The 461,373-nt window shown below is 62.3% G+C and carries 433 protein-coding genes, 8 tRNA genes, 4 pseudogenes and 2 riboswitches (2 of these 447 running past the window's edge); of the genes and pseudogenes, 178 read left to right on the forward strand and 267 right to left on the reverse strand.

Annotated features, from left to right (window positions below):
* The 4 genes in view from tsaD to A0U93_RS03575 are tightly spaced (at most 58 nt apart) and all read left to right on the forward strand, a layout consistent with a single transcriptional unit that may run on beyond the window.
* Positions 1-970, forward strand: the 3' portion of a protein-coding gene (tsaD, locus tag A0U93_RS03560; RefSeq protein ID WP_077806127.1) for a tRNA (adenosine(37)-N6)-threonylcarbamoyltransferase complex transferase subunit TsaD. 110 nt of this gene lie to the left of the window's left edge; only the last 970 of its 1,080 coding nucleotides appear in the window; its start codon lies beyond the left edge, outside the window; it ends in the stop codon at positions 968-970.
* The gene (locus tag A0U93_RS03565) at positions 967-1,794 is read left to right on the forward strand and encodes a 23S rRNA (adenine(2030)-N(6))-methyltransferase RlmJ (RefSeq protein WP_077806128.1); all 828 of its coding nucleotides are present in this window, start codon (positions 967-969) and stop codon (positions 1,792-1,794) included. Before tsaD ends, A0U93_RS03565 begins: the two co-directional genes overlap by 4 nt.
* Position 1,795: 1 nt before the next feature.
* Positions 1,796-2,755, forward strand: coding sequence for an NAD(P)H-dependent glycerol-3-phosphate dehydrogenase (locus A0U93_RS03570; RefSeq protein ID WP_077806129.1), 960 nt, complete (start codon positions 1,796-1,798; stop codon positions 2,753-2,755).
* A 58-nt stretch (positions 2,756-2,813) separates the two neighbouring features.
* Positions 2,814-3,554 carry a TylF/MycF/NovP-related O-methyltransferase gene (locus tag A0U93_RS03575; protein ID WP_169852688.1) on the forward strand — a complete coding sequence of 247 codons (741 nt, stop codon included), beginning with the start codon at positions 2,814-2,816 and terminating at the stop codon, positions 3,552-3,554.
* A gap of 18 nt (positions 3,555-3,572) precedes the next feature.
* Here the strand turns inward: A0U93_RS03575 and A0U93_RS03580 are convergent, their stop codons facing one another.
* From A0U93_RS03580 to A0U93_RS03610, 7 genes are all read right to left on the reverse strand, one after another.
* Complete coding sequence (locus A0U93_RS03580; RefSeq protein WP_077806131.1) at positions 3,573-5,345, reverse strand: DUF885 domain-containing protein; 1,773 nt, start codon at positions 5,343-5,345, stop codon at positions 3,573-3,575.
* The gene (locus A0U93_RS03585; RefSeq protein ID WP_077806132.1) at positions 5,345-6,229 is read right to left on the reverse strand and encodes a class I SAM-dependent methyltransferase; all 885 of its coding nucleotides are present in this window, start codon (positions 6,227-6,229) and stop codon (positions 5,345-5,347) included. The genes A0U93_RS03580 and A0U93_RS03585 overlap by 1 nt, the downstream gene beginning before the upstream one ends.
* A 3-nt stretch (positions 6,230-6,232) precedes the next feature.
* On the reverse strand, positions 6,233-6,769 hold the full coding sequence (locus A0U93_RS03590; protein WP_245825074.1) for a YdcF family protein: 537 nt from the start codon (positions 6,767-6,769) through the stop codon (positions 6,233-6,235).
* Positions 6,770-6,776: 7 nt separating this feature from the next.
* Positions 6,777-7,496 carry a glycine betaine ABC transporter substrate-binding protein gene (locus A0U93_RS03595; RefSeq protein WP_077806134.1) on the reverse strand — a complete coding sequence of 240 codons (720 nt, stop codon included), beginning with the start codon at positions 7,494-7,496 and terminating at the stop codon, positions 6,777-6,779.
* A 100-nt stretch (positions 7,497-7,596) separates the two neighbouring features.
* A complete protein-coding gene (locus tag A0U93_RS03600; protein ID WP_077806135.1) occupies positions 7,597-9,672 on the reverse strand; it encodes a M13 family metallopeptidase in 2,076 nt (691 codons plus the stop codon).
* A 116-nt stretch (positions 9,673-9,788) separates the two neighbouring features.
* A complete protein-coding gene (locus tag A0U93_RS03605) occupies positions 9,789-10,421 on the reverse strand; it encodes a Dabb family protein (RefSeq protein ID WP_077806136.1) in 633 nt (210 codons plus the stop codon).
* A 95-nt stretch (positions 10,422-10,516) separates the two neighbouring features.
* Positions 10,517-11,338, reverse strand: a complete 822-nt coding sequence (locus tag A0U93_RS03610; protein WP_077808308.1) for an acyl-ACP desaturase — start codon at positions 11,336-11,338, stop codon at positions 10,517-10,519.
* A 129-nt stretch (positions 11,339-11,467) separates the two neighbouring features.
* Here A0U93_RS03610 and bioB point away from each other — a divergent pair, with 129 nt between their 5' ends.
* On the forward strand, positions 11,468-12,481 hold the full coding sequence (gene bioB / locus A0U93_RS03615; protein WP_077806137.1) for a biotin synthase BioB: 1,014 nt from the start codon (positions 11,468-11,470) through the stop codon (positions 12,479-12,481).
* 62 nt (positions 12,482-12,543) lie between these two features.
* Here the strand turns inward: bioB and A0U93_RS03620 are convergent, their stop codons facing one another.
* The 4 genes from A0U93_RS03620 to A0U93_RS03635 all read right to left on the reverse strand — a co-directional run bounded on the left by A0U93_RS03620 (position 12,544) and on the right by A0U93_RS03635 (position 16,526).
* Positions 12,544-13,290 (reverse strand): SDR family NAD(P)-dependent oxidoreductase, encoded by a 747-nt coding sequence (locus A0U93_RS03620; protein WP_077806138.1) that lies wholly within the window; start codon positions 13,288-13,290, stop codon positions 12,544-12,546.
* Positions 13,291-13,344: 54 nt separating this feature from the next.
* Positions 13,345-13,653: an ArsR/SmtB family transcription factor gene (locus tag A0U93_RS03625; protein ID WP_077806139.1), complete on the reverse strand. Its 309-nt coding sequence runs from the start codon at positions 13,651-13,653 to the stop codon at positions 13,345-13,347.
* A gap of 128 nt (positions 13,654-13,781) precedes the next feature.
* Positions 13,782-14,165 carry a PRC-barrel domain-containing protein gene (locus A0U93_RS03630; RefSeq protein WP_211274044.1) on the reverse strand — a complete coding sequence of 128 codons (384 nt, stop codon included), beginning with the start codon at positions 14,163-14,165 and terminating at the stop codon, positions 13,782-13,784.
* Positions 14,166-14,318: 153 nt separating this feature from the next.
* Positions 14,319-16,526: a TonB-dependent receptor gene (locus A0U93_RS03635; protein WP_077806140.1), complete on the reverse strand. Its 2,208-nt coding sequence runs from the start codon at positions 16,524-16,526 to the stop codon at positions 14,319-14,321.
* 131 nt (positions 16,527-16,657) lie between these two features.
* On the opposite strand from A0U93_RS03635, the gene A0U93_RS03640 reads away from it, so the two are divergent.
* From A0U93_RS03640 to A0U93_RS03650, 3 genes are read left to right on the forward strand one after another with little or no spacing between them, the layout of a single operon-like run.
* Positions 16,658-16,945: a hypothetical protein gene (locus A0U93_RS03640; protein ID WP_077806141.1), complete on the forward strand. Its 288-nt coding sequence runs from the start codon at positions 16,658-16,660 to the stop codon at positions 16,943-16,945.
* The gene (locus A0U93_RS03645; protein ID WP_077806142.1) at positions 16,945-18,390 is read left to right on the forward strand and encodes a PepSY-associated TM helix domain-containing protein; all 1,446 of its coding nucleotides are present in this window, start codon (positions 16,945-16,947) and stop codon (positions 18,388-18,390) included. The genes A0U93_RS03640 and A0U93_RS03645 overlap by 1 nt, the downstream gene beginning before the upstream one ends.
* Positions 18,391-18,440: 50 nt before the next feature.
* Complete coding sequence (locus tag A0U93_RS03650; protein WP_169852689.1) at positions 18,441-18,707, forward strand: hypothetical protein; 267 nt, start codon at positions 18,441-18,443, stop codon at positions 18,705-18,707.
* A 16-nt stretch (positions 18,708-18,723) separates the two neighbouring features.
* Here A0U93_RS03650 and A0U93_RS03655 read toward each other — a convergent pair whose 3' ends face one another.
* Genes A0U93_RS03655 through A0U93_RS03675 form a run of 5 tightly spaced genes read right to left on the reverse strand, consistent with a single transcriptional unit; the run spans position 18,724 to position 24,272 of the window.
* Positions 18,724-19,503: a hypothetical protein gene (locus A0U93_RS03655; RefSeq protein WP_077806144.1), complete on the reverse strand. Its 780-nt coding sequence runs from the start codon at positions 19,501-19,503 to the stop codon at positions 18,724-18,726.
* A complete protein-coding gene (locus tag A0U93_RS03660) occupies positions 19,500-20,453 on the reverse strand; it encodes an MlaD family protein (RefSeq protein ID WP_077806145.1) in 954 nt (317 codons plus the stop codon). Before A0U93_RS03660 ends, A0U93_RS03655 begins: the two co-directional genes overlap by 4 nt.
* A complete protein-coding gene (locus A0U93_RS03665; protein WP_077806146.1) occupies positions 20,450-21,151 on the reverse strand; it encodes a P-loop NTPase family protein in 702 nt (233 codons plus the stop codon). The genes A0U93_RS03660 and A0U93_RS03665 overlap by 4 nt, the downstream gene beginning before the upstream one ends.
* Positions 21,148-21,954, reverse strand: coding sequence for an MlaE family ABC transporter permease (locus A0U93_RS03670; protein ID WP_245825076.1), 807 nt, complete (start codon positions 21,952-21,954; stop codon positions 21,148-21,150). Before A0U93_RS03670 ends, A0U93_RS03665 begins: the two co-directional genes overlap by 4 nt.
* A complete protein-coding gene (locus A0U93_RS03675) occupies positions 21,951-24,272 on the reverse strand; it encodes a cache domain-containing protein (protein WP_077806147.1) in 2,322 nt (773 codons plus the stop codon). Before A0U93_RS03675 ends, A0U93_RS03670 begins: the two co-directional genes overlap by 4 nt.
* A gap of 139 nt (positions 24,273-24,411) precedes the next feature.
* Here A0U93_RS03675 and ygfZ point away from each other — a divergent pair, with 139 nt between their 5' ends.
* Together ygfZ and hisI are read left to right on the forward strand one after the other, a co-directional pair.
* Positions 24,412-25,209 carry a CAF17-like 4Fe-4S cluster assembly/insertion protein YgfZ gene (ygfZ, locus tag A0U93_RS03680; RefSeq protein WP_077806148.1) on the forward strand — a complete coding sequence of 266 codons (798 nt, stop codon included), beginning with the start codon at positions 24,412-24,414 and terminating at the stop codon, positions 25,207-25,209.
* Positions 25,206-25,628, forward strand: coding sequence for a phosphoribosyl-AMP cyclohydrolase (gene hisI, locus A0U93_RS03685; RefSeq protein ID WP_077806149.1), 423 nt, complete (start codon positions 25,206-25,208; stop codon positions 25,626-25,628). Before ygfZ ends, hisI begins: the two co-directional genes overlap by 4 nt.
* Here hisI and lpxB read toward each other — a convergent pair.
* From lpxB to rpmI, 5 genes are all read right to left on the reverse strand, one after another.
* Positions 25,607-26,800, reverse strand: coding sequence for a lipid-A-disaccharide synthase (gene lpxB, locus A0U93_RS03690; RefSeq protein ID WP_077806150.1), 1,194 nt, complete (start codon positions 26,798-26,800; stop codon positions 25,607-25,609). The two genes, hisI and lpxB, sit on opposite strands and share 22 nt — an antisense overlap.
* A gap of 6 nt (positions 26,801-26,806) precedes the next feature.
* Positions 26,807-29,269 (reverse strand): phenylalanine--tRNA ligase subunit beta, encoded by a 2,463-nt coding sequence (pheT, locus tag A0U93_RS03695; RefSeq protein WP_077806151.1) that lies wholly within the window; start codon positions 29,267-29,269, stop codon positions 26,807-26,809.
* Between the two features lie 4 nt (positions 29,270-29,273).
* The gene (gene pheS, locus A0U93_RS03700; RefSeq protein WP_077806152.1) at positions 29,274-30,344 is read right to left on the reverse strand and encodes a phenylalanine--tRNA ligase subunit alpha; all 1,071 of its coding nucleotides are present in this window, start codon (positions 30,342-30,344) and stop codon (positions 29,274-29,276) included.
* Positions 30,345-30,443: 99 nt separating this feature from the next.
* Positions 30,444-30,812, reverse strand: coding sequence for a 50S ribosomal protein L20 (gene rplT, locus A0U93_RS03705; protein ID WP_077806153.1), 369 nt, complete (start codon positions 30,810-30,812; stop codon positions 30,444-30,446).
* Positions 30,813-30,825: 13 nt separating this feature from the next.
* Positions 30,826-31,029: a 50S ribosomal protein L35 gene (gene rpmI, locus A0U93_RS03710; protein WP_077806154.1), complete on the reverse strand. Its 204-nt coding sequence runs from the start codon at positions 31,027-31,029 to the stop codon at positions 30,826-30,828.
* 286 nt (positions 31,030-31,315) lie between these two features.
* On the opposite strand from rpmI, the gene A0U93_RS03715 reads away from it, so the two are divergent.
* Both A0U93_RS03715 and A0U93_RS03720 read left to right on the forward strand, forming a co-directional pair.
* Positions 31,316-33,742, forward strand: a complete 2,427-nt coding sequence (locus A0U93_RS03715; RefSeq protein WP_077806155.1) for a glucose/quinate/shikimate family membrane-bound PQQ-dependent dehydrogenase — start codon at positions 31,316-31,318, stop codon at positions 33,740-33,742.
* A gap of 134 nt (positions 33,743-33,876) precedes the next feature.
* Positions 33,877-34,110 carry a hypothetical protein gene (locus tag A0U93_RS03720; protein WP_147151110.1) on the forward strand — a complete coding sequence of 78 codons (234 nt, stop codon included), beginning with the start codon at positions 33,877-33,879 and terminating at the stop codon, positions 34,108-34,110.
* A 2-nt stretch (positions 34,111-34,112) separates the two neighbouring features.
* Here A0U93_RS03720 and A0U93_RS03725 read toward each other — a convergent pair whose 3' ends face one another.
* From A0U93_RS03725 to A0U93_RS03745, 5 genes are read right to left on the reverse strand one after another with little or no spacing between them, the layout of a single operon-like run.
* Positions 34,113-34,550, reverse strand: coding sequence for a SufE family protein (locus A0U93_RS03725; RefSeq protein WP_077806157.1), 438 nt, complete (start codon positions 34,548-34,550; stop codon positions 34,113-34,115).
* Entirely contained in the window at positions 34,550-35,860 is a 1,311-nt protein-coding gene (hslU, locus tag A0U93_RS03730; protein WP_077806158.1) for an ATP-dependent protease ATPase subunit HslU, read from the reverse strand. The genes A0U93_RS03725 and hslU overlap by 1 nt, the downstream gene beginning before the upstream one ends.
* Positions 35,860-36,438: an ATP-dependent protease subunit HslV gene (gene hslV / locus A0U93_RS03735; protein ID WP_077808311.1), complete on the reverse strand. Its 579-nt coding sequence runs from the start codon at positions 36,436-36,438 to the stop codon at positions 35,860-35,862. The genes hslU and hslV overlap by 1 nt, the downstream gene beginning before the upstream one ends.
* 47 nt (positions 36,439-36,485) lie before the next feature.
* A complete protein-coding gene (locus A0U93_RS03740; protein WP_245825077.1) occupies positions 36,486-38,435 on the reverse strand; it encodes an ATP-binding response regulator in 1,950 nt (649 codons plus the stop codon).
* Positions 38,432-40,378, reverse strand: coding sequence for a response regulator (locus A0U93_RS03745; RefSeq protein ID WP_245825079.1), 1,947 nt, complete (start codon positions 40,376-40,378; stop codon positions 38,432-38,434). Before A0U93_RS03745 ends, A0U93_RS03740 begins: the two co-directional genes overlap by 4 nt.
* Before the next feature lie 133 nt (positions 40,379-40,511).
* Here A0U93_RS03745 and A0U93_RS03750 point away from each other — a divergent pair, with 133 nt between their 5' ends.
* On the forward strand, positions 40,512-40,919 hold the full coding sequence (locus A0U93_RS03750; protein ID WP_077806160.1) for a hypothetical protein: 408 nt from the start codon (positions 40,512-40,514) through the stop codon (positions 40,917-40,919).
* Here the strand turns inward: A0U93_RS03750 and A0U93_RS03755 are convergent.
* Complete coding sequence (locus A0U93_RS03755; RefSeq protein ID WP_077806161.1) at positions 40,885-41,427, reverse strand: zinc-ribbon domain-containing protein; 543 nt, start codon at positions 41,425-41,427, stop codon at positions 40,885-40,887. The two genes, A0U93_RS03750 and A0U93_RS03755, sit on opposite strands and share 35 nt — an antisense overlap.
* A gap of 96 nt (positions 41,428-41,523) precedes the next feature.
* Between A0U93_RS03755 and A0U93_RS03760 the strand changes: the two genes are divergently transcribed.
* From A0U93_RS03760 to A0U93_RS16115, 8 genes are all read left to right on the forward strand, one after another.
* Positions 41,524-42,210, forward strand: a complete 687-nt coding sequence (locus A0U93_RS03760) for a cell division ATP-binding protein FtsE (RefSeq protein WP_077806162.1) — start codon at positions 41,524-41,526, stop codon at positions 42,208-42,210.
* The gene (locus A0U93_RS03765) at positions 42,207-43,127 is read left to right on the forward strand and encodes a cell division protein FtsX (RefSeq protein WP_077806163.1); all 921 of its coding nucleotides are present in this window, start codon (positions 42,207-42,209) and stop codon (positions 43,125-43,127) included. Before A0U93_RS03760 ends, A0U93_RS03765 begins: the two co-directional genes overlap by 4 nt.
* Positions 43,124-43,717 (forward strand): YdcF family protein, encoded by a 594-nt coding sequence (locus A0U93_RS03770; RefSeq protein WP_077806164.1) that lies wholly within the window; start codon positions 43,124-43,126, stop codon positions 43,715-43,717. The genes A0U93_RS03765 and A0U93_RS03770 overlap by 4 nt, the downstream gene beginning before the upstream one ends.
* 107 nt (positions 43,718-43,824) lie before the next feature.
* Entirely contained in the window at positions 43,825-44,577 is a 753-nt protein-coding gene (locus tag A0U93_RS03775; protein WP_077806165.1) for a lysophospholipid acyltransferase family protein, read from the forward strand.
* Between the two features lie 331 nt (positions 44,578-44,908).
* The gene (locus A0U93_RS03780; protein ID WP_169852690.1) at positions 44,909-45,889 is read left to right on the forward strand and encodes a DUF2125 domain-containing protein; all 981 of its coding nucleotides are present in this window, start codon (positions 44,909-44,911) and stop codon (positions 45,887-45,889) included.
* Between the two features lie 181 nt (positions 45,890-46,070).
* Positions 46,071-47,486 carry a cytochrome ubiquinol oxidase subunit I gene (locus A0U93_RS03785; protein ID WP_077806167.1) on the forward strand — a complete coding sequence of 472 codons (1,416 nt, stop codon included), beginning with the start codon at positions 46,071-46,073 and terminating at the stop codon, positions 47,484-47,486.
* Between the two features lie 7 nt (positions 47,487-47,493).
* Positions 47,494-48,513 (forward strand): cytochrome d ubiquinol oxidase subunit II, encoded by a 1,020-nt coding sequence (gene cydB / locus A0U93_RS03790; protein WP_077806168.1) that lies wholly within the window; start codon positions 47,494-47,496, stop codon positions 48,511-48,513.
* A 13-nt stretch (positions 48,514-48,526) separates the two neighbouring features.
* Positions 48,527-48,664, forward strand: a complete 138-nt coding sequence (locus A0U93_RS16115) for a DUF2474 family protein (RefSeq protein WP_147151106.1) — start codon at positions 48,527-48,529, stop codon at positions 48,662-48,664.
* A 5-nt stretch (positions 48,665-48,669) separates the two neighbouring features.
* Here the strand turns inward: A0U93_RS16115 and A0U93_RS03795 are convergent, their stop codons facing one another.
* Together A0U93_RS03795 and gloB are read right to left on the reverse strand one after the other, a co-directional pair.
* Positions 48,670-49,269: an HAD family hydrolase gene (locus A0U93_RS03795; protein ID WP_077806169.1), complete on the reverse strand. Its 600-nt coding sequence runs from the start codon at positions 49,267-49,269 to the stop codon at positions 48,670-48,672.
* Entirely contained in the window at positions 49,269-49,988 is a 720-nt protein-coding gene (gene gloB, locus A0U93_RS03800; RefSeq protein WP_077806170.1) for a hydroxyacylglutathione hydrolase, read from the reverse strand. The genes A0U93_RS03795 and gloB overlap by 1 nt, the downstream gene beginning before the upstream one ends.
* Before the next feature lie 108 nt (positions 49,989-50,096).
* Between gloB and A0U93_RS03805 the strand changes: the two genes are divergently transcribed.
* The 3 genes and pseudogenes from A0U93_RS03805 to A0U93_RS03815 all read left to right on the forward strand — a co-directional run bounded on the left by A0U93_RS03805 (position 50,097) and on the right by A0U93_RS03815 (position 52,554).
* A complete protein-coding gene (locus A0U93_RS03805; protein ID WP_077806171.1) occupies positions 50,097-50,858 on the forward strand; it encodes a class I SAM-dependent methyltransferase in 762 nt (253 codons plus the stop codon).
* 63 nt (positions 50,859-50,921) lie between these two features.
* Positions 50,922-51,602: pseudogene (locus A0U93_RS03810) on the forward strand (phosphatidylserine decarboxylase); the annotation flags it as partial.
* 28 nt (positions 51,603-51,630) lie between these two features.
* Complete coding sequence (locus A0U93_RS03815) at positions 51,631-52,554, forward strand: CDP-alcohol phosphatidyltransferase family protein (protein ID WP_255318299.1); 924 nt, start codon at positions 51,631-51,633, stop codon at positions 52,552-52,554.
* Here the strand turns inward: A0U93_RS03815 and A0U93_RS03820 are convergent.
* Both A0U93_RS03820 and gltX read right to left on the reverse strand, forming a co-directional pair.
* Positions 52,551-53,537, reverse strand: a complete 987-nt coding sequence (locus A0U93_RS03820; protein ID WP_245825083.1) for an ion channel — start codon at positions 53,535-53,537, stop codon at positions 52,551-52,553. The two genes, A0U93_RS03815 and A0U93_RS03820, sit on opposite strands and share 4 nt — an antisense overlap.
* Before the next feature lie 22 nt (positions 53,538-53,559).
* Positions 53,560-54,894, reverse strand: coding sequence for a glutamate--tRNA ligase (gene gltX, locus A0U93_RS03825; RefSeq protein ID WP_077806174.1), 1,335 nt, complete (start codon positions 54,892-54,894; stop codon positions 53,560-53,562).
* A 138-nt stretch (positions 54,895-55,032) separates the two neighbouring features.
* Between gltX and A0U93_RS03830 the strand changes: the two genes are divergently transcribed.
* Positions 55,033-57,432 (forward strand): EAL domain-containing protein, encoded by a 2,400-nt coding sequence (locus tag A0U93_RS03830; protein ID WP_077806175.1) that lies wholly within the window; start codon positions 55,033-55,035, stop codon positions 57,430-57,432.
* A 72-nt stretch (positions 57,433-57,504) separates the two neighbouring features.
* On the opposite strand, the gene A0U93_RS03835 is transcribed toward A0U93_RS03830, so the two are convergent.
* The 4 genes from A0U93_RS03835 to alkB all read right to left on the reverse strand — a co-directional run bounded on the left by A0U93_RS03835 (position 57,505) and on the right by alkB (position 61,236).
* Positions 57,505-57,885 (reverse strand): hypothetical protein, encoded by a 381-nt coding sequence (locus A0U93_RS03835; protein WP_077806176.1) that lies wholly within the window; start codon positions 57,883-57,885, stop codon positions 57,505-57,507.
* A 29-nt stretch (positions 57,886-57,914) separates the two neighbouring features.
* Entirely contained in the window at positions 57,915-59,093 is a 1,179-nt protein-coding gene (locus A0U93_RS03840; protein ID WP_077806177.1) for a beta/alpha barrel domain-containing protein, read from the reverse strand.
* Between the two features lie 32 nt (positions 59,094-59,125).
* Complete coding sequence (locus tag A0U93_RS03845) at positions 59,126-60,499, reverse strand: class II 3-deoxy-7-phosphoheptulonate synthase (protein WP_077806178.1); 1,374 nt, start codon at positions 60,497-60,499, stop codon at positions 59,126-59,128.
* Positions 60,500-60,594: 95 nt separating this feature from the next.
* The gene (gene alkB / locus A0U93_RS03850) at positions 60,595-61,236 is read right to left on the reverse strand and encodes a DNA oxidative demethylase AlkB (RefSeq protein WP_077806179.1); all 642 of its coding nucleotides are present in this window, start codon (positions 61,234-61,236) and stop codon (positions 60,595-60,597) included.
* A gap of 151 nt (positions 61,237-61,387) precedes the next feature.
* Here alkB and A0U93_RS03855 point away from each other — a divergent pair, with 151 nt between their 5' ends.
* Both A0U93_RS03855 and A0U93_RS03860 read left to right on the forward strand, forming a co-directional pair.
* Entirely contained in the window at positions 61,388-61,768 is a 381-nt protein-coding gene (locus A0U93_RS03855; RefSeq protein ID WP_077806180.1) for a hypothetical protein, read from the forward strand.
* Between the two features lie 152 nt (positions 61,769-61,920).
* The gene (locus tag A0U93_RS03860) at positions 61,921-62,751 is read left to right on the forward strand and encodes an alpha/beta fold hydrolase (protein WP_077806181.1); all 831 of its coding nucleotides are present in this window, start codon (positions 61,921-61,923) and stop codon (positions 62,749-62,751) included.
* A 3-nt stretch (positions 62,752-62,754) separates the two neighbouring features.
* On the opposite strand, the gene gorA is transcribed toward A0U93_RS03860, so the two are convergent.
* The 4 genes from gorA to A0U93_RS03880 all read right to left on the reverse strand — a co-directional run bounded on the left by gorA (position 62,755) and on the right by A0U93_RS03880 (position 67,464).
* Positions 62,755-64,152, reverse strand: coding sequence for a glutathione-disulfide reductase (gene gorA / locus A0U93_RS03865; RefSeq protein WP_077806183.1), 1,398 nt, complete (start codon positions 64,150-64,152; stop codon positions 62,755-62,757).
* 15 nt (positions 64,153-64,167) lie between these two features.
* Complete coding sequence (locus tag A0U93_RS03870; protein ID WP_371862867.1) at positions 64,168-65,028, reverse strand: ferredoxin--NADP reductase; 861 nt, start codon at positions 65,026-65,028, stop codon at positions 64,168-64,170.
* 186 nt (positions 65,029-65,214) lie between these two features.
* Complete coding sequence (locus A0U93_RS03875) at positions 65,215-66,105, reverse strand: MIP/aquaporin family protein (RefSeq protein ID WP_077806185.1); 891 nt, start codon at positions 66,103-66,105, stop codon at positions 65,215-65,217.
* Between the two features lie 126 nt (positions 66,106-66,231).
* Entirely contained in the window at positions 66,232-67,464 is a 1,233-nt protein-coding gene (locus tag A0U93_RS03880) for a NupC/NupG family nucleoside CNT transporter (RefSeq protein ID WP_077806186.1), read from the reverse strand.
* A 127-nt stretch (positions 67,465-67,591) separates the two neighbouring features.
* On the opposite strand from A0U93_RS03880, the gene A0U93_RS03885 reads away from it, so the two are divergent.
* The gene (locus A0U93_RS03885; RefSeq protein WP_077806187.1) at positions 67,592-68,080 is read left to right on the forward strand and encodes a glutathione peroxidase; all 489 of its coding nucleotides are present in this window, start codon (positions 67,592-67,594) and stop codon (positions 68,078-68,080) included.
* Here the strand turns inward: A0U93_RS03885 and A0U93_RS03890 are convergent.
* Positions 68,077-68,472 (reverse strand): DUF4112 domain-containing protein, encoded by a 396-nt coding sequence (locus tag A0U93_RS03890; protein WP_077806188.1) that lies wholly within the window; start codon positions 68,470-68,472, stop codon positions 68,077-68,079. The genes A0U93_RS03885 and A0U93_RS03890 overlap by 4 nt on opposite strands.
* A 95-nt stretch (positions 68,473-68,567) precedes the next feature.
* On the opposite strand from A0U93_RS03890, the gene murJ reads away from it, so the two are divergent.
* Positions 68,568-70,127, forward strand: a complete 1,560-nt coding sequence (gene murJ / locus A0U93_RS03895) for a murein biosynthesis integral membrane protein MurJ (protein ID WP_077806189.1) — start codon at positions 68,568-68,570, stop codon at positions 70,125-70,127.
* Here the strand turns inward: murJ and A0U93_RS03900 are convergent.
* Positions 70,119-71,204, reverse strand: coding sequence for an L-dopachrome tautomerase-related protein (locus A0U93_RS03900; RefSeq protein WP_371862866.1), 1,086 nt, complete (start codon positions 71,202-71,204; stop codon positions 70,119-70,121). The genes murJ and A0U93_RS03900 overlap by 9 nt on opposite strands.
* Positions 71,205-71,458: 254 nt before the next feature.
* Here A0U93_RS03900 and mutS point away from each other — a divergent pair, with 254 nt between their 5' ends.
* On the forward strand, positions 71,459-74,122 hold the full coding sequence (gene mutS / locus A0U93_RS03905) for a DNA mismatch repair protein MutS (protein WP_245825085.1): 2,664 nt from the start codon (positions 71,459-71,461) through the stop codon (positions 74,120-74,122).
* Between the two features lie 70 nt (positions 74,123-74,192).
* Complete coding sequence (locus A0U93_RS03910; protein WP_077806190.1) at positions 74,193-77,012, forward strand: [protein-PII] uridylyltransferase; 2,820 nt, start codon at positions 74,193-74,195, stop codon at positions 77,010-77,012.
* Here the strand turns inward: A0U93_RS03910 and A0U93_RS03915 are convergent.
* A complete protein-coding gene (locus A0U93_RS03915; RefSeq protein ID WP_169852691.1) occupies positions 76,989-78,773 on the reverse strand; it encodes a tetratricopeptide repeat protein in 1,785 nt (594 codons plus the stop codon). The two genes, A0U93_RS03910 and A0U93_RS03915, sit on opposite strands and share 24 nt — an antisense overlap.
* 178 nt (positions 78,774-78,951) lie before the next feature.
* Here A0U93_RS03915 and A0U93_RS16120 point away from each other — a divergent pair, with 178 nt between their 5' ends.
* The 6 genes from A0U93_RS16120 to A0U93_RS03940 all read left to right on the forward strand — a co-directional run bounded on the left by A0U93_RS16120 (position 78,952) and on the right by A0U93_RS03940 (position 85,323).
* Complete coding sequence (locus A0U93_RS16120) at positions 78,952-79,134, forward strand: hypothetical protein (protein ID WP_149026863.1); 183 nt, start codon at positions 78,952-78,954, stop codon at positions 79,132-79,134.
* Between the two features lie 110 nt (positions 79,135-79,244).
* A complete protein-coding gene (locus A0U93_RS03920; protein WP_169852693.1) occupies positions 79,245-80,270 on the forward strand; it encodes an L-dopachrome tautomerase-related protein in 1,026 nt (341 codons plus the stop codon).
* 46 nt (positions 80,271-80,316) lie between these two features.
* Complete coding sequence (gene thrC / locus A0U93_RS03925; RefSeq protein WP_077806193.1) at positions 80,317-81,720, forward strand: threonine synthase; 1,404 nt, start codon at positions 80,317-80,319, stop codon at positions 81,718-81,720.
* A gap of 78 nt (positions 81,721-81,798) precedes the next feature.
* On the forward strand, positions 81,799-83,064 hold the full coding sequence (locus A0U93_RS03930; protein WP_077806194.1) for a M16 family metallopeptidase: 1,266 nt from the start codon (positions 81,799-81,801) through the stop codon (positions 83,062-83,064).
* Positions 83,061-84,404: a TldD/PmbA family protein gene (locus tag A0U93_RS03935; RefSeq protein ID WP_077806195.1), complete on the forward strand. Its 1,344-nt coding sequence runs from the start codon at positions 83,061-83,063 to the stop codon at positions 84,402-84,404. Before A0U93_RS03930 ends, A0U93_RS03935 begins: the two co-directional genes overlap by 4 nt.
* 28 nt (positions 84,405-84,432) lie before the next feature.
* A complete protein-coding gene (locus tag A0U93_RS03940; RefSeq protein ID WP_077806196.1) occupies positions 84,433-85,323 on the forward strand; it encodes a Tim44 domain-containing protein in 891 nt (296 codons plus the stop codon).
* A gap of 117 nt (positions 85,324-85,440) precedes the next feature.
* Here the strand turns inward: A0U93_RS03940 and A0U93_RS03945 are convergent, their stop codons facing one another.
* The 3 genes from A0U93_RS03945 to A0U93_RS03955 all read right to left on the reverse strand — a co-directional run bounded on the left by A0U93_RS03945 (position 85,441) and on the right by A0U93_RS03955 (position 88,377).
* Entirely contained in the window at positions 85,441-86,382 is a 942-nt protein-coding gene (locus A0U93_RS03945; RefSeq protein WP_077806197.1) for a heme o synthase, read from the reverse strand.
* Positions 86,379-87,593 carry a cbb3-type cytochrome c oxidase subunit I gene (locus A0U93_RS03950; protein WP_169852694.1) on the reverse strand — a complete coding sequence of 405 codons (1,215 nt, stop codon included), beginning with the start codon at positions 87,591-87,593 and terminating at the stop codon, positions 86,379-86,381. Before A0U93_RS03950 ends, A0U93_RS03945 begins: the two co-directional genes overlap by 4 nt.
* A 76-nt stretch (positions 87,594-87,669) precedes the next feature.
* Positions 87,670-88,377 (reverse strand): class I SAM-dependent methyltransferase, encoded by a 708-nt coding sequence (locus tag A0U93_RS03955; RefSeq protein WP_077806199.1) that lies wholly within the window; start codon positions 88,375-88,377, stop codon positions 87,670-87,672.
* Between the two features lie 196 nt (positions 88,378-88,573).
* Between A0U93_RS03955 and A0U93_RS03960 the strand changes: the two genes are divergently transcribed.
* Entirely contained in the window at positions 88,574-88,765 is a 192-nt protein-coding gene (locus A0U93_RS03960; RefSeq protein ID WP_147151100.1) for a hypothetical protein, read from the forward strand.
* Here A0U93_RS03960 and gshB read toward each other — a convergent pair whose 3' ends face one another.
* Complete coding sequence (gene gshB / locus A0U93_RS03965; protein WP_077806201.1) at positions 88,766-89,758, reverse strand: glutathione synthase; 993 nt, start codon at positions 89,756-89,758, stop codon at positions 88,766-88,768. It lies immediately after the preceding gene.
* 123 nt (positions 89,759-89,881) lie between these two features.
* Between gshB and A0U93_RS03970 the strand changes: the two genes are divergently transcribed.
* Positions 89,882-91,390, forward strand: coding sequence for a hypothetical protein (locus A0U93_RS03970; protein WP_077806202.1), 1,509 nt, complete (start codon positions 89,882-89,884; stop codon positions 91,388-91,390).
* Here A0U93_RS03970 and greB read toward each other — a convergent pair.
* The 4 genes from greB to A0U93_RS16360 form a co-directional block, all read right to left on the reverse strand.
* Positions 91,368-91,862 (reverse strand): transcription elongation factor GreB, encoded by a 495-nt coding sequence (gene greB / locus A0U93_RS03975; protein WP_255318296.1) that lies wholly within the window; start codon positions 91,860-91,862, stop codon positions 91,368-91,370. The genes A0U93_RS03970 and greB overlap by 23 nt on opposite strands.
* Entirely contained in the window at positions 91,855-92,751 is an 897-nt protein-coding gene (locus tag A0U93_RS03980) for an aldose 1-epimerase (RefSeq protein ID WP_077806204.1), read from the reverse strand. Before A0U93_RS03980 ends, greB begins: the two co-directional genes overlap by 8 nt.
* Positions 92,752-92,768: 17 nt before the next feature.
* A complete protein-coding gene (gene uvrB, locus A0U93_RS03985; RefSeq protein ID WP_077806205.1) occupies positions 92,769-94,961 on the reverse strand; it encodes an excinuclease ABC subunit UvrB in 2,193 nt (730 codons plus the stop codon).
* A 343-nt stretch (positions 94,962-95,304) separates the two neighbouring features.
* Positions 95,305-95,547, reverse strand: coding sequence for a hypothetical protein (locus A0U93_RS16360; protein WP_169852695.1), 243 nt, complete (start codon positions 95,545-95,547; stop codon positions 95,305-95,307).
* Between A0U93_RS16360 and A0U93_RS17090 the strand changes: the two are divergent.
* The 3 genes and pseudogenes from A0U93_RS17090 to A0U93_RS03995 form a co-directional block, all read left to right on the forward strand.
* Positions 95,546-95,893, forward strand: a pseudogene (locus A0U93_RS17090) (TonB-dependent receptor plug domain-containing protein); the annotation flags it as partial. The gene A0U93_RS16360 and the pseudogene A0U93_RS17090 sit on opposite strands and share 2 nt — an antisense overlap.
* A 546-nt stretch (positions 95,894-96,439) precedes the next feature.
* Positions 96,440-98,440, forward strand: coding sequence for a TonB-dependent receptor domain-containing protein (locus tag A0U93_RS03990; RefSeq protein ID WP_373319270.1), 2,001 nt, complete (start codon positions 96,440-96,442; stop codon positions 98,438-98,440).
* A 121-nt stretch (positions 98,441-98,561) separates the two neighbouring features.
* Positions 98,562-100,043: a S10 family peptidase gene (locus A0U93_RS03995; protein ID WP_077808316.1), complete on the forward strand. Its 1,482-nt coding sequence runs from the start codon at positions 98,562-98,564 to the stop codon at positions 100,041-100,043.
* Between the two features lie 57 nt (positions 100,044-100,100).
* Here the strand turns inward: A0U93_RS03995 and tal are convergent, their stop codons facing one another.
* Entirely contained in the window at positions 100,101-101,288 is a 1,188-nt protein-coding gene (gene tal / locus A0U93_RS04000) for a transaldolase (RefSeq protein WP_245825087.1), read from the reverse strand.
* A 231-nt stretch (positions 101,289-101,519) separates the two neighbouring features.
* Between tal and trpS the strand changes: the two genes are divergently transcribed.
* Positions 101,520-102,515, forward strand: a complete 996-nt coding sequence (gene trpS / locus A0U93_RS04005) for a tryptophan--tRNA ligase (protein WP_077806207.1) — start codon at positions 101,520-101,522, stop codon at positions 102,513-102,515.
* A gap of 20 nt (positions 102,516-102,535) precedes the next feature.
* Entirely contained in the window at positions 102,536-102,952 is a 417-nt protein-coding gene (locus tag A0U93_RS04010) for a secondary thiamine-phosphate synthase enzyme YjbQ (protein WP_077806208.1), read from the forward strand.
* Between the two features lie 4 nt (positions 102,953-102,956).
* Here A0U93_RS04010 and A0U93_RS04015 read toward each other — a convergent pair whose 3' ends face one another.
* From A0U93_RS04015 to A0U93_RS04035, 5 genes are read right to left on the reverse strand one after another with little or no spacing between them, the layout of a single operon-like run.
* Positions 102,957-103,694, reverse strand: coding sequence for a ribonuclease T2 family protein (locus A0U93_RS04015; protein WP_077806209.1), 738 nt, complete (start codon positions 103,692-103,694; stop codon positions 102,957-102,959).
* 5 nt (positions 103,695-103,699) lie between these two features.
* The gene (gene fghA, locus A0U93_RS04020; RefSeq protein ID WP_077806210.1) at positions 103,700-104,542 is read right to left on the reverse strand and encodes an S-formylglutathione hydrolase; all 843 of its coding nucleotides are present in this window, start codon (positions 104,540-104,542) and stop codon (positions 103,700-103,702) included.
* A 39-nt stretch (positions 104,543-104,581) separates the two neighbouring features.
* A complete protein-coding gene (locus A0U93_RS04025) occupies positions 104,582-105,313 on the reverse strand; it encodes an SDR family NAD(P)-dependent oxidoreductase (protein WP_077806211.1) in 732 nt (243 codons plus the stop codon).
* Between the two features lie 50 nt (positions 105,314-105,363).
* Complete coding sequence (locus A0U93_RS04030; RefSeq protein WP_077806212.1) at positions 105,364-105,873, reverse strand: prolyl-tRNA synthetase associated domain-containing protein; 510 nt, start codon at positions 105,871-105,873, stop codon at positions 105,364-105,366.
* The gene (locus A0U93_RS04035; protein WP_077806213.1) at positions 105,873-106,988 is read right to left on the reverse strand and encodes an S-(hydroxymethyl)glutathione dehydrogenase/class III alcohol dehydrogenase; all 1,116 of its coding nucleotides are present in this window, start codon (positions 106,986-106,988) and stop codon (positions 105,873-105,875) included. The genes A0U93_RS04030 and A0U93_RS04035 overlap by 1 nt, the downstream gene beginning before the upstream one ends.
* 139 nt (positions 106,989-107,127) lie before the next feature.
* Here A0U93_RS04035 and A0U93_RS04040 point away from each other — a divergent pair, with 139 nt between their 5' ends.
* The 6 genes from A0U93_RS04040 to A0U93_RS04065 all read left to right on the forward strand — a co-directional run bounded on the left by A0U93_RS04040 (position 107,128) and on the right by A0U93_RS04065 (position 112,197).
* On the forward strand, positions 107,128-108,003 hold the full coding sequence (locus tag A0U93_RS04040) for a bestrophin family protein (protein ID WP_077806214.1): 876 nt from the start codon (positions 107,128-107,130) through the stop codon (positions 108,001-108,003).
* A 52-nt stretch (positions 108,004-108,055) separates the two neighbouring features.
* Complete coding sequence (locus A0U93_RS04045) at positions 108,056-108,646, forward strand: CarD family transcriptional regulator (RefSeq protein ID WP_077806215.1); 591 nt, start codon at positions 108,056-108,058, stop codon at positions 108,644-108,646.
* Between the two features lie 170 nt (positions 108,647-108,816).
* Positions 108,817-109,617: a glucose 1-dehydrogenase gene (locus tag A0U93_RS04050; protein ID WP_077806216.1), complete on the forward strand. Its 801-nt coding sequence runs from the start codon at positions 108,817-108,819 to the stop codon at positions 109,615-109,617.
* A 50-nt stretch (positions 109,618-109,667) separates the two neighbouring features.
* Positions 109,668-110,063 (forward strand): response regulator, encoded by a 396-nt coding sequence (locus A0U93_RS04055; protein WP_077806217.1) that lies wholly within the window; start codon positions 109,668-109,670, stop codon positions 110,061-110,063.
* A gap of 11 nt (positions 110,064-110,074) precedes the next feature.
* Positions 110,075-111,559 carry a tetratricopeptide repeat protein gene (locus A0U93_RS04060; RefSeq protein ID WP_077806218.1) on the forward strand — a complete coding sequence of 495 codons (1,485 nt, stop codon included), beginning with the start codon at positions 110,075-110,077 and terminating at the stop codon, positions 111,557-111,559.
* Entirely contained in the window at positions 111,556-112,197 is a 642-nt protein-coding gene (locus A0U93_RS04065; RefSeq protein WP_077806219.1) for a nucleoside/nucleotide kinase family protein, read from the forward strand. The genes A0U93_RS04060 and A0U93_RS04065 overlap by 4 nt, the downstream gene beginning before the upstream one ends.
* On the opposite strand, the gene A0U93_RS04070 is transcribed toward A0U93_RS04065, so the two are convergent.
* Positions 112,191-116,372: a translocation/assembly module TamB domain-containing protein gene (locus tag A0U93_RS04070; protein ID WP_077806220.1), complete on the reverse strand. Its 4,182-nt coding sequence runs from the start codon at positions 116,370-116,372 to the stop codon at positions 112,191-112,193. The genes A0U93_RS04065 and A0U93_RS04070 overlap by 7 nt on opposite strands.
* A complete protein-coding gene (locus A0U93_RS04075; protein WP_077808318.1) occupies positions 116,372-118,297 on the reverse strand; it encodes an autotransporter assembly complex protein TamA in 1,926 nt (641 codons plus the stop codon). The genes A0U93_RS04070 and A0U93_RS04075 overlap by 1 nt, the downstream gene beginning before the upstream one ends.
* 335 nt (positions 118,298-118,632) lie before the next feature.
* Between A0U93_RS04075 and A0U93_RS04080 the strand changes: the two genes are divergently transcribed.
* From A0U93_RS04080 to A0U93_RS04130, 11 genes are all read left to right on the forward strand, one after another.
* Entirely contained in the window at positions 118,633-119,568 is a 936-nt protein-coding gene (locus A0U93_RS04080) for a lysophospholipid acyltransferase family protein (RefSeq protein WP_077806221.1), read from the forward strand.
* A gap of 214 nt (positions 119,569-119,782) precedes the next feature.
* Complete coding sequence (gene miaB / locus A0U93_RS04085; protein WP_174807263.1) at positions 119,783-121,198, forward strand: tRNA (N6-isopentenyl adenosine(37)-C2)-methylthiotransferase MiaB; 1,416 nt, start codon at positions 119,783-119,785, stop codon at positions 121,196-121,198.
* 83 nt (positions 121,199-121,281) lie between these two features.
* Positions 121,282-122,322, forward strand: a complete 1,041-nt coding sequence (locus A0U93_RS04090; RefSeq protein ID WP_077808319.1) for a PhoH family protein — start codon at positions 121,282-121,284, stop codon at positions 122,320-122,322.
* Between the two features lie 103 nt (positions 122,323-122,425).
* A complete protein-coding gene (gene ybeY, locus A0U93_RS04095; RefSeq protein WP_245825089.1) occupies positions 122,426-122,836 on the forward strand; it encodes an rRNA maturation RNase YbeY in 411 nt (136 codons plus the stop codon).
* Complete coding sequence (locus A0U93_RS04100; protein WP_077806224.1) at positions 122,833-123,747, forward strand: hemolysin family protein; 915 nt, start codon at positions 122,833-122,835, stop codon at positions 123,745-123,747. Before ybeY ends, A0U93_RS04100 begins: the two co-directional genes overlap by 4 nt.
* A 79-nt stretch (positions 123,748-123,826) precedes the next feature.
* Positions 123,827-124,438: a thioredoxin domain-containing protein gene (locus A0U93_RS04105; protein WP_077806225.1), complete on the forward strand. Its 612-nt coding sequence runs from the start codon at positions 123,827-123,829 to the stop codon at positions 124,436-124,438.
* A 47-nt stretch (positions 124,439-124,485) separates the two neighbouring features.
* Positions 124,486-129,015: an AAA family ATPase gene (locus A0U93_RS04110; RefSeq protein WP_077806226.1), complete on the forward strand. Its 4,530-nt coding sequence runs from the start codon at positions 124,486-124,488 to the stop codon at positions 129,013-129,015.
* Positions 129,016-129,151: 136 nt separating this feature from the next.
* Positions 129,152-129,841 (forward strand): metallophosphoesterase, encoded by a 690-nt coding sequence (locus tag A0U93_RS04115; RefSeq protein WP_371862864.1) that lies wholly within the window; start codon positions 129,152-129,154, stop codon positions 129,839-129,841.
* A complete protein-coding gene (locus A0U93_RS04120; RefSeq protein ID WP_147151096.1) occupies positions 129,762-130,145 on the forward strand; it encodes a chorismate mutase in 384 nt (127 codons plus the stop codon). The genes A0U93_RS04115 and A0U93_RS04120 overlap by 80 nt, the downstream gene beginning before the upstream one ends.
* Positions 130,142-130,654, forward strand: coding sequence for a SixA phosphatase family protein (locus A0U93_RS04125; protein WP_077806229.1), 513 nt, complete (start codon positions 130,142-130,144; stop codon positions 130,652-130,654). The genes A0U93_RS04120 and A0U93_RS04125 overlap by 4 nt, the downstream gene beginning before the upstream one ends.
* Before the next feature lie 41 nt (positions 130,655-130,695).
* Entirely contained in the window at positions 130,696-132,027 is a 1,332-nt protein-coding gene (locus tag A0U93_RS04130; RefSeq protein WP_373319266.1) for a citrate synthase, read from the forward strand.
* 38 nt (positions 132,028-132,065) lie between these two features.
* On the opposite strand, the gene A0U93_RS04135 is transcribed toward A0U93_RS04130, so the two are convergent.
* Positions 132,066-132,320, reverse strand: a complete 255-nt coding sequence (locus A0U93_RS04135) for a hypothetical protein (RefSeq protein WP_371862863.1) — start codon at positions 132,318-132,320, stop codon at positions 132,066-132,068.
* A 139-nt stretch (positions 132,321-132,459) separates the two neighbouring features.
* On the opposite strand from A0U93_RS04135, the gene A0U93_RS04140 reads away from it, so the two are divergent.
* A complete protein-coding gene (locus A0U93_RS04140) occupies positions 132,460-133,212 on the forward strand; it encodes an orotate phosphoribosyltransferase (RefSeq protein WP_147151094.1) in 753 nt (250 codons plus the stop codon).
* A 6-nt stretch (positions 133,213-133,218) separates the two neighbouring features.
* The gene (locus A0U93_RS04145; protein WP_077806232.1) at positions 133,219-134,058 is read left to right on the forward strand and encodes a glutamate racemase; all 840 of its coding nucleotides are present in this window, start codon (positions 133,219-133,221) and stop codon (positions 134,056-134,058) included.
* On the opposite strand, the gene A0U93_RS04150 is transcribed toward A0U93_RS04145, so the two are convergent.
* Positions 134,034-135,095, reverse strand: coding sequence for a polyprenyl synthetase family protein (locus A0U93_RS04150; protein WP_371862861.1), 1,062 nt, complete (start codon positions 135,093-135,095; stop codon positions 134,034-134,036). The two genes, A0U93_RS04145 and A0U93_RS04150, sit on opposite strands and share 25 nt — an antisense overlap.
* 154 nt (positions 135,096-135,249) lie before the next feature.
* Here A0U93_RS04150 and A0U93_RS04155 point away from each other — a divergent pair, with 154 nt between their 5' ends.
* Entirely contained in the window at positions 135,250-136,053 is an 804-nt protein-coding gene (locus A0U93_RS04155) for a tRNA1(Val) (adenine(37)-N6)-methyltransferase (RefSeq protein ID WP_077806233.1), read from the forward strand.
* Between the two features lie 199 nt (positions 136,054-136,252).
* Here A0U93_RS04155 and A0U93_RS04160 read toward each other — a convergent pair whose 3' ends face one another.
* A complete protein-coding gene (locus A0U93_RS04160) occupies positions 136,253-137,260 on the reverse strand; it encodes a ribonucleotide-diphosphate reductase subunit beta (RefSeq protein ID WP_077808322.1) in 1,008 nt (335 codons plus the stop codon).
* 73 nt (positions 137,261-137,333) lie between these two features.
* Complete coding sequence (locus A0U93_RS04165; protein WP_174807265.1) at positions 137,334-139,187, reverse strand: ribonucleoside-diphosphate reductase subunit alpha; 1,854 nt, start codon at positions 139,185-139,187, stop codon at positions 137,334-137,336.
* A 662-nt stretch (positions 139,188-139,849) separates the two neighbouring features.
* On the opposite strand from A0U93_RS04165, the gene A0U93_RS04170 reads away from it, so the two are divergent.
* Positions 139,850-140,281, forward strand: a complete 432-nt coding sequence (locus A0U93_RS04170; RefSeq protein WP_077808324.1) for an OsmC family protein — start codon at positions 139,850-139,852, stop codon at positions 140,279-140,281.
* Positions 140,282-140,315: 34 nt separating this feature from the next.
* Here A0U93_RS04170 and A0U93_RS04175 read toward each other — a convergent pair whose 3' ends face one another.
* The 5 genes from A0U93_RS04175 to fabI form a co-directional block, all read right to left on the reverse strand.
* Positions 140,316-141,209, reverse strand: coding sequence for a hypothetical protein (locus A0U93_RS04175; RefSeq protein ID WP_077806234.1), 894 nt, complete (start codon positions 141,207-141,209; stop codon positions 140,316-140,318).
* Positions 141,206-142,081, reverse strand: a complete 876-nt coding sequence (locus tag A0U93_RS04180; protein WP_077806235.1) for an ABC transporter ATP-binding protein — start codon at positions 142,079-142,081, stop codon at positions 141,206-141,208. Before A0U93_RS04180 ends, A0U93_RS04175 begins: the two co-directional genes overlap by 4 nt.
* Positions 142,081-142,440 (reverse strand): GntR family transcriptional regulator, encoded by a 360-nt coding sequence (locus A0U93_RS04185; RefSeq protein WP_077806236.1) that lies wholly within the window; start codon positions 142,438-142,440, stop codon positions 142,081-142,083. Before A0U93_RS04185 ends, A0U93_RS04180 begins: the two co-directional genes overlap by 1 nt.
* Positions 142,441-143,107: 667 nt before the next feature.
* Entirely contained in the window at positions 143,108-144,196 is a 1,089-nt protein-coding gene (gene aroC, locus A0U93_RS04190) for a chorismate synthase (RefSeq protein WP_077806237.1), read from the reverse strand.
* A gap of 1 nt (position 144,197) precedes the next feature.
* On the reverse strand, positions 144,198-145,040 hold the full coding sequence (gene fabI / locus A0U93_RS04195) for an enoyl-ACP reductase FabI (RefSeq protein WP_077806238.1): 843 nt from the start codon (positions 145,038-145,040) through the stop codon (positions 144,198-144,200).
* 131 nt (positions 145,041-145,171) lie between these two features.
* Between fabI and pdxH the strand changes: the two genes are divergently transcribed.
* From pdxH to A0U93_RS04225, 6 genes are all read left to right on the forward strand, one after another.
* Positions 145,172-145,828, forward strand: a complete 657-nt coding sequence (gene pdxH / locus A0U93_RS04200) for a pyridoxamine 5'-phosphate oxidase (protein ID WP_077806239.1) — start codon at positions 145,172-145,174, stop codon at positions 145,826-145,828.
* Between the two features lie 69 nt (positions 145,829-145,897).
* Positions 145,898-146,785, forward strand: a complete 888-nt coding sequence (locus A0U93_RS04205) for a universal stress protein (protein ID WP_077806240.1) — start codon at positions 145,898-145,900, stop codon at positions 146,783-146,785.
* Between the two features lie 120 nt (positions 146,786-146,905).
* A complete protein-coding gene (locus A0U93_RS04210) occupies positions 146,906-148,873 on the forward strand; it encodes a glycosyltransferase N-terminal domain-containing protein (RefSeq protein WP_245825093.1) in 1,968 nt (655 codons plus the stop codon).
* Positions 148,874-148,875: 2 nt separating this feature from the next.
* A complete protein-coding gene (gene lpxK, locus A0U93_RS04215) occupies positions 148,876-149,865 on the forward strand; it encodes a tetraacyldisaccharide 4'-kinase (RefSeq protein WP_371862862.1) in 990 nt (329 codons plus the stop codon).
* On the forward strand, positions 149,862-150,785 hold the full coding sequence (locus A0U93_RS04220) for a lysophospholipid acyltransferase family protein (protein ID WP_077806242.1): 924 nt from the start codon (positions 149,862-149,864) through the stop codon (positions 150,783-150,785). Before lpxK ends, A0U93_RS04220 begins: the two co-directional genes overlap by 4 nt.
* 204 nt (positions 150,786-150,989) lie before the next feature.
* Positions 150,990-151,361 carry a hypothetical protein gene (locus tag A0U93_RS04225; RefSeq protein WP_077806243.1) on the forward strand — a complete coding sequence of 124 codons (372 nt, stop codon included), beginning with the start codon at positions 150,990-150,992 and terminating at the stop codon, positions 151,359-151,361.
* A 52-nt stretch (positions 151,362-151,413) separates the two neighbouring features.
* Here A0U93_RS04225 and A0U93_RS04230 read toward each other — a convergent pair whose 3' ends face one another.
* On the reverse strand, positions 151,414-152,727 hold the full coding sequence (locus A0U93_RS04230) for a penicillin-binding protein activator (protein ID WP_245825095.1): 1,314 nt from the start codon (positions 152,725-152,727) through the stop codon (positions 151,414-151,416).
* A 32-nt stretch (positions 152,728-152,759) separates the two neighbouring features.
* On the opposite strand from A0U93_RS04230, the gene rsmI reads away from it, so the two are divergent.
* Positions 152,760-153,701: a 16S rRNA (cytidine(1402)-2'-O)-methyltransferase gene (rsmI, locus tag A0U93_RS04235; RefSeq protein ID WP_077808326.1), complete on the forward strand. Its 942-nt coding sequence runs from the start codon at positions 152,760-152,762 to the stop codon at positions 153,699-153,701.
* Here rsmI and A0U93_RS04240 read toward each other — a convergent pair.
* The 4 genes from A0U93_RS04240 to A0U93_RS04255 all read right to left on the reverse strand — a co-directional run bounded on the left by A0U93_RS04240 (position 153,698) and on the right by A0U93_RS04255 (position 157,632).
* Positions 153,698-154,273 carry a LolA family protein gene (locus tag A0U93_RS04240; RefSeq protein ID WP_077806245.1) on the reverse strand — a complete coding sequence of 192 codons (576 nt, stop codon included), beginning with the start codon at positions 154,271-154,273 and terminating at the stop codon, positions 153,698-153,700. The two genes, rsmI and A0U93_RS04240, sit on opposite strands and share 4 nt — an antisense overlap.
* 63 nt (positions 154,274-154,336) lie before the next feature.
* A complete protein-coding gene (mbfA, locus tag A0U93_RS04245; protein WP_077806246.1) occupies positions 154,337-155,293 on the reverse strand; it encodes an iron exporter MbfA in 957 nt (318 codons plus the stop codon).
* A gap of 2 nt (positions 155,294-155,295) precedes the next feature.
* A complete protein-coding gene (locus tag A0U93_RS04250) occupies positions 155,296-156,678 on the reverse strand; it encodes a glutamate--cysteine ligase (protein WP_077806247.1) in 1,383 nt (460 codons plus the stop codon).
* A gap of 207 nt (positions 156,679-156,885) precedes the next feature.
* On the reverse strand, positions 156,886-157,632 hold the full coding sequence (locus A0U93_RS04255; protein WP_077806248.1) for a 16S rRNA (uracil(1498)-N(3))-methyltransferase: 747 nt from the start codon (positions 157,630-157,632) through the stop codon (positions 156,886-156,888).
* A gap of 103 nt (positions 157,633-157,735) precedes the next feature.
* Between A0U93_RS04255 and ubiA the strand changes: the two genes are divergently transcribed.
* The 4 genes from ubiA (at position 157,736) to A0U93_RS04275 (ending at position 161,313) form a co-directional block, all read left to right on the forward strand.
* Positions 157,736-158,668: a 4-hydroxybenzoate octaprenyltransferase gene (ubiA, locus tag A0U93_RS04260; RefSeq protein ID WP_077806249.1), complete on the forward strand. Its 933-nt coding sequence runs from the start codon at positions 157,736-157,738 to the stop codon at positions 158,666-158,668.
* A complete protein-coding gene (locus tag A0U93_RS04265) occupies positions 158,668-159,315 on the forward strand; it encodes a class I SAM-dependent methyltransferase (RefSeq protein ID WP_077806250.1) in 648 nt (215 codons plus the stop codon). Before ubiA ends, A0U93_RS04265 begins: the two co-directional genes overlap by 1 nt.
* 99 nt (positions 159,316-159,414) lie before the next feature.
* On the forward strand, positions 159,415-161,004 hold the full coding sequence (locus A0U93_RS04270) for a S10 family peptidase (protein ID WP_077806251.1): 1,590 nt from the start codon (positions 159,415-159,417) through the stop codon (positions 161,002-161,004).
* A 54-nt stretch (positions 161,005-161,058) separates the two neighbouring features.
* On the forward strand, positions 161,059-161,313 hold the full coding sequence (locus tag A0U93_RS04275; protein WP_077806252.1) for a GlsB/YeaQ/YmgE family stress response membrane protein: 255 nt from the start codon (positions 161,059-161,061) through the stop codon (positions 161,311-161,313).
* 76 nt (positions 161,314-161,389) lie between these two features.
* Here the strand turns inward: A0U93_RS04275 and fusA are convergent, their stop codons facing one another.
* The 4 genes from fusA to A0U93_RS04295 form a co-directional block, all read right to left on the reverse strand.
* Positions 161,390-163,498: an elongation factor G gene (fusA, locus tag A0U93_RS04280; protein ID WP_077806253.1), complete on the reverse strand. Its 2,109-nt coding sequence runs from the start codon at positions 163,496-163,498 to the stop codon at positions 161,390-161,392.
* Positions 163,499-163,733: 235 nt separating this feature from the next.
* Positions 163,734-164,039 carry a 50S ribosomal protein L28 gene (gene rpmB, locus A0U93_RS04285; protein ID WP_077806254.1) on the reverse strand — a complete coding sequence of 102 codons (306 nt, stop codon included), beginning with the start codon at positions 164,037-164,039 and terminating at the stop codon, positions 163,734-163,736.
* Between the two features lie 122 nt (positions 164,040-164,161).
* Positions 164,162-164,488: a hypothetical protein gene (locus A0U93_RS04290; protein WP_245825097.1), complete on the reverse strand. Its 327-nt coding sequence runs from the start codon at positions 164,486-164,488 to the stop codon at positions 164,162-164,164.
* A 13-nt stretch (positions 164,489-164,501) separates the two neighbouring features.
* On the reverse strand, positions 164,502-166,349 hold the full coding sequence (locus A0U93_RS04295) for an ABCB family ABC transporter ATP-binding protein/permease (protein WP_147151123.1): 1,848 nt from the start codon (positions 166,347-166,349) through the stop codon (positions 164,502-164,504).
* 131 nt (positions 166,350-166,480) lie between these two features.
* Here A0U93_RS04295 and A0U93_RS04300 point away from each other — a divergent pair, with 131 nt between their 5' ends.
* From A0U93_RS04300 to A0U93_RS04310, 3 genes are all read left to right on the forward strand, one after another.
* Positions 166,481-167,311, forward strand: a complete 831-nt coding sequence (locus A0U93_RS04300) for an NUDIX hydrolase (protein ID WP_147151092.1) — start codon at positions 166,481-166,483, stop codon at positions 167,309-167,311.
* On the forward strand, positions 167,308-167,721 hold the full coding sequence (locus A0U93_RS04305) for a DUF3574 domain-containing protein (RefSeq protein ID WP_077806257.1): 414 nt from the start codon (positions 167,308-167,310) through the stop codon (positions 167,719-167,721). The genes A0U93_RS04300 and A0U93_RS04305 overlap by 4 nt, the downstream gene beginning before the upstream one ends.
* 141 nt (positions 167,722-167,862) lie before the next feature.
* Positions 167,863-169,044 (forward strand): AI-2E family transporter, encoded by a 1,182-nt coding sequence (locus A0U93_RS04310; protein WP_245825098.1) that lies wholly within the window; start codon positions 167,863-167,865, stop codon positions 169,042-169,044.
* Between the two features lie 39 nt (positions 169,045-169,083).
* Here A0U93_RS04310 and A0U93_RS04315 read toward each other — a convergent pair.
* From A0U93_RS04315 to A0U93_RS04345, 7 genes are all read right to left on the reverse strand, one after another.
* Positions 169,084-169,157: transfer RNA gene (locus tag A0U93_RS04315), tRNA-Pro, on the reverse strand.
* 95 nt (positions 169,158-169,252) lie between these two features.
* Positions 169,253-169,921 carry a MerR family transcriptional regulator gene (locus A0U93_RS04320; RefSeq protein WP_077806258.1) on the reverse strand — a complete coding sequence of 223 codons (669 nt, stop codon included), beginning with the start codon at positions 169,919-169,921 and terminating at the stop codon, positions 169,253-169,255.
* Positions 169,921-170,244: an integration host factor subunit alpha gene (locus A0U93_RS04325; protein WP_077806259.1), complete on the reverse strand. Its 324-nt coding sequence runs from the start codon at positions 170,242-170,244 to the stop codon at positions 169,921-169,923. The genes A0U93_RS04320 and A0U93_RS04325 overlap by 1 nt, the downstream gene beginning before the upstream one ends.
* Before the next feature lie 72 nt (positions 170,245-170,316).
* The gene (locus A0U93_RS04330; protein ID WP_077806260.1) at positions 170,317-171,273 is read right to left on the reverse strand and encodes a beta-ketoacyl-ACP synthase III; all 957 of its coding nucleotides are present in this window, start codon (positions 171,271-171,273) and stop codon (positions 170,317-170,319) included.
* Positions 171,274-171,365: 92 nt separating this feature from the next.
* Positions 171,366-172,457, reverse strand: coding sequence for a phosphate acyltransferase PlsX (plsX, locus tag A0U93_RS04335; protein WP_077806261.1), 1,092 nt, complete (start codon positions 172,455-172,457; stop codon positions 171,366-171,368).
* A 71-nt stretch (positions 172,458-172,528) separates the two neighbouring features.
* A complete protein-coding gene (gene rpmF, locus A0U93_RS04340; RefSeq protein WP_077806262.1) occupies positions 172,529-172,732 on the reverse strand; it encodes a 50S ribosomal protein L32 in 204 nt (67 codons plus the stop codon).
* A gap of 138 nt (positions 172,733-172,870) precedes the next feature.
* Positions 172,871-173,410 (reverse strand): YceD family protein, encoded by a 540-nt coding sequence (locus tag A0U93_RS04345; protein WP_077808329.1) that lies wholly within the window; start codon positions 173,408-173,410, stop codon positions 172,871-172,873.
* 301 nt (positions 173,411-173,711) lie between these two features.
* On the opposite strand from A0U93_RS04345, the gene A0U93_RS04350 reads away from it, so the two are divergent.
* Positions 173,712-174,200, forward strand: a complete 489-nt coding sequence (locus tag A0U93_RS04350; protein ID WP_245825243.1) for an outer membrane protein assembly factor BamE — start codon at positions 173,712-173,714, stop codon at positions 174,198-174,200.
* Positions 174,201-174,210: 10 nt separating this feature from the next.
* Here A0U93_RS04350 and A0U93_RS04355 read toward each other — a convergent pair whose 3' ends face one another.
* The 4 genes from A0U93_RS04355 to def are packed head-to-tail and all read right to left on the reverse strand — an operon-like array spanning position 174,211 to position 177,285.
* A complete protein-coding gene (locus A0U93_RS04355; protein ID WP_147151087.1) occupies positions 174,211-175,581 on the reverse strand; it encodes an ATP-binding protein in 1,371 nt (456 codons plus the stop codon).
* Between the two features lie 5 nt (positions 175,582-175,586).
* Entirely contained in the window at positions 175,587-176,276 is a 690-nt protein-coding gene (locus tag A0U93_RS04360) for a response regulator (protein WP_077806264.1), read from the reverse strand.
* Positions 176,273-176,761 (reverse strand): MarR family winged helix-turn-helix transcriptional regulator, encoded by a 489-nt coding sequence (locus A0U93_RS04365; RefSeq protein WP_077806265.1) that lies wholly within the window; start codon positions 176,759-176,761, stop codon positions 176,273-176,275. Before A0U93_RS04365 ends, A0U93_RS04360 begins: the two co-directional genes overlap by 4 nt.
* Positions 176,758-177,285 (reverse strand): peptide deformylase, encoded by a 528-nt coding sequence (gene def, locus A0U93_RS04370; protein WP_077808331.1) that lies wholly within the window; start codon positions 177,283-177,285, stop codon positions 176,758-176,760. Before def ends, A0U93_RS04365 begins: the two co-directional genes overlap by 4 nt.
* Before the next feature lie 226 nt (positions 177,286-177,511).
* On the opposite strand from def, the gene rpsU reads away from it, so the two are divergent.
* The gene (rpsU, locus tag A0U93_RS04375; protein ID WP_007283570.1) at positions 177,512-177,715 is read left to right on the forward strand and encodes a 30S ribosomal protein S21; all 204 of its coding nucleotides are present in this window, start codon (positions 177,512-177,514) and stop codon (positions 177,713-177,715) included.
* Positions 177,716-177,896: 181 nt separating this feature from the next.
* Here rpsU and motA read toward each other — a convergent pair whose 3' ends face one another.
* The 5 genes from motA to A0U93_RS04400 are packed head-to-tail and all read right to left on the reverse strand — an operon-like array spanning position 177,897 to position 182,823.
* A complete protein-coding gene (gene motA / locus A0U93_RS04380) occupies positions 177,897-178,763 on the reverse strand; it encodes a flagellar motor stator protein MotA (RefSeq protein WP_077806266.1) in 867 nt (288 codons plus the stop codon).
* 10 nt (positions 178,764-178,773) lie between these two features.
* On the reverse strand, positions 178,774-179,706 hold the full coding sequence (locus A0U93_RS04385; RefSeq protein ID WP_077806267.1) for a flagellar motor protein MotB: 933 nt from the start codon (positions 179,704-179,706) through the stop codon (positions 178,774-178,776).
* A 50-nt stretch (positions 179,707-179,756) separates the two neighbouring features.
* Complete coding sequence (locus A0U93_RS04390; RefSeq protein WP_077806268.1) at positions 179,757-181,190, reverse strand: ArnT family glycosyltransferase; 1,434 nt, start codon at positions 181,188-181,190, stop codon at positions 179,757-179,759.
* The gene (locus tag A0U93_RS04395; protein WP_077806269.1) at positions 181,177-182,274 is read right to left on the reverse strand and encodes a glycosyltransferase family 2 protein; all 1,098 of its coding nucleotides are present in this window, start codon (positions 182,272-182,274) and stop codon (positions 181,177-181,179) included. The genes A0U93_RS04390 and A0U93_RS04395 overlap by 14 nt, the downstream gene beginning before the upstream one ends.
* Before the next feature lie 24 nt (positions 182,275-182,298).
* Positions 182,299-182,823, reverse strand: coding sequence for an Lrp/AsnC family transcriptional regulator (locus A0U93_RS04400; RefSeq protein ID WP_077806270.1), 525 nt, complete (start codon positions 182,821-182,823; stop codon positions 182,299-182,301).
* A gap of 139 nt (positions 182,824-182,962) precedes the next feature.
* Here A0U93_RS04400 and trxB point away from each other — a divergent pair, with 139 nt between their 5' ends.
* Both trxB and A0U93_RS04410 read left to right on the forward strand, forming a co-directional pair.
* A complete protein-coding gene (trxB, locus tag A0U93_RS04405; protein WP_077806271.1) occupies positions 182,963-183,952 on the forward strand; it encodes a thioredoxin-disulfide reductase in 990 nt (329 codons plus the stop codon).
* 123 nt (positions 183,953-184,075) lie between these two features.
* Positions 184,076-184,969, forward strand: a complete 894-nt coding sequence (locus A0U93_RS04410) for a LysR family transcriptional regulator (RefSeq protein WP_077806272.1) — start codon at positions 184,076-184,078, stop codon at positions 184,967-184,969.
* Between the two features lie 7 nt (positions 184,970-184,976).
* Here the strand turns inward: A0U93_RS04410 and A0U93_RS04415 are convergent, their stop codons facing one another.
* From A0U93_RS04415 to A0U93_RS04425, 3 genes are all read right to left on the reverse strand, one after another.
* Positions 184,977-185,192 carry a hypothetical protein gene (locus A0U93_RS04415; protein ID WP_149026864.1) on the reverse strand — a complete coding sequence of 72 codons (216 nt, stop codon included), beginning with the start codon at positions 185,190-185,192 and terminating at the stop codon, positions 184,977-184,979.
* Between the two features lie 111 nt (positions 185,193-185,303).
* Positions 185,304-185,630: an integration host factor subunit beta gene (locus A0U93_RS04420; RefSeq protein WP_077806274.1), complete on the reverse strand. Its 327-nt coding sequence runs from the start codon at positions 185,628-185,630 to the stop codon at positions 185,304-185,306.
* A 197-nt stretch (positions 185,631-185,827) separates the two neighbouring features.
* Entirely contained in the window at positions 185,828-186,313 is a 486-nt protein-coding gene (locus A0U93_RS04425) for a MucR family transcriptional regulator (protein ID WP_077806275.1), read from the reverse strand.
* 378 nt (positions 186,314-186,691) lie between these two features.
* On the opposite strand from A0U93_RS04425, the gene A0U93_RS04430 reads away from it, so the two are divergent.
* From A0U93_RS04430 to A0U93_RS04445, 4 genes are all read left to right on the forward strand, one after another.
* Positions 186,692-187,927: a UdgX family uracil-DNA binding protein gene (locus tag A0U93_RS04430; protein ID WP_077806276.1), complete on the forward strand. Its 1,236-nt coding sequence runs from the start codon at positions 186,692-186,694 to the stop codon at positions 187,925-187,927.
* 105 nt (positions 187,928-188,032) lie between these two features.
* Complete coding sequence (locus A0U93_RS04435) at positions 188,033-190,195, forward strand: FUSC family protein (RefSeq protein ID WP_077806277.1); 2,163 nt, start codon at positions 188,033-188,035, stop codon at positions 190,193-190,195.
* Positions 190,192-191,511: a guanine deaminase gene (guaD, locus tag A0U93_RS04440; RefSeq protein WP_077806278.1), complete on the forward strand. Its 1,320-nt coding sequence runs from the start codon at positions 190,192-190,194 to the stop codon at positions 191,509-191,511. The genes A0U93_RS04435 and guaD overlap by 4 nt, the downstream gene beginning before the upstream one ends.
* Positions 191,508-192,824: an Nramp family divalent metal transporter gene (locus A0U93_RS04445; RefSeq protein WP_077806279.1), complete on the forward strand. Its 1,317-nt coding sequence runs from the start codon at positions 191,508-191,510 to the stop codon at positions 192,822-192,824. Before guaD ends, A0U93_RS04445 begins: the two co-directional genes overlap by 4 nt.
* On the opposite strand, the gene A0U93_RS04450 is transcribed toward A0U93_RS04445, so the two are convergent.
* From A0U93_RS04450 to A0U93_RS04465, 4 genes are read right to left on the reverse strand one after another with little or no spacing between them, the layout of a single operon-like run.
* Positions 192,814-193,572 (reverse strand): ABC transporter ATP-binding protein, encoded by a 759-nt coding sequence (locus A0U93_RS04450; protein WP_077806280.1) that lies wholly within the window; start codon positions 193,570-193,572, stop codon positions 192,814-192,816. The two genes, A0U93_RS04445 and A0U93_RS04450, sit on opposite strands and share 11 nt — an antisense overlap.
* On the reverse strand, positions 193,569-194,570 hold the full coding sequence (locus A0U93_RS04455; protein ID WP_077806281.1) for a FecCD family ABC transporter permease: 1,002 nt from the start codon (positions 194,568-194,570) through the stop codon (positions 193,569-193,571). Before A0U93_RS04455 ends, A0U93_RS04450 begins: the two co-directional genes overlap by 4 nt.
* On the reverse strand, positions 194,567-195,400 hold the full coding sequence (locus A0U93_RS04460) for an ABC transporter substrate-binding protein (protein WP_077806282.1): 834 nt from the start codon (positions 195,398-195,400) through the stop codon (positions 194,567-194,569). The genes A0U93_RS04455 and A0U93_RS04460 overlap by 4 nt, the downstream gene beginning before the upstream one ends.
* A 3-nt stretch (positions 195,401-195,403) precedes the next feature.
* Positions 195,404-197,452 (reverse strand): TonB-dependent receptor plug domain-containing protein, encoded by a 2,049-nt coding sequence (locus A0U93_RS04465; RefSeq protein ID WP_077806283.1) that lies wholly within the window; start codon positions 197,450-197,452, stop codon positions 195,404-195,406.
* 123 nt (positions 197,453-197,575) lie between these two features.
* A riboswitch (cobalamin riboswitch) is annotated at positions 197,576-197,798 on the reverse strand.
* Between the two features lie 134 nt (positions 197,799-197,932).
* On the opposite strand from A0U93_RS04465, the gene A0U93_RS04470 reads away from it, so the two are divergent.
* Positions 197,933-199,405 carry an AMP-binding protein gene (locus A0U93_RS04470; RefSeq protein ID WP_077806284.1) on the forward strand — a complete coding sequence of 491 codons (1,473 nt, stop codon included), beginning with the start codon at positions 197,933-197,935 and terminating at the stop codon, positions 199,403-199,405.
* On the opposite strand, the gene A0U93_RS04475 is transcribed toward A0U93_RS04470, so the two are convergent.
* Positions 199,365-199,658 carry an acyl carrier protein gene (locus tag A0U93_RS04475; RefSeq protein WP_077806285.1) on the reverse strand — a complete coding sequence of 98 codons (294 nt, stop codon included), beginning with the start codon at positions 199,656-199,658 and terminating at the stop codon, positions 199,365-199,367. The genes A0U93_RS04470 and A0U93_RS04475 overlap by 41 nt on opposite strands.
* 23 nt (positions 199,659-199,681) lie before the next feature.
* Between A0U93_RS04475 and A0U93_RS04480 the strand changes: the two genes are divergently transcribed.
* Complete coding sequence (locus A0U93_RS04480) at positions 199,682-200,791, forward strand: hypothetical protein (protein WP_077806286.1); 1,110 nt, start codon at positions 199,682-199,684, stop codon at positions 200,789-200,791.
* A gap of 70 nt (positions 200,792-200,861) precedes the next feature.
* Here A0U93_RS04480 and A0U93_RS16745 read toward each other — a convergent pair.
* Together A0U93_RS16745 and A0U93_RS17095 are read right to left on the reverse strand one after the other, a co-directional pair.
* Positions 200,862-201,080 (reverse strand): annotated as a pseudogene (locus A0U93_RS16745) (IS630 family transposase); the annotation flags it as partial.
* A 52-nt stretch (positions 201,081-201,132) separates the two neighbouring features.
* A pseudogene (locus tag A0U93_RS17095) lies at positions 201,133-201,210 on the reverse strand (hypothetical protein); the annotation flags it as partial.
* A 115-nt stretch (positions 201,211-201,325) separates the two neighbouring features.
* Here A0U93_RS17095 and A0U93_RS04490 point away from each other — a divergent pair.
* Positions 201,326-202,522, forward strand: coding sequence for an AGE family epimerase/isomerase (locus A0U93_RS04490; RefSeq protein ID WP_077806287.1), 1,197 nt, complete (start codon positions 201,326-201,328; stop codon positions 202,520-202,522).
* Between the two features lie 16 nt (positions 202,523-202,538).
* Here the strand turns inward: A0U93_RS04490 and A0U93_RS04495 are convergent, their stop codons facing one another.
* The 3 genes from A0U93_RS04495 to A0U93_RS04505 all read right to left on the reverse strand — a co-directional run bounded on the left by A0U93_RS04495 (position 202,539) and on the right by A0U93_RS04505 (position 204,107).
* Positions 202,539-202,784, reverse strand: coding sequence for a hypothetical protein (locus tag A0U93_RS04495; RefSeq protein ID WP_147151085.1), 246 nt, complete (start codon positions 202,782-202,784; stop codon positions 202,539-202,541).
* Between the two features lie 175 nt (positions 202,785-202,959).
* Positions 202,960-203,163: a hypothetical protein gene (locus A0U93_RS04500; protein WP_077806289.1), complete on the reverse strand. Its 204-nt coding sequence runs from the start codon at positions 203,161-203,163 to the stop codon at positions 202,960-202,962.
* On the reverse strand, positions 203,160-204,107 hold the full coding sequence (locus tag A0U93_RS04505) for an N-formylglutamate amidohydrolase (RefSeq protein ID WP_077806290.1): 948 nt from the start codon (positions 204,105-204,107) through the stop codon (positions 203,160-203,162). The genes A0U93_RS04500 and A0U93_RS04505 overlap by 4 nt, the downstream gene beginning before the upstream one ends.
* Positions 204,108-204,228: 121 nt before the next feature.
* Here A0U93_RS04505 and A0U93_RS04510 point away from each other — a divergent pair.
* Positions 204,229-204,303, forward strand: a tRNA-Val gene (locus A0U93_RS04510).
* A gap of 27 nt (positions 204,304-204,330) precedes the next feature.
* Here A0U93_RS04510 and ruvX read toward each other — a convergent pair.
* Entirely contained in the window at positions 204,331-204,798 is a 468-nt protein-coding gene (gene ruvX / locus A0U93_RS04515) for a Holliday junction resolvase RuvX (protein ID WP_077806291.1), read from the reverse strand.
* A 75-nt stretch (positions 204,799-204,873) separates the two neighbouring features.
* Here ruvX and gatC point away from each other — a divergent pair, with 75 nt between their 5' ends.
* The 4 genes from gatC (at position 204,874) to A0U93_RS04535 (ending at position 208,276) form a co-directional block, all read left to right on the forward strand.
* Positions 204,874-205,161 carry an Asp-tRNA(Asn)/Glu-tRNA(Gln) amidotransferase subunit GatC gene (gene gatC / locus A0U93_RS04520; protein WP_077806292.1) on the forward strand — a complete coding sequence of 96 codons (288 nt, stop codon included), beginning with the start codon at positions 204,874-204,876 and terminating at the stop codon, positions 205,159-205,161.
* Entirely contained in the window at positions 205,161-206,639 is a 1,479-nt protein-coding gene (gatA, locus tag A0U93_RS04525; protein ID WP_077806293.1) for an Asp-tRNA(Asn)/Glu-tRNA(Gln) amidotransferase subunit GatA, read from the forward strand. Before gatC ends, gatA begins: the two co-directional genes overlap by 1 nt.
* Positions 206,636-208,090 (forward strand): Asp-tRNA(Asn)/Glu-tRNA(Gln) amidotransferase subunit GatB, encoded by a 1,455-nt coding sequence (gene gatB / locus A0U93_RS04530; protein ID WP_077806294.1) that lies wholly within the window; start codon positions 206,636-206,638, stop codon positions 208,088-208,090. Before gatA ends, gatB begins: the two co-directional genes overlap by 4 nt.
* A 93-nt stretch (positions 208,091-208,183) precedes the next feature.
* A tRNA-Ser gene (locus tag A0U93_RS04535) sits at positions 208,184-208,276 on the forward strand.
* A gap of 383 nt (positions 208,277-208,659) precedes the next feature.
* Here A0U93_RS04535 and A0U93_RS04540 read toward each other — a convergent pair.
* From A0U93_RS04540 to A0U93_RS04560, 4 genes are all read right to left on the reverse strand, one after another.
* Positions 208,660-209,606, reverse strand: a protein-coding gene (locus A0U93_RS04540; RefSeq protein ID WP_147151276.1) for an IS630 family transposase whose coding sequence is annotated in 2 segments (ribosomal slippage) — positions 208,660-209,267 and positions 209,267-209,606 — 948 coding nt in all. Because the reading frame shifts where the segments join, the coding sequence is not laid out codon by codon here.
* Positions 209,607-210,107: 501 nt separating this feature from the next.
* A tRNA-Val gene (locus A0U93_RS04550) sits at positions 210,108-210,182 on the reverse strand.
* A gap of 60 nt (positions 210,183-210,242) precedes the next feature.
* Positions 210,243-212,129: a hypothetical protein gene (locus A0U93_RS04555; protein ID WP_077806295.1), complete on the reverse strand. Its 1,887-nt coding sequence runs from the start codon at positions 212,127-212,129 to the stop codon at positions 210,243-210,245.
* A gap of 52 nt (positions 212,130-212,181) precedes the next feature.
* Positions 212,182-213,117 carry a mitochondrial fission ELM1 family protein gene (locus A0U93_RS04560; RefSeq protein ID WP_077806296.1) on the reverse strand — a complete coding sequence of 312 codons (936 nt, stop codon included), beginning with the start codon at positions 213,115-213,117 and terminating at the stop codon, positions 212,182-212,184.
* 45 nt (positions 213,118-213,162) lie between these two features.
* Between A0U93_RS04560 and A0U93_RS04565 the strand changes: the two genes are divergently transcribed.
* The gene (locus A0U93_RS04565) at positions 213,163-214,305 is read left to right on the forward strand and encodes a DEAD/DEAH box helicase (RefSeq protein WP_077806297.1); all 1,143 of its coding nucleotides are present in this window, start codon (positions 213,163-213,165) and stop codon (positions 214,303-214,305) included.
* On the opposite strand, the gene A0U93_RS04570 is transcribed toward A0U93_RS04565, so the two are convergent.
* On the reverse strand, positions 214,306-215,238 hold the full coding sequence (locus tag A0U93_RS04570; protein ID WP_245825101.1) for a glycosyltransferase family 2 protein: 933 nt from the start codon (positions 215,236-215,238) through the stop codon (positions 214,306-214,308).
* 148 nt (positions 215,239-215,386) lie between these two features.
* Here A0U93_RS04570 and argE point away from each other — a divergent pair, with 148 nt between their 5' ends.
* Complete coding sequence (gene argE / locus A0U93_RS04575; protein ID WP_077808332.1) at positions 215,387-216,562, forward strand: acetylornithine deacetylase; 1,176 nt, start codon at positions 215,387-215,389, stop codon at positions 216,560-216,562.
* Positions 216,559-217,620 carry a M14 family metallopeptidase gene (locus tag A0U93_RS04580; protein WP_077806299.1) on the forward strand — a complete coding sequence of 354 codons (1,062 nt, stop codon included), beginning with the start codon at positions 216,559-216,561 and terminating at the stop codon, positions 217,618-217,620. The genes argE and A0U93_RS04580 overlap by 4 nt, the downstream gene beginning before the upstream one ends.
* On the opposite strand, the gene glyA is transcribed toward A0U93_RS04580, so the two are convergent.
* The gene (glyA, locus tag A0U93_RS04585; protein WP_077808333.1) at positions 217,605-218,912 is read right to left on the reverse strand and encodes a serine hydroxymethyltransferase; all 1,308 of its coding nucleotides are present in this window, start codon (positions 218,910-218,912) and stop codon (positions 217,605-217,607) included. The two genes, A0U93_RS04580 and glyA, sit on opposite strands and share 16 nt — an antisense overlap.
* Positions 218,913-219,033: 121 nt before the next feature.
* On the opposite strand from glyA, the gene A0U93_RS04590 reads away from it, so the two are divergent.
* The 3 genes from A0U93_RS04590 to A0U93_RS04600 are packed head-to-tail and all read left to right on the forward strand — an operon-like array spanning position 219,034 to position 221,869.
* Positions 219,034-220,494, forward strand: coding sequence for an APC family permease (locus A0U93_RS04590; RefSeq protein WP_077808335.1), 1,461 nt, complete (start codon positions 219,034-219,036; stop codon positions 220,492-220,494).
* A complete protein-coding gene (gene hemB / locus A0U93_RS04595) occupies positions 220,494-221,489 on the forward strand; it encodes a porphobilinogen synthase (protein ID WP_077808334.1) in 996 nt (331 codons plus the stop codon). Before A0U93_RS04590 ends, hemB begins: the two co-directional genes overlap by 1 nt.
* Entirely contained in the window at positions 221,486-221,869 is a 384-nt protein-coding gene (locus A0U93_RS04600) for a YraN family protein (protein WP_077806300.1), read from the forward strand. Before hemB ends, A0U93_RS04600 begins: the two co-directional genes overlap by 4 nt.
* Positions 221,870-221,881: 12 nt before the next feature.
* Here the strand turns inward: A0U93_RS04600 and A0U93_RS04605 are convergent, their stop codons facing one another.
* From A0U93_RS04605 to purB, 10 genes are all read right to left on the reverse strand, one after another.
* Entirely contained in the window at positions 221,882-222,196 is a 315-nt protein-coding gene (locus A0U93_RS04605; protein WP_147151133.1) for a hypothetical protein, read from the reverse strand.
* Between the two features lie 174 nt (positions 222,197-222,370).
* Entirely contained in the window at positions 222,371-222,706 is a 336-nt protein-coding gene (gene grxD, locus A0U93_RS04610) for a Grx4 family monothiol glutaredoxin (RefSeq protein WP_077806302.1), read from the reverse strand.
* Between the two features lie 59 nt (positions 222,707-222,765).
* Positions 222,766-222,996 (reverse strand): BolA family protein, encoded by a 231-nt coding sequence (locus tag A0U93_RS04615; RefSeq protein WP_077806303.1) that lies wholly within the window; start codon positions 222,994-222,996, stop codon positions 222,766-222,768.
* A gap of 2 nt (positions 222,997-222,998) precedes the next feature.
* Positions 222,999-225,200: a phosphoribosylformylglycinamidine synthase subunit PurL gene (purL, locus tag A0U93_RS04620; protein ID WP_077806304.1), complete on the reverse strand. Its 2,202-nt coding sequence runs from the start codon at positions 225,198-225,200 to the stop codon at positions 222,999-223,001.
* A complete protein-coding gene (gene purQ / locus A0U93_RS04625; RefSeq protein ID WP_077806305.1) occupies positions 225,197-225,898 on the reverse strand; it encodes a phosphoribosylformylglycinamidine synthase subunit PurQ in 702 nt (233 codons plus the stop codon). The genes purL and purQ overlap by 4 nt, the downstream gene beginning before the upstream one ends.
* Entirely contained in the window at positions 225,895-226,275 is a 381-nt protein-coding gene (locus A0U93_RS04630; protein WP_077806306.1) for a Rap1a/Tai family immunity protein, read from the reverse strand. Before A0U93_RS04630 ends, purQ begins: the two co-directional genes overlap by 4 nt.
* Entirely contained in the window at positions 226,272-226,514 is a 243-nt protein-coding gene (gene purS / locus A0U93_RS04635) for a phosphoribosylformylglycinamidine synthase subunit PurS (protein WP_077806307.1), read from the reverse strand. Before purS ends, A0U93_RS04630 begins: the two co-directional genes overlap by 4 nt.
* Positions 226,511-227,275: a phosphoribosylaminoimidazolesuccinocarboxamide synthase gene (purC, locus tag A0U93_RS04640; protein WP_077806308.1), complete on the reverse strand. Its 765-nt coding sequence runs from the start codon at positions 227,273-227,275 to the stop codon at positions 226,511-226,513. Before purC ends, purS begins: the two co-directional genes overlap by 4 nt.
* Positions 227,276-227,408: 133 nt before the next feature.
* Positions 227,409-228,800 carry a sugar porter family MFS transporter gene (locus A0U93_RS04645; RefSeq protein WP_077806309.1) on the reverse strand — a complete coding sequence of 464 codons (1,392 nt, stop codon included), beginning with the start codon at positions 228,798-228,800 and terminating at the stop codon, positions 227,409-227,411.
* A gap of 93 nt (positions 228,801-228,893) precedes the next feature.
* On the reverse strand, positions 228,894-230,234 hold the full coding sequence (gene purB / locus A0U93_RS04650) for an adenylosuccinate lyase (RefSeq protein ID WP_077806310.1): 1,341 nt from the start codon (positions 230,232-230,234) through the stop codon (positions 228,894-228,896).
* Positions 230,235-230,393: 159 nt separating this feature from the next.
* On the opposite strand from purB, the gene A0U93_RS04655 reads away from it, so the two are divergent.
* From A0U93_RS04655 to A0U93_RS04665, 3 genes are read left to right on the forward strand one after another with little or no spacing between them, the layout of a single operon-like run.
* Entirely contained in the window at positions 230,394-230,990 is a 597-nt protein-coding gene (locus A0U93_RS04655) for a YjbE family putative metal transport protein (protein WP_077806311.1), read from the forward strand.
* Positions 230,977-232,938, forward strand: a complete 1,962-nt coding sequence (locus tag A0U93_RS04660; RefSeq protein WP_245825103.1) for a lytic transglycosylase domain-containing protein — start codon at positions 230,977-230,979, stop codon at positions 232,936-232,938. Before A0U93_RS04655 ends, A0U93_RS04660 begins: the two co-directional genes overlap by 14 nt.
* Entirely contained in the window at positions 232,928-233,413 is a 486-nt protein-coding gene (locus A0U93_RS04665; protein ID WP_077806312.1) for a CinA family protein, read from the forward strand. Before A0U93_RS04660 ends, A0U93_RS04665 begins: the two co-directional genes overlap by 11 nt.
* 113 nt (positions 233,414-233,526) lie before the next feature.
* On the opposite strand, the gene A0U93_RS04670 is transcribed toward A0U93_RS04665, so the two are convergent.
* The 12 genes from A0U93_RS04670 to A0U93_RS04725 form a co-directional block, all read right to left on the reverse strand.
* Entirely contained in the window at positions 233,527-233,883 is a 357-nt protein-coding gene (locus tag A0U93_RS04670) for a hypothetical protein (protein WP_077806313.1), read from the reverse strand.
* A 133-nt stretch (positions 233,884-234,016) separates the two neighbouring features.
* Positions 234,017-234,490, reverse strand: a complete 474-nt coding sequence (locus tag A0U93_RS04675; protein WP_077806314.1) for a type II toxin-antitoxin system RatA family toxin — start codon at positions 234,488-234,490, stop codon at positions 234,017-234,019.
* On the reverse strand, positions 234,490-235,467 hold the full coding sequence (lipA, locus tag A0U93_RS04680; RefSeq protein WP_077806315.1) for a lipoyl synthase: 978 nt from the start codon (positions 235,465-235,467) through the stop codon (positions 234,490-234,492). The genes A0U93_RS04675 and lipA overlap by 1 nt, the downstream gene beginning before the upstream one ends.
* Positions 235,468-235,471: 4 nt before the next feature.
* Positions 235,472-236,875 carry a dihydrolipoyl dehydrogenase gene (gene lpdA, locus A0U93_RS04685; protein ID WP_077806316.1) on the reverse strand — a complete coding sequence of 468 codons (1,404 nt, stop codon included), beginning with the start codon at positions 236,873-236,875 and terminating at the stop codon, positions 235,472-235,474.
* A 4-nt stretch (positions 236,876-236,879) separates the two neighbouring features.
* Positions 236,880-238,130, reverse strand: coding sequence for a pyruvate dehydrogenase complex dihydrolipoamide acetyltransferase (locus tag A0U93_RS04690; RefSeq protein WP_077806317.1), 1,251 nt, complete (start codon positions 238,128-238,130; stop codon positions 236,880-236,882).
* Between the two features lie 10 nt (positions 238,131-238,140).
* The gene (locus A0U93_RS04695; protein ID WP_077806318.1) at positions 238,141-239,502 is read right to left on the reverse strand and encodes a pyruvate dehydrogenase complex E1 component subunit beta; all 1,362 of its coding nucleotides are present in this window, start codon (positions 239,500-239,502) and stop codon (positions 238,141-238,143) included.
* A gap of 5 nt (positions 239,503-239,507) precedes the next feature.
* On the reverse strand, positions 239,508-240,527 hold the full coding sequence (gene pdhA, locus A0U93_RS04700; protein WP_077806319.1) for a pyruvate dehydrogenase (acetyl-transferring) E1 component subunit alpha: 1,020 nt from the start codon (positions 240,525-240,527) through the stop codon (positions 239,508-239,510).
* 130 nt (positions 240,528-240,657) lie between these two features.
* Positions 240,658-241,572, reverse strand: a complete 915-nt coding sequence (trpC, locus tag A0U93_RS04705; RefSeq protein ID WP_077806320.1) for an indole-3-glycerol phosphate synthase TrpC — start codon at positions 241,570-241,572, stop codon at positions 240,658-240,660.
* The gene (gene trpD, locus A0U93_RS04710) at positions 241,569-242,684 is read right to left on the reverse strand and encodes an anthranilate phosphoribosyltransferase (protein WP_077806321.1); all 1,116 of its coding nucleotides are present in this window, start codon (positions 242,682-242,684) and stop codon (positions 241,569-241,571) included. Before trpD ends, trpC begins: the two co-directional genes overlap by 4 nt.
* A 4-nt stretch (positions 242,685-242,688) precedes the next feature.
* Positions 242,689-243,282, reverse strand: a complete 594-nt coding sequence (locus tag A0U93_RS04715; protein WP_077806322.1) for an anthranilate synthase component II — start codon at positions 243,280-243,282, stop codon at positions 242,689-242,691.
* 41 nt (positions 243,283-243,323) lie between these two features.
* The gene (trpE, locus tag A0U93_RS04720; protein WP_077806323.1) at positions 243,324-244,802 is read right to left on the reverse strand and encodes an anthranilate synthase component I; all 1,479 of its coding nucleotides are present in this window, start codon (positions 244,800-244,802) and stop codon (positions 243,324-243,326) included.
* Positions 244,799-246,724 carry a peptidylprolyl isomerase gene (locus A0U93_RS04725; protein WP_077806324.1) on the reverse strand — a complete coding sequence of 642 codons (1,926 nt, stop codon included), beginning with the start codon at positions 246,722-246,724 and terminating at the stop codon, positions 244,799-244,801. The genes trpE and A0U93_RS04725 overlap by 4 nt, the downstream gene beginning before the upstream one ends.
* Positions 246,725-246,984: 260 nt before the next feature.
* Here A0U93_RS04725 and tpiA point away from each other — a divergent pair, with 260 nt between their 5' ends.
* The 5 genes from tpiA to A0U93_RS04750 all read left to right on the forward strand — a co-directional run bounded on the left by tpiA (position 246,985) and on the right by A0U93_RS04750 (position 251,165).
* Complete coding sequence (gene tpiA / locus A0U93_RS04730) at positions 246,985-247,791, forward strand: triose-phosphate isomerase (protein ID WP_077806325.1); 807 nt, start codon at positions 246,985-246,987, stop codon at positions 247,789-247,791.
* 28 nt (positions 247,792-247,819) lie between these two features.
* The gene (gene secG / locus A0U93_RS04735; protein ID WP_077806326.1) at positions 247,820-248,146 is read left to right on the forward strand and encodes a preprotein translocase subunit SecG; all 327 of its coding nucleotides are present in this window, start codon (positions 247,820-247,822) and stop codon (positions 248,144-248,146) included.
* Positions 248,147-248,239: 93 nt separating this feature from the next.
* Positions 248,240-249,871: a CTP synthase gene (locus A0U93_RS04740; protein WP_077806327.1), complete on the forward strand. Its 1,632-nt coding sequence runs from the start codon at positions 248,240-248,242 to the stop codon at positions 249,869-249,871.
* Positions 249,868-250,692: a 3-deoxy-8-phosphooctulonate synthase gene (gene kdsA / locus A0U93_RS04745; protein WP_077806328.1), complete on the forward strand. Its 825-nt coding sequence runs from the start codon at positions 249,868-249,870 to the stop codon at positions 250,690-250,692. Before A0U93_RS04740 ends, kdsA begins: the two co-directional genes overlap by 4 nt.
* The gene (locus tag A0U93_RS04750) at positions 250,692-251,165 is read left to right on the forward strand and encodes an OsmC family protein (RefSeq protein ID WP_077806329.1); all 474 of its coding nucleotides are present in this window, start codon (positions 250,692-250,694) and stop codon (positions 251,163-251,165) included. Before kdsA ends, A0U93_RS04750 begins: the two co-directional genes overlap by 1 nt.
* Positions 251,166-251,167: 2 nt before the next feature.
* On the opposite strand, the gene A0U93_RS04755 is transcribed toward A0U93_RS04750, so the two are convergent.
* Positions 251,168-251,656, reverse strand: coding sequence for a DUF3429 domain-containing protein (locus A0U93_RS04755; RefSeq protein ID WP_077806330.1), 489 nt, complete (start codon positions 251,654-251,656; stop codon positions 251,168-251,170).
* A gap of 158 nt (positions 251,657-251,814) precedes the next feature.
* On the opposite strand from A0U93_RS04755, the gene eno reads away from it, so the two are divergent.
* Complete coding sequence (eno, locus tag A0U93_RS04760) at positions 251,815-253,095, forward strand: phosphopyruvate hydratase (RefSeq protein ID WP_077806331.1); 1,281 nt, start codon at positions 251,815-251,817, stop codon at positions 253,093-253,095.
* Between the two features lie 57 nt (positions 253,096-253,152).
* On the opposite strand, the gene A0U93_RS04765 is transcribed toward eno, so the two are convergent.
* Positions 253,153-254,001 carry a dimethylarginine dimethylaminohydrolase family protein gene (locus A0U93_RS04765; RefSeq protein WP_077806332.1) on the reverse strand — a complete coding sequence of 283 codons (849 nt, stop codon included), beginning with the start codon at positions 253,999-254,001 and terminating at the stop codon, positions 253,153-253,155.
* A gap of 156 nt (positions 254,002-254,157) precedes the next feature.
* Between A0U93_RS04765 and A0U93_RS04770 the strand changes: the two genes are divergently transcribed.
* Entirely contained in the window at positions 254,158-254,472 is a 315-nt protein-coding gene (locus tag A0U93_RS04770) for an FtsB family cell division protein (RefSeq protein WP_408887669.1), read from the forward strand.
* 61 nt (positions 254,473-254,533) lie between these two features.
* On the opposite strand, the gene rpmG is transcribed toward A0U93_RS04770, so the two are convergent.
* Positions 254,534-254,701 (reverse strand): 50S ribosomal protein L33, encoded by a 168-nt coding sequence (gene rpmG, locus A0U93_RS04775; protein ID WP_023977387.1) that lies wholly within the window; start codon positions 254,699-254,701, stop codon positions 254,534-254,536.
* A 236-nt stretch (positions 254,702-254,937) separates the two neighbouring features.
* Here rpmG and lexA point away from each other — a divergent pair, with 236 nt between their 5' ends.
* A complete protein-coding gene (gene lexA, locus A0U93_RS04780; RefSeq protein WP_077806334.1) occupies positions 254,938-255,621 on the forward strand; it encodes a transcriptional repressor LexA in 684 nt (227 codons plus the stop codon).
* Between the two features lie 16 nt (positions 255,622-255,637).
* Here lexA and A0U93_RS04785 read toward each other — a convergent pair whose 3' ends face one another.
* The 4 genes from A0U93_RS04785 to A0U93_RS04800 all read right to left on the reverse strand — a co-directional run bounded on the left by A0U93_RS04785 (position 255,638) and on the right by A0U93_RS04800 (position 260,269).
* Complete coding sequence (locus tag A0U93_RS04785; RefSeq protein WP_077806335.1) at positions 255,638-256,219, reverse strand: hypothetical protein; 582 nt, start codon at positions 256,217-256,219, stop codon at positions 255,638-255,640.
* A gap of 86 nt (positions 256,220-256,305) precedes the next feature.
* Positions 256,306-256,911, reverse strand: coding sequence for a CDP-diacylglycerol--glycerol-3-phosphate 3-phosphatidyltransferase (pgsA, locus tag A0U93_RS04790; RefSeq protein WP_077806336.1), 606 nt, complete (start codon positions 256,909-256,911; stop codon positions 256,306-256,308).
* Positions 256,912-256,995: 84 nt separating this feature from the next.
* Entirely contained in the window at positions 256,996-258,936 is a 1,941-nt protein-coding gene (uvrC, locus tag A0U93_RS04795; protein ID WP_077808337.1) for an excinuclease ABC subunit UvrC, read from the reverse strand.
* 316 nt (positions 258,937-259,252) lie between these two features.
* Complete coding sequence (locus A0U93_RS04800; RefSeq protein ID WP_077806337.1) at positions 259,253-260,269, reverse strand: dipeptidase; 1,017 nt, start codon at positions 260,267-260,269, stop codon at positions 259,253-259,255.
* Between the two features lie 83 nt (positions 260,270-260,352).
* Between A0U93_RS04800 and xth the strand changes: the two genes are divergently transcribed.
* Positions 260,353-261,147, forward strand: a complete 795-nt coding sequence (gene xth / locus A0U93_RS04805) for an exodeoxyribonuclease III (protein WP_077806338.1) — start codon at positions 260,353-260,355, stop codon at positions 261,145-261,147.
* A gap of 12 nt (positions 261,148-261,159) precedes the next feature.
* On the opposite strand, the gene A0U93_RS04810 is transcribed toward xth, so the two are convergent.
* A complete protein-coding gene (locus A0U93_RS04810; protein ID WP_077806339.1) occupies positions 261,160-261,873 on the reverse strand; it encodes a response regulator transcription factor in 714 nt (237 codons plus the stop codon).
* A 221-nt stretch (positions 261,874-262,094) separates the two neighbouring features.
* On the opposite strand from A0U93_RS04810, the gene A0U93_RS04815 reads away from it, so the two are divergent.
* Complete coding sequence (locus A0U93_RS04815; RefSeq protein WP_077806340.1) at positions 262,095-262,589, forward strand: L,D-transpeptidase family protein; 495 nt, start codon at positions 262,095-262,097, stop codon at positions 262,587-262,589.
* 6 nt (positions 262,590-262,595) lie between these two features.
* Here the strand turns inward: A0U93_RS04815 and A0U93_RS04820 are convergent, their stop codons facing one another.
* Positions 262,596-264,437 carry a cation:proton antiporter gene (locus tag A0U93_RS04820; protein WP_077806341.1) on the reverse strand — a complete coding sequence of 614 codons (1,842 nt, stop codon included), beginning with the start codon at positions 264,435-264,437 and terminating at the stop codon, positions 262,596-262,598.
* 110 nt (positions 264,438-264,547) lie between these two features.
* On the opposite strand from A0U93_RS04820, the gene A0U93_RS04825 reads away from it, so the two are divergent.
* Positions 264,548-265,024, forward strand: a complete 477-nt coding sequence (locus A0U93_RS04825; RefSeq protein ID WP_077806342.1) for a GNAT family N-acetyltransferase — start codon at positions 264,548-264,550, stop codon at positions 265,022-265,024.
* Here the strand turns inward: A0U93_RS04825 and A0U93_RS04830 are convergent.
* Together A0U93_RS04830 and guaB are read right to left on the reverse strand one after the other, a co-directional pair.
* A complete protein-coding gene (locus tag A0U93_RS04830) occupies positions 265,005-266,315 on the reverse strand; it encodes an RsmB/NOP family class I SAM-dependent RNA methyltransferase (protein WP_077806343.1) in 1,311 nt (436 codons plus the stop codon). The two genes, A0U93_RS04825 and A0U93_RS04830, sit on opposite strands and share 20 nt — an antisense overlap.
* Positions 266,316-266,368: 53 nt before the next feature.
* Positions 266,369-267,910: an IMP dehydrogenase gene (gene guaB, locus A0U93_RS04835; protein ID WP_077806344.1), complete on the reverse strand. Its 1,542-nt coding sequence runs from the start codon at positions 267,908-267,910 to the stop codon at positions 266,369-266,371.
* Positions 267,911-268,061: 151 nt separating this feature from the next.
* Here guaB and A0U93_RS04840 point away from each other — a divergent pair, with 151 nt between their 5' ends.
* Positions 268,062-268,667 carry a nucleoside 2-deoxyribosyltransferase gene (locus tag A0U93_RS04840; RefSeq protein WP_077806345.1) on the forward strand — a complete coding sequence of 202 codons (606 nt, stop codon included), beginning with the start codon at positions 268,062-268,064 and terminating at the stop codon, positions 268,665-268,667.
* Here the strand turns inward: A0U93_RS04840 and A0U93_RS04845 are convergent.
* The 11 genes from A0U93_RS04845 to tkt form a co-directional block, all read right to left on the reverse strand.
* Positions 268,662-269,984: an Hsp70 family protein gene (locus tag A0U93_RS04845; RefSeq protein WP_077806346.1), complete on the reverse strand. Its 1,323-nt coding sequence runs from the start codon at positions 269,982-269,984 to the stop codon at positions 268,662-268,664. The genes A0U93_RS04840 and A0U93_RS04845 overlap by 6 nt on opposite strands.
* Before the next feature lie 181 nt (positions 269,985-270,165).
* On the reverse strand, positions 270,166-271,671 hold the full coding sequence (locus A0U93_RS04850) for an MFS transporter (protein WP_077806347.1): 1,506 nt from the start codon (positions 271,669-271,671) through the stop codon (positions 270,166-270,168).
* A gap of 237 nt (positions 271,672-271,908) precedes the next feature.
* The gene (locus tag A0U93_RS04855; RefSeq protein ID WP_077806348.1) at positions 271,909-272,370 is read right to left on the reverse strand and encodes a YaiI/YqxD family protein; all 462 of its coding nucleotides are present in this window, start codon (positions 272,368-272,370) and stop codon (positions 271,909-271,911) included.
* Positions 272,367-272,891 (reverse strand): gluconokinase, encoded by a 525-nt coding sequence (locus tag A0U93_RS04860; protein ID WP_077806349.1) that lies wholly within the window; start codon positions 272,889-272,891, stop codon positions 272,367-272,369. Before A0U93_RS04860 ends, A0U93_RS04855 begins: the two co-directional genes overlap by 4 nt.
* On the reverse strand, positions 272,888-273,616 hold the full coding sequence (rpiA, locus tag A0U93_RS04865) for a ribose-5-phosphate isomerase RpiA (protein ID WP_371862869.1): 729 nt from the start codon (positions 273,614-273,616) through the stop codon (positions 272,888-272,890). Before rpiA ends, A0U93_RS04860 begins: the two co-directional genes overlap by 4 nt.
* A complete protein-coding gene (gene pgl / locus A0U93_RS04870; protein ID WP_077806350.1) occupies positions 273,610-274,362 on the reverse strand; it encodes a 6-phosphogluconolactonase in 753 nt (250 codons plus the stop codon). Before pgl ends, rpiA begins: the two co-directional genes overlap by 7 nt.
* Complete coding sequence (locus A0U93_RS04875) at positions 274,359-275,252, reverse strand: Cof-type HAD-IIB family hydrolase (protein WP_077806351.1); 894 nt, start codon at positions 275,250-275,252, stop codon at positions 274,359-274,361. Before A0U93_RS04875 ends, pgl begins: the two co-directional genes overlap by 4 nt.
* Positions 275,249-276,799 (reverse strand): glucose-6-phosphate dehydrogenase, encoded by a 1,551-nt coding sequence (gene zwf / locus A0U93_RS04880; protein WP_077806352.1) that lies wholly within the window; start codon positions 276,797-276,799, stop codon positions 275,249-275,251. The genes A0U93_RS04875 and zwf overlap by 4 nt, the downstream gene beginning before the upstream one ends.
* Positions 276,800-276,895: 96 nt before the next feature.
* The gene (gnd, locus tag A0U93_RS04885) at positions 276,896-277,891 is read right to left on the reverse strand and encodes a phosphogluconate dehydrogenase (NAD(+)-dependent, decarboxylating) (RefSeq protein WP_077806353.1); all 996 of its coding nucleotides are present in this window, start codon (positions 277,889-277,891) and stop codon (positions 276,896-276,898) included.
* Positions 277,892-277,981: 90 nt separating this feature from the next.
* The gene (locus A0U93_RS04890) at positions 277,982-280,849 is read right to left on the reverse strand and encodes a bifunctional transaldolase/phosoglucose isomerase (protein ID WP_077806354.1); all 2,868 of its coding nucleotides are present in this window, start codon (positions 280,847-280,849) and stop codon (positions 277,982-277,984) included.
* A gap of 144 nt (positions 280,850-280,993) precedes the next feature.
* Positions 280,994-283,003 carry a transketolase gene (tkt, locus tag A0U93_RS04895; protein WP_245825164.1) on the reverse strand — a complete coding sequence of 670 codons (2,010 nt, stop codon included), beginning with the start codon at positions 283,001-283,003 and terminating at the stop codon, positions 280,994-280,996.
* A 460-nt stretch (positions 283,004-283,463) separates the two neighbouring features.
* Here tkt and A0U93_RS04900 point away from each other — a divergent pair, with 460 nt between their 5' ends.
* From A0U93_RS04900 to A0U93_RS04920, 5 genes are all read left to right on the forward strand, one after another.
* Positions 283,464-284,501, forward strand: coding sequence for an MBL fold metallo-hydrolase (locus A0U93_RS04900; protein ID WP_077806356.1), 1,038 nt, complete (start codon positions 283,464-283,466; stop codon positions 284,499-284,501).
* Positions 284,502-284,542: 41 nt separating this feature from the next.
* Positions 284,543-285,055, forward strand: a complete 513-nt coding sequence (locus A0U93_RS04905) for an ankyrin repeat domain-containing protein (protein WP_077806357.1) — start codon at positions 284,543-284,545, stop codon at positions 285,053-285,055.
* Entirely contained in the window at positions 285,052-286,113 is a 1,062-nt protein-coding gene (locus A0U93_RS04910; RefSeq protein ID WP_077806358.1) for a pyridoxal phosphate-dependent aminotransferase, read from the forward strand. Before A0U93_RS04905 ends, A0U93_RS04910 begins: the two co-directional genes overlap by 4 nt.
* A gap of 123 nt (positions 286,114-286,236) precedes the next feature.
* Positions 286,237-286,518 carry a hypothetical protein gene (locus A0U93_RS04915; protein ID WP_077808339.1) on the forward strand — a complete coding sequence of 94 codons (282 nt, stop codon included), beginning with the start codon at positions 286,237-286,239 and terminating at the stop codon, positions 286,516-286,518.
* The gene (locus A0U93_RS04920) at positions 286,515-286,994 is read left to right on the forward strand and encodes a hypothetical protein (RefSeq protein WP_149026865.1); all 480 of its coding nucleotides are present in this window, start codon (positions 286,515-286,517) and stop codon (positions 286,992-286,994) included. Before A0U93_RS04915 ends, A0U93_RS04920 begins: the two co-directional genes overlap by 4 nt.
* 28 nt (positions 286,995-287,022) lie before the next feature.
* Here the strand turns inward: A0U93_RS04920 and A0U93_RS04925 are convergent, their stop codons facing one another.
* Positions 287,023-287,820 (reverse strand): glycosyltransferase family protein, encoded by a 798-nt coding sequence (locus A0U93_RS04925; RefSeq protein WP_077806360.1) that lies wholly within the window; start codon positions 287,818-287,820, stop codon positions 287,023-287,025.
* Between the two features lie 27 nt (positions 287,821-287,847).
* The gene (locus A0U93_RS04930; protein WP_245825105.1) at positions 287,848-288,204 is read right to left on the reverse strand and encodes a hypothetical protein; all 357 of its coding nucleotides are present in this window, start codon (positions 288,202-288,204) and stop codon (positions 287,848-287,850) included.
* A 120-nt stretch (positions 288,205-288,324) separates the two neighbouring features.
* Here A0U93_RS04930 and A0U93_RS04935 point away from each other — a divergent pair, with 120 nt between their 5' ends.
* Genes A0U93_RS04935 through A0U93_RS04945 form a run of 3 tightly spaced genes read left to right on the forward strand, consistent with a single transcriptional unit; the run spans position 288,325 to position 290,509 of the window.
* Positions 288,325-289,587: an aminopeptidase gene (locus A0U93_RS04935; protein ID WP_077808340.1), complete on the forward strand. Its 1,263-nt coding sequence runs from the start codon at positions 288,325-288,327 to the stop codon at positions 289,585-289,587.
* Positions 289,584-290,099: a hypothetical protein gene (locus A0U93_RS04940; protein ID WP_245825106.1), complete on the forward strand. Its 516-nt coding sequence runs from the start codon at positions 289,584-289,586 to the stop codon at positions 290,097-290,099. The genes A0U93_RS04935 and A0U93_RS04940 overlap by 4 nt, the downstream gene beginning before the upstream one ends.
* Positions 290,096-290,509, forward strand: coding sequence for a hypothetical protein (locus tag A0U93_RS04945; RefSeq protein WP_077806363.1), 414 nt, complete (start codon positions 290,096-290,098; stop codon positions 290,507-290,509). The genes A0U93_RS04940 and A0U93_RS04945 overlap by 4 nt, the downstream gene beginning before the upstream one ends.
* 28 nt (positions 290,510-290,537) lie before the next feature.
* Here the strand turns inward: A0U93_RS04945 and A0U93_RS04950 are convergent, their stop codons facing one another.
* Positions 290,538-290,954, reverse strand: a complete 417-nt coding sequence (locus A0U93_RS04950; RefSeq protein ID WP_077806364.1) for a flagellar export protein FliJ — start codon at positions 290,952-290,954, stop codon at positions 290,538-290,540.
* On the reverse strand, positions 290,951-292,333 hold the full coding sequence (fliI, locus tag A0U93_RS04955) for a flagellar protein export ATPase FliI (protein WP_077806365.1): 1,383 nt from the start codon (positions 292,331-292,333) through the stop codon (positions 290,951-290,953). The genes A0U93_RS04950 and fliI overlap by 4 nt, the downstream gene beginning before the upstream one ends.
* A 141-nt stretch (positions 292,334-292,474) precedes the next feature.
* Here fliI and A0U93_RS04960 point away from each other — a divergent pair, with 141 nt between their 5' ends.
* The gene (locus tag A0U93_RS04960; RefSeq protein WP_077806366.1) at positions 292,475-293,203 is read left to right on the forward strand and encodes a response regulator transcription factor; all 729 of its coding nucleotides are present in this window, start codon (positions 292,475-292,477) and stop codon (positions 293,201-293,203) included.
* Positions 293,204-293,220: 17 nt separating this feature from the next.
* Here the strand turns inward: A0U93_RS04960 and thiD are convergent, their stop codons facing one another.
* The 16 genes from thiD to secA all read right to left on the reverse strand — a co-directional run bounded on the left by thiD (position 293,221) and on the right by secA (position 310,310).
* A complete protein-coding gene (gene thiD / locus A0U93_RS04965; RefSeq protein ID WP_077806367.1) occupies positions 293,221-294,012 on the reverse strand; it encodes a bifunctional hydroxymethylpyrimidine kinase/phosphomethylpyrimidine kinase in 792 nt (263 codons plus the stop codon).
* Between the two features lie 2 nt (positions 294,013-294,014).
* Positions 294,015-295,370 (reverse strand): phosphoglucosamine mutase, encoded by a 1,356-nt coding sequence (gene glmM, locus A0U93_RS04970; protein WP_077808341.1) that lies wholly within the window; start codon positions 295,368-295,370, stop codon positions 294,015-294,017.
* 159 nt (positions 295,371-295,529) lie between these two features.
* Positions 295,530-297,449: an ATP-dependent zinc metalloprotease FtsH gene (ftsH, locus tag A0U93_RS04975; protein ID WP_077806368.1), complete on the reverse strand. Its 1,920-nt coding sequence runs from the start codon at positions 297,447-297,449 to the stop codon at positions 295,530-295,532.
* Between the two features lie 118 nt (positions 297,450-297,567).
* Positions 297,568-298,767: a tRNA lysidine(34) synthetase TilS gene (tilS, locus tag A0U93_RS04980; protein WP_077806369.1), complete on the reverse strand. Its 1,200-nt coding sequence runs from the start codon at positions 298,765-298,767 to the stop codon at positions 297,568-297,570.
* Positions 298,764-299,618, reverse strand: a complete 855-nt coding sequence (locus A0U93_RS04985) for a tetratricopeptide repeat protein (RefSeq protein WP_077806370.1) — start codon at positions 299,616-299,618, stop codon at positions 298,764-298,766. The genes tilS and A0U93_RS04985 overlap by 4 nt, the downstream gene beginning before the upstream one ends.
* A gap of 187 nt (positions 299,619-299,805) precedes the next feature.
* Positions 299,806-300,282, reverse strand: a complete 477-nt coding sequence (gene pal / locus A0U93_RS04990; RefSeq protein WP_077806371.1) for a peptidoglycan-associated lipoprotein Pal — start codon at positions 300,280-300,282, stop codon at positions 299,806-299,808.
* A gap of 267 nt (positions 300,283-300,549) precedes the next feature.
* On the reverse strand, positions 300,550-301,923 hold the full coding sequence (tolB, locus tag A0U93_RS04995) for a Tol-Pal system beta propeller repeat protein TolB (RefSeq protein WP_174807267.1): 1,374 nt from the start codon (positions 301,921-301,923) through the stop codon (positions 300,550-300,552).
* Positions 301,924-301,968: 45 nt separating this feature from the next.
* Entirely contained in the window at positions 301,969-302,964 is a 996-nt protein-coding gene (locus A0U93_RS05000; RefSeq protein WP_077806372.1) for an energy transducer TonB, read from the reverse strand.
* Between the two features lie 20 nt (positions 302,965-302,984).
* Positions 302,985-303,422, reverse strand: a complete 438-nt coding sequence (gene tolR / locus A0U93_RS05005; protein ID WP_077806373.1) for a protein TolR — start codon at positions 303,420-303,422, stop codon at positions 302,985-302,987.
* Between the two features lie 5 nt (positions 303,423-303,427).
* A complete protein-coding gene (gene tolQ / locus A0U93_RS05010) occupies positions 303,428-304,147 on the reverse strand; it encodes a protein TolQ (protein ID WP_077806374.1) in 720 nt (239 codons plus the stop codon).
* A gap of 80 nt (positions 304,148-304,227) precedes the next feature.
* The gene (gene ybgC / locus A0U93_RS05015; protein WP_077806375.1) at positions 304,228-304,653 is read right to left on the reverse strand and encodes a tol-pal system-associated acyl-CoA thioesterase; all 426 of its coding nucleotides are present in this window, start codon (positions 304,651-304,653) and stop codon (positions 304,228-304,230) included.
* A 5-nt stretch (positions 304,654-304,658) separates the two neighbouring features.
* Positions 304,659-305,729 carry a Holliday junction branch migration DNA helicase RuvB gene (gene ruvB / locus A0U93_RS05020; protein ID WP_077806376.1) on the reverse strand — a complete coding sequence of 357 codons (1,071 nt, stop codon included), beginning with the start codon at positions 305,727-305,729 and terminating at the stop codon, positions 304,659-304,661.
* Positions 305,726-306,328 carry a Holliday junction branch migration protein RuvA gene (gene ruvA, locus A0U93_RS05025; protein ID WP_077806377.1) on the reverse strand — a complete coding sequence of 201 codons (603 nt, stop codon included), beginning with the start codon at positions 306,326-306,328 and terminating at the stop codon, positions 305,726-305,728. The genes ruvB and ruvA overlap by 4 nt, the downstream gene beginning before the upstream one ends.
* Complete coding sequence (gene ruvC, locus A0U93_RS05030; protein ID WP_077806378.1) at positions 306,325-306,831, reverse strand: crossover junction endodeoxyribonuclease RuvC; 507 nt, start codon at positions 306,829-306,831, stop codon at positions 306,325-306,327. Before ruvC ends, ruvA begins: the two co-directional genes overlap by 4 nt.
* Positions 306,828-307,577, reverse strand: coding sequence for a YebC/PmpR family DNA-binding transcriptional regulator (locus tag A0U93_RS05035; RefSeq protein ID WP_077806379.1), 750 nt, complete (start codon positions 307,575-307,577; stop codon positions 306,828-306,830). The genes ruvC and A0U93_RS05035 overlap by 4 nt, the downstream gene beginning before the upstream one ends.
* 27 nt (positions 307,578-307,604) lie before the next feature.
* Positions 307,605-310,310 carry a preprotein translocase subunit SecA gene (gene secA / locus A0U93_RS05040; RefSeq protein ID WP_077806380.1) on the reverse strand — a complete coding sequence of 902 codons (2,706 nt, stop codon included), beginning with the start codon at positions 310,308-310,310 and terminating at the stop codon, positions 307,605-307,607.
* A gap of 307 nt (positions 310,311-310,617) precedes the next feature.
* On the opposite strand from secA, the gene A0U93_RS05045 reads away from it, so the two are divergent.
* The 5 genes from A0U93_RS05045 to A0U93_RS05065 all read left to right on the forward strand — a co-directional run bounded on the left by A0U93_RS05045 (position 310,618) and on the right by A0U93_RS05065 (position 315,478).
* On the forward strand, positions 310,618-311,526 hold the full coding sequence (locus A0U93_RS05045; RefSeq protein WP_077806381.1) for a peptidylprolyl isomerase: 909 nt from the start codon (positions 310,618-310,620) through the stop codon (positions 311,524-311,526).
* A gap of 147 nt (positions 311,527-311,673) precedes the next feature.
* Positions 311,674-312,909, forward strand: coding sequence for a bifunctional glutamate N-acetyltransferase/amino-acid acetyltransferase ArgJ (argJ, locus tag A0U93_RS05050; protein ID WP_077808343.1), 1,236 nt, complete (start codon positions 311,674-311,676; stop codon positions 312,907-312,909).
* Between the two features lie 5 nt (positions 312,910-312,914).
* Positions 312,915-314,084 (forward strand): NAD(P)/FAD-dependent oxidoreductase, encoded by a 1,170-nt coding sequence (locus A0U93_RS05055; protein WP_077806382.1) that lies wholly within the window; start codon positions 312,915-312,917, stop codon positions 314,082-314,084.
* A 10-nt stretch (positions 314,085-314,094) separates the two neighbouring features.
* Positions 314,095-314,868 carry a 2OG-Fe dioxygenase family protein gene (locus A0U93_RS05060; RefSeq protein ID WP_077806383.1) on the forward strand — a complete coding sequence of 258 codons (774 nt, stop codon included), beginning with the start codon at positions 314,095-314,097 and terminating at the stop codon, positions 314,866-314,868.
* A gap of 52 nt (positions 314,869-314,920) precedes the next feature.
* Positions 314,921-315,478 carry a hypothetical protein gene (locus A0U93_RS05065; RefSeq protein WP_077806384.1) on the forward strand — a complete coding sequence of 186 codons (558 nt, stop codon included), beginning with the start codon at positions 314,921-314,923 and terminating at the stop codon, positions 315,476-315,478.
* 12 nt (positions 315,479-315,490) lie between these two features.
* Here the strand turns inward: A0U93_RS05065 and A0U93_RS05070 are convergent.
* Positions 315,491-315,564, reverse strand: a tRNA-Gly gene (locus A0U93_RS05070).
* Between the two features lie 125 nt (positions 315,565-315,689).
* Positions 315,690-315,769, forward strand: a riboswitch (SAM riboswitch).
* Between the two features lie 72 nt (positions 315,770-315,841).
* Here A0U93_RS05070 and metZ point away from each other — a divergent pair.
* From metZ to ispF, 4 genes are all read left to right on the forward strand, one after another.
* Complete coding sequence (gene metZ / locus A0U93_RS05075) at positions 315,842-317,029, forward strand: O-succinylhomoserine sulfhydrylase (protein ID WP_147151158.1); 1,188 nt, start codon at positions 315,842-315,844, stop codon at positions 317,027-317,029.
* 62 nt (positions 317,030-317,091) lie between these two features.
* Positions 317,092-317,565 carry a Co2+/Mg2+ efflux protein ApaG gene (apaG, locus tag A0U93_RS05080; protein ID WP_077806386.1) on the forward strand — a complete coding sequence of 158 codons (474 nt, stop codon included), beginning with the start codon at positions 317,092-317,094 and terminating at the stop codon, positions 317,563-317,565.
* Between the two features lie 264 nt (positions 317,566-317,829).
* On the forward strand, positions 317,830-319,233 hold the full coding sequence (locus tag A0U93_RS05085; protein ID WP_077806387.1) for a sugar porter family MFS transporter: 1,404 nt from the start codon (positions 317,830-317,832) through the stop codon (positions 319,231-319,233).
* A 114-nt stretch (positions 319,234-319,347) separates the two neighbouring features.
* Complete coding sequence (gene ispF / locus A0U93_RS05090; protein ID WP_077806388.1) at positions 319,348-320,496, forward strand: 2-C-methyl-D-erythritol 2,4-cyclodiphosphate synthase; 1,149 nt, start codon at positions 319,348-319,350, stop codon at positions 320,494-320,496.
* Positions 320,497-320,603: 107 nt separating this feature from the next.
* On the opposite strand, the gene A0U93_RS05095 is transcribed toward ispF, so the two are convergent.
* The 12 genes from A0U93_RS05095 to aat all read right to left on the reverse strand — a co-directional run bounded on the left by A0U93_RS05095 (position 320,604) and on the right by aat (position 333,938).
* Positions 320,604-320,786 carry a hypothetical protein gene (locus A0U93_RS05095; protein ID WP_077806389.1) on the reverse strand — a complete coding sequence of 61 codons (183 nt, stop codon included), beginning with the start codon at positions 320,784-320,786 and terminating at the stop codon, positions 320,604-320,606.
* 164 nt (positions 320,787-320,950) lie between these two features.
* A complete protein-coding gene (locus tag A0U93_RS05100) occupies positions 320,951-321,658 on the reverse strand; it encodes an ATP12 family protein (RefSeq protein WP_077806390.1) in 708 nt (235 codons plus the stop codon).
* Positions 321,655-324,165 carry an AsmA family protein gene (locus A0U93_RS05105; RefSeq protein ID WP_077806391.1) on the reverse strand — a complete coding sequence of 837 codons (2,511 nt, stop codon included), beginning with the start codon at positions 324,163-324,165 and terminating at the stop codon, positions 321,655-321,657. The genes A0U93_RS05100 and A0U93_RS05105 overlap by 4 nt, the downstream gene beginning before the upstream one ends.
* Positions 324,162-325,190, reverse strand: coding sequence for an RluA family pseudouridine synthase (locus tag A0U93_RS05110; protein WP_077806392.1), 1,029 nt, complete (start codon positions 325,188-325,190; stop codon positions 324,162-324,164). The genes A0U93_RS05105 and A0U93_RS05110 overlap by 4 nt, the downstream gene beginning before the upstream one ends.
* Entirely contained in the window at positions 325,187-326,584 is a 1,398-nt protein-coding gene (locus tag A0U93_RS05115) for a replication-associated recombination protein A (RefSeq protein WP_077806393.1), read from the reverse strand. Before A0U93_RS05115 ends, A0U93_RS05110 begins: the two co-directional genes overlap by 4 nt.
* A 58-nt stretch (positions 326,585-326,642) precedes the next feature.
* Positions 326,643-327,776, reverse strand: coding sequence for an HD-GYP domain-containing protein (locus A0U93_RS05120; protein WP_077806394.1), 1,134 nt, complete (start codon positions 327,774-327,776; stop codon positions 326,643-326,645).
* Between the two features lie 70 nt (positions 327,777-327,846).
* Positions 327,847-331,059, reverse strand: a complete 3,213-nt coding sequence (locus A0U93_RS05125) for an AsmA-like C-terminal region-containing protein (RefSeq protein ID WP_077806395.1) — start codon at positions 331,057-331,059, stop codon at positions 327,847-327,849.
* A 9-nt stretch (positions 331,060-331,068) separates the two neighbouring features.
* A complete protein-coding gene (gene bcp, locus A0U93_RS05130) occupies positions 331,069-331,530 on the reverse strand; it encodes a thioredoxin-dependent thiol peroxidase (RefSeq protein WP_077806396.1) in 462 nt (153 codons plus the stop codon).
* A 57-nt stretch (positions 331,531-331,587) separates the two neighbouring features.
* Positions 331,588-331,935, reverse strand: a complete 348-nt coding sequence (locus A0U93_RS05135; RefSeq protein WP_077806397.1) for a hypothetical protein — start codon at positions 331,933-331,935, stop codon at positions 331,588-331,590.
* 139 nt (positions 331,936-332,074) lie between these two features.
* Positions 332,075-332,641 carry a hypothetical protein gene (locus A0U93_RS05140; RefSeq protein ID WP_077806398.1) on the reverse strand — a complete coding sequence of 189 codons (567 nt, stop codon included), beginning with the start codon at positions 332,639-332,641 and terminating at the stop codon, positions 332,075-332,077.
* Positions 332,641-333,270 (reverse strand): DUF4412 domain-containing protein, encoded by a 630-nt coding sequence (locus tag A0U93_RS05145; protein ID WP_077806399.1) that lies wholly within the window; start codon positions 333,268-333,270, stop codon positions 332,641-332,643. Before A0U93_RS05145 ends, A0U93_RS05140 begins: the two co-directional genes overlap by 1 nt.
* Before the next feature lie 11 nt (positions 333,271-333,281).
* Positions 333,282-333,938 (reverse strand): leucyl/phenylalanyl-tRNA--protein transferase, encoded by a 657-nt coding sequence (aat, locus tag A0U93_RS05150; RefSeq protein WP_077806400.1) that lies wholly within the window; start codon positions 333,936-333,938, stop codon positions 333,282-333,284.
* Positions 333,939-334,075: 137 nt separating this feature from the next.
* Between aat and A0U93_RS16365 the strand changes: the two genes are divergently transcribed.
* Entirely contained in the window at positions 334,076-334,240 is a 165-nt protein-coding gene (locus A0U93_RS16365) for a hypothetical protein (protein WP_169852698.1), read from the forward strand.
* Between the two features lie 2 nt (positions 334,241-334,242).
* Here A0U93_RS16365 and A0U93_RS05155 read toward each other — a convergent pair whose 3' ends face one another.
* Positions 334,243-335,079 carry an EcsC family protein gene (locus A0U93_RS05155; protein ID WP_077806401.1) on the reverse strand — a complete coding sequence of 279 codons (837 nt, stop codon included), beginning with the start codon at positions 335,077-335,079 and terminating at the stop codon, positions 334,243-334,245.
* 208 nt (positions 335,080-335,287) lie between these two features.
* On the opposite strand from A0U93_RS05155, the gene A0U93_RS05165 reads away from it, so the two are divergent.
* Positions 335,288-335,740, forward strand: coding sequence for a hypothetical protein (locus tag A0U93_RS05165; RefSeq protein WP_077806403.1), 453 nt, complete (start codon positions 335,288-335,290; stop codon positions 335,738-335,740).
* Between the two features lie 19 nt (positions 335,741-335,759).
* Here A0U93_RS05165 and A0U93_RS05170 read toward each other — a convergent pair whose 3' ends face one another.
* The 7 genes from A0U93_RS05170 to A0U93_RS05200 all read right to left on the reverse strand — a co-directional run bounded on the left by A0U93_RS05170 (position 335,760) and on the right by A0U93_RS05200 (position 342,113).
* Positions 335,760-336,758 (reverse strand): sensor histidine kinase, encoded by a 999-nt coding sequence (locus A0U93_RS05170; RefSeq protein WP_147151135.1) that lies wholly within the window; start codon positions 336,756-336,758, stop codon positions 335,760-335,762.
* A 143-nt stretch (positions 336,759-336,901) separates the two neighbouring features.
* A complete protein-coding gene (gene phoB, locus A0U93_RS05175; RefSeq protein WP_077806405.1) occupies positions 336,902-337,594 on the reverse strand; it encodes a phosphate regulon transcriptional regulator PhoB in 693 nt (230 codons plus the stop codon).
* Positions 337,591-338,313 (reverse strand): phosphate signaling complex protein PhoU, encoded by a 723-nt coding sequence (gene phoU, locus A0U93_RS05180; RefSeq protein WP_077806406.1) that lies wholly within the window; start codon positions 338,311-338,313, stop codon positions 337,591-337,593. Before phoU ends, phoB begins: the two co-directional genes overlap by 4 nt.
* 36 nt (positions 338,314-338,349) lie before the next feature.
* The gene (gene pstB / locus A0U93_RS05185; protein WP_077808344.1) at positions 338,350-339,138 is read right to left on the reverse strand and encodes a phosphate ABC transporter ATP-binding protein PstB; all 789 of its coding nucleotides are present in this window, start codon (positions 339,136-339,138) and stop codon (positions 338,350-338,352) included.
* A 24-nt stretch (positions 339,139-339,162) separates the two neighbouring features.
* Positions 339,163-340,035, reverse strand: a complete 873-nt coding sequence (gene pstA, locus A0U93_RS05190; RefSeq protein ID WP_077806407.1) for a phosphate ABC transporter permease PstA — start codon at positions 340,033-340,035, stop codon at positions 339,163-339,165.
* Positions 340,032-341,000 carry a phosphate ABC transporter permease subunit PstC gene (pstC, locus tag A0U93_RS05195; protein ID WP_077806408.1) on the reverse strand — a complete coding sequence of 323 codons (969 nt, stop codon included), beginning with the start codon at positions 340,998-341,000 and terminating at the stop codon, positions 340,032-340,034. The genes pstA and pstC overlap by 4 nt, the downstream gene beginning before the upstream one ends.
* Before the next feature lie 117 nt (positions 341,001-341,117).
* Entirely contained in the window at positions 341,118-342,113 is a 996-nt protein-coding gene (locus tag A0U93_RS05200; protein ID WP_147151137.1) for a glycosyltransferase family 2 protein, read from the reverse strand.
* A 129-nt stretch (positions 342,114-342,242) separates the two neighbouring features.
* On the opposite strand from A0U93_RS05200, the gene A0U93_RS05205 reads away from it, so the two are divergent.
* Positions 342,243-344,756, forward strand: coding sequence for a glycosyltransferase family 2 protein (locus A0U93_RS05205; protein WP_077806410.1), 2,514 nt, complete (start codon positions 342,243-342,245; stop codon positions 344,754-344,756).
* Here A0U93_RS05205 and A0U93_RS05210 read toward each other — a convergent pair.
* On the reverse strand, positions 344,740-345,936 hold the full coding sequence (locus A0U93_RS05210) for an MFS transporter (protein ID WP_077806411.1): 1,197 nt from the start codon (positions 345,934-345,936) through the stop codon (positions 344,740-344,742). The genes A0U93_RS05205 and A0U93_RS05210 overlap by 17 nt on opposite strands.
* Positions 345,937-345,977: 41 nt before the next feature.
* Between A0U93_RS05210 and A0U93_RS05215 the strand changes: the two genes are divergently transcribed.
* Together A0U93_RS05215 and dps are read left to right on the forward strand one after the other, a co-directional pair.
* Complete coding sequence (locus A0U93_RS05215; protein WP_077806412.1) at positions 345,978-346,424, forward strand: AtzH-like domain-containing protein; 447 nt, start codon at positions 345,978-345,980, stop codon at positions 346,422-346,424.
* A gap of 28 nt (positions 346,425-346,452) precedes the next feature.
* A complete protein-coding gene (gene dps / locus A0U93_RS05220; protein WP_077806413.1) occupies positions 346,453-346,992 on the forward strand; it encodes a DNA starvation/stationary phase protection protein Dps in 540 nt (179 codons plus the stop codon).
* Between the two features lie 125 nt (positions 346,993-347,117).
* Here dps and A0U93_RS05225 read toward each other — a convergent pair whose 3' ends face one another.
* The 14 genes from A0U93_RS05225 to A0U93_RS05290 all read right to left on the reverse strand — a co-directional run bounded on the left by A0U93_RS05225 (position 347,118) and on the right by A0U93_RS05290 (position 362,651).
* The gene (locus tag A0U93_RS05225; RefSeq protein ID WP_077806414.1) at positions 347,118-348,014 is read right to left on the reverse strand and encodes a hypothetical protein; all 897 of its coding nucleotides are present in this window, start codon (positions 348,012-348,014) and stop codon (positions 347,118-347,120) included.
* Between the two features lie 196 nt (positions 348,015-348,210).
* Positions 348,211-349,194: an aldo/keto reductase gene (locus tag A0U93_RS05230; protein WP_077806415.1), complete on the reverse strand. Its 984-nt coding sequence runs from the start codon at positions 349,192-349,194 to the stop codon at positions 348,211-348,213.
* Positions 349,195-349,225: 31 nt separating this feature from the next.
* Positions 349,226-350,887, reverse strand: a complete 1,662-nt coding sequence (locus A0U93_RS05235) for an acetolactate synthase large subunit (protein ID WP_077806416.1) — start codon at positions 350,885-350,887, stop codon at positions 349,226-349,228.
* A gap of 24 nt (positions 350,888-350,911) precedes the next feature.
* Positions 350,912-351,841 (reverse strand): AEC family transporter, encoded by a 930-nt coding sequence (locus A0U93_RS05240; RefSeq protein WP_077806417.1) that lies wholly within the window; start codon positions 351,839-351,841, stop codon positions 350,912-350,914.
* Between the two features lie 28 nt (positions 351,842-351,869).
* Positions 351,870-353,444, reverse strand: a complete 1,575-nt coding sequence (locus tag A0U93_RS05245; protein WP_147151138.1) for a carbohydrate porin — start codon at positions 353,442-353,444, stop codon at positions 351,870-351,872.
* 44 nt (positions 353,445-353,488) lie between these two features.
* Positions 353,489-354,568, reverse strand: coding sequence for a DNA topoisomerase IB (locus A0U93_RS05250; protein WP_077806419.1), 1,080 nt, complete (start codon positions 354,566-354,568; stop codon positions 353,489-353,491).
* Between the two features lie 59 nt (positions 354,569-354,627).
* The gene (locus tag A0U93_RS05255) at positions 354,628-355,842 is read right to left on the reverse strand and encodes an SAM-dependent methyltransferase (protein WP_077806420.1); all 1,215 of its coding nucleotides are present in this window, start codon (positions 355,840-355,842) and stop codon (positions 354,628-354,630) included.
* A gap of 156 nt (positions 355,843-355,998) precedes the next feature.
* Entirely contained in the window at positions 355,999-356,571 is a 573-nt protein-coding gene (gene rplI, locus A0U93_RS05260; RefSeq protein WP_077806421.1) for a 50S ribosomal protein L9, read from the reverse strand.
* Positions 356,572-356,581: 10 nt separating this feature from the next.
* Complete coding sequence (gene rpsR, locus A0U93_RS05265; RefSeq protein ID WP_077806422.1) at positions 356,582-356,863, reverse strand: 30S ribosomal protein S18; 282 nt, start codon at positions 356,861-356,863, stop codon at positions 356,582-356,584.
* A 6-nt stretch (positions 356,864-356,869) separates the two neighbouring features.
* On the reverse strand, positions 356,870-357,343 hold the full coding sequence (rpsF, locus tag A0U93_RS05270) for a 30S ribosomal protein S6 (RefSeq protein ID WP_077806423.1): 474 nt from the start codon (positions 357,341-357,343) through the stop codon (positions 356,870-356,872).
* 170 nt (positions 357,344-357,513) lie between these two features.
* Positions 357,514-358,113 (reverse strand): GNAT family N-acetyltransferase, encoded by a 600-nt coding sequence (locus A0U93_RS05275; RefSeq protein ID WP_077806424.1) that lies wholly within the window; start codon positions 358,111-358,113, stop codon positions 357,514-357,516.
* A gap of 16 nt (positions 358,114-358,129) precedes the next feature.
* A complete protein-coding gene (gene rpoD, locus A0U93_RS05280) occupies positions 358,130-360,085 on the reverse strand; it encodes an RNA polymerase sigma factor RpoD (protein WP_077806425.1) in 1,956 nt (651 codons plus the stop codon).
* Positions 360,086-360,383: 298 nt separating this feature from the next.
* Positions 360,384-362,195, reverse strand: coding sequence for a DNA primase (gene dnaG, locus A0U93_RS05285; RefSeq protein ID WP_077806426.1), 1,812 nt, complete (start codon positions 362,193-362,195; stop codon positions 360,384-360,386).
* A gap of 3 nt (positions 362,196-362,198) precedes the next feature.
* Complete coding sequence (locus A0U93_RS05290) at positions 362,199-362,651, reverse strand: GatB/YqeY domain-containing protein (protein WP_077808345.1); 453 nt, start codon at positions 362,649-362,651, stop codon at positions 362,199-362,201.
* Positions 362,652-362,791: 140 nt separating this feature from the next.
* Between A0U93_RS05290 and carA the strand changes: the two genes are divergently transcribed.
* From carA to A0U93_RS05305, 3 genes are read left to right on the forward strand one after another with little or no spacing between them, the layout of a single operon-like run.
* Positions 362,792-364,192, forward strand: a complete 1,401-nt coding sequence (carA, locus tag A0U93_RS05295; protein WP_077806427.1) for a glutamine-hydrolyzing carbamoyl-phosphate synthase small subunit — start codon at positions 362,792-362,794, stop codon at positions 364,190-364,192.
* A gap of 3 nt (positions 364,193-364,195) precedes the next feature.
* Positions 364,196-367,450 (forward strand): carbamoyl-phosphate synthase large subunit, encoded by a 3,255-nt coding sequence (gene carB, locus A0U93_RS05300; RefSeq protein WP_077806428.1) that lies wholly within the window; start codon positions 364,196-364,198, stop codon positions 367,448-367,450.
* A 6-nt stretch (positions 367,451-367,456) separates the two neighbouring features.
* Positions 367,457-368,260: a glycosyltransferase family 2 protein gene (locus A0U93_RS05305; RefSeq protein WP_077806429.1), complete on the forward strand. Its 804-nt coding sequence runs from the start codon at positions 367,457-367,459 to the stop codon at positions 368,258-368,260.
* Here A0U93_RS05305 and A0U93_RS05310 read toward each other — a convergent pair.
* Positions 368,257-369,036 (reverse strand): ABC transporter ATP-binding protein, encoded by a 780-nt coding sequence (locus tag A0U93_RS05310; protein ID WP_077806430.1) that lies wholly within the window; start codon positions 369,034-369,036, stop codon positions 368,257-368,259. The genes A0U93_RS05305 and A0U93_RS05310 overlap by 4 nt on opposite strands.
* Positions 369,036-369,872, reverse strand: coding sequence for an ABC transporter permease (locus A0U93_RS05315; protein ID WP_077806431.1), 837 nt, complete (start codon positions 369,870-369,872; stop codon positions 369,036-369,038). Before A0U93_RS05315 ends, A0U93_RS05310 begins: the two co-directional genes overlap by 1 nt.
* A 197-nt stretch (positions 369,873-370,069) precedes the next feature.
* On the opposite strand from A0U93_RS05315, the gene A0U93_RS05320 reads away from it, so the two are divergent.
* The 3 genes from A0U93_RS05320 to A0U93_RS05330 are packed head-to-tail and all read left to right on the forward strand — an operon-like array spanning position 370,070 to position 372,702.
* A complete protein-coding gene (locus A0U93_RS05320) occupies positions 370,070-371,542 on the forward strand; it encodes a transglycosylase SLT domain-containing protein (RefSeq protein ID WP_147151140.1) in 1,473 nt (490 codons plus the stop codon).
* Between the two features lie 33 nt (positions 371,543-371,575).
* Positions 371,576-372,136 (forward strand): peroxiredoxin, encoded by a 561-nt coding sequence (locus tag A0U93_RS05325; protein ID WP_077806433.1) that lies wholly within the window; start codon positions 371,576-371,578, stop codon positions 372,134-372,136.
* The gene (locus A0U93_RS05330; protein WP_077806434.1) at positions 372,133-372,702 is read left to right on the forward strand and encodes a DUF1643 domain-containing protein; all 570 of its coding nucleotides are present in this window, start codon (positions 372,133-372,135) and stop codon (positions 372,700-372,702) included. Before A0U93_RS05325 ends, A0U93_RS05330 begins: the two co-directional genes overlap by 4 nt.
* A 32-nt stretch (positions 372,703-372,734) precedes the next feature.
* Here the strand turns inward: A0U93_RS05330 and A0U93_RS05335 are convergent, their stop codons facing one another.
* A complete protein-coding gene (locus A0U93_RS05335; protein ID WP_169852699.1) occupies positions 372,735-373,385 on the reverse strand; it encodes a POTRA domain-containing protein in 651 nt (216 codons plus the stop codon).
* A 421-nt stretch (positions 373,386-373,806) separates the two neighbouring features.
* On the opposite strand from A0U93_RS05335, the gene A0U93_RS05340 reads away from it, so the two are divergent.
* A complete protein-coding gene (locus A0U93_RS05340; protein ID WP_077806436.1) occupies positions 373,807-375,246 on the forward strand; it encodes a carbohydrate porin in 1,440 nt (479 codons plus the stop codon).
* A gap of 39 nt (positions 375,247-375,285) precedes the next feature.
* Here A0U93_RS05340 and A0U93_RS05345 read toward each other — a convergent pair whose 3' ends face one another.
* The 9 genes from A0U93_RS05345 to A0U93_RS05380 all read right to left on the reverse strand — a co-directional run bounded on the left by A0U93_RS05345 (position 375,286) and on the right by A0U93_RS05380 (position 383,511).
* Positions 375,286-376,791, reverse strand: coding sequence for a carbohydrate porin (locus A0U93_RS05345; RefSeq protein WP_371862870.1), 1,506 nt, complete (start codon positions 376,789-376,791; stop codon positions 375,286-375,288).
* Between the two features lie 165 nt (positions 376,792-376,956).
* Positions 376,957-378,417, reverse strand: coding sequence for a peptide MFS transporter (locus A0U93_RS05350; RefSeq protein WP_077806437.1), 1,461 nt, complete (start codon positions 378,415-378,417; stop codon positions 376,957-376,959).
* Between the two features lie 60 nt (positions 378,418-378,477).
* Positions 378,478-378,627, reverse strand: a complete 150-nt coding sequence (locus A0U93_RS16370) for a hypothetical protein (RefSeq protein WP_169852700.1) — start codon at positions 378,625-378,627, stop codon at positions 378,478-378,480.
* 1 nt (position 378,628) lies between these two features.
* Positions 378,629-379,564, reverse strand: coding sequence for a DnaJ C-terminal domain-containing protein (locus A0U93_RS05355; RefSeq protein ID WP_077806438.1), 936 nt, complete (start codon positions 379,562-379,564; stop codon positions 378,629-378,631).
* Positions 379,565-379,647: 83 nt separating this feature from the next.
* On the reverse strand, positions 379,648-381,180 hold the full coding sequence (locus A0U93_RS05360) for an efflux transporter outer membrane subunit (protein ID WP_077806439.1): 1,533 nt from the start codon (positions 381,178-381,180) through the stop codon (positions 379,648-379,650).
* Position 381,181: 1 nt separating this feature from the next.
* Complete coding sequence (locus A0U93_RS05365; protein ID WP_077806440.1) at positions 381,182-382,093, reverse strand: biotin/lipoyl-binding protein; 912 nt, start codon at positions 382,091-382,093, stop codon at positions 381,182-381,184.
* A 63-nt stretch (positions 382,094-382,156) separates the two neighbouring features.
* Positions 382,157-382,351 carry a DUF1656 domain-containing protein gene (locus A0U93_RS05370; protein ID WP_077808347.1) on the reverse strand — a complete coding sequence of 65 codons (195 nt, stop codon included), beginning with the start codon at positions 382,349-382,351 and terminating at the stop codon, positions 382,157-382,159.
* Positions 382,352-382,642: 291 nt separating this feature from the next.
* Positions 382,643-383,074, reverse strand: coding sequence for a phage holin family protein (locus tag A0U93_RS05375; protein ID WP_077806441.1), 432 nt, complete (start codon positions 383,072-383,074; stop codon positions 382,643-382,645).
* 161 nt (positions 383,075-383,235) lie between these two features.
* Positions 383,236-383,511: a hypothetical protein gene (locus A0U93_RS05380; RefSeq protein ID WP_077806442.1), complete on the reverse strand. Its 276-nt coding sequence runs from the start codon at positions 383,509-383,511 to the stop codon at positions 383,236-383,238.
* A 77-nt stretch (positions 383,512-383,588) separates the two neighbouring features.
* Between A0U93_RS05380 and A0U93_RS05385 the strand changes: the two genes are divergently transcribed.
* From A0U93_RS05385 to A0U93_RS05415, 7 genes are all read left to right on the forward strand, one after another.
* Positions 383,589-384,686: an ABC transporter ATP-binding protein gene (locus tag A0U93_RS05385; RefSeq protein WP_077806443.1), complete on the forward strand. Its 1,098-nt coding sequence runs from the start codon at positions 383,589-383,591 to the stop codon at positions 384,684-384,686.
* Between the two features lie 73 nt (positions 384,687-384,759).
* On the forward strand, positions 384,760-385,764 hold the full coding sequence (locus A0U93_RS05390; protein ID WP_077806444.1) for an extracellular solute-binding protein: 1,005 nt from the start codon (positions 384,760-384,762) through the stop codon (positions 385,762-385,764).
* Entirely contained in the window at positions 385,761-386,165 is a 405-nt protein-coding gene (locus A0U93_RS05395; protein ID WP_077806445.1) for a hypothetical protein, read from the forward strand. The genes A0U93_RS05390 and A0U93_RS05395 overlap by 4 nt, the downstream gene beginning before the upstream one ends.
* Positions 386,166-386,211: 46 nt before the next feature.
* Entirely contained in the window at positions 386,212-386,718 is a 507-nt protein-coding gene (locus A0U93_RS05400) for a YcgN family cysteine cluster protein (protein WP_077806446.1), read from the forward strand.
* Positions 386,652-387,476: a M48 family metallopeptidase gene (locus A0U93_RS05405; protein WP_245825108.1), complete on the forward strand. Its 825-nt coding sequence runs from the start codon at positions 386,652-386,654 to the stop codon at positions 387,474-387,476. Before A0U93_RS05400 ends, A0U93_RS05405 begins: the two co-directional genes overlap by 67 nt.
* Positions 387,456-387,541: transfer RNA gene (locus A0U93_RS05410), tRNA-Leu, on the forward strand. Before A0U93_RS05405 ends, A0U93_RS05410 begins: the two co-directional genes overlap by 21 nt.
* Positions 387,542-387,635: 94 nt before the next feature.
* The gene (locus tag A0U93_RS05415; protein WP_077806447.1) at positions 387,636-389,270 is read left to right on the forward strand and encodes a tyrosine-type recombinase/integrase; all 1,635 of its coding nucleotides are present in this window, start codon (positions 387,636-387,638) and stop codon (positions 389,268-389,270) included.
* 449 nt (positions 389,271-389,719) lie between these two features.
* Here A0U93_RS05415 and A0U93_RS16750 read toward each other — a convergent pair whose 3' ends face one another.
* Positions 389,720-390,034: a hypothetical protein gene (locus tag A0U93_RS16750; protein ID WP_245825110.1), complete on the reverse strand. Its 315-nt coding sequence runs from the start codon at positions 390,032-390,034 to the stop codon at positions 389,720-389,722.
* On the opposite strand from A0U93_RS16750, the gene A0U93_RS16755 reads away from it, so the two are divergent.
* Both A0U93_RS16755 and A0U93_RS05425 read left to right on the forward strand, forming a co-directional pair.
* Positions 389,999-390,883 (forward strand): hypothetical protein, encoded by an 885-nt coding sequence (locus tag A0U93_RS16755; RefSeq protein ID WP_456306290.1) that lies wholly within the window; start codon positions 389,999-390,001, stop codon positions 390,881-390,883. The genes A0U93_RS16750 and A0U93_RS16755 overlap by 36 nt on opposite strands.
* Complete coding sequence (locus A0U93_RS05425; protein WP_147151144.1) at positions 390,883-391,275, forward strand: hypothetical protein; 393 nt, start codon at positions 390,883-390,885, stop codon at positions 391,273-391,275. The genes A0U93_RS16755 and A0U93_RS05425 overlap by 1 nt, the downstream gene beginning before the upstream one ends.
* A gap of 105 nt (positions 391,276-391,380) precedes the next feature.
* Here the strand turns inward: A0U93_RS05425 and A0U93_RS05430 are convergent, their stop codons facing one another.
* A complete protein-coding gene (locus A0U93_RS05430; protein WP_147151146.1) occupies positions 391,381-391,617 on the reverse strand; it encodes a hypothetical protein in 237 nt (78 codons plus the stop codon).
* Positions 391,614-392,204, reverse strand: coding sequence for a VOC family protein (locus A0U93_RS05435; protein ID WP_245825114.1), 591 nt, complete (start codon positions 392,202-392,204; stop codon positions 391,614-391,616). Before A0U93_RS05435 ends, A0U93_RS05430 begins: the two co-directional genes overlap by 4 nt.
* Positions 392,205-392,426: 222 nt before the next feature.
* Here A0U93_RS05435 and A0U93_RS05440 point away from each other — a divergent pair, with 222 nt between their 5' ends.
* From A0U93_RS05440 to A0U93_RS05450, 3 genes are all read left to right on the forward strand, one after another.
* Positions 392,427-392,729 (forward strand): plasmid mobilization protein, encoded by a 303-nt coding sequence (locus tag A0U93_RS05440; protein ID WP_077806450.1) that lies wholly within the window; start codon positions 392,427-392,429, stop codon positions 392,727-392,729.
* On the forward strand, positions 392,726-394,543 hold the full coding sequence (locus A0U93_RS05445) for a relaxase/mobilization nuclease domain-containing protein (RefSeq protein WP_077806451.1): 1,818 nt from the start codon (positions 392,726-392,728) through the stop codon (positions 394,541-394,543). Before A0U93_RS05440 ends, A0U93_RS05445 begins: the two co-directional genes overlap by 4 nt.
* Positions 394,544-394,758: 215 nt before the next feature.
* Positions 394,759-395,850 carry a DUF5694 domain-containing protein gene (locus tag A0U93_RS05450; protein ID WP_211274049.1) on the forward strand — a complete coding sequence of 364 codons (1,092 nt, stop codon included), beginning with the start codon at positions 394,759-394,761 and terminating at the stop codon, positions 395,848-395,850.
* Between the two features lie 128 nt (positions 395,851-395,978).
* On the opposite strand, the gene A0U93_RS05455 is transcribed toward A0U93_RS05450, so the two are convergent.
* The 4 genes from A0U93_RS05455 to A0U93_RS05470 form a co-directional block, all read right to left on the reverse strand.
* The gene (locus A0U93_RS05455) at positions 395,979-396,386 is read right to left on the reverse strand and encodes a VOC family protein (RefSeq protein WP_077806452.1); all 408 of its coding nucleotides are present in this window, start codon (positions 396,384-396,386) and stop codon (positions 395,979-395,981) included.
* A 412-nt stretch (positions 396,387-396,798) separates the two neighbouring features.
* The gene (locus A0U93_RS05460; RefSeq protein ID WP_077806453.1) at positions 396,799-397,674 is read right to left on the reverse strand and encodes a hypothetical protein; all 876 of its coding nucleotides are present in this window, start codon (positions 397,672-397,674) and stop codon (positions 396,799-396,801) included.
* 2 nt (positions 397,675-397,676) lie between these two features.
* On the reverse strand, positions 397,677-398,069 hold the full coding sequence (locus A0U93_RS05465) for a hypothetical protein (RefSeq protein ID WP_147151148.1): 393 nt from the start codon (positions 398,067-398,069) through the stop codon (positions 397,677-397,679).
* Positions 398,070-398,130: 61 nt separating this feature from the next.
* Entirely contained in the window at positions 398,131-398,841 is a 711-nt protein-coding gene (locus tag A0U93_RS05470) for a hypothetical protein (protein WP_211274050.1), read from the reverse strand.
* A gap of 89 nt (positions 398,842-398,930) precedes the next feature.
* On the opposite strand from A0U93_RS05470, the gene A0U93_RS05475 reads away from it, so the two are divergent.
* The 3 genes from A0U93_RS05475 (at position 398,931) to A0U93_RS05485 (ending at position 401,183) form a co-directional block, all read left to right on the forward strand.
* Entirely contained in the window at positions 398,931-399,518 is a 588-nt protein-coding gene (locus A0U93_RS05475; protein WP_245825116.1) for a recombinase family protein, read from the forward strand.
* A 270-nt stretch (positions 399,519-399,788) separates the two neighbouring features.
* Entirely contained in the window at positions 399,789-400,463 is a 675-nt protein-coding gene (locus A0U93_RS05480; protein WP_077806456.1) for a M23 family metallopeptidase, read from the forward strand.
* Positions 400,464-400,625: 162 nt separating this feature from the next.
* Entirely contained in the window at positions 400,626-401,183 is a 558-nt protein-coding gene (locus A0U93_RS05485) for a recombinase family protein (RefSeq protein ID WP_077806457.1), read from the forward strand.
* 156 nt (positions 401,184-401,339) lie between these two features.
* Here the strand turns inward: A0U93_RS05485 and A0U93_RS05490 are convergent, their stop codons facing one another.
* Together A0U93_RS05490 and trxA are read right to left on the reverse strand one after the other, a co-directional pair.
* Entirely contained in the window at positions 401,340-402,413 is a 1,074-nt protein-coding gene (locus tag A0U93_RS05490) for a phytanoyl-CoA dioxygenase family protein (RefSeq protein WP_245825117.1), read from the reverse strand.
* 88 nt (positions 402,414-402,501) lie between these two features.
* Complete coding sequence (gene trxA, locus A0U93_RS05495; protein WP_077808353.1) at positions 402,502-402,828, reverse strand: thioredoxin TrxA; 327 nt, start codon at positions 402,826-402,828, stop codon at positions 402,502-402,504.
* Positions 402,829-403,042: 214 nt separating this feature from the next.
* On the opposite strand from trxA, the gene A0U93_RS05500 reads away from it, so the two are divergent.
* On the forward strand, positions 403,043-403,936 hold the full coding sequence (locus A0U93_RS05500; RefSeq protein WP_245825119.1) for a VOC family protein: 894 nt from the start codon (positions 403,043-403,045) through the stop codon (positions 403,934-403,936).
* Positions 403,933-404,355: a hypothetical protein gene (locus tag A0U93_RS16375; RefSeq protein WP_077806458.1), complete on the forward strand. Its 423-nt coding sequence runs from the start codon at positions 403,933-403,935 to the stop codon at positions 404,353-404,355. Before A0U93_RS05500 ends, A0U93_RS16375 begins: the two co-directional genes overlap by 4 nt.
* A gap of 62 nt (positions 404,356-404,417) precedes the next feature.
* Here A0U93_RS16375 and addA read toward each other — a convergent pair whose 3' ends face one another.
* From addA to tsaE, 3 genes are read right to left on the reverse strand one after another with little or no spacing between them, the layout of a single operon-like run.
* Entirely contained in the window at positions 404,418-407,966 is a 3,549-nt protein-coding gene (gene addA, locus A0U93_RS05510) for a double-strand break repair helicase AddA (protein ID WP_077806459.1), read from the reverse strand.
* Positions 407,963-410,926, reverse strand: coding sequence for a double-strand break repair protein AddB (gene addB, locus A0U93_RS05515; protein WP_077806460.1), 2,964 nt, complete (start codon positions 410,924-410,926; stop codon positions 407,963-407,965). The genes addA and addB overlap by 4 nt, the downstream gene beginning before the upstream one ends.
* Complete coding sequence (gene tsaE, locus A0U93_RS05520) at positions 410,923-411,462, reverse strand: tRNA (adenosine(37)-N6)-threonylcarbamoyltransferase complex ATPase subunit type 1 TsaE (protein WP_408887672.1); 540 nt, start codon at positions 411,460-411,462, stop codon at positions 410,923-410,925. Before tsaE ends, addB begins: the two co-directional genes overlap by 4 nt.
* Before the next feature lie 20 nt (positions 411,463-411,482).
* On the opposite strand from tsaE, the gene A0U93_RS05525 reads away from it, so the two are divergent.
* Positions 411,483-412,712 (forward strand): MFS transporter, encoded by a 1,230-nt coding sequence (locus A0U93_RS05525; protein WP_077806461.1) that lies wholly within the window; start codon positions 411,483-411,485, stop codon positions 412,710-412,712.
* A gap of 12 nt (positions 412,713-412,724) precedes the next feature.
* On the opposite strand, the gene A0U93_RS05530 is transcribed toward A0U93_RS05525, so the two are convergent.
* A complete protein-coding gene (locus tag A0U93_RS05530; protein WP_245825166.1) occupies positions 412,725-413,699 on the reverse strand; it encodes an MIP/aquaporin family protein in 975 nt (324 codons plus the stop codon).
* Between the two features lie 258 nt (positions 413,700-413,957).
* Here A0U93_RS05530 and A0U93_RS05535 point away from each other — a divergent pair, with 258 nt between their 5' ends.
* Complete coding sequence (locus A0U93_RS05535) at positions 413,958-414,785, forward strand: TerB family tellurite resistance protein (protein WP_077806463.1); 828 nt, start codon at positions 413,958-413,960, stop codon at positions 414,783-414,785.
* Between the two features lie 6 nt (positions 414,786-414,791).
* Here the strand turns inward: A0U93_RS05535 and A0U93_RS05540 are convergent, their stop codons facing one another.
* Positions 414,792-416,045, reverse strand: coding sequence for an MFS transporter (locus A0U93_RS05540; RefSeq protein WP_077806464.1), 1,254 nt, complete (start codon positions 416,043-416,045; stop codon positions 414,792-414,794).
* An 89-nt stretch (positions 416,046-416,134) separates the two neighbouring features.
* Positions 416,135-417,301, reverse strand: a complete 1,167-nt coding sequence (locus A0U93_RS05545; protein WP_147151152.1) for an aldose epimerase family protein — start codon at positions 417,299-417,301, stop codon at positions 416,135-416,137.
* A gap of 352 nt (positions 417,302-417,653) precedes the next feature.
* Here A0U93_RS05545 and A0U93_RS05550 point away from each other — a divergent pair, with 352 nt between their 5' ends.
* The 3 genes from A0U93_RS05550 to A0U93_RS16760 are packed head-to-tail and all read left to right on the forward strand — an operon-like array spanning position 417,654 to position 419,282.
* On the forward strand, positions 417,654-418,487 hold the full coding sequence (locus A0U93_RS05550; RefSeq protein WP_077808356.1) for an MlaA family lipoprotein: 834 nt from the start codon (positions 417,654-417,656) through the stop codon (positions 418,485-418,487).
* A 13-nt stretch (positions 418,488-418,500) separates the two neighbouring features.
* Entirely contained in the window at positions 418,501-419,121 is a 621-nt protein-coding gene (locus tag A0U93_RS05555; RefSeq protein ID WP_077806466.1) for an MlaC/ttg2D family ABC transporter substrate-binding protein, read from the forward strand.
* On the forward strand, positions 419,118-419,282 hold the full coding sequence (locus A0U93_RS16760) for a phosphotransferase-like protein (RefSeq protein ID WP_077808357.1): 165 nt from the start codon (positions 419,118-419,120) through the stop codon (positions 419,280-419,282). Before A0U93_RS05555 ends, A0U93_RS16760 begins: the two co-directional genes overlap by 4 nt.
* A gap of 174 nt (positions 419,283-419,456) precedes the next feature.
* Here the strand turns inward: A0U93_RS16760 and A0U93_RS05565 are convergent, their stop codons facing one another.
* The 3 genes from A0U93_RS05565 to A0U93_RS05575 form a co-directional block, all read right to left on the reverse strand.
* The gene (locus tag A0U93_RS05565; RefSeq protein WP_077806467.1) at positions 419,457-419,984 is read right to left on the reverse strand and encodes a GNAT family N-acetyltransferase; all 528 of its coding nucleotides are present in this window, start codon (positions 419,982-419,984) and stop codon (positions 419,457-419,459) included.
* A 17-nt stretch (positions 419,985-420,001) separates the two neighbouring features.
* Positions 420,002-421,681: an energy-dependent translational throttle protein EttA gene (gene ettA, locus A0U93_RS05570; protein ID WP_077806468.1), complete on the reverse strand. Its 1,680-nt coding sequence runs from the start codon at positions 421,679-421,681 to the stop codon at positions 420,002-420,004.
* 65 nt (positions 421,682-421,746) lie between these two features.
* A tRNA-Ile gene (locus tag A0U93_RS05575) sits at positions 421,747-421,820 on the reverse strand.
* A 177-nt stretch (positions 421,821-421,997) separates the two neighbouring features.
* Here A0U93_RS05575 and A0U93_RS05580 point away from each other — a divergent pair.
* From A0U93_RS05580 to A0U93_RS05600, 5 genes are all read left to right on the forward strand, one after another.
* On the forward strand, positions 421,998-424,208 hold the full coding sequence (locus tag A0U93_RS05580; protein WP_077806469.1) for an FUSC family protein: 2,211 nt from the start codon (positions 421,998-422,000) through the stop codon (positions 424,206-424,208).
* Between the two features lie 109 nt (positions 424,209-424,317).
* Complete coding sequence (locus tag A0U93_RS05585; RefSeq protein WP_077806470.1) at positions 424,318-424,707, forward strand: hypothetical protein; 390 nt, start codon at positions 424,318-424,320, stop codon at positions 424,705-424,707.
* Between the two features lie 87 nt (positions 424,708-424,794).
* Positions 424,795-425,079, forward strand: a complete 285-nt coding sequence (locus tag A0U93_RS05590; protein WP_077806471.1) for a SelT/SelW/SelH family protein — start codon at positions 424,795-424,797, stop codon at positions 425,077-425,079.
* A 76-nt stretch (positions 425,080-425,155) separates the two neighbouring features.
* Positions 425,156-425,677 (forward strand): inorganic diphosphatase, encoded by a 522-nt coding sequence (gene ppa, locus A0U93_RS05595; RefSeq protein ID WP_077806472.1) that lies wholly within the window; start codon positions 425,156-425,158, stop codon positions 425,675-425,677.
* A gap of 186 nt (positions 425,678-425,863) precedes the next feature.
* Entirely contained in the window at positions 425,864-427,333 is a 1,470-nt protein-coding gene (locus A0U93_RS05600; RefSeq protein ID WP_077806473.1) for a carbohydrate porin, read from the forward strand.
* 54 nt (positions 427,334-427,387) lie between these two features.
* Here A0U93_RS05600 and A0U93_RS05605 read toward each other — a convergent pair whose 3' ends face one another.
* From A0U93_RS05605 to A0U93_RS05635, 7 genes are all read right to left on the reverse strand, one after another.
* Positions 427,388-428,608, reverse strand: coding sequence for a glycosyltransferase family 4 protein (locus tag A0U93_RS05605; protein ID WP_077806474.1), 1,221 nt, complete (start codon positions 428,606-428,608; stop codon positions 427,388-427,390).
* Positions 428,609-428,739: 131 nt separating this feature from the next.
* Positions 428,740-429,873: a hypothetical protein gene (locus tag A0U93_RS05610; protein WP_077806475.1), complete on the reverse strand. Its 1,134-nt coding sequence runs from the start codon at positions 429,871-429,873 to the stop codon at positions 428,740-428,742.
* 141 nt (positions 429,874-430,014) lie between these two features.
* On the reverse strand, positions 430,015-432,954 hold the full coding sequence (locus tag A0U93_RS05615; RefSeq protein WP_077806476.1) for a glycosyltransferase: 2,940 nt from the start codon (positions 432,952-432,954) through the stop codon (positions 430,015-430,017).
* The gene (locus A0U93_RS05620) at positions 432,929-434,695 is read right to left on the reverse strand and encodes a tetratricopeptide repeat protein (RefSeq protein WP_077806477.1); all 1,767 of its coding nucleotides are present in this window, start codon (positions 434,693-434,695) and stop codon (positions 432,929-432,931) included. Before A0U93_RS05620 ends, A0U93_RS05615 begins: the two co-directional genes overlap by 26 nt.
* A gap of 43 nt (positions 434,696-434,738) precedes the next feature.
* Positions 434,739-436,193 carry an HlyD family type I secretion periplasmic adaptor subunit gene (locus A0U93_RS05625; RefSeq protein ID WP_077806478.1) on the reverse strand — a complete coding sequence of 485 codons (1,455 nt, stop codon included), beginning with the start codon at positions 436,191-436,193 and terminating at the stop codon, positions 434,739-434,741.
* A gap of 2 nt (positions 436,194-436,195) precedes the next feature.
* Positions 436,196-438,346, reverse strand: a complete 2,151-nt coding sequence (locus A0U93_RS05630) for a peptidase domain-containing ABC transporter (protein WP_077808358.1) — start codon at positions 438,344-438,346, stop codon at positions 436,196-436,198.
* 204 nt (positions 438,347-438,550) lie between these two features.
* Positions 438,551-438,985, reverse strand: coding sequence for a hypothetical protein (locus tag A0U93_RS05635; RefSeq protein WP_077806479.1), 435 nt, complete (start codon positions 438,983-438,985; stop codon positions 438,551-438,553).
* A 155-nt stretch (positions 438,986-439,140) separates the two neighbouring features.
* Here A0U93_RS05635 and metH point away from each other — a divergent pair, with 155 nt between their 5' ends.
* Together metH and A0U93_RS05645 are read left to right on the forward strand one after the other, a co-directional pair.
* Positions 439,141-442,647, forward strand: a complete 3,507-nt coding sequence (metH, locus tag A0U93_RS05640; protein ID WP_077806480.1) for a methionine synthase — start codon at positions 439,141-439,143, stop codon at positions 442,645-442,647.
* Between the two features lie 71 nt (positions 442,648-442,718).
* The gene (locus A0U93_RS05645; protein WP_077806481.1) at positions 442,719-443,126 is read left to right on the forward strand and encodes a YidB family protein; all 408 of its coding nucleotides are present in this window, start codon (positions 442,719-442,721) and stop codon (positions 443,124-443,126) included.
* Positions 443,127-443,359: 233 nt separating this feature from the next.
* Here A0U93_RS05645 and A0U93_RS05650 read toward each other — a convergent pair whose 3' ends face one another.
* A complete protein-coding gene (locus A0U93_RS05650) occupies positions 443,360-444,436 on the reverse strand; it encodes an alkene reductase (RefSeq protein WP_077806482.1) in 1,077 nt (358 codons plus the stop codon).
* Positions 444,437-444,570: 134 nt separating this feature from the next.
* Here A0U93_RS05650 and A0U93_RS05655 point away from each other — a divergent pair, with 134 nt between their 5' ends.
* The gene (locus A0U93_RS05655; RefSeq protein WP_077806483.1) at positions 444,571-444,867 is read left to right on the forward strand and encodes an ArsR/SmtB family transcription factor; all 297 of its coding nucleotides are present in this window, start codon (positions 444,571-444,573) and stop codon (positions 444,865-444,867) included.
* A gap of 6 nt (positions 444,868-444,873) precedes the next feature.
* On the opposite strand, the gene A0U93_RS05660 is transcribed toward A0U93_RS05655, so the two are convergent.
* Genes A0U93_RS05660 through A0U93_RS05670 form a run of 3 tightly spaced genes read right to left on the reverse strand, consistent with a single transcriptional unit; the run spans position 444,874 to position 446,997 of the window.
* A complete protein-coding gene (locus tag A0U93_RS05660) occupies positions 444,874-445,377 on the reverse strand; it encodes a TspO/MBR family protein (protein ID WP_077806484.1) in 504 nt (167 codons plus the stop codon).
* 43 nt (positions 445,378-445,420) lie between these two features.
* Positions 445,421-446,605 carry a zinc-dependent alcohol dehydrogenase gene (locus tag A0U93_RS05665; RefSeq protein WP_077808359.1) on the reverse strand — a complete coding sequence of 395 codons (1,185 nt, stop codon included), beginning with the start codon at positions 446,603-446,605 and terminating at the stop codon, positions 445,421-445,423.
* A 59-nt stretch (positions 446,606-446,664) separates the two neighbouring features.
* Positions 446,665-446,997, reverse strand: coding sequence for a DUF6476 family protein (locus A0U93_RS05670; protein WP_077806485.1), 333 nt, complete (start codon positions 446,995-446,997; stop codon positions 446,665-446,667).
* A gap of 37 nt (positions 446,998-447,034) precedes the next feature.
* Here A0U93_RS05670 and A0U93_RS05675 point away from each other — a divergent pair, with 37 nt between their 5' ends.
* Positions 447,035-448,027: an RluA family pseudouridine synthase gene (locus tag A0U93_RS05675; protein ID WP_077806486.1), complete on the forward strand. Its 993-nt coding sequence runs from the start codon at positions 447,035-447,037 to the stop codon at positions 448,025-448,027.
* 246 nt (positions 448,028-448,273) lie between these two features.
* On the forward strand, positions 448,274-449,173 hold the full coding sequence (gene rpoH / locus A0U93_RS05680; protein ID WP_077806487.1) for an RNA polymerase sigma factor RpoH: 900 nt from the start codon (positions 448,274-448,276) through the stop codon (positions 449,171-449,173).
* Between the two features lie 67 nt (positions 449,174-449,240).
* Here rpoH and A0U93_RS05685 read toward each other — a convergent pair whose 3' ends face one another.
* The 14 genes from A0U93_RS05685 to ffh form a co-directional block, all read right to left on the reverse strand.
* Positions 449,241-449,723, reverse strand: coding sequence for a hypothetical protein (locus A0U93_RS05685; RefSeq protein ID WP_147151154.1), 483 nt, complete (start codon positions 449,721-449,723; stop codon positions 449,241-449,243).
* Complete coding sequence (locus A0U93_RS05690) at positions 449,714-451,687, reverse strand: serine/threonine-protein kinase (RefSeq protein ID WP_077806489.1); 1,974 nt, start codon at positions 451,685-451,687, stop codon at positions 449,714-449,716. The genes A0U93_RS05685 and A0U93_RS05690 overlap by 10 nt, the downstream gene beginning before the upstream one ends.
* A gap of 49 nt (positions 451,688-451,736) precedes the next feature.
* Positions 451,737-453,026 (reverse strand): adenylosuccinate synthase, encoded by a 1,290-nt coding sequence (locus tag A0U93_RS05695; RefSeq protein WP_077806490.1) that lies wholly within the window; start codon positions 453,024-453,026, stop codon positions 451,737-451,739.
* A gap of 12 nt (positions 453,027-453,038) precedes the next feature.
* Entirely contained in the window at positions 453,039-454,181 is a 1,143-nt protein-coding gene (locus tag A0U93_RS05700) for an ATP phosphoribosyltransferase regulatory subunit (protein ID WP_077806491.1), read from the reverse strand.
* Positions 454,178-455,350: a phosphoserine transaminase gene (locus A0U93_RS05705; RefSeq protein ID WP_077806492.1), complete on the reverse strand. Its 1,173-nt coding sequence runs from the start codon at positions 455,348-455,350 to the stop codon at positions 454,178-454,180. The genes A0U93_RS05700 and A0U93_RS05705 overlap by 4 nt, the downstream gene beginning before the upstream one ends.
* A gap of 72 nt (positions 455,351-455,422) precedes the next feature.
* A tRNA-Leu gene (locus A0U93_RS05710) sits at positions 455,423-455,506 on the reverse strand.
* A 65-nt stretch (positions 455,507-455,571) separates the two neighbouring features.
* Complete coding sequence (gene leuB, locus A0U93_RS05715) at positions 455,572-456,684, reverse strand: 3-isopropylmalate dehydrogenase (protein WP_077806493.1); 1,113 nt, start codon at positions 456,682-456,684, stop codon at positions 455,572-455,574.
* Complete coding sequence (gene leuD / locus A0U93_RS05720; protein WP_077806494.1) at positions 456,681-457,313, reverse strand: 3-isopropylmalate dehydratase small subunit; 633 nt, start codon at positions 457,311-457,313, stop codon at positions 456,681-456,683. The genes leuB and leuD overlap by 4 nt, the downstream gene beginning before the upstream one ends.
* The gene (leuC, locus tag A0U93_RS05725) at positions 457,313-458,731 is read right to left on the reverse strand and encodes a 3-isopropylmalate dehydratase large subunit (RefSeq protein ID WP_077806495.1); all 1,419 of its coding nucleotides are present in this window, start codon (positions 458,729-458,731) and stop codon (positions 457,313-457,315) included. Before leuC ends, leuD begins: the two co-directional genes overlap by 1 nt.
* A gap of 36 nt (positions 458,732-458,767) precedes the next feature.
* Entirely contained in the window at positions 458,768-459,142 is a 375-nt protein-coding gene (gene rplS / locus A0U93_RS05730) for a 50S ribosomal protein L19 (RefSeq protein WP_077806496.1), read from the reverse strand.
* A gap of 24 nt (positions 459,143-459,166) precedes the next feature.
* On the reverse strand, positions 459,167-459,883 hold the full coding sequence (gene trmD / locus A0U93_RS05735) for a tRNA (guanosine(37)-N1)-methyltransferase TrmD (RefSeq protein WP_077806497.1): 717 nt from the start codon (positions 459,881-459,883) through the stop codon (positions 459,167-459,169).
* Positions 459,880-460,437: a ribosome maturation factor RimM gene (gene rimM / locus A0U93_RS05740; RefSeq protein WP_077806498.1), complete on the reverse strand. Its 558-nt coding sequence runs from the start codon at positions 460,435-460,437 to the stop codon at positions 459,880-459,882. The genes trmD and rimM overlap by 4 nt, the downstream gene beginning before the upstream one ends.
* 27 nt (positions 460,438-460,464) lie before the next feature.
* Positions 460,465-460,800: a 30S ribosomal protein S16 gene (gene rpsP / locus A0U93_RS05745; protein WP_029603424.1), complete on the reverse strand. Its 336-nt coding sequence runs from the start codon at positions 460,798-460,800 to the stop codon at positions 460,465-460,467.
* 44 nt (positions 460,801-460,844) lie between these two features.
* On the reverse strand, positions 460,845-461,373 hold the 3' portion of the coding sequence (gene ffh, locus A0U93_RS05750; RefSeq protein ID WP_077806499.1) for a signal recognition particle protein. Its footprint extends 872 nt past the window's final position; only the last 529 of its 1,401 coding nucleotides appear in the window; the start codon falls outside the window, past its right edge — the gene reads right to left on this strand; its stop codon occupies positions 460,845-460,847.

Consider the following 461,373-nt stretch of genomic DNA (forward strand, 5'->3'; position numbering starts at 1 on the left):
GACCGGTCATGCCGCACTCGGCGGCGTCGTGCCCGAGATCGCGGCACGCGCCCATCTCGCGGCCCTGCCGTCCCTGATGGACGATACGCTGACCGATGCGGGACTGACGCTCGACGATATTGCCGCCTATGCCGCAAGCACCGGGCCCGGCCTCATCGGCGGCCTGATCGTCGGCAGCACCTTCGCGAAAGGCATCGCCATCGCACGCGACAAGCCGTTCATCGCCGTCAATCATATCGAGGCACACGCGCTTACGGCCCGTCTCCCCGCATTGTCGGGAGAGACGCCAGCCTTTCCCTATCTTCTGCTGCTCGTTTCCGGCGGGCACTGTCAGTGCGTCGCCGTGCGCGGTATCGGCCACTACGAAAAGCTCGGCGGCACGATCGACGATGCCGCCGGGGAAGCCTTCGACAAGGTGGCAAAACTGCTCGGACTTGGCTGGCCCGGTGGCCCGGCACTGGAGAAGCTTGCCCGGAAGGGAAATCCGAGCGCGGTCACCCTGCCCCGACCGCTGCTTGGTCGCCCGGGCTGCGACTTCTCCTTCTCGGGACTGAAAACTGCCGTCGCGCGCCATATCGCCCCCTACGGTCAGGCCGCCCTGCCGCTTCAGGTCGCCGCCGACATCGCCGCCAGCTTCCAGCGATGCGTGGCCGATATCATGGCCGATCGCGCGGAGAATGCTTACACGGCAATACCGGATGCCACGGCGCTCGTGGTGGCGGGCGGCGTTGCGGCCAATACCGAACTCCGTACACGGCTCGAAGCCGTCGCAGAACGCCACGCTCTGCGCTTCATCGCCCCGCCATTGCGCCTGTGCACCGATAACGCCGTGATGGTCGGATGGGCGGCGCTCGAGACGCTCAGCGCCCGGCACGATGCCGGTTACGGCCCGTCCGACGACGTTCCCGTCGCCCCGCGCCCTCGCTGGCCGCTGACGGAAATACAGCCGCCGGGGCCGGTTCAGCCATGAACTACCGACACGCCTATCACGCCGGCAACTTCGCGGACGTGATGAAACATGTCCTGCTGCTCGAACTCATGTCATCCCTGCAACGCAAGGAAGGCGGCGCCTGCGTCATCGACACGCATGCCGGCTGCGGCGAATACGACCTGCGTGCCGAGGAGGCGGAGAAAACCCAAGAATGGCGTCAGGGTCTCGGGCGCGTTCTTGAACAGCCCGACGCGGTCCTGCAATCATATATCGATCGCGTCACGGCACTTGGCGCGCCCGCGCGTTATCCGGGCTCGCCAAGGCTGATTGCCTCCATGCTGCGGCCGCAGGATCGCCTGATCGCCTGCGAACTCCACACCGACGACGCACAGATCCTGCGACGGCTTTTTCATCGGGATGACCGTGTCGCCGTTCATCATCGGGACGGATACGCATCACTACGTGCCTTCCTGCCGCCAAGGCCACAGAAACGCGGGCTTGTGCTGATCGACCCACCTTTCGAACAACCCGACGAATTCGCGCGCCTTGCTGATGCCATCGCCGAGATCCGGACACGCTTTCCTTCCGGTATCGTCGCGGCCTGGTATCCGATCAAGCATCGCACGCCGGTGCGCGCCTTCCACGACGATCTGAAAGCACGTGGCGTCCGCTCGCTGCTCGCCTGCGAACTCACGCTCCGTCCACCTCTCGATCCCACCCGACTGAACGGCAGCGGGCTGCTGATCGCCAACCCGCCCTTCGGCTTCGATAACCGTGCCAGGGAGCTTCTTGCCGTACTCGCGCGCATCCTGGACATCGAAGGCCAGACCACCGCGCAGGTCGAATGGCTGGTGGGAGAATAACATGACCGTTCCGACCATCGCCGTGATCGGCGCAGGCGCGTGGGGCACGGCCCTGGCATGCGCACAGGCGCAGGCCGGCGCCAACGTAATATTATGGATGCGCAATCCCGTGCCACCCGACGTTCGTCGTCTTCCGCGCCTGCCGGACGTCGAACTGCCGGGTAACATCACGGTCACCGGCGACCTGCCGACAAACGCGGATCTCACGCTGATTGCCGTGCCGCTCCAGACGTTGCGATCCGTCGCAACGCGCCTGAGCGGCACATCACCGCTCGTCGTCTGCTGCAAGGGGGTTGAGACCGGCACGGGTGATCTGCCACTCGATATCCTCACGGAAATTCTGCCGGATCGTCCACGCGGCGTTTTCTCCGGCCCGAACTTCGCCATCGAAGTCGCACGCGGCCTGCCCGCTGCCGCCACGATCGCGGCCGAGACGCTGGACGCGGCACAACAATACGCCAGCCTTCTTTCAACCCCCACCCTGCGCCTCTACGCGAGCGACGATCCGCTTGGCGTCCAGATCGCAGGCGCCGCGAAGAACGTGATCGCCATCGGCGCAGGCATCGCCATCGGCGCGGGCCTGGGCGAGAACGCACGTGCCGCCCTGATTACCCGCGCGATTGTCGAGATCGGTCGTCTCTCCGCTGCCATGGGCGGACGGGCCGCCACGATATCGGGCCTGAGCGGCCTGGGTGACCTCATTTTAACGTGCACGGGGCGCGGTTCGCGGAACTACAGCCTTGGTCTGGCTTTAGGAGAGGGTGAGCGCCTCGAAGATATCCTTAGTCACCGCAGCACGGTGGCGGAAGGTGTCGCCACGGCGCCGGCACTTCTGGCACTGGCCAGACGATACGGCGTGACAATGCCGATCGTCGAAACGGTGACAGCTCTCCTGGCAGGACGGTTCGACCCGTCCACCGCCCGCAACCTTCTGCTGGACCGCCCGCCAGCCACTGAATGACCCCCCCCATCAGCGTTAAGGGAAAGCCTGCTCTCTCATGTGGATGCGCAACGAAAAAATGCGCCGTTTTATCGGCGGCAACAAACTGGCCCGCGCCCTGACGTTCGGTATTCAAAACAAGCTCCAGCTAAGACTGCTTTCCGGTCATAAGCACGCGGAAACGCTCGTGCGTCTGCGAAAAGCAGCGCAGCAGTCGCCATCCCTGTTGAGTGCGGATGAAGCGTTCATGCTTCACGAAATCGCCCATGCGCAGGCCGCCCTGCCCGGCGCCCTGGCCGAATTCGGCGTCTATCGCGGTGCGTCGGCATCCCTCCTCTGCGCCGTCAAGGGAGAGCGGCCGCTCCATCTCTTCGATACTTTCGCCGGCCTGCCGGACCCGACCGACCGGGAAGAGCATGTCTTCAAATCCGGCCAGTTCACCGGTACGCTGCCAGCGGTGCGCGCATTGCTCGTGGGCTATCGCAACGTGCATTTTCATCCCGGCATGTTCCCCGCCTCCACGGCGGGGCTGGAGGAACTGCGCTTCAGCTTCGTGCATCTGGACGTTGATCTGCATGACGCGACGCTGGCCGGACTCGAATACTTCTATCCGCGCATGGTGCCGGGTGGCGTGATCCTGACGCACGACCATTCGATCATCGATGGCGTCGCCCGGGCCTTCACCACGTTCCTGCGCGACAAGCCCGAACGCGTCATCGAACTATCGACCACGCAGGCGATGATTATCCGCAGCGCCGCATCGGCGCAAATGCCGGCGACGATGGACGAGACCGCAAGCGCTACGGCGGAAGCGGCCTGAAGCCGAAAGGCGGCGCATTCAGTGCGCCGCCTTCTGCGCCGAAATCCAGTCCGCGACACGGGCTTTCAGCACCTGCATCGGCATGGCGCCTTCGTCGAGCACGACATCATGAAAGCGACGTTCATCGAAGCGGCTGCCAAGCGCTTTCTCGGCCTGATGACGCAACGACAGGATCGTCAGTTCACCGATCTTGTAGCCCAGCGCCTGTCCCGGCCATGAGATATAGCGGTCGACCTCGTTCTGGATGTTCTTGTCGGTCAGCGCCGTGTTATCGCGCAGGCAGGCCACGGCCTGATCGCGGCTCCAGCCTTTCCAGTGCAAGCCCACGTCGATCACCAGCCGACAGGCGCGCCACATCTCCATCGACAACATGCCGAAGCGATCATAGGGCGTCGGATACATCCCCATTTCCGCGACGAGCTGCTCCGAATACAGCGCCCAGCCCTCGACGAACGCCGTCGTCTCGTAGTCCCGGCGGAAACCCGGCATGTCATTCATCTCCTGCGCCAGGGCGATCTGGATATGATGGCCCGGCACGCCTTCATGTGCCACCAGAGACGGCAATTCATAGAGCGGCCGCTGGTCGAGATGAGAAGTGTTGATCATCAGGCCGCCCGCGATCCCCTGCGTCGGGCTGCCGGGATCGTATCGACCGGTCGTATAGCCCTCCTCGATCGTGCGTGGCACTTCGCGCACTCCGTAGGTGAGCCTGGGCAGCTTGCCGATGACATGCGGCAACTGATCGTCAATCTCCTTGGCCAGACGGCTGGCCTTTTCCATCAGGGCCTCGCGCGTCGTGACATAGAAACGCGGATCGCGATGCAGTTGCGCGACGAAACCCTTGAAGCCGCCCCTGAAACCAGCCGCGGCCATCTCCCTGGCCATATCGCGATGAATCCGTGCAATCTCAGATTGCCCGAGGGCAAACACCTGGTCCGGCGTCATATCCGTCGTCGTCTCGCTTTTCACGCGATAGGCGTAATAAGCCCGACCGTCGGGAAGAGACGCCGCCCCGAGCGAATTTCGGCTGGCCGGCAGATATTCGTCGTGAAAGAAACGCGCCAGTGTCCGCTCGCTGGGCTTTATCCGCGTTTCGACAATGCGCAGCGCCTCGTCCCGAAGGGCCTGTTGCCGGGCGGGCGGCAAGGATGACGACATGCCTGCGAACGGCGCCATCAACGCATTATCGGCCGCCGACCGATCCGCCGTCGCCTGCAACGTTTGCGCCGTATGCTCGGCAATCAGACGCGGCTGCACGAAACCCGTCTTGATGCCACGTCGCATATTGGCAATCTGCTGATCGTAATAGGCAGGCAATGCCTGCATGCGCGCCATCCAGTGGCGCGCGTCGGCTTCCGTGCGGATTGGCGTATTGTCCGCCGCGTAACCGGGTTCCTCGAAGAAACCCTCATCACTCGTGAAGGGCATGCGCGCTTCATCGAAACGTTGCCCCTCGATCGCCAGTTCGACACGCCATCGAATCAACGCGATGTTAAGCCGATCTTCTCCCTGCAGGGATACCGGGTCGAGCGCCTTGAGTCGATTATCGAACGCCACGAACGCTTTATAGCGCGCGGCGTCGGCAGCGGGACTGTCATCCGGCCAGCGCTCGGAAGCCGCAATATCACCCCTCGCTGCCGCGGAGATCGGGTCCTGTTCACTGTTGAAAGCGTCGTAATCCGCAATCAGCCGTTGCGCCGGCGTGATCGATGCTGCCTGCGCCGCGCTAATGGAGAAGGTCGTTGACGCCACGACAAACGCCGCGATGAGAGAAGACCCGCGGCTTCGCATCAAAGGCCTTCCATGCGCTGTAGAACGATCATGACTTGTGGCAGCCGGACCGGATTGTCGAGGAACTCCACAAGGCGGAACAAATGCCCCCACTGTTTGACCACGTAATTACGCGGGATGATCGCCTCGCCATAATGCGCCTGCGGATGCGGCGGCCGCACCGATGCGGCGTGCAGGAACTGTCCGGCCTCATAACGTGAATTGGCCAGCGCTTCATCGGTGAAGCTGTCGGCGCAGGCTTCGTACCAACCATGCTCAAGCTTCATGCCAGAGGCTCGGCGTGCCCGCATTTCCGCGCAAAAGGACAGAAAGCGACGGCTCTGCGTCGTGATGATCGCCAACCCACCCGGTTTCAGCAGGCGATGAAATTCCCTGATCCAGTGTCCGGCCAGAAATTCGTCCAGATGTGAGAAGACCGACCACGCGGTAATGAGATCGAAACTTCCCGCCCCCATGACCAGCGGCGGCACCAGATTGCAGGAGAGGAAATTCAACGCCGGGTTACAGCGCCGCGCCTCGATCAGGAAGCGGGAGGTCGAATCGACGCCGAACAGATTGTCCGGCCGGACATCCTTCATGAGCAGGCGCGTCATGCGCCCCCAGCCACAGCCGAAATCCAGCACCATGTTCTCAGGACGCAGCGGTCGTCCGGTATAGGCGCAATACGACTTGATCTCGCGATAGAAGACGTGCGCCTCATGCAACGAAACCTCGCCGCTATGGCCGTGAATCTCGCGTTGCAGATCTTCGGGGGGGAAATCCGGCATCCGCGCCCCGTCGATCTCCGGCACACGCAGGGACGATACAAGGATGTTCAGCCAGTCTTCGTCGCTACGGTCCCGGAACGTATCGAAAACGGCGGAAGCGCCGGGGGCCTGAAACATCCATCAATCCTGCTGCCGATCGCCCGATATCGAGACCCGATTCAGGCGATGATGAACCATGAGCATGGCGTCCCACATCATGGCCGGAACTTCCCTTAATCGCCAATACCATGCGCGCCAGATTCGTCCGGAAGACGCCGGCGCAGCCTTGACGGCCACCGTCCTCCAGCCTGAAAGTCGCATCAACATCCGGCAACGTGGCAGATGATAGGCACTGCTGCAGATATACAGCGGCCCGAAATATCCGATCCCACGCAGGAACGCGCCGCAATAGCGCGCCGAATCGAAGGTATCGCGCGCCATCGGCTCCAGATCGATCCGATCGCGGCCGATTCCATCCCTGACCAGAAGATCGGCCATGATGGCGGCCTCGCTTGGGCCGGAGCGGCGCTGACGTCGCGCGATGCCGCCCGTCAGCAGAAAGCGTATGTCCGGGTCATGCCGCCCAAAATGCAGGGCCGCGGCAACACGTCGCCGCATGGCCTCGCTCGGTTGCCCATCGGGCAGCGGGGCCGCACCGAAAACGATCAGGTAATGCAAGGCTGCCCTAGCGCGGCAACAGGCGTCCGCGCTGCCAGGCCTCGGCGGCCTCCTCCGGATCGACGTTCTCGACGCGGATGGCATAGTCGAGCGCACTCATGACCTTGTTGCCCAACATCATTTCCGACAATTCATCGATCATGTCGGAATCCACGCATGCTGCCGTGGCATCCCGCACCAGCATCCGCGCTTCCATTTCCGCGCCGAGGCGATGCGCCGGATCGTTGACGACATGCAACATATCCGTATGGAAAAGCGCGTGCGGCTGCGCAAGGACAACCAACGATGTTGCTCCGGCATCCAATCCGGCCACATGGTCGAAGATATCGTCATCGTCGACCACATCGACCGGGACTGCCTGCAAGGCGGGAAGGTTCGCCAACGCATCGCGAAGGCGCGCCACATTCGGCGGCGTTGTCACGATACGGGCGATTTCCTGTGCGCCAAGGGTCTCGATATCCCCCACTGGCTTCGTCGCCGCCCAGACATAGACCGGCAGATAAAGCTGGCCGATCTCGCGCATCCCCCGCGCCAGATGTCTGTCACGTGGCATCCAGGCGGAGACCAGCAGGTCGATCTCACCTTCTGCCAACAGGTCCGGCAGTTCCTCCGGCGACGCATCGACGAAGGACACATCCATTTCATAGGCATCCAGCACCCGTGCCACGGCGCTCGCGCAACCGGCATGAAGGGTATCGCGCAGGTGCCCGAGCGTAATCGTGTTCATGAATGCGTTTCCCCTCGGATACCGGAATATGACGAGGGGTTCAGACCATCCCCGCCGCCTTTTGGCAAGTGTCTAACACGGCGGGACGGTCTTCGTTGACTTACCAGATCTTCACACGCTGCTCGGGCGACAGATAAAGCTTCTGGCCGGGCTGCACATCGAATGCCTTGTACCAGGCATCGATATTGTGCATCGGCAGGTTGACGCGTGCCGCCGGCGATGAGTGCGGGTCGACGACAGCGTAGTTGCGCGCTGCATCATCCCGAACCTTCTCGCGCCAGTCCTGCGACCAGCCGAGGAACACGCGCTGATCACCCGTCAGCCCGTGAACGACCGGCGCCGGCTTGCCGTGCAGGGACGCATGATACGCATCGAGACCCAGCGTCAGACCACCAAGATCGGCGATGTTCTCGCCCATCGTCAGCTTGCCATTCAGATGCACGCCCGGCAAAACCTCGAATGCATCGTATTGCTTGCCATAACGATCCGCCAGCGCCTGGAAGCGCGAGACGTCCTCCTTCGTCCACCACTGATGCAGACGACCGTTTTCGTCGAACTGACGCCCTTCGTCATCGAAGGAATGCGTCATTTCATGGCCGATCACGCCGCCGATGGCACCGTAATTGACCGCGTCATCGCCCGTCGGGTCGAAGAAAGGCGGTTGCAGGATCGCGGCCGGGAAGACCACCTCGACCTGCGTCGGGTTGTTATAGGCGTTGACGGTTTGCGGCGTCATCAGCCACTCGTCACGATCGACCTTGCGATCCAGGTGATGCAACTCGAACTGCCAGCGGAAAGCCGCCGCACGCTCGGCATTACCATACAGATCGCCCGGCTTGACGACGAGCGAGCCGTAATCGCGCCATTTCTTCGGATAGCCGACCAGGATTTCGAAATTGTTCAGCTTGCGCAGCGCCGCTTCGCGCGTTTTCGGCGCCATCCAGTCGACATGTTTCAGCCGCTCGGCGAAAGCCGCCTTGACCTCATGCGTCAGTTCCGTAATCCGGGCCTGCGCACTCGGCGGGAAATACTTGGCGACATAGATCTTGCCAATCGCAAAACCCATGGCATGGCTCGTGGCGCCAACAGCACGCTTCCAGCGCTCGGCCAGCTGTGGCTGACCTTCCAGTTCATGGTCGTTGAACTCGAAGGAAGCCTGAACGAACGCCTTGGTCAGGCTCGGCGCCGCGTTATCCGCGAGATGAAATGCCAGCCATGCTCGCAGCGTGTCATAATCGGTCGCACCGATGATTTTCGCCATGCCGGTAATCGCGCTCGGCTCACTGACGATCAGACGACGACCGCCGATATTGCTGGCGGGAATACCGGCATTGACGAACATGACCGCCCAGTCAACGCCGGGCGCCGACTTCGCCAGGTCTGCAATGCGCATCGCATTGTAGGTCTTCACCGGGTCACGACGATCCGCGCGCGCCCACTGCACTTTCGACATGTCGGTTTCCAGCGCCACGATCTTCGCGGCCTGTGCCGTGGCATCCGGCCACCCGATCATGCCGAGCATCTTCGCGATATAGGCCTGATAGGCCGCGCGCTTCTTGGCGAAATCCGGCTTCAGGTAATAGTCGCGATCCGGCAGTCCAAGACCACCCTGATCCATCATCAACGCGTTCTGCGTGGGATCCTTCGGATCGGCATCGATACCAAGACCGAATGGATTGAACTGGAAGGAGCCCTGCGCCTGCCCGAGAAGTTTGGCGAGAGAAATCGGATCCTTCACGCCCTTTACGGCATCCAGATCCGCCTGCAGCGGTGCTACGCCACGCTTCTCGGCAGCGTCCTCGTCCAGGAACGTCGCGTAATAGACGCCAAGCTTCTGCTCCGTCGTCTTTGGATCGGCGACAGGATTGCGACCGGCTTCGCGAAGGATCCCCTGAACGCGCTCGCGCGCCACGTCGGCCAGAATGGAAAACGGCCCGAAAACCGATTTATCGGGCGGAATAACGATATTGTCGACATACGTGCCGTTGGAATAACGGAAGAAGTCGTCGCCAGGCTTCACCTTGGTGTCCATGCCCGCCGCATCGAAACCCCACCCTGCCGGATACGGCTTTGCCGCATCTGCGGAGGCTGCCGGGGCGGGCGCCGCGTTGGCCGATGCCAGACCGATCAATCCAAGAGCACTGGCAGCGCCCAGAAGCCGTTTATGGAAACTCATCACGTGCAACAGATCCCCTATCGTTATCCTGCCCGGCAAACCGGACCGTTGCGATAAGCATACAGTCTTGGCGCCAATTGGACAGACGTAAGACGGGAATTTGTTACCGGTTCGTTTCAGCGGTGATGGTGGCCTTGTGTCGCACGGAGAACCGGTGCTGCTGCCGTTGCCATGACATCGAAGTCGAACACGACAACCTTTTCGAGATAAGGCGTCGCAAATTCCTTGAACGCCTCGTGCGCCGGATCGAAAAACGCCGGATCGGTCACCACGGGCCTGCCAACATAGAAGTTGCGGTCACCTTCCGAGCGGAAGGTGACGAGGAAAGCCTGCTGCAGGCCATCATCTGCCCCTTCACCGCTATTCTGCATGCCCGTCTCGATCGAGACGACGGGATGCGTGCCATCCGGCCGTCGCGAGTCCTGTACCAGATGGAGGAAGCGTGCGGTTATCTCGGCTCGCTGCGCCACCGAAGCGTCCGATTTATACCGGAACATGACGATATGACGGACCGTGCCCACATGCCAATCCGGGGCCGTGAACTGCGCCAACCCGACCTGTGCCGCCAACTGTTGAAACGCCGTCGTGGAGGATGCCACGATCGGCATCACGCCAACAGGTCCGGACGACGCAATCGGCAGGGAATAAGGGTCGGCCTTCGCCATCGACGTCATTCCCATGCAAAGACCGAGCACCATGACACCATAGGCGCACCGCTGCGCCACCTTATGAGAATTCCGCAACAGCATGATCACACTCCCAAACCCAACAGCCACACGGCGATCCTAGCGCAAGACGATACCACGCAAGCCTAAATTCCCGGTCAGACAACGTGACCCGTGCGTTACGTGGCAGCGATCTTTCTGAACCGCTGCGCACGCATGCGGATAAGACGATACATGCCGCTCGCGACCAGGTTTTGCAGTCTGGAGTGCGGCGTGAAACCGATTGTCTTGAAGATCATGCTGGTGACGCGGTTGACGTGCCGGGGCTGATAGAAACCCATCGCGCGCGACATATACGCCGCAATGCATCGCTTGTGGTCATACGCCAGTCCGGGCGGCTCGTTCGTCGTATGATACGCGGAGGCGAGTTCGTCGTCTTCGCTTTCCGTCACGCGGCCCAGCGCGATCCGCGTCCTGGCCCAGACCCCAAGCTTCTCCCGGGCCAGATAGCGGTGCATATGGTCATAGAAAAGCTTGAAATGCCGATATTCGTCAGCGGCGATCTGCTTGCAGATGGCCTTGAGCAACGGCTCCTCCGTTGCATCCGCCAACGCCGTGTAGAAGGACGAGGTGCCCGTCTCGACCATGCAGCGCGCGATCAGTTCACCCGTTCGTGAACCGCGAATGGACGCATCGACATTTTGATCGATGTGGTAACTGGCCCGATACCGGTCGAACGCACTCATGTAATCCCAGGTGGGATCGGCCAGCATCGCCCATTTGCCGAGCGCGTCGCCATGCTGCACTTCCTCGACAGCCCAGTTGTCCGCCGCAGCCCGAAAATCCGGATCGCCGACGAAAACGTTGCCAAGATAGACCGCATAGTCCAGCCCGTTGCGCTCCACGACAGAGGCCGCCTTGACCAGTGGCACGATATCCGGGTCGACCTTCGACGCGTCGAACGCATCCCAGTCCATCTGCTCGATACGCCAGTGTTTCATAGGTGCCTGATGCCACGATCCACCGCTTTTGGATAGCTTCTTGCGCACCGGACGTGACAAAGACCCACGCATTGTGGCATCGCTGCCCGTCTTCATTTTCCGCCGCGCTGCCCGAACGGAGCCGACCGCATGTCCGATACCCTGATCCGTCCCGCCTTCGCCGCCGCCACCGCGCAAGCCCCATGGCATCCGGAATTACGGCACGACTGGACGCGCGATGAAGTCGCCGCGATCATCGACCTCCCCTTCCCGGAACTGATCTTCCGCGCCCAGACGGCGCACCGGGCCTATTTCGATCCGACCCGCGTCCAGATCTCCACCCTGTTGTCCATCAAGACCGGTGGCTGCCCGGAAGACTGCGCCTATTGCCCGCAGAGCGCCAGGCACGAGCAAAGCGTGAAGGCCGACAAGCTGATGGCCGTCGAAAATGTCTTGCGCGAAGCCCGCGCCGCCAAGGCCGCCGGTGCCGGGCGCTTCTGCATGGGCGCCGCATGGCGTTCACCGAAGGAACGCGATCTCGATACCGTCTGCGCCATGGTCGAGGGCGTCAAGGCGCTCGGCATGGAAACCTGCGTAACGCTCGGCATGCTTGACGCCGGGCAAAGCCAACGCCTGCGTGACGCGGGGCTCGACTATTACAATCATAACCTCGACACCTCGCCCGAATATTACGACAAGATCATCACGACCCGCACCTATCAGGAGCGGCTGGACACACTGGAAAACGTGCGCAGCGCCGGCATCAACGTCTGCTGCGGCGGCATTGTCGGCATGGGCGAGGACGAGAACGACCGCGCCGGACTGATCGCCACCCTGGCTTCACTCCCGCAACATCCCGAAAGCGTGCCGATCAACCTGCTGGTGCGCGTTGCGGGCACGCCGCTTGCCGATGCGGAAGCGGTCGATCCCATCACCTTCGTGCGGATCATCGCCGCGGCCCGCATCACGATGCCCGCCAGCCACGTCCGTCTGGCCGCAGGACGCGAACTGATGAGCGACGAAGCCCATGCCCTCGCCTTCCTCGCCGGCGCGAATTCGATCTTCTGCGGCGACAAGCTGCTCACCACGCCCAACCCGGCAGAGCATCGGGACCGCAAGCTGCTCTCCAGCCTCGGCATGCAGCCGATGACGGCCACACATTAAAAAAACGCCTGCCCGGATCCCGGTCCGGGCAGGCGTATCCGGTCATCCGCCGGAAGATACGTTTACATACCGCCGGAAGCGGCGATGGTCTCGCCGGTGACCCAATAGGAATCATCGGAGGCCAGGAAAACGGCAACCTTGGCAATATCGTCCGGTTTCCCGACCCGACCGAGCGGTGTCTGCCGCTTGAATGTCTCGACCATGTCACTTTCGAGAACGCCCAGCGCCTCGACGCCTTCCGTTGCCACCAGGCCGGGATTGATCGAATTCACGCGAATATTGCGACCGCCCAGTTCCTTGGCAAGCACGCGCGTAATACCGTCCACGGCATATTTCGTTGCGGTATAAACGACGTTGCCGGCCATATTCAGACGGCTGGCGACCGAACCGATATTGATGATATTGCCGCCCTGCGGGCCGAACTGCGCAGCCGCGGCCCTGGACACGAGCAACAGCCCCAGAACGTTGATATCGAAATGTCGATGGAAGCTTTCCGGCGTCACGTCCTCGAGGGGGGCCATCGCATAGACGCCCGCGTTGTTGACGACGATATCGATCGTCCCGAACGCTTCCTTGCCTGCCGCGAATAACGCCGCAACATCCGCCTCGACCGCGACATTGCCACCGGCGGCCACCGCCTTGCCGCCGGCCGCCGCGATCTCGGACACGACTTTCTCCGCACCTTCGCGACTGCTCGCATAATTCACGACGACCGAGGCACCCTCGCTTGCAAGCGCCTTGGCGATCTGCGCGCCGATACCCTTGGATGCGCCGGTGACCAGCGCGACCTTACCTGTCAGTTTGCCCATGATATAGCTCCGTCATTTAGACAGATATCTAACTGTGTGGACCGACCCTTCGTTTCAAGGAGGAGGGCTCAACATTTCCTTCATTCGGTCGCAATAAGCGTCGACAACGTCATCGCACAAACGAAGATGTGCGAATTTTCCCTCGCGCCGGATCGCGATCAGGCCAGCATTCTCAAGCTCTTTCATGTGATGGGAAATTGTCGCCGCACTCACCTTCCCCAGATCCGGCAACTGGCAGCAGGGCATCTCCCCTCCCGCCCGGGCAATCGACGTCAGGATGCCGACACGACGTGCATCAGCCAGCGCTTTCGTGATCGCCAGAACACCGTCGGGGGCCAATTCGTTCTTTCGCTTATCCATCATGCTTCATATAGCGACCGGGTACCGGGAACGACAGGTACTGCCGCCAAATGAAAAAAAACCGCTGCCCGAAGGCAGCGGCGCAGCACAAGATTATCGATGTGGTGAAATATAATACGCCGGTCGATGCATCAGCGCATTATCGTCCCCGCGTGCGCATAGTAATCGTCAACAGAATGACCATAAATCTGATCATCCCAGTTCGGCGCCGTGTCAGAACCGTAGTTCGGCGCGTCACGCAACTGATCAGCGGTCAGATCGACAACATAGCCACTCCGTCCCGGATCGTAATGCAGCGTTTTCCACGGCAGGGGATGATAGCGATCACCGATACCAAGAAAGCCGCCGAAACTCATGACAGCATAGGCTACGTGGCCGGATTGCTTGTCGACCATGAAATTCTTGACGGTGCCGAGATGCTCGCCAGAGCGAGAATAAACGGCTGTGCCTTCCACCCGGTCGGACGCGATCAGATCGTGAGTCTCGTTCGACAGGTCTTGCATTGTCTGCGACATGATGACCTCTGCTTTCTCGTGGCTGCTGTACTAAGCGTGGGCATGCCACCAGTCGCGAACAAGTCGAGGCGGAAAATTTAATCCGCATTACTGGTGAGATATCATGTCACCGGCATGTCGAAAATTATCTTCGACATGCCACGTCTTTTCCGGTCATAGATCGGCAGTGAACGAGAATTTGAACGTGCGCGGCAACCCTTCCAGGAGGTAGCCGCCGAAAGACGACGCCCAGTAGCGCGAATTGGCCAGATTATCGACGCCGAAACGGGTCGTAATCGCCTTGTGGTCCAGCACGAAGGTATAGCGCGCGCCAAGGTCGAAACGCGTCCAGTTCGGCAGGCGCTGGGTGTTGGCCACATTCGCCCATTGATGGCCGGTCTGCACGACGCGTCCCGTCACCGTCGCGCCGCGCAGGAACGGCAGATCGTATTCAAGATTGCCGTTGATCGTGTATCCCGGCACGCCGATCGCCCTGTTGCCATCATAGCCGCTCGACGTCCGGCGGAGATCCGCATCGATAATCGCCGTGCCACCGTTGAAGCGCAGGCCCGGGAGGATCTGGCCGTTCACATTGAACTCGATGCCACGGTTCCGCTGCTGTCCATCGACCGTGTAGCGCAGCAAACCCGTATCGCCGATCGGCGAGGTGTAGGGATTGGGTTGCGACAACTGGTATAACGCGAGCGACATACTCAGCGTCCCGATGTCGTATTTCGCGCCCACCTCGTACTGTGTCGTCTTGTAGGGCGGGAAAACCTCGCCGAGATTGACGACATTGCCGCTGGCCGTCGGCCCCTGCGACAGGCCTTCGATGCGATTGAAGTAAAGCGATGTCCGACGCGTCGGATGCACCACAAGCCCGACGACAGGCGTGATCGCATCCTGGTCGTAACGGGACGTACGGGCCTGCGTATTATAGTCGTAGGCCTTCAGCAGCATGTTCTGGTAACGAAAGCCGCCCGTCAACGCGACGCGATTATCGAAAAACGACATGGTGTCGGAGAAGAACAGGCTATAAAGCCGCGTCCGGTTGTGCAGGGCAGGATTATCGATATTGCCGCCGACAAGCGTCTGGGCTGGCGAAGGCGCATAGTTCGGTCGGTAAAGATTACTTTGCAGGGAAGTCAACGCGAAAGCATAGGCTGTGTCCGTATCTTCCCATAGGGAAGATCCCCCGGCATTGATCTCGTGCTTCACCGGTCCCGTCGCGAAATGCGCACGAATACCCGCACGCGTGCTTTCATTCGTCTGAACATACGGAACATACATGCTGCCGTTCGAACCGGCACCGGTGACAGCGTCCGAGATGGTCAACGACGAGTAGTTGCCTTCTTCATGCCCACCCTGGCCGCCAAACGCAGCATAGCCGGTTACATATTTCGAAAAATCATGCTCGACGTCGAATTTGCCGAAAATGTAATTGAGTTCGTTATAGGTCCATGGCTGGCCGAAGTTGCGTGACGGCGCAACGGGACGCGGCACCCGTGTGACGCCGGAACCAAGAAAAATCGCAGGCCGCCCCCAGTTCACGCCCTGATTCTGATAGTCCATGTCCACCTTGATGCGCGTCTTCTCGTCGTGCCAGTCGAAAGCGCCGCCGACGGCCACGGAATGACGGCGCTCATGATCGATCGAGTCATTGCCGCTCATGCCCGCGACATTTACCCGCAGGCCATAAGCCTTGTCCCGTCCGAAACGACGCCCGACGTCGATGCCGCCACCGCCCATGGCATTGCTGGTGTAGTCGCCGGTGATGCGCGTGATCGGCGCATTCGTCGCATGCTTCATCGTCAGATTGATATTGCCGCCGATGGCCGTGCCACCCGGTGCCGCACCGTTGAGGAAAGCGCCGGCACCGTTGAGCACCTGAACCTGATCATAAAGTTGAGGTGAGACCAACTGTCGCGGCACGATGCCATAGAGCCCGTCGATCGACACGTCGTCCCCATAGACAGGAAAACCGCGAATGATGAACTCTTCCGAAAAATTACCATACCCGAACGTCGTGCGTACTGACGGATCGTTCTCCAGTACCTGTCCGAGCGTCTGCGACTGCTGATTGAGAATCAGACTCGCATTATAGCTGCGCACATTGAAGGGCACATCCAGCCCCTTCTTGTTGCCAAGCACACCCAGTTGCCCGCCGGACGTCACTTCCATCTGGTTACGGCGTTTGGCTTCGACGACAATCCGCTCATCCGTTCCCCTGTCGCTGGCCTGCTGCTGCGATGAAGGCGCGGTCGATTGCGTCGTGGTCTGTTGGGCGAATGCACTGCCGGACAGGGAAGTGCCGACGGCGAGCAGTGCAAGACCACCCCGTCCGGAGAGATGACGCAGCAATATGCGATTGGAGAAAGGCAAAGTCGAAGCCCCAGCTAGAGTTCAGGCGGCTCCGATACACGCTATTGCGATGCGTTCGCAATTCATCTCTGGGCATGAATTTAGATTTTCGCGTCTTTACAGCTGCGGAGTTGCATCGTAGCCACATGAGAATGCGTCGCAGTTCCCCTCCCGCCCCCGCCGATCCGATTTTGCGATGGCTCTGCCGTAGCGTATTCGCCAGCGCCATCGCCTATTTCATCGCATTCGGCCTCGTGCAGACCATGGTGCGGTGGTCACCAACCCACGCACGCGACGCGGCCCTCGCCGGGCAACCCATCGCCATTGCCATGCTTCCTTTACTGATCCTCGTCGGATTCGCCTGGCAGAGCCATCAGCGCGGCATGATGCTCCTCGGCCTGCTGGGCGGGATAGTCGGCCTGACAGGCTGGATCCTGTGATGCGCGACAACCTGCGGACGCGCATGGGATGGCTGCACGGCTGGGTCGGCTTCATTGCCGGCCTGCCGCTGACGATCATCTTCGCCGCCGGTACGCTTTCCACCTTCGATATCGAAATCGGACGATGGATGCAGCCGGAGATCCAGTTGCCATTCGGCGTACACCCCTCCCCAGGCGTCCTGTCGCACGCTGAGAACATGTTGTGGTCACTGCACCGTCAGGGCGTCATCGCCTTCCTGAACCTGCCCTCCCCACGTGATCCGGCACTCCGCATCCTGCATTACGATGGCCAGGAATTCGTCGGACCGGCGCTCGATCCCCGATCAGGTCAGGTCGTCCCGGCGCGTGAGACCGTCGGCGGCAATTTCTTCTATAATCTGCATTTCACCCTGCTGGCGGGACACGACTGGGGTCGCCGCATCGTAGACACCCTTGGACTGGCCATGCTCGTGGCGATCGGCTCCGGCATCGTCATTCACTGGCGATCCATCATCCCCGATATCGTGCTTTTCCGCCCCTTCGCGGCCCGTCCGCGCGCATGGATGGACGCCCACATACTGGCAGGCGTCCTGTTCCTGCCGTTCATCACGGCAACAGCCTATACGGGCGTCGTCGTGCATTCCGGCGCCATTCTGCCGGATGGCGGCGTCAGGAAAGACACACTTTCCGCGCAATCATCGGCTCCTGAAAACCTTCCGCCCCTTGCCCCCATGATTATCGAGGCCGAGCGCGTTCTCGGCGATGGCAAAACCGGTTTCATCCTCTTCGGTCCGGATGCCATTCATGTCGTGCAGGGTGACTTCACCCGCTTCTACCTGACACGGGACGAAGTGGCCTTCGATTATCGGGACGGCCACCTGCTTCATATCACACGCCATGGCGGCGCCATCGCACGCTCGCAACAGGCCTTCCGTGGCCTACACTACATACGCTGGGCACCGCTGCCGATCCGCTGGCTTTATTTCCTGGCCGGCCTGACTGGCGCCATCATGATGGCCAGCGGTCTCGTCCTGTTTCTGATGCGCTATCGGCGCCAGCACGGCGGGGAATGGACGTTCCATCTGGCGGAAGGCTTGACGATGGCCGTCGTGCTGGGCTTCCCCGTGGCGACGTTGAGCCTTTTCTGGCTAAACCGACTGCTACCGCCTTTCCTGCCCCATCGAGCGCTGGCGGAGTTCCATGCCACGCTTGATATCTGGCTGTTCACCGCGGTTCATGCGTTCGCCTTCTCCCTCTCCGGTCATGCCGGGCGGGCGTGGCGTCAGCAAGCTGCGACCCTCGGTATGCTCGCCGTGACGTTGCCACTGCTCGATCTCAGCACGCGCGATCATGGATGGACCCTGCCGGCCAGTTCACCCTTCATCGCCGTCGATACGCTCGCCTTCCTTGTCGGCATTCTCGCCTGGCATCTGTACCGTCGGCTCTCGCCGGAGCACGCATCATGATTCTGGCGCTCTCCGTTTTCCTGTGGGCCACAGCACTCGCAACACACGCCATGAGACAACAGAAAATCGTGCGCATCCTGGGCGATGCACCCGTCCCCCGGACGATATCGGGTGCTCTGACAGGAATCGCCCCGTTTCTCGCGTTTTTTCTATGTTGCCACGCTTATGGCGGCATCGGCATCATCGTGTGGATCTACACGATGCCGCCCGCCGGATTACTGGTTGCGGCGATCCTCGCCGTGTTGATGACCCATCATTCCCGGGCAAGAACCGCGGCACCGGCATCGATGCGAAAGCCCGTCAGCCTTCACTCCTGATCCTGTTCCCGCCACCTCAGCGCGTCGACGCCCCATTCTGCGACAGACTATCCTGTGCCTGCCGCTCATAACGCGCAGCGCGATCCAGCTTTCCATCCTGTCGGGCGGCACTGGCGGCAAGGCGCAGCGCACGTGCCATGCCACGATAGTCCAGTTCATCCCGTCGCAGGTCGACGGCGCCTAGGGCCTGCGACACGGCGCTTGCCGCCTGCCCCGTGCGCAGTGCCAGACGGGCCGACAGTTCATCGCGATCCGCCTGCGACCCCCTGGCAAGTTTCGGCCCCGTGCCAATGCCCTGTAAAGCAGCCGACAGGCCTTCGGCATCACCCAGTGCATCGGCGGCCAACCCGCTGATGAACATTGTGCGCTCCTGCAGTGCCATATTGCCGGCATGGACACCCCGCGCGGTATCGAAAGCATCCCGATACCGCCCCAGACGGTAGAACGCCGCCGCTTCCACCACGGCCAGATCATCGGAAACACGCCGCCCCCGGATGCTCAGGTCCGAACGTGTCCGCATGGCCATATCAAGCGACTGCTGGGGCCTGTCCTGCGCCAACGCCGTCACGGCAAGGTTATATCCAGCGTCTCCAAGCGCCACGGCATCGTCCCGCAAAAGGGCACGCCCGTAGGCCGTCTCATAATCGCCCTGCGCCTGCTCAGGGTGCGCAAGATCGAATGCGCTACGTCCGGTATCCATTGCGTTGTCATAGGCCTCATCGGCGCGCGGACCGGTGGAGACATGCGAACCGCAGCCCCCCAGCAGGAGCAGCGCCAAAGCCGCGCCGCGCTTCATGGCGCAATCGCCCGTGGCGGCAGCCGTCGCGATGGTGTCTTCTGCCCGCCGCCACCCAGCAACCACAAGCCACGCAGCTGGTCGCTCAGCTTCTTCAGGCTCCCGGCCGTTGCCTCCGCCTGCGTCAACAGTGCCGGCAATTGCGCTGTTGCCGCATCGGCATGGCGGATCGTGTCGTGAATATCCGGCGTCATGCGATGCACATCGGCGCTGGTCGCACGCAGATTGGCCATCGTGCCGTCCGCCTTGTTCAGAACACCCGTGACCTGCCCTTCGATCGGCTTCAACCGTTCGATCGTCTCCTGCAGGGTCAGCACCGTCGCATCGGCACGCTTGAGCAGCGTATCATCGCTCAGGAGTTCGCCGACCGAGCCACGCCCGGCCTTGATATTGTCGGTGACGGTTTTCAGGTCCGCCGTAATTGCTTCCGCGTTATGCATGATCGGTACGACCTGCTTCTCGATATCGGCAAGCGTGTGGGTAATCATGTCTGCCGGGTTGGGCTCTACCTTCGCCGGCAGTTCGGCGAACTCCCAGTCCATCTGTTCGCCATGTCCCCGTGACAGGTCGATATAGGAAGCCCCCGCGACGACGAAACGACGCCGGATCGTCACCGTGCTGTCCTTGCGCACGAAGCTCTTGAACTGAGGATCGATATTGGCGACGGCATACATCTGGCTGTTCTGGTTCAGATGCACCGCCCTGATCGAGCCGACGCGCGTGCCCATCAGTTCGATGTCATTACCGACCGCCAGACCGGCGATGCCGTTTTCCGGCAGCGTGAGACGAAGCTGCGCCGCCGGTGTCAGCCAGTTGCGGAGAATACCCGCCTCGACCACCGCCGCGACAAATACGGCCAGACAGAGGAGCACCAGCAATCCGATCCACTCATCCGTGAAACGCACGCGCAGCAGCGGCTGCGCACGATCGTGATGGCGCAGCCGGATCATGGAGTGCCTCTCATCGGGAAAAGTCCTTCATCAAGCAAGCGAAGGCAATGTGTCGCCTGATCGCGATAGGGTTGCCAGACCACCTCGTCCCGCGCGAACCAGATGACGGCCGTGCCGGCATCGCGCGCGCGCGTCAGTGCCGCCAGGAACGCCGACATCAGATCGGGATTGTCAGTGCCGACCGGTTCCTCCAGCAGCAGCAGGTCCGGCTCGCCGAGGAAGGCCCGCACCAGCGCCGCCCGCCGCAGATCGAGCGCACCCAGACGGCTGGGTGGCAACACCGGCAGACCGGGAAGCCCGAAATTCGCCGATAGTTGCGTGGCTCTGGCGATAAGTTCGTCCGTCGGCGATCGAGTGTGATGCAACTGCGGCATGAGGATGTTCATGTGCGTGTCGAACAGATCGATCCAGGAACCGCTCTGTGCCACCCGCCCGATCCGACCGCGCAGCGCCCAGCTCCGCCGTTCGTTAAGCTTCGACCACTCAAGTCCCATGCATCGCAGCGTGCCGGACCGCAGCGGGATCATCCCGGAGCAGAGATCGGCGAAAAGTGCGGTCCGCTGCACGTCACGCGACCGTATGAGCGCGCAGTCCCCCGGCATCAGGCGAAAATTGTAGCTGACGCTAAGCAGCCCCATATCGTCGGAAATCGGGCGTGCCTGCGCCATCTCCACTGTCGCCCCCCAATAATGGCTCATGCGACACCCACCGTCAGTGCGACGTTGATAATCATCAGCACCAGAATGCCTCGCGCGAAGCCGCGCGGCAGCAGGGTCGCGACGCTATCGTCCTGCGTCGCATCCATACCTGTCAGACAGCACGACAGACTGACGAAAAAGCCGCTGAACAGGAATTTTAGCGGAATACCAAGATAGTCGATGGGGTCCATGGCGCAGACCACATCATAGAGGAACGTCCAGATCGGCATCGTCTCGATCGACTCTACCCAGCAGACGATGTACCCGACGGACAGCGAGACGGCGCTGAACAGGATCCCCAGCGAAAACGAACTCACCGTCATCGCCAGCGTGCGCGGCATGACGAACATCAGGAACGGATCGATCCCTTCGGACTGCAACGCACGCATCTGGCCGCCGAGCGTCAACATCCCGGTTTGCGTCAGCCCCAGCATGCCTGTACGCCCCAGCAGGATAACGCCCACCAGAACCGGGGCGATCTCACGCACAAGAACTGTCGCCAGCAGCGAATCCGTCGTCTGCGCCATGCCGACGATATTGAGCCAGTAAACCGCCTGCGCGACGATTCCGAACCCCGTCAATGCCGCAACGAAAAGCGTGCTTATCAATCCGCCGCCCGTCGCCTGCCGAAGGGCCTCCCGGAATTCGAGACGCACGGTTCGTCGCCACGAATTTGGCCTTGCAGCCTCCTTCAGCACTCCCCAACCGGCGCCGACCAGCATCAGCGTGAAGCGCAGTTGCCGCCGGGTCGCCCCGCCGAGCCAACGCAGGAAGTCCCGTCCGCCAGCCGCAATTGCGCTCAACGTCGTCCCGCCATGATATAACTGCGCGTGACGCCACTGCGGGGCAGATAAAACAACCCGCGTGGACGGAAAAGATAGGCATCGCGCAGCAGAATATAGGCCGCTTCGGACACCTGAATGGTTCCCGCATCCGACAGGCTTTCCGCCAGCAACTCAGACTTCTGGAGCGCATCGCCCCAGAGATTGAAAAGCCCGGGGTCATGGCCAAGGGTTGCGCCGATCGCATTGCCGACATCCAGCCCGATCCGGAAACTGGAGATGACGTCCGCATCGGCAAGTTTGATCAGACAGGCCTCCCGGATCGCCAGCACCGCATCGGCAAGACGCAGGACTGCCCCACGATCCGGCTCCTTGCCGATCCCGCCAACCAGATATAGCCGATGGCCGATGATCTGGACGGAATACAGCCGGTGTTCCCGCGCGATATCCTGCACCTGCGCCGCGATCTCCTGCACGAGCGGCAGCAGATCGAAGTCGTTCTGCGGCCCTTGCGACGTCGCATCGCCGAAGGAGATCGTCGCGATCGACACCATCGGATAGCGTCCGGGCGGCATGACCTCGTTCGGGTCGCCATGCGGCGCAAGAAGAAACCCTTCCTCGAAATGCACGTCGACAGGCTCGCCGGGCGCGATGCGCGCCGCCGGACGGTCGTCGTGTTCCTGTGCTGTGCCCGCCGCCACGAAACGCACTGCGGCGATACCGCCGATCAGCCCCGCCAGATAACCTGAAGACCGCCCGAGTTCGGCGTCTTCCAGCGCAACCATGCCCATCACACGGCCCCGCGCATTGATCGGAACGATCACGACAGCGTTGCTGCCGAATCCACGCATGTAAAGCCGTTGAAAGACCTTGAAACGATCATCGTTGGCGGCGTCCGCCGTGGCGACCAGTTCCCCGGCGCGGATCATGTCGAAGAACGGTGCCAGATCGCCGTGGGAGAGTTCCACGCCCGTGCTGTGCGCGTCCTCGTCCCGATCATAGGCATCCTCGCATAGCAGCCGGTCGTCATCCCCAAGAAACCGCCAGAGACTCACCCGCCGTGCCTTCGCCAGTTCGGCCGTTCGAACGGTCAGGATCGGCATTTCCCGGTTGGGATCGAACAGGTCCGGCTGCGCCGCAATATCGCCAAGCGCCTGGTTCTCACCGCGGCGCTGCGCACGCTCGCCTTGCAGAACACGATAGATACGTTCGGTCTTGCGACTCTGCCGGACCAGAAACCCGGCAAGAATTGCCGCCAGAACCACGATGAGGAGCGAAAAGACAAGGTTTTGTCGGCCTGCAACACGGGTAAATGCCGCGAAATCATGTTCCGGCGCATTCAGCAGCAATATCCAGCCGCGTTGCCGACCATGCTCAAGTGGCGAGGCAATCGTGACATAATCCTCGCCGCGGGCATGCACAATGCGGGGCCCGGCACCGTAGACGTGATACATGGCCAGCGTGCGCTCGAAAACCAGCTGTCGCTGCGGGTCGAGCGTCATGCGCCCGAAATCCCAATCCGCCTTTTTCGCCAGGGTCAGCATTTCATGTCCGGCAACGACATGACCGCCGGTATCGACGATGATCGCCTGCCCGGAATTGCCGATACGTATGCCAGCCAGAAACTCCGTCAATCGATTAAGCGAGATATTGATGGCGAAGATCGCCATGTGACCGTTCGACGTCTTGATCTTCGTAGAGGCGGTCACCACGAACTGCCCCGTCTCGCGGATCGGATAAGGATTGGCCCAATACAATCCCTTCGCGCCCGCGGCCCCGGTATACCAGGCCCTTACACGCGGATCGTATCCCTTGGCATCGACATCCTCCGTGCGGAAAAGCTCCTGCCTGTCATTGTAGTACCAGTGGCGGAAGACCGTACGATCTCCCGCCTTCATGAGGTGCACCCACTCCATGCCCGCGGGCATCCCCGCCGGATTGCGATCGATGAACCAGAATGCACCCGTATCGTCGGACAGGTAGAAACTCTCGACCTGCGGAACGTGCCGAAGCATGGACGCGCCATAGGCCATGAATGTCTGGGGCGGCTGATCGCTCAACTGGCCGGTCAGGATATCCTGCGCCACCGCCGCCGTGGCGGGCGCCGGACCGAGATAGTCAGACACCTGCTGTGTAATCTGCGCTTGCTGAATGATGAACATGTTGCGCGCCAGCGCCAGCACGCCACTTCGATTGGTCACATAGGAGTGCAACGTGACGCCGAGAATAACGGCCACGACCAGCACAACGCCGAGAATCGGCCCCCCTACCTGCAACAGCGTCCGGCGACGCTGCCCGGCATCGGTTCCGGCTGGATCGACAATTTCCCTGACGGCCAAAAGGAATCCTTCGTTACAAATTGTCGCCCTTAATCCTTTTAGTCATCCCTTCCAGCAGAAGCAAAGCGCCAAGCTTGCACCGGCGTGCCAGACATGCTTGCTCGAACCTTGCAACACCAATCATCACGGGAGAGCCGCCATGCCGACGAGCCAACTGCCCGAACGACGAATTCTGGCCGTAACCGGTCGTGATCGCATCACTTTCCTCCAGGGACTGATCTCGAACGATGTGGCGCGTGCCACGCCCCAGAACGCCGTGTGGGCAGGTTTTCTGACACCACAGGGCCGATACCTCGCCGATTTCTTCGTTTTCGCGGAGGATGAGCGTCTTCTGCTCGACACCCACGAGACACAGACGGACATGCTCGTCACCAAACTATCGCGCTTTCGCCTCCGTGCGGATGTCCAGATCGCGGCCACCGACCTGACCGTACAAGCTGGCTGGGACGATGCCGGAATGCCGGCACGACATGCCGCCCCCGACCCACGCCTGCCGCAGGCGGGATGGCGCGCTTATGGCCCTGCGAAGGAAACGACTGTCCGGACCGATACCTACGACCAGCATCGTATCAAACTCGGTCTGCCCGACGCCATCGACTGCGAACCCGAAAAGACCTTGTTGCTGGAAGCAAATTTCGATCACCTCCATGGGATATCGTGGACGAAAGGCTGCTACATGGGTCAGGAACTGACAGCCCGCACCCATTATCGGGGCCTGGTCAAGCGTCGCCTCCTGCCTGTGGAAAGCAGCCACCCCCTGCCGCCCATCGGGAGCCCGATCATGCTGGACGACAGGGAGGTCGGCACGCTGCGATCCTCGGTTGGTCAACACGGGCTGGCTTTCCTGCGACGCGAGGCGTGGCAGGAAACACTGACATGCGACGGGATGGCTCTCACTGCCGTCGTCCCCGACTGGCTCAAGGAACAGGACGCATGAGTTATCGCCCGCCCAATTCCGCCAGCATCGCGCCCATTCTGGACAGCGTGCGTTTCAATTCGGACGGCCTGATCGCGGCGATCGCACAATCCGCCGATGACGGCGCCGTTCTCATGCTGGCATGGATGAATCACGCCGCCCTGGCCGAGACGATCGCGACCGGTCAGGCCTGCTATTTCTCGCGCAGCCGCGATACGCTGTGGCGAAAGGGCGAAACCTCCGGACAACGACAGAAAATCGTCGATATCCGTCTCGATTGCGACAGCGACGCCGTTCTGCTCATCGTCGATCAGACGGGCGTCGCCTGCCATACCGGACGTCGCAGCTGCTTCTACAAGAGCGTCGGGCCGGACGGCTTGCAGGACACCGAGGCACCGCGCATTGCGCCGGAAACGCTTTACGCCGCCACCGGCCCCTGATTCATCAGTTCCAGAATCGCCGCCGCCGCCGCATCCGCCGCCGTTCCGCCACGCGGCGTATCCGACGGCGGACGCAGTTGTGCAAGAACGTCACCGAATGCCTGTCGCTGCGCATCGGCGACGGCCGGATCGCACAGCAACGTCTCAACCGTCTTCGCCAGAACGGACGGACGGCACTGTTCCTGCAACAATTCCGGCACGATGCCGCGACGCGCCAGCAGATTGATCATTGCCACGAACGGCACGCGGATCAGGCGCCGCACGATGAACGCCGTAAGGGGATTGACCCGATAGGTCACGGCCATCGGCACGCGCGCCAGCGCCAGTTCGAGCGTCGAGGTCCCGGATTTGGTCAACGCCGCGCCCGCTGCCGCGAACGCATCATGCTTGTCATGCAGATCGGTGACGATGCAGGGCTGCACCGGCCAGTCGGCCACAGCCGCCCGGACCGTTGGCGCGACTATCGGCGATACGGGGATGACCGGTCGTATATCGGGCAAGCGACGCTTCAGCAGCGTCAGCATCTGCCCGAACACCGGCAGCAGGCGTGGCACCTCGGAGCGACGACTGCCCGGCATCAGGACAAGGATCGGCACACCTTCGGGAATATCGTGCCGCGTCCGGAAACGCTGGGCGTCACCCTTGTCCGCTTCCGACTGCAGCACTGGATGCCCGACGAACTGCGCCTCGATCCCGCGTTCGGCGAACCATTCCGCCTCGAACGGCAGCAGGCACAGCAGCCGGTCCCATAAGCCGGGAAATTCCTTTACGCGCTTCTCCCGCCAGGCCCAGACCTGCGGCGCAACGTAATGAACACGTGGAATATCGAGATGACGAATGCGCTTGAGCAGGCGAAGCGCAAAGCCCGGACTATCGATCGTCACGATCATCGTGGGCTGCCGACGCTCGATATCCAGCGCTGCCTCGTTCAGGCGGCGAGACAGGCTGCGCAAGCGCGGCAGAACCTCGACCAGCCCCATGAGCGCCAGTTCATGCATCGGGAAGAGACTTTGCAATCCCAATGCTTCCATCCGCGTCCCACCGACGCCGACGAACGCCAGATGCGGATCGGCGGCATGGAGCGCCTGCATCAGCCGCGCGCCCAGAACATCCCCGCTTGCCTCTCCGGCCAACAGCCAAATGACGCGGGGTATGGGCTTCTGTTCGCGCATGATGGATCAGCGCCGCAGCGTCGCGCCGGTGGCTTTCTCGACCGCCGCAACGATCTTATCCGACACGGCTTCGATTTCAGCGTCCATAAGACTGGCTTGCATGGGCTGAAGCACCACTTCGATGCCCAGTGAGCGATAGCCCGGTTCCAGCGGCTTGCCTTCATAGACATCGAACAGACGGACCTCGGTGATGAGGTTCCGTTCGGCACCCCGCGCGGCCCGAAGAACAGCCTGAGCCTCGGTTTCCGGTCCGGCCAGGAAGGCGAAGTCCCGGCGCACCGGTTGCATGGGAGAAAGCTGCGGCGCGGCGCGGCGGCGGTTTTTCGGCAGCGGAACGGCATCCATGAACAGTTCGAACGCAACCAGCGTTCCGTCGATGCCCATGTCATGCGCAATGCGCGGATGCAGTTCACCGAAAGCACCGAGTACGATCTTCGGCCCCTGGCGAATCTGCCCCGAACGTCCCGGATGGTAATGCGCTGCCGCGTCAGTCGTGACGCTGAGCGCCTCCACCGGCACGCCGAGCGCGAGCAGGGCCGCTTCAAGATCGCCCTTTGCATCCCACACCGTCATGTCACGCGCCGCGACCTCCGGATGGCGCGCCGTTCGTCCGCCACGCAATCCGGCGAGCACCAGGGCCTGCCCCTCCTGCCCGAAAGCCGGCCCCAATTCGAAAAACCCCGCAGCCTCATGACCCCGTGCCGCATTCTCCTGCCAGGCATGTACAAGGTTCGGTAGCGGTGTCGGGCGGAGTTGATTGAGATCGCTTGCAATCGGGTTGAGCAATCGCAGGCTCTCCGGCGCACCACCAAAGCGTGCCGCATCATCCAGCGCAACGAAGGAGAAACCGACCGTCTCCATCAAGCCGCGTGTTGCACATACCCGTCGCGCGATACCCTTGCGGGCCTGCCGGGCATCGAGGGCTGCGGAAGGGATCATGGTGCTACGCGGCAGTTTGCGCGCCGGGATGGCATCCAGCCCGTGGAGGCGCAGAATTTCCTCCAGCAGATCGCATTCCGCCTCGATCGCATGCACCTCGGCCGATGCCGACTGCGCGCGGTCCGGATCGAGATGCGGCGCCTGATCCAGCACGACGCCCGTTGCGATATCGTTGCGCCAGGACGGCACGGCGAACCGCGCCTTCTCATCCGTACGCTCCAGTACCGCAAAACCCAGATGCTCCAGCGACCGAACAGCCGTCTCCGGGTCGATCTGAACGCCGCCGAGTGTCTCTATCCGTTCGAAACGCAGCCACGCATCACGTTGCCAGGACGGCGTTTCTCCCGCCTGCACGATCTCGCTCGCTTCGCCGCCGCACAGATCGAGGATCATCTTGATCGCCGCTTCCAGGCCAGGCAGGAGCAGCGCGGGATCGATGCCGCGCTCGAAGCGTTGCCGCGCATCCGTATGAATGGCCAGCCGCCGTCCGGTCAGCGCAACCTGTACCGCATCGAAAAGCGCGGACTCGATAAAAACGTCCGTCGTCTCATCGGAGACGCCGCTTGCCTCGCCACCCATGATGCCGGCCAGCGACTGCACGCCGCTGTTGTCCACAATCACAATATCGTCGGTGCCCAGAACGTAGTCACGACCGTCCAGCCCGGTAAACGTCTCGCGCGCGGCACGCGTTACGGTCAGCGTGTCGCCCGCCAGTTTGGCGGCGTCGAAGACATGCAGCGGCCGCCCGAGGTCGTAAGTCAGATAATTCGTGACATCCACGAGACGGGAGATCGGCTTGACGCCGACCGCTTCAAGTCGGCGACGCAGCCATGCCGGACTCGGACCGTTCCGGACACCGCGAACCATACAGCCGACAACGTGAGGACAAGCCTTGTCGTAATCGATCGCCCAGTTAATCGGCGACGGGAAACTCCCCTCCACCGTCTCGGTCAGCCAGGGCTTGAGATGCCCGACGCCTGCCGCCGCAAGATCACGCGCAATGCCCCGGATGCTCAGCGCATCGCCACGGTTCGGCGTGATGGCGATCTCCACGATCGGATCATCGAGCTTCGCGAAAGCCGCGTAGGATTGCCCCAGAACGACGTTCTCCGGCAATTCCGCAATACCGTCGGCTTCCTCACCCAATCCGAGCTCACGAAGCGAACAGAGCATGCCGCCGCTCTCCTGCCCCCGAATACGGCCGGCCTTGATCGTCATATCGCTGCCGGGAATATACGTGCCCGGCGGCGCGAAAATCACATGCAGTCCCGCACGCGCATTCGGCGCACCGCAGACAACCTGCACGCGCTCGAAATCACCGCCCGCCGCGACAATGCAGACCTGAAGTCGGTCAGCATCGGGATGGCGATGCGCTTCCAGGATTTTCGCGACACGAAAGCCCTTCAGGCGATCCGCCGGATTATCGACACTTTCGACCTCCAGGCCGATCGCATTCAGCCGGGTGACGATCTCGTCCAGCGAAGCCGTGAAATCCAGATGCTCGCGCAGCCAGGACAGCGTGAACCTCATGACCTCAAACTCCTTCCGCCAGATTGGCCGAGGCCAGCGCCGAAAAACCGTAATGACGCAGCCAACGCAGATCGCTCTCGTAGAAGGATCGAAGGTCAGGGATGCCGTGCTTCAGCATCGTCAGTCGTTCGATACCCATACCGAATGCGAAACCCTGCCATTCAGCGGGGTCAAGGCCGCAATTGGCCAGAACACGGGGATGAACCATGCCCGAGCCGAGAACCTCAAGCCAGTCTTCGCCGCCCCCGATCTCGCCACTCCGGCGAGACCAGCCGATGTCGACCTCCATCGATGGCTCGGTGAAGGGAAAATAGGATGCGCGAAAACGCACAGGCAGGTTCGGCTTGTCGAAGAACACACGCAGAAATTCGATGACGCAGCCCTTGAGGTGGCCGAGCGTGATATTCTTGTCGACCACCAGGCCTTCGCATTGATGGAACATCGGCGAATGGGTGGCATCGTGATCGGCACGATAGGTACGACCCGGCGCAATGATCCGCAGTGGCGGCTCCTGCGTCAGCATCGTGCGTATCTGAACGCCCGAGGTCTGCGTCCGCAGCACCCGCTCCACCTCGCCATCCTCCCGCGGCGGCAGATAGAACGTATCATGCTCCGTCCGGGCCGGATGGTGATCGGGCGTGTTGAGCGCCGAGAAATTATGCCACTGGCTTTCAATATCCGGACCATCGGCAACGGCAAAACCCATCGCACCGAAGATGGCCGTCATCTCCTCGATCGTCCGCAGAATAGGATGAAGCAGCCCGGCAGGCTGCACAGCAACCGGCATGGTAACATCGACCCGCTCGGCCTTGAGGCGCGCATCGAGTTCGGCCGCGGCAATCTGCGCCCCACGCAATTCCACCGCCTTGCCCAATTCATCGCGCAGACGGTTGAGCGCCTGGCCACGCTCGCGCCGGGCCTCGGCATCCATCTTGCCGAGTTCCTTCAGAAGACGGGTCAGGCGACCGGATTTGCCTAACGTGCCAACGCGCACCGCATCCCAGGCGGAATGGTCCTGCGCCTCCTGCAACGCTACCAGCGTCTCGCTTTTCAAAGCCTCGAGATCGTCGCCCATCGCCCTGCCCTCATCACACGAAACCGTAACCCAAAAAAAGAAAACGGGCCGCCCTGATACAGGACGACCCGCTTCCTATCAAACCCCGAGACCTGAAAATCAGGCCTGCGCCGGTTCCAGCGCCTGCTGCGCCAGCTTGACGATCTCGCCGAATGCCACAGCATCGTCGTAAGCGATCGCGGCCAGAACCTTACGATCGATTTCGATGCCGGCCTTCGCCAGACCGTTGATGAACTTGCTGTAGGTCAGGCCATGCTCACGCACGGCAGCGTTGATACGCTGGATCCACAGCGCGCGGAAATCGCGCTTCTTGTTGCGACGATCGCGATACGCATAGCGCAGCGCCTTCTCGACGCGCTCCAGAGCGATACGATAGTTCGTCGAGGACCGGCCGCGATAACCCTTCGCAAGGTCGAGAACCTTCTTGTGACGGGCGTGCGACGTTACGCCCCGCTTGACACGTGCCATTGATCAGATCCCCTCAGGCCAGTCCGTACGGTGCCCACTGCTTCACAGTGCGGGCATCCATGTCCGTCATGGTCTGCGGACCACGATTTGTGCGCTTCATCTTCTTCGGGCGATTGATCAGGCCGTGGCGCTTGTTGCCCGGTCCGCACATCACCTTGCCAGTCGCGGTAATCTTGAACCGCTTTTTGACCGACGACTTCGTCTTCATCTTGGGCATTTCGATCTCCTTGTCTTACCTGCTTGCCAACCCTTGCGGATTCGCAATCTCGTCACACCCGCAGAAACTACGGACACGACATGGCGGCCGGGCATGCCCACCAGGCCCGGACGCGCGTTCGAAGCGGCGCTCATAGACGATACGCGAGGGCCGCTCAAGGTTTTTCTGAGCGATTCACCCCCCGGAATCATGATCTTTCGTATGACGAAACTTGACGCTCGCGGAAGTTTTATGGCCTCACTTCCGCGTGAAAGACTTATCCTTTCCACGGCATTGAGGAACGTTAATGAATACGCTCTCCCGGTCGCGGCCGTGGGCCATTCTAACCACGCTGATATTCGCCCTTTGTGGCGTTTATCTGGCAGTGGGCGGCATCTGGCTCCTCAGCTATGGCGATTCTCCTTATTATCTGATCTCCGGACTGGCGCTGCTTGGCGTCGCTTTCCTGGTTCTGCGAGGTCACCAAGCGGCACTCTGGCTTTACACAGCCATCATCCTCGGCTCGCTCATCTGGGCGATCAGCGAGGTCGGCCTTGATTTCTGGTCGCTCGTACCGCGTGGTGACGTCGTTGTTATTCTCGGCATCTGGCTGCTGCTGCCCTTCGTCACCCGACAGATCCCTGCCGGTCGTGCGGCGACCGCGCCGCTGGCCGCCAGCGTGGCGCTGGCGATCGTGGTCGTCATCGCAGCCTTCGTCCAGGATCCCGAGGACAAGGTCGGCAATCTGCCGAACGACAGGATTGCCGAAGCCGGCAGCGATGCCGCTCAGGTGCCTGACGGCGACTGGCACGCTTATGGCCGCACGCAGTATGGCGATCGCTTCTCGCCGCTGGCGCAGATCAACTCGACGAACGTGCACGACCTCAAGGTCGCCTGGTCCATCCATACCGGCGATGTGAAAGGCCCGAACGATCCCGGCGAAACGACCAACGAGGCAACGCCCGTCGCCGTCAACGGCACGCTTTATCTGTGCACGACACATCAGAAGTTGCTGGCTGTCGATGGCGCCACGGGCAAGACGAAGTGGGAATTCGACCCACATCTCTACGTCAACCCGGGCTTTCAGCACCTGACCTGCCGTGGCGTCACCTATCATGCTTCGGACGCCTCGGCCGTCACCACGGACGGCACGCCCGCGCCGGGTGAATGCCAGCATCGCCTGTTCCTGCCAGTCAACGACGGTCGCCTGTTCGCCATCGATGCGGATAGCGGCAAGGTCTGCCCCAGCTTCGGCAACAATGGCGAGATCGACCTTCGCACCCCCGGCATGCCCTACACGAAGGTTGGCGACTATGAACCGACCTCTCCGCCCGTCGTCACCGACAAGGTCGTGATCGTCTCCGGCGCCGTGACGGATAACGGTTCGATCAAGGAGCCGTCAGGCGTCACACGCGCGTTCGATCTGTTCACCGGCAAGCTGGCATGGGTGTTCGACCCGTCCAATCCGGACCCGAACCAGATGCCGGACGAGAACCACAAGTTCGTCCCGAATTCTCCGAACTCCTGGATCACGTCATCCTATGACGCGAATCTCGGCCTGATCTACATTCCGACGGGCGTGCAGACCCCTGATGAATGGGGCGGCAACCGCACGGCAGATGCCGAGCGCTTTGCCTCGGGCGTGCTGGCGCTGCATGCCGATACCGGCAAGCTCGCCTGGTTCTACCAGACGGTTCATCACGATCTGTGGGACATGGACCTGCCGTCGCAGATGAGCCTCGTGGACATCAAGCAGAAAGACGGCACGGTCGTGCCTGCGCTTTATGCGCCGGCCAAGACGGGCAACATCTTCGTGCTCGACCGTCGTGACGGTCATCTGATCGTCGATGCTCCGGAACGTCCCGTGCCGCAGGGCGCCGCACCGGGCGATCATCTGTCGCCGACGCAGCCTTTCTCCAAGCTGTCGTTGCGGCCTGAGGCATTGCTGACAGGCAAGGACATGTGGGGCGGCACGATCTTCGATCAGCTCATCTGCCGTATCGCGTTCCATCAACTCGACTATCACGGCACGTTCACGCCGCCGTCCGAGCGCGGCACGCTGGTGTTCCCGGGCAACCTCGGCATGTTCGAATGGGGTGGCCTTGGTGTCGATCCGCAGCGCCAGATCGCCGTTGCCAACCCGATCGCGCTGCCATTCGTCTCACAGCTCGTCAAACGCGGTCCTACCAACCCTCTCTGGCCGACCGAAAACAACAAGCTGGCAACGGGCGGGGAAACGGGCGTCCAGCCGAACTACGGGGCACCGTATGGCATCATGCTGAACCCGTTCCTCGATCCGGTCCTGCTGCACATCGGTCTGCCGATGCCGTGCAAGCGTCCGCCATGGGGCTATATGGCCGGGATCGACCTGCGCACGAACAAGGTGGTCTGGCAGCATCGCAATGGCACATTGCGTGACAGCCTCTACAACACGCCTTATTCCGTGCAGCTTCCGCCGCTGAAGATTGGTGTTCCGAGTCTCGGTGGCCCACTGACGACGGCTGGCAACGTGGCGTTCCTGACCTCCACCCTGGACTTCTATATCCGGGCTTATGACGTCACGAACGGCAAGACGCTCTGGCAGGATCGCCTCCCCGCAGGTGGTCAGGCGACGCCGATGAGCTACTCGGCCAATGGCAAGCAGTACATCGTCACCTACGCTGGTGGTCACGGTTCGTTTGGCACGAAGCTGGGCGATTACCTGATTGCCTATGCGCTGCCGGATCAGCACTGAGCTGCCGACAAAGAAAAAGCCCGCCGGTTGGCGGGCTTTTTTTCGATCTGCGAATAAGGCAAATTTCTTGCCTTACGCGGCGTTTTTGTCAGAGTATTTCAACCGAACCATTCTTTCGAACGGAGATATTCATCATGATCCGCAAGTTTGCCGCCGCCATCGTTGCATTCGGCCTGATCGGCGCGCCCCTGGCGCACGCCAAAGCGCCCTGCCGTGATGTGAAGGGCAAGTTCACCAAATGCGAAACACCGAAAAAGCCTGCGAAATGTCGTGACGCCAAAGGGCGCTACACGAAGTGCTCCGCATCGGAGGCCGGCGCCCAGCAGGACGTCAAGCAGGCCTCGCCTTCGGCTGCGAACCCGAGCTGATTTCAGGCCGCTGCGGCACGCGCCATGATCGCGCGTGCCATCGCGTCCACGCCGTTCCCACGATTGGTGGAAAGCGCCTTGACCAGGCCGAGTTCATGCAGAAACACAGGATCGGTTTCCTGTATCTCGTGCGGCGTCCGCCCGGAATATACGCGCAAGAGAAGCGCGACCAGACCCGAGACAATCGCCGCGTCCGACGCACCGGCAAAATAAAGCCTGCCGTCCTGCATTTCGGCTTCGAGCCACACCTGGCTTTGGCAGCCCGGAACGCGATGGGCCTCATTCTGCCACGCAAGAGGAAACTCCGGCAGTTTCCGCCCCAGTTCGATGATATATTGATATCGATCCATCCAGTCGTCGAACATCGCCAGTTCGGCAGCGATCTCGTCGATCGCCGTACGAGCGGTATCGTCTTCCGGAACCACGAATGCCTCGGTCATCAGAGGATAAACCGGCTCAGGTCGCCCTTGTTCGCAAGCGGCGCAACCCGATCGCGCACATCGGCTGCCGTGATCGCAATTTTTTCACCGTTACGATCGGACGCCGTGAAGGAGACCTCCTCCAACAGGCGTTCAAGAACCGTCGCCAGACGACGGGCACCGATATTCTCGACGCGGTCGTTGATATCTGCCGCCAGCTCCGCCAGCGCCTCCACGGCATCATCCTGAAAATCGAGCGTCACGCCTTCCGTCCCAAGCAGCGAGACGTACTGCTTGAGCAGGGAATGCTCCGGCTCCTGGAGGATCCGTCGCAGATCGTCGCGTGACAGGCCGGACAATTCGACACGGATCGGCAGTCGTCCCTGCAACTCGGGCAGCAGATCGGACGGCTTGGCGATATGAAAAGCGCCCGACGCGATAAAGAGGATATGGTCCGTCTTCACCGTTCCATGCTTTGTGGAAACGGTTGTCCCCTCGATCAACGGCAAAAGGTCGCGCTGCACGCCCTCACGGGAGACATCTCCACCCCGCATGCCGCCTTCCGACGAGCGACCGCAAACCTTGTCGATCTCATCGAGGAAAACAATGCCGTGTTCCTGCGTGTGGGCAATGGCCTCTCGCGTCAACGCATCGTTGTCGAGCAGCTTGTCGGCCTCTTCGCGTGCCAGATGTTCGCGCGCCGCGGCCACCGTCAGACGGCGACGCTGCGGCACCCGGTTCATCAATCCCTTCATCATGTCATTGAAATTGATGACCGTGCCCGGCGTCATGTTCGACATATCGCCGCCCTGCGGCGCCTCGCTCGCAAGCTGGAGATCGATTTCCTTATCTTCCAACTCACCATTGCGAAGCATCTGGCGGAACTTGGACTTGGTATCCGCCGAGGCCTTTTCTCCCACCAGCGCATCCACCAGCCGCGCTTCGGCAGCGTGTTCCGCCTTGACCTGCACATCCTTGCGCTTGAGGTCGCGCAGCATGTTGATCGAAACCTCAACCAGATCGCGGACAATGGATTCGACATCCCGCCCGACGTAACCGACTTCGGTGAATTTCGTCGCCTCAACCTTGAGGAACGGTGACTGCGCCAGCTTGGCCAGACGACGGGCAATCTCCGTCTTGCCGCAGCCCGTCGGTCCGATCATCAGAATGTTCTTGGGAACGACCTCGTCCCGCAGCCCGTCCGGCAACTGCGCCCGCCGCCAGCGATTGCGCAATGCAATCGCGACGGCACGCTTGGCATCATTCTGCCCGATGATGAAGCGATCGAGTTCGGATACGATCTCGCGCGGGGAATAATTCGGAATATCCATTATTCGGTCTCGCCGCCCAACGTTTCCACGCGAACGGAATGGTTTGTATAAACACAGATATCGCCGGCGATCTTCATCGCCCGTCGCGCGACATCCTCGGCTGTCAGCCCTTCGATATCGATCAATGCACGCGCGGCGGAAAGCGCGTAATTGCCGCCCGACCCAATGGCGATGATGCCATCTTCGGGTTCCAGCACATCGCCATTGCCGGTCAATGTAAAGGAACGATGCGCGTCGGCCACGGCCATCATCGCCTCCAGCCGACGCAGGTAGCGATCGGTCCGCCAATCCTTGGCAAGTTCGACGCAGGCGCGTTCCAACTGGTCCGGATACCGCTCCAGCTTGGCCTCAAGCCGCTCCAGCAGGGTGAACGCATCGGCTGTTGCGCCGGCAAACCCCGCAAGGATTGCGCTCTTCGGCCCGATACGCCGCACCTTTCGGGCATTGCCCTTGATGACGGTCTGGCCGAGCGTAACCTGCCCGTCGCCAGCCATCGCCACCTGTCCGTCACGGCGTACGCAGAGAATGGTCGTGCCATGCCAGCCGACCGGATCGTGAGTTTGAGAAGCGTTATGCATGGTTTGGAAAGATAGGCCCCAGAAAGCCGGTGACAAGAGGTCTCCCGTCAGGACGAGACCATCGACCGCGCCGGCGCGCCCATGGCATCCACCAGAGCACGACGCAGCGTCTGCGGCGTGAAAGGCTTGCCCAACACGAACGCGCCTTCCGGCAGGTTGCCGGGATCGGCATATCCGCTCACATACAGGATCGGCAGATCGGGCCGTCGGGCCGCGATCGCCTCACCACATTCCCGTCCGCTCATGCCCGGCATCATCAGGTCCAGAACCACGAGATCGAAACCCCGATCGGCTTCGATCAGCGCGAGTGCCGCGGTCCCGCTGTCCACGCCCGTCACGTCATGACCGTCATGGCGCAGAAACTGTTCCGTCACCAGCCGCACCGCGTCCTCGTCGTCCACCACAAGGACACGGCAGGATGCGAGCGGCACGGTATTGGCGTCATCATCCGCCACATCGCCTGCGCAGGGCGCCGAGCATACGGGAAGCCACAACGACATCTGCGTGCCTTCTCCCGGGGCGCTGCGCACCCGCACGTCACCATCGCAACGCCGCAGGAAGCCATAGATCGTGGAAAGCCCGAGCCCCGTGCCGCTGCCGATTCCCTTGGTCGTGAAAAACGGCTCGAAAATGCGCGCCGCCGTTTCGGGCGACATGCCGCATCCCTGATCCGCGACCGTGACAACCACATGCGCCGGCCCATCGGACGTCGCCGGCTCGACATGGGTGGAGATCGACACGCAACCGCCTTCCGGCATCGCATCACGCGCATTGATGCACAGATTGAGCAGCGCCATCTCCAGCTGCCCCGGGTCGCTCTGCACCGGCGGCATCGCAGCATCGCTCGCAACACCCTGCATGTCGAGCGTACAGCGTCCCAGAGGCTGACCGGCACGATCGGCACGACGACTCAGACTTTGCAGCAAAAGATCGTGCATGCCGTGAATCAATGGTCCCAGCATCACCGGTTGCAGAACGACAGGCTTCGGGCGACCGAATTCCAGTAACCGGCGCGTCAGAACCGTGCCGCGCCGCGCCGATGCACTCGCATTATCCAGCAACTTGGCCGCCATGGGATCCTGCGGAGGCGCCATATCGTTCAACAGCTCCAGCGATCCGAGAATCGCCGTCAGCAGATTGTTGAAGTCGTGGGCAATCCCCCCGGCGAGCGTGCCAAGCGCCCGCATCTTGTCATCCTGCCGAAGCTGGGCCTCCATCGTCAGCCGATCCGTCACGTCGCGATCGACGCTGACCTGCCAGCGCTCCTCCACCGGCACGACATCACCGTTCGGACGACGCGGCCAGGGCAATGTGCTGCGCGTAAATTCATGCCAGCGCGCGGCACCGCCCTGCTCGTACATCAGCAGATGCTCGTCATGGCCATGCTCGCGAGTCCGCGCACGCATGGCCTCGATTTCGTCCTGCCGCAGTTGAGGGTAGAGCGATTGCTCCAGAACACCCGCCACCTCGGAGAGAACCTGTCCCGCGCCGATGTTATGCCGGATCGTCCGACCGGCGGCGTCGGTGAAGACCAATCCGAGCGGCAGGGTCTCCATCAAGCCATGCAGCAGCGCGCGCTCCGTCAATAGCGCCCGTTCCAGACGACAATGGGACGCCACCTCGCGCACCATCGCACGCAATGCATCCGACTCCCACGGCTTGTGGGCATAGAACCGGATACGACCCTGATTGAGCGCGGCCACGACCGCAGCAAGATCAGCATAGCCTGTCAGCAGGATTCCGTGCGCGTCGGAAATCTCGCGCGCCTGCAACAGGAACTTGTCACCCGTCAGTCCCGGCATGCGCTGGTCGGAGACGATGACCGTAACGTCAGGCGCCGTCCGCAGGATATCCAGCGCTTCCATCGGATCGGTGGACGAGAGGATATCGAACTCGTCTTCGAGCAGATCCGTCAGGGCAACGAGGATTTCGGTCTCATCATCCACCAGCAGGATACGACTACGCATTGGCGGCGCCTGGCCGTAGGTCGCTCTCATGACTTGCGCCCGATCGTGACTGGTCCCGTCGCGGTGATCCGCACCGGGATGGATAAAGTGAAACGCGCTCCACGCCGCTGGCCTCCCTGAAGCATCGCGTCGTCGATCTCGATGCTGCCGCCATGCGCCTCGATGACACCATAGGCGATCGCCAGACCGAGACCCGTTCCCATACCGACAGGCTTCGTCGTGAAGAATGGCTCGAAGACACGCGCGCGTATGTCCGGCGAGATGCCGGGGCCGTCATCGGCGATTGTGATAACATAACGCGCGCCATACTCCAGGTGAAGCAATGCTGTCTCGATGACGATACGCCCCAGGGGCACATCGCGTTCCCTCGACGCGGCATCGCCCTCTCCTTTCTCGCAACCGAGAGAACGAATGGCATCGGCAGCATTGCTGACAATGTTCATCACCACCTGATGCACCAGTGCCGGTTGACACACCAGCGTGCGTGGCGCGGCAAGGTGGCGCTCGACGATGATGTCCTGACCGAACTTGTGGGTCAGAAGCGCCAATGCCGTATCGATCGCCTCGACCACATCCACATCCTGGAACGCGCTTTCATCCAGACGCGAGAACCGACGCAGGCTCAGGACCAGATTCTGGATGCGTTGCAGGCCGAGACGCATGGACCCGATGCGTGTCGTGCATTTTTCCAGCAGGGCATCGCGACGGCCCGGCGGGTCCGCTTCCGTCAGCGTGCAAAGCTGGCCCAATGCGCGGGCTACCGTCTCCTCATGCGCCAGGGTAAAGGCAAGGGGATTGTTGATCTCATGGGCAATGCCGGCCACCAGTTCACCCAGGGAGGCCATCTTGGCGGTCTGCACCAGCTTGGCCTGCGTTTCGAGCAGACGCGCATTCGCATCTGCGAGTTCGGCGTTCGCCTGCGCCAGGGCCTCGGCCATGGTGGCTTTCGCGGCAACAGCCCGCGCCTCGCTCTGCGCCGTCTGCAGTGCGACCTCACGCACCTGGCGCTTGATCTCCTGCTGCCGCAGTTCGTCCTGCGCCAGCTTTCGCCGCACCATCACACGAATGCGCAGGGCCAACACGTCCGGCGCGATATCGCTCGGGACGAGATCGTCGATTCCCGCATCGAAAAGGTCCGCCGCTGAATGACGGCGGAAGCGCTCGGCGTCGATAATGCCGAGGATACGAAACGGTACGCCGCCGGCTTCGAGAACATCCTGACGCCGCCCGTCCAGCCGCCGGCAGAATGCGATGCCGTCCATGGCAGGCGATGTGAGGTCGATCACCAGACAGTCGGGCCCCTCATCGCCCCCCAGCCAGCCGCCGCGAATGAGTTCGCCGGAACCGGCGACGGTCGTGACGGTATGCCCGTCGCGCCAAAGCAGTTCGCCCAGGGAAGCGCCCTGCGCGTCACGCTCCCAGCCGGGGCCGTCCGACCATGCCCCTTCTTTGTCGTCGTTGTCGTCCGGTCCGGTGACGATGACGATCCGCGCCCGTCGGAAGCGCCCCGCCTCCTCCGCCTGTATAAGGTCCGAACCTTCGCGCAACAGGGCACGCATGCGCAGGACCAGCAGATCCGGATGAGCCGACTTGGCGATATAGGCATCCGCCCCGCTCTCGAGCCCCTCTCGCTCCAGTCCCGGCGCCACATCTTCCGTCAGCATCAGAACGGGAATGGACCGTGTCGCGGCGTTCATGCGGAACTGGCGTGCCATCTGCCCGCCATTCATGCCCGGCAGATGGTAGCCGGACACGACCAGATCAGGCAGGGTCTCCTCCAGCGTCGCCAACGCCGCTTCGCCGCTGCCGACAAGCCGCACGTCAAAACCGTTCTGCTCGAGCATGCGATACAGTTGATGGGCCTGCGCTTCCGACTCTTCGACGAGAAGAATACGCGGGCTGCCGTTATCACCAGTCATCAGTGCGCCACCGCCATCATCGACAGAAATCTCCACACGCTCGGTAAGGTCCATCGGCGTTCGTCGAGTGAACGACATAAGATTGCATTTGCTTGTTCCGGCGGCTACCTGAACAAGAGATATATCGGCCGCTTCAGGACGGCTCCCCCTTTATGACGCCCCCTGCGGCGATTTGGAAACGCGCCCGATGGAATTCCCACCCCGCCCCGCCAGCAATCGACTCGTATCGCCGCGCGACGATGCCCAATCGCCCTGGCAGAGCTGGGCCATCGTCCGCACGGCCATCTGGTCCGTCTGCTACTTCGCCTTCTATTTTACCCAGCAGGTCGCGGAATTGCTGGCCCCTTTACTGCTCGTCCTCGGATTGGGCTGGGCGATCCTGCCGCATATCGTGCAGGCGATCACCACCAGCGCCGCCAGTGCGGATCCGCAAGCCCGCGATATCATGAACCACGTCGCGGGAACGATTCCCGCTCAGATGACAATCGCCGGCCATCTGCTGACCCCTTCGTCGCTCATTTTCGACGGCTTCCTGCTTATGGCACTCGCCGCAATCGGCGCTACGCTATCCGCGTTAAGTGCGCGCAATATGTGAAAAGTCGGGCGCTCGGCGGCCATTCAGCGGCAATCCACGATTGCCAATGCCAGATCCCCGTGATTGCGAGCGCCAACCCGAAAAAAGAAGCCACCCAGGCCAATGGCCAGAATAACGAACGGGAAGCGCGAACATCCGTTTCTGTCTCGTCCGGCTGCGCGATCAGCGGTGCCCGTGGACGGTCGGGCTCCGCCAGAACAGGCTCTCTTTCCCGCACCGGATCCCAGGCTCGCAGCGGTGGTTTGACGACAGCCGGGTCCACAGGCAGTGGCTCGGGCCGTGCAGAGTCCTTATCGCCGGGCCCCTGCCCAACGTCCTGCGGTTCCGCAGCGGTCGCCGCCAGCGGCAATTCAATCGTCCAACGAGCGCCACAGGAAGCACACTTCAACCGTTGAGCCGTCATCAGGCGCTCGGCAGGCACTTCATAGGTCGCCGCGCATTCGGGGCATGTGATACGCATTGGATCGCACCAGGCAAGTTTCACGTTATGACGGAGCGAACAAATCATACCGCGTCTTGCTTCATGTAACCGGCGTTCAGTTAATGAAATGCAAATATCTGCATGGCTTGATATCAAAGGTCTTCATCAACAAGGTCCAGATCGTTGATTCGCCTCACGAACGTCTCGTTCCGACATCACGACGCGATCGCCCATGCCGATCACGCCTTGCAGCACCTGAACGTCACGGTGCCGCAGGGGGGATTTCGCTGGTTGATCGGTCCTTCCGGTGCGGGAAAGTCAAGCTTCCTGCGTCTGCTGAACCTCTCCGCGCGCCCGACCGGCGGCATGCTGGAAATCCTGGGCGTTGATACGCAGACAGCCAAGCGGCGCCAGCTCACCCTTCTGCGCCGCCGGATCGGCATGATCCATCAGGACTTTCGCCTGCTTCCCGAACTCGACGCACTGGACAACATCGCCCTTCCCCTGCGACTGCACGGCCAGACGGCACGCGAGGCCCGTCGGGAAGCACAGGCCATACTCGGCTGGCTCGAACTGCGCGATCGTGCGGACGCGTTTCCCGCCCAGCTCTCCGGTGGCGAGCAGCAGCGCATCGCCATCGGCCGCGCCCTGATCGGTCGTCCCGATCTGCTCCTCGCAGACGAGCCGACCAACGCGCTGGCCGAACCCCAGGCGCGGCGCCTGCTCGATCTTTTCCAGACACTCAGCCGTCGTGGCGTCACGGTGATTGTCGCGACACATAACGAGAACCTGCTGCGCGCCTACCCGAACGCGGCCATCGCCCTTGAAAACGGGCGACTGGCCGAGCTGCCGGAGATGGCACGGGCATGAGCGACCGTCGTCATGCCGCGAAAGGCGGCATAGGCCTGAACCTGGGCGCTGGCCGCCGCACCGTCATGGCCGTGATTGCCGCAATGAGCGCCATCGCCGCCCTGGCCCTCGGCGGCTGGACAGCAGCCCGCGCCCTGTCGGCGCAATGGCGGCAGGCCGCCTTGCACACCGTCACAATCGAAATTCCGACCGACGATACGACCGCCTCATCAACCATCGATGCACTTGTCACACGCCTCAAGGACATCCCCGGCGTGGCGGACGCCCGTCACGTGCCGGTCGCCGATGTCCGCAGCCTTCTCGCGCCATGGCTCGGAACGGACATGGGCACGGCGCTCGCACTTCCCGCCGTCGTGACGCTGACCCGTCGCCCCACCTTGTCGCCGGAAGCACTGCAACAGGTCGTTCGCAGTGCCATACCGGAGGCCGTCATGGAGGAGAACCTGGCCTGGGGCGAACGCCTCGACCGTCTTGGCGCAAGCCTTCAGGCCTGCGCCCTGATTACCGCTTTACTGGCGACGATTGCGGCCGCCTGCGTCGTGGGTCTCTCCGTACGAACGATCCTGGCGACCCGGCGCCAGCCCGTCACCATCCTGCACAGTCTGGGTGCGGGAGATGGCCTGATCGCCGGGCGTATCGCGCGCCATGTCGGCGGCACGGCGCTCATCGGCGGGATCGTCGGCATTGTCATTGCCTGGCCGATGCTCGGTCTGCTTGCGCATCTGACACTCCCCTTCCAGGACGCCACCGCGACGCCACAGAAGTGGTCAGCGGTTTTACTGGACTGGCGGCAGATCGACTGGCGCCTGCCGCGTCTGCTCGCGTGGTCCCTCGGCATCCTGCCCTGCGTCACCGCCCTGATCGGCTGGGGTATCGCACAGATCAATGTGCGCCTGTGGCTCCGACGCTTTCCATGATGAGGACATGCCAAAGACTGACGTTTCTGCTCGGGCTCATCCTGTCGGCATGGTTGATCGGCCTTGGCTGGTTCAGCGTCGATGCGCTCAGGGCATCCGCGCCTCCCCCGCCATCCGACGGCATCGTCGCACTGACGGGTGGTCAGGATCGCATCCGGAATTCGCTGGATCTCCTGCGTCGCGCCTATGGCCGGGAGTTGCTGATTTCGGGCGTGGGACCCCATGCGACCCTGGCGCAGGTCGTTGGCCACGGCGGCACCGTTCTGCCGCCGTCACTCGCGAACCACATAACATTGGGACGAAGGGCGGTCACGACGATCGGCAATGGCGCGGAAACCGCCGAGTGGGCGGAGCGGAACGATATCCATACGCTGATCGTCGTGACCGCCGGCTATCACATCCGTCGGGCCATGACGGAAATCCAGCGCGCGGACCCGGGCCTGGTCCTGCGTCCATATGCGGTCAAGCCGCCAGCCCTGCGCCATCCTTTCCGACGCCCGACAATGACGCTGCTGATGCACGAATACGACAAGTGGCTCGGATCCAAACTGGGGCTATCACGTGGCGCCGGCCTTTTGCCCGGAATCTAACTGCGTGAGGAGTCGCGACGGCTTGCACAGGCCATTTGCCGCGTGCTTGTTTCCCTGACCGCTTTTCCGATCAGCAAAGATCGACGTCTTCCCGGATCAAGGCCCGCATGTCCGCCCTTCGCGCTCTCGCTTTCGCCCTTTATTTCCTTATCCTGACCGTCGTCATGGGTATCGGCGCGATCCCGATCCGCATTCTGCGCAAAAGGCAGGCGGCGCTGGTCTATGCCAAACTCTGGGCCCGGCTGGTTCTCGCAGGGCTCTGCCGGATCTGCGCCATCCGCATCGACGTCACCGGGCGCGACAACATACCGGACGGACCCTGCTTCATCGCCTGCCAGCATCAGTCCTATTTCGACGGTTTCATCTGGATGAACCTCGTGCCGGACCCCGCCTATATCATCAAGCAGGAGTTGATCCGCGTACCGCTCGTCGGGCCGATGCTGATGCTCTCCGGCATGATACCCGTCGAACGAAATGCCGGATCGAAAGCCCTGCGCGACCTGATGCGCAATACGCAGTCGGCTTTTGACGATCGGCGGCAGATCGTCATTTTTCCTGAGGGAACGCGTGCCCTTCCCGGTGAGCGGAAACCCCTCCAGCCCGGTATCGTCGCACTGGCCAAGCAAAGTCCCGTGCCGATCGTGCCGGTCGCCACCGATTCCGGTCACTGTTGGCCGCGTACCGGGTTCATGAAATATCCCGGCACCATTCATGTAAGGATCGGCCGTCCCCTCGGTGACAGCAAGGGGCGCGCCGCATTGATTGCCGCGATCAACGACGCCTGGGATCGTTTGTCCATCACCGAGGATAAATTCGGCTCAACTGTGGATAACTCTGTGGGCGGAACGCTGCCTGATTGACTTATCCCTTGGCGACACTGGGAAAATGCAGGCTGAGCCAAGCTCTGCATGCAGAACCAGAATGCTTCCCCTGCGTTGAGCCACCGAGGACGCTCGTCAAAAACGTCCTTGATTACTAGTCACTTAGACTGATTACCTATGTTCGTTCGACGGCAATTACCTTCTACCGCCCCATCATTTGGCTCTTGACATGGCCGCCCCTTGGAAAGTCCCGCCAGTTTGGGGATAAATCTTCATCTCCATTCATCGGCAATCGGCAGTGAAACAAATATTGACGCAAGTATCCGCCTCAGGCTGGCTTTCAGGAAAGCGGAAACGGTGGCGTCGGGACTTGTCCTGCCTGATCGTTTTCATCGTTGCCCTTGACGCGTCGCTCTGGTGGCTCGCGCAACGCCAGTTGCAGAATGCGCTTCATCTCGGTCAGCGAGAACTGCGGGCGGCACATGCAACGTTGGATGATAGCGGAACACATCGGGGCGGCTGGCCCTGGCGGGCTGATCTCGTCATTGCGTCGCCACGGGTGCTTCTCGACGACGAACGGGTCAGGTGGGCAGGACAACGCATACGCCTTTCGTTGTCGCTCTGGGAACCCGGCCACGTTTCGATCTTCCTTGCCGGCGCCCAGGCTGCGCAAGCCGATAATGCAGGCGCGCTCACCGCCACCACCCAGGATGTCGCAATGACTATCCGGACACGCGCCTTTGGAACCTTCGTCCACTTCATCACGCCGAGAGTTGAGGTCTCCGCCATCTGGCATGGCCACCGCGTCGGCGGACTTCTGCATAACGCAAGCGGTGAGATTCTCGTGAACGACAAGGCGCGGCGGGGTCAAACAGCCTTCGGTGTCGATATTCATGCCGACGCCGTGCTGCCGGACCTTGCCGACTGGCCTTCTTTCCAGCAGGTGCGCCACGCCCTGCCCGGCTGGCCGCCACGCAATGTCCGCCTCACGCTGGCAGCACTGTCAGCCGACGACAGGGCGGCAGCAAGCGACCACCGCTATTCGCGACTCCTCGTTCAAAACGTTGCCTGGCAACTTGGACCGTTGAGCGCTCGCGGCGCCGGGTCGGTCACGCTGCCGGATGGCAACGGTGAATTGTCGTTCCATGTGGATGGGTTGCATGCGCTTGCCGAGGACTACTGGACAAGGTTTGCCGCCGAGCATCCCAATGCCATGACGATACGACAGGGAGCGCCTGCCGATATCTGGATGGACAGGATTCACCAGCATGTTGCCGGGTTGCCAGCGTCGCTCGATCTATCGGTCCCCGTGATCGCCGGGGAGCCGGATTTCCATTACGTCTACCCCTGAGTCACACGGCCCCCGCGGCGGCTCAAGGAACGGCCAATGTGTTGACGATAAAAGAGAAAATCTTCGGCTGGCGATCATCACATGAACGTGATAGGAAACATCGATATGTTATCCGCATTTGCCTGACAACTGTTGCGATCATGAGCATCTCATCACCGCGGGCTGGATAAGGACCAATAAAATGCACAGCCTTACGGCTCTTCATCTGGCGCGCATGCAGTTCGCGTTTACCGTCGGTTTCCATATCGTTTTCCCGGCCTTTTCCATCGGGCTTGCAGCCTATCTCGCCGTGCTGGAAGGGCTCTGGCTGAAAACCGGTCGCGCCGTCTACCTCGACCTTTTCAAATACTGGCTCCGGGCATTCTCGATCGTCTTCGCCATGGGCGTCGTATCGGGACTTGTCATGTCCTATGAGTTCGGCACGAACTGGTCGCAATTCTCCCAGAAGGCCGGCCCGATCCTGGGTCCGATGCTGGCTTATGAGGTCATGACGGCCTTCTTCCTCGAAGCGGGTTTCCTGGGCGTCATGATGTTCGGTCTCAATCGCGTCGGGCGCGGCCTTCATTTCGCGGCGACATGCATGGTCTCCATCGGCACGCTGATTTCCATGAGCTGGATTCTGGCGTCCAATTCGTGGATGCAGACGCCGCGCGGTTACGTCATCGATGCCGCAACGGGGCGCTTCCTGCCGGACAACTGGTGGCAGATCGTCTTCAATCCTTCCTTCCCGTACCGGCTGGTGCACATGGCGCTGGCGGCATTCCTCTGCGTGGCGTTCGTCGTGGGCGGCGTCGGCGCATGGCATCTGCTGAAAGCCCGTCGCCAGGGCCACCAACCGACGGACGCCGTTCGCACCATGTTTTCCATGGCCATGTGGATGGCCGCCATCGTCGCGCCGATCCAGATCCTTGCCGGTGATACACAGGGGCTGAACACCCTCAAGTATCAGCCTGCGAAAATCGCGGCCATGGAGGGCGACTGGGTTTCGGAAAGCCGCGCGCCGGAACTTCTGTTCGGCATCCCCGACATGAAGAACGAGACCACGCACTACAAGATCGGGATTCCATGGGTGGGATCGCTGATCCTGACACATAGCCTGAATGGCAAGGTGCCCGGCCTGAAGGACTATCCGAAGGACCAGCGCGCACCGTCGTTCATCGTGTTCTTCAGCTTCCGCATCATGGTGGCGATCGGCATGCTCATGGCGTTGGTCGGCTTCTTCTCCCTGTTCCTGCGCTGGCGCGGCACGTTCTATACGAACAAACTGCTTCACCGTGCGGCATTGATTATGACTCCGGCAGGTTTCGTCGCGCTCCTGTGCGGCTGGATCACGACGGAGGTCGGTCGCCAACCCTTCACCGTCTATGGTCTGTTACGGACGGCGGACAGCGTGTCGCCGATTTCGGTGCCCAACATGGCCACGTCGATGACCGCATTCGTCATTGTCTATTTCATCGTGTTCACGGCGGGTCTCGCAATCCTGCTGCGCGGTTTCGCCGAAGAACCACATCAAGGACAGCGTGGTCCGGATGAGCATCATCCCCACCGAGCCGCCGGCCTGACCCAGGCTTCCCACCAACCCGATATGGCGGAGTAATTCAATCATGAGCAACGCCGCATATTGGCTTCCCATCGTCTGGGCGGTTCTCGCCGCCACGGCGATCTTTATCTACGTGGTGCTGGACGGTTTCGATCTGGGCATCGGTATCCTGTTCCTCGGTGAAACGGACGAGACCCATCGCAACACGATGGTGAACACCGTGGCGCCCGTCTGGGACGGTAACGAGACATGGATGATCTATGGCGGCGCGGCGCTGTACGGCGTTTTCCCTGTCGCCTACGGTACGATCCTGCCGGCATTGTATCTGCCGGTCCTGTTCATGCTCCTGTCGTTGATCCTGCGTGGCGTGGCCTTCGAATTCCGCTCGCGGATGATCAGCAAACACTCCAAATTCTTCTGGGACTGGGCCTTCTGCCTCGGCTCGCTGGTGGCTGCGGTCTCGCAGGGCGCCATTCTCGGAACCCTGATCCAGGGCATCAAGGTCGAGCACAACACGTTCGTCGGCAGCCCCTGGGACTGGCTGGCGCCGTTCCCCTTGTTCTGCGGCTTTGCCGTGGCCGTCGGTTACACGCTGCTCGGCGCAACATGGCTCGTATGGCGTACGGAAACCGATCTCCAGACCACGATGCGGAAGCTGGCGAGCGTTCTGGCCGTTGCCATGTTCGCTCTGATCGGCCTGGCGTCACTCTGGACGCCATACCTGCACGTCACATACATGAACCATTGGACGGCATGGCCGCAGATCGTGCTCGTCCTACCGGTTCCCGTCGCCGTTCTGGCCATTGCGGCGATCTTCGGCTGGGCCATCTACGCCCGGTACAGACTCCTGCCTTTCCTGTGCACGCTGGGCTGGTTCTTCCTGTGCTTCACGGGCCTCGGAATCAATATCTGGCCATACATCGTGCCGCCGACGATCACGATCTGGGATGCCTCTTCACCGCCGAGCAGTCAGGCATTCCTGCTGGCCGGCAGCGTCTTCCTGCTGCCCATCATCATTGCCTATACGGCCTACTCCTATTACGTGTTCCGCGGCACGGTCACCGCCGAACACCACTATCACTAAGGACATCGATTTGATGCCCGCGCCACGTCCCAGCACGACGAACTCACGCGTTCAACGCATCGCATGGTTCGTCGGATTGTGGGCCGCCGGCGTTCTGGTGACGGGCCTTGCGGCGGAAGGCCTGAAACTTGTTATCTTCCGCCAGTGGTGAACCAGTTATTGCGTCCGCCCCAGGGTGGGCCGCACGTCGATCGGCTGCGCGCCGGCCCGATGCGCTGCTTCCAGCCCCTCATCGCTATCCTCGAGAACAAGGCAGCGCTCCGGCGCCACGCCCAGTTTCTCGGCGCCAAGCAGGAATAGATCCGGCGCGGGCTTGCCATGGGCCACATCCTCAACCGTTACGATGACCGGGAACAGATCCCGCAGCCCGATCGTCTGCAACGTAGCCTCCACGATCCGACGCTGCCCCGCAGACGCCACGGCCAGCGGCATCTTGCCGTGGAGACGACGCGCGATCGCCGCAACCGGTTTGATCGGCCGGATATCGCCGAGATGCGCCGCGTAAACTTCCTCGCTTTCGGCGGAAATCGCCTTGGCATCGAACGTCGCCCCCGTTTCCCGGGCGAAAGCCTCAAACAAAAGGTGGCGGGACAATCCCACACGTTGGTCATACCAGGCACGCTTCATATCGAGGCCGTGCGCGGCGAAAGCGGTCTGGAAAGCGCGGTAGTGGACAGGCGCCGTGTCGGCCAGCGTGCCATCACAGTCGAAGATCACGGCATCGAAGTCATGGCCGGCCAGATCGATGTCACTCATCAGAAATTGTCCTTTTCTTTCCGCAGTTTCGCGAACGTCGCCACATCCGGTGCACGCAGGAAGGGATTGGCCGCCCGTTCCTGCCCTAACGTGCTGGGTATCGTCGGCAGACCCTGCTGACGAAGCGATGCGACTTCTGCCGCGCGCGCCCGCAACGCCGTGTTGTCAGGATCGACATGTCGCGCGAAGTCCGCATTTGCCTGCGTGTATTCATGCCCACAAAAAACCAACGTGTCGTCCGGGAGGATGTCGAACCGGTGGAGGCTCTCGAAAAGTTGCACGGCGCTACCCTCCAGTAACCGCCCACATCCGAGGCTGAAAAGCGCATCACCACTGAACAGCGCTGGAACGCTGGGGAAATAGAAGGCCACATGTCCGTCAGCATGCCCGGGTGTCGCAATCGTCTCGCCCCGTTCCGCGCCGACCATGATCGGATCGCCCGGCGCCAGTGCGATATCCAGCGTCGGAAGTCGCCGTCTTTCGGAGGCCGACCCCGCGACGCGCGCACCATAGCGATGCCGAAGCGCATCCACACCACCCGTGTGATCCGCATGGTGATGCGTCAGGAGAATGAGATCGAGTTTTTCATTTCCCAAAGCCCGCTCCACCGGCGCCGCTTCGCCTGGATCGACGACCGCACGAACATTCTGCACCATATCGTGCAGGAGCCACCCGTAATTGTCCGACAACATCGGTACAACCTGTATATGAAGCGACATGATCCGACCTTTTCCAATGATGCACTCCACCCATCCATGCACGTCAGCACGAGAGGTATTTGTGCCCTGATACTTACTCAAAGCGTCATGACGCGTTAGCGTTCACTGATGTTCAGATGTCTCCGCACGAATAGTTCGTCCGACGCCGCCGGTTTCTACGCCTCCCGGCGCGGCGCGTTGACAGCAATGCTGCTCGCGGAACGACTGAGGCCCCTCCTGCCCGCGCCCGCCGGACGACGCATCCTCGGCCTCGGCTACGCGCAGCCTGTGATGACGCACTGGCAGGAACTCATGGAGGCCCAATGGGCCGGCACCGCGCGTCTGGACACGATGCTGACACGACAGCCTCCCGTCGGCGACGCCGACTCGGCGACATGGATACGCCATGACTGTCTAACCGGTCCGGATTACCTTCCTTTCGACGATCTCGCGCTCGACGTCGTACTTGTTGTCCATGGCCTCGAATTCGCCGGGCGTGCCCCCTTCCTGCGCAGTATCTGGAAGACGTTGCGCGACGACGGCGCGCTGATCCTTGTCACGCCCAATCGCACGGGCCTCTGGGCACACGATGATTCGACTCCTTTCGGCCATGGCACGCCCTTCTCCGCCGGGCAACTGGATCGCCTCCTCGACCGCGCCCTGTTTCGCACGGAAAAAGCCCTGCCCGCCCTGACCGTCCCGCCGGGCGGCCTTTGCCTCGGGCGTCAGACCGCACGCCTCTGCGACCGCATCGGCCAGGTGCTGAGCCGGCGCCTGGGGGGTGTCCACGTCGTGCTGGCACGTAAAAACCTCTATGCCGGACTGCCGCTCCAGCCGGAAGGCGCCCCCCTCAACCTCGCGCGCCAGATCGTCGAAACCAGCCCGTCCTGACACGCATGATGTCAGTATCCGTGCAGGTCGCTTGACCGGAACGCACGGTGTCGTAAGACTGCGGACATGTCCCTCATCCAGTCGTTCAAATCCGTCCTCGCGCCGCCGAACCGCGCCGCTTTCCCGTTCCTCGCGCTGACGGGCGGCATCGCGCTGCTCGGTCGCGCGACGCCCTGGCGCATCACGCGCGCGCTGGGCAACATTGGTGCAGGCGGCTTCGCGTTCTGCCTGTATTTCTTCCGCGACCCGAAGCGCTTTCCGCCACCGCGGGCGGGGCTGGTCCTTGCGCCGGCAGACGGTCGCGTCACCTCGGTCGAACTTGTGTCGCCGCCGGCAGCACTCGGCATGGGTGAGGAACCGGTCTGGCGCGTTGCGACCTTCCTCTCGGTCCTGAACGTGCATATCAACCGCATGCCGGTCGCCGGTCGCGTTTCGCGCGTCGCCTACCATCCGGGCCAGTTCGTGAATGCAAGCCTCGACAAGGCTTCCGAACTGAATGAGCGCAATGAGGTCGCCCTGACCCTGGATGACGGACGACAGGTTGCCGTCGTCCAGATTGCCGGCCTGATAGCACGTCGCATCGTGTGCCATGTGGAGGAAGGTTCGATCGTCGAGGCCGGCGAGCGCTTCGGCCTGATCCGCTTCGGTTCAAGAACCGACGTCTATCTGCCGCCCGGCGTCACGCCGCTGGTTGGCGTCGGCCAGACCATGACTGGTGGCGAAACCGTCATCGCGCATCTGTAAATCCGCGATTCTCGACGTGTCCGCCTCGATCACCGACCCAGGTCCTCCGCCATCGAAGCCGAAACGACGCCGCATCCGGCGTCGATTGCGCCGGATCGGGCGCGTTCGCCGCCCCCGCGTGCGTGGCCCTTCCTTCAACCGGCTGATTCCGAATATTCTGACGATGCTCGGCCTCTGCGCCGGGCTCAGCGGCATGCGTTTCGCGCTGGAACAGCATTTTTCCCAAGCCGCCGCCGCCCTACTGATCGCTGCCTGCATCGACGGACTGGACGGGCGCATCGCCCGGCTGCTGCACGGCACGTCCCGTTTCGGTGCCGAATTCGACAGCCTTTCCGATTTCGTCTGTTTCGGCGTGGCGCCCTCATTCCTCCTGTTCCTGTGGTCGCTGGAACATGCGGGACGCTACGCGTTCGTGCCGTGCGTCATGTTCACGGTGTGCATGGCCCTTCGTCTGGCGCGTTTCAACGCCAGCCTGGACGACGAGGACAAGCCGGAATACTCGCATAGCTTCTTCACGGGCGTCCCGGCACCGGCCGGCGCCGGCGTCGCGCTGTTTCCGGTCTTTCTGGGCCTTGAGGCCCGAAAACTGGGGCTTCCCGGTCTTGAGGCATTTGCCCACCATCCTCTGACATCGGTGATTGCTCTGGTCATCACCGCCGGACTTCTTGTCTCGACGCTACCCGTCTGGTCGTTCAAGAACTTCAAGGTGCCTGCGATATACGTTCTGCCGGTCATGCTGAGCACTGGCGCGTATGCGGCCGTTCTGGTGGCGGATCCCTGGGGGGCGCTGGCCGCTGCGGGCATCATCTATCTGGCGATGTTGCCGTTCAGTCGCCGCAGCTTCCAGCGCCTCAAACATGCCGCCGAGGCGATGTCGGAAACCGTCGAGGACGATACAGACGACACAAACCACCTGCCATCCACGGCAGGAGCACCGCAAGAAGCACCTTAGGCCACGCGTTCCTCGGGCGTTTTCCAGAGCTGGTCCTGCTCGATGTCATGGAAACGCCCGTAATTCACCGCCAACCGACCGTTGGCATCGACATCGATGATGTCCACGAAACGATGACCATTCAGAACGTGTTCGAAGCGATACGACCCGCGGGCCAGCACATTCTGCCCCGTGGCTTCGTCCGTTCCGGTCACCGTCACCAAAATCTCGGCTTCCTCCCGTTCGAGTTCATCATGGTTCAACTCGTAAAGCGGGCTTTTCTCATCGATCACATGCGCAAGGACGAAAGCGAACCGCAGAAGCGGGATATGCGACTGCAGCAGGCTCATCGACTCGAAGCGCCGTACGGGATGGCCGTTCTCACCCATGACGAGGCGCGACAGGGTCAGTTCGACATCCAGCGACAGGACTGCGCTGCGGCGGCAGTTCGCCACGCGCACGCACAGGGCCGGCATGCCGTGCTCGGCGCTGATGACCGCCTGCTGGCTGAAGATGAGCCGCGCACGCGGGCGGGCGAAACGCGCGAACACGGCGCCCGTCGTGAGCGCATTGATCATCATGCCGCCCAGCACCTCGATCGACGCCAGAACGTTCGCACCAGCGGAGGCGGGCGCCATCGTTCCGTATCCCACCGTCGAAAATGTCTGCACGCTGAAGAAGATCAGGTCCGCGAAATGCCCTGCTCGCGCGCCGGCGATATGCACGTCGCACAGATCATATAATCCTGCGAAAACGACATTGACCGTAATGTAGAGAGCAGCGGACCATACCATGAATAACGGCCAGGAGACCGTGATGGTATGATGATAGAGGTCCGTCCAGAGACTGTCGCTCAATCCGATACGTTGAACATCACTCTGCGCACGCTCCTGAACTACATGCGCCCGGAAACGTCGTTCCGCATCGAGTGCTCTTTCTCTGGCACTCGCATTGTTATGAGGGTCGAACCTGCGTGATCCGAAAGACCTGAATTTATTGCTCAACCCACTCCCTCCGTTGCGAGATCTACTCTCGCGCAGCATCCGTCAAGCGGCCAGCGACGCGGGCATGTCCCATCAGTTGAATGAGCGCATGCAGTTCCGGACCAGCTTCCTCGCCCGTCAGCGCCAGACGCAGCGGGCGGAAAAGCCCCTTGCCGCTTCGCCCGGAGACTTGCCGCAACGCGCCGGTCCATTGCTTCCATGTTTCCGCGCCCCATGGCTCGGGCGGCAGCGTATCCAGCGCCTGCCGAAGGAACGCTCGGTCATCCGGCAGATTGGGCGGCACGATGTCGCCCGCCGCAACCTGCCACCAATGCGCGATTTCCGCGGTCAAATCGATATTGCCCCGGATGACGTTCCAGAAGGCTTCCGTCGCACCGTCCGGCAACCTGTCACGCACGTCCTCGAATGCTCGATCGTGCAGCATACGGCGGTTCAGGCCGAGCAACTGCTGCATGTCGAAACGCGCGGCCGAGCGTGACATGCGCGAGAGGTCATACCCGGCGGTAGCCTCCTCCAGTGTCATCGGTGTCGGATCGTCCGCGCTGCCGATACGCGAGAGATAGGACACGACGGCATCCGGTTCGACGCCATCATTCCGCAGGGCGCGCAGCGACAGTGAATCGAAGCGCTTGGAAAGCTTGCCGCCTCCTTCGTCGAGCAGAAGCGGCAGGTGAGCGAACGTGAAATTGCCGGGCCGTGCGCCGAGCGCTTCGATGATATCGAGCTGAACGCCCGTATTCGTGATATGGTCTTCACCGCGCACGATATGTGTTACGTCGAGCTCGATATCGTCGACCACGGAGGCCAGCGTATAAAGGATCGTACCATCCGCCCGCACCAGCACGGGATCGGAAATCGCCGTCAGTTTGACCGAGCAGTCTCCCATGACGAGATCGCGCCACTTGCGGGATCCGTCGCTCAGTTTGAAGCGCCAGTAAGGCGTCTTGCCATTGGCCTCGGCCCGGGCCCGCTGTTCCGGCGTCATCCTCAGCATCGCGCGGTCATAGATCGGCGGCTTGCGCGCGCGCAGTCGCGCTTCACGCTTCGCGGCCAGTTCAGCCTCGCTCTCGAAGCATGGATACAGGCGGCCCGATGCCTTGAGCGCCTCGATTGCCAGGGCATACCGGTCCAGACGCTGCGACTGATGCGCCATTTCATCCCAGCCCAGCCCGAGCCAGCGCAGATCGGCTTCGATCCCGGCTTCGTATTCCGGTCTGGAACGCGCGACATCCGTGTCATCGATGCGCAGGAGAAACGCGGCACCATGGCGGCGCGCGAAGAGAGCGTTGGCAATCGCCAGACGGGCGTTGCCGACATGCAGATAGCCCGTGGGGCTGGGAGCGAAGCGCAGTTTCATGTCGCCTCTATGCCTCGCGACGTTCTTTCTTTCCAGACCACATCGTATCGTCCCAAAGTATTATCGCCATGCATTAACGAAGCATTAGACACACGGTGACACACTACATCGACCGAAGACCGGAGGAAAACGCACGATATGGAGAACGTCAGGAACCTGCTGGATCAGCACGATCTTCGGCTCGTTCTTCTTGCCATCATGATCTGCTGCATGGCCTGCCTCACCACCGTCAGCCTCAACGCCCGCGTAACAGCGACGAGCGGTCGTTCGCGCCTGGCATGGCTTGTGGCGAGTGCCCTGCTGTTCGGCTTCGGCGTCTGGTCGCTCCATTTCGTTGCCATGCTGGCTTTCATGCCGGGCTACGCCATCTCCTACGCCCTCGTGCCGACGGCTCTTTCGATCCTCGCCGCGTGTTCGGGCGCAATGATCGCCTTCACGATATGGCATCTCGCCCGGTCTGCTGTCATCGGCATCCTCGCGGGTGGTACCATGCTTGGTCTTTCCATTGCGACCATGCACGTCATGGGCGTTGTGGCGATGCGCGGCTGCGGCATCATTTCATTCGACAAGCCGACCATCTGCATGGCGCTCCTGTCCGACGTGCTCTTTGCCATGCTTGCCTTGTGGCGGATGCGCGGCCCGTCACTGCCACGACGTCTGGAGGCCGCCTTCTGGCTTGCCTGCGCCATCTGCGTCCTTCATTTCACAGCGATGAGCGCACTGCGATTTTCGTCGAAGCCGAAAATGGTCACGTCGGAACTCGAGGCAGGCTCCGTGCTTCTCGCACTCTTCGTCAGCATCCCCAGCGTCGCGATCCTCGTCGCCTTCTTTGCCCTTGCGCTCCTCGACAAGCATATGTCCTTGCGCACACTGCAGGAAATTGCGCGCCTTCGACAGCTCAGCGATGCAACGCAAGAAGGCTTGCTGATCCATCGCCACGGCATCATCCGCGAAATCAATCGTGCGTTGTGCGAACGATTGGGCATCACGCCTGAATCGGTCATCGGCGCGCCGATTGCCTCGGCATTGGGCGCGCAGGCCGCCGCACGACTGACCAGAGAGCATCATGATCCCAACCAGGCGATCATCATCGATGCGAACTGCCGGTCCGGAGAAGCCATTCCGATGGAAGTCACCATCCGGGCCATCACATTCGACGGCGAAGAGAGCGAGATCATCGCCATGCGTGATCTTTCCACACAGCGCCGCGACGAGGCCCGCATTCGCTATTTCGCGCATCACGACCCTCTTACAGGTCTCCTCAACCGCTTCTCGCTTCGCCGGCATCTGAGCGAGGCTCTTGCCGCTACCAGGCCATCCGACACCCATATCGGCCTGCTGTTTCTCGATCTCGACCGCTTCAAGGCCGTCAACGACCTGCTCGGGCATGCGGCGGGCGATGCGCTGCTTGTCGAGATTGCGGAGCGTCTCGCCGAGGCCGTCGGACCGACCGATATCATCGCACGTCTCGGCGGGGACGAATTCGTCATCCTGCTCAAGAACATCCCTGACGAACGCCCGATCGTCGCATGTGCGCAAGCCATTCAGGTGAGCATGACGCCGCCGATCGTCATCGACGGCCGCCAGATTGACATCGATGTTTCGATGGGAGGCGCCATCCATCCCCGTGACGGACTGGATGCCGATACGCTCCTGCGCAATGCGGATGCCGCTCTCTACGCGGCAAAAGCCGAAGGGCGAAACCGATATCGCCTTTTCGACGCTGTCCTGCATCTTCGTCTTCAGCGCCGCATGCATCTGCAGAGCGACATGATATCCGCCATGAAAAACGGTGACATGACCCTTCATTATCAGCCCCTGCTGAATTGTGTCAGCGGCCGGCTGGAAGGATATGAGGCTTTATTGCGTTGGTATCACCCAGAATACGGAGCGGTTTCACCGATGGAATTCATCCCCATCGCGGAAGAGACGGACGCAATCCTCTTGCTCGGTGACTTCGTGCTACGCGAGGCTTGTCGTCAGCTCGAAACCTGGCCGCGCTCCCAGCGTGTGGCCGTCAATATCTCTCCGATGCAATTCAGGCTCGACGATCTACCTGATCGCGTTGCGCAGATATTGCGCGCCCACGCCCTCGAGCCGCATCGACTGGAACTGGAGATCACGGAAGCCACGCTAATACAGAATCCAGAGAAAGCGGGCGAAACGATCCATGCCCTGCGCAAAATCGGCGTGAAGATCGCGTTGGACGATTTTGGAACGGGCTATTCCAGCCTGAACTACCTTCATCGTTTCCCGGTCGACCGCATCAAGATCGACCGCTCGTTCACGAACGATCTGGAGCAGGACAATGCCCGCGCCATTGTGCGTGCCATTATTGCGCTGGGCCATAACCTCAACATCGACGTGACGGCGGAAGGCGTTGAGACGCCCGATCAGCTTTCCTTCCTGCGGGATAATTGCTGCGATCAGGTGCAGGGGTTCCTGCTCGGTCGACCCGAACCGCTCTACCCGGCTTCCAAAATCGATGTCTCGCGGAAGGAGATGGAAACGCTGACCGACGCGAGCGGTCTGACCTAAGAAGTCCAGCAGGAAAAGTTTTCAGGCCCAGCGATTTAACGAGCGTTCGATGACCGATCACATGACCGACGATCAGTGAAGCTCCTCGTCATCTTCCACGAGCTTTCTGGGATCAATCGCGCGCCAGTCGCGTTCCATCGGCGTGGCCGGACTCGCCGCAAAGTCATCCAGTTCGTTCGCGGATTTCCAGCCATCGTCGTCGGCATCGACAACGACCGCGTCTTCACCGAAAGCAAACCACGCCTCCAATACGTCACGCCCGGTTGCACCACCCTGACGGCAACGCTCAATGCTGTCTCGGACATACGCGCGCGCAAAGGCATTCGCGTGCATCAAGTCCACAAAGTCCTTCACAACCTCGACGGTATCATCATCGGAGGCGCCGGAAAGATCGACGATGCGCACGGACCATCCGTTGTCACCGCCATTATCATGCGTCTTGTCTTCGGCCATATTGCCCACCTTTTCCTTAGTCTGCCCCTCTATCGAAGCAGAAATTCGCGACCGACCTTCACGCGCGGAACGCCGTCATACGAAACGATGTCGGCCGTGGCATAAGTCTCAGTCCACCGGCTTGGAATGAACGATCCCGTCCCAATGACATCGACGGGCGCTTGCGCATCGGCCATGGCCGTACATTTCTCGATTCCGAATCCCGAAGATGCCACGATCTTGACGTTCATGAATCCGGCGTCGTTCAGCGCCTCGCGCATACGCCAGATCGCGGCTGCCGAGACACCCGTCCCCACCAGATCCCGCAATTCGCGGTCCGAACGATAACGACGGATGGTCCCCGGCGTGTGACGCTCCAGCACGGCATAGGACGTTTGCGGATCGAGCCCCTCCAGAAAACGCCCGCCATGCGTATCAAGACGAATACTCAGGTCCCCACGCGCGGCCAACTCGGGGAAGCGCCGGCAAACAGCGAGACTGTCGGTGATTTCCTGTCCGAAATAATCGACCAGGATCGTAAGGGGATCATCCGGGTAGACCTCCCGATACATCTCCGCTGCTCGGAGCGTCGAGCCCGCATAACCGATCAAGGCATGCGGCATCGTGCCAAGACCGCGTTCCCGCCCAAAGAAAGCCGATGTGGCATCGTTGGCATTCCCGATGAACCCGCGCGCGCCTTCCTTCTTTGCTGCCTCCGACCCAACGGCCGCCGCGAAGGCCATCATTTCCTGCATGTCGAACCCAGCGCAATGTCGCGCTTCCATGGCGAGAAAAGCCACCTTCGGCAATGTCATGACCATCTGATAGGCATGATGCGCCGCGACACAGCACGGTCCAAGTCGTTGCAGCAACAATGTCTCAAGCGGCGCCAGATCGGCGAAGGAACCGCTGATATAAAGTAACGGTTCGCCTGCCCCCACCCACGCCCCCTCGGGATAAACCTGGCGCACGTCTATGGACATTCCGCGTTCACGCGCCACGTTTCGCAACCAGCGAATCATCAGTCCGCAAGCAGCCACCACGGGCCGGCGAATGAATAGCGCGTATTCCACGCGTTGATCGCCGAAATGCGACACGATCGCCTGTGTCCGATTGAAATAGACATCGGTCGTCGCGGCAATTGCCGAAGCGTCCAGCGATCGGGTCGGGCTGAAAGCCCGGTCCAGAGCGCGATCAATCGTGTCGCTGGCGCTTACCCAATCCTGCATTGTTCCATCCCGTTGTCAGCGATCGGCAGATATCACCGAAAATGACGCGTCAGTTCGCCCGCCAGCAGGAACGCCAGTTCGAGCGATTGTTCGGCATTCAGGCGCGGATCGCAGAACGTCTCGTAGCGACCGGCCAGATCCGCCTCGGTCAAGCACTGGGCACCCCCGACGCATTCCGTGACGTCCTGACCCGTCATCTCAATATGAATGCCACCGGGCCGCAAGCCAGCCTGGGCAAAGACATCGAAAAATCCACGCACTTCGTCGAGTATGGCGTCAAAAGAGCGTGTCTTGATCTTGCCCGCGGTCGTCATGGTGTTGCCATGCATCGGATCGCAGATCCACGTCACTGTCCGCCCGGTGCGTCGAACGGCGTCCAGGAGTGGCGGCAGATGATCGCGAACCTTGCCGGCACCCATGCGTGAGATCAGCGTGATGCGCCCCGGTTCGTCATGCGGATTGAGGATTTCGAGCAGCTTCTCCAGATCGCCGATGGTCGTCGTCGGCCCGACCTTGATGCCGATCGGATTGCGCACGCCGCGCAGAAATTCGACATGCGCCCCGTCCGGCTGGCGGGTGCGGTCGCCGATCCAGACGAAATGCGCCGAGCAATCGTACCAGTCGCCGCTCAGGCTATCGACGCGCGTCAGCGCCTGCTCATAGGGCAGCAGCAACGCCTCGTGCGACGTATAGAAATCGGTCTCATTGATCTGCGGCGCACGCTGGTCGAAACCGCACGCTCCCATAAACGACAATGTCTCGTCGATGCGCTGGGCCAGATCGCGGTAACGAGCCGCCAGCGGCGAACGCTCCACGAAACCAAGGTTCCACCGATGCACCTCGTGCAGGTTGGCATAACCACCCGACGCGAACGCCCGCAGGAGGTTCATAACACCGGCGGACTGGAAATATCCGCTCTCCATACGCGCCGGATCCGGCTCGCGCGCCGTCGGCGTGAATGCCGCACCGTTAATGATATCGCCACGGTAGCAGGGCAACGTCACGCCGTCCTGCGTTTCCGTGTCCGACGAACGTGGCTTGGCATATTGCCCGGCCATGCGCCCGATCTTGATAACTGGCACCTTGGCGGCAAAAGTCAGAACGACGGCCATCTGCAACAACACGCGGAAGGTGTCGCGCACGATATCGGCCGTGAATTCATCGAAGCTTTCGGCGCAGGCACCACCTTGCAACACGAAGGCTTCACCACGCGCGGCCTGCGCCAATTGAGCCTTCAGGCGGCGCGACTCTCCGGCAAAGACAAGCGGAGGATACTGACGCAGACGCTCCTCGACGACATTCAATGCTGCCGCATCGCGATAATGCGGCATCTGACGGATCGGATACGACCGCCAGCTCGTCGGCGTCCAGCCGGCTTGCAATACGGGCTCACGATCGGGATTCATCAGTACCATTTCCAATCCAAGGCTACGAGGGGCGATGTTTATGCCGGGAAAAACCCTGACAGCCTAGGCCAAACCGCGAGAAATACATATGGTGCTCACGTTACCCGCCGAAATGTCAGGTTGTAGCGATAGCCACCCGTCAAGGCATGGTGCCCAGGCCTGATGGGCGAAACCCCATGGAACGCCAGCCTCGAAGGACCGCCCCACACCACCACGTCGCCATGTTGCAGCACCACGGTCTGCCTCGGCGCATCGCGTGTCAGGCCGCCGAAAAGAAAACGCGCAGGCAGTCCCAGGGATACCGATACGATCGGCGCGGCCATCGCCTGCTCGTCGCGGTCCTGATGCAATCCCATGCGCGCACCCGGCACATATCGGTTGATGAGGCAAAGCTGCGGCTCGAAGTTCTCATAGCCGGCTCGGCACGCCATATCGGCGGCAAGCGCACGCATCACCTCCGGGATCGATGGCCAAGGACCACCTGTCATCGGATCGGCGGAAACGTAGCGATATCCCTGGCGGTCCGAATGCCACCCCCAAATGCCGCAATTGCTCATTTCCGCGGATAAGGCACGACCGCCAGGCGTGCTCAGGCGCCGCAGCGGTGCTGATCGCATGACATCCTGCACGGCCGCCCAAAGCCTGTCGGCCGCCGGCAATGCCGCGCCCGGCAGGAATAAGGCACCGTCGGCCAGTGCGACCGGCTGGCGCAACCTGTCGAACAGATCGCTCATCATGTTTGATCCCGCCCCAAACCAGCCGTCATTTCCCGCCTCCCCCTTGAACCGGGAAGCCAACATGGCGAATATAACCGGTAAGCGCCTTCTTGCCCTTTGGCTCCGCTTTTTCGGACAGGTCGGAGCACGACAGAACAAGGATCACTCAATAATGGCGATGCTCCGTCACAGCCTCGTGCTGACAGCCTCACTACTTGCACTTTCCGCGAGCGCCCTCGCCCAGACGGCGACCCAGTTTACCCCGCCGGTCGGCACCCAGTCCCAGAATAAAGGTAATCCGGGCGTCGAATATCAAGGTCATGGGGAACATTATACCGCCCACGGACGGCATTCGCTGCCCCCGGGCTACCAGGATGCGCCCTCCACGGAGTTCACACATGGTCCCGATCCGGATCACGAAGCGAACGTGCAGCGCGATGCCGTCACGGGCGCCGATCTGAGCAAGTTCGGCTCGGCCTATCAGGGCAGCAACCCGACACAAAGCGGCCAGCTTGGCGATTCCACGGGCAATGGCTGGGTCGCGCCACGGTGAGTGACGCCGACTGACCAGACCTGACGACAGGATTCGTTTCGTCGGCCTTATCAATTCAGACAATCGGCTCGGGACAATGGAAACCCGAGCCATTTCTACCAGTTCTCCCTGCACGATGCCCGATCCGGGCGCCTTCAGCCGGAGACCCTGCAATGCCGTTCATCACGACCCGCGATAACGTCAATCTTCACGTCAAGGATACGGGCAACGGACGCCCCGTGTTACTGATTCACGGCTGGCCCCTGACCGGAGACATGTGGGAATATCAGACACTTGCCCTTCAGGAGGCAGGATATCGGGTCATCACCTATGACCGCCGCGGCTTCGGCCAGTCGAGCCATCCTATCGGCCCCTACGACTACGATACGCTGGCGGCCGATCTGGCGACGATCATTGAGGAACTCGATCTCACCGATCTCACACTCGTCGGCTTCTCGATGGGCGGTGGCGAAGTTGCCCGTTACCTGTCGCGCTATGGTAGCGCCCGCATCGCCGGCGTGGCGCTGATTGCCTCCGTCGTGCCCGGCCTGCTGAAGTCGGAACACAATCCGGATGGTATCGAGATCGATACTTTCGCCAATATCAAATCGCAGATCCGGAAAGACCGTTTTCACTTTCTTCAGGAATTCGGCCGAACATTTTATGGCGTTGGCGTATTGCACAAGCCGGTCAGCGAAGCGCTGCTGAACTGGAGCTTCATCCTCGCGGTCATGGCAAGTCCGATGGCGACGCTTGAGTGCGTGGACTCATGGAGCCTGACCGACTTCCGGCCCGATCTGGCCGCGTTCAACGTGCCGACCCTTATCATCCACGGGTCCGGCGATGCCACGGTTCCGGCAGCCGTCAGCGGCAAGCGCGCCGCGAGCCTCCTTCCAAACGCGCATTACATCGAATACGAAGGCGCACCGCACGGACTGTTCGCGACAGTCCCCGACCGGCTCAATCAGGACCTGCTGGCATTCCTCAACAAGACGGCAATCTGACGATCATGCCGGAGGACGGGCCCGCTCGACACGGCGGGTCGGCGTCCGCATCGTGACAACCTCTTCGGCAGTTGTCGGATGAATGCCGATCGTCCGGTCGAAGTCACGCTTCGTGAGACCGGCCGTTATGGCAATCGCCAGTCCCTGCATGAGTTCCGGCGCCGTATCGCCCATCATATGGGCACCCAGAACCACGTCCGTTCCCGCATCCACCACCAGCTTGATGAACGTCTTCCGCGTTCTTCCGGTAATCGTCTGACGCATCGGTCGGAACTGCGCCGTAAAGATCTCCAGATCGGCTTTCTGGCGAGCCTCTTCTTCCGTCAGGCCGACGGCAGAGAGCGGCTCAAGAAAAAACACGGCTTTCGGCGTCGTATCGAACGACCAGCTTCTCGCGGATTTCGCGAACAACCGTTCGGCCAGAATGTGTCCCTCGGCGATGGCGGTCGGCGTCAGGTTATATCGGTCAGTCACATCGCCGATGGCGTAGATGCCCGGCGTTGTGGTCTCCCCATGGTTATTCACCAGCACGCGGCCCGTATCGACCGTCACGCCCGCTGCCTCGAGACCCAGCGACCCGATATTCGGCTTGCGCCCGGTCGCGAAGAACACGCAATCCGTCTCGATTGCCTCACCGGATTGAAGGCTGACTTTCAGCGCCCCGCCGTCAAGGCGCTCGATCCCACCCGGTGGCGACCCGGGGTGAAGCGTAATGCCATAGTCAGGGATAAGACCGGCAAGGTTCTGGCGCAGTTCCTCATCGAAACCGCGCAATGGCAGATCCTGCCGATAGACGAGATCGACCTGCGATCCCAACCCTGCAAAAATGCCGGCGAATTCAACACCGATATAGCCGCCACCCACAATGCAAATCCGCTCAGGACGGTCAGGCAGATGAAACGCCTGGTCCGAGACGATGGCCAGATCCGCCCCGGGTATCGCCGGTTTGACAGGGTGTGAACCCGTCGCGATGACGATCTTCTTCGCCCTGATACGCTGCGGCACCGCATCCGGGGCCAGCTCACCCGATCCGATCTCGATCGTCTCGGCGTCCAGCAGGCGGGCGTGACCGGTAAAGAGTGAAACACCGGCTTTCTCCAGCATCGAAACGTAGATGCTGTTCAGACGCGTGATCTCACGGTCTTTCGCCGCGATCAGATGTGCCCAATCATGCTTGCCCGACTGAATGTCCCAGCCAAATGCCTGTGCATCCGCGGACATGCCGCCGTATTCCGCGGCATAGACCATCAGTTTCTTCGGCACGCAGCCGAGGTTGACGCAGGTTCCACCCCAGTGGCGGCTCTCCGCAATACCCACGCGCGCGCCATGCTGCGCCGCAATCCGTGCGCAACGCACGCCGCCGGAGCCCGCACCAATGATGAAAAGGTCGAACTCCTGCATCGGTCTGGTATCCTCTCAGCGTTCCGCGAACGCTTTTTCGACCACGTATGAACCCTGATTGTTCATGTTGCCTTCTTCGAAGCCCATGGACACCAGAAGGTTTTCGGTATCGGCCAACATTTCCGGCGAACCGCAGATCATGACCCGATCATGTTCCGGATCGAGCTTCGGCAGGCCGAGATCGGCGAAAATCTTGCCGTTCTCGATCAGCGTGGTGATGCGATCCGTGACGGCGAACTCCTCACGCGTGACAGCCGGATAGTATTTCAGCTTGGCCGACACGTCCTCCCCCAGGAATTCATGTTCCGGCAATTCATGACGGATATGATTGGAGTAGGCCAGTTCACCGGAGAGGCGCACGGTGTGGCTCAGCACCACATGCTCGTAACGCTCATAAGCCTCCGGGTCCTTGATCAGGCTCATGAACGGCGCCAGACCCGTGCCCGTCGACAGGAAATAAAGGTTCCGCCCGGGACGAAGATTGTCCAGCAGCAGCGTGCCCACCGGCTTGCGCCCGACCAGCACCGTATCCCCGACCTTGACGTGACGCAGGCGCGAGGTCAGCGGCCCCTCTTCCACCGCGATGGAAAGGAACTCGAGTTGCTCCTCGTAATTCGCGGAGGCGAGCGAATAGGCACGCAGCAGCGGCTTGCCCTCCACCTCGATGCCGATCATCGCGAACTGGCCGTTCTCGAACCGCAGACCCGGATCGCGGGTGCAGGTGAAACTGAACAGACGGTCCGTCCAATGATGCACCGACAGAACCTCGCACGCATGCAGGTGGCCATATTCCTTGCTCGGGGGAGCAAGGCGATACTGCCCGGGATGCCCCTCGAACGGGACAAGACCGGTCAGCGGTGCATCGATGGTTGGCATGGGAAGCGAGATGGTGGCGGACATGGCGGAACTTTCTCGTCGTGGAAGCGCGGAACCCCGCGCCGGAATGCGGCGGGTTTTCTAGATCATCCCACCGTCAAATGAAAACCCCTTCGGATTCATGACACGTTATTCATGTGTAATTCCAGCAAAAGGCAGGATTCCGCTGTGCAACTGATCGCCGCCCTACAGCCTGCGCCGCCAGAAACGCGGAAGCAGATAAGGTGCGCGCCCGTCATGCCCGAAATAGACACGACGTGCCTCATGGATGCTCAGTTCACCGAAGATTTCGACGCGGATCGCCAGCCATACCAGGAGAACACCGGCAAATGGTCCAACGATATAGACCCAGAAATTCTGCCATTTATGCGCGAAAATCGCCGGCCCGATGCTACGCGCGAGGTTTGTGCTGTCGCCGGAAAGCCAGCTTTCGAACGGATTCATGCAGAAGAACAGCGGGCCGGCCACGAACGCCGTCAGAAAGCGCAATGGCGGTTTGCCACCGGTATACAGGATACAGCCGACGAGGGTCGCCGTCGCCCCGCATTCTCCCGCCGCCGCACCCAGCGGCGGCGCCAGCGGATAGGGAAACGTCGCGGCATAGAAATCCGCCCGGCACCATTCACCCCAGAAGGGCCAGATCCATCCCGCCAACGCGACCAGCGCCACGCCGGAGACGGCGCCCCCCGTCTGTGCGAGGACATAGCCGAGACAGTCGCGCCAGGTCAGCCGACGAAGCAGCGCGAACGCAACGCTGATCGACGGGCTGAGATGCGCGCCGGACACGCGGCCGAAGGGCGAAAACGCGGCGATGGTGCTGCTGAATCCAAAGAAGAATCCCTCCAGCGCCGCCAGAAGAGCCGGATGGACGACGAACCAGCGTCCCGCAGGGCTCATCGTCGCGCCGATGAATACGTTGCTGCTCACCCCGGCGATCATGAGTATCATGGTCGCCGCCCATTCGCAGGCATACAGGCGGAAATGAAAAGGACGATCCGGGTGCGGCTGGCCGCTCAGCGGCCGATCGTGCGGATGGGGATATTCCTGGTGCGTTTCCGGCAGGACGGCCGTCGTCATAGTTCATGCGGCTCCCGGCCGCACGAGGCATGACGTGCGGCGCAATCGAAAGACTGTTCCAGACCTTATGCCACGGTCGCGACGTGCCGTCGCGTCACGATCGTCAGCACCGATGACATGCTTCCCTCAGGCCAGAAACATGCCGGCGATCGTCGCGCTCATGGCGTTCGAAAGCGATCCACCCAGAACGCAGCGCACCGCCATGCGTGCGATTTCGGCGCGTCGCTCCGGCACGATACTGCCAAATGCGCCGATCAGAATGCCGATGCTGGAAAGATTGGAAAAACCGCAAAGCGCGAATGAAATGATCGCAATGGTCCGCGGCGGAAGGCCATGCGCATGAATCACCGGGGACAAGCCCACATAGGCCACGAATTCATTGAAGGCCACCTTCTGGCCAAGGAAACCCGCCGCCACCACGCAGTCATTCCACGGCACGCCGATCAACCATGCCACCGGCGACAGGATAATGCCCAATGCCCGCTGGATGCTCAGGTTTGCTATGCCGAACCAGCCGCCAGCGCCATGCAGCATGCCATCAAGCAGCGCGATGAGCCCGACGAAGGCGACCAGAACCGCCCCGACCGCAACGGCCACGCGGGCGCCGCTCAACGCTCCTTCCGCAATGGCATCGAACAGGGTCACGCTATGGAGTTCCGCTTTCGGCATCGCGCCCTCCGTCCCGACGCGCGGCGTGGGATACAGGAGCTTGGCAAAGAGGATACCGCCGGGAATGGCCATGAAGGAGGCAGCAAGCAGATAGGCCATCGGCACGCCGAGCGCCGCATAACCCGCCAGCACCGATCCGGCGATGGAAGCCGTCCCCGACGTCATGATCGTGAAAAGCTCGGCATCCGTCATTTCGGCCAGGTAAGGTCGCAAGGCGACCGGCATTTCGCTTTGCCCAAGAAAGATCGTCAGGACGGCGGAGAACGATTCCAGGGCCGAAGTCCCCAGAACGCGCCTCAGCCCGCCGCCGATGACGCGTGCCAGCGCCTGCATCGCGCCCCAGCGATACAACACCGCCATCAGCGCGGAGACATAGATGATGGCCGGCAGCACGCGGAATGCGAAAACAAACCCCTCTCCGCCGAACAGGGCTTCCATGCGCGGTCCGACCAGCCCCCCGAACAGGAAAGCCGCTCCGGCCTGCCCGTAGCTGAGAACCTGCCCGACGCCGCTTGCCAGCATCTCGAAAGCCGCGCGGCCCCAGGGGACGAACAGCGCCAGCGCGCCGATGCCGATCTGAATGGCCAGCGCCGGGGCGATCTGCCGCCAGTCGATGGCGCGGCGATCCCTAGAGAATAAAACGCCGATCGCCATCAACACCGCGATCCCCAGCAATCCACGCCAAACCATAATCAGACTTCTCCCGAACCGGGCCGGAGTCTGTCGTTGCGCGTTCGTTCTGTCCAGAGTCGAAACGCGCCCTTGCCTCGGACCGAACCGACGGGCACAAAAAGACCTTGCCAAAAGGACCGAGAACATGACTGCTGTTTACGATTTCACGCTTCCGGCACTGGACGGACGCTCGACGATCGATCTCGGAGCCTATCGCGATAAACCCATCCTGATCGTCAACACAGCCTCCAAATGCGGTTTCACGCCGCAATATGAAGGCCTGCAGCATATCTGGTCGCATTATGGCAAAGGCGGTCTGGCGGTCGTGGGAATCCCGAGCAATGACTTCGGCAATCAGGAACCCGGCGACGCCGCCTCGATTGGCGAAACCTGTTATCGCAATTACGGGGTTGGCTTTCCCGTCGCGGAAAAGGCACATGTCAAGGGCGCGGACGCCATTCCCTTATTCCACTGGCTTGCGACGCAGGGTGGATTCCTCTCGCGCCCACGGTGGAATTTCTACAAATACATCATCAATCGGCAGGGCAAATTGTCCGCTTGGTTCACGCCGCTCACCTCTCCCGGCAGCCAGCGATTCACGCGCGAAATTCACCGCGTCATGCTTGACCGTTAACGTCGCCGTCCGAGTTCGGCTTCCATCAATGCGATGTTGCGCAGGTCGGCCTTGAAGACGGTATCGAACAGATCTCCCAAAATCGGCACGACACCGACCACCGCCTCGATCGCGACATTGGCCAGCATACGCTTCAGGATCGCGGGCCGAACGCCAAGGCGGCGCGCTTCCCAGACGATATAAAGAGACAGCGCCGCCTGCACGGCATCGCCGCCACCCGGCACGAGGTTGAGGAACGTGTCCACACCGAATCGTGTCCGTATGCCGGGAAGACGAAAAGCCCCGTTCAACCACCATGCCAGACGGCGCAGACGCGCGACCCGTTCGGCCACGCGGCGCGCTGCATCGCCGGGTAAAAGGATTTCGTCAGGCTCGATCGGTCGCGCGCTCATGCCGGCTAGAGCGCACGGTCTCACCCGCCGGTTGCATCGCCATTTACGATCCGGGACCATGGGCGAACCGGAAAATCTTCTCTACAACCGCAGCCATGCTTAAGAATTTCCTGACGGTCGGTGGCTGGACCATGGTCTCCCGCGTGCTGGGCCTTGTGCGCGACCAGTTGCTGGCCGCGTTTCTCGGGACCGGATCCGCACAGGCCGCCTATCTCGTGGCATTCCGCCTGCCGAACATGTTCCGGCGACTGTTCGGCGAAGGGGCCTTCAATGCCGCGTTCGTGCCGATGTTCACGGCGCGGCTGGCGCAGAACGGCGAAGCGGAGGCACGCGCCTTCGCGACGGAAGCCATGAGCGCGCTGGCCTCATGGCTCCTTCTCATCACCATCCTCGGTGAAATCCTGATGCCGTGGCTCATACGCCTGATTGCACCGGGTTTCACGACCGAGGGCACGGAATTAGATCTCGCCGTGTCTCTCACGCGGATCACGTTCCCCTATCTCGTGCTCATCTGCGTTGCGGCACTCGTCGCGGGCGTCCTGAACAGCCTGCATCGTTTCAGCATGGCCGCCGCCGCCTACGTTTCGTTCAACGTCGTGGGAATCGGCTCCATCCTCTATGGCGCCTTCGTCCTGCACGACACTGCCTACGCGGCGGCGTGGGGCATCACCATCTCCGGCATCGTGCAACTCGGCCTGCTGCTCTGGTCCCTGCGGCGCGCGGGCATGACGCTTTCATTCGGCCGTCCGCGCTTCACGCCCGCCATGCATGACATGATACGGCGGCTCGTACCCGGCCTGATCGGCTCCGGCGTGACGCAACTCAACCTGACCGTCGATACGATGATCGCGACCCTGCTGCCGGCCGGATCGATCTCATGGCTGTATTTTGCCGATCGCATGAATCAGCTGCCCCTTGGCGTGCTCGGGGCGGCAGCGGGCACGACACTTCTCCCCGTGCTGACCCGCCACGTCGCGAACGGCGAGATTCGGGAGGGGCACGCAACCCTGAACCGCACCATCGATTACGCGCTCCTGCTGACATTGCCCGCCTGTTTCGGCCTCATCACACTCGCCCCGGAGATCATGGCGGGGCTGTTCGGTTTCGGTCACTTCACGATTCGTGACGCCATGGCCTCAGCACAGTCCTTGCGGGCCTATGCCGCGGGCCTCCCGGCGTTCGTGCTGGTAAAAGTGCTATCGCCGGGTTTCTTCGCGCATGGCGACACCCGCACCCCGGTCAATATCGGCTACATGACGCTTGCCCTTAACCTCGCCCTCAATCTGGCGCTCTACCGCCCCCTTGCCCATATCGGGCCGCCGCTGGCCAGCACGCTGGCAGCCCTGGGGAATGTGGCACTGCTTGGCGTCATTCTCTATCGGCGCGATATTTTCCGCCCGGACCGGCGGTTGATCGACCGGCTTGCGCGCATGACCGCCGCATCGGCCCTGATGTCGGCCGCCACGATCGTAATCGCGCGGATCGCCATGCCCGATCTGATCGGCTGGCACGGTCTCCCGCGCGCGGCCGGGCTGGGCGCGCTGATCGTGTTCGCCGGCGCGCTCTATCTACTGCTTCTGGCCCTGCTGGGCGTCGCGCGGCCCGGCGCGGTCCTTGGACGCCTGCGCCGCCCGCGCCCCGCCCCCCTACCGTGACGGCTTGAGATGGAGGTTCATCGTATAGATCGCGACAGGCAGATGAACGCGTGATTTGCCATCCGGCTGGAACGTGGCCGTCCGGTCGAGCTGAACCGCCGGAATCCAGAGTGTCCCGCGATTGTCGATCCACATCGCATCCGCCCAGACCAGACGCGGATCGGCGACCAGCACGTGGGCCCGCCCCTGTGGCGTGATTTTCAGAATCCTGAGTTTATCGACGTCGGAGACATACAGGTTGCCATCACCGTCGATCGCCGTACCACCTGTCGTCGGCGTATCGCAGAACGGCCTGACCCTCTTCTCCAGTTCGGTCTCCGACAGCCCCGCATCATCCAGCGCGGCGGTCGGAACGACATAGAGAGGGCCAGAACTTGCCTGAAAATAAAGCCGTTTCCCGTCCGGCGACGTCTCAAGCTGATCGGCATGAATGCGCGCGGGCTTGCCGCCGGTCGTCAAAACCCGGCCTTCCGCCAGCATCGGTCGTTCGTCCGTCGTGGACGGCGCATGTGACAGAACACGGCGTATCGTGCCCGTCTTCTGATCGACCACGATCAGGGCAGGATCTCCCGCATCCGTCAGATAGAGCATGTGGTCATGAAAACGCAGGTCGTCGACATAGGAACGCGACGTCACGCCACGATCGAGGGGGATCGTCTTCACCACGCCGTTCGTCCCGAGATCGATCACGACCAGCTTGGGCTTCGCACCTGTCGGTGAATTCTCCTGTCCACCGACATTGGCTTCGCCCGAATCCACGATCCATAACCGCCCGTCCGGCCCGATGCGGATCGCATTGACCCTTACGAAGGCGTGAGCGTCGTCATGCGACGATAACCAGTTGTTCCACGCCTCGTCTGGATACGCGTGCGGTGTGCCGTCAGGACGCAATTCGGTCACGGACGGGCCCGGACGGTCGCCACCGCCCCAGTAAGGGAATGACACGAAGACCCGCCCGCCATCGGAGACCGTGACGGCATTGAGAACGCGGTCGGACGTGAAGGCGGTCCGCAGTGCCGGTGCGCCTGTCGCAGGCGCGCCGGTGGCACCCAGCACCATCGCCATCCCGACGGCCATCCGGCCGAACCGTCTCATATCGACATGCCTCATCTATCTGGCTTCCATCCTCTGTTGCGCGCGCATGCTCAACACAATACGTCACAATAAGGTTGGCGCCCTCACGCCGATTGTGAAATGAAAAGCGGTTTTCCGATACATGCTGTGTCGAATGCGCCGCAATAACCAACCATTAACGCCACAGTGTCATCATTGCGGTTCACTTCATGCGTGGCGGACGATACATACAGTTGGATGGCTGCCAACCGGTTCCGATGAACATCAACCTATCCTCCTTCCCTTCATCCGACGGCGCGACCCCTGCCATGGCGCAGTGGTTCGCTCTCAAGGCGCAGGAACCGGAAGCGCTGCTGTTTTTCCGGATGGGCGATTTCTACGAACTTTTCTTCAATGACGCCGAAGCTGCCGCCATGGCGCTGGATATCGCGCTCACCACCCGCGGCCAGCACGCCGGCAACCCCATCCCGATGTGCGGCGTGCCGGTGGCCGCCGCCCCCGCGTATCTTGCCCGGCTGATCCGGCGCGGCTTCCGCGTCGCCGTTGCGGAACAGACACAGTCGGCGCCCAAACCCGGCGAGAAGCCCCTGAAAGGCCCCCTCACCCGCGCGATCGTACGGGTAGTGACGCCCGGCACGCTGACGGAAGATGAACTGCTCGAAGCCGGACGCCAGAACCTTCTGCTGGCCCTGGCCCACCCTCCGGGCCGGGTGAAACGCAACGGTCCCGTTGGCGTGGCCTGGATCGACATCTCCACCGGCGCGGTCGAGACCCAGTCGCTGCCCGCCGAAGGGCTGGCGGAATTGCTGGTCCAACTCGATCCGGCCGAAATCCTGGCGGCGGAAGAGATCATACCGCCTGCCTATGCGGACCGCCGCGCCCCGCCGGTCGATGGTGCCAAGACGAGTGCCGCCGCGGCGCTCGATGCCGCACGGCGCACTGTTGCACGGGCATTCGACGTCGCGCAGATCAGCGTGCTCGGCGATTTCACGGACGAGGAAGCCATCGCCTGTGCAATGGCCCTCGATTACGTACGCCGCAGCCAGGCCGGCAACATGCCCCGCCTGTCGCGCCCCATGCGCCGGGGAGAAGCGGGAACGCTCGGTCTGGATCCGGCAACGCGCGCCAGCCTCGATCTGCTGCAGGGACGCGATGGCACGACCACCCATACCCTGCTCGACGCCGTCTCAAGGACTGTCACCGCCGCGGGTTCACGCCTGATCGCCACATGGATCGCCGCACCCAGCACGGATGCCGCCCTGATCGCCCGGCGCCAGGAAGCCTGGTGCTGGCTGCGCGATACGCCCTCGGTCCTCGCTTCCCTGACCGCCCTGTTGCGCCGGACCCCTGATCTTGCCCGCGCCCTCGGGCGCCTGTCCACCGGGCGCGGACAGCCGCGCGATCTTGCGGCGATACGTGACGCGCTTCATACCGCCAACGCGGCGGTTGCCCTTCTGCAACCGGCAAGCGATGCGCGAACCCCGGCACTGATCCGCGAGATCACCGCCGGGCTCTATGGCCGCGCGGATACGTTGCTCGAAACACTCGAACGTGCACTGGCCGAGGATCTGCCGCTCAAGCTGGAGGATGGCGGCGTCATCGCGCAAGGCTTCGATGAAACGCTGGACCGCCATCGCGCACTGCGCGACGACAGCCGCAAACATCTTGCCGCCCTGCAGCTTCGCTATGTCGACGAATTCGGCGTACCGAATCTCAAGATCCGGCATCACGCACAGCTGGGCTATATCATCGAGACCTCGGCCTCCGCGGCGGCACGCCTGCGCGACCGGGAAGGCGTCATGCTGCGCCAGGGCACCGCGAATCTCGCGCGCTTCTCGACCCCGGCGCTGGCCGATCTCGACCGCGCCATCCTCGATGCCGGCGAACGCGCCGCCGTGCTGGAGCGGCAGATTTTCAACGGACTGGTCGCGCAGGCGGTGGCACACGACGCCTTGCCGGAAGTCGCTACGCTTTTCGCCCTGACCGACGTTCTGCAATCGGCGGCGGTCCTCGCGCAAGGCGGCGCATGGTGCCGACCGGACGTGACGGAAGACCAGCAATTCGAACTTCATGCCTGTCGCCACCCGGTGGTCGAGGCGGCGCTGGAACGCGGCGCGCGCTTTGTCCCCAACAACTGCATGCTACCGCCCGCCGAACGCGTCATGCTGCTGACCGGCCCGAACATGGCCGGCAAATCGACCTTTCTGCGACAGACGGCCCTGGCGGTGATCCTTGCGCAAGCCGGCCTGCCCGTCCCGGCCAGGGCGGCACGGATCGGCATCGTGGACCGGCTGTTCTCGCGTGTCGGCGCGGCGGACGATCTGGCGCGCGGACGCTCCACCTTCATGGTGGAGATGACAGAAACCGCCGCGATCCTGCGTCAGGCCGGGCCGCGCTCCCTTGTCGTGGTGGACGAGATCGGCCGTGGCACGGCGACGCTGGACGGCCTGGCGATCGCCTGGGCAACGCTTGAAGCCCTGCACTCCCAGCTTGGCGCGCGCACCATTTTCGCCACTCATTTCCATGAACTCGGCATGCTGACCGATTCGATGCCACGCCTGACGCCCTACACGATGGCGGTCAGGGAATGGCAGGGCGACGTCATCTTCCAGCACGAAGTCCGTAGCGGCGCGGCGCGCAAGAGCTGGGGCGTGCATGTCGCGCAGCTTGCCGGCGTTCCCGAACCTGTCGTGCGGCGTGCATCGCGGCTGCTGGCCGCGCTCGAACGCGATCACGCACGCACCCGGCCCGCCCTGCCTCTTTTCGAGACGGAAGCCGAACAGGCAGGCACACAGATGCCCGACCGACTGCGCGCGGCCATCGAGGCACTCGATCCCGACAGCCTTTCACCGAAGGAAGCCCTGCAGGCGATTTACGACCTCAGGAAACTGATGCTTGAACAAAATGGTCCTTTGGCATGAGGATAGCCTCTTGCATTCCCCCGGCCCGAAAACCGATCTCTACATCTGATCGCCGACCTGACGGATTTTGATGCGCGAACCCACCTCCATCGATACGCTCTCCATGCGCGACGCCCTGAAAACTTCGCTTTCGAGCGCCAGTCAGGACGGGCAGCTCTCGCGCGAGACCGCCGTCGGATTGTTCCGGCGCCATCTCGGTCGCCATCACGGTGAAATCCGACGCCTTTTCGAGACGCGTCACCTGAAAGGCGTCGCTGCCGCCAGCGTACTGGCCGGCCTCACAGACGGCGTCATTGCCTGTCTGGCCGACCTGGCGCGCGACGTGAACGGCGGCGGCGAAGAGGAACACCCTCTCTGCATCTGCGCGACAGGTGGCTATGGCGCCGGATTGCTGGCGCCGTTCAGCGATATCGATCTCCTGTTTCTGACGGTCGATCCGCTCCCGCAGACCGTCTCGGCACAGGTCGAGTACATGCTTTATTTCCTATGGGATCTCGGCTTGCGCGTCGGCCACGCGACACGCTCCATTGCCGGATGCCTGGCGGCCGCCGACGACGACCTGACGATCCGCACGACCCTGCTCGACGCCCGCCTCCTCTGGGGCCCGCGTGATCTCTTCGCCGAGTTCGGACGCCAGTTCAGCAACGTGCCCGAGCGGGCTCTGGGCTTCATCCGGCAAAAGGTCGAGGAGCGTGAGAAACGCCACAGCCGTTTCGGCGAAAACCCCCATCTGGTCGAACCGAACATCAAGGAAGGCCCTGGCGGACTGCGCGACCTGCAGACCCTGAACTGGATGGGGCGCACCGCGCTTGGCGCGACCGGACTTAATCCGGCGAACGTGCAGGACCATGTCACGCCGATTTTTGCGTCAGTCGGTCTTCTGTCGGAACAGGAGACGAACCGGGCGCGCCGTGCGTGGAATTTCTTCTGGACGGTGCGCATGCACCTCCACTACATCGCCGGCCGCGCCGACGAACGCCTTCTGTTCGACGTCCAGCCGGTGATCGGTGGACGGATGGGCTATGCCGGTCACGGCCGGCAGGCGGGTGTCGAACGCTTTATGCGGCATTACTTCCTGACGGCACGTGAGGTGCTGCGTCTGGGCTATGTGCTGGAACCCGGGCTGATCCAGTATCTCGACGGCCCGGCCCGGCCAGACGACATCCCTGACGCACTGGATGAACCGCTCACAGCGATCGGCGCGTGTCTCATCGACGGCAAGATCGCACCCGCCTTATCGAGCGACTTCACCGCATCGCCGATCGAGATGCTCGAGATGCTGCACGCCGCCAACACCCACCAGTTGGCGCTGCACCCGATCGCCATGCAGCAATTCATCCGCCACGAACGGGATGTCATGAAGCTGCGCCGAAGCCCGCGCGCCATGGCAATCTTCCTGGACCTGCTCTGCTCTCCGCCGGAGATCGATCAGCATCAGGCGCCGTCGCATGCCTTCAATGGCGCGCATTGGATGGCCCTTCTCAGCGAAACCGGGCTGCTCGGCGCGTTGCTGCCCGACTGGTCCCGTATCGTCGGGCAGATGCAGTTCGACACTTATCACATCTATACGGTTGACGTTCACAGCATCGAAGCGGTGCGCGTACTGGGGTGCATCGAGCAGGGCTCGATGGCCGATGAAATCCCCCTCGCCTACGATCTCGCACGCGACGGTCAGTCCCGGCGCGCGCTCTACGTCGCCACGCTGATCCACGATATCGCCAAGGGCCGGGGCGGCGATCATTCCGAACTGGGTTCGGAGGTCGCGCTCGAGATATGCCCTACGCTGGGCCTCGACCTGGAAGAGACGGAAACCGTCTCCTGGCTCGTGCTGCATCACCTGCTGCTCAGCCAGACGGCTTTCCGCCGCGACATCGACGATCCACGGACGATCCTCGATCTTGCCGATACGATCCAGTCTCCCGAACGTCTGCGCCTGCTGCTGCTGCTGACCATCGCCGACATGCGTGCCGTCAGCCCCACTGTGTGGAACGCCTGGAAAGCGACGCTTCTGCGCGAACTCTACACCCGCGTGGTGGAGGTTCTCGAAGGTGGCCTGGCGGCGACGGAACGCGACGGTCGTGTCGCACAGGCCAAGGAACTCGCACGCGACGGCCTCGCACGGCAAAACATGCCCGAAACGCAGATCGAACATTTCCTCGGTCTCGGCTATCCGGGCTACTGGCTCGGCTTCGACGCCGACACGCATATGCGTCACGCGCGGCTCATCACGGATACGGACGCCCATAACGCGCCGCTGACTGTCGAGGCATTGCCGATTCCAACCCGGGATGTGACGGAGATCACCATTCTCAGCGCCGACCATCCCGGCCTCTTCAGCCGGATCGCGGGCGCGCTGGCGGTCGCCAGCGCATCGATCGTGGACGCGCGAATACACACGCTGAGCGACGGCATGGCGCTCGACACATTCTGGGTGCAGGACCCTTTCGGGCGCGCCTTCGAGACACCCCAGCAACTGACGCGACTGAATGTCCTTGTCGAGCAGTCACTGGCCGGGCGGCTGAATGTCCGACGGGAGATCGAGCGCTCGGTTCAGGAACGCCGACCCGGACGACGAATGCGCGCCATCCATGTCCCGCCACGGGTCGTCGTGGATAACCGGGCATCCGACCATTATACCGTGATCGAGGTAAACGGCCGTGATCGCCCCGGCCTGCTGCACGATGTAACGGAGGCCATCAGCGGACAGTCACTGCAGATATCCTCCGCGCATATCACGACCTATGGCGTGCGCGCGGTCGATGTTTTCTACGTCCGCGACCTGCTTGGCATGAAAATCATCGAGCCACGACGCATCGCCGACATCAAGGCCGCCATCCTCGCCGTGCTGGGCAATGGGGAAACCACGTTAGCCACGGAAAATGCCGCCTGACCATGCTTTCAGTGCCGTCGTCGCCGCTTCGATAACAGGTGGCCAAGCCTGATCCGGCAAATCCGGCGTCGTGGCCTGAAACATGCGGACGCACCCATACCAGTCGGGTCCGCGCCAGCGCCAGTCGCCACCAAAGCGGTTCAGCAGCCATGTCGGGCGTCCCAGCGCGCCCGCAATGTGCGCGATCACGGTATCCACCGAAATGACGAGATCGCAGGATGCAATCGCCGCCGCCGTCGCCGCGAGCCGATCAAGCGGCATGCTTTCCATCGCCGCAGGACATTCGACGCCCTTCTGCAGGCTGAGAAAGGACGGCCCCGCCACGTTCAGCAAGGGCTCGATCGCGGCCAGCGAAAGGGACCGTCTCCTGTCGAACCGGTAGCCGGGATTACCGGCCCAGGCGATTCCGACCCGGCCCGGCACAACGGCTTGCGCACTCGCCAGATAAGGAACGGCGGAGGGAAGCTCGTCTTGGCTTAGAACATAGGGCAGGCTCAGCAAGGGACATTGCAATCCTGCCTGTCGGCCGAACCGCAAACGTTCACCCCACATGCCGTCAAGCGCCGGCATCATCGCCACGAGACCCTGAACCTCTTCCGGCATATCCAGCACCAGAGGCGCACGCATGGCGGCCTTCGGCAGGTAACGCAGGAATTGCACGATATCGCCCAGCCCCTGCTCCACCGTTATCAGGACGGGCTCGGACGTCTCCTCGCCATGCCAGGTCGGACCGGGCCGCGCCGGCTTCAGGAGTTGCAATCGCGCTTCGTAGCCGACCCATCCTTCACGCATCCGCCCGACCGCGAGGTCGAGCGTGCCGAGATTGAAACGCGCACGCACGGCTTCTTCATCCACCTGTCCATCGGCAATCCTCCGGAATAAGGCCGCTGCCTGCTCGTTCTCGCCCCATTCCGTGAGTAACGTGGCGTAATTTCCGGCGATGCGCCGATCGGCGGGCGCGATGGCAACAGCCGTCTCGAATGCCTGACGCGCCGACCGCAGATCGCCTGACGCCATGGCCACCAGACCGAGATTATTGGATGTCGGCGCCGTGGGCGGGCCCAATGTTTCCGCGCGCCGTAATGCCTGCGCGGCGGCTTGCAGATGACCAGCCTCAAACAATGCAGCGCCGTGGTTCGCATGTGCTGCCGGATCATGCGCATGGGATATCGCGAGATGGGCAAAATGTATCAGACTGGCATCGTAATGCTTTTCGGCCAGCAGGATGCTGGCGAGTTCCTGCCGATACGCCGTATCGTCCGCCGCGAGTTCGACAGCACGCTCGTAAGCCAGGATAGCGTCATCGGCCCGCCCCGCGCGCCATCGCGCTTGCCCCAATGCCGCATGGGCACGCGGATCGCGCGGTTCCAGCAGGATGGCGACGTTCAACGCCGCGACGGCTGCGTCGCCCTGCCCGGCCTCACTCAGTGCCGCGCCGAGCGTAATATGAAACCGCGCCCGTTGTGCATCGCCGGTCGTTGGCTGGGCCAATGCCTTTCCCGCCAGCGCGACGGCCTGCCCCGGCAGGTTACGGACGCGAGCGACGCAGGCCAGCCCATGCCATGCTTCCGCATGATCCGGCGCAATGGTCAGAATATTGCGGAATCGGGCTTCCGCGCCGGTCGGATCACCGCCAGCCAACAGTGCCAGCGCCGTGTCGATGGCATCACGATACTGTTGGGATGAAGCGTTGATGGCGTATCTCCAGCTTCTTATGCGCCGCAAGCAGGAAATCGCCTGCGGCGTTAAGGCTTTATTCACCGATTCCCGGTCAATCTTCCCCGACAGAATACAAAGCCAAGGATGAATATCGGTGTATGTCGAGCAAAGAACTGGCTCAATCCCAGGAATCGTTTTCGCGACCATTCGTCATGGCGCCATCGTCCGCACTCTTTCCGTCAAGCTCGCCCGCACGCTTTCGGGCCACTATATCGCCGAAATGCCAAACAACACGTGGAGCACGGAATGCATGACGCCGGAAAGCGCCATCCTCATGCACGCGGCACTCGTCTTCCCGGTTGAGATCCACGATGCACCGTGGCTTGGGAATCTCAAACCTGTCTCGCCGGACTCATATATCACCAATCTCACCCCCATTCCGGAAACCATGATCGCGGAATAGAGGGCGGCTCTTGCCTCCGAACCCGATCGGGGCGAGAAAAAAACATGTTCCCCCGCCACGGCCTCGGCCGACCTCATCGCTTGCCTTTCGGATGGACCGGTATCGTCAGTATGCGTATCGGTCTGGCTCTTCTGGCCATTTCCTCTCCCTCGGCCATGGCCGATCGGCCGTGGGAGCCTGCGGCGGCCCCTGCCAAACTGCGTTCGGACCTTCCGCTGGCAGGGTCATGGCATAGTGTTGCCACGTCGCATGGCGGGCTGATCGTCGCACAGCGGGAAGCCGTTCCGCATGACGACGCGCCGCAAGTCGTGGCGATCAACGGGACATCGCCAGCAAAGCCCTATCCGGATGGCAGTTGGTATGATGCCGCAGCGCCCGCAGAGCACAGGATTTTCTCGGCCACCGCTCTAAGCGCGGATGTGCGGGGGGATATCTGGCTGCTCGACAGCGGCGACTCGACCCGCGGGAATGCGGGCGCAAAGATCCTGCATTTCGACGGCGATACTGGGCAACTCAGGAAGGCTTGGCCTCTTCCCGCGCAGATCGTGGTGGCGAACAGCCACTTCACCGCCGTGCAGGTGCACCTGCCCTATATCTACCTCGCCGATGAGGGCCGCCCCGCCTTGGCGACACTCGATACACGCGATGGCCGGGGGCGTCGCTTCCTTGCGGACGATCCATCCTTGCGCGGGCGCCGCGCGATGATCGTCGACGGCGCACCCGTGATGCGTGACGGCCATCCGGTCGAGCGGGATGTTTCCATGCTCGCACTGACACCGGACGCGCACTGGCTTTTCTATCAACCGCCTTGCGGTCCGCTGTATCGCCTCGACACGGCCTTGCTGACCGATCCCGCCTACAGTCCTGTGGAACAACTCGACGGCATCGTGGAGTGGCGTGACACCCCTACGCTCGGCGGTCTGGCTATCGATCGAAACAATACCCTCTACCTGATCGACCGCGCCGCCGGTCGATTGCTGAGTTTTGACGCAGCACGCATGCCGCGTATCCTGCTTAGCGACCCACGCCTGACCCAGGGCGGCAATCCCGGCCTGGAAAATGCCCAGGATATGCTCGACGTGCCGGTCGGCGGCGATCATCCGGGCATTCTGCGCATTTCGCTGCCACCATCATGACAACGATACCTCCCGCGTTCGACGCAGGCGTGTTATAGGCAGGGCCATGCGCTACCGATCCACGCGCGGCGATGCGCGCCCTCGCAACTTTTCCGATATCCTGCTGGCCGGCCTCGCCGAAGACGGCGGGCTCTACATGCCTGAAACATGGCCACGTTTCTCGCCGGACGAATGGCGTGCGATGCGCACGCTATCCTATCCCGAACTGGCGGCACGTGTTATCGCGCCGTTCGCCGAAGGCGCCATCGATATCGAGACGCTGACGACTCTCTGTCGCAAGGCCTATGCCGATTTCGACCACCCGGCCGTGGCACCGCTTGTTGAAGTGGAAGACGGTCTTTTCGCACTTGAACTGTTTCATGGTCCGACCCTTGCCTTCAAGGACATGGCCATGCAGTTGCTCGGCCATCTTTTTGAGCACGTCCTGACCCAGCGGGGCGAGCGGGTCACGATCGTCGGCGCCACCTCCGGCGACACGGGCTCCGCCGCGATCGAGGCATTTCGCGGCAGCGAGCACCTGTCCGTCGCGATCCTCCATCCGAAGGGTCGCACCTCCGATGTGCAACGTCGTCAAATGACGACGGTCACGGAATCCAATATCCTCAACATCGCCATCGATGGCACGTTCGACGATTGCCAGGACATGGTGAAGGCGATGTTCGCGGATGATGCCTTCCGTAACGAGGTTCATCTCTCCGCCGTCAATTCCATCAACTGGGCACGTATCGCGGCGCAGATTCCCTACTACGTCCGCGCGGCATTGATGTTCGGCGCGCCGGACCGTCCCGTCTCCTTCGCGGTGCCGACCGGCAATTTCGGTAACGTGCTCGCCGCCTGGGCCGCGTCGCAGATGGGATTGCCCGTGCGACGTCTGTGCATCGGATCGAACCGCAACGACATCCTGACGCGCTTCCTTGCGAGCAACGACATGAGTGTGCGCGTCGTCGAACCCAGCCTATCGCCCTCCATGGACATCCAGGTGTCGTCCAATTTCGAGCGCCTCCTGTTCGAACTGCTCGATCGCGACAGCGAGGCCTGCGCGGACGTCATGACGGCGTTCCGCAAGACAGGACGCATGGATGTGCCACATCGCGCGTGGCAGCGCGCGGGTGAAATGTTCTCCGGCCTCACGTTGAACGACGAGGAAACCAGCGCCGAAATGCGCTACCTGTATGCGCAAGGCCGTTATCTGGCGGATCCGCATACCGCCATCGGCATCGCGGCGGGGCGCCGGGGAAAGGAGCCGGGCGTGCCGATGATCGTCGCCGCCACGGCGCACCCGGCCAAATTTCCGGATGCCGTTGTTGCCGCCACGGGTATCCATCCGCCTTTGCCGCCGCGTCTGGCCGACCTGTTCGAACGGTCGGAGCGCTTCGAGACATTGCCGAACGACATCGCCCGCATCGAGGCCGCCGTGCGCGCGCATCGTCTCCACGGGCACAATCGCTGACGCACGGGGTGGCATCCGTCACCCCGCATCCCCATCTGCCTGACACACTTCCCGTTCCTTCAGGAATCCGAACGCCTTATGACCGATCCAATCAATGTCACACGTTTGCCCAGCGGCCTGACCGTCGTTACCGAACGCATGGAACGCGTCGAAACCGTCTCTTTCGGCGCCTATGTTTCCACGGGAACGCGCCATGAAAGTCGGGAAGAAAACGGCGTATCCCATTTTCTCGAACACATGGCCTTCAAAGGCACCAAGCGTCGTTCCGCAGCCCGGATCGCCGAGGAGATCGAGAACGTCGGCGGCCATATCAACGCCTATACGGCACGGGAACAAACGGCTTATTACGTCAAGCTGCTGAAAGAAGATCTGTCCCTTGGCGTGGACATCATCGGCGACATTCTGACGCACAGCACTTTCGCCGATGACGAGATCGAACGCGAGCGCGGCGTTATCCTGCAGGAGATCGGACAGGCAAACGATACGCCCGACGATATCATCTTCGATCATTTCCAGGAAACGGCGTTCCCCGATCAGCCAATGGGGCGCCCCACGCTAGGGACGGAACGCCTGATTGCCGAGATGCGCCGCGACACGCTGCTCGATTATATGCAGGCGCATTATACAACGCAGAACATGGTCGTGGCGGCCGCCGGCAACCTGCACCACGAACAGGTGCTGGAACTCGTCGAAGCGCATTTTGCGGATATGCCGCAACACGCCACGCCGGCCACACGCGCCAGCCGCTACGCAGGCGGCGAACTGCGCGTCAAACGCGACCTCGATCAGGCGCATATTCTGCTCGGCTTCCCTTCCGTGGCGTATGGAACGCCCGATTTTCATGCGGTTATGCTGCTATCCACCCTGCTCGGCGGCGGTATGTCCTCGCGTCTGTTCCAGGAAATCCGCGAGCGGCGCGGACTGGTCTATTCCGTCTATGCTTTCGCGCAGCCATTCGTCGACAGCGGCCTGTTCGGCATCTACGCGGGGACGGGCGAAGCCCAGACGGCAGAACTCGTTCCCGCCGTTCTGGATGAACTCCGCAAGCTGGGCGACGGCATTGATGGCGCGGAACTTGCGCGCGCCCGGGCGCAGGTCAAATCCTCGCTCCTCATGTCGCTCGAAAGCACCGGAAGCCGGTGCGAACAGATCGCCAGACAGATGCAGATTCATGGCCGCATCATTCCCACGCAGGAAACAGTCGCCAAGATCGACGCCGTGACGGAGGCCGACATCATCGCCGCCGCCCATCGCCTGTTCCAGGGCGCGCCAACCCTGGCGACAATCGGCCCGATCGACCGGATGCCGTCACTGGCCAGCATCCGCGAGAGACTGGCAGCGTGACCACGGACAATCAGGACCGCCTTCAGGCACTGCTTTCCGCTGCACGGCGTCACGGTGCGGACGCGGCAGATGCGATACTGATCGAGGCGACGGCGATATCGACAATGTGCCGGAAAGGCGTTCCGGAAGGTCTGGAGCATTCGGAGACTGTCGGCCTCGGCATGCGCGTCTTCGTCGGCCAGCGCGCCGCGATCGTTTCGGCGTCGGCGCTGGAACCATCAGGCTTCGATGCATTCGCCGCGCAGGCCGTGGCGATGGCAAAGGTCTTGCCTGAGGATCGCTATATCGGTCTCGGCGACCCGACGCAGCAGGGCTGTTTCGATCTCGGCGCGCTTGATCTGGTCGATCGCCATGACGCACCCGACCTGCCATCCCTGCTGGCGCGCGCGAAAGTGGCGGAAGATGCCGCTCTAGGCGTCGAGGGCGTCACCAATACCAACGGCGCCTCCGCGTCATATGGCAAGATGACCGTCACGCTGGCCGACAGTGCAGGGTTTGTCGGCCAATACGCACGTACCAGCCATGGCACTGGCGTGAGCGTTCTTGCCGGTAGCGGTACGCGAATGCAACGCGATTATGCCGGTCATCAGGCCGTCCATCTGGAGGATCTCGACCCGGCGGATGCGCTGGGTCGTGAGGCCGGACAACGAGCAGTTGCCCGAATCGACCCCGGCAAGCCACGTTCGGGATCAATGCCGGTGGTTTTCGATCGACGGGTCTCGGGCACGATACTCGGGCATCTGGCCGCCGCCATCAATGGCGCAGCTATCGCACGCGGAACATCCTTTCTGGCAGCACGGCGTGGCCAGCGCATTCTTCCGTCGAATCTGTCAGTCGTCGATGATCCAACCCGCGCACGCGGCCTCCGGTCGCGCCCTTTCGATGCGGAAGGGACACTTGCGACCTCGCTATCGTTGGTCGAAAGCGGCGCTCTGAACCATTGGCTGCTGGATGGCCGCACGGCACGCCAGTTGTCGTTGCCCCCCAATGGCCGCGCCCTTCGCGGCGTCGGTTCACCGCCCTCGCCCGGCATCAGCAACCTCATCCTGATGGGCGGCGATATCGCGCTGCCCGATCTGCTGGCCGATATCGAGGAAGGCGTCTGGATCGACGAGTTGATGGGGTCGTCGATCAATGGCCTGACAGGCGACTACAGTCGTGGCGCGTCCGGCTTCATGATCCGTCATGGCGTCATTGCGGAGCCCGTCGCAGAAATGACCATTGCCGGCAATCTGACGGACATGTTCGCGCGTTTAAGGGCAGCGGACGACCTCGAGTTCCGTCGCGGGACCGATGCGCCGACCCTGCGGATCGACGACATGCATGTCGCCGGTGCGTAGATCATTGATGACGAAGGAAAGAAGGCACATGCGTCTGCCGAAGGCGTCGCTTCTCGTTCTAATGCTGGCCGCAACCAGCCTGTCGCTTCCGGGTGCGGATGCCCGGCCAGGCGGTGGCTATTCTATCGGCAGCCGTGGCGGCCGCACCTACAGCGCGCCGCCTCCGACCCGCACATCGCCATTCGCCGTGCGCCCCATGGACCGCAGCGCCGCGCAATCCGCCGCACCATATGGAACGATGGCCAATCGCCCCTATGGCGGGGCTTATAATGGCTATCCGCAGCGCCACCCTTTCATGACCGGTTTCGTTGGCGGCTTGCTGGGTGCCGGGCTTTTCGGTCTGCTGAGCGGTCATGGCCTGTTCTGGGGCTTTCATGGCCTGACATCGCTGATCGGATTCCTGTTTCAGGTCGCGATCATCGGTGCGATCGTCCTGTGGCTTCTGCGCCGTCTCGGTGGGGCATCGCGCCGCATCCCTTCCGGCTCTGTCGCATCGGGCGGCGGGAATACGACGGTGACGATCACGCCGGACGATTATCGGGCGTTCCAGCGCCTGCTCATCGATATCCAGGCCGCCTGGAGTAGCCAGAACCTGCGCGCGCTCTCAACGATGGCGACGCCGGAGATGGTGTCGATCTTCAATGAACAGTTGTCGGAATATGCCAGTCGGGGCGCTCGCAATGTCACGTCCGGCGTGCAATTCCAACAGGGCGACCTGTCCGAAGCATGGCGCGAACGCAACCTGACCTATGCGACGGTTGCCATGCGCTACAGCCTGTTCGACATTACGACCGACATGTCAGGCAACGTCATTGACGGCAGTTCAACCGAACGCCTGACCGTGACGGAGTTGTGGACATTCGTGAAGGCCGACGGTCAGGGCAATTGGGTATTATCCGCTATCCAGCAAACCGGCTGAAGCCGGCATATCGCTAGAAATGATTGAGTGCGATCACATAAAGGATCGCACTCAGCAATCCGATCCCGATCAAAAGGCCCCGGATGCGACTGCGGCGATTGATCTCACGCAGATCTCTCATGGCAGCAGCAGCCGATCTGCCAGCAAGCCCAGAAACAGGAAAAACAGGTACGCAAGGGAATAGCGAAACGCAAGTCTGGCAGGACGGTCACCAGTTTCGCTCACACCTGCTGCATCCTGCCTGTCCGTCAGAACGCGGAAGGCGAAATAGATGAACCCGAAGTCGAGCAGGCTGGCTGTTACTGTATAGATCGGCCCACACAATTTCAGAACAGACGGGACAAGCGTCACGGCCGAGAGAATGAAGGTATAAATGAGGATTTGCCAGCGCGTATGCCGCTGTCCCCGCACGACCGGCAGCATCGGGATGCCGGCGCGCGTGTAGTCCTTGCAGGCATAAAGCGAGAGCGACCAGAAATGCGGCGGTGTCCATAGAAAGACGATCGCGAACATCACGACAGGCAGGACAGCCATGTCGTTCATGGCCGCCGCCCACCCGATCATCGGTGGAAACGCACCCGCGGCCCCGCCGATGACGATATTCTGTGGCGTACGCCGCTTGAGCCACATCGTGTAGATAACGGCATAGAAGAAGATGGAAAAGGCAAGGATCGCGGCGGCAAGTCCGTTACTGGCAAGCCAGAGCACGGCCACAGAAAGTGCTGAAAGCACGACGCCATAAATCAAGGCCGAGTCAGCATTCATCCGATCGTCAGGGATCGGTCGAACGGATGTGCGCTTCATGATCGCATCGATATCGCGATCGTACCACATGTTGATCGCACCTGCCGCGCCGGCACCAATGCAGATGCACAGCATGTCGATCGCGCCCGTGACCACTGACGGCCACCGTGGCGCAACAGCCATACCTGCCGCGCCCGTGAACACGACCAGTGATATGACGCGCGGCTTGAGAAGTGCCAGCCAGTCTTTCAGCGACGATCCGACTTCCGAGAAAGCGGGACGCACCGCCATATCCATTTGCAGGTTCGCACTCATCGAACGGTACGCCGCCCGTGGCCATATCGACGATAGGCCAGCATGTTCGCGGATAACGGCAGGACGCACAGCAGGCTGAGCCCCATAGCGCCCTCACCAACCCGGTTCAATGTCACCAATGGCCAGAGCGAACACACAGTCCCGATGGCGCAGAGGGAAAAATGCAGCAAACCGAACCAGCGCGGAATATGGAGACGGGACGTTGTCTGCAACCAGCTGTAATACCCGGCAAAAACCGCGAACATGGCGCCGAAAAGAACGGCGGAATGAGCGGCCGCGTCGCCCGCTGGCATGAGCCGTAGCCCCCACCCGGCGGAGAGGAGCAACAGAGCCCCACAACTCCATATTGCCGGCCATGTGAACGCGAAGCTTTCGCGCCAGAGGAGTCGGCACCAGAGCGCCATAACGCCGATCGCGGGCGCCGCAAGCGTCACAATCTCAAGCCAGGCGGATGAACCCCCACCTGTTAGCAGGTCATGCGCCCACAGCAATGGACCGCCAACCGCGATGACCGCGCATAGGGCGACGATTACAGGCTGCGCAGCCCGGTTTCGACGCCAGAGATTATCGGCCGCTGCCCCAAACGCAGAGACGAGCGCCAGTCCGAGAAGCGGGAGATGGAATGCGTCAAGCAGTTGCGCCAACAGTTGTGTCGAGACGAAACCGTGAAGCAAAGGCCGCGTCAGAGCGCCCGCCAGCAGGGGCGCAGAGAGAATGACCGTGCACGACGCCAACAATTGGGACCAGATGAACAGCGACAGATCACGGAATGTCGTATGCCGTTCATTCAGGACGGTAATGATCGTCCCACTCGCCATTCCCACGGCACCAACCGACCACAGGCCGAGCGACAGTGCGATGGCCACAGGCCCCAGCCGGTCTCCAAGCGCCAGCAGGAATGCGGCAGCTGTCAGAACAACCCAGCTGCCGCGATCCAGACGCGGCGTCGCCATGCCCCGCACATCGAGACGAGCAGGAATGAGCCAGCGCCCCAACCCGCCGAGCAGCGCGACGGGGATGACGAATAACTCAAGCAGATATCCGTGAATAAGCGCGTTGACGCTCTGATGGGCGTCACTGCCATGACGTGAGATCAGGAAAGCCAGCGCACCACCGGCAAGGCCGGCCATCATCGCCAGTCCAAAATAAAGCGCACCGTCGGCCCAGCGGGTCGGCTGTGACGCGTCAGTCGAGCGTCTCGCCTGCGTCAAAACCTTGTCCTCTTCGTCCCGACCTCGATATTGCGTGTCGCCGGGCTTTTTCAACAGTTCGATCACATGGAAGCGATCATGCAACCATGCTTGTGGGTTTGTCTTTAATTCCCTCACGCTCCAATGTCACGAGTGTGAAGAGCCCGGCGGGCGGAACAGGCGAGATAATCGCCCGAGACAGATCCTCCGGCGGCAGCAGGGACTCCATGGCAAAATCCGGATGCCATCCGAGCGACCGGGAAGCTCGGGCCATGCCGCGCTCTACGGCGAGCCGGACGCCCTTTGTCGCCAGGAAGTGATTGACGAACAGAATATGCCCACCGGGTTTGACGACGCGCTTGAGTTCGGCAAGCAGTCGCCGCGGGTTCGGGACGACGGATGCGACAAACATCGCAACGGCGATATCGAACTCACCGTCCGCGAACGTCGTCTCTTCCGCGTCCATTTCCAGCAGGTCGTCGACATTACTGAGTTGCTGACGAACGACACGCTCCCGCGCGCGCTCCAGCATCGCTTCGGAAAGGTCGATCCCTGTGACGTGCTTGTCAGCATTGTAGAATGGCAGGGCCAGACCAGTCCCAACGCCCACTTCCAGAACGCGCTTGCCCGGCAGGTCGTTGACGGCCGATGCAGCGCGACGCCGCCCGAACGCTGAAATACCGCCGAAGACACTGTCATAAACACGCGCCCATCGCCGATAGGCCGCGATTACAGCCTCCGCATCCAATGCGGAGCGGGGTTGATGTAAATCGCACTCCGCTGCGGAATCGGCGCGGCGCAGCATGGATTTGGGTCGATTCATCAGACGTTGGTCATCCGGTGGCACATCAGCAATCCGTCTTCAGGCCCGTCGAGGGCGATATTCTGCAAACTCAAGCGAAAGCGAACTACCCCATATCGACGCAACTGGCGAGGGGCGGTTTGCATTCCATGAAATCGAGACGCTATGAATTTTTCGTTCACCCTGGATGGAGCGTCGTATGCCATTGCTTGAAATCGGAACCATCCTCATCGCGATCATCGCCTGGCCTGCCATTATCGTCGTTTATTTCTGGAAGCAGATCTCGAATTGGTATCTTGATCGCTACGAAAAAGCCGAGCCCCCCGCACCGCCGGAAAATGGCGGAAACGTTCCGCCTTTCAGTTTCGATGCGCCGAAGGATAACGAATAATCATGCATGGGCCAGTCGTTTCTCGATCGAATCCCAGATCAGTCCGGCACTATTGATGCCATTGAAGCGGTCCAGTTCCTGCAAGCCGGTCGGCGACGTGACATTAATTTCTGTCAACCAGTCACCAATGACGTCAATCCCGACGAAAATCAGGCCGTTATCTCGCAGATGAGGCCCGATCGCACGACAGATTTCCCGATCGCGATCCGTCAGACTGACGGACTCGGCACGACCGCCGACATGCATGTTCGAACGAGCCTCACCTGACGCAGGAATGCGATTGATCGCGCCGATCGGCTCGCCATCGACCAGGATGATCCGCTTGTCACCCAGTCTGACCTTCGGCTCATAGCGCTGCACCATCAATGGCTCGCGGGAACGGCTGAAATGCATCTCCAGAAGAGCCGCGAAATTCTCATCGTCCTCCCGAATGCGGAAAATACCGGTGCCGCCATTGCCGAAAAGCGGCTTGAGGATGATATCGCGATGCTTGGCGCGGAACGCCCTGATCGCAACCTTGTCCCACGTGACAAGCGTGGGGGGCATCAGTTCCGGAAAATGCATCACCAGCAGCTTCTCCGGTGCATCCCGCACGGCGCGCGGATCGTTCACCACCAGACTACGGCCGGGCCCGACGCCGTGCACATGCTCAAGCATATGGGTCGCCGTGATGTATCCCATGTCGAACGGCGGATCCTGTCGCATCAGGATGACATCGGTTTCGCCCAGATCCAGCATATGCTCTGGGCCGAACTCCGCATGCGCCCCTTCCTGACGCTGAACGCGCACGGCCCGCGCCCGTGCCGTCAGCCGGCCCGTCGCCCTTTTCTCGCCCGGCACCGCGACGCCTTCGCTCAGGCTCAGACTCTGGACGTCATACACAAAGAGTTGATGGCCCCGCCGGGACGCCTCAAGCATAAGCGCGAAAGTGGAGTCCCCATGAATATTGACGGACTCCAGCGGGTCCATCTGGACAGCGATCTTGAAGGTCATGAAAAATCGTTCCCGGAAAAGGCGGCATCGTTGCAACGTCAGTCCTGTGTATCGACTTGCCACCGGCGTCTCAATGCCCGCATCGCTTGACGTCTCCCATTGATCCCACGCATTGCTGCCGGGATGGCCGCAACCACCTCCGCGCAACGAAAATCCTGGCAGGATTACCGACAGGTCGCCGTCTGGGCGGCGGTGGCGGCGCTTTACACGGCGCTGGGTTGCCACATCGCCACGCTGTATCCAAAGACGTCCGATCAGGTGGCCTATTTCAACGCCGGAATCGCAATGGCACATGGCCATCTTCGTCTTGGTGGATGGCTCCTTACACCGCCGGATTTCTGGACATCGGACATCCCCCTTTCCGCTTCCCTGTCCCTGATATGGCGGATTCTGGGGCGCAATCAGGCCAGCCCGTTATTGCTTGCGCTGCAACCCGCACTGATGTGGACAGCACTTCTCGCCTCCGTCGGGTTCATTTTCAGGCGGCATGGTGGCGGACTGCGCGGGGGCGTCCTGATCGCCGCACTTCTGGCGGTGCCGTTATTCGCCATGGTGCCCGGCTACTTCGTCACACTCTCGGCCATTCACGTCGGAACCGTGATCTACGCCCTTTGGGCATTGCACTTCGCGGCAACCAGCCGCCGCCTGCCCTGCTTCGTCATGCTTCTCCTCGGCACGCTGGGCGATCCGCTCTGCATCATCGTCGGTGCGCTGCCGGTCATCCTGTGGGGCATCCAGCGTCATCGAAGCATGGCGATGGTGGGCTGCGGCAGCATCGCGCTGGCCGAGGCCCTTCTGGCCATCAATGCCGCCACAGGCGGGTTCACGACGGAAAAGCTGCCCCTTCGCTTCGCGCCTTTTGATTCCCTGACCCGAAACATCGTCGTGACGATCCACGATGTCCTGACCGCCTTCGGCGCGGACCTATCGAGCCTGCCCGTTTCCAGCGCGCTGCCGGAACTGGCACGATTGGGTTGTATGCTATTCGTCGCCGTCGCCACGCTGGATGTTATCAGGCGGCGGGAAAATGCACCGCTTCCCGTCCTGCTCGTGCTGGCCGCCGAGCTCGATGCCCTGGCGCTGATGGTCAGTGACCGTATCGAGCTTGAAAGTGGGTCGATCGCCACGGTGCGCTACCTGTTTCCGCTCTGGATCGACCTGACATTGCTCGCTGCCTGGCACGTCGAGCGTTACGTCGTAGCCCCCTATTTCGCCGCGGTCGCGCTGCTGCTGTCCATCTGGTCCGATCATGCGACCCTGCCCGCGCGATCCACGGGAATTGTCAGTCAGGACGATCAGGCACTCATCGCCACACTGATGCACTCCGCTCCGCCGAACGGTATCGGAAGCTGGTGGGCGTCGGACGCATTGAATATGTCGTCATTGGGTCGGCTGCATATCGTGCCCGCCATAGCAGGTCGCACGGGCCTGATGCCATTCGTGCATATCTCGCCGCCCCTGCAATTTCCCGGCAAACCGTTCTTCGTTCTGGTTCCGCATCCGGACGAGACCTACCGGAAAGACGACGCAATACAACAATTCGGTGCACCAGCGCGGCAGTTCGCCATCGGTCGATACGATGTGCTGATTTACGAAGAGCGCCGGTCGGTCAGGGATACCGAATCGCCGTGATCTCCAGCATGACCGGACCGCCCGGCGTCTGAAGCGACACCTCATCCCCCACCTGGCTGCGTAGCAATGCCCGGGCAATCGGCGAAACGAGGCTCACTTCCCCCCGCGCGGTATCCGCCTCGTCGCAACCCAGGATGGTCACGGTATGCAGTGCATCCCCTTCGTCCAGATAAGCCACGCTTGCACCGAAAAAGACGCGATCCCGCACCGGCTGCGCGGCAGGATCCACGATAACCGCCTGATCCAGCCGCTTGCTCAGGAAACGGATGCGACGATCGATCTCGCGCAACCGCCGCTTGCCATAGATATAATCGCCATTTTCCGAACGATCGCCATTGCCTGCCGCCCAGGAAACGATCTCCACGATCTTCGGGCGCTCTTCATGCAACAGTGCGTGTAATTCGGCACGCATGCGCGCGGCACCTGCCGGACTTAGATAGCGCGATAACGGCGCCGTCCCCGACTCAGCCACGGTCGTCCACGAGCCGGAACCGCATGCTGCCGGAAATACGCTGCCCCGGGGGCACGACCTGCAATCCACGTTCCAGGATTTCCGGATGATGGATGGCATCGTTCATGTTCGTCACCGGCTCGACCGCCACGAACGGTTTTTCCGGCGCCGTGAAAACGACCAGATGGCGAAACACCTCATCCGCCTCGATCACGATGCGATAACCACCATCAGGATCGTCGATCTCCGCATGACCGTTCCAGCCCGCGAAGCAGTTATCGAGATGGAGCTGACGGACCGGACGCGCCGCCGGAGCGAAGGACCACGCGCCTTCTGTCGCCACGTGCTGCGCCGGCAGACCGTCCGGACCGCTTTCCCAAACGCCCTGCGCATGGAACAACAGGGTCGTCGCATCGCTTTTGCTGAAAAATGGATGGAAGCCGAAGCCGATCGGCTGTGGCTTCTCATCCTGGTTCACCACGACGAGTTCAACATTCAGGCACTGATCGTCCAGAACGTACGAAAGAACGGCCCGATAGGCGAAAGGCCATTCCGCCTTGCGCTCATCCGTATCCGGCCGATGATCGAGCAGCAGGATGGCACGATCCGGGTCCTCCTGCACAACCTCCCAGACACGCTCCCAGGCGTTGCCATGAATGCTGTGCGGCTCCCCGCCGATATTATTCGCGAGTTCGAAATCCTGCCCGTCGAACGAGAATCGCCCCTCACCGATCCGGTTCGAATAGGGCACCAGCGGATAGGCCGCGACCCCGACACCCTGCTGCGCACGCAGGTTGGAATCGACCGTCGGCACCAGTACATCGCGATCGTTCACGCGCCAGAACGCCAGCCCGCCGCCAGTCTCCGGCAGGATTCCGACGCGGGCGTTTCCACGAGCCAGTTCTATCATATCGACAAACCTCTTCCTTATCGACGCCCACGGCGTTTCTTGGCCGGATCGTAACCGCCACCACCGGGACCAAGCGGTCGCGGCGTCTTGTCCGCTTTCGCGCGCGAGGACACGGCCACCGGCGGCGGCTCGATCCCCAGTTCCACCGCTTCGAGACGCTTGATTTCGTCGCGCAGACGCGCCGCCAGTTCGAAATCGAGATTGCCGGCCGCCTCCCGCATACGCTTCTCCAGATCCTGGATCGACCCGGCGAGCGACTTGCCGACAAATTCCTGCGTATCGCCCCCCTTGTCTGGCGTGACCGTCACGTAGTCCTGCTCGAAAATCGAGGACAGCGCATCGCCGATCTTGGTGCGCACACTCGTCGGCGTAATACCGTGCGCTTCATTCCATTCGGTCTGCTTCGCTCGGCGACGCGCGGTCTCCTCAATGGCAAATGTCAGGCTGTCCGTCATCTTGTCGGCATAAAGCAGCACATGGCCATCCACGTTACGCGCGGCGCGCCCGATCGTCTGGATCAGGGAGGTCCGGCTGCGCAGGAAGCCTTCCTTGTCCGCGTCCAGAATCGCCACAAGCGCGCATTCCGGTATATCGAGCCCCTCACGCAGCAGGTTGATGCCGACCAGAACATCGAATGCGCCAAGACGCAGATCGCGGATGATCTCGATCCGCTCCAGCGTATCGACGTCCGAATGCAGATAGCGCACCTTGATCCCGGCCTCGCCGAGATAATCCGTCAGATCCTCCGCCATCCGCTTGGTGAGCGTCGTCACCAGCACGCGCCCACCCTTGCCGATCGTCTCGCGGCATTCGGCCAGCAGATCATCCACCTGCCCCTCGACCGGGCGCACGATCGTCACCGGATCGATCAGGCCCGTCGGGCGGATAACCTGCTCGGCGAACACACCGCCCGTCCGTTCGAGTTCCCACTTACCCGGGGTGGCGCTGACGAAGATGGACTGCGGCCGGAAGGACTCCCATTCCTCGAATTTCAGCGGTCGGTTGTCGATGCAGGACGGCAGCCGGAAACCGAACTCCGACAAAATGGATTTACGCGCGAAGTCGCCGCGCTCCATGCCGCCGATCTGCGGCACCGTGACATGGCTTTCATCGACGATCAGCAGCGCGTCTTCCGGCAGGTATTCGAACAGCGTCGGCGGTGGATCGCCCGGGCCACGACCGGAAAGGTAGCGTGAGTAATTCTCGATCCCCTTACAGGCACCCGTCGTCTCGATCATCTCCAGATCGAATGTCGTGCGCTGTTGCAGACGCTCCGCCTCCAGCAGTTTTCCTTCAGCATTGAATTGCGCCAACCGCTGCCGCAGTTCGTCCTTGATGCCGATCATCGCCTGATTGAGCGTCGGGCGCGGCGTGACATAGTGCGAATTGGCATAGACGCTGATCTCGGACAGATCGGCCGTCTTGCTGCCCGTCAGCGGGTCGAACTCCGTGATCTCGTCGATCTCATCGCCGAACAGCGAGACGCGCCAAGCGCGGTCCTCGTTCTGCACCGGGAAGATATCGATCTGCTCACCCCGCACGCGAAACGTGCCGCGCTCGAATGCCGCATCGTTCCGTCGGTATTGAAGTTCGACCAGTGCCTTGATCAGTCGATCGCGGTCGATCGTGCCGCCCGCTTCCAGCCGCACCACCATCCGCGAGTAGGTTTCGACCGACCCGATGCCGTAGATGCAGGAGACGGATGCCACAATGATGACGTCGTTGCGCTCCAGCAGGGCCTGTGTGGCGGCATGGCGCATACGGTCGATCTGTTCGTTAATCTGGCTGTCTTTTTCGATATATGTATCCGACCGTGGAACATAAGCTTCCGGCTGATAGTAATCGTAATACGAAACGAAGTATTCCACCGCATTATCTGGAAAGAACTGCTTCATCTCTCCATAAAGCTGTGCCGCAAGCGTCTTGTTCGGCGCCAAAATCAGCGTCGGCTTCTGCGTCGCCTCGATCACCTTGGCCATGCTGAATGTCTTGCCGGACCCCGTCACGCCCAGCAGAACCTGATCGCGCTCCCCCTCGCCCACACCGCGTACCATCTCGGCAATCGCCGTGGGCTGGTCTCCCGCCGGTTCATATTCCGATTTGACGACAAGCTTGCGTGTCTTCGCCTTGGCGGGCTGCCGCTCAGGCTTGAAGCCTGTCAGGCGATGCTCGGTGACATTCTGGATGGTGGAACGGGCGGATGTCGACATGGATGCAGAATGGTTGTTCATGGCGGCAGTTACAAGGGAACTGCACGCGCAATCGTTCCTTCCGGATTTCCAACTTTTTGAACTCATTGGCAACAGAGGGGCCTCTGTCACACAATGTTGCCAATCCACAACATCCGATAGCAAACCTGCGCAAGCCTCGGATTTTCATTAGGCGAGCAAGATACATTTCGTTATTTTCCGGAAATGGTTCCACTTTCGAAAGAAACTCAATGTATCGGATAGGCTCTTCGCGCTGCCGTCTGCTGTTGACGACGGCCGCTGCCACAACGCTCCTCGCATCGTCCGCGCTGTGTTCAGCTGCCGTTGCCGCAACAAACGCTCGTCACACAACGCACGCGAAGACAAAAAAGCCAGTCCGAAAAGCAAACTCCGCCATCCCGGCCACCACCACTCCGGCGGCAACCAGCCCGGCGCCCAATACAACGGCGACCACGACAATCAACAACCGCAGCAACGCGAACAGCGCGGTAATCGCGAATGCTGCGGCATCTGGTTCTGCCGGCAATGGTAGCGAACAGATTACCGTCACGGGCTCTCGCATCACACAGAACAAGATTTCAGACATGTTCCCGACGACCACGGTCGACGCGGAGCAGATGCGTAAACGCGGCTACAACAATCTCGGTATGGCCCTGATGGCCGAGAACCCGGCTTTCGCAACGGCCACCAACAGTCCGGTCGGCACCCAGGGTTCATATGGCGCCGGACAATTCCTGCCCAATATGTTCAACCTCGGCGCCCAGCGTACGCTCAGCCTCGTGGACGGCATGCGCTTCGTATCCGATGCGTCTTCCTCGATGTTCGGTGCTGTGGGCGGATCGCCTGTCGATGCTTCGGTATTGCCCATGTCGATGGTCAAGAAAGTCGATACGATGGCAATCGGCGGCGCGCCGATCTACGGTTCGGACGCCATCGCCGGCACGATCAACTATCAGCTGATCGACGATTTCCAGGGCGTTCGCGTCAACGGCCAAGGCGGCTTCACCCAAAGGCGCGATGACGGCAATTATCAGCTGTCCCTGTTGACCGGCACGCATTTCGATCATGATCGTGGCAGCGTCGTCTTCGACGCGGAATGGAACCGTCAATACGCATTGCCGGTCTCGTCCCGCTCGTACTGGGCAGGGCAGAACCAGCAGGTCTATCTCCAGAACCCAAATGCGAACGGGAAATATCAATATGTTCTCGGCCGCAATTCACGCTCCACGATCTATACGACGTCCGGCATACCCGCCGTCGCTGATGGCTTGCCCACTTACCTGGGGCAGAACGACGTTGGCGTGACCAATGCGGCAGGGCAGAACCTGATTTTCAGCCACAACGGCAAGAGCCTCATCCCTTTCAATCCGGGAACGCCCAGCAGCGACGGGATCGACGCGTTCGGCGGTAACGGCTACGCCCAGAATGCCTACGGCAACATCATGTCGCCATGGCAACGTCTGAACCTGACGTCGATCATGAAATATGATTTCACGCCACACCTGCACGGAAAAATCGAAGGATTTTACCAACAGGGCGAGTCCGTCGGCGCCTCGACGAGCGGCTATTACAATACGGCACTTTTCGGCAGCGCCATGGTCGGGCCAGCCGACCCTACGACCGGCAACGCCAATGGCAACCTGGCGCTCAGCACCAGTAACCCTTACCTGACGAGCGCCGAACGCACGACAATCGTCAACGCCCTCAAGGCGAATGGGTCGCCGACCGACACATTCTATCTCGCGCGCAACAGCGCCGACTATGCACTTGACCGGTTCATTACCGATAATCGTCTGTTCCGCTTCGTGGGCGACCTGGACGGCGACTTCAATCTCGGACACCGCAATTTTGTCTGGAAGGCCATCGGCACTTATGGCCAATCCTATTCCCGGACGTTCCAGCCTGAAATCGTCACGCAGAATTACGAAAACGCGCTCGACGCAACCACCAACGCAAGTGGGCAAATCGTCTGCGCGCCCCACACCAGTTCACCGCTTGCGACCGTGTCATCGAACTGCTCCCCGCTTAACCCCTTCGGTGTCGGACAGGCCAGCAGGGCGGCCACCGATTATATCACTGCCTCGACAAGTCAGACGCAGCTCAACGCGCAGTTCGATATCATCGCCAACGTCCAGAGCAAGATCGCAACGCTGCCCGCCGGCGATATCCGGTACGTTCTCGGCTACGAACACCGCCGCGAAGGGTTCGACTTCAACCCGGGTGCATTCGAACAGGGCCAGGATATAGGTAATGGTCAGTATGCGCCCTATGGCGCCCTTATCCCCGTAATGCCGACCTCCGGCGCATACCACACGCATGAAGCGTTCGGGGAACTCGACGTACCGCTGGTGTCGCCGAAGATGCACATGGCGGGCGTTTACAATCTCGCTGCTCATGGTGCCGCGCGTTACGTCTACAACAGCGCCACGGGTGGCTTCGTCACGTATTCGGCTGGTGGCGCCTATTCGCCCACGCGCGACATAACCTTCAAGGGTAACTACACCCACGCGCTCCGTGCGCCATCCGTCATGGAACTCTATGCGCCGCGTGGCTCATCCTACGACTACGGCAACGACCCCTGCTCGACGCAGTTCATCGACTCCGGACCAAACCCCGCAACCCGCGCCGCCAACTGCGCCAAAGCCGGTATTCCACGGGGCGGCTTCCAGTCGAACATCAACAACTATACGGTGCTTGGCACAGCATCCGGCAATTCGCATCTGCGCAACGAGACGGCGAACAGCTTCGAAGGCGGCGTGTTGCTGACACCGCGCTGGGTGCCCGGCCTGTCCATCCAGTCGATGTTCACGGATGTCTTGCTGAAGCATGAGATCGTTTCGCTCGGCGTGCAGGATCTCATGGATGCCTGCTACGATTCCGCCAGCTATCCGAACGTCAATCTCAGCGGGCAGAACGTTTGCAACGCGTTCACGCGTGATTCCGCGTCTCACCAGATCACCGATTTCAACGATGGCTATTACAACATCGCCCAGTCGCATATGCAGGCGCTGCAATCGTCGCTGACATATGATCTGCCGCTACGCCGCGTTGGCCTGCCCGATACGGCCGGCGAACTGGTGACGACCGTCAATTATGTTCACTACGTCAATTATACACAGACCTATCTGGCAGCCAGCTACACGGAGTACGGCAGCACCGCCGTGCCACAGGACAACTTCACAGCCAACTTCAACTATTATCGTGGGCCATTCAACTTCCAGTGGCAGATGCAGTATTATGGAAAATCCAAATACGCGCTGAACGTCTTGAACAATGTTTACCAGAACGATACGTTCAAGCAGTATTTCATGTTCAACATGTCCGCCGGCTACCAGTTCGCACAACATTACAATGTTAATTTCTCGATGAACAACGTGTTCGATGCCAAGCCGCAATATCCTTATGTCGGCTCGTTGCAGCGTTATTACGATGCCGTTATCGGTCGCAGCTTCAATATTTCGGTTCAGGCCGAATTCTAAAATCTGCCCAGAGGCTCAACGCAAAAACCGCCTTCCCAAGGAAGGCGGTTTTTGTTTGGCTTGGCTTCGAAGCGGCCAATTGCATATTTTCAACGTAAAATCGCTTCGCTACGATGTGGATATGAAATATCCCATACGTGCAGCCCTGCTTCTGGCCCCGGCCCTTCTGACCACGCCGTCCTGGGCCGTCGACAAACCGGCGGATGCAAAGGACAGCCTCGCCGCTCTCCTGCCGGCGGATGCGGTCACGAAGCATCATCTGACGGCAGGCGGCCACGCCATCGCCTATACCGCCCATGCCGGCACCCTCACCCTGCGCGATGACGACGGTAAGCCGTCGGCCAAGGTATTCTACATTGCCTATACGCAGGACGGGGCCAACGCCGCTAACCGACCGGTATCCTTCTTCTTCAATGGCGGACCGGGTGCTGGCACCGCTTACCTCAATCTTGGTGCCGCCGGTCCGAAAACGCTGCAATTTCCTTCGGACGACTCGACAGACGGCGCCCGCGCGAAGCTGGTCGACAACCCCGATACATGGCTTCCAGCGACCGATATGGTGTTCATCGATGCCGTCGGGACGGGCTACAGCAAGCCGCTCGACCCCGCGAAGGCCGCCAAGGCCTATTATGGCGTGAAGCAGGACGCCAGCGCGTTCGCCAAGACCATCGAACTATGGGTCGGCGCCAACGCACGTCAGGCATCGCCGCATTATCTCGTTGGCGAAAGCTATGGCGGCATCCGCTCGATCCAGGTCGCCAATGCGCTGCAGGAGCAGCAGAACCTGATTGTTAACGGCATCGTCATGCTCTCGCCGGCGATCGAGATGAGCTTCCTCGACGACACGGATAATCCGCTCTCCTCAGCCATGGCCTTGCCGACTTTCATCGCCGCGCATCTCGATGAGACCCATCAGCTTTCGTCACAAACGATCGACGATGCCTATCGTTATGCGCTCGGTCCCTATCTTTCGACTCTCGCCAATACGCCGCCGCAGGGTGATGCCGCGCACCGCTTCTACGCCGAAATCGCCCAGCGCACCGGCATTCCTGAAGCCATCGTGGCAAAAGAGCGCGGTGCATTGAGCGCCATGGCCCATGACGTGCGCAGCCGGGGCGGCCGCCTCCATGGCCTCTACGACTTCACGCAAACCATCGCCGATCCGTATCCGGACGGGATTGAGAACGGCAACAGCCCGGAGATGACCCTTTCCGGCTACGGTCGCGCTTACGGCAATGCCTTCTCGGGCTACGTCGCCAACGAACTCGGCTTCCGCACCGAATTGACCTACGATCTGCTGAGCATGAAGGTGAACAGTGCCTGGAATTTCGGGGAGCCCGGCACGCCGCTCACGCAGCAGATCCCGGTCCTGCGTAAACTGCTGGCGCTCGATCCTAGCCTGCATGTGTTCATTGCCAACGGGTATTTCGACATGGCCTGCCCCTTCGGCACCACGCGCTGGACGAAGGATCATATTCCGGTCGGTGCGGATCGGGTCAGCCTGCATCTCTACCCGGGTGGCCACATGCTCTACTCCCGCCCGGCCAGCCGCGCGGCGCTATGGCATGATGTCAGCGCGTTCTACGCCGGTCAGAAGATCTGAAGGTTTCACGCGGCCGGACCTGATTTTGGCCGGCCGCGTTTCAACAACTATCCCGTATCAGGCCGCAAGCGCCTCGATCTTGCCTTTCAGAACGGTATGCAACTTGTCGAAAGCCTCGTTGAAGCCCGCCAGACCGTCTCTCAGCAGCTTGTCGGTAATCGCATGCAGGTCGATACCGCCCTTCGCCAGCGCATCAAGTTTGGCTTTGGCATCGGCAACGTCGATCACCATCGGTTCGGACGGATTGCCATGGTCGCGAAACGCCTCGAAGGTCGGTAGCGGCATGGTGTTGACCGTATCGGGCGCAATAAGCTCATCGACATAGATCACATCGCTGTAGGTTTTATCTTTGGTGCTGGTGCTGGCCCATAACAGGCGCTGTGCGTTCGCCCCGGCAGCGGCGAGGTTCCGCCAGCGGTCGGAGCGTGATACCTCCTGCCAGTGCGCATAGGCGAGCGTCGCATTGGCGATGGCGATCTTGCCGCGCAGGGCGCGCAGAATATTCGTATGCACGTCCTTCGCGGCAATTTTCCGGTCGATCTGCTCGTCCACCAGCAGATCGACGCGCCCGATATAGAATGACGCGACGCTCGCGATCCGCGACACATCCTCCCCGTCGGCGACACGACGCTCCAGCCCCTTGATGTAGGCATTGAATGTCTCGTGATAGGCTTTTTGCGAAAACAGCAGCGTGACGTTGGTCGAGATGCCATCCGCCGTCGCTTGCTCGATCGCCTTTGCGCCGGCGGGTGTCCCCGGAATCTTGATCATCAGATTGCGGCGGTCGACCGCCTTCCACAGACGACGCGCCTCCTTGATGGTTCCTTCCGCGTCATGCGCCAGATGAGGCGAGACCTCGATGCTGACATGCCCATCCTGCCCCTTGGAGGATTCGAAGACCGGATGGAGCGTATCGCAGGCGGCCCGGATATCCGTAACCGCAAGCTCCTCATACAATTCACCGGCTCCGACCTTGCGCCGGGCAAGGATCGACTTGATCTGTGCATCGTAGGCATGGCCGTAGCCCATCGTCTTCTCGAAGATCGCCGGATTGGACGTCATGCCGCGCAGGCCGTCTTCTTCCACCAATCGTTTAAGTTCGCCTTCTTCGGTATGCGTGCGATTGATGTAGTCGAGCCAGGGCGATTGACCGAGCGCCACCAGCTCCTTCAGGGGATTCCGCGTTTTCTGGTGGGGTGCTTTCTGCAACATGGCGTCATTCTCCGCTTCATCGATCAGGATCACCGCAAGGCCTGTCGTGGCGGCAATCGCAGGTCATCGATTTGATTGTGACGGGTCGAGCGTAAGGCCGTGTTTTGCTGTTTCGAAAGGCCGAAAACCCTAATCTCCCCGGCATGTGAGAAGCGTGAATCACACGTAAGGGAATATTAAGTTACCGATCCAAATCGGTCCTGCGCACGAATTCGCTTCCCGGCGCCATTGACCATCCGGCAAACGCATCCGAAAACATGCTCCATGCAACGTGTTTTTTCCGGCATCCAGCCGACCGGCGTCCCGCAACTTGGCAACTATCTCGGTGCGATCCGCAACTGGGTCACGCTCCAGAACGATCATGACTGTGTCTTCTGCCTCGTGGACATGCATGCGCTCACAGTCTGGCAGGATCCGGCCGCGCTACGCGAGCAGACGCTCGGCCAGACGGCCTGCCTGCTGGCTGCCGGCATCGATCCGACGCGCCATATCCTCTACAACCAGTCCGCCGTCTCGGCGCATGCGCGTCTGGGCTGGCTGTTCAACTGCGTGGTCCGCCTCGGCTGGCTCAATCGCATGACGCAATTCAAGGACAAGGCCGGCAAGGACCGCGAAAATCATTCCGCCGGCCTGTATGTCTATCCAAGCCTGATGGCCGCCGATATCCATGCTTTCCACGCCACGCGCGTTCCGGTTGGCGACGATCAGCGCCAGCATCTGGAACTCGCCAACGACATCGGCCAAAAATTCAATCACGACTATGGCGTCGATTTCTTTCCCGTAATCGAACCGCTGATCCCGCCGGGTGCCGCGCGCATCATGAGCCTGAGGGATGGCACAAAGAAAATGTCGAAATCCGATCCTTCGGCGCAGAGCCGCATCGACATGACGGACACGCCGGACGAGATCGCCCTGAAGATCAGGCGCGCCAAGACCGACCCCGAGCCGCTGCCGTCCGAGGAGGCCGGACTGGCAGGGCGGCCGGAAGCCCGCAACCTCGTCGCCATCTACGCCGCCATGTCGGATGAGACGTCCGCGCAGGTTCTGGCGCGCTTTGGCGGAGAGGGCTTCGGCCCCTTCAAGAAGGCCCTGGCGGAGGTGCTGGTGGCCAAACTCGGTCCCGTCGCCGACGAGACGCGTCGGCTCCTGCGGGATCCCGGTCACTTGCAGGCGATCCTGTGCGACGGCGCCTCAAGAGCGGAGGCCATCTGCGAGCCGATCGTCACCGAGGCGGAACGCCTGGTTGGGTTCCTCCGTTAACCGGCGGAAGGGAGAACGGCATGCGACAGGCTTTCCATCGCCTGACGGTCGATACGCGCGGCAAGGGACTGACCATGATCACCCGGCCCATCTGCGACTGGGTGAACGAGACGGGCATTTCGGATGGGCTCCTGACACTCTGGTGTCGCCATACATCGGCGTCCCTGACGGTTCAGGAGAACGCCGATCCGACGGTCCGTCGGGATATCGCCGATTTTTTCGAAGACCTCGTGCCGGAATCGCGCCACTACGTGCATGACGACGAAGGCCCGGACGACATGCCCGCGCATCTGCGTTCGATGCTGACGGACATACAGTTGACCATTCCGGTCATGGACGGCCGCCCCGTGCTGGGTACCTGGCAGGGAATCTATCTGTTCGAACACCGCCGCCAGCCGCATCGCCGGGAGATCGTGCTGCATCTCCTCGGCGAATGACCGCTTACCAGCGGCGCAGCAGGAACTGTGCCGGACAATTGTCCTGCGGCTCGGGCGACGCGATATAGGCAGCCGCCTTCGGGAACACATCCAGCCGATCCGGCCGAAGTGTGAACCACATCTGGGTCAGCACCACGTGTCCCTGATGGTCCCGGCTGCATTGCAGTTGCAGTGCACGTGGCGTGACATTGCCCGTGGCCTGATCGAAGAACGACAGCATTGCGGCGTGCGACACCATCGTCCCGGCCCGGGCGGACAACCATGCACCGATCGCTGACTGTGCGAATTTCAGCCGTAAAGCGGCCGCCGTGGCAAAAAACGGTCCAGGCTGATAACCGAAACAGCGTGCATGCTTGTTGAACTCATGCGGCACGAGCGGATGGGTCGTATGCGGCACGATCGTCGCAAGCTGGTTCTGCAACGGTGCATCCAGTATCGGCGTGACATCCTGTTCCTGCTCAAGCAGGGAGCAACCGTCCCGCCACCACGCCTGCACGGGAATGTTGCGCGCTTCCAGCGTCCCGGGCTCGGAGGCCCACAGCCCATGCAGGCCGATGAGCGGGATACGCGGCTGATCCGGCAAGCAACCGCTTCCAACCGCACAGAAGCCGGGTTGCCAGGTCAGGGCCAGCGTATCGTGATGAAAATCGGCATGCGCCGTCGGATGCAGTGCCGGCCCCTGCGGCGCCTGCGTCGCGCAGCCGGCCAATAGTATCAGGACGCCGAAAACATAACGCAGCATGATCGTCAGCTTTTCAGAATGAGCGCATGGTGCGCCATATGATCTTCAATGAATGTCTGGATGAACCAGTAAGAGTGATCATAATGTGCCTGCCGGCGCAAATTCAGCTCCTGCCCGGCAATCCGGGCAGCGTCCTCGAAGACCTCCGGCTGCAATTCGCGGGCGAGGAACTGATCCGCCAGCCCCTGATCGATCAATATCGTTTCAGGGTGCGTCCTTCCTGACCGAAGCAGCGCCGTCGCGTCCCATGCGTCCCATGCCCAGCGGTCCTCGCCCAGATAGGCACCGAACGCCTTCTCTCCCCATGGGACGGCGGCGGGATGCACGATGGGCGCAAACGCGGACACCGATTTCCAGAAACCGGGTGCGCCGAGAGCATGCACCAGCGCGCCATGGCCGCCCATGGAATGACCCATGATGCCCCGTCGCGCACCGTTCAACGGGAATACTCCTTCCGTCAGGGACGGCAATTCGGAAGCGATATAACTGCCCATGCGATAATGCGCCGCCCATGGCGGGCGCGTGGCATCCAGATAGAAACCCGCCCCCGTTCCCAGATCGTAGGCATCGTCCTCCCCCGGCACATCCGCGCCTCGCGGCGATGTATCCGGCGCGACAAGCGCAATGCCATGTTGCGCGGCGAACCGCACGATATTGGACTTGATCAGGAAGGTCTCGTGATTGCAGGTCAGTCCGGCCAGAATATGCACAACCGGCACGGACGTGCCTGACAATGCCGCCTCCGGCAGGAACACGCCGAATGCCGCCTCCAGCCCAAGTACGCTGGAGGCATGCCTGTAGAAGCCAAGCCGGCCACCACAGCAATACGTTTCGGAGAGTGTTTCCATGATCGGTTTATCTTTCAAGCAGTTCCTGCCCACAATGCGTCAGGCGCAGAGACCGCCATCCACGGTCAGGACGGTCCCGGTTACGTATCGGCTCGCGGGTGACGCCAGGAAGGACACGGCGCCCGCGATATCGCCCACCGTGCCATAGGCGCCCGTCGCCACGAAGCTGCGCAACACATCCGCCGCCTGCCCGTCAGCGGGGTTGAGTTCGGTATCGATCGGACCAGGCTGCACGACATTGGCAGTGATGCCCCTGGGTCCGAGATCACGCGCAACCCCACGCGCAAAGCCGGGCAATGCCGCCTTCGTCGCGGAATAGACCGAAATTCCGGGAAACGGCGACCGCTCGCCGAAGGCCGATCCGATGTAGATCAGTCGCCCGCCCTCGCGCATGTGCTTTACCGCCTCGGCCGTCTCGACCATCACGGCCCGCACATTCAACGTCAGCGCGCGGTCGATGTCCTCGACGGTCATCGTCTCGATCAAACCGTAGGGATAGGTGCCGGCGTTGCAGACCAGCGCGTCGATCCGGCCGAATGCGGCGACGGTTTGCGCGACGACCGCCCTGTTGCCATCGATGGTGCTGCCATCCGCCTGGATCGCCAGCGCTCGCCGCCCTTTCGCGCGGATGATGTCGGCCACTTCCGCGGCGCGTCCCGCATTGCTCGCGAAAGAAAAAGCGACATCGTAACCGTCTGCGGCCAACGCTTCGGCAATCGCCGCACCGATGCCGCGGCTTCCGCCGGTTATGAGTGCAATACGTTCAGCCATGAATCGATCTCCCTGTGTTCCGGTATATCGTGATGTTGGATGGACGCCGGTCAGACGAAGACCGGCTGTTCGGGACTACCGTCGAAAACGAGAACGAGCGGCTCCACGTGCCATGCCTGGAGAATACGACGCAGATCATCCGTCGCGACAACCCATGTCCGGGTATTATCGAGCGGATGGCAGGTGATGGCGTCCGCATCCAGCAATTCGGCGTCGATGGCAAAACGGACCTGACGTTTCCGATCGGCGATCAGGCTGAGCGGTCCCAGCGAGCCCGGCTCCGTCGCCAGAACCTCACGCATCAGGTCCGGCGAACCGAAGGAAAGCCGCCTGGCGCCGAGCATCGGGGCCAGCGCTTTCATGTCCACCTGTCGTTCCGCCGGCAATGTGACGAGAAACAACGAACCCCTGGCATCCTTGAGGAACAGGTTCTTCGTATGCAGCCCCTGCAATCCGGCATAATGGGCATAGGCATCCCGCACGGTGTGGACCGGCGGGTGCGTGACCTCTTGAGGACAGATACCCAGACTGGCCAGAAACTCGCTCAGCGCCGACTGCATCAGAACTCCACCACCGAGCGAATGCTTTTGCCCTGCGTCATCAGATCGAAACCATGATTGATCTGGTCGATGGTCAGATGCTCGGTAATCAGGCTGTCGATGTCGATACGGCCGTCCATGTACATGTCGACGATCCTGGGCACGTCGGTCCGACCGCGCGCCCCACCGAAAGCCGAACCGATCCAGCGTCGTCCCGTCACCAGCTGGAACGGGCGCGTGCTGATCTCCTGTCCCGCGCCCGCCACGCCGATCACGCAGCTGACGCCCCAGCCGCGATGCGCGCACTCCAGCGCCTGGCGCATCAGCTTCACATTGCCCACGCACTCGAACGTGTAGTCCGCGCCACCGCCGGTCAGTTCCACCAGATGACCGACCACGTCGCCGTTCTCGCCCAGATCGGCCGGATTGACGAAATCCGTCATGCCGAACTGCCGCGCGATCTCCGCCCGCGCCGGATTGAGGTCCACGCCGACGATCTGGCGCGCGCCCACCATTCTGGCGCCCTGAATGACGTTCAGCCCGATGCCGCCCAGGCCGAACACCACGACCGTCGAATTGGCCTCCACCTTCGCGGTGAACAGCACGGCGCCGATGCCCGTCGTCACGCCACAGCCAATGTAGCAGACCTTGTCGAACGGAGCGTCCGAACGGATTCTGGCCAGGGCGATCTCGGGCAACACCGTATAGTTCGCAAAGGTGGAGCAGCCCATATAGTGATGCACGGGCTGCCCCTTGTAGGAGAACCGCGTCGTGCCGTCAGGCATCAGGCCACGGCCCTGCGTTGCGCGGATCGACGTGCACAGGTTCGTCTTGCGCGACAGGCAGGATGGACACTCACGGCATTCCGGCGTGTAGAGCGGAATGACGTGGTCGCCCGGTCGCAGATGCTTCACCCCAGCGCCCACCTCTCGCACGATCCCGGCGCCCTCATGCCCCAGGATCGCGGGGAACAGCCCCTCCGGATCCGCGCCGGACAGCGTGAACTTGTCGGTATGGCAAAGACCTGTCGCCTTGATCTCCACCAGCACTTCGCCCGCGCGTGGACCTTCCAGCTGCACGGTGTCGATCACCAGAGGTTTGCCGGCTTCCAGCGCCAGCGCCGCGGTCACGTCCATGGCAACGATCCTTCTCTTCCGTGGTCACGATGTCTTGCGCCATACGACAAAGCATGACGACTCTGGTTTCAGACAGTGCCGTCTCGCCGCGTGGATGCCAAGATGGCGTCATGCTCAACTTTACAAGGACATACGCGCATTGATCGTCGATAAGCGTCACGGCCTCTGGATCCTGCTGCGCGAAACAGCACCGCCTCTGCTCATACTGGCGATATGGGACACGATCGTCGTCGTCATGTTTCAGATCTATCATCAGGAATGGATGGAGCAGCCGGCACTGCCCATCTCCCTGATGGGGTCTGCCCTCGCCCTGTTTCTGGGCGTCCGCAACAACGCCGCCTATGCCCGCTGGTGGGAAGGCCGCACGCTCTGGGGCGCGGTCACCAATAACTGCCGTTCCTTCGGGCGCGAAGCGGCATCGCTGCTCGGCGGTCGCGCCGATCTGGCAAGGGCCATGGCGGCATATCCCTATCTGCTGCGCGTGGCCCTCGCCGGGCTGGAGGCGGGTCCGGACGCCAGGCGCCTGCTAGGCCCCGAGATGTATGCCCGCGTCATGTCGCGGAACAACAAGCCGAACGCCCTGCTCTACGAGATCGGACTGGGCGTGGCGGAAGAAGTGGAGAAGCGCGGAATCGACGGCGCCGTACACGGCACGGTGGACCGCATCCTGTCCGATCTCGCGAACGCGCAGGGCGGTCTGGAACGTATCCGCAATACGCCTTTGCCGGTACAATATTCGGTGCTGCCGCTGCTGGTGGTGCATGTCTTCTGCATCGTGCTGCCACTTTCCGCGGTTCAGACGCTGGGGTGGATCACGCCATTGGGGTCCAGCCTGGTCGGCTTCCTGTTTCAGGCGCTCGACAAGAGCGGTCGCGACCTGCAGACACCGTTCGTGCCCAGCCCGCATGCCCTGCCGATGCTCGCCATGTCCCGCAACATCGAGATCGATCTGCTCCAGCCGCTTGGGATGGAAGTCGGACCGCCGATCGGCGGCGTGCACGGAATCCAGCCGTAGGTTCTGCCGAAGCAACAAGACAGGGCGGGGATTTTGTGCTACTGTCCCGGCCATGAACACGTTCAAGACGCCTCCCAAAGGAGGCATGACCGACGCGATGGCGCGCAGTGCCGCCGCGTTGACCGCCTCCCAGGCTGACAGCCACGGCGACAACAACGACCCGTTCGAGGAAGGCGACTCAATCGTCTATGCCGCGCACGGTGTCGGTCGCGTGGACCGGATCGGCGTGGACGAGATTGCCGGAACGAAACTGGAGATTATCCAGATTTCGTTTCCTGGCAACCAGATGACCCTTCGCATCCCCCTCTCCAAGGCGCGGAAATCGGGCCTGCGGAAGATCGTCACGCGCGATATCGTCGAAAAGGCGATGACGATCATCAAGGGCAAGCCGCACGTCAGCAAGGGCATGTGGGCGCGCCGGGCAGTGGCCTATCAGGAGAAGATCAACTCCGGCGACCTTATCCAGATTGCCGAAGTCCTGCGCGATCTGCGCCGCAACGTGGACAGTCTCGACGGCAGCTTCAGCGAACGCAAACTGTTCGAGGCAGCGCAGGAACGCTTCGTTTCCGAAGTCGCCGTACTGGAGAACAAGGAACCGGCGGCAGTGCTGCAATCGCTCACCGAAACGATGAAAGCGGCCTGACCGCACGCATCCTTTCGTCGCATGTTGCGTTACCCCCTCCAATGTCGCCACATCTGATGCAAGCCGCTTGCGGGTCCGCTCATCGGATGTGGCAATTCTAGACAGGGTATCTTCGGGAGAAACGGCCTGCCGTTTTCGTCCGGTTACCCTGCTAAGTGAGGGAAAGAACCATGCCCGCTCCCCAGCGAGACCGCTTCAGAGGTAAGAACGTGCTGATCACCGGCGCTTCCCAAGGTATCGGGGAAGCCGCCGCCCTGCGCTTCGCGGAAGAAGGCGCGCGCGTTGCCGTCAACGGTCGTCACGAAGACAAGCTGCGCGCCGTCGTCGACAAACTGCCGAAGGTCGATGCAGGGCCGCATGTCGTAGCAACGGGTGACATGTCGAAGGAAGACGATGTCGACCGTGTCATGCGCACAAGCCTGGATGAGATGGGCGGACTTGATGTCCTGATCTGCAATGCCGGCATCATGCGACCGAGTCCGTCGGAAGACATCACACTCGACGATCTCAATGCCGTTCTTGCCGTCAATCTGACGAGCGTCATCCTGTGTTCGCGTGCGGTGCTGAAATACTGGCGTTCGAACGACCTGAAGGGGTCGATCCTGGTCAACAGTTCCGTGCATCAGGAAATTCCCAAGCCGCAATACCTGGGATACTCAGCCAGCAAGGGCGCGGTCGGCAATGTCGTCCGGACACTCGCGCTGGAATACGCGGCGCATGGCATCCGCGTGAATGGTGTCGGTCCGGGTGCGATCGTGACCCCGATGAACGATGCCTGGGTGCATGATCCCGAACAGTACAAGACAGTGTCCAGCCATATCCCCATGGGCCGTCCCGGTGAAGGACGTGAGATTGCCGACGCACTGACCTTCCTCGCCTCGGAAGAGGCCTCGTATATCACCGGACAGATGCTCTACGTGGACGGCGGTCTGACCCTCTACGCCGATTTCCAGAAAAACTGGTCATCGTGATCGATTGCAGGCCGTTCGACCCTGTTCTTGTCAAGGATTGAAAAACTATCATGGCTGCGCCTCTCTCGGTTCTGGTCGTCGAGGACGACTTTCTCATCCGTGCCTGTCTGACGGAATTCCTGGAGGACAGCGATATCCATGTGCTGGAGGCTGAAAGCTGCGCCGAAGCCTGGAGGCATCTGGATCAGTCCGGACCGATACATGCCGTCGTGACCGACATCTCCCTGCCGGATGGCAATGGAAAGAACCTGAGCATGGATCTCCGCGCACGGTGGCCGGAGATGCCGGTCATCTTCACCAGCGGCCATGGCGCATCCGTTTACGAGAAAACAGAAATCGCGCCACCGCATGATCGCATTGTCACCAAGCCCTACCCGCTCTCCGCCGTGCTGGATGCCATTCATGAACTCACCGGCACACATCAGGATCGGGTCCCTGCGCAGTAAGGCGTAACGCCGTGGAAAATGACAGTGCGGCGCTCGACAGGCATACGATACGCGCTCTTTTCCATCAGGGCCGATACGATGAGGCGGTCGCCCTGGCCATACCGCTGGCACAGATCGATCAGCTTGCTCCTCATCCGTTCTCGGCGCTGCTCGACGATGCCGTCGCGCAGGATCGACGGCTGGAATACCTGATGCTGCTGGACAGGATCGGGCAGGCGGCGGCTCAGGACTGCCGGCTCCTCGATCTTCGTGCCATCATCCTCCAGCAGATCGGGCGGCTCGACGAAGCGGAAAGCACCGTACGTCGTGCCCTGGTCGCCCGACCGCATCATCTTCCCAGCATCAACCTGCTGGTGTCTATCCTGACGCAGGCCGGACGGTTCGAAGAAGCTGAAGCGATCCTTCGCGCGCAATACCGGACGCTCCCCGACGACCCGGCGACAATCGCCAATCTTGCCGTCATCATGACGGCGCAGAACAAATTCGCCGAGGCGTTACAACTGTATCGGGAGGCGATCGCCCACGCCCCGACCCACGCCCAGATCCGCCTGAACCATTCGATCGCCCTGCTGAAGGCCGGGTATTACACACAAGGCTGGGCGGAACACGAGTGGCGGCTCGATCTGCCCGGCCACACCAGCCTGCCGCGTGAAACCGCGCTGCCCAACCTGACGCCGGACCTCGACCTTGCGGATCGGCATGTCCTGCTGACGCAGGAAGAAGGACTGGGCGACACGTTGATGTATCTGCGTTACGTCCCGCTCCTGGCCGAACGCGGCGCACGCGTCACCATCTGGGGCGCTGAAACGCTGGCCGACATGATGCGCCGCGTGTCTGGCGTGGAACGGGTTCAGGTCGGCGGCGATACGCCCGATTACGACTATCACTGCCCGTTCATCAGCCTGCCACGCGCATTCGCCGCCACATCGACGCCCTTCGGTGTGGACGTGCCCTATCTGACAGTCGATCCGGCAAAGCGCGCGACATGGGCCAGACGCATGCAGGACGACCGTCTCCTGCGTGTCGGCGTGGTCTGGGCCGGTGCACCACGCCCCACCAATCCGGACGCCTTCATGCTTGACCAACGGCGTTCGATGCCACTTTCGGCCCTTGCACCGTTGTTCCGGTCCCGCAGCGCGACCTTCTACAGCCTGCAAAAGGGGCCGGCGACGGAACAACTCGACATCACGCTACCGGAATACCGACGGGTCGTGGACTGGTCGGACAGCCTGAACACCATGGACGATACGGCTGCGCTGATCGCCAATCTGGACGTGGTCATTTCGGTCGATACGTCTGTCGTCCATCTCGCCGGTGCGCTCGGCAAGCGCGTTATTTTGATGGATCGCGTCAACCCATGCTGGCGCTGGCTACATGACCGGACAGATAGTCCATGGTATCCGGATCTGACGATCGTGCGCCAGAGCATGCCGTGGCAATGGTCGGACGTCGTGCAACGTGTGGCGGCTTTATTGCGCAAGGAACGCCGAAAATGACGGAATTCAACGAAGCATTGGCGCGCGCGAAAGCCCTGCTTTCCCGAGAGGACGCGGAGCGTGTCATTCTCGGCCTCGCCGGACCGCCGGGGAGCGGCAAATCCACACTGGCCGCACGTCTGGCGGTCGAGTTCGGCGATACGGCGATCGTCGTGCCGATGGACGGCTTCCACCTTGCCGACGTCGAACTCGCCCGCCTCGATCGGCGGCAACGCAAGGGCGCGCCGGATACTTTCGACGCCCACGGCTTCGTCGCACTTCTTCGCCGCCTGCGCGAGGAGACGAACCATATCGTCTATGCCCCCTTCTTCGATCGCCGCATCGAGGAGCCGATCGCGGGCGCGATCCCGGTGCTGCCGGAGCACCGGCTTGTCATTGTCGAAGGCAACTATCTGCTTTGCGAGGGCGCATGGTCACCGGTCCGTCATCTTCTGGATGAAGCCTGGTTCGTGCAGACCGAGGCCGTTCTTCGTCATGGCTGGCTTCGGGACCGGCATATCAGCTTCGGTCGCACGCCTGCCGATGCGCAGGCATGGATCGCCGCCACGGACGATCCCAATGCCCGCACCATCGAGGCCACTTTGCCGCATGCGGACTGGGTGTTCGATAATACGCCGCTCGAGGTCGACCCTCAGTAATCGAACCCGTAGCTCAGTCCGACGCTGGAGCCCGGATCGTTCTCCGGCGTCGTAAAGCCCGTCACCTGCCCGCCCGTGCCCACCGTCGTGTTCAGCTTCAGGCGGCGCGTCAGGTCGACCTGCACCTGCGCCTGCGTGCCGGAACCCGATGTCGCCTGCTTGGCGCCGACATACACGCCCTTCATGACGTATTTTCCCGCCTCCAGACTGGCACCGCCGTTGTTGACGCCACTTCCGCCGCCGACTGCCAGACGATCCAGCCCGAGGGCATTGCGTACCTTGCCGAGCGGATCGAAAGCCGAGCCGCCCGTCAACTGGGCGACGGCGGTCGCCAGTTCCGCAAGCTGCGTGGTCGACAGCTTGGCCGTCGTCGTGCCGAACAGCAGCATGGCCAACACCTGATCCCGCGGCTGTTCGGGGATAGAGCGGAAGTCGATCTTCGGCGCGCTGGCGTAGCCGGTCACCAACAGACTGGCCAACGTGCCTTCCACGTTACGATCCGCCCGGAAATCCAGCGTCGGGTCGAGTTTGTGCGTCACGCCGCTGCCGTTGAAGCCGACGCGGCCATGCGTGAAGTTGAGGTTGACGCCCGCCAGGTTGAAATTGCCGCGCCGCAGATCAAAGCCGCCATCGACCACCGGCGCGGAACTCACGCCCCCGACATGCAGCTTACCCATCATCTCGGCATCCAGCCCATGCCCGCGCACGAAGAACTCGCCGGGTGACACCACATTCACGTCCAGCCCGATAATCATGCTCGAGGTCGAGACGGCCTGCTGTTCGCCCGGACGGATCACGTTGAGCTGCGGCACGGAAGCCGGCATGGAATTGGGAATATTGATCGTCGCCGTCGGGATGCGCACGTTTCCGTCCACGTCGATCCGGGTCGTCGCCTGACCGTGAATGCGCAGCGCCGTATCGATTGTCGCCGTCAGCAGATCGCTGGCAATCGGCTGCGCGCCCTTCGAGTCCACATGAATATCAAGCGGCATACCCGGCCGGAACGCGCCGATCGTGCCGTTCAGCGCGATGGTGCCCGTCCCCGCGTGCGCCAGTATATTGTCGACCGTGACGCTGTCCCCGGCGGAGGTTATCGCGCCGTTGATGCCGTAAAGCCGCACGCCCTGCGCATAATCATTAAAGCTCGCATCATGCAGATCGATACGCCCCGTGGCGCGCGGCGCAGCCATCGACCCGCTTACACCCATATCGATCGCGACCTGTCCCGCCACGGCACGCCCCTGCGCCCCCAATATCGCATCCGCAATCGCCAGATCGACATGCCCGTTGGCCTGCAAGCCGATGCTGCCTGTCTTGCCCGTCGGCACCGTGCCACGAACCGTCAGATCCAGCCGACGACCGGCGTTCAGGGCGGCATCGATCCGCGCGCTGACGCCTTGCAGCACGGCGTTGGCATCTAGCGATGCCGCCGGCAGGGACGCCGCCGGGCCGGTCTGCATTTTCAGGCCGCGCGCCTTGAGCGCTATTGTGCCGGTCGGTTTCTGCAACGTGCCCGCAACGCGGGCCTGACCGCTGATCGTGCCCGATGCCGCCAGGTTCGGCGCAAAAGGCTTCGCCAGCGCGGGCGTCACGTTATCCAGACGCACAGCCAGGTTCAGCGCGGGTTTGATCGTTCCGGACAGGTCGATGATCGCGGGGCTCACGCGCGGGGGCGCGACCGTCAGGCGCAGATGATCGACTCCCGTTTTCTCGCCGAACGACACCAGACTGGGCCCGGAAAGATTGAGCGCCTCCCCCTTCGCCACGGCGGCAAGACGTGCAACCCTCACCTCCTTCCTCGGCAGGTCGAGGCGCAACGCGGTATCGAGACTGGCCGGGGCACCCGCGACATTCTGCAAGGCAGCGCGCGCCGTCACATCCAGACCCGAGAGTTTACCACGCGCCGTTGCGTTGGCGCTGCCCGTGATCCCTTGCACCGCAAGACCCGCCGTCGCCAGCTTGAGGTCAAAATCCGGGTCGTCCGTCGGATCGGCAATCCTGCCACCCAGATTGATGCGATCCACGCGGGCGATTGTCGATTGGAGCGCACCATCCAGAAGGACGGCGACGGAAGCCGGACTTTGCGGATCGAGCTGCGTCGTATGCACGCCGAGCGTCAGATGACCGCCGAGTTTCTGCCCGGCGAGGTTGCTGAAATCGGCCAGACGTCGAACCTGGATATCCAGATCGCCAAGAGGCACCTTCGCCCCGGACGGCAGGGTCAGTGCGCCCTTACCCTGCATGCTGTTCCAGGAGAGGTTATGCAGATCGACGTGCAGCGCTCCCTTGTCGTCACGCGCCACCGCCGTATCGAGTGCGAGCCTTGCCCTGTCGAGGGTCCCGTCCGCCGTGATCGTGCCGCTTGGCGCGCCCGGCAGATGCGCGAAAGCGGCATCCAGGGTAAGCGGTCCCTCCGGCACACTGTTCGTGCCGAAAACGCTCGCCAGATGTGCCTTGGCGGAAAGATCGTCCGTCGGACCTTCGGCGTGAAGAGCCAGATCGGCATACCCGCGCAGGCTCGGCGCCACCTTGGCCAGATCGGTGATCGACAGGGTGCCGTCGCTGGTCACGACGGTCTTGTCGGCAACTTCGATTGTCGCACGATCGGCGAGATGCAGCGCCTGACCATCGACCGCCAGCTGCGTGACATCGAGGGTCCGGCTGGTCTTGTCACCATGCTGCCGCGTCGTCATCGCCGCATCCAGCGCCAGCCTGCCATCCGGACCGATCAGTCCCACCGCTTGCGCCATCCCCCCGGTCAGGCCCACATCGCCACGCAACCGCAGCGTCAGCGCGTCGGATGCCTTGACCGGCATGGCATAGTCCACATGCAGCACGCCGTGCCCATGCAGATCGACATTCCCCAGTCGGGCCAGCGGCACGAGATCCGGTAACGTCAGATCGATCGTACCCTGCGGCGCGGGCTTCAGGTGCGATCGGGTCTGCGCCTGAAGCAGTGGGTGCGACACTGTCAGGGTAATCGGAAAACCCGCGCCATTCGGCTGGGCAATCAGATCCGCGACAATCGGTGCGCTGGCCAGAAGGGTCGGCTGCGAACCGGGGATGCGCGTCCCCTGCGACGTCAGATGCAAGTGCAGTCGCGTCGCCAGCGGATCGGCGCCTTCCTGACCGTCGAAATCCGCGCGCAGATGTTCGACCCCCGCGCCGGAGGCCGACAGCGCATCGACATCCAGCGCACCCTGCCCGAGCGGCGCGCTCATCGGGCCATGCAGTCGGGCATCGAGCGCGAGATTGTTCCAGCCCACGCCCGGCATCGGTGTCATGGCGGGCGCATGGGCCCTGATCGCAAGATTGACGCCCTTCCCCAGAAGGTCGAGCCTGCCGCCGATCGCCGCCGTGACCGGTCCGGCCTGCGCACCGAAGTCCAGCGCCACGTCACGCAGGGGGCCGTTCAGATCCAGATGCAGGTCCGCCGGATCGAATTGCGGCAGCTTGCCGACATGCGTGATGAACCCGCCCGCCCCATCCTGCGCCGTCAGATGCAGATTGATGGCCCCGCGGGGGGTCGCCGATGTCAGGCTGATGTGACCCGGCGCGTCCAGACGTCTGAGTTCAAGCGCGATATCCGTGCGCGGCAGCGCATCGAGCGCCGGCCCATCCAGCAACGGTGCGAGATCCTGCACATGCAGCCGCCCGTCGACGGCAAATTCGGCCGGCACACCGGCCAGCGCCGCACCGATCGACAGGCGACCGACATGCAGGGATGCCAGATCGATGCGCAGGGACAGGGATGATTTGCCACTCGATGGCCTGGATGGCGCCGTGCTGCTGGCCGAAACAGGCTGACGCAGGATCGCCAGACGATCCATCGTCAGCGCGTGGATATTGACGTCCTTGTGCAGCAGCGAGAGCGGCGACCAGGCGAGATGCAGCGCATCGATCGTCAGCCAGGCGCCATCGGCGTCGCGTACCGCCAGATGTCGGATATGCAGGTTTTGCGGAAAAGTCCCGTGGAACCCCTCCAGCGCCACCATGCCACCGGAGAGCGATCCGGCTTCACGTTCGATGAAGCGCTGGCCCGGTCCGATATTGGCGCCGACGAGGATGATCGCCAGTACCAGCGCGATCAGCCCGCCGGGTATGGCAAGCAGCAGGATCGCCGCCCATTTCGCGATGCGGCGTCCACGACGGTTCGGATGCACATCCCCGGCCATCAGAACGTCTCCCCGAGACCGATATAGAGTTCCCACTTGTCGCCATGCGGCGGGCGGTTGGCGGGTAGCGCCACGTCCAGCCGCACCGGACCGATCGGCGTATAATATCGCACGCCCGCGCCGTAGCCGACTCGCAGCGTGCCCTGGAACGGGCGACTCCCGGCACCGACCTGACCGGCATCGACGAAGGCCGCCGCGCCGAAGCTTTTGCCGAAGCGCTGCCGATACTCCACCGTTCCGGCGTCCAGCGATGTCCCGCCGATGCCGTATTTACCGTATTGCGGCCCCACACCCTGATAACGGAAGCCGCGAACCGTTGCCGGACCACCAGCATAGAGACGTTGGTCCGGCGGAATCTGATAGGTCGACGCACCCTGAACAGAACCGACGAGGCCGCGCACGGCGATCACGCTGCGTCCGGGCCGGGTCAACCCGAGACGGTGCAGATCGAAATAGGTCGAGGCCGCCGCACTCATGATGGTGAAGAACGCATCACCGTGCTCCAGCGATTCGGAAGGCGTGACATTGGCATTGAACCGCATGCCGTGTGTCGCCGGGTCGATGGGGTTGGACAGGTCCGTATTGTCGAACGTCGCGCTCAAGGGGACGGAGGCGATGAAATAGTCCCGCGTATCGCCGAACTGGCGGATCGCTTCCTGCTCGACCGAAAGACTGCCCGCCACGCTCCAGTGCCGCGTCAGGCGTCTTGTGATGCCGCCCCGCACGAGCAGTGCTGTCTGATGATAGGAATAAAGCAGCTGCCGGATGCCCTCGACCCGAAGGCTGAGGTTCTGGTCGCGGCGAAAGAAATCGGGTTTGAGGAAATCGGCGTAGACGTCGTAACCGAGCCCCTGTTGTGCGGTGCCCCCTACGCCGGTAATCAGCGCCGTCAGTTTCAGCTGCTCCGCGGCGCCCAACAGGTTATGGTGGGTCCAGCTTGCGCCCACGCGGCCGCCGAGATCCGTGGAATAGCCGATCTGCGCCGAGACCGTATGCCGCTTGGCTTCCTGAAAGGTGAAATCGAGCGGCATGCCCTGGCTCACGCCGGGTGTCGTCCGACCGTTGGCTAGCGCAACGAGCGGCGGCTGATTCCTGACGGCCACCGATGCGAATACGCCGACGGCAGCCAGATCCTGACGCGCCGCCTCGATTGTGGAAGGCTGATAGAGCTGGCCTTCATGAATGGTCAACCGGCGGCGCAGATAACGCTCCCGGACATGCGACAGGCCGCTGAAGTGGATGGGGCCGATATCGACGACCGGCCCCATGCCGACATGAAACGTCAGATCGAGCGTTTGCGTGGCAGGCCGGAGATAGGCAACGGGCGCGGAGACATTGGCCTGCGCATGGCCTTCTTCCTGAAGCGCCGTTTGCAGGTTGCCCTGCGCGGCCAGGATGTCGGATGCCACGGCCGGCTGGCCTTCCCTGAGACCGAATGCCGCACGCTGCGCGGAATCGAGTGTCACCGGTGTTGTGCCACCCGTTGGACCGGCATTCTTCTGATCCTGCACGGGTCCGCTGGCCAGCGTGATATGGCCGATCCTGAAGACCGGACCCGACTGCGTTGAAATCGTAATGGTGGCCCTGGTGCCCTTCGGCAGGTCCTGAAGCCATTGCGGCAGGGAAGGATCGCGTCCGTCCACGCTTTTGCTACCCGGCGCGGCCACGGAGATCGTCACCGCCCCATCATAATGCCCGAGACTTTCCAGCGCACCCTTGATCCGGTCGTAGTCACCACGGATACGCCCCGCCAGCGCATATGGTCCGACAGCCGAAGTTTTCTGCAGGGACAGGAGAGTGGACGACGCCTGTATCATGCCATCCAGGCTGGCGTCGCCGGACGGTTTGACAACAACCGCATAGCCCTGCGGATCGGCAGCCTGCGCTGTCCCGAATGGAAAACCAGGTCCGGATGCCGCCCGCATCCCCAGCAGCAGGAGTGCCACGCCGCCACCGAGCAGCGCTCCATTCCACACCCGGCATGACGGACGATGACGGTCGCCGACCCGCCACACCGGTGCGACAGGCCTGATGTATGGCGTACGGCTCTTTTTCACCGTGTCTCCCAACAGCAAGTCATGAACGGATCGGATCGCGCGGTATGGGCGACGATTACTGACATGAACGTCTCTTCATGGGCCGCAAGCCGCAGGCCGCTGTCAAGAGGGCTGCCAGCGCGGCGCGTCTTTCTCGTGGCTGACACACGACGATGCAACCCATACGATTGTCGTGCAGCGGCTTTCCGCGTTATGTGCGCTCAATGCATGACGCGATCACGCGCCGACGCCCGCCCACGGACGATGACGGCCTCGAACACTGGACCGCCCCGCCCTGTCACAAGAGCGGACGACGCATGGGCCGCCACGCACGCGCAGCCCGTCGCGTCGGCCTTATCTGTCTGTGGACGCTGATCGCCAGCGGCCCGCAGGCAATCCTGATCCGTCGGCACGGCACTGCGAAAATACGTTTCGCCCGCTTTTTCTGGGCGAAAGTATGTGTCCTGCTGGGCCTGCATGTTCAGGTGCGCGGGACGCTGGCCGGAACTTTCCGCGACCGTCGTGCCGTGGCGCGTGGCGAAAGGCCCGTCATCTTCGTGGCCAACCACTCCTCATGGCTCGATATCCCGGTGGTCGGCGGCGTTCTGCCCACCGTTTTCGTCGCCAAGAGCGAGATCGCCGGCTGGCCGATCATCGGCACGCTGGCGCGCCTGGGCCGGACGATCTTCGTCAGCCGACAGCGCAACAATACCGGTCGCGAATTACAGGACATGACCGATCGCCTCGCGGATGGCGACAACCTCCTGCTCTTCCCCGAAGGCACCTCCACCGACGGCTCGCGGGTGCTCCCGTTCCTGTCGTCCTTTTTCGCCGTCGCAAAACCGGGCCGGCTGGAGCAGGCTGGCGCGCCTGTCCCGCCCAAGGTTCTGATCCAGCCGGTTTCCGTCGTCTATGACCGGCTGGAGGGCCTGCCGGTCGGTCGCGCGCGCCGTTCCGTATTCTCGTGGTATGGCGACATGGACCTCGCACCCCATATCTGGAAGATCGGCCAATGGCGCTCCATGCGCGCCAGCGTCGTCCTGCACCCGCCGATCGATCCGGAGCAGTTCCGCACGCGCAAGGAACTGGCGAATGCCGTTCACCGTATCGTCAACGAAGGCGCTGCCGAACTCCGACAGGATCGACGCGATGATGCTTGACTTGGTCAGGCAGAGGCTCGCAACATCGACATCGGATCTTGGCGAATCTTTCTGTTCGGGGAGACGATTCTGATCGATCGCTTTTTTTTCTGTCGGGTTTCGCCCTTCCGGGCCGTTTTAGGGCGAGATCGGACTTGATCGCCCGGACGATCCGCACGATGTGTGCGCAAAACCGTGGCGGATGCGCCACCGCGCAACATGAGGATCGATCAGCGTGACGTCAGGGACCATTTCGCAGCCATCACCGCAGGATGTCGCCGTTTCCGTTGCCGCGAAACGCCTGCATGTGATTACGTGGGGCTGCCAGATGAATGTCTATGACAGTGCCCGCATGACGGACGTCCTCCGCCCGCTCGGCTATGCCCCGACGGACGCGGTGGAGGAAGCCGACATGGTAATCCTCAACACCTGCCATATCCGCGAACGCGCCGCCGAAAAGGTGTTCTCCGAGCTCGGCCGCCTGCGCAAGATCGGTGAGGAGCGCAAGGCCGCCGGGTTCGGCAAGACCGTCATCGCGGTCGCAGGCTGCGTGGCACAGGCCGAGGGCGAGGAAATCCTGGCCCGTGCTCCCTATGTGGACATCGTGCTCGGCCCGCAGACCTATCATCGCCTGCCGGAGATGGTGGCACGCGCCGCACGTGCCGGTCAGGCCGTGATCGACACGGATTTCCCGGTCGAGACGAAGTTCGATTTCCTGCCAGACACCGCCGCACCCCAGACGGCCGGCAATCTCACGGCATTCCTCACCGTCCAGGAAGGCTGCGACAAGTTCTGCTCCTTCTGCGTCGTACCCTACACGCGCGGCGCGGAGACGAGCCGCCCTGTCGCCTCGGTTATGGCCGAAGCGCGGCGCATGGTGGATAGCGGCGTGCGCGAGATCACGCTGCTCGGCCAGAACGTCAACGCCTATCACGGCGATGACGGCCGGGGCACCGCGGCGACGCTTGCCAGCCTGGCGGCGGAACTCGCGCAGATCCCGGGGCTCGATCGCATCCGCTACACCACGTCCCACCCGCGCGATGTGGACACATCGTTGATCGACGCCCATCGCGACAATGCCGCACTCATGCCGTTCCTGCATCTGCCGGTCCAATCGGGGTCGGACAAGATCCTGAAGGCCATGAACCGCGGCCATACGGCGGGCGAATACCGCGAGATCGTCAGGCGCCTGCGCGAAGCGCGTCCGGATCTGGCCCTTTCGTCCGACTTCATCGTCGGCCATCCGGGTGAAACAGACGCCGACTTCGAAGCGACGATGCAGCTTGTGCGCGACATCGGCTTCGCACAGGCCTTCTCGTTCAAATATTCGCCGCGTCCGGGCACCCCAGCCGCCGGCCAGCCGTTCCAGATTGATGAAGCGGTCAAGGACGCACGTCTGCAGGCGTTGCAGGCTCTTCTGCGCGAACAGCAGGACGCCTTCAACGCCGATATGGTCGGCCGCACCCTGCCTGTGCTGTTTACGGGCGTCGGCCGCAAACCGGGCCAGCTGGCCGGACGTTCCCCCTATCTGCAACCGGTGCATGTCGAAGGTCCGGAATCCCTGATCGGACAGACGGTGCCGGCGCTGATTACCCAGCGTTTCACCAATTCGCTGGGCGGTGCACTCACACGGGAGAGAGCCTGCGCTTGAGCCAAACCACGGCATATCCTTCGCATCCCGCCCCGGCATCCGGGCACGGGGTTTCCCAAGCCGGCGAACATGCGCCGCCCGACATGTCGGGACAGCGCACGACAGCCCTGCGCTTCAACGACAACATCCTTCTGCAACGATTGCTGGGCGATCATGACCGCCACCTGGTCCGGCTGGAGCAGGGCTTCGACGTGCGTCTGGCATGCCGGGGCAACAAGATCGCCATCACCGGCGATGCGGCGCGTGTCGCCCGTGCCCAGGCTGCGATCGTTGCCCTCTACAACCAGATCGAACATGGCGGGAAAATCGACAGCGCGGAGGTGGATAGTGTCATCCGCCTGACAGTGCCGGAACGCCGCGCCGCGCGCCGCGAACCTGCACCGGACCCCGCGTCCTCGCCGTTGCTCGACCTGCCTGCCATCCGCACGAAGCGCGGCGCCATCGCACCGCGCTCGCGCGGGCAAGCCGCCTACATGGACATGCTGGCGCGCACCGAACTGGTGTTCGGTATCGGTCCCGCCGGCACCGGCAAGACCTACCTTGCCGTGGCGCAGGCCGTCGCCATGCTGCAGGCGGGACAGGTAGATCGCATCATCCTGTCGCGCCCGGCGGTTGAGGCCGGCGAACGGCTGGGCTTCCTGCCGGGGGACATGCGCGAGAAGATCGATCCCTATCTGCGACCGCTCTACGATGCCCTGAACGACATGCTGCCGGGCGATCAACTCAGCCGCCGCATGACGACGGGTGAAATCGAGGTGGCGCCGCTGGCCTTCATGCGCGGCCGCACGCTGAGCCATGCCTTCGTCATTCTCGACGAGGCGCAGAACACGACACCGGCGCAGATGAAGATGTTCCTGACCCGTATGGGCCAGGGCACGCGTATGGCTGTTACGGGCGACCTATCGCAGGTCGATCTGCCGAACGGCGTCTCTTCCGGGCTGCGAGAGGCGGTCGAGACCCTGGAGGGGCTACCGGGACTCGGCATCACGCGGTTCGATTCTCAAGATGTCGTGCGCCATCCTCTGGTCGCGCGCATCGTGGATGCTTATGATCAACGCGCGGCAGCGGCACGGGACTTCTCCCGAGGACGGACGCGCCGGGAAAACAATGGAACCTCGAAGTAGACACTCAGACCTATCCGACCTCGCGCCGACCTTTCATCAGCGCGAGGTTCTCTCTCCGGTCCGGCCGGACATCATCGTTGCTGAACGACGCTGGCGGGCCGCCGTGCCTGACCTCGAGCGCCGAATCGGTCGCACCGTCGATGCCACCTGTCGATGGCTGGGAGCAGCGCGCGCGCCCAGCATCCTGCTGGAGAACGACCGTGCGGTGCAGCGCCTCAACCATGATTTTCGTGGCCGCAACAAGCCAACCAACGTTCTGACATTCGACGCCATGCCCGGCGGCGGCGACGGCGACATCGTGCTTGGCTACGAGACCGTTCGGCGGGAAGCACTGGCATCACGCAAGACCGTCGGCGCGCATCTGATGCATCTCGTCGTGCATGGCATCCTGCATCTGGCAGGACATGATCACCATGCCGCCGGCGAGGCGCGCGTGATGGAAGGCCTCGAAACCCGTATCCTCCAGCAGCTCGGCGTTGCCAATCCATGGCGGGCGGGAAAGATCTCCCTATGAGCGACTCGGACGACGCACGCAACCGCAGCAAGGGACTGTTCGGTTTTCTGGGCCGCCGCCGTGAACACGGCCTGCGACATTCCATCGCCGCGCTGGTGCAGGAAGCCGCCACGCCGAATGCGGAAACAGGCGCAAAGCCGGAACTGGACCGTCAGGAACGCGCCCTTATCACCAACGTGCTCCATTTGCGCGAAATCACGGCGGACGACGTCATGGTGCCGCGCGCCGATATCGTTGCGATGCCGCTCAGCATCACACTCGCCGAGGCGCTGGATTTCATGCGCCGGGAGAATCACTCACGCGTCCCGGTCTATCGCGAACATCTCGACGACATCGTCGGCATGATCCACGTCAAGGACCTTATCGCTTACGTCGGCACGTCCGATGCGTTCAGTCTGGGCCCCCTGTTGCGCCAGCCATTGATGGTCGCACCGCAGATCCCCGTGCTGGACCTGCTATTGCAGATGCGTCAACGACGGATGCATCTTGCCCTGGTCATCGACGAATATGGCGGTATCGACGGCCTCGTGACGATCGAGGATCTGGTTGAGACCATCGTCGGCGACATTTCCGATGAGCATGATGAACCCGTCACGGCGATGATGACCCAACGCCCGGACGGCTCGTTCGATATCGACGCGCGCATGCCGGTCGAGGAATTCGAGGCCCGGATGGGGGCCGTACTGACGGATGCGGAAACGGAAGCGGAAATCGAGACGGTCGGCGGCCTTGTCTTCCATCTCGCAGGCCATGTGCCGACGCGTGGAGAGGTCTTCACCCATGAAAGCGGTCTCGTTTTCCGCGTGACGGATGCGGATGCGCGCCATATCCGCAGCCTGCGCATGCGCGTGCCGGAAGGATGGGAGAAGCGTGACCGCATCGTCGCGGCCGATGCGCGGGACGACCACTAATACGCTCCACCCTTGACGCATCAGCAATGAACGATGCTTAAATCGTGTCACGTTTTGTTATCCTGGGTTGGAGTTTTTCATGTCCTTACGCCGCCGCACGTTGATTGCCGCCATGCCGGCCCTGGCGCTCGCCACGCCGTTGCATCGCGCCTTCGCCGCCGATCCGCGCCTGTCGCCGCGCCTGATCGGTAATCCCAAGGCGCCGGTACGGGTCGGGGAATGGTTCTCACTGACCTGCACGCATTGCGCGCATTTCGAAATGACGGTTTTCCCCGAGGTCAAGGAAAAGCTGATCGACACGGGCAAGATCGCCTATGTCTATCATGACTTTCCGTTGGACCAGATCGCGCTTCTGGCCGCCATGCTCGCCCGTTCGCTGCCGGAAGACCGTTACGAACCGTTCGTCAATTCGTTGCTTTCAAGCCAGGATCGCTGGGCTTTCGCGCCGGACATCAACCCGAAGGACCAGTTGCAACGTATGGCGGCCCTTGCCGGCCTTTCGGCCGACCAGTTCCACAAGATCGATCAGGACGACACGCTCCGTCAGGCACTGGTCAATCAGCAGGACGACGACCAGGCGAAATACAATATCGGCGGCACGCCCTATTTCCGTTTCAACAACAATCCCTACACGGAAGAACTGGAAACGTTCGAAGCTTTCAACGAACAGGTCCAGAAAGCCGGCAGCTGAAAAAACCGGCTGGTTGAATCATTGCGAAAGGCGCTATTCCCCGGCCCATGACGGCCAAAATCACACGCCTTCGCATTGCAGGTTTCAAAAGTTTCGCCGATGCCGCCCATGTCGATATTCTTCCCGGCCTGACAGGCATCGTCGGGCCGAACGGGTGCGGCAAGTCGAATGTCGTCGAGGCCCTTCGCTGGGCCATGGGGGAAAGTTCAGCCCGCGCCCTGCGCGGCGGCGAACTCGACGATCTGATTTTCGCCGGCACAGGTGCGCGTCCCGCCCGCAATCTTGCCGAAGTCACCTTATGGCTTGAAGACGCCACGGGTCTTGCCCCCGCGCCATTCGCCGAAAACGCCGACCTTGAAATCACCCGTCGCGCCGAACGTGGTGCCGGGAGCGATTTTCGCCTCAACGGCAAGACGCTGCGCGCGCGCGATGTCACGACAATGTTCGCCGATCTGTCCAGCGGCGCGCGCAGTTCCTCCATCATCAGCCAGAATCGCGTCGGCACGCTAATCAATGCCAAGCCCGAAGAACGCCGCGCCCTGCTCGAGGAAGCCGCCGGCATCTCCGGCCTCCACGCCCGCCGCCACGATGCGGAACTGAAACTGCGCCAGACCGAAGCCAACATAGCGCGGGCGGAAGATCTGCGCGTGCAGCTTGAAGAGCGGCTCAGCAGTCTCGGCGAACAGACCGTTCAGGCGAAACGCTATCGCAGTCTCGCGGAATCCCTGCGCGCCGATGAAGTCGCCCTGCAGGCGCTGCTCCACGCCCGCGCCGATCTTGCCATTGCGCAGACCGAAAACGCACTGGCGCATGCCGCACGCGCACTCAAGGAAGCCGTCGAACAAACCAATGCGGCCACCGACCAGGAAGTCTTGGGCCGAAGCGCCCTCGCCCCGGCTCAGAGCGCGCGTGACACAGCCCGGACCACGCTGGAGCGTCTGCGCATTCAGGCGGAAGGCGCGGCCCAGGCCGAAGCCGAAGCACAGCGGGCGCTGGCGGCGGCGCAGGAGCGCCTGAAACAGGGCGAGGACGACGAACGGGCCGCTGCCGCGCGACTGGCGGACGCACAGGGCACGCTCGAACGCGATATCGCGGAAGGCGATCGTCTTCGCGCTGCCCACGAGGCTCTCCCCGAACGACGCACGCTTGCGGCACGCGATGCGGAAGCGGCAGAGGCGGTGTGGCAGGCCGCCCAGTTGCACGCCACCCAGGCGGACGCCGCGCTGCTCGACGCACGCCTGCGCTTCGATTCCCGCAGGCAGGCCGCTGAAGCGCTGGAGAAACGACAACACACATTACAGCATGATGTCTCGACGCTGACGCAGGAATTGGCACAGCTTCGCGCCGAACTGCCCACACAGGCCGCCGTCGATGAGCTGACGACGGCGCAGGCTGACGCCGAGCGTGCTGGCGTGCAGGCACGGCAAGCACTGGAGGCCCTGGCATCCATCCGGCAGGAAGCGGAACTGGCAGCCGAACTCGCGATGCGCACGCTGCGCGATGTAGAGCGCACCACTGCCGAGAACAATGCCGAACAGACACGCCTGGCCGATCGTCATGCGAGTCTGACCCGGCAGGCCGCCGAACTCGCCGCACAGCACGCCGAAGCCACGGATGCCATTCGATCCGAAGCGAAGCGGCAGACCCTTGCAGATGAGCGCCAGCAGGCCGAAGCGGCACTCGAAAACGCCCGGCAGGCGGAGAACGCGGCACGGGAGGCCGCAACACTGGCCGAGACCGCACGCTTGCAGGCATCGTCCGCACGTCAGGACCATGCACAGCGCGCCGCCTTGCTGCAACGCGAACATGAGACCGCCCTTACGGCACAAAACCGTGCCGAGGCGCATGACGCGCAACTCGAAAGGGAGTATCGCGAGGCTCAGTCCCGGCAGGTTCCTCCGGCGGATCTCGAACAGGTCCGGCAAGCGACGCGGCAGGCAGATGGCGACCTCACGGCCCTGCTGCGCGATATCGAAACACAGGAACGGCAGGTCGAAACCGCACGGGTCGCACAGGCACAGCACGATTCGGCGTTGCGGGATCTGGAAGCCGAGATCCTGCGCCTCAGCGCCCGACGGGACGGACTCGGGTCACCGATCGAACCGGACTATCGCCTCCGCCACGCGGCCCTGATCGACCTACTGGAGGTACCGGCGGATCTCGGGCCAGCCGTAGCCGCCGTGCTCGCGGATGGTCTGGACGGTGCCGTGGATGCGCCAGACGCCCCCCTCAACTGGCGACCTCTGCCACCCGACGCGTTCCCTGCCATCTCAGTGTTCACCGTCGCCGCCACGCCACTCAGCGCGCTGATCGAGGCGCCCGAGGCCCTGCGACGCTGTTTCGACGCCGTCGGCGTGGTCGAAAATTCCCATGACGGGCTTCGGGGGCAGTCAGCCCTGTCGCCGGGACAATGCCTCGTGTCGCGTGATGGCGCCCTATGGCGATGGGACGGCTACAGCATCGCCGCCGGTCGCCCGAGCCGGGCGGCACAGCGGCTGGAGCATCGGCGCCAGTTCGTCGCCCTGTCGCGCGAAATCACCGAGCGGGAAAACGCCCTTCCCCGCGTGCGGGAACGGCTGGAGGACGCGCGCAAAGCGTTTCGATCGGCCGAAAAAATCCTGTCCGACCGACGGTCGGCACGTGGTCCGGCAGAACAGAAGCTGGCTGTCTGTCGCAAGACAGAAGCGGAGGTCACGGCTCGCGCCGCCGCCGCCACACTCGCGCTCGACGCCGCGACACAGCAACGCGCTCGCGCTCAGACAGCACACGGGGAAGCCCAGGAGCGTCTCGCCGACGCGAAACTGGCCCTGTCCGCCCTGCCGCATGCCGACGATCTGCACCGGGCTGACCGATCGGCGCAGGAGCAGGCGCGAACCGCCCAGACGCAGCTTGACGCAGCAGCCCATACGCGCGTCGAAGCTGCCAGAGCGCTCGACCGCGCGCGTGACATTCAGGGGCAGGTGGAGCTTCAGCACCGGACCGCTGCCGATCGCATCGCAACGATTACGCCAGCGTTGGCGCGTGTCCACGAAGATCTGGCACAGATCGAAACATTACAGGACGAGAACGCCCGGCAACGACAGCAGCAGGATGTCGATCAGGCGCGTGTGTTCGCAGAAGCGGCCCGTCGAAAGCTTGCGGAAGAGACCGCGGCCCTTGCCGCCGCGCGTGCGCAGTGCCAGTCCGCCGATGCTTCGTTGGCCGCCGTCTCGCAATCCCAGCGCGCGCAGAGCGAGCAGCGAATCGCCCTTCTGGGGCGCGAAGCCGTGCTGGCTCCTCGCCTGGAGACACAACAGGCCGCCCTTTCGGCGCTTGCCGCGGCCTGGGAAGCGCTACCACCTGAACCCGATCTGGCGGGATGCGAGGAAAGCGCCCGGCTTGCCCATGCCGACGCCACCGCGACCCGCACTGCCTTCGAGAACACCCGCACACAGGCAACTCTCCTGAATGCCGAGGCAACACGGGTGGACGATTCACTCGCCGCGATTCTGCCGCGCATCGACGCCGGTCATGCGCGGCTGGAGGCGCTGCATCGTGAGAATGAAGAGGCCCGTCGTCGCCGAAGCGGTTTGCAAACCGCAGCGGAAGAAGCCGCCATCGAACCCGAACGCATGCGGAACGCCGCGATCCGCCAGAAAGAAGCGCTTGCCGCGGCGGAACTGGCGGCGCGTTCGAGCGAAGACGCCCTGCGAAGCGTGGAAGAGCAGCTACAGACCACCACGCAGCAACGAGAGAGCGCCCGGCAACGGGCCGCAAGCGCCCGCGAGGATGAAATCCGCCTGACCGAACGCCTGGCACAGGCGCAGGCTGCCCGAGAGACGCTTCTGGCCGCCGGGCCGCCGCCCGACACGGCACCGCCGGCGGATCTGTCGGACCGGGCGGAGACAACACTGCGTCGTGCCATCGCCCGCACGCTCCGCGAACGCGATGCTCTCGGTCCGGTCAACCTGCGCGCCGAACAGGAACATGACGAAGCGCGCGCGCAGGCTGACACCCTCGCGCATGAGCACGGGGAACTGCAGGAAGCAATCAATCGCCTGCGCGGTTCGATCGGCCATCTCAACCGGGAAGGCCGGGGGCGGCTGCAAGCGGTCTTCGCGGAAGTGGACCGGCATTTTCAGCTGCTGTTCGCCCGCATGTTCAATGGCGGACGCGCGCATCTCGGCCTCGTCGGGAGCGACGATCCGCTGGAGGCCGGGCTGGAAATCTTCGCGCAGCCGCCGGGCAAGAAGCTCTCGACGCTTTCCCTTCTTTCCGGCGGCGAGCAGGCCCTGACGGCGTTGTCGCTCGTCTTCGCCACCTTCAGATGCCAGCCCGCCCCGATCTGCGTTCTGGACGAAGTGGACGCACCGCTTGACGATGCGAATGTCGAGCGGCTGTGTGCCCTCGTCCGCGACATGGCTGAGGAATCCGGCACTCGATTTGTCGTCGTGACGCATCACCAACTGACGATGGCGCATATGGACCGGCTGTTCGGCGTCACGATGCAGGAGCGTGGGGTCAGCCGCGTCCTGTCGGTGGATTTATCCAGCGCCGCGGCCTTCGCGCAGCCGGGAAATCGCGATCCGGTCTCGTAATCGTCGGCCAGATAGCCATATTGAAACGATGTCAGAAGCAAACATGAGGGCGGTCGGACGTTTCGCCCTCTAACGCCTAAAAAGAAAGAACAAAACGATCGCGCGCGGCCCCGACAGTCTCACATCCGTTCCTGATCTGACGGCATTGACCGCTGGCCGGGGGTTGCGTGTCGTCGGCGATGTGCATGGCGATCTGCATGCCTTCGAACATGCCGTCGCCACCGACCGGTTCATTATCCAGCTGGGTGATCTGGTCGATCACGGGCCGGACAGCGCGGGCACGCTTCGGCTAATGCTCGATCTGATGGAAGACGGGCATGGCCTGTTCGTCCTCGGCAATCATGACCGCAAGCTGGGGCGCGCCTTGGGCGGCCGGCGGCTGCGGCGCGATCCGCCGCTGGAGGAAACACTGAGACAGATGTCCGGCCCGATGCAGGCGGGACTGCGCGAGCGTGCCTTCGAGGCCATCGGGCAGGCCCCTGCGTGGCTGACGCTGGGCTCGATGGTCTTCGTCCACGGCGGCTTTCACACCGGCATGCTGATGGAAGCACCGCCGCCGGGACTGGGCGAGATGACGCCGCTGCTCTCCCGCGCGCTTTTCGGCGAAACGACCGGTCGCATGCAGTCCGACGGCTATCCGGAACGAAAATTGCGCTGGATCGATCACATTCCGGCTGGATATGTGGTTTACTGCGGCCATGACAGACGCTCGACAGATGGACGCCCCTGGATCCGCGACGGCCGCAATGGTGGCCGCGCCGTTTTCACCGACCTCGGCGCCGGGAAAGGCGGCCACCTTGCCTGGATCGACATTGATACCCACTGAGGACGAGGCGCGCGCCGCGCTGGAAGCGCATCGTCAGAGCATCGACAACATCGATGCGGCGCTGATTCATATGCTGGCCGAACGCTTTCGCCAGACGCAGGCTGTCGGCGAACTGAAGGCACGGGCCAGAATGCCGGCAGCCGATCCGCAACGCGAGGCACGGCAGATCGCCCGCTTGCGGGAACTGGCGCACGCCGCGCGACTCGATCCGGACTTCGCCGAGAAATTCCTGGCCTTCATCATCCGCGAGGTCATTCGGCACCACGATTCCATTGCAGGCCGCACGCCGGGAGCAAGTGCATGAAACACCATCTTCTCGTTCTGCTACGCCACGCTGAAGCCATCCCCCATGCCGCCGCGCCCGACCGTCAACGCGTTCTGACACCCTTCGGGCGGCAACAGGCCGCAGCGGCGGGCAAGGCATTGGCGGAGAGCGGGCTGGATCTGTCGGGGCTGCACGTCTGGTACAGTCCGGCCGAGCGCACACGGGAAACGGCTGAACTGGCACGCGCGGCGTTACCGCCGGAAACATCGTCCATCAGCGTGGACCCTCTGTACGACGCGGATCTGCCCCGCCTCATGGAACTGCTTCACGAGACGCCGGATACGGTGTCCGCGCTGGTCGTGGTCGGGCATAATCCGGTCATCGCCGAAGCGTGCCATGCCCTTGGTTCCACGCAGTTCGAACAGCCGCAATTCGCTGCCCTCAATGATGGCTATCCGCCGGCCACGCTGACAGCGTTCCGGTTGACATCGGACTGGGCCGGACTTTCCGTCGATACGGCGGAACTGGTTTTCCATCACATCGGCTAGAGCCGATTGCGTTTAACAGAATTTAATCTTATTTCGTATCGATGGCCGATAACGACACAAACCGTCCCGACACGACCCAGAAGATGTCGCCTTCGGCGACAATCTCCATTGGGACTCGTCAAGCCGAACTGCCTGTCCGATCCGGCACGATCGGGCCGGATGTGGTCGATATCCGCAAACTCGCCCAGGATCTCGGTGTCTATTCCTTCGATCCCGGCTATGGCGAGACCGCCTCCTGCCAGAGCAGCATCACCTATATCGACGGTGATGAAGGCGTCCTTCTGCATCGGGGTTATCCGATCGATCAGCTGGCGATGAACGCCAGCTTCCCCGAAGTGGCCTATCTCCTGCTTTATGGCGAACTGCCCAACGCACAGGAATATTGCGACTTCCGCGAAAACCTGAAGGAACATGCGCTTCTGCACGAACAGATTCGCAATTTCTTCAATGGCTTCCGGCGTGACGCCCACCCGATGGCCATCCTCTGCGGCACGGTTGGCGCGCTCTCGGCCTTCTATCACGACGGCATCGACATTTCGAACCCGGCCTCGCGCGATCTTTCCGCCCGTCGTCTGATCGCCAAGGTGCCGACGATTGCTGCCTGGGCCTATAAATACAGCCAGGGCGAGCCATTCGTTTATCCGAACGATGACTATTCGTTCTCCGAAAATTTCCTGGCGATGATGTTCTCGCGCCCCAATACGCGCTACCGCGTCAATCCGGTGCTGGCGCGCGCGATGGACCGGATTTTCATTCTCCATGCCGATCACGAACAAAACGCATCGACCTCGACGGTGCGGCTCGTCGGCTCGACCGGCGCCAATCCATTCGCCTGCATTGCCGCCGGGATCGCGGCCCTGTGGGGTCCGGCGCATGGCGGCGCGAACGAGGCCGTTCTGGCCATGCTGGAGCAGATCGGCAAACGCGAGAACATTCCCGCCTTCATCGAGCAGGTCAAGAATCGGGAAAGCGGTGTGCGGCTGATGGGCTTCGGCCATCGTGTCTACAAGAACTTCGACCCTCGGGCGAAAATCCTTCAGCAGACGTATCATGAAGTCGTCAGCGAACTGAAGCTGGCGCATGATCCCATGTTCGATCTCGCCATCGAACTCGAACGGATTGCCGTCGAAGACCCCTATTTCATCCAGCGCAAGCTCTACCCGAATGTCGACTTCTATTCAGGCCTCATTCTCCGGGCGCTGGGTATCCCGACATCCATGTTCACCGTGCTTTTCGCCGTGGCGCGGACCGTCGGATGGGTCAGTCAATGGCGCGAGATGATCGAGGAGCCCGGCCAGCGTATCGGTCGGCCTCGCCAGCTCTATACCGGCGCGGCACGGCGGGATTTCAGGCCTTTCTCAAACCGGAACTGACCAGCACGGCACAGTCGCCCCGTGTCAGTCCCGCCGGGTCAGTCGCAATCGCAACCGGGCGTGTTGCCCGTCTCGCGACGGACCACATGATGATCGATCCATTCCGACACGAGACGACGCGCTTCGCTGAGCGATGCCTCCGGATGATGAATGCGATACAGCGTGGTGCATGCGCCGAACGCCTGCATGTCAGGCTGCCCGACTTCACGCAGTTCCTGATAGGCAGTGACAACGGCGCGCTCGCACTTGCGCCCGATACGGCGGGGGTCAACAGTCACGTTGCGATGTTCCAGATGAGAATGATTTGCAAGTTCTGTTTATCATAAGACCGGTTCCGCCTATGAGCAAGCATTCAGTCCCGCAAAGAAGCGGCTTACTTTCCGGATTCATAATGGCTAATGCTAGCCGAACTTTTCAAAGAGGGAGATGACGATGGGCAGCGGCGAACCGACCGGAACGTTCGGTGGACGGCAGACGGCCTGGGATCGCGATGCGGCCCTGACAACGGCGCGCATCCTGCTGGAAATCAAGGCCATCAACTTCCGTCCGGACGAGCCTTACACGCTGACATCGGGCTGGAAGTCGCCTGTTTATATCGATTGCCGGAAAATCATCTTCTTCCCGCGTGCCCGCGCGAAGATTGTCGAACTCGGCGTCGAGAAGATCGGTCGCCATATCGGTTATGAAAGCATCGATGCCGTCGTCGGCGGGGAGACGGCCGGCATTCCGTTCGCGGCATGGATCGCCGATCGCATGCTCGCGCCCATGGCCTACGTGCGCAAGAAGCCGAAAGGTTTTGGTCGCAACGCCCAGATCGAAGGCGACGTACCGGAGAACATGCGTACCCTGCTCGTGGAAGACCTTACGACGGACGGTGCATCGAAGATCCGCTTCGCCAAGGCACTGCGCGAGGCCGGTGCGATCGTCGATCACACCTTCGTCGTTTTTTTCTACGGTGTTTTCCCAGGCGCGCACCGCACGCTTGCGGACATGAACATCTCACTGCATGCGCTTTGCACATGGTGGGACGTGCTCGAGGCCTGCGCGGGCGGCGACTACTTCTCGGAAAGCGACATCGCGGAAGTGCGGCGCTTTCTCGAAGACCCCTGCGTCTGGTCCAGGCGTCATGGCGGCGTCGGGAGCGCCGAGGAAGCGGCCGCGCTGAAAGCCAAGGCCGAAAGCTGATACGTCATGGGCGCATCGCCCGGCCGCGTTCTGGCCTTCGACTCAGGCATTGGTGGTCTGGGGGTTGTGCAGGCACTGCGCGATCACCTGCCACCCGGCACGCGAATCGATTATCTGGCCGATAACGCGCTGTTCCCTTATGGAGAGCAGCCGGACGCGCAACTGATCGCCCGCCTTGACGATCTTATTGGCGCACAGATCGCAGAACGACAGCCGGATGTCGTGGTCATCGCCTGCAACACGGCAAGCACACTGGCCCTGACCCCGCTGCGCGAGCGATTCAGGACGCCATTCGTCGGCTGCGTCCCACCGGTCCGGTGGGCGGCACGCGTCAGCCAGAGTCGCGTCATCGGCATTCTGGCCACGAAGGCGACGGTCAGTCGTCCCTATCTCAAGATGCTTCACGATGAGTTTGCAGCCGACTGCAAACTCATCGCACACGGCGCACGCGGCCTGGCCGATCTGGCGGAGCGCGCGTTCCTCGACGAGTCGATTACCGACGCGCAGATCATGACTGAACTGGACTGCCTGTTCGGCCAGCCGCAAGGCGATCGGATCGATGCTGTCGGTCTCGGCTGCACGCACTACACGTTTCTGAAAGACGCTTTCGTACGTCTGTCACCGCCTGGCGTCGCCTGGCTCGACCCGGCATCCGCCGTCGCCCGTCAGGCGGCGCTGATCCTGTCGCGTCAAAACCCGCTCGGCGACGATCTGGGGGAGGAAATGCGTCTTACAGCACCCCCGCCGCATGCCGACGCGCTACAGCGTGCCATCCGGCGTATCGGCTACGACCGGATGCATGTGCTGGACAATGCGCGCGCTCAGTGCACGCGGTTGACCGTATAGAATGCCGTATCGATCAGCAGTTTCCTGACAGGCGTATCGGGGAAGACCGACAGGGCCGCAACGGCATCCTCAGCGTAACGCTTGGCACGGGCGAGAGTGATGTTGATCGAATCCGTTTTGGCGATCAGATCCAGGGCGTGCGGCAGGTCGGCATCGGTCTGCTCTCCCTCCTCGATCACGCGCTGCCAGAAGGCGCGCCCCTCCTCGTCGGCCGCCTGATAGGCCGCCAAAACCGGCAGGGTAATCTTGCCTTCCCGCATGTCGTCACCCACCGTCTTGCCAAGCACCTGCTGGTCGGCCGCATAATCCAGCGCATCGTCCACCAGCTGGAACGCCATGCCAAGATTGGTGCCGAAATCCTCCAGCGCCTGTTCCTCGGCATCGGGACGCGCGGCGACCACCGCGCCGACACGGCAGGCGGCTGCGAACAGCGCCGCTGTCTTGCCGTGAATGACTTCAAGATATTTCTCGATCGGCGTCGAGAGGTCGTTCTGTGTCGCCATCTGCAACACCTCCCCTTCCGCGATCGTCGCCGAGGCAGAGGAAAGAATCTCCATGACCCGCAGCGAGCCATCCGCCGTCATCAACTGGAAGGCGCGTGCGAAAAGGAAGTCCCCCACCAGAACGGAAGCCTTGTTGCCGAAAACCGCATTCGCCGAGGCAAGACCACGCCGTAGCGTGCTTTCGTCCACCACGTCGTCATGCAGCAGCGTCGCCGTGTGAATGAATTCGACGCAGGCGGCGAGTCCGATATGGCGCTGCCGGTCCGGCCCCGCGGCATAGCCGCACAGATGCGCCGCTGCCAGAGTCAGCAAAGGCCGCAACCGTTTGCCCCCTGCCGCCACGAGATGCGCGCCAAGTTGCGGTATCAACGGCACGGGGCTTTGCATCCGCGCGACGATCTCGCGGTTGCAGGCTTCCATGTCGTCCTTGAGATAGGCCGCGAGCGCATTGAGCGCGTTCGGCGCGCTTGCCGATCGCTCGCCCACGGTCGCTTCGGCAGACTTGGCATCGGTCAGGCTATCGGCAGCACCCAAAACGGCTCTCCACTTCTCGCTCTGGCCGATCGCGGCCAGCGCGCGGTATATTACTCGGGTCGACAGGCCACCGGCACAGGGTAGTATCCGTCGAACATCGTTTCAAAACTCTCGGCGGGCCGGAAAAACCGGCCTTCAAACAGGTGAAGACCATATGAGCGGCGGCGGCCAGACGGTCAACCCAATCACTCCGATCCAGACCTGCCCCAATGTTACCGACGGCACGCTTTTGGGTGGCCGCGTCGTCTATCGGCAATTCGCCATCGGCTATCGCACGGGCCTCGAACCCGTCCTGATGGCGGCTTTCGTCCCAGCCCGAACGGGCGAACACGTTCTCGAAGCCGGTTGTGGCGCCGGTGCCGGGCTCCTCTGCCTTCACGCCCGCATTCCCGACCTTCATGGCGTCGGCCTCGAATACGATGAGGCGACGATGCAGCTTGCGACGGATAATTTCCGCGCCAACAATGCCGAACATCTTCATGCGCGGCGTGCGCGCCTGCCCAGCACGCCACAGGATCTGCGTGCCCTCGCACCGTCTCCGAACGGGCGCTTTCATCATACGATGGCCAACCCGCCCTGGCATCGCCATGACGCCAGCCTGTCACCGGATGCGCGCCGCCGGCTGGCCCTGTTTGCGCCGCCGGATGGCTGGCAGAACTGGATCGGCACGCTCGCGCAGTGGACGCTGCCCGGCGGCACCATCAACCTGGCATTGCCAGCCGCCGCCGTGGATGAAGCCTGTATCGCCTTGCGCGCCGTAGGGTGTGGCAGTCTTATCCTCCTGCCGCTATGGCCCAAAGTCGGCCGGTCGGCCAAGATCGTGCTGCTCCGCGCCACATTGGGCGGTCGTGCAGCGTTCAGACTGGAGCCGGGCCTGATCCTGCATAACCCGGACGGCCAATTCACCAGTGCCGCGCAGGCGATCCTGCGCGAAGGTCACGGCTTTCCGCCGTTATAATGGGGCAATCAGCGCGTCTGGTGCCGATCAATCAACAACACCCCGCGTTGCGGCCATATCCGGATAGCACAGGGTTTCGATATGCCGCGCCGCCATCAGCGCCGAACGGCACGGCAGCTGCCAAGGCATGCCTGCCGAAAATCGATGCGACGCAAACGATTCATCGGAACCATTTGCGCCACATTGAAAACATTCTGCCTTACTCGAAAACGCTGTCTTCGAAGGCCTCTTCCCAGCTGCCGCTCGTGGACGCGCGCGAATATTCCGTTGCGCGATTTTCAAAGAAATTGGCGTGCTCGACAGCGTTCAGCATGTCGTCCAGCCAAGGCAGAGGATTTTCCGGAATGTTGTAGATCGGATCGAGCCCGAGTTGCGTCATGCGGCGATCGGCAATGAACCGGATATAGGTCTTGACCTGCTGCGCGTTCAGCCCTTCCACCGGCCCCATCTCGAAGGCGAGTTCGATGAAGGCATCTTCATGCTCGACCGTGGTCTTGCAGATCTGCGTGAGTTCCTGACGGAAATCCTCAGTCCAGATCTCGGGGTTTTCCCGCACGAAGGTGCGGAACAGCCGGATCATGGACAGGCAATGCAGCGTCTCGTCGCGGATCGACCACGTGACGATCTGCCCCATGCCCTTGAGCTTGTTGAAGCGCGGGAAGTTCAGCAGGATCGCGAAGGACGCAAAAAGCTGAAGCCCCTCCATGAACGCGCCGAACGCTGCCATCGTCTTGGCGATCTCGCGTTTGCTCGTGATCGTGAACGACTGCATGAAGTCGTATTTGTCCTTCATCTCCTTGTATTTGAGGAAGGCCGAATACTCCGTCTCGGGCATGCCGATCGTATCGAGCAGATGAGAATATGCCGCGATATGGATCGTCTCGATATTCGAGAACGCCGAGAGCATCATCAGCACTTCGGTCGGTTTAAAGACCTGGCTGTAATGCTTCATGTACGCCGAATTCACCTCGACGTCCGACTGCGTGAAGAAGCGGAAGATCTGCGTCACCAGATGACGCTCGCCTTCCGTGAGGCTGCGATGCCAGTCCTTCACGTCATCGGCGAGGGGCACTTCCTCCGGCAGCCAATGCACGCGCTGCTGGGTCAGCCACGCATCATAGGCCCAGGGGTAGCGGAACGGCTTGTAAACCGGATTGGCGGTCAGGAGATCGAGATGCTCGATATCCTTCGCAACGGATGCGCTCATGGGCAAATCCTCGAACTTGATTGATCGGCCGCGCCGGGCGTTGCCGCCCGCACGCAGCCCTTCGGCCATACCCTTACTGGCAGGCCAGGCATTCCTCGTAGTCGCCGCTGGACATCTTGCCTTTGGGCTCGGCCTGCGGTGCGGCGCTGTAATCTTCATTCTCCATGATGTTGCTCTTTACCGCCATGGTGCTGACGGCATCCGCACGCTGCACGGAAAGCGAGCGGCAGTAATAGAGTGACTTCAGGCCGCGCTTCCACGCCAGATAATGGATCTGGTGCAGGTCGCGCTTGTGCACGTCGGCCGGCAGGAAGATATTGACCGACTGCGCCTGGCAGATCATCGGCGCGCGATCCGCCGCATGCTCGACCACCCAACGCTGATCCAGCTCGAAGGCCGTTTTATAGACGTCTTTCTCATCCTGCGTCAGGAAGTCCAGATGCTGGACCGAACCCTTGTTCAGCGTGATGGACGACCAGACCGCATCGGTGTCCTGACCGCGTTCTTCCAACAGCTTCTTCAGATGACGGTTGCGCACCGTGAACGAGCCGGAAAGCGTCTTCTGCAAAAACACATTGGCGCTGATCGGCTCGATTCCGGGGCTGGCGTTCCCTGCGATGATCGAGATCGACGCGGTCGGCGCGATCGCCAGCTTGTTCGAAAAACGCTCCATCACGCCATATTCGGCCGCATCCGGGCACGGGCCGCGCAGTTCGGCCAAATGACGCGAGGCCGCGTTCGCCTGTTCGCGGATCTGGGTGAAAATCTTCTTGTTCCAGACCTTCGCCATCACGCTCTCGAACGGAATCGACCGTGACTGGAGAAAGGAATGGAATCCCATCACGCCGAGGCCAACGGAACGCTCCCGCATCGCGGCATATTTGGCGCGCGCCATATCGTCCGGCGCACGGTCGATGAAGTCCTGCAACACATTATCGAGGAACAGCAGCACGTCCTCGACGAATCGCGGCTCGTCCTTCCAGTCGTCCCACGTCTCCAGATTCAGGGAGGACAGGCAGCACACTGCCGTCCGACTCTTTCCGTGATGGTCGAGGCCGGTCGGCAGGGTGATCTCCGCACAGAGGTTGGAAGTCTTCACCTCCAGCCCGGCCAGCTTGTGGTGCTCCGGCCGCGCATTGTTCACATGATCGGAATAGATGATGTACGGCTCGCCCTGCTCCATGCGCGCCGTCAGGATGCGAATCCAGAGCTGGCGGGCGGAGACGCTGCGGATGACCGACATATCCTTCGGCGAGCGCAGACCCCATTCCTCATCGCGCTCCACGGCACGCATGAAATCATCCGTCACCAGAACGCCGTGATGCAGGTTCAGCGCCTTGCGATTCGGATCGCCGCCGGTCGGGCGACGCATCTCGACAAATTCCTCGATCTCGGGATGCCAGACCGGCAGATACACCGCCGCCGAACCACGACGCAGAGAACCCTGGCTGATCGCCAGCGTCAGGCTGTCCATCACGCGGATGAAGGGAATGACGCCCGAGGTCTTGCCATTCTTGCCGACATTCTCGCCGATGGAACGCAGGTTGCCCCAATAGGAGCCGATGCCGCCCCCCTTGGAAGCCAGCCAGACATTCTCGTTCCACAGGTCGACGATGCCGCGCAGGCTGTCATCTGCCTCGTTCAGGAAGCACGAGATCGGCAGGCCGCGCGTGGTGCCGCCATTGGACAGCACCGGCGTTGCGGGCATGAACCAGTGTTTGGAGATGTAGTCGTAGATGCGCTGGGCGTGTTCCGGATCGGCGCCGTAATAGGACGCCACGCGCCCGAACAGATCCTGATAATGCTCGCCCGGCAGCAGATAGCGGTTGTCCAGCGTCGCCTTGCCGAAGTCCGTCAGCAATGCATCGCGGGAACGATCGACCCGCACGGCATGATGGCCTTCAAGCTGCACCACGTCGTCGAACATGTCGGGTTCCGGGTCGGTGTCCGTCACCGGCGACACGGCGGTCTCCGATCGGGAGACCGCCTTCGCGGGCACGCCCTGAACGGGCGTTTCCCGCTCCAGAACCTGCTCGTTTGTCGTTCCTTCATCAAAAGTCACGCCTCGTCTCCCGCATCCAACCGACATACGCCAAATGGCACCGGCCAATGTATCTTCTGCTGTGTTCTGCACCGGTTCGCAGCCTGGCTGACGCCATCCGTGCCCGGTCATGATGCCTCTTTTGAGCGGCAAAAATCTTTCAGAACAAGCCTTGCATGTCTCGATATTTAGTGATCGCCAGATATCCACACCCACTAGATGTAGTGCGAATGCTCTGAAGCCCTACGTTTTCAATAAGCCCGGAGTTTGAGTCGGCGCACGTTAAAATTTTCATCCCCAGCCATAAAAACAGCCCGTGTTGCATCCTCGACATGGCGACGCGTGGCGGCATGTTCTTCTGGCGGGAATGTTTCCTTTGCACGCACTTCCCGGCGGGGACTTCCAAGGAGCACGCACCCGAATCCGATAACAGGCTCGAATCGCCGACCGGCTTTTTTGAACAATCCGCCGCCCGTCGCGTTCGCAGCACCGAACGTCCTGCCATGCGCGCAAGACGTGCCCTGACCCTGTCAGAAGGATTATCGACCATGACAATCAAGAAAACCGCAACCGCCCATTGGAGCGGCGGCCTGAAAGACGGCAAAGGCCAGATCTCGACGCAGAGCGGCGCATTGACCGCGCAGCCATACGGCTTCAACACGCGTTTCGAGGACAAGCCGGGGACGAACCCGGAGGAACTGATCGGCGCGGCCCATGCCGGCTGTTTCACGATGGCGCTGTCGATGATGCTGGGCGAAGCCAATCTGACCGCCTCCGCACTCGATACGAAGGCCACCGTCTCGCTCGATCAGGTCGAGGGCGGCTTCAAGATCAGCAAGATCCATCTCGATCTCACTGGCACCGTGCCGGGCGCCGATCAGGCGAAGTTCGAGGAAATCGCCAACAAGGCGAAGGCCGGTTGCCCGGTCTCGCAGTTGTTCAATGCGGAAATCACCCTTACCGCCACACTCGCGGCCTGAACCGTGACAGGCAGGGGCCGAGGCCCCTGCCCTCTCAAAGCCATGCTGCGCGGCGTCGCTGCAGGATCGCCACCGAGATCAGAATGACCGCGACGGCCACGCCAGCCCAAAGCTGCGTCTGATCGAACGGTATCTTCAATGCACTTTCACTGCAGTTTTCGCCCTGGGCACAGGCCTTCACGGATATCTGTCCCAGACCGCCCAGCAAATGACGCATAAAGATCTGGCCGACATGGTTGCTCCCGAACGCCAGACGCTCGAAGATCATCGCACCAACGGGCAAGCCGAAAGCCCAGAGGAACGGTGCCCGACGCGCCCAGCCCGAGACCAGCAGCAACCAGGCATAAATCGGCGCACTCCAGAGCGACAAAACCACAATATTAATCGCCAGCCGTCTCAGATGCGCCCACTCGCTATCATGCTGCCAGAGCAGACCCAGGCTAAGCCCCTTTGCGATCAGATAAAGCTCGACCAAGCCAATGAACACGATCTGCGCGGCCAGCGTGGCGATCGCCGCGATAAGCGGCAGCACGACAAGCGGCACAGCCGCCTTGGCGACGACGGTCACGATATTCGAGACAGGAAGGGACTTCCAGAACAGGATGGTTCGGTCGCGCCGCTCATTGTAGAGCGCCCCGCTGGCATAGAAGATGCCGATGACAAGTGCTGCCAGCGTTACCAGAGCGCCGATGACATCCTCCATCGCCGAGAACAGTTCGCTCAACTCTGTATGCTTCAACCCGGCGCCCACTGTCGCCCCATGCAGTCGCCATGCCCCGACCGTCAATGCAACGATGATCACCACGGCCACGCCGACCGGTGCGGCAATGACGGAGCGGTTTTCCCATAATTCGCGCTGCACGGACCAGTAAAGCAGTCTCGCCCAGCCATAGCCCTTCGGGGGATCGCCCGCGATATTCCTGTTCATGCCGCCTCTCCCTGTCCCGCCACGCGGCGATCGCGTCCCATCAGCACCAGAAAAATATCCGCCAGACCGGGCGTGCGCGCGTCACCCAGACCTTCCAGCGCCGCACGCTCGACACCATCGAACAGCATGACGCTACGTCCCATCACCAGATATTCGTGCATCGGTCGCAGGGCCCGCGCCGCCTCCAGGCAGTCGGGGCGCGCCATCAGTTCGACGAACCGTCGCTGCACATCGTCCATCGACGCGCTGAGGGCAATCCGGCCACGGTCGATGAAGATCACGTCCGTCAGGATATCCTGAATTTCCTCGACCTGATGCGTGGTGACGAGAATTGTCCGGTTATGGTCGAAATAGTCATTCAGAAGCGAAATATAGAATTCGCGACGATAGATGATGTCGAGCCCCAATGTCGGCTCGTCCAGCACCAGAAGCTTCGCGTCGATCGCCATGATCAGCGCAAGATGCAACTGCGCCGTCATCCCCTTCGACAGCTCACGCACCCGCGATTTATGCTGGATGTCCGTTTTGGACAGGAATTGTTCGGCCTTTGCCCGGTCGAAGCGCGGATGCACCCCTTCGACATAATCCAGCGCCTGACGAACCTTCATCCAGCGCGGCAACAGCGCCACGTCGGCAATGAAGCAGACTTCGCGCATCAGCGTCTCACGCGCGGTCCAGGGGTCAAGCCCCAACACGCGCAGGTCGCCCTCATAGGAAACCAGCCCCAGAATCGCTTCCAGCGTCGTGGTCTTGCCGGCCCCATTCGGTCCGATCAGCCCGACAATGCGCCCTGCTTCGATACGCAGGTCGATCCCATCGACCGCGACCTTATGCCGATAGGCCTTCCGCAGGCCCTTCGCTTCGATAATCATCAACCATTCTCCCCATCATCGGGTAGATCGCGCACCGATAGACCCAGCCGACGGATCGTCTTCAGAATTTCCGGCCACTGTTCTTTCAGGAAACTGTCCCGCTCGCGCTGAAGCAGTAATGCCGCCGCGCCATGGGTCACATACATGCCGATGCCGCGCCGCTTATCGACCAGCCCCTCGTCGGACAGTTCCTGATAGGCGCGCATGACGGTCAGCGGGTTGATCCGATAATCCGTCGCCACCTGCCGGACCGAAGGCAGCAACTCTCCCTCGGACAATGTCCTGTCCAGAATCATAGCCGCCACCCGATCGCGCAACTGGCGATAGATCGGCTGGTGATCGTTCCATGATCGTTCCATCTCAGCTCTCCGCGTCCCGATTTTAAGACCATTGTGTCACCCATTGCCCAAATTCCGCTGCTTACCCCGGAAGAATCGACATCCGCCTTCTGTCGGCTTTGGTGTTATACATCACTATATCACTAAAACAATTAGAATCGTTGCCATTGCTATCGAAGTTTTCCGAAGCGCCCGCGCAACTCATCGTCTCGCCGCCTTTTGTATTGCCATCAGCCAGACATGACCGGCAGGGCCCTGGGGGGAAACCTGAACGACTCACCGACCGGCACTCCGTGCCGCTTCTCGATCAATGGCGAGCCGTTCAATCCGGGGGCGCTTTGTGCTGTCGCTGAATGATTGCCGGAGGTGCGAGACGTTCGATGAGATCGAGGGTATCGAGGTGGGCTATACGGTGTCGCGTCAGGCGACCGGAGGAAGGATGTCGGAGCGAGGCATTAATCACGGGATAAGACCCGTATCAGGCGCGTCTCAGGTGGCGTTCATGCGGGGCGGATAGGGTCCCGACTCTTTTGTCCCGCCGTTCCAATTTCGGTGTCGCGCTTCAGCGGAACGGCAGCAGCCATCGCGATCTTCCATGCGACGGGAAAACGCCATCGCACCCTCCCGATCACAACGGGATCGTCGGCTCAGGTGACGGGCTGGCCTGCGCGCCACCCGGCCCGAAAGTTCATGCGCCGCCGACCTGGCCGCGATGGCGCAACCAGTGATCCGCCAGCACGCAGGCCATCATCGCTTCCGCCACCGGTGCCGCCCGAATCCCGATACAGGGATCGTGGCGGCCCCTGGTCACGACGTCGATCTCCTCTCCGTCACGATTGACCGACGGTACCGGCACGAGAATCGAACTGGTCGGCTTGATCGCGAACCGCGCCACGATTGGCTGTCCGGTCGAGATCCCGCCCAGAATACCGCCGGCATGGTTGCTCTCGAAGGCGATACGGCCGTCCTCCATCCGCATCGGATCGCCGTTCTGCTCGCCACGAAGTGATGCAACCTCAAACCCGTCGCCGATCTCGACACCCTTGACGCCATTGATGCTCATCATCGCCGCCGCGATATCCGCATCCAGCTTGCCGTAGATCGGCGCACCCAGCCCGCCCGGCGCACCCTCCGCCACGACATCCACCACCGCGCCGATGGATGAGCCCGCTTTGCGAATCTCGCCAAGCAGCGCCTCCCAGGCCGGAAGGGTCGCGGCGTCCGGACAGAACAGCGGGTTCCGCAACGTCTCGGCCCAGTCCCAGCGATCGCGATCCACGCCAAGCGCGCCGATACGCGACAGCGCGGCACGGATGACGATCCGCTCCTCACTCAATGCCGCAAGAACCCGTCGCGCAACCGCGCCCGCGGCAACGCGACTGGCCGTCTCCCGCGCGGATGAGCGCCCGCCGCCCCGATAGTCGCGATGCCCATACTTCATGTCATACGTCACGTCGGCGTGGCCGGGCCGATAGCGCGTGGCGATGTCCGAATAATCTTTCGAGCGCTGATCGGTGTTCTGGATTTCCAGCGCGATCGGCGTGCCGGTCGTACGGCCTTCGAACACACCGGACAGGATGCGGACCTCGTCCGCTTCCCGACGCTGGGTCGTGAATTTCGATTGTCCCGGCTTGCGTCGATCAAGCCAGGGCTGGATATCGGCTTCGGTCAGCGCAATGCCGGGGGGGCAGCCATCGACGATACAGCCGATCGCCGGGCCGTGGCTCTCCCCCCAGGTCGTTACACGGAAAAGATGACCGAAGCTGTTGTGCGACATCTCAGTCGCCGGACGATACGACGGCGATGTCCGGCGCGGACGGGTTCTTCATGCCGACCATGTGGTAACCGCAATCGACATGATGCACTTCACCCGTCACGCCGGAGGACAGGTCGGAAAGGAAGTACATGCCCGATCCGCCGACATCCTTCAGCGTGACGTTGCGCTCCATCGGCGCATTCAACTGGTTCCACCGCAGAATATAACGGAAATCGCCGATGCCATTGGCCGCCAGCGTCATGATCGGGCCGGCCGAAATCGCATTTACGCGGATATTGTCGCGCCCCAGATCGGCGGCCATGTAACGCACCGAGGCCTCCAGCGCCGCTTTCGCCACGCCCATGACGTTATAATGCGGCATGACACGCTCGGCACCCAGATAGGACAGCGTCAGGAGTGAACCACCTTCCTTCATCAGCGCCGCGGCACGTCTGGCGACTGCCGTGAACGAGAAGCAGGAAATGTCCATCGCCTGCAGAAAGGCATCGCGCGGCGTGTCGACATAGCGCCCGCGCAGATACTGCTTGTCGGCCCAGCCGATGGCATGCACGACAAAGTCGATCTTGCCCCAGATACGCTCGATCTCGTCGAAGGTGGCGTCGATGGCGGCGTCGTCGCTGACGTCACACGGCAGGACCAGTTCGGATCCGATGCTGGACGCCAACGGTCGCACGCGCTTGCCCAGCGCCTCACCCTGATACGTGAAAGCCAGTTCCGCGCCCTGTGCGGCACAGGCGCTGGCAATGGCCCAGGCGATGGAGCGGTCGTTGGCGACGCCCATCACGAGGCCCCTCTTTCCCGCCATCAGCGTGCCTTGAGGTTGTTCGGAGAGCGAGCTGGACATGTAATGATTTCCCGTCGAATGACAAATTTGGCAACGAAAGTGAAACGTGAGGTGGTCGTCGCATAAGCGCGCTTCGCAAACAAGAGCGCGTATAAACGTTAGGCGCTTTCGCGCATGCAATACGCAGCCTTATGATCCGACGTAAACAGGATGACACCGCGCAGGAGATCGCAGTCTTGACCGACGACAACACCCCGGCCCTCCTCGATCTGAACGCTGATCCGTTCGCGCTTTTCCATGCGTGGATGCAGGAAGCCGAGGCCAGCGAGCCCAACGACCCGAATGCCATGGCCATCGCAACCGCCACCCCGGACGGCCGCCCGTCGGTGCGCATGATCCTGCTGAAAGGCGCCGATCGCGACGGATTCGTCTTCTATACCAATCTCGATAGTCGCAAGGGTATCGAATTGCGCGAGAATCCGCAGGCGGCCCTGCTTTTCCACTGGAAATCCCTGCGTCGGCAAATCCGCATCGAAGGACCGGTGACGCCGGTCTCGGATGCGGAAGCGGACCGCTACTTCGAGAGCCGGAGCCGCAATTCCCGTCTCGGCGCCATCGCATCGGACCAGTCCCGTCCGCTGGACAACCGCGAGACCTTCGAGCGGCGGATCGCCGAAGCGACGGCCCGCTATGGCGACGGGGACATCCCACGACCGGCCAACTGGTCCGGATTCCGCCTCCGGCCCGACGCGATCGAATTCTGGCAGGACCGTCCCTATCGCATGCATGACCGTGCAACCTGGACCCGCCATGCCACAGGGTGGGATGTCACGCGCCTGTACCCATGATAATGCTTCATCATCTTTCGGCCGCTTGTTGCGTTTCAGGCCATATATCGTCGTAACGAAGGCCCCATCATGTTGAACGACATCCGAAACATTCTCCTCCCGCTGAACGGCAACGGCGATATCGACGCCGCCCTTCAGCTCGGCCTCCTCTACGCCAAGCATTTCAAGGCCCATCTCTCGGCCGTCACGATCGGCGACGACCCGAACGAGACGGCGGCGCTGGCTGGCGAAGGTCTCTCCGGCTCCATGATCAACGAGATGATGGCGGCCGCGGAGCACGAATCCCAACGCAGACTGCTTCAGGTCCACCTCAAGTTCGACAACTTCGTCCGCGAGCATAACGTCGCCAATCGCCGTAACGCCCTGCCAAGCGACCTGCCGCCTAACGGGCAGGTCAGCGCGAGTCTGGAGACCCTCACCGGCTCGGAACACGAGGCCGTCACCTGGCGTGCGCGCCTGGCCGACATGACGCTGATGCCGCATCTCGCCAAGAACGACGATGCACGCGCCTCCGAGACACTGCACGCCGTCCTGTTCGACAGTGGCCGTCCGCTGGTCATCGCTCCCCCCAAGCCGCCTGTGCATTTCGGGCGCCGCATCTGCATCGCCTGGAACGGCACCGCCGAAGCCGCCGCTGCCCTGCGCAGCGTGTTGCCCTGGGCACGTCACGCCGAAACGGTGCAGGTCCTGACCAGTCCGGAATATCATCGTCGGGGACCGGAGGCTGAAAAGGTGCTCGCCTATCTCAGCCTGCATGGCGTGGAAGCCTCTGTCCGCACCTTTCAGTCCAAGGACAGGGATGTCGGCGCCGGCATGATGGAAGCCTGCTACGACCTCGGCGCGGATATGCTGGCCATGGGCGCCTATTCCCATTCCCGCCTACGCCAGATGATTATCGGCGGCGTCACCCGCCACGTGCTCGAAAAGTCCACGATCAGCGTGCTGATGAGCCGTTGACGACCCGTCCCCGGGCTCGCGAATGCCCGGGGACAGGAATTGTCGATCATTCGCTTCCTTTGCCTTGCCGGAAGCACCATGCTACCGGCGCACCATGGTTCCCGATCCACGTTGCCCGCCTTGAAACCGCCTCCCACGTCTGACGCTCGATCACCGCGCAAGAGCGCACTCAGCCGTATCGGCCGCGCCTATCTCAGCCTGGCACTCGGCACCTCGCGATGGAACATCACCGGGAATCGGCGTGCCGCCGCCCTCCTGCATCAGACCGGAAGTGCACCTCCAGGGGCCATCGTCGCATTCTGGCATCGTGCGCTGCTGCAACTTCCCGCCTTGTGGCTCCTGACGCTCCGTGGCCGTAATCACCTGCGTTTGCGCGTGCTGATCAGCCGCAACCGCGACGGGCGCCTGATCAACGACACCGTTGCGCCCTGGGGTATCATCGGCATCGCCGGTTCCGCCAATCGCAAGGGGAAAGACAAGGGAGGTGCTCACGCCTTCCGTGAGGCGATCTCGGCTTTGCGCGCCGGGTCGCATCTTGCCATTACGCCTGACGGACCACGCGGCCCGGTCGGCGTCATCCAGCCGGGCGTCCTGCGGCTTGCACGCGTGACCGGACGAACCATCGTTCCTGTCGGCGCCGCCTGCGATGCGTTCCATCTTCCATCATGGGACCGGCTGGCCGTACCGTTGCCTTTCGGTCGCGGGGAGTTGGTGCTGGGTGCCCCCTTGGATGCGGAAACCACGTCGGAAGCATTGGCGAAGGCGCTGAATGATGCCGCCCGGGCGGCAGAGCGGCGCCTGTCGCTGGTCCGCGCCACGACGGCCGACCGGCTCTGGGCCGCGCTCGGCAACATCCTCCGGCCACTCGTCATCGTCATGCTTCGCATCCGGCTGGCGCGCGGACGGGAAATCCGCGGCCGACTGCGTGAACGCATGGGCCTGTCACGCGCGAAAAGACCCGCGGGCACCCTGCTCTGGTTTCATGCCGCAAGTGTCGGGGAATGCCGCTCCGCTCTTCCGCTCATCGACGCGCTGCTCGACCAAAAGCCCGATCTGAATGTGCTCGTCACGACGGCAACAGTGACAGGCGCGCAGATCGTCGAGGCCCACCGCCTGTCATCATCGGCATCGTCCGCCACGCGTATCCTGCATCAGTTCACGCCATACGACATCCCGCGCTGGAACCGCCGTTTCCTTGCGCAGTGGCGACCCGATGCCGCGCTGCTGGTCGAAAGCGAACTCTGGCCGGGCATGATCGCCGCCTGTTTCCGTCGCGGCATCCCGATCGCGGTCATCAACGCTCGCCTGTCCGATCGTTCGTGGCGGCAGTGGCGTCGCTTCCGTTTGCTAGGCGGCACCATGTTCGCACGGCTCGACTTCGTTGCCGCAAGAAGCGCGGAGGACGCCCGCCGCTTTCAGGCGCTCGGCGTGCCAACATGCCATACGTTCGGCGACCTGAAGCAGAGCGCGCCACCCCCGCCGGTCGACAAGGGCGTCCTGGCGGGCTTGAAACGACAGCTGGGCGGGCGTCCCGTCTTCCTCGCGGCGGCCACACATCCGGGCGAAGACGAAATCATCGCGGACGCCGCCGGGCGCATGCGTCGATCGTATCCGGACCTGCTCTGTATCATCGTGCCCCGTCATCCCGTGCGGGGAACGGATATCGCGGCCCGACTTGGCCATGCACCTCGCCGCGCGCTGGCACAGGCTCCGACCGCGACGGACAGCTTCTGGATCGCGGACACCCTCGGCGAACTCGGCCTCTTCTACCGTCTCGCCACCGTCGCCTGGATCGGCAATTCGCTGGCGGCACCTGGTGGCGGACACAATCCGTTCGAGGCGGTCCGCCTCCACACCCCGTTGGCGAGCGGTCCATACGTCGACAATTTCAAACCCGCCTTCGCGCGTCTTGAAGGCTGCATCGCCATCGTCAAGGACAGTTCGACGCTAGCCGATTGGGGTTGCGCGCTTCTCGCCGACCCGGCGCGCCGCGAGAGACTGACAGCCGAAGCCGCCACGCGAATCGATACGCCGGATACTGTCCCTGCCCCACTCCTGACACGGATCGTTGCGATGTTGCCGCAATGAGGATCAACCCGCCGGAATTCTGGACACAGGACAGGACGAGCCTGCGCGCCCGCCTGCTGACGCCCCTGTCGTCCATCACGCAAGGTATCGGCCTGTGGCGTGCCCGGCGGGCCGCACCCGTTCTGGCCGGCGTGCCGGTATTGTGTTGCGGCAATCTGACGATGGGCGGTGCAGGCAAGACAACGCTGGCGCTTGATCTCGGCCGCCGCCTCAAGGCACAGGGACACCGACCGCATTTCCTGACGCGCGGCTATGGCGGCACGACCCGCGGCCCCCTGCGGGTGGACGGCATCCTGCATGACGCCGAGACGGTCGGGGACGAACCGTTGCTGCTGGCCCAGGTCGCGCCCACATGGGTCGGACGCGATCGCGCCGCCACCGCGCAGGAGGCCGTCGCCGCCGGTGCCGACTGCCTGATTCTCGACGACGGATTGCAAAACCACACACTCCATCAGGACATGCGCATCGTCACCGTGGATGGCGCGACCGGCTTCGGCAACGGAAAGCTCTTTCCAGCCGGCCCGCTGCGCGAACCCGTTGCCGCCGGGCTCTCCCGGGCGGACGCCATCGTCATGATCGGACGCGATGACACGCGGCTTCGGGACAATCTGCCCGCCCAGATTCCCTATGCCGTGGCGCGGCTGGTCCCGGGACCGGAGATTCGCCGACTACAGGGCCGCCGGGTCATCGCGTTCGCCGGTATCGCCCGCCCCACCAAGTTTTTCGACACCTTGACGGAGGCCGGCATCCAGCCCCTCCGCTGCCTGTCCTTCCCGGATCACCATCGCTACGGCGAGCGGGACCTGAAGCGTCTGGCAAGATTACGCCTGCAGGAAGGCGTCACCCTGGTCACGACCGCCAAGGATGCCGTGAAATTGCCCGCATGGCTGCGCCAGCAGGTCACCGTCATCAATATCGAACTTCTCTGGAGCGATCCGGGCGCGCCGGAGGAATTGCTGAACCGTCTCTGGATCGAGAACGCCGCCGCATGACGCGTGTTCGCCGCTTTCTCCATCGCGCGGAATTTCTGCTGGCGCATACTCTGATCTTCGGCATCCGCCGTGTCTCGCCGGATCGCGCATCCACCATCGGCGGCACTGTCACACGCGCCATCGGCCCCTTGCTGCCGGTCTCCCGCGTCGCGGACGCCAATCTCCGCCTTGCCCTGCCACAACTGAACCGCGTGCAACGGCGAGGCGTCATCGCCGCGGCGTGGGAAAATCTGGGGCGCACCGTCGCCGAATTTCCGCATCTCGGCGCGCTTCGGGAGAATACGCCGAAAGGTCCGGGATGGTCGGTGCGCAACAGCCACATCCTGAAAGAGGCCGCCGAACGTGGCGGCCCGGTGATCTTCGTTTCCGGCCATATCGGCAATTGGGAAATCATGCCGCTGGCGGTGGCGCGATACGGACTGCCCTTCGCATCCTTCTACCGCGCCGCCGGCAATCCCCTGATCGATGGGCTGATCCGCTCGCTGCGTCAGGACGCCATGAAAATGGCGCTGCCCAATTTCCCCAAAGGTGCGCAAGGCGCACGCCAGGCTTTGCGACATCTCGCCAAGGGCGGCCATCTGGGCATTCTGGCCGATCAGAAAATGAATGACGGCATCGAAGCGGAATTCTTCGGCCTGCGCGCCATGACCGCCTCGGCCGCGGCGACTTTCGCACTGCGTTACCAATGCCCCGTCATCACCGGCTATGTGCGGCGCCTCGGGCCCGCGCGCCTGGAACTGGTCGTGGAGCCCATGCTGACGATCGAGGCGACCGCCGACCGGCAGTCGGACATCGCGCGTGTGACACAGGCCCTCAACGACCGGATCGAAAGTGCCATACGCTGCGATCCCGGCGCGTGGCTATGGCTTCATCGGCGCTGGCCGAAGGACCTCATGCCGAAACCCGGCCAGCGCACATGACGCAGCGGTGCATGCATATGCAGGGCTGAAGCTGCACCATTGCATTTTCGACATAGGAGCGATGTCGTAACTTAGCATTGCTTTTTTGCCACATGCCCGACGTTTTGTGACTCTATAGACAATGATTGCGCAATTTAAGATTGTCGTGCGCCGGTCCGCTTGGTTAGCGTGAGCTTAACAGCCGCTCCATAAGGACCCGACCCCGTGAACCAGTCGCTTCCTGCCTCAAAAGAATTCAGCCCTCACATCGGGTGTAATGTCGTTCCGCTTCGGCTGGGGCTGCTGCCTCGTCATCGGGAACATCTGTCGCAGTGGCTCGAAGCCGGACAGCGGATGGGCATCTGCGATGCGGACATCACGCTGGACCAGTTGCCGGGACAGTTCGAAGCGGTGGCACATGTATTGATCTGGGTGCGGGAAAATCCAGACCCGGCATACATGATCCGCCCAAAAGGCATGCGTTGGGTGCTGATCGACCAGTTGCGCGAGCACACGCTCGGCATCTATGCGACGTTCGAACAGGCCCTGCATACCATCCGCCCTGTGCTGCCGCTCAAGAAGACCGCTGCCGCCTGATGACGGTCTTCTAGACGGGCGACGTTGTGAACGTCGCCCGTTTCTTTATTGGTCAGCTCGGTGTCTGGGTCAGCGTCTTCGGCGCAGGCTGAACGATCGTCGCTCCCCCATTCTGGCCGATCTCGAAGATCGCCAGCGCACGCGTGACCTTGCCGCCGCTTCTCAGCGCGAAAACCCCATCCACGCCGGCAAAGCCGTCCGGGCGCATCAACGACGTTTCCGTCAGGCCGTCCGGCTGCCGTGCAAGCGCGCCGGCCATCGCCGCCGTATCGTAAGCGATATCCGCCAGTGGCGTGGGCGCTGTACCGTAGTGTTGGCGGTACTGCTGGACGAACCCATGGCGTGTCGCTGAATCCGGCGCCGCGAACCAGGCGCCGTGCAGGGCGCCAAGCTTGCTGGCGAAGGCTTCCCAAAGCGCCGGTCCCAGAATCCGGACCTGAGACGGGTCGATCCTGTTGGCTTTCAGCCCGTTGATGACGTTCGCCAACTGCAAGCCCGTGTCACCAAGCAGCAACGCATCAAACGGTGGTGCCGGGAAAGGCCCCGGCGTCGCATTAGCCGGTGGCGTTGCCGGGGGAGCGCCCGGATTTGCTGGCGGGTTCGTGTCCGGCGAGACCGGATTGACCGCATCCGGCGCAGCGGGCGTCGGCGTCGTTGCCGCGGCGGAGACCTGCTTCTGCCGATCATCAAACGCGGACAGCGTCTTCAGGCCATCGGCAATGCTCTGCAGATCGCTGCCATGGAAAGCAATATTCGGTGCGCTCAGGCCATTTGCCGCGCATGCCTCGTTCAGGCGTTGCGCCATGACGTGTCCCAACGGGCTATCCGGCAAAAACGCCGCGAAGTGCTGGCGCCCCTGCGCATGCGCGGCACTCACCAGTCGAACCACCTGCTGATCCACCGTCAGCCCCATGACCCAGACGCCGGAGCGGCCACGTTCAGCATCGCTCGTGAACGCCAGTTCCGGAATTCCCGCCGCCGTGCTCAGCCCCGCCACCTCGCCGGTTTGCCCGGCTGTCAGCGGCCCCAGCAGAATCCTGTCGCCATTGCCGATTGCCGCACGCGCCGCAGCCGCGACACCTTCCGCGCCGTCACTGTCACGCACATCCAGCACCGCGCCATGACCGGTCGGAACAGCCAGTTGCGCCGCATTGGCCATCTGCTGGCCGAGACGCATGTTTCGGCCCGTCAGCGGCAGAAGCATACCGATCCGCACAGGCTCACCGGCCGCGGTCGGAGACGTTGAGGCGGGGACGCCACCGCCCCCTGTCGCGGACGGCGTGCCCGTCTGTGAGCAGGCGGAAAGGCACAACGCCGCGCCGAACGCGACCGCAATGCCCTTGCGCGAACCCGCAGTCCTGCGCAAGGAGATGACATCGCCGTGTCCAGGGGGTCCGAATGTCCGGCCAATCATCGTCTGCTCATACTCCAAATTCCTTACCCCCCGAGCGGGATGCCCATCCCGCATACGATAAATCCACACGTCCGGCGACTGCCTCCGGCAGCCTCGTCTTCGTCGCAACACCGATCGGCAATCTCGGCGACATTTCCGAACGTGCCCTGGCAACCCTCCGTAACGCCGATATCCTGCTCTGCGAGGATACGCGCGTCACCGGCAAGCTGCTCCAGGCCTACGGAATCACCACGTCGACGCAAACGCTGCACGATCATAACGAACAGGAACGGATTCCGTTTCTGCTTGGCCGCCTTCATGATGGAGCGCGCATCGCCGCCGTCTCCGACGCCGGCACGCCCATGCTGTCCGATCCAGGATATCGGCTGGCACGCGCCGCCATCGCCGAGAATATTCCCGTCTCCGGCGTCCCCGGCCCCAACGCCGCGGCACTTGCCTTGACCCTCTCCGGCCTTCCGCCGCAGCCTTATATGTTTCTCGGCTTCCCACCGCCACGCTCCCAGGCACGCCGCGAGAATTTTGCGACCCTGCGCGCGGCGGAACAGGCCGGTCTGCACGCGACGCTGATCTGGTATGAAGCACCGCACCGCCTGCAAGACACGCTGGAAGACCTCGAAGCCGTCTTCGGCACGGCTCGGGATGCCGCTGTCGGCCGCGAACTGACAAAGCGCTTCGAAGAGATGGTCCGGGGCAATATCCCGGCGCTACGTTCTCATTTCTCCACCACGGCCCCGCGCGGTGAAATCACGCTGCTGCTGGGCCCGCCAGCCGAGGACGATAACGGCGCGGCCGATCTCGACGATCACCTTCGCCAGGCGCTTGCCACGCATTCCGTCAAGGACGCGGCAACACTGGTGGCAGGCTTCATCAACCTGCCACGACGCACGGTCTATGCCCGCGCCCTCGAACTGGCGAAGAAAGCCTAGCCATCATCCTTGGGCAGGACGAACAGACTGTCCGGCAAGCTCGGCGGCGTCCGCGTATCAAACAGGTCGATCTGCGTGTCCCGCCCCTGGGCGTCCCGCACGACCCATGAGCGCAACGCTAGGGGCTGATCGTTCAGGATCAGCGTCAGACTGCCCTCGGAAGGTGTCGCCGTTCGCACCACGGTCACCTGCAAACTATGACCGACATGCTGGAATCCGGTCACGGTCACATCGCCGGAAAGCTGCAAATCGGGCCGCAGCAACAGACCGAGCGGCGTGCGCTCCACCGGGATCGTCGTCACCTGTCCAATATCGCGATCCTGATAGACGATCTGCCCATTATTGGCGACCAGCAGCAGACCGCTCGGCTTGTCGTAGTCGAAGCGCATCCGCCCCGGCCGATCGAGATAGGCAGTGCCCGTGCTGCGTTTGCCATCCGGCGCAATCTGCTGGAAGCGGGCCTGAAGGGCATGAATCCCGGCAAGCGTATCCTGCACGCGCGCGATCCACCCCTGATCCGCCGGGAGAAGATGCGCGGAGGATGCTGTCTGTGCCTGCGCTGCCAAAGGCATGATCGCGATACCGGCACACCAGCAAACCCTGACAATTTTTCTTATCGACACGTCTCTCAAAACCTATCCCTGACCGATCAAAACACCTGCGCCGAATACCAGCGCACCACCCAGAACGATCTGCGCCACCGCGCTGCCGAAGGGCGTGTCCTGATAACGCCACCGGATCCAGGAGATCGCCATCAATTCGACAACGACCACGATTACAGCCAGCGCGAAAGCCGCATGAAAATCCGGCACAAGGAACGGCAGCGTGTGACCAATTCCGCCACCCATCGTCATCAGGCCGCAGATCAGGCCGCGCAATAACGGCGTCCCGCGCCCCGAAAGGCGGCCATCATCGGCCAGCGCCTCGGCAAACCCCATGGATATCCCCGCGCCGACCGAAGCCGCCAACCCCACGAGAAAGGCGTTCCACGTATTATGCGTGGCGAACGCGGCGGCGAAGACGGGTGCCAGCGTGGAAACGGACCCGTCCATCAGGCCGACCAGACCCGGCTGGACAATCTGGAGGACGAATCGCCGCCGCGCGCCCTCGTCTTCCTGCGCCCGCTTATCGTCGCTCAGAAGATCGCGGCGGATATTCTGCGCCTGATGGACATGGCGGTCCTCGATGGCCGCCAGATCGCCGAGCAGCTTGCGCGTCTCGGCATCCGTCGATCGATTGGCCGCTTCGCGATAGAACCGCGCCGCATCGCGCTCCATCTCTTCCGCCTGACCGCGAATCGCCTCTATGCCCATGGATTTCATACGCCATGCCGGCAGGCGGCTTGGAAAACCCTTGACGTCCTGACGGCGCACCAACGGAATATGGCTGCCAAAGCGGCGCGCATAGAGGTCGAGAAGATAACGCCGATGCTCGTCCTCCTCCCGCGCCATCTCGATGAAGATCGCCGCGCTATCGGCGTAGTTCTCGACGATCATCTGCGCGAAATCGGCATAAAGACGACCGTCTTCTTCCTCATTGGCGATCGCCAGCGCCAGAATCTCGCGCTCGGTCAGGTCATCCAGATACGGCATGCTCAGACCGCGGCCGCCTCGAAGATCGGTCGCACGTCGCCGTTCCAGGGGCCATTGTAGAGCGACAGCCAGCGTTCGGCCTGCGTCGGCCCGCCATCGGCGATCTCACCGATTGGCACGAGATATTTCTCTTCGCCCAGTCCACGCGCCTTCAGCCCCTGCCCGGCCAGCGCCACCACCCGCTTTGCGAGCGCGCGCAACGTTCCCGGGAAAGGCGCGTCCATCGCCAGGGCGGGGACATCCGCCCGAAGCGCCCGATAGACGGACCACGGCTGCTCGCGCACCAGTGCCTCCGCCGCCATCAATGTCGGCTCATCATACAGCAACCCGACCCAAAGCGCGGACTGCGCCACCATCATGGCCTGGGAGCCGGCATCCGCGCCGCGCATCTCAAGGAACTGCTTAAGCCGCACATCGGGGAACACCGTCGTCAGATGGTCCTCGAAATCACCGATCGTGGGCGTCAGACCCGTCAGTTCCGCTGCCGGTCGGCCGTCAAGCCAGTCCCGGAACGATGCACCTGCGACGTCGCGAATCTCCCCGTCGCGCATGACGAAATACATCGGAACGTCCAGCGCCCAGTCCACGTATGCCTCGAAACCGAAATCCGGCCGGAAGACGCATTCGGGCATGCCACTGCGCGCATTGTCCGTATCTGTCCAGATCCGGGCGCGATTGGACAGGAAGCCGTTCGGTTTTCCCTCGTAGAAAGGCGAATTGGCAAACAGCGCCGTGGCAAGCGGCTGCAACGCCAGGGAGACGCGCATCTTGCGCACCATGTCGATCTCGGAACCGAAATCGAGATTGACCTGCACCGTGCAGGTGCGCGTCATCATGTCCAGACCCAACGTGCCGACAAGCGGCATGTATCGCCGCATGATCGCATAGCGGCTCTTGGGCATGATCGGCATCTGGTCCCGCGACCACAGCGGCTGGAAACCGAGCGGCGCAAAACCCAGCCCCAGAGCGGCCGAAGGCGCGCGAATGGTCTCGAAATGCGCCGTCATTTCCTGCCATGTGCCGTGCAGGTCGGCCAGCGGACCGCCGGAAAGCTCGAACTGACCGGCTGGCTCCAGAGAAATCGACTGCCCTTTTTCGCGCCCCTGCCCCTTGAGGCCAATGAGCTTGCCGCGATCCTCAATGGCTTCCCACGACGCCTTATCGTTGCCCAGCGTCTGCAACAGCGCTTCGATGCCTTGCGGCGCATAAGGTGGCGCGGAGAATGGCGTGCGTCCGGCAGCCGTCTCCGGCCGCACGAAACCGAATTTCTCGTGCTCCGTTCCAATCCGCCAGGCTTCGGGCGGTTTGCACCCGCGTGCCAGCGCGTCGATCATCTGCGCCTTGCCGACGATAGGCGTGTCGTTGGATTCACCAGGATTGGACATGAGGCGCTGCGCGGTCCTTGCTCTAGCGGCCGCTACGGCCCGGAAGCCCAGCGTAATATTCCGCTTATAAAAAAATCGAAAGACACCTCTGACAGACGTCGTTCCGGAAAGGCTCGAAACTCTTCTAAAGCATATCGGGCAAGGGTGTCCCAATCCCTGCCGCAGGCATCGCCCCGAAAGCAGTATCGCCATTCATGGTTCGCACCATCATTCGGTCTCCACCGAACTTTCGCGATGAAGCGTCAAATACGCAAGCCCCGCACATGCGGCGGTATCGGCGCGCAGGATCAACGTCCCGAGGGATAACGCCTCGATACGATCCTGCGTTAACAGCCACTGCGTTTCTTCTGGCGAAAACCCACCTTCCGGCCCGATCAGCAGGCCATCGCCCCCGCCCACCTGCCTCTGCCTGGCGGTCGGAGTCGCCACGCGATGCCGCTCGACGGCCGCATACAACGTTCCCGCCGATGGCCATGCCGAGACGACTGCGGACAACGCGCGCAATTCATCGATGACCGGCACATCCAGCCGCTCGCATTGCTCGGCCGCCTCCACGGCAATGGCATGCCAGCGCGTCGTATTGACCCGATGCGTATTCGTCCGCGCCGTCGTCACCGGCATGAAGCGTGACACGCCCAGTTCGGTCCCCATCCGTATGACCAGATCCGTCGCATCGCGCTTGAGCGGCGCGAAGACCAATATCGGCCCCGTCGTCGCCATCGGCATGCGCGTCTGATGCGTCACGCGCAGCGTGCCACGATCCTTGCGTATGGCCGTCAGGACACCCGACCATTCGCCGTCACGTTCGTTGAATATCCGCACCGGAGCCTCGGGGCCCAGACGCAAGACCGTGCCGAGATAACGGGCATGTCCCGGCGCAAGGTCCAGCGTCGTACCTTCCGCAAGCGGCGCGATGGTGGCTGAATCGATGAAAAGTCGCGGGCTGTCCTGCATAGGGCAGCGTTCTATCATATAAAACCCGATGCGCATGCCCGATTGACGCGCGTCGCACCAGACGACATCACGGCGCTTGACGCCAATACAAGGAACCTGCGCTTTGCCTTCCGCCGCACCGCATCCCGCCACGCCGCATACCGATATCCGCGCGGACGGATGGGTCGCGCGCCTGCCCGGGCCGATCCAGCCCTACGTGTTGCTGGCGCGCCTCGACCGGCCGGTGGGCACATGGCTGTTGCTGCTGCCCGGCGTGTGGGGAATCGCGCTGGGTGGTGGCCATGACGTGTCCCGCGTCATAACGCTGATCGTCCTGTTCGCCATCGGATCGCTGGTCATGCGCGCCGCCGGATGCGTGGTCAACGACATGTGGGATCGCGATATCGATGCCCAGGTCAGCCGCACCGCCGGGCGTCCGCTGGCCAGCGGCAGGCTGAGCCTGTTCAACGCCTTTGTGTTCCTCGGCGCCCTGCTTCTGGTCGGACTGGCGATACTCCTGTCGCTCCCCCCGCTCTGCTGGGCGCTTGCGCCGGTCGCGCTTCTGCTCGTCGCGCTTTATCCGCTCGCCAAGCGCGTGACATGGTGGCCGCAACTCGTCATGGGTTTCACCTTCGGTTTCGGCGCGCCGATGGGCTACGCAGCGGCGGCCGGACGTCTCGATCGGATCGGACTGCTGCTTTATGGCGGCACCATCCTCTGGCAACTCGGCTTCGACACCATTTACGGCTTTCAGGATATGGAAGACGACGCCCGCATCGGCGTGCGCTCCACGTCCCGGCTGATGGCGGCGCATGCGCGGACCTTCGTCGGCATCTGCTATGCGTTGGCGATCCTCCTGATCGGCGCTGCGGCGGCCCAGGCGGGCCTGAACGAGGCTTTCTGGGTGTTCGCCCTCATCGCCGCCGTAATGCTGGCGATGCAGGTGGCCACCCTGCGCCCGGATAATCCGGCCATCTGCCTGACGCTGTTCCGCCGCAACGTTCCGTTTGCGCTGGTGCTGGCTTTCGCTTTCCTGCTGGCCGCAGGCACGACATGATGACCGATCCCGCCGATTTCGTCACAGGATCGACCATCATCGAGCGACCGCCCCTGACGCCGGAAATCCGCGTGCACCTCGCAACCGAGATCACCCCGATCTGGCAGGCGACGGAAGATCATCTTGCCCGGGTCGGCGTCGAGCCGCCCTTCTGGGCGTTCGCCTGGCCCGGCAGCCAGGTGCTTGCGCGCTACGTCCTCGATCACCCCGAAACGGTCCACGGACGCCGCGTGCTGGATTTCGCCTGCGGCAACGGCCTGGCCGGCATTGCATGCGCTATCGCCGGTGCCGCACATGTCTGCGCCAATGATATCGACAGCCTCGCCCTCGTGGCGACCCGACTGAACGCCGCCCTGAACGATGTCGACATCGAGACGCGGCCGGGCGATATCGTCGGGCTTCAGCCGGATTACGATCTGCTGATCTGCGGCGATGTCTGCTACAACCAGCCAATGGCCGACCTGCTCCTGCCATGGCTGCGCCGATGCGCGGCAAGCTGCGACGTATGGATGGCCGATCCAGGCCGTCCTTATGCACCCAGAACCGGCGTGGCACCTCTCATGACGGTCGATGTGCCAACCACCCGCGAACTGGAAGACGGGACCAGCCGCACCACCACACTCTATCGGCTGATGCCCAACGCCTGACGAATCCAAAATCCGGACGAAACGCAAAAGCAAGATGGTATCGCTGGCGAAACGGCGATAAGACGGAAGATATAATATATCAATCCGGAGATCTTTCTTTTGTTTCGAAACGCCCTCCTTGCCACCATCGCTGCTGCATCCTTTTCCACGCAGGCATTGGCAACTCCCGCACCCACGCCCCCTGCGGCAGCCGCCGACGGGGTGAGCAGCGGCTCCGTCACCATCAACGGCGCGTCCATTCCCTACCGCGCCGTCGCGGGCACGTTGCTCGTCCATGAAAACCGCTTCGACGATTCACAGGACATTCTGGAAGCCCGCACGGGCAAGAAATTCGGCAGTGACAAGAACGGTGGCGACGAACAGCACGACGCCGTGGCCTCCATGTTCTACGTCGCTTATTTCAAGCAGGGCGTTCACGCCGCCAACCGCCCGATCACCTTCGTCTATAACGGCGGCCCCGGTTCGGCGACGGTCTGGCTGCATATGGGATCGTTCGGCCCTGTCCGTCTCAACACGCCGGGCGACCTGCATCTTCCCCCTGCACCCTATAAGCTCGTGAATAATGGCCAGTCCCTGCTGGACGTCACCGATCTGGTCTTCATCGACGCCCCGGGAACAGGCTTCGGCCGGATCGGCGGTCACGATCATGACAAGGCATTCTTCGGCGTGGATGCGGACGGTCACGCCTTCACCAATTTCGTCGCGCAGTTTCTGGCCAAGTATAATCGCTACAATTCGCCAAAATACCTGTTTGGCGAAAGCTACGGCACGATGCGCTCCGCGGTCGTCGTGAACGACCTGCAGGATCAGGAAAATATCGACTTCAACGGTATCATCCTCCTGTCGCAGATTTTCTCATACGACAACAGCGTGGATGGACCGCACGCCAATCCCGGCGTAGACGAACCGTATGAACTCGCGCTGCCGACCTATGCGGCCACGGCCTATTATCACAAGCTCCTGCCCAACATGCCGTCCGATCTGCCGGGCTTCCTCAAGGAAGTCGAGCATTTCGCCCTGACGGATTATGCCGCTGCCCTCCATCAGGGTGCGGACCTGCCGGAGGAACAGCGCAAGGCGGTCGCCGCCAGGCTTCACGACTATACGGGCTTGCCCGTCGAATATATCCTGCGCGACGATCTGAGAATCACCGGCGGACAGTTCACGCAACAGTTGCAAGAGGCAACAGGCCTGACGACCGGTCGACTGGACACCCGCTTCTCCGGCCCCGCGCTTGATCCGATGAGCGAGGAAGCGGGGTACGACCCGCAATCCACCGCACTCAGTTCAGCCTATATCTCAGCGTTCAACGAATACGTGCGTAACGTCCTGCATTATGGCGAAGGACAGCATTATCTCGGCGGTATCAATGCGGACTGGAACTGGCGCCATCGCCAGCCAGGACTTGGGATGTCCGATCTCGGGGCCAACGTCATGCCGGATCTGGCGAACGCCATGAAAACCAATCCGACCCTGCATGTCATGCTCAACGCGGGATACTACGATCTGGCAACGCCCTTCTACGAAGGCATTTACGAAATGAAACATTTGCCGATCTCAAACGATCTGCAAAAAAATATCGAATACAAACAATATCGTTCCGGCCACATGGTCTATGTCGATCCGGCCGCTCTCCAGTTGCTGCATGACAACGTCGCCGATTTCATCCGTCGCACCGACAACCAGTAAGCCCCGAAATTCGTTGGCGATCTCGCATCGTCAACGTTCCCGAAAGGACCTATCGTGCATCTTATCTGGACCCTCATCGTCGGCTTCTTCATTGGCCTGATCGCAAAACTGCTGATGCCGGGCCGCGATCCTGGCGGCTTCATCATCACCATTGTTCTCGGTATCGCCGGGTCGGTCCTGGCCGGATGGGCCGGACAGCACCTGCATTTCTATCGCCCCGGTCAGCCTGCGGGATTTCTGGCGTCCATCGTCGGCGCAATCGTCCTTCTGGCGATCTACAGGATGTTTGCCAGAAACGACACGGTCTGACTCTTTTCAGACAGAACGGGACAAAAAAAGCCGGCCCCTCGCGGAGCCGGCTTTTTTCTTGCCCGGATAAGAGAGATCAGGCCGACTTGGCCATGATCTCCTCCGCCACGTTGCGCGGCACCGGATCGTAGTGATGGAACTGCATCGTGAAAGAGGCGCGGCCCTTCGTGGCCGAACGCAGATGCGAGATGTAGCCGAACATTTCCTTCAGCGGCACCTGCGAGCGGATCATCACGGTCGAACCAGCGGTTTCCTGGCTCTGGATGATGCCGCGACGACGGTTGAGATCGCCCACCACATCACCGACGTGATCGTTTGGCGTGGTGATTTCCACATCCATGATCGGCTCGAGGATGACCGGACCGGCCTTCTTCATGCCTTCACGGAAGCAGGCCTTGGCGGCGATTTCGAACGCCAGCGCCGAGGAGTCGACATCATGGTACTTGCCGTCGAGCAGCGTGAACTTGAAGTCCACCGTCGGGAAGCCTGCGAGCACGCCCGTCGAAGCCTGGTTGCGGATACCCTTTTCGACCGCCGGAATGTATTCCTTCGGCACGGTGCCACCGACAACCTTGTTCTCGAACTGGATGTTCTCGTTCCGCTCGACCGGCTCGAACATGATCTTCACTTCAGCGAACTGACCCGAACCACCCGACTGCTTCTTGTGGGTATAGGTTTCAGTATGCGACTGCGAGATCGTCTCACGATAGGCCACCTGCGGCGCACCGACATTCGCTTCCACGCCGTATTCGCGGCGCAGACGATCGACGATGATGTCCAGATGCAGCTCACCCATGCCGGACAGGATGGTCTGACCCGTTTCCTGATCGGTCTTCAGCTGCAGTGACGGATCTTCCGCCGCCAGCTTCTGCAGGGCCAGCGTCATCTTCTCGACGCCGTCCTTGGTCTTCGGCTCGACGGAGATATCGATGACCGGGACCGGGAACTGCATACGCTCCAGCACCACCGGATCAGCGGCATCGGCCAGCGTGTCACCCGTGACGGTATCCTTCAGGCCGACGAACGCCGCGATGTCACCGGCGCCGACGGATTTCACTTCCTGGCGCTTGTCGGCATGCATCTGGAACATGCGGCCCACGCGTTCCTTGTGGCCCTTCGTCGTGTTCAGAACCGTATCGCCCGAGTTCAGAACGCCACGATAGACGCGCACGAAGGTCAGCGTACCGTACTTGTCGGAGATGATCTTGAACGCGAGACCGGCGAACTTGCCGTCCGGATCAACCGGCACGATCGGAAGGAAGTTTTCATCAACTTCCTCGTCTTCCGGCGGCGCGATGCGGATGCCTTCGACCTCGTCCGGAGCCGGCAGATAGTCGATGACCGCATCGAGCAGCGGCTGGACGCCCTTGTTCTTGAAAGCCGTGCCGCACATGACGGGACGGAACTCGCCGGAAATCGCACCCTTCTTGATGCACTTCTTCAGGGTCGCAACGTCGACGTCACCCTTCTCGAAGTATTCCTCCATCGCCGCATCGTCCATCGCCAGAGCGGTGTCGAGCAGGTTCTGGCGCGCTTCGGCAGCCTTTTCCTTCAGGTCGGCAGGAATCTCTTCGTAGTGGAACTTCGCGCCGAGTTCGCCGCCTTCCCATACGATCGCACGCATCTCCACCAGATCGACCACACCGACGAAATTTTCTTCGGTGCCGATCGGGAGTTGCAGCGGGATCGCCACGATGTCCAGCTTCTCCTTCAGCGTGCTGAACGCATAGTAGAAGTCGGCGCCCGTGCGATCGAGCTTGTTGATGAAGATGATGCGCGGAACGTTGTAACGATCCGCCAGACGCCAGTTCGTCTCGGACTGCGGCTGAACGCCGGCCACGCCTTCGATCACGAAGATCGCGCCATCGAGCACGCGCAGCGAGCGGTTCACTTCGATGTTGAAGTCGATGTGGCCCGGCGTGTCGATGATGTTGATGCGATGGTTTTCCCATTCGCACGTCACGGCCGCCGAGGTGATCGTGATGCCACGCTCACGCTCCTGCGCCATGTAATCGGTCGTAGTGTTGCCATCGTGCACTTCGCCGATACGATGCGACATGCCCGTATAATACAGGATGCGCTCGGTCGTCGTGGTCTTGCCGGCATCGATATGGGCGGTGATGCCGATATTACGGATCTTCGAAAGAGCCGATTTGGCGGCTTCGACGGTGCTGCTCTCGGACACGGAATAACCTCCAGAATACGATGAAGGCGCCTCAGAACGAACTGAAACACCTTTGCCGTGGCCGTCGCAGCGACTTCGAAACATCGTTCGGAAGCAGCGCTGAGCGACCAAATGGGCCAGATGCAATGGGGCGGTCAGCTACGCTGCCAGCGCCACGCTTTCAAAGCCAATCTTTTATGAACGCCTCGAAAAAAGCGGGCCATGCTTCATGGCATCGCCCGCCTTGAGGGCATAATCAGGCCGTCTGCGCGGCGGCCTTGCTTTCCTGAGCGCGCAGGATGCGGCGCTTGATAACCTTCGCTTCCGTCGGGAGCTTGCGGTCCGGCGTCCCCAGCAGGAACGCATCCAGACCACCGTTGTGCTCGACGGTGCGAATACCATGGGTCGTCAGACGAACGCGAACGCCCGTTCCCAGGATATCGGACAGGAGCGTGGTTTCCTGCAGGTTCGGCAGGAAGCGACGACGAGATTTGTTATTGGCGTGGCTGACGTTATTGCCGGTCAGCACGCCTTTGCCCGTAACTTGGCAGCGGCGAGACATCGAATCAATCCTCGGAACTGGTTTATCCGCCGAGAACAGTGCCCGGCATACGACTATCCGTTAAGGCGCGGCTTATGACCGACCGACCCGCGCACGTCAAGCCGAAACGGCGGCCTCCCGGCTCAATCTTGAGAATCGGCCCCATCAGGCAGCGTCAGTTCGCCAGCATGGACACTGTCGATGGCCGTCTGCAACATCCTGACCATCGTCGGCGCGTCCGTCGTTCGCGCCAGGATGCCCAGACTACCACCCAGAAGCGCCGAAGCGATCATCTCCGGCGGCATGTCCTTCTCGATCAGGTAGCCGATCGCCTTGTCGATCACCGCACCACACTGCCGCAACTCCGCAGGAATCTGGATGTCCTGCGGATCGAAGGAAGCGGCAACATCCTCACGAACGGCTTTTTCGAGCGCTTCATCGGGGTGAAACACATCGGCGGATTCATTCATGACGGCCCGGTCCTCACAATGGCAAGAGTGTCCCCGTAGTTGGGGCGGGCTGCCGGAGATGTCCACCCCCTTCCACGGTCGATTGTTCGCGATCGATCGCCTGCGCGGCCCACATCCCGGCATAAACGCCGCCTTGCGCGAGAAGACCGGAATGCGTCCCCCGCTCCACGATGCGACCGCTTTCCAGAACGAGGATCTCGTCGCAGTCGATCACCGTGGACAAGCGATGCGCAATGGCGATCGTCGTCTGCTCGCGGGACAGGATGTTCAGCGAGTCCTGAACACGCTGCTCCGTGCGGGTGTCGAGCGCGCTCGTCGCTTCGTCGAGCAGCAACAGGCGCGGTCGTTTGAGGAAAATCCGCGCAATGGCGATCCGCTGCTTCTCACCACCCGATAGTTTCAATCCCCGCTCGCCTACCTCGGTCGCATAGCCGTCCGGAAGCGAAACGATGAAATCGTGGAGTTCGGCCGCGCGCGCCGCCTGCTCGATTTCTTCGGCATCCGCGCCAATCCGACCGTAACCGATGTTGTAGGCGATCGTATCGTTGAACAGCAGCGTCTCCTGCGGCACCACGCCGACGACAGTCCGGATATCCTGCGGATCGAGATCGCGAAGCGAAAAGCCATCCAGCAGAACGGCACCCGCATCGGGGTCATACGCGCGGAACAGCAGCTTGCCGATGGTGGATTTTCCCGAGCCTGTTGGCCCGACGATCCCGATCCGTCGCCCTGGTTCCACATTGAAGCTGACGTCCTTCAGGATCTGACGATCAGCGGTATAACCGAAGACGACGCCGTCGAACGCAACAGCCGCCGGTCCAGCTATGGCAAGGCTGGACTGAAGCTTCCGCGGTATCGGCGGCGCCTGAATTTCGGATCGCCGGTCCAGCAGCTCGGAAACGTTCTCCAGATCGACCCGCGCGTTGCGCCAACCCGCGTAGACGAAGTTCAGCGAGATAACCGCCTGATAGAGATTGCGCAGATAGGTGCCGATCAGCACGAACTGCGGCACGCCAAGGCGATGCGCCACGATATCGCGCGCCGCCAGATAAAGAATGGCGGACGTGACCAATGCGATCATCACGTTCTGCGCGACCGACGACGCCGCGACGACGCGCGTCGCGCGCAGGCTCGCCCGCTCGAAGGCACGCCGCGCCTCCGCATACTGCCGGTATTCATGCTTTTCGTTGCCGAAATGCTGAACAGCCTCGAAATTGAGCAGACTGTCGAGCAGGCGGTGCTGCGCCATGCCGCTCGCCTCGTTTCGCGCCCGCCGCGCCGCGACGCGGAGCCGCACGAACCATTGCGCCAGCCCGACATAGCTCAGGAGTCCGATCAACAGCAGCACGGCATAGATTCCGCCGAACAGATGTCCGACGACGGCCAGCGTCATGACCGTATCCACGATGGCAGGACCGACGTTGAAAAGGGACAGACGCATGAGCGTATCGACGGCATCCGTGCCGCGCTCAAGTGCGCGTGTCAGCGCCCCGGTCTGGCGTTCCAGATGGAACCGCAGGGACATGGCATGCAGATGGCGGAGCCCCTCCTGCGCCATCAGCCGTTGCAGACGCTGGCTCAACGGCTGATAGACGACCTCCTGCAAGCTCGAGAAGATGCTGCGCAGGAGCATCGCGAAGCCGAAGCAGACGATCAGACCGATCGGCAGAACGACAAGCTGCGTCGGCACGCTCAGCCGCGCCACCATCCGGCTGAAGATGTAGGGCGCACCCAGTTGCATCAGACTTTCGCCCAGAAGCAATCCGATCGTCAGGCCGATCCGGCCATAGAACGCGACGTAACCCAGATCCCGTGCCGGTTGCAGTCGCCTCCAGATCGTCCCCAGCCCCAGACCGGGCATCGGCTGTCTCTTCTCTTTTCGTTGCATGCCTTATCCTGGAAGCAGCCCCGACGCTTTGCAATCAATGGGATGCGATGCCACATAACCGCAACGTCCACCGCCTCCTCCATCACGACGCCAGGATATCATCGATGTTCCCCTGCTCGGACCCGACACCCTTTCTGGCGCATGTTCGCCGTTGTCATAACGTGGTGCTGCCGGGCGACTATCACCCGTTATACTGTGCCGATCAGGCAATCGGCTGGGTCGCACCGCGCTACCATGGCGCACTTGTGGAACTTGGTGTCCACAGCACGGCGGATGGGCTGCTGCTTCCGGACGGCCACGACCTGTTGCCGTTAGGCGAACGGATGGCCGAGGCGGGACTCTATCGTCCCCATGACGAACTTTTCGACGTCTTCACATCCGACGGTCGCGCATTGGGGACAATCGATCGTGGCGCGTTGCCACTTCTTGGCCTCGCCGCGCGCGGTGTCCATATGAACGGCCTCGTGCGTCGGCCTGACGGTCTCCATTTATGGATGGGACACCGCGCACCGAACAAACGGCTCGATCCCGGCAAGCTCGACCATCTCGTGGCCGGCGGTGTGTGCGCCGGGATCACACCACGCGAAGCCCTGGCCAAGGAAGCGGCAGAAGAGGCCAATATTTCCGGCACACTGATCGCCCGAGCCGAGCATGCCGGCGATCTTCATTACGCCATGATCCGGCCTGAAGGACTTCGGCGCGATGTTCTCCATTGCTTCGACCTTCATCTTCCAGAGGACTTTGCCCCCAGGCCGATGGATGGCGAAGTCTCCGCTTTCGAACTCGTTCCCATCGAGACGGCGTTCCGGCGTGTCCGCGATACGCAGGACGTGAAGTTCAACGTCAATCTCGTCCTGATCGACCTGTTCATCCGGCTTGGCCTGTTCACGCCGGAAGCCGCCGCCACCCTCCGCGATGCGCTCAGCACCGCATGAAGGTGCCGACCCTGCTTCTTGTCGCATGCCTTGCCGCCTGCGCCCCGACGTCACCACGCCCGTCCTGTGCGGCATTCCATGCCAGTGCCGCCTGGCAGATCGACCTGTTCTTCGGCCTGTCCAGACCTGACGGCACCGTGATCGACAAGGCCGCCTGGATGTCCTTCGTCCGGAACGTGATCGCACCTGCCTTCCCGGACGGTTTCACCATCACGGACACACAGGGGCAATGGCAGGATCGCCATACCCACCGAATCATTCTTGAACCGTCGGAGGTCGTGCGGATCGTCACCGCGCCAAGCCCACAGGTCATGCAGCACGTCGATACAATACGCGCACGCTACAGGCACGATTTTCAGCAACAGGCCGTCGGTCTTGTCACCACGCCGGCCTGCGCCACGTTCGACTGAAACCTTCGTACGACCGGCCGACGAAGACGGCGCCTATAAATCATACATGGTCGGACGCCGCGTCTGTGCGCTAGGTTGGACTCCACCTGTGGCGCAACGCCGCATGTCGGGACTAATGCCCGATCTTTTACGAGGAATTCGATGAACGACGACAACCGCCCGCCCAACATCACACAGGCGACGGTCATGCCGAATGTAGAAAGCCACAACGCCCATCATGATTTCGATGACGAAGCTTTCGTGATCGACGAGCCCGACCCCGCGCCCAACACGCCGGCCGGGCGCGGCCAACGACTGGCGCGCGGCCTTCTGGCAACCTTCTTCGTCGGCATCGCGCTCTTCACGCTGCGCAATTTTCTGCCGGCGCTGCTGTGGGGATGCGTTTTCGCCATCGCCTCGTGGCCACTCTATCGCCGGGCGGAGCAACGCTTCGGCAAGGGAGACCTGCTGCCACTCCTGTTCACCTTGGGCATCGCGCTGATTTTCCTCGTGCCTCTGACCGTTGTCGGCTTCAAGGCAGCGGAGGAGGCGCAGAGCGTTCTCCACTGGATCGATGACGTGCGCCACAACGGCATTCCCATGCCGGACTGGCTTAATCGCCTGCCTTTCGGACGCAACCAGGCCGTCAACTGGTGGCAGACAAATCTCGTCAATCCGCAGCGCCTGTCGAAAATGCTGCACTCGTTCGATGCCGGCCACGGTATGGCCGTCACGCGACAGGTCGGATCGCAGGTAGCGCGCCGCGCGACACTGTTCCTTTTCTCGATCGTCACGCTGTTTTTCCTGCTCAAGGAAGGCAACGACATCAATCACCGGCTTCTCGTCGCCTCGCATCGCACGTTCGGTGAGCGGGGCGAGTCACTCGCGCGCCAGATCATCTCCTCCGTGCATGGCACGGTGGCAGGGCTGGTTCTCGTCGGGCTTGGCGAGGGCGCGCTGATGGGCGTGGCCTACGCCGTCGGTGGCGCACCGCAACCGTTGCTGTTCGCCATGCTGACGGCCGTGGCCGCCATGGTGCCGTTTCTCGCACTGCCCACCATTTTCTTCGCAGCGCTGCTAATCATGATGAAGGGCAGCATGATCGCGGCCATCATCGTCATGGCACTGGGCTCGGTCGTGATCTTCGTAGCGGATCATTTCGTCCGACCGTTCCTGATCGGCGGCAGTACGCAGATGCCTTTTCTCTGGGTGCTGCTCGGCATTCTCGGCGGCGCCGAGACATGGGGCCTGCTCGGCCTGTTCCTTGGCCCGGCCATCATGGCAGCCGTTCATCTGCTGTGGCGCATCTGGAGTTCAGATTCGCCCCGGGAACATCTGCCGTAGATCGGAAATGCAGGAGATTGAAACCGCAGGGCAGGAATATCGGGCAGGCGGGATTCGAACCCACGACCCCCAGTCCCCCAGACTGATGCGCTACCAGGCTGCGCTACTGCCCGTCAGCCCTGCGGTAGAGGCCGTTTAGCAGCGCCTCGGGTCTACCGCAAGATACGAACGCAGTGTTTTGTCGAAGACGCTGCCTCTGCGTCAAAGTTTAGTGCGGCAGCAACTGCCGGATCTCATCCAGCTCTTCCAGCACAGCCTGCAACGTCCCGCGCAGATGGTTGCGCTGGGCACGCACCGCATTCAGGCGAGCCTGCCACTGTTCCTCGGATAGTGTGCTCGCCGGCATCACTGGAGCCGCTTCGGGTATCGCCGGATCCATCCCTGGCGATTCATCGGCGGATACAGTCTCGATAATCACAACCTCTTCCATTGTGACATCGCCCGATGGCGCCTCGGCGGTCGGTTCCGGCTCGATGTCCTCGACAGCCGGCTCCGGAATCGGCGGAATTTCCAACGGATCTTCTACGTCAACGAGATTCTCGGCTGTTTCAGGAACCTCAGGAACACCAGTGGGAGACGCGCTTTCGCCCCCTTCCCTCAGGACACGCTGAACGCCCTTGATGGTATATCCCTGAACGTAAAGCAGTTCCGAGATACGACGGAGGATCAGGATATCCTCCGGACGGTAATAACGCCGCCCACCACCACGCTTGAGCGGCTTGACCTCCGGGAAGCGCGTTTCCCAAAATCTTAGAACATGTTGCGGAACATGCAATTCATCCGCGACCTCGCTGATCGTACGATACGCATGCGGCGCTTTTTTCAGTCGTTCGCCACCGGCGGGTTCGTCGCTTGCCGCGTCGGTCTGAGACGTCATCAATGATCGCTTTCTGAGTCGTCGAGCCCGATGACGGACTCGCCGTTAACCTGTGCCTTCAGGATCTGGCTTGGCCGGAAAATCATGACAGACCGCGGCAGGATTGGCACCTCGATACCGGTTTTGGGATTCCTGCCGGTACGGCGCCCCTTTTGCCTGACGGAAAATGTGCCGAAACCGCTAAGTTTGACCGATTCGCCTTTTTCAAGCGTCGCGGCAATCCGCTCGAGCACATTCTCCAGCAGTTCAGCCGATTCATGGCGAGATAGCCCCACCTGGGTATAAATATGCTCGGCTAGATTCGCACGGGTCACGGTGGTCATGACGTTACCGTATCATGGACAGAAGAAGGGTCAAATGAATCAAGCATCAAAGCCGGTCTGCCACAACAAGGATCAGATGCGGACCAGTGCCGAACCCCATGTAAGACCGCCGCCCAACGCTTCCATCAGCACGAGATCTCCTGGCACGATCCGTCCGTCGCGCACGGCCTCGTTCAGGGCCAGCGGGATGGAGGCGGCCGACGTGTTGGCATGACGATCCACCGTCACGACGACGCGTTCCGGCGGCAATGCCAGTTTACGCGCCATGCCGTCGATGATGCGCAGATTGGCCTGATGGGGCACCAGCCAACGCACATCCTCGGCACTGAGCCCATTCGCCCGAAGCGCCTCGTCGACCGCCTCGGACAGCTTCGCCACGGCGTGGCGGAACACCTCGCGCCCCTGCATACGAAGCGCCGCCCGATGTTCCCCATAGGACTCGTTGACGAAAAGCAGGTCGCCATACTGCCCATCGGCATGAAGATGCGTGGAAAGAATGCCTTGAGTCTCGCCCTCGCGCGCCTCGAGCAGGACCGCCCCCGCGCCGTCGCCGAACAGGACGCAGGTCGCGCGATCGTTCCAGTCCAGTATGCGCGAATAGACTTCCGTGCCGATCACCAGCACGCGTCGCACCTGCCCGTTGCGGATAAAGGCATCAGCCGTGGCAAGCGCATAGATGAAGCCCGAGCACGCCGCGCTGAGATCGAAGCCGAAGCCGCCTGTGATACCAAGTTCGGCCTGTATGCGGACCGCAACCGCCGGAAAGGCCTGGTCGGGCGTTGCGGTGGCGACGATCACGGCGTCCACCTCCGAACTGTCCACGCCGGCGTATTCCAAAGCGGCACGCGCTGCTTTCATACCCATGAACGTCGCCGTCTCATGGTCCCCCGCGATATGGCGCTGGGCAATGCCGGTGCGTGTGCGAATCCATTCGTCAGAGGTGTCGAGACGCGCCGCCAGTTCACCGTTCGTGACGATGCGCTCAGGCAGATAACCGCCGACTCCGGTCAGACAGGCGCGAACAGTCATAACATTCCTCTCAAGCACATCACGTGAGCACCTGATACGACATGAACAAGCTGATCACGATGCCACTTTCGACGGGCAAATACCGAAAAGGTTCAGATCGCCATCGACGAAGCCGTCGCGCGCTCTTCCTCACCGTTGGCGGAAAACGCGCTGATCTGGTCCAGACGCGTGCGAATTTTCTCGTTGATGCCGTGTGTGACAGCATCCATCGCAACATCGATGGCCGCCGCGAAACTCTCGGCATCCGCGCCGCCATGCGACTTCACGACAATACCGTTGAGCCCCACGAAGACCGCGCCGTTATAGCGGCGCGGATCGATCCACTCGCGCATACGCTCCAGACCGGGGCGCACCAGCAGATAGCCGAGTTTTGTCAGAAAATTGGTTCGGAACACGCGACGCAGCAGAAGCGATGCCAGCTTGAGCGCGCCCTCGCCTGTCTTCAGGGCGATGTTTCCCGTAAAACCGTCGGTAACCACCACGTCGGTGGTGCCGGCCGTGATGTCATGCCCTTCCACGAAACCATGGAACTGTTCCGATAGCGCCGAGTCGCGCAGCATTTCGGCCGCTTCCCGCAGGCGTTCGTCGCCCTTGAGTTCCTCGACACCCACGTTGAGCAGCCCGATACGCGGCGACGGCAGACCGAGGACGGCCTTTGCGAAAGCTTCGCCCATCACGGCAAATTCAACGAGGTTACGGCTGTCGCAGGCGATATTCGCACCCAGATCGAGCATCACGACATCACCGCGCGCGGACGGGTTGACGGCCGCCATCGCGGGACGGCTGATCCCGGGCAAGGTCTTGATAACGATTTTCGCCAATGCCAGCATGGCACCGCTGTTGCCAGCGGAAACCACACCACCGGCCTCACCCGTCGCAACGGCGTCAATCGCCATCCGCAACGACGAATCCCGCAGACGTAACGCCGCCGTGGGCTTCATCTCCATGGAGATGGCCGAAGGCGCATGGCGGATTTCGCACATGCTCGCCGCACGGGGATAACGCGGAAGTTGCGAACGAAGCAGCGCCTCGTCACCGAGCAGCAGAACGCGGGTGCCGGGATGCCGGTCCGCCGCCAGTTCAAGCCCGGCCAGAACGATATCGGGCGCATGATCGCCCCCCATCGCATCGACTGCCAGACAAAACGGCGCCGGTCCTGAAGCCGCCGCGTTCACATCACTCATCAACCCGCATCACCTCCCTCATGAACGGATCGACAGACTCCTGGAGCCCCCGATCCGCCAGGATTCACAGATCAGACGCGAACTGCGGTCTTCAGCGTCTTACCGGCCGCGACGACTTCACGACCGTCGTAATGACCGCAATGCGCGCAGACGTTGTGCGGGCGCTTCAGTTCGCCGCAGTTGCCGCATTCGGCATGAGCCTGCACGGGCAGCGCATGATGGCTGCGACGCATGCCACGACGGGACGGCGAGGTTTTTCTTTTAGGGACGGCCATTTCCGGAGCCTCTTTCGCTTAAACCGCTTCGATTCTTCTCCCGGAAAATCCGGGGCTGCCCGAAACGAAAATTTATCATGACGATCAGGCGGGCGGCTCTAGCAGAGGATGCCCGATGCCGCAAGCATGACGTGCGATCTAATCGCTGCGTTTCATCATATGCGACAGATTGGCGAAGGGCTTGAAGCCATCGTCATCTTCTTCACCGACATCGCGGGGCACCTCATCCACGGCCTGCTCCAGCCCGGCGCCCGGCTTGCGCGGGAAAGGCGTCAGAGCAAGCGCCAACTGCTCGACCGCGTAGGCGCCGAGATCGACATCGTTGCCTTCGTAAGGCTGCTCGTCGATGGCTTCGATGTCGAGCGCCTCGTCCTCAAGATACTGCTCAAGCGGCACGAAGCGGAAAACGAAATCCTCGGCAACAACATCGTCGAACGGCTCATTGGTGATGACGCAGATCTGCGTCAACGCGGCGGAAAGCCATCCCTCCGTCAGAATATTGCCCTTATCCGCCGCCGTCAGGCGATAACGGCAGGAGAAGCTCTGGATTCCCGGCAGTTCGAGACGCTTCGCAATCCTCGCGCATTCCTCAGGCGTTGCCTCAACCGTTTCCGTATAAGCGTCACGCCCGAGGCGATGCAGCGGCAACCGGCGCGAAAATTCCGGTGTGATCGACATCTCTTTCTCCTTGCCACAATACCTGATGATCCAGGCGCCCCGGCGAACCATCGCGCATCTCGATTTATCCCAATGCGTTTTCCCAGCAATATGATATCGTGCCCGGCGTTGACAGCCCCGCCACGCTCAGGCAGGCGAACGAGAGATGAAAATCGGCCAAGGCAGACGAGGCCGCAGCAGAACCAGGATGATCCAGCCCGTGATGCAAAGCGCCTCGCCATCGGCACGCGATTCAAAGCCCACCTTTCGCGTAAGACGGTCTGCATTCCGACTGGCCACCTTCCTCGCCGCCGCACCCCTGATGCTCGGCGGCTGCGCCGTGTTCGCGCCCATCCCGCAGTCACGCGGTTCGCTGATAGAGAAAACGGATTACGCCCAGCTGAAACCCGGCGTCAGCACACGCTCCGATGCGCTTGACCTGCTGGGCTCGCCCACCTCGCACGCCACATTCAACGACAACATCTGGATTTACGTCTCGATGGTGACGGCGCCGACCCCCCTCTCGTTTCCGAGCGTGAAGAAGCAGGACATCGTCGTCCTGGCGTTCGACAACGGTGGCGTCCTTCGGGAACTGGACACCCTGCACAAGAAAAACGGCATGTATGTCGGCATGGTCGGCGAAACCACACCAACACCGGGCAGCCACAACAACATCCTGCAGGAACTGCTTGGCAACGTGGGCCGCTATAACCCCATGAGCAATATGGGAAGCACCTTCGGCGGCAGCCAGGGACCACTTGGCGGCAGTCAGGGAACAGGCAACGGCGGCCAGGGCAATTCCCTGCCCTGATCGCGTTGTCCTATAGCGGCAGCGTCAGAACCACTCTCAACCCGCCCAGCGCGCTGTGACGCAAGCGGATCGTCCCGCCATGCGCGTGCATGATATCGCGCGCGATGGTCAGCCCTAGGCCGTTCCCACCCGCCAGGCCACCGCCCTCTCCCGAATCGTAGGCGCGAAAGACCCTTTGCCGCTGGAATGCCGGAATACCTGGCCCATCGTCATCCACCGTGATTTCGACGTGGCGTGACAGCGGCTTGAGCGAGAATGCCATCCGCCCGCCATGCCGGCGCGCATTGTCCGCCAGGTTCGTCAACACACGCCGCAGCGCATCCGGCCGCACCATGACAATGCAGGGCTTCTCCGCGTGCACGTTGATGACGGTCCCGCCGGCCCGCGCCGCCGCCTGCGCCACCTCATCCACCAAGACCTTCAGATCGGTCGCAACCGGCTCCTCGGCCCCCTCGCCGCGCGCGAAGGACAGATAGCTGCCGATCAGCCGTTCCATTTCCTCGATGTCAGCCACCATATCATCGATGTCGGGTTTCAGATCGGCGCTCCTGAGCGTTCCTTCCGTCGGAAACATCGCCAATGTAAGACGCAGGCGGGTCAGCGGTGTCCGCAGATCATGCGACACCCCCGCCAGCACCGCCGTACGCTGGGCCACGAAACGAACGACACGCGCCTGCATGCGGTTGAAGGCGACAGCGGCTTTGCGCACTTCCTGCGCGCCTTCCGGATGGATCGGACCGAGATCGCGCCCCATGCCGAACGCTTCCGCCGCTTCGGCCAGGCGCCGGATGGCGCGCACCTGATTGCGCGTGAACAGGCCGGCAATCATGAACAAAAGCAGGGAACTGCCGACCGCCCAGACGACGAACAGCCAGATCGGCCCCACATCGAGACGCTTGCGCGGGGCGATGACCTCAAGAACATCGTCACCGAAAGGGATTTGAATGCGTACGCTCTGCGCATCCGCGTTCCAGTCGATATGACAATCGACGTGAAACGTCAGGTCGATGGAGTGGGCAAGATCCTCATCCATGGGACCCAGCACACCCACCGACGAACGACCCGTCAGATGGGCATGGCGGCGCAAGGTGATGTCCAACTGCGTTCGTTCTCTTGCACGCGCCAGAATCCAGACTGAGTCCTGCGGGTGACGCGCCAGCATGTCCATCGTCAGCGCCAGTTCGCCAACTACCCCGTCGGACAGGCGACGCGACACCACATTCAGATAGTTGCCGTAAAAAAGCTCCAGCGCGATCGACTGGGTCACCAGCAGGGGAATCAGAACGATCAGCAAAGACCGGCCCAGAAACGATCGGGGCAGAACCCGGCGGACAACCTTCTCCCCGCGTCGTCCCCAACGACTCCAGTGTGCAACCGCCATGCGCATCAATGTCCGGGCTTCAGAACATATCCCTTGCCGCGCACCGTTTGCAGAAAACGGGGCTCACGGGGGTCGGGCTCGATACGCCGTCTCAGTCGGGTGACCTGCACATCAACAGCGCGCTCACCGATTTCATCCAGATCCAGCGCCCGCGCAATTGCCTCACGCGACATCACGTCGCCGGGCCGTTGCGTCAGCACGCTGAGCAGGGCCGCCTCCCCGCCGGTCAGATGAATTGCGCCATCCGGCCCATTCAACAGTCCCCGGGCCGCATCGAATTCCAGTTTCCCAAGCCGAAGGGCTCGTGGCGCAGCGTTCACCGGCGGCGCATGATGCCGCAGATGCGCACGCAGCCGTAACAGCAGTTCACGCGGTTCAAACGGCTTGCCCAGATAATCGTCCGCCCCGGTTTCCAGTCCCGCGATACGATCGGCCGGCTCGCCGCGCGCGGTCAGCAACAGGATCGGTAAGGAAAAGCCTGCCTCGCGCAGTCCACGCGTCAGATCCAGTCCGCTTTCGCCAGGCATCGTGATGTCCAGAACAAGCGCATCCGGTGCCATCACAGCCATCACCTTGCGGGCCTGCGCGGCATCCTCCGCGGTCGTGACCCGGTATCCCTGCTCCATCAGGTAACGTTGCAGAAGGCGCAGCAGCCGTCGATCGTCGTCGACGACAAGAATATGTTCGCTCGTCATGCAGCGTCCAGATCGCTCATCAGTTGGCCTAACACCCGGCGGAATCCCTCGACCGCCGTCCCGCCGGCACCGCGATATGCCTGAATGAGCCGCTCGCGCTGGAGATCGAACATCGCCGCTTCCAGAAGGCGCCCTTTTTCCGTCAGGAACAACAGCTTCAACCGCCTGTCCTCGGTTTTGCCGCGCCGTTCCACAAACTCGCGCGCCACCAGTTCCTGCAGGACGCGATTCAGGCTTTGCTTCGTGATATGAAGCATCTGAAGGATGCGCGTCATCGTCATGCCCGGATGCGTGGCGATCAGGAAAAGAACACGCTGGTGCGCCGGGCCGAGATTCTCTCGCTGCAGAATGTCATCGCAGACCCGTGCCAGTTCCCGCCCAACCCGCAACATCGATTCGTAACCCAGCCGCAGCTGCTCTTCCCGAAGGAACAGATGCGCGCTGCCCGCCACATCGCCGGCACGACCGGACGCGCCACCGTTCATGCCGGATCTTCCGCGCGGGTGAACTCGTCGACATAACCGAAGCTCGAAAAGTCTTTCATGCGCATCGTATAAAGAATGCCGTCGAGATGATCGTTTTCATGTTGCAACACATTGGCGTGAAAGCCGCGCGCCTCCCCCGAGATCGTTTTCCCCTCAAGATCCTGCCCCTCGAATCCGACATGCGCGAAACGCGGCACAAGGCCACGCAGTGCCGGCAGCGACAGGCACCCCTCCGTGCAGTTCATCATTTCGTCGGATAATGGCGTGATCGTCGGATTAATCAGAACGCGCGGCGCGATCGGCGCCTCGCCATCAGCCGCTCGGGAGATAGGGACATGATAAACGAAAAGACGCAGGGCGCGGTGGACCTGCGGCGCCGCCAGGCCGGCGCCACGAGCGTCATGCATGGTTTCCAGCATGTCCGACACAAGCGAGACGATCTCCGGCGCCGTGGGATCGGCAACGGCCACCGCTTCCCGCAGCAGAACAGGGTGCCCCATCTTCGCTATCTTCAGCAGTGCCAAAACGTTTTCCTTTCCGCCTCGCTCGGCGCCTTTCATCCCCAGTCACCCTAAATCATGCGCCATCGAATAAATTTCCGCATCCCTCTACGCAAAGAATTGTATTCCTACGCAGAGCTATGCTATGGGCAGCGACCTTATCGGCGGGAAGGCATCGCGCTTATCTCATCGACATTGCGAGATCATATAGAAAAGGCCGTTCCGCGGCCCGACAGGAGATGACAGACCCGTGCAGGTTCTGGTTCGTGACAACAACGTCGATCAAGCGCTGAAAGCGCTCAAGAAGAAAATGCAGCGCGAAGGCGTCTTCCGTGAGATGAAGCTTCGCCGCCATTTCGAGAAGCCCTCCGAGCGCCGCGCGCGTGAAGCGGCCGAAGCCGTTCGCCGTGCACGTAAGATGGAGCGCAAGCGCCTGGAGCGTGAAGGCTTCTAAAGCCCGCTATATATAGCCGCTTGCGACGTGAGCGGCTCTATACAGACTTGAGACCGCATCTTCCTTGAGATGCGGTTTTTTATTGTCTGCAAACCGTATTTGTCAGCGTCGTTCCGGAATCCCGCGCGCTCGAAAGAGAAAGATCGTCAGGTACGCCGAACGACGGTCGGCATGACCAATGTCATCCCAGGGCAGTCTTGTTCAGGGCAGTTTCCACTTCCTGAAAGCTCGGCATGAATGCGGTCGGGATTTCCTTCCGCCCGATTTCCACGCTGATTTGCGGCGCATTTCCCTGAAGATGCGCCACCACGATCGACCGGATCAGATTGTGGTATGCCGCGTCCTGCCCGATGACACTGGACAGACGCGCCGCGAGAGGCGCGACAATGCCGTAGGCCAGCAGAACGCCCAGAAACGTGCCGACAAGTGCCCCGGCAATCATCTCGCCCAGTACAATCGGCGGCTTGCTGATCGACGCCATGGTCTTGATGACACCCAACACCGCCGCGACAATGCCAAGCGCAGGCAGCGCGTCCGACAATGTCTGCAGCGCATGCGGAAAGTGCATCTCCTCCTGAAGGTTTTTCTTCAACTCGCGCGACATAACCTCGTCCAACTGAAACGGATCATCCGCGTTCATGCTGACCAGACGCATGTAATCGCAGATGAAACTGCATGTTTGCGCGTCGTCTCTTATCTTCGGGAATGTGCCAAAAATACTGCTGGTTGCCGGTTCCTCGATATGGTTTTCGAGCGCCATCACTCCTTTGCTATGCGCCAGACGAACGATCTGGAACAACAGGCCCAGAAGGTCGATATAATCCTGACGTGCAAAGCGTGGCCCCTTCGCCGCCGCCTTCAGTGCCGACGGCAGATGCTTCACCTCCGCCACGGAGTTGGCCATCAGGAACGTGCCGATCGCCGCGCCGAGAATGGTCAGCAATTCGAACGGCATCGACATCAGCAGCGGCCCGATCATGCCACCCGATGCAACGAAAGAACCGAACACACAGGCCAGAACGACAACAAAACCGATCATCAGCAACATATGGGCGCTCTTATCTGGCGGTCGGCATCGTGGATGCCTCCCCCTCTTTACGAATAAGGGTGAGAACGATTCGCCGATTGGCGGCGGCAAGCGGGTCATGACTGTCGACGAGGTCGCGATCCGCGTGCCCGACGACCGAGCGAAGCCGCCAATCCGGAAATCCCGCCTTCACCAATATGTCACGCGCAGCATCGGCACGTTGGGCAGACAGGGTCCAGTTGCTCAGATGTCCAACCCGATAAGGCGAAGCATCCGTATAACCGCCGATGCTCAGAACCCCCGGCAGATTGCCGAGCACCGGTGCGATAGCCTGCAATAGTGCCACCGCGTGGGCGTTAGGCACCGCCTGCCCCAGCAGGAACATGGGTTGCCGGTCGCTATCCTCAATCGAGATGCGTACCTCCCCATCGCTTCCGCTTACATGCACCTGCCCTGCCAGCGCATGCGTGGCCGGTACGCGTGAGACGGCATCGTGCACCCGCTGCGCCACGGCAGGGGGCCGACCGTCCTTGTCAGATGCTGCATGATCGCCACTTCGTGTCGCGACAAGCGCGTTATACTGCATGGTTTTCAGATTGGCTTCCGGCACGCGGGTCTGCACACCATCCTTCAGCAGCGATCCGGTACGCGGCGCGTTCGGTCCGGCAATCGTCCTGGTGCCGCGCGCCATGGGCGATGGAGAATTAATGGGCATCATCGCATCCAGCGGGACGTTATTATCGTGCGCCAAAGGATTGAAGAAACTGGCGATTCCGCGCCTTTGCTGCTCCGTCGTCGCGTTGATCAGCCACATGACAAGAAAAAACGCCATCATGGCCGTCATGAAATCGGCATAGGCGATCTTCCAGCTGCCACCATGATGGCCACCGTCTTGCGCATCGCTCCGACGCAGTATGATCGGACGCGGCGCGTTGCTGCCTCGTTTTCCAGGTTGTCTGGCCATCAATCCTCCCGCCGCAGGAAAGATATCTGCGGGCAGGACTTAACATCGCGTTAAGCGCGCGTCGGAATACGCCAGATCGTCGTCACGCCGGCTTCCGGCGTGAGCGGATAGAGATCATAACACAGGCCGGGCATACGGCAGGAATGTCCCTTAAGCTGCCCAAGCTTCCATCCGACCGGGACGGTGACGCGTCCGCCTGCACGAACAACGAAAATCCCGCCTGCCCCTGCCTGCATCGGTAGTGACAGCAACCCCCATCGCGGCTCGATTCCGGCCATTGGCAGACCAGCACCATGAAAGGCCAGCGCTGACGTCACGGCATAATCATCCGCAACGACAAACGAACCGGAATCGCGCGACCGTAGCGCCTGGATATCACGTGCCAGCAGATCCCAGCCCCGTGTCTGCCGGGCAATGACATCCTGATGCGCCGTCAGTGGCAATGGAGAGAAAAGCGCCTGCGCATACACAACGGTCGTCATGACGCCACCGACAACGCAGGCCGCCCTCACCTTTTGTCCCGAGGCGGCCGCCGCGAGAACGAGGAAGGGATATGTTACGGCAGGCCAGTTCGGCTGTACGCGATCACCGAACGCATGCTGCACGAAAACAGCCATCGGCAATCCTGCGCAGACGATCAGGAAACGCGATGTCTCCCGGCTCCGGGCATAGCGCGCCGCTTGCCATAGTCCACCGAGAAACAGGACAAAGACGAGAGGCGTCGCCAGGGCGATCTGCCCACCCAGCAATTCGCCCAGGAACTGCGCCGCGCGTGCCGGATGCCAGTCGGTCGCGCGGCCACCCTGCTTGGCGAAACTCGCCCAATGATGATGAGCATTCCAGAGCAGTGTCGGCAGGACGACAAGCCCGCCGACAATCCCGCCTGCCACGACCCATGCGCCCTGCTTCCAAAGCCTGCGCGTTCCGAGCCACCAGACCGCGCACCCAGCTGCTGCAAGAAATCCTGTATACTTGCTCTCGCAGGCAAGACCGAAACAGGCGCCGACCGCCAGCCACCACCGCGCATCATCGCGTCGGAGCAGTTGCGCGACCGACCAGATCGCCGCCGCGACGAAAAACAGCAACGGCGTATCCGGCGTCATGGTCATGGCACCCAGACCGACCATCAACGTCGCGTTCAGCAGCACGGCGGAACGCAGCGCGCCCCCCTGCACGGGCGCAAGGATTTGCGCCGCACGGGCAATGAGCCACGACCCCGCCAGCGCCGACACAGGACCAAGCCAGCGCACGCCAAACGCGGTCTGCCCGGCAATCGCGGTCCCCGCGCGAATCCAGAGCGCCACCATCGGCGGGTGATCGAGGTAACCGGTCTGAAGATTCCGGGACCATATCCAGTAATAGGCCTCATCCGGCGTCAACGGCAGCGTCGCCGCAATCGCCAGACGAAGCAGGGTCACGCCGACCAGTGCGCCCCAGAGCAGCACCCCGACCGGCAGTCCGCCCCGCCGCTCAGCGCCAGACAAGGGTCGATGCCACCGCGTAATTCCAGACCACGCCGATCACGGCACCCGCCGCACTCGAGCGCGTCCAGTAGCCGTTTGCGTCGAACAGCATCTGCGCCACGCCGATATTGGCAATATTGCCCAAACCGCACCCAAGAAGAAAGACAAGGAAACCCGGCCACCAGCGGCGTCCCTTGAGCCGACGATCATGATAGGTCAGGCGGTTGTTAAGCTGGAAATTCGCGAAAATCGCACAGATCGTTCCAACAAGCTGCGCATGCTCGAATGAAAGCCCCGACAGGCGTGCGCCGTTCATTGCTCCGATGTTCACGACGATGCCCACCAGACCGACAAGCGCGAAAACAATGAAGCGAAGGGGAAGCCAGTTTCCGCAAATCCTTTCCGCCAGCATGCCGAGAAACTGTAGCATGACGAGGGGGCTGAGCTTGCTTTCACCCGCAAGCCGCGGGCGGAAGGTCGCCGCCATCTCCTCGATCCGGGTCTCCCGCGGCACCGTCAGCGCCAGTTCCAGCAGGATCTTGAAGCCACTGCCGGCAAGCCGTGGCACGGCAGCAGCGAACACGCTTCGCCGCACCGCGAAAAAGCCACTCATCGGATCCGTCAGCCGACAGGGCAGAAGCGTCTGCGCAAGCCTGATGCCCGCATCCGACAGCATGTGACGCCAACGCCCGGCAAGACCCGCATTGTCGCCGCCTTCGACATGGCGGCTCGCCACGACGAGATCGGCTTCCCCGTCACGAATTCTTGCCGCCATCCGCGGCAAAACGGATTCATCGTGTTGCAGATCACCATCCATCACCGCGACGATCGGCGCGGCCGAGGACAGAACTCCTTCGATCACCGCCGAGGACAACCCGCGACGACCGATCCTTTCGATGACGCGAACGCGGCTGTCCGTGAGCGCGATGTCACGCACAAGCTGCGCCGTTCCGTCCGGCGAGTGGTCGTCCACGAAAACGACCTCCCAACGCCATGCAGAGAGCGCCGCCGACAGGGCGTCCACCATCGGCCGCACATTCAGCACCTCGTTGTAGCATGGCACGACTACGGTAAGATCGGCGGGAAGCAACGCTTGTCCGGGCATCGTCACGACGGTTTCAGGCAGCGCCTAGAGCGGCACGCCTGCCAGCTCCCGGCTTGTTCGAATGGTCTGCAGGGTCTGCACACGCACCACATGCGGAATTTCCGTCAACTGACGGGTCAGCAGGTTCTGATGGGCCGCATCACGCGCGACGAGACGCACCAGGAAATCTCCGCCGCCACGAATCATGTGGCATTCCCGCACCTCGGGCCACTCGGCAACCTGTGCCTCGAAAGCTTCGAGAACGGTTCCTTTCTGACTTTCAAGCCCGATGAGCGCAAACAGTGTCAGGGACCAACCCAGACGGGCCGCATCGACCTCGGCATGGTAGCCGCGGATGATGCCCATCTCCTCCAGCCGTCGCACACGCCGCAGGCAGGGCGGTGCCGAGATGCCGGTGCGTCGCGCCAGTTCGACGTTGGTCATGCGACCGTCCTGCTGAAGTTCGGATACGATCTGGCGATCGATCGCATCCAGTTCGACAGCAGCGGGCGAAGGTGACGACAAACCATGCGTGATGCGGTCGTGGTCGTCTGGTTCGCGGTCATTCATTCGGTTACCGTTACGCAAATTCAGTCATGGATATGACAGGACACACCCGCCATCCTATATCTGCTCTATATCCGCATCCGGCGCCGAGGACCATCTCTCGCGCCACACTTCGATGCGCGTCGCATGATTGAGGACTGACATGACACGAACTCTGGATACCGACCTGCTGGTGATCGGCGCGGGGCCGGCTGGCTATACCGCCGCGATCTATGCGGCACGCGCCAGCATGAAGCCCATCCTCGTTGCCGGGCTGCAACCGGGCGGTCAATTGACCATCACCACCGAAGTCGAGAATTTCCCGGGTTTCGCCAAGCCGATCCAGGGACCGTGGCTCATGGAGCAGATGCAGGCACAGGCCGAGCATGTCGGCACGAATATCGTCTACGACCTGATCGTCTCCTGCGAGACGAAGCCTGATGATCCCGATTACCGTTTCCATCTGACAGGCGATTCAGGCGACATCTATCGCGCCCGCACTGTCGTCGTCGCCACCGGCGCCCAGGCACGCTGGCTGGGTCTGGATTCCGAAGCGCGCCTGCAGGGCGGCGGCGTCTCCGCCTGCGCCACGTGCGACGGCTTCTTCTATCGCGGCAAGCAGGTCGCCGTCATCGGTGGCGGCAATACCGCCGTGGAAGAGGCGCTTTACCTCACCCATCACGCGGACCATGTCACGCTCATTCACCGTCGTGATTCGTTGAGGGCGGAGAAGATTCTTCAGGAGCGCCTGTTCGCGCATCCGAAAATCACCGTCAAATGGAACCGGGAAGTCGAGGAGGTCCTTGGCAGCGGCATGCCGGAAACCGTCTGCGGCGTGCGGCTTCGCGACACGACAGGTGGCCCTTCCGAGAACCTGAGCGTAGACGGCCTGTTCGTCGCGATCGGCCATACACCCAATACCGCCCCGTTCCGCGACTGGCTGCGTTGCGACGATGAAGGTTACATCGTCACGGAACCCGGCAGCACCCGCACGTCGCTCCGGGGCGTTTTCGCCGCCGGCGACGTGCAGGACAAGATCTTTCGCCAAGCTGTCACTGCTGCCGGAACAGGCTGCATGGCGGCACTGGAAGCCGAACGATTCCTGACCGAGCAGGGCCATCCGCCCAGCGAGCCATCGTCCTGGCTGGGATAAGCACGATAGCGCCGGTTCACCATCGGCGCACTTGACCGACTCACGCAGCTTTGGTCATGTCTTTCGTTAAATATCGAGAACGAAACGTTGAGCGACCGTCAACAGGTCGAAAAGGAAGCAGGGATGGACTGGGACAAGCTGCGGATTTTTCATGCGGTAGCCGAAGCCGGTTCATTTACCCACGCAGGCGAAAAGCTCAACCTGAGCCAATCCGCCGTTTCGCGGCAGATTTCCGCCCTTGAGGAAAACCTTCGCGTCTCGTTGTTCCATCGGCACGCGCGCGGCCTTATCCTGACAGAACAGGGCGAGACGTTGAACCGGACCGTCCGGGAGATGTTCTCGAAACTATCCCTGACACAGGCCTTCCTCAGCGAGAGCAAATCGAAAGCGGCCGGCCAGATCAAGATCACGACCACGACAGGTTTCGGCCTGTGCTGGCTGACGCCGCGCCTGCATCGTTTTCTCGAGTTGCACCCCGATATTGAAGTCACGCTGCTGGTGGAGGATGACGAACTGGACCTCGGCATGCGGGAAGCAGATGTCGCGATCCGGATGCATCCGCCCAAACAACCGGACCTTATCCAGCGTCATCTCACCAATTTTCCGATGCCCATCTATTCCAGTCGCGCCTATCTCGAGGAACACGGCACACCGAACGATCTCGCCAGTTTGGCCCGTCATCAACTCATCGGCTTTTCGGGCTGGCACCCGCCCTTGCCGAACGTGAACTGGCTGGTGGAACTGGCCAGCCAGACCCTGCATACGACGCTGCGTAACCGCATCGAAATCAACAACCTGCCTGCCGTTGCTTCCGCCATCGCCTCCGGCGTCGGGATCGGCTCACTCCCGCTTTATATTGCCAATTCCTATCCCAATCTGGTCCAGATCATGAAGGATCAGCCCCTTCCGATTGTCGAGGCCTATTTCGTTTATCCGGAAGAGCTCCGTACCTCGAAACGCATTTCGGTCTTCCGCGACTTCCTGCTGGCCGAAATCAGCAACGATCAGAAAACCTGATAAGCCGTTACGTATGGCGCCGATGGGATATGGGGCAGCGCTTCGGGCCGTCCTGCATGAACAGCGCCTGCCCGACCGACGCATATTGCGGATGATGCCCCGCGCGATGCCGCCGGTGGCTACCGGCAATATAAACGCGCCCGGACACGGTCCGCTGGCAAAGCGGCTTTATCGTGGAGAAGCTTCCAGAATGTGTCCATGAACGCGCATCGGCGTTGGGCATGATGGCGATTGCGAAAACCACCAGAAGCGGCAATGCAATGCAGCGTCGGGGACACCCTGAGAACATAGCGAGAATTTACCGACTAGGTCACTATATGCCAACCCCGGGAAGTCATGTTTTCGCGGCAACCGAAGGAGCAGCACGTCGCTGGCGTGACGCCCGCTGATTGACCCGCTCCCGCAATTCCTTGCCAGCCTTGAAAAACGGCACCGTTTTTTCCTCAACACTAACCGTATCGCCCGTACGCGGGTTCCGACCGGTTCGTGCGTCGCGCTTCTTAACGATAAAAGCGCCAAAGCCGCGCAGTTCCACGCGATCGCCGCGAGATAACGCTGTCGAAATCTCATCGAAGATTGTCTGGACGATCAATTCGACATCGCGACCCAGCAAGTGCGGGTTCGCCGCCGCCAACTCTGCGATGAGTTCGGACTTCGTCATGCCACAACCCTGTCAACCGTCAGAAAAAGACAGCGAAAACAACTGCCCTGATCTCGAAGTTGCAGATTTGGAACAATCGCGTCAAGCCGCTCGACGATTCTTGCCGGGCGACTTGATCGATATCCCTTGCAACCGATGCATCGCGCCGACGGGCAGGCAATGCCGCCGATCCGCGACATCGGTTGCAGGAAAGTCAATCAGGCCTTTTTCGACCGGGTCTTTCGAGCCGTGCCGGAGCCGTTGTCCTCACCGTCGGTCGTGTCCCCGGAAGCATCGGCATTGGCACTGATCTTGCGACCGAGACCAATTTCACGTGCCAGATGCGAGCGACGTTCGGCATAGTTCGGCGCGACAAGCGGATAGTCGGAAGGCAGGCCCCAGCGCTCGCGATACTGGTCGGGGGTCATGCCATATGCGCTCTGTAGATGGCGCTTCAGCATCTTCAGCTTCTTACCGTCTTCCAGACAGACAATATAGTCCGGAAAAACCGATCGCTTGATCGGAACGGCCGGCTGAGGACGCTCAGGCTCCGGTTCAACCTGCCCCGCCCCCTGCAAAGCAGTATAGACCTGCTTTATCAGGCCCGGCAGACTTTCGCCGCCGATAGGATTGTTGGTGACATGCGCCGAAACGATTTGAGCCGTAAGCTCCAATAGCACATTATTCGATTCAGAGTCCGACATTTACCGACCCCTATTTATGGTTGATTGCTGGATGAATGCTCATATCGCATTCATTGCCACACGTAAATGGTCGCATTGGTAAAACGATAATAAGAGCACGGTCTTTTCCATGACCCAGACTTCATAGGCGGCTTTTTGCCGCTCCATGCATAAATATTGTCCGAAGCGGCTACAATGCAATCATGGCGCACAAGAAAAGATCAGATTTCAAATTGTGTTATTGCAAATCGTAACATTTTGCTGACGACACCCGGGCGCCCAAACCAAAAAAGAAAAAAAGCCGATTTTTAATAGACGGAAACGTTTCAGCTTTTAACGCGTATATAACGACCGTCATCAACCATATATCCTTTCAATGTTAACGCTGGAGATGCGCACTTGCATCGGGTTTCACTTGCACATCCTGCGGATTTTAATGGCTGGCGGGCATATGTTCGCCAGTGCATTGCGCAAGATATCGCACCCGATGAGGTCGAATGGGCGATAGAGCCGCCTGCCGACCTCTTTGCATCGCAAGCGAAACGCGCGCTCCCATCCGCAGCAATCGATCTGCGCATTCCCCGTTGGCTTGCCTCGCTCATCGCTGCTGCCCTGCAAAGCGATGCACCGGACCGTTTCACAGCGCTCCATCGGGTCGTGGCCGATCTGCATGTTGGAACAAATGGCCTGGATGACGGTTCAGACACGCAATTGCCCTATCTGCGAGCGCTCAGTCACCAGGCGCATGTCGCCACTCAGGATCTTCGGAATCAATTCCTCCACGCGATCACGTTCCGGACGCTGGATGCCGGACCAGTCATTACTGCGGACTCATCGAACGTTCTTGCCGGTCAACGACATATACTCACGCAACTTGCCGCCGAACCATGGCGCATTCGAACACCAGGTCTTTCGATCGACTGGGATGGCAGAACATGCCGAATCGGTAATGGCGCCGGTGAGCCATGTCATGCCGGTCCAGAGAATGAGTATTGGAACGGGATTCCCGCCATTATGCTTCCGACAGACGACGAAACCATCGCCCATGCCGCGTCCCTGGACGAACTACGCGCCAAAGCCGCCGATTGCCGCCGCTGCCCCCTTTGGGAACCGGCGACACGCACGGTGTTCGGCGAGGGCTCCCGATCCGCGCGCCTGATGTTTGTCGGCGAACAGCCCGGCGATCAGGAGGATCTCGCCGGCCATCCCTTCGTCGGACCGGCCGGACGCCTGTTCGATGAGATACTCGCCAGAGCCGGCATCCCCCGCGACGCATGCTACATCACGAATGCCGTCAAACACTTCAAGTTCACGCCGCGCGGCAGCCGCCGTATCCATCAGAAACCGGACGCCGATGAAATGCGCGCCTGTCTCCCCTGGCTGGCGGCCGAGCGGCGCCTCGTCAAGCCTCAGGTCCTTGTCATGCTCGGCGTCACAGCCGCCACATCCGTCTTGGGTCGGTCCGTCACGATCAGCCGGGAACGCAGCCGTGCCATCCCCCTTGATGACGGCTGCACCGGAATCGTTACCGTTCACCCGTCCTTCCTCCTGCGCGTCCCTGACGCCGACACCAGGGCGCGCGAAACGCAACGTTTCGAGGAAGACCTGCGCATGGCATGGCGACTGCTCGATTGATACGGCATGACGGGCATTTAAGCCGCGTGCTCCTTTTCTTGGCGCGCCAGGCCTGTCATCATATCCTACCATGCGCCTCCCCTCCGCTTCGTCGCTTTCTCACCTATGAGCGCCACTTCCAACACAGGCCTGCGCGTCGCAGTCAAAACACCCCCGACGCCACGGTCGCGCGATAAATGGGGCTGGCTCTACGCTCCCACACCACAGGCTCTGGAATTCGCTTTCCGCAATACCATTGCAGCCCTGCTCTCGCTGGCGATCGCCATGTGGATGGAGCTCGATAGCCCCGTCTGGGCGCCGATGACCGTCTGGGCCGTTGCACAGGGCACACGCGGCGAAAGCCTTTCGAAAGCCCGCTGGCGTCTGGTCGGCACGGTTATCGGCGCCGTTGCGTCCATCAGCCTTATCGCCACCTTTCCCCAACAACCCTGGCTTTTCTTTCCGGCCGTCGCGATCTGGATGGGCCTCTGCGCCGGTTTCGCGACCTTCGTCTCGAATTTCCGCGCCTATGCGCTCGTTCTGGCCGGCTATACCTGTGCCATCATCAGCATGGGGGCCATCTCCAACCCCGATAATGTGTTCTTCATCGCGATCTCACGCGGCACATACATCTTCCTCGGCGTTATCTGCGAAGCCGGCATGGGCCTAATTTTCGCGACGGGACAGGAACGTCAGGCTCGCCAGAACGTCCGCAGCAAACTGCAAACGGCCCTGTCGCTGGTCGGCATCGCGATCGCCGATATCCTGGAGGAAGCCGCCAACGCCCAGTTCCGCGCGCGCGAGCTTTTCGGCACGATCCTGCGCCTGAACAGCGAGATTGAATTCGCCGAGATTGAAATGGGCCCCCATGGTCATGAAGGCGATCACGCACGCGCCGCGCTGGCCGCCGTATCGGTGCTGCTGTCGCGCGGATTCGGGATGGCCACCCGACTGGCCGCGCTGGAACATGACCGGGGTGATTTTCGTCACACCTCGGCACAGGTGCAGAACTTCCTGCGTGGACTGGGACCACGACTGAACAGGCGCCGCGAACTGCCGAAAATCTTCGCGGAGCTTCATGTGCTGGGCGAAGCCTGCCGTCATCACGCCGCACCATATGATACGTCAGGACATGACGAGGACGTCGTGCTGGGACCGGTCGATGAGCGCGTCCTGTTCGTGGCCCTCGGCGAGTTGTTGCACGACCTCGATACGGCCATTGTCGAATACGACGCCAGTTCGCATACGATTCCGGGCGATCATTTCAGCTTCCGCCTGCAAACGCATCGCGACGCCCGGAACGCCGTCAACAACGGCCTGCGCGTCGCTGCTGCCGTCATCTTCACATCGCTGATCTACGAAGTGACCGCCTGGCCCAGCGGACAGACCTTCATCGCGATCAATGCCCTGATCTGCGGCCTGTTCGCCACGCAGGAAAATCCGGTTCTCGGCACCGCCAAATTCCTGCGGGGCGCGGTATGGTCGGCCGTCGTGGCGGGTCTCATCGATTTCATTTTCGTGCCGAAATTCGACACGTACGAGGTGCTTCTCGCCTGTCTCGGTCCGGCCATGTTCATCGGCGGCCTGGCGAAATCGAACCCCGCGACGGCAGGGCAGGCCGCTGCCTACGGCCTGCTCATGCCGAGCATCCTGGGCCTCACCAACGATCATCGCGTCAATGAAATCCAGTTCTTCAACGGCGCCACGGCCACCGTTCTTGGCGCGGCCGCCGCCGTGCTGGTGTTCCACACTTTCCTGCCGTTCAACAATCAGGGCGAGCGCCTGCGCCTGCGCCGCCAGATGCTCGGCGAACTCCGCGCCCTCTGCCATCTGACGCAGGCGCCGGAGGTCAGGAAGTGGATCGGCCGCAATATCGACCGCTTCGCCCGCCTGATCCGTCACGCCGGTCCCTCCCCCGGTCGTATCGTGGAGAATTATCTCCAGGGCACGCTGGCCACGATGACACTGGGCCTGAACGTCATCCGGCTGCGGTCCCTGCTCGATCGCGAACATCTTCCGGATTCGGCGCGTCGCCCCATTCAGCTCCTTCTTTATCGCATGGAGCGCGCGAGAGACCGGCACATGCAACCGGCCCGCGTCGCCCGCGCCGCCATCCGCCGCCTGCGCGCGCTGGACCGGGTCGAGACGGATCTCGTGACCCGCCTCGAACTGATCCGCGGGATCGCCTATCTCGTGGTGATCCATCACACCTTGCGCAACAACGCCGAATTTCTCGATGAAACGAAGCCCTTCACGGGCCGTATCGACCGGCGTTACGATCAGATATGAACGTCCGACCCGATCGCGCCATACGCGGGACCATCCTTCGCTTCCGCCACGACCCCTTCCAGGGCCCGCCTGACGAAGCCCTTCTGGTCGAGCAGGACGGGCTGATCGCCATCGCGGATGGCAAGATCCAGCAGGTCGGGCCCTATTCGATCCTCCACGAAACCCTGCCCGCCGATACGGCGATCGACGATCATCGCGGCTGCCTGATCGGCCCGGGATTTATCGACGCGCATGTTCATTTCCCGCAACTGCGCGTCATCGCCTCCTACGGCGAACAGCTGCTGACGTGGCTGAACCGCTATGTCTTCCCCGAAGAAGCCCGCTTCTCGGATCCCGACTATGCCGCAACCATCGCGCGCGAATTTCTTGACGCATTGCTGCGCGCCGGAACGACGACGGCAGCGGTCTACTGCACCGTCCATCCCCAGTCGGTGGAGGCTTTCTTTCAGGAATCCACCCGGCGCAACACCCGAATGATCGCGGGCAAGGTGTTGATGGACCGCAACGCGCCGGACAACCTGCGCGACACGGCACAGACAGGCTACGACCAGTCCCTCGCCCTGCTTCGCCGCTGGCATGGCAAGGGACGACAGCTTTATGCCGTCACCCCCCGCTTCGCCCCGACGAGCACACCCGAACAACTCGACCTCGCCGGCACGCTGCTGGACGCCGCGCCGGACGTGTTCATGCAGACCCATCTGCTGGAGACCAGAGCCGAGGAGGAATGGGTCCGCGCCCTCTTCCCCGACCGTCGCGGCTATCTCGACGTGTACGCCCATGCCGGTCTCGTGCGACCACGGGCCATCTTCGGCCACGCGGTCCACATGACGGAACATGATCGCCACCAGTGCCACGATGCCGGCTGCGGCATCGCCCACTGCCCCGGCTCCAACCAGTTCCTCGGCAGTGGCCGCTTCGATCTCGCCGCTGCCATGCGGGCCGACCGCCCGTTACGCGTGGCGTTCGGCAGCGACATCGGCGCGGGCGACAACATCTCCATGCTGCGCGTCGCCAACGACGGCTATAAGGTCGCGCAAGGCCGTGGCGTCAGTCTTCATCCCGCGCAGGCATATTGGCTGGCCACCACCGGCGCATCGCATGCGTTGTATCTGGATCATCTCGTGGGGCGGATCGCGCCCGGACTGGAGGCCGATTTGTGCGTGCTCGATCCTGCTGCAAGTCCCATGACCGCACAGCGATGCGCCCGCGCCGAAACGACGGACGAACTCCTCTTCGCGCTGATGATGCTCGGTGACGAACGCAACGTGCGTGCCACCTATGTCGCCGGACAGCCGGTCGAGAGAGCGACGGCTTGAGCGCGCCGGATCTCAAACCCGCGGATAACAGCCTGCCCGAGGTCTTCTCCAGCATACGCGTCGCGGCCGGCAGCGCACCGTGGGTCAAGCGCTTCCTGGCCTTCGTCGGTCCGGGCTACATGGTGTCGGTCGGCTATATGGACCCCGGCAACTGGGCCACGGACCTGCAAGGCGGGGCATCCTACGGCTATACGCTGCTTTTCGTGATCCTCCTGTCCAACCTGATGGCTGTCCTGCTTCAGGCACTTTCAGCGCGGCTGGGCATCGCAACCGGGCGCGACCTTGCGCAAAGCTGTCGGGACCACTTTTCCCCAACCGTCAATCTCCTGCTGTGGTTCACCTGCGAACTGGCCATCATCGCCTGCGACCTGGCCGAGGTCATCGGCACGGCCGTCGCCCTGAAGCTGTTGTTTCATATCCCGCTTCTGTTCGGCGCCATGATCTCCGCTGGCGATGCGTTACTGGTTCTCCTGCTGATGAACCGTGGCTTCCGCCCGCTGGAAGCGTTCGTCATCACGCTTCTCTCCGTCATCGCGGTGTGCTTCGCAATCCAGGTCGTGGCAGCGCAACCGCCCTTCCACGCGGTCATGGCCGGATTCCTGCCGCGCACGGAAATCGTGACCAATAACGGCATGCTCTACATCGCGATCAGCATCATCGGCGCGACCGTCATGCCGCATAATCTGTACCTGCATTCCTCCATCGTCCAGACGCGTGCCTATAGCCGGACGGACGGCAAGCGCGAGGCCATCCGCTGGTCCACCTGGGACAGCACCATCGCCCTGACGCTGGCCCTGTTCGTCAACGCCGCCATCCTGATCGTCGCCGCAGCGGCCTTTCATACGACCGGCCATCGGGATATCGCGGAAATCGAGGACGCCTATCGCCTCCTTTCCCCCATCATGGGGTTCGGCATCGCTTCAACCCTGTTCGCCGTGGCGCTCCTGGCCGCCGGCACCAACTCCACCATCACCGGCACCCTTGCCGGACAGATCGTGATGGAAGGCTTCCTTCGCCTGCGCCTGCCGGACTGGGCACAACGTCTGCTCACGCGCGGCATCGCCATCGTGCCGGTCGTGGTCGCCATCGCACTGTATGGCGGCCACGGCGTGAACGATCTCCTGGTGTTCAGTCAGGTCGTCCTGTCGCTGCAATTACCCTTCGCCGTCATTCCGCTGGTCATGTTCGTGACCAATCGCGAACTGATGGGTGAATTCGTGGTGTCACGCGGCATCGCCTGTCTGGCATGGGCCACGGCCGCTCTCATACTCGCACTGAACGCCAAGCTGTTGCTCGACACGCTTACCGGCTGATCGTCCAGGGAACCGGCACACCATCCAGCCGCCGAACGGTCACGCCATAGACTTCGCCGATCGCGTCATCCGTCAGAACCTCATTCGGCACGCCGGCCGCGATCACCTGCCCGTCCCGCATCAACGCCAGTCGGTCGCAGTAGCGCGCCGCAAGACCCAGATCATGAATCACCACCAGCACGGCGCGCCCCCGGTGGGCCCAGTCCCGCAGCAGCGCCATGACCGACAACGCATGTTCGGGATCCAGCGCCGCGATCGGCTCGTCCACCAGCAAGGCCGGCGTATCGACCGCCAGCGCACGCGCCAGATGCAAACGCGCGCGCTCACCGCCCGATAATTGCGCCGCGGACCGATCGGCCAGCACATCGAGATGGGTCGCCGCCAACGCCGCCGTCACTGCGGGGTGCCTCAGGGCGTTCATCCCGGTCTCACCAAACGGCAGACGACCCAGACTGACAAGATCGCGCACCGACATGGAAGGCGGCACCCCATTCTCCTGCGGCATGAACGCGATACGCCGTGCCCGCCACGAAGCACGCGTGGCCGAAAGATCGACATCGTCCCACCTCACGGTGCCACGCTCCGGTCGCCACAACCCGGCAGCCAGACGCAATAGCGAACTCTTTCCTGCCCCGTTCGGGCCGAGAAGCCCCACCATTTCACCTGTTCGGCAATCCAGCGAGGCATCGGCCACGACCGACCTGCCGCTCAACGACAGACCGGCATGGCGCAGCGACAGAACCGTCATAGGACCCGCCGGAGCATCAGCACGCGATAGAGGAAAAACGGCGCACCGGTGATCGCGGTCAACACCCCGATCTGAAGCTCCACCCCATGATCGAGCGCACGCACGACGATATCCGCCAGCAACACCATAACGGCGCCCCCCAGAAAGGACGGCAGAAGCAGCCGCGAGGGTCGATAACCCGTCAGTGGCCGCAAAAGATGCGGCACGACCAACCCGACGAAACCGATCGCGCCCGATACCGCCGTGCACGACCCGACCGCCAGCGCCGCGCCGAGCACCAGACGGTTCTGCACGCCCCACCATCCGTGCAGGCGGAAACCCATGCTCTCGGCGACCTCGTCGCCCAGCGCCAGTGCATCCAGCGCCCGGCCGACCGACGCCATCAGGGCGACTCCTGTCACAACGCCCGGCAGGCAGATCGCCACATCCACAAATGTGCGATCCGTCAGCGACCCCATCAGCCAGTGCGCAATCTCGAACATCGCGTATGGACTCGGCGCGAGATTAAGCGCCAACGCCGTCAGGGCAGCGAACAGGCTGCTCAGCGCCGCCCCGGCAAGCAACAGGACCAGCGCGCCGCCAGATCCCACCAGCGACACCAGCAGCGCCACCGCCACCAGCGCGCCGCCCAGCCCGCCCAGCGGCAGGAAGGCCACCCAGAACCGCGAAAGCCCCGAATAGAACACACAAACCGCCCCAAGCGCGGCACCGCCCGAAACACCCAGAATACCCGGATCCGCCAGAGGATTGCGCAGATAGCCCTGCAACGCCGCGCCGGAGCAACCCAAAGCGCCGCCGACCATCACCGCCAGCAACGCGCGGGGCAATCGCAACGTGCCGACGATCGTCGCCGCCGCGCTGTGCCGACCGTCAAGCAGATCCCGCAACCCCGCGACGAACGAAATCCCGCTTTCTCCATAGAAGAGTGCGCCAGATAACAATGCGAGGACGAGCAGCAGGAGAAGCGGCGAAAGCCATCGTGAGGGATACGCCATCATGGTCGCCCGGCACCCTGACGCGCGGATATCAGCATGGCCAGCACATCCAGCGTCTGCGGCAGGCCGCAGAGCCACAGGCGGGACGGAACGTCCAGCCGCCGGGACGGGGGAAACGCCGCACGAAGCGCCGCATTATCCAGCGTAGCCTGCGCGAGCGACTCGCCCTCCGTATCACGGTCCAGAACCAGCATCTCCGGCGGATGCGCGATCAGTTGCTCCAGCGGCACGCCCAGCCCGCTTCGATAGGCTGGCGAGTCCGCAAGATTGCGCCAGCCGGCCCGCGTCAGCAGATCATCCGCAAGCGACCCACGCCGCGTCACGAAGCCATGCGCCGCATAGACGATCGCACTTGGCGACTTCGTTGTCGGACGTTGCCTCTCCAGCACCGCCAGGCGCGCCCGGAAAGCCGAGACCAATGCTCGCCCACGGTCCGGACGGCCGATTGCATCGGCGATCTGCATAATCTGGACAGGAATATCATCGATTTGCTCGACCGGCGGCAACCCGACCACATGCAGCCCTGCCTGCTGCCCGATCTGCACGCCCGCCGACGCATAAGTGCTTGCCAGCACGATATCGGGACGGGCAGCCAGAACAGCCTCGGCCGTCGAACGCAGGCTCGGCACCCGGCGCGCCTGCTGGCACAGGACGGATTCCTGACAGTTTCGCGCAAGCGGGCTGAGCCCCACGATATCGTCAGGGTTCGCCAGCATCAGCACGATCTGGTCCGTGCACAGATTGGTCGAGACGATGCGATGCGACGCCGCCACGGCGGAGGTCGCGAACAGCAAGCCGGCGAGCGTTCCGAGCCATGGCCGCGCGGCGCGCATCCGTCAGTAGCTCAGCGTGAAGCCGCCATAACCCGCCCGCCCCGGCTGAAGATAGCCCACCGGGTTCTCATACTGGCGGTTCAACAGGTTGTCGGCACGTGCATAGACGCTCAGGTAACGGTTCAACTTATAGTTCGCCGCCAGATTGATGGTGAAATAGCCATGCCCCTTCACGCAGGTCGATCGGCAATCGCTGATCGTGCCCAGCCGGTCCAGATCCCGCCAGCCGCTGACATAAAGCATCGTCGACGAGAATGTCAGCTTCGGCGTGATGTCCCATCGTGTAATGAAGCTGAATTTGTGATGCGGAATACGCGGCACCGCCGAGGTCTGGTTTTCGGTGTAACGCGTGTTGCGCGCGACCGTCCAGGTGTAGTTCAGGCTGAAATCCAGATCGTGGCGCGGCGACCATTTGAGGAACGATTCCACGCCATAGGTCTTGCCGGCCGCCACATTGACCTGTGTGGTGTTGAAGCACGTCGTCGGCCCCGCCGCACAACCTGTCTCGATCATGTTGCGGATATGGTTCTCATACCATGTCGCACCGAAATTCAGCGTGTTGTGCAGCAATTGCTGCGTCACACCCGCATCGTAACCGATCAGGCGCTCGGCGCGCAGATTTGGATTGCTGAGATAGCTGCCATAGGGGCTTGGATAGCTGACGAACAGTTCTTCCAGTGACGGGCCATGAAAGCCGCTGCCGCCGCTGGCCTTGATGATCGTGCCGGTATTGGGAACATGAATCGCCGGTGCTGCGCGCCAAGTCACGTAATTGCCGTAACGGGAGTTGGAATCGTAACGGATATTCGCCGCGCCATATAATATGTGATGCCAGTCGCCCTCGTATTGGCCATATCCGGCATTCGTGTCGATCGCACGCGAAACGGGAATCGCGCCACCGCTGTCGTTCTGGGTCAGCATATCGTGGATATGCTCCGCACCGACCAGCAATCGGCCTGCCTTGCCGAGATCCGTCGTGCCATGCCAGTCGATCTTCACCCGGCCACCCGAATAGAGGTCGGGCGTCGAATCCGCGACACCGCTTTCGTAGCGATTGCGATAGGCCGTATAGCCGAGCCCGATGATCTGGTCGAAGCGCCCGCCGAATGACGAAAGATGCGCCGTGCCCCGCACGACCGCCTGATTGAGATTGGTCTGATCGCGATAGTTCGTGGGAATATACGTCGTATAATAAGGCGGCGTGTCGCTCGTGCCATAAGCGGTCGTCGGATAGAGATATTTGCTCTGCGTTAGATGCGCCGTCAGGCCAAGATCGAAATTATCCGTGACATCATAACCCAGCCGTATATTCGCCGAACGATTGTCGTTGCGCGAACCCGGCACGTCACGACCCTCCCGGTAACGCCTGGGCACGTTCGGCACATCCACCACGCGCGAATGCGACAGATAGACGGAATAGTGGAAGCCGCCACGGCTGCCCGACGCACCGAGCGTCTGGTTGAATGTGCCGAACGAGCCCCCTTCGATCCGCACGAACGGCTTGAAGCGCCCCTCACCGCGGATACTGGTGATGTCGATCACGCCCGCCATCGCATCCGCGCCATACAGGCCACTCTGCGGCCCCCGCAGGATTTCCACGCGCCCGATGCCGTCGGTCAGGAACTGCGCCGCGTCGAACGCCCCGGCGTATCCGCTGGGATCGTTGATATCCATGCCATCCAGGCGAACCTTGACCTCATTGGACGCCGTGCCGCGCATGAAGATCGACGTCGCACCGCCGGGGCCGCCGGTCCGCACGACGTTCAGGCCTGGCTGGCTGGCCAGCAGATCGGGCAGCATCCGGCGTTGCTGCGTCTGAATTTCCTCCGCGGTGATAATGCTGAGGCTCGTGCCGATATCGTTGATCGAAATCGGATGACGCGCGGCGCTGACAGTGATCGTCTCGTTGCCATCGGTTGCGGTATCGGCAGCGTGATTGAGCGGCCGCGCCTTGCGGGGCGATGATGATCCAGGAGAATCGTCGGCCAGGGCCACAGACGAAACACTCGCCATGAGTGCTGAAAGAAAAACGACGCCGCGCGTAAAAGACATCAAGAACAGTCCGTGACAAATCCGGGCGTTGCCACAAGATGCATGACGAAGGTGCCATCGGCCGAAACGGCGAACACGCCCCGCGATCACACAAGCCGGATCACCCCGCCCGGCCTTTTCTCGCTCGCAACAATGCCGACGGCAGGTTTCCTGGCTCGCGAATGATGACCCCATTCCAAGCCTTCCCGATCGTCCTCGATCAGTGACCCGCGCTGTTGCCGCGTGTGGAGATGAAGCTATCGCTTACAGTTGCGGGGGCAGCTACGGCTTGCGATGCGAACACCTTCACCGTATTCCCTTTTAACCCTTTCGATAACGAAAGGGCACCGTCGAACGTTTATTATCGTGACGGATATTACCTGTAAAGTTATACAAAATCGTTAAAAAATTGTTAAAGTAAAAAAGTGTATTTCCTTCTTTTGTAAATCTTTCTACGAGGGACTGCCAATATAAACGACGCTCCATCCTGAAATAGACACCATGACCCACTTCGACGTCGCAAGAAGATTTCTTGATATCGCCGAAAAATACGCCGCTCATCCGGCAATCGTCATGGAAAACGAGCATGTTACCTATAACGAATTGTTGCAACTGACGCAGTCCTGGCTGGCGCTTTTCAGCGGCCACCAGCAGCCCCGAATCGCCATCGCCCTGCCGCCCGGCGCAGCAGCCTATGCGGCCATGTTCGCCAGCCTGCTGTCGGGCGGCACATACACCCCCATCAATCTCCGCGCGCCGGAAGCCAAACGCAACAGCATCTGCAGCGCCTTCCAGCCGGATTTCATTCTCGCCCCGGCGGAGGAAGCCGCGCGTCTGTCGCGCCATGCGCCCCACGCGCACCTTGCCGCCGCGCCCAATGACAGCCCCCCATCCAGCATTCATCAGGTAAACCGGGATGACCAGCCGGCTCCTGCCTACGTCATCTTCACGTCAGGCTCGACCGGCACGCCGAAAGGCGTGGTCATCGGCCGGGAAGCCCTGAATCATTATATCGCCTGGGCTTTGCAATCGCTGGCTTTGACATCGGACGACCGCGTTTCCCAATACGCCAATATCGCCTTCGATCTCAGCGTTCTGGAGATCTTCGCCACCCTCTGTTCCGGCGCCAGCCTCCATCCGGCAAGCGGTCTCGGCGATCGGCTCCGGCCGGCCCGTCTCATCGCAAGGGACCGCCTGACGGTCTGGATCTCCGTTCCGAGCGTTGTCGGGATCATGCAGCACGCCGGCGACCTGACGACGGCAAATCTTCAAAGCATTCGCCGGTTCACTTTCTGTGGCGAACCGCTTCTACCCGCCCATGTCGAAGCCCTGTTCGAGGGGGCGCCCGACGCGGAAATCCAGAACACCTACGGGCCGACGGAAGCCACCGTTTCCATGACATCGATCGTCTTCGACAGGAGAAATGCCGCCTCGGCATGTCGAGACAGCGTGTCGCTGGGCCATGCCATCCCGGGCATGGCCGTGCACAAGGGCGAGGATGGCGAACTATTGCTGTCCGGCCCGCAACTGGCCGATGGTTACCTGAACGATCCAGTCACCACGGCGCGCGCCTTCATCGTGCTGGACGGACCCGACGGTCCTGTCCGCGCCTATCGGACCGGCGACCGTGTCGCATTTCACGACGGCCTCCCCTATTTCAGCAACCGTCTTGATTTTCAGATCAAACACAAGGGTTTTCGCATCGAACTCGGAGAGATCGTTGCGGCGTTCGCAACGGTCGGATACCGGCATGTCTGCGTTTTCACAAACGAAGCACACCTTGTCGCCATCGTGGAAGGTGCGCCGACCGACGACGTCATGACGCTTCGCCAGACGCTTGGCCGTCAACTCGCCGCCTATGCCATCCCCGATATCATCACGGCGATGCCGACCCTGCCGCGCAACGAAAACGACAAGATCGACCGACTGGCGATCATGGCCCGCTTCCAGCAATCGTTGCCCCGGACGCCTTGAGATGCCGATCCAGCTGATCCGCGAGATCACCGACGCAATGCAGACGATCGATATCCTGATTGCTCAGAAGGAGCCCGTAGCGTTCCTGGAGCGTCAGGATGATCGTAATCATCTGCATGGAATCCCAGCCCGGTACATCCGCTGCGGTTGCATCGCGCCCGATATCCGCCGCCTGCGATCCGAACAGTTCGATCAGCACCTGCCGCAACGCCGAAAAGGCCGCCGTATCGTCCATCACCGCTTCGCCTCTCATGAGGTAATTGAAAAGACCGCATTATGACGCCCCTTCCCCTCAACGCCAATCGGCCATCAGCGGCCTCGTTTCCATTTCTCCACGAGCGGCCCAGCTGGTCTGCCGCACAGCAATGGGCAGCGGAATGGGTGCAGCTTATCGAGGCACCCGTCCCATGCAGGGCCAGCGCCATGCCGACGCCGCAAGGCTGGACTCTCACCCTCGCTTTCGGCACCCCGCTGACAGGTCAGTGTCTGGACGTTTTCATCCAATCCCCCCAACCCGGCACGCTTTCCTTGCGCCTCGACCACGAAGGGGTAGGCCCGGTTCCCTTCTCGCAGGAAGCGGCCTGCTTCAATTTTCCAATCCCGGATGGCACATCGACCATCGTCATGGACATGCAGGGTGCGGCACCCGCCGATCCGGCAACGCTGCTGCCCTTCCGCTCGATACGCATCATGCCTCGCGCGATCGAGGCAGCAACGATGCTCCAGACAGGAACGGCAGCCCCGCAAAACGACCGGGACCTGGCGCTGCGGTTCGTCAGCCTCGGCGATAATTGCGAGTTCGGCATCGTGCAGCGTCGTCTCGGCGCCGATCCGCTCGATCTCTACCGCTTCTCCGCCGTGCCGATCGCCTGGATCCTCTATGGCTTCGATCGCGGATTCGCCGGCATCGATCAGTCGGGCCCGCATGAAGTCACCGAGCAACTACAGGGTGACGGCAATCGCTACTGGTATGTGTATCAGCGCGAGTATCGCATCCAGTTTGAAAGCGGCGTGCGATGCGATACGAAATCCCTTGCCGATATGCGGCGTGACAGCCTGCGCCGCATGCCTTTCCTGGCATGGCGCCTGATGGATACGCTCAGATCGGGCGACCGAATTCTGGTGTTTCGACGCGAGACACCGCTGCACCCCGCCGAGATCTCTGCCCTGTCACATCGTCTCGCCGCGCTCGGCAGCGCGCAGGCATTGGTCGTCCATCCGGATCCCACACAGGATAACCCAACGATCCAGCGTGTCGCCCGGAATGTCGCGAATGGCACGATCGCCTCATTTGCCGATCCCACTCGCGTGGTCGATACCATCCGGCCGGATCTATGGTTGCCGCTCATGCAGCAGGCCCAGACGCTCCTGTCGTCCCCGCTTTAACGCACGCGCCGCAATCCGCGCAGCAGGAACCGGTCATAACGCGAACCCTCCCCACCACGGAGCTCGGGGGAGCCCGACAGCGTTTTCCGCATAAAGCGCGACCACGCAGGCGCGCCATCTTCGTGGAGAGGCCGGTTTCGTCGATGAAGACCAGGCGGGCGCGGATCGAGGTCAGGCTGGCCGTCGAACCAGTCCTGCCGACGTGTCAGCATATCTTCGCGCTCCTGCTCCAGGGTATGTGCGGTCTTTTTTTGAATGTCCACCCGCGCTGCCGCAGCCATCGACTGAGCATACTGCTGCCAGTTTCCATATTTTGGCGAAACATCGCGCCATGGCGTGCCGCAGCGGAGGCGCCAAAGTATGCCGTTAATAATTGAGCGATTATGCTCCGGACGGCGTCCGCGTCCCCGGTTCTCCATTTCAAGTCTGGCGTCTCAACATCGTTCTGTCGTGAGCGGGGTCTGATGACGTTCTCGGGACGTGGGTCTATAAGACGATCCGAACAATGGTCGACAATGCCGTTTTTGGAATGAGATGACGCAGGTTGAGAACACGGCATTGAACGCCGACCGCGATGTATGGCGCCGATGGTTGCAGGACGACGCACTGCCGCTGTGGTCCAGGCAGGGTTTCGATGTCCGGCGCCAGCTGTTTCACGAGCGTCTGACGTTCGAGCGTGAGCCGGTTCTGTTGCCCGAATTGCGCCTGATGGTTCAGGCGCGGCAGATCGCGACATTCTGCCGTGCCGATAAGGATGGTCTTGCTTCGACCGCCTCTCTGGCGCTCGATTGTCTGGGAGAGGTGCAGCGCCGGTACTGGCATGGCGATGGCGCGTCCGGCTGGCTGTTTTCGCTGGGCCCCGATGGACGTCCGGCCGATCGGCGGCGCGATCTCTATGCGCATGCGTTCATTCTGCTGGCTTATGCCTGGGCCTATCGGCTCTCAGGTGCGGTGCGATACCTGGATGTGGCACGCCAGACGGTTCTCGAGATCGATCGCATCTTCTTCACGCAGAATGGCGGGTATGTGGACACCGTACCGGCGCAGGATACGGTTCGCCGGCAAAATCCGCACATGCATTTGCTGGAGGCTTATCTGGCGCTTGCTGAAGCGTCCGGCGATGATTTCTATCTGGATTATGCGCGCCGGATGATTCATCTGGCGACGCGGTACTTTGTCCTGCCCGATACGGGGATGTTGCTTGAATTTTTCGATGTGACGTGGCGACCGCTTCAGGCGCCGGGGCATAATCGTGTCGAGCCGGGCCATCTGTTCGAGTGGGCGTGGCTGTTTGGCGAGTTTGCGCGTCTTGCGCCGGATGATCGTGATAGCGAGGCCATCGCTGGCATGCGGCAAAAACTTTATGCGACGGCGGTCGCGTATGGCGTCGACCCGGACACGGCCATCGTCTGCGATGCGATTACCGAGACCGGCCAGCGGCTTGAGGATTCGACCCGGATATGGCCGCAGACGGAGTTCATGCGCATGCTCTGCTGGCATGGTCGCCACGGAGACGCGGCGGCGCGGAGCATGCTTTCACGACAGAGCGTGGCTTTCTTCAAATCGTATGCGCCAGCGTCGCTGCGTGGTGGATGGATCGACCGTATCGATGTGCATGGCGTATCGCTGACTGATTACATGCCGGCGAGCTCTCTGTACCATATTTACGGTGCCGCGGCGGAATATCTGGCGACTGTCGTGCCTTCCGCGGAAAAAGTGCCTTCGATCTGATTTCTGCAGGCCGTTGTCAGGCGGCGCGTGAAAGAGATGGATTGGAGGCGGGGAAAGGAATGATGTCGGCTGTCATCGGTTTTTCACCATGTCTTTGCCAGCCGAAGATGTCGGACCATGTCAGTATCGCGGCCCAGGCTTCATCGGCGTTTCGGCAGGCAAGAATCTCTTCCTGTTCCGTGTTGCCGTCGCGGATGATCGTCGCCTGATAGGCGGCTTTCCCAGTCACCATTTTTCTGTGCAGCGAAAGTGTCGCGGTCATTCCGCTATCATGGGTGGCGTATGTTGTCCGGACGATCATCTGCTGGCCCTGCATGTCTCAATAACGCTTCATAACGGTCTTATAACGCTATGGCGTCGGTCCGAGCAATCACGACATGCAGGAAATTAACGAACCTTTACGACACTCACCAGGATCATGAATCGTTTCTGATGTTCTAGACGTCACTCTTCCCGATGTTGGCTGAAGGCGAGCCGGCGTTCAGGGCCTTGATCTCGTCCACGACGTCAAGCCAGAAGCCCTGTTGACCGATGTCCTGTAGTTCCAGGGCTGTGTCGTATTGGCGCATCGCGATGGATAGCGCTTTCTCGCCATGCTGCTCCAGCAGTGTGGTGGCCTCGTTTTTGACTTTCCTGGTCATGATGATCCTCCTTCAGCTCGAGCCGTCTCTGTGGTCGGCTCCTGTTCTAAAGGTGGCGTGATCGCGTCGGTTCCCGACGGTATGGCCGGACGGTCGATACGGGGAAGCGTCGCGGCGATTTCCGCGATGATCTGTCCCATATCGTTGCGAACCTGCATGAAGTTGCCGTTTGGCGTCAGGGTGGCCTCATCCATGTAAAGGCTGCGTGCGATCTCGATCTGCACCGCGTGAATGCCGTGGCGCGGATCGCCATAGTGCTGCGTGATGTAGCCGCCGGCATATGGATTGTTGCGTGCGACGCGATAGCCGCGCGACCTGAATGCGTTTTCGATTTGCGTCACGATTTCATCGCTGGCGGCCCGACCATGTGCGTCGCCGAGAACGATGTCCGGCAGTGTGCCGTAGGTCGGGCTTGGCATGGAATGCCCGTCGAGGAGGATCGCGAAGCCGAACTGGGCGCGGGCGGCGGCGAGGCATTGTTGCAGGGCGTGGTGATAGGGTTGCCAGCAGGTGGCAATCCGGCACTGCACATCATCGAGTGTCAGCCTCTCCCGATAGATGCCGCGTCCTGCTGCGACGATGCGGGCAATCATGCCCAGTCCGGCGCGGACCTTTGGACTGTCCGTGATGCTCTCGAGTGGAAGGCGATCCCGGAACATGCCCGGGTCGAGTTCCAGAGCGGCACGATTCACGTCGCAATAGACGCGCGGGAAAAGGGCATGCAGGAGCGGCGCACCTGCCGCCGGTGCATCGGCCAGGAGTTCGTCCATGTGGGCGTCTTCCCCACGGCGGAGCGTTGCGAGATCGAGACGGGACTGACGCAGGAAAGAGTTGGGATACAGGCGCCCGGAATGGGGCGAGGCCACGATAAGTGGCGAGAGCCAGCGTGTCGGGTGGTGCAGCGAAACAAGGGATGATGCCGTCGTCGGCGTGGCGGGACTCATGAGGGTATTCTTGACGACTGCCCCGTGTTTCGTCGACCGGAAATGGCGAATGCGATTTTTTTTGCCAAGCTGACTTGCCAGTTCCGCAGAGCGCGGTTAGAAGCGCGCCAACGGACCGGATGGGCGCATAGCTCAGCGGTAGAGCACTACCTTGACATGGTAGGGGTCACAGGTTCAATCCCTGTTGCGCCCACCATCCGGTCCGCTGATGTCCCTGCAAAATTCAGTCTTCGACCGTGGCATCCAGCCAGCCCTGCAGCATGTATGATGCAGCCATCTTGTCGACGACTTCGGCGCGGCGTTTGCGTGTCATGTCCGCGTCCTGAATGAGAAAGCGATTGACGGCGCTGGATGACAGGCGCTCGTCCCATGTGCAGGCGGGCAGATGCAGGCGGGTGGCCAGTTCGGTCAGCCAGTCCTGTGCCGCGCGGGCAGCGGGGCCGAAGCTGCCGTCGAGCGAGAGTGGCAGTCCGGCGATCAGCGCGCCGATCTCTTCCTTTTCGACGATGGCGGCAAGCGTTGTTGCAACGTCGCCGAGCTTCTTGCGTGGAATACTGCGGTAGGGTGAGGCCAGCATCAACGAGACGTCGGTGAGCGCCAGGCCGATCGTCTTGCTGCCCGGGTCGAGGCCGAGGACGCGTTTGCCGGCCGGAATGGCCCTGCGAAGTTCGTGTGGATTGAATAGGGGCATAGGAAGGGGTTATGGTCCGCCTACGCCCTGCAATGCCAGGATTATCAGCGAAAAATCAGGAAAGTCGGCTATTTCATGTCGTTAGACACGCGCACGGTCAGGCGCATCGCCAAATTGGCCCGGATCGGTCTCGATGATCGCGAGGCGGAAGGTCTCCGTCAGGAACTGGATGGTATCCTCGGCTGGGTGGAGCAACTCAATGAGGTCGATATCACCGATGTGCCGCCGATGATCGGCACGGGCCTGGCCAGGCCGCGCGTGCGCGAGGACGCCGTGACGGATGGCGACAGGCGCGAAGATGTTCTGGCCAATGCGCCGGAGCGTGAAGGCCCGTTCTTCACCGTGCCGAAGGTAGTCGAATAATGACAGACATGACATTGGCGGCGGCGCGGCGCGCCCTGGCCGCGCGCGAGATCTCGGCCGTCGAACTGGTGGACAGCCACAACAAGGCCATCGAAAGCCTGAATGGCGACGTCAACGCCTTCATCATCACGACGCCCGAGCAGGCGCGCGAGGCGGCGAAGGCTGCCGACACGTTGCTGGCGAAGGGCGAAGGGGGGCTGCTGTGCGGCATTCCGCTCGGGGTGAAGGATCTTTTCTGCACGAACGGCGTGCGGACGACGGCGGCAAGCAATATCCTGCGCGACTTCGTGCCGCCTTACGAAAGCGCGGTGACGGCCAATCTGCTGTCGGAAGGTGCGATCTTCCTCGGCAAGACCAATCTGGACGAGTTCGCCATGGGCTCAACCAACCTGACCTCCGCATTCGGTGGCGTGACCAATCCGTGGCGGCGCAGCGGGTCGGATGCGAAGCTGGTGCCGGGCGGTTCGTCGGGCGGTTCGGCGGCGGCGGTCGCGGCGGGTATGGTGCTGGGCGCGACGGGCACGGATACGGGTGGCTCGATCCGTCAGCCGGCGGCGTTCTGCGGCATCACGGGCGTGAAGCCGACTTACGGGCGTTGCTCGCGCTTCGGTACCATCGCTTTCGCCAGCTCGCTCGATCAGGCGGGGCCGATGGCGCGGAATCTGGAGGATTGCGCGTGGATGCTGGAAGCCATGGCAGGCTTCGACAAACGGGATAGCACCTCCGTCGATCGTCCGGTGCCACGTTATGCGGATGCGCTGGAGCGTGGCGTCAAGGGCATGAAGGTCGGTATCCCCCGGGAATATCGCGCGCCGAACATGCCGCGCGAGATTGAAGCCTTGTGGGAGCAGGGCATTGCCTGGTTGCGCGAGGCGGGTGCTGAGCCGGTCGAGGTATCCTTGCCGCATACCAAATACGGCCTGCCGACGTATTATATCGTGGCGCTGGCGGAGGCTTCCTCCAATCTGGCCCGCTATGACGGCGTGCGCTTCGGCGAGCGCGTCAAGGCGGACAGTCTGGATGCACTGTATGAAGCGACGCGTCACGCCGGTTTTGGTGAGGAAGTGCGACGGCGCATCCTGATGGGCACCTACGTGCTGTCATCGGGTTATTACGACGCGTATTACCTGCGCGCGCAGAAGGTGCGCACGATGATCCAGCGCGACTTCCTCTCGGCTTTCGAGAAGGTCGATGTATTGCTGACCCCCACCGCGCCTTCGGCGGCATTTGCCCATGATGAGAAGCCGACCGATCCGGTGCAGGTCTATCTGAACGATGTCTTCACGGTGCCCGCCAGCATGGCGGGCGTTCCGGCACTATCCCTCCCGGCGGGGCTGGATGCGCAGGGATTGCCGCTGGGCCTGCAATTGATCGGGCGCTATTTCGATGAGGAGACGCTGTTCGCCGCGGGCCGCGTCATGGAAAAGGCGGCGGGCTTTTCGACGCGTCCCGCCCTGTTTGCGGAGTTCGGCGCGTGAGCTATCGGATCGAAGGAACGACGGGCACCTGGGAAATCGTTGTCGGACTTGAGGTGCATGCGCAGGTCATCAGCAATGCCAAGCTGTTCTCCGGCGCATCGGCGACATATGGCGGTGAGCCCAATACGCATGTCAGCCTGATCGATGCCGGGTTTCCCGGCATGTTGCCGGTGGTGAACGGTGAATGCGTCGCGCAGGCTGTGCGGACGGGACTGGGGTTGAACGCGGTGATCCATCTGGAAAGCCGCTTCGACCGAAAGAACTATTTTTATGCCGACCTGCCGCAGGGGTATCAGATCAGCCAGTTCGCGCATCCCATCGTTGGCGAAGGCAAGGTGGTGGTCGATCTGGCCGATGGCAGCCAGCGTGAGATCGGCGTGACGCGCCTGCATCTGGAGCAGGACGCGGGCAAGTCGATTCATGATCAGGACCCGACACGATCGTTCATCGACCTGAACCGTTCTGGCGTCGCGCTGATGGAGATTGTCAGCGAGCCGGACATTCGTTCGCCGGAGGAGGCCGGGGCCTATCTTCGCAAGCTGCGGCAGATCCTGCGCTATATCGGCACATGCGACGGGAACATGGAAGAAGGTTCCATGCGCGCCGACGTCAACGTCTCTGTCCGCAAGGCCGGTGAGCCTTTCCGCACGCGTTGCGAGATCAAGAACGTCAATTCGATCCGTTTCGTCATGCAGGCGATCGAGGTTGAGGCGCAACGTCAGGTGGAAATCTGGGAGGCCGGGGGCATCGTCGATCAGGAAACGCGCCTGTTCGACCACGCACGCGGCGAGACGCGCTCCTTGCGTAACAAGGAGGACGCGCACGACTACCGTTATTTCCCGGATCCGGATCTGTTGCCGCTGGTCATCGAGCGCGACTGGGTGGACGAACTGAAGGCCGCATTGCCGGAACTGCCGGAAGCCAAACGGGCGCGCCTGGAGGAGACTTATGGCGTTACGCGTTATGAGTCCGGTGTGTTGACGGCCGAGCAATCGGTTGCCGATTTCTATGAGGCGGTTGCCAGGGATCGTGATCCGCGGCTGGCTGCAAACTGGATGTTGGGCGATTTTTTCGGCGCGCTGAACCGAACAGGTCACGCCATCGATGATAGTCCCGTCTCGGCGGACGGCTTGCGTGAATTGCTCGGCCTGATCGCGGATTCGACGATCAACGGCAAGATTGCCAAGGAAGTGCTCGAGGACATGTTCGAGACTGGCGAAAGCGCCTCGGCGATCGTCGAGCGCAAGGGTCTGCGCCAGGTCACGGATACGGGTGCGATCGAGGCGGCGATCCGTGATATTCTGGCGACCAACGCGGACAAGCTTGCCGAATATAAGTCGGGCAAGGACAAGCTGTTCGGCTTTTTCGTCGGCCAGACGATGAAAGCGATGAAGGGCAAGGGCAACCCGGCGCTTGTCAACGATCTGCTGAAAAAGCTGTTGGCCGAATAGTCGAAAAAATAACGTCGCGGGGGGTTTGACGGAATGTTCGATCCCCCCTACAAGCGTGCCAGCAAACGCCGTGTTAACTGCGTCTCTCCCGGCGGAGGGGTGGCCGAGTGGCTGAAGGCGGCGGTTTGCTAAACCGTTGTACGATGTCAAGTCGTACCGTGGGTTCGAATCCCATCCCCTCCGCCAACATATTCTAAAAATATCAAATAAATCAGTATGCTGTGAGTAAGCTGTTTTCGACTCCCATCTTCTGTCCTACCTTATGGCTTGCGGTTTCCTGCGGCGTCGGACGGCTCCAAAACAGGTGGGAACGATTTGTGTTGGTAGAACGCCGCGCACTCTCACAGAACGAAACAAGAATACGCTGAAAAGCCTTTTCGTTTAATATCGTCATCCCCCAACAGCACAACACGTGCCTCCATCTTCGATGGCGGCAAACTTCCTCACTAAGCCAGCCCCAATCACCCCGCTCCTCGGCAAGGTGGTTCGACAAGACGACCGATGGTCGGTCGTCAGGCTTGAGGATTACGTGCGGTGCACGACATGCAGATATCTAGAGCCGTTCCACGTTAATCCGGTTCATATCCTGCTGCTTTGAAGAAATTGGTGCATTCGTCTGGTGTGAAGGCCTGAAGCACGTCTCCGACGGCATTCCAGAGTGCCGTGACGGTTCGTTCCGCCCTGCTGCGCAAAAGGGATTTGAGTTTGGAGAACGCCCTCTCGATCGGATTGAAGTCCGGGCTGTAGGGCGGCAGGAACACCATCGATGCTCCTGCCTGTTCGACGGCCCGACGGGCGCCCGGCATCCGGTGGGCGGGCAGGTTGTCGAGGATGACGATGTCGCCCGGTCGCAGGGCCGGCACGAGCACGCGCTCGACATAGGTCTGGAACACGGCACCGTTCATCGCCCCGTCATGCACAAAGGGTGCTGTCAGGCCCGTGGTGCGCAGCGCCCCGGTGAAGGTCGTCGTTTTCCAGTGCCCGTGAGGCACGCCCGAGCGGCATCGTTCGCCGCGCAAGGCGCGTCCCCGCAGCCTGGCCATCTTCGTCGACAGGCTGGTCTCGTCGATGAAGACCAGCCGCTCCGGGTCGAGATCGGGCTGCGCGTCAAACCAGTCCTCGCGCCGTTTCAGGACGTCGGGACGTTCCTGCTCCAGTGCATGGGCGGTCTTTTTTTGAACGTCCAGCCGCGCTGACGCAGCCACCGGCTGAGCATGCTGCGCCCGATCTCGACCGCATGCGCCTCGTGCAACCGCGCCGCCATCTCCACCCGCGTGATATCCCGGCGTGCTTCAATCAGCCCGAAGATGAAGGCCGCGTGGACATCCAGACGGGAGCCGCGCGGTTTGCCCTGACGGCGCGCCGTCCGCTCGCCCGTCTCGCGCTCTCGCCGCAGCCACCGGATCGCGGTAGCGATCCCGACATTGAACCGCGCCGCAGCCGCCCGGGCCGAAAGGCCGGACGCTCCCGCCGCCAGAACACGCACCCGCAGATCGTCACCATATGCCCAAGACATCGCCCTCTCCCTCAACAGAAAGGGTGAATCACAGGGCGCCCATCCTGTCACGCCACAGAATCAGCGTTCAGTGGAGCCGCTCTAGAGGGACGTTCCTGTGCAGGTCTTGCACTTAGGTGGTTCCTGACGCTCCGCATGAGGAAACGTGCGACCTGTGCCACCTGATGAAGCACCGAAAGGACAATCTCGTAGGCGTCTGATGTCCTGACGCGATTTCTTAGGGCCTGGTCATACACATAGCGGGGCGTGTGCTTCACAATGCCCAGGGCATACGCTCGGTTCGCTACACCAAGAAAATGCCGGACACATACCGGGATGAAATCAAGTCGTGACTTACTGGCGAATCGACGCATTAAGAGAACGCGCAGTGAACAAACTGTACAGGTTTTGTACAAATCCGAACGCGTTCGCGGTGGATTTCTGCGGATCAGGGCAGACCGGATGATTTCCGGTTGCGTGCCTAGATACCGGGAAAATCTGGCGGGTTTCTGCGGAAAAGGATGGTGGGTGCGACAGGGATTGAACCTGTGACCCCTGCCGTGTGAAGGCAGTGCTCTACCGCTGAGCTACGCACCCATCCTGCGGTGGCGCGTCTCTAACAATACCGCGCGCACCTGGCAACCTATAAATTGCGGGTCAGAAGCCGAACATATGATCCAGCGAGAAGCCACCCGCCTCATCCCGCTGCCCATGATACCCGAACAGGCGGCACGTGAGATCGCGGATCAGCACGTATCCGCCCGCACCAGCATGCGCGACCCTGTCATTGCCGAAAATCTCGTGCGGCCACACCATGAATGACCCGGAAGCATTGATGGCAATCGTCTCCGTCGCGATTTCCGTGCCATCCGCCGCATGAAGATGCAGTTCCGTCTTCGACGACGGAAGCCCCTCGACGGATGCCGGATAGATCAGGCAGCAGAAACTGCGGCGCGTCTCCTGCCCCAGCTTGAGGAACAGACGTGTCGTCAGACCCGGCGGCGGCCCGGAATAAGACTGCGGCTCGTTTCGCCAGGTCATCAACGTGTTGAAGATGTGGCTGCCGAAGCTCGTTTCCGCCGTATGACCGTTCTCGCGACGACGATACCGCATCAGCGCATGCAGCCAGCCGTCGCCATCGCCACCATCCCGGAAGTCATAGACAAGATCGGCATGTCCCGCCTCGCCAACAAGCGTATGTAATGCCACAGCCGTATGATGATCGCGCGGCAGATTGCCCAGAAAATGCTGCCCCAAAGGCGAACCGTCCGCCGCAAACAGATCCAGCCGCAGCGGCAACTGACGCAGCGCCTCGGACATCGGCGTCGGCTGAACCCAGCTTTCGAATTCAGCCGGATCGAGAATGGGGAACGGCAGCAGGAAGCCACGCCCGAGATCCGGCGACAGGGTGCGCAGCGCCGGCTCCGGCTTCAGGTCACCACGCTCGACATTCAGATGCGCAATCCGCGTGCGAATCCCTTCCGTCACCTCATAACGCGGCCGCACCACATGATTGCCGGATCGCAGTTCGAGTTGCATCGGCCAGACAGCGTCCGGCAGCAACGCACCGATATCGACGGCCCGGCTGGCGAACGGTCCGATATCGCCCTCGACAGCATGGTGATCTTCCACGCCCATCGGATTGAAGGTGATCGCGCCACTCGGAATCGGCGTGGCATGACTGTTCTGAATCCAGACAACAATCTTCTCGCCCGGCGCCGGCGCCGGTAACGTCGCATAGCGGGGCGACGGCCATGCGTTGGCATCATGCGTGACCGACAGGCTGGGCTCCGCGCCCTTCCCATAGATATCCAACGCATACTTCACGACATCATGCCCACGCGCGCCGATGACATGAATGAACAACTGCCCACAGAAGGACGGCAGACCGAAACGCCGCCGAACCTCGGCACTGTCGATCACGATACCCGCCGGCCCATCCGGCACCGGCTGGCGCCATTCCGCCAAAATCGCACCGGCATGATCGTAAAGCCGCAACCAGTACTGAACATCGCGTGCGCCGTAATCACACCAGTAATTCGCCGTCACCAGTCGCGTCGAAAACCGCTCGTCGTCACGGAAAAACGCGAAGTTCGTCGCGAAATTGAGTTTGTCGAGATAATGGCGCGGCTGGCTCAGCATCGCCTCGGGCAAACGGGCCTCATGCAACGACAGGGAAGCCTGCCCTCCCCGCGTCACGCGCCCCAGTCGGGCCAGCATTTTTTCCTGTTCGAAGGAGACTGCCAGAACATTCCGTGCCGGCCCGTCACCCAGCGCCGTCAACGCCAGTTTGACGCCGCCGAATCCATCCGGCTGGCCGACCTGCTCGGAATCATGCGTGTAAAGACCGGCCGTCGGTCGAAACCCGGCATAAAGCGCCACGAGGGTCGTCGCCATCCCGTCCGGATCGTAAAGCGCCAGTCCGCCTTCCGTCGACAATCGCGCCGCCAGAGCCTGCAACGCCACGCTGGCCACGGGATGAGCCAGCGCCTTGTACAGCACGTTGCCCCCACCTTTGGCATCGAATGTCCGGATGTTCAGCATAATCTTCCCGTTCCATTACCCAGCGTCGCAGACCGAACGCGCAACGTGTCGCTCACAGCCGATCACCAAGGCGACGGCGCAGTTCTCCCGCCGCAATCGTCGTGTCGTCAAGCGGCGTGACAGACCAGTCCGACCAATGCCCGGTAAACGGTCGCACCCGACCGGCCTCGATCAGTGTCCCGATGAAGGCCGAAATCCGCCTCGAACGCCCCGGCAACGCGACCACCTGCACCGGCGCACACGTTGCCACGGCCTCCGACACCATCGAAACGCTGTCCATCGTCACGACGATCATATCCGCGCAGCCGAGCATCCCCAGATAGGGGTTTTCGCCCGTCCCGTCCCAGACCGACGCATCGCAATCGACCAGACACGCGCGCAAGGCCGCCAATGCCTGCGAATCGGTGCGTCGCGACGGCGTCACGGCAATGACCGCACCGCTTTCGCGCGCCATGCGCACCAGCCCGTCGCCCAGGGCGCGCGCTTCCGGAACACCGAAGACGAATCGTCCATTCGCGCCGCCGATCAATACGACGATCAGACGTCGGCCGGGCTTTCTCAACCGCGCACACCAGACGTCCCGCGCCGCCGACAGTTTATCCTGCGTCACGCCATGCATCGCATTGCGGGACAGCACGATGTTCGGCCCCTCCACACCGTCATGATGATTGGCGACGATCATGTCGAAACGCCCAAGCGCCATGCGCGGATTCTGGATCTGCACGATCGGCAGGCCGAGCCGCCGCGCCAGCGCAGCCCCGGCAACGCCGCCCGTGCCGCCGACGCTGAGAAGCAGCCTCGTCTCCGCCGGAATATCGAACGGCGCCATGGAAGCCAGCGGCCAGGGGCAATACCGTGCCGGAACATGCCGCCAGATTCCCCGACGTGTAACAGGATGAAAGGTCCAGGCCTGTCCCGCACGCTCGGCAAGCCCGGCAGCCTGCGCGCGCATGCCGGCAAAATCTTCGGCGATAATGGCAATCGTCATGGATCGCTATTTCCCGAATGCACGGAAGTTTGGCAATAAGCGCGCATGGATACCGCCGCCCTTCATGATTTCGCCGATTTCAACCTCCTGCCGCCCCTGCTCTCGGCGCTGGAGCGCGGCGGCTACAAGAAACCCAGCGCCATCCAGATGCAAGCCATCCCGGCCCTCGTCTCCGGTCAGGACGTTCTGGCCATCGCGCAGACAGGGTCCGGCAAGACAGCCGCCTACGCCCTGCCCATTCTCGACCGGCTGGGCCGCCTCGCCCCCCAGCGCCATCCCGGCGCGCCGACCGCGCTGGTGCTGGCGCCAACCCGGGAACTGGCCACGCAGATCGCCAGCGTTTTCCGTCAGTTCGGTCGCGCCCTCCCGCTCCGGACACGCGTCGCCTGCGGCGGCCTGCCGCGCGACGGCCAGATCAAGGCCCTTGCGGAAGGCGTGGATATCCTGGTCGGCACGCCCGGGCGCCTGATCGACCTGCTGGATGGCGGGCACCTGCATCTTGAAAATGCCGGTCTTCTCGTGCTGGACGAAGCCGATCGCATGCTCGACGGAGACTTTCTGGAAGACATGGCGCGCATTGCCGCCCATCTGCCCGACAAACGCCAGACCGCGCTCTGCTCGGCCACCGCCTCCGCCACCGTGCGTACACTTGCGCAGCGCCTGCTGCACAAGCCGGTTGCCATCGAAATCGAAGCCGAGACCGTCACCCCCAAGCGTATCCGCCAACGCGCGATCTTCGCCGACAAGGCCGAGAAACCAAAACTCGTCGCCGCGGCGTTGCGGGGCACCCGCGACCGCGCCATCGTCTTCGTCCGCACGAAAGCCGACGCCGAACGACTCGCCGGAATACTCCGCCGCGAGGATATTGCCGTGGAGACCATTCACGGCGACCGGACCCAGGGCGCGCGCAACAAGGCGCTCGATGCGTTTCGCGCCGGACGCGTCCGCGCGCTCATCGCAACCGATATCGCCGCGCGCGGCCTCGATATCGGCGACATCATGCTCGTGGTGAACATGGATCTGCCGGACAAGGCGGAAACCTACGTGCATCGGATCGGCCGGACCGCACGCGCCGGCAAGCGCGGCGCGGCATTGACGCTATGCGACGTCGACGAACGCACCACGCTGCGGGAGATCGAGAAGAAGATCGGCTATCGCATCACGATCGTCGGGCCGGAAGCCCTCTGATCAGGGGCAGGCTCCGCCGCGCCCCCGCAGCCCATCCAGCGCACCACGCAGCATCAGTTTCAGACGGGTGAGACGGCGGTTGCCGCGCAGGGTGTAGATCGCGATATACGGCACCACGCGGGAGACGAAATACAATCGCCATGCCGACTGGACATAGCCGCGTCTGGCCAGGATGAGCGCATTGCGAATCCAGTAGTAATTGCGCACCGGCGCATGCAGGGAGATGCTGCGCGACCCCACCTGGATACGGCCCGCGCCCAGGGTGTGATCCATCACGCAGGCATCGGTCTGGAAATGCCGATAGCCCTTCGCGGCCGCACGAAACCCCCATTCCAGATCGACCAGATCGATGAAGAGGGGTTCATCCATCAGCCCCACCGCCCGCAACGTGTCCAGCGGCAGCAGCGAACCCGAGGCGATCACGAAATCCACCTCCGTCTGCTTCGATGCTGGAGAGGTCGGCCGCTGCCGGACGATCCGCCAGCCCCGCGCCCGCCAGGACGCCCCGATCCGTCCGTCATGCGTATCGCGATACGCGCATCCCACCGAACCAAGCCGCACACCCGCATCGCGCAGGTCACGCATCGCCGCACTCAAATGCCCCACCGCATCGGCCGGTAGCAGCGTATCCTGATCCATCAGCAGGACCGCCTCCGCGCCCTCGCGCTGCGCCAGCCGAATGCCCTCGTTCTGCGCCGCCGCAATGCCCCGATTTTCCGGCAGACCGATGAAGACCGCGCCCAGCGCCTCGACCCGCGCCCTGATCGCCGATGCCGCATGCGAACCGTTATCGACCACCACCAGCCGCTCGACCTGCGCCGACACGCGCGCGGCACCTTCGTCGAAACGCGCAAGATCGGGATTGAACGTCACGATGACGCCGAAAATCCCCCGGCCTTGAGAGGCAGCCACGCTATCGGAGGAACTCAGCAAATCCGTCTCACCACATCCTGTCCGGGATGCCGAAACCCGGCAGGCCCGCAAAGTTTCGCAACAGCTAGCATAAAGCGCAGGGCGAAGCACCAACACGCGCGATACACGAGGGTTGTAGCCGCCTTCGGGCAGTATCATAGTGTCGGCCATGATCCCGAAGGATGCACCTCGCGCCGATACCGTGGCGATCCTGGACCGGCTCGTCAGCTTCGACACCACGAGCCGGCGACCGAACGCGCCGCTCATCGACTGGATCGCCGCCTATCTTCGCGACCACGATGTGCCCTTCACGCGCTCGCGCGGTCCCGAGGACGGGAAATGGAGCCTGCACGCCATCATCGGCCCGCAAACGGCTGGCGGCATCGCCTTCGCCGGGCATGTCGACTGCGTGCCGGTCGACGGACAGGACTGGACGCACGACCCGTTCACCCTGCGCGAGGAAGACGGCAGACTCTATGCGCGTGGCGCGGCCGACATGAAGGGCTTCGTTGCCGCAATGCTCGCCGCCGTGCCGGACCTGCAAGCCATGCAGCCGGCCAGGCCGGTTCATCTTCTCATCACCTTCGACGAGGAGACGACCTGCGACGGCGCACGCCACCTGATGGCGGATGTCCTCTCGCGCGATCAACTTCCCGATCTCTGCGTCGTCGGCGAGCCGACGCTCATGTCGCCGATCGTGGCGCACAAAGGCCGCCTGGCGCTCCGGATCACCTTCACCGGCCGCGCCGGTCATTCCTCCAATCCCGACGGCGGTGCGAACGCCCTGCACGCCATGGGCCGGGCGATCGCCTATATCGCGGACGAGGCAAGCCGATTCGCCCGGGAAGGATGCCGGGCGGAAGGCTTCGTGCCCCCTTACACGACCATGCAGGTCGGCCTCGCCTCAGGGGGCGCCATTCTCAACATCATTCCCGAACACGCCCAGCTGGAAATGGAATGGCGTCCCGTGCCGGGCGACGACGCCCGCGCCGAGGCGGATCGATTGCAGCACGCGCTCGCGCCACTGCACGACGAACTGCGCCGCCACGGCCCCGATTGCGGCATCCGTTACGAGGTCATCTGCGATCTGCCGCCCCTCGATCTCCCGACGGAACATCCATTGACCGATCTCACGCGTCAGGTGACCGGCTCCAATGCGGCAGGCCATGTCTCCTACGGCACCGAAGCGGGCATCTACCAACGCGCCGGCATGCCGGCGATCGTCTGCGGCCCCGGCGATATCGCCCAGGCCCATCGCCCGGATGAATGGATCGCACGCGAGCAGCTCGATCGCTGCGATCGTTTCCTTCGGGCCATGGCCCGCAAGGTCTGTTCGGCGCCATGACCTGCGGCGCCTCGCCTCGTGACCATCATCCGGTCCGCATCCGGCGACAGCGCCTGTCCGAAACGCTCTTCATCGCCCGGCCGCTCCCGCGTTTCGAGGTGCGCATACGCCCCCCCAATCTGTCCGAATGGCAGCGCGGCAACACGGGCATACGGGGCGTCATGCAGTTCGATTCCAATCGCGTCGGACCGCATGCGGTGCTGGTCAGCCTCATGCACGGCAACGAATTCGCGGGCGCCATCGCGCTCGACCGCATTATCCGGCAGGGAGTCAACCCGCGAAGCGGCACGGTCAGCTTCGTCTTCGCCAATCTCGACGCCTTTGCGCGCTTCGACCCGGACGCACCCACGGCCTCGCGCTTCATCGACGAGGACATGAACCGCGTCTGGAACAGCGACCGGCTGAACGGCACCCAATCCAGCCTGGAACTCAACCGCGCGCGGGAATTACTGCCGGTCTTGCAAAGTGCGGATATCCTGCTCGACCTGCATTCGATGCTCTGGGACTCGGAACCGCTCCTCATCGCGCCCGGAACACGACGCTCCAGCGCACTCGCCGCAAGTCTGGCCGGAAGTTCCGGCATGCCGCGCCTGATCGTGACCGATCTCGGCCATCTGGGCGGTTCACGTCTTATCGAACAGTCGCGCTTCATCCGGGCCGGTGGCCCCGCGCGCAGCGTCCTGCTGGAAGCCGGGCAGCACTGGCAGGCTGACACGATCGCAACTTCGCTTCATGTCGCCCAACGCCTGCTCGATAACGCCGAAGCCATGCATCTCGACGCCATGGATGTAGGGGTCATTCATCCTGAGCAGGCCATCGTGACCGATAACGTCATGGCCCGCAGCGCCGCCTTCACCTTTGCCCATCCCTTCCGGGGCGGCGATATCGTCCAGCGGGCCGGCACGGTGATCGCGCGCGATGGCGATGACGAAATCTGCACGCCCTATGACGGCTGCCTGCTCGTCATGCCCAACCATCGCGCCCGGCGTGGCCAGCTGGCCGTCCGCCTCGCGCGCCTGATCGGCGAAGACCCGCCGCCGCGTCAGGCGCCGGGATAGGCCACGTCATAGATCGGAAAGCGGGCGCAAAGTGCTTTGACGTCCTCATGCACACGCGCTTCCACCGCATCCTGTTCCGCCGTGCCGAATGCACTCAGCACCACATCGATCATACGCCCGATCTCACGGAACTCCGCCACGCCGAAACCGCGCGTCGTGGCCGCCGGACTGCCAAGACGGATGCCCGACGTCACGAACGGCTTCTCCGGATCGAACGGAATGGCATTCTTGTTCGCCGTGATGCCCGCACGCTCCAGCGCCGCTTCCGCAACCTTGCCGGTCACGTTCTTCGGCCGCAGATCGACCAGGATGAGATGGCAATCCGTCCCGCCCGTCACGATATCGAAACCACGTGTCGCCAGCTCGTCGGCCAGCGCACGCGCATTGTCGAACACCGCCTGCTGATAGGCCTTGAACGACGGCTTCAGCGCCTCACCGAACGCCACGGCCTTGCCGGCGATGACATGCATCAGCGGCCCGCCCTGCAAGCCGGGGAAAACGGCCGAGTTGATCTTCTTCGCCAGTTCCGGATCGTTCGTCAGCACGATGCCGCCACGCGGACCGCGCAGGGTCTTGTGCGTCGTGCTCGTCACCACATGCGCATGCGGCACGGGATTGGGATAGAGCCCCGCTGCCACCAGACCCGCGAAATGCGCCATATCCACCATCAGATACGCGCCGACCTCGTCCGCGATCCGGCGAAAACGCGCGAAATCGATCTCACGCGGATACGCGGAACCACCGGCCACGATGATCTTCGGCTTGTGTTCCCGCGCGAGATTCTCCATCTCGTCGTAGTCGAGCGCACCGTCCTGCGCGCGCACGCCATACTGCACGGCATGAAACCATTTGCCGGAATAGTTCGGCGCGGCGCCATGCGTCAGATGCCCACCCGCCGCCAGACTCATGCCCAGCACCACGTCGCCAGGCTTGCCGAGCGCCATGAACGCTGCCTGGTTGGCATTGGCGCCCGAATGCGGCTGCACGTTGGCGAATTCCGCACCGAAGATCGCCTTCACACGCTCGATGGCCAGGTTCTCCACCCGGTCCACGTCGACGCAGCCGCCGTAATAGCGTTTGCCCGGCAGACCCTCGGCATATTTGTTCGTCAGGACAGAACCCTGCGCCTCGAGAACGGCGAAGGACGTGATGTTCTCGGACGCGATCAGTTCGATCCCGTCCTGCTGGCGCACCAGTTCGTCCTGAAGGATTTCCGCCACAGCCGGATCGATATCGCGCAGCGCGCCATGGAAGAATTCATGCAGGCCAGCCTGACCGGGTTGTTCCGTCATCGTATCTGTCTCCATAATGGGCGCGCATTCATGCGGATAAACGCGTATGGGATGCGCCAATATCGCAGAATGCCCGGCACCGCAAAGACTTGTCGCGCCTTATCGAGCCAAGGACTACCGAATGCTTTCTCTCTTAGGGCCGCTGTCCCGATGTAAACCGATCGACGCCCAGCCTCTCGCAGAGGAAAAAGGGGGCCTGCGCCGCGTCCTGGGCCCCATGGACCTGATCCTTCTGGGCGTCGGCACGACCATCGGCGCGGGCCTGTTCTCGCTGACCGGTGTCGCCGCCGCCCAGAATGCCGGTCCAGCGGTCGTCCTCGCCTTCACGGTGGCCGCCATCGCCTGCAGCTTCGCCGGCTTATGCTACGCGGAACTGGCCTCCATCGTTCCCACCGCCGGGTCGGCCTATTCCTACGTCTATGCCACCCTTGGCGAACTGATGGCCTGGATCATCGGCTGGGACCTCGTGCTGGAATACACGGTCGGCGCGGCAACCGTGGCGGTCAGCTGGTCCGGATACATCGCCTCCGTCCTGCACGGATGGGGCCTTCATCCGGATCCACGCTGGCTGGCCTCGCCTTTCACCACCGTAACCCTCGCCGACGGCACGCAGGCACGCGGCTGGCTGAATATTCCCGCCATGGTCGCGATCTGGCTCATCACCGCGCTCCTCGTCCGCGGCATCTCGGAATCGGCAAAGGTCAATGCCGTGGTCGTGGCGCTCAAGCTGGGTGTCGTCGCCGCCGTCATCGTCTTCTGCTCGCCCTTCATCGAAACGGCGAACTACCATCCGTTCCTGCCGCCCAACGACGGCACCTTCGGCCATTTCGGGCCCTCCGGCGTCATGCGTGCCGCCGGCATGGTGTTCTTCGCCTATCTCGGCTTCGATATCGTCTCGACCACCGCACAGGAAACCAGGAATCCGGCCCGCGCCATGCCGATCGGCATCCTGGGCAGTCTCGCCATCTGCACGGTCATCTATATCGTCTTCTCGCTCGTACTCTGCGGCGTGGTCGACTACCGCAGCATGCTCAACGATTCGAGCCCTGTCGCCACGGCAATCGACCGCACGCATAGGGCATGGCTTCAGAACGCCGTGAAAATCAGCGTCCTGCTCGGCTACATCTCCGTCCTGCTCGGCCTGATGCTCGGCCAGGTCCGCGTTTTCTACGCCATGGCGCGCGACGGCCTGCTGCCCGCCTTCTTCGCCCGGCTCAACCCGAAAAGCCGCGCGCCCGTCAAATCGCACCTGCTGTTCGCCGTCATCACCAGCATCCTGGCCGGTACCCTGCCGATCGCGGTCCTGGGCAACATGACCTCGATCGGCACATTGCTGGCGTTCGTCATGGTCTGCGTCGGCGTTGGAATCCTGCAACGTCGCGAACCCGATCGCCACCGCAACTTCCGCGTACCGGGCGGCCCCATCATTCCCATTCTCGGAACGATCAGCTGCCTGGCGGTGATGCTCTCCCTCGATATTCTGACATGGGTGCGCCTGATCGTCTGGCTGGCGCTTGGCCTCGTCGTCTATGGGGTTTACGGAAGACACCGCAGCTTGCTGGCCAATCCGGAGAACACATGATGCCCCACGGCGCCTATCCCCTCTCGCGCCCCCGCCGCAACCGCTTCGACGCCTTTACGCGCCGCCTGGTTGCCGAACACCGCCTCAGTGTCGACGATCTGATCTGGCCGATCTTCGTCTGCGATGGCGAGAACATCCGCACCCAGGTCGCGTCCATGCCGGGCATCGAGCGCGTCAGCGTCGACCTGCTCGAAACCCACCTCGCCCGCGCCGTTGAACTCGGCGTTCCGGCCGTCGCGATCTTCCCCATCACACCCGTGAGCCTGCGCGATGCGCATGGCACGGAATCGGCCAATCCGGAAAATCTGATGTGCCGCGCCGCACGCCGCATCAAGGAAGCTTATCCGGATCTCGGGATCATCGGCGACGTGGCACTCGATCCCTATACGGACCATGGCCATGACGGACTGATCGAAAACGACTACGTCGTCAACGATGCCTCGGTCGAGGTCCTGGTCCGTCAGTCGGTCAACCAGGCCCGCGCCGGCGTGGACATCATCGCACCATCCGACATGATGGACGGCCGTATCGGCGCCATCCGGCGCGGACTGGACGACGCCGGCTTCGTCAATACGCGCATCATGTCCTACGCCGCGAAATATGCCAGCGCGTTCTACGGTCCGTTCCGGGATGCGCTCGGCTCCGATGGCCTGCTGAAGGGCGACAAGAAGACCTACCAGATGGACCCCGCCAATTCCGACGAAGCCCTGCGCGAGGTCGCCCTCGATCTGGCCGAAGGGGCGGATATGGTCATGGTCAAGCCCGGCATGCCCTATCTGGACATCATCCGGCGCGTCCGCGATGAATTCTCCGCACCGACATTCGCCTATCAGGTATCGGGTGAATACGCGATGATGATGGCGGCAATCGAGCATGGCTGGCTGGACCGTGAACGGACCATCCTGGAAAGCCTGCTGGCCTTCAAACGCGCCGGGTGCAATGGCATCCTCACCTATTTCGCCGTGGAAGCCGCAGCACTCCTGCAAACCGCATGAAAACGCCACGGGCCGGAAACCCGGCCCGCGGCCACCGCGCCTATCACAATGGCGTCGCAGCAGAACGGCGGGCCGTCGATCTGCTGGAGGAGGACGGCCTGTCCGTTCTGGCAACACGCCATCGAACACCGCTCGGCGAACTGGATATCGTCGCAGCGGATGCCGAAAACCTGATTATCGTGGAGGTCAAACAGCGGGCACGACTAAGCGATGCCGCTTATGCCCTGACCTCGAGGCAGAGCCAACGCCTGCTTGCCGCCACAGAATACCTGCTGGCAACAAACCCCGCCTATCAACGCAGCAATGTGCGGATCGACGTCATTGTATTCGATGAGAACTTTCAGGCACGGCGCATAAAGGACGCCGTGCGTGCCGCCTAGGAAGAAAGGCGATCAGCCGCGGCGACGCGTATGGTGGTGCTTCGAAACCGACGCCGCTTTCGGGTGATACACGACATTATGGATCAGTGCGCGGCGCGACAGGCCATGCGCGACACCATGCGTCACGGCAAATCTCGTATGGCTGGGACGATACATGACATGATGAACGACCGGGCGGTGATAAACCGGCGTCGCGGTCAGGGCATCCAGGGTCAGTTTGCTGGCTTCGTAGTCGCTGATGACGCGCTGGGCATGTGCCTGATTGGAAACACCCAGTCCCGCAACCAGCGTCAATACTGCCAGTGCCGAACCCCATACATGCCGCATCGTCATCTTCCCCGTATCGAACTGAATCGATGCTAGTCGGAGCATCCGCAACTCAACAAGACACTCAGAAAAATATTTTCCGGAAAACAGTCGACTGTTGCGCATACGACATAGATTACGGCAACAAAAAGGCAGTTGCCCTGGCATCATGACGATACCAAGGCAATATTTTGGTCAGACTGCCGCTTTGGCGATGCCCTTCTCGGCAAGAAGCGATTCGAGTTCGCCACTCTGATACATATCCGTAACGATATCGCAGCCGCCGATGAACTCGCCCTTCACATAAAGCTGCGGCACCGTCGGCCACTGCGAGAAGTCCTTGATGCCCTGGCGAATTTCAGGCGTGGCGAGAACATTCTCCGTTTCAAACGGCACGCCGAGATGATTGAGGATTTGCACGACGCGCGCCGAAAAACCGCATTGCGGGAAGAGCTTGTCGCCCTTCATGAACAGCATGACGGGATGCGTGTCGATCTGATGCTGGATGTGCTGGAAAATCGCTTGAGGCATGAATGCACTCCTTTCGGAAACTCGGTCTGGAATAATATGGACTAAAGCAGCCCGAATTATCAGGGGGCAACCGTTTTTAATGCCATCGCATGCAGTTCGGTCCCCATGCGATCGCCGAACGCGTCATAAACCAGCTTGTGTTGCCGCACGCGCGAAAGCCCGGCGAAAGCCGGACTCGTCACGGTGCAGGCATAGTGGTCGCCATCTCCCGCCAAATCCTCAATCGTAACCTTGGCGTCCGGCAGGGCCGCCAGGATCGTGCGTTCGATTTCCTGAGCCGTCATCGGCATGATCAGCGCTCCATAAACTTGGGAAAGAAGGCCTCGTTCACGGCACGCATGCGCTCTGCGGAAAGCGACATGCCATCCCACAGTTCGAGGTTATGCCCGCCGCTTCGGCCAAGGCGACGCGCTGGCACATGGGCCGCCTCCGCCGCCTCGATCAATGCCATGCCATTATGCGTCGCCGCAATATAACAGGCCTGATCCTCGCCGAAATAATGCGCATGCAGTGCCACGCCGTCGAAACGTGGCTTGACCAGCGAACAACCGACACCGCTGGCCATCACCATCTCGGCGACCGCCACCAGCATGCCGCCATCGGCAATGTCGTGACAGGCCAGAATATGCCCTTGCGCGATCTGTCCCCGCACGAAATCGCCATTACGACGCTCGGCGACCAGATCGACCACCGGCGGCGCGCCATCTTCACGATGCGCGATTTCACGCAGCCAGAGCGACTGCCCGAGCTCACCGCGAATCTCCCCGATGAGCACCAGATCGCAGCCATCCGGCATGCCGTAACCAATCGCCTTGGTCACATCCTCGATCACGCCAAGACCGCCAATCGCCGGCGTCGGCAGAATCGACTGGCGCAAGCCGTTGGGATGCTTCGTCTCGTTATAAAGCGAGACGTTGCCGCTCACGACCGGGAAGTCCAGCGCCCAGCAGGCTTCGCCCATTCCCTTCACGGCATCGGCGAACTGACCCATGATTTCCGGCTTTTCAGGGTTGCCGAAATTCAGGTTGTCCGTAACCGCCAATGGCCTGGCGCCCGTCGCGGTGATGTTGCGCCACGCTTCCGCCACAGCCTGCATCGCCCCGTCATGCGGGTCCGCCTGGCAATAGCGCGGCGTGCAGTCCGTGGTGATCGCCAGACCGCGACGAGTGCCTTCAACCCGCACGATCGCCGCATCCGCCGTGCCGGGACGCCGCGCCGTCTGCCCGCCGACGCCACTGTCGTACTGATTCCAGATCCAGGCGCGCGATGCCAGGTCCGGACAGGCCAGCAGATGCAGCAGCGCATGCTCGATCCCTTCCGGATCGGCCACCGCACCCAGCCGCGCCGGTTTCGGCGTATGCACGAACGGACGGTGATAGACAGGAGCCTCGTCCGCCAGCGGCGCCAACGGAATATCGGCCTCGACCTCACCGTTGTGAACAATGGTGATCCGCGCCGTGTCCGTCAGGTGACCGACGATCGCGAAATCCAGTTCCCACTTCTCGAAGATCGCCCGCGCCGCCTCGGTCCGCTCCGGCTTGAGCACCATGAGCATGCGCTCCTGGCTCTCCGAGAGCATCATCTCATAGGCGGTCATGCCGGTCTCGCGCTGCGGCACGTGATCGAGATTCATCTCGATGCCCACGCCGCCCTTGCCCGCCATTTCCACGGCCGATGACGTCAGCCCCGCCGCGCCCATGTCCTGGATCGCGACGATCGCATCGGTCGCCATCAGTTCCAGACAGGCCTCGATCAGCAGCTTTTCGGTGAACGGATCGCCAACCTGCACCGTCGGTCGCTTGGAGGCCGCGTTCTCGTCGAACTCGGCGGACGACATCGTCGCGCCATGAATGCCATCGCGCCCGGTTTTCGATCCCACATAGATAACGGGATTGCCGACACCTGCCGCCGCGGAAAGGAAGATGCGGTCCTGTCGCGCCACACCCACCGTCATGGCATTGACCAGCGGATTGCCGTCATAGGCGCGATGGAAGTTCACCTCGCCCCCCACCGTCGGCACGCCAACGCAGTTGCCGTATCCGCCGACGCCCCGCACGACACCATCGACCACGCGACGCGTGCCAGCATGCGCCGGATCGCCGAAACGCAGCGCATTCAGATTGGCGACAGGCCGCGCGCCCATGGTGAAGACATCGCGCAGGATGCCGCCAACACCGGTTGCCGCGCCCTGATAAGGCTCGATGAACGACGGGTGGTTGTGGCTCTCCATCTTGAAGATCGCCGCCAGCCCCTCGCCGATATCCACAACACCCGCATTCTCGCCCGGCCCGTGAATGACCCACGGTGCCTTGGTCGGCAGCGTCCTGAGATGCACGCGTGAGGACTTATAGGAACAATGCTCCGACCACATGACCGAGAAGATACCCAGTTCCGTCAGGGTCGGCGTGCGCCCCATGATCGCGAGAACCTTGCCGTATTCTTCCGTCGTCAGACCGAAACGGGCCGCCAGCGCGGCATCGACTGTCATGCTCATGCGACGAGGCTCTCCACCAGACTCTTGAACAGCGGCACGCCATCCGTTGCACCCAGATCGGGATCGACGAGATTTTCCGGATGCGGCATCAGGCCGCACACGCGGTTGTTTTCGCTCAGCACGCCCGCAATGGCGCGCAAGCTGCCATTCGGATTGCTGCGGCGGTCGGTTGCCGAGACGTTCCCACGGGCATCCGCATACCGGAACGCCACGCGTCCCTCGCCCTCAAGACGGTCCAGCACGTCGGTCGTCGCGTTGTAGTTGCCATCGCCATGCGCCATCGGTGCACGGAAGAGCGCACCCTCGGACCAGCCGCGCGTGAAGGCCGTTCCGGCATTCTCCACTTTCAGGAAACAATCCTGCGACAGAAAGCGCATGCTCGCATTGCGCAACAACGCACCCGGCAGAAGCTGCGCTTCCGTCAAAATCTGAAAGCCGTTGCACACGCCCAGAACATGCCCACCGCGCTCGGCGAACGCCTTCACCTCCCGCATGATCGGCGAATGCGCACCCATCGCGCCGCTCCGCAGATAGTCGCCAAAGCTGAAACCACCCGGCAGGACAACAAGATCGAGCGACGGCAGGCTGGTTTCCCGATGCCAGATCATCTGCGGCTCATGCCCGCTGACGAGCCGCAGGGCCTGCGCCATGTCACGCTCGCGATTGGTACCCGGAAAGACGACGATCCCCGCCTTCATTTCGTTCCCCCGGCCGGACAGCTGTAGGAATCGTGCAACGCGGCGAATACCGACTTGCCGACAGGCTGGTCCAGCACATCACGATGTGCCTTGAGCCAGGAGACCACATGCCCGCGCATCGCGGCACCCGTCTCGCCATCCGGAATGCAGAAACCCGCAACGGCGCTGCTGTCACCCTCGCTCCTGGCGTTCAGCTTCGCCAGCGCCCCGGCATCGGCCATGCCCGTGATGTAGGCATCGCAGATCGCCGCCCCTTTCGGGCTGGTGCATATCTGCCCGAATTTACCGGCTTTCATCGGCGACAGACGCTGCGCATGCGCCGGCGACGCAACCCCCAGCACGGTCACAGCCGCGAAAAGAACCAAGTGACGCATCATGACACCACCTCGACAGTAAAGTCCTCGATCACGAGATTGGCCAGCAACTCACGCGCCATCGCTTCGCCCTGCTCGACGGCCGCTTCCTCGTTCTGCGCAGGCACCTCGATCTCGATCAGCTTGCCCGCGCGAACCTCGCCCAGACCGTGGAAGCCGAGCACATCCAGTGCATGTCCGATCGCCTTGCCCTGCGGGTCCAGAACCCCTTCCTTGAGCATGACGTTGACGCGAACCTTCATTGCATGACCTCCGGACCCTTAAGATCGTTATTGCCGGCTTCGGGCAGGATGCCCAGACGGCGCGCTACTTCCTGATATGCTTCCTCGACCTTCCCCAGATCGCGACGGAAGCGATCCTTGTCGAGCCGCTCGCTCGTCTTGGCGTCCCACAGACGGCAGTTATCCGGCGAAATCTCGTCCGCCAGGACAATGCGCATCTCCTCGCCCTCCCAGAGCCGACCGAATTCCAGCTTGAAATCAACCAACTGAATGCCGACGCCAAGAAAAATGCCGGTCAGGAAGTCGTTCGTCCGCAGGGCCAGCGCCGTGATATCGTCCAGATCCTGCGCCGCCGCCCATCCGAAGGCCGTGATGTGCTCTTCCGACACCATCGGATCGTTCAGGCTGTCATTCTTGTAATAATATTCAAGGATCGAACGCGGCAGACGCGTTCCTTCCGGAATACCCAGCCGCTTGGCGATCGACCCGGCGGCGATATTGCGCACGACCACTTCAAGCGGAATAATCTCGACCTCGCGAATCAACTGCTCGCGCATGTTCAGGCGACGCACGAAATGCGTCGGAATGCCGATATCATGCAGCTTGAGCATCAGATATTCGCTGATGCGGTTGTTCAGCACTCCCTTGCCCGTGATGACACCTTTCTTCATGCCATTGCCGGCGGAAGCATCATCCTTGAAATACTGCACGAGCGTACCGGGCTCCGGCCCCTCGAACAGTATCTTGGCTTTTCCCTCATAGAGCTGACGACGGCGGGCCATATTGATCTTTCGGCAAAGGAAACAGAACGCGTTTTCGCAGCGTATAGCAGCGCGCAGCCGGGGGGCATACCCTTCGATCCGGTTTGCCGCCCTGCAAACCGGATTTCGTCACGATAACGACGCGCCCGCGATATTATTCCGCGGCGACCTCGGCCGATTTGCGCGCCGCCGGGGCGAAAGTGCCGTCCCGCAGGCTTGCTTCCAGTGCTTCGAGCGAACGCCCTCGCGTTTCCGGCACATAACGGAACACGAACAGCAGCGCGAGGGCATTGATGACCGCGAACAGGAAGAACGTTCCACCCGCGCCCAGCGCCTGAACCAGACTCAGCGTCGTCAGGGAGATGATAAGGTCCGCCCCCCAATGCGATGCCGCCACCAGGCTCATGCCACTGCCGCGCATCGACAGGGGATAGACTTCGGCACCCACCAGCCAGATCGCCACCGAAAGGCTGCCGGTGTTGAACATCGTATAACCGACGATCGCCGCCACCATGACCCATGCGCCCGGCCCCTGCTTGGCACCGATCAGGAACATCGCCCCCAGTACGATCAGCGAGATGACCGCGCCCGGCAGCAGGCGCAGCATCAGCTTCCGCCGCCCCCAGACGTCGACCGCCCAACCGCCGAAAACGGTAGCGATCGTCATGGCGATACCAATCGCGACCGACGTCAGCAGCGCGGAGGATTCGCCGAAACCCGCGCCGGCGAAAATCGTCGGCGCGTAATACAGAACCGCATTGATGCCCGTCAGCTGGCAAAGCAGTGCGATACCGACCGACGCGACAACCGCCGGGCGCACCCAGGGCTTGAGCAGATCGCGCAAGGGCGCCTGCTCGTCATGCGCATCGATGATATCCTGCAACTCCGCATCGGCTTTCTCGTCGGTCGCGCGTACGCGACGCAGGACATCGCGCGCGCCCTCGATCTGCCCCGTCATCGCCATCCAGCGCGGGCTGTTCGGCAGGAAGATCATCCCGATCAGCAGGATCGTCGCCGGAATCATGCCGAGGCCGAACATCAGGCGCCACGTGCTATGCCGCAGCAGATAACCCGTGAAAAACGAGACGGTGATGCCCAGCACGACCGCAAGCTGGAACGCCACGACCAGTGTTCCACGCCGCTCCGGCGGCGAAATCTCGGCAATATAGATCGGCACGATCTGAGACGCCGCGCCGATCGCCAGCCCCAGTACCAGGCGTGCGGCGATCAACATCCAGATGGCATGCGCGAAGGTGACGACAACCGTGCCGATCAGGAACAGCACCGCCGCGACCATGACAGTGCGCCGGCGGCCCATCCGGTCCGACAACGGGGCCGCGGTGATGCAGCCGATCAGCGCGCCGGCGATAATCGCACCGGTGACGATCTGCGCGCTGAACGTCGTCAGATGAAATTCTTTCGTCAGCTGAAGCAGTGCTGCCGAGATGATTCCCGTGTCATAGCCGAACAGCAGGCCACCCGTCGCGGCGATAATGGCGATAAAGTTCGTTAGCGCGCGACCACGCTCGCGTTCAGTTCCGGGCATGAAGGGGCCTCCTCAGACATCAGTGGCCCCTCCTTAACATTAATGCCCCGTCATGCTTCGATCACGACCGCGTAGGGTCGGAACGAATTCGCGTTACGACGCCGTGCCGAAAACCTTGTCATAGACCCGATCGACCGCCGCCAGATGCCGCGCGCTGTCCATCGCATCGTCCAGAACCGCCGCATCGATCCGGCCGACGACTTCCGGATCGCGACCGAGATTCTCACGGAAGCTGAGACCATCGGCCTCCCCGAGCTTCGTCCAGGTCGCCATCGCATTGCGCTGCACGATCCGATACGCGTCCTCGCGCGAGATTCCGGCACGGGCCAGTGCCAGCAGCACCTCGCCCGAATGCACGACGCCGCCGAGCGATTCAACGTTGGCCATCATCCGCTCCGGATACACGACGAGCTTCTCCATCATCCCGGCCAGCCGCATCAGCGCGAAGTCCAGCCCGACCGTCGCGTCCGGACCAATGTTCCGCTCGACGGAAGAATGGCTGATGTCGCGCTCATGCCAGAGCGCCACGTTTTCCAGTGCGGGAATGACATGCGAGCGGATCAGCCGCGCCAGACCCGTCAGGTTTTCCGAGAGCACCGGATTGCGCTTGTGCGGCATCGCGGAACTGCCCTTCTGGCCCGGATGGAAGAACTCCTCCGCCTCACGCACTTCCGAACGCTGCAAGTGCCGCACTTCCGTCGCGAGACGCTCGATCCCGCTGGCGATCACACCCAGCGTGCAGAAGAAAGCCGCATGCCGATCGCGCGGGATCACCTGCGTGGAGACATCCTCCGCCGCCAGCCCCAGCTTGTCCGCAACATATTCCTCAACCCGGGGATCGACATGCGCATAGGTACCGACCGCGCCGGAGATCGCACAGACGGCAATCTCCTTCCGCGCGGCCAGCAGCCGCTCGCGATTGCGCGCGAACTCGGCGTAATGACCGGCCATCTTGAGCCCGAAGCTCGTCGGCTCGGCATGGATGCCATGGCTGCGGCCGATCGTGACCGTCATCTTGTGCTTGAGCGCCTGCGTCTTCAACGATTCCAGAACGGCGTCGAGATCTTCCAGCAGTAGGTCGGTCGCCTGCGTCAATTGCACGGATAGGCAGGTATCCAGCACATCCGAAGACGTCATGCCCAGATGCACGAAACGGCTGTCCGGCCCCACTTTCTCCGCCAGCCAGGTCAGGAACGCGATGACGTCATGGCGCGTCTCGGCCTCGATCTCGTCGATACGCGCCAGATCGGCATCGGAGAACGCGGCCAGCGCGGCATCGCCGCGCGCACGGATGGTCTCGGCCGCTTCCTTCGGCACAGCCCCGTATTCCGCCATCGCCTCGCACGCCAGCGCCTCGATCTCGAACCAGATGCGATAGCGGTTGGCGGGGGACCAGATCGCGGTCATGACGGGACGGCTATAGCGCGGGACCATTCGGGCGGCTCCTTGAAAGGCTTCGAAGACGATTTCCGCACGCCTCATAGAACATTCACTGCGGTGCGAACACAGCGCATTGCATGCTAGAAGCCGGTTTGCAGCCGAAACGCAGCTTCTTTAGCGTCCCATTTCCCGAATCGTATCAAGGAACCCGACTTGCCCATCGACCTCTCCTGGCATGCTCTCTCGGCTCTGGTGCAAGTCATCGTCATCGACATCACGCTGGCTGGTGACAATGCGATCGTCATCGGCATGGCCGTGCGCGGGCTGCCGGCCCGTCAGCAACGCATCGCCATTCTCGTCGGCACGATCATGGCCGCGGTCATTCGGATCGGGCTTGCCATGCTGGCCTCCAGACTGCTGTCCGTCATCGGCCTGACACTGGTCGGCGGCCTGCTTCTGACCTGGGTCTGCTGGAAGATGTTCGAGGAACTCCGTCGTCATCATCAACCGGGCGGCGGCGAAGCCACCACAACCCTGTGGAAGTCGATCTTCCGGCTGACGCTGGCCGATCTGTCGATGAGCCTGGACAACGTCCTCGCGGTCGCAGGCGCGTCGATCGGCCATCCTTATGTGCTGATGGCAGGACTGGCGATTTCCGTCCTGATGATGGGTGTCGCCGCCACGTTCATTGCGCGCCTCCTCGAACGTTACCGCTGGATCGCCTGGCTCGGGCTTGCCGTCGTCGCCTTCGTCGCCGTACGGCTGATTTACCATGGCGGACTGGAGGTCTGGCATCATGCCCGCGCATAAACCGAGTTTCCGATTTATCCTGACCTCCACGATGCTGGCTGCGTTGCTGCTGACGGACTGCACCAGCCGCGCCGACCCCCCGCCCGCTTCCACAAGCCAGGGCAGCCAGCCGTCTCTCCAGCTCGCGCCCGCGCAGACGCCCGCCGTAGACGATGCCATCCGCGCGCGCGTGGAGACATGGCTGACCCTTGTCGCCCCCGGCGCCACCGCCTCGGCCCAGGATTATGCGGATTTTCTCTCCCAGGGCCCGCACTGGCCCGAGCGCGGCCTGATGCTGGCACGCTATCAGAAGCAACTCGCCACGATCGGCGACACCAACGACCTTGCCCGACTCTGCCCGCTCCTGCCGCTGACATCACCGCTCGCCTTCCAGCACTGCGCGCCTTATCTTTCGAACACCGATGCACGCGCCCGCGCATTATGGATCGGCGGGATCGACCGGCCGGAGGACGAAAACCCGTTCCTCGCAGCGTTCGGCCATGCGATCACGCCCATCGACCAATGGCGTCGTTTCGAGCGACAGGAACAGGGGCGCCAATACACAGCGGCCAGACGCCAGATCGCACGCCTCGCGGTCGATCGCCAGCCGCTGGCGCGCGCGCGGCTGGCCTATCGCCTGACAGCGGCGGACGCTGACCAGACGCTCGGCAGCCTCTCCGCCGCCGACCGCGCCGATCCCGACCTCATCCAGGCCGAACTCCATGCCCTGCGCCGCGCCGATCGGCTGGGCGACGCGCTGGCCCTCTGGAAAGCCGCCGGAACTGCCGCCCAACAGGCATCGCCTTCCACGACCTGGTCCAACGAACGCGCGGCGCTGGCCCGCAACCTGCTCCTCGCCGGGTCGCCGCAGGATGCCCTGTTTCTCGCGGACGACCGCACACGACCACCCGGCTCGCGCGAGCGGCTGGAGGCGCAGTTCCTGACCGGCTGGATCAAGCTGCGCTATCTGCACGATCCCGCCGGCGCCGTGCCGGACTTCACCTACCTGCTACAGGATCGCAGCCTGATCACGCGCAGTCGCGGTGCCTATTGGCTCGGCCGCGCGCATGATGCCCTCGGCCACGCCGATACCGCCCGCAAGGCTTACGTACTCGCGGGGACGATGCCGACCACCTTCTATGGGCAACTCGCCCTTGCCGCCCTGCACGACCATCATGCGACATTGCTGCCCGGCGACCCTGCCATTCCCGATCTGGGGACCAATCTCGCGGCACTCCGGGAGCCCGATCCCGGTGCGCTGCCGCGTCCTGACCTCGTGCAGGCGGCAGAATGGCTCGCCGGGATCGGTGACATCGACCACGCCCGCATCTTCCTGATGATGCTCCATGCCGAAATCAGCGACCCCGCCGGTCAGGCCACGCTGGCAACGCTATCCGCCCGACTGGGCATTCTCGAACCCGCCGTTTTCGCCGCGCGCGCTGCCGGACGACAGGGCGTCCCCCTGTTTCCCCAAGGCTGGCCGCGCCTGCCTGCGCTGGATGAAAAACAACCGGATGACACATTGCCACCCGGCCTCGCGCTTGGCGTCGCGCGCCAGGAAAGCAGCTTCGACCCGCATGCCGTCAGCCCGGCACAGGCGATCGGCCTGATGCAGTTCCAGGCCGGCACCGCCCGCGACGTGGCCCGCCGCGCGGGACTGACCGGCCTGGACACCAGCGCTCAGGGCCTGCGCGACCCGCAGACCAACATGACACTGGGCCGTGCCTATCTCAGCCAGTTGCTCTCCCGTTACGGCAATATCGTCCCCGAGGCACTGGCGGCCTACAACGCCGGCCCGCACCGCGCGGATCTCTGGCTGCAGGCCGATCCGCTACCGGCGACGCTCACGCAGGACGACCTGATCGACTGGATCGAAAAGCTGCCTTACGAGGAAACGCGCTCCTATATCCAGAGGATCGAGGAAAGCATGGCAATCTATCGCTGGCAGGAGGAAAAACATGCTGGATGAGCAAACCCTGGCGCTGGCCGCCAAGACCGTCGCGACCCTGCGCGCGAAGGGCGTGCGGGTCGTCACCGCCGAAAGTTGCACAGGCGGCCTCATCGCTGCCGCGCTGACACATATGGCCGGTTCGTCCGATGTCGTTGCCGGCGGGTTCGTCACCTACTCCAACGCCCTGAAAGAATCGGCGCTCGGCGTGGCGGCTCATACATTGGCAACCGAAGGCGCCGTCAGCGAAGCGACCGCCATTGAAATGGCGATGGGCGCCCTGACTGCCGCCAGCGACGCCAAGATCGCCGTCGCCGTCACGGGCATCGCCGGTCCCGACGGCGGGACAGATAACAAGCCGGTCGGTACGGTCTGTCTCGCCATCCAATCGGGCGATGCCGCCCCGACTGTTGAAACCCAACATTTCCCCGGCGACCGTGCCGCCATTCGCACCGCGACTGTCCGCCGCGCGCTGGAATTACTGAGCGCATCATAAAAAAACGGCCCTCCACGCAGGAAGGCCGCTTTCTTGCCTACGCCCCGGCAACATCTGCCCGGACGGGTCCTTGTCGTATCAGAAACAGGCCGAAGCCTGCCTCCGTGACGAATTTACTGCCCCTGCGGCGGCTGCGGCGCATTCGCCGGCATCGTCGAGGACGGCATCGCGCCGGGAGCCGGAGCATTCGGGGCCATGGCGTTCGGCGCCATGGGAGCCGCTGTCGGGGCCGTGGGCGAAGCCATCGGAGCCGCCATCGGCGCCGTTCCGGAAGAGACCGGCGTCTGCGCCTGCTGCAGGCTACGCGCATTCAGGTCAGCGGTCGAAGCAGAGCCTTCGTCGGACTTCTGATGCATGCTGGCAGCGTTCTTGCCATGCTTTGCATGATGATGATGCGTTGCCGCCATCGCCGGCGCCGTCAACGAAACCAGGCCTGCAACTGCTGCGGCGCCGATCGAGAATTTCTTCATCTCGTTTCCTTTTCACTCAGTCACCGATGCGAGGCCATGCGACCGCATCAATGACATATCCTTAAGAGACGAGACCGAAACGTGTTGACCCGAACACGGTTTCGCCACCCCTGAAAATTTTCAGATCGAAAGGTTACGAAGGCCGCACTGCCTTGGGACGCGTCGGCGCGGTCGGCGAAGGCCCGTAGCTGTCGCGCGCACGCTTGATGAAAGCCGAGACCATCAGCCGTACACCCTCGTTGAACACGACCCCGATGGCATTCTGCAACAGACGCGAACGGAATTCGAAGTCGACGAAGAAATCGACAAGGCAGCCGCGCGGATCGGGCGTGAAAGTCCAGACGTTGTTCAGATAACGAAAAGGCCCCTTTTCGTAACGGACACGGATACGCGACGGACGCTCAAGCGAGACACGACTGGTGAACGTCTCGCGGAAAGGACCGAAACCCACCGTCAGGTCCGCGACAAGCTCCTGCTCGGTCTGCGATTTGACAACAGCACGCACGCACCAGGGAAGAAATTGCGGATATTTGCCAACGTCCGCAACCAGATCGAAAAGCTGCTCGGGCGTGTAGGCAATCAATCGCTGCTCGGCATGCGTGGGCATCAGACAGTCTCCGCCGTAAGAAGGCCAAGCCGACGCTCCCGCGCTGCACGCAGCGCCGCAAAGTCGGAATCGGCATGATAGGACGAGCGCGTCAGCGGTGTCGCACTCACCTGAAGAAACCCCTTGGCTCGCGCGACTGCCGCATAGTCGGCGAACTCGTCGGGCGTGACGAAGCGCGCAATTGCCGCGTGCTTCGGCGTCGGCTGCAGATATTGCCCCAACGTCAGAAAGTCCACGTCGGCAATGCGGAAATCGTCCATGACCTGCGCGACCTCCATTTTTTCCTCGCCGAGACCTAGCATCAAGCCGGATTTCGTAAAAATGGCGGGATCCAGACGTTTGACGTCATCCAGCAACCGGACCGACTGATAGTACCGGGCACCCGGGCGGATGGACGGATAAAGCCGCGGCACAGTCTCGATATTGTGATTGAAAACATCCGGCCGCGCCGCCACCACAATCTCCAGCGCACCCGGCTTGCGCAGGAAATCGGGGGTCAGGATCTCGATCGTCGTCGCGGGAGAAGCCACCCGGACCGCCGCGATCGTCGCGGCAAAATGCGCCGCTCCACCATCCGCCAGATCGTCCCGATCCACGGATGTGATGACAACATGCCGCAACCCCAGCTTCGCCACCGCATCCGCCACCCGCGCGGGCTCGTCCGCATCCAGCGCATTCGGCATGCCGGTCGTCACATTGCAGAAAGCGCAGGCCCGCGTACAGATCTCACCCATGATCATCATGGTGGCATGACGCTGCGACCAGCATTCCCCGATATTCGGACAGGCCGCTTCCTCACAAACCGTCACCAGCTTGTGGTCGCGCATCAATGCGCGCGTTTCCTGATAAACAGGACTGTTCGGGGCACGCACCCGAATCCAGTCCGGCTTGCGCTGGATGGGATTATCAGGCCGACCGGCCTTCTCCGGGTGCCGGAGCGCCGGCTTCGTGCGATGATCGATGGAAATCCGCTGCATGACGTCAGATATGGAGCGCCTCACCCCAGGCTGCCAGCACGGATTCGTGCATCGTCTCCGAAATCGTCGGATGCGGGAAAACCGTCTCCTTCAATTCCGCTTCCGTCAGCTCGGCGGTGCGCGCGATCACGTAGCCCTGAATCATCTCCGTCACCTCGGCGCCAATCATATGCGCGCCCAGCAACTCACCCGTTTCGTCGTCGAAGATCGTCTTGGTCATGCCGTCCGGCTCGCCCATGGCCAGCGCCTTGCCATTGCCGACGAACGGGAAACGCCCGATCCGCAGCTTGCGGCCCGTCGCCACGGCCTTTTCCTCCGTCAGCCCAACAGAGGCGACCTGCGGCCGACTATAGGTGCAGCCCGGAATATTGAGCGGATGCAGCGGATGCGGATCGCGCCCGGCAATCTTCTCGACGCAGATGATGCCCTCGTGGCTCGCCTTGTGCGCCAGCCATGGCGCACCTGCGACATCGCCGATGGCATACAGCCCCGGTTCGCCGGTCCGGGCGAATTCGTCCACCACGATATGCGTCCGGTCTACCTGAACCTTTGTGCCCTCAAGTCCGATATCCTCGACATTGCCGACGATCCCGACCGCGAGAATCACCTTGTCGACGGTCAGCTCCGTCCTGCCCTCGGGCGTCTCGATGATCGTCGAAACCGTACCGTCCTTCTTGTCCAGCGGCCCGACCTTCGCGCCGGTCAGGATCTTGATGCCCTGTTTCTCGAAAGCCTTGCGCGCCATGGCACTGATTTCAGCATCCTCGGCGATCATGATCCGGTCGGCGACCTCGGCAATCGTCACCTCCGCACCCATGTTGCGGTAGAAGGACGCAAACTCCACGCCGATCGCACCGGAGCCCACGACCAGCAGGCGCTTCGGCATTTCCTTCGGCACCATCGCCTCGCGGTAGGTCCAGACCAGCTCACCATCCGGCTCCAGCCCGGGGAAATAACGCGCCCGCGCGCCGGTCGCGAGAATGACATGCTTCGCGCCGACGGTCGCCACCGCCTTGCCGTCCTTCGTCACGTCGAGCGTGTGCACGTCACCCTGCCTGCCCGCCAGCCGGGCACGACCGTCGAAGACCTTGACCTTCGCCCGCTTCAGCAAATGCGCAACGCCACGCGACAGCTGCCGCGACACCGCACGCGAGCGCCCGACGACCTTCTCCAGATCGAAACGGACATTGTCCGCGGCGAAACCGAAGGTGCCAAGATCGTGCAACATGTGATTGATTTCGGAAGCGCGCAGCAACGCCTTGGTCGGAATGCAACCCCAGTTCAGACAGATGCCGCCCAGATGCGTGCTCTCCACGACCGCGACATTCATCTTCAGCTGCGCCGCGCGCAAGGCCGCCACATAACCGCCCGGGCCGCCCCCGACGATGATCAGATCGAATTGTTCCATGGGTTCAGACCACCAGGCGGTAAGGATTTTGAACGATATCGCGGAAGGCATTGAGCCATTCCGCCCCGAGCGCACCATCGACCGCGCGATGATCGACCGAAAGCGTTGCCGTCATCACCGTTGCAATGGCCAGCTCGTTGCCGCGGACCACGGCACGCTTTTCACCCGCCGCAATCGCCAGGATACCCGCCTGTGGCGGATTGATGATCGCCGCGAATTCCTTAACGCCGAACATGCCCATGTTCGAGATCGAGAAACTGCCGCCCTGGAACTCCTCGGGCTTCAGCTTGCCGGCCCGGGCGCGCTTGATCAGATCCTTGGCCGTCGCGCTGATCTCGCGCAGGGACTTCCTGTCCGCCTGCCGCACGATCGGCGTGATTAGCCCGTCCGGAATGGAGACCGCCATCGAGATGTCGATATCGCGATAATGCAGCGTTTCGCTCTCGGTGAAACTGACGTTGACTCCCGGCACCTGACGCAAGGCCAGCGCGGCCGCCTTAATCAGCATGTCGTTGACCGACAGCTTGAACTGCCCCTCACCCTCGGCAGGCGAGGCCGCATTCAACTGGGCTCGCAACGCCAGAAGCGCATCCAGTTCCACGTCCATCGAGACATAGAAATGCGGCACGTTCTGCTTGGATTCGCTCAGCCGCCGCGCGATCACCTTGCGCATGGAAGAGTTCGGCACGCGCGTCACATCGTCCGCAACATCCGCGACCGGGGCCGCCGTCGGTGCCGCCGGCTTGGGCGCCGGGGTCGGAGTCGGCGCGGCCATCGCCTTTTCGACATCGCGGCGCACAACGCGCCCACGCGGTCCCGTGCCCTTCACATTCTCAAGCGCGACGCCCGCTTGCCGGGCAATACGCCGGGCCAATGGCGACGCGACAATACGCTTGCCCGTCTGCACGACCGGCGTGTCCTTCTGCGTCGCCTGTGGCGCGGAAGGGGCAGCAATCTCTGCCGTCGCGGCCGGCGCTTTTGCCTGACCGACCGGCGCATCCGGCACGGCCTCGCCTTCTTCCACCAGAATGGCAATCGGCGCGTTCACCGCGACGCCCTCAGTACCCTCCGGCACCACGATGCGGCCCAGAATGCCCTCATCGACCGCCTCGACTTCCATCGTCGCCTTGTCGGTCTCGATTTCGGCAATCAGATCGCCCGCGGCGATCCTGTCGCCCTCGCGCTTGAGCCAGCGCGCCAGCGTGCCTTCGGTCATGGTCGGCGACAATGCCGGCATGAGAATATCGGTAGCCATTTAGCGGACCTCAGAACAGCTTGCGGACCGCGTCCACCACCCAGTCGGGCTTCGGCAGGGCCAGTTTTTCCAGATTGGCGGCGTAAGGCAGCGGGATATCCAACCCGCAGACACGCGCAGGCGGTGCGTCCAGATCGTCGAAAGCCTGTTCGCAGGCGATGGCGCAGATTTCCGCACCGATGCCCGCCACCGGCCAGCCTTCCTCGACCGAGACGATCCGGCTCGTCTTCTTCGCGCTCGCCACGATGGTCTCGGTGTCGAGCGGACGCAGCGAACGAAGGTTGATGACCTCCGCCTCGATCCCCTCTTCCGCCAGCCTGGCGGCGGCCTCAAGCGCAACGCCCACCATGATGGAGAATGCCACCAGCGTGACGTCCCTGCCCTCGCGCTCGATCTTCGCCTTCCCGATCGGCAGGATGAACTCCTCATCCACCGGGCATGGAAATTTCTGCCCGTAGAGAATCTCGTTCTCCAGAACGATCACCGGGTTCGGGTCGCGGATCGCCGCCCGAAGCAGCCCCTTGGCATCCGCCGAGGACCACGGCGCGACGACTTTCAGCCCCGGGACATGCGCATACCAGCTCGCATAGCACTGCGAATGCTGCGCGCCGACACGCGCCGCCGCCCCGTTCGGGCCGCGAAACACGATCGGGCAGCCCATCTGGCCACCCGACATGTAAAGCGTCTTGGCGGCGGAATTGATGATGTGATCGATAGCCTGCATCGCGAAGTTCATCGTCATGAACTCGACGATCGGCTTCAGCCCCGTCAACGCCGCGCCAACCGCCATGCCCGTGAAACCATGCTCGGTGATCGGCGTGTCGATCACGCGCTTGTCGCCGAACTCCTCCAGCAGACCCTGGCTGATCTTGTAGGCGCCCTGATACTGCGCCACTTCCTCGCCAATCAGGAAGACATCCTGATCCCGGCGCAACTCGGCCGCCATCGCATCGCGCAGCGCCTCACGCACCGTGATCGGCGCCGTCTCACCCCAGTCGCGCTCCGCCTCCGCAACCGGCAATGCCGTGGCGGTCTGCACGGCCGGCGCTTCCGGCGTCTGCACGGCCGTCGTCACCGCAGGTGTCTCACGCGGGGCGCTGGCGACGGCGTCCGCCGCACTGTCATCCTCGCCTTCCTCAAGAAGGATCGCGATCGGCGTGTTGACGGCAACGTTCTCCGTGCCTTCTTCGACCAGAAGGCGCGCCAGAACGCCGGCGTCCACCGCCTCGACTTCCATCGTCGCCTTGTCAGTCTCGATTTCGGCGATGACATCCCCGGACTGAACCTTGTCACCCGCCTTGCGCGTCCAGCGCGCCAGCGTGCCTTCCGTCATGGTCGGGGAAAGTGCCGGCATCAGGATTGGTGCAGCCATCGACCTCAGCCCTCCACCAGCACGTCGGTCCACAGTTCGGACGCATCCGGCTCCGGACTGGTCTGCGCGAATTCAGCGGCGTCGTTCACGATATTCTTGACGTCCTTTTCGATCTCTTTGAAAGCCTCGTCCGTCACGCCTTCGCAGGCCAGCAGCCCTCGTAACGTCTCGATCGGATCGCGCGTGCGGCGCATTTCCTCAACCTCCGAACGGTCGCGATATTTCGCGGGGTCGGACATCGAGTGACCGCGATAGCGGTAGGTTTCCATTTCCAGAAGATACGGCCCGTTGCCGACCCGGCAATGCGCCACGGCCTCCTGCGCCGCTTCATGGACGGCAAACAGATCCATGCCATCGACCTTTCGTCCGGGAATGCCCCATGGCGCGCCCAGCTTCGACAGATCCTTCGCCGCCGAGGCGCGGTCGATGCTCGTGCCCATGCCGTAGCGGTTGTTCTCGATCACGTAGATACACGGCAATTTGTGCAGCGCCGCCAGATTGAAGCTCTCGTAAACCTGCCCCTGCTGCGATGCGCCCTCGCCGAAATAGGCCACGCCGACTTCATCCGTACCACGGTATTTGTTGGCGAAGGCCAGTCCGGTCCCCAGCGCCACCTGCGCCCCGACGATGCCGTGGCCGCCATAGAAATTCTTCTCGCGGGAGAACATGTGCATCGAGCCGCCCTTGCCGTGCGAATAGCCGCCCGAGCGCCCCGTCAGTTCCGCCATAACGCCGCGCGGCGTCATGCCCATCGTCAGCATGTGCGCATGATCGCGGTAGGACGTGATGATCTTGTCGCCGGGCTTCATCGCCAGTCCCATGCCGACAATCACGGCTTCCTGCCCGATATACAGATGGCAGAACCCACCGATCAGCCCCATCCCGTAAAGCTGCCCCGCCTTTTCCTCGAACCGGCGCAACAGCAGCATGTCGCGGAATGCCTTCTGGGTCACGCTCAATGGCAGCGTCGGACCGTTATGATCGGATGGCGGCGCAGCCGCGTCCTGAGGTTGCGTCCCGGACATGCGTTCACTTTCTCCCGGTCGCGACATGCGCAAGCACATCGCATCAGTCTATCGTATCAAAATTCAGGCTGGTGTTTCGCGCATCGGGCCGATGCTGTCCACTCCCGGAAACGTGTGCGCCGGGAACGTTTTAGAGAAAACCGAGCAGACGCCGCGCCGCCGCGCCGGGGTCGTCCTCCCGCAGAAGGCTCTCGCCCACCAGGACGCCGCTGGCGCCGACGGCGCCTACCCGGTGAATATCGTCCTGGGTCCGGATGCCGCTTTCGGACACGACGATCCGGTCCGGCGGCACGAGCGGCGCCAGATCGATCGTCGTCTGAATGTCGGTTTTCAAGGTACGGAGATTGCGGTTGTTGATGCCGATCAGAAACACATCCAGCGCCAGTGCGCGGTTCAGCTCCGCCTCGTCATGCACTTCGCACAGAACATCCATGTCCAGGCCACGTGCCAGGGCCACCAGTTCGGCAGCTTCTCCATCCGTCAGGGCCGACATGATAATCAGGATCGCATCCGCGCCGATCAGCCGGCTTTCATGAACCTGCCATGGCTCAAGAATGAAATCCTTCCGCAGGATCGGCAACGAGCAGTGCTCGCGCACGGTCTTGATATCCTCGATGCTGCCATGAAAGCATGAGCCTTCCGTCAGCACCGACAGGCAGATCGCCCCTGCCGCCTGATAGGCCAGCGCAATCGACACCGGGTCGTAATTCGCGCGCAGGATGCCAGCCGATGGCGAGGCTTTCTTGATCTCCGCGATCAGCCCTACCTGCCGATCCGCCGTCATCTGCTTCAGGGCATCTCCGAAACCGCGCGTCGGCGTGTCCACCTCGCGCGCACGCGCCGTGATTTCCTTCAGCGGCATGATCTGGGAACGTTGCTCGACATCAACCCGGGTACGCGCACAGATGCGGGCCAGAACATCCGGCATCTCCTGCGGATGCAGAGGCACGCTCACGCGCTTGTCGGTGACGGAACCCGGAACTTGATCGTCGGGAAACGCATCGCTCGCGTCCACGACGGTCGGCTGGGACGGCGTTTCAGTCATAAGCTTCCTGATTGCTGCATCGTAAAAGAAGAAACCGGCACCGAACGATCGATATCCGTCAGTGAACGCGTCGCCCTCTCAAGGGCCGACAGGGCCGCGCCACTATCGATCGCATCCGCGGCCTGCATCACGTTGGCCTGAAGGCGGTCCGGTGCAATAGCATTGTCCACAACAATATTCGCGCGCCCCGCCACATGCAGGGCCACGGCCGCATTCAGCAGGACCGTATCGCGATAGGCCCCTGTCGCGCCGGCCAGCAGGTCACGGAGCATCCGGGCATTATGCGCCGCATCCCCCCCCGCAATGGCCGCGATCGGTCGGGACGCGAGCCCGGCCATATCGGCGGATACCGCCAGATGACGCAGATCGCCACCTTCCCAGGCACTGATCCGTCCCGGCCCCGCGAGCGTCAGTTCGTCGCTTCCACCCATATCCGTGTCACCATGGACGACCCAGACGCACGTGCTGCCAAGACCACCCAATGCACGCGCCACGGGATCCATCCAACGCGCGTCGAAGACACCCACCATCTGGCGTCGCACGCCTGCCGGATTGGCAAGCGGCCCTATGAGATTGAACAGCGTCCGGAAACCAAGCGCCCGTCGCACCTCACCCGCATGCCGCATGGCCGGGTGATGAAGCGGCGCGGCCATGAAGATCAGGCCATCCTCGCGCAGGCGATACGCCTGACGTTCGAAATCCTCATCCGGCACAATGCCTAGCGCCGACAGCACGTCCGTCGCGCCGGCCCGTGACGATAGCGCCCGGTTGCCGTGCTTGGCGACCGGCACGCCCATGCCGGCCAGAACGAATGCGACGGCCGTGGAGATATTCAGCGTTCCGAGCCCGTCGCCACCCGTGCCGCAGACATCGACGGCGTCCGGATCGCCTCCAGCCAGCGGCAGCATGTGAGAACGCACGGCCCTCACCGCCCCGCGCAACTCGGCTTCCGTCTCACCGCGCACACTCATCGCCGTCAGGATGGACGCCAGCGGCACGCCACCGAGCGCGCCGGTCATGATGGCCGAGAACAAGGCCTCCGTACGATCTTCCGACAGGATCCCGCCACCCGCCAGATCGCGCATCAGCACACGAAGGTCGCCTTCCTCCATGGCGTCAGGCCGCCAATGCCGCACGCGGAATCCGTGCAATGTCCAAAAAATTCGCCAGAAGATCGCGGCCCCGAACCGATGCGATGCTTTCCGGATGAAACTGCACACCGTGCACAGGCCAGTCTCGATGCCGCACCCCTTGTATCACGCCGTCCGAACTGCGCGCATTCACGAGGAGCGTTGCCGGAATGGAAGCCGGATCAAGCGTGAGGCTGTGATATCGCGTCGCCTCGAACGGATCGGGCAATCCACGAAAAACGCCGGTCCCGTCATGCGCCATGGCATCGACCTTGCCATGCATCGGCATCGGTGCCCGCACAACCTTCGCCCCGAAGACCTGACCAATCGCCTGATGCCCCAGGCACACGCCCAGAACCGGCACATGCGGCGCGGCGCGTTCAATCAGTTCGCAGCAAATGCCGGCCTCGTTCGGCGAACATGGTCCCGGCGAAATCACGATGGCTGAAGGCTTCAGCGCCATCGCCGCGTCCACGGTCAGCGCATCGTTCCGACGCACATCGCACTGCACGCCCAGCGTGCCGAAGTGATGCACGAGATTGAACGTGAAGCTGTCGTAGTTGTCGATCAGCAGAATCATGGCCACAAGATGGCGCTGGAATCTCGCAAGGTCAAACGCCGTTACACACGACGCTGCGTTTTTGCCTGTTCCACAGCCACTTCGGCAGCCCGAAACAGGGCCCGCGCCTTCTGGCGCGTTTCCGCCTCCTCAGCCGCGGGCACGCTGTCCGCCACGACACCGCAACCCGCCTGCACGAACATCCGGCCATCCCGCAGCACGGCCATCCGCAGCCCGATGCACGTATCCATGTCGCCATTCGCACCGAAATAACCGATGCAGCCGGCATACGGCCCGCGTCGTGTGGGCTCCAGCTCGTCGATGATCTCCATCGCCCGAATCTTCGGTGCGCCGCTGAGCGTCCCCGCCGGGAACGCCGCCGCCAATGCATCCACCGCATCGCATTCCGGCCGCACACGCCCTTCGACGGTGGAGGATATATGCATGACGTGACTGTAGCGCTCGATCACGAAACTGTCCGGCACCCGCACCGATCCCAGTTCGGCCACCCGCCCCACATCGTTGCGCCCCAGATCGATCAGCATCAGATGTTCGGCGCGCTCCTTCGGGTCGGCCAGAAGATCGGCCTCCAGCGCCACATCCTCGGCCGCCGTGGCGCCGCGCGGACGCGTTCCCGCCAGCGGTCGCACCGTCACCTGCCCATCGCGCAGCCGCACCAGGATTTCCGGCGACGACCCGACGAGCGAAAACCCGTCCATCTCGACCAGAAAAAGGAACGGCGCGGGATTGATTCGCCGCAACGACCGATAAAGCGTCAGGGACGACAACGGGAACGGCGTGTCGAACCGCTGGCTCGGCACGATCTGGAATGCGTCACCCGCCGCGATATAGTCCTGTGCCCGGCGCACGACCGCCTCGAATGCAGCGGGCGTCATGGTGGAGGTCGGCGCCGCCAGTTCGAAACCGTCCGGAACATGCGCCACCTCATCGACCGGCGCCGAAGCCAGCGCCGCCCGCGCGCGCGCAATCAGGGCCTCGGCCTGCGCACGATCCATGCCGCCCCGCCGCAGTGGCACGGCCAGCACCAACTCGTCCCGAACCGAGTCGAAAACGGCAAACAGGCTGGGGCGGATCATCACGCCTTCTGGCAGCCCTGCATCATCCCGCGGCGCATTCGGCAGATGTTCCATCTGCCGCACCATGTCATAGCCCAGGTAACCGAAAATGCCGCCGATCATCGGCGGCAGTCCGGTCGGCAATGTCATCTGGCTTTCACGATGCAACTGCCGGAGAGATTCCAGCGGCGGCGTTGCAACGGGCTCGAAATGCGAACTTTCCCTGCCGGGCGCATGGTCGATCGACACTTGCCCATCCCGGCATTGCCAGACCATGTCCGGCAACATCGCGATGACCGAATACCGGCCACGTGCGGCACCACCCTCCACACTCTCGAACAGAAGCCGATAGGGCCGCGCGTCATCCACCGTCGTCACCAGCGTCGACAGGCACATATAGGCGCCGACCGGCGTCAGCAGATCCGCTGCCTCGGTGACATGGACGACGGCGGGCGCATCGGTCATGGCGCGGCGCCCGCGCCAGTCGAATCGATCACGCGTTGCAGGAGCCCCATGTTCGGCACCGGCTTCACGCGCTGCTCCAGTCCACGCACGAACGTCATCGGGATATCGTTCTGCATCGACTGGCGAAGCTGAGGCTCCAGCCGGTCCGTCAGTTCCTTCGTCGTCGCCGCATCCGGCGCACGCACGCCCGTCACGGTCACAACATAATAATCGTCATCCACATTCAGCATCGCGGACTGACCGACAGGGGTGCCGAGCGCCAACTGCGCCAGTTCCTGCGGAATGGCCGCCGGACGAACGCGCGAGAAGGAAACACCGGATTGCAGCATGGCGGCGTCCGGCGTGTTGGCCACCGCCCTGGCCACGCCACCCGATTGCTTCGCCTTGTTGAAAAGTCCCGCTGCCTGAACATCCGCCGCATGACGACGCGCCGCGTCGGTCCAGGCGGACGCAACCTGATCGTGCACCGAATCGAACGGCTTGACGGCGCCCGGCTCCACCTGGTCCACCAGCACCGCGAACGCGCTGCCTTTCGGACCCTGCACGATGCTTGGCTTCGCATTCTGCGGCTGCGAGAAAATCCGCGCCACAATCGCCTGCCGCAATGCCGCATCGCCCGGCAACGGCGCGGGCTCGCCCTCCTTCGTCATGCCCTGCGCATCCAGCGAGCCCTGTGCCGGGACCGCGCCGATATCCGCCGGAACATGCTCGAGATCCGCACTGCCTGCCACGGCATCCTGAAAACGCGCCATCCGGGCGGAAAGCACCTGCGGAGCCTGCGCCTTCGCCACTTCCTCGCGGAGAGCGTCCTTCGCCTGCGCAAAGTCGACATTATGCGGTGCCTTGATGTCGATCACGCGGAAAACGACCCAGCCCGTCTCCGTTTTCAGCGGTCCCTGGATCTCACCCTGCGCCGCGCCGAAGGACGCCTTCGCCAGCTCCGGATTCGGCACGTCGGACTGACGCGTATCCGGCAGGGAGACCGCCGCCGCATCGTGATTGTCCTTCTGCACCGCGTCCCAGCTTGCGCCGCTCTTCCAGTCCTGCACCGCCTGCTGCGCCTTGGCCTGATCCTGGAACGTCAACACCTCGAGGCTGCGCGTCTCGGGCACATGGTAACGCTGGGACTGAAAATCGTAGAGCCGCTTGAGATCGGCATCCGGAATATCGATGGAACGCGCAACGGTCTCGGTCGACAACACCACGACCTTGGCATGGCGATACGCCGCCGTGCGGAATTCCCACGGATGATTGTCATAATAACGATGCAACTGCGCATCCGTCGGGGCCGGCGGCGCCGCCATCGCTCCTGCATTGACGCGTACCACATCCAGCACATGCTGCGCGGCATCGAAATCCAGCAGACGGTGCAGGATGGTCGACGGCACACGGACGGTGTCGCCCATACCATCCAGCAGACCGCGCACGGTGATGTCGTCACGCACCATGTCCAGAACACGCCGTTCCGTCAGTCCCGCCTGCGCCATGCGCTGGTCGAAAACCTTCCGGTCGAACTGCCCGTTCGCGCCATGGAAATACGGCATCCCGAACACCTCGTCGCGTACAAGCGCGTCCGGCACATGCATGCCGTTCCGATCGGCTGCCAGCAGAACTTCCTGCTGCGTCACCAGGCGCTGCAACACCTCGCGCGCCACCTGCGCCCGCTCGGCCTGCGGAATCTGCGACGGATCGCTAACGCCCATCTGCTGCGCCATCTGCGGCAGTTCCGAGCGGATACCGCGCGACAGGTCGTCCGCCGTGATGCGCCGCTTGCCGATACGGGCCACCGTATCCGCGTTCGTTCCACCCAGATTGGTGAAGATATCGCCGACGCCCCAGCCAATGAACGCCAGGAAGATCAGAAAGGCCAGGATGCGCCCAAGCCAGGAATCGACAAACACGTGACGCAGGGCAGAAATCATGCGGGCTCAAATCCGAAATGCGGCAAATTCAACCAGACGCCTCCTTTCCCGAAAGCGCGAATGGCCGCGCACCATAGATAGACCGATGCGACTTGGCCAGAAGCCACGGCACGGACGGTCATATATTGCAGAGTTTCTCACGTCTGCGTGTCACATGCGCCTCAAAGCTTGAACGTTCGGACCTGCGATGGCACGGACAAACCGATCAGGACCGACGCTGCCTCAGGGCGGCTCGGACAGGCAACAGAGGAATTGGCGCGATGCCCCAGCAGCCGGACGACGGCACCGTAGAATCTCCGCCCCGCGATCGGACGATTCGTCGATGCCTGATAGCGGGCAACTGGAAAATGAACGGGCTCTGCGCGCAGTCCCGCTCTCTGGCGGAGGCCCTGGCGGATGGCTCGGAGGATCTGCCGCCGTTCATCGACCTGACCATCTGCCCACCCTTCACGCAGATTGCCGCCGTAGGCGACATCCTGGCCGGCAGCCGCATCCGGCTCGGCGCGCAGGACTGCCACGTCGCGTCCGCCGGCGCATTCACCGGCGACATCTCCGCCGCCATGCTGGCCGATCTGAATGTCCGATATGTCATCGTCGGCCATTCCGAACGGCGCCTGCACCATTTCGAAACGGACGAACTCGTCAACGCCAAGGCGCGCGCCGCCATCGAAGCCGATCTCACCCCGATCGTCTGCATCGGCGAGACGTCGGAAGAGCGCGACGCGGGCATAGCGCATGAACGTCTGAGCGCCCAGATCGCCACCTCCCTGCCCGCGAACTTCCGTGGCGTCGTCGCCTATGAGCCCATCTGGGCGATCGGCACGGGCCGCACGGCATCGATCCAGGAAATCGAGGAAACCACCGCGCATATCCGCGCCGCCGTCGCGGCACATCTGGAAACGGATGACAAATCGGTGCCGATCCTGTATGGCGGGTCCGTCACGGCCCGCGATGCCGCGTCGATCCTGTCCATCAACTCGGTCGGCGGCGTTCTGGTCGGCGGCGCCAGCCTGGCCGCGGATTCGTTCCTCGGCATTGCCCTCGCGGCTCAGGAAGCGCTCTCCTGATACCTCGCCTTCTTGCCGAAAGACCCGCATGACCACCCTGCTGCTCGTCCTCAACCTCTTCGTCACCATCGCCCTGATCGCCTCCGTGCTGATCCAGCGCAGCGAAGGCGGCGGCCTGGGCATCGGTAGCAGCCAGGGCATGGGCTCGTTCATGACCGGGCGCGGCACGGCCACGCTGCTGACCCGCACCACCTCCGTGCTCGCCGGCATCTTCATGATCCTTTGCCTGCTGCTCGCCGTGCTCAATCGCGGCGCGTCCTCCGGCGCCGGCGGCAAGGACATCCTGGCGCAGCCCGCCGCCCAGACGGCACCCGCGCAACAGGCACCGGCGCAGCAGGCACCTGCCCGGCACTAACAGTCGCGCGATCGCCACGGTTGCGCCGAATCCGACGCAACCGGCTGCATCGGTTGTTCCCTCCCGCCGCGTTCCAGTGTAGGACAGCCGTCCATGACGCGGTTCGTATTCATCACCGGCGGTGTGGTTTCCTCTCTGGGCAAAGGCATCGCCTCGGCGGCGCTGGCCGCCCTCCTCCAGGCACGCGGATACAAAGTCCGCATGCGCAAGCTGGATCCCTATCTCAACGTCGATCCGGGCACGATGAGCCCGTATCAGCACGGCGAGGTCTTCGTGACCGACGACGGCGCGGAGACGGATCTCGACCTCGGCCATTATGAACGCTTCACCGGCGTCCATGCCCGCAAGGCCGATAACGCGACGACCGGGCGAATCTACTCCGAGGTGATCGCCCGCGAACGGCGCGGCGACTATCTCGGCGCCACCGTGCAGGTCATTCCGCACATCACCGATGCCATCAAGGAAGCCGTCGTCGCCGGGACGGAAGGCTACGATTTCGTCCTGGTCGAAATCGGTGGCACCGTCGGCGACATCGAAAGCCTGCCGTTCCTTGAATCCATCCGCCAGTTGCGCAACGATCTCGGCCACGCACAGACGATGTGCGTCCACCTCACCCTGCTGCCCTACATCCCGGCCGCCGGTGAACTCAAGACGAAGCCGACCCAGCATTCGGTCAAGGAGCTGCAGAATGTCGGCATCCAGCCGCAGATGCTGCTCTGCCGCTCCGATCGCCCGATCCCCGCCAACGAGCGGCGCAAGATCGCCAATTTCTGCAACGTGCGCCCGGAAGCGGTAATCGCCGCACTCGACGTCGACACCATCTACGCCTGCCCGATCTCCTATCATAAGGAGGGCATGGACAAGGAGGTCCTGCGCTATTTCGACCTGCCGACCGAGGGCAGCCCGGATCTGAGCCGCTGGGAGAAGATCGTCGATGCCCTGCGCAGCCCGGAAGGCGAAGTGCGCATCGCGGTCGTCGGCAAGTACACGGCACTTCTGGACAGCTACAAATCGCTGATCGAGGCCCTGCTGCACGGTGGCATCGCCAACCGCGTGAAGGTCAAGCTCGACTGGGTCGAATCGGAAATCTTCGAGAAATCCGAAAGCGCCCTGATGCAGCTTGAAAACGTCCACGGCATCCTCGTGCCGGGCGGCTTCGGCGAACGCGGATCAGAAGGCAAGATCGAAGCGGTCCGCTTCGCACGCGAGCGCAACATCCCGTTCTTCGGCATCTGCTTCGGCATGCAGATGGCCGTCATCGAATGCGCACGCTCCCTTGCCGGACTGCCCAAGGCCTCCTCCACCGAATTCGGCCTGACAGAGGAGCCACTGGTTGGCCTGATGACGGAATGGGCGCGCGGCAACGAACTGCTGCGCCGCCGCGAACATGGCGAACTCGGCGGCACGATGCGTCTGGGCGCCTATCCGGCCAAGCTCGCGGAAGGTTCCCGCGCCGCGACCATCTACGGCACGACCGAAGTGCGTGAGCGCCATCGCCACCGCTATGAGGTCAATGTTCACTATCGCGAACAGCTCGAAGCCACCGGCCTGCGCTTCTCAGGCATGTCGCCTGACGACGTCCTGCCGGAAGTGATCGAATACCCCGATCATCCGTGGTTCGTGGCCGTGCAGTATCATCCCGAATATCTGTCGAAGCCCTTCGCGCCGCACCCGCTCTTCGCGGGCTTCGTTGAAGCCGCCGTCAAGAAAGCCCGCCTCGTATGAGCGACATCCATATTGGCACACTGGCCGTCGGCAATAGCCGACCCTTCACCCTGATCGCCGGGCCGTGCCAGATCGAATCCGAGGCCCATGCCGTCGAAATGGCGTCGGCCCTGCACGAACTCTGCCGCGATCTCGGCATCGGGCTGATCTACAAAAGCTCGTTCGACAAGGCGAACCGCACGTCCCTGAACAGCCAGCGCGGCATCGGCATGGCCAAGGGCCTCGAAATCCTGGCCCGCATCCGCGAAACATTCGGCTGCCCGGTCCTGACGGACGTGCACGGTCCCGAACAATGCCGCCCGACCGCCGAGGCGGTGGACGTGTTGCAGATTCCGGCCTTCCTCTGCCGCCAGACCGATCTGCTTCTCGCCGCCGGTGAGACGGGCGCGGCCATCAACGTCAAGAAGGGCCAGTTCCTCGCTCCGTGGGACATGGCCAACGTTGCCGCGAAGATTGCGTCCACCGGAAACGAGCGCGTCATGCTCTGCGAGCGCGGGACCAGTTTCGGCTACAACACGCTGATTAACGACATGCGCGGCCTGCCGATCATGGCGCAGACCGGATATCCGGTCGTCTACGACGCCACGCATTCCGTCCAGCAACCTGGCGGCCTGGGGGGCGCATCCGGCGGCCAGCGGGAATTCGTGCCCGCTCTCGCCCGTGCCGCGCTGGCCATCGGCGTGGCGGCCGTGTTCATCGAGACCCATCAGGAGCCCGACAAGGCACCGAGCGACGGCCCGACGATGGTGCCGCTGCACGAAATGCGCGCCCTTCTCACCCGCCTGAAAGCCTTCGACGCCCTGAGCAAGCAGACATCCTGATGCATGACAGGCGCCACAGCTATCAGGTCACCGTGACATGGACCGGCAATCACGGCCATGGCACGACGTCATACCACACGTACGGGCGCAATCATGACATCGCCGCCGAAGGCAAGGCGACGATCCACGGTTCAGCCGATCCGAGCTTCCGGGGTGATCCGACCTGCTGGAATCCGGAAGAGCTTCTGCTGGCGTCGCTCAGTGCCTGTCACAAACTCTGGTATCTCGGCCTCTGCGCCGGAGCGGGCGTCAATGTTCTCGCCTATGTCGACGATGCCGAAGGCACCATGATCGAGTCGCCCAACGGCGACGGCAAATTCGCGAACGTGACGCTGCGCCCGCGTATCACGCTGGCCACCGATACGGATCTGGCACGCGCGACGGCATTGCATGAGCAGGCGCATGCCCATTGCTTCATCGCCCGCTCGGTCAACTTTCCGGTTCTCTGCAAGCCCGTTTTCGAAACGGCCTGATTTCAGATCGCGTAGTTCTCAAGCGGCATCAACAACGCCGCGCCCAGGCAGAGCACCGCCACCGTGGTGAGCACCAGCCGCAGCATCATGTAACCCGGCGGCAGCGCACCGCGACGGTAAGCGGCGCGCTCCACGGCGATCGTCGCCAGAAATCCGGCGATCTCCAACGCCAACCCGGCCCGCACATGCCAGACCACGCCGGCATAGAGCGCAAGCCAGGCCCAGAGCGACGGCACGACGCCCCATAACAGCCGCTGCCGATCCAGCTTCTGCGTGCCCGATCCCGACATGATCGCCGGCGGCTCCAGCGCCAGCCCCCAATGCACCGCCCCCAGGAATGACAGGATAGCGCCGCCATAGGTCAGCATGGCCATACCCAGCCGCGGCACCGGTCCCAGCGTGCCGGCGAACAGGATCGCCACCGCCAGTCCGACGAAGGGAATCAGACCACCCAATCCGAGGACGATGGCAAGCAGCGGCAGTCTTTTCACGATATCGATCCTTCAGGCCTTCGGGACCCTGATAGCAGTTGACAGAAACGCAGTCACAACGCCTTGTGGCGCGGCAATGCGGATCGCCTTCCCGCACAACGGCTTAACAGGCGATCCGTATCATACAAAATGCGTCCAACCGGTAAGGGAGCATCATCATGAGCGCCATCGTCGATATCGTCGCGCGGGAAATCCTCGACAGCCGCGGCAATCCCACCGTCGAAGTCGAAGTCGAACTGTCCTCCGGCGCCAAGGGGCGTGCCGCCGTGCCGTCGGGCGCCTCCACAGGCGCGCATGAGGCCGTGGAACTGCGCGATGGCGATATGTCCCGCTACGGCGGCAAGGGCGTGCTGAACGCCGCCGCCTTCGCCGAAGGCGAAATCCTCGAGACGCTACAGGGCGCCGAATCCTCGGACCAGATCGCCATCGACAATGCGATGATCGATCTCGACGGCACGCCGAACAAGGCGCGCCTGGGCGCGAACTCGATCCTCGCCGTCTCGCTGGGCATCGCCAAGGCCACGGCCCTTGAACTTGACGTCCCGCTCTATCGCTATGTCGGCGGCGTGTTCGCCCACACCTTGCCGGTACCGATGATGAACATCGTCAATGGCGGCCAGCACGCGGACAACCCGATCGACATTCAGGAATTCATGATCCAGCCGGTCGGCGCACCCACCATGATGGACGCCGTGCGCATGGGGTCCGAGATCTTCGCCAAGCTGAAGAAGAACCTCGCCGCCGCTGGACACAACACCAATGTCGGCGATGAGGGCGGCTTCGCGCCGAACCTGAAATCGGCCGACGAAGCGCTGGGCTTCATCGCCAGGTCGGTGGAAGCCGCCGGCTATCGTCTGGGTGAGGACGTCACCTTCGCGCTCGATTGCGCCGCGACGGAGTTCTACAAGGACGGCCGCTATAAAATGGACGGCGAAGGCAAGGATCTCGATGCGGGCGGCATGGTCGCCTATCTCAGCGACCTCGCCGCCCGCTACCCGATCGTCTCGATCGAGGACGGTCTGGCGGAAGACGACTGGGAAGGCTGGGTGGAACTGACCCGCGCGCTCGGCAAGAAAATCCAGATCGTGGGCGACGACCTGTTCGTCACCAACACGGAGCGTTTGCGCCGCGGCATCGAGGAAGGCGCCGCCAATGCGCTCCTGGTGAAGGTCAACCAGATCGGCACCCTGACCGAGACGTTGCAGGCCATGGAAACCGCCCATCGCGTCGGTTATGCCTGTGTCATGAGCCATCGCTCGGGCGAGACGGAAGACTCGGTGATCGCCGACCTCGCGGTGGCGACGAACTGCGGTCAGATCAAGACCGGTTCGCTCTCGCGCTCCGACCGCACGGCGAAGTACAATCAGTTGATCCGTATCGAGAACGAACTCGCGACGGCCGCCCAGTATGCCGGTCGCACGATCCTGCGCCGCAACTGAACGATAACGCCGGCAGCAAAACAAAAAGGGGGAGCCGATCGGCTCCTCCTTTTTTATTCAACGCGTCACGTTATCGAGCCGCAACGTCATGCAATAAGCACCGCCGCCCGACAGCATGAAGGGCTGCAACGGCACGCCCGATACCGTGTATCCAAGCGCCGAGAGCCGCTCGACCAGCGAGGCCGGGGGCGCCGCCATGATGACCTGATCGTCGAAAGCAACGGCATTGACGCAGAAATGCCGCGCATCCTCCTCGGTGGCCACGATACGCTGCTCCGGCGGCACGATCGCCGCGATCCGCGCCTGCGTCTCGGCGGAGAATGCGGGCGGATAATAAAGAACCTCACCACGCGGCAGAACGTGGAAACAGGTATCGAGATGGTAGAAACGCTCCGTCACCAGCGGAAGGCGCTCGACCCGGATACCGAACGTCTCGGCAATGACCGCCACGCTCTCCTCGACCGATCTCTGCCCATAACCGACCCAGGCGAAACCCCGGCTTCGGTCCCACAGACAGTCCCCCGCGCCTTCCTGAAGAAGGCCGTCGGGCAGCGGCACAATCTCCGTCAGCGTGCCGTCGGCAACCATGTCCTCGAAAATTTTCTGGAAATATGGCTCCTCGCCACGTCGTTCGGAGAACCGGAAGCGTGCGGGCAGAACCCTGCCATCGAACACAATACCGGCATTGGCCGGGAACACCATGTCCGGCAGTCCCTCCTGACCGGACACAACCGTCACCTTCGCGCCGGCACGCTCCAGGGCGGCATGCAAGGCGTTGAAACCCCGTCGGGCACCCTGCGCGTTCTCGGCTGGATTACGGGCCCAAAGCTCAGGGTCCATCCAGGGATTGATGGCATAGGAAACATCGTAATGTCCGGGATCGACCAGCAGAAAATGGGGCCTCATTGACTATCCTTTGAGATGTTTTTGCTCATCATCCGATATCGACGCCCATGCGAGACATTCTTTGCGCCCACGGCATGGTTTGCGTTATGACATGAACAGGCGACCATTCGCCAATATCCGCCTGGTAGGAAAAGAGACCTCGTGAAAGTCGTCCGCATGTTTCGGCGCGCCGTGCGCGCGATCGTCCCCCCGGCCCTTTTCCTCGGCCTGACCGCCTATTTCGGCTGGAACGCCATGCAGGGCGACCATGGCATTCATGCCTATCACCAGCAGCTTCAGCTTCGGGAGCAGGCCCTCCAGGCCCAGCGCGACGCCAACGATGAACAGATCGTCTGGAAACGTCGCGTCGCCAGTCTGGACGAGCGGGCGCTCAACGCCGACATGCTGGACGAACGGGCGCGTGCCATGCTCAACCTTGCCCGCACCGGCGATCTCGTGATTCCCTACGGGCCGCACGACAAACTTTACTGACCCCGGACATAAAAAAAGCGGCCCCGAAGGACCGCCCTTTTCGGTTCCGCAAGCGCAGGGCTTACTTGATCTTCGCTTCGCGGAAAGCCACGTGCTTGCGCACGACCGGATCGTACTTGCGCACTTCCATCTTGCCCGTCGCCGAGCGGGCGTTCTTCTTCGTCACGTAGAAATAGCCCGTATCCGCCGTCGAAACGAGACGGATCTGAATGACGTTGGTCTTGGCCATGGGAACCTCGAAGCTGCTGATGTCGCTGCGCGCGACAGGGACGGCAGCGTTGATGAAAGTTGGGCGCAAAATGCTGATACAAGGGGCTCAGGTCAAGTCTTTCCGCACGCCATTGACCAGGAAAACGTCAAATTCGACCGGAAAATGACTTGCGAGGACCGAAACAGGAACCTATGTAGAACAAACCGGTTATTGACTGCCATTCCGACTCGGACCGGTTTGCCGCAGGAGCATCCATGCTGACCCGCAAACAGCACCAGTTGTTACTCTACATCGACGACCACCTCCGCCGTACCGGCTTTTCGCCCTCTTTCGACGAAATGAAGGATGCGCTGGAACTGCGCTCCAAATCCGGCATCCATCGTCTCATCTCCGCATTGGAAGAGCGGGGTTTCCTGCGCCGCCATCATCATCGTGCCCGCGCGCTGGAAGTCGTACGCCTGCCCAATACCGAGACGGCAGCTTTTACGCCTAACGTCATTCAGGGGGACTTCTCCGCCCGTCTCAGCGGCGTGGCCAACGACGGCGTCGCCCCCACAGTGTCCCTTCCCCTCTACGGCAAGATCGCAGCCGGCCTGCCGATCGAGGCACTCCGCGACAACGGGACACAGATCCAGGTCCCCAGCACACTGGTCGGCCACGGAGAGCATTATGCCCTTGAGGTTTCCGGTGATTCGATGATCGAGGCCGGAATCCTCAATGGCGACACCGTCATCATCCGCCGTGACGACACGGCCGAGAACGGCCAGATCGTCGTCGCCCTGATCGATGGTGAGGAAGTGACGTTGAAGCGCCTGCGCCGCCGCGGTAACGCCATCGCACTGGAACCTGCCAACGCCGCCTACGAGACGCGTATCGTGCCCGCCGATCGCATCCGCATTCAGGGCCGCCTCATTGGCCTGTTCCGTCATTACGAGTGAATGCTGGCGCCGCGGCTCAGTGCTGCGGCGCTGCTCCATCCTTGCGAACCGAAACAGTACCGTCCGGCGCGATGAATGTACTCGTGCCGTCGCCATTGGGGATGACGATCGTATCCTTCCGCGGCGTGGCGCCGTAATGCCGGGCATTGTCCGGCACGGTAGATGGCAACTCCGGCGTTGACGGTATGCCCGCGCCGGAAAAGTCATGCACGCCATGGCGCATGTCGTCGGTCTCACCAGCGCTGATCGACTTTCCTTCCGGCATCTGCTGTCCGTCCTGCCCCAGCGACCCGCCTTCCGTCATGTTGCCGTAATATGTATTGGGATCGCCGAGCGACGCGGCGATGCCGCCATGGCTGTTTTCGACGTCACGCAATGTCGGCAGCGGCTGCGGTGCCCCAGGCCAGATATTGCCGGGCTGCGCCAGTATCGGCATCGCCTGAACATCATGACCACGTGCCCGTTCGAGATTTTCCGAGTCGCCGCTCGGCCCATTCGGGTTCTCGCCAGGCAATGTTGCCGTATCGTGAAGGAATTTGCCGAAACCGGAACATCCGCTCAAAACGATAGGCAGTATCAGCAGAGCGGCTTTCCGCATGTCATGCTCCCACTATTTGCAGTCATTTACTTACCGGCACAATTCGCCGGGCGCCAGAGAGCAGTAACAACAATCATTGCAAACAGTCAGGGTGCAGGCTTTGCGGCTGTTGTCTGCCGGACGCGTCCCGTCATCCGCGCAACACCGGCCGTCAGATAGCCCCAGCCACTCACCAGTGTCGGCCCAACGGAAATCCACAACAACACGCCACCGATCGTGCTGACCGGCAGGAACGAAAGGCCAATCAGTCGCCCGGTGGAATCGCCCGCCAGCAGGAAGCCGATCGCCACCATCTGAATGCCGGTCTTCCATTTCGCCAGACGCGTGGACGGTAACGTCGCCCGTTGCGACGCCATATATTCCCGAAGACCGCTCACCAGTATCTCACGCAGCATGATGACGATGGCCGCGAACAGCGAGCCCGCCGCCAGCCTTCCGTAACCGGCAAGCGTGAGCAGAAGCGCACCGACCAGCAACTTGTCGGCAATCGGGTCCATCATGCGGCCAAGATCGGAATTCTGGTGCCAGCGCCGGGCCAGCATACCATCGAGATAATCCGTGATGCAGGCCGCGATATAAATCAGGCAGGCCGCCAGATCCGCAACCGGCTGCCGAATCGCCACAAGCGCCACCAGGATCGGGATGGCGGCAATGCGAAGAAGTGTCAGAACATTCGGCAAGTCCGTCAGCATGGTTCGATCCTAACGCATAACCCTACCGTCGGATACCACGGATCGCCGGGCCGATACCCTTTCGGCAGGCATCACTTTTTTTCTTCATGCTTCAGCACCGCGCGTCCATTCCGGATGAAAATGGCCATAAATCGTGCGTGCCGTCTCGGAATTGATGCCCGCCACATCAGCCAGTTCCTGCAATCCCGCCTGCTTCACGCCGCGTGCCGACCCGAAATGGTTCAGGAGCGCCCGTTTGCGCGCCGCGCCGATGCCGGGAATCGTATCCAGCTCCGATTGACGCAAACCTTTTGAACGCCCGGCCCGGTGCGTTGTGATCGCAAAGCGATGCGCCTCGTCCCGCAGTCGTTGCAGATAATACAGAACGGGATCGCGCGGCGGCAGCTGGAACGGCTCCCGCCCCTCCATATGGAACCATTCCCGGCCTGCATCGCGATCCGGCCCCTTGGCAATCGCCACCATCGGCACATCCGTCACACCGAGACCCGTGAGGATTTCCCGAACGGCATTGAACTGCCCCAGCCCACCATCGATCAGCAACAGATCGGGCCAGTCCTCCGGGCGGTCGCCATCCTCCGTGCGCGCACTCTTGCCGAAACGGCGCTCCATCACTTCGCGCATCATGGCGAAATCATCACCAGGGGCCATGTCGCTCCTAATCAGATATTTGCGATAGGCGCGCTTGTTGAACCCTTCCGGCCCACCGACGACCATCACACCGTAAGCGTTCTGGCCCATGATGTGCGAGTTGTCATACGTCTCGATCCGGCGCGGCGTGTCCGGCAGGTCGAACAGCGTCGCCACCCCCTCCAGCAACCGCCGCTGCCCCGCACTCTCGGCCAGACGCCGTTCCAGAGCCTCGCGCGCGTTCAGTGCCGCATGGTCCAGCACGTCCTTTTTCTCGCCGCGCTGGGGTCGTGCGATCTCGACCTTTCGCTCGCGACGGATGCTCAACGCTTCCTCGATCAGGGCCTGCTCCGGCAGGTCCGCATTGACCAGCACGAGCGGCGGTGGCGGCTTGTCATCGTAGAACTGCAACAGGAACGCCGACAGGACATCGCCCGCCGCCTCGTCCTCCGCCTGCGCCGGGAAGAAAGCACGATTGCCGTTGTTGCGACCGCCTCGAATGAAGAAAACCTGAATGCAGGTCTGGCCCGCTTCCTGCCAGACCGCCACCACATCCGCATCCTCGATCGTCGTCGGATTGACGATGCCGGAATTCTGCATGCTGGCAAAACCACGAATCCGGTCGCGAATGGCCGCCGCACGCTCGAACTGCAGCGATTCTGCGGCCTGCTCCATCTGCACGACCAGTTCGCGCTGCAACTCCGTGTTCTTGCCCGACAGGAATTGCCTGGCCTGTTCGACCAGCCCGGCATAGTCCTCCTGCGAGATACGGTCCACACAGGGGGCGGAGCACCGGCGGATCTGATACAGCAGGCAGGGCCGCGTGCGGCTGTTGAAGACGGAGTCGCTACACGAACGCAGCAGAAAACTCCGCTGAATGAGATTGAGCGTCTGGTTGACCGACCACGCCGACGCGAACGGCCCCCAATAGGTCGCACCCTTCACGGGCTTGCCCCGCTGTTTGGTGATCTGCGCGAACGGGTGGTTCTCCGTCAGCATCAGCCAGGGATAGGACTTGTCGTCGCGCAGCAGGATGTTGAAGCGCGGCTTCATCCGCTTGATGTAATTGGCCTCGAGCAACAGCGCATCCGCTTCCGTATGCGTCGTGACCACTTCCATCGTCACGGTCGAGGCGATCATGAGCCGCAGGCGTTCCGGCAACTGCTGCGGCCGGGTATAGGATGTCACGCGCTTCTTCAGGCTGCGCGCCTTGCCGACGTAAAGCACTTCTCCCTTGGCGCCCAACATGCGATAGACGCCCGGCGATAACGGAATCGTCTTCAACGCTTCCTTGATCGCATCGACCCCGCGCAGGCCATTCGCGGACGCCCCGGCGGGCGTCGCTTCCTGAAAGGCCCTGTCCTGCACGTCGGCAGGCTGATGCAGCAAATCACTCATGACATCATCCAACTTGTCGCCAGCATCACCACCGGACTTCATCCACCAAACTTGTGGATAACTCTGTGGGAGAAGAGATGACAGATTGATGACGGGCGCGGTTTCATCGCACCCGCCTCAATTTGCCTAATTTTTGGGCAGGAAAATTCAACCCGTTGAAAATCCAGCAAATTAGTAAAAATCTGACGCGCGGACCGGACCTTCGTCTCGCAAAACCCTGGAAATAAAGAGAGTCAATCCCGGCAGCGTTCCTGGCGTGGACAAATTTTGTCTGTGACTCCGCTGCACGGTCCCGTTTTGTTCGAGCGGCGCCTGTTTACCCACGACGCGCCGATTCTGCCAGTTCCATCAGGCGCAGGAAGTTCCCCCCCCAGATCGCGACGATTTCTTCCGGGGTGAAGCCTTGCCGCACCAAGGCAGCCGTGACATTGGCGCCCTGAGCGGCATCGGACCATCCCTCGATTCCGCCACCACCATCGAAATCCGATGACACGCCCACATGCGCCACGCCGATACGCCGGGCGATATATGCGACATGATGCGCCAGATCGTCGACCGTCGCGCGACCCAGCGCCGGTGCCTTGAGAAACGACGACATGGCCGTGACCTGCACCAGCCCACCGCTTTCGGCCAGACGATCCAGTTGCCGATCGTCCAGATTACGCGGATGATCGCACAGCGCCCGTGCGCAGGAATGTGTCGCCACCACCGGCGTGCGGGAACATTCGACCGCCTGGAGCATCGAATCCCGCGAGACATGCGAGATGTCCACCAGCATGCCGCAATCATTCATCGCGCTGATCGCCTCACGCCCCAATGCAGACAGACCGCCATGCAACGCGACCGGATCGTCCAGATCGGCGCGCGGAATGGCGGCATCGGCCAATACATTGTGCCCATTATGCGTCAGCGTCATGTAACGGGCCCCAAGCGCATAGAGCTGCCGGACACGCCCCGGATCATCCCCGATCGCATATCCGTTCTCGACGGCCGGTACGATGGCAACAGCTCCCGCCGCGACCGCCGACCGAACCGATTCCGCCGTGCCACACAACCGAACCTGATCGTCGCCGACCGCATCCGGCAACCCGCCAATGACCCGCAACATCTGTTCGACGCGCACCCACGCCTGATCGTGCCCAAGGGCGTTGCGGCGGCCCTGCGGGATGTAGGCCGCAAGACAGACAGCCTTCAGGCCACCTTTGCGCAGCTTCGGCAGATCGACCTGCCGTGTCACGGTGTCGTCGCCAAAGTCACCCCTGTCCGGCCAGGGAATGTCGATATGCGTATCGAGAGTCAGCAATGCATCGTGCTGTCGGGTATCGTCGTTCATCGCCGTCACAAATGGGGCCGTTCGCGAAATTCGACAAGACACACCCTTGCCATTCGTGCGCTTCTCATCGATTCCATCAGTCCATGCGCCTGCTCACATGGAACATCAACTCATTGCGGCTTCGGCTGCCCCTGCTCGAACGCCTGGTGGCCGAACGACAACCGGATGTCGTCTGCCTGCAGGAGACAAAAGTCCCCGATCCTCTCTTTCCCCTCGATGGGGTCAAGGCGCTGGGCTTTCCACATGTCCATTACGCCGGAATGAAAGGCTACAATGGCGTCGCGATTCTCTCACGCCTGCCCTTCACGCCCCTGACCGAACTGCCGGTCTGGTGCGCCCGCAACGACTGTCGTCATATCGGCGCACGCTTCGAGACGCCGGACGGCCCCGTCCTTCTGCATGACTTTTACGTGCCGGCAGGCGGCGACATTCCCGATCCGGCGGAAAACGATAAATTCGCCCATAAGCTGGATTTCGTGGATGAAGTCACACGGTGGTTCGCCACGACCCCACCCAGGCGCAGCATCGTCGTCGGCGATCTCAATATCGCACCGCTCGAACACGATGTCTGGAGCCACAAGCAGCTTCTGAAGATCGTCAGCCACACGCCACCGGAGACGACCCGTCTTCAGGCCTGGATGGATACCGGCTTCGTGGACGCCATGCGCCATGTCGTGCCACCCAGCGAGAAACTCTATACGTGGTGGTCCTATCGCAACCGGGACTGGCTGGCGTCCGATCGGGGGCGGCGTCTCGACCACGTCTGGCTCACACCAGACCTGATCGATCGCCTCAACGGCATGACGGTCCTCAAGGACGTGCGGGGGTGGGAGTCCCCCTCCGATCACGTCCCGGTCGTCATTGAACTGGCCATCTAGAAATCGCCGCCATCAGGCGACGGCACCACCCTCGGGATCGAGCCGGTAACCGCCGCCCTCCGTCAGCAGCAGCGAGGCATTCGTCGGATCGGGCTCGATCTTCTGACGCAGACGATAGATATGCGTCTCCAGCGTATGCGTCGTCACCGCCGCATTATAACCCCACACCTCGTTCAGCAGTACCTGCCGTGCGATCGGCCGGTGCCCCGCGCGATAGAGATACTTCAGGATCGCCGCTTCCTTCTCCGTCAGACGGATGCGCCGATTGCGCGCCGGCTCCTGCAGCAGCTTGGAGGACGGGCGGAAAAGATACGGACCGATCGTGAAAACGGCATCTTCGCTGTTTTCGAAAATGCGAAGCTGCGCGCGCAGCCGCGCCAGCAGTTCGGCAATGCGGAACGGCTTGGCGACATAGTCGTTCGCGCCCGCATCCAGACCGCGCACCACATCGGCCTCGTCATCGGAGCCGGTCAGGATGATGATCGGCATCCTGACACCCTGCCGGCGGAGTTCCGCACAGAAATCGCGGCCATCGCCATCCGGCAATGTCACGTCAAGAAGAATGGCATCGACACGGCTGCCCGTCGCCGCCAGTTTTGCCTTGGCATCGGCGACGGAAACCGCCTGAATGGGCTCGAATTCACCCTCGATCTGAAGTTGTTCGACCAAAAGCTGCCGAAGCGTATCGTCGTCATCAATAATCAAGACAGGACGTGGACCAGCCATCGGGTACTCTTTTCTTATCAAATTTTCGGAGCATGCAGATGCTCCCCTGCGGACAGTCTCCACCGGAAACAGATGCCGCGCTCGCTTCGCGCCTTACACCGATAACAAGCGCGAGCCAACGGAATGCACCCTTAAGGTTGATCTGGCCATGTCTGGACACTAGGCGAAAACTTCACAAAAAAGCGAGAACCCGGAGCGATTCTTTGCAAACTTCATCAATAATGACCGCCATAGGCGACGGAAAAGGCATTCTAACCTTCCGTCAGCATCAATTTCCCGTTGCCATCGGCGCCAACGGCACCCGTTCGGACAAGTCGGAAGGCGACAGCGCAACACCGCCCGGTCTCCTGCCGCTGCGCCGCGTCTTCTATCGCGCCGACCGCCTCGCCCGCCCGCGCACCAGCCTGCCCTGCGAGCCGCTCGCGCCGCATGACGGCTGGTGTGACGACCCCAGGCACCGCGATTACAATCGCTTCGTCACCCTGCCGCATGATGCGCGGTGTGAAAATCTCTGGCGCGACGACCACAGCTACGATCTGATCGCGGTGCTCGGCTGGAACGACGATCCACCGGTCCCCGGACGGGGCTCCGCGATCTTCCTTCACCTTCCCACCACCAGCGGCGTCACCGAAGGCTGCATCGCCCTGCCCGAAGCCCAATGGCGCACGCTGCTCGCCGACGGCATGGCCGCCATCGAGGTGAGCCCCGCGACCTGAGCGCCCCTACACAGCATCCCGCTGCGTCATGCCCTCCGGCTGCGATTCGGCTTCCGGCGGCGGCAGCATCGAGACGAGCAGGTCTCCCGGCGCCGGAACGATATGCTGCTCGTCCTCAGCCGAGCGAATGGAAATCGAAATACCGCGCCGGATGGAGAGAATGTCGAGCCGGTTCTGCATATTGCCGAACGCCGCGGCACTGGCTTCGTCCGCCGTCGTCGAGACGAAGCGCCATCCCTTCTCGAACAACGTGTCGATCAGCGTATAATTCCAGGAAGGCTCGCCCAGAACCTTGCCACGCGCATCGCGCGACAGGCCATGATAGAAATCCAGCCGCGCAACACCGGGACTGATCTGGAACACACGCTGCCGCCCCATATGCGGCGCCATATGCGCACAGACCATGCCGTTATAGATACCATCCGCCGTGGTCGCGATCAGATAATCCGCAGGCCGCTCCTCCAGCGCCTCCTCGCCATACTGGGAAAGCAACTCCGCCCGAAGGATCGGCAGGCTGCGCCGCGCCGCCGGCATCAGCGCACTGGAACGGTTGTCGACCAACAGGACCGGCACGCCCTGCTGATGCAGGCAACTCGCCAGATCCAGCGTCCAGTGGCTGGCCCCCACGATGGCCAGTGCCGGTTCATTGGACAGGGTGAGCTTCAGGCGACGCGCCAACGGTCGCAGGGAAAATCCGTGCAGGATCATCGTCACGGCAATCACCGCGAACACGGCCGGCATAATCAGCGCGGCACTGCGATAACCCGCATCCGCCAGACGGAACCCGGCCGCACCCGCCACGGCCGCCGCCACGATACCACGCGGCGCGATCCATCCGACGAACACCCGCTCCTGCCATGTCAGCCCCGTGCCGAGCGTGGAGAAAAAGATCGCCACCGGCCGAACCACGAAAAGCACCAGCAGCGTCAGGCTGAAGATCGGCAGGGACAGCCTTTCCAGAACGGTGCGGTGAAGATCCGCCGTCAGAAGGATGAAGAGACACGACACGACCAGAACGACCAGCGACTCTTTCATGCGCCGCAGTTCGGAAAGCCCCGGCACATGCAGGTTCGTCAACGCCATGCCGAACACGGTCGCCCCGATCAGCCCCGCGCCCTCCATGCTCAGGTTGCAGACACTGAAGATCAGCAGGGCGAGCGTCAGCAACAGCGGCGTCTTGAGAGGTTCCGGCATCAAATCCCGCCGGAAGAGATAGTTCACGAGATAGGCGGGAAGCACGCCCGCCGCCAATGCCTCCGCCGAAGACGCCAGAAGATCCGGCAGCGCACCGGTCAGGAACGCGCCCGCCCCGGATTCCGCGCGAACGGTCATGACCTGCAAGACGACCGCCGCCAGAATCGCGCCGATCGGATCGTTGATGATCGCTTCCCAACGCAGGAACGCCGCCACGCGCGGCTGCAACTTGTTATGTCGCAGGAGCGGCAACACCACCGTCGGCCCCGTCACGGTGATAATGGCCCCGAACAGCGCCGCCGTTCCCCATTCCAGATGCGCAACATAATGGGCGGCCAGCAGCCCGAGTACCCAGTTGATGGGCAACGCCAGCATCGTCAGGCGGATCACCCCCTCGCCCGCTTCCCGCAACTGGCGGAAATCGAGGATCAGGCCACCCTCGAAGACGATGATCGCCACCATGAGCGACACGAACGGCCGGAACAGCCACCCCAGCGATGCGGACGGATGCAACACATTCAAACCGGGCCCCAGCGCGAGACCCAGTGCGAACAGCAGCACGATCGCCGGCAGGCGGAAGCGCCAGGCCACCCACTGCGCGGCAATGCCTGCCCCCATGGTCGAAAGAATGCCGATCAGAATATCGGTGGACATCTTGTCAGGCGTCGCCCCTAAAGAAATGATGAACGTCACGTTGCCGCAACGCAAAGTCCGGCACCATAGCCGGAATGTTCACGACCGCCTAACCGCCGAAGACGTCACAGATGCTTATCCGCCCCGCCACGGACGACGACGATGATGCCATCGCCGGCATCCTCATGCCGATCATCGCTGCCGGTGAAACCTATGCACTGCCCCGCGACATGACGCGGGCGGAGGCATTGGCTTACTGGCGCTCCCCTTCCCATCACGTCCATGTCGCCGAAGGGCCGGAGGGCATCGTCGGCACCTGTTATATCCGCGCCAATCAATCCGGCGGCGGCCATCACGTGGCCAATGCCGCCTTCGCCGTACGACAGGGGTCGAAAGGCGTCGGTCGCCAGCTGTGCGCCCATGCGCTCGACATCGCACGGCAACTCGGCTTTTCCGCCATGCAGTTCAATTTCGTCGTCAGCACCAACACGCGGGCGATCGCCCTATGGCAATCCTTCGGTTTTGCCATCGTCGGCACGCTGCCGGGCGCCTTTCGCCATCCGGCGCAAGGCCTCGTCGACGCTTACGTCATGTTTCGGGCGTTGTAGCCACATTCACACGTCGCAGCACGGCCGCAAAGAAACCGTCCGTCCCGTTCCGCAGCGGCGTCAGCGAGAAGCTGGACTGTTCGCGCAGAGCCTCCGGCAGAACCTCGCCACCGGCCGGCGCCAGCTCGAAATCCGCGCGACGGGACAGGAAAGCATCGATCTGCGCCATATTCTCCTCCGCCAGAAGCGAACATGTCGCATAGACCAGCCGCCCACCCGGCTTCACCAGACTCGCCGCGCGGTCCAGTATCTCGGCCTGCTTGACGCGCAACTCACTGATATCATTCTCCGTCAGGCGGATGCGCGCATCGGGATTGCGCCGCCACGTTCCCGTCCCGGAACACGGCGCATCCACCAGCACGCGGTCGAAACTCCCGGCGCGACGCTTCACCCACTTGTCGCCACTTACCAGCAGATGCCGCTCAACGTTATGCGCGCCGGCACGGCGCAGACGCTTCACAGCACCTTCCAGCCGCTGCGCGGAGACATCGCACGCCACGATCTGCCCCTTGTTATGCATCGTCATGGCCAGCGCGAGCGTCTTGCCACCCGCACCGGCACAGAAATCCAGCACGCGCTCGCCCGGCTTCGCATCCACCGCCGCCACGACAAGCTGGCTGCCTTCATCCTGAATCTCGACAAGCCCTTCGCGGAAGGATGCCGCAGCCGTCACAGGCTGCCGCCCATCCAGCCGCAGACCCCACGGCGACAACGCCGTCGGACGGGCAAGCAATGAGTCCTGCCGCAGGGCGGACAGTGCCTTCTCGCAATCGGTTTTCAGAAGATTGACGCGCAGATCGAGCGGCGCCGCGCCTTCCATCGCCGCAAGTTCGCGCTCCAGCTCGTCGCCGAACGTCGCGATCAGATACGGCTCCAGCCAGTCGGGAAACTCAAGGCGTACCGCGCGTGGCATGGCGGGGTCGGACAGGCTGCGACCCTCAAGCGGCATCAGCGCCGCCCGCTCGCGCGACGCCAACGCATTCTGCGCAAACCGCTCCCCACTGAACAGCCCGTCGACGACATCGAACGATTCGCCCGCCAGCAGCAACGACGCCGCACATAAGGCACGCGGCGACGCGCCGCCCTCCATGTCGCGCAGATGCCAGTGCAACCTGCGCCAGCCACGCAACACATCCCACACGCGCCCCGAAACGACGCGCCGGTCGCCGCCGCCAATATAGCGGCGCTCCCGGAAGAACGCATTGGCGGTGGCATCGGCCGGGCGGCGCGGCGCGTTTTCGATCGCGCAGAGAAGGTCGATAGCGGTGGAAAGTCGGGCAGCGGGTGTCATGCCCGCCCCCTAGCGTTTTTTACCGCAGCTGGCGAGGGCTCCGGAAAAAAAGCTTAGTCCTGGCGATAATTCGGTGCCTCGCGCGTGATCGTCACGTCATGGACATGGCTCTCGCGCAGACCGGCATTGGTGATGCGCCGGAACATCGCCCGGACCTGAAGATCCGCCACCGTCGCCGATCCGGTATAGCCCATGCCCGCACGCAGGCCGCCCACCAGCTGATGCACCACGGCCGCCATGCTGCCCTTATAAGGCACCTGGCCTTCGATCCCTTCCGGCACCAGCTTCAGCGCATCCTTCACTTCCTGCTGGAAGTAACGGTCCGCCGACCCACGCGCCATGGCACCCAGCGAACCCATGCCACGATAGGCCTTGTAGGAACGTCCCTGATACAGGAACACCTCACCGGGGCTCTCCTCGCAACCGGCCAGCAACGATCCGACCATCACCACATCCGCGCCGGCGCCGATCGCCTTCACGATATCGCCCGAGGTGCGAACGCCACCGTCAGCGATCGCCGAAACGCCCAGTTCATGGCAGGCCGCCGCCGTTTCCATCACCGCCGAGAACTGCGGCACACCCACACCCGCGACCACACGCGTCGTGCAGATCGAACCCGGACCAATACCGACCTTCACGCAATCCGCACCGGCCTCGACCAGCGCCCGCGCCGCCTGCGGCGTCGCCACATTGCCGGCGATGATCTGGATTCCGTCGTGGCGCGCCTTGAGTTCGGCCACCGTGCCGAGCACGCCGCGCGAATGACCGTGCGCCGTATCCACCACGACCACGTCCACACCTGCCTCGACCAGCGCCCGCGCCCGGTTCAGCCCATCCTCGCCCACGCCGATCGCGGCAGCACAGCGCAGACGTCCGAACTGGTCCTTGATCGCCAGCGGATGGGCAACGGCCTTGTCCATATCCTTGACGGTAATCAATCCGATGCAGCGCCCCGCCTCATCGATGACCAGCAGCTTCTCGATGCGGTGCTGATGCAACAGATGGCGCGCCGTCTCGGCATCCGCCCCGCCCTGCACCGTGACCAGACCTTCATGCGTCATCATATCCCGCACGAGCGTCGAAGGATCGGCCGTAAAACGCATGTCGCGGTTGGTCAGGATGCCGACCAGCTTGCCATCCCCGGGCAGCACCACCGGCAGACCGCTGACGCCGTGGCGCGCCATGATGCTGTGCACCTCGGCCAGGGTCTGGTCCGGGCCGACCGTCACGGGATTGACCACCATGCCGGATTCGAAGCGCTTCACGCGCCGGACATGCTCCGCCTGCTCCTCGATCGACAGGTTCTTGTGAATGACGCCCATGCCGCCCTGCTGCGCCATGGCAATCGCCATGCCGTCTTCGGTCACGGTATCCATGGCCGAGGAAAGCAGCGGAATGTTCAACTCGATGCTGCGGGTCAGACGCGTGCGCGTCGACGTCTGGGCCGGCAGCACATTGGATTCCGCAGGCTCGATCAGCACGTCGTCGAAGGCCAGCGCCTCGCGGATACGTTCATGGGAGAAAGGCGCGGATGCAAGACTGCCGGTGCGCTCACCCGCCGTGCCGCTCGGAATATTATTGCCGGATAAGCTCATTAGGCCGCTCGCCTCCCCATGTCAGAATGGATCGGAGGCCCACGGGCATTCCGACCGTTGGCGCGTCCTCTTAGACTATTCGTCCCCTCAAAGGAAACAGAAGAATCGGTATTTTTGCCTGACTGCCGGTCGTGTTAGGGCTGGAAGCCATATGACGAACGACAGCCCCTCCGTTTATCTCGCCGGCGATCTGGTCTTCCGGCCCAACGCACTCGCGCTCTTCGAGCAGCTCAAGGCGATCTGCGCCGAACTCGGGCTGAATGGCGTCGCACCATTCGATGGCCAGGCCGAAGCCCGCGAACTTCCCCCCGGCCGGGAAACGATCCTGGCCTTCGTTCGCGCCGACCGCGCCCTGATGGACACATGCGCGGCAGGCATCTTCTGCATCGACCCTTTCCGCCGCAGCGCGGACATGGACCCCGGCACCGCCGTCGAGATCGGCTACATGCTCGGCCTGGGAAAGCCCATGGAAGGCTACACCGTCGACGGACGGCTTTATGGCGAGAAAGTCCGCGACTACTGGCGCAACGCCTGGGGCGCTCCCCTTGTCCCACGCCCGCTATCCGACGCCCCGACCTCCGGCGCCCTGGCGGATTCGGACGGCATGCTCGTCCATTCCGACGGCTTGCTGCAAAACGGCATGGTCGAGGGCTTCATCGGTTTGTCAGGCGGTAGCGTCGCGATCGACGCCGATCTGACAAGCGCCTTTCGTGAAGCGGCACGTCGCCTCGCCCGTCGCCTGGGCCGTCGCCTATAACCCTTGCGACGCCCCGATCAGCGCCAATCCCTCCGCGACCGAGACGAACTCCGATCCACCATCGACCCGCGCCGCGCCGAAGCGTTCGGTGAAAAGACGCCGAACCGCGGGCACGAACGACGTGCCGCCGGTCAGGAACACATGGTCGATCCCGCCAACCGTACAGCCCGATTGCTGCAACGCCTCGTCAACCGCAAGCGCCATGCGTTGCAGGTCGGGGGCGATCCATGCCTCGAAATCCGTGCGCGTCACTTCCTCGTCGATATGAAGATCGCGATGCGTGAAACGCAGCCGCGCCCGATCATGCCGCGACAAGGCGCTCTTTACCTCGGCCACCGCCTTATACAGGCCCTGTCCGGCCTGATCCTCGATCAGCCGCAGCAACTGCCTGATCCTGCCGGGATCGGACGCCGTTTTCGCCACATCCGCGATAGCCCGCAACGTCGCCGGTGTGCGCATCAGCGAAAGCCGATGCCAACGCGCCAGGTTGGCATACCACTCCGCCGGAACCGGCAGCGCCGCGCCACCCATCACACGATAGGTCTCATCGCGACCCAACGCAGGCGACACGATACGGTCGATGATGCGATAATCGAACTGATCGCCGGCAATGCCCACACCCGCATGGCCGAGCGTCACCGTGCGCCGCGCCGCATGGGGGTCGAACCGCAGCACCGAAAAATCACTGGTGCCGCCGCCGAAATCCCCCACCAGAACCGTAGCCGGTGCGGTCAGTCCCTGGACGAAACGCCAACCCGCGCCTTCCGGCTCCAGCGCCACACGCACATCGGCAAAACCAGCCTGCTGAAAACTCTCCCGCAGACGTGTCTCGCCCAAGGCATCGTCCGCATTTTCGCCTGCGAACCGCACCGGCCGACCGATCGTCGCGTGAACGCGCGCCGGATCGATCCCGGCCTTGCGCATCAGGGCAGCAAGAAAGCGCGCGATGAGTTCCTCCAGGGTCGTGCTGCGCCCAAACAGCCGTGTCTCCCTGAACGATGCCTGCGCCAGATAAGATTTCATCGACATGATCAATCGGCTTTCCGTCGGATCATCCAGATAGGACTCAACCGCCTCCGCGCCGATGGCCTCATGCAGCGAGGCCCGCCCGCGTTGCTCCTCCATCCCTAGACACAACAGCGTGCGGCAGGTCTCGCTATCCTCCTGCCCTTCGAACCGGAACGAAACCGGGCGCGTCGCACCGAAGGCATCCGCCACGACGATGACGCTGTTGGTGGTGCCGAAATCGATGCCAAGAAAAAGCGGCGCCTCGACATGACCCGTCGTCGCCTGCGATCCGTCCCGATTCGTTCCCATCAATGCCCACCTTTTGCGATAAAGGCGTCGGCGTAGGGATTTTCGGCGCAGGATCAAGTCTTGACGCACCATGCGCGCGACAAAAACCGGTCAGGCACCGCGGCGATCCGTCAGTGCCATATCGTGACGAGGATATTCAGCCCCCGTCCCTCCCAACCGGACGGGCAAGGCGATCCGCGCTTCAGACCCGGATCGCCGCTACATCCTGCGGTCGCAGGCTTGAAAGAGGCGGCGCAATCTCTTCAAGCGACTTGTTTTCGGCATCCACGCCCCAGATGAATGCAACACCGGCCGCCACCAGCATCAGCACCGCCGCGAAAATATACCCCACCACCAGCATCGACATACTACCCGTGCCGATCAGATGCCCGAAAATCGCCGGCGCCGCCGCACCACCGAACAATGTCCCCATCGCGTAGAAAAGGGCGATTGCCAGCGCCCGCATCTCCAGCGGGAAAAGCTCGCTCGCCGTCAGATAGGCGGAAGACGCCGCCGCCGAAGCAAAGAAGAAGATCGCACTCCATGCCAGTGTCTGCGTCAGCGCCGTCATGAGATGCGCATTCATGGCAAGAGCGACCACGAACATCAGGACACCCGATACCGCATAGCTCCCACCGATCATCCGCCGACGCCCGATTGTGTCGAACCAGCGCGCCAGAAGCAGCGGCCCGCACAGATTGCCCAGCGCCAGCGGCAGGATATACCAGCCGACGCTGCCGCTCGGCACCGCGAGGTAGTTGGTCAACACCATGCCATAGGTGAAGAACACGGCATTATAGAGAAACGCCTGCGCCACCATCAGAACCAGCACATACAACGTGCGCATGCGATACGTGACCACCATGAAGCGCAGGATTTCGATCAACCCGAACGATCCCGCCGGATAGATGAGAACGGTCGGCAACGGCGCCTGTCGACCATCCTCCGGCTTCTCGCACCGTGCTTCCACCTCCGCGACGATACGCTGCGCTTCTTCCACGCGACGATGCGTCATCAGCCACCGGGGGCTTTCCGGCACATAGGAACGCAGGAACAGGACAGCAACGCCCAGTATCGCACCCAGGCCAAAGGAGAACCGCCATGCCATCGAGACCGGCACAACGCTGTTGTTGAGCAGCACGACGGACCCAACCGCCCCCAGCGCCGCCCCGGCCCAGAACGTCCCATTCACCATCAAATCCACACGACCACGCAGACGCGCCGGCACGAGCTCATCGATCGCGGAGTTGATCGCCGCGTATTCTCCGCCGATCCCCAGCCCGGTTATCAGCCGAAACAGCGCGAAACTGTCCAGACTCCACGCACAGGCCGACGCCCCGACGCCCACGATGTAGAATGCCAGCGTCAGGAAGAAGATCTGCCGCCGTCCCAACCGGTCCGTCATCCAGCCGAACAGCAACGCCCCGATCACCGCCCCCACGACATACGCGGAAGACGCCATGCCAACCCCTTCAGGCGTCAGCGCCAGCGTATCGGCACGCTGCAACGACGGCCCCAAAGAGCCGATGACCGTCACCTCCAGCCCGTCGAGGATCCATGTGATCCCAAGCGCCACGACCACCAGCACATGGAAACGCGACCATGGCAGACGGTCGAGACGGGCCGGAATATCGGTCTCCAATGGCGTCGATCGTGAAAAGCCGTCGAAACGCGGTTTGAACCGATGACCGATCTGCTGAAAACTCATGAATTTTGCCTGTCCGCTTGGTGAACTTGCGTTCATGTTTAAGTTCACCAAGACCAACCCGGTCGCATTCGTCCAGCGGAAACGAAGTCACTTTCGCTTGATGGCATGCCCGGAGGGCTTATCCCCAGATTGCGGGCATAAGACTGGGGACGCCCCTGTGCATAGTCTGGGCATAACCGGCACGAATCGCCGATTCATCCCCACAAGCCCTGAACAGGACGCCGCGGGATTTTCCCCTCAGCTGCGCTTCTTCAGTCTGACGATGAGCGTATCCAGCGCGGACAGGAAGGCACTGCGATCACGGCGGGAAAACGCGCTGTTGCGGGTCGTGATGGTGCCCGTTTCCCGCAATGTCGTCATGAGATCGCGCATGGCCTTGATTTCACCGATCGAGCGCTCATCGAAAAGCCGGCCATCCGGTCGCAGAACATGCGCGCCCTTCGCCACACACCGCGCCGCAAGCGGAATATCGCTGGCAATGACGATATCCCGATCATCCGCCCGTTCGGCTATCCAGTCATCCGCCACATCCGGGCCCTGCTCGACCACGATCCGCTCAATCATCGGTGACGGTGGAACACGCAGCCATTGATTGGACACGACCACAACATGCAGGCCATGCCGCTCCGCTACTCGATAGACCTCGTCCTTGACCGGACAGGCATCGCCATCGACAAGAAGACGTACCGGCTTCGTCACGCGGGATCGTGACGCAGTTTCTCGACGATCTCGCTCAATGCCTGATCGGGCGTGTATTCGCTGTCGATTTCAATGGCATGCTCATTGGCACCCGGCGGCTCGAGCGTGGCCAACTGGCTGGGCAGCAGACTTGCCGGCATGAAATGACCGGGGCGATGCGTCATGCGTGATGCGATCAACGCCTCCGGCGCATGCAGATAAACGAACGTCACGGAAAGATCGCGCCGGAGAACATCGCGGTACGCCCGCTTCAACGCGGAGCAGGTCAACACACCGCCGCCCTCACGATGCGCCACCAGCCAGTCATGGCATTTTTCCAGCCACGGAGCGCGATCATCATCCGTCAGCGGGATGCCGCCATGCATCTTCTCCACATTGGCAGCCGGATGAAGGGAGTCGCCCTCCTCGAACGGCCAGTCGAACATGGTCGCCAGAGATTGCGCCAGCGTCGTCTTTCCGCTGCCCGAAACGCCCATGACCACGACAAGACGCGGCGGCAGGGATGCCTGTGATCCGCTCATGGCACCAACCGTTCGATACCATCCAGCCCCGCGACCAGCACTTCGGACGCCATACCGAGGAACAACCCGTGATCCACAACACCTGTGATGGCCAGAATAGCCTGACAAAGTTCGTCCGGGTTATCGATGCCGGGATAATGGCAATCGAGAATCATGTTGCCATTATCGGTGATGAACAGGCTGCCATCACGCGTCATGCGCGGCTTGCAGGCCCGCGCCCCGGTCTCGCCCAGCCATTTCGCCGCACGTTCCCAACCCCAGGGCGTAACCTCGACCGGCACCGGCGCATGGGTTCCGAGCTTGTCCACCAGCTTGCTCTGATCCACGATCACGACGAAGCGTTTCGCTGCCGTCGCCACGATCTTCTCGCGCAACAATGCGCCACCAAGACCCTTCACCAGCCCCAGCGAACCGCGCAGAACCTCATCGGCGCCGTCGATCGCAATATCCAGTATCGGATGATTGACGAAATCCGTCAGCGGAATGCCCAGACGACGCGCCTGCTCCGCGCTGGCCTCCGAAGTCGGAATGCCGCAAACGCGCAAACCCTCCGTCCTCACCCGCTCACCCAACGCGTCGATCATGAAACGCGCCGTGCTGCCGGTTCCCAGCCCGATCGCCATGCCGTCCTCGACATAGGTCACGGCCTGGCGCGCCGCTTCCTCTTTCAGCTGCGCCACGCGGTCGCGGATACCCTCATCCTGCAACATCTCCGGTTTCAGCATGATGGCAGATCCTTCGCCGCTGCTTCATCGACCAGGAAGGTCAGATCGCCTTCCGTCGTGATATGGCTCGATGGGAGGCTTGCATCATCGCCCCGGCGAACCCGCGCGAGCATCTCCGCCTTCCCGTCCCCGGCCAGCATGAAAACGACATGACGGCTCGAATGGATCGCGGGATAGGTCAGCGTCAGGCGTGTATGCGGCGCATTGTCCGGCGTGCAGGTTGAAACCCAGAGCTTCTTCTCCTGCAACACCGGCTGACGCGGAAACAGGGACGCCGTATGACCATCCGGCCCCATCCCCAGCATGACGACGTCGAACAACGGTTTGCCGGGCTGCAACGTGTCCTGGCCGTAAACTTCCTGTAGTTCCTTCTGATACCGCGCGGCATCCGATGACGGCTCGCCTTCCGTCGGCATGCGATGCACATTGGCCGCCGGTACCGGCACATGCGACAGCAGAGCTTCACGGCTCATCGCATAGTTGTTGGACGGATCGTCGATGGGCACGTAGCGCTCGTCACCATAGAAGATCTGCGTCCTGTCCCAGGGAAAACGCTCGGCGATCGCCGGCTCGGCCAGAAGCTGGAACAAATGCTTGGGGGTCGATCCGCCGGACAGCGCCACGACAAACGGGCCGTCCTTCTTCTCGAGCGCCTGCTCCAGAAGCCAGTGCGCCATATGCTGCGCGATGGCCTCCCCGTCCTTCAGAACAACGATATTGGCCGTCTTGACGTCATGCCCGCTCATATGCCGGCTCCTTGAACTTCTTTGGTCGCGGCTTCACGCGGCGCACGCGGCAGGACATATCGCCGCATGGCCAGCGCCCAGCCATCATGATCGTTCGCGGCGGTCACTTCATGCGCATAGGCCTGCACCCGCTCGGTTGCATTGCCCATCGCAATGCCCAGTCCCGCCACCTTCAACATCGGGATATCGTTGGTCATATCGCCAATACATGCAACCTCGCGCATGTCGATCCCCAGACGGCCAGCCAACGCTTTTGCAGCGTAACCCTTGTTCGCGTCGCGATGCGTGATGTCGAGATAGTAGTTGGACGAACGATGCACGCTCGCCTCATCAGCCAACATCGCACCGATCTCGATTTCCATACGCTCCAGCAGCGGGTAATCCGAGCTCGAACCCATGATCTTGCCGACGCCTTCATAGAACGGCTTGAAATCGTCCACGATCGTCGGCTCCACACGAACCGCACGATGCTCCCGCTCGACATAGGGACCAGCCGGATTGCGCACCAGCCACTCATGACCACGAAACAGCCAGGCATCGACATGATGCACATCCAGCATATCGCATGCCGCCGCACTGGCCGAAGCACTCAACGTGAGGCTGGACAGGATCGTCCCGTCCGGCGCGACGATCATGCCGCCATTGAGCGCGCCGCGCGGCGTATCGATTTCCAGCGGACCAAGGTACATGTTCATGCCGTCCGCGGAACGCGAACTGACAAGGCAGAGCGCGATGCCCGCCGCGCGCAGTTCCCGCGCGGCTGCCAGCGTTTCCGGCGTGAGTTGCTTGTCCGGCCCGATCAACGTTCCATCGATGTCCGAAACGACAAGACGGATCGTATCGGCGGCTGGCCGCAGACCGGCGCGGATTGCGTTCAGATCGACGCTCACCGAGACAGATCCAGCCAACGGCGACCACTGCGCGCCAGCAGTTCATCGGCTTCGCGCGGCCCGTCCAGACCTGCGGGATAGAAACATAGTGGCGAATGCTCCGCCGCAGCACGTTCCAACGCGGGCTGCACGATACGCCATCCACCTTCGATCGTGTCCGCACGCTGGAAGAGCGTCTGGTCACCAATCAGGCAGTCATAGATCAACGTCTCATATCCCGTACTCGGTCCATCGCTGAACCAGTCGGAATAATCGAACTTCATGCGCACACCGCCGAGACGCACCGCCGGCCCCGGCACTTTCGCCGAGAACTGCATCGTCACGCCTTCCGTCGGCTGGATATGCAGGACCATGATATTCGGCGTCAGCTTGTCGACGGGCGTGTCGCGGAACAGCGCATAAGGTGCCTGCTTGAAATGAATGGCGATCTCCGTCTTGCGCTTGCGAAGCCGTTTTCCTGTCCGGAGGTAGAATGGCACGCCCGCCCAACGCCAGTTATCGATCGACAATTTCATGGCGGCGTAGGTCTCAGTCTGGCTGCCCATGGCAATATCGGGCTCTTCCCGATAGCCGCGCAGTGCCTCCGCCTCGTCGCCGATCCCGAAAGACCCACTGACATACTGCCCACGGACAACATCTTCGAGCTTCACGGGTTGAATCGCGCTCAGCACCTTGGCTTTTTCGTCGCGAACCGCATCCGCATCGAACGACGTCGGCGCTTCCATCGCCGTCATCGACAGCAACTGCATCAGATGGTTCGGCACCATGTCGCGAATAGCGCCCGTGCCTTCATAGAAACGGCCACGTTTCTCAACGCCGACCGTCTCGGCGGCTGTGATCTGAATGTGGTCGATATTCTGGCGATTCCACAACGGTTCGAAGAAACCGTTGGAAAAACGCAGCGCCATGATGTTCTGCACCGTCTCCTTACCAAGGTAATGGTCGATGCGATAAATCTGCGTTTCATCGAGCGACTTGAGCATACGCGCATTGAGCGCCTTGGCCGATACCAGATCGGCGCCGAACGGCTTCTCGATGATGACACGCCGATAGACACCGTTATCTTCCGAAGCCAAGCCGCTCTCCCCGAGGAAATCGACGATCGGCCCGAAGAAACGCGCCGCTACGGCCATGTAGAAGACCGCATTGCGGCCCAACAGACGCTCGTTCAACGCGGCAAACGTCGATTCCTCCTCAAAGGAACCACGCAGGTAACTGATGTTGGCCGTCAGGTGGTCCCAGACATCGTTCTGCAATACCGCCGCACTGGTGCCGCGCTTGTTGACGAAATCATCGATCGACTCACGAAACTGCGCGACCAGACTTTCATCCGTCATTTCGGCCCAGTCCACGACGATGATCGAAAAATCATCATTCAGCAGACCGGCGCAGGCAAGATTGTATATCGCCGGCATCAGCAGGCGTTTCGTGAGGTCGCCGCCGCCGCCGAAAATCACGAACGCACCGGGAGGCGCAACCGCCAGCCCCCGTGCTTTTTCCTGCGGACCTGGAACCGACGAGCGCGCGGACGCGAGAACCTCAACCATAATTCAAAACCTCTGCAGCTGATAATCCCGACTGCACGCGGGAAAAAATCGTGAGAGGCGCCCGGTCAACCCATTTCGACCGGGCGTCTTGTTAACTCACTTCTTCTCGACGTGTCCGCCGAAGCCGAAGCGCATCGCCGAGAGAACCTTCTCGGCATAGTTATTGCCCGTGCGCGACCGGAAACGCGTGAACAGCGATGCCGTCATCACAGGAACCGGCACCGATTCCTCGATCGCGGCCTCGATCGTCCAGCGTCCCTCACCGGAATCCGCTACCTGGCCGGAGAACTCGGAGAGCGACTGGTTCTTCGCCATCGCATCCGCCGTCAGGTCGAGGAGCCAGGAAGCCACGACACTGCCGCGACGCCACACTTCGGCGATATCGGCCATGTTGAGATCGAAACGCTGATCTTCCGGCAGGGCTTCGGAGTTCTTGCTCTTCATGACATCGAAGCCTTCGGCGAAGGCCTGCATCATGCCGTATTCGATGCCGTTATGGACCATTTTCACAAAATGGCCCGAACCTGCCGGTCCACAATGCAGATAACCTTCCTCCGCACGCGGATCGAGCCCTTCGGCATCACGCCCCGTCGTGCGCGGCACATCGCCCTTGCCCGGCGCCAGCGCCTTGAGGATCGGATCGACATGATCGGCCGCATCCTTCGTGCCGCCATACATCATGCAATAGCCGCGATCGAGGCCCCACACACCACCGGACGTGCCGACGTCGATGTAATGGATGCCTTTCTCCATCAGTTCGTGGCTGCGACGGACATCGTCCTTGTAGTAGGAATTGCCACCGTCGATCACGATGTCGCCGTCACCAAGCAGACCCTTGAGCTGCTGCACACAGGCTTCCGTGATGTCGCCAGCCGGCAGCATCACCCAAACGATCTTGCGATCCGCCGTGATCTTGCCGACCAGATCCTCGACGCTGCTTGCCGAGATCGCGCGTCCGCTTTCCGCACGGTCGTTCGTCTTGGACACAACCGCCGGATCGCGATCGAACAGCACCACGTCATGGCCATGCCGGGTCAGACGAACCGCAATATTTCCACCCATGCGGCCCAAGCCGACGATACCGATCTGCATAACTCTTCTCCTCGCGTGGGAAACACGCGCTTCAATTCATTCCATTGAGAAACGATCCGCTCCAGAAGCTGGAGCGGATCGTTTCGTGTCTCAGACAGCCTTTTCGATCGCTGCGGCAAGCGATTTCAAACCAGCTTCGAGCGGACCGCTGATATGCACGCGCAGTGCGCGACGTCCACGCTCGGACAGCACATCGAAGTCACCACGGGCCTGCGCGGCCTTGACCACGCCGAAGGTGAATTTCTCACCCGGCACCGCGACGTCGGCCGCGTCATCCGCCGTGATCTGCAGGAACACCCCGCTGGCAGGACCGCCCTTGTAAGCCTGACCCGTCGAATGGAGGAAACGCGGACCGAATTCGGCCGCCGTCGCCACCTTCAGCGCGTCGCGCAGACCAAGGCGCACCTTCTGAATCCAGTCCCGCGTCTGGGCATCGCGTTCGACATATGCCAGCACGCCCACATAATCGCCCGCTTTCACCCGGTTGAAATGCGCCTTCAGGATCGACGCCACATCACCGGAACCCAGCGCCTTGGCATTGGCTTCATCCGCGTAGAACGCGAATACGCCGTCCTTGGCAAAAGGCGTTTCCGCCGGCAGGGAGCCCGTTTCATTGAAGGCTGTCGTCAGCTTCTTTGTCTCGACCTTGCTGAACTCAACATCCGGCTGGTCGAACGGATCGATGCCGAGGATCGAGCCCGCCACCGCTGTCGCGAATTCCCAATGGAAGAACGCCTGCGCCACCTGGATCTTGTCGAACAGGTCGATTGTCACGACCGGTTCGCCAGCCGCCTTCAACGCCGCGATCGCCTTTTCCTGATTCGGGCAGGGCTCGGCCTTCAGGCGCACATAGGCAAAGACCCGATCCTTGCCATAGACGCCCGGCGCACCCAGCGTCTCGTCATCGATCGGCACAAGGCCCGTGCCACGCTTGCCGGTCGACTCAGCGATAAGCTGCTCAAGCCAGGCACCCAGATCATAAATCGCAGGCGAGGCGACGATCGTGACCTTGTCGCGACCGAATTTCGTTGCCGCAGTGCCAAGGATCGCACCAAGCTGAAGCGCGGTGTTCTCCTTGGGCGGAACGCTCGCTGCCGATTCCTTCACCGAGAACAATGCGGAATTCAGGAATGCACGCACGTCCAGCCCGCTGGCCGCCGCCGGAACGAGACCGAAATTGGACAGCACGGAGAAACGACCACCGATGGCCTTCTCACCATAGAAGATCTTCCAGAAACCGTCCTTCCTGGCGACGTCCTCCATGTGCGAGCCCGGATCGGTCACCGCCACGAAATGCTCGCCCGGCGCCTTGCCCAGCGCCTTCTCGGCCGCCGCGAAGAAATATGCCTTGAGGATGTTCGGCTCCAGCGTGCCACCCGACTTGGACGACACGATGAACAGCGTGTTCTTCAGATCGACCGCTTTCTCATAGGTCGAAACCTGCTGCGGATCGGTGCTGTCCAGAACATGAAGCGTCGGGAAACCGGCGATCTTGCCGAACGTCTCCGCAATCACTTCCGGACCGAGGCTCGAGCCACCCATGCCGAGCAGCAGGACATCCGAGAATCCCTTGGCCTTCACCTCTTTGGCGAACGCCTCGAGTTCATCGACATGCGCCAGACGTTCCTCGACGATGTCGAGCCACTTCAGCCATTTCGCCTCGTCACCACCTGTCCAGACAGACGGATCGCGTTCCCAGAGCTTCCGGAGCTTGCCAGCCTTGCGCCAGTCTTCGAGGGCCGCTTCAACGGCCCCTTGGAGCTCCCCCGGCAGGTGAGTCTCCTGCTCGATCAGCTTGTTGCCCAGGATCGCCTGCTGCTTCTTCGCAACCGCGCCAAGCAGTTGATCGAACGCATCGCTGAACGAGGCGCAGCCATCCTTCACCAGCGCGGTGGTCACGCCGTCAAGATCGAGACCAAGACGCTTCGTCTCCGCCATCACCTTCCTGGCGCCGTCGACATCCTCTTCAAGGCTGTCACGCAGCTTGCCATGGTCGCGGAACGCATCGAACGTCGCCGGCGGAATGGTGTTGACCGTTTCCGGCCCGATCAGTTCATCGACATACAGGACATCGGAATAGGCCTTGTCCTTGGTGCCGGTCGAAGCCCAGAGCAGACGCTGCGGGTTGGCACCCGCCGCCGCCAGCTTCTGCCAGCGCGCGCTCTTCTTGACCTCGAGATAATGCTGATAGGCGACCTTGGCATTCGCGATGGCAACCTTGCCGCGCAGCGCCTTGAGCGCCTCCGCATCCTTGTCACCCGCTGCAATGCGCTTGTCGATCGCACCATCGATCTTGCCGTCGATACGGCTGACAAAGAACGATGCGACACTGGCGATCTTGGAAATGTCCTCGCCCTTGGCATGGCGCGCTTCCAGGCCGGAAATATAGGCCTCCAGCACATCCTTGTAGGCATCAAGCGAGAACAGCAGCGTAACGTTGACGCTGATGCCTTCCGACGTCACCTGCTGGAAAGCGGGAACGCCTTCCTTGGTGCCCGGAATCTTGATCATGAGGTTTTCACGATCGACGGCCTTCCACAGACGGCGCGCCTCCTCGGCGGTTCCTTCCGTATCGAACGCCAGATAAGGCGAGACTTCCAGGCTCACATAACCGTCCAGGCCCTTCGTCTCGACGAAGACCGGATGCATGATCTTGGCGGTTTCCTGGATGTCCGTGATGGCCAGCTTCTCGTAAAGCTCACCGGCGGACAACGTCTCCTTCGACAGCAGCTCCTTGATCTGCGCGTCGTAGTCCGTGCCGTAACCCATGGCCTTTTCGAAAATGGCCGGGTTCGACGTCACACCCTTCAGACCATCCTCATCGACCAGCTTCTTCAGGCTGCCATCGGCCGTGAATGAACGCTGGATGAAATCCAGCCACGGCGACTGGCCATGTTTTCCCAAATCGCGCAGGACATTGGCGACTTTGCCGACATTCGGCTTCTGCTCGACGTCCATTGAAAATCTCCCCGTTTTGCATGGCGTCCGCCCGTGCGGACAGACCCAGCGGCGTGCAACGCACTTCCCGCGTTGCCAAAAATTCCAGGCTTCGGACCCTCTCCGAAGCAAACCGGGCATCGCCAGTGGCGATGCCCGTTTCTTTCACTTGCGCGCGGCCTGTGCCTTCGCAGCCTCGTAGACCTTCTCCGGCGTGAAACCGAATTTCGTCAGAAGATCCTTGAGCGGCGCTGACGCGCCGAACGTGTTCATCGCGATGATCGAACCGCCAAGACCGGTGTAACGGTCCCAACCGAACGCCGCGGCCTGCTCGACCGCCACGCGGCCCTTCACTTCCGGCGGCAGGACGCTGTCCTTGTAAGCCTGATCCTGTTCCTCGAAGAGATCGAAGGACGGGAACGACACCACGCGCGCCTTGACGCCTTCCGCCGTCAACTTCTCGTAGGCATCGACCACGAGGCTGACTTCAGAGCCCGACGCCATGAGAATGACGTCCGGCGTTCCCTCGCAGCTTGCCAGCACATACGCGCCCTTCGCCAGGCCGGAAGCGGGCGCATACTTCGTGCGATCCAGCGTCGGCAGGTTCTGGCGGCTCAGGATCAGCACGGCCGGCTTCTCGGTCAGCGGAATGATCGTACGCCACGCTTCCGAAACCTCGTTCGCATCGCCCGGGCGGATCGTCATGATGCCCGGCGTCGCACGAAGCTGAGCCAGCTGCTCGATCGGCTGATGCGTCGGTCCGTCTTCACCCACGCCAATGGAGTCATGCGTGAAGATATAGATGACCGGCACTTCCATGATGGCCGACAGACGGATCGGCGCCTTCATGTAGTCGGAGAAGATCAGGAAGCCGGAACCGTAGGCACGAACACCCGAAAGCGCGATACCGTTACAGATCGACCCCATGGCATGCTCGCGCACACCGAAATGCAGGTTACGACCGGCATAGGAACCGTTCCACTGCGGCGGCTGGAACGAACCCGCACCCTCGAAGGTCAGGTTGGTCTTCGTCGACGGCGAAAGATCGGCCGAGCCACCGATCATCCACGGCAGGTTCTTCGCAACCGCATTGATGACCCTGCCCGAGCTGGCGCGCGACGCCACACCCTTGGGGTCGGCATCCCATGTCGGAATATCCTTGTCCCATCCGGCCGGCAGACGATGCTCGAAGATATCCGTCAGCTGCGATGCTTCCGCCGGATATTCCTTGGCGTAAGCCTCAAACTTCTTCTTCCATGCAGCGCTCGCCGCAGCACCGCGCTTGCCAAGACCTTCCTGGAAATGTTCCTTCACGCCTTCCGGCACATAGAACGGCTCGGCGGACGGCCAATGATAGGCCTTCTTCGCACCCTCGATCTCGGCTTCGCCCAGCGGCTCACCATGGGCGGAAGCGGTGCCGGCCTTCTTCGGCGCGCCATACCCGATCACCGTATGCATGACGATCATGCTCGGCTTGTCCTTGACGGCCCGGGCCGCGTCCAGCGCCTTGCGAACCGCCGCGACGTCATTGACGTCATTGATCGTCTGGACGTGCCAGTTATAGCCTTCGAAACGCTTGGCCACGTTTTCCGTGAAAGCCAGATCCGTCGAGCCCTCGATCGAAATCTGGTTGCTGTCATACAGCCAGATCAGATTACCCAGGCCCAGATGCCCCGCCGTGGAAGCAGCTTCCGAGGCCACGCCTTCCATCATGTCGCCGTCGCCACAGAACACATAAGTGTAGTAGTCGAACAGGTCATAACCCGGCTTGTTATAGCGCGCGGCCAGCCACTTCTCGGCGATCGCCATGCCGACGGAGTTGCCGCAGCCCTGGCCCAGCGGCCCGGTCGTCGTCTCGACGCCAGCCGTGAAACGGTATTCCGGATGACCGGGCGTCTTGGAATTTAGCTGGCGGAACTGCTTCAGATCATCGATCGTCAGCGAAGGGCGATCAACGACCTTGTCGTGCTCGATATCCTTCACGCCGGTAAGGTACAGCGTCGAATACAGCAGCATCGAGGCATGCCCGACCGAGAGCACGAACCGGTCGCGGCCCGGCCAGAGCGGGTTTGCCGGATCGTAGTTCAGCTCGTGCTGCCACAGCGCATACATTGCCGGCGCCAACGCCATGGCAGTGCCGGGATGGCCCGAATTGGCCTTCTCCACGCCGTCCATCGACAACGTGCGAATGGTATTGATGCTAAGCTGACTGATGTCCGACACACCCGCGCCAATCGCGCCGCCGGCGTCCGCCCCGTAGGCGGCATTGTTGCTGTTGGAACGCATCAAGATTCGACCCTCCGAATTAACTGCCATGTCTTGCAAGACGTTTGCGAATTCCCGGCTCGCTACCGTTGCGGCAGGGGTCACGCTGCACGGCACCGACAGGCACCTGGCGCGGTACTTTCTCATCGAAAGTCCGGTCGCGCTCGCGGCACCCGTTTGGGATCGCGCACACTCTCACGTGCACCCGACCCCGACAAGAGCCCGCCACATGGCAGTTTTGCTACACATTGCGGCCTTATAAAGCGCCCATTGCTCACATTGTGCCAGAGTGCATCTATTCACGACTGCTCGACTGGAACGATCCCCAATCAGTCGGGTTCCACCGCGCTTTTCGGAGAAACCACGACACGTGTCCCATCCACTTTCAGATCATTTCGACGGCCACCGTTTCCATAATCCGACGAACCTCCCGTTTCCTGACGCGCCACCCCCGACATCGACGCCCAACCGTCGCGGCAGCATTCTCCGATGGCAGTTCGGCCTTCGTCCGAAGTGGCCGGTCGATCGCCCCACATCCACCTATCCCGACGCTCCCCCGCCGGAACCCGGCGAACTCGTGGCCACGTTCGTCAACCACAGCACCTTCCTGCTGAGCTTCGGACGCCATGGGAAAGCGCCGTTGACGGTTCTGACGGATCCCATCTTCTCCGAACGCTGCTCGCCCTTCCGCCACCTCGGCCCCAGACGGGTCCAGCCCCCCGGCCTGTCTCTCGACGCGCTGCCACGAATCGATGTCGTGGCCGTTTCGCATTGCCATTACGACCACATGGACCTGCCGACGCTGCGCTTCCTCGCCGAACGCGATGACCCGGCCTGCATCACGCCACTCGGCAACCGGCGTCACCTTCGAAAGGCGGGGCTGACCCAGATCGTCGAGCAGGATTGGTGGGAACACGCGCAACTCGGCGACCTAGGGATCACCCTCACCCCCGCACGGCACGCTACTGCCCGCACACCGTTCGACGCCAACGAGGCATTATGGGCGGGTTTCCTGTTCACCCTCGCCGGGAACGAGGTGCCCAGCGTGTTCTTTGTGGGCGACAGCGGCCACGGGCGGCACTGGGCCATGATTCGTGAACGCCTCGGCGCACCAGATCTCGCATTGCTCCCGATCGGTGCCTATGAACCGCGCGACCTCATGCGACGCGTCCATGTCAATCCGGAAGAAGCCTTCGAAGCCTTCCGGAATCTCGGCGCAAAGCGCGGCCTCGGCATGCATTTCGGCACATTCCAGCTTACCGACGAAGGCATCGACGAACCGCCCGCCCGCTTGCGCCTCGCAACACGCGCCGCGGGACTGCCGGACGATACCTTCGACACACTCGGCAACGGCGAATCGCGCCTCTTCTCGCGCAACGCCGTATCGCAACCCGACACACCAAGCTAAAATCATCACCTGAACCACTATCGTCAGCCGAAAGACGCGCCATGAACGACCATCCGCCCGCCGGCAGATTTACGCCCGAACAGATCACGGCACTCTTCATCGACGCCGCGCGCCAAGGCGATATCGACCTCCTGACCCAGTTCCTCGACGCCGGCATGACGATCGATACGCAGGACAGCCGCGGCTACACGCCGCTGATCGTCGCCGCGTATAACGGCCAGCTCGAGGCGACCCGCCTCCTGCTCGAGCGCGGTGCCGATCCCAACATCGGCGATCTCAAGGGCGCGACCGCGCTTTCCGGCGTTGCCTTCAAGGGCAACGAGGATCTCGCGCGCCTGCTGATCGGCCATGGCGCCGATGTCGACCGCCACAATCTCGTCGGTCGCACCCCGCTGATGTTCGCCGTCATGTTCGGTCGTGACAACATGGCGAAACTGCTTGCCGCAGCCGGCGCCGATCCGGATGCCGTTGATTCGGAAGGCGTGTCCGCACGCGACGTGGCAGAAGGACAGGGACGCGGCGATCTCTTCACGACACAGCAGGCCGCCTCGTGAGCCGTCTCTGGAACCGGCGGGTCGCATCGCTCGATCCTTACGTGCCGGGCGAACAGCCCGCCGCCCTCGATCTTCTCAAGCTCAACACCAACGAGTTGCCCTACGGTCCCAGCCCGAAGGCCCTGGCAGCCATTCGGGCCGCCTGCGACGACACGCTCCGCCTTTATCCAGACCCCACATCCATGGCGCTGCGACAGGCGATTGCGGCCCGTTTCGACACGACAGCCGATCGTGTTTTCGTCGGCAACGGGTCCGATGAAGTGCTGGCCCACGCCTTCCGCGGACTGGTTCGTGACGATGCGCCCCTGCTCTTCGCGGATGTCAGCTACGGCTTTTATCCCGTCTATTGCGGCCTGTTCGATCAACCCTATCGGGAAATCCCCCTACGGTCGGATTTCTCGATCGATGTGGATGATTATACGGGCACCTGCGGCGGCATCGCCATCGCCAATCCCAACGCCAATACGGGCATCGCCCTGCCGGCCGAGGACATCGAGCGACTCGCGGTTGCCCAGCCGGACAGCACGATCATCGTCGATGAGGCCTATGTCGATTTCGGCGCGCAATCCGCCGTCTCGCTCACGCACCGTCACGACAATATCCTCGTCGTTCAGACGGTATCGAAATCCCGCGCCCTGGCCGGGCTGCGCGTCGGCTATGCCATCGGCCATCCCGACCTGATCGAAGGCCTGACGCGCGTCAAGGACAGCTTCAATTCCTATCCTCTCGATCGCCTCGCCCAGATTGGCGCCGCCGCGGCCCTTGAAGACACGACATGGCTGAACGAGGCCACGGGACGCGTCATCGAAACGCGCGCCCAGCTTGCGGCGTCGCTGAACGATCGCGGGTTTCATGTTCTGCCATCATGTGCGAACTTCATTCTCGTGCAACATCCGACGCATCGCGCGACGGATATCCAGCAACACCTCCGCGACCGGCATATCATCGTCCGGCGGCTGAGCCACCCGCGCATCCAGAACTGGCTGCGCATCTCCATCGGTACGAATCAGGACAGCGGCCGCCTTCTGTCGGCACTGGATGATTTCCGCACCTTCTGAACCGATCGGCGTTAACCGATTGGCAATTAACGACAGGGTAGGAAACTACACTTCGAACCCCATCTTCTCATGGGTGGCGAAGACACGTGTTCCCGCCTCTTTTTATTTCGACGGACCAAGACCATGCGTGCATACAACGGACAGCTTTCGGACAATCAGCCCATCCGGCGCAATACAACGGAAAAGCAGAAACAACTCCGCGAACTCAAGGAAACTCTGGCGTCCATGAAGCCGCAGACCTCGCCGGCCCTTCGCCAGAGCGTCCAGCGTCGCATCCGTGAACTCGAGACCGAACTGCGCACCGCCGAACGGCAAAGTGCGGCACGCGCCGCTGAACGTCAGAACATGCCCTCCCGCGCCGGCGATTCGAGCGCGCCGCGTCGCCCGCGCCGTCCACAGTCATGACGGGACCAGCAGGAATACGTCGGATGCTGGCTTCCTGCCCGCGTGCGATCATCCGAATGAGCGTGATCGCACTGATCGGCGGTCACGCACTCGCCGCGGATAACGAAGCGCGCAAAAGCGCCAGCGCGTTCGGCCATTCAGTGGACATCACCCACCCTGCGGACGGCGGCCACACGGTCGTCGTCAACGGAACACCGCTTTTTTCCGATCGGAGTGACGCGGAACTGTCCGTGCTTGGCATCTACACCGCCAACAGCCATCCCTACGCCGTTATCAAACAACGCTATGCGGGCAATGCCTGTCCCGTGAAATACCGCGTGATCTCCCTGGTGCCGACACCGAAGCAAACGCGGACATTCGGCACCTGCCGGGACCATGCCCATATCAGCACGCTCGGCGAGACCCTGAAGGTCACGCTGCCCGCCAGCAGCGGACAGAAAACCTACAGCATCCACAACACGCAGATAACGCCATAAAAGCCATTCCTTGCGGCAAACGGGTGCGCTAACCGCGCCAGCCGTCGGCCACCGCCCACAATGCGCCCATCATTCTCTGACGAAACGGATGCATGGAGTCACTCTCCCGCACGACATAATAGGCACTGTCCAGGGCACTACAGCGGCCCGGACGCGTCCTCAACGCCTGAAACACGTGCCGATCCGCCGTCATGCCCGTAAGATCCCCGGACAGCGGCGTATTCCAGCACGTCAGCACATCCACCGCGCGCTGCCGGTCGATCATCAGACAATTCGGGTCGACGAAACCGCCTTGCCGCTCAGCGAATATGCCGGCATCAGGCCCCACGGACTCCCATTGATCGACGCAGACCGGGCGCAAACTGCGCGGATGCACGAACCAGCGCCGCGACCATGCCCAGTCATGCCCCTCAATGGCGGAAAGCAGACCGGACAGATGATCCGCCCGCCACCAGTTGTCGTCGTCAAGATACGCAATGCGCGGCGCATTCGCCATCAGGCTCAGGATGTTGCGCAACGCCCCACCGTCACGCGCCGCCGTCACACCCCCATGCCTTACGGATGTCGAATAACCCGGCCACAGCAACTGGACCGACCACCCGGCAGGACAGTGCCGGCAAGCCGCCTCAATCATTCGCAACCCAGAGTTATCGTCAGGGAACTGGTCCACACCGATCAGAACCTGCACGCGCCCCGCAACATCCTGCCGGAACACCGAGGATAGCGCCTGAAAAAGGCTGGGACGCAGCAGACTGGGCATGACAACACCCACATCGTATGGCGCCTGCCCGACGGGCGAACCGAAGCTGAAGAGACCGGGCTGCATCCCTCGTCACTACACGATTTTCGCCGGTTATGCGCCCCGCCCCCGATGCGGCCCTTTCTTGTGGCGCGATCGCCGGGTCGGCGCATGGAAATCATCGGGTTTACGACTGACCCAGGCGATGAACCGCCGCAAGTCGGGATCGTCCCTTAACGCGACAGGGTCTGAGAAATATCGCGCCAGCTCCGCCTCACTGAAACGTGCATGAATGGCCGCATGGCAGACCTGATGCAGCATCGGCGCGTCGCCCCGCGCCCCTCCCCGCAGCTTCGGCACGAGATGATGGCGCGACGCGCGCGCATGCTGCGGGATGATCCGTCCGCAAAGCACGCAAACGGTGGACGCTGGAAGCGCCGATCCTGTGCGATCATCGATAACGCGCTTCACCCGTCTCATCTCTCATGATGTCGGTTCGTACCTTCCTTGCCGCAAGACGGACGGCTTCCCATAAACGCCGAGGCGGCTCATAACAGGCGCAATATCGTTCTACTGGCAGAAGGCACGACCATGTCCGTTCAGGCTTCTCCTCGTCCTTTCGCGCCGGACCCCACATTGCTCGACAAGCTGGGCGACGTGGCCGTGCGCATCGGTCTCAACATCCAGAAAGGGCAGCAGCTCGTCATTACGGCGCCGCTCGATGCCGTGCCGCTCGTGCGCCGCATCACCGAACACGCCTACCGCCAGGGCGCCAGCCTCGTGACGACACTCTACGCCGACGATGCCGCCACACTTGCGCGCTTCCAGCACGGCGCGGAAGAAACATTCGACACGGCTTCCGCCTGGCTTGCCAACGGGATGGCCGACGCTTTCCGCCAGGGCGCGGCGCGCATGGCGATCACAGGTAGCGACCCGACGCTGCTCAGCGCGCAGAACCCCGCACATGTCTCACGCGCCAACCGCGCCGCCTCCGCGGTCAACCGTCCGGCGATGGAGGTGATTACCAGCTTCGCGACGAACTGGAACATCATCGCCTACGCCACGCCCGCCTGGGCACAGCAGGTCTTTCCGGACATGGCCGAGGATCAGGCACAGGCCGCACTCTGGAACGCCATCTTCAAGGCCTCCCGCGTCGATGTCCCCGATCCGGTCAAAGTCTGGCGCGCCCATAACGCCCTTCTTCACGCCAAGGCCAGATACCTGAACGAAGCGCGCTTCGATTCCCTGCGTTTCACAGGTCCCGGCACGGACCTCAAGGTCGGACTCGCCGAGGGACACGCATGGGCCGGCGGCTCGGAAAACACGACCACGGGGATCGAATGCAACCCCAATATCCCGACGGAGGAGGTGTTCACCACGCCGCATTGCCGTCGGGTCGAGGGGCACGTCCGCAGCACCAAGCCATTATTCCATCAGGGAACGCTGATCGACGATATCCAGGTCCGCTTCGCGGAGGGACGCATCATCGAAGCCCATGCGTCGCGCGGGGAAAATGTTCTGCAACGCATTCTGGAAACCGACGACGGCGCAGCCAGACTGGGCGAAGTCGCGCTGGTCCCGCACTCATCCCCTATTTCCCAGACCGGTATCCTCTTTCGTAATACGCTGTTCGACGAAAACGCCGCCAGCCACATCGCGCTCGGCCAGGCCTATACGAAATGCCTCTTCGACACCGAAGGTCAGGACGCCGCCGCACTGAACGCACGCGGCGCGAACGAAAGCCTGATCCATATCGACTGGATGATCGGTTCGGACCAGATCAATCTCGATGGCCTGGACGCCAACGGCCATGCAACGCCGCTGATGCGTGCCGGTGAATGGGTGCAATCGTGAAGCATATCGCCCTCGCAACCTGCATTATGGCGTTGAGCGCAACGCCCGTCGCTCTCGCGCAGGAGACCGATCCGTCCACCATGCCCCCCGGCGCCGAACAGCAGGCACTGCCGCAGCAGTTGACCCCCGCCATGCGCGCCGACATTGCGCGCGGCATGGCCTACCCGCTTCCGCAGGATTTCCTGACCCGCGCACGCGACACCTTGATGGCGCTGCAAGGCGCGGGCATCCAGCCGCCCAGTTCAGCCGGCATGGACCTGCATCAGACGATCGAGACCATGCGTGGCATTCCCGGATTGCCCAACATACTCGCTGCACACGGATTTTCCGTGGACAGCTTCGTCATGGGAATGACGGCATTCGGCATGACACTGGCCGCCACGAACGGGCAGCAGTTGCCGCCCGACCTTCCACACCCCAATCCTGCGAATATCGCTCTTTTCCACGCTCATCCGCAGGATGTCACGGCCCTGATGCAGGCAATGGGTCAACCTCCCGGCGCCACGCAATGAGCAACAGCATCCAGTTGGACCCCAATACGCTTCCGGTACTCGATATCGTCGAACTGGCGAATACCGGCGCGATCCGACGCGCCGAACAGCAGACACCCCCTGATGGCATTCCCGTTTTCGTCACCGCCCTCGGCTGGCTCGAACTGGAAGACCGTTATGGAATTGACGACCCTCGCAAGATCCTTCGTTCGCTCGAGGGCGCTGCCCATCGCCTTCTTTCCCACGCGGCCACCACACTGGCCACGCAATCTGCTGGAGAAGTCTCGGCAACAATCACCTGCCCCAGCGATCTTTTTACGGAGAACGGCAGCGTCAATCTTTCCTTCGTGCGCGACAGGGAGCATCCGGTCGTCTGCGTCCTGATCGGCACGACAGACCATCTGATGGCGCTGCTTTCACCACGCGACTGAGACGCCATCCGCCCGGCCCGTCGTCGCATCACGCCGACGGGCGCCAGAGTTCGTCGATCTGCTGTTGTTCCTTGCGTAATTCGGCACGACGAACCTCGGCGCGGCGTTCGTCATAAACGATCTCGACTGCCCGATGGGCAGCCCGCGCCATGCTCATAGCCGTCTGAGCCAGTGCACGATCGGCAGCAGCCCGTTGTTCGTTCTGTCGCGCGGCGCGAATAGTGGCCCGCCCCTGCGGCATCCACTGCGCGAAGGCACTGACGACGAAATCGTCACATTCAGGACGGGACGCAAATTCCCGTTCTTCAAGATAGCGCTGCTCGGCATCCTTCACCGCGTCACTCGCCATCTTCTCCACGGCAACAGCCATCGCCAGATCCCGCTCAGTCTTTTCCAGTTCCCGTTTGCGCAAGCTCATCAATGTTTCGAGGGGACCAAGATTCATGCGACCTCTCCCAGAATGTTGCGCAGCGCGTTGAAACTGCCCTCAATGGTCGCCGTCTCATTCCAGTCCTGGGTCAGGAACGCCGTTAACGCCGGCATCAGAACGATCGCCTCGTCGATAGCGGGGTCCGTACCCTGTTTGTAGGCACCAAGCCGGATCATATCGGCCATCCTTTCATAATTTGCCATGATGGCCCTTGCCCGACGCATCATGCTGTTTTCCGCCGCCGAGTTGCATCCCGGCACGGAGCGTGAGAGCGATTTCAGAACATCGATTGCCGGATAGCGGCCGGCCTCACCGATCTTGCGATCCAGAACGATATGGCCATCGAGGATGCCACGCACCGCATCGGCCACCGGCTCATTGTGATCGTCCCCTTCGACCAGAACCGTGAACAACGCCGTGATGAATCCTGCTTTCCCGTCCTGTCCGACGGCGCCGGGTCCAGCTCGTTCCAGCAACGCCGGGAGCGTTGCGAAGACGGATGGCGGATAACCTCTCGTTGCTGGCGGTTCGCCGGCAGACAGGCCGATCTCACGCAATGCGAGGCAGAAACGCGTCACGCTATCCATGAGCAGCAACACAGACTTCCCCTGATCGCGAAAATATTCGGCGATGGCCATGGCGGCATAGGCTGCCTCCCGACGCATCAAGGGCGGCGAATCGGATGTCGCAATAACCACGACGCTGCGCTTGAGGCCCTCCGCCCCAAGGTCGTCTTCAATGAATTCACGGACTTCCCTCCCGCGCTCGCCGACCAATGCGATTACTGCAACATCGCAATCGGCCTGCCGCGCCAACATGGACAGAAGCGTCGATTTTCCAACGCCCGACCCCGCGAACAAACCAAGCCGCTGCCCGATCCGACATGTGGTGAACGCATCCAGAGCACGAACGCCAAGATTCATTCTCGGCCCCAGGCGCGCCCGCGTTGTCGCCAATGGCGGGGACGTAACGGTTGATCGCCACCGCGAATTGAGACGGAGAGGTCCTTTCCCGTCGATCGCGTTGCCAAGCGGATCGATCACCCGCCCGAGCCAGGCATCATCGATATACAAACCGCGCTTCGGCGCACCGGGATCGATACATAGCCGCGCTTCGGAACCAGGCCCCACGCCATCAAGCGCCGCAAATGCCATTAGCGATGCACTGTTATCCCGAAAACCCACAACCTCTGCGGGTATTCTGGTACCATCCCGCGCGTAGAGCGACACACGATCGCCGATGGAAAGAGAATCGTTCAAGCCATCGACGGTCGCGCAAAGACCCAGGATTTCCCGGACCTCCCCGATGACGCTTACGACTTCGGCAAGCGTCACGGCCGCGTTCAACTCGTCAAAAATCTTCTGCAGACTGGCGAATAAAGGGTCGTCGCTCATTCCCGGTTTTTTGCCGCAGCTTTTTTAATATCCGGTTAAAAAAAGCGTGCTGAAAATAATTTTCTTCCTGCGCAACAATTCTCGTTGCGATATGCAACCTTGGGTGGTAACCGTTTATCAACAAACTTCGGAGTTGCCACTATGCGCGCCCTTCTCGTCGACAGCGATCTCAACATCGCCATGAGCCTTATTCAGATCATGCGCGGCAGTGGTTTCACCGTGGATCACACGGCGTCAGGACGGGAAGCTCTGGAGATGCTCCGGCACTACGATTATGACATTACGGTGCTGGAGCTCATGCTGAACGATATCGAAGGTTACGATGTCATTCGTCAGGCACGACAGGCGCGCATCACGACGCCAATCCTCATTCTCAGCAGCCTCACCCGTCCCCAGGCGAAGATCAAGGCGTTCGGTGTCGGCGTCGACGATTACATGACTAAACCCTTCGATACCGGCGAACTTATTGCCCGACTGCAGGCTGTGCTGCGTCGTTCACGCGGACTGAGCGCCGCACGCGTGGCCATCGGGCCGCTTGAAATCGACCTGAACGCCAAGGAAGCCCTGGTCAATGGCGCGCCAGTTCACCTTACCGGCAAGGAATATGCCATTCTTGAACTGCTCGTTCTGAGACGCGGCGCTGTACTGACGAAAGATGCATTTCTCAATCACCTCTACGGCGGCATCGATGAGCCGGAGATGAAAATCATCGATGTGTTCATCTGCAAGCTACGTCGCAAGCTACAGGTCAAAGGCGCCGGCAACCTTATTACCACGGTCTGGGGACGCGGCTACGTTCTCCGGGAGGAACGTACGGTTGAAGCTGAGATGATGCCGGCCGCCCCCATGCTGGCATCCATGTCAGCATGAGGACAGAATCCCGGAATTCAGGACAGACTGACGCCATGGTTCATGGGTCCGACGACGCCGTTACCCATGGGAGATGCCGTCTGGATCGCCGCCCGTACATAGCGACGAGCCCGTTCGATCGCATCACGCATCGCCATACCTTGCGCCAGACCCGTCGCAATCGCACTCGCTAGTGAGCATCCGGTTCCATGTGTCGCTCGGGATTGAATCCGCTGGCCTTCAAAAAACTCGACCGTTTCATCTTCGACGAGCACATCCACCAGAACGTCGCCGGACATGTGGCCGCCCTTCACTAGGACGGCAGGACCATCTGCGCCGCTTAGAGCACGCCCCACCTCCACCATATCGTCAATCGTCCGTATATCCCGACCACTCAAAAGCGCGGCCTCCGGAATATTCGGCGTCAGCAACGCCACACTGGGCATCAGACGCGACTTCAATGTCTCTCGCGCCTCCGGCATCATCAACGCCGCACCGCTTGACGCCACCATGACGGGGTCCAGAACGACTGGAATGGATGGAAAAGCAGCGAGAACGTCCCCAACCGCCGAGATAACATCGGAATTCGGCAGCATGCCCAACTTGATGACGTCTGCTCCGATATCGTCGAGCACGGATCGCATCTGACGCGCAACAAATGCAGGGGGCACGCGCATGATCTCCTGCACCCCCAGCGTATTTTGGGCCGTGAGAGCCGAAACGGCCGTCGCCGCATAACCGCCCAGTGCCGTGACCGTCTTGATGTCCGCCTGAATTCCAGCACCACCGCCGGAATCGCTGCCGGCGACGATCAGAACGCGACCGCGCATTTCTAGGCCAGCGTCAGGCTGAGAATGGCGTCGCACATTCTGGTGACGCATTCCTCCACCAATGCCGGATCGTCAGCCTCGACCATTACACGTAACAAGGGTTCTGTTCCGCTGGCTCTCAGAACAAGTCGACCGCGCCCCTTCAGGCGTTCGTCCACCTTGGCCTTTGCCTCATCAAGCACAGCCGATCCCAAGGGGCTCGGTCCACTGAACCGGACATTACGCAACATTTGCGGATAGGGCTGGAACACACGGCATATCTCGCTTGCCGGTCGCCCTGTCTCCACGAGCACGGCCAGAACCTGCAAAGCAGCGATCAGACCATCGCCTGTCGTTGCATAGTCCGACAACACCATATGTCCTGACTGTTCGCCACCGAGATTGGCGCCGATTTCGCGCATCCTCTCGACGACATACCGATCGCCGACCGCCGTGCGCAACAAGGTCAACCCCTGACTTTCCAGATAGCGCTCCAGCCCCAGATTGGACATGACAGTCGCCACCACATTTCCTGTGCGGAGGCTACCGCGCTCATGCCAGGAACGCGCAATCAGGGCCAGAATCTGGTCTCCGTCAACGATCTCGCCACGCTCGTCACTGATGATGACGCGATCGGCGTCCCCATCCAGCGCGATACCAAGCTGCGCGCCATGTTCGACGACCGCCTGACAGAGCTTCTCCGGCCGCGTTGAGCCACAACCATCGTTGATATTGATGCCGTCCGGCTCGCACCCGATGCGAACGACCTCCGCACCCAGTTCCCACAACGCCGTCGGCGCCACGCGATAGGCGGAACCGTTCGCACAGTCGATGACGATCTTCAGTCCGTCCAGACGCAACCCACGCGGAAAGGACGCCTTGGCATTCTCGATATAACGACCAGCCGCGTCGTTAAGTCGTGACGCTCGGCCAACCAGTGCCGGCTGCGCAAGACGACCCGTCAGATCCTCACGCATCAGGGCCTCGATCTCTTCCTCCGCCGCGTCCGACAGCTTGAAGCCATTCGGCCCGAACAACTTGATTCCATTGTCCTCGAATGGATTATGCGATGCGGAAATCATGACACCTAGATCGGCGCGCAACGAACGCGTCAGCATGGCGATGGCCGGGGTGGGAAGCGGCCCGACCAGCGTCACATCCATACCGGCCGACAGAAATCCGGAAACCAGCGCGCACTCGATCATATAGCCGGAAAGTCGCGTGTCCTTGCCCAGCACGACGCGATGCCGATGCGCGCCTTGCTGGAAATACAATCCCACCGCCTGCCCAAGACGTTGCGCGATATCGACGGTCATCGGGGCCAGATTGGCCGTGCCTCTGATCCCATCCGTTCCGAACAGCTTGCGGGACTTGGGCAGGCTCATCATTCGCTCTCCGACAAAAGCACAGGAGCGCCGGGACGAACCCGACGACTTGGGGGCGGAAATTTGCCGAAACATGCACGAAAAGCAATCCGCCTCACGCATACGGCCGTAGAAAAGAAAAAAGGGACCCGAAAGTCCCTTTGTTCCCAAAAGTCAGCTGGGCTGTGGAGCAGGATCGAGCCCGCCAGTACCGCCCGCCCCCGGCCGCGTTGTCGGCACGGAGGCCCGGCGGTTTTCCGGCGCCGGATCGTCCACCACGACACGCTCGATCGGCTCGCCACGCAAGACCTTGCCGATCTCCTCACCGGTCAGCGTCTCGAATTCCAGCAGCGCCTTGGCCAGACGATGCAGATCGTCAATCCGCGATAGCAGCAGCGAATGAGCAGTATGGTAGGCATGATCGATCAACTGTTTGATTTCACGATCGATCTCCCTTGCCGTCTGCTCGGAGACATTCTTGTTCTGCGTCACGGAATGCCCGAGGAAGACTTCCTGGCCATTGTCGCCATAGGCAATCATGCCGAGCTTTTCGCTCATGCCCCATTCGGTAATCATGCGACGCGCCTGATCGGTCGCCATCTTGATATCGCCGGATGCTCCCGTGCAGACATTCTCCGCGCCGAATACGATCTCTTCCGCCGCACGACCGCCCATGGCCAGAACCAGTTCCGCCATGCACTTCGACTTGCTTTTCGAATAACGATCGCCTTCCGGCAGGCTCATGACCAGCCCCAGCGCACGACCGCGCGGGATGATCGTCGCCTTGTGTACCGGATCGCAACCCGGCGTCAGGATCGCGCAGAGGGCATGGCCGCCTTCATGATAGGCCGTCATGCGCTTCTCATCGTCGCTCATGACCAGCGAACGACGCTCGGCTCCCATCAGCACCTTGTCCTTGGCGTTTTCGAACTCCAGCATCGCCACGGTACGCTTGCCCAGCCGGGCTGCGAGCAGCGCTGCCTCGTTGACGAGGTTGGCCAGATCGGCACCGGAGAAACCGGGGGTGCCACGTGCGATCACCCGCGGATCGACATCGCTCGCCAACGGCACCTTGCGCATATGCACGCGCAGAATGCGCTCACGGCCCATCACGTCGGGATTGGGCACCACGACCTGACGGTCGAAGCGACCGGGCCGCAACAGCGCCGGATCAAGCACGTCCGGACGGTTCGTGGCCGCGATCAGGATTACGCCCTCGTTGCTTTCGAAACCATCCATCTCGACAAGCATCTGGTTCAGCGTCTGCTCGCGCTCGTCATTGCCGCCACCCAGACCGGCGCCACGATGACGACCGACCGCATCGATTTCATCGATGAAGATGATGCAAGGAGCAGATTTCTTGCCCTGTTCGAACATGTCACGCACACGCGACGCGCCCACACCCACGAACATTTCCACGAAATCCGAGCCGGAAATCGTAAAGAACGGCACGTTGGCCTCACCCGCAATGGCCCGCGCCAGCAAGGTCTTGCCCGTGCCGGGAGGGCCGACAAGCAGTGCGCCCTTCGGAATCTTGCCACCCAGCCGCGTGAACTTCTGCGGATCTTTCAGAAAGTCGACGATCTCCTGCAATTCGGACTTCGCTTCGTCAATGCCGGCTACGTCGTCGAACGTCACGCGACCCTGCTTTTCCGTCAGCAACCGCGCACGCGACTTGCCAAAACCCATGGCACGCCCGCTACCCGACTGCATCTGCCGGAAGAACAGAACGCCCACGCCCAGCATCAGCAGGATCGGCAGATAGTTCAGGACATAACGCAGAAGCGGGCTGCCTTCCGTATCGAGCGGCTTGGCCACGACCTCGACGTTCTTGCTCGTCAGACGCGAGATCAACGTGGGGTCCTGCGGCGAATACGTCTCGAAGGACGTACCATCGGTCAGCGTGCCGGAGATGTTCTGGTCCTGCACCACGACCGAGCGCACCCGGTTATGATCCACGTCCGTCACGAAATCGGAATAGGCGAGTTGTTGAGACGCATGCTGGCTACCGCCCGGCTGAAATGCCGTAAAAAGCAGCATCAGCAGAACGATGATAATTACCCAGAGCGCAAGGTTGCGGCCAAAATTGTTCATCGTGGTCTCTATCGTTTCAAGCGCGTATGGCGCGGCACCAGGCCATGCCACTGTCAGAATATGTTTAACATAAGCATAAACCCGGACGTTCCCACCCTGTCATGCACGTTTTCCGTGACTATTGCGCCGCGAGGGACCAGAACGAGCCCGAAAACACCGCCATTGGGCGAATAAAGTCGAACCGGGCGTCATGCGGCGCGGCGCCGGATACGGCGCGCAATGCCGGCAATGTCCGCCGAACCGCAAACGGCAAGCCCGTATTGCCGCCATCATGCCCGACTGCCGAGACGACCATGCCTGTCGCTGTTCCCGCCGATCGCAACTGCCAGCGCCCATCCCAGATTGCGCCATCCACCGCCTGAACAGCACTTTCCATGGCCTGCGCCTCCCGACATAACACCCAGCCCGGCCCCAGCCGCCCGGCCTTCCGCAACGTCACGCCATGCAGGGTGCAAGCTTTCGGCATCTTCAGTAGCGCCGACATGATTCGCCGCGCAGGCGGATAGGCGCGTCCGGACAACACCTGCCACAGCAGACCCAGCAATACCGGACCGCAAAGGTCAGCTGGCAGAAGGAAAAAGCCCCCCGGGTGAAAGACGATCCGCTCCGCTGCCTCCTCAAGGCGGCAGGCCTCGTCCTCCTGACGCTCACGCGCGTGAGCGCCCGCCATATGGCACAACGCCGAGACATCCTGCGTGCCGAGAGACTGGCGCACCCGCACGCGCTCGAACTGCCGGTTCTGGTTCGACGGGTCCTCTGCCCACGCGATGCCTGCTTCCCGCAGCGTCACGCGCAACCGCGCGGAAGACACCCGCAGCAAGGGGCGCAAAAGACGCAAATCCGCCAGTTCCCGACATGTCGCCATCCCGGCCAACCCGTAGGCTGAGCTGCCTGCGCGCTGCCGCATCGCCACCGTTTCGGCCTGGTCTCCCGCATGGTGGCCGATCAGCAGGTCCAGACAGCCCGCTTCCCGGCAAGCCCGGGTCAGAGCCCGATAGCGGGCCGCACGCGCACCTTCCTGAAGGCCCCCATCACGCCTTAATCCCGTCAATGGCAACACCCGGCTGGCCATCCCAAAGCCATCGAGAACAGCCGCCGTTCGATGTGCTTCATCCGACGACTCGGCACGCAATCCATGATCGACAATCAACCCGACCACATGGCGACGCCATCGCCGTGCCAGCCATGCCAGACACAAACTGTCGGCACCGCCGGAGACGGCAACTGCGATCGGATAATCGGCATCATCAGCCGGGAAAGGCTCGAACTCCTGCATCCAGACAGCAAACTCCGCCGCCTGGATCGCACCCTCGCTCAATGGCAGGCTGCGCGCGTCTTGAACGATGCCGCGGCGGTTTTTACGCGGGGCGAAGGCTGTGGAAACTCCATATGAAGTTTTGCAAGCGCCTCGCACGCCGAGTGTTTATCACCCAACGCCAGCATGGAAGCCGAAACGCCCAGCAGTGCCTCCTGCGCCCGTGGCGAATGAGGCGCACGGTTATAGGCATCGTAATAAGCCACGGCCGAATCGCGATATTGCTTCTGCCCGGCCATCGATTGGGCAAGCAGGAACTGCGCATCCATCTTGCCCTGTGCAGACTTCGCGGACTTCAACGCCTGCTGCGCGTCGCTCTGCGCGGTCGCATAGTCGCCACCACGCAATGCCGACTGACCGGCCTGCAGGAGATCGGCGGCCGTTCGCGGCTTGGCCGGCGTGGGCGCCGCAGGGGCCGCCGGCGTGTCGCCGCCCGCTGCCGCGGCTGGGGCAGCAGCAGCACCACCACCACCGTTCTGGGCAGCGAACTGCATGTCGGAAATCTGCTTCGACATGGTGGCGTTCTGCTGCTGCACCTGATTGGTCAACTGATCGAGCTGACCGCGCATTTCACGATTCTGCGCCTCCAGCGCCGAGACTCTATCAAGCAACTGCGCCACGAGATCGCCGCTCTGTCCCCCACCGCTCGTCGGGGCAGGCGTCGCGGTGATATTGCCACCTGCGGCTTGCAGCTGACCGATCTGCTGATTCAATTGCTGAATCTGGTTCTGAAGTGCGATGCCTTCACGACTGGTGATCTGCTGCGCCCGTGCATCGGACATGCCCCCGGCAACCAGCATGACGGCCGCCGCCGTTGCAAGGAAATGGAATCGATAGGAAACGGCTCGTCGCATAGCGCACCCTTCACGCAAGGCCCTGTCATCTCAAGCACCGAAAATACCGGCGCTCGGCCCGCCCGGAATCCGCCGACAACATGCGAATATTCCGGCAGGCGAGTCTCCAGATAAAGCAAAACCGGCCAGCGCATAAGCACTGGCCGGTCCGCCAAACATCATCAACGCAATAAGCGCGTGATCGGTCTTACTTGACCGACGTGATCGCGTTGCGGTTCTGCGACCAGGACTGCTCGTCATCGCCATCGGCGGTCGGACGGTCCTTGCCGTAGGAGATGGTGCTGAGACGCGACGGGGAAACGCCTTTGGCGACCAGATAGTCGCGCGCAGCATTCGCACGGCGCTGACCCAGCGCGATGTTGTATTCTTCCGTTCCGCGATCGTCGCAGTTACCGGCGATCTGCACGCTAACCTGCGGATAACGGGCAAGCCAGGCTGCCTGCTTGTCCAGCGTCGCCTTCGCGTCGTCGGAGAGCGAGTTCTGGTTCAGTTCGAAGAAGACGCGATCGCCGACATTGGCGACCAGATCCGCCTCACTGCCCGGCGCAGCGCCGGTTTCCTGAGCGGATGCGCCAGCACCAGTGGTGGCACCCGTGTTCTTGTCGCTTGAGCATGCCGCAAGAACGACCGCAAGACCGAGCGCGCCGATAAGCTTGAAATTCATTTCTGCCAACCCTGAATACAGTCCCATCCCAGGACCAGGAAGCGTGAACCAAATTGTGAAGACTGGTCGCGGCCGTCGTTTTGCTTGCGCGTTCTAGAAAAACGCGGGCCGCTTGCGAATGTCGGAGACCACGACCCGCCTTACTCATTGGAACGATAGCTGGTCAAGCACCACGAACACCACGTTGTCCATGATGACGCCGATTTCATTACAATTTCAAAAATAGTGCCCTGACGGCCACAGTTTGTGGCCGTCAGATGACAGAAATCAGCCGTTCAGCGGCGACCACGCCGGATCCGAAGCGCCGGTTCCGGTATGGATCGGCCGCTCATTGAAGCCGGTAATGTCGATCATGCCGATTCCCGACGCGAACCCTGCGCCACCCGCACCCGACGCCGACTGGCGGCAGAACGCGATCACACGGCCATTCGGACAGAAGGTGGGACTCTCCACGGTAAAACCTTCCGTCAGGATACGCTCGCCCGTTCCATCGGGCGCCATCACGCCAAGAGAGAATCGCCCTCCTGCAATGCGGGTAAACGCAATCAGGTCGCCGCGCGGCGACCATACCGGCGAACCGTATTGCCCGTTGCCATAGGAGATGCGCCGCGCACCACCACCCGACGCGCTCATGATATAGAGCTGCGGGCTGCCGCCACGATCGGAATTGAAGACGATCTGGCTACCATCGGGACTGTAGGACGGACTTGTATCGATCGCACCGGAATTGGTAATCTGCCGCTTGCTGCCGGAGCCAAGATCGACCACGAAGATGTCCGACCCGCCGCCACGCGTGGCGGACAGCACCACCTGCCCACCCGAGGGCGAGAAACGCGGCGCGAACGAAATACCCGCGAACTCTCCCAGCAGACGCTGGCTGCCGGAGCCAAGATCGAACAGGTAAACGCGAGGCCGGTCATTGGCATAGGACATGAATGCGATCTGATCGCGCACGGGATTGAAACGCGGCGTCAGCGTCAGCCACTGTCCCGAGGACAGCATCCGCTCGTTCGCGCCGTCCTGATCCATGACAGCCAGACGCGTCGTCTGCCGATGGCGCGGTCCCGTACGGGCGATATATGCGATACGCGTATCGAAATACCCCTTCTCGCCCAACATACGCTCGTAAATGACGTCCGCGATAATATGCGCGATCCGCCGCCAGTTGGCGCCCGATGCCGTGTAGGCCGTGCCCTGCAACTGCTGACCGTTCAGGACATCCCACAGGCGCATTTCGACACGCACGCTGCCCGATCCATTGGCCGAGCCGGAAACCGCTGCCCGCGCACCCTGCGCCTTCAGCCCCGCGAAGTCGGGCGTCCCCTGACCGACATCGCCCGAAATGACCTTGAACAACCCGGTGCTATCCAGATCGGCGGAGATCACGCCGGAAATCTGCCCGCCGATCCCTGCGCCGAAGTTCGGGATCACGATGGGAATCGGGGCCGTGCGCGCCTGATCGACGGTGATTTCGGCTTCACCCTGCTGGGCCGGGGCCGGGGCCGTCTGCGCCCGCGCCATCAGCGGCGTCGCCAGCAGTCCGCCAGCGGCCGCGCCGCCGAGAATATGGCGGCGGGATAAGAGATTGCGCAGACCCTGCGCCTGATCGTCACTGAAAAACGGCAAGTCGTCGGAACGCATGAACAAGGCTCTCTATGTCAAAATCTTGTCAGCCATATCGATCGATTATGGCCGGAATACGAAACGCAATTCGTGGGTCTGACCCAAAAGGTTCGACGGTATCGGAAGTTTGGAGCAGGTCGGGCTCAACACCGCGTCCCGCGCCCGCTCCGCAAGCGCACGATAGGCCGGATCGTTGTTGACCCGTGCCTGCGTGTCCGGCGCGAAACGTGCCATGCGCGCCTCGCCCGTGGCATCCACCGTCACAATCAGATGCGCGCTGAAGCTGGCATAGTTCCGTGCCTCCGTGTCCTCCACATAACAACGCCGCACGGAACCACCGATCGCCTTCTGGTCGGCATTGCTCAGCGCACGCGTGATGTCGCCATTCGGCGCGCCACCGCCATCCGGCGCACCACCCTGCTTCGGATTGGCGCGCGCGGTCGGTGCATGCGTCTGCTTCTGGTCGGCACGGAAACTGTCCAGCGTCGCCAGAAGAGAATGCGAATCCGCTACCGTCTTCTTCGCCTTGTTCGGCTGGGTGATGTGCGAGAACGTCGGCGTCTCCGGCAGCTTGTCGACCGGCTGCGTCTGCGGCGTCGGCGGCGCGACCTGATGCGACGGCGAAGGCGGCGTCGGCTTGGGCGGCGCGGCCTTCAGCGGCTCGGCGGATTCATCCGTCATCTTCGGCGGCACCTTCACATCCGGCAGCGGTACCGGCTTGCTCTCGGCAGGCGGCGGCACGGGCTGCGGCGGCGGTGGAGGCGGCGGCGGCTCTTCCGTCGGCTGCGGCAAAGGCGGCGTCGGCGAAGGTGGCGCATCGGTCGGCGTCGGCGCGGGCGCGGGTGCCGGTTTCGGCGCGGGTTTGTCGGCCTTGTGCGGCGTCGCCGGCGGCCCGGACTGCGTGAATTCCATCTCCACTGCCGGCGGCTCGGGCGGCTCGGGCGGCTTGCTCAGCGGCATCCGGACCAGCAGCCACACGACAAGAAGGGCATGGGCACCGATCGAGGCACCCAAGGCCCGGCGGAAACGCCGCGTATCGGCTCGGCGTGGACGCAACACGGCGCCGTTCTCCCTCGAAACTACTGCGCGGCCGAGGTCGGCTGCTGGGCCAGCAGCGCCACATGCGTAAACCCGCCCGACGTGATCCGGCCCATGACCTCCATCACCTGCCCATAATTGATGTGCGCGTCAGCCTTCACGAAAATCCGATGCGTCGGATCATTCTGCGAAGCCTCCTTCAGGCGATCGACCAACTGATCGGCCGACACCGGATCGTCACCCATATAGAGGGAACCGTCGCTCTTCATGGAGACCGTGATCGGCTTCGTATCCGCGTTCAATGGGCTGGCATCCGTCTTCGGCAGATCCACGTTCACGCCGCTGGTCATCATCGGCGCCGTCACCATGAAGATGATGAGCAGCACCAGCATCACATCCACGAGCGGCGTGACATTGATCTCCGACGCCGGACGGCGTCTGCGTCCCCGAGCGGGCCCGCCTCCTCCCGACATCGCCATGACGCTTAGCTCCGCTCTTCGGATTGGCGCGACAGGATCGCCGCGAATTCAGTGCCGAATGCCTCCATCCGCTCCGCGAAGCGGTCGATGGACGCGGTCGTCACGTTATAGGCGATGTAAGCCGGAATGGCCGTCACGAGACCGATGGCCGTCGCGAACAGCGCTTCCGAGATGCCGGGCGCCACGACCGAAAGATTCGTGTTGTGCATCGCCGCGATCGAGCCGAACGCATGCATGATGCCCCAGACCGTGCCGAAAAGGCCGATGAAAGGCGCAACCGGGCCGATCGTCGCCAGAAAGATGACCCGGCGGCTCAACCGCTCGATCTCGCGCGAGACCGTGATGTTGATCGCGCGGTCCACGCGGTCGCGCACGCCGCCGCGCGCCAGATCCACCCCGGAGATACGGGCCGAGCGACGCCATTCGCCCATCGCCGCGCCGAAAACGGCCGCCATGGGATGCACCGGCTTCGCACCATCGGAATCGTATAGATCGTCCAGGCTGCCACCGGACCAGAAACGGTCCTCGAACTCCGTCGCTTCGCGATTGACGCGCCGCATCAGAATGATTTTCTCGACAATAACCGCCCAGACGAAAGCACTGCACCCGATCAGACCGAGCATAACCAGCTTAACGACGATGGAGGCGTGGAGAAACAGGTCCAGAGGCGATAGGCCCGATGCGGCCACCGCGCCCAGCGCACTCGAATTCACCGCGTGATCCACTCTTTTCTCCTGTTTCGATCCGCTATCCGGCCACCGGCCGGCACACTCCATCGCATTTCATCGCATGGCCGAAAAGGTGGCTAGACCTCTCCAGCCTCTAATTTTCGAATACGCTCGCACCATGACGTCGGGATTCGCTCGGGTTTCATGGTCGAAATCCCAAGACAAGCCAGTTCGACGTTCACGATTGCTGACGATTCGTTGTTTCGCGAAACATTGCGGAAAGATTGAGACAACTTGATGCGTGTCGGGGTCAAATCGACCAGTGCCGTCTCGATTTCCATCAGATCGTCGAGGCGCAACGGGCTCATGTAGCGGATATCGGCCTTGCGAACCACGAAATGCTGCTCGTATTCCCGCGCCAGATCGGTCACGGCCGCATCGACGGAGCGAATCGCCTCGGTCCGCGCGCGTTCCGCAAAAGCGAGATAGCGCGCATGATAGACGATGCCGCCTGCATCGGTGTCCTCGTAATAGACCCGAAAAGTAATCCTGTGCGTTGCCAAGCGGCCTAATCCTCCAGCACTTGTCCAGCCGCTTCGTCATTGAGCGAAGACAGCAGATCGACCTGGCTGGTCGGCGGGGCGAGCCCCAGATGCCGCCAGCCGCGTTCGCCCAGCATCCGCCCACGCGACGTGCGCAATACGAGACCTTCCTGAATCAGATAAGGCTCAATGACATCTTCGAGCGTGTCGCGCGCCTCGGCCAGGGCCGCCGCCAGAGTCTCCACACCGACCGGTCCGCCATGATGATGCTCGGCAATCCGCAACAGGTAACGCCGGTCCATGGCATCCAGCCCGATCGAATCAACTTCCAGGCGCGATAGCGCCGCATCCGCCATCGCCCGGCTGATCGCCCGGTCCCGCGGCGCCCCCACGGCCGCGAAATCACGCACCCGACGCAGCAGGCGCCCGGCAATGCGCGGCGTCCCGCGGGACCGCCGGGCGATTTCCTCCGCGCCTTCCGCCGTCAGGTTCATGCCGAGTTTCACCGCCCCGCGTTCGACGATCTGCCGCAATTCGTCCGGCGTATAGAAGATCAGCCGCAGCGGAATCCCGAAGCGATCGCGCAGCGGCGTCGCCAGCAGCCCGGCCCGCGTCGTCGCCGCCACCAGCGTGAACGGCGAGAGATCAATCCGCACGGAACGCGCCGCCGGGCCTTCGCCAATGATGAGATCGAGCTGGAAGTCCTCCATCGCCGGATAGAGCACTTCCTCGATCGCCGGCTGGAGACGATGGATTTCATCGATGAACAACACATCGCGCGGCTGGAGATTGGTCAGGATCGCCGCCAGATCGCCCGCGCGCTGGATGACCGGCCCCGACGTCGCGCGAAAGCCCACGCCCAGTTCACGCGCCACGATCTGCGCAAGCGTGGTCTTGCCCAAACCCGGCGGACCATGCAGCAGGACGTGATCCAGCGCCTCGCCGCGCGACTTGGCGGCACTGATGAAAACCGCGAGATTTTCCCGGCTGGTTTTCTGCCCCGTGAAATCGTCAAGCGTGTGTGGCCGCAATCCGGCTTCCGCCGCGTCCTCCGGCGTCCGCGCGCTTTCCAGCGGGCCGCGAAAATCCTCGCTCATCGCGCCAGTTCCTTCAAGGACAGCCGGATCGCCGCATCCAGCGTCACGCCCTCATGCTCGGTCATCACACGACTCAGCACCGGCCACGCCTCCGCGCGACGGAATCCAAGCCCTGCCAGCGCCAGAAGGGCATCGGCCTCCACGCTTGCGCCAACCGGTCCGGCGGATGCCATGGCCATGCCACCACCGCCCGGCATCTTCGCCACCTTGCTCTTGAGTTCGGTCAGGATACGCTCGGCCAGTCGCCCGCCTACCCCGGCCGCCCTGGTAAGGCTAGCCTTGTCGGCACTGCTGATGATGGTCACCAGTTCACCCGGCCCCGCGACCGACAGAATGCCCAGCGCGACTTTCGCGCCAACGCCCTGCACCGTCGTCAACAGCCGGAACCACTCGCGCTCTTCCGACGTCGCGAACCCGAAAAGCTGGATCGCATCCTCACGCACCACCGTCTCGACCAGAACCCGCGCCCGTTCCGGCGGCATGGGCAGAACCGACAGTGTCCGCGTGGACGCGGATATGAGATAGCCGACGCCATTCACGTCCACGATACAACGATCGGCCTCGACCTGGCCGATCAGACCGGTCAACTGCCCGATCATGCCATCCGCTGTCCCTGAGCAACGCGACTGGCGCTGGCACGATGATGCGCATGGCAGATCGCCACGGCCAACGCGTCCGACGCATCGGCGCGTCGGATCGTCGCACCGGGCAACAGACGCCGCACCATCATCTCGACCTGCTCCTTCGTCGCCGCCCCCGTGCCGACCACCGCGCGCTTGACCGCCATCGCCCCGTATTCGGCCACCGGCAACCCGGCTTGCGCCGGCGTCAGGAGCGCCACACCGCGAGCATAGCCGAGCTTCAGCGTGGACGCGCCATTGCGGTTCACATAGGTCTCCTCGACCGCCGCCTCGCGCGGTTGATGCTTCTCCAGCAACGCCATCAGCCCGTCATGCAGCGTTTTCAGCCGCAACGGCACCGACTGGTCGCCATCCGTCGCCAGAACACCATCGGCGATATGCCGCAACCGATTGCCGTCAACCTCGATCACGCCCCAGCCCATGAAGCGCAATCCCGGATCGATGCCGATCAGGCGGATCAAGCGGCCAGCGCCTGCGCCACGTCTTCCGGCAGATCGAAATTCGCATAGACATTCTGCACGTCGTCGCTTTCGTCCAGCACGTCGATCAACTTCAGCACCGCCCGTGCCTTTTCCTCATCCAGCGGCGTCGTCGTTTCCGGGCGCCACTCGATGCGTGCCGATTGCGGCTCGCCGAAACGCGCTTCCAGCGCATCGCGCACCGCGAAGAACGCCTCCATCGGGCACGTTACCTCATGCCGTTCCTCATCGGAGACGACATTGTCCGCTCCCGCCTCGATCGCAGCTTCCAGCATGTCGTCCTCGCTCGCGACATCGGCGGGATAGGACACGACGCCCAGACGCTGGAACATGAAGGATACCGAGTTCGTCTCGCCCATCGACCCGCCATGCTTCGAGAAGGCGGCGCGCACGTCCGATGCCGTGCGATTGCGGTTGTCCGTCAGCGCCTCGACGATGATCGCAACGCCAGCCGGCCCGTAACCTTCGTAACGGACCTCCACGTAATCGTCGCCACCCGCGGCCCCGCTGGCCTTCTTGATCGCGCGATCGACCGTGTCCTTCGGCATGTTCACCTCGCGCGCCGCCGAGATGGCCGCACGCAGACGCGGGTTGGATGCGGGGTCAGGCGGGCCCGACCGCACGGAAACGGTGATCTCGCGGATCACCTTCGCGAACTGCTTCGCCCGCTTGGCATCCTGCGCACCCTTGCGGTGCATGATGTTCTTGAATTGCGAATGACCGGCCATGGCTACGCTCCCCTCCGCGTCAGATGCTCAGGCCAGACGGCCGTGACAATGCTTGAACTTCTTTCCCGACCCGCAGGGACACGGCGCATTCCGTGGCGTCTCGGCCGCCCAGGCCTGCAACTGCGCATCCGACACATGCACCTCGCCGGCCTGGGCCATCGGTGCCACCTGGCCAGCATGCGCCGGTGGCGGCCCGGAAATCTCGCCGTTCGGCGCAATCGCCTGCCCTTCGAATTGCGGGAACGGCTCGGGCTGCATCACCTCGATGCGCGACATGGTCATCGTGACGCGATTGCGCATGTCGTCCAGCATCGCCGTGAACAGCATGAATGCTTCATGCTTGTATTCGTTCAGCGGATCGCGCTGACCGTAAGCCCGCAGCCCGATGCCCTGACGCAGCTGGTCGAGCGCGTGCAGATGTTCCTTCCACACACCGTCGAAAGACGTGAGCAGAACCTGCTTTTCGATATGGCGCATGATGTCCGGGCCGATATTGGCCGCACGCGCGGCCTGCGCCTGCGTCGCCGCCTCGTCGATGCGCTGGATCACCATCTCGGCGTCCATGCCATCTTCCTTGGCCCATTCGCGGATCGGCAGGTTGAGATTGAGCAGCTTGAGCACGTCCTGCTCCAGTTCCTCGCTCTCCCAGGCCTCGGCATAAGCCTTTTCCGGAATGCGCGCATGCACGCATTCGTCGATGGACTGTTCCCGCAGTTCCTGAATGATGCCCGAAACATCCGCCATCGCCATGTATTCCCGGCGCTGGGCATACACTTCCTTGCGCTGGTCGTTCATCACGTCGTCATATTTGAGGACGTTCTTGCGCATATCGAAATTGCGCGCCTCGACCTTCTTCTGCGCACGCGCCAACGCGCCGTTGAGCCACGGATGGACGATCGCCTCGCCCTCCTTGATACCCATTTTCGTCCACATGCCGCTCATGCGGTCGGACCCGAAGATACGCATCAAATCGTCCTCGAGCGACAGGAAGAAGCGTGACGCACCCGGATCGCCCTGGCGGCCCGAACGGCCACGCAACTGGTTGTCGATCCGGCGGCTCTCATGCCGCTCTGTGCCGATCACATACAGACCACCCGCCTCGCGCACCTGGCCGTGGTTCTTCGCGATCTCCTCGCGCAGACGCAGGGCCGCGCTTTCATGCGCGCTCTCGTCCTCGATCGTCTCAAGCTGCTGGCGGATCAGCATGTCGACGTTGCCGCCCAGCTTGATGTCCGTGCCACGCCCCGCCATGTTCGTCGCGATCGTGATCGCGCCCGGCGCACCGGCCTGCGCGATGATCTGGGACTCCATCTCGTGGAAACGCGCATTCAGAACGTTGTGCCTGATCTTGGCCTGCTTCAGCAGGCTGGACAGATGCTCGCTCTTCTCGATCGACGTCGTGCCGACCAGCACCGGCTGGCCCGTCGCCGAGACCTCCTGGATCAGCTTCGCGACCGCCTCGTATTTCTCGCGGGCGGTTATATAAACCTCGTCATCCGTATCGACACGCGCGACCGGCAGGTTCGTCGGAATTTCCACAACCTCGAGATTGTAGATCTCCGCGAACTCGTCCGCCTCGGTCATCGCCGTGCCGGTCATGCCGGACAGTTTCGGATACAGCCGGAAGTAGTTCTGGAAAGTGATGGAGGCGAGCGTCTGGTTCTCCGGCTGGACCTCCACATGCTCCTTGGCCTCCAGTGCCTGATGCAGGCCGTCGGAATAACGACGCCCATCCATCATGCGACCGGTGAACTCGTCGATGATGACCACCTTGCCGCCACGCACGATATAATCGACATCCCGCGCGAACAACGTATGCGCCCGCAGCGACTGCTGCACATGATGCATCACCGCGATATTGTGGATGTCGTAGAGGCCGCCCTCACTCAGCACCCCCGCCTCGCGAAGCATTTCCTCGACGCGATCGGAACCCGCTTCCGTCAGGATGACCGTACGGAGCTTTTCGTCCTTGTCATAGACCTCCGGCTCCTTGACGAGACGTGCCACGACCTCGTCCACGGAACGATACAGATCCGAACTGTCATCCGCCGGGCCGGAGATAATCAGCGGCGTCCGCGCCTCGTCGATCAGGATCGAATCCACCTCGTCGACGATCGCATGATGGAACGGTCGCTGGACCATTTCCTCCAGCGTGTATTTCATGTTGTCGCGCAGATAGTCGAAGCCGAATTCGTTGTTCGTCCCGTAGGTGATGTCGGAGGCATAGGCCGCGCGCCGCTCGTCATCGGACAGGTTCGGAACGATGACGCCGGTCGTCAGCCCGAGGAAGCTATAGAGCTGGCTCATTTCCTCGGCATCGCGACGGGCCAGATAATCGTTGACCGTCACCACATGAACGCCCTTACCGGCCAGCGCGCTCAGATACACCGCCAGCGTCGCCACCAGCGTCTTGCCCTCACCCGTCCGCATCTCGGCGATGCGCCCCGAGTTCAGCACCATGCCGCCGATCAGCTGCACGTCGAAATGGCGCATGCCCAATACGCGACGCGCCGCCTCGCGACAGACAGCGAAGGCTTCCGGCAGCAGCTTGTCCTGCCTCTCGCCACTGGCGATCCGCTGCCTGAATTCTTCCGTCTTGGCACGCAGCGCAGCGTCATCCAACGCCTGGATGGAAGGCTCGAGCGCGTTGATTTCCGGTACGCGCCGCTGATACGCCTTCAGCGAGCGATCGTTGGCGGTTCCGAACAAGGCGCGGGCAAGACTAGCGAACATGATCAACCTTCTGACGACAAGCGCGGCCCATTCCGGCAGGAGGCCTCCCCGACAGCCGACGCATCGCAAGCAATGACGACACCGCATCGAGACCATCGACCGGTCAGGAGAGATTTCCGCGCGAGGATCAGATAAGACCGGCACCCCGCCCGGTCAACCGAACAGCCTGCGTTCCGTCCACCCAAGCGGCATTATAAGGCAAAAAAGCACCCCGCCGGGCATTCTCTCCGTCAACCTCCCTTGCTCCCGGGCCGAGGCTGGGCCATGGTGCCCGCCTTCTCCCGCATTTTTTTGAGGTCTTGCATTCATGCGGCTTACCCGCTCGGCGCTTGCTTGCGCCGCTCTTCTCTCCGGCTCCATGCTGATCGCGCCGTCCTTCGCCGCCCCCGCCGCGAGCCCCGCGCCAGCCGCGGCTCCGGCGGCGCCGAGCAACCCGAACCCGCTGATCGCCTCGGTCAACGGTCAGGACATCCATCTGGACGACGTCAAGCGCGCCGCCGCCAACCTGCCACCGCAGGCGCGACAGCTTCCGGCCAACACGCTGATCGGCCTCCTCGTCGGCCAGCTGATCGACCAGAAGGCCATCCAGATCCAGGCCTACAAGGAAGGTCTCGACAAGCAGCCGAATATCAAGAGCGAAATGCAGAGCGCAGCCGATGGCGCCCTGCAGAACGCCTACCTGCAGCAGAAGGTTGCGCCGCTGGTCACGGAAGACGCCATCAAGCAGTCCTACCAGACCAACTACGCTGACAAGAAGGGTGAGGAAGAGGTGCATGCGCGCCACATCCTCGTCGCGACCGAGGCGCAGGCACAGGACGTCATCAAGCAGCTCAACCATGGCGCGGATTTCGCGAAGCTGGCCGAGAAGCTCTCGACCGACAAGGGGTCGGGCGCCAGCGGCGGCGATCTCGGCTGGTTCAAGAAGGGCGACATGCTGCCCGCATTCTCGGACGCCGCCTTCAAGATGAAGCCGAACACCGTCAGCACCACGCCGGTCAAGACGCAGTATGGCTACCATGTCATCCAGGTGCTCGGCACCCGCGTCGCGCCGGTTCCGCCGCTGTCGCAGGTCCATGACCAGATCCGCCAGGAGCTGATCCGCGATGACGTGCGCAAGGTCGTCGCCGAGGCGCAGTCCCAGGTGAAGATCGTTCGTTACGACGCGCAGGGCAAACCGATCGCGGCCCCCATGCCGACCACCCCCGTCGCGAAATAAAATCACGCGATACAGGCTGGAGAGCGCAAGTTCTTCAGCTTGTTGATGGGCGAAGGACTGGACCTTTGCCCCGAGGCGTGCATCCTCCGGCAAAGTTTCGCGCAAGCGGGTCACGTTTGCGACGGTCGCATTTTCCGGAGGACCAGCATGGCCAAGACCCTCTCTCCATCACCCCTCGCCCGCCCGCTGCCCGAACTAGCTGAAATCAGCGGTCTGCGTCTGGGCGCGGTCGCCGCCGGCATCCGCTATACCGGCCGTAGCGACCTGATGCTGATGGAATTCGCACCCGGCACGACCGTCGCCGGCGTCTTCACCCGCAGCAAGTGCCCCGGCGCCCCCATCGACTGGAGCAAGGCCGCCCTGTCCGAAGGCAAGGCACGCGCGCTTCTGGTCAATTCCGGCAACGCCAACGTCTTCACCGGTCGCGCCGGCGTTCTCGCCACGCAGACCAGCGCCGCCGCCACCGCGCGCGCGGTGCAGTGTTCCGCGACGGAAGTCTTCCTCGCCTCCACGGGGGTGATCGGCGAACGGCTCCCGACCGAAAAGATCGTCGAGGCCATCCCGGCCCTGCACGAAAGCCTTCAGGAAGATGGCTGGGCCGACGCCGCACGCGCCATCATGACGACCGATACATTCCCGAAAGCCGCGCGCCGCGATATCCGCATCGGCGAGACGCCGGTCCGTATCCAGGGCATCGCCAAGGGCAGCGGCATGGTCGCCCCGGACATGGCCACCATGCTCGGCTTCGTCGCGACGGACGCCGCCCTGCCCAACGACGTCCTGCAAGCCCTGCTGCGCGAGGGTATCGACCAAAGCTTCAACAGCATCACCGTCGATTCCGACACCTCGACATCCGACATGGTACTGCTGTTCGCCACCGGCAAGGCGGGCAACGATACCCCTGCCAACGCCGCCGATCCCGCCCTGCGCGACTTCAGGGCCGCCCTGCATTCGGTGCTCCACGAACTCGCGCTGATGGTCGTGCGCGACGGCGAAGGCGCCACCAAACTGATGACCATCCGCGTCACCGGCGCAACGAGCAACGAATCCGCCAGGCGCATCGCCCTTTCGGTCGGCAACTCCCCCCTCGTCAAAACCGCGATCGCCGGTGAGGACGCGAACTGGGGCCGCATCGTCATGGCCGTCGGCAAGGCGGACGAACCCGCCAACCGCGATACCCTTTCCGTCGCCATCGGCGGCACATGGATCGCGCGCCTCGGCACCGTCGTCGAGGGCTATGACGAAACACCGGTCGTCGCACACATGAAAGGCCAGGAAATCGACATCCAGATCGACCTCGGCCTCGCAAACGGCCACGCCACGATCTGGAGTTGCGACCTGACGCACGGCTATATCGACATCAACGGCTCATACCGAAGCTGACCGGCATGCATGGCGCAGGATTCAGGGTCGTTATCGTCGGCGGCGGCATCGGCGGTCTGGCGACGGCCCTCACGCTCGCGCGGTCACGCAACAGCGCCATTGACCTGACGCTCATCGACCGGCAGGACCGGCATAGCTGGAAGCCGATGCTGCATAACTTCGCAGCCGGAACCGCATCGGAAAACACCAATACCGTGCCCTTCGCCGATCTGGCCCGACGGCACGGCTTCACCTTCCTCCAGGGCGCGCCGAACGGGATCGATCGTCGTCAGCGCCGCCTGTCTATGCCTGACGGCACGAAGATCCCCTACGATCTGCTGGTCATCGCCCTCGGCGGCCGCTCCGACCCCTACGGCATTCCCGGCGTCGCGGCACATGGCACATTCCTCGATACATTGCCGGATGCGTTGGCAATCCGGAGGATTTTCGAGAATATACGTCACGGCTCAGGGCATCAGACCATTGGCATCGTCGGTGGCGGCCCGACAGGCGTGCAGATGGCGGGCGAGTTCCGCCGCGTCATCGCCAGTATGACAGCCGCCACATGTCCCCACATCATGCTGATCGAAAGCGGGCAACGCCTGTTGCCATCGTTTCCGTCGTCCGTCTCCGAATCTGCTGAAACCCGGCTGCGGCAACTCGGCATCACCATTCATACGAACACCAGAATCGATGCCGTCACGCCAGACGGCTTCCAACTGAGCAATGGCAAGATCCTGCATGCCGATCTGCGCCTGTGGGCCGCAGGCGTACGCGCCAACGCCGCGACATCGGTATTCGAGTGCGCCCTGAATCCGACAACCGGACGCATCCTGATCGACCCGATCCTGCGCACGTCAGATCCGGCTATCCATGCGCTGGGGGACTGCGCCACGATGACGGTCCACCCGCAGGCCGCCACCGCGCAGGTCGCCCGGCAGCAGGGCCAATACCTCGGCCGCGCCATCCCGCTGATCGCAGCCGGCGGCCAGCCGCCGCCCTTCGTCTATCGCCATCAGGGCAGCGTCGTCGTGTTCGGCAAGGACGACGGATGGAGCACATTCGGCGGCGTCGTATCGCAGGGCCTCAAACCACGCCTGTTGCATGACGCACTCTATCAACGCCACCGGATCGAAATCCTTGGACTTCGGCAAGGCTTATCGGCTTTCCTCGACGCCGGTTCGAACTCCCCTTAAGCTGACATCCATGAACGATATCCCCGATCAGAACACCGACGGCACCGAAGTCGATCCCGTGCTGGCACCTGCCTTCGAGCAGATCGAAGCCAATCTTCTGGAGAAGGGCTTCTCGTTCGAGCGTGCCGAATCGATGAAGCCGTTGCTGGAGCATTTCGGCCTGGAAGACTGGGAAGGATTCGCCGCAAGCTGGAACCGGCTGGGCCTGGACCGCTACATGGCCGATGGCGGACGCTATCGCCGTCGCCGTCATGCCACCTACTCGATGCAGCCCGGCAGCATTACCCGCAAGCGCCACCAGCCGCATTATCAGAGCCGCGACCACAATCTCCTGAATGGCGGCATCGAGCGCTGGTTCCGCCCGATGGAAGACAGCATCGCCGCCCACCCGGCAATGCTGGCCATCCTGCGCAGTTTCGGCACGCTCGCACATGATCTGACCGACGACAGCGAACGCCCCGAGACATGGCACGTCGAAGTCCATCAGTTCCGGATCGAGGCGCGCACCGATATGTCCGGCCAGCCGACGCCCGAAGGCATGCATCGCGATGGCGTGGACTGGGTGCTGGTCCTGATGGTGTCGCGACAGAACATCAAGTCCGGCGTCACCACAATTCACGATAACAAGCGTGAAACGGTCGGCTCCTTCACGCTGGAAAACCCGTTCGACGCCGCCATCGTGGACGATCACCGCGTCTATCATGGCGTCACGGCCGTGGAGCCGATCGACAGCAGTCGCGAGGCGCATCGCGATGTACTGGTCGTCACCCTCCGTCACGAGTAAAAGCGAACAATTCGCGCATCGCCGCGTCCTCATCGCTTCGGAGACCGACTTCATGCGGCGCCGCCCTGTTTTCCTCACGACCGCCCTGACCGCCGCCCTGCTCGTCGCGCTTCCGGCACAGGCACGCCAGACGCGCCACCGCGCGACGCACCCGGCCGATAGCGGCGCGCAACCGGTCATCCTGACCCAGCAGCCCCATACCGATCTCGATGCCCGCGCCCGCGAACTCAACGCCTCCGATCTCGCAGACGCAAAGGCCCATCACGATTCGCCCATCGTGCTCGTTGCCTCCGCGCCGCTATCCAGCGCGCGGGACGACATGGCATTGTTCGCCCAGTTGCAATCGGCGCGCCTCTGCGGTTCGGCAGGCTGCGCGACATCGGTTTATCTGCGGCACAACAATGAATGGCGGACAGTGCTCGACGCCGTCAGCGGCAGCATCTCGGTCCTGCCCACACGGCATCGCGGCATGCGCGATCTGCTGATCGGGAATCACGACCGTTGGGTTTGGAACGGCTCGTCCTATCAGGACACCATGCCCGCCGCACCGGTAGGGGATTTGCGCCAGTCCATCGAGGCGCATCAGAAAGCGCAGCAGGCACCGAAATAAATTAAGGTGCGATGGAGCGGGTGAAGGGAATCGAACCCTCGTATGCAGCTTGGGAAGCTGCCGTTCTACCATTGAACTACACCCGCTTCGGGAGCGACCGGGAAACTAGCCGATCGCGATCCCGGACGCAATCCATCCGGATCGCACGCCCCTTCTGTTGACGCCATTGCCGCACCCCGTCATAACGACGGCGACGACGATGGCATCACGCCCCTGCGTCCCTCGCGATTTGAACGGCCGGCTTGCGGCGAGGCTAAACAACCGCGCTAAAGAGGCCCGGGATACGTTCTTCCGCGATCCAGGACTTCCACGGCCAGTATCCGCATGGCGCTTCGCGCCATCCGCATTCTGGAGCGTCTTATCATGACCGCCGACTTCGGACTCAACACCCGCCTTCTCCACGCCGACCTTGAACGCACGGCCTATGGCGAAACGAGCGAGGCCGTGTTCCTCACCTCCGGCTTCGTCTATGACAGCGCCGAGCAGGCCGCCGCCACCTTCACCGGCGAAACGCAGCATTATCAATATTCCCGCTTCGGCAATCCCACCACCGATGCACTGCAGGCACGTCTCGCCACACTCGAAGGCGCGGAAGCCTGCATCGTCACCGCGACAGGCATGGGCGCCGTCTCGTCCGCACTGCTTTCGCACGTCAAGACCGGCGACCGCGTCGTCGCCTCCCGCGCGCTGTTCGGTTCGTGTTTCTGGATCGTCGCCAATCTGCTGCCACGTTACGGCGTGGAGACGATCTTCGTGGACGGCAACGATTTCGACGCCTGGACCGAAGCCCTGTCGAAGCCGACCGCCGCCGTGCTGATCGAAAGCCCGTCGAACCCGATGCTCGACGTGCTGGACATCGCCCGCATCGCCGATCTCGCCCATCGGGCCGGGGCGCTGCTGATGGTCGATAACGTGTTCGCCTCTCCCGTCGGGCAAAAGCCACTCTCACTGGGCGCGGATGTGGTGGTGTATTCCTGCACCAAGCATATCGACGGCCAGGGCCGCGTGCTGGGCGGCGCCGTACTGGGCCGCAAACAATGGATCGAGGAAACCCTCCAGCCTTTCACGCGCAACACCGGCAATGCCCTGTCGCCCTTCAATGCCTGGGTGCTGCTCAAGGGACTGGAGACCCTTTCGCTGCGCGTGGATGCCATGGCGCGCAACGCCGCCGCCGTCGCCGACTTCCTGGCCGATGCCCCCGGCGTTCTCCAGGTCCGTTATCCCGGTCGTTCCGACCATCCGCAGGCGGCCCTCGTCGGCGCGCAGATGCATAACGGCGGATCGCTCGTCGCCGTGGAGATCGAGGGCGGTCGTGAGGGTGCCTTCCGTTTCCTCAACGGCCTCAAGCTGATCGCCATCTCCAATAATCTCGGCGATGCACGCTCGCTTGCCACGCATCCGGCCACCACGACCCATATGCGCATTGCGCCGGAAGATCGCGCGCGCCTCGGCATCACGGACGGCATCGTGCGACTTTCGATCGGCCTGGAGGACAGCGCGGATCTGATCGCCGACCTGAAGCAGGGTCTCGTCGCGGCACGCCAGGCCTGATCACATCGGCCAACCATATTGGTTGATTGCATTTCAGGGGGGCGAGTGGCTATGAGGGCGCCATGGCACAGAAACCGCTCCCCCCGCGTTTGATCGCCGATCCCGAAGCCGCGCTTGCCGAAGCCATGGAAGCCGCCCCACGGTTCGAAGCACGCACGAACGACATCACGGTCTGCGTGCGCACTTTCTGGCTGGACGACCAGTCTCAGCCAGACGAGCATCGGTATGCCTGGGCCTATTACATCCACATCGCCAACGAAGGCACGGAGACCGTGCAACTCGTCAGCCGTTCCTGGGAAATCATCGACGGGCGCGGGCAGGTCGAACACGTCCACGGTGAAGGCGTCGTCGGCGAGCGACCGGTCATCGGCGCCGGCGAGAGCTTCGAATACACATCCGGCGCGGCATTGGACACACCCAGCGGCTTCATGCGCGGCACCTATCACATGATCGTGCCGGGCACGAAGCAGCGCTTCGACGTCAAGATTCCGGTTTTCAGCCTCGACAGCCCTCATCAATCCGGGCTTTTGCACTGAAATACACTGCATGACGCGGGAAGCGATTTGTCACATCGCTGCTCACGCAAACGTGCCATGAATTGTTCTTAATGCTTGGGTAAGGTCACATCGAACACAGCGCTGTTCGATGCGCCTGTGTTCGACTTTTGAACACCAACGCTCGTCTTTGTGTGGCACACGCTTCCTGGGTGAAGCGGCAGGCTTCACGAAAAACGGCACTTTCGATTGGCGTGGCTTCCGGGTGGCGTCCGTCAGGTTACCGGGCAGGAGACTCCCTATCCAATGAGCGATGCAATCCTCAACACGCGGCTCAGTGTCCGTCGTCCCATGGTCGGGCGGATGATGCTCGCCGCCATTCTCGCAGCCGTCGCCGGTCTGATGTTCGGCCTCGACATCGGCGTCATATCCGGCGCGCTGGGCTTCATCGCCGATGAGTTCCATGCCTCTCAGGTGGCACAGGAATGGATCGTCTCGTCCATGATGTTCGGCGCGGCAATCGGCGCGCTCTGTGCCGGTCGCAGTTCGTCGGCGATCGGTCGCCGCAAATCGCTGATCCTGAGTGCCGCACTCTTCGTGATCGGCGCGCTGGGCTGCGTCCTTGCCCATTCGGTCACCATGCTGATCGTCGCACGCGCCGTTCTGGGCCTGGCCATCGGCATCGCCAGCTTCGTCGCCCCGCTCTATATCTCCGAAGTGGCGGACGAAGACCATCGTGGCAGCCTGATCTCGGTCTATCAGCTCATGATCACCATGGGCATCCTGCTCGCCTTCGTCTCGGACGCCCTGTTCGCCTATGCCCATGCCTGGCGCTGGATGCTCGGCATCGTCGCCGTCCCCGGCACGATCTTCCTGGTCGGCGCCTTCTTCCTGCCGGACAGCCCGCGCTGGCTGATGCTGCGCGGTCGCGAAAGCGACGCGATCAGAACGCTCGAATCCCTGCGCCACTCGCGCGAGGAAGCCCATAAGGAAATTTCGGCCATCCGCGCCCAGCTCACCCAGAAGCAGCGCGGCTTCTCGATGTTCATGGAAAATCCCAATTTCCGCCGCTCGGTCATGCTGGGCATCGGCCTGCAGATCGTGCAGCAATTCACCGGCATCAACGTGGTGATGTATTACGCACCGCGCATTTTCGAGGTCGCAGGCTTCGGTCAGGACGGTCAGATGTGGGGCACGGCCACGGTCGGTCTCGTCAACATGCTGGCAACCTTCATCGCCATCGGCTTCGTGGACCGCTGGGGTCGCCGCCCGATGCTGATCGCCGGCTTCATCATCATGGCCGCCGGCATGGGCGCCCTGGCGACATTGCTCGCCGCAGGTCCCAGCGCCAGCACGATGACGCATTACCTCTCCGTCACGGTGCTCCTGTGCTTCATCGTCGGTTTCGCATTCTCCGCCGGTCCGCTGATCTGGATCCTCTGCGCGGAAGTCCAGCCCCTGCAAGGCCGCGATTTCGGCATCGCATGCTCGACGCTGACCAACTGGGTCACCAACATGATCGTCGGCGCGACCTTCCTCTCCCTGCTCAGCACGCTCGGCGCGTCGCATACCTTCTGGCTCTACGCCGCGTTGAACGCCGTGTTCATCCTCGTCACCATCGCCTTCGTGCCGGAGACCCGGGGCGTCGCGCTGGAGAGCATCGAGCGCAAGCTGAACGCCGGTTACCGCCTGCGCGATATCGGCCGCTAATCCGGCCTTCCCTTCGCTTCTCCTGAAGCGAAGGGACTCTTTCACAACGCATTGCCTCCCCCGACCGCTTGTGATCTTGACGCGCGGCCCACGACCCCGCATTGCATGAACACCATGCGTATTGCCGCCATTCTACTCGCCGCCGGTTCCGGTCGACGCTTCGCCGAAACCGCCATCGCGGGTGCCCCCGCCAAACAATTCATCCTTCTTGGCGGGAAACCCGTTATCCGCCATGCCGCCGAAGCGCTGCTGCCGCATGTCGACGTGCTCCAGCCCGTCGGCACCGATCCGGCCCTGCTCGACGCGCTCGACGGTCTCGATGTCCTGCCGCCCGTCAGCGGTGGCACGGAACGCCAGCATAGCGTCCGCGCCGGTCTTGAGGCGCTGGATGCCCTGCCCGAACCACCCGATCTCGTTCTGGTGCATGACGGTGCGCGCCCGTTCGTCCCGGCCGAACTGACACAAGCGGTCATTGCCGCCCTGTCCCGGCATCCCGGCGCCATTCCCGCCGTCCGCGTCGCCGATACGATCAAGCGCGGACGCGACGGCCTTGTCGAAAGCACCGTCCCGCGCGACTCGCTCTGGCGTGCCCAGACGCCGCAGGGTTTCCATTTCGCCCTGCTGCGCGACCTGCACCGTCAGCATGATGCCCACGCCACGGACGACGCGGCATTGCTGGAAGCAGCCGGTCAGGCCGTCGCTCTCGTTCCGGGATCGGACGACAACATCAAACTCACGCTCCCGGAGGATCTCGTGCGACTGGAACGACTGCTCGGCACCACGCCCCTACCGCGTACCGGCCTTGGTTACGACGTGCATGCCTTCGAGGTCGGTCGTCCCCTGATCCTCTGCGGTATCACCATCCCCCACGACCGCGGGCTCGCCGGTCATTCGGACGCCGATGTCGGCATCCATACACTTTGTGACGCGATCTACGGCGCACTGGCGGAAGGCGATATCGGTCGCCATTTTCCCCCGAGCGAGAACGAGTGGAAAGACATGGATTCCGCACGTTTCCTCATCCACGCCGGCGAGCGTATCCGCGCGCGCGGCGGCATGCTGATTAATGCCGACGTCACCCTGATCTGCGAACGCCCGAAAATCGGACCGCATGCAACAGCCATGCGCAACCGTTTGGCGGAATTGCTGAAAGTCGACGTCGACCGGATTTCCGTCAAGGCCACGACGTCCGAACGTCTGGGCTTCACAGGCCGGGAAGAGGGAATTGCCGCCACAGCCGTCGCGACTGTCCTGCTTCCATAATCAGGGCGACGATCGGCAACGATCGTCGGCTTGCCTACACCTGCCACATCCCGGAACCGACAGGCTGACCGCTCAACAGGCGGTCTGTCCGCAATAATCCAGCGGGATCAGCCCTTCAGGGCGCAGACCACAACGATAACCGGCGTCGCCGCCAGCAGAAGCCACGCACCTTGTGCGCAGGTCGCAAATATACGCGCGGAACGCTGGCGCAGCGATCCCCTCCGCGCCCTGAGCGCACGCAACTCGGTGTCGCTATGCAGAACCGCCATGTCCGCCGTGCCATCAATCATTTCAAAACTCTCCAAATCCCCGTGCGCATATGGCCCGGAACTTGTCGAATACTTTCGCGTCGAGGTCGAGTTACTGATCGTCTCATCGCGTCGCGAAATTCAACAATCGTCATTTCCCACATGAAAATGGCAAAAACATGCCGGATTTCATGTGGTCGACATCCCTATGGCCGGGACAATTCGTAAAACCGCATCGCATCGTCAACATCACGCGCCCGGGCGGCCAACTGGTCGAGAACATCCACGTCCTCTCCCCAACGCTGCATCTGCGAACGCTCCTCGAAAGAGGCCACAGCACACGCCGTTTCCGATTCGAGCCACCCTTCAAGCAATCCAATCCCAAGGACGAGACTCCCCAGCGCTGGCGTCAAAACGCCCAGACTCGCCAACGCCGCGTCATCGAAGGTTAGGAGCGTACGCGTGAATTCATCGCTCAGGCGCGGATCGGCCGGTAAGGGTGCCAATGCCGTCGTCACATCCGGCCGGACGCCGTGTTGTGCCGCAAACAGATCCATAACCGGGTCGAAGAGAGCCGATTGCGCGTCGGCCTCCGCCGCATCGCGATAGAAGAGCAGGTCGGAAGCGCCATAATTCAGAAGCGTAGTTACCGTCGCCTGACGATCCGGGGCAATCCGTTCGATCATCGTTCCCGCAATGCCCGTCAGCGGCAGGCTTCCAGGGTCGAACGCGACATCCGGCGGTATCGCACGCCATTCCTCGGCAATGGCGGAAGCCAGCGCCGCCTGCCGCACCGCCAGTTCATATCCCGCCGGCAACCTGACGGACCGCCCGTCCAACTGGACGGCGAACAGCCCCGACGCCAGATGGCAGACCGTTACCTCTTTCCAGAAACGTCGCCGCGCCGCACTCAATGCAGGATTCCCAGTGCGTGCAGGAAGTCGGACGCGCGCGAATGGTGCCTGGCCTCCGGCGGCGCATCGCCCCCCAGCCCTTCACGCGCCGCGTTCAAGGCCGGCCCGCAGGGGTCGGGCGCCGCCCCACCGAGCGTGACCTCGAAGCGGCCATCCTGCCCCGCCGCCTGCCGCGCCATCGGCGCGCCCAGGGTGCCACCAACCGAAACCGGCGTGGATGCGCCGGCACTGCCGAAGCCGATCCGGGGTGTGAGGTTCAGTGCCAGTTCCTGCGTCGCAAGATCGATCGTTCCCGATCCCGTCGCCGCCACCGGCCCCGCCTGCATGCCGATCGTATCCAGATTGGCCTTGCCCCGGTCGATCTGCATGTGCACGCCCAGACACCGCAACCCGACATCACCATGCCCCAGAACGACCTGCGCATCGTGCCCGATCAATTGCCCCAGCAGGCGCCCATCGATATTGCCGCCCACCATCGACAGCCCCAGATGCCCCGAAGCCGACGCCAGCAGCGCGGCGCGATCGCCACCTTGCGCATGCAATTCACCGACTGCCTCAAGCGGGCCACGCAGCAGCAGCGGCAGACCCGCCTGCATTTCTGCTAACGTCGCCGGCAGCAGGAATGGCGCGAAACGAAAGCTCAGTACCGCCGGCTCCTGGCTGGCATCGTAGTCGATCACGCCGGACAGCGCCCCGCCCGCACCATGACCTGAAAGCGGGTCCAGGGTGAGATGACCCTGACGCAAGACAGCATGCGCCAACAGATCGCTGTAATCCTGACCGTTGAAACGCAACGTCCCGATATGCAGGCGGATATCGCCATTCCGCCCGCGCAACATCTCGACAAGCGAACGCGATGCCGGACTCACGTCCGGGTTCGCGGCGGTCGTCGGTGCCTGTTGCGTCCCGGCCATCGGCTTCACCGCCGACGCCACGACACCGGCGACGCCGGGTGCCGCGTCCGGTGCCGACCTGGCATCCGGGATGACCGCCGCCGGCGGGGAAGCATGGCGCCACAACCCGGACAATGCATCCATGTCCAGATGCGCCACCTCCAGCACGGCATGGATATCCGGATTGCGCGTCAGCGCGAAACCGGCGGTTCCCGTCAGGCTGACTTCCTGGCTGCTCAGGGAAAGATCACGCAACTGCACATTCTTCGTGCCATCAGCACCGAGCGTGGCCTTGAGCGCCGCGTTCGTCAGTGTCGCGCCACGAATAGCGAAGCCTTGCGCATGGCCATCGAGCGCCAGTTGCGTGCCATGCGCCCCCAGCGTGCCACGTAGAGATATTGTCGCATCCTGATCCGGGTCGTGCCGATCCGTCGCCGCAAGACCGCTCTTGCCCGGCTCCCGCATCTCGATGGCAACCGGCAGCGGGGTTCCCAGTCGGGTGTGCCAGGCGGCGAGAGCCTGCGACAACGTGCCGAACTGTCCCTGCACATGCCCGATACGCGTCCGCCATTGCAGATCGGTCGTCACGGTCAACGGGGAGGAAAGTGTCTCGCCATCGATGCTCGTCTGCCGCGCCTGAACGCCGTTCCAGCCCGGCGCGCTCGCCATATGCAGATGGATATGATTGACGCCGATCCCGGCCGCTATGGCGTGCCACCCCTGGCTCAGCGCCGGCACGTCGAACACGCCGACCTCGCCTCCCAGCCCGTCGATCGCGGGCAGATCGGCATGCGGAAATACGCCCGAAAGATCGTTCAGATGCGCGAGTTCACCACGCACAGTGCCGGAAATGCCCTGCAGATGGCGCGGATCGTTGATCTGTCCGTCGATATTCACCCAGTCGCGATGCGCGCTCTCCGCGCCCAATGTCGCGCCAAGACTGACTGCCCATGGCGGGTTCTTCCCCGTCAGGACGGAAAGTGGCCCGATATGGCCGGTTAACGTGAAAGGCGTGTTCGCGTGGTGCGCCTGCAAATCGAGATATGGGCTGCTCGACGGCAGACCATCGAGTTCAAGCCGATCGATCGTGACATGACCACCTTGCCGGGCGGCGAGATCCTGAAAGTCGATCCCGGTATCCATGATGCTGGCGCTGCCCAGCTCGGCCTTCCAGTGCGCCTGGACGCGATGCGTGCTACCGGTCGTCGCCCTGGCGCCGTCACGCTCAGGCGGCGTAAAATTCCAGTTCGCCGTGCCATCGACCGCACGCCGCAACGTCAGCGTACCGCCCGTCACCACAACATGCTCCAGCCGAAGCTGCCGCCAGATCAATGGCGTCAACGCGAGCGAGGCATGCACTTCCCGCGCGCGCAGCATGGGCGGCCGGTCACTGCCGGGCAGATCGGACAACGTCACATCCCGCGCCGCGAAACTCGGCCACGGGAATACCTGAACGGAAAAATGCCCGATTTCCAGATCCCGCCCGGTCTGCCGTTTGACCGCCGCGATCACATCCTGTCGTAACGCCGAACGATCGATCAGGACATGCGCCGCGATGCCGAACCCGGTCAGCAGAACCAGCAGGACGATCAGCGCCCCGAGAAGCCGCTTCATCGCCGTGCGCTCCGCCCCGTTTTGGCAACCGCGCGCTCGGCGCCTCCACCATGACGGCGCTCAGGCTTGGGCGTCTCGCCCGCCACGAAGCCCAGATCCTTGAACGTGTCGCGCATATGCGGCGGCAACGGCGCCGCAACCATCAGGCGGCCACCATCGGGATGCGGAATGTCGAGCGCACGCGCATGCAGGTGCAAGCGGTCGGTGAAGCCCTCCGGATGCGCCAGCTTACCGCCATAGCGCGGATCGCCCAGAATGGGCGTGCCGAGCGACTCGCAGTGAACGCGCAGCTGATGCGTCCGCCCCGTCAGCGGCGACAGGCCGAGCCAGGAAATCTTGCGCCCCGCACCGTCAAGCGTCTCGTATTCCGTGCGCGCATGCGCCGCGTCCTCGTCATCACGCTCCGCAGCAATCACCAGCGCGCCGTTACCGGCCCCCAGCTTGGCCAGCGGCTGGTCGATCACGCCGCTCGCAGGCGTCGGGCGCCCCACGACCACCGCCCAATATGTCTTGTGCACATCGCGCCCGCGAAATGCCGCGGCCAGCTTGGCGGCCACGCCCGGCGTGCGCGCCAGCAGCAGAATGCCGGACGTGTCCCGGTCGATCCGATGCACGAGACGGGGCCTGTGCTCGCTGTCGCCCTGCAAACCTTCCAGCATCATGTCGACATGCTTGATGATGCCCGGCCCGCCCTGCGTCGCCAGACCGGACGGCTTGTTGAGCACAATCACCTTGTCGTCACGGTAAATCACCATGCGCTCGATCTCACGCGCCAGCATCGGGTCCAGCGGCGGCGGCCCTTCCTTGGCCACGGCCGAGGCATCCGGTAACGGCGGAATCCGCACGGTCTGCGCGGGCACGAGACGGCTGGCGCCTGTCACGCGTTTGCCATCCACGCGCACCTGTCCGGTACGGCAGAGTTTCTGCAACGCGCCTTGCGTCACGTTGGGGAAATGACGGCGAAACCAACGGTCGAGGCGCAAATCGGCCTCGTCTTCGCTCACGATACGGGTCTGAACACTCATGAGCGACGGCTTGCCCGCAACGCTGCCTGCCTGTCCAGGGTTTTTCGGATTTCCGCCTCCCGTCCACGCGGCGTGGGCGAATACAGCCGGACACGTTCCATCTCGTCCGGAAAATAATTCTGGCCGGAAAACGCCTCTTCCGTATCGTGATCGTATTCGTAACCCGCTCCGTAGCCGATATCCTTCATCAGCCTGGTCGGTGCATTGCGGATATGATGCGGCGGACCCAGGCTGCCCGTCTGCTTCGCCAGACGCCGCGCCGCGCCGTATGCCTTGTAGACGGCATTGGATTTCGGCGCCGTCGCGAGATGCACCACCAGTTGCGCCAGCGCCAGTTCGCCCTCCGGCGTGCCAAGCCGCTCATAGGTCTGCCACGCCGCCACCGCGAGCGGCAGCGCGGAAGGGTCTGCTATGCCAACATCCTCCGCCGCGAAACGCGTCAGCCGCCGCGCGATGTAGCGCGGATCCTCACCCCCTTCGAGCATTCGCGCAAACCAGTAGAGACCCGCATCCGGATCGGAACCGCGCAACGACTTATGCAGGGCGGAGATCAGGTTGTAGTGCTCTTCCCGATCCTTGTCGTACAGGATGGCACGACGCGCCAGCAACGTCGCCAGATCGTTTGGCGTAAGCAGTTCGCCGGTGGGCTTCAGGGCCGCCAGTTGCTCGACCATGTTCAACAGATAGCGCCCATCGCCATCCGCCATCGCCCGCAACGTCGCTCGCGCCGCGTCGTCCAGTGGCAGCCGATGGCCGATTTCCACCTCTGTCCTGGCGATCAACGCCTCCAGGCTGGCATCGTCGAGACGATTGAGCACCAGAACCTGACACCGCGAGAGCAACGCCCCATTCAGCGCGAAGGACGGATTTTCCGTTGTCGCTCCAATCAGCACGACCGTGCCGCGTTCGACATACGGCAGAAACCCGTCCTGCTGCGCCCGATTGAAACGATGGATTTCATCGACGAACAGCAACGTGCCACGCCCCGTCTCGGCCTGATACCGCGCGGCCGTGTCAAAAGCACGCTTGAGATCCGCAACCCCGGAAAAAACCGCCGAAATCTGCTCGAATCGCAGGTCCGCCTGCGCGGCCAGCAGACGTGCGATCGTCGTCTTGCCACAGCCCGGCCCGCCCCAGAGGATGAGGCTCGGCAACGTGCCGCGCGCCAGCATCTGCCTCAGCGTACCTTGCGGCCCCAGCAGATGATCCTGCCCCTGCACTTCCGAGAGCGCGCGCGGGCGCAACCGGTCCGCCAGAGGTTGCGTGCGCGATGGCGGGGGCACAGGGGCTTCGATAGCGCGCTCCGGCGTGGCCTGTCGCCGCCCCGTCGCCTCGCGCGCCGGGGCAACGGAATCATTCTGTCCGAACAGATCGCGTGGCGCGTCGTCGCGCATGGAATTTCCTTTGGGGCCGTGACGAAACCGTCTGTGGTATATAGGCGCCCATGGCGCGTCAGACGAGAGGCCCCTCGCTCAGGACCGCGTCCCGACCGGCATGTTTCATCGCCGGCATCGTCGACAGGGCGGGCATCATCACCCCTTCGAAGGCCGTCAGGATATCCATGTCGATCGCCCCTTTCATCTCCTTCATCGTGGCGATGGCTTCGGCGGGCGTCAGAGCCGCCTTGTAGAGACGCGGCTCGATCAACGCCGCGAAAATATCGCAGATGGTCGCCACGCGTACTGCATCGCTGACCTCACGACCCGACAGCCGATCCGGATAACCGGCGCCATCCAGATGCTCGTGGTGATGACGCGTCACCGACAGCGTCATGGCATTATGCCCCCCCTGCCGCACCAGCAGATCGTGGCCCAGAGCGGGATGGAGACGCATGATCTCCGTTTCCCTGGCCGTGAGCGGTCCCGGCTTGTCCAGCAGCGCCAACGGCACCAACGCCTTGCCGATATCGTGGAACAACACGGCTTCCGTCATCTGCACGACATCCGACGCCCGTACACCCAGTCTCTGCAAGAAAAACGCCGTGACCCCGCCAATCAGAAAACAATGCCGGCAGGCCTGGTCGCCGATCGGCCGAACCCTGTCGATCCATTGGCTCAGCCCCTCGTCAGCCACCGTCCCGGCAATCTGCTCGGCAACCGCCTTCATCGCCATCGTATCGGGAAAACCACCAGCACGCACCGTGCGCATCGTTGCCGCCATCATGCCACCCGTGCGATCGACCATCGTGCCCAGACGCCGGTCAACAGCGTCCTGCCAGACGTTTACGCAACGTTCCGCCAGCACGCTCGACGGCTCGCGCCGGTCACAGACCACGGCAATGCCCAATCGCTGCGCATTGACCTTGTCCCGTACAGACGGGTCCGCAATGCAAAGCAGGATAGGCACGTCGCCATGCCGCAACGCCGCCAGGGCCAGCACCCGCGCGCGCAACAGCCGCGGGGAAAATGCCATCGGCCAGTCGAGCACGATCAATCCGGCGCGCGACTGCGCCACCTCGCTTTCCGGTTCCGGTGACAATCGGACGCAGATGTCCGCCGACAACGCGCTTGAGAGCGCGTCCGCCCAGGGCACGCCCAGTTCGGGCTGCCCCGCCATCAAAAGAAGGTGTCGTCCTGTACTCGCCATAAGACCCCCCCTTTATCGTGGGATTCTTAACGAAGCATGGAGAATTCTTGCTTTACCGATAGTATAACGCTCATTCGACGAGACGTCGCAAAACACCAGGTAAAAATACGGAGAACGGATTGACCCGCAGGTCCGGCGCCCCCGTCGTGCCGCCGACCGTAAATGTCGCCGCCAGCAGGCCACCACCTTTTTCCGGGGAGAACAGCTTCCCGATTCCCGGCAGGCGGCCCGGCAACGCATTCACCGCAAAAACAGGCACGACCGTTCCATGCAGATCGAGCTTCAGATCATCGAGGCCGATCGCGCCGCGCACCGTCGCGCCCAGTGCCGCATTGCCAAGATGACCATCGTGGATCGTCAGGACGTCGTTCCGAACCGAGATCGGCAAACTCAGTTCCTGCACCTGGAAACGGTCGGCATCCGCCTTGGACCAGTCATAGAGTGAAAGATGCGTCGCCGTGGTCAACGCCGCCGGCGGCCGGCGGAATGCGAACGGACCAACATCCAGTTGTCCTTCGAACGGCGGCAGGCCTGTCGCGCCGCCCTGCCCCACGATCCCCCTCAACCGCGCCCTGCCCCCGCGAAGCCGGTCGTTCAACCCGCTCGCCGACAGCATGACGCCCAGATCCTGCACATCGGCCGATAGTCGCCGCCCTTTCTGACCGGGCTCCAGCACAATTCGCGCGGCCGTCGGCGTGGACCATGCGACGTCCGCACGTCGAAGCTGCCCGTCGATATCCTCCAGATGGGCAACCACGCCGCCCAGCGCGCCATTCCGGGCGTAGAACAACCGCCCCGCCTGCACGTCGACGATCCATTTCTGCTGCGGCAATGTGCGTTGCGACCACTTGCGCCGTGGAGACGGCGCCAGCCGGCGCCCCGTGAGTGTCCCACTCTTCAATGTGGGTTCGAACAATGGCGCCAGATCAAGCACGGGCGCATGCACGCTGACGATGATCGGCTCGCGTGTCGATTGCGGCAACCCGATGGTCGCATCGCCGCCCGAGCGCCCGATCCGGAACGCATCGATCATCATGTCGCGCACCTTGCCATCCCGGACCCGGGTACGGCCGTTGAGCCTGAGATCCGGGCCCTCGGCATGGAGATCGTCAAGCACGGCGATCTCCCCGTCGCGCAGGCCGATATGCGCATGCGCGGTCGTCGTCGTTCCCGTTGCCTTGCGCCAGACCGGAATTTCCAGTGCCGCATCGTGAAGGTCGAGCGTCAGATCGACATTCGCCGTTCCATCGCGATATTCGACGAAATCGCTCGTCAGCTTCGCGTGGCCGTCAAACAGGCCATCTGTCGCCAGACGCGCGCGAATCAAAGACTCCGGATCGAAATCCGATTCGCTCCGGATACGAACCAGTTCATCTTTCAGTCCTCGCATATGGAAAGACTGGTGCAACGTGGTCTTTGTCGACACGCCGCCCAGGGTTTCCTGCCCCCGGAGATCGAGGCCGGTCTCCGTCGCGTCGATCTCACCCGATGCCGCGTCGACGGCGCGACCGAGCAGCACATCGTCCAGATGCACATCATGATAGGCGGCATGCGCCCGCACATGGATATCCTCGTCGCGCACATGTGCCACCAGCGGCATCGTCAATGTCGCATTCGCATGCACCGGTCCGGAAGGCGACGCGAACGGCAGGTGGCGACCGGCGAGCAGATGCAGGCGCGGAACGGAAAGCAACCGGATATAGCTGGCCAGATCGCCATCCAGCCCCATGGTGAACGACGCCGTCTGATCCCGCGCATAGAGCTGGGCAATGCGGATCACACCATCCGACAATGCCAATGTCGGTGCGCCCGGCGCGTCGTCCGCCCGTTGCTGGCCGCTATGGACGACGATCTTCAGCGTGTCCGCGCTCTCGAAACCGAAATCAGCGGAAACATGCTCGGCCGGCACAACCGGGCGCAGCCAATGCACGGTGGCATCGTCGATATGCAAGGCGCCGCGCATGGCCGTCGGTTGCAGCCCGTCCCAGCCAGCCGCACTGTGCAACACGGCATCGACCGACAACCCGCGCCCCGTGCCCGCCACCATATTGCGGACCACCCAGCGTCGCGCGCCCTTCATCAGCCCCACCGGCCAGATGGCGCTCAGGGCGGGCAGATCGAAAGAGGAGCCCTCGGCGTGAGCGGTCGCATCGATCCCGCGTGGCGCGAGCAGATCGGACAACACGAATTCCGCACCGGCGGCAAAGCTGGTCGGCCTGTTCTGCCGGTCCGCCAGGGAAAGCCGTGCATTCGTAATGGAAAGCCGGGCGCTGCGTTGTCCCGGATGCGTCGGCGAGACCGTCAGCCCGGCGCTCCCGCCCAATATCGTCAGCGGGGGGGCGCCATCCTGCAGGATCTGCCCGGCCCCGAGCGTTGCATGGCCATTCATCCGGGCAATCGCCAGACCATAACGTGGCCGGAACAGGTCACCGAAACGCCCCTCCGTTTCCACACCGTCGAACACGAAGGAAAGCGGCGCATGCCACCTCGCCAGATTGGGCAGGAACGGCGCAAACACCGTGGGCTCGATCGGCGACATGCCGAGATGCCAGGCAACACCCTCCGCCGCGGCTCGCCCCGTTGCCACAAGCTGTGCCGTCTCGCCTCCCGGTGCCTGTACCACGGCACGCAGATCGCCCCGCCAGAGCAGATAGCGTCCCGCGTGGGGATCGCGATTACCCGAGACGGTCATATCCCGCACCTTCAGGGGCGGGATATCGGCACGACCCAGAAGCGTTATCGCACCGTCCTTCAGCGCCACGCGTTCCAGCATGTCGAGACTGAAAGCGTCCTGCGTCTTCCCTGTCTTTCGGGCGCCCGGCAGGTCGAGATCGACCGATCCATCCGCGCCGCGCCGCAGGACGACCGCCACATGTTCTCCGGACATGACCCGGGGGGCGACGACACCGCCCAGCAGCGGACTGATCGGCACCACAAGCTGCGCCTGCCCCATCCGCAATGCCGGGCTGCCGTCCATCCTCAGAACGCGCAGATCATCGGCATGAAGAGAGAAACCACGTTCCGCCCTGCCAGGATGCCACGCAATCGTCAGACGCTGCCAGACAAGCCGTCCGGCAGGCTGTCCGGGATGCGGGCCGGCCTGCACGGCAACCGGCAGCCAACGCGAGGCGAGCGCCGTCACATCCAGAGGCGCCGCACTCAACCGCCACAGAAGCAGGGAGATGGGCAACAGAACGACGAGAAACAGAACAACCAGCACAAGCGCCCCAAGACGGAGCGCCCGCCAGGACGCACGATGGAAGGGATCGTGCGGCAAGGTCATTGGAAAACCTTAAAGTGCGGCTGCGGCCTCGGCGACAAGGGCAGCATGTGCATCCGGCTTCACCTTCCGCCAGACACCCCGGACGATACCCTGCCCATCGACAAGGAACGAACTGCGTTCCATGCCGAAGGACATCTTGCCATACATCGTTTTCTCGACCCACGTGCCATACTGATCGGCGAGTGCATGATCGGGGTCGCTGGCCAACGGAAATTGCAGACCGAATTTTTCCGCGAATTTATCGATTTTGGCAACGGGATCGGGGCTTACGCCGATTACCGTCAGATCGAGTTCATCGAATTTCGGCAAGGATTCCTGAATGCCGCAAGCCTGGGTCGTGCATCCCGGCGTATCGGCACGCGGATAGAAATAAAGCAGATACGGACGCCCGGAAAGCTTCCCGCTATCGACCTCCCTGCCGTGAGAGGCCTGTAGCCGGAAGGAAGGCGCCTTGTCTCCAATATCGATCATCGCAAAACTTCTATCGCGGGGTCGGCGCGGCATCATCGCCGCGCCATGGGTCGGCCATCAATAGCCCGGATAGCCCGGATATACCACCGTCGGCGGCGGTGCGTAGACCACACGCGGCGGCGGCGCATACACGACCGGCGGCGGGGGCGCGTAAACGACAGGCGGAGGCGGCGGGTAATAGGCATGAGCCGCACCGCCAACAACGGCGCCAACCAACGCACCGCCGATCAGACCGCCAACAAAGCCGGCGCCCGGCCCGCGATGCCAGCCGCCCCGATGCCAGCCGCCATAGCCGCCGTGCCAGCCACCATACGGATGATAATATTGTGCATGAGCAGCGGGTGCCGCCGCGAGACCGCCCATCAATGGAAGCAGCAGCATCCCTGTCCGAAAGAAACGACGCATTGGGGATCTCCTTTTTTGCTACCGGCCGATGCACACACCAGCCATCTAACAGGATGCAAGATGCGCGCCCTTCATGGTGACATTAGGACGCCAGATGCCCCAAACGCGCCCCAATTGTAACGAAACGTCCGCTTCGGAATCAATGCGGCGTCGCGGGCGCCAGGGTCTTCAGGCCCGGCGGCAGCGCAAAGACCGCTTCCGCTTGTGGCCCCTGTGCGATGCTTGCCGCCTGAACGACATGCACCCCGCTCCGGCTCGCCCCAAGCAGCAGACCATCCGTCGTATAACAAAAGACGCCTGGCTGCGCCTCGCTGTCCGTTCCTGACCACTCGGTGCAATCGCGTCCGGCCACATGCTCGACATTGCCTTTCCGCCAGACACCCGCCGCAGGCACGCCCGGCGGCGCGAACTGCGCCAGCGGCACATCCATCGTCGTTACCGTGCGGTGCAATAGATCGACCACCTGCAAGCGCCCGGCCCGGTAATCCGTCAGCATCACGGTTGCGGAGTCGCCCGGATCGATCCGCTGCTGCCAGGTCGCGGATCGCCAGCGCATCCGCTGATGCAGAACATGCCCGTCCGGCGCCTGGATATCGTAGGTGATGTCCGTATCCTGCAGCGGCGTCACCAGCGGCGCCGCATTCTCCGCCAGCGCCGGTCCAGTCGTGACGATGGCCAGCGCGAACCCGATCAGTCCCCGGCGCATCAATGCGCCGTCACGCCGGTCGCCGGATGCGGATTATGGGGAATAGGCATGTGGGAAGTGATTTTCTCGTATCCGGCCGGCGGCTGAAACAACGTGGGATCGATCGGGCCATACTGGACGTTCTGCGCCGTCAACGTCCCCTGCGCGCCATCGGCATCCGCGCCGAATTCACTCAATATCACGCCGTCCTGGGTCACGCAGGCCGTCGCCGCGCCGTGGGTCGTGGCGATCGTCCATTTGTCGCAGACCAGACCGGCCACATTCCCCTGCCCTGCGGGCGTATAGTGCATGGAAAGATCGAGCAGGAACGGATTGCGCAGACCATGCTGCGGCGAGAACTGCATGTACATCCGCTGCTTGTTCATAATCAGCATGACCTGCTGCGCCGGGCGGTCCAGCACCGTGGCGCCGATCTTGTTCGCCTCGTCGATCCGCAGACGGTCGCCATCCTTTGCGAAAGATACCGTCACCTGCTGCGGCGCCGGCGCACCTTGCGGCTGCACGGCATAAACTACCGTCACGTCACGCGTCGGCGCCAGCTGCGGATGCGGTCCACTCTGGGCGAGGCACGGTGCCGATAACGCCGTGACGCACATCGCGGCGCCAAGACCGTAGAAAAATGAGTGCATGATGGACTCCCTCAATGCATCGAACCGTCATGCCGTTCGCGCATGCTGCGGATCTCGTCGCCCAGTGCGGCCAATCCGATCTCCCGACTCCAGACGACACTCAACGGCATCGCCCGATTAAGCAAGGTCCGATAATGATCGGCAGAGATGTCGGTCCCGCCGAAACGTGCGAGATGCGGTGTCGGATATTGCGTATCCAGCAGAATATAGGACTGTCGCCGCAACGACGCCGCCAGATGCACCAGCGCGATCTTGGACGTATCCGTCACGCGGCTGAACATGCTCTCGCCGAAAAACGCACCGCCCAGACTGACACCATACAGACCACCGACCAGACGCTCATCGTCCCATACTTCCACGGAATGCGCGTCGCCCCGCGCGTGCAACGCCCCATAAAGCGCCAGAATCCGGTCGCTGATCCAGGTCGTTTCACGACCGGCCGCCGCAGCGGCGCATTCCCGCATGACCAGTGGAAAGGCCGTATCGGAGGTGACACGATAACGCCCGGACAGGACCAGGCGCCCCAGCTTGCGCGGCACATGGAAGGTGTCCAGAGGCAGAATGCCCCGGCGCTCGGGCATGAACCACTCCAGCTGGTCACTGCTCTGGTCGGGCGCCATCGGGAAGATGCCCATCGCATAGGCATTCAGCAACATGTCCGGCGTCATGATCCCGCCCCAGTCTCTGGTCCGATGACGCTTCCCACGCCCATGCTGCGCTCCCTTCGGGTTACAGAAGTGGCACGACTAGGGACGCGCCCTCACTCGTGATAGGTGTTGAAACCTTCCGTCGAGAGAGAACAACCATGCCCTTCACTTTCGTGTTCCTGATCGCACTTGTCCTCGTCGCCATCCTGGCGCTGTTCGCTCCGCACGCACGCGGCCTCTGCATGACGATGGCGGAAATCTATTCGTTCGCCCTGATCGTCACCGGCACGATCGACGCCATACGGAACCGCCGCCTGGATTGACGTCAGACGGCTGTCGCATCCGGCGCGTGATCGCGCATATGGGCCGCCGTCCTGATCACCGTCGGGCCATGCTGCCGCTCCAGACGCCGGATCGTGAAATGCGCCCGCGCCAGCGCGCGATAATGTCCCATGAAGGCCGCATTCAGCGACGCGCCACACAGCGCACCGGCAACCGGCATCATCTGCAACGCGAACTTGCGCGACAGGCCGATCCCGTAATGGGACGCCACCTCCGCCACCAGCATCACCACCGGCCGGCCGCGCAGCAGGGCACGGGCTGAGAAGAAGCCCAGCTCGCTCTCCTCACCCTCGCGACCCAACGGAAAGCTGCGCAACGCGAAAACCTCCAGACAGGCGCGGCGCGTGTCCTCATCGCGCAGATCCTCGCCCTCCTCACGGGCGATCTGGGCGATTTCCCGCATGATCGTCAGGGTCGTGAAGCCGACATCGGGTGCCAGACCGATCACGCCGCCGAAGCCGCCAATCGCACCGGAGACGGCGACGGCCATCTGCCCCGCGTGATCCCGCCACGCCGGACGTTGCGCCGGCGTATCGTGCCCGATGCCCAGCACGGCGATATCGAAAGCGCGGGCGATGGCCGATTCCGCCAGCCCCTGCAACTTGCCCTGCAGATTGGGCGCCAGCCCCAGCCCCTTCATCCCAAGCTTCGTCGCCTGACCAACCGCGCCGCCCATCAGATCGGCCAGACGGACCAGAACGCCACGCCCCTGTTCGACCTTCGCCAGAACGGACTGAAGCTGCGCCAGCGAGTCGCCATCCAGCGCCAGGGATGCGATCTCACCGCCGACCGAAGCCGACGCGCCATTGGGTGAAGTCATGACAGTCCTCTCTTGCTCGCGCCCGTCGCAATGGAGCCGTTTTGGCTCATCTCACAACCGTGAACGCGGATGGACGCCAATCGGTCGCGATACAATGCGACAAAACTATTCATTTGCCCCATCTTCGGGTCTAAGAACAATGAAGGCAAACCGAAAGCCCTTTCGACGGTTGCAGGCTTGTCCAGACGCGCCATCGGGAGACAGGTTCATGCGACACACCACGAAGGTTACCCTTTTTGCAACGATCGTCGGTCTGATGTCGACCACCGCCGCTCTCGCCGATCCGGCACACGACATCCAGGCCCCCTTGCCCGCTGGCAATCAGGCACTCACCCCCGCGCAACAGGTGGCGTTGCCTGACGGCGGCGCACCGCCGCCGCCTCACGGCTATACGACGGTCGAGGATAACGACGCACAACTGGCCACCTACAGCGCGACAGTCCGCACCCATCGCACGCTCGGCCTGCCCGGCGGCGAGGCGCATCAGTCCACGTCCCTGCCCAATAACGCGCCGTCGCATTTCAGCCTGTTTGGCATTCCGGTCAAATTCAACGCTCCTGTCCGGCCGCCCTATACCAACAACGCCTACCAGACCTATGCCGGTTCACCCGGCAACGGTCAGACCGATGTCGCCGCCGAAGCCGCCGCAGGCCAGCCGTAAGGGCCGCGCGGCAACAGCCTTATAACGCCAGCGGCAGCACGATGGTGCATTGCGTGCCGACGCCGAGCCTGCTGTCGATTGTCAGCCTGCCACCATGCCGGTCAACGATGTGCTTGACGATCGCCAGGCCCAGCCCCGTCCCGCTCGGCTGTGCCACGGCATTGCGCGTCTCGACCCGATAGAAGCGCTCCGTCAGGCGGGGCAGGTGCTGCGCCTCGATCCCCGGCCCATTATCGCCAACCACGATGCTCAGCCCATTCTGGACATTCGTTTCGATCGTCAGCCTGACCGCCACGCCAGCGCCACCATATTTGACCGCGTTCTCGACGAGATTGAGGATGACCTGCACAATCTGGTCCTCGTCGCCGGGGAAAAACACGTCTTCCTCCGGCACCGTCATGCGGAACGATGCGTCGGCATCCCGCAACAGCACAGCCGTCTCGTCCATCAGACGATCCTGAATATCCTGCGTCGAGACGAGTTCCTTCGGACGGGAATGCTCCAGCCGCTGAACGCGCGAAAGATAAAGCAGCCGGTCGATCAAACGCTGCATGCGCGCCGCCTGACCGGCCATGATCGTCAGGAACTGCCGTTGCGCCGCCGGATCATCCGCCGCAGGCCCGCGCAGGGTCTCGATGAAACCGATCAACGAGGCCAGCGGCGTGCGCAACTCATGGCTGGCATATGCGACGAAATCGGCGCGCATGCGGTCCAGCGCGTCGGCCTCGGACCGATCGTCCAGAACCGCGATGATCGCATCGGAGCGCCACTCGGGCGCGCCCCAATCCAGATGCCATGGCGCAAACGTCACCTGCACAAAGCGACGAACCGGCACAGTCAGTTCGTATTGCGTTGAAACGGCCCCCTCGCCTGCCATATCGAGCATCGCCGCCTGGGCATAAGGGTGCCGCATGACGGCATTCAGCGCATTGCCGAACTGCGCCACGGCTTCGCGATTGGCGTGAAGGATGCGCCCGTTCGGATCAAGCAGCACGACCGCCATCGGCAGCAGTTCCACGAAGGCCTCGGGCGATGGCGACCCACCGGTTGCGACATCATCCCGGCCCAGCGATTCAGCAACGACCCGTTGGCCACGCCAGACCAGGAACCAGCCCAGACCGGCAAGCAGCCACCCCAGCCATTCAAGCGCCGCGAACAGCGTCAGACCGCATCGTCGAGTGCATAGCCGGCCGATCGCACCGTGCGGACGTAATCCGTCTCGTCCTCCTGGTTCAGCGCCCGGCGAAGGCGACGGATGTGCACGTCGATCGTCCGCAATTCGACATGCATGTTCGCACCCCAGATACGCTGCAGAAGGTCTTCCCGTGAAAAAACCCGGCGGGGATTACGCATCAGGAATTCCAGCAGCTTGAATTCGGTCGGCCCGAGCGTCAGCGAACGACCGCCACGCTCCGCCCGATGCGTTTCCGGATCGAGACGGAGATCGGCGAAGCTCAGCGTGTCGTAATTGACCTGCGTGCGCCGCAACAATGCCCGAAGGCGGGCATCCAGCGTTTCAATGCTGCATGGCTTGGCGATATAATCGTCCGCGCCACCATCCAGCCCCCGGATACTGTCCTGCTCGTCCGACCGCGCCGTCAGCATCACGATCGGCAGATCCCGCAATCGCGCGTTCGTACGGATGCGACGACATACATCCAGACCGGAAATGCCCGGCAACATCCAGTCGAGCACCAACGCATCCGGCCGCGCGCGTTCGAGCGACACCAGAGCCGTTTCGCCGTCCGACACGGCCTCGGCCTTGTAGCCGAGCTTTTCGAGGTTATATCGCAGCATCAACTGCAGGGACGGGTCGTCCTCGACCACCAGCACGCGAGCCATGGGCGTCTTCATCGCGGCGACACATTCTCCGTCAGATCCGACTGCGCGCCGCCACGAGGACGCAGCGCCGGAAGGTTGTCGCCGGTCACGGCATAATAGACGCGCTCGGCGATATTGGTGGCATGGTCGCCGATGCGTTCGAGGTTCTTGGCGATGAACAGCAGATGCGTGCACGGTCCGATATGGCGCGGATCTTCCATCATGTAGGTCACCAGCGCGCGGAACATCGCCGTGTAATACTCATCCACCGCGCGATCCGCGTGCCAGACGTCCATGGCCTGATCCGCATCCTGCTGCACGATCGCATCGATCGCACGGCGCAGGTTTTCCTGCACCAGCCGCCCCATGCTCTCCAGCCCCGAAAGCGAAATCCGGCCGTCCGCCAGATCGAAGCGCGTGCTCCGCCGGGCGATGGAGGCCGCATAGTCGCCGATACGCTCCAGATCGCCGGTTATCTTCAGCGCCGCCACGACCTCGCGCAGATCACCGGCCATCGGGTTGCGCAGGGCCAGCAGACGGATGGCCAGCGTTTCCACCTCGCGCTCCAGCGCATCGACCTGCGGGTCCTGCGCCGGCGCGGCCTGGGCGGCCTCCTCGTCGCTCTCGATCACGGCCGTCAACGCCTGCGCCACCTGGCTTTCGACGATACCGCCCATGCGGGTCATCAGCGCACGCATGCGCCCCAGTTCCTGCTCGTAGCTTCTGACCGTATGAACGCTTTCTGACGGCATGACCCGAATTCCCTCGACAGATAAACGCGACCGGCTTCAGCCGAAGCGGCCGGTGATGTAATCCTGCGTCTGTTTCTTTCCCGGATTGGTGAACAGCCGATCCGCCGTATCGATCTCCACCAGCGCACCCAGGTAGAAAAACGCGACCTGATCGGCGCAACGCGCCGCCTGCTGCATGTTGTGCGTGACGATGACGATGGTGAAGTCCTGCTTTAATTCATCCAGCAGTTCCTCGATCCGTGCCGTCGAGATGGGATCGAGCGCCGATGTCGGCTCGTCCAGCAGCAGAACCTCCGGTCGCGTCGCAATGCTGCGCGCGATGCACAGGCGCTGCTGCTGACCACCGGAAAGGCCGCCGGCCGGTGCTCGCAACCGATCCCTCACCTCGTTCCAGAGCGCCACGCGACGAAGCGAGTCCTCCACCCGTACATCCATCTCCGCGCGGGAGAGGTTCTCATGCAGCCGTATGCCGAAGGCGATATTGTCGTAGATCGACATCGGAAACGGCGTCGGCTTCTGGAACACCATACCGATTCGCGACCGCAGGACGTTCAGATCGAGCGTCGCATCGAGAATATCCGCACCATCGAACAGGACGCTGCCCGTCGCGCGCTGCCCCGGATAGAGATCATACATCCGATTGAAAACACGCAGCAGCGTGGACTTGCCGCAACCGGACGGCCCGATCATCGCCGTCACCTGTCGGCGCGGATAATCCAGCGTCACTTTCTTCAGCACATGATTCTGGCCATAGAAAAAATCGAGATCACGCACTGCGAGCGCGATATCCGCTGCTTCCACGACGGCCGGCCGATCGTTCGTCATCGCATTCGTATCGTTCACCCGCCCTCAGCCTTTCCGTCGGCCAAAGCCGAACCGCACGAGAATATTGATCGCCAGCACACCGAAAGTCACGATAAGCGCGCCGGTCCAGGCCAACGCCACCCAGTCGCTGTAAGACGCACCGGCATATTGATAAATGGCCACCGGCAAGCTCGCCATCGGCCGGTTGAGAGACAGGGACCAGTTCTGGTCACCCAACGACGTGAAAAGCAGCGGTGCCGTCTCCCCGCTGACGCGAGCAAGCGCCAACAGGATTCCTGTCAACACGCCAGGCCTGACCGATCGGAGGCAAAGGAAGATCACCACCCGCCAGTGCGCCGCCCCCAGCGCGGCACCCGCCTCTCGCATGGACGTCGGCACGAGATTGAGCATGTCTTCCGTCGTGCGGATGATGATCGGCACCGCCAGAATGGCCAATGCCACCGATCCGGCAATTCCGGAAAAATGGCCGAATGGCGCAACCAGCAACAGATAGACGAACAGCCCGACGAGGATGGACGGCGCGGAAAGCAGGATATCCGCCACGAAGCGCACGATCGCCGCGAAACGCGACTGGTTGCCGAACTCAGCCAGATAGATTCCACATCCCAGTCCGATCGGCGTCGCGATCAGCAATGCGACGAACGTCTGGACAAGACTGCCGACAATCGCATTCGCCAGACCGCCATGGCTGCCGGGCGGCCCCATCGGGCGCAGAAGCGCCGCCGTCGAGAGCCCTTCCAGTCCGTTTCGAAGCAACGTCCAGAGAATGGAACCCAGCACCAGCACAAGAATAGCCGTCGCCACCCAGCCGAATGCCGTCGCCGAGAGATCGACAACGCGACGGCGCGTGGCCCGCGACGTCTTCTGCCAGCCCACTGTCGAACCGCGCGCCGTCATGCCTGACGGCTCCGCAACAGCCAGCGCGCGGCGGCCAGCGTTGCAAATGAAATCAGCATCAGAATAAAGCCCAATGCCAGCAGCGACGCGAGTTTAAGACTTCCGGCCGGACTTTCCGGAAACTCCAGCGCAACCAGCGATGCCACCGTGTTGCGTGGGGCGAAGAGCGACCAGCCGATCGAATTCGCATTGCCGATGACGAAGGTCACGGCCATCGTTTCGCCCAGTGCCCGCCCCATGCCGAGAACGACACCGCCAACCATGCCGTTGCGCGACCACGGCACGACAACCTGCTGCATGACCTCCCATCGCGTCGCGCCCAGACCATACGCGCTCTCGCGCAGCATCGGCGGCATGACGGAAAACGTGTCGCGCATGACCGCCGTCATGAACGGCGTAATCATCACCGCCAGAACAAGCCCGCCGGTCAGCAGGCCGTAACCGAACGGCGCACCATGCACCAGCCAGCGCACCCCGGCCGTATGATTGAACCAGTGCCGGAGCGCCGGCTGAACATGCTGCGCCATGAGCGGCACGATAACGAAAAAACCCCACATGCCGAAAATGATCGACGGCACGGCAGCCAGAAGCTGCACGGCCGTTCCGACCCCCTCGGCAACCGCCGACGAGGCAATGGCCGTCAGCCAGAACGCGGTGCCGAAAGCCAACGGCAGTGCAATGATGACGGCGATCAGCGTGGAGCCGAGCGTGCCGAAAAGCGGCGCCAGCGCACCATATTGATCGGTAACGGGATTCCAGATGTTACGCACGATGAAACCCGGGCCGAACGCCTGAAACGCCCGGAGGCCGCCAAAACCCATCACGACGATCAGCCCACCGAGAGCCAGAAGCACCAGCAGGGCACATCCGCCCACAAGCAGGCGAAACAGCCGATCGCCCCGCCACCATGGCGTGTTGACGATCTTGGGCAAGGCATCGGTCGTCTCGGCTGTGGCGGGGATCATTGTCTCTGTCTGTTTCGCATCGGATATGCGGCGACCATAAGCATGGCGAAGTCCCCGTGCTGTAGCTTTACCATCCGCCACAGACAACATCGAAGCCGCAAGACGAAGATGAAGCTTTTATGACTCTTCGCCAGACCCATCGCCCCCCAGGCTGCGACCTTCCGCCCACCCATAACGCAGGAAATGATGGAGCGGCCCGATATCATACGCGCGGACATCCGCATTGCCGGCCAGATAGTTCGCGGCATCCCATCCGAAAACACCGCGCCCATCCGCGAGGCAGAAAGGCTCGTCACCCCGTGGCGCCGCCATGCTGCCGGCAGGGTGGCGCGCCCAGGGAAGGAAGAGACGCAAGGCCAGGTCGTAACGCTGACGATACGTTTCCTCGTCCATCGTCAGGATCGGCAGAAGGTGCCGTCCCGGAAGGTTGGGAACGCGCCGGTAATGTTCGAACGCCGCCGGATCGTCCGGATCGACCAACGATGTCGTCAGCTTCCGGCGCGCCGCGGCACGCATCTCCTCGAACGGGCGGTTGTGCCAGTGCAGATAGGCGAAACGTGACGTCGTGAAGCCCGACGCCAGCCGCGAATTGGGATTGTGCTGCCCGTTATCGACCGTGTCGACGCCGCCTGCCGGCAGGAAGCCCTTGTGGAATTCAGGATCGACCGCAAACCAGCCGGGCTGTTCCGGCACGTTGAACAGCGAAAGGTCGATGCGCAAGGCCGTCCTGCACTCCATCAGGCGAACGAATTCCCGCATGATATCGGCCCGACCGCCGCTGATGCGATCGTCCCCCACCATCGTGAGGAATTCGTCACAATCGACCGGCAGGGCAAAATCGTAATCCTCCTCCTCATCCCACGCCTGCATCGTGGTCGCCATATGGAAGCCCTTGCCGTGAAAATCAGCGATATCGTTCAGGTCGGTCCTGACCGTTGCCCCCATATTTGCGGCGTGACGCAATAGATATAAGGTAAGGTTATCGGTCGAGCCGTTATCGAGTATCGTCAGCCGATCCATTCCGAAGAGTTGGGCATAATGCGTCAGCCAGGCCAGAAGAAGCGCTCCTTCATTCCGCTGCATCATGACCACGCGAACAACTGGCTCACGCAAGCTTCCAATTCCTTTTCTTTATTTCCACCGAGCGCTTCGGTCTTGCGCTTACCGGATTTTTAATCGCTCTATACACTCGTATTCTGCTTTCTATGTATCCGATCTTTTACCAAGGAATCGCGCCTCGTCATGACAACGCAACCGCCGGCCTCTCGATTTTCAGGTTATTTCGACACTTGTGAAAATGGGGTCGCCCGCGGATGGGCTTTCGATCTCCTGCCGCCACACCAGACAGCGCGGCTGCACGTCCTGATCGACAAGCAGGAGATCATGCAGATCGAATGCAATATCCCGCGTCCTGACGTGCAGGCCGCCCTTGGCCTTCCCACAGACCTCGTCGGGTTCGAATTCGCGATTCCCGAAAACTTCATCGACGGCGAGGAGCACGCCGTTTCGATTCGCTTCGCCGATCGTAGCATCGTCCCCTTCAGCGATCCCGAGAACGCGGGCTTCTATCTGCCGGAATACCGCTTCAACGGCCATGTGCGACCGGAATACCAAAGCTTCGTCGACGGCTTCAAACAGGGCGCCATCCGCGGATGGGTGCTTGAGAAACGTCCGGGCGGCCCGCAACGTGGCGGCGTGCTGATCTCGGTCTCGGCCAATGGCGTCAAGGTCGCGCAGGTCCGGGCCGACCGCTATCGCGGCGACGTCGCCGCGGTCCTGGGGTGTGACCCGAACTGCGGCTTCGAGGTCATCCTGCCGCAACATCTTCGCGGCTCGTCGCCCCGGCAGTTCCAGGTCCATGTCCTGCCTTACGGGGAGGAACTCAACGGCAGCCCGTTCGTCACCTCCGTGGCTGACGATGCACTCGAATCACGCCTCGTCGATATCGCCGATATCGTGGACCGGCTGCACAAGGAACTGACCAACCTTCGATCCGAAATCCGCAATGTCATTCCGAAGCCCGGCTATAATCTGGGCGGATACGATCGCTGGGCACGCCATTATTACGCCAACCTGCGCGCGCGCGTCGCCAAGGCGCGTGACGAGGCACCGATGAAGCACAAGCCGCTCATCTCGGTACTTTGTCCAACCTACAAACCGCTGATGTCGGATTTCGAAGCCGCCGTCGAATCGGTCATGAGCCAGACCTATCCGAACTGGGAACTCATCATTGTCGATGATGGCGGCAAATCACCGGAAGTCGCCGAGCGGATCAAGGCCTACTGCGCGGAAGACTCCCGTATTCGCGCCGTCACCCTGAAGAAGAATCAGGGCATCTCCGGCGCAACGAACGCCGGCATGGACGCCGCCCAGGGCGAATACACCGTCTTCTTCGATCATGACGACCTGATGGTGGATGTCGCCCTGGAGGTCATGATCCGCGCGGCCCAACGCACCGGCGCGCGCCTTCTGTATTCCGATGAGGACAAGATCGACCAGGCCGGCTATTTCCTGGAGCCGAATCTCAAGCCGGACTTCAACTATCGCTATCTGCTCGGCTGCAACTACGTCTGCCATCTTACGATGGTCGAAACAAAGCTCATGCGCGAAATCGGCCATCTGCGGAAGGAATACGATGGCGCGCAGGACCACGACTTCATCCTCCGCGCGACGGAGGCGGTGCCGCACAACCAGATCCATCACGTGCCGGAAGTCCTGTATCACTGGCGCAAGACACCGAACTCCACGGCGGTCAGCGTCGGCAACAAGCAATACGCCATCGACGCCGGAGTACGGTGCGTCGCCGATCACCTCAAGCGCCTCAAGGTCCCGGCCGAGGTCTTCTCGATCCGTGGCCTGACGCTTTATGGCGTCAACTGGAAGCCGCGCCGCCTGCCCAAGGTCTCGATCATCATCCCGTTCAAGGACCAGATCGACACCACAAGCCGTTGCGTCGAGGCCCTCCTGGCCAACACGGATTACAAATCCTTCGAGATCGTCCTCGTCAACAACTGGTCCATCACCGAAGAGGCCGCCACCTTCATCAAGAAGGTGCGCAGGCTGCGCAACGTCCGCGTGGTCGACGTCGAGGAGCCCTTCAACTACTCGCGCCTGAACAACATCGCGGTCGCCACCTGCAACGCCGATTTCTACATGTTCATGAACAATGACGTGTTCGTGGAAGAAAAAGGCTGGCTGACACGCATCGTGGGTGAAGCGCTCTCGGCACCGGATGTCGGCGCCGTGGGTGGCAAGCTGCTATATCCGAACGACACGATCCAGCACGCCGGCGTCGCCGTCGGCCCCGCGGGCATCGGCGCCCACGTCCATCGTGGCGAGCCGGTCAGCGAATACGGTTATATCGGCCGCACGATGCTGTCGCATGAAGTCACGGCTGTCACGGCTGCCGCCATGCTGGTGCGCGCCAGCGTTTTCCATGAGATCGGCGGCTTCGACGAGGTCGATCTTCAGGTCGCCTATAACGACGTCGACCTCTGCCTGAAAATCCGCGCGGCGGGCTACCGCATCGTCTTCTGCGCGGAATTCGTGGCCTATCACCACGAATCACTATCCCGCGGCTCGGATCAGACAGCCGAACACGAGGCACGGTTCTTCAAGGAAACCCAGGCCATGCAGAACCGGTGGGGCGAAAGCCCGCTTTACCTGCGCGACCCCGCCTATCCCCGCTTCTTCACCGTGGACCGGCAGCCATTCTTCGACCTCGCCGATCCCTCAACCCTCACTGACCCTGTGTAACGCGCCGGGTTCGCGCATCCTCGGCCACACTGACGAGCCAGATCGCGAACCCACCCAACGCCAGGGCCAGACCGACCCACCCGACCGACGTCCATCCCAGACCAGCAGCAATCGCCAGGCCGCCGAGATAGGGACCGACCGCATTGGCGATGTTGAAGGCGCTCTGGTTCAGCGCGGCAGCGAAACCTTCAGCGCCGGTCGCGACTTCCAGCAGCCGCGACTGCACCACGGTGGCCAAACCACCGCCGCAGCCGATCGAAAACACGATGGCGCCCAGACTCCAGATATCGTGCGTCGCACTCGGGAAGCCGGCCATCGACGCCGCTTCGACCAGCAGCACACCGCCAATCGTCGGCATCATCCGCCGGTCCGCAAGCCACGCACAAACCAGCGTTCCCAACGTCAACCCCGCCCCGAACACGGCCAGCATGACCGGCACCGCTGTCGGCGCCGTATGGGTCACTTCCAGCATGATGGACGCCAAATAGGTATAGACGCAGAACACGCTGCCGAATCCAACGGCTCCAATTCCCAGCGTCAACCAGACCTGTGGCCGTCGCAATGCATCCAGTTCGGCCATGATGCTCGCATCATGGCGCGGTGGATCGCGCGGCGCGAAAGTCGCCACCAGAACGGCCGTGCACAGCGATAACATGGCGATCAACACGAATGCCCAGCGCCAGCCAACTGCCTGACCGATCAGGTTGGCCATCGGCACGCCACCGATCGTCGCGATCGTCAACCCCAGGACGACACGACCCACTGCCTGCGACCGGCGGTGCGGCGGCACCAGTGACGATGCCACCACGCCCGCGATGCCGAAATAGGCACCATGCGGCAAACCGGTGATGAACCGGCAGAGCAGCAGCGTCCAGTAATTCGGCGCCAGCGCGCTCAGACCATTGCCAATCATATAGAGCAGCATCATGCCGATCAGCATCGTGCGGCGTGAAACCTTCGCGCTGAACAAGGCAATCGTCGGCGCACCAACACACACGCCAGCCGCGTATGTCACGATCGCGTGCCCAGCTTCCGGCGCACTGATCCCCAGATCGCGCGCAATCATCGGCACCAGGCTCATGGCCGCGAATTCTGCCGTGCCGATCGCAAAGCCGCCGAGACCGAGCGCAAAGAAAATAGCCGAAACGGACGCAGGTTGTTGGTGAGCTTGAACGCTCATGCCATCCTCTTTTCCTGAATTGACGAGTTAGGACACACGGCATGCAGACCAAACGACAGTTCGGGGACCCGGCGACCCTCACCGCTCTTATCGCGGCATCGGACGATTATGAAGCCGCCTTGGCGCAAAACGACATCACGATGCTGGATTCACTGTTCCACGATGGTCCGGAGACCATCCGTTTTGGGGCCACCGAGAATCTGTTCGGCAGTGCCGAGATCGCGGCATTCCGCCGCGCACGGACCGGTGGCGCACCCCCACGACGCAACATCCGACGCGACATCGCCGTCCTGAGCGCGGATACCGGTTGCGTCAGCATTGTCTTCGAACGCGTCTCGGACGGTCGCATCGGCCGACAGACGCAGACATGGCAACGGCAAGCCGGAGGATGGCGCGTGATGGTCGCCCATGTTTCACTCCTTCCCGCGTCACCGCAACCAAGCCCCATGCCTCACGTTAAGGAGACCAACGCGCCAATTGCGCGATGAGAAATTTTTTTCCACAGGAGACGGCTCAATGCCCAACAAGAATACGTTGCATACGACGCAGAACGCACTTCAGTCGAACGCCAAGACCGTGTCGATCGAAACCCTGAACGCCCGCCTCGCCGACATGATCGATCTGGCCCTGATTACGAAACAGGCGCACTGGAACCTCAAGGGGCCGCAGTTCATCGGCGTTCATGAAATGCTGGACGGCTTCCGCGACACCATCGACGACGGCACGGACAAGATCGCGGAACGCGCAGTGCAACTCGGCGGGACAGCCTATGGCACGACGCAGGACGTCACGAAGAACTCCGGCTGCACACCGTATCCGACAAATATCTATCGTATCGCCGATCATATTTCGGCGCTGATCGATCGTTATGCGACGGTAGCCAACAACATCCGTCAGTCGATCGACATCACGGACGAAGCTGGCGATGCCGATACGGCCGACCTCTTCACGGAGGTCTCCCGCGCACTCGACAAGAACCTCTGGTTCCTCGAGGCCCACGTGCAGGAGCCAACCGGCACAATGCGCGACGGCGACCACAAGGGCAGCCGGAGCTAACAGGCAAACGCTTCAATCTGCACCCGCATCGGCAACGATGCGGGTTTTTTATGGAATTCTATTTTTAAAAAGCAGCGTGTCGTTGATCATGCGTCTCATGCCGCACGGCCGACAGTCTCTGAAATCTAACGTCCTGAACTTCGCAGAATATTCTGAACCATCTCATTGCGCTCCTGTTCCGGGCTCTGATTTGGCGCCGATGCATATAAAGCCTTCAAAGCCGCAATATCGAAAGGCGTCAGTGTTTTTGGTGCATCCGCACGATATTGACCGTTTTCGAAATCTGCCATGATTGAGAACGGCTCAAATGCCGTTGCCATGTCCGGTTGAGCAAGTGCCACGAACGAAATGTAGTTCGATAGCGCCCCCCACGTCATACTTCCTGTCTTCGATACATCAATAATAATGAAAACGTACTTGGTCTCTTCCCGTGTTGGCAGGTTTAGGGCTGAGACGTCAGATGTTTCGATCGTAGGAGTGTCCTTCCAGGGACCGGTGGGTAAATAACTCACATAAGCGCCGTCGGACACCTCGACCCCCACGGAACGAAACCATCTCACCGGACGATCCTTGCGCAATAAATCCGTGTCTGCGGTACTCATTGCATCCAGATTCAACGATGTTGCACCGTTCGTATCCACACCCTGCCAAAGAGTCGGATTTATCTGATGGATTTTCCTGAAAACATCATCTCCGTCATTTGACGCAACAATATAGACATCAGGCTGCGCGCAGTTTCTATCGAACGCTATGTCCACCAGTTTCGCATTAGACTGGAGATGCTGGATAATAATATCGGAAAATATCGGATTTAGGCCATAGACCTTTGGGCAAACAGGCCGATTCCAGCGGGAAATCTGGTGATTCGGCCTGACCGGCGTCATCGCCTTGACGGCCGCTTTCACTTCGGCTGATGAAAGCGCATGAACAGTGATGTTTTCGGTGGCCGCATTGGCCTGAAGAACGACTGACGCGCCGATTGCACAGATAACAGCGCCCAGAATTCCATTACGGCGGACCATTCAATCCATCTTTCGTAACGACGGTTACCGGATCGGCATTCTCGTTTCCGGTTATCCAACCTGTTCCATGCACCATGGCTTGTTTGCCTCGCCAATTCAAAAAAGTAGAGGCCGACATATCATTCAATATCCGTCAGAACGACGACGGCGCGTGCGTCATGCGACTGGGCGCCACACGACTCACGCAACGCCTTTGCTAACGATCAATTCTCGCCATATTGGCCGCACTATAACGCGAGCCGGAAATTCGCCCCGCCGAAAGCGCATCGTCGATCTGCCGGACTGCCTCGTCTTCCAGAACGATACTCAAGGCACCCAGATTCTCTTCCAGATATTTCCGGCGTTTCGTTCCGGGGATCGGCACGATATCATCACCTTTCGCCAGCAGCCATGCCAGCGCCACCTGACCGGGTCGGGCGCCGATCTGCGCCGCAATATCGCCCACAACCTCCGCCGCATGTCGATTGGCCACGAAATTTTCGCCCTGAAAGCGCGGATCATTGCGCCGGAAATCGTCCGCCGGATACTCCTCCGCCGGTTTCGCGTCGCCCGTCAGAAAGCCTCTTCCAAGCGGACTGAACGGAACCAGACCGATATTCAGTTCGCGCAGCAGCGGAATGATCTCCGGCTCCAGATTGCGCTCCCATAATGAATATTCGCTCTGCAAGGCACTGACCGGAAAGACCGCGTGAGCACGCCGGATTGTCTTTACCCCCGCTTCCGAAAGACCGAAAAACCGCACCTTCCCGGCCTTCACCAGATCGCCGACCGCGCCGGCAACGTCCTCGATCGGCACATCAGGATCGACCCGGTGCTGGTACAGCAGATCGATATGATCCGTCTGCAACCGCTTCAGAGACGCCTCGACGACGTCCGCAATATGCGCCGGACGACTATCGACGCCGACCGGCTTCCCGTCACGGATATCGAAGCCGAATTTCGTGGCGATAACGGCCGAATGGCGCCTGCCTGCCAGGGCGCGCCCCAGTAATTCCTCGTTGATGAACGGTCCATAGACTTCCGCCGTGTCCAGGAAGTTCACGCCGAGTTCCAGCGCGCGGTGAATGGTGGCGATCGACTCACCTTCATCCGCCGGACCGTAGGACTGACTCATTCCCATGCAGCCCAGCCCCAGCGCCGAAACGCTAAGACCCTGACTGCCCAATTCACGATGGCGCATTATCGCCTCCCCTGCTGACAGGGGAGGAAACTTACAAGGCGATGGTAAGTTCGCCGAGGCGATCGGTCAGCTTGATGTTCTCACGATAATCGACCGGCACGACCACAACGGAAACACCCGGCTCGTCCAGAGCCGCGCGCAGGACAGTCTGAAGCTGCCCGGCTTCCTCAACCCGGTGGCCATGCGCGCCGAAACTCTCGGCATAGGCAACGAAATCCGGGTTTTTGAAATCGACGCTCCGATGATGGCCCAGTTCGAGATCCATCTTCCACTTGATCAGACCGTAAGAACCATCTTCCCAGATCAGCACCTTGAGCGGAACATTCTCCCGCACAGCCGTTTCGATCTCCTGCGAATTCATCATGAACGATCCATCGCCCATCGTGGCCAGTACGCGCCGATCGGGCCGCGCCAGTTTCGCGCCGATCGCACCCGGCAGGGAGAATGCCATGGTCGAAAGCCCGTTGGAAATCAGGCATGTCAGCGGTGCCTGCGTCGGATAGAGGCGCGCCATCCACATCTTGATGGCCCCCGTATCGGCGAGGACGATATCCTCGTCGTCCATCACCGCACGCACGTCAGTCACCACACGCTGCGGCTTGAGCGGATAGCTGTCGTCTTTCGCCCCGGCAGCCAGTTCATCGGCCAGCAACTGACGAATTTTCGGCTCGCTGCGGCTCGGCGGTGCCTTATGACCGTCCCACGCGGTCAACAGGGCATTGATGCCGCCCACGATGTCGGACTCGATGCTGACCGCGACCTGATACGCCGCATCCGTATCCGGCGCGAAACGATGCAGGTGAATGATCGTCTTGTCCTTGTGCGGATTGACGCGGGACGGGGCAAACTCCTGCAACTCATATCCGACGGATAAAATGAGATCGGCGTCATCGAAGGCGAAATTCTCATAGTCATGCCGCATGAAGCCAATGACGCCGAGGGCGTTGGGATGACGATCAGGTATAACCCCCTTGCCCATGAAGGTGGTCGCGACCGGCGCGTTCAGCGTTTCCGCCAAACGCACAAGTTCAGCCGATGCACCGGCACGCGCCACGCCATGTCCGGCAAGAATGACCGGACGCTTTGACTTGCCCAGCAACGCCACGGCTTCCTCGATCCGCTGCGGGTCCGCCCCGGCATCATGCGTCGGCGTATCCTTCAACGGCGCGAAACCGGCAGGCATCGGCATCGCCTCGATATCTTCCGGAATGGCAAGGTACGTCGCACCGGGTCGCTCGGATTGCGCCACATCGAACGCCTTGCGCACCATCTCCGGAACGGCCTGCGGCGTCATGATCAGGTCCGCCCATTTTGTAACGGGTTTGAACATGGCCACGAGATCGACGATCTGATGCGACTCTTTGTAAATGCGGTTAAGCCCCACCTGCGCCGTAATCGCCACCAGCGGCGTGCTGTCGGTGTTCGCATCGGCCACGCCGAGCAGCAGGTTGATCGCCCCCGGCCCGAGCGTCGCCGTGCATACGCCTGCCTTGCCCGTCAGCCGGCCATAGATATCCGCCATGAAGGACGCGCCCTGCTCGTGGCGCACCAGAATGAAACGGATGCCCGATCCCTCGAGCGCATCGACAAGCCGGATATTCTCCTCGCCCGGAATGCCGAAAACATATTCCACCCCCTCCTGCTTCAGGCAGGAGACAATGAATTGCGCAACATTCTGCTTGTTATCTGACATTGCCATTTTCTCCAGAAAGGATGGTCATCGGGCTGTAAGCCACATGAAGCCACCCATGGTCAGAACCGAAAAGATCGTGCTGAAAAACAGGATCGAGGCCATCTCCTGTTCCGCCGTGTGATATTGAACGGCCAGGATCGTCGCGATGGAGGCCGTGGGAATGGCCATCGTCACGACCGCCTCCTCACGGATCGTCGGCGTCAGGAACAGCAGGGCCACGCCCCACACGATCAGAGGCACGGCGATATTGCGCGCCAGCGTCGCCACCACGACGCTGGTGGAGACCGCCACGCGATGCGAGAACAGCACGATACCGGAAGCGAATAGTGCCACGCCGCCGGTCGAGCGACCCAACAACGCCAGCGAGTCCCGGATCGATGCGGGCAGCCGCCAGCCGATCAGGATGATGAGCAGCGCCAGCATCGGCGCCCAGACCACCGGCTCACGCAGCGCATCCAGAACGAGTTGCCCGGGTGCTTTCCGCGCGCCATCGCCGGTCGGCGCCGCACCGCTGAGCGCAATCAGCGAGATCGGCACCTGCAGCAGGTTCATCACCAGACCGCAGATCGCAATGGCGATGGCACTCTGATCGCCGAACAGGTGCCCCAGCACGGAAACACCGACAAACGGCACCGCTGGCCCGCCAATCGCCAGGGCCAGCAACGCTGCACGCGCCTGCCCGAGCCGTAGGACGATCGCAACGCCGAACACGAGGAAATAGCTGCCCATCATGCCGAAAAGGATCATCAGCGCGAGAGGCCACTGCGCGATCACCGCATCGCGCGACGTGCCGACCATCCCGGCAAAAAGACTCAGCGGCAGCGCGTAGAGCATGACCATGCGATTGAGGATGCCGGCCTGCTTCGCATCGAAGTCATGATGCCAGCCGGCCATCATGCCGAGCAGCAACGTGACGACGATAGGCAATAAAGCGCCGATAATGGATTCGATCATGATTTTCCCGTCGTGTCGTCGCGTCGCGTCATAAGATCATCGTCGTCATGAAACCGAAGACCGACGCGTTGCCCAGTCGTTTGGACGCCGCCGGATGCACGATGTATTGGTATTCCGGCTGAAACCGGACGCCCCGCACGATGGCCGCACCGTATTTCAGTTCGAAGACGTTCTCACCCATGAGCGGCAGATTGCCAGTCGGCAGATGCAGCGCCTGCAGCGTCTGCGCCTCCTGCTGAAGATTCTGGCTGAAGTCGTAATGCGCGAATACGAGGCCGGGCCGATCGAAGGGCCGCCCCGGCACGATTCCGCCGGCGTCGATCCCGCCAAAAGCCTGCGAACGATAGACACTGCGCGAGCCCGTATTATGCACGTAGCCACCGAACAGCACGACACCGCTCAGATCGTTCTGGCCCGTGCGATAAATCATCTGGTCCGCAAGAAACCAGACCGTATCGCGCACCTTGCCCCTGGCTTGCGGATTGCTGGCGAACGAACCAAGCGGAGCGTAACGCGTCGTGTCGATCGCGTAACCGACCTTGTAATGCCCCACCAGCGCATGCGGGCCCACATAAGGCTGCCACATATCCTCTATCGGCAGGAGCACGCCCGTATTGCCGTTATCCGCCCAGTTCCAGCCCGAGGGACCACCGTATTTCGCGTCCGATGCGAAGGCGCCAAAGGTCAGGATATTATCCTTCACCGGACGGATACGCCCCGCAATACCCCAGTTTGATTTCGGCCAGACCGTGAAAGCCTGCTCACGTTTCAGGGCATTGGGCGAGGAGCATATCGTCGTGAACTGACAGTAGATCGGCGAATGCGCCACTTCGAGTGCTACAGGCAGACGGCCGTAATCGATGCCCAGTTTCTTGTTGAACAGCAGGCTCTCGCCATAGAGCCAGACGAGATGGGCCAGCACATTCCCGCCGGCGCCATAGACTTCCTGCAACGAAAGGCGTGAATCGCCGAAATTATCGGCCATCAGGTTTCGGCCCGCACGGTTGACCACCAGCATATGCGTCCAGAAATCCGGAATGCCCGCCAGCTTGTTCCAGTCTATATTGATCTGAAGCGCCTCTTCCGACGCGTAATCCATACCCTGCCTGTTGCCACCTGACGGATTACCGAGAACCTCGGCCTTGTAGGATAACGACCACCGGATGCCATGATCTGCCAGCCAGGGACGCCAAAGCGCGTCATCGCTCAGCAGATGTTCCGAACGCGCTGTCGCGAAGGCATATCGCCACGCAATATCGTTACTCGGCAGATTGCCGATCTGACTGAAATTCTGCATGAAATAGAAATTACTGAGCGGCTGAATATACCAGCTTCGCCCTCGCTCCTGCGGCGGTCTCGGGCAAGGCTGCAAGGTGCGACCGTTCTGAATGACCTGATTGCTTGGAATGGGGCAGTAGTCCGCCTGATGCTGCGCGGTTGCCGGCGCCGGTCCGGCAAAGGCAAGCTGGGCGAAGATCAGCGTCGCCAGAACAAACAGGACGCATATGACGGGCGTCCTGATCGTCGCGATTTTCGCATTAACCCGCCGCCCCAACATCACGCAAATCATCCTTTCCCGCCAGTCGGCGGGATGGTGCGTCACGTGAACCCTGCGTTTCCATGATCTATGTCAATTCGCGTTGCTTTTTATTTCCTGAGCCGATGGGCGAGATAAGCGGTTATCGCCGCCTCCTGTGCCGTCAACGCAAAATCGTCGGTCCCGTCCAGCACCGCATCCGCCCGTGCGGCAAACGCTTCGCGCAGGGTTCCGTCAAGATAGCCATCCAGAACACCCGGATGAATATAGCATTTCCGGCAGACCGATGGCGTGTTGCCCAGTTGCGCCGCCACATGCTCGATCGCCCGCAAAAGATTTTTCCGCGCCCGCGCCTTGGTGTCCACCGTCTCGAAAGCCGTCAGCGCCATGGCCGCGAGCTTGGTCGCCGCCCAGGTCCTGAAATCCTTTGCCGTAATGTCCGCCTGCGTGATGTCGCGCAGATAGTCGTTGACATCATGTGAATGCACATCGTGCAGCGCGCCGTCGTCGTCCACAAACCGGAACAGACGTTGCCCCGGCAGGTCCTCAAGCCGTCCAATCACCCGCGCCAATCGGGGATCGTCGATCTCGACATGCGCCCTGATCCCATGCTTCGCCCTGAAATCCAGCGTCAGATGGTGCCTCCGGATTTTCGCGTGCCGGTGGCGCAAGGTGGTCAGGCCATAGCTTTTATTCGTCTGCGCATATTCGTCGTTGCCGATCCGCGCCATCGTGCGCTCCATCAGCCGCACCACGGCTGCGATCACCCGCGTGCGCGATAAAGCCGACTGCCGTAGATCCTGATCGATCCGCCGCCGGATCTCCGGCAGCTTTTCGCTGAAAACCAGCATCCGCTCGAATTTGTTCTCATCACGCACCGCTCGCCATCGCGGATGATATCGATATTGCCACCGACCGCGCGCATCCCGCCCCACGGCCTGAAGATGCCCGTCAGGATCGGCACATATCCAGACATCCTGATACGCCGGCGGAATGGCCAGTCGCTTCAGCCGGGCAATCTCATCGCCGTCGGTAATCCGTTCGCCTGTCGGATCGCGATAGAAAAAACCCTTTCCCGCCCGATGCCGCGTGATACCCGGCATGTCGTGATCGACGTAATGCAGGGAAGCCATTCTGGCATGCGCACGGGCTGCCTGCTCATGCTGATCGACAACCCCGGCCTCGCCCATGACGCACTTTACCCTTCCTGAACCGGGTATCTAAGCGCGCCTGGGCTTCGCCGGTTGCGTCACATCGCTGCGGCGCGCTCCGCCTCGAACATGTAATCGCGCGTCAGGGGCACCGCATCGATGCTACGCGTGAGTTGCAGCTGGAAATTCATATGTCCCTGAACGCGAAACGACAGTTCGGCACCCGTCAGATAGAAATCGAACATGCGATAGAAACGCTCGTCATACAGCGCAAGAATCCTGTCCCGATTGGCCGCGAAACGCTGCCGCCAGATCGCAATCGTCTTGGCGTAATGCAGGCGGAGCACCTCGCAATCCGTCACCCATAGCCCGGCCCGCTCAACGGCGCCGAGCGTTTCGCTCAATGCCGGCGAATAGCCGCCGGGAAAAATATATTTGTTGATCCACGGATTTGTCGAACCTGGCCCGTCGGAGCGACCGATGGAATGCACGAGCGCCACACCATCAGGCTTGAGACGTTCATGCACCGTGCGGAAGAACTGATCGTAATGGCCGATGCCCACATGCTCGAACATGCCGACGGATACGATCCGGTCGAACTGGTGCCGGATCGCACGGTAATCGCACAGTTCGAACCGCACCCGGTCCGACAGCCCTTCGTCGGCCGCCCTCTGCCGTGCTGCCTGCAACTGCTCCTGCGATAACGTCACGCCCGTCACACGGGCGCCGAACTCCTTCGCCAGCGTCAATGCCATGCCGCCCCAACCGCACCCGATATCCAGAACGCCGAGATCCGGACGGTCGAACTTCAGCTTGGCCGCGATATGTCGCTTCTTCGCCAGTTGCGCCTCTTCGAGCGTCATGTCGTCCTGCGCAAAATAGGCGCAGGAATACTGTCGGTCCCGATCCAGAAACAGCCGATACAACTCGCCATTGAGGTCGTAATGATGCTCGACGTTGCGTCGCGACCGACGCCGATCATTGAACTGCCGGACACGCCGGGTCAGGAAGCGAAATCCGCTTTCAAGACGATTGAAGATATGATGGCTGTCCTGCATGTTGGTCATCAGGACGAGAAGCACATCCTCAAGCGTACCATCGACCGGCTCAATCAGGCCGTCCATGTAACCTTCGCCGAAAGCCAGTCCCGAATTGACGATCAGCGCTCGCAACGCCTCGTCGGTCTTGATCCGCATGGCAGCCTTCGGCCCGGGCGAACCCTCATAGCGCCGTATCGAACCGTCCGGCATGATGATAGTCAGGCTGCCCGTCCGAATGAAACGCTTGATGACCTGATCGAACAACAGTGACATCCACACCCCCAGTTGAATACGGCGGACAATCAAAATCGTTTGTCTCGACGTGCGTCAATGCATGACGGAAATGTTCAGCCATAAAAAAACCCCGCCAGAGCAATGCTCTGAACGGGGTTCCTTTGATCGGCAATCTCACTTTCGCGAGATATCGGATCAGCCTTCGGCAGACGCCTCGGTCACTTCGACCGGCTCTTCCTCGGCATCCGTTTCGAGAACGAACTCGTCTTCCTCGACGCCGATCGCTTCGCCACGCGCCTGACGCTCGGCTTCTTCCGCCGAACGCGCCACGTTGACGATCACCGGGATCGAGACTTCCGGATGCAGCGCCACGCGCGCTTCGACCAGACCCAGGACCTTGATCGGATGATCGAGAACGACCTGATTACGGTCGATGCTCAGGCCTGCTTCCGTCGCCGCGATGGCGATGTCGCGCGGCGTCACCGAACCATACAGGCTGCCGCTGTCGCCAGCCTGGCGGATGATGACGACGGTCAGCCCGTGCATACGCTCGGCCAGACGCTCCGCTTCCTCACGGCGCTTGAGGTTCTGCGCCTCAAGCTGCACGCGCTCGGTCTCGAAACGCTGACGGTTCTGCGCATTGGCGCGGAGCGCCTTGCCCTGCGGCAACAGATAGTTGCGCGCATAGCCCGGCTTCACGCGGACGATCTCACCCATCTGGCCGAGATTTTCGACGCGCTGGAGCAGGATCAATTCGGTCTGTGACATGCCAGCCCCCTCAGTTCACGACGTAAGGCAGCAGGGCGAGGAAGCGCGCACGCTTGATCGCCTGCGCCAGTTCGCGCTGCTTCTTGGCCGAAACGGCCGTGATGCGGCTCGGCACGATCTTGCCGCGCTCCGACAGGAAGCGGCTCAGCAGACGCACGTCCTTGTAATCGATCTTCGGCGCGTTGGGGCCGGAGAACGGGCAGGACTTGCGACGGCGATAGAACGGACGACGTGCGCCAACCGCGAGGCGACGCGCCGCGGGATTGACTTCAGTGTTCGTGGTTTCGGACATGATGCTTTATTCCACTCCCTGCTCGGCGTCGTCACGCTCGCGCGCACGATACTCTTCGCGATCTTCCGAACGACGACCGCCACGGCCGCTATCGAAACGACCCGACGGCTTGGCGCCACCCGAACGGAAACCGCCGCGCTCGCCGCCACGATCGTCACCCTTGCGCGACAGGATCGCGGACGGGTTCTGGTCGATCTCATCGACACGCAGCGTCAGAACACGCAGCACGTCTTCATTGAGGCCAAGCTGACGCTCCAGCTCGCGGATCTGGTCCGGGCGGGCATTGAGGCCCAGCAGAACGTAATGGCCCTTGCGATTCTTCTTGATGCGATACGCAAGCGAACGGAGTCCCCAGAACTCACGCTTCTCGATCGAACCGCCATCCTGAGTCAGCAGGGTGTCGATTTCCTCGACAATGGCCTCGACCTGCGCCTGCGACACGTCGTTACGTGCAATGAGCACGCTTTCATACAGTGGCATGTTTGCTCCCTTCGGATGTGTTCAACCCGATCGCCACCACCGACATCGGCCGGACGACGCTCCTTCCACGAAGCACGGGTATAGCCGGTGCGACGCCACATCGCCCGGCAGGGAAGCGCGGCGTAAAGCACATTCCGCCTGCCACCGCAAGGATATTCGCCCGTTTCGCGCTAGAGCGTGGTGTCAAGTCTCAGCGTTTCCGGAATCGGCAGGCCGAGATCATCCGGAATATCCCATATCTCACGCAGGACATGCGTCTTCCGGAAACCCGCGTTCAGATAGGTCGGCAATGCCCGGGGATGGTCGGCCGTGCAGGTGTTGACGCGAAAGACCTGACATGGCTCAGACCAGGCAAGCCGAATAGCCGCATACAGAAGGGCGCGGCCCAGACCATGCCCGATCGCATCCGGCAGCAGACCCAGATGGGACAGATAAGGCTGCCGGCCCTGCCGTCGGTCGATCTCGAAGAATCCGGCCACGTTATCGTCCGGTGTGTAAAGCACATAGAGCGAAACAGCCGGGTGATGCAGCAGGGCCGTCAATTCCGCCGTCGGCATTTCATACCGCATCCACCAGCAATGCGCCGCGCCGACCCGTCGATACAGATCGAGATAGAAGGAAGGCGCCGGATGCTCGACCAGGGCCAGCCGGTAGCCTTCGGGAAATGGCAATGCAGCAACATCAGGCTGCATGCGCATCTCCAGAAACGTCACATCGACAGCAATGCGCGTCGTGGCGCGACCGATAGGGGAAGAACGAAGATCGTTCATCAACGGCCGCCCGGACTCAGTTGTCGTCCAGGAAGGAGCGCAGCTTGCGGCTGCGACTCGGATGCTTCAGCTTGCGCAACGCCTTCGCCTCAATCTGTCGGATACGCTCACGCGTTACGTTGAACTGCTGACCGACCTCCTCAAGCGTGTGATCGGTGTTCATGCCGATGCCGAAACGCATCCGCAACACGCGCTCCTCACGCGGCGTCAGGGACGCCAGCACACGCGTCGTCGCCTCGCGCAGATTGGTCTGGATCGCGGCATCCAGCGGAATGACCGCCGTCTTGTCCTCGATGAAATCACCCAGATGGCTGTCTTCCTCGTCGCCGATCGGCGTCTCGAGAGAGATCGGTTCCTTGGCGATCTTGAGAACCTTGCGCACCTTCTCCAGCGGCATGCCGAGCTTCTCGGCAAGTTCCTCCGGCGCCGGCTCGCGGCCGATCTCGTGCAACATCTGGCGCGACGTGCGGACGAGCTTGTTGATCGTCTCGATCATATGCACCGGAATACGGATCGTCCGCGCCTGGTCGGCGATCGAACGCGTGATCGCCTGCCGGATCCACCACGTGGCATACGTCGAGAACTTGTAGCCACGCCGGTATTCGAACTTATCGACCGCCTTCATCAATCCGATATTGCCTTCCTGGATCAGGTCCAGAAACTGCAGGCCGCGATTGGTGTATTTCTTGGCGATCGAGATCACGAGACGCAGATTTGCCTCGATCATTTCCTTCTTGGCACGCGTCGTGTCGCGCTCGCCACGAGAAACCGTCGAATAGACGCGACGGAATTCACCGACCGGCAGCCCCGTGCCATGCGAAAGCTCCGCCACCTGCGCGCGCAGGTCCGCGATCCGCTCATAATACTTGGTCGTGAAGTTCTTCCACGACTTGCCAGGCAACGCGGACACGACCTCAAGCCAGTTCGGGTCCAGTTCGTGCCCACGATACTTCAGCAGGAAGTCGTCACGCGACACACGGCAGCTTTCCGCCAGACGCAGCATCTGGCCTTCCAGCCCGTTCAGCCGCTGGAACTGCATCTTCAACTGCAGAACCAGTTCCTCGATGCGATTGTTATGCAGATGGACCATTTCGACCATGGCCACCAGTTCCGAGCGCAGCTTCTCGTAGGTCTGTTCCGACTTGTCGGAGCTTTCCTCACCGCTCGTCAGCGCCTCGATCCGCTTGACCTGCAGCTTGCGCAGCTTGTGATACAGCGGCTCGATCGCCTCGAAACGCGCAAGGATATCGGGCTTGAGCTTTTCTTCCAGCGCCGACAGGGACAGGCCGCTGCCCTCCTGATCGCCACCGTCCTCGCTGCCGCCATCGGCCTCGAAACTGTCGTCGGTCTCTTCCTCGCTCTCACCCTCGCCTTCCGGACCCTCACCCGGATTGCCACCACCCTGGCTGGCTTCCAGGTCCACGATGTCGCGCAGCAACATCTCGCCTTCCTTGAGGCGATCGTGCCAGGAAATGATGGCACGGAACGTCAGCGGGCTTTCGCACAGGCCGCCGATCATCTCGTCGCGACCGGCCTCGATCCGCTTGGCGATGGCGATTTCGCCTTCGCGCGACAGCAACTCGACCGAGCCCATTTCACGCAGATACATCCGGACAGGATCGTCGGTCCGGCCTACGCTGTCAGCGTTGACGTTGCCCGTCGGCGCTTCCTCGGTGTCGGCTTCCGCGGCTTCCTCTTCCTTCTCCTCGGTCGCCTCGCCGTCTTCCTGGTCCTCGTTCTCGACAACCTGGATGCCCATCTCCGAGAAGATCGCCATCACGTCCTCGATCTGCTCGGAGGACATCTGGTCCTGCGGCAGGACAGCGTTCAGTTCGTCGAAGGTAATATGGCCGCGCTCGCGCCCCTTGGCGATCAGCCGCTTGACCGCACCGGATTGCGTATCAAGGACATTGGTGTCGCCGTCCTGTTCCTGCGCGTTCCGCTCCGTTCCCGTGGCCGTCTTGGTCGCCATGCCCTGCTCCCTGCTCACCGCGCGCGGCGGTACCCAACATATATGTTCCGGAGTGCCCCGCCGACACACTCGCGGTTTGGAGCGACCGGCATTCCTTCACCAACAGAAGAAACGCCGAACGGCGCCCTCTCCACTCCCGGTAAAGGCCGCTCACGTCTATCGCTCCACCCGGCCGCTACCGACCGCTACGATCCACTAGCCCCAAGGCCAGCAATTTCGGCAGCGTGCAGGTGGGCGATCGGCGCGCCGAAGTCAAGGGCCTAGGGCCCGTTCCGTCGTTTCGACTCGTGGCTGTGGCTTAATCGTCATCATCCGGCGCTTCAGCGCGATTCAGCCGGTCCATCGCGCGCAAACGCGCATTCAGCCCCTCCGGGAAGGCCTCCAGCGTCCGATCCTCCAGCGCGCGCTGCGTGTCCTCCAGCACCGCCTGCCGGAAAGCCGGGAAGTTCACCAACCCATATGCCTCCCACCACCGTTGCAGCGCGCCCGCCTCCAGCAGGACATCGGCGCCACCGGCAGAAGGCACGCGCGGCAAACGTCCGGTCAGGAGCGCGCGCGCGCGCTCATCGAGCTGACGCCTTTCCATCCAGACCATCAGGTCGTCCGCCACCAGCACTGCCTCCGGCGGCTGGTCGCCGAGCCAGTCCAGCATCGCCTCGCGCAGATCGTCCAGATCGGGCGGCAATTCCAGACCGGCATAAGCCTGCTCCACCTCCGGTATGTGTTCCGGATGCGCCAGCAAGATAGCCGTCATGAGCCGGAGCCTCTCCGCCGCCCCATTCGTCAATGCGCCGCGCGCCGCCACAGGCCCGTGATCGGGTGCCTTCCGCCCGCGCGGGGCACCGCCACGGCGGAACATGCCAAAAAACCGGTCCAGCAGCGTGCGACGATATTCCGCCGCCAGATTGCGATCGGCGATCATGCCGGCCGCCGCCTCAAGCCGCGCCCTCAGCGCCGCGCGCTGTTCCGGGCTCGGATTCTGCATGCCAGACGTCAACAACCCGAACAGTTCGTCCGCCAGCGATGACGCTCCAGCCAGAACCCGCGCCATTGCACCTGGCCCCTCACGACGAACAAGACTATCTGGATCGTCCTGCGAATCGAGGCGACAGAAACGCAGCGTCTTCTCCGCCCCCAGCAGCGGCAGGGCCGTTTCCGCCGCCCGCAATGCCGCGCGGCTGCCCGCCGCGTCGCCATCCAGGCACAGGACCGGCTGCGGCGCGACCTGCCACAACATCTCGATCTGCTCCGATCCCAGCGCCGTCCCGAGCGGCGCGACGGCGGCCCGAAACCCTGCCTGATGCAGGGCGATCACATCCATATACCCCTCGACAACCAGCAATTCCTGACCGGGCTCGCGAACGGCCTGCCGTGCGCGGTCGAGATTGAACAGATTGCGGCGCTTGGAAAACAGCGCCGTCTCCGGACCATTCAGATATTTGGGCTGCCCATCGCCCAGTGTCCGCCCACCGAACGACACCAGCCGCCCGCGTCGGTCCCGGATCGGGAAGGTCACGCGCGAAAAGAACAGCTCCCCCTTGATCCCGCCGCGCTCGTCGACACGCATCAGACCGGCCTGCACCAGTTGCTCCGGCGTGATATCCTCCCGCCGCAATGCCTCCACCAGGCCGCCTCGCCCATCGCCGGACCAGCCAAGACCGAACGTCGCAATCGTCTCGTCGCTCAGGCCGCGACGGTGCAGATAGGCCAGTCCCTCCCGACCTTCCCTCTCCCGCAGCTTGCGTTGCCAGATCGCCTGCACGGCTTCCAGCACATCGCCAAGCGACTTCGCTTCCCGTGCCCGCGCTTCCACGCGCGGATCCTGGCGCGGCATGTCCAGCCCCGCCTCACCCGCCAGTTGCTCGACAGCCTCGGGGAAACTCCGCCCCTCCGCCTGCATGACGAACGAAATGACGTCCCCATGCGCGCCACAACCGAAACAATGAAAGTGGTCGTCATAAACATAGAAAGAGGGCGTCTTCTCCCCATGAAAGGGGCAACACGCCTTCCAGTTGCGCCCGGACCGCGAGAGCTTCGTACGGCGCCCGATCACCGAAGCGATCGGCACGCGCGCACGAATTTCGTCGAGAAAGGCGGGGTCGAGCGCCATGGATCAGGAAAGCTTGGCTTTCACCACGCCATTCGCCCGCCCCATGTCGAGATCGGCACCGAAACGCGCCTTCAGGACGGCCATGACCTTGCCCATCTCCTTCATGCTCGCCGCCCCGCTCTGCGCGATCGCTTCGTCCACGGCCGCCGCCAGGGCCGCATCGTCCATCTCCGGCGGCAGATAGGACTTGATGGTCGCGATTTCCGCCTCCTCCTTTTCCGCAAGTTCGGGCCGGCCACCATCGCGATACATCGCAGCGGACTCCGTGCGGGATTTAATCATGCTGCGCAGCATCGGCACGATATCGCCATCATCGACATCGCCGCCCTTCACGCGCGCCGCCACATCCAGATCCTTGATCTTCGCCGTAATGCCGCGCAGCTGCGCCACCCGGTCCGCTTCCTTGGCCTTCATCGCCGTCTTGAGATCGTCGGAAATCTGCGTGCGCAGAGACATGGCCGTTCCTCCAAAATACATACGGGCAGGAAGTTTTTTCCCGCCACAAACAACACTCACACGGCGGGAAAAAACTTCCCATCGCCGTTCTGACGCGTTAGTTAGCACTAACTAATCGACGCTCCGAGAGGAAAGCGGCCATGGATATCGAGAACATCATCGCCAAGGTCGGCGGCGCGGAAGCAATGGCCGCCCTCACCGGCGTCGGCTCCGAGGCTATCCGCAAATGGCGCCAGACGCGCGCCATACCGGCCAAGCATTGGGCCGCCCTGCTGCGACAGCCCGACATCTCCCTGGCGGACCTGACGCCGGACCATACCCATAACCCTGCACACGACAGCGAGGCGGAATTGACCGATACTTGTCCCGACGGCGCCAATGCCGCCCTCGTTCTGGCTGACGGGACCGTGCTCTGGGGCCGCGGCTTCGGCGCACATACGGATGGCGCCGCCGTGGGCGAACTGTGCTTCAACACCGGCCTGACCGGTTATCAGGAAACACTGACCGACCCTTCCTTCGCCGGGCAGATCGTCACCTTCACCTTCCCGCATATCGGCAATGTCGGCACCAACGCGGAAGATGACGAGGCCCCCCGCATCGCCGCACGCGGGGCCGTGGTGAAAGAGGACATCACCGCCCCCGCCAACTGGCGCTCCTCCGCACCGCTATCGGACTGGATGAAGCGCCACAACGTGCCCGGAATCGCCGGCATCGATACCCGCCAGATCACGCGCCGCCTGCGCGACGACGGTCCGCAGACCGCCGTGCTGGCATTCCCGGCGAACGGCCAGTTCGATATCGTCGCCCTCCGCAAGCAGGCGCAGGCATGGCCGGGCCTCGAAGGCATGGACCTCGCCAGGGACGTTTCCTGCACGCAGAGTTTCACGTGGGATCTCGGCGTCTGGGAGCGCCCGGCTGCCGAACGCACGACCAGGCGGCGTGTCGTCGCCGTCGATTACGGCGCTAAACGCAACATCCTGCGTTGCCTCGTCACCGCCGGATGCGACGTCACGGTCGTGCCCGCCACGGCCTCGGCGGAAGATATCCTGCGCCATAATCCCGAAGGCGTGTTCCTCTCCAACGGGCCCGGCGATCCAGCCGCCACGGGCGCCTATGCGGTGCCGGCCATCAGGGATGTGCTGGCGGCGAACGTGCCGGTCTTCGGCATCTGTCTCGGCCATCAATTGCTTGCCCAGGCGCTCGGCGCGACCACCTACAAGCTTGCTCGCGGCCATCGCGGCGCGAACCAGCCGGTCAAGGATCTCGGCACCGGCAAGGTCGAGATCACGAGCCAGAACCATGGCTTCGCCGTGGACGACAAATCCCTGCCGGACGGCGTGGAGATCACCCATACCAGCCTGTTCGATGGCTCCAATGAAGGCATCCGCAGCACGAAATACGACGCCTTCTCGGTTCAATACCACCCCGAGGCCAGCCCCGGCCCGTCGGACAGCTTCTATCTCTTCGAACGTTTCGTCGCGGTCATGGACCGTCGCGCGGAAGCGCACGCACCCGAAAACAACGCCAAAGCGGGAGCCTGATCCATGCCCAAACGTACCGACATCAAGTCGATCCTCATCATCGGCGCCGGTCCGATCGTCATCGGCCAGGCCTGCGAATTCGACTATTCCGGCACCCAGGCCTGCAAGGCGCTGAAGGAGGAAGGCTATCGCGTCATCCTCATCAACTCCAATCCCGCCACGATCATGACCGATCCCGGCCTGGCCGATGCGACCTATGTCGAGCCGATCACCCCGGAATTCGTCGAGCGCATCATCCTGCGCGAAAAGCCCGATGCGGTCCTGCCGACCATGGGCGGCCAGACGGCCCTGAACGCCGCCATGGCGCTCGACAAGTCCGGCTTCCTCAAGAAGCATGACGTGGAGCTGATCGGCGCCGACGCGGAAGTCATCGATCGCGCGGAAGATCGTCAGAAATTCCGCGTGGCAATGGATGAAATCGGCATCGAAAGCCCCCGCAGCGCCATCGCCCACACGCTGGAAGAGGCACGCACGGCACTGTCCGATGTCGGTCTGCCCGCCATCATTCGCCCGTCCTTCACCATGGGCGGCGCAGGCGGCGGCATCGCCTATAATCGCGAGGAATTCGACCAGATCGTCCTCGGCGGTCTCGATGCCTCCCCCACCACGGAAGTACTGATCGAGGAATCGGTGCTCGGCTGGAAGGAGTACGAGATGGAAGTCGTCCGCGACAAGGCGGACAACTGCATCATCATCTGCTCCATCGAGAATATCGACCCGATGGGCGTGCATACCGGCGACTCCATCACGGTCGCCCCCGCCATGACGCTGACCGACAAGGAATACCAGCGCATGCGCGACGCCTCGATCGCGTGCCTGCGCAAGATCGGCGTCGAGACCGGCGGCTCCAACGTCCAGTTCGGCGTCAATCCGGCAGACGGCCGCATGGTCGTGATCGAGATGAACCCGCGCGTCTCGCGCTCCTCGGCGCTGGCGTCCAAGGCCACCGGCTTTCCCATCGCCAAGATCGCCGCGAAACTCGCCGTCGGCTACACGCTGGACGAACTCACGAACGACATCACCCGCACGACGCCTGCCAGCTTCGAACCCACCATCGACTACGTCGTGGTGAAAATCCCGCGCTTCACCTTCGAGAAATTCCCGGGCGCCCCCGCGCTGCTCTCGACCTCGATGAAATCGGTCGGCGAAGCCATGTCGGTCGGCCGCTCCTTCGCCGAAGCCCTGCAAAAGGGGCTGCGCTCGATGGAAACGGGCCTCACCGGCCTCGACCCCGTGGAAGCGCCCGGCGACGGCTCGCTGGACGCCTATCGCGCCGCCCTGTCCGAGCCGCGTCCGGAGCGCATCCTGATGGCGGCCCAGGCCCTGCGCGCGGGACTCAGCCTGGCAGACATCAACGCCGCCTGCCGCTTCGAGCCGTGGTTCCTGGAACAGTTGCACGCAATCGTCACGACCGAAAACGAGATTGCGGCCAACGGCCTGCCGCACACGGCGCGCGACCTGCGCCGTATCAAGGCCATGGGCTTCTCCGACAGGCAGCTTGCCCGCCTGACCGAACAAAGCCCGGCCGAGATCGCCGCCCTGCGCCAGAAGCTTGGCGTAGCGCCGGTCTATAAACGCATCGATACCTGCGCCGGCGAATTCGCGTCCGACACGCCCTATCTCTACTCGACCTACGAAGGCGGGTTCGGCACGCCAGAGTGCGAAAGCCGACCGACCGCGCGCGACAAGATCATCATCCTCGGCGGCGGTCCGAACCGTATCGGCCAGGGCATCGAGTTCGACTACTGCTGCGTGCACGCCGCCTATGCCCTGCGGGAGGCCGGGTTCGAGACCGTCATGGTCAACTGCAACCCGGAGACCGTGTCCACCGATTACGACACCTCCGACCGCCTCTATTTCGAACCCCTGACGGACGAGGACGTGATCGCCCTCATCCGCACGGAACAGGCAGGCGGCAAGGTCCTCGGCTGCATCGTGCAGTATGGCGGCCAGACACCGCTCAAGCTCTCCCGTGCACTGGAGGATGCGGGCATTCCGCTGCTCGGCACACCGGCCGACGCCATCGATCGCGCCGAAGACCGCGAGCGCTTCCAGGCCCTGCTCCGCAAGCTCGGCCTGCGCCAGCCGGAGAACGGCATCGCCCGCAATCCCGCCCAGGCCGAGGAGATCGCGGAGAAGGTCGGCTATCCCGTCGTCGTTCGCCCGTCCTATGTGCTCGGCGGCCGCGCCATGGAAATCGTCCACGACCGTGCGGGCCTGCAACGCTATATCCGCAGCACGCTGCAACTCGCCGGCGCCGAGGTCTCGTCAGGCCCGATCCTGCTCGACCATTACCTCAACGACGCGATCGAGGCGGATGTCGACTGCATCTCGGACGGCCAGAGCGTGTATGTGGCCGGCGTCATGGAACACATCGAGGAAGCCGGCATCCATTCCGGCGACTCCGCCTGCTCGCTGCCACCCTACACGCTCTCGCCGGCCATCGTGACCGAGCTCAAGGCACAGACGGAAGCCATGGCGCGCGAACTGGGCATCGTCGGCCTGATGAACGTGCAGTATGCGATCAAGGAGCACGAGGTCTTCGTGCTGGAGGTCAACCCCCGCGCCTCCCGCACCGTGCCGTTCGTCGCGAAGGCGACAGGCGTGCCGGTCGCCAAGATCGGCGCCCGCGTGATGGCCGGCGCGAAACTCTCCGAGTTCAAGCTGGACGGCGATGCCATCGCCCCGCACGTCGCGGTCAAGGAAGCGGTTTTCCCCTTCCACCGCTTCGCGGAAACCGACACTATCCTTGGCCCGGAGATGCGCTCGACGGGCGAAGTCATCGGTCTGGACTCCAGCTTCGAGCGCGCCTTCGCCAAATCCCAGCTGGCGGCGGGCGTGAAGCTGCCGCAGACCGGCACGGTGCTGCTCTCGGTCCGAGACGGTCACAAGACGCAAATCCAGGCCCTCGGTCGCAAACTGGTCGAGATGGGCTTCACCATCATGGCCACCCGCGGCACGGCAGCGAAACTGGAGGAGGCGGGAATCGGCGTCAGGCTCGTCAACAAGGTGCTGGAAGGTCGCCCCCACTGCGTGGACGCCATCCGCTCCGGCGATGTGCAGATGGTCATCAACACCGCCCAAAGCGCGCAGTCGGTGCGCGACAGCTTCGATATCCGCCGCTCGTCACTCGTCGCCGGCGTGCCACACTTCACGACGCTGGCCGGTGCGCGCGCGGCAATCTACGCGATCTCCGCCATGAAGGACGGCGCGCTGGAAGTCGCCCCGCTGCAATCCTACTTCAAACGGGCATTCTAGCCTTCCATGGCACGGTCGGTTGCCGCCTTCACCATGGTCCACAACGAGAGCGTTATGCTCCCGTTGTGGCTGGCGCACTACGCGCGTGAAATCGGCGCCGACCATCTGCATGTCCTCGATCACGGCAGCGACACGCCGGTGCGGCTCGAACAGGGACATGTCGAGCCCGTTCCCCGCACGACGCTGGACGAAATCGACCGCGCCGCTCTGGTCGCCGACTACCAACGACATCTTCTGCGCCACTACGACGACGTTATTTTCACCGATTGCGATGAATTCCTCGTCGCACGTCCATCGCTCTACACCTCTCTGGTCGATTACGCGGCACGACGGACGACAGACATCGTGCGATGCGTCGGCGCCGATGTGCTGGAACATCCGAACGCCCGGCCGATCGACTGGTCGCGCCCCATCCTGCGCCAGCGCCCTTACGCATCCCTGCGTTCATGGTCCTGCAAGACACTGCTTTCCGCCGAACCGCTCAACTGGTCGCCCGGCTTCCATCAAAGCACGCCACCGGGAACGCCGGATCGCGATTTATGGCTGTTCCATCTCAAATATGCCGACCTGCGTTACGTGCTCGATCGACTGGCGCTGACACGCGCGCTTGACTGGAGCGACCGCGCCCGCGCACTCCGCCATGGCGACTCACACCGATTGCCGGACAGCGCCATGCGGGCATTTTTCAGGGAGGCGCAGCGCGACTACCGGCTGGAAAATCTGGATATCTTTCTGGATCAACCCCGCGGCTCCGAGACGCCGGATACGCCGCTATGCCCCATCCCGCCGGAATTCCTCGACGCGCTCTAGCCTTGTTGCGCCACGTGCGCCTCATAGGCATCGAGCACCGCATGCGTCGGGCCGTCCATCCGCACACGCCCCGCATCCATCCAGAGCACGCGCGTGCACCATTCCCGCATGATCGGCAGGGAATGCGAGGTCAGCACCATGATATCGGCATGGGCGACCATCTCCTCCAGCCGCGCATGTGCCTTGTCCTGAAAATGCTGGTCACCCGCCATGAACCACTCGTCCATCAACAGGATCTGCGGGCGCGGCGCCGTCGCAAGACCGAAGCCCAGTCGCACGGCCATGCCAGAGGAGTACAACCTGACCGGCAGATCGAGGAACGCACCCAGCTCGGCAAAAGCCTCGACATCGCGTTCGAGCGCCGCCACGCCCTCGCGCGGCAAATCGAGCAGCCGCGCGAAGAGATGGATGTTCTCCCGCCCCGTCAACGCCATGTTCATACCCGCCTGCGGGTCGAGCAATGCGTGCATCCGCCCACTGACCTCCAGCGAACCGACGCCGGATTCGTAAATGCCCGCCAAGGCACGCAACAGGGTCGATTTTCCCGCGCCATTATGCCCGATCAGGCCGACGCGCTCGCCGGCCGAGAGCATGAAATTCACATCTTCCAGCGCCTGCACGCTGACGACAGTCCCCTGACGCCGCATCGTGCCGCCGACGCGCCCGATATCGCGCACGCTCCGGAAAAGCGTCTTTTTCAGTGAGCGGGCATTGCCATGCAGCACGGGAAAAGCCAGCGCATAATGCGCCACGCGAATGAAAGGCTTGTCGTCCATCAGACCCAGAATGCCAGTCGGCCACGCACCCTGGCGAACGCCGCCAGCGCAATACCGCAGAACACAACGCTGACCCCCAGCGCCACACTCGTCACCTGCGATGACGGAACGTGGCCCAGCAACGGCGCCCGCACGATCTCCAGCAGTGAGTAAAACGGATTGAAGATCAACCACCATCCATGGGCGCCGAGTTGACGGGGCTGCCAGATCACCGGCGTGACATAGAACGCGATCTGCAACAACGCGCCCACGATCGGCGGAAGATCCCGGAACCGTGCGCAGAGCGTGCCCAGCAACAGACACGCCGCCATCCCGTCCAGCGCCCAGAGCAGCAGCGCCGGCAAACTCAGCAACGCAATCGCTCCCGGCCACAGACCGTAAATCGCGAACACGCCCAGCGGCACGACGATATTATGCGCGAAAACAATGGCATTGCGCACCAGCACACGCACGGCCTGCAATGCATAGGGGAGACGAATGGCCCGAATGCTGCGCTCGGCATCCGTGTAGCATGTGCAGGATTCCTGAAGGATCCCCGCCAGCCCGACCTGCCAAAGCGTGAGGGAAAGCGACAGGAACGGCAAATATTCGCGCAGGACGACATGGAAAAGGCGCGCATAGATCACACCCATCGATCCCAGCATGATGACGGAGGACAGCGTCAGCCAGAATGGCCCCAGGACGGAGCCGCGGTAGCGTAGCTTGATGTCGAGCCAGCCGAGTGAGACCGCCAGTCGCCAAAGGCCCACCGTCTCGCGCAGATCGGCGAGCGCGGCGCGTGCCGACGTCGAACCGCGCGACGGCGAATGCCCTGTGACTGACAAACCGGAATCCATCACGACCGCCTAGCCGATCGATCACGCGCCGACAACCGCATCCAGCGCCTGTCGGTAACGCAGATGCGACCTTGCAAGGAAAAATCGTACCCTTTAAATGATTTGGCGAGGTTTTTTGCCCTGCTATCCTGCTTTTCGCCGCAATCTCCGTCCATTGCTCCCCGCTTCGGATTTCTACGCTTCAGGTGATCGACGCCATGCCACGTTCCCGCGCTGCCCGAGCTTCCACATCACGCCCGAGCAAGCCGATGCGTCATGACAAAGGCCGTTTCCCCGCCATCGGGCGCGCCGTGTTGGCAATGGGCGCGGCAGGTGGCCTCGCAGCCTGCGCCACGACGCAAGGGTCCAGTCCGCAGGTTCCCGTCGTGCAGGAAGCCGCCAGCTATCGGGCTCACGCGAAGAACTACTATGCCCCGCCGGGCTCGAGCAGCGATCCCTGGGGACCGTATATCGAGGAAGCCTCGCAACGTTTCGATGTGCCCGGCACATGGATCCGCGCCGTGATGATGCAGGAATCCGGCGGCCGTCTCTTCGACAAAAACGGGCAGTTCGTCACCTCGATCCCCGGCGCCATGGGCCTGATGCAGCTCATGCCGCCCGCCTATGACGACATGCGCGCGCAATACGGTCTGGGCGACGATCCCTACGATCCGCACGACAATATCCTGGCCGGCACCGCCTATATCCGTCAGATGTACGACATCTACGGTTCGCCCGGCTTTCTGGCCGCCTATAATGACGGCCCCGGCAATCTGGACGCCTATCTGCGTCGCGGCCGGCCGTTGCCGCGCGAGACGCGCCGCTATGTCGCCTCGATCGGCCCGCAACTGGTCGGCTCGTGGCCCAGCAATCGCTCGCAGGCCGATCTGATGGTCGCATCGCACGATCCGAACGCGCCCGATCCGGTCATGGTCGCCCAGAACACCGCCGAAGCAACCGCGGTGCGCGCCGCATGGCGCCAGCACGATCGAAGCGAACCATCGTCGGATGATAACGACGACCAGCCCGTGCAGGTCGCCGAAGCGCCGGCAACCGCTGCGACGCCGGCCCCGGCCTATACGCGCAACTGGAACGCCGCTTCTTCCGGCGGCGCGCAGTCGTCCTCGGTCAGCGCTGCCTGGGCGGCACGCGGGATCAGCGCGCCAAAACCGGCACCTGCGTCGTCCCCCATCCAGATGGCCAGCGCGCAACCGTCGGCCAGCCCGTCTCCCACCAGCGTATCGCAGGCCTGGGCCAGCCGCACGGTCGCCGAACCGATCCCGGCGGCACCGACCCTGAGCGCGCAGCCTGTCTTGGCCCGCGTAACGCAGCCGCCATCCGCGACGCTACCGGCGCAGCACCGCATGTCTTTCCACCTCATTACCCCGGCCATGGCGGAGCCGTTGCCGACGGTGCAGCGCGCAACCCCCGTCCTGCCGCATAACTGGTCGATCCAGGTCGGTGCCTACAAATCCGCCGCTCTGGCACAAAGCGCGGTCAGCCAGGCCCACAGCCATGCCCAGATGCAACTCGCGAGCGCCCGGACATTCGTCGCGCCGGTCGATGCCGGGCATGCACATCTGTATCGCGCGCGGCTGACCGGTCTGTCGCATGACGACGCCATTGCGGCCTGCCGCCGTCTCGGTGGACATACCGCTCCCTGCGTCGTCGTCTCGCCGACAGGTTTCTAACCGCATTTTCTTCCTGCCTTGAAAGGCTGCCCAATGTCCCGTCGTCAATGGTTTGCCGTCTGCCTGATTGGCGAGTTGGTCGGCACATACTTCGCCATAACGCCGGCTCACGCCGCGCTTTCCGTCGGTGCGAAAGCACCGGATTTCTCGGCCCAGGCCAGCCAGGGCGGCAAGGAGTTCGCCTACACGCTGGCCTCGGCACTGAAGCAGGGCCCGGTCGTCCTGTATTTCTACCCGGCGGCTTTCACCAAGGGCTGCACGATCGAGGCCCATGACTTCGCGGAAGCCATTCCCGACTTCAAAGCTCAGGGCGCCAGCGTCATCGGCGTCTCGATGGACCCGATCGCGAAGCTCGACAAATTCTCCGTCAGCGAATGCCGCAGCGCCTTCCCGGTCGCAGCGGACCCGGAAGGCCACATCACGAAAGCCTATGACGCCAAGATGCCGATCATGGCCATGGCCAAGCGCGTGTCCTACGTCATCGCGCCCGATGGCCATGTGGCGATGAGCTACAGTGCGATGTCGCCGGACGAACACGTCGCGCGCGCCATGGCAGCCGTCAGGGACCTGAAAGCGCATGCCTCGACCCCGTGAAAACCGTCAGTTCCGAACAGGGTCATAACGTTGGCGACGCGCGGCCGTTGAGGCTTCGCGATGATGTCGTCAGCACTGCCGTCTATGACGGGCCGGGCGATTGCTACCGCTACAGGCTGCATCGGGTCTGGGACGCCGCCAGACCGTCCATACTGTGGCTGATGATGAACCCTTCCGTCGCCACGGAAGTGGGAGACGACCGCACTGTCGCAAAATGCCAGCGCTATGCGCGCGCCTGGGGCTATGGCGGTATTTTCGTCGGCAATACCTTCGCCTATCGCTGCACCGATCAGAAACGCCTGCTGGAAGTGCCGGATCCGATCGGCCCGGGCAATGATGCCGCCCTGCTGGACATGGCACGCGATGCCGCGATGACCATCCTCGCCTATGGCGCACCGCATCATAAATCATTGCGCGCACGCGGCACCGAGGTCGCGCACATGCTGGCCGCTTCCGGTATCCCGTTGCATGCGATGCGCATCAGCCGCTCCGGTCGACCGGAGCACCCGCTTTATCTTCCCGGCGCGCTCCAGCCCCGGATATTCGACATCGACGCACCTGTCTGACGCCACGCCCCGAGAGACGTGGCGCAGCGTTGTCAGTCGTTGTTCTTCGGTGCGGTTTCCGTGATCTGATAGGTCAGCACGACATGATTGTCATGATTCGGTTGGGTGGCTACCGGCTGGATCTGACTGCCGATATTGTGCTTTTTGTAGACCGCCTGCATCGCTGTCTCATCAGCCGTCACCGCCTCAGTGGAGATCGGTGAACCCGGCCGCAGCTTTGTGGCCGCCTGCAACTCCGGCGTCGGCACCTTGCTGTTACCGACGAAATTGATCTGGTCGACCACAAGAGCCGCAGCCGCCGGCGCCGCATTCGGTGCCATCTCCTGAATGGTGACATAGAGCTGGATGGTCTTCCCGACGAATCTTTCGCGTTCGCCGAACTTCGCTCCGACATTCTTGTCCTTGTAGAGCGCCATGACCTGCTGAATGCCAGCATCCAGCTGATTGCGCGTCACCGTATCGCCGACGTGATAGGGCAGCGCCGCCATGATGGCATCCGTGGAAATCTGCTGATTGCCGGATACCTTGAGAACCTTCAGCGTCAGCGGCGTATCCGCCGCCGGCGCCGCCGCAGCGGCATGTGCCCGCGTCAGCACAGTTTCCGTCACGACAGAACCGGACAGGCAACCAACAGCCAATGCGACCGTCATGAGGCGACGGGAAAAGAAAGGGAAACGAGCCAAGAAACGATCTCCAGCCGAAAAAGTCCGACACCAGTTTCGTTTATCTGTGTGCCGATAACCAACGCCACGCATTCCGCACGTTTTTCCAAAAAATTTCAACAACCGTTCCGCTCGCCTATTCAACTTCGTGGCTATTGACCCGGCGAGACGACCGGCTTCCTGCGCAATGCATCTCACGCATAATTATTTTGTCATTACTTATCAATCTGGATACCGCAAGAATAGAAAAAAATTAATACAGACTCATTTTATCTTCTGCGATATTTGACTTATACAGGATGTTTCCGCAGAACGCGCCTTCCTTCAGATAACGACGAGAGAAATATTGTCTATCGCCGCCGACCGCCTTTCGACCAGCCAAATCCGGAGAAATGTTTCGGGAATCTCGCTCAGGAAGGGCTTGCTTCTGTGCAGCATCGCGATGTCATTCGGATTACCCGCCGCAGCTGTCGCGCAGACATCCGGAGGCGGCGCAACACCCACGACAGGCGCTGGCGCCGGCTCAAGTGCAGCCAGTGGCAATAGTGCAAGCGCACCGGGCCTGAGCAAATCGACGCAGACACAGACGGCATCCATCGAGGATCCAGGGCCGTTCTTCGCCGCGCCGATGGGTGCGACACATTTCTTCGGCGACTGGGGCGGCATTCAGCCATGGTTGCAGAAGCACGGCATTCATCTGCTGGCCGCCATCAACGAGGAATTCGCCGGCAATGTCACCGGCGGCAAGGAACGCGCCTATTCCGACGCAGGACAGGTCGGCGCGGAACTGGATATCGACTGGGGCATGCTGGCCGGCATCAGGAATTTCTGGACGCATATGCTGGTCGTGAACGGCCACGGCCAGAATGTCAGCCGCAATTTCGGCGATTCCATCGCCGGCGTGCAGGAAATCTACGGCGCTCGCGGTAACGTGGTCGCCCATCTCGTGTCGATGTATGGCGAATATGCCTTCTTCCACAACCGCATCGACATCAGCGCCGGGGACATTCCGGTCGGCAGTTTCTTTGCCGCGTCCCCCCTGTTCTGCGATTTCATGAACGTCGCCATCTGCGGCAACCCCGCGCCCAACAAATACACACCGGGCAACCGCGACTGGCCGTCCGGCAATATCGGCGCCGTCATCCGTGTCATGCCCACTGCCCACACCTACATCATGGGCGGCCTCTTCGCCGTCAGCCCACATGCCTATAACGGCGGCATCTCCGGTTGGTCACTCGGTCAGGACGGGCTGGGAAAACTCTCGACGCCGGTCGAAATCGGCTGGATGCCGACCTTCGGCAAGAAGAAGCTCGTCGGCCATTACAAGCTGGGCTATTCGTACGACAACTCGCAATACGACAACCTCTATGAAGACAAGAACGGCGAGTCCTATCAGGCAACCGGGCTGCCCGCGCGAAAGCAGGCCGGGATGAACAGCACCTGGATCATCTTGGACCAGATGCTGATCCGCAATGGCGCGGGCCAGACGAACGGCCTGATCGCCTTCGCCGGCGCCATGTATACGGACGGCAAGACCGTCGCCATGCGCGATCATGAATGGGCTGGCTTCGTCGAGAGCGGTCAGCCATGGGGACGCCCGCTGGATACGATCGGCGTTATGTATCAGCATTTCGACATGAGTCATACTGTCGCGTTGCAACAGGAAGCATCGCAGGCGCTTGGCGTGCCCTATATCTCCAATCAATGGGGCAACGTTTACGGCGTGCAATCGCACGAAAACACATACGAACTGTTCTATAGCGCCCATGTCGCGCGGGCGATGGCGATCCAGCCGGATTTTCAATACATCCAGCGGCCCGGCGCCACGACGACATTCAAGGATGCCGCCGTTCTGGGCGTCCAGTTCACAGTCGTGCTCTAGAAAAAGAGGCGGTCCTTTCCAGGACCGCCTCAGTCGAAATCAGAACGTCACACCCGTTTCGAGATCGAGCAGCAACGCGTTCTTGTAACGGTTGGTCCCCCCAGGATGCCAGATATACTGCACGCCGGGGCGGATCGTCAGCCATGGCGATGGACGCCATCCATAGTTAATCTCGCCCGCATGCTCACCACTCGGCTTCAGCAAACCGGGATAGCCCGCACCTTGTAGCGCACCCACGTAGTTCGTCAGCTTCGGATTGAGGAAGTTGAACTTGCCGCCGATACTGAATGTGTCATTCGGCCGGCTCGGGAAAGTTCCCTTCCGCACAACGCCCCATGTCACGAAATAAGGTGAGATGGCTGTGCGTGGATCGCCCCAGATGAATGACATGAACGCAACGGTCGAGCGATTGGGATCCTTCGCGTCGCGCTGCAACATCTGGTCACCCTCGAACCAGCCGCCGTAACGCCCTCGAATCTTCTCGATCGGCAAATTACCGAGATCGACATGCGCCGTCTCGAAACCAGCCAGTTGGCCAAACACATTATTGACCTCGGACGTATCCCAGTAACCGCCAATCTTGAAGTTCGTCGGCAGTTTTCCCTCGGTATCCGTACCGCCGAGATGCCAGCCGATCTGGAACGGCAGATAGACGCCCGTGGTGTGATGCAGGCCAAGCTTCCAGGCATAACCGGTATTGGAAATCGTCGGATCGACATTATAGATGCCTGCGGACACCAGCATCCTGTCGTTACCGAACGGGAACAGCTTGATGAACGCGCCCGGATGCGCTGTCGGATAATAACCGTAGCCTGCGTTACTTGCCAAAGCCTGCGGCATACCGCAGATCGCATTGGATTCGAACTGGCAATACAGGTTCATGCCCCAGTGCATGGTCGATTGCGCGAAATCGTTTTCGGTGTTGATCCAGCCGATTTCGCTATCGACATAACGACCGAACTGCTTTTCCAGCGACAGCCGCGTGAAGCGGATCGTCTCGCCGGAGCCATAGATTTCCTGCGGACTGTTCAGCGCCGGCAACTGCCGCGCGATGCCCGCCCCCGCGCGCTCCGTCAACAGGACGTGGAAGACGCCGATGTCGTGCCCGGTCAACTGCGCGAAGTTGATATCCGCGCCGATCCCGACCTCATGCGCATAACGGACGGTCTTCCCTCGTCCACCCACCGGATTACCCGCCGAATCCTGCAGATAATGTCCCTGCAGCGCGATACCCATGTTCTGAAGACGCGTGCGCAGGCCGCCCCAATCGCCCGTCATCGTGCCCTGCTTGAGCCAGTCGGTGAAGCTGGCGGGGAAAAACGGCTCCGGCGGCGGCGGTGGCGGCGGGGCCTTGGGTTCGCCGAGGCTCACCGGCGAGCGGTCATAGGGATCACCGAACTGCATCGGCGGGTTCTTCGGCGTGGCGTTGGTCGGTTCTGCTTGGCCGGTAGCCTGTTCCCGCGTTGGCGTTGGAGCCAGATTCTCCGTCGGGCTGACAGCCTGCGCCCAGGATTGCGCAACAGGCAGAAGCCCCGTGGTCGCCAAGACAAAACCTAGTCGGAACAAGCGTTTCCGCATCAAATCATTGTCTCCTCACCGGATGCAACACGCGGGAGACGCGCCGACCCGCAATATTTGACATAAATCAAATCACGGCACGGTTAATGACCAGATATTAATTCAAGTCAACGACGAAACGACCCGCCGCCGTCATTCTTCACATTGCCGTGCCCATTTTGCAGCGATCGGCAGGAGGACCACGACCGCAGCGAACGCTGCCAGCGCAAGCAGGAACAAATCGCGCCACAGACCGACATATGCAGCAGCGCCGTGTCCCGGCGTGGCCGTCGCAATATTGGCGATCACACTGCCCACATACATCGCAAGAGCCCATACCAGATAGAGCGAACCCATCATGAAACCGCTCAGCCGCGCGGGCACGTAGCGCGCGATCACCGCCAACCCAAGCCCCATCGTCAGCAGTTCGGCAACGGAGGTGAATCCGTAGCCGACGACCATCACCCATGGCGATACCAGCCCGACCGCCGCGGCAGCGGCCCGCCACCAGATGAAGAAACCGATGACGACCAGCGAGAAGCCGATCGCCATCTTGTTCGCCAGAGACAGGTCCCGTCCACGCTGCCCCAAACGATCATACAGAAACGCCAGAACGGGGCTGGCCGCCATGATCCAGAGAGAATTGAGCGCCTGAAACTGACCGGCGCTCCAGTGGAAAAGCCGCATCGGACCAATGCGGAAATCGCCGTCCACGGCACGCAGCGCAAAAAGTGTCAGGGATGTCTGCTGCTGCTGATAGAAAAGCGCGTAAACCATCGTCTCCAGACACAGCAGATAAGCCAGCCGCAAACCCGGCCGCTCCCTGCCCGGTATCCGCCGATAAAGCGCGATCCAGCCGATCGCGATGCCCGCCGCCGCCAGCCAGATGGAAAGTCGCGCCAATGCAGCATTGCTAAGGATGACGATCGTCACGGCGACGCAGGCAAGTGCGCCGCCGCTCACGAGCGCGAGCGCGCGTCGGTTGACCGGCGCCAGATCGAGATGTCCGCCGACCCCCTTCAGCCACGGTGCGCGCCATGCGTAATAGATCAGGCCCAGCACCAGCCCCAGCGCGCACGCCATGAATGCCGCACCCGGTCCGTAGCGATCCTGAAGCCACGGCGTCAGCAGCATCGACACAGTCGATCCTACGTTGACGGACATGTAATAGATGGTGAAGGCGGCATCGACTTCCGCGTCGTCGCCTTCGTAAATGCGCCGGACGAGGTTGCCCGCATTGGGCTTGAACAGGCCGTTACCGGTCGCAATCACGGCCATCGCCAGATAGAGCAGTGTTCTGCTCTGATCCGCGATCCCCAACATCATGTAGCCCAGGGCCAGTGCGACGGCGCCACCGACCATCGACCGTCGAGAGCCGAGCAGCCGGTCCCCCACCATGCCGCCCAACACCGGCGTGACATAGGTCATTGCCGAGAAGGCGCCGATCATCAGATTGGCATCGTAATCCTGCAAGCCCAGACGGGAGACGAGATAGATCGTCAGCACCGCCTGCATGCCGTAGAAGCCGAAGCGTTCCCACAATTCGATCGCCAGCACGACCGTGAAGGACTGTCGCCGCGTCGCGTTTCGGGCGGGCAGAGTGAGGGCAGTCATTAAAGTTTCGGCTCACAAACAACGGAGGGGAACATGCCCCTAGCATGTCCTCCCCGGCATCTACAGCCCTGTCCAGACACCCGAAATCAACATCGCCTGGTAACAGAGCACGATCAGCGCCGCGACGCTGATCATCGCGCAGACCACCCCGACCACCTCCCGCGTGAAAAACAGGCGCCAGCGCGCCACACGTCGGGACGATGTCGGCACGTTATGCCTCCTGCGCGGTGGCATCCGCGTGCTGTTTGGCCAGAAATTCTTCCAGCGCCGGATCAACCTTGCCGATCTCGACCCGTAGCGTCACATACAGATCACCGGCCTTGTGCTGCCCATGTTCGGCCACGCCGCGACCGCCCAGACGCAGAACCGTCCCGCTGTCGGAGTGGCGCGGCACCTTCATCGTGACCGGCCCCTTCGGCGTGGGCACGGTGAGCTTGCCACCGAGGATCGCCGTCCGGAAGCCGACCGGCACCGTCGCGCGAAGGTTACGCCCCTCACGCGTGTACATCGAACTGGGCGAAACCTGGATCGTAATCAAGGCATCCCCCGCCGGCCCGGCCTCACCACTCGCCGACTGGCGGCCCGGCGCGCCCTTGCCCGCCAGTCGCAGGCTCTGCCCGTCTTCGATGCCTGCCGGAATCCTGACTTCGACCGAACCCGCCTCGGGCAGCGTCACGCGTGTCGTCGTGCCCAGAACGGAATCCTCGAAAGACACGGTCAGGGAATACGAACGGTCCGCCCCACGTGCGGGACGTCGCCGACCGGCCGTACCGCCCGGATGGAAGTCACCGCTGAAACCGCCCCCGCCGAACATATCGGAGAAGAACGCGCCCAGATCCTCCTGCGAGAATTCGGCGCCGCCATGTCCGCCGAACCCGCCCGGTCCACCGCGAAAGCCGCCGCCCGGACCGAAAGGTCCGCGCTCGTTGCCCTCCGCATCGATCTCGCCGCGGTCGAAACGCGCGCGCTTCTCCTTGTCGCCAAGAAGATTATAGGCCGAACTGACCGCCTTGAACTTCTCTTCCGCGCTCTTGTTATTCGGATTGTGATCGGGGTGATATTGTTTTGCCAGTTTGCGATACGCGCTGCGAATTTCCTTGTCGCTTGCGCCGCGCGCCAAACCGAGCGCCGCATAAGGATCGCTCACGCCATCGTCTCCTTCATTCTGGTATCAGGATAATTCATCATGCCGCCTTATGTCGTAAGGGAAGGCAATCGAATCAAGCGTCTTCACCGAGAGAAAGCTTTGGCCAGAATGCTTTGTTTGGCCGCATCGATCGGCAGATTGGTATCGCGCAGGGCCTGCCCCTGCCAGCCGGCACCCATCGCCACGTAGAGATCGACCGCGTCGCGCAGACGCGCCGTCCGGGCTACGGCTTCCCGATCCTGCGCGCCCAGCATCGTACGTTGCGTCGTCAGAACATTAAGATAATCCGTCAGACCGGCAGCATACAGACGCCGCGCCCGATCCGCAGCCTGCTCGCTCTCGATCGAGGCGCGATGGAGTTCCTGCACGAAATTGTCGTCGTCCTGCCATGCCGTCATGGAGTCCTCGACTTCCTTGAAGGCCTTCAGGATAGTGCGCCGATAGTTCAGGCGGCTTGCTTCGGCATGGGCGCGGGCCTCCACGACCTGCGACGTGAACCGCCCGCCATGCATGACCGGCAGGGAGGCCAGCATCATGAAGGACCAGCTCATCGCACCGACCTGAAACGCCTGATACAGCGCCGACGCGTTCGGATTGAAATTCAGCGGGATCGTGAAATGCGGATAAAGCTGCGCGACCGCCACGCCGATACGCGCCGTGTCCTCGGCATACATCCGCTCCGCCTGCCGAATATCCGGTCGGTTCGCCACGACGATCGACGGTAGCGCCGAAGGAAAGCGCGGCATATCCGGCAGGATCACCCCGCCATGCGGATCGGCCGGAACCCGCTCCAGCTCCTGCTCGAGATCGCCGGGCATATCGCCAAGCAGGACACCGATCGTATGCGCGATCTTGTTCAGCTGCGTATGCAGGGGCTCCAGTGTCGCTTTCTCGCTGTCGCGCTCGGCCAGCGCCTGCGCCGTCTGTAGCGTGTTGCCGACGCCTTCCAGATAGAGCTTCTGCGTCAGGTCGACTTCATTCTGCGCATTCCGCACATTGGCTTCGGCAATGGCAAGGCGAAGCTGCGTGCCACGCAGGGCCATGTAATCGCCCGCCAGTTCCGACAGCAACGTCACCAGGGTCGCGCGACGTGCCTCGATGGTCGCGTCGATACCGCGTTCCGTCGCCTCCACCTCACGACGGATGCGCCCAAAGGCATCGATTTCCCAACTCGCGCGCGCACCATAGGTCAGGATCGACGCTTCCGGCCGGTTTGCCGGGTTACCGGGGCGCAGCGGCCAGTTATCGACATTGATGGAGTAACGCCCGTCACCACCGCCGGCATTGACATCCAGCTGCGGGTACCAGGCCGAAGCCGCTTCCTCGCGCGTTGCGCGCTCGGCGATGATGTGCTGGTCGGCGATCAACAGATCATAGTTACCCTTGAGCGCCAGCGTCACGAGCCGGTTCAGCAATGGATCGTGAAACTGCCCCCACCACTCTTTCATCTCCGCTTCGGTGCGCTCGATCTCGGCCGCCGTCGCCGGGTGCGGCGTCTCGGCGAAGGCGTCCGGCAGTTTCATGCGATCGGGCGTGTAGTTGGGCCCGACCGTGCATCCCGCAAGCAGGCTGGCGCTCGCCAGCAGCGCCAGAGCGCGTTTTCCGAATCCGCCCATATCAGAGATGATCTTGCAGCCAGGACGTCAGCTTGCCGCGCTGCCCACGTGGCGGCGTGCCGACCGTCACCGTGCACGTCATGCCAGCAGCCAGAATGACTTCCGGCGGCACGCGATCGAGATGGATACGCACGGGAATACGCTGCGCCAGACGAACCCAGGTAAAGATCGGATTGACATCCTGCAGGCCCAGCCTGTCCCCCACGCCGTTCTGGTCGTTGATACCGCGCGCGATGGATACGACATGCGCCGGAATGATCTCCCGGTATCCCATCAGCTTGACGCGCGCCACGTCGCCGACATGGATGCCCCACATCTTCGTTTCTTCGAAGTAGCCGTTGATCCAGTAGCTGTTGGCATCGATCACCGCCATGCGTGACTCGCCGGCATGCGCATAATCGCCGACGCGCAGGTTAAGGTTGGTGACATAACCATCCACCGGTGAATAGACGATCGAACGTTGCAGGTTCAGCCGCGCCGTATCCAGCGCCGCCTTGGCGGCATTCACCGCATCGACCTGTGTTTCCACATTCGAGTTGTAGATTTCCTGCTCTTCCGCCGAGACGATACCGTTCAGTCCCATGCGACGCTTCGCATCATTCCGGCGGAGCTTGAGATCCTCCTCCACACTCGCCAGCCGCGCTTCCGACTCCCGGATGGCCAGGCGAAAGCGCATCGGATCCAGAACGAAGAGCGGGTCGCCGCGATGAACGTAGTCGTTGTCATGCACCGGCACGCTCACCACCGTGCCCGACACTTCCGGCGCAGCATCCACGACATAGACGCGAACGCGCCCGTCGCGCGTCCAGGGCGCAATCATGTAGGTTTCCCACAAGGTGAAACCAAGCAGGATCGCCACGCCCAGAACCGCCAGGGTGAGGATGATCCGAATAAGCGTACGAGTCAGGAGCATGCTTGAATTCTCCCTCCTGAAAGCAGTGGAAGAACAATCGATGCTGTCATAACGCGCCCGATATCAGACATAGAGGATCATCAAGCAGAGAACGCTGACATAAAGCGCCACTTCGAAAAGCGCGACATGCCAGAACCATTCGATCGCGCCCGTGCGCCACAGCACGAATCGCAGAAGCAGGGTCACGGGAATGGCCAGAACGGCATAAACCGCGATCGGCGCAACAAAGACGCCGAAGAGGTTGAATTCCGCCAGCATCAGCGCGCCATCTGCAGGGAAATAATGGAGACGGTTATAGCGGAAAGCCGTCGACCGATTCGGTCGCCACAATCTTCATGCGAAGAACAGGCAGCAACCGCTCGATCTCGATGCGTATCGGCATTGTTATGGATACCGATGTCCACGCGGGGATTGGCGCACATACCCTTTCCGGTTCATCTCGACGTCAGCGAACCACGACGCCGACTGACCGGAACTGTCATAAATCAAGCGGCGTGCCGTGACCAGCCATGGAACGCACGCCAATTAAAGTGATTTTTAAAGTATAGCTTACCGGCGCATGAAAATATTGCGAAGTCCGCCCGCCGCCTTGCGACCGGTGAAACGACCGATCGGCCCGAACAGAATGCCGGTCAGCGTCGAGATGGCAACCGCCTGCTTGAATTCAATGAACTTCCGGTCGCGTCGCACCTTCGCTTCGAACTCGACAGGATCGGCCACGCGTCGCGTTCCCAGCAGCCCGAAGATAATCACGAAAAGCAGATCGAGGCCCAGAACACTACACGCCGAACCAAGGGCGTTGAAATGCAACACATCCAGGGCAAACGCCCACAGAACGCCATGGACGGAAACCAGCGCGAACAGTCCGAAAACGGCAGCAATCAGGAAGTAGGCGACACGTCTTGCGATACGCGTTGCCTGGCGCTTCATGACCAGACCCTGCGCCTGCAGTGCTTCCTGGCCGAGATCGATGACCTTCATGGGATGTCGTTTGCCTTTTCATTGTGGCCGGCCGGTCACAATGCATCGAAATGCGATGAAACCCGTTCGAAACGATTGTTCCATCGCATTTTCAAGTGTCGTGAACGGGGTCGGGGCCCTGATGTCGTTTTATCCGGGCCGCATACTAAACGGAAAAGGACCTATTTGGACAGACGGCCCGCAATAAAGCCGATCACGCTCGAAATCAGGATCGCCGCGATCGGCTGCGCCCGAACGCGGGTCGTCACATTGCTCACCTGATGGTCGCGCAGCTCCCGCGCGCTGGCGACCGCATGGTCGGCGCGGTCCGCTGCTTCCAGGAGGGCCGGATTGATGCGCTCGGTCAGCAGTTGCTCCAGCTGCGCTTTCAGGCTGTCGAGCTGTTCCTGCGTCGTCTTCGATGCGCTATCCACCGTCTTCCTGATTTCGTGACCCATTTTATCTGTCTCCTGTTCGCGGAAATACCCGCATTGACATACGAACGGTTCAACGTCGCATCGACCATCGAGGTTTCATGTCCGTAACGCCGCTGCTTTCCCTGGACGACGTTCTCCCGACGAGCCACGGCCCTGGCTGCACGCTGCGGGTGCCCCCCGGCGCGCCCGTCGCGCTTTTCGGCACGGACGCCCGGCTGTTGTCCCGCCTGCTGGACATGGTCGCGGGGCATGCCACACCCCTGCGCGGCCGCATCGTTCTCGATGGTGACGATATCACCCACCGCAGGCCGGAGGACCGTCCGATCGGCCTCGTCAGCGCACGCGATCCGCTGTTCGATCATCTGAACGTGCGCGCCAACGTCGCTTTCCCCCTGCGGGCACGTCGCGCCGCACCATCGGACATCGCGGCCACGACGGCGCGAACGCTGGCGCTGACGGGTCTCGACGCTCTCGCCGAAAAATCTCCCCGCGACCTCTCGCCCGAAGAAGCCTTCCGCGTCCGCCTGGCGCGTGTGCTGGCCTATGCCCCGCGCCTCCTGCTTTTCGACAACCCGCTGGAGAAACTGAACGGCGCCGCCGCGCGACGTATCGTCACGCTCCTCGCCACGCTCGGCCGCGCACTGAAACTCACGATGGTCTGCGCCGTCACCCAGCGCGCGGAAGCATTGCGCCTCGGCGATCGCATCGCCGTCATGGACGCCGCCACCGTGCTGCAATGCGACCGGGCGGCAACCCTGCTCGACCGCCCGGAAGATGACCGCGTCGCCCTGCTTTTCGGCGAGGCGAACGTCCTGCCGGGTCGTGTTCTCGACGTCACGGACGATATCGCCGAAATCCGCCTGGCCAATGGCGCACATGTGGAAGCCATCGCCACCGACGGACTGGAAAACGACGCATTATGCACCGTCTGCATCCGTCCGGACCGGATCGCGCCGCATTTCGGCACGACGATTCTGGGCGGGGATGACGAACACCCCCTGATCGGAACGTTACAGGACATCACCCATCTCGGCGATCACATGCGCTTCAAGCTGCGCCTGGAAGATGGCGCGGAAATCGAACTCCGTCGACCGCCGATGCAGAACCTGCGCGGGGTCGCCATCGGCACCAGAGCGCAATTGGCCTGGCCGGCGGGACAAGCAACAGCCTTTCCGTTGAGGGAAGATTCATACTAGGCTGTCATGCCGTTTCGCTTCATCCCCACCCCGCCCGACCGGAAAGCCATATCACCTGTTCGCCGCGCACGCCTTGATCTCTCGTATCGCACGCTCCGCATACGCACGCGCCGTGGCGATCAACGTGCTTTCGCTCGCGGCGGCTTCGTTGAACCCGGCGGATGCCGCGCACACCCACCGCCATGCCCGGCCCGCCCATCATAACGCCTCCGCGACACGATCGAATAACGGCCCCGTCGTCGCTGTCCTGCCCGGCGTTCTCGACGCCAACGCACTGGCCATGCCCGATCAGCCGTTCACCCTGCGAAGCTGGGACGGCACGGTCGAAACCCTGCGCAAGCGCGCCTTGATACGCTCCCCCAGCTGGAGCGCCATCATGATCGACAACACCCTGCTGCAAAGCGCGTGTCGTGACGGTCTGGTGCAGATGCTGCCCGCGCCCTCCGCACCAAGCACGTCGCCGTCGCCCTGCGGCATCCCGGCCGGGCAGAACAGCATCGTGCTGGCCTGGGACCAGCGCCGCGCGACAGTCGCGCCGAACTGGGGCGACTTCTGGGACGTCGCCCGCCACCCCGGCAAACGCGGCCTGCGCCTCGATCCACGCTCCACCCTCGAAATCGCCCTGCTGGCGGACGGCGTGCCCGCCAGTGGCGTCTACGCCACCCTTTCGACCGCCGATGGCGTCGATCGCGCCTTCCGCAAACTCGACCAGCTGCGCCCCTACATCGTCTGGTGGCGGACGCCCGAGGACGCCGCGCGCATCATGGACAACGGCAGCGCCCTGATGACCAGCACACCCGCCGACGAACTCGCCGGCGCGGAACGCAAGTCCGGCTTCGCGGCACAGTGGCATCAGAGCCTGCGACAAAACCTGTCCTGGGCCGTCCCGCACAACGTGCCGGACGCGGACGCCCGTCGCGTGACAGGCATCCTGCGCGAGCAGAACCCGCATCATGACGATGCCCCGGACAACACGACGCCGGACAGCGGAAGCCTGACGATCGACGACGGCTTCTGGACAAATCATCTCGACGATCTCGAAAGCCGGTTCCAGACCTGGTTCAACGCCAAACCATGACCATTGCCGCAGACCTTTTCGCCATCGCCGGCGTCATCGCCGCCGGCATTCCCGCCTTTCTCGTCCGTTACCGTCTCCCCACGTTCATCCTGCCCCTCATATTGCTCTTCCTGATCCCCGGCCTCGTCGTGGCATGGATGCTGGCACGCGACCCCGCAACGGCGATGATACCGGCCAGGGCGTTCTGGGAAGGCGTGCTGATCGCCCCCGCCTGCTTCCTGCCGCTCATCATCAAACTGCGCCACATCGATCCACAACTGGCCCGGACCGGCGCGGGACTGGGCGCCGGCCCCTCGGCGCGCCTCAGGCTGATCTGGCTCCCCCTTCTTGGGCCGTCCGCCGGCGTCACCACGCTGTTGACAGCCCTTTTGATCGTCCTGCTTCATTGGGTGCGAATTTAAGGTCCGGCATCTTGCAGCCACGCCATCGAAAGACCAATCAAGCGTCATGACCGATGGCGCACCGTTCTGGAAAACCACCCCCCTCGCCGACATGACATCGGAAGAATGGGAATCCCTCTGCGACGGCTGCGGGCGCTGCTGCCTGCAGAAACTGCGCGACGATGAAACGGATGCGATCCATCATACGGACGTCGCCTGCCGCCTGCTGGATACCCAAACGTGCCGGTGCACGGACTACCACCGCCGCTTCCGCAAGGTACCCGACTGCGTCTCCCTCACGCCCGAACTGCTTGCCGACATCGACTGGCTGCCCCCGAGCTGCGCCTACGTCCTGATCCGCGACGGCCAGGATCTCCCCGCCTGGCATCCCCTGCGCTCCCACGATCCCGATACGGTGCGCCAGTCCGGCGCCTCGGCGGGCGGTCGCATCATCAGCGAACGTCGCGCCGGCAATCTCGAGGATCATATCGTGGACTGGCCCGGGGAATGGCCATCGGCGGAAACAACCCCAGCCCGCTGGCGCCCGCCCGCCATTCGCCGCCGCCGTTCATGACCACGTCTTCAGACCAACTAACCAGCATCCCCATCCGATGGCGCCGTTCGACCCGTGCACGCCGCATCGCCCTGCGGATCGACCCTTCGGACGGCATCGTCACCATCACGCTTCCACCTCGCGCAACCCAGGGCAGCGGCATGGCCTTCTTCCAGGCCAACCTCGCCTGGATCGAACGTCAACGCCAGCAACGCCGACCACCACCACAATTGCAGAACGGCAGCACGATCACCCTGGAAGGCGAGACACTGACCATCCGCCACGCGCCGACAGCCCGACGTGGCGTCTGGCACGAAGGCGACGCAATTCACGTCAGCGGCGACGCGGCATTCCTCCCGCGTCGTGTCCTGTCCTTCATGCACGATCAGGCCGCCAGACGCCTGCCCGGCGCCGTTCACCACTGGGCCACACGCATGGAGGCCAAACCCACCAGCATCGCCCTGCGCGACGTGCGCTCGCGCTGGGGAAGCTGCACACGACAGGGCCGGATCATGCTCAGCTGGCGACTGGTCATGACACCGCCGGCGGTGCGCGACTACGTCATCATCCATGAACTCGCCCATCTGGCGCATTTCGATCACAGCCAGCGCTTCTGGCAACGGGTCGAGACATTCTGCCCGGCCCGCAAACGGGCGGAAACCTGGCTGCGTCGACACGGTGGCACACTGCTACAGGTCGGCAACACCAGCACGGGGGATTTTCTCCCCGATACGGGCGTGCTAGAGGACGGCCCGGTTGCGAGCTTGGCGGAATGGTAGACGCACGAGACTTAAAATCTCGAGTCCGCAAGGGCGTGCGGGTTCGAGTCCCGCAGCTCGCACCACATATAAGTTATTGAGAATAAACGGCTTTTAGGGTTTTCAGCAACCCAGAGCCCCTTCTCTTCTACAAGGGGCTTCTACAAAACGAGCCCTGTTATGCTGATTCGTCTGCAATCCGGTTTTCATTTCAGACGCGGGGTTCCCGTTCGCTTTCGAACGGCTTTGGGAAAACGGGAAATCTGGCACTCTCTGGAGACCCTCGACAGGAATCTTGCCAGAACCCGTGCCTGTGCCTTGTATGGGCTGACCTCTCAGCTTTTCGAGTGCATCAGTCTGGCCATGTCTCCATCGAAAGAAACATCCTCGCTTACCAAGGCGGTTGAGACCTTTCAGGAGGCTCTGGCCACATCTGACCTTCATCCTGTCCAGCAGGACCTGTTCCAGTCCATTGTCCAGACCTACGACAGTGAGATTCAGGCTCTGAAAGCTCGCTATAAAACCATGAATGCCGAGCACCTTCTGGCACGGATGCAGGACCATCAGCGGGTTTCCAGCGTGCTTGAGAAGATTGGACCCGAAATCAATGCCCTGACCGACATCATTCACAAACTGGGAAAATCCGCGAGAAGTCCGGGCGAAGAGGCCCTGACAAAGCTGTCAGAACAGGTTGCCGCTCTGACACAACTTGTTCAGCCGCCAGCCCCCAACCCCTCTCCTCTCTTCTCGGAAGCTTCCGAGACTTTCCTCAGTCTCAAGGCCAAGAAGGCAAAACCCTCTGTCATGGGCGAACATCGCAACACGTACAGAAGATTTGTTGAAATCTGTGGTGACAGACCCATCCGCGACTATACGGGAGAGGACGCGGGCCTATTCAAGAACATGATAGAACAGCTTCCTGTCCATTATGGCAAAAACCGGAAGGACACACGGCCAGTTGCCGAATTAACAGCGGAGGCAAACAGGAAAAATCTGGAACGCATTTCCGGAAAAGCGAGCAAAAATCACTTCACACGACTGTCTGCCCTCTGGCGTCATTACAAACCCGTCGGCCTGATTGACCGTAATCCGTTTATCGGGGGCTGGAAGTTCGATACCACCGCAAAGACGCACCGTATCCGCTGGTCTAACGACGACCTGATAACGCTCATCGAAAATCCATGGCCGTTCCAAAGCATCAGTCAGGCCACCTACGGTCTGATTGTCGGAATTGCGTCCTACACAGGAATGCGGGAAGAAGAAATCTGCCGTCTGCGGCCACAGGATATCGTCCAGATTCGCGACGTGTGGAGTATAGTGGTGCAGATCCACCGTGCTCATAAAGATGCCCCATGGGAAGCATGGGACCCCAAGACTGAAGCTGGGGCTCGCATCATTCCTCTTTGTCGGTCCCTTCTCGATACCGGTATTGTGGAGATGGCAAAACGCGCCAAAAACCAGCGTCGTCGCTACCTGTTCAAGGACCTGGATTTCACGGGCATGGACATGAAGAGGTCCGGGATTTTCCAGAGAAATTTCTCTTCTTTCAAATCGCGTCTGGGCATTGGTCGGGAGAAAGTTTTTCATTCTTTCCGCCACAACGTTTCAACTAAACTTCGCAATATTCACGAATATGGTGACGGTGGCCTCCGGGAATCATGGATTGATGATTTCCTTGGACATGAAGGACAGAACAGGTCCGTCGGGAACACCATCTATTTTGACGACGTGGACATCACAAACCTCAAACGTGTTGCGGATTCCATGTCATATCCAGAGTTCTGGGACCTGAAGAGACTGATGGGAAAGCAATAATCGCTCATCGAAACAAAACTGCATAACCGTCTGCTATACTTCCTTCTCATGGCTGGAAAACATCCCGGACACCAGCCACGAGAAGGAAATTGCGATGCGTTTACTCAACAGGACCATTATACACCATCACACGCCTCTCCGAGATTGTTGCGGGGATTGCGTAGGACGATGTGCGATATGAACAGATAGAGAGTTATATACGGACTGACAGACCCGACATCTGGCGCAGGCTCCTGCCCCTGCATGTCTTCTACAAGAACGTCATCACCCGAAAAACAGCAGAAAACTGCGACTTTCTTGCCTGCTACGAAGAGGCCGAACAGGTCGCCATGGAGGTCGTGGAATGGGTTGAAACCCTGCCAGACGACCTTGTTTCCGGCTTTGACCTTCTCTCCCAATCCCACGAAGAGCTGAAGCAATCCCAGCGAATCACGGGCCGTGTCCTGACCTCAAGGGCCAACCGCCTGCGCCGTAACCTGCGCCGGGTTCTTGGTCTGCCTCCCGAACGCGACAGCGTCCAGAATGACTTCGATGCCGACAAGCTGACGGCGAGCCAATCCTTCATTGTCGTGCCCGACAGGCGACATCCGGATTCCGGCCTGTCCGCTCATGATTTGCGCCAGTTCCGTCTCCGCAGGACCTACGCCGTTAATCTTGCCATCGCCGATGGACTGCATGATGTCGCGACCACATTCCTCGGATACGACGGGCTGTTCCTGACCCTCACCCTGCCGGGAGAATATCGCCACTGCTCCTACGAGCATGCCAAGGCCGAAATCAGCAGACGCTGGAAGTCAGTCAGACGCAAGGCCCGTGACAGGGATATTCTCCTACTGGGGATGACAGCGCTGGAACTCCATGAGGATGAAACACCGCATTATCATATCCAGCTCTATGTTTCTCCCGAACACAGGGCATGGGTCGAGAGCCAGATACTCGATGCTTTCCCCAATGAAATCGACAGACGCGATGACGCCATCAAGGACATCCGCGAGGTCGCGGGAACATCACGCTATCTGACCAAAGACCACGGCAAACCCGCGACCAGCCTAAGCTTCATCGGACTGACACGCGATATCCGAAGCCGGTATGCCAGCGTCTATCAAGGCAGTCGTCACGCCAATCTGTCGGACGCCCGGATAGCCAGAGCGTCGAGGCTGATGGCGAACAAGACGGCAAGCGGTGTCATCCTGTTTCTGTTGCGCGGATTCTGCGATGAGCGACTGAACCGGATATCGGCACGCCATCCGGATTTCACCTATGTCACAAGGCCGATGCAGAAGGTGCTGACCGCTTTCATCCATGCAATCCATTTCCGCGATGTGAAGGATTTCACGACCTCATCCGGACGTATGACATCCATGGTCAGCCACCGCATCCGCAAGGCTTTTCCATCGGTTCGTTTCGCTACTGTTCCGACTTGTTTATATAGGAACCAAGAAGGTGTCCGTCCATGCGGCTTGCCCTGCGAACGGCTCAAGGCAAGGAGCCAGCCTCCTCCAAAAGGGGATAAAAGCGCGAGCCGAAAAAATATATCGACGCAACAAGGGAGAAGAGCACACATTAGCCGGATCAGACAGGCAATCCTGAGATATGATGACGGAGAATGCTGATGATGGCCACCACTCTACTTCCTTTTAGCAGGCGCCCTGACCCTCAGTTGCAGGATCTGCCGACCTATGCCTTATGGTTCTGGTGGCTGCTGTGTACCGCCGAGACATCGGGCATCAGTTCCCTGCTTTATCAGATAGGCCAGATTTTCAATGGTTCTTCTCTGCTGAGAACAGGCGAACTCCAACTGCTATTGCACCAGTCTGTACGCTTCTATGTGATGGCCGGACCGACTGCCGCACTGGTTTTCTGGTTTGCCGTCATGGGGGCAGTTTTTGCTTATCTTTCCGCAGAAAGCGGCATGGTGCTCTTGAAGCGCATGAAAGGCGAGAAACAGGCGAATTGGCACATCAGATCCGTTCGCAAGAAATATTTTACGCGCAGACAGAAATAGGCCGACGGGCGTCGGTCACCCAATCATTGCAAGGGAGAATCACAGACCGTGATCTCTCCCTTCTCGTCAGGAAGTTTTTCGGAAGATGGCGGGCGTCTTTAACGCTCACCCTTCATCGTCGCATTCTTCCTGATCCCGGACGATGTCGATAATCCGCATGCTGTCGATGAGGCTGTCGAGCTGGCTTTTGTAGCACCATCTTATCTCCACCAGCTCCAACGCCACGTCGTCCCGTTTTCGTTTTTGCAACTCGTTCATGACGGCATCAAAGGCTTGGATTTTGCCCTCCATGCGAGTACGGGCCATTTTCAGCCGTGCCATGACATTTTCGTATCCGGTCATAACGCGCCTCCCATGTTCTCGGGGGACCAGGGAAGTGGGTCCTTGCCCTTCATCTCTGCCAGGAGCGAGAAGCCGAGATCGAAATGGGCATGCAAGGCAATCGACGCCCCTGCATTGAACTCATCTGGCGCAAAGCGGACGAACCATTGCACATACCGGATTTCACAATCCAGGCTATGGGCGTGATAGCGCTCCCAATCACGAAAAACCAGCAATCCCAGCGCGACAAAGAGCGCATTTCCGAAGCCCTTCAGCTCGGCATTGCTATCTTCCTGCTCCCAGCCAAATGCACTGACTTCACTTGCCGGGGTCTGTGAACCCATAAAGAAGCTCAGCAGGTGAGCAGGGTTCGCATCTCTCAAATATGCGGACTTTCTGAGAGTTTCAGCATATGCGTTCGCGCGTTTTGCTGTTGTGAACTCTTGTCCCTTCAGGTCTGCCCTGATGAGGGAAATAATGCGCTCGATTTCTGTCACTGACAGAGAGGCATTGCCAATATGCCTTGTCGTTCCAAGGGCTTTCATTCTCTCGACTGCATTCTTTTCAGCAAGATCGAAGTGTTTGATTATGTCTTTTAGATAGGTCATTTTTCCTTCTGTTCGCCCTCCCTTGTGGGGCAAGAAGACGTATAGCCAATTCATTTTGGTTTGTCAAGTATTTATTTTGTGTGATTTCGAAATCGTCTATTTTCTCGCATCTGTACATACAGTTACTTCAGACCGCCCCTAGAATCTCAATAACGCCATCAGGAGATTTTCTCTCCCCTGCATCTCCCCAAGCTACGATGAGTCACGCGCGCGAGGGGCATCATGAAAACTGAAACAGTGCATATCCGGATCAGTCCGGAGGAACAGGAGAAATTAAAACGTATCGCAGGACCACGCAGACTGTCTGTCTGGTGTCGCAGGGTTCTGCTGGACGAACTGGCTGGAGGGATTTCGATTGCACAGGAGCTTCTGGCCCTGCGTCAGGAACTCTCTGCCATAGGGAATAGCCTCAACCAGATTGCAAGACGTCTGAATACTGGCGAACAGGTGGAGATCGCCTCCAAACTTCCTGAGCTTGATGACCTCAAGGCCCGCATCAATCGCGTTCTGGGAAGGGTCAGATGATTCTCAAGAGCAACCCCATCAAGACCGCATCCGGTTCCGGCGCCATCTATCATCACCTCGTCGGGAAGACCGGCGACAATGAGCACATCCACGTATGGAAAGGCAGACGTCAGGATATCGACGACTGCATTGCAGACGCCACGGCTTTCGGTCGCGTCAATGCTGTACAGCACTTCCAGCTCTCATCACGCGAGAAACTGACCACAGAGCAGTTTGGTGACTGCATCGTAATGCTGGCGCAGGAGTTCGGGTTCAGGGCGTCAGATGTTGCCCTTGCGGTCATCCACACCAAGACACGCCATGATGGCGAGGCTGATAACCGCCACTGTCATATCCTGGTCCGCACCACGAACGCAGAGACAGGCAAGGTTCTGGACGTGTCTCACCGCTACGAACGTCAGGAAAAAGTCGCCCGCCTGTTCGAACTGAAGCACGGGCTGGAACTGACCAAGGGACGCCACAACCTCGCTGTGTATCATGCAATGCCAGAAGAATATCGCGAGAGATTACAGGTGCTCTGTGAAGGGGCTCTCCCGAACTCGGTTCTCTCTGACCGACAATCCAGACGCAGTCAGAGACAGGGCGCCAGACCCTTCGACATCAAATATGTCCTGCGTGACCTCTATGCCGGAAGCACAGACTGGCAGGCCTTCCAGAGTGCGATATCCTCGCAAGGCTGGTCTCTGATGGCAGGAAACAAAAAAACAAACGTGGTGCTTCTGAAAGACGAGCATGGCGTCATCGTGGGCTCACTTTCCCGCCTGCTTGGTGTTCGCAAGGCAGAGTTCAGCGCCTTCGCTTTCGGCCAGGAAACACCTGAGCAGAGCGCGATACGTCAGGGACATAAGGAAGACATAGCCAGCCCTGGACCTCGCGATACATCGCAAGGGCCAACCGGCAAGGGGGAAACCCCCGTTGACCCCCGACATGACAGTGCAGATGATTCCGCTGACACGAGCACGGATTCCGCGTCGTCTTGCGCATCCTCCGTTTCAGGCGCTCTCCCGACCCGGCCTGTTCCAACGACGCACTGGCTGGGAACTGACGTTCCCCTGTCCCGCTCGACACGCGCTCAAACGGCTGAGGGAATGTCACACGCGGAAATCCTGGCGGTCATTGATTTCAATGCCCGCGAGGCCGAGAAAGATGGCCAGCTCCGTGACCTCCTTCATGAGCAGAAGCGTTTTGCCGAGATGTTGTCCGAGATAACCACCAGCTTTGCCAGTCGGTGGACGCATCTCCCGCCCGAGCCGTTTGCCGACCCGAAGAGCAGGACCGCTTACTGTATCCGTCAGCAACACGAGCGCAGGCTTGAATCCGCCCGCCAGCGCTGGAAGGAAACCAGAGACAGGAGCAGGGCATGGAAGCTATGGAATGCGTCCGAGGTACGTCAGGCAAGCGAAGCCTTTGAGGGCATCCTGCGGGCTTATGGCTACGACCGGCACGATGTCGGGAAACTGGACCTGCTCGATGACGGGAACTTCGCCTACGCCACTCGCTGGATGGCGGAATGGTTTGCCCAGGGCCGGGAGCAGAAGCACAGGACATGGCAGGAACAGCCGGAGGTCCAACGCTATCTCAAGGCAAAAGCCGACACCGACAGGCTTGTGACGTATCTGGAGCGCACGCGGGATGTCGATTTGCTCATGCTCGCGAGGGACGACCCGCAGGAGGCACTGAAACGTCTGGCCTCGTTGCCTGATATTGCTCCCCTCGAAAGGGAAGCACTGGAGGCGGCAAGTTGTCACCCGGCTGTTGGGAAGCGTTCAATCCCCCGCCCCGGCAAACGCGTCAATTCACCAGATTTGGGTTGAACGGGACCCTCAGCTTTAGCAAACGGTGATATTGCGGCCAACGGCGTAGCTGAGTAGGGGGGAGAGCGGACAGTCCGCTTTGCAGCAGACAAGAGCGTTAGCCGTCCTTCATTACGTGTCAGGCTATCTAAAAAACAATAGATTGTTGGATAGTTCACCCGTTGGTATGCCGGAACGAGTAGCCCCAGCGCATATGCCGCTGGAGGACAAGAGGTATGAATGTAGAAATGATACGAGCGACGGTGATTTTTCTACTCGTGGCCTCGGCGCTTTTCCACAACGCTCAGGCACAACAATATCATCCCTCATTTCGTCCGGATGCGATGAGCGACCGCCCCTTCGGACCTCCTAATGAGGTTCTGGTCCTCGGCACGCCTCACCTTTCGGGGTTACCAAACAGCTTTCGGCCAGACATGCTTGAGCCTGTCTTGACACGCCTCGGCACATGGCATCCAAGCGCAATCGCGACAGAGAACAGTTCAGGTTTGTTGTGTGATGCCATGCGTCATCAAGGAGAGAGCCAGGCTTCGTCCGTAGATCATTACTGTTCGGACCCGACGCTCGCCGGAAAGGCGGCCGGACTGACTGTGGTGGCAGCTAACGCAGAAGCAGACCGGACGCTTGCAGCCTGGCCTGCGACGCCAACTCCGGCTCAGCGTCGCCGGCTGGCTTTGATTTTCCTTGCTGCGGGAGAGCCCACGTCCGCCCTTGTCCAATGGTTGCGTCTGCCCGATGCGGAACAACGGGCTGACGACGGACTGACAGATGAACTGGTGACAAAGCTCAAGGTTCAAGCAACACGCAAGAACGAAAGCAACCTCATTGGCGCAAAACTGGCGGCACGACTAGGGCTGGAGCGCGTCTGGAGCGTCGATAGTCAGTACTTCTGGGACATGCCCATAAGCGAGAAAGCTTATGCCGCCGCCTTGGGAAAGGCGTGGGACAATTCCGCTACCAAGGCACGGGGGATTGAGGAAACCGCACTTTATGCGCAGATTGGACAGCCCAACGGCCTTCTTGCGGTTTACCGCGCCTTCAATGCGCCGTCCTATGCCATTCAGGCATATCGGTCTGATTGGGGAGCAGCACTGAAGGAACCGTCACCTCAAGGCTACGGACGACACTACGTCGGATATTGGGAGACACGAAACCTCCGGATGGTTGCAAATATTCGGGAGGTGCTGACTCGCGAACCGGGCACCCGGATGCTTGCAATTGTTGGAGCCTCTCACAAGGCTTACTACGAAGCCTATCTCGACCAAATGCGCGATGTGAACCTGATCAATGCAGAGGCGGTGCTTCGTTAAATGACGTCTTCTTTCCCGACCCAGGAAATTCGTAATCATTAACTGATATGACGGCGGTTGCTGCCTGTCGGATCCCATACCGTAGATCAGACAGGCAATTCAGGTTACTCAGCTGCTTATGCTGGGCATTATTGCGCGTTTCCCTGATACGCCTCTTCGGGGCGAACCGGCGTTAATGTCGTTACTTCGATGAAATAGCCACCCTTCGCGCGAAGGTAGAAGGACCACGCGCCATGTATGTTGCATGGAGCCTGCACCTCCCAGCCATCCGCGCTTAGGCGCTGATAGAGAGCATCGACGTCCTCGCGAGATTTTTGGATGAAGCCAATGTGCAGGATGTCGAATTGCGTGGGATAATCGAAGCCTTCGAGCTTGTTGTAGAAATGGTTGACGATCAGCACCAGCCCATCATTGTCCTGCATGATGGCCATTTTAATCCCACGCACAACGAGAGTGCGCAGGCCGAAGTACTGTTCGAACATTGCGCGATCAGCCTCAGTATCGTGGCTGTAGAGGTTGATATGGTTCAGCTTCATGACTGTTTCTTTCCGTTGGTAAGACGGACACGAGCCGGTCGCAATCTAGACAACGACGACCGACCACGGACGAGGCCTATCCTCGTCGTGTCCGGCCATGGCCAAGAGCAGGCTTATTCGCTCAAGCGTGACTGTCTCCGGAGAGACCACAGGTTATCACCATACCTGCATCGCTGTCTTTTTAGGCAAAAACGACTTTGCTGACGCCAGCAGCAGCGGTCAAGCAGCTTCGTTATTTATGTCGGCTTTGCAATAGCTTACTGAATGACGGACACGACCGATATGCGGGCGAAAGCCGTCGTTTCGGTCGCATACTCTGAGAGAGTTCGTCAGCTTTCAGGTGGTATCCGGAAGCTGGGCTGACAGGCCGGGAAAACAGAAGCCACCACGCTTCCGCCCCTGCCCGCCTTTATCAAAGGGCCGGTTTGACGTCGCTGTTGGCGAGTTTCGCGTCCACCGACCCGTTCATCTGCTTCAGCAGTTCTCCGCCAATCGCCCGTTCGGCGCGTATATCCTGAAGGTCGAAACTGATGTTCGCAACGTGGCTCGGATTGCCCATGACCGGCTGGGTGGTGAGAAGCAGATGCGCCATTTCACCCGGCACCTCGTAGGTCATCGGGTCCATCGCGTTCACCGGTCCGCCATTCTCCTTTTCGCCTGTCTGCCCTCTCGCGTCGGCATACAGGGTGCGCTCCTCGTTCATGCTGGCCCGCAGAGGCGGAAGATGCAGTCCATATTTGGACGCGATATCGCCCTGTAGCTCCGCAAAGCGTGGCGAGGCATCGGAGGGGAATGTCACGTTGCGTTCGATTCTCGTGACCACCGTGCCCATCACCGGCGGGGACAGATGGACAGTGAGATTGTCCTGTTCCTTGTGGCACACCATCTGACTGGGGAAGAACTGCGTCTTCACATCGACTCCCTTGTAGGTTGTGGAGAGATAGGTGTTGGTGACCTCCGGGTCGGTCCCGCAATAGGCTTTCATTGCCGTTGTCGCATTCGCCTGCGACTGGCCCAGCGTCAGTCCGACAATGCTGGCCTGTCCAAGCGCGTTGCCGAGGGGCTGGTAGGCGAGCGTGGGTTTCAGATGAATGCCCCCGTTATCCGGTGGCGCCTGTGGTTCCGGACTGGTCGTGGACAGGCCCAGCATTCTGGCGCAGACCGGTGTCACCACTCCCTGATTATGCGCCAGAAGGCAGTCGGTCATGCTCTGGGCGTCGGCTGCAACCGGGAGAATGCCCGCCGTCAGCAGTCCCAGAGCCGGTGCGAGGAGAGACAGCCTTGTCATGGTCACCGCCTCAGCCCACTGCCGGAACCGATGTTCTTGGTGGTGAAGCTGTGATGAACGACAATACCGTTACGGAACGTCAGCTCAAGCGCGTTGCTTCTCATGCTGTCCTTCGTGCCGAGGAAGCCCAGTCCCACCGCGTCCTGCGCCATGGACAGGCCATCCGGCCGGTCGGAGACGAACTCGTAGTTCCAGACCTCATTGCCGTTGTCATAGGAGGTCGCGGCCGGCTCGCCATAGAGCTGACGCACCTGTGCCGAGGTGGTCACACCGTCGCGGACGTTGCGGTCAATGTCCGCCACCGTCACGTTCTTCATGGACGAATTGCCTGCTGAGGAACACGCCGTCATGGCGGTGAGCATGACGCCTGCCAAGGCAAGCCTGATGATGTTCATGGGATATCCTGTGCTGTGTGGAAAAAAGAGGGACCACGCCTGTGATGACCCCTTGAGGCCGTCAGGCGGACAGCGACTGCGTGAACGCCGGATTGTCGCGGACGGCCCGTTCGATGGTGGCCAGGGCGGTCTGCCGATTGCGCTGGATAAGCACCAGCAGATGGAAAAATCCGGCGACGATAAGCACATCGAATCCGGCCGTCGCGTAGGCTGACAGCTTCGACGAATGATTGACTGAACCGGATATGCCCCCGATTGTTAGGCAAAGGATGATGAGCAGGACATATTGAAGGGTCAGCTTACGCATGCCGTGTAGACTGATGGTGCCAGGCAGTCCCGCCGTGCTCTTCCAGCCATTGCCGGTCGTGAGGTTCTGGCAGATGAAGTGCCCGCTTGCAGACGCGCCTTTCAGCCCGCCCCAGACAACGGACACTTCATGTCCGTCACGAAGCGGGTAATTTCCGCTGACCTGATGCTCGCGTCCGGAAGGGGCCACGACCCAGAAGGTCTGGTGCCGGGTGGTGTTCGTGTTCACTTGCGGGGCATTGATGACATAGTGCCCGCCCCCGGTATGCACCGCACTGCCGCTGGTCGTCTGCGTCGTGGTCTGCGTCCACTGGTTCAGTCCGCGAACCGTGCCCCGGATTCCGTGAAGCCACATGGTCTTGCCCAACACCTCGATATCCATGCCCGGACGCGAACTCCCCGAAGAACAGGGGAAAAACACACCCCTCAATTCCTCGCGAACGAGAAGGTCATTCCCCGGGCGCATCGACGCCTGCCTCCAGGTTATCCCGTAAACACCTGTTTTTGTTATGATTGTCAGAGGACATCCGAAGACCCGGACCGGGTATCGGAAAGATGTCCCGCAATGACAGGACAAGGGATATGGGCAGATATGGCTATGCGAGGGTAAGCACCACACGACAACAGACCGACAATCAGGTCACCGACCTCACGCGCGAGGGAGTGCCGGAGGGCGGCATCGTGACCGAAACCATCTCGGGGGCGACCGCCTGGAAATCGCGCCCCGAACTCCGGAAGCTGGTCAGGCGATTACAGGCCGGGGACAGCCTGACCGTGGTCAAGCTCGACCGCCTGGGACGCAACGCACTCGATGTGCTGACCCTTATCGACCTGCTCAAAAAGCGCGGAATATCCGTGCGCATCCTCAATCTGGGCATCGACACATCGGGCGCTGGTGGCCGGTTGTTCCTACTCCTGCTGGCGGGGTTCGCGGAATTCGAACGCAACATCATCCGCGAGCGCGTGCTGTCGGGGCTGGAAACCGCCAAGGCCAAAGGCACGCGTCTCGGCCGGAAACCAGCCCTCCCCGACGACGCCATCGCTCAGGCGCGTCGGCTCAAGGCGCAGGGGCTGTCCGCCCGCGAGGTAGGCAAGCTCCTACACGTGTCGAAGATGACCGCCTGGCGGGCGATGAACTCCTGACATCCTGTCCCGCAATCCCCGTATCAGAATTGCAGGACAGGAATCCTAGCCATGCAGATTTCACCTATTTCCAAAACAGGTGTTTTTGGGACGATAGCAAAATCATTCTGACTTTTTTTAAGCTTGATACCATACTCCTGCCGTTACAAAATCTTGCTATCGCAACCCTGACTCGTCCTTACTGACAACAAAGGGGGACTACTCCACGGAGCGCGGCGTAAGCACATTGACAATGTGCCATCGAAAGATCCTCACGAAGGTAATGAAGAAATGAGATTCTCAGGTCGCTTATGGCTGTCGTTCCCAATTTACATAACGGGTCTGTTCATAACCGCCACTCAACCCGCAGTCGCAGTTCCCTTCCCCAAGTTTCCTGGTGCGCCAAACTTGTTCGGAAAGGCTGTCGTCGCCCCTGGAGCGGCAATAGAATCAGTTGTTGTCTCTCCTTTGTTCAATCGACGCTTCACTTGTGTAGATCATCCAGAGGGCGAGGTAACAGAACTAGGAGACGCGCTCGGCACGGACTGTTTGATTCTAGGAGGCTTTGCAGACAAGGACTCAGGTTATTTTCGGCTTTTTAAATCTGATGGAAAACACAATCCCGACTGGTACGGGTGGCACGCTCCCGTGCTCTCCCCAATGAACGGTGAGGTTGTTGGGATTTACAGAAATCCCGTGACGAATACGCCGGGGCATTTGCAACCTACTTTACCCAGTTTTATCGTTTTCAAACGGTCCGACGATGTTATCGTCGTGTATGCGCATGTCACTGATATTCGTGTCAAAATTGGTGACCACGTGACCGCAGGCCAGATTGTAGCTCTTGATGGGAATAACGGCTTTGCGAGAGCACCGCACATTCACGTTGGCGCATACCGTGGCGTTACGCCGTTACAGATACGATGGGACCAGCGAGCGGAACAGAAGATATTTGAGAACGAATAAATATTTTCCGCACGATATTGATTATAATAATCCAAAAAACTTACTATCTTTTTGGTATAATACCGCCATAGATTGGGAAATATGGCGGTTTATTATTTCCGCAGAAATCAGCCAGAAAAGCACCGCCATAAATCCCCGCTAGAATTACAGGGGGAAATTGGCATGAAATATGGATATTGCAGAGTGTCCACAGTAGGACAGGATTTGAAGGAACAAGAAGACGCCCTAATGGCTCTTGACGTTCCAAAAGTGAATATCTTCAAGGAAAAGATTTCAGGTGTCATCAGATCAGATGACAGACCTCAGTTTGGGAAGCTTCTGAAGAGGATTCAGAGCGGGGACGAGTTGGTCGTGATGAAGCTTGACAGGCTCGGAAGGTCCACGCTCGACATCCTGACTGTCATCCAGAACCTTAGGCAACAGGGCATCGCCATCACCATTCATGGGGTCGGCTCGATACGCGATGATATGATGGGTAGCCTGACCATGAACCTCCTCGCGTCTTTCGCTGAGTTCGAGCGTGCCCTGATTATCGACAGAACACAGTCAGGTCGCAGGCGTGCCATCGCTAATGGGGTAAAAATGGGCAGGAAGCCCAAGCTCAGTAGGCAGGCGAAAGAGACTATTCGCAAACGCTATGGCAATGAGACCGGGACATCTCTGGCCAAGGAGTATGGGGTCGGCCTCAGAACGATACAGAGGATTGCCACGCCTAGATAAAAGGTAGACTAACTTACAAAGGTCTTCTACAATCTCCCGAAACGTATCGCCATAAAAGTATTTGTTTTCAACACCTTAAGTGCGTTACTCCGGGACGGTTCTTGTTCGAGTCCCGCAGCTCGCACCAACGGCGACATAAAGCTACCGACCCAACCACTACCCTCGCGGCATCGCATCGAACGCCGAGACGTTCTCACGCGGCTTCCACACCTGCCCCTTCAGACCCTTTTTTGCCAGCCAGTCACCAATGCGCCACGCAATCGATGCACGCCGTTCGCCAAGCGCCGGAATACGCCAGATATCGAAGGGAAGGCTGAAAAACGGATTGCGCCGGCCATACGCCCAGATCTCCACCCGCACGCCGGGCTGCGCGCTGAACCCGCGCGCATGGAATCCGCCCGTATCGGCAACAATCAGACAGTTTGCCGGCAGGGCCAGTGCCTGAGGCGGCGGATAGCCCATTTCCAACAGTTCGGCTTCAAGCACACGGAACGAACCACGCCCGGTCAACCGGTTCGGCGCCGTCGCCGCCGTCTCGCTCATGCGCTTCTCCCAGGACTGACGCCGCGCTGTCAGCCGGTGCGATCCAGGCACATAGGTGAATGGCCCGCCATCCGCCGCAACGTCTGTCAAAGTGTACCATGCCTTGACCGTCGGATGAAACGTATCGGCATGCAGGTCCGTCTGCGGATCGGCATCCGCACCGGCGATCGCGCCGGAGAGGATCGACTGGATATAACAGATCGGCTCGGCACGCTGACTGCCGACGAACCGGAGAAGACGCCGCCACGTCGGCAGCCGCAGGAAGCGGCGCACGGCCGGAAGACGATCGAGCGTCGCCGGATCGAGCGCCATACGGCGCGTGATGGTATCGCCCTGCGTCATCTCCCGCGCCGGGCCACGATAACGCTTCACCTCGTCAAGCAATCGGCTGAATTCATGGGGTGGCCGGACATCGCGCACCAGTACGAAGCCATTGCGCTCGAATTCCGCGACCTGATCGGGTGACAGGCCACGCGCCAGCCCACGCCGCCGCGATGCCGCGAGCCAGTGCGCCAGCCGCTGGCGATATACATGCAACCCACGCGCATTGAGGGCGGGACTGCCAATAATCGGATTGTCGCGGAAGGATTTATAGCCGGTCAGCAACTGCGCTGCCCATAAGGGATACAACGCGTTACGTTGTACCGAACGCATCAATTGTCCAATCGGCGGAAAATCGAATGTCATCGGCCGGGCCTCTCCGGCAAATCGTTCGCACCGGTCTCGTGCCCAAGTTGAGGCCGCCTTCGCAAGGCGACCCCAACGTCAGATACTGTCAGATCGAGGCGTCGACCCACGCCTTGAGCTGGCTCTTCGGCAGGGCGCCGGTTTTCTGCGCCACCTGCTTGCCGCCCTTGAAGACGATCAGCGTCGGGATGCTGCGCACGCCAAAACGCGTCGGCGCTTCCGGATTGTCGTCGATATTGATCTTCGCGACCTTCAGCTTGCCCTTGTACTCGCCGCCGATTTCCTCCAGCGCGGGCGCGATCATCTTGCAGGGACCGCACCACTCGGCCCAGAAATCGACCAGAACCGCCTCTTCGGCCTGAAGAACCTCGGTCTCGAAACTTCCATCCGTGACGGCAACCGTATTCGCGCTCATATCGCACTCCTTGAAAAACCCTGCTTCCTGCCGGAATGCCGGGACATGAACATCCCATATCATTCGCCTGCGGTCCGGGTTCAAGGTACCCTCTTCGCCGATGGTTGCCGGAACAAAACACTTGGGCAGGCGTTCAGCGTCCACATCCCCGGAACGACGGGCCCGCCCGGCAATCCGTTCCTTGCCCCATGAAGCCGCCATAGGGAGAGAAAACGTGCCCGGCTCCGTCAGACGCCATCTTTTTTTCATCGCAACGGCCTGCGCCACGGCTTTCTTTCCCGCCTACGCGCAGTCCCAGACCTTCCCGCCGCTCGTATCTCCCGCCAGCCACATCTCCGCGCCCGGCAAGATCGTCTCGGCGCAACTGGTCACGCCCGACCTTGCCAGCACCGAGAAATTCTACGGCGCGCTCCTTGGCTGGACATTTCAGGACATACCCGTGCGGCACGGTCGCGTGGCGCAGATACTGAATCAGGGCAAGGCAGTCGGCATCATCGTCGAACACCCGTTCACCAATCCCGACCAACGCCCGTCATGGCTGCCGATCGTCGCCACGCCAGACGCAGACGCCACCGCGCGTCAGGGGTCGACGCTCGGGGGCAAAATCCTGTTCAGGCCCCGCGACATCCCCGGCTATGGGCGGGAAACCGTCCTGTCCGACCCGGACGGCGCGATCTTCCTCGCCCTCAGGGCAACCGGCGGCGATCCACCTGATGCCGCCGATGCGATCGGCAACTGGTGCTGGAGCGCGCTACTCACGAGCGATCCCGCCAAGGCGCAGGACTTCTACGGCAAACTGTTCGGATACCAGACGGAGACGCTGGCATCCGGGCACGTCCTCATCAGTTCGCAAGGCAACGCGCGCGGATCGCTGAACATGTTCCCCGCCAGCTTCCCCACCACGGCGACCGCCCGCTGGGTACGCTTCGTCCGCGTCGCGGGTGTCGGCGCCACGGCGGAACAGGTCGCGTCGCTGGGTGGCCGCGTCGTCGTGCAACCGCACGTGGATCGCGACGGAATTATGGTTGCCATATTGGCCGACCCGGCGGGCGCCGTTTTCGGCATCATGGAATATCCCAGTGAAACCCCTATGGGAGAAGCGAAATGAGCCGCCTGCAACCATCGCATCCGTGGCGTCGGTTGGCACGGCTGACCTGCCTTGGCGCGACGCTCGCTCTCCTTGCCGGCTGCGTCGGCTACGACGATTACGGCGGCGGGGACTACTACGGCGGCACCTATTACACCGGCTATGGCGGCGGCTGGGGCGGCGGTGGCTGGGGTCCGGGCTGGAGAGGCGGCAGCTGGGGTCCGGGATATGCCGTCGGCCCGCGCTGGCACGGTGGACCGGGCGGCGGACCACACTGGCACGGTGGTGGACCCTGGGGTGGCCCGCACGGCCCGGGCCCGGGCGGCCCCCATGGCGGGTTCGGCGGTCCGCATGGGCCGGGCGGTCCAATGGGTGGACATATGGGTGGCCCGATGGGTGGAGGTCACATGGGCGGACATATGGGCGGTGGTCATCACTAGGCAAACGCCCCCGCAGAGGTCTGACGCGACGCAATTATCCGCTTGCCTCGCCCCTTGAACCGTCAGGGGGACGAGGCAACGGCCCGTGCGTCGGGAGCATAATCCCGCAGCTGCGCTTCGGTCAGGACACTGACGCGCGGCCCCTCCGTCCAGACGAGACTGGCCCGGATCACACGCCCGGGATAGATCTGCCGCAAAAGCGCCGCATAGGCCGCCATCTGGCGCAGATACGCCGCCGGCAGCGCCTGCCCCTCGACCGGCGGGCGCTGGCTGGTTTTGTAATCGCAGATATAGACGGCATCGTCCGATACGCGCAGGCGATCAACCTGCCCGACAATCACTGCGCCGCCCGCAATGCCGGTCACAGCCTGTTCCGCCAGACTTCCCGGCAGGAACAGTGGCGCGAGCACCGGATGCGCCAGTACCTCCATGATCTGGTCGGTCAGCCGCACCGCTTCGTCGGGAGGCTGGCCCCGACCGGGCCGGTTGAGCCAGTCCAGCGCGATTGCCGCACGCGCCGCCGGCGGCTGGTCCGGCAAAAACTGCAACAGCCGATGCACCAGCGTGCCACGCCGCAAGGCCCGCTCGCGCTGCCCCACCGAACCCTGCACCCACTCCAGCGGCGACCGCGCAGGCGGCGTTGCGCCGAACTGCACGCCATCGGGCCGGCTCGGCGCCAGGGGGCGCGTCAAGGCTCCCTCCGGCACTGGCGGCACCGAACGCCAGCCGGGTGCATGGCCGAACTCGGATGGCATCGGCGCGACATCCGGCACGGCCGATAACGCCGCCTGCCGTTGTGGAACGCGGCAGGTCTCCTCCAGCACCAGCCGCTCTCCATCCCATCCTCCCTCAAATGGTGTGCTGAGCGCGTTCAACCCGCCGAAACCAGCCTGACACAGCGCATACCAGGAGTCGGCCGGCATCGTCTTGCCGCTTTCCCATCCGCAAATCACCAGCCAGTCACTGGCGCGCGTCAATGCGACGTACAGCAGGCGATTACGCTCCGCCTGCGCCGCCGCTGCTTCCGCCGACGCCAGTTTCTCCGTCAAAGCGCAGGTCAGCCCTCGACCGGGCGCCCAGATCGGCCATTCAACCCCATCGCGCCCAGCCCAGAGCAACCGCGTATCCTGCCGCGCGCCACCCGTCATGTCCGGCAGCACGACGAGACGCGCCTGCAATCCCTTCGCGCCATGCACGGTCATGATCCGCACGGCATCCGCCGTCGCTTCCGGCTCCCGTTTCACGGTGGTCTCGCTGGCGCGCAGCCAATGGAGGAATCCCTGCATGGACGGCGGATGCAGCGCCTCATACCGCAGCGCCGCCGCCAGCAGATCGTCGGTCGGTTCCGCCGCCTCCGGCCCGAGGCGCCGCAACAGCCGCGCCCGCCCGCCACGCTGGCCCAGCGCATCGGCAAGCAACTGGTACGGCGTGGCGAAGTCGATACGTCGCTGCAGGCCGGAGAGCATGTTCCACGCCGCCGTCCAGTCCGGCCGTTCGGCATGGCGCTCGCGCAGTTCGGTCCATAGCGGCCTGTCACCACGATCCATGGCCAACGCCATCAACGAATTGTCGGACAGATCGCCCAGCGGGGACGTCAGGACAGCCGCAAGCGTCAGATCGTCCTGCGGCAGCAGCAATGCCTCGCACAACGCCACGAGATCCTGCACCGCCAGCTGGTTCGTCAGTTCGACACGCACCAGCGTCGCCACCTCGACGCCCTGCCCCTTCAGGGCACGGATCAATGCCCGCAGAAACGGCGACCGTCTCGGCACCAGCACGAGAACGTCTCCGGCGCGCAACGGCGGCTGTCCCGGCTGCGGCGGCTTGCCGATCTGGGCCGCGATCCAGCGTGCCAGTTCATCGGCCAGCAATTGCGGCGGGCTGCTCTGCCCGGTATTGCCGCTCGGCGCATCCCACGGGTCGATCGCCTCGCCCTTCTCGCCGCGCGGCACCAGTGGCCAAAGCTCGACCCGGCCGCCCTGTTCGGCGCGGGCGGAAACGTGATGCGGCAATGGCTCGTTCGAGCCCGGCTCCCGCAGTCCCCGCGCGGCATCTTCCCGCGAAAAGACGGCGTCGACCAGTTGCAGGACCGGTCGGACCGATCGGAAAGACACATTCAGCCCCGGATCGCGCCATTGCTGCGCCCCGGCGGTCACCATCGCCGCGAAACGCTCACGCCATTCGTGAAAACCCTGCGGGTCGGCTCCCTGAAACGCATAGATCGACTGCTTGAAGTCCCCGACCGCGAAGACGGTGCGCGGTCGCCCCTCATCCTCGCGCGCACCCTCGCCGGCGAAGAATTCAGCCGTCAGGGCACCGGCGATCTCCCATTGCGTGCCGGACGTATCCTGCACCTCATCCAGCAGCAGATGATCGATGCCACCATCGAGCTTGTAGAGCACCCACGCCGCGCCCGGCTCGCGCAGCAGGTCGCGCGTCGCGGCAATCAGGTCGTCGTAATCCACCAGTCCCCGCGCGGTCTTGTCGCGCGCATAACCCGTCAGCGTCGGCGCGGCGAGGGCGAACAGCGCCAGATTGAGCGCCAGCAGACGTTGCGCCGCGATGCCCGCGCCGATCGCCTGCACACGTTCGGCCTCACGCTCGATCGGCGCGAACAGTTCCGGCCGCCCCTTGACGATACGCGCCGGAAAGAACGCACCGGTCGCCCGCAGCTTGCCTTCCTTGGTCAGCATGGCATCTCGCCAGGCATCGACGCGCCGCGTCGCGGGCGGCTGAGCCAGCCAGTCGAGCATCGCCGCCGCTCGCGCCTTGTTGGCGTCCGAACCGCTCTCCAGCGATTCACGCAGGACATCGCGCAGAAGGTCCGCCTCGGGCGGCTCCCGCAGGCGCGCGATCAGTGCCACCTCGTCCTCATCCCCGGCATCGAGCAGTGCGGCATAGATGCGCCGCACCCGCGCGGGATGCGTCTCCCAAAGCCGGAACGCCGGGCCCAGTTTCCCCGCCTTGTCACGCAAGGCCCGCACACGCTGCAAATACTCATCCAGCCCGACCTGCCCCGCCAGCAGATCGAGACACGACCGCAATGCCGCATCATGTTCTGCCGCGCCCAGCGTGCGCTCGATGGCGTCGCTCAGCGCCAGATTGGCATCGGTGTCCTCCAGCAACGTGAAATGCGGATTGACCGCCGCCTCAAGCGGAAAACGCCGCAGGAGCGACTGGCAAAACGCATGGATCGTGCCGATCTTCATCCCGCCCGGCAGATCGAGCACGCGCACGAACAGGGCGCGCGCCGCCTGACGCGTCTCCGGCACGGTCGGCACATCGAGCGCCGACAGTTCGCGATCCAGTTCCACATCCGGCAGCGACACCCAGGACCCGAGCCGCGACTGCAGGCGGTTGGCCATCTCCGCCGCCGCCGCCTTGGTGAAGGTCAGGCACTGGATGCGCCCGGGCTCGGTGCCCGGCAACAGGATCGGCGCACCGGTCTCAGGATGCACGCCCTCGACCGGCAGCATCAGGCGCAGCAGGCGGTCGATCAGCAGCTTCGTCTTGCCGCTCCCCGCCGAAGCGGAAACGAAGGCCGACGCCAGCGGATCGGAGGCAATGTTCTGCGTCCTGTTGGCCGAGACGAGTGCCGAGGATTTACTCATTCTCCGCCCTCCTCACGCGCGACGCTCCATTCCGGCACGCGCGCCAGCAACGCGTAATCCGTATAACGCGGCGCCTGCGACGGATGCGGATGGGACCGATACGGCGTCTCGGGCCGATCGAACTGCGCCACCCGCCCCCGCAGGCGCACGATCGCCTGCTCGACCAGATCGGACAGCATGGCCGGGTCCTTCGGCACGGACAGTTCCTCACCCCTGTCGCGATCGCCGGTCAACCGCCAGTAGAGCAACTGCGCCGTTTCCGCCGGGTCCAGCTGCGCGAAAGCACCTTCGCGCAGCATTGCCGCCTCCAGCACGAGCTGGGAGCTCCACCCGGTCTCGACATCCTTCTGCGCCGGCAGCGTGCCGGTCTTGTAATCGATGATCGTGGCCGCCCCTTCGGCATCCAGTTCGATACGGTCCGCCCGCGCGGAAAGGCGAAACGCGCCCGTCGGCAGTTCCATCGTCAAGGCACCCTTGGCCTCCGTTTCGATCCGCACCGGCCGCGCGCGCGTGGCCTCCCGCTCCGTCACCCACTGGGCGATGCGCGACAGACGGGGGCGCCACCACGCCTCCAGCGCCGGACGAAGATGCCGCGCATCCAGTGCATGATGAAGGCTCGCCGCCAGCGCGGCCTCGTCCCGCCGATCGGATTTCAGCCAGCCATCCAGCCCGGCGTGGATAATCACCCCGATATCCGACCGGTCGGCGGCCTCTTCCAGCGCGGGCAACGCCCGAAGTTTGAGGATATGTCTGGCATAGATCGCATAAGGATCGCGCAGCCAGGTCTCGATCTCCGTCACGGACAGGCGGCGCGGCCGCCGTGCGACGGGTGGGCGCGGCTCGGGCGCGGAGACAGGCCGCGCAGGACCATCGGGCTGATCCAGCCGCGCATGCCACGACAAGGCCGGATGAACCGGCAACCGCTGGCCGCGCCCGCCAAGCAGCGCATCGATCCGCACCAGCCATCGCGCCGGCACGGCCGGTGCGCCGTCGCGCCGTGCCGGGCTGGACAGCACGACCTGCGGGGCGGAGAGCATCGCCGTCGAGAAATCATGCGCCGCCACACCGATCAACCGCTCCGGCGACGGCAAGCCGGTGCGCGTGCGCATCGGTCGGCTCAGCCAGGGTCCCGGATCGGTCGCGGGCGGCCAGATGCCCTCGTTCAACCCGCCCAGAACCACCAGATCCGCGAATTGCAGACGCGCTTCCAGAACACCGAGGATCGAGACGCGCGGATGCAAGGCCTCGCCGTCACGCCCCTGCAGGACGCGCTGCCCAAACACCATCTGCCCGGCCATGGCGGAAAGCAGGAAGGCGGGCAACTGATCGAAAGACTGCGGCGGCAAAAGATCGGTATGCGCGATCAGCGCCGCGATCTGGCGTGACAGCGCATGGCCCTCCGCGCCCAGCCACAGCCGCTCGGCACCCGGCTGCGTGTCGGTCGTCGCCAAAGCTTCGGCTGCCTGCACAAGACCGATCAGCAGGTCGGGCAACGGCGCGGTCCGCCTGCCGGGACAAGGCCGCAACGCCGCCGCCAGGCGATCGAGAAACGAATCGACCGCCTCCGGCAGATCCGGGCGATCGGCACTTGCCGCGTCGATCGCCTCATCATCGCGTAGCGCCGCCCGCAACCCCTCGATCCCCGGCGGGGGAGCCGGACCGCGCAGCACCAGCCGCTCCAGCCGCCGCGCGCTCGCCCGGCAATCACCCGGCGTCAGCCCCAGCGCCGCCAGCGGATGCTTCAGCACCGCCAGCAGCGCCACCGGCGCGAGATCGCTCGACACCGCCTCCGCCAGCAACCGCAGGAACACCGCCGCCGGAGTCAGGGCCAATGCCTCGCCCGCACTGTCATCGGCCACCACGCCGTAACGCAGCAACTCCGTCGCCACGCGCCGCGCCAGACCACGATCCGGCGTTACGAGAGCGACCTCCCGTCCGGCCTCACGGATGCCGTCGCGCAGGATCATGGCAATAGCCGCGGCCTCCTGCTGCTGGTCGGTAGCATCCAGCCGCGTGAGCCCGGTCAGATCCAGCGGCGCCCTTTCCCGCCCCCAGTCGCTCAGGCCCATGGCGGGCAACATCGCACGCGAAACGAGCGCCGGACGTCCCGCCGGTACGTCCTTTCCGCTGCCCGTCTCCCAAACGTCGAGGGCCGCCCGATCCACCTCCAGGTCGTGCAGCAACCGTCGCAACCCTGCCTGCGGATGACTGTCCGGCAGACTGTCCCAGACGGCATCGGACAAGGACAGATCGACCCCCGGCAGCACCACCTGTCCCTGCGGCGCGCTGGCCGCCGCCTGCAATACCGCACAGACCGACGCCATGCCGTCCGCGAAACCCACGGCCCACAGCGGCACCGATGGCGGATGGGCCCGCCAGGCCTGCGCCTGCGCGCGGTGCAAGGCCACCTGCCGCGCCACCGGGTTCATCATTCCCTGTTCATCCAGCCAGTTCGGCCAGGCATGCGTGACGATCTCGAGAAAGGTCAGCGTCTGGTGCCAGTGTGCCGCAAAACGCGGTTCCGCCGCCTGCGGCAACCGCTCCCGCAGATCGACGCCCGATCGCTCGGCATCGTCCATCAACTCCGCCAATGCACGCGCCAGCGGCCACGCCTGATCGATCGTCGGCGCGGCGATGAACGCCCCATCCGCCTTCAGCACCAGCATCGCCAGAACTGCCATGCGCCGGACCGGATCGACAGCCGGCGGCAGACTCAGCGTCGCATCCCCGGCGATTGCCAGATCGTCCTCATCCACGTCGCCGATCGAAACAATACGCGGTAACAGCGCCGCACGACCGTCCAGACGGCGCAGAAACGCCTCCATCAGGGCCCGCGCCGCGCGCCGTCCGGGCACCAGGATCAGCCCTGCCTCGTCGCCGGTCACGCCCGGCCCCGCCAGCCAGCGTTCCGCCACACCCTCGAGGAAAGGCCGCGCCCCCGGTATCGTCGCGATCTTCATGGACGACCGCCCCATCCCTCGATATGCGCGACCCGCGCCGCGTCCGACACACCGTGCCGCAGCGTGATGCGCAGGCTGTCGGCCGGCAACTCGTCTCCCGCCCGATCCGGCCACTCCACCAGCATGATGCCGCCCTGCAACTCGTCCCAGCCCAGCTCGTGAAGGTCGTCCGGCCCACCCAGACGCCACAGGTCGAAATGCGCCACCGCGCCTTTCGGTGTGTCGTAGATCTGCACGAGCGAGAATGTCGGGCTCGGCACCTCCAGCATCGGGTCGTCGCTCAGATAGCGCAGGAAAGCGCGCGCGAACACGCTTTTACCAACCCCCATCTCGCCGCTCAGGGCAATCGTGTCACCCATGCGCGCACATGCCGCAACGCGGCGGGCCAGGGCCTCCGTCGCCGCTTGATCGGCCAGATCGATGGTCATGTCGGACATGTCGCCCAATGTGCGGCGCAATGCCGCACGGCGCAAGGATGCAACCGGTCGATACGCCGCCGTTATCAAAGACTGGCCAGAACCCGCCCCGCCCGGCATGATCGCCGGTATCTTCCGCCATGCGAGATCTGCCCGTTTTGCCAGCCCAGCCACTTCGCTTCCGCTATGTCATCTACACGCTCACCGTTCTGATGAGCGTCATCTGCTATGCCGACCGCGCCGCGCTTTCGGTCGGGATGCCGGTTATCGCCCGCGTCTTCGCCCTGTCGCCGAGCCAGATCGGCTGGGTGTTGTCCAGCTTCCTCTGGTCCTACTTCATCCTCAACCTGCCGGGCGCGATGCTGCTGGACCGTTTCGGCGCGCGGCGCGTCGGCACCTGGGCCGTCGCCTTCTGGTCGATCGCCATGATGCTCGGCGGCATGGTGACCACGCTCCCGCTGTTCCTGGTCACACGCGTCATGCTCGGCGCGGGCGAGGCGCCGACCTTCCCCCTCGGCAACAAGGTCGCCCGCGCCTGGGCGCCCGACCATGAACGCGGCATCATGCTCACGGCACTGATCTGCGGCCTGCCTGTCGGACTGGCCGCCGGATCGGTCGCCGGCGCCTGGCTGATTACGCATATCGGATGGCGCGCGGCCTTCCTGGCACTGGGCGGTGTCGGTTTGGCCTGGTCGTGGATCTGGTGGCGGGCATACCCGCGTGATGCCGCGGCCCCCGGCGGCACGACACGACGCATCCTGTCCATACGCCGCATTTTCGGCGCCGCGCCGTTCTGGGGGATCGTCGTGGGCCAGTGCTGCGCCAACTATGCCAACTTCCTGCTGATGTCCTGGCTGCCGATCATCCTGAAACAGGTGCTGAAGCTGAGCCTGCTCGAAACAGGCGTCTGGACGGCGATCTGCTACCTCGTCTCCGCCGCGCTGGGGCTGATGCTCGGTCGCCTCGGCGAGCGTGCGATGCGCCAGCAGGACCTGCGGCACGGCACGCGCCGCTGGGTCGTGGGAAGCTACTTCCTGATGGCGACCAGCATGGGCTTCCTGCCACTTTGCCAGAGCCTGCCAAGCGTCATCGCATTGCTGGCCATCGCCATGGCCTTTCTCATGGCAGGCATCGGCGCGAACATGGCATTACTCTCCGACCTGATCGTGGAGGAGGATCTGGTTGCCTCGACCACGGGCCTCTCCTTTACCTTCAGCAACGGCGCCGGTATCGCCGCGCCGGTCGTGACTGGCTATCTGTTGCAGGCCACGGGCAACTTCCACGGCGTGTTCTATCTGACGGCAGCCATCCTCCTGCTGGGCGTGCTGTCCATCGTCCTGCTGCCCCGCCGCCGCTTCCATGCCTGCTGATGGGCGGATGCGTCAGTCCTTCGCCGGGGCCGCCGCGCCGGCGATCGGGTTCGCCGCCTGTCCGCGTTGCGCCATGATATCGTCCAGATGGCTGCGATAGGCATGATAATGGTCGGGAGCCGCATGCCTGAAATCCGGATCATCGAGATGCGGCACCCGGCCATGATGGCCGAAATTGATCAGCCGAGCCTCCAGCAGATGAATCTTGCCCAGCAGGTTCGATTGTATGATCAGCACCGCCAGCGACGAGCCGATGAACGGCCCGACCAGATAAATCCACAATCCCGGCCAGGCACCGGCGAACAGGGCTGGCGCCAGGCTGCGGGCAAAGTTCACGCTGTTGCCTGACAGCCACGCCGTCAACGGGTTCATGAGGAAGAAGAACAGGCCACCGATCCACGGCGTGACCCGCCGGAAGCGCGGATGCGCCGCCAGCCAATACAACATGCCGACGAGCAACGCCGTGACACACGCCTCCGACGCCAGGGCATAGAACACGGAAAGTCCCGTGTAGGGGAGCGTCGCCCCATAATGCGCGTCTCGCGCCAGCAACCGCCAAGGCGCGAACAGACGCCCCAGCCCGTAAACGAAGAACGTGCCCCCGAAGGCGCCGACGATCTGCGCCACCGCGTAACCCAGCGCATCCACCCAGACGATCTTGCGAGACAACATAAATGCCAGCGTGACCGACGGATTGAGATGCGCCCCGCTGACGCGACCGAACGGCGTCATGGCCGCCAACGTTCCCGCAAGGCCGAAACATAAACCGCAAAGTGCGGACTGAAGATGCGGCAGTTCCGCCATCGCCTGTCCCAGCCAGGTATCGGGCGCGCTTAACAGGATGACGCAACTCAACCCAACGATCATCAACACCGCCGTCGCGATCGCCTCGCAGAAATAAAGCCGCCAGTGCAGGGGACGATCAGGATGCGGTGCACCCGCCAAAGGCCGGTCATGAAAGTGGATGTGGAAATGCGGCCAATGAATGTGCGGAAGACGGACATGGGGCGGATGAAAACGAAAATGACGATGATGACGATCATCAGCGTCTTCAAGATCGTTATTCACGCCCCTCCGTCCGGACACGCGCTTATCTCCTTCAGATCAATTATTTATTTGAGTTAATAATTACTTAATTATGTTCTGTGTTTTGAATATAGGCACTGGATTTCAGGCACATCGTTCACGACTGCGTGCGTAACCGATCGTTTGCTGGCACCCGCGCCAAATGCTATTCAGGAAACCATGGGTGTATGGGGCAAGATGTTTGGCGGCGTGGCGGGCTTCGCGGTCGGTGGTCCGTTCGGCGCGCTTATGGGCGCGGCACTCGGGCACGCGGCGGATCGCGGATCGCTGCTCGACGCGCCAGCCGGCGGCTGGAACGACCACTGGCATGCGCGCGGCCGCCCCGATCCCAACGGCGCGGCCTTCATGGCGGCCGCCAAGGTTTCGTCGTTCATGGGCAAGAACGATCAGCTCTATGCCATCGGTCTGGTCGCGCTCTGCGCCAAGGTCGCGAAGATCGACGGCCCGGTGAACCGGCGCGAGATCGACGCCTTTAAACAATGCTTCCGATTTCCGCCGGATAACGCGCGCGAGGTCGGGCTGCTCTTCGATCGCGCGCGTGACCGGACGGATGATTTCGAGATGTATGGCCGCGAACTCGGCCGTGCCTTCGCGAACGACCGCGCGCCGCTGGAAGACCTGCTCGTCGCCCTTTTCACCATCGCCCGTGCCGACGTACCGCCCGGTGGCGCGCTCGACCCGCGCGAAATGGACTTCCTCAAACGCACCCATCGTGCGTTCGGCCTGCCGCCCGGCACATGGGACCGCGCCGAGACGGGCCGCGCACGACCGGACACGAACGAAAACGACGCCTATCTGGAACTCGGCATCGCGCGCGACAGCGCCGACGAGGAAGTCCGCCTCCGCTGGCGCGCGCTCGTGCGCGAGCATCACCCCGACGTTCTGGGCCGCAAGAACCTGGACCCAAAGGATCTGGCAAAGGCACAGGATCGCGCCGCCCGGATCAACGCGGCCTGGGACCGCATCAAGCGCGACCGACGTCTTTAAGGAGCATCAGGCCGCCTGTCGCGCGCTGTCCATGCTGTCCTGATCGCCATCATCCGGCCGCGTTTCCGGCATGCCAAGCGCAAAAAACAGCCCGAGGATCGCGATCGCCGACAGCGCCAGAAAGGCAACCGGCGCACCGAAAGTCTGCATTGTCGCCCCGCCGATGAGGTTGCTGAGTGCGCTGCCACCCGCGATGGTCAGCGCAACGCAGGCCAGCGTGATATTGAAGCGCCCCGTTCCCCTCGTCAGGTCGGCGGCCATGACCGTGCTGACGACCGACAACGCCCCCGTCGCCAGACCGTCCAGCGTCTGAATCCCCATGATCGTCGCGGCGTTGATCTCGCCATCCGTCGCCCAGGCAAACAGCACACCACGCAACGGCACTGCCAGCAACGCCACGATCAGCACCGCCTTACGGCCCCAACCTTGCGCCAGGGCACGACCGACCGCCCAGGCCACCAGTGCCATTGCCGTCTGCGCACCAAGAATACATGCCGTCAGAAGCCACGTCTCTGTCCCGGGATGTGTCACCGCCAACTGGCGGCTTGCCAGCGAGAGCATCGCGCCGTTGCCGCATTGGAACAGCAGCACAGCGCCAAGGAACATCAAAATCGCCGGTCGCGTGAGAAGCTGTCCCATCGGCAGGCGGCGCTCACCCGCTTCGCCCCCGCTGGCCATGTCATGATCGATCTCCTGCGGCCGGATCGCGGAACTGGCCAGCGCACTGCCCACAGCCGCGACGCAGGTCATGTAGAATATCCATCGCAGGCCGAGCTTCTGCCCGCACACACCCGCGACGATCGCCGTCAGCACCGATCCTGTATGATTGAGCATCTCGTTGCGGCTGGTCCGTCCCGCCATGGCGCGCGGTCCGACCAACCCAAGGGTGATCGCGGCAATGGACGGCGCCAGAACGGAGGAGGCCGCCCCCAGGGCACCCTGCGCCAGAATGACAGGCATGAAGGTCGGCCAGAATGCCGTCACCAGACAGGCCATGCCGATCAGAATGCCGCTCCCGATCACTAATGCACGTTTGTGCCGCGTATGATCCACAAGCCAGCCCGCCGGCAACTGGCAGATGGCGGCTGCCCCGGCACTGGCCGCCAGTGCCGTCCCCATCCAGCCGGCCGACCATCCCTGGGCGGTCAGGAAAATCGTCAGATACGGGCCGACACCACTCTGGATGTCGGCGGAAAGCAGGTTGATCCAGTCCAGCCCTCGACGGCTCGACGTCGAAGGCGAACGTTCTTCAGACGGCATACAGTTCTCTCGATCGTGACCGACTGACAAGCCGGTCCATCGTCGTCCAACGCAGGGGCGCGCGCCAACGTTCCGAGAGCGGATCGCCCTTACCTGTTGGAGAACGCGAAAACCGTCGTGTAGTCGAAGCTCTGCCCCGGCCTCAACTCGGTGGTGGGGAACGCGGGATGATTGGGGCTGTCGGGGTAATGCTCGGCCTCGAAGGCAATCGCATCGGTCTGCCGATAGGCGCGACCGGAAATACCGGCATAGCCGCCGTCAAGAGAATTCGCCGTATAGACCTGAAGTCCCGGTTGCGAGGTGCTGATATCCATCGAGCGACCCGAACGGGGATCGTAGATATGCGCCGCCGGGCGCGGCTTGCCGCCGGACGGGCCGTTCAGCACCCAGTTCTGATCGTAGCCACGCGCATACATCATCTGGGGGAAATTGCTGCGCAGCCTGTCGTTAATCATCGTCGGCTTCGTGAAGTCGAGTGGCGTTCCCGCGACCGGCGCGATCTCGCCCGTGGGAATGGAGGTCGAATCCGTCGGCGTGTAGTGATCGGCGTTGATCTGCAGGATCTCCTCGGCGATCGAACCCGAGCCCTCGCCGTTGAGATTCCAGTAGCTGTGATTGGTGAGATTCAGCACCGTCGGCGCATCCGTCGTCGCATGATAATGTAGCGACAGCGCATCGTTATCGTTGAGCGCGTAGGTCACACGCGTCGTCAACGTGCCGGGAAAGCCCTGATCGCCATCCGGCGACACGAGCGTCAGCGTCGCCGTGGCATCATGCGCGCCCGAGCGTACGCCGGAAAGCTTCCACACCTTCTTGTCGAAGCCCTGCTTGCCGCCATGCAGCGCGTTCGGCGGGGCCGTCACCGCCACATGGTAGGATTTGCCGTCCACCGTGAAATTGCCGCCAGCCAGGCGGTTGGCATAGCGCCCGATCATGGCCCCGAAGAACAGACCACCCTTCGCGGAGTCGACGGTGTAGCCCTTCAGATCGCCAAAGCCGAGAACGATGTCCTGCACGTGGCCACTGCGATCAGGCGTTTCGACGGACTGGATGATCCCGCCATAGGTAATGAAACGCACGACCACGCCGTGGTCATTGGTCATCGTCACCAGTTGCACGTTCTGTCCATCCGGGGTCGAACCCCATGGCTGCACGGCAACATGGGGCGCGGCCTCGGCGCTCGCCATGGTGCCGCTGACGATTGCCGCGGCGATGGCGATTCCACCCAGGCGACGGGCTTGCGTGCGAAAAAACATCGGGACCGGACGTTTCCGGAAGGATCCTGAGGGCATGGGTCGGCAAAGTCCTGCACTGTTGATTTGCCGCCACAGTGGTTGGAAAAACCACAGTTTACAAGCACGATCTGTAACGGAATGACCGATCTGTACCGCCCTCGACCCGTTAAGCTCGGCTATGAACGTTCGCACCGGTCTGGCGCCGGACGTATGTCATGGTAGATAATGAGACGATTGACGGCGCGAACCGGCTTTGCCGGGAGGCGTCGATTTGTGAATTTTGTTTTTGGCGCGATGGGCAACCCGCGGCGAAATGACGATGTCGCAACGTGCGTCCGCCTTGGCGGCACGACGGGGCGATTTGGGGACAGCGATGCACGCATGGTTCTGTGAACTCGGTTCTCGGCACGCCTCTGGGCGCCAGACGAAAACAGCGCGACGAAGCTTATGGAGCCGCATCTCGCTCGGCCTCGTCGCGAGTGTATCGCTCAGCGCCTGTGCCAGCTGGCGCAATCCACCGCCGAAAGACCCCGAGGCGCTGGCGGACTACAAGGAAGCCAACGACCCCTACGAGCCCGTTAATCGCAAGATGTACGATCTTCAGATGTGGGCCTATCACCACGCGCTGCGCCCCATCGGCAAGGCATGGGCCTATGTCGTGCCGAAGTTCGCACGCGACTCGATCGATAACCTGTCGCAGACCTGGTATATGCCGACGGTCTTCTTCAGCGATGTCGGTGCGGGCAAACCCCGCCGCGCCGGCGACGACTTCATGCGCTATGTCATCAACATGACGGCCGGCCTCGGCGGATTCATCGATGTAGCCACGAAAGTGGGTTATCCCCACCATGACGGCGACCCGGGCATGACCCTGGCGACATGGGGCGTCTCAAGCGGCCCGTATTTGTTCCTCCCGGGCCTGGGTCCGAGCACGTTCCGCGATGCCGGCGGCTACGCGATCGCGCAGGGCCTGTCGCCGATCAACTACGTACCCCGTGGCTATGGATTGCTTACGTTCAACTGGGCTTATAACATCGCCGGCACGCTGGATGGTTTTGCCAGCAACATCGATAATATCGACAATATCGAGCGTGATTCTCTCGATCCGTATTCGTTTATCCGCAGCGCCTGGCAGCAGAACCGTGCAAGCCAGGTCGAGGCGCTTCGCAACGACCACCGGGCGACCGTGCCGGACTGGTACAACTAAGGACCTTCCCGACATGCTGACCTCCCTCACCTCCGTCACACGCCGGCGCGTTCTGGGCCTGGCGACAGCAGCAGCCATGTCCCTCGGCCTTGGCGTTACCGGCTCGGCCCGCGCGGATCAGGCCAGCGACTTCGTCTCGTCCTTCGGCGGCAAGCTCGTTGCCATCGTCAACAGCAGCGCATCGCTGGACAAGAAGAAGCAGGAAGTCCTGCCCCTGCTGCAGGAAAATCTGGATGCCGCGGCCATCGGCAAGTTCTGCCTGGGCCGTTACTGGCGCACGGCGTCGCCCGAGCAGCAGCAACGTTACCTGACATTGTTCGATCACGTGCTGGTCAACGCGATCACCGACAAGATCGGCGATTATCAGGGCGTCAGCTTCCGGGTCACCGGCACCTCGCAGGCCCCGACCGGCGAACTCGTGAGCGCCCAGATCAGCCGCCCCGGCCAGCCGACGGCCGATATGCAGTTGCTGGTCGTGCAGAGCAACGGCCCCAAGGTCGTCGATATGATCGGCGAAGGCGCCAGCCTGCGCCTGACACAGCGTCAGGACTACAGCTCCTACCTCGCGCGCAATGGCGGCAACGTCGATACGCTGAACAACGCCTTGCAGCGCCAGCTCGACCACCACCACTGACGCCACGCGCCGTCGTCCTCAACGGCGCCGGCAGCGTCGGAAAGACCTCTGCGACGCGGTCCCTTCAACGGATTGCGTCGCGCTCCATGCTTCATATCGCAATGGACGATTTCATCGATATGCTGCCGCCAGAACGGCCATCCCGTCATCGACATTCATAGCGGTCCGCTCATGAAGCGCCTGCTACGCGGCATGCGTTGCGCTATTGCGGCCATGGCCTCTCAAGACAACGACATTATCGTCGACGACGTCATTCCGATCCCGATGACGCAGAAGAGTGTCCAATCTCGTCGTCGATACGACATCGCGAACAGCAGATGAGATCGCGACAGCGATCAAAGCATCTTTCGACCTGTAACCATATCAGGCCGCACGATTTCATAGACCAGCATCGTATAGCCATCGCGCTCGAACGTATCGGCATGATGCATGCCGATACTGCCCAGCACGATACGTGAGCCCATATTATCCTCGCGGGAAACGGCAACCACACGGGGCTCTCCCGCATCCAGCACGAAGCGAAGGGCCGCTCCCGCTGCCTCGCGCGCAATGCCACGACCGGAAGCCACAGGCCTGAGCGCAAAGCGCAGGCCAAGGCCGCGTCCATCCGGCCGTTCATGCACGCCCGTCATGCCCAGGAACACATCGTTTTCACGAATGGAGAAAATGCCCACGCCTCGTCTCGCCCAGAACGAGAGATCGTCCGCCATTTCTTCTTCGGCCTGCGCACGCGAACGCACGCCGCCCAACATCTTGCCGAAAGCACCAGCATCAGCCTTCAGGCGCGCCATGTCCTCCATGTCACGCCAGTTGACCGCCTCAAGCAGTAGCCGAGGCGTCTGGATTTGGCGGCCGAGCGCCATGAGGTGCTATGGCGCGGTTAGCGCGCCAGCGGGCGATACTTGATGCGCGCGGGCTCCGTCGCATCCGGGCCAAGACGCCGGCGCTTGTCCGCCTCGTAGTCCTGGAAGTTGCCCTCGAACCATTCGACATGGCTATCGCCTTCGAACGCGAGGATATGGGTCGCCAGACGATCGAGGAACCAGCGATCATGGGTGATAATCACGGCGCAACCGGCAAATTCCGCCAGCGCATCTTCCAGCGCGCGCAGCGTATCGACATCCAGATCGTTGGTCGGTTCGTCAAGCAGGATGACGTTGCTGTCCTGCTTGAGCATCTTCGCCAGATGCACGCGGTTGCGCTCACCACCCGACAGCACGCCGACGCGCTTCTGCTGGTCCGGCCCCTTGAAGTTGAAGGCCCCGACATAGGCGCGAGACGGCACGGCGCGCTTGCCGAGATAGATCACATCCGTGCCGCCGGAAATCTCCTCCCAGACTGTCTTGTCGTCAGCCAGCGAATTGCGGGACTGATCGACATAACCGAGCTTGACCGTATCGCCGATCTTCAGTTCGCCGGAATCCGGCTTGTCGTCGCCCGTGATCATCTTGAACAGCGTGGACTTGCCCGCACCGTTCGGCCCGATCACGCCGACGATGCCACCCGGCGGCAACTTGAAGCTCAGATCGTCGATCAGCAGGCGATTGCCGAAACCCTTGCGCAGATCCTCGGCCTCGATGACAGTGCCACCAAGACGCGGACCGGGTGTAATCACGATATCCGCCGTGCCGCTCACGCGCTCGCCGCTCGCGGCCAGCATCTCCTCATACTTGGAGATACGCGCCTTGCTCTTGGCTTGGCGCGCCTTCGGCGAGGAAGCGATCCACTCCTGCTCAGCCGCCAGCGCCCGCTGACGTGAACTCTCCTCCTTCTCCTCCTGAGCCAGCCGCTTGCGCTTCTGCGTCAGCCAGGACGAGTAGTTTCCTTCGAACGGATACCCACGGCCACGTTCGATTTCCAGAATCCAGTTGGTGACGTTGTCCAGGAAGTAGCGATCATGGGTGATGACCATGACCGTGCCCTGATAGTCGCGCAGCGTCTTTTCCAGCCAGGCCACACTTTCAGCGTCGAGATGGTTGGTCGGCTCGTCAAGCAACAGAAGGTCAGGCTTCTCCAGCAGCAGACGGCACAGCGCCACCCGGCGGCGCTCACCACCGGAGAGCTTCGTGACCGGACTGTCGGCCGGCGGGCAACGCAGGGCATCGAGCGCGATGTCGAGCTTGCGATCCAGCTCCCAACCGTCGCCCGCGTCGATCTTCTCCTGCAGTTCGGCCTGTTCGGCCAGCAGGTCATTCATCTCATCGTCGGACATTGGCTCGGCGAATTTCATCGAGATCTCGTTGAACCGATCGACCGCGCGCTTCAGTTCGCCGAAACCCTGCGCGACGTTCTCGCCGACCGTCAGGCTCTCGTCGAGCTTCGGCTCCTGCTCCAGATAGCCGATCCGCGCCCCTTCGGCGGCCCAGGCCTCGCCACCAAATTCCTTTTCGATGCCCGCCATGATCTTGAGCAGCGTCGACTTACCGGCGCCGTTAACGCCCAGCACGCCGATCTTCACACCCGGCAGGAAGGAGAGGGTAATGCCCTTGAAGACCTCTCGACCGCCCGGATAGGCCTTGGTCAGGTCCTTCATGACATAGACATACTGATAGGCGGCCATGAGAGGACTCCTGAGAAATCTGGGATCAATGCGCAGTATGCGCGCCTAACGCCAAGCGTTGGACCTGCGCCCGGCAGGACTCGAACCCGCAACCAAGCCGTTATGAGCGGCCTGCTCTAACCAATTGAGCTACAGGCGCACAGATCACGTCGAAATCGCGCACCTCGCGCCGTTTTGCAAGAGCGTAACATGACAAAATATGGCGTCGCCGCATAAGATGTGCCGCCAACACCATCCCGGGCAGGACGCGTCCCCGCCGCCCGACCGACTGGCGTGGCGCTGTCTACAGCGGTTTCTCCGGGGACGAGAGGCGTCGATGCCATCCGCATACCGCACGCCGCGAGCACACGCGGCATGGGATTTTTCCTTGCCCTTCCTGAAGCGCTTCCGTTGGCTCTACGCGCCCGACCCCGTCATGGCGGGTTACGCCCTGCGCACCACATGCACGTCCCTTCTGGCTCTGGGAATCGCGCTGTGGATGGAACTGGGCAGCCCGCAATGGGCAGCACTCACCGTCTGGATGGTCGCACAGGGCACACGCGGCCGCAGTCTTGCGAAAGCACGCTGGCATCTGTTCGGCATGGTCCTGGGCGTGTTCTCCGCCATCGCCCTGGTCGCGGCCTGCCCTCAGGCACCCATGCTGTTCATCGTCCTGCTGGCGCTGGGTATCGGGTCATTCTGCCTGATCGGCACATTCCTGCCCGGTCCGGCGACCATGACGAACTATCGCATCCATGGCATGCGCGCGACCGGCTTCACCTACGCCATCATCTCACTCGACGGCATCACCGATCCCAACCACATTTTCCAGATCGCCGCCGCGCGCGCCACATACATTGTCCTGGGCATCGTCCTCGAAGCATCCGTCTCCGCGATTTTCCAGCTCGGCCTCGCCAGGCGCACCCGACAGCAACTCGCCGAGAACTTCGAATCGTCCCTGACCCCGGCGTTACAGGCCATCTCCGGACTGCTCGCCGGCAAGCCGGGAGCGATGGACAATGTGCACGCCCTGTTCGGCAACATCACCGCCCTGAGCGATCAGGTCGAATTCGCGGAAGTCGAACTCGGTCGCCACGACCACGCCGGCGACCATGCGCGCGCCGCGTTGGCCGATATCGCCATCCTGCTGGCGCGTGGCCTCGATCTCGCAACGCTGATGCGTGTCCCCATGAGCCAGGACGATACCTTCCACACCCAGGCGAAAACGATCCGCGCTTTCCTGGACGGTCTTCCGTCGCGCCTGCGCGCCCTGCCCGGCATCGACCCGCTGCTCGATGAATTACGCACCCTGCGGCATGCCTGCCGTGCCGAAGTCGTCCAGGCCTTCGACGCCACGACGCAGGACGGAAACACGCAGTCCGCCGACCTGCGCCACGGCATGCTGCAACAGGCGCTCGTCGAGTTGATCGACGCCCTCCGCACGGCCCTGCGCCAGTTCGACGCAAGCCGAAAGCCGCCCGTGCATGACACGTTCCGCGAGCCGCTACACGTCTATCGCGACTGGCATCAGGCCGTAACGAACAGCCTGCGCGCCTCCCTCACCGTGTTCGGCGCCGGCGTCATCTGGGTGACGACGGCATGGTCCGACGGTCTGGCCTTCCTCATGTTCGTCAGCATCGTATGCAGCCTGTTCTCCACGCTCGAGCGTCCCGCCCTGGCCACGCAGTCCTTCTTCCGCGGCGCATGCTGCGCAATACTGGCCGGCGGCATCCTCGATCTCGGCCTGCTGGGCGAAGCCGGCAGCTTCGAGATTCTCGCCATGTGGTTCGGAGTCGCCATGCTGCTGGGCGGACTGGCATTCGCACACCCGCCGCTTACACTGTCCGCCGTCTCCTACAACCTGTTCCTGCCGATCATCGTCGGCCCCAGCAATCAGGGCCGAACCGACGAAATCATCTATTTCAATACCGCCCTGCCGCTCTTCCTGGGCCTGTTCTACGCCACATGGATGTTCCGGGTGGTGCTGCCCTACGACGCCGCGCAGCAACGATGGACCATGCGTGAAAACATTCTGCGCGGCCTGCGCGACCTGGCAGGTGGTCAACGCGCCGCGACGGTTGACGACATCGTCGCACGCCACGTGGATCGTTTCGTTCGCCTGATGAACAATGCGGGCGGCACGTCCACCCCGGTCGTCACGGCCTATCTGAACGGCATCCTTTCGGCGATGCGCGTGGCACTCAACCTGCTGCGTCTGGGCACGATTGCCCGGGGCGCCGCATTGCCGCCGGGAGCGAAACGCGCCCTGAACATGATGCTGGCCCGGATGAACCACTTCAGCGGTCGTTACGGCGGGCATTACGGCCGCACCCTGCGCGCCACCCGCCTGGCCATCGCGACCCTGCGACGCAACGAACGCCATGAACAAAGTCCCCGAATCCGGTTCATCCTGATCGCGGCACTCGCCAGCCTCGACATCGTCGCGACCGAACTCGATAGCAACCGGTCCTTTTTCGATGCACGTAACCCGTTCCTGGACCCGTCGAATCGTCATACCCCGCTACAGGACCATCACGCAGAAATGTAATGTCACATGCTTTTCTTACGGTCAGTATGAGCCCATTCTGACATGCCGCGAATCGCCTCGCGGCGGGCTCCCGAAGGGGAACCCCGATTCGTTGAAGGGATCTCGTTTTATGCTTCGTCGCATTGCTCCGGCCGCCATACTTGCCTTTGGCCTCGGTTTCTCCGCCAATGCAGCCTATGCGCTCCCCCCCGGCGCGACACCGAACCTGGGCGTCGGCACGGAAAACCTGACCGGCATCTCCCCGGACAATCTGGCAGGCCTGCTGAACTACTGCGTCGAACTTCAGTATCTGTCCTACGACGAAGGCAATCCCCCGCTCGACGGCCTGATCGCGAAATACAAGTCCGTCAACATGACCGGTGGCAGCATGGATTACGCGACCGGCACCGCTGGCTACATGACTCGCAACGGCACGCGCTACGATATGGCGGTCCTACAGATCGACCAGCGCAAGACGACATGCCAGAACGCCGTCAAAGCCGCGCAACCAATGCTCTGACTCCTCATGGTGGTGCTTCTACGGGAGGCATCACCATGCAACCTTGCCGCTTAAGTCCGGCTCATGATGTGTGCTAGCATTCGCATCATGTCGACGACCGGCCCGCGCATTTCCATCCGCTACTGCACCCAGTGCAACTGGCTCCTGCGCGCCGCGTGGATGGCGCAGGAACTGCTCTCGACATTCGGCGAGTCGCTCGGTGAAGTCGCCCTGATCCCCGATATGGGTGGACGCTTCGAAATCGCAGTTGATGAGCGCGTCGTATGGGAACGCAAACGCGACGGCGGATTCCCAGGGCCCAAGGAACTCAAGCAACGCGTTCGCGATGTCGTCTCTCCCGAACGGAATCTGGGACATACGGACAAACCGTGACGATCGCCCTCTGGGCAGACCTCCGTGAGAACGGTAGTTTCGACTCCTGTCTTCAACCGCAGATCAGGATCGAATCATGGACGTCTCAAAAATCTCGCCCGGCAAGGACGTGCCGAACGACATCAATGTTGTCATCGAGATTCCGCAAGGCTCACAGGTCAAATACGAAGTGGACAAGGATAGCGGCGCCGTCGTCGTCGACCGCTTCCTTTTCACGCCGATGGCCTATCCGGCCGCCTACGGCTTTATTCCCAATACGCTGGCGGCCGATGGCGATCCGGCCGATGCGCTCGTTCTCGCCCCCGCGCCGATCGTACCGGGCGCCGTCATCCGCGCACGTCCCATCGGCATGCTGAAAATGGAAGACGAAAGCGGTCAGGACGAGAAAATAATCTGCGTTCCGCACGACAAGATTCATCCGCAGTTCACGGACGTGAAGACAATCGACGACCTGCCGGAGATCACGCGCAAGGCCATTGAGCATTTCTTTACGCGCTACAAGGATCTGGAACCCAATAAGTGGGTCAAAATCGCCGGCTGGACTGGTCCGGACGCTGCCAAGGAAGCCATCAAGGCCGCGCTGGACGCCGCAAAATAGCACCTGTGGCATCGAGGTAACACCTCGATGCCTGCTCACGCTTGATTGAGCGTGAGACGCGTCACACTACTGGTGTGCTTTATGAATTGGATGTAATAACCCCGTCATGTTCTGGTTACGGAGGATGCTTCGTCGGTATCCAGCCAGGGCAATCGGCCATCATGGGCCGACTGACGGATAAAACCTATGCTACGTGCTTGTCTGATGCACATGTCGCTCGGCGCGATCCTTACAGCGCTCACGACTATTGCCGTATCCTCCTACGCCTCCGCACAAACAGCGACTGCCGGGGGCGCCCCCAACTCAACAGGTCTGGCACCCAGCGTCCGCGTGGCCACGCCCTTGGGCCAGACGAGCTTCGCACAGAGTTCCGTGCCGCCTTTGCCGCACCCGGAAGCCCTCTGGCCCGATCCGTTCGGCTGGAACACCTGGCTTCGTTCGCACGGCATCGCCATCCTGCTCGATAACGTCGATGAATTCTCCGGCGCTCTCACCTCCCCGACGAAAGGCCTCGGCCTTCGTCAGGGTAGCGCCAACGCCGGTCAATACGGCCTGGAAACGGATATCGACTGGGAACGACTGGCCGGCATCAAGGGCTTCTCGACCCACACCGTCATGGTCGGCCGCTACGGTATTCCCGCCAGCCGCATGTTCGGTGACAACCTCAACCCAAGCCAGGAAATCTACGGCGCGGGTGGCAACGTCGCGATCCATTTCGTTTATGGCTATGGCGAGGAAACGTTGTGGAACGGTCGCTTCGATGCAGCAGCAGGCCGTATTCCACTGCTGACCGACTTCTCGGCAAACCCGCTGTACTGCAACTTCATGAACAATGCATTCTGCGGTAACCCGAAAGCAGCGTCCGACAACACGTCCCACTCGTCCTATCCTGACTCGGGATGGGCGGCGCGTTTCCGCGTTCGTCCGACGACCGACACATATATCCAGTCCGGTGTCTATTTCCACGAGAAGGGCATCTACGGCGTCCAGCAGATGCGCACCGGCTTCAAGCTCAACGGCGCCGATATCGATGGCGAAGCCGCACCGGTCGAAGTGGGCTGGGAACCCCTGTTCGGACACGACAAACTGCCTGGCCACTATAAGCTCGGCGGCGCCGTCGATACGGCCGATCACCCGGATCAGTATTACGACATCAATGGCAATCCCTACATCCTGACCGGGCAGAAGCAGAAGATTCACCACAACTCCTGGTCCGCTTGGGCACTGGCCGATCAGATGCTGTTCCGTCATCACGGCAACGGTCCTGACGCTGGCCTGATCGCGATCGCCACGTTCTACAACAACAGCCCGGTTACCCAGACTCGCGAGCGTCAGTACAACCTCGGCGTCCTGGATCGCGGCTTCTGGCATGCCCGCCCGCTGGACGCATGGGGCGTCAACTTCAGCTACGTGCAGGTTGCAGAACGCGTGACGCGTTCACAGGAACTGCAACAGAGCCTCGGTTACACATCGCTGCTGAACGGTTCCTACTTCCCACAAACGAACGGGATGATCGTCGAAGCCATGTATCAGATCCACGTTTTCCGTGGCGTCACGTTCATGCCGGACTTCCAGTATTTCATCCGTCCGGGCGCACAGCAGGGCCTCAAGGACGCTGCCATGCTGGGCTTCAAATCCCATATCGAACTGTTCTGAAATCTTTCTCTCCTGCCTGAAAGAAGGGCCGCGCTCTCGGGAGCGCGGCCCTTTTTATTTTACGATATCCTGAATAAGGGCATCGTAATTGTGCAGATAATCGTCAAGCGACAAACTCGCTTCCGCTTTCAGGCGTGCGTTTTTCCGCAAACGCTGGGCCAGCTTGCGATCTTCCAGCAGTTCCAGGACGCCGTCCGCAATCTCCACAGGCGAAAGGAATGAAACCAGTCGGCCTGTCCTGCCGTCTTCGACGAATTCCTCCACCGGTGCCGTGCGACTGCCAACAATCGCGCAGCCTGTGGCCATTGCCTCCCGAAGCGACCAGGATGCCACGAAAGGATAGGTCAGATAGACATGCGCGTCGGAACGCTGGAGAAGGACACGAAAGCGCGCATATTCCACCTTCCCGACGAAATGCACGCGTGACAGATCGATCCGGTCGCCAAGTTCCTGCAACATGACCTCCCGCCACGTCCCGGCTGCCGGTCGGGTGCCATAACTGACCCCATCGCCGCCCACCAGAATGACGCGCGCGTCGGCCCGTTCATCGAGAATGCGTGGCAAAGCGCGCATGAAGCTGTGAAAACCCCGGTAAGGCTCCAGATCGCGTGAAACGAACGTCACGAGCTTATCCTGCGGAGCGATCACGACGCCATTGATCTCGACCGGCTTACGCGCGACCTGCCTATCAGGCTTGCACAGATCGAGATCGACACCTTCATGAAGAAGCGCGATCCTGCGGCGCGCCCAGTCGGGGTAGGTGTTACGCTGAAATTCCGTTGGCGTCTGTCCGAATCCTGGCAGATTGAGCGCCAGCAGATTGACGGCATTTTTCAGTCGAACCTGCGCCGCCAGTTCCGGTCGCGCCGGAAATTCGGGGTCGAAACCGACATCGTATCGATCGGCATGATAAAAGAATTCGAAGTAACCGAGCACCGGAACACCGGGATATACATCGCCGATGTTCAGAAGTTCGCCCCAGCCATGATGCCCGATGATGACGTCGGGGACGTAACCCAGATTGTTCCTGAGCGTGTTCGCCGTCCGGGCCACAGCTTCGGCACGGCCCAGCGCCAGTTCAAGCTCCCTTAACGACGGATGCGTCGTATCGCCCGGCTGGCGGGTGGGCTTGTAGATGACGCGCCGCACACCGGGTAATGCGCCTTCGTTGGCCTCGGAGATAAAGACGATCTCATGCCCACCCTGCCGGTGCAGATAACGCAGAATGTGAAGAAACTGCCCCGGAAAGTTCTGGTGGACGAAGAGATATCGCAATTGACCGCGCCTGACTGGAATACGAGGTGACGTCGCACTGAATATTATTTTTTCGGGTCACCGCCGCGCATGAGATCCGACTTCGGAACGCGCGTGCCCCCCTGGTGGTTCGGAGAGCACGCCGTTGTCGTCTAGCGACGCGAACGATCGGCCTTGGCAGGGCTCTTGCCGGCAGCGGCACCCGTTGCTTTCACGGCCTTCTTCGGAACCACGGTTGCTTCAGCAGTCTTTGGCTTCGCCGCAGATTTGGCAGGCTCTTTTTTGACTGTCGCGGGCGCTTCAGCCGGCGCAGATGCGACCGCTGCCTTTTTGCGCGGCTTCGCAGGCTTGTCCGCAACCTTGCCGGCGCTCTCGACGACCGGACCCGAGGACGGCTTTTCCACCTTTGCTGCACCATGCGGAACGATTTCCAGCAGGAACGCCTCCAGCGGCGCCAGACTCTCGGCTTCCGCCGCCGTCCTGCCGTCCACAGGGCCGATACGGCTGCCATCCGTGAACGTCGCCGTCAACTGCACATCAAATTTCTCGGCAGACTTGCCCTTCAACCGCACACGCAGACCCAGAATCGGCAGCGCCATGCCACGGCTACCGCAATACTGGCCACCCTCCGCCCAGGGAGACAACCATCCCTTGCCAAGCACCGCCTGATATTCGATGTCGCTCTCCGGGACGATCCCATCCGGCGAGACGCCGAAACCTTCAATCCACGCCTGACTACCTGGCGCGCCCATCCACTCCCCCAGACGCGAGAGCACATCGCCGCGCCGCTGAACATGCGCCGCAATCTCCGGCTTGCCACCGGCAGGCGCCTCGGTCGCGCCACCGCCGGCCACATGCATCGCCTGGGGTGCCGTGGCAGGATTGGCGTGCGGCTGCGGCAACGGTGCAACCGCGACGGGCGCGGGCTGCGCAGGACGCACACCACCCAACTGCACCACCTGCAGGCGCGGCGCTTCGGACGTGCTGTTCGGTGCCTGATAGATCGTCACCAGAACCTGCGCCGGCCCACGCGCGACCTTTACCAGCGCAGCCCCATCGCTGGCACCCAGCCATCCGTCGTCATCGAAAGTCGAAATCGAGACCAGACCCACCGGCATGTTCGGCGCATGGGAAACACGCACGCCCGGCAAGCCCCCCGCCGTCGCGCGAGACTGGCCCGGCGCATGGAAGATGCAGAACAATCCGGCATCGAGCGTCATTAAATGAGCAGCGACCTTCAGGTCGACAACGCGGTTTTGACCAGGCGCCTGTTCCGGCTTCGACATTACGACCATTCCGATACTTGAGAAAATAACGTCCCGAACCGATACCGTCTATGCATAGGGCGCAGGGACCAGCACCAGTCACTTACCAAACTATTCTATCTTATCAGTTCTTTCCCGGTGGTAAACCCGATCCACCCGCATCTACAGACGCAAAAGAAAATTGTTCAGGGCCGATGCCGGCATGCCCAACGGGACAGTCCAGCCCCTTCCCGTTCGCCGGATACGTTCCGCCTGCGCACCCAGATCGAAACTCACGCAGGGCAGTCCCGCCTGCCAGATCACACCCAGCGCGAAACACCACGTTTCGGGCGTGATCGACGGAATGAAACCAATCTCGATATGCAGATCGCGGATGATCGACATCACCTCGCTTTCCCGATATTCGCCGGTCACCAGAACGCGACCGGTTTCGAACAGCGCCTCGTCATCAGGTGTATGCCCGACCACGACGAAGTCCAGCGCCAGATCGCGCATCTGCGCATCCTCCGCCAGCGCCCGGATCACGTCGTAGCCTTTCTCCGCGCCAATACCACCCACGAATCCGATCCGCCGCCGCGCGAAGCCGCGCGTCATCATGCGAATGTCCGGCCACGCGGCGTCATCCTCCAGCGGCAGGACATCAACCGTCAGGTCGGGAAAGTGTCGTGCGATACGACGTGCCGTATCGCCTGAAGGCGCCATCAATCGTCGCGCACCCCGCAACTCCCGGTCCGACCGCGCCAGGAAGTCCGGCATGGAAATCGTTTCTCCAAGGTAACTACCGACCTCGGCGATGCAAACCGCGCAGCCCTCCGGCGAGGGCTCGCCGCAATAACGCTCCCGCGGCCCCAGTAACGAAACGCGCTGGCAAAACCAGACATAATCATGGATGAAAATATCGTAGGGCACAGCCAGCGCCTGATGCAGACCGCGCATCATCGGCGCATGACCGATGAGATGATGCCATTCCAGCGACTGCACACGCAGGTCACGCAAAAGCCCCAGCAACTGAGGCCATTCCGCTGGCAGGCGAAAAACCAGGCTGTCGGTTTCAACAGCCGCGCAGATAAGACGACAGCCTGTCGTGTCAGGCCTGATCGTCAACACGAACAGCCCCCCATGCTCGAATGCCGCCGCTCGTTCCCGCACCACGCGCGCGACACCGCCGCCGCTGTCATGCAGCAGCATGGCAATACTGCGTTTCCTCCCACAGGCCTGCCGAAGCCGGGCGCCATCGAGGGCGCGGCGTGCCTCGAACAACGGATCACGACGCACGAATGCCTGAACAGCAGCGTCATATCCGGGATGCAGCCTGTTCAATATGCGCAGGTTACGCCGCATCAACGCCCGGCGCGCCGCACCGAATGATACGCCCCCGACATGAGCGACAAACACATTCGTTGCCGCGACATGTCGCCAGCCCAATGCGGTCGCCCGGCAGCAGAAATCGTTCTCCTCGCCATAACCCTGCGCGAATGCATCCTCACGCAACAGGCCGGTCTGCGCCAGACAATCGCCCCGGATCGCCATGCAGAAACCATTGGCGGTCGGCAGGTCGATATCGAGCCGCAACGGCAACCGCGCACACAGATCGGCCAGACGCTGCGTTTCGCGCCGATCCGGCGGAGGATTGGCAACCTTGACCGACGGATAGGACAGGATGCTCGCATCGTTGGAGAACGGCGTGGCCGTGCCGATCGTCGGCTCGGCATCCAGGACGTGACGCAACCCCTCAAGCCAGCCACGCGGCACGATGGTGTCGCTGTTCAGCAGCACCACATCCCGACCGGCAGCCGCGCGCAACCCGATATTGGCCGCTGACGGAAAGCCCGCATTACGATCCTGCCGTCGCAATGTGATGCGTCCGGACGCAGCCAGACGATCGAGATACCGCGCCAGAGCCGGCTCCGGCGTCGCGTCGTCCACCACCATGATCTCGACGCCATCCGGCATGGTATCGAAAACACTTTGCAGGCAGGCACGCAGTTTCGGCAGATCGCGATAGGCCGGAACGATGACCAGCCAACCCGCCGCACGCGGTCGGACCGCCGGAATGGGCTGCGTCCCGCTCCGGCGTCGCGGCCTCTCCGGCGCGCGCCGCACAGGCGCATCGAACAGCCGTATCAATCCCCGATCAATCGGACTGCCCGAAATCCCGGCGCCATACCCATCCAGAAAACGCAGCGTGCCTTCCGGCAGTTGATCTGTCGGCACGAAAAACCGACGGGGTCGCGCGAGCGGCACATCGGTATCGACATCGGTTGCGGGAACCGTCAGCGTCAGGTGCATCGCTGCCCCCTGTTCGCCCTCGATCTGCAGGACCGGTACATGATCCGGATCCGCCGGATGCCAGAGCCAACCCTCCACCCCGCCTTCCGCAGGCTGGACAACCCCCTCGGACCGTCTGATCGCCCGCAAATCGGCCGGGCTGCCAAGCAACGGTCGCCCGTCGGCCAAAACGTCCAGCCAGTCGGCGTCACGCCAGCTTGCAGGCAGATCGCCGGGAAAACCGGATGCCCAACGCGTCGTGCCCCCCGCCGATGCGGAGCGACGCAATCGCCACGTCACCGCCCCCGTTGACAGGCCAAGGACACGTCCGCCGCCCTCCACGCCGCACCACCCTGCCGCACCCGCGGCCTCGGCCACTTGTGCCGCCATGGCATGAACCGCCGGGGCCGGTGCAAATCGCGACAATGCGCGTCCCAATATATGCGACGCGCCCATGGGATCGCCCAGGCGCAAACAGGCAACTGCCTGCCCGAAGAGGGCTTCGCGCAAGACACAGCTTGCGGAAAGGCGGTCCATTGTCGCCAGGGCCTCGGCCCATCGCCCGGCGGAAAGCTGCGCCATCCCCAGCGCGAGCGCGACATGGGTATTGTCGCGTGCCATGCGCGCCGCGCGATCAAGCCAGAAAAGCGCTGTCGGTCCGTCACCTGCCGAAGCTGCCGCCTGTCCACGCCGAAATGAATCCTGCGCGCGGCCATCAATCCAGCGCTGCCACGCCGCACGGTCCCGATCCGAGATTTCATGCCCGTATCCCGCGAATACCGGACGAGGAGGAACCTGCGTCGGCGCTTCAGCCGACACGTGCTGCCGGCTCATGACCGCCGAGTTTCGCGAGTTCGGCCTTTGCCTCGTCGATATTCTGCGCGCTGGCACGCTGCAACCAGCGGCGCCCCTCATCCTCGTCGCGCACACCTGCGAGCCCCCGGACGAGATAACGACCAAGCATCAACTGTGCCAGCCCGTTGCCGCGTTCCGCCGCGCGCCGAAACCATACCTGAGCCTCGACGCGGTCTTCCGGCACATCATGCCCTCCGCCATACATCGCTCCCAGCGCAAACATCGCATCCACCTGGCCGCGCTCGGCGGCAGTCTGATACATCGCCATGGCGCGGGCGTGGTCCTTGCCGCCCACGGCACGGCCCGTGACAAGCATCTGCGCCAGCAGCATCTGCGCATCCGTCATCCCGGCGGCCGCGGCCTTCTCAAGCCATGCACAACCCTCGGCGATATTCGTCTCGAAGCCACGCCCCTCGACCATCATGCGGCCCAGCCAATACTGGGCATTGACCACGCCATCCGCCGCCCGCTTCATCCAGACCGCCGCCGTGCGCTCGTCCCGCACCGTGCCGACGCCTTCGGCCAGACAAACGCCGAGATTGAAGGCCCCGACCAGATCGCCGTCCTGCGCCGCACGCTCGAAACGCGCCTTCAAGGCACGCTTCTCCTCTTCCGACCCTGTCCCGGACAGGGCGAGGTTGCCCAGATCCGAATCCGCCGTACGATCCCCACGCTCGGCTGAAACGCGGAACCAGCGCGCCGCCTCGTTCGGATCGCGGTGGACACCCGCACCTGTCAGATACAGAAGCCCCAACGCCCGTGCTGCCGGGCCGTGCCCCTGATCCGCCGCCAGGCGATACCATTTCGCGGCCTCGATATAGTTCGGCGGCAACTCGCCGCCGCGCGCATAGATATCGCCCAGCAAGGCGGCAGCCTGCGTCTCACCATTCAGCGCGGCACGACGCAGCCAGGTCTCGGCGCGTTGCATATCGCGCGTAACGCCACGCCCTTCCAGAAGAGCCAGACCGTATTTGGTCTGCGCTGCCGGCATGCCCTTCTCGGCGGCCTGACGATAGTAATGCGCAGCCGCCGACGGATCGCGCGGTTGGCCTACGCCCTGCTCGAAAATCACGCCCAGAAGATAGAATGCCGTGCTGAGGCCGCCTCTGGTCGCCTTCTTCAGCTCCTCCGTCGCACGCTGGCGCGTCTCATCGTCCTGCGCGCGATAGAGATAGGCCATGCCGAGGCCCAGATGCCCCTGCGAGGACCCACCTTGCGCGGCTTTTTCGTACCAGTCGAAGGCCTCCTGCTGGTCCGCAAGGTCTTCCGGTCCGTTCGTGAGGATATAGCCGAGCAGCGCCTGCGCATCGGGATAGCCGGCCGTCGCCGCCTTGCGTGCCCAGACGCCACCCTGTCGGAAATCCGGCACACGTGGGCGTGGTTGCGCATTGGCCGCGATAGAGACCTTCTTCTGCGCCTCGAATCCTTCCGGAAGGCCGATCGTGTAGAGCGTCGCCAATACAAACTGCGCCTGCACATGGCCACTCTCGGCCGCCATCTGCGTCCAGCGAGCGCCCTCCTCCAGGCTGGGCGGCACTCCCATCCCGTCCAGGTAGGCCCGTCCGACACGAAACTGCGCCTCCGTAACGCCCTGCGACGCCAGACTGCTGAGCACGGAGAATCCCCGGGCGGGATCCTCCCCCGCTTCCATCAGGGAAATGCCATAGGCCAGCTTGGCATCGCGCGAAAACTGGGCAGCGATCCGGAGCTTCAACGACACGGCGTGCCTCGTTCATCGTTCATGGCAGAAGCGGCCTTCCCGTTCAGGAAGGCTCGCGCATGCCGTTAGTCGCCGCAGGGATGATGCGGTTGAAGAAATAACGCAACGGGGTGCGCTTGCCGACATTGATGTCCGCCGTCACCGGTAAGCCGGGGATGGGATGGAAGAAGGTCGGCACACCATGCAGCGTGTAGCGATCAATCCGCAGCCGCACGCGATAATACCCGTTCAGAGACGTAGAATCGCCGCCCTGCCCACCGCCCCCTTGCGCGCCGCCGGTATTCTGTTCGCCCGAGAAAGCATCGGCGCTGATCGTGCGCACCGTCGCTTCCGCGCCGCCATACTGGTCGTAAGGGAAGGTCGTGAATTTCAGCAATGCATGATCGCCCAGATGCACGAAACCCGCATCCTGGCCACGGAGAACCGCCTCCATCTCCAGACCGTATCCCGTCGGCACCAGCGACATGATCTGGTTCGCGGTTGCCACCACCGATCCGACGGACAGATGGGCAACCGTCAGCACCACGGCATCCTGCGGCGCACGCAACACAACCAGACTGTTGCGTAGATTTGCCTTCTCGTAATCGCTGACCGATTCGTCCAGGCGATGCTCCGCGATATTCAGGTCACTATAGACCTGGCTCTTCCAGTTCTGGACGTAGTTTTCCTTTTCGGCCTGCGTGCTGACCAGACGCGATTTCGCCGAATTGGCATCCTGCTGCGCCGAAATCTGCGCCCGCTCCGCTTCCATCAGGTCATTCTGCGCGGCCAGCGTGGAAAGGCGGCTGCCAACCTGATCGCGCTGCAGGCTACGGCGCATCTCCAACACCTGAGATGCCACGCGTGAACGGCTCTGATACATCGCCGCATTGGCCAGATCGCCTTCGATCTGGCTTTGCAGCGAAGCGATCTGCCCATCGAACTGCGCGATCTTCGCCGTATATTCCTGCTGACGCCGCGCAAAGGCCGCGCCCTGCTCGACGGATGCCGGAATGGCCGTATTCGGGCGATAATCGTGTCCGTCAGCCTCCGCCTTCAGACGATCGACCTGCGCCTGATACGAATCCCGCTGCGACTTCATATTGGTGATGTCGGCTGTCGACACCGTCGGGTCGAGATGCGCCAGCACCTGGCCCTTATGAACGAAATCACCGACATGCACGTCGATGGAGCGAATAATCGACGTCTCCAGTGGCTGCACGACGAGCGTCGGCTCAAGGGAGACAAGTCGCCCGGGGGTCGAGACAACGCGATTGAGGGGGAAGATGCCCGCGGCGATGATGCTGGCCGCAAACAACCCTGAAATCAGCCAGATGATATGCCTTGCCGCCGGCGTCGGCGGCATGTTGACCAGCGCCGCGCTCGGCGAATGGAATTCCAGCAGCGCCAGCGGCATGCCCTGCTGCGCGAACGGATCGTCTGCCCGGCGTGGCACATGCTGGTCGAAACGCTCAACGCCGTTTTCGTCGTTCTGCGGTACGATGTCGGAGCCGCTCATGCCTATTCTCCCTCCGCCAGCATCGATGCCGGCCCCGTGCCCTGACCCCGGGTCTGGTGCCGGTTCTGCTGCATCCACAGCGTGCGATAGATGTCACAACGTTCCAGCAGCACGGCATGCGGCCCGATATCGGCGACCGAGCCACGCTCCATGACGCAAATCTGATCGCAATCAACCAGAGAGGACAGACGGTGCGACACGATGACCATCGTTCGCCCCTTGCCGATACGCTGAAGGTTGGCGTTCACGAGCGCCTCGCTCTCGGGGTCGAGCGCCGATGTCGCTTCGTCGAGAATCATCAGCTTCGGATCGCAGATGACCGCGCGCGCGATGGCCAGCCGCTGGCGCTGTCCACCGGAAATGTTGGTCGAACCCTCCTCGATCCACGTATCGTAGCCAGCCGGCATCCGTTCGATGAACTCCTCGGCACCGGCCAGCCGCGCGGCACGCACGACATCGTCGATCGTCAGTCCCGGCCGACCGGCCGTGATATTATCCCGCACAGTGCCGCGAAACAGGAAGTTATCCTGCAACACAACGCCGAACGAACGGCGCAGATGCGTCAGATTGATCTCGCGCAGTTCGACGCCGTCGAGTCGAAGATAGCCCGTATAATTGCGGCTCACGCCCTGCAGAAGACGCGTCACGGTCGACTTGCCCGAACCCGATCGCCCGACGAGGCCCAGCATGGTGCCGGCCGGCACCTCGAAGTTCACATCGTTCAGAGCCTTGATCGCGGCGCCAGGGTAGGTGAAGTTCACGCTCTGGAACGAAAGCGCCCCCTTGACACGGGGACGCATGCCTGTCGTCAGCGCCTTGGTTTCCGTCGGCTGGTTGAGCACCGCCCCGGCCTCTCCAAGGGACGTGCTGACCTCATTGACGTCTTCCAGCAGCTTGGCCAGTCCCACGAGCGGCGCGGCCACGCGGCCACCCAGCATCATGAACGCCATCAACGCACCGGCCCCCATACCGGAGTCGCTCTGTAGGGCCAGATACGCGCCGACGATGATGATGCCGCGATTGATGAACATGTCCAGCGGCATCACCAGCGTCGCCGGCCAGTTCGCCATGCGGCCGGCCGCCAGCTTCCAGCGCACGACATCCGCCGTCGTCTCATCCCAGCTTTCCCGCCGGGTCGGCTCCAGCGCCAGCGTCTTGACCGTGCGAATACCCGCCACGGTTTCATACAGGACAGAGCCGCGCTGCATCTCCGCCTCGACCATCTTGCTGTACACGCGCGCCATCGGCCCCAGGAACACCATGACGATCAGGCCGATCAGGCCGGCGCAGGCCACCGTCATCCAGGCAAGCGTCGAGCTCATGTAGAAAAGCAGGGGCAGGATGACGAGCAACGTGAACATGTCGAGGAAGGTGGTCATCAACCGCCCGGTCAGGAAGTCGCGAACCTTGTAGATCGCCATGTAGCGACCGAGAATGCGGCCCGCCTGTTCACGCTCGTAGAATTCCAGCGGCAATGCCAGCAGACGATTGAAGGCATGCAACGAAAGCCGGGTATCGATGCGCGTCGTCACGACCAGCATCAGTTCCCGGCGCGCATAGGTCAGCAGGATTTCGTAGAAGGAGAGGATGACCACGATACCGGTGATCGAGACCAGCGTCGCCATCGAATGGTAATTCACCACGCGATCGATAACCTGCATCACGATCAGCGCCGGGAAAATCGTCAGGATGCTCAGGGCCAACGAGGCGATCAGGATGTCACGCAGCGCGGACTTCTCACGCAGGACGATCTTGGCGAACCAGGCGACGTCGAACGGCGCATCGGCTTCGGACAGATCCCGGCGGCGCTTGACCAGCAGCACGTCGCCCGTCCAGACCTGCGACAGCCGGAGTTCGTCCACGGCGACCGGCACGCTGCCGACATCCCCGAGCGGATCGCGCAACCAGATGACCCCACGCTCGGGATCGGCACGCACCATAAGCGCCGCCGAACCGTCCTTGAACATCAGCACGATCGGTGGCGTGTTCTGCAAACGCACCAGATAGCGCCAGCGCACGCGCATGCCCTTGGCAATGGCGCCCTGGTCGTTCAGCCACCGCGCCAGGGAAGCCGGCGACGGCGATGCCTCCCCCGGCTCCGCGGCAAAGTCACGAATATCGAGTTCCACACCGTGGAAACGAGCCGCCTCCATGGCGGCGCGCAGACGGATATACGCCGGACTGGCGGATTCGGCATCGCCTGACACGCGCTCGTTATGCTCCACGGACGTTCCTCTTAATTAGCGAATCATATAAGCCGCACAGCATGAAGAAACGGCTGCGAAGCAAGATGAAGCAAGTATAACCCACCTGTCGAACGGTTGCATACCGAAACGCGGGAACGCTTTCCTAGCATGTCAGGTATCGATCGCGAAATGCGGACGACGCGATATGCGATGGGCCTGCTGGCCGTCATGCGTCGTCGCATCGAGACGCAGGCGATACCGCGCCTCCACCAGCCGGTTGGCATTCAGTGACGCGGCCCGGGCCGGAATGCGCGAGGACGATTCGAGCAGCGCAATCTCGCCGAATTCGCCGCAGCGATGCCGAACCCGGTCCTGAAAGAGCAGGTTGAGCGCCTGCGCCACCTCGTCATGCGGCTGGCAACACGGACAATTCACACCATGCCCGCCCCAGAGCCGCGGCGTCACCTTGAGATGTCGCGTCACGAGCCAGCCGCCGTTCATCGCCACATCGCCGATCGCCAGCAGCGCCGCATGGCCGCGACGCGTCGCCGACCAGCCGGCAACCGACGCACACAGCCACAACGGCACACGTCCATCACCGATCACGCGTGCCCCTCCGCAGGAGATGGATTGTCCTGACGGGGCTCCAGCCCGTTTAATCGCCGCCCGTAGATCATCATGCTAGACATGGTATGGTTCCCCTGAAAGAAGCGCCACCCCGTCCTTTCGATTTTCCACTTAACCGAGACCGATCGCCCGATATGACAACCCGCCCCCATCTGCTCGACGCCCTGCACGACCAGGTTCTTCTCTGCGACGGCGGCATGGGATCGCGCGTGCAGATGCTCGATCTCGATGTCGAACGCGATTACTGGAATCAGGAAAACTGCACCGAGGTCCTGACATTGTCGCGACCCGAACTGGTGCGCGAAATCCACCGTGGCTACTTCGAAGCCGGGGCGGACATGGTGGAGACCAATACGTTCGGCGGCTCCATCGTCACGCTGGGCGAATTCGGCCTTCAGGACCGCGCGCGCGAAATCAACCGCCGCTCGGCGGAGCTGGCGCGCGAAGCCGCGGAAACCTTCGCCGACGGGCGGCATCGTTATGTCATCGGCTCCATCGGGCCCGGCACCAAGCTGCCGACGCTTGGCAATATCGACTACGACACGCTTGAAGCAGGCCTCGTCGAACAGTGTCGCGGCCTCGTCGATGGTGGCGTCGATGCGTTCCTGATCGAGACCTGCCAGGATACGCTGCAGATCAAGGCCGCCGTCAATGCCGCCAAGATCGCCCGGCGCGAACTCGGCTCGGATGCCCCGATCTTCGTGCAGGTCACGGTGGAAACCACCGGCACCCTGCTGGTGGGCCCGGACATCGCCGCCGCGGCAACGGCCATACACGCACTCGATGTACCCCTGCTCGGCATGAACTGCGCCACCGGCCCGCAGGAAATGGCCGAGCACGTCAAATGGCTGTCGGAAAACTGGCCCGGCCTGATCTCCATCCAGCCGAATGCCGGCCTGCCGGAACTCGTGGATGGCAAGACCCACTACCCCCTCACCCCGGGCGAAATGGCCAGCTGGGTCGAACGCTTCATCCAGGAAGACGGCCTGAATCTCGTCGGCGGCTGCTGCGGCACATCCACACCCCATATCCAGGCGCTCGACGAGATGCTGCGTCGTCGCGGCGGCGACCGCCACCGGCCCGCGCCAGTGGCGCGCAAGTCGTTCTGGATGCCATCGGTCTCCAGCCTCTACAGCCAGGTTCCGCTACGGCAGGAGAACAGCTATTTCTCCATTGGCGAACGATGCAACGCCAACGGCTCCAAGAAATGGCGCGAGTTGCAGGAAGCCGGCGACTGGGACGGCTGCGTCGGCGTCGGTCGTGAACAGGCGGCGGAAGGTTCGAACGCGCTCGATATCTGCACCGCCTTCGTCGGGCGCAACGAAACGGCGGAAATGAACGAGATCATCACCCGCTTCACCGCCTCGGTGAACGCGCCGCTGGTGATCGATTCAACCGAAACGCCCGTCATCGAAGCGGCCCTCAAGCTGCATGGCGGAAAGCCCATCATCAACTCGATCAATTTCGAGGATGGCGAGGGTCACGCGGAAGACCGCATGCTGCTGGCTCGCAAATTCGGCGCCGCCGTCATTGCCCTGACGATCGATGAGGTCGGGATGGCCAAGACACCGGAGGACAAGCTTCGCATCGCCGAGCGTCTCGTCGCCTTCGCCTGCGAGAAACACGGCCTGCCGCAGTCGGATCTGATGATCGATCCCCTGACCTTCACCATCGCCACCGGCGTGGAGGACGACCGCAAGCTCGGCGTATGGACACTCGAAGGCATCCGCATGATCCGGGAGAAATTTCCGGACATCCAGATCATTCTCGGCCTGTCGAACATCTCCTTCGGCCTCAATCCGGCCGCGCGCGCCGTTCTCAACTCCGTCTTCCTCGACCACGCGGTGAGGGCCGGCATGACGGGCGCGATCGTACATGTCAGCAAAATCAGGCCGCTGCACCTGATCGCGGAGGAGGAGGCCAAGGTCGCGGAAGACCTGATCTACGACCGGCGCACTGAAGACTACGATCCGCTCCAGCGGCTGCTCGAACTCTTCGCCGGCCGCAAGGCCGCTGACGCGGTTCAGAAAAAGAAGGCGGAAACACCGGCGGAACGCCTTAAGGACCGCATCGTGGACGGCGACCGCAAGGGCATCGAGGCCGATCTCGAGGCCGCCATGCAGGACATGCCGCCGCTCGACATCATCAATACCGTCCTGCTCGACGGCATGAAAGTGGTCGGCGAACTGTTCGGCGCGGGCAAGATGCAGCTTCCCTTCGTGCTCCAGTCGGCCGAGACGATGAAGACCGCCGTCGCCTGGCTGGAGCCGCATATGGAGCGCGTGGAAGGGCAATCGCGCGGGATTATGGTGCTCGCCACCGTCAAGGGCGACGTGCACGACATCGGCAAGAACCTCGTCGACATCATCCTGACCAACAATGGCTATCAGGTCGTCAACCTCGGCATCAAGGTGCCGCTGGCCGACATGATCGCCGCCGCGAAGGAGCACAACGCGCATGCCATCGGCATGTCCGGCCTGCTGGTGAAATCCACCGTCATCATGCGCGAGAATCTCGAGGAAATGGCGCGCCAGGGCATCGACCTGCCGGTCTTCCTCGGCGGCGCGGCCCTGACCCGGAATTACGTCGAGGAGGAATGCGCCCTGGCCTACGGCAACGGCACGCCCGGTCGTGTCGCCTACGCGCGCGACGCCTTCGACGGCCTTTCCCTGATGGATAAGGTCGCCACGAAGCAGTTCGACGATTATCTCGGCGCCATCCAGACCCGTCGCGCGGGCAAGTCGAAGCGCCGCACCGAGCGCGCGCCGGAAGTGGCCGATACGCGCGGCTTCGAGCCCGTGGACAAGGACGCTGCCCGTGCCCGCCGCGCCCGCATCGCCGACAGCCTGACACCGCCGACGCCACCGTTCTGGGGCGCGCGGATCGTCGAGGCCGCGCCAAATGCCGTCCTGCCGTTCCTCAACGAACGCTCGCTCTATCAATTCCAGTGGGGCTTCCGGAAACAGGGGCGCTCGCTGGATGATTTCATGGTCTACGCGAAGCAGGAACTCCGCCCGGTGCTCAAGCGCATGCTGGACATCACGGCCGCGGAAAACATCCTGAAGCCACAGGCGATATACGGCTACTGGAAGGCAGCGGGCGACGGCAACGACCTGGTGATTTTCGAAGAAGACGGCACGACGGAAGCAGTCCGCTTCACCCTCCCCCGCCAGCCGAAGGAAGATGGCGAATGCATTGCCGATTTCGTGCACGATATCGGCAGTGACCGTCGCGACGTGATCGGCCTGCAGATCGTCACGGTCGGCCAGCGCGCCTCCGATCTCGCGCGCGAGTGGTTCGAAGGCAATCGCTATCAGGACTACCTGTATCTACACGGCCTCTCCGTCGAAATGGCTGAGGCCATGGCCGAATACACGCATAAGCGCATTCGTGCCGAACTTGGCTTTGCCGGGGAAGATGCACGCGACATGGAGAAGATGCTCAGTCAGGGATATCGCGGTTCGCGATACTCCTTCGGATATCCGGCCTGCCCCCGTCTCGAGGATCAGGAACCCATCCTGAAACTGCTGGGCGCCGAGCGGATCGGCGTCTCGCTCTCGGACGGCTACCAGCTGCATCCGGAACAGTCGACGTCAGCGCTGGTGACCCTGAATCCGAAAGCCAAATACTTCACGGTCTAGGGTATTCACCGCAACCGAAGCAGACAGCCGCAAGTTATGATGCCGACATATCCGAAATATGGAGCAAAAACATGAGCGGCTTCCTCAATCGCATCAAGGACAAGGCGCTGAACCTCAGCGGGATCGAGGACAAGGCCTCGGATGCCCTGCGCCGACTGATTGCCAGTGAGGGCGGCCAGACTGGCATCGAACATATCATGCAACAGTTCGACAAGGCCGGTCTGGGCGACAAGGCACGCTCCTGGGTCGGCGACGGTCCACGGCAACCATTGAGCACCGAAGAGATTCAGCGCGTCCTGACCAGCGATCAGGCGAAGTTCATCGCCAGTTGCACTGGCCTGCCCCTTGCCCCCTTGCTGCCTGTCATCGCCAGGCTGCTCCCGATCATCATCAGCAAGATGGCCCGCAATCATGAAACGACGGACGAAGCCGTCTCGAAAGCCCTCGCCGAACTGAAGGCCGGTTCGACGCCGGCATAAAACGATCGACCCTATCACCCTACAGAAAGGCCGGGTTGCACGCCACGCGGGAAAGCCTGCCGCCTTGTCTGCCGCAGCAACATCCTGCGTATGCGGAATGACCGTCAACTTCTGGACCGACGTTCACGGCGACATGGCAACCGCCATGTCCATGAACGTCATCACGACAGGGGGTTAGCGATCGTCTGCCCTCTTCTTCCAGTCCATCACCGGCGCGTCCCTGACCGTGCGCCCTATTCTGCAGCCGAAGGGTAATCGACATAACCTTCCGGTCCGCGACTGTACCAGGTCTTGATGTTGTCCTGATTGAGCGGCAGATCGTCGCGCAGACGCGTCACAAGGTCCGGATTGGCCAGGAATGCCCGCCCGAACGAAATGGCATCAGCTTCACCGGATGCGACAACCGCTTCGGCTTCCGCCCGGCTGTAGTCCTGATTCAGGACCAGCGGTGCCTTGAAGACCTTGCGGATTTCCGGCGACAGTTTCGGCTGGTCCGTTTTCCCGAACGTCCCGTTCGGGCCGGGCTCGCGCAGTTCCAGGAAAGCAATGCCCAGTTCTCCCAGCAAGCGAGCGGCCGGAACGAACACGCTTGCCGGGTTGCTGTCGATGCATCCCTGTGTATCGCCATTGGGTGAAAGACGCACCGATGTCCGTGCCGCCCCGACAACGGAAATGACCCGTTCCGTAACTTCCCGCATCAGGCGAATCCGGTTTTCCGGGACACCGCCATAAGCATCGTCGCGGTGGTTCGTGTTGTCCCGCAGGAACTCGTCGATCAGATAGCCATTGGCCGCATGAATCTGCACACCATCGAACCCGGCGGCCAGCGCATGGCGGGCGGCCGTTTCATAATCGTTCAGAATACGCGGAATTTCGTCCAGACGAAGCGGCCGCGCCGTCTCGTAAGGTTTCTTGCCATCATAGGTATGCGCTTCCCCGGGCGCCTGCGTCGCGGACGGCGCGACAGGCTGCACCCCCGTCACGTTCGAATGCACCATCCGGCCCATATGCCAAAGCTGGGCCACGATACGACCGCCACGTTCATGCACCGCAGCCGTCACAGGCTTCCACGCCTCGACCTGTTCCGTCGACCATAAACCAGGCGCATACGGCCAACCCAGCCCTTCCTGACTGATTCCCGTCGCCTCGGTAATGATCAGACCGGCATCGGCCCGCTGACCGTAATATTCCGCCATGATCGGCGTCGGCACGTGTTCGCGGGTCGCGCGTCCGCGGGTAAGGGGTGCCATCAACACACGATTAGGCGCCGTCAGGGCACCAAGTTGGATCGGATCGAACAAGCTCGGCATGGAGCCTCCACAATTCAGAAAAGATGTATCGGTTCGCTTTTCATCGAACTAACATGACAAGCTGGATCCAGTTGCATTGCCGTCGCCTGCAACGCATGAAGATTTGGCCACACGTTACGGAGAAAACAATACAGATGCCGCTCTACGAACATCCGGACTCATCGGAAATCGCGCTATTGCCTCTCCTGCGCGCACTTGCCGATCCCATTCGCCTGGAAGTCGTGCGCCATCTCGCCCGGGTCGACTATGCCAATTGCGCCGCCCTGCTGGGCGACCGCCCGAAATCGAGCATGTCGCACCATTTTCAGGTTCTGCGGGAATCCGGTCTGGTCAAGACCGATGTCCAGGGTGTCCAGCATCTCAATGCCCTTCGCCGCGCCGAGATCGACGCACGCTTCCCCGGCCTGCTCGACGCCGTCCTCAGGGACTGACCGTCATTATGCGTCCGGCGCCGCCTGCGTCGGGTTGCGCCGCCATAGTTCCTCCTGAAGCAAGGTCGCGAAAAGCAGCCAGCCGAACAGGGGAAGCCCGCTCAGGGCCGCCTTGCGATCGACATGCGACGCTGTCCCGATTGCCAGCCCCGTCGTCCCGATCAGCCCTATCGATACGCCCAGCGCCTCGCCGAGTTTGCGCTCACGGAAGGCGACATAGGGGAACCCGGCAATGCCCGCGATGCTCAACGCCCATGCCCACAAGGCAATCCGGCGCTTCTCCGATGGAGGCGCCTGGAGAAGACGGTAGCCGCCATAGCCGATCAGCGCATCCAGTCCCATCCAGACCACGCCGAATACCGGCCCGGGCGGCGTGAAGGAGGGCTTCGAGAGACATTCATACCATTGGCGCGTCCGAGCGTGATCCGGCGTCGGACTGAACCGGCGCCCCAGTCCCTGCGCTCCCGCCAGGGCACCGAACGCTGTTACGGCTGCGAATATTTTCCTCATACGTCTCCCTCTCCACTATCCCCGTTGAAACACGCCCTGGCGATCAGCCGTGCGGCTTGAACACCACCTTGGTGCAACCATCCGCCTTGTCCCGGAACTTCTCGTACAGTGCCGGTCCGTCCTCGAGATTTGTCGAGCGATGACTGATAATGAACGATGGATCGATCTCGCCGCGCTCGATGCGCTCCAGCAATGGCGACAGATAGCGCTGCACATGCGTCTGTCCCGTCCGGAGCGTCAGGCCCTTGTTCATCAGAACACCGACCATGACCGCATTGACCGGTCCCGCATACACGCCCGGCATGGAGACGATCCCGCCGGGCCGACACGCTATGATCGCCTGATTGAGGGCGAAGGGCCGCTCCATGCTGGTCGTCTTGGACATGACGGCCGAGGCAAGCGTGTCCAGCATCGATTCATGACCGTGGGCTTCCATTCCGACCGCCTCGATAACGGCATCCGGTCCGCGACCGTCCGTCATGTCGATCAGCCGGTCCTGCACGCTGTCGACGGCATAGTCGATGACCTCCGCGCCCGCCTGCTGCGCCAGCGCAAGCCGCTCAGGCACGGTATCGATCGCAATCACCCGCTTCGCGCCAAGCAGGAAACAGGACTTGATGGCCATGAGGCCAACCGGCCCACACCCCCAGATGGCGATCGTCTTTTCGGCCTCCGGCGTGATCTCGCAATATTCAGCCGCCTGATACCCCGTCGGAAAGATATCGGAGAGAAACAGGACCTTCTCGTCATCGATGCCCGCCGGCACCTTGATCGGCCCCACGTCGGCATAAGGCACACGCAGATACTCCGCCTGGCCGCCTGCATACCCCCCGGTGATATGCGAGAAACCGAACAGGCCGGAAAGCGGATAGCCGAATGTCTCCGCCTGCTTCGCGCCGTTGGGATTGCTGCGTTCACAACAGCTCCAGTTGCCCCAGCGACACTGCCGACAGGCCCCGCAGGCAATGGTGAAGGGGACGACGACCCTGTCTCCCGGCTTCAGACGGGAGTTCTCCGCCCCCACCTCGACAACCTCCCCCATCGTCTCATGCCCCAACACGTCGCCACTCTGCATCGTCGGCATGAAGCCACCCAGCAGATGGAGATCCGAACCGCAGATCGCACAAGCCGTCACCTTGATGATGGCGTCGCGGCCATCTTCGATCGTCGGGTCAGGAACCGTTTCGCACGTGATCTTGCCCTTGCTCCGCCATGTCAGCGCTTTCATGTCGATCATCCTACGCGTGTCCTCAATCTACGCGAGGCGGCCTGTCGAGTTGCTCCGGATCAGTGCTGCGACGACAATAGAAGCTGCCCGACGACGCGCCCGGAGGCCGGATCCCATAAGACGACCCGGTCGGCGTTCTCGGCATGCAGCTGCACGGCCAGACGGCCGTCCCCGACCGCCGTCACCGACCGCACCTGCGTCCCGGCCGGCACCGATAGCGCAAGTTCCGTCGCCGCAACCGTGGCCGACGGTATGTGGCCATGCGCCAGACGATGCACGATGACCGCGCCCAGCCCGATCGTTCCCACTACGATCAACACCCCCATACCAATGACCGCCCCCATCAGCGCGCGCGATACGGGTGGCGGAGCCTCGTTTGCATTTACGACCATTATTTTCCTTCTCCTCAGCCTGCGCTACAGCACTGCCATGACCGAGCCAACCCTGCTGACGCCACCCGATGCCTACACCGTGACGATAGACGAGGCGAAGGCTGGCCAGCGCATCGACCGTCTTCTGGCGGATCAATGCGACGGCCTGTCGCGTTCCCGCATCAAGAGCCTGATCGAAGCCGGTCACCTATCCAGCGGCGGCGAGGTGTTGCGCGATCCGTCGCATGCCACGCGTGTCGGCCAGACGTTTCACCTGCATATCCCGCCTGCCACGCCGGCACGCCCCGAAGCGGAACACCATGCGCTGCCGATCCTGTTCGAGGACCGCGACCTGATCGTGCTCGACAAGCCCGCCGGGCTGGTCGTGCATCCCGCGCCGGGCAATGAAAGCGGCACGCTGGTCAATGCCCTGCTCGGTCACTGCGGCGAAGATCTGGAAGGAATCGGCGGCGAGAAACGCCCCGGGATCGTACATCGCCTGGACAAGGACACCTCGGGGCTGATGGTGGTCGCCAAAACCCCGCTGGCCCACAACGCCCTCTCGGACGCCTTCGCACGACGGGACATCGACCGTGCCTATCTGGCGCTGGCCTGGGGGTTATTGCCCCCGGAGAGCAGATTCGATGGCGCGATCGGCCGCGACAAGCGTGATCGCAAACGCATGGCCGTCGTCACGGGCACGACCGGCAAGCCAGCCCTGACCCATGTCAAGCTGCTGGAAACATTCCAGACGGGCGTGAGCTACATACAATGCCGCCTTGCCACAGGCCGGACGCACCAGATCCGCGTACATCTGGCCCATGCCGGGCATCCTCTGCTTGGCGATCCGATCTATCTGCGCCGGATTCCGGCCGCCGCACGGCAGCTTGCGCCTGACGCGCGGCGGGCGGCACTCGACTTCCCCCGGCAGGCCCTGCATGCGACCCGTCTGGGTTTCATCCATCCCCGCAGCGGCGAACGAATGTCGTTCGAAACCCCCCCGCCCGACGATTTCCGGACCCTGCTCGACGCCCTCCGAAGCAAAGGTTAAATCGGAGTTATCTAGTACGATTTATTGACAGGACAATACGCCTATGGTGTATTGACAGTCGATCCGACGAGCTGATGCGTCGCCGGAATGGACGTCTCGTCCGCCGCTGCTCCATGAGGGTGGTCGACGAGGACGTGAAGTCCTTCCACTGCATCACCTGGAGCAGGATGCAACCATCCCGGCGCTGTGCCGTAAGCACTCCGCCAGTCGCATCATGCATCGCCCAGGCGAAAGGAGCAGCAGCCCATGGCCTCTTCTGCCGTCATTTCCGTAGGTCCGGAAAGCAACCTCACCCGTTACCTGCAGGAAATCCGCAAATACCCCCTGCTGACGCCGCAGGAGGAATTCGATCTCGCGCAACGCTGGCGTCGCACGGAAGATACGGCGGCGGCGCACAAGCTCGTCACGTCACATCTGCGCCTCGTCGCCAAGATCGCCATGGGCTATCGCGGCTACGGCCTGCCGATCAGCGAACTGATCAGCGAAGGCAATATCGGCATGATGCAGGCCGTGCGCCGCTTCGATCCCGATCGCGGTTTCCGTCTGGCGACCTACGCCATGTGGTGGATTCGTGCGGCCATGCAGGAATACATTCTGCATAGCTGGTCTCTGGTCAAAATGGGCACCACGGCCGCGCAGAAAAAGCTGTTCTTCAATCTGCGCCGCCTCAAGGGTCAGATGCAGGCTATCGACGATGGCGATCTGAAGCCGGAGCAGGTCAACAAGATCTCCACCGTGCTCGGCGTGCCGGAGCAGGACGTGATCTCGATGAACCAGCGCCTCTCCGCGCCGGATCATAGCCTGAACGCGCCCCTGCGTGCCGACAGCGATGGCGAGTGGCAGGACTGGCTGGTCGACGATCAGGAAAATCAGGAAGAGACTTTTGCCCAGTCGGAGGAACTCAGCGGACGTCAGGCCCTGCTCACGGAAGCCATGAAAGGTCTGAACGACCGCGAGCGCCATATCCTGACCGAACGTCGTCTCAAGGACGATCCTTCCACGCTGGAAGACCTGTCGCATCAATATGGAATTTCCCGCGAGCGCGTCCGTCAGATCGAGGCACGCGCGTTCGAGAAGCTACAAAAGGCCATGTCGGCCGAGGTCGCCGATCGGCGCCGGCACAGTCGAGAAGCAGGTAACGATTGATCTGCGAAAAGGGACGCATTCTTCAGGAAGATGCGTCCCCTCTCGTCAAAACCGGGCTGTCACCGGTCTATGCGGACGAGGCCTTGTCGTTTTCAGGGACTGCGAAACCCCATTCCTCGCGCAAATCGGCTGCCCGTTTCTGAAGGGCCTTGCGGTTCAGCCGATATTGCTGGGCGCGCATGAGGCGCCACACCATCATCGAAATTTCCATGATGATCCACGCCAATCCGGCGGCGCACCAGTCCAGTAAAAGAAGATGACGATTGGTAATGGCCGCCAGACAGGCGTCCCAGTCAGCATCTTTCAACCATATCGTGTGAGCTGGCGATGCGAACGCGGCAATGATGAAGAAAGCGGCGCACACGACACGATAAGGCTCATTAAGCGGGTCAGTCGCATAGATAAGCGCAAGCGGCACCATATATACCGCAAGCACCAGGGCAGGCCCCGGCAAGCATGCCGCCAGCACACCGACCACAATCCCGTGCCACCATTCCAGTCGCGGCGCCACCCTGGGACGCAGCTTTTTCGACCAGAACCTCAGCGACACAATTCAACGCCGAAGCTCAACATGCTCAGGCCGATCCCACTCAAAATGCCGACAATCTGCGCCGTCTGCCGACATTCCGCATCCACCGCCGGCATACCCTCCGGCTGCTGGGCAAGTTCCTCCTCGATCGCAACAAGTTCGGCCTGGGCGTTCGCCGCATTCTCCTGATCCTGCCGCAACGCCACCGTGTCATCGACTGTATCGAGCATGGCGGACAGACGGCCCTGCTCGCTCAAGGTCGCAAGCTGCGCCTCGCGCCGATCACGTTCGTGACGGCTACGCCATGCCTTCAGTTCACCCCCCAGCATCGGGCGGATGGTCTGGCCAATGCCGGGCAGGAGCAAGCTGCCAAGCCTTTGCTGGATATGCGCGATCAGGAGCAGATCCGCCAGCCACGGCAGCCACCCGCTTGCCGAGGCAGATGGCGGCGTCACGATCCCGCGACGCGCGCACTGGCTTTCCAGAAACGCACGTATCTGCGCATCGAGAAGCCCCTGTCGCTCCACCTGATCGCTGGCGTTTGCCTGTCCACGAAGCGACTCATCCAGCGCCCCCAGAACGTGGGACATGCTTGAGAGGCGGTCTGGAAGACAGACCGGCGACAGACAACGCTGCCACTCATTGGCATCGTAGATCAGCCTGAACAGGCGCGACGCTCCCTTACGCCCGGTGCGTCGCACCAGGTGCATCATGGACCGTAACTGCATGCCGATCTCATCGGCCTCGTGTTCGTAGTCCTGCTCCGGCGAAAGAAGCTGGGAGATGACCGGCAAAAGCCCATTCATCGCGTCCACGGTCTCGGATCGTTCGACACTACGCGCCAGCATTGCGGGAATTGCTTGCGGCCAGAACCAGCGGCCACCTCGGAAAAGAGGGGCATGCGGATCCAGAAGACGCGCGACCTGACCGACAACACTTATTTCGCTGTCAGTCCCGGCTGCGAGAGACAGGCTTTTGACAGCATTATTGATGACCTTCGCGAGACCCGCTTCCTGCAATTCACGCGACAGCCATGTATCAACCACATGGTGCTTCAACAGATCGACGAACTCGCTCGGGTAGCGTGTCGCCTGCCAGGCGAGCGCCCTGGCTGTCCTGATTTTCTGGCCGCCGATCGCCAGCGGAAGCCGGGCACGCTTCTCGCTGCGGACCGAAAACATCTTGCTGGACACCATGTTGATGAGGTTCGCCGGCGCAGGGCGCTGCGTCGGATCGTCCGACAACATCGCCTGAAGCACTGAAACAAGCCCTTGGGGCACCTGTCGGTCACGCATATACGCATCGGCCGTGCCAAGCTCGAAGCGGCGCGCGAGAATTTTCTCGTCGCTCAGCCCTGAGAGCGGAACCTCTCCAAGGCAAAGCATCAGCACCAATACCCCGAGCGAAAAGGTGTCATCGGCGATCGTGCCTTTTCCACGCGCTTCAGGAGTACATACCGCCGAAGACAGTGCCTCGAAGACGACCGGCTGATCGGCACCCGGCATGGCGACACCCAACGGCCCAAGGGTCAACTGATGCCGTCCGGGATTGATGAAAACGTTATCGGGTCGGATATTGCGCAGTGTCTGGCCAGCGTTTTCGACGTGCTTCAGCAAGGCCGCCAGTGGCTGGATCACCTCCTCGATCAGCTGCCCTTCGCGCCACGGCGCCAGCCTCACGTCAATGGCAGGTCCCGGCGGATGATTCGTCAGCACCCATAAGGCGCCCTGCTGCCGCTCCTGCGTAAGAACCGGCAGCAATGCGGGATGCCGTATCCTTTCCATTTCCTGAAAGGCAGGCGATACATATGTTGGCGCCAACGCGACGAAAGACGTGCCGGGCGACATGATATCCGTCGCCTGAAAGGCCGCCGCGCCCCCCAACGATGGCAGCGGCACGTCCCTGGAGACCTGAAAACGGCCCGCGAGGCGTATTCCGCTGCCCGGGCGACCCCGGAGTGCCTGCAAACTGTTTAGCCCGGCCATGCCAACCCCTTTCGGCGCTGAACATGGCAGACCAAACCTTAAGAAATCCTCAATCTTCGAACGGATCGCGCATCAGAATCGTGTCGTCGCGTTCCGGGCTCGTCGAAAGAAGCGTCACAGGGGCCTCGATCAATTCCTCGATCCGGCGCACGTACTTGATGGCCTGCGCCGGCAACTCACCCCAGGAACGCGCCCCCGCCGTCGTTTCGCGCCAGCCATCCATCGTCTCGAAGATCGGCTGCACACGCTCCTGCGCGGCAGGCGCCGAGGGGAACGACGAAATCGCCTCACCATCCAGCGTGTAGCCCACGCAGATCCTCACCTCGTCGAAGCCGTCCAGAACATCCAGCTTGGTTAAGGCAATGCCGGAGACACCGCCCACCTTGACAGCCCGGCGCACCAGCGCCGCATCAAACCAGCCACAACGCCGCGCACGGCCTGTCACCGTGCCGAATTCATGCCCACGCTCACCCAGCCGCCTGCCGTTCTCGTCATCGAGCTCCGACGGGAAAGGCCCTTCGCCAACGCGCGTCGTGTAGGCCTTGGCGATCCCGAGCACGAATCCGATGGCATTCGGGCCCACGCCGCTGCCGCTCGCCGCCACCGCCGCGATCGTATTGGAACTCGTGACGAACGGATAGGTGCCATGGTCCACATCGAGCATGACAGCCTGTGCACCCTCGAACAGGATGCGACGACCGGCACGGCGCGCCTCGTCCAGCCGCTCCCAGACGGAACAGGCGAAAGGCAGGACCCGCGGCGCCAGACGCTGCAAATGCGCCAGTAACGCCTCCTTGGTGAACGTCTCCGCACCCAGCCCCGCCAGAAGCGTGTTGTGATGCAGAAGCAGTTCGTCCAGCTTCCAGTCCAGCGTCTCCGGCTCCGCCAGATCGCACAGACGGATGGCACGCCGCGCCACCTTGTCCTCATAGGCCGGACCAATGCCGCGCCCCGTCGTGCCGATCTTGCGATCGCCCCGCGCGGCCTCGCGCGCGCGGTCGGTCGCCACATGGATCGGCAGGATCAGCGGCACGTTCTCCGCCACCCAGAGCGTCTCCGGCGTCACGACGAGCCCCTGCGCCGAGACACGATCGATCTCCGCCAGCAGCGCCTCGGGATCGACGACCACGCCATTGCCGATCACGCCGGTCTTGCCGCGCACCAGACCGGACGGCAGGAGCGAAAGCTTATAGACCTGGTCCCCCACGACAAGCGTATGGCCGGCATTGTGACCGCCCTGGAACCGCACGACGATATCCGCACGGCTTGCCAGCCAGTCGACAATCTTGCCCTTGCCTTCGTCACCCCACTGGGTGCCGATGACGGTGACGTTGGACATGTGCGCTTCCTCTTACAGTTCGATCAGATCATCGTTGGACAAAACATAGGCGCAGCCCAATCGTCGCCCTTCGTTTTGACTATCGTCAACAGCGGACAGCCCGGCCACCGTGGCATAGCCCTTCTCGCGCAGGCACGCCGCAACGCTCTCGGGCATCCCGGCCGGAACGTAGACACGCCGTCGCAATTCGATCGGCGCAGCCGCCCGCAACAGAACCTCCGGACGAAGCGTCAGGCCGCACGCCGCCTCTTCGTCATACGCGAGATAGCGTCCGCCCCGGCCCAGTTCTTCACGCTGCCCGCGTGCGAACACCGTCATGCAGATGCCGGTGTGATATTGCCAGCCACGCAACTCCACCGGATCGACGGTCAGGCGCAAATCCGGCGCACGCGCGGCAATCACCGCCACGACGTCCCGCAGACGATCCGCCATAGTCCGGATTGCCGGCGGCAGGTCGAGCCCGGCTAACGCGGCGAGGGCAGCGTCTGCCGGCCCGGCCGCATGAAGCATCGCCGTCAGAACAGGGGCAATCTCGCCTCCCAGTTCCGTCACGGCCGCCGCGTCCTTTCGGTCGACGGCATGAACAAGCTGGGCTCGCGTCATATCCGACAGCCCGGCTTCAGCAATCAGCGACTGCACCAGCGCCGGATAGGAAAGGTCGAACGACACATGCGCGATGCGAAGTCGCGCCAGTGCCTCTGCTGCCACCAGCACCACCTCGGCATCCGCCGCCGCCGAATCGACACCGATCAGCTCGATCCCCGCCTGCGTGATCTGCCGCTCGCCCTCCCGCCCGGGCGTCCCGACGACCACGCACGCACCGGCATAAGACAGGCGAAGCGGGCGCGGACTACCGACCAGACGGGTTGCGGCAATGCGCGCGACCTGAGTCGTCATGTCGGGACGCAAACCCATCATGCGGCGGGATTCGGGGTCCATTAGCCTGAACGTCTGCTCGCTCAGCGCCTGCCCCGCCCCGTGCAGCAGTGAAGCCTCGAACTCCAGCAATGGCGGCCGGACACGCTCGTAGCCATGCCGCGCGAACACGTCCATCACGGCCTCGATACCCCGTGCCTCGGCCTCGGCCTCATGCTGGAGCAGATCGATAAATCCGGAGGGCAAAAGCGCCGTATTGGGCTCTTCAAAGGGGCTCATGCCGCGAATTCCCGTCGTGTTTCCACCTGCGCCCAATCGAGCCAGGGCAGCAGTCTTTCAATATCCTGCGTCTCCACTGTCGCGCCGCCCCAGATGCGCAGCCCTGGCGGCGCGTCCCGATACGATCCCAGATCGAAGCCCGCACCTTCCGCCGCGACCAGCCCGGCGATGCGACTGGCCGCCCGCGCCTGATCATCCGCGGACAAGGTCAGGAACCATGGCGCCACGATCTTCAGGCAGATCGACGTCGAGGAACGCGTCCGGATATCCGATGCCAGAAACTCGATCCAGTCGGTTCGCGCCACCCACGCTGCAACCGTCGCCAGATTAGCCCTGCTACGTGCCTTCAGTGCCGACAGCCCGCCAATCGCCGCTGCCCAGCGCAGACCATCCAGCGCATCCTCGACGCACAGCATCGAGGGCGTGTTGATGGTGTCGCCTGCAAAGATCGCCTCGATCAGCCCCTTTCTGTTCGCAAGTCGGAAAATCTTCGGTAACGGGCGCTGGTCGGCATGCGCAAGACGCTCAGCCGCACGGGGACTCAGCGCCACCATGCCATGGGCGGCCTCGCCACCAAGCGCCTTCTGCCACGACCATGTGACGACATCGAGCTTATCCCACGGCAAATCCATGGCAAATGCCGCCGAGGTCGCATCGCAGATCACCAGGCCGTCACGGTCAGCCGGAATCATCCGACCGTCGGGAACGCAGACGCCCGAGGTGGTGCCGTTCCATGTCAGGACGACATCGCGCGACCAGTCGACCGCCGCCAGATCCGGCAGTTCGCCGTATACCGCCTCGAAAATGCGCAGATCGTCGATTTTCAGTATATCGCGCAGGTCGCGCGCCCATTCGCCGGAAAAACTCTCGAACGACAGGACATCCAGACCGCGCTCGCCAGCCAGCGCCCAGAGGATCATCTCCACGGCCCCCGTGTCGGAAGCCGGGACAATGCCCACACGCCAGCCTTCCGGCACGCCCAGCACGGAACGGGAACGATCAATCACCTCTGCCAGACGCGCACGCCCTTCCGGTGCACGATGCGATCGCCCCAGAAGCGCACCACCGAGAGCGTCAAGCGACCATCCGGGACGCTTTGCACAGGGGCCGGAGGAGAAAAAAGGTCGCTCGGGCTTATGTTGCGGCTTGGGAAAGAACTGTTCAGACATCGGGAGCGATCCGGGTGGTGGCAGCGCCGACCATCATAAACCCGGCGCTTGAAAGACAACCCGAAATCGGGCTGGTGCGAGAGGGGGGATTCGAACCCCCACGCCTTGCGGCGGTCGATTTTGAGCCGACTACGTCTACCGTTCCGTCACTCTCGCACGGACAGGTGCTCTTATAGGCGATCCGCTCAAAAAGCAAAGCACCTAAACACCCGCGCGTGTCGTTAATCCGTCAGTTTCCGCAGTTCCTGCACGACCGCGTCACCCATCACAGCCGTGCTGACGCGTGCCATGCCTTCGGACATGATATCCGCCGTACGGAAGCCACTGGCCAACACATTGGACACGGCCGTTTCGATCAGCACCGCATCGTCTTCCCGCCCGAACGAGTAACGCAACAGCATGGCGAAAGAGAGAATCTGCGCCAGCGGATTGGCAATGCCCTGCCCCGCGATATCCGGGGCCGAACCATGGATCGGCTCATACAGCGCATGCCGCTTGCCGCTCTCCTGCACCGCGCCCAACGTCGCGGAAGGCAGCATCCCGAGCGACCCGGTCAGCATGGAGGCGAGATCCGAGAGCAGATCGCCAAAGAGATTGCCCGTCACCAACACATCGAACTGACGCGGATTGCGCACCAGTTGCATCGCGCAGTTGTCGGCCAGCATATGGGACAGTTCGACATCGGCATAGTCGCGTGCATGAAGGTCCGTCACGACCTGCTTCCACAGCAGACCGCTTTCCATCACGTTGCACTTCTCAACCGAACAGACGCGATTATCGCGCACCCGCGCCAGATCGAACGCCCCACGCGCCACACGCTCGATTTCCGCCGTGGTATAAACCTCGGTGTTCACGCCGCGCCGGCTGCCATCCGGCAGGGTCTCGATGCCGCGGGGCTCACCGAAATAGATGCCGCCGACCGTCTCGCGCACGATCATGATGTCGAGACCACGCACGACGTCAGGCTTCAGCGTGCTGGCGTCCAGAAGCGCGTCGAAAACCTTCGCCGGACGCAGATTGGCGAAAAGTTCAAGCTCCTGCCGCAGACGCAGGATGGCCACTTCGGGTCGCTTGTCGAAGCCGACATGCGACCAGGCCGGATCGCCGACGGAGCCGAACAGCACCGCATCGGCTTCTTTCGCCAGGGCGATCACCTCATCGCGGATCGGCACGCCATGTTTCGCGAGCGACGCGCCACCGACCAGTTCTTCGGCAATATCAAGCTTCAAACCCCGATGGGCCGTCAGCCATGTCACGACTTTCGCGACCTCCCGCATGACCTCCGGCCCGATGCCGTCACCCGGCAGGACGAGAAGTTTCCTGGTATCGGTCACGGTGTCGCTCCTATCGTGATTTTGGGCATCCATGGCTTGTCGACGGCACGACGCTGCTCGAATGCCCCGATCGCATCGTCATGCTGCATTGTCTGGCCGATATCGTCCAAACCCTCGAGCAGCAGATGACGACGGAAATCATCGACATCGAAAGCGACCTCTCCGCCATCCGGACGGCGGATAATCTTCCGCTCCAGATCCACGGTGATGCGCGCATTGCCGCCCAGGCGGGCATCGTCCATCAACTGCTCGCAGATCTCACGCGGCAGACGGATCGGCAGGATGCCGTTCTTGAAACAGTTGTTGTAGAAAATATCGGCAAAACTCGGCGCGATCACGCAACGGATACCGAAGTCCAGCAGGGCCCACGGTGCATGCTCACGCGACGATCCGCAACCCAGATTGTCGAATGTGATAAGGATCTCGGCTCGCCGATAGGGCTCCTGATTGAGCACGAAATCAGGGTTCTCGTTGCCGCTTTCATCATAACGCTGCGCCGCGAAGGCATGCTTGCCCAACCCGCTGCGTTCGATCGTCTTGAGAAACCGTGCGGGGATAATCTGATCGGTATCGATGTTCTCCGCCGGCATCGGCGCGGCAATGGCCGTCAGCTCCGTAAACTTGTCCATTACGCCGGCTCCATCGCTGCCATTTCGCGGACATCCGTCAGGCATCCGGCAATCGCGGCAGCCGCCGCCATGGCCGGCGAACAGAGATGCGTGCGACCGCGCGGCCCTTGCCGTCCCTCGAAATTACGGTTGGAGGTCGATGCACAGCGCTGCCCCGGGGTCAGCTTGTCCGGATTCATGCCCAGACACATCGAACAACCGGCCTCACGCCACTCGAACCCGGCATCGAGGAAAATGCGGTCCAGCCCCTCCGCCTCGGCCTGCGCCTTGACGAGACCCGAACCCGGCACGACCATGGCCCGCACACCGGGTGCGACATGCCGCCCGCGCGCGATATCCGCCGCCGCCCGCAAATCCTCGATACGGCTGTTGGTGCATGAACCGATGAACGCAACGTCGATCGGCGTGCCGGCAATCGCCTGACCAACTTCCAACCCCATGTAATCGAGCATCCGTCGCCAGGATGCTGCCTTGGCCGGATCAGCACACGATGCCGGGTCAGGCACCAGACCGGTGATCGGCAGGACATCCTCGGGGCTCGTGCCCCAGGTGACGTTCGGCACGATATCCTCGGCCCGCAGCGTCACTTCCGTGTCGAACACTGTGTCCGGATCGGAAACCAGCATGCGCCAATAGGCGCAGGCTTCATCGAATGCAGCCCCCTTCGGCGCGAATGGACGGCCTTCGATGTAATCGAAAGTCGTCTGATCGGGCGCAACCAGACCGGCACGCGCACCGGCCTCGATCGACATGTTGCACAGCGTCATACGTCCCGCCATGTCGAGCGCGCGGATCGCCGACCCGGCGAACTCGATCACATGCCCGGTACCGCCCGCCGTGCCGATCCTGCCAATGATCGCCAGCATGATGTCCTTGGCGGTGACACCCGGTCCGGCCTGACCATCCACAGTGACGCGCATGTTCTTCGCAGGCTTCTGCAACAGCGTCTGCGTCGCCATCACATGCTCGACCTCGGACGTACCGATGCCGAATGCCAGCGCACCCATCGCACCATGCGTCGAGGTATGGCTGTCACCGCACACGATCGTCATGCCCGGCAGAGAAATACCCTGCTCCGGCCCGACAACATGCACGATACCCTGATTTCGTGAACGCAGCGGAAAATACGGAACGCCGAATTCCTTGACGTTGCGTTCCAGCGTCTCGATCTGTAGCCGGCTCTGCGGCTCCTCGATCGGCAGACTTCGATCGGAGGTCGGGACGTTATGATCCACGACCGCGATCGTCGCTTCGGGATGACGTAACCGCCGCCCGGCAAGCCGCAAGCCCTCGAAGGCCTGCGGGCTCGTCACCTCATGAATAAGATGCCGGTCGATGTAGAGGATGCAGGTGCCGTCCGGAAGCTTTTCCACCACGTGGTCGGCCCAGATCTTATCGAACAATGTTCGCGCCACCATGCGCTTCTCCTCCCTCTTTCTCCCGGCAATACCGCTTTACGAAGCGACGACGTCGCGCGGACGCTCGGCGATACGCGCGGACTTGCCGCTGCGGCCACGCAGGTAGTACAGCTTCGCACGACGAACCTTGCCGCGACGGACAACCGTGATGTCCGCGATGCTCGGCGAATACAGCGGGAAAATACGCTCCACGCCTTCACCGTTCGAGATCTTGCGAACCGTGAAGTTGCTGTTCAGGCCCTTGTTCGAACGCGCGATCACCACGCCTTCGTAAGCCTGGACGCGCTCGCGCGTACCTTCGACAACGCGCACGCCAACGCGAACGGTGTCGCCGGCCTGGAATTCCGGCACCGCGCGGGCGGCGGACAGACGCTCGATTTCGCGCGCCTCATACTGCTGAATGATGTTCATGACGTGACTCCTAAAAACCGAAACTTAATGAACTCGAAACTTGTCTGTCGCCTGCCGCGCCTCGTAAGCCGCCCATAGATCGGGACGGCGCGACCGCGTCGCAAGCTCGGCCTGTTCCCGGCGCCATGCGGCAATCGCCCCATGATGCCCCGAAAGCAGAACCGCAGGAACTTCCAGACCGTCCCAGAGGGCCGGCTTGGTATAATGCGGATACTCCAGCAATCCCTCGCCGAAGCTTTCCTCGGCGTCGCTCAACACCGAACCCATCACCCCCGGCAACAGCCGGACGCACGCATCCAGCAGCGCCAACGCAGGGATTTCACCACCCGAAAGCACGAAATCGCCCATCGAGACCTGCTCGATACCGCGCTGCTCCAGCACCCGCTCGTCGACCCCCTCGAACCGGCCGCACAAAACGACGACCCCCGACCCGGCGACATAACGACGCGCATCGGCCTGCGTGAACGGCTTGCCGCGCGGCGTCGGATAAATCACGGGACGGCCGGACGCCGCCACCGCATCCAGCGCCGATGCAACGACATCTGCCCGCAACACCATGCCCGCCCCACCGCCGAACGGCGTGTCGTCCACGGCGCGATGACGCCCGCGACCATGCGTGCGCAGATCATGCGCCGTGCACGACCATACGCCGGTCTCCAGCGCCCGCCCTGCCAGCGACATGCCCAGCGGACCGGGAAACATGTCCGGGAACAGCGTCACGATGTCCGCCTGCCAACTCATGTCCGCACCGACACATCGTCGCGACCGGATAGATCGCCTTCGACCTCGATCTCATGGGGGGGCACAACCGTCAGGCAGTTTCCCGCAACATCCACGACCGGCACACAGGCCCGCGTGAAAGGGACGATCCAGTCGCGATCCGCACCGGCGATCTCGAGGCTGACGCCCGCACCGTAGTCGTGGACCAGTCGTACCGTGCCCAATGCCGCGCCCTCGGGCGTGACCGCCCGCAGACCCAGCAGGTCAGCGTGGTAGAACTCGTCTTCCGCCACCTGCGGTAGCCGATCGCGCGAAACATACAGCTTCAGGTTCGCCAGTCGCGCCGCGGCATCGCGATCGGCAACCGACGCGCCCGATGCATCCGTCAACACTGCAATGCCCGGTGCGCGCCAGGACACGGTCCACGCACGTCCCTGCCCATCATACAGCGCCCCCAGATCCTCGACCGCAGCCGGATCCTCGGTAGCCGCATGCAGATGCACCAGACCACGCACGCCGTGCGGTCGCCCGACGGTCGCGATCAGGATATCATGCTGGTTGGCGGGTTGAGACATGGAAGCGATCAGACCAGACAGGCAGGATCAGGCCGCAGCCTTCGCCGCCGCACGCTCCTGCGCACGCTTCTTCGGCGCGGACTGCTTCGGCTGCTCGTTCCAGGTCGGCTTCGGCGCAAGACCGGCGTTGCCGAGGAAACGTGCCACGCGATCGGTCGCCTGCGCGCCGTTCGACAGCCAGTGCTTGATACGCTCGTCGTTCAGGCGCACGCGCTCGGCATGGTCGGACGGCAGCATCGGGTTATAGGCACCGACCTTCTCGATGAAACGACCATCGCGCGGGCTGCGGCTGTCCGCCACGACGATGTGGTAATACGGGCGCTTCTTGGCACCGGCGCGAGCAAGGCGAATCTTGAGGCTCATGAAAAACTCCAGAAACTGTTAAACCAAAGAAACCTGCTGCGAATTCAGCGCCGGAAACCGCCACCGAAACCGCCACCGGGCCGTCCGCCGGGACCACCGCCCGACATCAGCCCGGAAAGCATCTGCTTCATGCCACCGAGGCCCATCTTGTTGATGCGCTTCATCACGGTGGACATGTCGTCGAACTGCTTGAGCAACTTGTTGACTTCCTGCACGCTCGTGCCGGAACCGGCCGCGATGCGCTTCTTGCGTGAAGCCTTGATGATCGACGGCGTCTTGCGCTCGCCTTTCGTCATGGATGAGATGATGGCCTGATGCCGCTTGAAGATCGACGTATCGATCTCCTGACCTTCCAGCTTCTCCTTGATCTTGCCCATGCCGGGCAACATGCCGAGAATGCCGGAAATCGACCCCATCTTGTTGATCTGCCGAATCTGGGAGGCATAGTCGTCCAGGTCGAACTTGCCCGCCAGCATCTTCTTGGCGACGCGCTCGCCCTCTTCCTGGTCGAGCGTCTCGGACGCCTTTTCGACCAGTCCCGCGATATCGCCCAGACCGAGAATACGTCCAGCC

This window comes from Neoasaia chiangmaiensis (assembly GCF_002005465.1).
In the GTDB taxonomy this organism is placed as follows: Bacteria; Pseudomonadota; Alphaproteobacteria; order Acetobacterales; family Acetobacteraceae; genus Neoasaia; species Neoasaia chiangmaiensis.

Bases quoted from the DNA above. Each gene is read 5' to 3' on its own strand.
- A0U93_RS05425 (WP_147151144.1), top strand. From the start codon at position 390,883: ATGATGGCCACCACTCTACTTCCTTTTAGCAGGCGCCCTGACCCTCAG.
- A0U93_RS04090 (WP_077808319.1), top strand. From the start codon at position 121,282: ATGTCGGGACAGCGCACGACAGCCCTGCGCTTCAACGACAACATCCTT.
- A0U93_RS04250 (WP_077806247.1), bottom strand. From the start codon at position 156,678: ATGTCCAATCCTGGTGAATCCAACGACACGCCTATCGTCGGCAAGGCG.
- uvrB (WP_077806205.1), bottom strand. From the start codon at position 94,961: ATGTCGACATCCGCCCGTTCCACCATCCAGAATGTCACCGAGCATCGC.
- hemB (WP_077808334.1), top strand. From the start codon at position 220,494: ATGCCCCACGGCGCCTATCCCCTCTCGCGCCCCCGCCGCAACCGCTTC.
- A0U93_RS04915 (WP_077808339.1), top strand. From the start codon at position 286,237: ATGCGTGCATACAACGGACAGCTTTCGGACAATCAGCCCATCCGGCGC.
- A0U93_RS05475 (WP_245825116.1), top strand. From the start codon at position 398,931: ATGTCCCGCAATGACAGGACAAGGGATATGGGCAGATATGGCTATGCG.
- A0U93_RS03600 (WP_077806135.1), bottom strand. From the start codon at position 9,672: ATGAGTTTCCATAAACGGCTTCTGGGCGCTGCCAGTGCTCTTGGATTG.
- A0U93_RS03640 (WP_077806141.1), top strand. From the start codon at position 16,658: ATGCGTCGCAGTTCCCCTCCCGCCCCCGCCGATCCGATTTTGCGATGG.
- A0U93_RS04130 (WP_373319266.1), top strand. From the start codon at position 130,696: ATGGCCGATAACGACACAAACCGTCCCGACACGACCCAGAAGATGTCG.
- A0U93_RS03940 (WP_077806196.1), top strand. From the start codon at position 84,433: ATGCGTCTGCCGAAGGCGTCGCTTCTCGTTCTAATGCTGGCCGCAACC.
- A0U93_RS05645 (WP_077806481.1), top strand. From the start codon at position 442,719: ATGAGCGGCTTCCTCAATCGCATCAAGGACAAGGCGCTGAACCTCAGC.
- A0U93_RS03750 (WP_077806160.1), top strand. From the start codon at position 40,512: ATGGAATTCCCACCCCGCCCCGCCAGCAATCGACTCGTATCGCCGCGC.
- A0U93_RS04175 (WP_077806234.1), bottom strand. From the start codon at position 141,209: ATGAACAGGAATATCGCGGGCGATCCCCCGAAGGGCTATGGCTGGGCG.
- A0U93_RS05120 (WP_077806394.1), bottom strand. From the start codon at position 327,776: ATGGCGAGTACAGGACGACACCTTCTTTTGATGGCGGGGCAGCCCGAA.
- A0U93_RS05625 (WP_077806478.1), bottom strand. From the start codon at position 436,193: ATGAGCGGCTCCGACATCGTACCGCAGAACGACGAAAACGGCGTTGAG.
- guaB (WP_077806344.1), bottom strand. From the start codon at position 267,910: ATGAGCTTATCCGGCAATAATATTCCGAGCGGCACGGCGGGTGAGCGC.
- A0U93_RS05325 (WP_077806433.1), top strand. From the start codon at position 371,576: ATGTCCCGTCGTCAATGGTTTGCCGTCTGCCTGATTGGCGAGTTGGTC.
- motA (WP_077806266.1), bottom strand. From the start codon at position 178,763: ATGTTGCTGATGATCGGTTTTGTTGTCGTTCTGGCCTGTGTGTTCGGT.
- leuD (WP_077806494.1), bottom strand. From the start codon at position 457,313: ATGGACAAGTTTACGGAGCTGACGGCCATTGCCGCGCCGATGCCGGCG.
- A0U93_RS05470 (WP_211274050.1), bottom strand. From the start codon at position 398,841: ATGCGCCCGGGGAATGACCTTCTCGTTCGCGAGGAATTGAGGGGTGTG.
- A0U93_RS05430 (WP_147151146.1), bottom strand. From the start codon at position 391,617: ATGACCGGATACGAAAATGTCATGGCACGGCTGAAAATGGCCCGTACT.
- A0U93_RS04310 (WP_245825098.1), top strand. From the start codon at position 167,863: ATGAACGACGACAACCGCCCGCCCAACATCACACAGGCGACGGTCATG.
- A0U93_RS05035 (WP_077806379.1), bottom strand. From the start codon at position 307,577: ATGGCCGGTCATTCGCAATTCAAGAACATCATGCACCGCAAGGGTGCG.
- A0U93_RS05255 (WP_077806420.1), bottom strand. From the start codon at position 355,842: ATGTCACTGTTGTTCGATCAGGTCATCAAGCGTTTCATTCGGACGGGC.
- A0U93_RS05045 (WP_077806381.1), top strand. From the start codon at position 310,618: ATGCGGCTTACCCGCTCGGCGCTTGCTTGCGCCGCTCTTCTCTCCGGC.
- A0U93_RS04600 (WP_077806300.1), top strand. From the start codon at position 221,486: ATGAAAACGCCACGGGCCGGAAACCCGGCCCGCGGCCACCGCGCCTAT.
- A0U93_RS04715 (WP_077806322.1), bottom strand. From the start codon at position 243,282: ATGATTCTGCTGATCGACAACTACGACAGCTTCACGTTCAATCTCGTG.
- A0U93_RS04110 (WP_077806226.1), top strand. From the start codon at position 124,486: ATGACGGCCAAAATCACACGCCTTCGCATTGCAGGTTTCAAAAGTTTC.
- tolR (WP_077806373.1), bottom strand. From the start codon at position 303,422: ATGGCGATGTCGGGAGGAGGCGGGCCCGCTCGGGGACGCAGACGCCGT.
- purS (WP_077806307.1), bottom strand. From the start codon at position 226,514: ATGAAGGTTCGCGTCAACGTCATGCTCAAGGAAGGGGTTCTGGACCCG.
- rpoH (WP_077806487.1), top strand. From the start codon at position 448,274: ATGGCCTCTTCTGCCGTCATTTCCGTAGGTCCGGAAAGCAACCTCACC.
- A0U93_RS03960 (WP_147151100.1), top strand. From the start codon at position 88,574: ATGCCATTGCTTGAAATCGGAACCATCCTCATCGCGATCATCGCCTGG.
- A0U93_RS05480 (WP_077806456.1), top strand. From the start codon at position 399,789: ATGAGATTCTCAGGTCGCTTATGGCTGTCGTTCCCAATTTACATAACG.
- pheT (WP_077806151.1), bottom strand. From the start codon at position 29,269: ATGAGGTTCACGCTGTCCTGGCTGCGCGAGCATCTGGATTTCACGGCT.
- leuC (WP_077806495.1), bottom strand. From the start codon at position 458,731: ATGGTGGCGCGAACATTGTTCGATAAGATCTGGGCCGACCACGTGGTG.
- argE (WP_077808332.1), top strand. From the start codon at position 215,387: ATGATCCCGAAGGATGCACCTCGCGCCGATACCGTGGCGATCCTGGAC.
- A0U93_RS03860 (WP_077806181.1), top strand. From the start codon at position 61,921: ATGCCGTTCATCACGACCCGCGATAACGTCAATCTTCACGTCAAGGAT.
- A0U93_RS04265 (WP_077806250.1), top strand. From the start codon at position 158,668: ATGACCGATCCCGCCGATTTCGTCACAGGATCGACCATCATCGAGCGA.
- A0U93_RS05085 (WP_077806387.1), top strand. From the start codon at position 317,830: ATGAGCGATGCAATCCTCAACACGCGGCTCAGTGTCCGTCGTCCCATG.
- A0U93_RS05135 (WP_077806397.1), bottom strand. From the start codon at position 331,935: ATGCGTCGTTTCTTTCGGACAGGGATGCTGCTGCTTCCATTGATGGGC.
- A0U93_RS05370 (WP_077808347.1), bottom strand. From the start codon at position 382,351: ATGCTGGCGGAATTCAACCTCTTCGGCGTCTTTGTTGCGCCGATCGCG.
- A0U93_RS04985 (WP_077806370.1), bottom strand. From the start codon at position 299,618: ATGCGACGAGCCGTTTCCTATCGATTCCATTTCCTTGCAACGGCGGCG.
- gatA (WP_077806293.1), top strand. From the start codon at position 205,161: ATGACAGACATGACATTGGCGGCGGCGCGGCGCGCCCTGGCCGCGCGC.
- A0U93_RS03585 (WP_077806132.1), bottom strand. From the start codon at position 6,229: ATGTTTCAGGCCCCCGGCGCTTCCGCCGTTTTCGATACGTTCCGGGAC.
- A0U93_RS05610 (WP_077806475.1), bottom strand. From the start codon at position 429,873: ATGTCGAAGCCGGAACAGGCGCCTGGTCAAAACCGCGTTGTCGACCTG.
- fghA (WP_077806210.1), bottom strand. From the start codon at position 104,542: ATGGAAACACTCTCCGAAACGTATTGCTGTGGTGGCCGGCTTGGCTTC.
- A0U93_RS16115 (WP_147151106.1), top strand. From the start codon at position 48,527: ATGCCCGCGCCACGTCCCAGCACGACGAACTCACGCGTTCAACGCATC.
- A0U93_RS04415 (WP_149026864.1), bottom strand. From the start codon at position 185,192: ATGCCCAACGCCGATGCGCGTTCATGGACACATTCTGGAAGCTTCTCC.
- A0U93_RS05405 (WP_245825108.1), top strand. From the start codon at position 386,652: ATGGCCATCGGCGGAAACAACCCCAGCCCGCTGGCGCCCGCCCGCCAT.
- A0U93_RS04360 (WP_077806264.1), bottom strand. From the start codon at position 176,276: ATGACGAGCGAACATATTCTTGTCGTCGACGACGATCGACGGCTGCTG.
- A0U93_RS03575 (WP_169852688.1), top strand. From the start codon at position 2,814: ATGCGCCGTTTTATCGGCGGCAACAAACTGGCCCGCGCCCTGACGTTC.
- A0U93_RS03655 (WP_077806144.1), bottom strand. From the start codon at position 19,503: ATGAAGCGCGGCGCGGCTTTGGCGCTGCTCCTGCTGGGGGGCTGCGGT.
- A0U93_RS04400 (WP_077806270.1), bottom strand. From the start codon at position 182,823: ATGAATGACCGCGAACCAGACGACCACGACCGCATCACGCATGGTTTG.
- A0U93_RS03650 (WP_169852689.1), top strand. From the start codon at position 18,441: ATGAGACAACAGAAAATCGTGCGCATCCTGGGCGATGCACCCGTCCCC.
- A0U93_RS04850 (WP_077806347.1), bottom strand. From the start codon at position 271,671: ATGAGTTTTCAGCAGATCGGTCATCGGTTCAAACCGCGTTTCGACGGC.
- kdsA (WP_077806328.1), top strand. From the start codon at position 249,868: ATGAGCGACATCCATATTGGCACACTGGCCGTCGGCAATAGCCGACCC.
- A0U93_RS04255 (WP_077806248.1), bottom strand. From the start codon at position 157,632: ATGCAGGACAGCCCGCGACTTTTCATCGATTCAGCCACCATCGCGCCG.
- A0U93_RS04590 (WP_077808335.1), top strand. From the start codon at position 219,034: ATGCTTTCTCTCTTAGGGCCGCTGTCCCGATGTAAACCGATCGACGCC.
- A0U93_RS03835 (WP_077806176.1), bottom strand. From the start codon at position 57,885: ATGGCCGAAGACAAGACGCATGATAATGGCGGTGACAACGGATGGTCC.
- pgl (WP_077806350.1), bottom strand. From the start codon at position 274,362: ATGAGCGGGCATGACGTCAAGACGGCCAATATCGTTGTTCTGAAGGAC.
- A0U93_RS05305 (WP_077806429.1), top strand. From the start codon at position 367,457: ATGGCACGGTCGGTTGCCGCCTTCACCATGGTCCACAACGAGAGCGTT.
- argJ (WP_077808343.1), top strand. From the start codon at position 311,674: ATGGCCAAGACCCTCTCTCCATCACCCCTCGCCCGCCCGCTGCCCGAA.
- A0U93_RS04015 (WP_077806209.1), bottom strand. From the start codon at position 103,694: ATGCTGCGTTATGTTTTCGGCGTCCTGATACTATTGGCCGGCTGCGCG.
- A0U93_RS03805 (WP_077806171.1), top strand. From the start codon at position 50,097: ATGTTCAGATGTCTCCGCACGAATAGTTCGTCCGACGCCGCCGGTTTC.
- A0U93_RS04555 (WP_077806295.1), bottom strand. From the start codon at position 212,129: ATGCTGAACATCCGGACATTCGATGCCAAAGGTGGGGGCAACGTGCTG.
- A0U93_RS04845 (WP_077806346.1), bottom strand. From the start codon at position 269,984: ATGGGAACGAATCGGGACGGATCGCAGGCGACGACGGGTCATGTCGAG.
- A0U93_RS03595 (WP_077806134.1), bottom strand. From the start codon at position 7,496: ATGAACACGATTACGCTCGGGCACCTGCGCGATACCCTTCATGCCGGT.
- A0U93_RS05535 (WP_077806463.1), top strand. From the start codon at position 413,958: ATGGGTGTATGGGGCAAGATGTTTGGCGGCGTGGCGGGCTTCGCGGTC.
- pheS (WP_077806152.1), bottom strand. From the start codon at position 30,344: ATGGGCGACGATCTCGAGGCTTTGAAAAGCGAGACGCTGGTAGCGTTG.
- A0U93_RS04100 (WP_077806224.1), top strand. From the start codon at position 122,833: ATGAGCGACTCGGACGACGCACGCAACCGCAGCAAGGGACTGTTCGGT.
- A0U93_RS04560 (WP_077806296.1), bottom strand. From the start codon at position 213,117: ATGACGATTGCCATTATCGCCGAAGATTTTGCCGGCATGCGCGCGCAG.
- addA (WP_077806459.1), bottom strand. From the start codon at position 407,966: ATGAGTAAATCCTCGGCACTCGTCTCGGCCAACAGGACGCAGAACATT.
- bioB (WP_077806137.1), top strand. From the start codon at position 11,468: ATGTCCGATACCCTGATCCGTCCCGCCTTCGCCGCCGCCACCGCGCAA.
- A0U93_RS04645 (WP_077806309.1), bottom strand. From the start codon at position 228,800: ATGCCCGGAACTGAACGCGAGCGTGGTCGCGCGCTAACGAACTTTATC.
- A0U93_RS03720 (WP_147151110.1), top strand. From the start codon at position 33,877: ATGATCCGCAAGTTTGCCGCCGCCATCGTTGCATTCGGCCTGATCGGC.
- A0U93_RS03610 (WP_077808308.1), bottom strand. From the start codon at position 11,338: ATGAAACACTGGCGTATCGAGCAGATGGACTGGGATGCGTTCGACGCG.
- gnd (WP_077806353.1), bottom strand. From the start codon at position 277,891: ATGCAGATCGGTATCGTCGGCTTGGGCCGCATGGGTGGAAATATTGCG.
- A0U93_RS04920 (WP_149026865.1), top strand. From the start codon at position 286,515: ATGACGGGACCAGCAGGAATACGTCGGATGCTGGCTTCCTGCCCGCGT.
- hisI (WP_077806149.1), top strand. From the start codon at position 25,206: ATGAGTTATCGCCCGCCCAATTCCGCCAGCATCGCGCCCATTCTGGAC.
- A0U93_RS16750 (WP_245825110.1), bottom strand. From the start codon at position 390,034: ATGCTCGTAGGAGCAGTGGCGATATTCTCCCGGCAGGGTGAGGGTCAG.
- gloB (WP_077806170.1), bottom strand. From the start codon at position 49,988: ATGTCGCTTCATATACAGGTTGTACCGATGTTGTCGGACAATTACGGG.
- A0U93_RS05665 (WP_077808359.1), bottom strand. From the start codon at position 446,605: ATGAAAGCGCTGACATGGCGGAGCAAGGGCAAGATCACGTGCGAAACG.
- thrC (WP_077806193.1), top strand. From the start codon at position 80,317: ATGCGCTACCGATCCACGCGCGGCGATGCGCGCCCTCGCAACTTTTCC.
- A0U93_RS05465 (WP_147151148.1), bottom strand. From the start codon at position 398,069: ATGAACATCATCAGGCTTGCCTTGGCAGGCGTCATGCTCACCGCCATG.
- A0U93_RS03745 (WP_245825079.1), bottom strand. From the start codon at position 40,378: ATGGACCTTACCGAGCGTGTGGAGATTTCTGTCGATGATGGCGGTGGC.
- A0U93_RS04070 (WP_077806220.1), bottom strand. From the start codon at position 116,372: ATGGCCGGGGATGTGCATCCGAACCGTCGTGGACGCCGCATCGCGAAA.
- A0U93_RS04945 (WP_077806363.1), top strand. From the start codon at position 290,096: ATGAGCAACAGCATCCAGTTGGACCCCAATACGCTTCCGGTACTCGAT.
- A0U93_RS04670 (WP_077806313.1), bottom strand. From the start codon at position 233,883: ATGAAGAAATTCTCGATCGGCGCCGCAGCAGTTGCAGGCCTGGTTTCG.
- A0U93_RS04815 (WP_077806340.1), top strand. From the start codon at position 262,095: ATGACCGCCATAGGCGACGGAAAAGGCATTCTAACCTTCCGTCAGCAT.
- pstC (WP_077806408.1), bottom strand. From the start codon at position 341,000: ATGATCCCCGCCACAGCCGAGACGACCGATGCCTTGCCCAAGATCGTC.
- carA (WP_077806427.1), top strand. From the start codon at position 362,792: ATGGATATCGAGAACATCATCGCCAAGGTCGGCGGCGCGGAAGCAATG.
- pstB (WP_077808344.1), bottom strand. From the start codon at position 339,138: ATGACGAACGATCGGCCGGCCGTCGTGGAAGCAGCGGATATCGCGCTC.
- A0U93_RS04565 (WP_077806297.1), top strand. From the start codon at position 213,163: ATGGATACCGCCGCCCTTCATGATTTCGCCGATTTCAACCTCCTGCCG.
- A0U93_RS04740 (WP_077806327.1), top strand. From the start codon at position 248,240: ATGACGCGGTTCGTATTCATCACCGGCGGTGTGGTTTCCTCTCTGGGC.
- A0U93_RS03765 (WP_077806163.1), top strand. From the start codon at position 42,207: ATGAGCGACCGTCGTCATGCCGCGAAAGGCGGCATAGGCCTGAACCTG.
- A0U93_RS04290 (WP_245825097.1), bottom strand. From the start codon at position 164,488: ATGAATGAATCCGCCGATGTGTTTCACCCCGATGAAGCGCTCGAAAAA.
- A0U93_RS05230 (WP_077806415.1), bottom strand. From the start codon at position 349,194: ATGCGCCATCGTGAATTGGGCAGTCAGGGTCTTAGCGTTTCGGCGCTG.
- A0U93_RS04410 (WP_077806272.1), top strand. From the start codon at position 184,076: ATGGACTGGGACAAGCTGCGGATTTTTCATGCGGTAGCCGAAGCCGGT.
- A0U93_RS05440 (WP_077806450.1), top strand. From the start codon at position 392,427: ATGAAAACTGAAACAGTGCATATCCGGATCAGTCCGGAGGAACAGGAG.
- A0U93_RS04075 (WP_077808318.1), bottom strand. From the start codon at position 118,297: ATGCGGGCGGCATCCGGACCTGGTTTTCCATTCGGGACAGCGCAGGCT.
- A0U93_RS04145 (WP_077806232.1), top strand. From the start codon at position 133,219: ATGGGCGCATCGCCCGGCCGCGTTCTGGCCTTCGACTCAGGCATTGGT.
- A0U93_RS04010 (WP_077806208.1), top strand. From the start codon at position 102,536: ATGCGACAGGCTTTCCATCGCCTGACGGTCGATACGCGCGGCAAGGGA.
- secG (WP_077806326.1), top strand. From the start codon at position 247,820: ATGACCACCCTGCTGCTCGTCCTCAACCTCTTCGTCACCATCGCCCTG.
- A0U93_RS05290 (WP_077808345.1), bottom strand. From the start codon at position 362,651: ATGTCTCTGCGCACGCAGATTTCCGACGATCTCAAGACGGCGATGAAG.
- ruvX (WP_077806291.1), bottom strand. From the start codon at position 204,798: ATGCCCCTATTCAATCCACACGAACTTCGCAGGGCCATTCCGGCCGGC.
- A0U93_RS03885 (WP_077806187.1), top strand. From the start codon at position 67,592: ATGACTGCTGTTTACGATTTCACGCTTCCGGCACTGGACGGACGCTCG.
- A0U93_RS03625 (WP_077806139.1), bottom strand. From the start codon at position 13,653: ATGATGGATAAGCGAAAGAACGAATTGGCCCCCGACGGTGTTCTGGCG.
- A0U93_RS04825 (WP_077806342.1), top strand. From the start codon at position 264,548: ATGCTTATCCGCCCCGCCACGGACGACGACGATGATGCCATCGCCGGC.
- A0U93_RS05310 (WP_077806430.1), bottom strand. From the start codon at position 369,036: ATGGACGACAAGCCTTTCATTCGCGTGGCGCATTATGCGCTGGCTTTT.
- A0U93_RS04035 (WP_077806213.1), bottom strand. From the start codon at position 106,988: ATGGACGTGACCGCGGCGCTGGCGCTGGAAGCCGGCAAACCTCTGGTG.
- A0U93_RS03630 (WP_211274044.1), bottom strand. From the start codon at position 14,165: ATGTCGCAGACAATGCAAGACCTGTCGAACGAGACTCACGATCTGATC.
- A0U93_RS05165 (WP_077806403.1), top strand. From the start codon at position 335,288: ATGCGACACACCACGAAGGTTACCCTTTTTGCAACGATCGTCGGTCTG.
- A0U93_RS04205 (WP_077806240.1), top strand. From the start codon at position 145,898: ATGTTGAACGACATCCGAAACATTCTCCTCCCGCTGAACGGCAACGGC.
- A0U93_RS04475 (WP_077806285.1), bottom strand. From the start codon at position 199,658: ATGAGAGGCGAAGCGGTGATGGACGATACGGCGGCCTTTTCGGCGTTG.
- A0U93_RS05615 (WP_077806476.1), bottom strand. From the start codon at position 432,954: ATGAGCCGGCAGCACGTGTCGGCTGAAGCGCCGACGCAGGTTCCTCCT.
- A0U93_RS04240 (WP_077806245.1), bottom strand. From the start codon at position 154,273: ATGCCTTTGGCAGCGCAGGCACAGACAGCATCCTCCGCGCATCTTCTC.
- guaD (WP_077806278.1), top strand. From the start codon at position 190,192: ATGAACGTCCGACCCGATCGCGCCATACGCGGGACCATCCTTCGCTTC.
- mbfA (WP_077806246.1), bottom strand. From the start codon at position 155,293: ATGCCGTATCTGGATGACCTGACCGAGCGCGAGATTCTGGCGCTGGCG.
- A0U93_RS04750 (WP_077806329.1), top strand. From the start codon at position 250,692: ATGCATGACAGGCGCCACAGCTATCAGGTCACCGTGACATGGACCGGC.
- A0U93_RS04460 (WP_077806282.1), bottom strand. From the start codon at position 195,400: ATGCGCGCCGCGCGGCCATGGCTCGGAACGCTCGCCGGCTTGCTGTTC.
- A0U93_RS03755 (WP_077806161.1), bottom strand. From the start codon at position 41,427: ATGATTTGTTCGCTCCGTCATAACGTGAAACTTGCCTGGTGCGATCCA.
- A0U93_RS03665 (WP_077806146.1), bottom strand. From the start codon at position 21,151: ATGAGCCATTATTGGGGGGCGACAGTGGAGATGGCGCAGGCACGCCCG.
- A0U93_RS04925 (WP_077806360.1), bottom strand. From the start codon at position 287,820: ATGCAGCCCGGTCTCTTCAGCTTCGGTTCGCCCGTCGGGCAGGCGCCA.
- thiD (WP_077806367.1), bottom strand. From the start codon at position 294,012: ATGCGCGGTCGCGTTCTGATCGTCGCCGGCAGCGATTCCGGCGGTGGT.
- A0U93_RS04960 (WP_077806366.1), top strand. From the start codon at position 292,475: ATGCGCGCCCTTCTCGTCGACAGCGATCTCAACATCGCCATGAGCCTT.
- A0U93_RS04505 (WP_077806290.1), bottom strand. From the start codon at position 204,107: ATGAGTCCCGCCACGCCGACGACGGCATCATCCCTTGTTTCGCTGCAC.
- rpsP (WP_029603424.1), bottom strand. From the start codon at position 460,800: ATGAGCCTCAAGATTCGCCTTGCTCGCGCCGGTGCCAAGAAGCGCCCG.
- A0U93_RS04325 (WP_077806259.1), bottom strand. From the start codon at position 170,244: ATGACCACCGTGACCCGTGCGAATCTAGCCGAGCATATTTATACCCAG.
- rpiA (WP_371862869.1), bottom strand. From the start codon at position 273,616: ATGCTGAAACCGGAGATGTTGCAGGATGAGGGTATCCGCGACCGCGTG.
- A0U93_RS16120 (WP_149026863.1), top strand. From the start codon at position 78,952: ATGCCAAACAACACGTGGAGCACGGAATGCATGACGCCGGAAAGCGCC.
- A0U93_RS04105 (WP_077806225.1), top strand. From the start codon at position 123,827: ATGTCCTTACGCCGCCGCACGTTGATTGCCGCCATGCCGGCCCTGGCG.
- rplI (WP_077806421.1), bottom strand. From the start codon at position 356,571: ATGTCACAGACCGAATTGATCCTGCTCCAGCGCGTCGAAAATCTCGGC.
- A0U93_RS04465 (WP_077806283.1), bottom strand. From the start codon at position 197,452: ATGTCTTTTACGCGCGGCGTCGTTTTTCTTTCAGCACTCATGGCGAGT.
- A0U93_RS04695 (WP_077806318.1), bottom strand. From the start codon at position 239,502: ATGGCTGCACCAATCCTGATGCCGGCACTTTCCCCGACCATGACGGAA.
- A0U93_RS04905 (WP_077806357.1), top strand. From the start codon at position 284,543: ATGAACGACCATCCGCCCGCCGGCAGATTTACGCCCGAACAGATCACG.
- A0U93_RS05360 (WP_077806439.1), bottom strand. From the start codon at position 381,180: ATGGGCGGATTCGGAAAACGCGCTCTGGCGCTGCTGGCGAGCGCCAGC.
- A0U93_RS04950 (WP_077806364.1), bottom strand. From the start codon at position 290,954: ATGAATCTTGGTCCCCTCGAAACATTGATGAGCTTGCGCAAACGGGAA.
- A0U93_RS03945 (WP_077806197.1), bottom strand. From the start codon at position 86,382: ATGAGTGCGAACCTGCAAATGGATATGGCGGTGCGTCCCGCTTTCTCG.
- A0U93_RS03725 (WP_077806157.1), bottom strand. From the start codon at position 34,550: ATGACCGAGGCATTCGTGGTTCCGGAAGACGATACCGCTCGTACGGCG.
- A0U93_RS04495 (WP_147151085.1), bottom strand. From the start codon at position 202,784: ATGACCGCGACACTTTCGCTGCACAGAAAAATGGTGACTGGGAAAGCC.
- A0U93_RS04480 (WP_077806286.1), top strand. From the start codon at position 199,682: ATGACGCCCCTTCCCCTCAACGCCAATCGGCCATCAGCGGCCTCGTTT.
- A0U93_RS05275 (WP_077806424.1), bottom strand. From the start codon at position 358,113: ATGAACGATCTTCGTTCTTCCCCTATCGGTCGCGCCACGACGCGCATT.
- A0U93_RS05675 (WP_077806486.1), top strand. From the start codon at position 447,035: ATGACCGAGCCAACCCTGCTGACGCCACCCGATGCCTACACCGTGACG.
- rpoD (WP_077806425.1), bottom strand. From the start codon at position 360,085: ATGGCGACCAAGACGGCCACGGGAACGGAGCGGAACGCGCAGGAACAG.
- A0U93_RS03715 (WP_077806155.1), top strand. From the start codon at position 31,316: ATGAATACGCTCTCCCGGTCGCGGCCGTGGGCCATTCTAACCACGCTG.
- A0U93_RS04810 (WP_077806339.1), bottom strand. From the start codon at position 261,873: ATGGCTGGTCCACGTCCTGTCTTGATTATTGATGACGACGATACGCTT.
- A0U93_RS05375 (WP_077806441.1), bottom strand. From the start codon at position 383,074: ATGAAGGTCATCGATCTCGGCCAGGAAGCACTGCAGGCGCAGGGTCTG.
- A0U93_RS04725 (WP_077806324.1), bottom strand. From the start codon at position 246,724: ATGATTTCTGCCCTGCGTCACGTGTTTGTCGATTCCTGGCTTGGGCGC.
- trpD (WP_077806321.1), bottom strand. From the start codon at position 242,684: ATGGAGGAAGGCGACCTTCGTGTGCTGATGCGCGATCTGGCGGGTGGC.
- tsaE (WP_408887672.1), bottom strand. From the start codon at position 411,462: ATGCCGGGCGGGGCGGGTTCTGGCCAGTCTTTGATAACGGCGGCGTAT.
- A0U93_RS03955 (WP_077806199.1), bottom strand. From the start codon at position 88,377: ATGCTGCGCCGCGCCGATTCCGCAGCGGAGTGCGATTTACATCAACCC.
- purQ (WP_077806305.1), bottom strand. From the start codon at position 225,898: ATGAAGGCGGGGATCGTCGTCTTTCCGGGTACCAATCGCGAGCGTGAC.
- A0U93_RS04630 (WP_077806306.1), bottom strand. From the start codon at position 226,275: ATGATGCGTCACTTGGTTCTTTTCGCGGCTGTGACCGTGCTGGGGGTT.
- A0U93_RS03910 (WP_077806190.1), top strand. From the start codon at position 74,193: ATGCGCGAACCCACCTCCATCGATACGCTCTCCATGCGCGACGCCCTG.
- A0U93_RS03830 (WP_077806175.1), top strand. From the start codon at position 55,033: ATGGAGAACGTCAGGAACCTGCTGGATCAGCACGATCTTCGGCTCGTT.
- dnaG (WP_077806426.1), bottom strand. From the start codon at position 362,195: ATGGCGCTCGACCCCGCCTTTCTCGACGAAATTCGTGCGCGCGTGCCG.
- A0U93_RS03875 (WP_077806185.1), bottom strand. From the start codon at position 66,105: ATGACGACGGCCGTCCTGCCGGAAACGCACCAGGAATATCCCCATCCG.
- A0U93_RS03990 (WP_373319270.1), top strand. From the start codon at position 96,440: ATGAAATATGATTTCACGCCACACCTGCACGGAAAAATCGAAGGATTT.
- A0U93_RS16365 (WP_169852698.1), top strand. From the start codon at position 334,076: ATGCCCTTCACTTTCGTGTTCCTGATCGCACTTGTCCTCGTCGCCATC.
- gorA (WP_077806183.1), bottom strand. From the start codon at position 64,152: ATGCAGGAGTTCGACCTTTTCATCATTGGTGCGGGCTCCGGCGGCGTG.
- A0U93_RS04490 (WP_077806287.1), top strand. From the start codon at position 201,326: ATGACGCAGGTTGAGAACACGGCATTGAACGCCGACCGCGATGTATGG.
- A0U93_RS04615 (WP_077806303.1), bottom strand. From the start codon at position 222,996: ATGCCGATGACGGCTCAGGAAATCGAACGCACGATCCTGGCGGCCCTG.
- A0U93_RS05055 (WP_077806382.1), top strand. From the start codon at position 312,915: ATGCATGGCGCAGGATTCAGGGTCGTTATCGTCGGCGGCGGCATCGGC.
- A0U93_RS03870 (WP_371862867.1), bottom strand. From the start codon at position 65,028: ATGCCAACCATCGATGCACCGCTGACCGGTCTTGTCCCGTTCGAGGGG.
- grxD (WP_077806302.1), bottom strand. From the start codon at position 222,706: ATGCCTCAAGCGATTTTCCAGCACATCCAGCATCAGATCGACACGCAT.
- mutS (WP_245825085.1), top strand. From the start codon at position 71,459: ATGAACATCAACCTATCCTCCTTCCCTTCATCCGACGGCGCGACCCCT.
- plsX (WP_077806261.1), bottom strand. From the start codon at position 172,457: ATGAGTGATGTGAACGCGGCGGCTTCAGGACCGGCGCCGTTTTGTCTG.
- rplS (WP_077806496.1), bottom strand. From the start codon at position 459,142: ATGAACATCATTCAGCAGTATGAGGCGCGCGAAATCGAGCGTCTGTCC.
- A0U93_RS03795 (WP_077806169.1), bottom strand. From the start codon at position 49,269: ATGAGTGACATCGATCTGGCCGGCCATGACTTCGATGCCGTGATCTTC.
- trmD (WP_077806497.1), bottom strand. From the start codon at position 459,883: ATGAGTTGGCAGGCGGACATCGTGACGCTGTTCCCGGACATGTTTCCC.
- A0U93_RS03845 (WP_077806178.1), bottom strand. From the start codon at position 60,499: ATGAATCCCGATCGTGAGCCCGTATTGCAAGCCGGCTGGACGCCGACG.
- trxB (WP_077806271.1), top strand. From the start codon at position 182,963: ATGACACGAACTCTGGATACCGACCTGCTGGTGATCGGCGCGGGGCCG.
- A0U93_RS04025 (WP_077806211.1), bottom strand. From the start codon at position 105,313: ATGGCTGAACGTATTGCACTCATAACCGGCGGAAGCCGCGGCATCGGT.
- ppa (WP_077806472.1), top strand. From the start codon at position 425,156: ATGGACGTCTCAAAAATCTCGCCCGGCAAGGACGTGCCGAACGACATC.
- A0U93_RS05700 (WP_077806491.1), bottom strand. From the start codon at position 454,181: ATGAGCCCCTTTGAAGAGCCCAATACGGCGCTTTTGCCCTCCGGATTT.
- A0U93_RS03580 (WP_077806131.1), bottom strand. From the start codon at position 5,345: ATGCGAAGCCGCGGGTCTTCTCTCATCGCGGCGTTTGTCGTGGCGTCA.
- A0U93_RS05125 (WP_077806395.1), bottom strand. From the start codon at position 331,059: ATGACCTTGCCGCACGATCCCTTCCATCGTGCGTCCTGGCGGGCGCTC.
- A0U93_RS05235 (WP_077806416.1), bottom strand. From the start codon at position 350,887: ATGTCAGATAACAAGCAGAATGTTGCGCAATTCATTGTCTCCTGCCTG.
- A0U93_RS04765 (WP_077806332.1), bottom strand. From the start codon at position 254,001: ATGAGGCCCCATTTTCTGCTGGTCGATCCCGGACATTACGATGTTTCC.
- A0U93_RS04785 (WP_077806335.1), bottom strand. From the start codon at position 256,219: ATGCGGAAAGCCGCTCTGCTGATACTGCCTATCGTTTTGAGCGGATGT.
- A0U93_RS04580 (WP_077806299.1), top strand. From the start codon at position 216,559: ATGACCTGCGGCGCCTCGCCTCGTGACCATCATCCGGTCCGCATCCGG.
- A0U93_RS04295 (WP_147151123.1), bottom strand. From the start codon at position 166,349: ATGCCCGGTCTGGGGCTGGGGACGATCTGGAGGCGACTGCAACCGGCA.
- A0U93_RS04455 (WP_077806281.1), bottom strand. From the start codon at position 194,570: ATGATGGCGTATCCCTCACGATGGCTTTCGCCGCTTCTCCTGCTGCTC.
- apaG (WP_077806386.1), top strand. From the start codon at position 317,092: ATGGCACAGAAACCGCTCCCCCCGCGTTTGATCGCCGATCCCGAAGCC.
- A0U93_RS04500 (WP_077806289.1), bottom strand. From the start codon at position 203,163: ATGACCAGGAAAGTCAAAAACGAGGCCACCACACTGCTGGAGCAGCAT.
- A0U93_RS05320 (WP_147151140.1), top strand. From the start codon at position 370,070: ATGCCACGTTCCCGCGCTGCCCGAGCTTCCACATCACGCCCGAGCAAG.
- A0U93_RS04355 (WP_147151087.1), bottom strand. From the start codon at position 175,581: ATGGCGGTTGCACACTGGAGTCGTTGGGGACGACGCGGGGAGAAGGTT.
- cydB (WP_077806168.1), top strand. From the start codon at position 47,494: ATGAGCAACGCCGCATATTGGCTTCCCATCGTCTGGGCGGTTCTCGCC.
- A0U93_RS03645 (WP_077806142.1), top strand. From the start codon at position 16,945: ATGCGCGACAACCTGCGGACGCGCATGGGATGGCTGCACGGCTGGGTC.
- A0U93_RS05400 (WP_077806446.1), top strand. From the start codon at position 386,212: ATGACCGATGGCGCACCGTTCTGGAAAACCACCCCCCTCGCCGACATG.
- A0U93_RS05350 (WP_077806437.1), bottom strand. From the start codon at position 378,417: ATGACTGCCCTCACTCTGCCCGCCCGAAACGCGACGCGGCGACAGTCC.
- A0U93_RS05240 (WP_077806417.1), bottom strand. From the start codon at position 351,841: ATGATCGAATCCATTATCGGCGCTTTATTGCCTATCGTCGTCACGTTG.
- A0U93_RS04890 (WP_077806354.1), bottom strand. From the start codon at position 280,849: ATGGACGTCGAGCAGAAGCCGAATGTCGGCAAAGTCGCCAATGTCCTG.
- glyA (WP_077808333.1), bottom strand. From the start codon at position 218,912: ATGACGGAACAACCCGGTCAGGCTGGCCTGCATGAATTCTTCCATGGC.
- zwf (WP_077806352.1), bottom strand. From the start codon at position 276,799: ATGGTTGAGGTTCTCGCGTCCGCGCGCTCGTCGGTTCCAGGTCCGCAG.
- uvrC (WP_077808337.1), bottom strand. From the start codon at position 258,936: ATGAGTGATTTGCTGCATCAGCCTGCCGACGTGCAGGACAGGGCCTTT.
- A0U93_RS05250 (WP_077806419.1), bottom strand. From the start codon at position 354,568: ATGGGCGAGGCCGGGGTTGTCGATCAGCATGAGCAGGCAGCCCGTGCG.
- A0U93_RS04470 (WP_077806284.1), top strand. From the start codon at position 197,933: ATGACCCACTTCGACGTCGCAAGAAGATTTCTTGATATCGCCGAAAAA.
- A0U93_RS04300 (WP_147151092.1), top strand. From the start codon at position 166,481: ATGTTCCCCTGCTCGGACCCGACACCCTTTCTGGCGCATGTTCGCCGT.
- A0U93_RS04385 (WP_077806267.1), bottom strand. From the start codon at position 179,706: ATGGCCAGACAACCTGGAAAACGAGGCAGCAACGCGCCGCGTCCGATC.
- A0U93_RS05385 (WP_077806443.1), top strand. From the start codon at position 383,589: ATGTCCGTAACGCCGCTGCTTTCCCTGGACGACGTTCTCCCGACGAGC.
- A0U93_RS05365 (WP_077806440.1), bottom strand. From the start codon at position 382,093: ATGCTCCTGACTCGTACGCTTATTCGGATCATCCTCACCCTGGCGGTT.
- rpsR (WP_077806422.1), bottom strand. From the start codon at position 356,863: ATGTCCGAAACCACGAACACTGAAGTCAATCCCGCGGCGCGTCGCCTC.
- A0U93_RS04830 (WP_077806343.1), bottom strand. From the start codon at position 266,315: ATGACACCCGCTGCCCGACTTTCCACCGCTATCGACCTTCTCTGCGCG.
- A0U93_RS03660 (WP_077806145.1), bottom strand. From the start codon at position 20,453: ATGATCCGGCTGCGCCATCACGATCGTGCGCAGCCGCTGCTGCGCGTG.
- trpE (WP_077806323.1), bottom strand. From the start codon at position 244,802: ATGACCGATGCGCCCGCCGTCGTCCATGTCACCGAGGCAGCGGATCTG.
- A0U93_RS04350 (WP_245825243.1), top strand. From the start codon at position 173,712: ATGCTCGGCGGCTGCGCCGTGTTCGCGCCCATCCCGCAGTCACGCGGT.
- phoB (WP_077806405.1), bottom strand. From the start codon at position 337,594: ATGAAGACGCCCATGGCTCGCGTGCTGGTGGTCGAGGACGACCCGTCC.
- A0U93_RS04050 (WP_077806216.1), top strand. From the start codon at position 108,817: ATGCCCGCTCCCCAGCGAGACCGCTTCAGAGGTAAGAACGTGCTGATC.
- A0U93_RS05545 (WP_147151152.1), bottom strand. From the start codon at position 417,301: ATGTTTTTTCGCACGCAAGCCCGTCGCCTGGGTGGAATCGCCATCGCC.
- A0U93_RS04420 (WP_077806274.1), bottom strand. From the start codon at position 185,630: ATGACGAAGTCCGAACTCATCGCAGAGTTGGCGGCGGCGAACCCGCAC.
- dps (WP_077806413.1), top strand. From the start codon at position 346,453: ATGCCCAACAAGAATACGTTGCATACGACGCAGAACGCACTTCAGTCG.
- A0U93_RS05145 (WP_077806399.1), bottom strand. From the start codon at position 333,270: ATGCACTCATTTTTCTACGGTCTTGGCGCCGCGATGTGCGTCACGGCG.
- A0U93_RS05155 (WP_077806401.1), bottom strand. From the start codon at position 335,079: ATGACTTCACCCAATGGCGCGTCGGCTTCGGTCGGCGGTGAGATCGCA.
- rpmG (WP_023977387.1), bottom strand. From the start codon at position 254,701: ATGGCCAAGACCAACGTCATTCAGATCCGTCTCGTTTCGACGGCGGAT.
- A0U93_RS03570 (WP_077806129.1), top strand. From the start codon at position 1,796: ATGACCGTTCCGACCATCGCCGTGATCGGCGCAGGCGCGTGGGGCACG.
- pdxH (WP_077806239.1), top strand. From the start codon at position 145,172: ATGATCCGACGTAAACAGGATGACACCGCGCAGGAGATCGCAGTCTTG.
- gshB (WP_077806201.1), bottom strand. From the start codon at position 89,758: ATGACCTTCAAGATCGCTGTCCAGATGGACCCGCTGGAGTCCGTCAAT.
- A0U93_RS04155 (WP_077806233.1), top strand. From the start codon at position 135,250: ATGAGCGGCGGCGGCCAGACGGTCAACCCAATCACTCCGATCCAGACC.
- A0U93_RS04605 (WP_147151133.1), bottom strand. From the start codon at position 222,196: ATGCGGCATGTATGGGGTTCGGCACTGGCAGTATTGACGCTGGTTGCG.
- A0U93_RS05140 (WP_077806398.1), bottom strand. From the start codon at position 332,641: ATGCGCCGGGGACTGATCGGGTTCGCGCTGGCCATCGTCACGACTGGA.
- A0U93_RS05065 (WP_077806384.1), top strand. From the start codon at position 314,921: ATGCGGCGCCGCCCTGTTTTCCTCACGACCGCCCTGACCGCCGCCCTG.
- A0U93_RS05225 (WP_077806414.1), bottom strand. From the start codon at position 348,014: ATGGTCCGCCGTAATGGAATTCTGGGCGCTGTTATCTGTGCAATCGGC.
- trpC (WP_077806320.1), bottom strand. From the start codon at position 241,572: ATGACTGAAACGCCGTCCCAGCCGACCGTCGTGGACGCGAGCGATGCG.
- A0U93_RS03970 (WP_077806202.1), top strand. From the start codon at position 89,882: ATGGCCGCAACCACCTCCGCGCAACGAAAATCCTGGCAGGATTACCGA.
- purB (WP_077806310.1), bottom strand. From the start codon at position 230,234: ATGGTCCCGCGCTATAGCCGTCCCGTCATGACCGCGATCTGGTCCCCC.
- secA (WP_077806380.1), bottom strand. From the start codon at position 310,310: ATGTTCGCTAGTCTTGCCCGCGCCTTGTTCGGAACCGCCAACGATCGC.
- A0U93_RS03565 (WP_077806128.1), top strand. From the start codon at position 967: ATGAACTACCGACACGCCTATCACGCCGGCAACTTCGCGGACGTGATG.
- A0U93_RS05600 (WP_077806473.1), top strand. From the start codon at position 425,864: ATGCTACGTGCTTGTCTGATGCACATGTCGCTCGGCGCGATCCTTACA.
- trpS (WP_077806207.1), top strand. From the start codon at position 101,520: ATGCAACGTGTTTTTTCCGGCATCCAGCCGACCGGCGTCCCGCAACTT.
- A0U93_RS05695 (WP_077806490.1), bottom strand. From the start codon at position 453,026: ATGTCCAACGTCACCGTCATCGGCACCCAGTGGGGTGACGAAGGCAAG.
- A0U93_RS03995 (WP_077808316.1), top strand. From the start codon at position 98,562: ATGAAATATCCCATACGTGCAGCCCTGCTTCTGGCCCCGGCCCTTCTG.
- tkt (WP_245825164.1), bottom strand. From the start codon at position 283,003: ATGGACGGCGTGGAGAAGGCCAATTCGGGCCATCCCGGCACTGCCATG.
- A0U93_RS05655 (WP_077806483.1), top strand. From the start codon at position 444,571: ATGCCGCTCTACGAACATCCGGACTCATCGGAAATCGCGCTATTGCCT.
- A0U93_RS05110 (WP_077806392.1), bottom strand. From the start codon at position 325,190: ATGAGTGTTCAGACCCGTATCGTGAGCGAAGACGAGGCCGATTTGCGC.
- A0U93_RS05395 (WP_077806445.1), top strand. From the start codon at position 385,761: ATGACCATTGCCGCAGACCTTTTCGCCATCGCCGGCGTCATCGCCGCC.
- A0U93_RS04185 (WP_077806236.1), bottom strand. From the start codon at position 142,440: ATGGAACGATCATGGAACGATCACCAGCCGATCTATCGCCAGTTGCGC.
- metZ (WP_147151158.1), top strand. From the start codon at position 315,842: ATGACCGCCGACTTCGGACTCAACACCCGCCTTCTCCACGCCGACCTT.
- A0U93_RS05555 (WP_077806466.1), top strand. From the start codon at position 418,501: ATGCTGACCTCCCTCACCTCCGTCACACGCCGGCGCGTTCTGGGCCTG.
- hslV (WP_077808311.1), bottom strand. From the start codon at position 36,438: ATGCATAACGCTTCTCAAACTCACGATCCGGTCGGCTGGCATGGCACG.
- xth (WP_077806338.1), top strand. From the start codon at position 260,353: ATGCGCCTGCTCACATGGAACATCAACTCATTGCGGCTTCGGCTGCCC.
- rpmB (WP_077806254.1), bottom strand. From the start codon at position 164,039: ATGTCTCGCCGCTGCCAAGTTACGGGCAAAGGCGTGCTGACCGGCAAT.
- A0U93_RS05060 (WP_077806383.1), top strand. From the start codon at position 314,095: ATGAACGATATCCCCGATCAGAACACCGACGGCACCGAAGTCGATCCC.
- A0U93_RS16375 (WP_077806458.1), top strand. From the start codon at position 403,933: ATGAGCCGCCTGCAACCATCGCATCCGTGGCGTCGGTTGGCACGGCTG.
- A0U93_RS03620 (WP_077806138.1), bottom strand. From the start codon at position 13,290: ATGGGCAAACTGACAGGTAAGGTCGCGCTGGTCACCGGCGCATCCAAG.
- A0U93_RS04305 (WP_077806257.1), top strand. From the start codon at position 167,308: ATGAAGGTGCCGACCCTGCTTCTTGTCGCATGCCTTGCCGCCTGCGCC.
- trxA (WP_077808353.1), bottom strand. From the start codon at position 402,828: ATGAGCGCGAATACGGTTGCCGTCACGGATGGAAGTTTCGAGACCGAG.
- A0U93_RS05490 (WP_245825117.1), bottom strand. From the start codon at position 402,413: ATGACATTCGATTTTCCGCCGATTGGACAATTGATGCGTTCGGTACAA.
- A0U93_RS04170 (WP_077808324.1), top strand. From the start codon at position 139,850: ATGACAATCAAGAAAACCGCAACCGCCCATTGGAGCGGCGGCCTGAAA.
- A0U93_RS03770 (WP_077806164.1), top strand. From the start codon at position 43,124: ATGATGAGGACATGCCAAAGACTGACGTTTCTGCTCGGGCTCATCCTG.
- A0U93_RS04660 (WP_245825103.1), top strand. From the start codon at position 230,977: ATGCCCGCGCATAAACCGAGTTTCCGATTTATCCTGACCTCCACGATG.
- A0U93_RS04220 (WP_077806242.1), top strand. From the start codon at position 149,862: ATGACGCGTGTTCGCCGCTTTCTCCATCGCGCGGAATTTCTGCTGGCG.
- A0U93_RS04140 (WP_147151094.1), top strand. From the start codon at position 132,460: ATGGGCAGCGGCGAACCGACCGGAACGTTCGGTGGACGGCAGACGGCC.
- pgsA (WP_077806336.1), bottom strand. From the start codon at position 256,911: ATGCTGACGGACTTGCCGAATGTTCTGACACTTCTTCGCATTGCCGCC.
- A0U93_RS04800 (WP_077806337.1), bottom strand. From the start codon at position 260,269: ATGAACGACGATACCCGACAGCACGATGCATTGCTGACTCTCGATACG.
- lpxB (WP_077806150.1), bottom strand. From the start codon at position 26,800: ATGCGCGAACAGAAGCCCATACCCCGCGTCATTTGGCTGTTGGCCGGA.
- ruvA (WP_077806377.1), bottom strand. From the start codon at position 306,328: ATGATCGGGCAGTTGACCGGTCTGATCGGCCAGGTCGAGGCCGATCGT.
- A0U93_RS05705 (WP_077806492.1), bottom strand. From the start codon at position 455,350: ATGTCTGAACAGTTCTTTCCCAAGCCGCAACATAAGCCCGAGCGACCT.
- rpmF (WP_077806262.1), bottom strand. From the start codon at position 172,732: ATGGCCGTCCCTAAAAGAAAAACCTCGCCGTCCCGTCGTGGCATGCGT.
- carB (WP_077806428.1), top strand. From the start codon at position 364,196: ATGCCCAAACGTACCGACATCAAGTCGATCCTCATCATCGGCGCCGGT.
- pdhA (WP_077806319.1), bottom strand. From the start codon at position 240,527: ATGTCCGGGACGCAACCTCAGGACGCGGCTGCGCCGCCATCCGATCAT.
- rsmI (WP_077808326.1), top strand. From the start codon at position 152,760: ATGTCCGGCCAATCATCGTCTGCTCATACTCCAAATTCCTTACCCCCC.
- A0U93_RS04160 (WP_077808322.1), bottom strand. From the start codon at position 137,260: ATGAGCGCATCCGTTGCGAAGGATATCGAGCATCTCGATCTCCTGACC.
- rpmI (WP_077806154.1), bottom strand. From the start codon at position 31,029: ATGCCCAAGATGAAGACGAAGTCGTCGGTCAAAAAGCGGTTCAAGATT.
- A0U93_RS05380 (WP_077806442.1), bottom strand. From the start codon at position 383,511: ATGGGTCACGAAATCAGGAAGACGGTGGATAGCGCATCGAAGACGACG.
- A0U93_RS03980 (WP_077806204.1), bottom strand. From the start codon at position 92,751: ATGATAGAACTGGCTCGTGGAAACGCCCGCGTCGGAATCCTGCCGGAG.
- rimM (WP_077806498.1), bottom strand. From the start codon at position 460,437: ATGTCTCAACCCGCCAACCAGCATGATATCCTGATCGCGACCGTCGGG.
- metH (WP_077806480.1), top strand. From the start codon at position 439,141: ATGACAACCCGCCCCCATCTGCTCGACGCCCTGCACGACCAGGTTCTT.
- A0U93_RS05630 (WP_077808358.1), bottom strand. From the start codon at position 438,346: ATGGAGGCGGCTCGTTTCCACGGTGTGGAACTCGATATTCGTGACTTT.
- A0U93_RS03900 (WP_371862866.1), bottom strand. From the start codon at position 71,204: ATGGCCGTCGGGATGGCGATGGTGCTGGGTGCCACCGGCGCGCCTGCG.
- A0U93_RS04425 (WP_077806275.1), bottom strand. From the start codon at position 186,313: ATGTCGGACTCTGAATCGAATAATGTGCTATTGGAGCTTACGGCTCAA.
- A0U93_RS03890 (WP_077806188.1), bottom strand. From the start codon at position 68,472: ATGAGCGCGCGACCGATCGAGCCTGACGAAATCCTTTTACCCGGCGAT.
- A0U93_RS05540 (WP_077806464.1), bottom strand. From the start codon at position 416,045: ATGCCGTCTGAAGAACGTTCGCCTTCGACGTCGAGCCGTCGAGGGCTG.
- A0U93_RS04435 (WP_077806277.1), top strand. From the start codon at position 188,033: ATGAGCGCCACTTCCAACACAGGCCTGCGCGTCGCAGTCAAAACACCC.
- A0U93_RS05650 (WP_077806482.1), bottom strand. From the start codon at position 444,436: ATGCCGAGCTTGTTCGATCCGATCCAACTTGGTGCCCTGACGGCGCCT.
- A0U93_RS04675 (WP_077806314.1), bottom strand. From the start codon at position 234,490: ATGCCCACGCATGCCGAGCAGCGATTGATTGCCTACACGCCCGAGCAG.
- rplT (WP_077806153.1), bottom strand. From the start codon at position 30,812: ATGGCACGTGTCAAGCGGGGCGTAACGTCGCACGCCCGTCACAAGAAG.
- A0U93_RS03920 (WP_169852693.1), top strand. From the start codon at position 79,245: ATGCGTATCGGTCTGGCTCTTCTGGCCATTTCCTCTCCCTCGGCCATG.
- A0U93_RS04665 (WP_077806312.1), top strand. From the start codon at position 232,928: ATGCTGGATGAGCAAACCCTGGCGCTGGCCGCCAAGACCGTCGCGACC.
- A0U93_RS05205 (WP_077806410.1), top strand. From the start codon at position 342,243: ATGACAACGCAACCGCCGGCCTCTCGATTTTCAGGTTATTTCGACACT.
- A0U93_RS04820 (WP_077806341.1), bottom strand. From the start codon at position 264,437: ATGTCCACCGATATTCTGATCGGCATTCTTTCGACCATGGGGGCAGGC.
- A0U93_RS05460 (WP_077806453.1), bottom strand. From the start codon at position 397,674: ATGACAAGGCTGTCTCTCCTCGCACCGGCTCTGGGACTGCTGACGGCG.
- A0U93_RS04365 (WP_077806265.1), bottom strand. From the start codon at position 176,761: ATGAACGGTGGCGCGTCCGGTCGTGCCGGCGATGTGGCGGGCAGCGCG.
- lexA (WP_077806334.1), top strand. From the start codon at position 254,938: ATGCTGACCCGCAAACAGCACCAGTTGTTACTCTACATCGACGACCAC.
- A0U93_RS05415 (WP_077806447.1), top strand. From the start codon at position 387,636: ATGCTGATTCGTCTGCAATCCGGTTTTCATTTCAGACGCGGGGTTCCC.
- gatC (WP_077806292.1), top strand. From the start codon at position 204,874: ATGTCGTTAGACACGCGCACGGTCAGGCGCATCGCCAAATTGGCCCGG.
- A0U93_RS05115 (WP_077806393.1), bottom strand. From the start codon at position 326,584: ATGCGCGACGACGCGCCACGCGATCTGTTCGGACAGAATGATTCCGTT.
- A0U93_RS03785 (WP_077806167.1), top strand. From the start codon at position 46,071: ATGCACAGCCTTACGGCTCTTCATCTGGCGCGCATGCAGTTCGCGTTT.
- A0U93_RS05210 (WP_077806411.1), bottom strand. From the start codon at position 345,936: ATGAGCGTTCAAGCTCACCAACAACCTGCGTCCGTTTCGGCTATTTTC.
- A0U93_RS05590 (WP_077806471.1), top strand. From the start codon at position 424,795: ATGTCGACGACCGGCCCGCGCATTTCCATCCGCTACTGCACCCAGTGC.
- A0U93_RS04840 (WP_077806345.1), top strand. From the start codon at position 268,062: ATGACGAACGACAGCCCCTCCGTTTATCTCGCCGGCGATCTGGTCTTC.
- A0U93_RS03775 (WP_077806165.1), top strand. From the start codon at position 43,825: ATGTCCGCCCTTCGCGCTCTCGCTTTCGCCCTTTATTTCCTTATCCTG.
- tpiA (WP_077806325.1), top strand. From the start codon at position 246,985: ATGCCCCAGCAGCCGGACGACGGCACCGTAGAATCTCCGCCCCGCGAT.
- A0U93_RS05445 (WP_077806451.1), top strand. From the start codon at position 392,726: ATGATTCTCAAGAGCAACCCCATCAAGACCGCATCCGGTTCCGGCGCC.
- A0U93_RS03740 (WP_245825077.1), bottom strand. From the start codon at position 38,435: ATGAGAGCGACCTACGGCCAGGCGCCGCCAATGCGTAGTCGTATCCTG.
- addB (WP_077806460.1), bottom strand. From the start codon at position 410,926: ATGAAGATCGCGACGATACCGGGGGCGCGGCCTTTCCTCGAGGGTGTG.
- A0U93_RS04345 (WP_077808329.1), bottom strand. From the start codon at position 173,410: ATGTCGATCACACCGGAATTTTCGCGCCGGTTGCCGCTGCATCGCCTC.
- purL (WP_077806304.1), bottom strand. From the start codon at position 225,200: ATGAGCATGACAGTCGATGCCGCGCTGGCGGCCCGTTTCGGTCTGACG.
- A0U93_RS05670 (WP_077806485.1), bottom strand. From the start codon at position 446,997: ATGGTCGTAAATGCAAACGAGGCTCCGCCACCCGTATCGCGCGCGCTG.
- A0U93_RS05550 (WP_077808356.1), top strand. From the start codon at position 417,654: ATGCACGCATGGTTCTGTGAACTCGGTTCTCGGCACGCCTCTGGGCGC.
- A0U93_RS04120 (WP_147151096.1), top strand. From the start codon at position 129,762: ATGGTGGCCGCGCCGTTTTCACCGACCTCGGCGCCGGGAAAGGCGGCC.
- A0U93_RS03605 (WP_077806136.1), bottom strand. From the start codon at position 10,421: ATGCTGTTGCGGAATTCTCATAAGGTGGCGCAGCGGTGCGCCTATGGT.
- A0U93_RS05340 (WP_077806436.1), top strand. From the start codon at position 373,807: ATGTCATTCGGATTACCCGCCGCAGCTGTCGCGCAGACATCCGGAGGC.
- fabI (WP_077806238.1), bottom strand. From the start codon at position 145,040: ATGTCCAGCTCGCTCTCCGAACAACCTCAAGGCACGCTGATGGCGGGA.
- A0U93_RS05525 (WP_077806461.1), top strand. From the start codon at position 411,483: ATGCGAGATCTGCCCGTTTTGCCAGCCCAGCCACTTCGCTTCCGCTAT.
- lpdA (WP_077806316.1), bottom strand. From the start codon at position 236,875: ATGGAACAATTCGATCTGATCATCGTCGGGGGCGGCCCGGGCGGTTAT.
- ruvB (WP_077806376.1), bottom strand. From the start codon at position 305,729: ATGAGCGAGGATTTTCGCGGCCCGCTGGAAAGCGCGCGGACGCCGGAG.
- A0U93_RS05315 (WP_077806431.1), bottom strand. From the start codon at position 369,872: ATGGATTCCGGTTTGTCAGTCACAGGGCATTCGCCGTCGCGCGGTTCG.
- A0U93_RS05455 (WP_077806452.1), bottom strand. From the start codon at position 396,386: ATGAAGCTGAACCATATCAACCTCTACAGCCACGATACTGAGGCTGAT.
- A0U93_RS05435 (WP_245825114.1), bottom strand. From the start codon at position 392,204: ATGACCTATCTAAAAGACATAATCAAACACTTCGATCTTGCTGAAAAG.
- A0U93_RS05450 (WP_211274049.1), top strand. From the start codon at position 394,759: ATGAATGTAGAAATGATACGAGCGACGGTGATTTTTCTACTCGTGGCC.
- A0U93_RS04935 (WP_077808340.1), top strand. From the start codon at position 288,325: ATGTCCGTTCAGGCTTCTCCTCGTCCTTTCGCGCCGGACCCCACATTG.
- ettA (WP_077806468.1), bottom strand. From the start codon at position 421,681: ATGGCCGCCTATCAGTATGTCTATGTCATGAAGGACCTGACCAAGGCC.
- A0U93_RS04030 (WP_077806212.1), bottom strand. From the start codon at position 105,873: ATGCAGTCGGCGCTGAGCGAGTTTCTGGCCAGTCTGGGTATCTGTCCT.
- murJ (WP_077806189.1), top strand. From the start codon at position 68,568: ATGCTTAAGAATTTCCTGACGGTCGGTGGCTGGACCATGGTCTCCCGC.
- eno (WP_077806331.1), top strand. From the start codon at position 251,815: ATGAGCGCCATCGTCGATATCGTCGCGCGGGAAATCCTCGACAGCCGC.
- ftsH (WP_077806368.1), bottom strand. From the start codon at position 297,449: ATGAACAATTTTGGCCGCAACCTTGCGCTCTGGGTAATTATCATCGTT.
- ispF (WP_077806388.1), top strand. From the start codon at position 319,348: ATGCGTATTGCCGCCATTCTACTCGCCGCCGGTTCCGGTCGACGCTTC.
- A0U93_RS05690 (WP_077806489.1), bottom strand. From the start codon at position 451,687: ATGGCCGGGCTAAACAGTTTGCAGGCACTCCGGGGTCGCCCGGGCAGC.
- bcp (WP_077806396.1), bottom strand. From the start codon at position 331,530: ATGATCGATATTGGAGACAAGGCGCCTTCCTTCCGGCTACAGGCCTCT.
- A0U93_RS04180 (WP_077806235.1), bottom strand. From the start codon at position 142,081: ATGATTATCGAAGCGAAGGGCCTGCGGAAGGCCTATCGGCATAAGGTC.
- A0U93_RS04080 (WP_077806221.1), top strand. From the start codon at position 118,633: ATGCATGACGCGATCACGCGCCGACGCCCGCCCACGGACGATGACGGC.
- A0U93_RS04450 (WP_077806280.1), bottom strand. From the start codon at position 193,572: ATGACGGTTCTGTCGCTGCGCCATGCCGGTCTGTCGTTGAGCGGCAGG.
- A0U93_RS05660 (WP_077806484.1), bottom strand. From the start codon at position 445,377: ATGAGGAAAATATTCGCAGCCGTAACAGCGTTCGGTGCCCTGGCGGGA.
- tolB (WP_174807267.1), bottom strand. From the start codon at position 301,923: ATGCGTTCCGACGACTTGCCGTTTTTCAGTGACGATCAGGCGCAGGGT.
- lipA (WP_077806315.1), bottom strand. From the start codon at position 235,467: ATGCAGCGGATTTCCATCGATCATCGCACGAAGCCGGCGCTCCGGCAC.
- A0U93_RS04330 (WP_077806260.1), bottom strand. From the start codon at position 171,273: ATGACTGTTCGCGCCTGTCTGACCGGAGTCGGCGGTTATCTGCCTGAG.
- pstA (WP_077806407.1), bottom strand. From the start codon at position 340,035: ATGACGGCGCGCGGTTCGACAGTGGGCTGGCAGAAGACGTCGCGGGCC.
- A0U93_RS04395 (WP_077806269.1), bottom strand. From the start codon at position 182,274: ATGCCCGGACAAGCGTTGCTTCCCGCCGATCTTACCGTAGTCGTGCCA.
- gltX (WP_077806174.1), bottom strand. From the start codon at position 54,894: ATGAAACTGCGCTTCGCTCCCAGCCCCACGGGCTATCTGCATGTCGGC.
- purC (WP_077806308.1), bottom strand. From the start codon at position 227,275: ATGGCCCGCCGTCGTCAGCTCTATGAGGGAAAAGCCAAGATACTGTTC.
- A0U93_RS04165 (WP_174807265.1), bottom strand. From the start codon at position 139,187: ATGTTCGACGACGTGGTGCAGCTTGAAGGCCATCATGCCGTGCGGGTC.
- A0U93_RS05565 (WP_077806467.1), bottom strand. From the start codon at position 419,984: ATGGCGCTCGGCCGCCAAATCCAGACGCCTCGGCTACTGCTTGAGGCG.
- A0U93_RS05095 (WP_077806389.1), bottom strand. From the start codon at position 320,786: ATGATTGATGGCACGGCGGACATGGCGGTTCTGCATAGCGACACCGAG.
- A0U93_RS05580 (WP_077806469.1), top strand. From the start codon at position 421,998: ATGCCATCCGCATACCGCACGCCGCGAGCACACGCGGCATGGGATTTT.
- A0U93_RS04320 (WP_077806258.1), bottom strand. From the start codon at position 169,921: ATGACGTCTCAGACCGACGCGGCAAGCGACGAACCCGCCGGTGGCGAA.
- A0U93_RS05485 (WP_077806457.1), top strand. From the start codon at position 400,626: ATGAAATATGGATATTGCAGAGTGTCCACAGTAGGACAGGATTTGAAG.
- A0U93_RS04065 (WP_077806219.1), top strand. From the start codon at position 111,556: ATGACGGAATTCAACGAAGCATTGGCGCGCGCGAAAGCCCTGCTTTCC.
- A0U93_RS03880 (WP_077806186.1), bottom strand. From the start codon at position 67,464: ATGGTTTGGCGTGGATTGCTGGGGATCGCGGTGTTGATGGCGATCGGC.
- A0U93_RS16360 (WP_169852695.1), bottom strand. From the start codon at position 95,547: ATGTCTGAAATCTTGTTCTGTGTGATGCGAGAGCCCGTGACGGTAATC.
- pal (WP_077806371.1), bottom strand. From the start codon at position 300,282: ATGAATTTCAAGCTTATCGGCGCGCTCGGTCTTGCGGTCGTTCTTGCG.
- aroC (WP_077806237.1), bottom strand. From the start codon at position 144,196: ATGTCGCACAACAGCTTCGGTCATCTTTTCCGTGTAACGACCTGGGGG.
- A0U93_RS03855 (WP_077806180.1), top strand. From the start codon at position 61,388: ATGGCGATGCTCCGTCACAGCCTCGTGCTGACAGCCTCACTACTTGCA.
- fliI (WP_077806365.1), bottom strand. From the start codon at position 292,333: ATGAGCGACGACCCTTTATTCGCCAGTCTGCAGAAGATTTTTGACGAG.
- A0U93_RS03930 (WP_077806194.1), top strand. From the start codon at position 81,799: ATGACCGATCCAATCAATGTCACACGTTTGCCCAGCGGCCTGACCGTC.
- A0U93_RS05215 (WP_077806412.1), top strand. From the start codon at position 345,978: ATGCAGACCAAACGACAGTTCGGGGACCCGGCGACCCTCACCGCTCTT.
- A0U93_RS05585 (WP_077806470.1), top strand. From the start codon at position 424,318: ATGCTTCGTCGCATTGCTCCGGCCGCCATACTTGCCTTTGGCCTCGGT.
- rpsF (WP_077806423.1), bottom strand. From the start codon at position 357,343: ATGCCACTGTATGAAAGCGTGCTCATTGCACGTAACGACGTGTCGCAG.
- aat (WP_077806400.1), bottom strand. From the start codon at position 333,938: ATGACGCCGGACATGTTGCTGAATGCCTATGCGATGGGCATCTTCCCG.
- phoU (WP_077806406.1), bottom strand. From the start codon at position 338,313: ATGCCGTCAGAAAGCGTTCATACGGTCAGAAGCTACGAGCAGGAACTG.
- A0U93_RS04055 (WP_077806217.1), top strand. From the start codon at position 109,668: ATGGCTGCGCCTCTCTCGGTTCTGGTCGTCGAGGACGACTTTCTCATC.
- A0U93_RS03840 (WP_077806177.1), bottom strand. From the start codon at position 59,093: ATGCAGGATTGGGTAAGCGCCAGCGACACGATTGATCGCGCTCTGGAC.
- alkB (WP_077806179.1), bottom strand. From the start codon at position 61,236: ATGATGAGCGATCTGTTCGACAGGTTGCGCCAGCCGGTCGCACTGGCC.
- A0U93_RS04860 (WP_077806349.1), bottom strand. From the start codon at position 272,891: ATGAGCGGATCACAGGCATCCCTGCCGCCGCGTCTTGTCGTGGTCATG.
- ygfZ (WP_077806148.1), top strand. From the start codon at position 24,412: ATGCCGACGAGCCAACTGCCCGAACGACGAATTCTGGCCGTAACCGGT.
- A0U93_RS04125 (WP_077806229.1), top strand. From the start codon at position 130,142: ATGAAACACCATCTTCTCGTTCTGCTACGCCACGCTGAAGCCATCCCC.
- A0U93_RS04690 (WP_077806317.1), bottom strand. From the start codon at position 238,130: ATGGCTACCGATATTCTCATGCCGGCATTGTCGCCGACCATGACCGAA.
- A0U93_RS04045 (WP_077806215.1), top strand. From the start codon at position 108,056: ATGAACACGTTCAAGACGCCTCCCAAAGGAGGCATGACCGACGCGATG.
- hslU (WP_077806158.1), bottom strand. From the start codon at position 35,860: ATGGATATTCCGAATTATTCCCCGCGCGAGATCGTATCCGAACTCGAT.
- A0U93_RS04770 (WP_408887669.1), top strand. From the start codon at position 254,158: ATGTTTCGGCGCGCCGTGCGCGCGATCGTCCCCCCGGCCCTTTTCCTC.
- A0U93_RS05105 (WP_077806391.1), bottom strand. From the start codon at position 324,165: ATGAAGCGGCTTCTCGGGGCGCTGATCGTCCTGCTGGTTCTGCTGACC.